This window comes from Bacteroidota bacterium (assembly GCA_016194975.1).
GTDB lineage: Bacteria > Bacteroidota > Bacteroidia > Palsa-965 > Palsa-965.
Map to the genome: position 1 here is coordinate 1 of JACQAM010000008.1, position 359,037 is coordinate 359,037.

Consider the following 359,037-nt stretch of genomic DNA (forward strand, 5'->3'; position numbering starts at 1 on the left):
AACCGCAAAGACGCAAAGGCGCTAAGAATTTTCAAACTGACCCACTACCTAAAATTGACATTAATAAAATTTCGCATTAACTTGCAGTTACAAAACTCCAACTCATGTCGCATACCCCCCCCATTTCTCAAAATTTCATTGGTAATTGCACTTGCAATTAGCAGCACAGCCATGTTCTCGCAGAATCTTCCTTTCTGGAGCAACAACGGAAATAATGTTTCCTCTACAGATTTTTTTGGTTCCACCAACTCGGCAGATCTTCGTTTCCGCACGAACAACACCGCGCGCATGACGCTCACGAGCGCAGGCACGTTACGCGTGAACAATCTCGCAGGCGCAGGAAACGGTTTTGTTTCTCTCGATGTGAATGGGAATTTAGCGCGTACAAATTTTTCCGGCGATACAAATGAAGTGCTGAGCGGCGGCGGAACTTTCAAAAATATTTCTTCCATTAGCGGATGGGCGTTTGCAAATTCTTACACCGGAACAAATTTGTACAACATCAATTCCGGTAATGTTGGAATAGGAACGAATTCTCCCTCAGAAAAACTTTCGGTGAATGGGAGTGCAATCATCACCGGAACTTTAAATGTTTCAGGAATTACCGGCGTGCAGAATTTTCGTGGCGATACCATTAGAGGAAATGTGGAAATGGAAGTGGATAATAAATTGTGCATGGACGGAGGCGCGCTCGCGGGCGTGTGCACAAAAAGCGGCGATCTGCTTTTGCAAAGTCACGCGGGTGCGAATGGGAATACCATTATGAATGCAACTACAACAGGAAATGTTGGAATAGGTTTGGTGAACCCGGTTTACAAATTAGATTTGAATGGAGATGAAAGAGTGAGTGGAAAACTTTACGTCGATAGAATTCTCGGACTTCCCGGCGATAGTGTAATTAAATTCGGCGACAGTACCCTTTTTATAAATTATGTCAATGCAAAGGTTTTTAACGGAGACGTAACGAAAGGAATTGTTATTGGCTCAGCGATTTCATTTGGTTTGGGTCCAAAATCTGTGGTAATAGGAGACAGAGCGAAAACAACATCTACTGCTACAAATTCAATTGTGATCGGGCACAATGACACACCACTTCCTTTGTTCACGGGAACAATTCCGAATTCGCTTATCGTTGGATTTAATTCAAACCTTCCAACATTTTATGTAGGAAATTCTTCAGGATTGAATACTGTGGGAAAAGTTGGCGTTGGAACTTCAAACCCCTTTGGAGATTTCCAGGTTGGTGATAATGAATTGTCGGTCAATATGGGTGCCGCCCCTAATGTTGGAACAACTTTCAGCTTTGCATACTTTGGATTGAATGCAGCCAGAGATAACGCTACACAATCCTGGACATTTCAGAATAACGGTGCGGCCAATGGTGGCGTAGCTTTACTCACGTCTGCAAATGGAGATCTTGAAGTGATGACAGTAAAATCGACCGGATCTTTGAATCAGAGTTTTTCTGATGCTGCTATGGAACCTTTCGACTTGTTCGAGATTCGCAGCAATGGAAAAGTGATGATCGGGCCGCATGCGAATGAATTGGAGTCGCCGGGAAATTATCGCCTTTATGTAACGGGTGGAATTCTTTCGGAACATGTAAAAGTAGCAAGCTACAATAGCGGTAATTGGGCCGACTATGTGTTCGATTCAAGTTACGCATTGACACCTCTTGATTCCGTAAATGCTTTTATTAAAACAAACCATCATCTGTCAGGTATTCCGAGCGCTTCAGATGTTCAGGCAAACGGAATTGATCTTGCGGATATTGACGCGGCGATGCTGGCGAAGATCGAAGAGAACACACTCTACATTATCAATTTGCAGGATCAGATTGATGAAATGAAAAAGCAAAACGACGCACTTCAGGCCCAGATAGATCAGAAACAAAGTCACATCAAGAAACATCGTAAAACTCATGCGAAGTAGATTTCTGCTAATAGGAATTTTTGTTGCATTGCTTTTTTCGCAGTGCAGAAAAGATCCGCCTGTGCATGTGGATTGGCCGGGGTGGACGGTGTATACTACGGAGAATTCATCCCTGTCAAATAATAATATTCTAAGTGTAGTTTCGATTCAGAATAAGATTTTTGCTTGTTCAGACCCTGCAAAAGAATTAGTAATATTCGATGGGAATAGTTCAAGCGTTTTATTTGTTCCAGGAGTAAATCCCAACACTGATGTTTCTGAAAGTACCATATGCCCGGGTACAATTTGCAATAATAGAACAGAAAATCAAGTCGGGTTGCTTTCTTATAGTTCGTCGCAAGGCTCTTCCCTCTTGCTGTACAATGGCAATTGGGAAAGCTATTCACAATCTGAAAATTTCCCGTCGATTCAGATTCCTGTCTCCATGCGTTTTAACCAAAACGACAAAGTGTTTATTGCAGCAAATGCAAACCTATTGCAATATGATTACTTTACTCACAATAGTTCCGTTTTGGAGTATCCGCAAATTCCGGGTGGAGATGTACAAACATTAACCATTGGTCTAGATAATTCAGTTTGGTTCGGTACACATGGTGCTTCGGCAGGACAGACCAACCTCTGCAGGCTATTTGTGAACGATTCTTTAGGTATTTATAACACCCTGAATACTCCGCTGCCTGAAAATAGCATTCATGCCTTAGAAACAGATGATTCGGGAAAGATCTGGATAGCTACATCCAGCTTTCTTCTTACGTTTTACGATTCTGTTTGGAGTCAAATTAATTTGAATGGAACGCCCTTAGAAAGTAGCCAAGTAAAATCTATTTATGCGGATCATTTCCATAAAGTATGGTTGATTACTTATGGGAAAGGTATTATTTCCTACGATGGAATTAACTGGAACTGGTATGATAGTAAAAATTCAGGATTACCCTCAAATAATGTAAATTCTTTGCGAGTAGATTCTAACAACAATTTATGGATTGCTACTGATAATGGTTTGGCAAGGTTTAAGCAATAAAAGTATAAGATGAGTCACAGAATCACCGTATTATTTTATCTTTTCATGGGTCTCGCGTCTTACTCGCTTGAGCAGACTGTTAATCCAAACCTGGTACAGAACCCGTCATTCGAAAATTTTGTAATCTGCCCCAATGCGAGGGATCAGTTTGATTCCCCTACCTATCCTAATAATGCAGTATCATGGGAAAATCCGACGCTCGCATCACCAGACTTATTCAATGCATGTGATGCAACTAATTTTGTGGGGGTGCCTAATAATATTCAAGGTTTCCAAACCGCGCATGATATCAATGGCACAGGCTACGCTGGAGTAGTAACTTTTACAGTTGATTTTCCGTTCAGTTCAGATTATTGGCGGGAATATCTTGAAACGCCCGTTAATCTTCAACAAGGAGTTAAATACACAATATCATATTGGGCTGCACTTTCTTCAAACTCCGGTTGGGCCACAAGAAATCTTGGCGCATATTTGTCCCCAACGCATATTTCAAAGTTTTCCGGGATTGGAGTCACTCATAATCCATTACCTATTACGCCGGACTATGAGAACAATAATTATCTTGACGTATTGGGATTATGGGTGCAACAATCGTTTGAATACACCCCACAGACAACCGGAACCTATTATTTGATCATTGGTGATTTCAGTGGGGAAAATTATCGGCAGCCTACGATTAATAATTCAACGAATGGAGAGGCTTATTACTTCATCGACGATGTAGTTATAAAAGAACACCCAGGCTGTTGTCCTGACAATCTCACAATCTCCGATCAAACATTATCCGGAACGGAAATTTTCGGCGCTAACAACACAATCACCGTTGGTCCGAATGTAACTGTCGCGCCAAATTCCAATATCACTCTCGTTGCGAATGGAGAAATAGATTTTCTTCCAGGCTCTGATATTTCTCAGGATGTAGATGCATTTATTGGAGAGTGTCCGGGGAATTTTCAAACCGCGAATAGTCCTGCCTTAAACATTCCGCATAATACAGCAATTGAAATTACACCAGATGGTGATGGTAACGCGGATGAAGTTTGCTTTTCGATTACAGGTAGTCCGACTTACACTGTCGAAGTTAAAAGCCTGGCAGATGAAGTTGTTTATGTTGTGAATAATGCTCCTGTCGATTCAGACCCTATGTGTGTTTGGAACGGAACGTGCAATTTCGGTGCATTGTGTAATGGTGGAGGTGTTGCGGCCGGTTTTTATGTAATGACAATAACCGTCACCGGATGCGATGGCTTGCCAATCTCAAATTCATTCTTCGTACAGGTTTCGTATCCGAACGGCAGACTTGCGATGACGAACGAGGGAGTAATTGATTCCGGCTCAGCAACCGGACTTCAGTTGTATCCTAATCCGGCTAATGATAAATTTTATTTGGAGAATATTTTACCTGGCTCCATCATTCGCTTAATTGATGAATCCGGTCAAATAATTTATGAGGAGAAACTATCAAATTCAAAAGAAGAAATCCCAGCAACGCAATTCGCCCGCGGTATTTATTTTGTCGAAATAAACGACGGCGCAAAGATCACAATGAAAAAACTGGTTTTGCAGTAGTGCTCTATTTTCGTAATTCGTACAGTGTTCAATCCAACTGCTTCAGTGCTTCTGTCACCACAGGTTCCGTATCGTTCCACATCACGTAATAAGCGGCATCTCCCCAAGTGAGGCGCGCGAGCGTGGCTTTCATATAGCGGCGCATAACATCAGCAGATCTTTTTTCTTCGGCTACATTTTCTGCAATGCCATTCTGCGTTGCAGTTTTCACTAACTGTGCAATGAGATTATCACTCACCGCAAAATTTTTCCGGAAATCATTCAATCCTTTTTTCTGCAACGCGTCGCGGTTGTGATCTGAATATTCCAGCGCCCATATAGCGAAAATATCTTTTTTGAAAAGCGCATCGAGGTAATGCGAGCCGCCGGCGGTATCGAGCGGAACAAAATCGTCAGGCATAATTCCACCGCCGCCGTAAACTACTTTTCCTTTTTTAGTCGTGTACTTCAGCGAGTCGGGAAAATGAATGCTGTCGCGGTTAAGCAATTCTCCATTCTTGTAACGATTCGCTTCATCGGCTTCGTAAGCGTCGAGTCCTTTGTTGTAAGGTTTCTGAATGCATCTTCCCGTAGGCGTGTAGTAGCGCGCAATGGTGAGGCGGAATGCAGATCCGTCGGTGAGCGCCTGCTGTTCCTGCACGAGTCCTTTTCCGAAAGTTCTTCTCCCGATTACAATTCCGCGATCATTATCCTGGATGGCGCCGGCAAGAATTTCACTCGCAGAAGCAGAATTTTCATCCACCAGAACAGCCAGCGGCATTTTTTCGAGCTTGCCTTTTTTAGTGGCCTTGGTTATTTCTTCGCCGTCCACGCGGCCTTTCGTGTAAACGATGAGATCTCCTTCCGGAAGAAATTCATCAGCAATATCTGTTGCTTCGTTGAGTAATCCTCCTCCGTTCTCGCGCAGATCGAGGATCATTTTTTTCATTCCCATTGCCAGAAGAGAATCGGACGCGGCGACGAATTCTTTATAACTCGTTTCAGAAAAACGCGCGAGACGAACGTAACCGGTTTCATTGTCGAGCATGTAAGCGGCATCAATGCTGAAAATAGGAATGGTGCCGCGCACAATAGTTACTTCAGAAATTTTTCCGGTGGAAGGGCGGCGGTATTTCAATTTCACTTTCGTATTGGCAGGCCCGCGCAATTTTCCCTTGATGAATTCTTCCGTCGCCGATTTTCCCGTGATAGAAGTATCGTTCGCAGTGATGATGCGATCGCCGGTTTGCAATCCGGCTTTTTCCGACGGGCCGCCTTTCACAGGAACCATTACCACGAGCGTATCGCGGATGAAATTATATTCAATGCCAATGCCCTGGAAATTTCCCTGCATCGGTTCATTCATCGCTTTCACTTCTTCCGCCGTAAAATAATCGGAATGCGGATCGAGTGTTTGCAGAATGGAAACGAGCGCCTGGTCGGTGAGTTTTTTATTGTCGATGGAATCTACGTAATGCGCATTCACATAACCGAGCACTGCGCGTATTTTTCCGTACGACGCATCTATCTCATTCTGTTCAGCGTTTTCCCTGCTGAATTTCGATCCGAGCAGAATTCCCGCCCCGAGCATTAATCCGCAAATGAGCGGTATCCAGCTGATGACCTTCGGCATTTTTTATTTTGATTGATAGCGTGAAACGTCCACGCCGAATTTTTTTAAGAAGTCCACACCTTCGTCGCTTGCAATTCCCTTGAACTCCGCGTACGAATTTCTGTAGATCACTTTTTTTATTCCTGTGGAATAAATGATGCGTGCGCAGGAAATGCAGGGAGAAAGTGTGATGTACAAAGTACAGCCTTCAATGGGAACATTATTTTTTGCTGCGTAAAGAATCGCATTCATCTCCGCATGCAGCGCAAGCGAGCAGGAACCTTTGCTGTCGCGCGGGCAACCCACCTGCGGCCATTCGAGATCGCAGTTGTGCGTGCCTGCGGGCGGGCCATTGTACCCGAGCGAAATGATGCGCGTATCTTTCGTGAGCACAGCTCCCACTTTTGCTTTCACACAATGCGAACGGAGCGCAAGATTTTCTGCGAGATCCATGTAGATCTCGTCGAAGGAAGGGCGTGCAGAAGTAAGAGTCATTTTATTCGGGGAAAACAAATGTCGGGAATTTATGTCAATGAATCCGGCGCAATATTCAATCCCATAGTGGTGTAATTCGAATTTAAAATCAGCCCCTCCGGGGTTTTATTAATTGACAAATACAAATAGATGATATTTTGAAATGAAGACGGCATTCGGGTAAACTGCGAATGAAAATACTCCTTCAAATTATTCGCTGAATAGCTTTTTCATTTTTTTTCTATTGGAGAAACGGGCATCAGATCGCAAAAGTAAAACCCGTAATTTTTTTCTTCCACGCAAACCGTTTTGTAATGATCATTTTTATCCTCCTTCGGTTTCGCATATTCGCGATAAACAATTTCGCCTTTTGAAAAGGGAATTGGCTTTTTGAAGATTGGCCCGTCAAAAACAAAAGAATGATATTCTCCGTTCTCACCACAAGGATCAACACTTTCGGGCAGATCATTCACAAACGACTGATCGATCATTCTTCCGCAAAAAGATCTGTCAAGAAATTTTTCATTCACGCATACGATGATGGATTTGAAACCAAGATCAAGAAATTCCTGCATGAGTTTTTTTGTGGAAATTTTCCAGAGCGGAAAAACGCAATCGATACCGAGCGGGCGCAATTTATTTTCCCTGTAAACTTTCAGATCCTCCAGAAAAATATCACCGAAAATAGAGTGGTGAATTCCTTCATTTGAAATTTCATTTATCTTTTTCTCCATTTCCATTTCATATTCGGCCATGCCGGGCTGCTCGGGAAGTTCGATGAGCTTGAGTGGAATGCCAATGGAATCGGCTTGTTGTTTCAGTAATTCTATCCGCACGCCGTGCATGGAAATCCGCTGGTGAGCAATGTTGACACTCGTCAGAAGATAATTCACATCGTATTTTCCTTCCGTGAATATTTTATGGAGACAGAGCGAAGAATCTTTTCCCCCGCTCCAGTTCATGTATGCTTTTATTTTATTCATCCTTTTATTGTAACCGGAATTCCCGAAGCCATTAAGACCACTTTATCGGTCGCGTTGCGATGGGTTGAATTTTTTTCAGATCAGTTTCCTTGCGTCACTCCGGATAATGCGAGAGGCGCACATTTATCCGCAAATCTTTTTTCAAATGGAAATAATGCAGGATGAAATAATGAAGCCAGCAATTCAATGCCATCCACGAGATGAGTGCTTGGACACGTGAATAAATTCGCATCCGCCATGTACACCGCATTATTTTTTACCGCATTTAGATCATTCCATCCTTCAAGCGAAGAAAGTTTATGAATTTCTTTCGACGTTCTTTCAATATTGAATCCGCACGGAGCTACAACTAAAACTTCGGGGTTGTATTTCCGGATTTTTTCCCACGGAGTAACGATGGAATAACCTGCCGGATTCGAAAGCATATCCACTCCACCTGCCTGTGCAACCTGGTACGGGATCCAGTGTCCGCAATTGTAAATAGGACTGAGCCATTCCATCACCATCACTCTTTTCAGCGGCGAATTATTTTCGCGAAGCGTGTCAATTATTTTATCCGTGCGTTTCTGCAATGAAGCAAGCAAATTGTACGCAGCTTCTTCGCGCCCCATTGCAGTGGCAATAGTAATTGCATTAAAATAAACATCGCTCAGATTTCTCGGAGTAAGCGGAATAACCAACGGCTGCTTTTTCAGTTTATGAATTGCACGTTCGGCATAACTCGTTCCTATCTGACAAACGTCGCACACATCCTGCGTGAAAATAATATCAGGCGCAACCTGCTGCAAAAGATCTTCATCAATATAATAAAGACTTTTTCCAAGCTGATTTGATTCGGAAACGATCCGGTCGATCTCTTCGCTCGAATAACTCTGTCCTTCCAGGTGAGAACGGACAATTTTCGGTTTATCAGAAGGACATTCGAAAGTAACTCCGCACAGAAATTCTTCCAGCCCCATGTGATAGATCATGGAAGTTGCAGCCGGAAGAAAGGAGCATATTTTCATTTGCAGAAATTATTTTAGGGCATCTCTAATAACTTCGAACTGCTGCGTTGTGCTACGTCCTCAAAAATCCTCATTTACGAATAGTAAATCCCGCCTTACATTTCTGTGTTTTTAGAGATGCCCTTTAAAGACAAAACAGGAAATCTCCGTTGTGCCAATTCGAAAGAGCCGAATAGGATGGCGCCAAAAATTAAATTTCCGATAAGCATGTTCAGCAGGAATGGAAGTGCGGCAACATAACACGCGACAAATCCTGTGGAATTCATCGGGTACATTGTTCCATCGAGCCACAAACCGAGATCAGTGATGATCCAATGCAGCATTGCAGCAGAAACTGTTGTGATCAGAACATTTTTCACTGTTGCTTTTTTCATGAATCTTCCCATGAGTACGATGAGCGCGAAACTTCCGTAATTGAAAATGAATCCTTCGGAAAAAAATCTCCACTCGTGGTAATAAACAAAATAATTCAGGAACAGATCACTCAGCCAGAGCGTGAGTATAGGCACGAGGAATGCTTTCCACTTATCAGAAAAATAACATCCGCCGAAAAGAGCCATTGCCCCAATGGGAGTGAAATTAGTTAAGGGAGAATTTCCGCTTGAAATAAAGAGTCGCCAGAGGCCGGCTGTGAGGATCATTGCAGCGAGGACACCTGTTCGTGGATGGATCAGCGTTTTCATTTTTTTGTTGGTTTGAATTATTTATTGAATTTACATTTTATATCTCAAAGTCAGGTAAAATCCTCTTCCCCGGGTGGTATAGCCGTAGATCTCGGAATACTTCACATCAAAAATATTTTCTGCACGAAGGGTAATGGAAAAATTTTGTGTGGCAGAATATTTTGCAATGCCATCCACCAAAGTATAATCTCCAACGCCTTTTGTTGCCAATGAACCGAACGGGCCCGATGATGCGCTGTAATAAATATCACTCCGCGGGCCGGCATATCTTGCATTCACGGCGATCGAAAGTTTTTTGCAGGGCATATAGGTAAATCCCAAATTAGCAGTGCCGGGCCTTCTCACCAAACCAATTGTTTCTACATCCTGGTTGATGAATGCGCCATTGGTAAAAAGCTGCACATGATTCCCGTGCGTGTGCGATGTGTCGATGCTCGCCGGGCTGTAATCGAGTTTTCCGCTGATGAGGCTGAGATTTCCATTGATCCAGAATTTTTCCGAGATCTTAGAACTGATCGCAATTTCAACACCCTGGTTCGTTTGTTTTCCAATGTTGATATAAGTGTCGCCGCGATAATCTCCAAAACCAAGCGAATCAACCGGGCGGTTTTTATCCCAGAGATAAACATAGTCGATGCTGTTTTGCACAACCGTTCTGAAACAGGTAATGGTATAAGTGATCTTGTCATTCACTTTTTGTTTGAATCCGAATTCCCAGGAAGAAGATGTTTCCGGTTTCAACGTTTTATTTCCGCGTGTAATTCCGGAAGTGAAATCTTTATCGGGCGAATAAAGTTCATAGAGCGAAGGAGCGTTGAATCCGGTTGCATACGAAGCAAAAAGCAAACCGCCTTCAGAAACTTTCAGCGATGGATTTATTTCATACGTAAAATTATTTCCGAACAGATCGTGTTTTGAGTTGCGCACGCCCAGCCCGATCGAGAATGCTTTGTAGTTGTCGTTGATGATGCTTCCGTCAATGTCCACATGTGCAAATTCACTGATGGTCTTCACATTTATTTTCAATGAATCGAGATTTGATCTTGATTCATAAACTCCGAACGTGTTGGAATAATAATAAGAATCGAAAGTCATTTTTTCATCGAATAATCCGCCACCGAAAACGCCGCTGATGCCTTTCAGTTTGAAATTCGCCTGCAACTCATCGTTGAACACATTCGCTTTGTAGGTTGCAGTATAAAAAGTACCGTCATAATTTCCGGCAGTATTTATCCTGGAAGAATCGTCAGTGAAAAGATGATTCAGATCGGTCAATCCACCGGCATAAGAAATACTGAACTTCTCATTCAGTTTGTACGATGCTCCGTAAGTGGTGAGGTTCCTGTGAAATTGAGAAGTGTAATTATCATCATCATCGAATGCGCCTTTGTCGATATCGGCATGCTGACTAATATTTTTATAGGAAACAAAAATATCGTACTTCTCATTCCTGTAACCGAGTTTTCCCAATAGATCGGTGCTTCTGAAATTATCGCGGTCGAGATGGTTGTGCTTGTAGTTGTTCGGATCTGTAACTGTGTCGACCGTTGCATTCATTCCATTTATATTTCCATTATAAATTCCGGCATTCACATACAACCCGTTTTTGAGTGTATAATTCATTCCCACATTTTCAGTGAACAATGAAGTATGCGGGCCAAAAGTTCCTGATTTTAATTCTGCATCAGTATGAAAACCGGGCGCCTGATTTTTTTTCGTGATGATATTGATCACGCCGCCAATTGCCGAAGAACCGTAAAGTGCGCAATTCGAGCCACGCACAATTTCAATCCGGTCAATATTGTCAAGAGAAATTTCTGAAAGATCAATGGCATTCTCAGTCCCCGATGGATCGGAAATTTTCATTCCATCGATCATGACATTCGTTTGATTGCTGTTTGCGCCTCTTGTAAAAATACTCTGCTGTTGTCCCGGATTCTGTCCGGCGCCTACTACGTAAATTCCTTCCTGCTGTGAAAGTAATTCAGCAAGATTATTCGCCCCCGAATTTTTTATCTGCTCATTGGAAATTATGGTGATACTTTTTCCAACATCGGTCGGATCTTTTTCACTGCGTGTTGCCGTAATGGTTACGGTGTCGCGTTCGGTTGATCTTGTGGTGTCGGCCTGTTGTGCATGGCTTATTCGCGAAGCCATCAACAGTGTTGCCACCAGGATTAATTTCGATTTCATTTTTTTTGTTTTTAAAATGGTTAATAATACAATAACAGTTGCTCGTTATTGCAAACCGGCAAAACAGGATAAGAAAGGAAATGAATGGAAGAGAAATTCCCGCAGGAAAAATTCCATCTGGCCTGACTTAAGCTCCATTCGCGGAAGCAATAAAGTCATCAAAAAAATCGGGCAGGTCTCCTGGCTTTTCCGTTTCTGATCACCTTCCCGCATTTCTGCAGTGGTTTTTATTGGTCAGAAGTTTTTCCCGAAAAAAATTTCGGGCGGAATCACAGTTGCGCGACAGTCCGTGAATTTCACACGGTTCCCTATTCTCTCCGATCTGCAAGTGAATTGCAGAATAAAATCGGAGCACCTGAATTATGATGATTGAACAACGTAAAGAACGATGAGGCGAAGATACAGGAATTAGTGAACGATGATTCTTATTATTCGGTTCAAATTATTTTTGTGAAACTGTTCTTCCTCATGTTTTTTCATTGGATCATGAAATGAAAAAAGCTGAAATTTTATTTTGTGCATAAAATCTCTAATCATCCAATCCTTTTCCATCAAGAATTTGCCGAATATATTTTTCAATTCTCGACTCACGCGTTTTGGATTGTTTGGCTGATGAAAAATAAAGAAGGTAAGCTCTTTGCCGGCCGGGAGTCAATGCGGCAAAAGATTTTTTCAGGGCAGAACTTTTAGCTAATTTCTTTTTGAATTCTCCGGGCATGGAGAATGCCGAAGTTTTTTTCAAAACCACTTTCAAGCCGGATCTCTCCACATCAATAGCTTCTTCGATATAAGTTTTCAGTACACTTTTCATTTTCACGATCTCGCGCACATTGGTAAAACGGATCTGCCGCGCTGCCTGCACATTTTCGGTTTGCTGCACCAGGATTCCATTAGTATCTTTCAAAAGAGCTCCTTTGAAAAAAAGGACGGCGCAGTATTCCCTGAAGGCGTGGATGAGAATAATATTTTTTTTCGCGAATGTATAACAGGGACAGCCCCACTTCAATTCTTCATTTAGTCCGCAATCAAGAATGATCATTCTCAATTGTTCAATTTCCTGCTGCCACTTTTTGGCTTTGATAAAATACCAATCGACTTTCGGATTCATGTTGTTTGTCATTGTAATTATTTTGCTAAATCAAAATTACTAACTCTGATCTTCTATTTCCATTTTAGGACAATAAAAAAGAGCTTCCCATAATGGAGAAGCTTTTCATTGGAGCCGGAAAACTACAGCACAATATTGCAGCTTAGTTTTTCACGAGTTTCTGTACAACAACCGCATCTTTATTACTGATCCGCAAGAGATAAATTCCGGCGTCAAAATTTTCAAGCGAAACCGGAATGGAGTATTCCTCATCGGCAGAAACATTGCCATAATTAAAATTGCTGATCTCGCGCCCGTCAATGGTTGTGATGGAAATATTCACATCTTCTGCAACGTCCGAGGTGAAAATGATATTCGCTTCGTCATTTGCAGGGTTCGGAGAAAGTGCGACTACAAGCGGAACCTCATCCACGACCGAACTGTTGGAAGAAATTCTTGCACCTGTGCAGGGCGATTGCCACGCGCAGTTGCCGAGCGCATCACCGTGCGCAAGATGAGCGGGAACAGCCGACGGTGAAACGCAGATCGTCTGCATGTTCGAAGGATTACCGGGTGGATAATGGCAGACCAGCACTTTGCTGTTGTTGTTTCCGCAACGTACATCTTCAACATAAACCGTAACAGCAGAAGTTGAAGATTGATTGTTTGCGTCGGTAACAGTAAGTGTATAAGTTGTGGTAACTGTCGGGCATACTGTTACTGAAACAGTAGTTGTGCTGCCCGGGTAATAAGCGCTGTTTGGATCCGAAGTTCCGCTGGATGATTGCTGGAATGACGAAACAGAAGACGAGTTTGTATTCCAGGAATAATAAAACGGAGGAGTTCCACCTGAAAAAGAACCGTTCAATGTTACACAAGTTGAGCCGTAACCGTAGTAAGTAATCACACAGTTTCCTGCGTAAGATGAAAGCGGGCTGCCGGTGTCGGAATCTATCCTGATTGTTGACGACAGGAGAGATGAATTTTTCTCTGAGGAAAACCCGTTAGCGTGCGAAGAAGAAGCAAAAAAAATACAGATGCCTGTAATAAGAAAAAGAAAGAAGAAATTCTTTTCACGCGTCAGAGAATAATCAAAAGAAGCGCAGGTAATTTCCGGGTAAATATTTTTGTTGCAGAAGACGTTTGAGATTAAAGGGTGAAACTTCCGTGTGTTGTCTTGTTATTATTTTGTACGCAGGGGGCATGAAAAAGTTTTCATTAACAGGCATTAAACTGATTTGGTTAAGCAGATTTTCCTTTATAAAGATGGAGCTGCTGTTGAATTTATCGCTTCATTTTTCTTAGATGATGGAACATAAAGAATCTGTAATTTCGCATTCCTTCTACCAAAGTATAATGCCCAGCTGGCGGAACTGGTAGACGCGTTGGTCTCAAACACCAATGTCTTCACGGACTTGCCGGTTCGATTCCGGCGCTGGGTACATCATGAAAAGCTTCTCTTATTACGGAGGAGTTTTTTTATTTATAACACGATCTACAATGGCATCAGTCTACATCCTATTCTCCAAAAGTGCGACTCCAATTCTGTCTCAGAATTTCGTATTTTTAATTTAGAATGAAATCATTCCTGTTTATCGTTGTTCTCCTAATATATTGACAGCAATCGGCATTTGCTGCCGAAATGAAAGTGTGAGAAAGGAAATATTAATAACCCGTATATTTGGTACAGATTTAACCGTCAGAATGTACGAATCCCTTATTGCATATATTAAAAGTCATTCTACAACACCGCTGACCCAAAGTGAAGAGCAGGTCATTAAAGACGCTTTTGTTCCGAAGAAAATAAGAAAGAGACAATACTTTTTACAGGCAGGTGAAGTATGCAAATACATGGCATTTGTTGTGAAAGGAGCTATGCGCCAATACATCGTTGATGATAAGGGCGCAGAACATATTGCCCGTTTGTCAATTGAAAACTGGTGGGTAGGTGACCGCGAAAGTTTTACCATGCTTACTCCTTCGATATATAATATTGATGCCTGGGAGGAATCTGATGTGCTGATCATTACAAAAGCCGACATGAATCAGCTAAACTCCATTCCTGCGATGAATGAAATGGCAAGGAAGTTAGACAACAATCACGCTTTTGCTCTTCAAAAAAGAGTAAACGCTTCCATTAGTTTACCTGCTGAAAAGCGCTACTCTGATTTAGAAAATACCTATCCGGAATTTTTGCAACGTTTTCCGCAACATATTATCGCTTCCTATCTCGGCATTACAAAGGAAACCCTTAGCCGCGTCCGGCATAATGCAGTGAAAAAATAGATCACTGCTTTTTCATTTACTTTCTCCTCTACTGATCCGTTGACATTTGTCAACGTTTTTTCCTATCCTTTATCATCGTCCAATAGTTTATCCCTGATACACCTTTGTATTGTAGAACTAAACATTGTGATGAGTCCTTTAAAAATAATAAAATGAAAAAGAAAATCAGTTTCATATCGCAGGGGCACAGAGCGGACATTGGTCCCTACAAAATTAACCGCATCCTGCCTAACAGGTATGTTGATGCAGTTGGTCCGTTTGTATTTCTTGACCATGCAATGCCTATGAAGCATTCACCGAACGAGCTGCCCAGAAAAGCAAATGGCGAAGGCGCACACCCGCACAGGGGAATTGCAACTTTAACTTATATGTTTAATGGCGAAGCCGTCCATCTTGACAGCAAAGGTCATTATGCAAAGGTGCAATCCGGTGGGGCGCAGTGGATGAAGGCAGGTAACGGAATCATTCACGATGAAGTTGTAAATGTTGATTCGAATACAAACAATCTGCTTACGCACGCTTTGCAGTTTTGGATTAATCTCCCTGCAAAGAATAAAGCCGAGCAGGCTGATTATCTTCCTTTACAGGCAAGCGACATTCCCAAGAAAATATTGAGTGATAAAAGCGGATGGCTTAAGATAATTGTGGGTGAGTTTAAAAACCTCGCTTCTAAAGTTCCAAATTATTCAAAGCAATTCATTTACCACGTTCATTTAGAAAGCGGAAAACAATTTTCTCTTACAGGAGAGAATGGCCTTGAATATGCCGCCTTTCTTCCCTTGCATAATGCTGTAATTAATAATGCCGAATACAAGCAGGGTGAATTTATTTTGTTTGATAAAGATGATGGAGTAATTGAGATCAATAACGCCTATGGTGAGCCCATAGATATTATTCTGTTCGGAGGAGAAGCCTATACGGAGCCGATTGTAGCGCAAGGCCCATTTGTGATGAATACCGAACATGAAATTTCTCAGGCATACAATGACTTTTATGCAGGCAAGTATGGCGAGATAAAATATGAATTAGCAAAGCAGTCATAAATTTTTTTAAAGAACGAAATACTAACCACTAAAAAACAAAACCTATGAAAAAGAAAATTCTATTTGTTGTAAGTCTTCTTTTTGGACTGATGTTCATTAACTCAGGACTGAATAAATTTTTTAACTACATGCCCATGCCCAAAGACATGCCTGAAAACATGATGAAATTATTTGGAGCCTTTATGACAATCGGATGGCTAATGCCTCTTATTGCAGTTGCCGAAATTGCAGGCGGAATACTTTTCATCACCAACAAGTACAGGGCGCTTGGCGCAATAATAATATTTCCTGTGTTGATCGGAATACTTTTAACTCATATAATGTATGCTCCCTCGGGATTGCCCATTGCACTTGTGTTATTCGCGATAGAAATTTGGGTAATTATTGAGAATCGCGAAAAGTATCTGCCGATGATAAAATGAAATATTTTTCAATCAATTAAAAATAAACTTAAAAACTAAGCAATGGAAACTACAGCAACAACAACCAAAACAAAATGGGGCATCGACTCCATGCACAGTGAAATTGGATTCAAAGTAAAACACCTCATGTTTACGAATGTAAGGGGTACATTCAAGGAGTATCAAGCAAGTATTTTAACGACAGGAGATGATTTCATGAGTGCAGAAATTGACTTCTCCTTAAATCCCGCATCTATTAATACGGGTGATGAAAAGAGAGACGCTCATTTAAAAAGTGCAGACTTTTTTGATGTAGAAAATTTCAAAGAAATAAATTTCACTGGCAACACTTATGAGAAATCGGATAACAATGGCAGTTATACATTGTATGGCGATCTCACTATGAAGGGAATTAAAAAGCAGGTCAAATTACAGGTGGAATTTGGTGGCATTGTGAAAGACCCCTGGGGAAATCAAAAAGCCGTATTCAACATCAACGGAAAAATAAACCGTAAAGATTGGGGCTTAAACTGGAACGCAGCTTTGGAAACAGGTGGAGTTTTGGTTAGTGAAGATGTTTGGATTAATTGTGAAGTGCAATTAACAAAGCAAGTGTAACCTGATTGATAAATAAAAACCTTAAAATAATAACAATGAAAATAGGAATATTAGGAACCGGAGAAGTAGGAAACCTTATAGGTTCAAGATTAATTGAAAACGGACATCAGGTAATGATGGGCGGAAGAAATGCTACCAACCCAAAAGGATTGGACTTTGTTAAAAAACATTCTTCTGCAAGTGCTTCTTTCGGAACATTCGCAGACGCATCAAAGTTTGGTGAAATTATTTTTAATGCCGCCAATGGCAGATTTTCATTAGCGGCATTAAAACTTGCTAATACGGATTTTGCAGGAAAAATTATTATTGATGTTGCGAATCCTTTGGATTTTACAACAACACCGCCAACATTGATTTCAGAATTTGCAAATACAAATTCTATCGGTGAGAGTATTCAAAAACAATTTCCCAAAACAAAAGTCGTAAAGACACTCAATACATTCGGAATGGTTCTCGGTGTAAATCCGAAACAACTGAATAATGGCGACCACACGATATTTGTTTCCGGCAATGATGAAAATTCAAAGACTAAAACAAAAGCACTTTTGACAGAGTTTGGCTGGAAAATTGAAAACATTATTGATCTTGGCGACATTACAGGAGCAAGAGCAATGGAAATGTACCTGATTCTTGCGGTAAGGATGAAGATGTTATTTGGTGCGTCCATATTTAATATAAAAGTTATTAAAAATTAAATTAGCCATACTTCATTAATGAGAATTAAAAACATTATTGTAATTGCTGCTTTCTTATTAGGCACGCGGGCAAATAGTCAGATTATACAAGTAGAAGTATCGGGCGGATTGCGTGGAAGCGGGTTAATTCTTTTAATGAATCAACCAATAGATGGAAAGAAAAATTTTTCTTTTGTATCATTAGCATTCTTCGAGAAATATTATAGCCAAGAAGATTCTAAACTTGATGAAAATGCAGTTTTCGGTGCCGTCTTCTACAATATTGGAAAAGGGTTTAGTGTAGGGCCAGCTTTTGCTGCAAATAATCTCGGCGGGTTTCAAAAAAAATTATCTTTTCTGTATATCAAGGCAGGCAAGCGATTTACTTTTGCAGCATTTCCATCAGCGGTCTTTTTCAAAGACCGGATTGATGGAGAAGTTTTTGTGCAGCTACAATACAATAGATCTATAAAAAAAGATTGGGGCATATTTGTACAACTGCAAGCGGTAACCAATTGGCGGGCATTTTCACAAATCGCCAGGAGCTTTCAACAATTTAGAATCGGACCTTCATATAAAAGTTTTCAGTTTGGAATAGGCACAAATACCGACCAATACGGAACTTTTGCTGACCCTAAATTCAACGCTTTATTCTTTGTTCGTAAAGTGATATAATAAATGCTAAGCTTCTGATGATTAAAGACGCGAAAACATTTGATGAACTGCTCGACATCAAATACGGAAAGATCGGCACCACCAAACGTGATCGGTTCGAAGAAAAGGCGCAATACTTCGTGATCAGCACAATGCTCAGGGAGGCGCGCAAAGAGGCACACATGACGCAGGATGAACTCGCAGAAAAACTGGGGACAAAAAAAAGTTACATCTCCCGGATCGAGAATGGAAAGTGCGACATACAGATCTCAACACTCTACCGGATATTTGAATTCGGACTTGGCAGAAGAGTGAATCTTCTGATCGGCTGAGTGCCCGCGTTTGCGACCGGAATTGTGCGTTCGTGTCAAATTTTCTGAGCGAGGCCGCAAATTTGTTCGACTCCCCCCGACCTATTGTACTCCAAATCCTTCTGAGAAATCTGGGGATTTTTTCGCAATAATTTAAGAATGACTTCTCCTTTTTATTTCGTAAATTGTTACTGGAGTTTGAATAAATGTTTAGCTGCTAATTGGTAAATGATTACAAAAAAAATAAATATAGTTTTCGGTTTATTATTCTTCCATTTATTGACATTCATGGGAGTGTCAGAATTATCTGCACAATCGATGTACGTGTCAATGGGATCTGCGGATATTTATCTTGTCAATCCGAATAATTGTTCATCTTCACTGGTTTTCAGTTCTTCGAATGCTTCCTGGCTCGACATTGCACTTTGCCAGGGAAACCCGAATGTAATTTATGCATTGGGACAAGGCAACACTTTGTATCAGATCGATTTGAGTACTTCGCAATTAACATTACTCAGCAATCAATTTTCTATTATCTATCCCGGAAATCACCAACTGAACGCATTGGTTTGTGACGGCAATGGAATTCTTTACGCTGCGGATGGGTTTTCTTCCAGTCTGTACTCCTTTAACCTTTCAACCAGCGCGTGGAATTTTATCGGCTCACCAAACGGTTACACGTCTGCAGGCGATTTGGTTTTTTATAATGGAACGTTATATATGTCGACCTACACCAATGAAATTATCAGCATTATAATAAGTCCGTTTAGCGTCTCTTCAGTTGTTCCAATGAGCGCCGTCGATATTTTCGGACTTGGAATAAGTACGACTACAACTTTATGTTCACCGGGAACAAATTATATGGTTGGCACTTCGGGAAATAATCTTTACTCTGTTGATCCGCTGACAGGATCGTGCACATTGATGTGTCCGAACATCACTCCACTCACGGGATCGATCGGAGGTATTGCTTCTATACTTGATGGAATAAATCCTCCGGTTGGGTTGTTGCAAATTTATGCCAGTGATACAAGTATCTGTTTTGGATCTTCAACCATACTCAGTTCAATCGGTGCGAGTTCATACGTTTGGTTGCCGGGAAATTTTACAAGTGACTCCATAACAGTTCAACCCTCTGTCACCACAACTTATTCCGTGATTGGAACTGATTCATCCGGCTGTTCCGACACGGTACAACTTACAATTAATGTCGATCCACCGATTGTACTCAATGCAAATTCACAAATGACAAGTTGTTTTGGTTTTTCCGATGGAAGCGCAACGGTAAATGCCTCCGGAGGACAATCTCCATATGTTTATGTATGGTCGCCAAGCGGTGCAACAACTGCAACTGCAACAAATCTCGCAGCCGGAACTTACACTGTTTTGATTACCGGAGCTGATGGTTGTGCTGCAACACAAATCGTTTCAGTTACTTCCCCAACTGCTGTTCAGGTTGCGGTTGCAGCAACTCCGGAGTACTGCGCGAGTATAGACGGAAGTGCAAGTGTAACTGCGAGCGGCGGAACACCGGGATACACTTATTTGTGGAGTAATTCGGCAACCGCATCTTCAATTTCAAATTTGACTGCAGGAATTTATACCGTTACTGTAACGGATGCGAATGGTTGTATTATAACACAAACTGACTCGGTTGGCACGGCCGCATCTGCAATTGCGGACGCGGGAATTTCAGTAACGATTACGAATGGGCAAACAATAATTCTAAATGGAAGTGGCGGCGGAACCTATTCCTGGTCGCCTTCGGGAAGTCTGGATTGTTCAACTTGCCAGAACCCAACCGCATCACCAATAGTCACTACAACTTATACTTTGACTGTTATTGATTCACACGGATGTATTGCTGTTGATTCAGTCACAATTTATGTCGATGCCAATTGTGGTGATGTTTTTATTCCAAATGCATTCTCACCCAATCACGATAATCAGAATGATGTTCTCTATGTTCGTGGCAATTGTATCAGGCAAATGCAATTTGAAATTTACAATCGCTGGGGTGAAAAAGTTTTTGAAACAAGTGATCCATCTGTAGGGTGGGATGGTATGTGGAGAGGTGAAGCTTGTGAAACAGCAGTCTTTACTTATTTACTTCGCGCTACATTAATTGATGGAAAAGAAATTGAAAAGCAAGGAAATATTTCTCTTGTAAAATAATTTATTGCCTCTGTTATTTTTTTTCACTTTACTTTTTCACTTACCACTTCTGCGAATGAACGCTGTTCAATTTTACTCCCGATCCAGCTTACGAAATCGAAGAAGGTAAGCAGCATTCTTTCTTTAGGATCTTTTTCCAATGCAGCAGCCTTTTTTTTCAGGGCAATGAAAGCCGCTTTTCCTGCCGGTGCATGCGTGTGCGTGCGCAGGAATGAAAGAAATAATTTTTCGAAAGGATGAAGAGCCCTGCGTTTTTCGAGATAACGATAAGTCGACCGCATGACCGATTCAAACAGGTCGGCATCACCGCGCTCGTAACGCATCACCAGATGCAGAAGGCGCGTATAATCGCCAAGCGCTGTGTCGGTGGGCAGATCTTTATTGGAGAGAATTTCATTCAGCCGGTAATTACAGCGCACGTAATTCTGCAAACTGAAATGCGCATAGGCAAACATGAAAAGCAAATGCATCTTCTTGATCGGCTGCAAATGGAATTGTGCAAGTAATTTCTCCGCTTGTTTTTCTCTTCGCACTGCCATTATAAAATTCCCGGTGTTTACATCAAACATCACCTGTATGACTAATCCGTAGATCTGCGCCTGCGCCTGGTTGCGGGGATCACGATGACGGATGGCCACTAATTTCTGCAAACTCTTTTTCGCAGCAGAGAATTTTTTTGCGATGATCGCGAATTCCGCAGCATTGCTGAGAAAAGAAATATAATCGCTGAAACGTTCAGCGAGCCGGTGCGGTTGTGATTCGAGCAGTGCAATTACGTGATGAGTATGATCCAGTGCTTCTTTTATATTTCCGAGCAGGCAATGAATAGAAGCGACGGACCGGCCGAGATAAATGCGCGCCGATACGGATAAATTTTTATTCCGGAGCAAATGTGTGTGGAGCATGGAACGGTATATTTTTTCATGCTTCTTTGTTCGCACAACCATCTGGGAGAAATACGTTCTCTGGAATTCATCACCAATGCGCCTGCAATCCATTTCAAGGCGGAACATTTTCGAAATATTTTTTTCTTCGCGGAATAGTTCCTGCAACCGTTCTTCTGTAATATCCCGGAAACCTTCCGTCTCCATCAGTTTTAATTCCCATTGAATGATCTCGAGGAGAATTCCGAAACGTTCATAGCGCTGCGCAGTTTTTTTCGTCCTCCTTAGAATTTCATGACAATGTGCATAATGATATTTACGGAAAAGCGGTTCAACCGAATTGAGTGAGTTTCTCAGTTGAATATCTATACTCGATGCAGCGTAAAAATTACTCAGCGACTTCGAGAGCTGTTCAAAAAGATGATGTTGTGTGAATGAAAAATGGCGAATGTGATGACGAAGCGCCGACCTGATCTTTTCTTTATCATGCAACGGTTGTTGTTCCATCGCATCGAACAAGAGCAGGAATTTGTTATTCTTTTTTGATGAATGAACGGAGGCCTGAAGGCGGAAATATCTTTTTTCACTCTTGCTCAGGGAATGAATGAAGGAAAAAAGTTGCCCGGAATGGATCATAGAAATCTAAAATAAGTATAAATTATTGACGAAAATTAACAGAACGAATATTGATTTTTATTGGTAATAATATGAATTTCTGAAAATAGGACTCAAAAAATCTATTTTCAGAAATCTAAATTAATGATTTTTATTTTTTGCTCCGACAGGCAACCAAAAGTACTTTTATGCCGTCATCTGCCTGTAATCATCATTCTTTTAAAACCCACCTATGCACATGAAAAACAAATTTCTCTTTACCGTCGCATGCTTCGCGGCTATTTCTCTCACGTTCGCTCAGGTCGCGCATCCCTGGCAAATGTTTCATCACGACGCGCAACACGCGGGTTACGCAAATGTAACCGGCCCGCAAACCGCCACGCTCAAATGGTCATACAACCTTGGTGCAGTAGGAATGGAAGGCGGAAACAGTGTTGCTGTTTCCCGCACCGGAACTATTTATGTTGCCGGTCCCAACAAGATCACTGCGCTTGACCGCAATGGAAATTTCAAATGGTCGAAACCTTATCAGAACGCACAGGGCCCTTGCATTTCAAATTCCGGAACAAGAATTTATATTGTCTCGAACAGGAATATTGTTTCGCTCGATACAATGGGAAACCAGGTGTGGTCCTATATGGCGGGCGACACGATGATCTTTGGCGGAACGCTTTCTGCCAATGACAGTGTATTCTATGTTGGGTGCTGGGATAAATATATTTATGCGATCAATACCTGGAACGGAACGCTGAAATGGAGATATCTTACTTTCGGATCTGTTTCTTATCCTCCCACAATTGCAACAGACGGAAGTATTGTTGTAGGCGGTGGTGATGCGCATCGTGCGAGCGACTCTACAGTTTATGCATTGAATCCGAATGGAACTTTAAAGTGGAGATATTTCACCAATGCAATAAGCGGTGCGCATTGTGGTTCTCCTGCTATTGGCCCCGATGGAATGATCTACGAACCGGCGCAACCTACGCTGTATGTTTTCGACAATAACGGAGGATTGAGTTGGTCAGACGGAAGTTTTGCTTCGGAGATCTCCGGAATTATTTCTCCGGCAATTTCTCCCGACACTACAATTTACATCGGGTCGAACCAGGGAAAAGTTTTTGCAATCAACGGAACTACACATGCGACAAAGTGGACGTATCAAACCGGACCCGATCCCATGCAGACAAATTTTTATGGTGTGATCTCGTTTCCTGTTGTGGATCGGTGGGGAACTGTTTACGTGGGTGCGGTCGATCATAAAATTTATGCGCTCGACAAGAATGGGAATCTGAAATGGTCGTACACTACAGGCGGAAGAATTTCGGAAGCATCGCCTGCGTTCGACAGTGATGGTACATTGTACATCACTTCTGCGGATGGTTATCTCTACGCATTTTTCGATACGCTTACACTCGGAATAAATTCACCGGAGCAAATTGAAAATTCCATCACCGTATTTCCGAATCCGAATAATGGAGTCTTCACGGTGAGCGCAACGAAAATTTCTTCGAATGAAAAGATCGAGATCTATAATTCGCTCGGAGAAATCATTCAGTCGGAAAATATTACTTTGGAAAATACTTCCATCGATATAAGCGGCGAGGCGGCCGGAATTTATTTTTACCGCGTTATTTCCAACGGGGTGATGATCGCAACAGGAAAACTTATTACAGAGTAGAAACTAATAGTATGCAAATGAAAGCTTCCGGAAATTTCCGGGGGCTTTTGTTTTTTCCGGTAGTGTATCAGTTTGGATTTTGACAATATTTTCAGTTTGAAACTTAGTGCCATTGTGTCTTTGTGGCATCGCGAAATTTCATTGATAACAAAACAATTTTTATCTGGAAAATACTTACGAGGCCACAAAGTCACAAAACAATTTTTATCTGGAAAATACTTACGAGGCCACAAAGTCACAAAGAAATATCAAAAATTTCAAACTGACCCACTGCCTTTTTTCCAACGGAAGCAAACTATAGTTAATTTTGAATGTTCTGCAGAAAGAGCAGGAAGATCAGACAGTACAATAAAATTTTCCCCCTAAAAATTCATGCTGCAGATCTTCATCGCAAGTTTAGTCCTGAGTCTCATTCACGCTTCCATTCCCAATCACTGGCTGCCGCTGCTCGCCATTGGTAAAACGGAGAAATGGTCGCATCGTGAATTGATGAGCGGCACAGTTATTTCAGGATTCGCACACACGCTCAGTACGGTTTTCATAGGGATCATCGTCGGTGTGATCGGTTATAAATTATCTTCTTCTTATGGAATTATTTCCGGAATTGTAGCACCGGCAATTTTAATTATACTCGGAATTATTTATGTCATTCTGGATCTTGCCGGCAAAGGCCATCATCACCACGATCATTTCCATCATGAAGAACATCCGCATCACCACATTCAGAGACCGGCGCAGCACGTTGATTTGAAAAAATTATCAGTCGTCAAAAAGAAAAAAACAAAATGGGCGGTGCTTTCTACGCTGAGTCTTGGAATGTTTTTAACGCCCTGTGCAGAAATTGAAGCCTACTATTTCAAAGCAAGTACCATGGGCTGGGCAGGAATCTGGATCGTCTCGGCAGTTTATACTTTTGTTACGGTAGGCGGAATGTTGTTACTCGTTTATCTCGGGATGAAAGGAGTGAAGCATCTTAATTTCCATTACATGGAACATCACGAAAAAAGAGTAACGGGAATTGTATTGATCGCAGTAGGGCTGCTTACGTATTTTGTGAATTACTAGAATGCAGGAATAACAATTGCACCAATTATTATTTTTCTTTACACAAAAAACCACAGGAAGTACAGAAAGATCACGATCCACAATCCGCCGAGGAAGTGCCAGTATTTTGAGAGCATTTCCATTCTTGCTTTTTCTAATTTATCGGAGAAAAAAACAACGCTTCGCACATCATCAGCGCGCACGTGCACGACTTTGAACATTTCCATGAAAAGAAAAATGAGTCCGCCGGCAAGATGAAGTAAATGTAATCCTGAAATGATGTAGAGGAATGCACCGCCCGGAGTTTTTATTTCAGTAGTTGTTCCGCTCACTCCGAAAAGTGTGATGTCGGAATTCCACATCTGCATCCACCCGTACACCTGCGCGCAGGCAAACCCGAGAGCGAGCACGAGCGAGAGCAGGAGGAAGTCGAGTAATTTTTTTCCGTCGTCGCGGCGAAATGCGCGCCAGGCTGATTCAATGGTGAAACTTCCGAGGATAATAATGGCGGTGGAAATGATGAATGCCTTTGGAAAATGTTTTCCGGCAAGAACCGTTGCAGGATGATTGAATCCGAACATTGCGATGAGGGTAAGAAAAAGCATGCTGATGCCGGCGATCAAAAACCAGATCATCGTTTTCAGCGGATGATTCTTTGCAGCCCGCCGCATGATTTGCTCTTCGAATTCTTCCCCTTTTTTCATTTTTGTTAGAGGCTGTTTAAAATTCATTTTTTGGAATTGTTATGATGCCATTTTTGTTCAGCCGAGGCGCATTTTGCAGGCCATAGTGGAGCGACTACGGCCAAGAAATGCAACGAAGGATGGACAAAAATGGCGCATAACAAAACAGCACCCCTTCGAAAAAGTCATTTTACCAATGGCAGATAACATTAAAATATTCTCCGGTTCGGCTTCGCGTAATTTCGCGGAGAAAGCTGCGGCTGCTTATGATAAACAGCTGGGAAAACTTTCCCTGCAGCGTTTTTCCGATGGAGAATTCCAGATTTCATTCGAAGAAACAGTTCGTGGTGCTACGGTTTTCCTCGTGCAATCGACAAATCCGCCGACTGATAATTTATTTGAATTACTGCTTATGGCTGATGCTGCAAAGCGCGCTTCTGCCAATGAGATCATCGCTGTGATGCCGTATTTCGGGTGGGCGCGCCAAGACAGGAAAGATCAGCCGCGTGTTGCTATCGGTGCAAAATTAGTGGCCGATATGTTGCAGATTGCCGGCGTGAATCGCGTAATGACGATGGATCTTCACGCCGACCAGATTCAGGGATTTTTCAATATGCCGGTCGATCATCTTTACGCTTCCACGCTTTTCATTCCATACATCCAGAAACTGAATCTTACCAACATTGCGATGGCCGCGCCTGATATGGGCGGAAGCAAACGTGCGAATGCGTATGCGAAACATATGAAATGTGATATCGTGATCTGTTACAAGCAGCGGTCGAAAGCGAATGTAGTGGACAGCATTACCGCCATTGGAGAAATGGAAGGAAAAGATATTATTCTCATTGATGATCTCGTGGATACCGGAGGAACACTATGCAAAGCAGCCGACATGATGCTCGAGCGCGGCGCGAAGAGTGTGCGCGCTATGTGTACGCACGCGGTGTTGTCGGGCAAAGCTTACGAGAACATTGAAAAATCAAGAATTTCAGAATTAATCGTCACCGATACTATTCCGCTGAAACAGGAAAGTAAAAAAATAAAAGTGCTTTCTGTTGCCGGAATGTTTGCCGATGTTTTTCGCCGCGTTATTACGCACGAATCGATCAGTTCACATTTTATCATGTAAGTAAAAAAAAACAAATTCCAAATTTCCAGAACCAGGAAAAAAGATTTTCAATCAGTAGTACAACCAACACAATAAACCAAATAACCAATAACTAAAAAAAACAAGTACCATGAAATCAGTAGCTATGAGCGGTTCGCTTCGTGCGAACGTAGGGAAAAAAGATGCAAAAGCGCTGCGGAATAAAGGAATGGTTCCTTGTGTGCTTTACGGTGGAGAAAAACAGGTGATGTTTGCCGTTGATGAACGCGCATTCAAACATCTCGTTTACACTCCTGACGCCGCAACTGTTGATCTCGACATCGACGGACAAGCACACAAAGCAATTCTGAAAGACCTGCAGATGCATCCCGTTACTGACAGTATTATCCACGCTGACTTCCTGGAAATTCTCGGTGGCAAAAATGTCACGATGAATATTCCGGTGAAGTTCGAAGGAAACGCTGTCGGAGTGCGCGATGGAGGAAGACTTCTCCGCAAAATGCGCAAACTCACCATTAGTGGCCCTCTTGAAAAAATGCCGCAAGCGATCACCATCCAGGTTGCCGATATGAAGATCGGCGATACGGTGCGCGTGAGCGACATGAAAATAGACGGACTCACTTTTATCGACAAACAAAACACAACGATCGTTGCGGTGCGTGTAACGCGTAACGTGGTCGAAGAAGAAGTGAAACCTGCAGTTGCTGCAACAACAGCAGCGCCGGCAGCAGGAGCCGCAGCAACACCGGCAGCGGGAGCCGCAGCGGCACCGGCAGCAGGAGCAGAAGCGAAGAAACCGGCCGGAGACTCGAAGAAAAAATAGCCGCTGATTAACGCGGATTCAGATTTTTCTTTCAGATAATAACCGTGGGGAATTTTCTCCGCGGTTTTTTTATGAAACGAACTGAATGGAAATTGTGGCTAAGCTGTCAATGATGAATTTCCAGGATCGTATTCATCATTTCTTTTTCATTGATAAACCGAAGACAATAAATTCCGCTTGAGAGCGAAGAAAGATCTATTTCGCAATCATCATTTTTGGCGAATGATATAATTGCTTTTCCCTGCAGATCGTAAATGGTGATCTGACCGCTTCCATCAAGATAAAAAATCCCATTGTTTGGATTCGGGTAAACCGCATGAACATCTGGCGCAGAATTCTGATGAATGGAAAGCGGGCCATCAACCGTACATCCTTTGTTATTGTCAAGCGGGCCTCCGCCGCCTGCAAATGCGTTATAGATAGAACTGCATCCATCTGCAAAAACAGCTACTTCCACAGAATGATAGCAGAAATAAGATTCCCCGGAGATCAATGGGGTGCCCACCGCTTCGAGTGAAAGATAAACCGTAGTAGTTGCGTTGTAATAAAAATAAATATCATTTGTCCCGGCAGGAATGATCAGTGAATCTCCGGTATTTACATAAACCATATTATAATTTGGCATGCACCAGATCTGAACGGTGTTCGGTGGCGCGGGAATACTGTCGATCTTCAGATAGAGATCCATTCCCGTTACGTACGGAAAAAGATTGGAGGCAAATCCTAATTCCCAGGAATAACATCCACCCTGGTTGTATCCCTGCTTGCTTGCCGAAGCGAGATGTTGCCTTGCATAAATCCCACTTTGCAACTGTGCACTTGAAGTGATAGTTAATGCAAGCAGGATGCCGGTAAAAAAATATTTCATTCTGAATGGGGTTGGTTTACCAATAGCAATTTAGGAAATAATAAGGAGAAATTCTTCCTGTTCATATTTCATCTGTACTTTGTAGCTTCGTATTTCGCCCAACATGAAATATTTAATAATTGGCCTGGGAAACATTGGTGACGAATACTACGGTACGCGTCACAACATCGGATTTTCAATCCTCGACCATTTTGCGGAAAAAGAGAAACTGAAATTTACGTACGAGCGCCATGCTTTCGTTGCATCCTATAAATTCAAAGGAAGAAATTTCATTCTCATTAAGCCCACCACGTTCATGAACCTGAGCGGGAAAGCTGTTCACTATTGGATGCAGGCAGAAAAAATTTCATTGGAAAATATTCTCGTTATCACCGACGATATTGCACTTCCGTTCGGAACCATCCGCATCAAACAAAAAGGCGGCGCCGGCGGACACAATGGTTTGACCCATATTGAAGAAACACTTCTGTCAGGAGAATATGCGCGCTTACGTTTTGGCGTTGGCAATGAATTTCCCAAAGGAAGACAAGTGGAGTATGTTTTGGGAAAATGGAGCGATGAGCAGAAAAAATTACTGGACGAACGTTTGGATAAATGTTGCGAGGCGATCAAAGCTTTCGGAACGATAGGAATTGGATTGACGATGACGAATTTCAACGGGAAATAATTTTGGGAAGATGGACTTGTTTCTCAGAAGGTAAATAATTCTCTTTTCATTTGCTGATTTCGAGTCTGCCTGCCTTCCTCTATCTTCCATCTTCCATTCGTATATTCGTGCAGTTCGAAATTCGTACTCTTGTCTGAATCCCTTCTGATAACCGGAAATACCCGCGAAGAAAAATACAATTCTCTCCTGCCGCAACTTGTTGCATTGACCGAAGGAGAAAATGATCTCATCGCCAATGTGTCGAATGTAATGGGGGCGCTCAAAGAAACTTTCGGATTTTTATGGGTGGGAATTTATTTTGTGAAAGAAGATCAACTCGTGCTCGGGCCTTTCCAGGGGCCTGTCGCATGCACGCGAATACACAAGGGCAGGGGCGTGTGCGGGAGCGCGTGGGAAAAAAAACAAACGATCATTGTGGAAGACGTGGAAAAATTTCCCGGGCATATTGCCTGCAGTTCCGCTTCGAGATCGGAAATCGTGGTTCCCGTATTCGAAAAAAATAAAAATGTGATCGCCGTGCTTGATGTGGACAGCGAACAATTAAATGATTTTAACAACACTGATCAGCGATTTCTCGAGCAGGTGGCAGGATTGTTGAGCGATTTTCACCGCCGTGCACATGCGTAATTCAAACTGGATCTTCCTTTTACTTTTTCTCGCTTCCTGCGCGCAGATCCTTTCGCCGGGCGGAGGGCCGAAGGATACGAAACCTCCGCTGGTGGTGAAATACATGCCCGACAGCGCCGCTACAAATGTGACGGGCAAACGCATCGTCATCCGCTTCAATGAATATGTTCAGGTTTCTGATCTCGCCAACCAGCTCATCGTTTCCCCTCCTTTGAAAACGCAACCCGAAGTGACGATCCGGAAGAAGGATATCGTGATCGATATACACGATACGTTGTATTCCAACACAACCTATTCGATCTGTTTCGGAAATTCCATAAAAGACATCACGGAGAATAATGTGCTGGATAATTTCCGCTACGTTTTTTCCACCGGCCCGGTCATCGATTCACTTCATGTGAAAGGAAGGATCGTGAATGCACTCACACTTGAAGGCGAGAAGAACGTACTCGTGATGCTTTATAATTCGAGTGATGATTCGGCGCCTTACAAACGGAGGCCGTATTATTTTACAAAGACCAATGCCGACGGAACTTTTCTCGTTACCAATGTGAAAGCGGGGAGTTACCGCATCTTCGCGCTCGATGAAAAAAATTCCGATTACCTCTATGATGTAAGCGACGAAAGGATCGCGTTCATGAATGAACAATTGAATGTAACAGGAAACGCTGACACCATCCTGATGAAAATGTTTCTCGAATCGCCGCCCGCACAGAAAAGACTGAAACTCGATCACACCGACAACGGACACATCACACTCATCTACGCGCAGCCCATAAGCGATCCGAAAGTTGAAACGGATCTCACTGCAGAGGAAAGAAAAGGATATTTTGAAGAGCATTCTCCTTCGGGCGATACGATCGACATCTGGCTGAATAAAACGAACCGCGACTCCATGATCATTCATGTAAAAAACGGAGAAACAAAAGTTGATGATGCCGTAGTACATTTTCAGAAGAAAAACGCAAACAAAAATTCCGGATCAAGAGGAGGAGGCACTGCACAGGCCACACGTCTTTCGCTCAATATTATTTCCGGACAGTCATTCGATCCCGCGAAAAAAATAATCATCTCTTCCTCTGTTCCTGTAAAAAGCCTGAACGAAAAATCCATCATCGTCATGCACGGGAAAGACACGCTTCATACCGAAATTGTTTTATCAGCGAACAAACATCACATTGAAATTCAGAATTCATTTTTACCCGACAGTTCCTATTCTATTTTCATTCAGCCCGGCGCGGTCACCGACTGGTTCGATCATAAGAACGACACGGTGAAAACAAATTTTAAAATTCAGTCGGAAGATTATTATTCGGCGTTGCACGTAAAATTCAGCGGCGCGCCTTCAGGGAAAATTGTTCTGCAATTATTGAATGAAAAGAATTCGGTGGTCCGCGAAAAAATACTGAGTAGCAGCGACACGGTTTCTTTTTCGCATCTCAACCCGGGGCAATATCATTTGCGCATGATAAAAGATGAGAACGGAAATGGAAAATGGGATACGGGAAATTACCGGGAAAAGATGCAGCCGGAAAAAGTGATTTACTATGCGCCGGCAATGAAAATAAGATCGGGATGGGACCTGGATGTGGACTGGAAATTCTAGAGTACTCCCCGCTTAAAGAATATTGAATTCATCAGTATCCAATCCCAGAGGAAAACTTTTCCGGAATTCATTCAGCAATTGCGCAGAAAGTTTTACTGAAGTAACCTCTTCTTTATTCACCACCGAATATTTCATGTATGCTCCTTTGAAATCAATGATCGCGGTATCGCCCGAGTGAAAAATAAAATGTCCATCGTTGCCGATCCGGTTCACGCCGATAACATAACATTGATTTTCCATTGCGCGCGCCATGAGTAAAGTCTTCCATGCCTGCGCGCGCATTTCCGGCCAGTTGGCAACATAAATAAGCGCATCATAATCTGCAACAACGTCTCTTCCGTTTTTTGTCCAGCGATTCCTGCTCCACACCGGGAAACGCAGATCGTAACAGATCATCGGACAAATTTTCCAACCGTTGAGTTCTACGATCAGTTTATTTTTTCCTGCTTCGTAATGTTTGTCTTCTCCTGCCATTCTGAACAAATGACGTTTCGCATATTTTTCAAGACTTCCGTCGGGCCGTACCCACAAAAGCAGGTTGTAATATTTTCCCTGTCCGACCGGGTCATCCCCGTCCGTACCCCGTCCGAATGGCTCGTCCGGGCGGGCGGCACGGGCGGGCGGGCGGGCATTCTCTTCCGCAATGAAACTTCCGGTAACCACTGCGTTGTACTTCGCCGCCTGCGTACGCATCCACGCGAGTGTTTTTCCATCAACAGGTTCGGCCAGTTTTTCCGGCGACATGGAAAATCCAGTCGTGAACATTTCCGGGAGAATAATGAGATCGGTCTTCTCTCCGATCTTTTCCATCAGCCGTTCAAACATAATAAAGTTGGCCTGCTGGTCTTCCCAGTGGAGCATCGATTGAATCGTGGTGACGGTAATATCTTTCATAGAGAACGAAATGTCCCGACTACCAGGGACGAATATCCGAAGTACGAATATACGAATAGGCGGGATGATGTTTTGTCATAACCTCCGTAACTTTACAGGAGATTATCGATTCGCAATTTCATAATCTGTATTACCAGTAATCCAACAAATGAATATCTCACCCAATGCACTGACTGTTTTGCAAAGCCGTTACCTGTTGCGGGATAATGCAGGAATGCTTTGCGAAGATCCCGTTCAGTTATTCCGTCGTGTTTCGAATGCTATGGCGCGATCGGAAAAAAAATTTGGTGGCGATGAAAAAAAAGTTGCGGACGAATTTTATGAGTTGATGAGTTCACTGCGTTTTCTTCCGAATTCTCCTACGCTGATGAATGCAGGAACACCAAAGCAGCAACTGAGCGCATGTTTCGTTTTGCCGGTGGAAGATTCGCTCAATGGAATTTTCGATACGCTGAAACATGCCGCGCTCATTCACCAGAGCGGAGGCGGAACAGGATTTAATTTTTCGAAGATCCGGCCGAAGAATGATTTTCTCCCCGATTCGGGAGGAACTGCTTCCGGACCTTTATCATTCATGGAATTATTCGACGCCTCGACCGAGCGCATCAAGCAGGGAGGAAAACGCCGTGGCGCAAACATGGGAATTCTCAATTGCGATCATCCGGACATTGAGGAATTTATTTCATTCAAGAAAGATCCGCTGGCGTTGCGCAATTTCAATATTTCTGTTGGGGCGGGCGATGCATTTCTTCGTGCGGTAGAAAAAAATGAATCGTGGAATCTTGTTCATCCCGGGAGCGGCGCTGTGACGAAAACTATTTTTGCAAAAGAATTATGGAATAAAATAATTGACAATGCATGGGCCACCGGCGATCCGGGAATGATTTTCATAGATGCTATTGAACGTGCAAATCCGACTCCAAAGCAGGGCGCTATCAATTGTACAAATCCATGCGGAGAAGTTCCTCTGCTTCCTTACGAAGCGTGTAATCTCGGCTCTGTCAATCTTTCCCTTTTTGTAATGCGGAAAAATAATTCTGCGGCCATCGATTATGATACACTGGAGAAAACGATTTTTTCTGCCGTGCGATTTCTCGACAATGTGGTGGAAGAGAATAATTACATTCTTCCTGAAATTGAATCAACCGTAAAACGCAACCGCAAGATCGGCCTGGGTGTAATGGGCTGGGCAGAAATGCTGATCAAGCTCGGAATTCCTTACGCAAGTGAAGAAGCGGTTTCACTCGGGAATTCGTTAATGAAATTCATCAATGAAATTTCGGAAAGGGCATCTGAACTTCTTGCAAAAGAGCGCGGAAATTTTCCGGGATGGGCCGGAAGTATTTTTTCCTCGCGTACACCTGTGCGCAACGCAACGCGTACCGCGATCGCGCCTACGGGAACGATAGGTGTTATCGCGAACACTTCTCCATCTATCGAACCGCTTTTTGCACTTGCCTTCCGGAGGGAACATGTGCTGGGCGGGAAAACGCTGTTGGAAATAAATGAAACGGGAAAAAAATTACTTGAATCAAAAGGGTTGTATTCCAATACAACCATGAACACGATCCTGGCCGAAGGAAGTATTGAACATACTGCTCTTCCCGGCGAAATAAAATCATTGCTTCAAACTTCGCACGCGATCGCGCCCGAATGGCATTTGCGCCACCAGGCCGCCTTCCAGCAGTACACGGATAATGCTGTTTCGAAAACGATCAATCTCCCGAATAACGCAACACGCGGGGACATTTCAGAAATTTACATGCGCGCCTGGAAAATGAGATTGAAAGGGATCACTGTTTTCCGAGATGGATGCAAGCCACAAGTGATGAATGCGGGGACGAGTTGTGAAGTTTGTGTGAGTTGAAGGGCGTACTAACTACGGACAGATCCCGAAAATACGAACCGCTAAAATGCGAATTGATAAGATCGGATTAACATAAAGTTTTAGAACTGTTTTTTCGCTTTAATAATATTCGTACACATATTTCTCCTTCACCGAATAATCATCACTTTCGTATCCGGTTCGGAAAATAACAAATGCGGGCAATCCGTCTTTATCATACTCAAAACTCCACGACTCCTGCTCAAGTAAACACTGAACGAAGATTATTCTTCCGAAGGTGTCCCGTAGCAGCCGATAGTATTGCGGAAGATTTTTGCCATCGATGAATTTTATATCTGGAATTGTATCGAGAACATCAAAATCCTCCTCGAAATACCTGGCAGTGTCGGCATGAGGATGATCATTCGATCTGCACAATTTCGCATTCCAGTTTCCATACGGACAACAATTCATAGAGAAAGCTATAACTCTTGTGCGCGTGTTCAGTGAGTAGCTCGAAGTGTCTGTACTATTAATCCAACCTGATGTTGTCTCAATTATAGTAACGGTTTGGATCTTGTGGAGAGTCGAATAATAATATCTCGCTTCAGATTTGTCTGTTCCCGGCAGATCGTAAGAAATATTTCGCTGCAAATTTCCGAATTGATCGTATTCAAACGATGTAGAATCTACCGGTTCCGGATTCAGCATTTCGGATGGCTTGGTGTAAATGACCACACTTTGCAACCGCACAATTCCATTTCGTAATAATGTTGAATCGTAATAATAGTAGATATCGTCACTCTTATGCATTTTTGAAATTCTCCCGTTTGTATCGAACCAGATTCTTTTCCAGCAATAAAAAGAATCATCATTGATTGTAACCGATCTGATATGATTTTCTCTCACCGTTTCCTTAGTGAGTGTAGCACCCTGCCAGTAGCAGGAACAATTGTACAGACGCAGATTTGCGTAAATGAAATCGCTGAGATCCTGGTAAGGATTTTTTTTCTGCTGAGCGGAAACGATTGCCGGAAATAAAATAAATAAGAAGATCAACCGCATCTGACCTTATAACGCAGAGCGGAAGAAAGGATACGAGAACTTATTTTGAAGTGATGCAGATCGTATTTAGCTCCGGATATGGCCGAGCTCCGTCGAAGGCCGTAGCGGGACGAACGGTTTTTTGAAACGCTACAAATCTTGCTCCTGAAAAAAAGGTCACACTGATCTCACAGATTTACACAGAAATGTTTCTCGTTGATTACGCAGAGGCCTTTTAGAGAATTCGCGGTTCGTACTTTCGTCCGCCGCGGCGGATTGTTCGCAGTTCGTACCCCATTTGAGAACTATCCTCCCAATAGAAAATGTAACGGCCACGGGAGTTTTTTCCACCAGCTTCTCTTCTTCAGTTCAAAAAGTATCGCGCAGAGCGTGATCATTAACAGTGCGAAACAAACATAGAGAATCAGAAATTGTTTGGTAGGATAATTCGTGCAGTATTCATCGAGCACAAATGAAATGATGGCCGAGTGAACGATGTACACGAACAAACTTGCAGAGCCGAGATAGCGGAGCAATTGCAATCCATAGCGTGGTTTGAAAAACTGCATCATCGTTACTCCGATAATGATCGCACCGAGTGCAGCGCACAAGTATGGAATTCCTGCAGGATAAAATAATTCACTGTATCCTTCACGCCCTTCGTCGCCGGGACGATGATAATACATCCATGTTATTCCACCGAGAAAAGAAATAATTCCGAGAGGGAAAAATATTCTCCACATTTTCGAGAACACAGCACCATGTGAATAGACGAGCGATCCTGCCATGGTGAATCCGAGCCACGGAAAAACAGGGAACCATCCATCCACGAGCCAGCTCTTGAACCACCACATCATTCCTGTTGGAAGCGGCGGGGATGCCGGATCGACGAGCGAATGTTCATTCACGCCCGTGCGATATCCAACGAAGTGCTGGAGAATTGGTCCCATTGCAAAACAGATGATCATAAAAAAAATTCTTACACCAACATTTGTTTTCAAAAGAATCGCGCTAACAAGAATTCCGAATGCGGTGAGATATAAAACATCGAACGTGGTGAACGGAACTATTCTCCAGATGAGCCAGTCGATGAGTGCAGCTACTGCAAAAATTTCCAACGCACGTTTCAGAAAATAAAGTGGCGGATGTTTTTTTGATCCGATGCCAACCATGAATCCAGCGAGGAAAACAAATATTGGAGCAGCGAACGATCCGTAAATGCGAATGAGATAACTGTGAGGCGCCGCTAAACTTTCTGCCGCTGAATTTGCGCACAGCATAGTGAAAATGGCAACGCCGCGAAAAATATCAATGGAAGGATATCGTTTGAGATGATCTGTTGGGATGTGATCGAGAATCTTTGTTGACATATATTATCCGATAATGATCCAATGCGCAACGCCATAAATAATTAATAACAATCCGCAACAAACCATATCGAATATCTGCGAACGGTAATTACGATCTTCCTTCTTGCGTATCGCATTCGAAATAATACTGAACACGATGCTCAGCAGAATAAGTGCGAACGTTACATCATGTAATTTATCCACGATCGTAAACGAAGAATGATCGGGCAAGGAAGAATCGACGATGTATTTATTGCCGACAGAAGCAAAGAGCGCGCCGACAGCGAGACTCGTTCGTGCGCCGATCTCATTTCCATCGAGGAAGAAAACAGAAAGCGCAATTAAAAAAGCCACATACAATCCGAGAAATAATTTCAGAAAAATATTTTTACTCACACGCTCAATGCGCGTACTGATGGACAGGCGTGCGTAGGAACTGTTTCCTTTCAGCGTGGGATCGCCGTACGTGGTGTTGTACGTGTAAATGGAAGGAACTAATTTGAAATGGGAAATTTTCCAGCCGTTGAGTTCTACCGATTTATCAATTTTAGAATTCGCGGTATCGGCAATGTAAACTAATTGCGAAGTATCCATATCCGTTTCTTCGAGCAACACATCCAGTGTTTGTCCGTCGAGCGGGAAACGCTGAATGTCCCAGTTCTTTTTGATCATCGCCGAACATTTGTGCGTGGCCCAGTACACATTTCCTTTCAGCTCCGTAGTTGCAAAATCGCGCGACACACTTTCGGAATTCACGATCTCCGTTGTCTCGAGCGGCTTGAGTGTAGAATCTTTGAAAATATACCACACCCAGTAATCGATGCCGAAATCATTCTGCGCGAAACCGAGACTGTAGATCGACGTTACATAAATTCCCACCATCACCGTGTCTTTGTGTGTTGCTTCGTCATCTTCACTTGCAAGCGTGTCTGCAACAATTGCGGTGGTATCTGCTTTTACATTTTTTTTCGTTTGCGCAAAAGCGGAGGCAGGAATGAGAATGGAAATGCAGAGAAAAAACCTGAGGAGAAAATTTCGCATGGGCAAATTTACACTTTATATTTTCTTGAGAATCTCCGCAGCTTTCTCGAGCGTATCATCTTTCTTCGCAAAGCAGAAACGGAGCATATTGTCATAAACCGGCTTGTGATAGAAAACAGAAATAGGAATCGCGGCCACTCCATTCTCTTTCAGCAAACGCACGGCGTAGTCCGTATCTTTTTCTTTTGTGATCTTGTCGTATTGCAGCAATTGGAAATAAGTTCCCGGGCTTGGCGTCAATTTGAATTTCGATCCTTTGATCAGCTTGTTGAATTTATCGCGCTTCTTCTGGTAAAAATTACCGAGATCGAGATAATGTTTTTTATTCTTCAGGAATTCTGCGATACCGTACTGCATAGCGCTGTTGCAGGTGAAAACAAGGAACTGGTGAACCTTGCGGAATTCGGCCATCAGTTCTTTCGGCCCGATGCAATAACCGATCTTCCATCCCGTGGTGTGAAAAGTTTTTCCGAATGAAGAAACGATCAGCGAACGTTTCGCAAGATTCGGATATTTCGCCATGCTCTCATGCAGATTTCCATCGAAGAGAATATGTTCATACACTTCATCAGAAAGAATGATAATGTCTGTATTCTTCGTCAGTTTCTCCAACTGCTTCATGTCATCCGGTTTTAAAACGGCGCCGGTAGGATTGTGCGGAGTGTTGATGATGATCATTCGCGTGTGATGATTCACCACTTTCTTCACTGCGTTCCAGTCGATGGAATATTCCGGCGCAGTGAGTTGCATGTAAATTGTTTTTCCGCCGTTAAGTTCTATCGCCGGCTGGTAACAATCGTATGCCGGTTCGAAAATGATCACTTCATCTCCTTCGCGTACACACGCGGTGATAGCCGTGTAGATCGCTTGTGTTGCGCCTGCTGTAACTGTAATTTCAGTATCGGGATCATACGTTGCTCCGTAAAGTTCACTGGTTTTTTCCGCGATGCGTTCGCGCAGAACAGGAACACCGGGCATAGGCGCATACTGGTTATATCCTTTTTTCATTGCCGCATTCACAAGATCCACTAATTCAGGAGGGCAATTGAAATCGGGAAATCCCTGGGAAAGATTGATCGCGTTGTGCTCTGCAGCAAGTTTCGACATCACGGTAAAAATGGTGGTGCCTGTGCGCGGAAGTTTGGAATTCAATGAGCCGGGAAACTGGGGCATAAAATTTATTCGTAAAAATATTTCATTGGTAAAAGGCCGATTTTCAGGGGAGCGCTGCTAAGGTAGAAAAAAACTTACCCGCAGAAGTATCTTTGCTCAGAGTACGAAATACGAAAACCCGAACGCATTCGGAATTTCGTACTACTGCCTGCTGCATTCTGCCCGCTGCCTGGTAAATACTATCTTTGAAACTTAATAGAAAAACCAATGACCATTTCAGAAAAACAGGTGGTTTCTGTGAATTACCATCTTACTGTTCCCGGTGAAGACGGCGGAGCAGAGATCACGATCGAAAAAACTTCTTTAGAAGATCCATTTGTATTTCTTTTCGGCGGCGGACAATTATTGCCCGAATTCGAACAGCATCTTTCCGGAAAAAAAAGCGGCGATAAATTTGATTTCAAAATCTCGGCAGAGAACGGGTATGGCACTTACCAGATCGATCATATCGTCAATTTACCAATAGAAAATTTTCTTGACAAGAGCGGAAAACTCGATACAGAAATGATCGCTGTCGGAAAAAATGTTCCGATGATGAGTGAAGACGGCCATCGCATGTGGGGAAAAATTCTTGAGGTCGCGCTCCAGCACGTGCGCATGGATTTCAATCACCCGCTCGCCGGAAAAGAATTGCATTTCAATGGCGAAGTACTGAATGTACGCGAAGCTTCAAATGAAGAAATGGAACACGGACACGTTCACGGCCCGGGCGGACATCATCATTGATGAATTACGATTTACAATTGGCGCATCATTGATGAGCTAACAGAGACGGCATAGAGAATTTTCCTAATTTTATCTGTCCCCTTTTTATCCAAAGAATTATTTTTTCTTTCCCCCTACACCGGAAAAAATGAAACTGAAATTATGCTGCCGGTTTTTTCTCCTTACGGTTTTTTTGTGCTTCACTTTTTTTTCCTCCGCGCAGACTAACACCACGCTCGCGCCGGAAGATTATCTTGCTATGAAAGATTACAACCGCGCGCTCGCCGGATTCCTGAAAATGTACAAGACCAATTCTGCCGACATCAGCATTAATTATTACATCGGTTACTGCTACCTGAATGTGAATGACGATCGTTCAAAAGCAATTCCATACCTGTTGAGTGCTTACCATAACAAAAAAGATTATGAAGATGTGCAGTTGCTTCTCGGCGAAGCTTACATGTACCATTATGAATTCGATGAGGCCATAAAATATTTCACCGCGTATCGCGCCACAGTTTCTTCGAAAAATTACGAGAAGATTGATCACTACATCGAAGATTGCCAAAGTGCGAAGATCCTCGTGAAAAATCCGCTCAACGTAACATTTGAAAATCTCGGCAAAGAAGTGAATTCAAAATTCCCGGATTATTATCCGTTCATCACGCAGGATGAAGGAACACTTTATTTCACTTCGCGACGGGAAGGCGGAACATCGCGCGCACGCAGCTGGGGCGGATACAGCACGGCAGATGTTTATTTTTCAAAACCGCACGCGGGACAGTGGCAGAAAGCGAAAAGCATAGGCCCTGCCATCAACACCGCCGGCGATGAAGAATGTGTGGACGTAACGTCCGACGGGAAAAATATGATCCTTTTCATCGACAATGATATTTTCATTGGTGATATTTATTATTCTTCGATGGGAAAAGGAAAATCTTTTCCGAAACCTTCAGAGTTCGATGAACCGGTGAATTCCGAAGACGTGGAATATGAAGGATGCATCACGCAGGACGGAAGTATGATCATTATTTCCAGCAGCAGGAAAGGAGGGCTCGGCGGCAATGATCTCTGGGTGATAAAAAAACTTCCTACCGGCGACTGGGGAATGCCCATGAATGCCGGCGAAAATGTGAATACAAAATATGATGAAGCATTTCCCGTTTTCGATGAACAGAATAATATTCTCTACTTCGCTTCGCAGGGACATGTGAACATGGGCGGCTTCGATATTTTCAAATCGAAGTATGATCCGCTCACACACACGTTCGGCCCCGCAGAAAATATCGGTTACCCCATCAACACACCCGAAGACAATATGGAATTCACGCTCGCGGAAAATCACCGCGACGGATATGTTTCTGCTGTGCGCCCCGAAGGATTCGGCGATCTCGATATTTACCGTGTTGTTTTCAATTCGGTGGATGCGCGGCTCTCGGTCATTCACGGAACCGTTTCAAAAATTGATTCTCTACCGCTTAGCGATGAAACGTACGTAGTGCTCGAGAATGCAATTACCAAAGAACGCATCGATTCTTCATTGGTCAATACGGTTTCCGGAAAATATATTCTTGCTGTGGCTGCAGGAAAATACCTGCTATACGTTTCATCCGGTGGTTACGACGATTTTTCACTTGCGGTGAATGTGTTCGATAAATCGGAATACCAGTTCGAGTTTGATAAAAATATTGTGTTGCAGAAAAAAGGCGCACAGGCCCCGCCGGCAAAACCTCCCGCACCCGCACCGAAAAAAATTCCGAATGCCCCGGTGAAAAAATAACAGGAGAAAAAAACAAAAAAAGAAATAACAAATTCCGGAATTTTTCTTTTTATTTTTTTGGAGCGCACCGGCATCACTTTTTATTTCCTGCTTTCCCGCTGTCGCTATTGCGCGGCAAAGCGCTTCCATCGGGGCTGGGAAAATCACACCATCACTTCAAAAGACCAATGAGAAATCTGTGGAATAAAAAAAGCGACCATCACGATCGCTTTTTTCTTTGCAGGAGAAAATTATTTTTTCTTCCCTTTGCCTTTGGGCGCCTTCATTGCGGAATCGGCTTTACGGGCAGAATCAGCCCTGCGTGTCGAATCGGCCTGCATCTGCATGCGCTTGTTATCTTCATTCATTTTATTCATTGCTGCTATCGTAGAATCGGCTTCGTTATTCATATCTTTTTTAACGCTGTCCGTTTTTATCGAGTCTGCTTTTTTTTCAGCTTCGGAAGGACCGCATGCAACGAATGCAATGGAGAGCATAAATGCGACGCCGAGTGAATAGATCGTTTTCATTTGTTCAGGTTTAGGTTACGGCGGCTAAATTAAATAAAAAGAAGAAATGAACAGTACAAAATCCGCGCTGCTGCATTTCTTATATTTGATACCCGCTAACTAAAAATTCATTTCTAAAAATTAAAACTATGGCCTTCGAATTACCAAAACTTCCCTATGCATACGGCGCACTCGAGCCGCACATTGACGCACGCACCATGGAGATCCATCATACCAAACATCACCAGGCGTATGTCACCAATCTCAATAACGCCATTGCAGGAAGCGATGCCGAAAAAATGAGCATTGAACAGATCTGTAAAGCCATTTCAAAATATCCTGCGCCCGTGCGCAATAACGGCGGCGGACATTTCAATCACTCCATGTTCTGGCAGATCATGAAGCCCAACGGCGGCGGCGCTCCCGCCGGAGATCTTGCTGCAGCCATAAATGGCGCGTTCGGAAATTTCGATACGTTCAAAACACAATTTGCGAATGCCGGAGCTACGCGTTTCGGTTCGGGCTGGGCATGGCTCATTGTGGGTGCCGATAAAAAACTCGCCATCTGTTCTACACCTAACCAGGATAATCCGCTGATGGATGTGGCCGATGTGAAAGGCACTCCTGTTCTCGGGCTCGATGTGTGGGAACATGCATACTATCTCAATTATCAGAATCGCCGTCCCGATTATATTGCTGCATTCTGGAACGTGATCAATTGGGATGAAGTAGCAATGCGTTTAAAGAATGCGTAGCAGAAATATTTTTTATAAAAAAATTTGAAACGTAGTTCCTATTTGTTTTTACTTGTTTTGTTTTGTGTTTCTGTCATGGGAATACAGGCAGGCGCGCAGAATAAAAAAGGACAGATAGCCGGATGCGGCAATGTTGCATTCAGCGGAGTAGGAGCGGCCATGCGTTTCGGGCTGAAAAAAATTCCTGATATAAATGGGCTTTCTACAAAAGTCGGTCCCGGCGTACAGGGAACTATCGACTACGCGATCATCGATCATCTCAGTCTCGGCATTGCATATTTCACACAAACGGCAAAAGCATCATGGACCGTTTACACCGACACGATCGCTGGTTACAGTTTATCGGGGACCTTCAACTGTTCGATCACGAGAAATAATATCGGGTTCCGCACGCTCTATCATTTCGGGCACAATAATTATTTCGATCCCTACATCGGTTTGCGGATCGGTTATTCTTACTGGGGGATCAGCACGAACATCGAACATTTTACACAACTCGCGAAATTTTCTCATTTCATCGATATGGTTTGGCCGCAGGGCGTCCTCGGTTTGCGCTGCAATTTTGCAAAATATTTCGGGATCAATATTGAAACTGCTCTTGGCTTCCCGTATTTTTTTACAGGAGGAATTAATTTTCAGTTCGGATTATTCACACCGAAAGACAAGCAACCTATCATAGAATAATGAAGTTTTACTTTTTTATTTTATTTTTTCTGTTTTGCGGGTACGCTCAAGTGAGCGCGGCTGAGAAAAAATTTCAGCTCAACGAAAAAAAAATCACACACTTTTCTTCTGCTGATTTATTTCAATTGCGCCGCGACACATCTGCTGTTTCACATCACGCAATAAAAGAAAATAAAAAACTTATTGCTGCCATTCTCGCATTCCCTGTTCCATTCGGCGTTCTCGGACTTCACCGCATTTATCTCGGAACAGATCCGTGGGTGCCCGTTGCGTACATGCTCACGCTCGGGGGCGCGGGAATAATTTCCATGATCGATTTCATCGAGATCGTTTCTGCCGACGATGCAACACTTCAATCGTTCGAGCACAATGGGAAATTTTTTATGTGGGTGAAATGAGCCCGGGATTTGAAATTCGAAGATTCAGGAATAATCTCAAATCCCGAATTATTCCACCGTCACACTCTTCGCAAGATTTCTCGGTTGATCTACATTGCATCCTCGCATCACAGCAATGTGATACGCGAGTAATTGAAGCGGAACAACGGAAACAAGCGGAACTAATTTTTCATCCGTCTCCGGAATTTCAATCACATGATCTGCCATTTTTTTCACGATGGTATCGCCTTCAGTCACCACGGCAATTATTTTTCCTTTGCGTGCTTTCACTTCCTGGATATTGCTCACTACTTTTTCGTACGATGTTCCTTTGGTGGCAATGACCACGATCGGCATTTCATCGTCAATGAGAGCGATCGGGCCATGTTTCATTTCTGCTGCAGGATATCCTTCTGCGTGTATGTAAGAAATTTCTTTCAGCTTCAGCGCACCTTCGAGTGCGACAGGAAATGTATAACTTCTTCCGAGGTAAAGAAAATTTTTCGCGTCTTTGAAAATTGTTGCGAGGTATTTCAACTGGTCATTCAGTTTCAGAACTTTTTCAATTTTAGAAGGCACCGCTTCCAGTTCGCTCAGCATTTCATGATAATGACTTTCAGTGATTGTTCCGCGCTGGTGTCCTAGCAATAATGCCATCAGTGTAAGAACAGTTACCTGTGCGGTAAATGCTTTTGTAGAAGCCACACCGATCTCGGGCCCTGCGTGCGTGTACGAACCACCGTGCGTGTGACGCGGGATTGTTGAACCGACAACATTGCACACGCCGAAAATAGTTGCACCTTTTGATTTTGCAAGTTCAACTGCTGCGAGCGTGTCGGCCGTTTCTCCCGATTGGGAAATCGCAATTACCACATCGTTTTCATAAATGACAGGATTGCGATAACGGAATTCCGAAGCGTACTCTACTTCCACCGGAATGCGTGCAAGATCTTCGAATAAATATTCTCCCACGAGCCCGGCATGCCATGAAGTTCCGCATCCTACAATGAGAACGCGATTAGCAATTCTGAATTTCTGAAGATGATCACGGATGCCGCCAAGTGCAACAACACCTTCCAACGCATTTATTCTTCCGCGCATACTGTCTTTAATGGAACGGGGCTGCTCGTAAATTTCCTTGAGCATGAAATGAGCGAATCCGCCTTTTTCTATCGCCTCAAGTTGTAATTGTAATTCATGAATGTAAGGATCGATCTCCTGGTTGCGGATCGTTTTCACCTGCAGCTTTTTTCCGCGATTGATCACCGCTATTTCTTCGTCTTCGAGATAAACCACATTCTTTGTGTACTCCACGATCGGCGTTGCATCCGAAGCAACAAAAAATTCATCGGTTCCGATCCCGATCACAAGCGGCGAACTTTTTTTCGCAGCAATGATCTGGTCCGGATTATCCTGCGAAATAATGACTATTGCATAAGCGCCGATCACGTTATTAAGCGCGATCCGGACTGCTTCGTCGAGCGAAACATTTTCCCGCTGCTGAATATCTTCGATGAGATGAATGAGAACTTCCGTATCGGTATCACTGTCGAACTGATGTCCGCGCTTGATGAGTTCTTCTTTCAGCGGCGCATAATTCTCGATGATCCCATTGTGAATGACCACCGTTTTTTTACTTCCGGAAAAATGCGGATGCGCATTCACATCATTCGGTTCTCCATGCGTGGCCCAGCGCGTATGGCCAATGCCAATGGTTCCGCTTACATTTTTTCCTTTCGAGAAATTTTCGAGATCATCTACTTTGCCTTTGCACTTGTAAACGCTGAGCGTTTCATTCACAATAGCAACTCCTGCACTGTCGTATCCACGGTACTCAAGCCGGTGCAGGCCTTTGACAAGAATTGGATACGCTTGTTTATTTCCGATGTAAGCGACAATTCCGCACATGATGAGAATGTTTTGTCAGTTAATACGAGTGTAGACGAGATGAAGATACATTTTGTAAGTGTTGGTCGGATCATTACGTCCGCTTCCGATCACCGCCCTTCGCGAATATTCCACCGGTGAAACTTCTTTGAGATACAATCCGTAATTCGGGAGTGTCCCATTCATGAGTTGTTGAAAATAACGCGCCATGTTTATGTGATATTCACTGGTCGTGGTATTCACCGATCCTCCATAATAAACGCTGTTCTCAAACATATCCGTCATCAGGAACTGGTGTCCGGCAGAGTCAAGATAAACTGCATACAATTGTTTGTTCACCGGCAGATCTGCTGTAGATTGAGAAGGATCTGCCTTAATCACAAGTTCTGCTTTGTTGATCGCAATGGGATAACCGAGACTCCGCAGATTATTAAGATAAGGAAATAAAATTTTTGTTTTCACTCCCGCGCATGCCTGTATGTAAACTTCGTTGTCTGTATTCGGACCTGGCGAAGCAAGTTGTGTCAATAAACTTGACGCTGCGCCATTATAATTATGATTGAAATAAGAGTAGTAAGCCGATCCGGTGTTCACGACAAAAGAAAATCGCAATGTGTCGGTGGAAGTGTGGTAATAAAAAGTGAAACGCGTTAAACTATCCAGCAAATTAAATCGCAGCATCGATCCTCCCGGTAAAGTTGAATCGGGGGCAATGTAAAATCCTTTGAAATAATCGAGGAACGCTGCATTGCTTGCAAGATTAGGTCCGCCCGACTGGCCGAAGATCTGCTGTGCGAATGAAGAATTAATATGAAAACTCAGGTAAGGCGGCAAAGTGTCGCTCGAAGTGGGGACATAGGTTCTCGGGTGCGGAGTAAATAAAGTGTCACCAACTATGGTCGGATAAAATTGTTTGGAGTGATTGGAATAATATTCGCTGTCTTTGTAAATGTCTTCTGTCATTTGGTAAACACTGAAATGCATTGCGGTCGTAGTATCACCGTAAAAATCATAATCGTATTTCAATTGAAGAATTGTTGAATCAAGTACAGCAGTACTTCCGAAGTCAAGATTAGTAAGACTGTTCGGAACAGAAAACTGAGTAAAGAGTCCGGCGCTCACTCTTCCGAAATCAGGATCATTGTAACTCCCTATCTGCACGATCGGCGATTCATCTGTGCGCAGCGAATCTTCCCGTACGGTGTAAGTCTCCACCGTAACAGTATCTTCTGTTTGCAGATCGATCAGTTCACCTGCAGGTTGAACATCAAGTCCCACGTCACTTTCTTTTTTACATGATGAAAAAAAGACGACAGCAACTATTATAAAAAACTTCGTCCCGAAGTTTCGGGACAAAGTTGTACTGAAAAAAACAGATTTTTTTACTTTCATAAAATCAGTCGACAAGCAGGGGCTCTTCTTCGAGAACTGCGTCGTAAAATTCAGAATAAGCGGCAACATATTCTTCCCTCGATTTGAATTCGAGGTAATTCTTGCCGGATTTTTTAATGTATTTGTCAACGTCGCTGTTGATCTTCGGTGCGCCTTTGATAACAGCGTCTGAATAGTCAATAGCAAGTTTAGATACATTGAGGAACGAAGGCGATTTAGCAACCGCGTCCACGTCTCCTTTTTCAACGCCTTCAATAAGAATCTTCTTGGAGAAGTCTTTATGCAGCGGATTTGTGAAATCATCATCATATACAGAATATACGACGCGCGTTTCAGCAAAAAGTGGGTTGTCGCGGAAAGCTTTTTTCAGATAAAGTGGCATAAGCGATGTGAACCAGCCATGGCAATGCACGATATCAGGTGCCCATCCAAGTTTTTTCACCGTTTCTATCACACCACGCGCAAAGAAGATCATGCGCTCATCGTTATCAGCAAAATACTCGTTCTTTTTATCAGTGAGAATGAATTTGCGCTGGAAGTATTCTTCATTATCAATAAAGTAAACCTGCATTCGCGCCGATTGAATAGAGGCAACTTTAATGATCAACGGATGATCAGTATCATTAATGATAAGGTTCATCCCGGAAAGGCGGATCACTTCATGAAGTTGGTTCCGGCGCTCATTAATGCATCCGTAACGCGGCATGAAAGTGCGGATTTCTTTACCTTTTTCCTGAATGCCCTGGGGCAGATATCGGGCTGTAAAGCCCATAGGTGTTTCATCGAGGTAGGGGGTGATCTCCTGAGAAACGAAGAGAACTCTTGCTTTTTTAGTCATAAGATGGGAGCTGTTTTCTTGGGTTTGTAAAAAGGATTACAAAGATAATAAAAAAAAAGCGGGAAACGGCAAAAAACCGTAGTTTCGGCGCCTTCTGGTTTCTTCATTTTTCATTGTAAAAAGACACGATTTCATGCAAACGATAACGTCCGGAAAAGTAGTATCGGAATTAACACAAATTGCAAGAAGTTCAGGACAGAAGGTCGGTTTTGTTCCCACAATGGGAGCGTTGCATCAAGGACACAAAAGTCTTGTAGAAAAAGCCCGGAATGAAAATGATTTGGTCGTAGTTAGCATTTTTGTCAATCCAACCCAATTCAACGATGCAGGTGATCTGAAAAAATATCCGAGAACCCCTGATCAGGATGCGGATCTTCTCTTGAACGCGGGATGCGATATTTTATTTGTTCCTTCTGTAGATGAAATGTACCCGGCCGGTTTCGATGAGGAAGAAAAAACGGATCTCGTCGGACTTGATCTAGTGATGGAGGGTCGTTCGCGCCCGGGTCATTTCAATGGCGTGGTGCAGGTGGTGAAAAAATTATTTTCTATTGTGGGCGAATGCAATTCGTATTTCGGAGAAAAGGATTTTCAGCAACTCGCTATTATCAGGAGAATGACAAAGCAACTATATCTTCCCGTGAAGATCATTGCATGTCCAACCGTGCGAGAATCCGGTGGACTGGCCATGTCATCGAGGAATATGCGATTGAGCCCGGAGGGAAGAATGGCCGCGAATAATATTTCGAAAATACTTTTTGCTTTGAAAGCAAAATGGAAAGAGATGAGTACCGGGGAAGCAAAGCGATTTGTAGAAGAGGCAATACTTGCAGAAAAGTTATTTCGTCTCGATTATTTTGACATTGTGGATCGCGAATCGTTGTTGCCTTCAGCGGCGAATGAAAAAAGGAATGTCATTGGCTGTATCGCCGTTTTTATCGGAGAAGTTAGGTTGATCGATAACGTTTCATTGGATTGATGAACTACAATTTCTATTCCGGGTGTGTAATATTGATTTCCAGAATTAATTTCAGTAAGCCACAGGAATATTTATTCCTTCCGATACGATGAACCGTCTTGTATAAACAAGGAATTATTCGAAGGTAACGCCGATCATTACATCTACCAGTCCCTTTTTCTTACCGGGATTCCAGTTTGGCATATTGCGGAAAACGCGAATGATCTCCGCATCGATGTCAGGAGAAATACTGTAAGAAAGATCGGGAACGGAAACTTCTCCTGTTTTTGAATTTACCGTAATGGTAATTCCCGTGGCATAGCGTGTGAGTTTGGAGCGGTCAACAGAAATGGATTTAAAATTCGATCTGATATAACTTTTCAGTGCTTCATCACCGCCGGGAAACGAAGGCATATCTTCTAGTTTGAAAGATGCATTGCCGCCATCACTTCTTCCTAATTGTCCGTCATGCGATTCCTTTCGCGTGCTTTTTCCATCATCGTGAGTTATGGGCGGATAAACCAGAATGCTTTTGATCCGAAGAGGAGAATTATTATTTGCAGTTCTCGAATTGGAGCCATTACTCATATCCGAAATTTCATCCTGGTGTGAATCGTTTTCCTGTTTTACCGTGAGTGTATTCTGAACGCCCGGCTGTGTAGCAGGAAGATCCTGTAAACTTGAAACAGAATATACTTTCGAGGAAGAATTTTTCTGATTGGCTAATGTCGATCCTGAATTGCCAGATGAGGAGGCAACAGTAGAGGAATTATTATCAGGAACAGAATTTGAATTAACAGAATTGCGGGTAGCTCCGGAATTAATTGTTGCAACGGAATTCTTGAGAGCTGTTGCAGCCGGTTGTTTACTTTTAAAGGGATTGTATCCGGATAAATGCAGAACGGTAAAACATCCACCAATCAGAAGAATCCCTGCCCCCATCATCATTCCGAAACGCCGGAAAAATGAAATACGCGGAGGAGTATTCATATACACCGCAAGTCGTCTCTGAATGTGTGAAGAAAGTTTATTGACCTCAGCAAGCCGCTTCGAATTCAACCCATCCATTGCCGCCGAGCAAAGTCCGCACTCGATCAAATGCTTCTCTACTTCGTGCATACTCTTTTTATGGAGTTTGCCATCGGAATAGAGCTTCATCGTATCAAGGGAGAGGCATTCGCCTTTCTGAAATATCCGCTTGAGCTCTTTGGCAGTCATTCTTCGGTGGGTACCAGATAACCTTTGAGATTTCTCTTACCATTCTGGAGGTAACTTTTTACCTCGTTGACCGAGAAACCTGTGAGGTCTGATACCTCTTTATAGCTCTTCTCTTCAAAGTAGAACAGCTCGATGCACTTTTTCTGTTCCTCAGAGAGCTTTGTAACGGCTTCTTTGAGTTTTTCGAGTTGTTCTTCCAGCTGCAGCGCCTCTGTTTTTGGCGACTCGTCGGCGGCCAGATTGCGGAGTGCTGTCTCCACATCTTTGACCTCCATGGAATCTTTCCTGAGTTTTTTCAGGCAGAGATGCTTTGTTACACTGTACACCCAGGTTTTGAAATTATTCACTTCGTGGTGTTGCAGATCCCGCAGAATAATTTCGAAGACTTCCATTACTGCGTCTTCAGTATCTACGTTATTCTGCATGTAGTTATAAGCCACTGCAGTGATCAACTGGGTGTATCGACGAAATAATTCTCCTGCGTACCAAGAGTTCGTCGTGCGACGGTACTGATCTATCAGTTCCGAGTCGCTCAGCTGGGTTTCCTTTTTAGGCCAGAGAAAGCGTATGCGCACCTTAGGAAGGATTTACTTGTGAAACTATGTGTTAATTGCCAATCCTAATGTACGAATAGTTTTCACATAAGCAAACGCTGACCGATTTAAAGGGCGTTTTTTAGAATAATTCCATAAATGAATGGAATTAAAATAACCATGGCAAAAAATAATTTACAAAGGATGAAGCACTTCATTCAAATTATATTATTGATTAACAGACAATTAAATTAATTCTTAGAAATATTTCAAGCCCGGCGTATGGAAATAGTTCATTTCATGCCCTATTACTGCAAAGGCAATAAATCCCAATTAAGCTGAAATGAATTCTACGGTCGCAAAGTTTGCAAAGAAGAAAGTTTTTGTAGTCTCAGTCCTTATTACGGCTGGACTGGTAATGGTAACTCTTCCTTCCTGCAAACATCAAAAAGGCGGTTGTGATGCTTATCAGGGTAGCCAGCGTTCTTTAAAGAAAAACAAACATCGTTCTGCGCAAGTAGAATCTGTTCGTCAAAACGCTTTTATAGCGTAGTTAATTTGTACTCCTGAAGGGCGAGTTTTCTCCCGAAAGCCGTTCTTCCTCTATACATGTGTTTCATGTGTTTGCCACGAAAAGCCTCGCTACAAGCGGGGTTTTTTGTTTTAAACATTTAGGGCATCTCTAATAACTTCGAACTGCAGCGTTGGGCTGCGTCCTCAAAATCCTCATTTACGAATAGTAAATTCCGGTTTTTCGGACTTGCCCGCCTTGCATTTCTGTGTTTTTAGAGATGCCCTTTAATTATTTCGCAAAAAACTTTTATACAATTGGGGAATTCATAGTTTTGCACAAAACAAATCCTGTTATGAAAAAAATAATCTACCCCTGTGCCATTCTCATGGTTTCCCTGATCGTGGCCTCCTGTAATTTCGGAAAGAAAAATAGTTTTGCTTCCTACCTGGATAGCATTGCCAAAGCCGACAGCATGAAGAATAATGCACCGGCCACCAGCATTTCTTTCAAAGATCTTTTCGATTCGAAATACGCTGATAAAAATGTAACCGTAGAAGGATACCTCGCCCTTTGTCCGAATATTTCTCTCAATGCCGGAAAAGAGCAGGTTGATTTTCGCGAGAGAAAAGGAATGTTTCATTCCGATCAATCCATTAAACTGAATCTTACAGTCGGAGATAAAAAGAACGGAATGGATGATATGCCCGATAAATATCACGACGATGATATGAAAGTCTATGACAATTCCGGGAATGAACTGGGAGTTGGGGCACATGTGCGCATTACCGGTCACCTCGATGCTTTCGGATCTATGGACATCAAAAAAATTGAAAGCATTTCGAATGATATGATCGATTACTCCAAGTTTGAGGTAGAAAAAATTGATGCCGATAATTCGCCTTCTTCTTCCCTCGATGGAAAACTTGTTTCAGCAGAAGGAACGCTCGAAATGCCTGAGTCCTCTCTCGCCGAAAGCTATACTTATCTTTATCTCCATGTAAAAGGAATTGACGAGACGGTGGAAGTACACATTCGTTTCGGACATCATCCGAACCAGATCGAATCTCTTCCTCCCGATTATGGTGATGATGATGTGAAAGTGCATGCAAATGATGGAACGATCATTGGGCATAAGAAAGTCCGCGTTTATGGAGTGTATTCCAATGATGCTATAGAAGCAGAGAACATCGAGGTCCTCTGAAATAAAATATCAATTGAATAAAAGCGGATGATTTTTTATCCGCTTTTTTATTTTAAAAATTTACGCAGGCAAAGCTGGTACGAATATTCATCTGTTGTTTTCAAATGAATGAGTTTTTTTATTTCATTTTTTCTTTGCAGGTAATATTCCGCGTCTCCACTGCTCCGGATGAATAAGGCAAGATCAAGACACACGCGATCTTCACTTTTATTTTTGATGACGGCCCTCGTTTTCTGAAGCACTTGTTTCCTGCAATATTTTTCTGCTACTGAAATCTCTCCCCCGAAATTATTCCTGATCATATCCGTGATGCGCTCGCGCACATGCTGGGGCGAAACAGGAATATTATTTTTCCCGGTGAGATCAAGTCCAATATTTGATGCAGTGAATTTTTTAAGTACTTCTTTCGAAGAACGGTATCCTTTCCGGGAATTTATTTTTTCCGATTCCTCCAATGCAAGTGAAAATAATTTTTCATTTACCGGGCGGAAACCGAAGCGATAGTAAAACCAGAAAGCGCCCGATTCAATTCCTTCCGGATTATTTTTTCCATACTGGTAAGGTTCGACCTCAAAATACCCGACTCCGAAATATTGTGAATAGATGCGGAGCAACTGGCAAAAAATAATAGCAGATTCGCCGCCACGGAACCATTCAAAAATATTCATCCCGAACAAAGCGCGTTTCCCGAACAACCAGGCGCCGCCGTATGACATCGGATAACCGTTTTTAAAAGCCGTAAATCCGAAATAGGATTCCAGCGGTTGCCGGCGCTCATTCACCATTCCATAAACAGCGATGGAAATCCCCCTCTCGAGTTCAAAAATTTTCAGTGAAGATTCTTCCATGTACGTCGATGGCTCTGTTTCACGCCCGAGCAGCAGTAATGAAGTTTGGATGATTTTTGCCAATGAAAACCGTTCTTCTTCATTCAGTTTTCGCGGAGCAGGAATTCTTCTCTTCAGGAATTCTTCAATGCCTGGCTTTTTCAGGATCTCATCATGAAAAAATATTTTTTGCGTCTCGATGTGATTATGAAAAAGTGAGAATGAACTATCAACAGGTTCGACCTTTTCATTCATTCCAAGCGATTCGAAAAGATCTTCCTTTTGCACAGCAGAAATTTCTGTCCGATCGAGTTGCCCGATCAAGCCCGGGATGAATTTTTTTTTATGTCCGAAAATCCTCCGCAATAATTTTATTCCTTTCATTCCCTCCTCGGTCGCGATCTCTTTCAGTATATCGGGCAGCGTTAACTGCAGGAAACGATTGAGATTTTTTCCGCCATCGTCGAATGAATCGAATTGCAAGGTGCCGGGAAATTTTTTCTCCACCCATGATAAAATTGCCGGGGAAAAAGAAGAAACAGTCGCCGTGAACGGAAGCCCGCTGTTCGCAAGTGCATCGTTTTTTTCGCGCGCACCTGCCCGCAGGAAATCAGTGATCCGTTCCATTTCATTCAGCACGATTTCCAATTCATCGCCATTCGACGGATAGGCAGCAAGAAAAAGAAGCAATTGCTGGTAGTACCCCAGCCATTTCGAATGAACCAATCGTGTGCCGGAAAATCCGCGCAGTAATTTATTTTTTCTTTCAACCGAATCCGCATCGTACCGGCTGATGGTTTCACTCAATTCACGTAGAAGTTTTTTCACAGACATAACCGTTCTAAAAATAACCAAATCCTTCGTGAAGACGCCATAAAAAAAGCCGGATTTTATTTCCCGGCTTTCAAGATTATTTTTTCACGAACAATCCCCACTCATCTTCCACTTCGTCATCATCATTCCATGTCATAACTAACTGTTTTTTTTGGTTGGATGGCAAAGTAAATGTAAATGAACGTAACGACGATTGATATTGAAAAATATTTTTCAGGAACGCACATCATTCCCAAACCGCAACTTTTATTTTTTCATCGATCCACGACGCGAAATCAAATTGTTTATTGAGCGCTTCATGCTGTGCGGTCTTTGTTTCGGTACGAATTTCGGCAACATATTTTCTGAGCAGCGCACGTCTTTTTTTACTTATACTTCCTTCCGACAACAAACGAATTACTTCAAGAATCTTCATGTGTGTTGAAAATTGCCGCTCCTGTTGCAGGTAACGTTTCGCAGAACGCAAACGCGCATCAAAAAGAATATCGTGCGTTTCAAAAAGTAACAACAGGTAAAGCAAGCGCGTATTGATGGAAAGCTCTTTCCTCAAATGAATTTCTCTTTCCATATTGAGAATTTTATTCAGCCATTTTCCGCACGACTTGAAATTCCTTCCGCAGAAATCAATGACGGCGAGCATAAAAAAAAGATCATACAGTAACGGGCTGAAATGAAGATCGAGTTTGCGGATCTCCGTTTCCGTTCTTCTTGCATGATTCATTCCTTCGCGGATCCGGTTCGTTTTATAGAAGAAGAATAATTCACTTTCTGCTGTATTCACAAAAACAATTCTCGAAAGAGAAAGATTCCTTATTCTGTTCTGACTGAGAAATTGTTTTTGCTGCTGAATGATCTTTTCTGCTTCACTGAATTTTCCGAGCAGGAAAAAAACATTCACGATGTTGTTCATGTTCGTGTGATAGATGCCCGGCAGATCGCGGATGAATTGCGGCGCATCATCCATAATATTTTTTACCGCCATGAACGATTCGATTCGTTTCGACTGTTCTTTTTTGAGCGATGACAACAAACCGATACCCGAATGAAAATAATATTTTGTCCAGAAGCTGGTGATCTGAGAATGTGCCGGAAGATTTTTTCTCAGGTCCGCCTCCGCTTCCCGGATAAATGTTTTACCTGTGTTTCCTTTATCGATCGCGATCTGGATGTTGAAGGCGATCTGCATGAGCGTGGTTTGTATGCGCATCACTTCGAGAATACGCAGCTCCTCGCCAATCGCACGGTTCAGGTTCTTGTCGTCTTCGTCTTTAATGTGAAGCAGGATCTCCCAACGGAGAATGATCAGGAGAATGGAAAATTTTTCCAGGCTGTACGCTTCTTTCTTTGCGCGGTATATGAGCGTACGGCACTGGGCGTATAACCCACGCTGAAACAAAAGCTCAATGGAAGCGATGAACGAAGTATGCTGCGACAGAAAAGTTTTTTCACGATGGTATGCATTCAGACTTTCCAGCAGCAATTGATAGAGATAATTTTTTTCCGAAGGAAGATGACGGATAAAATTTGTTCCGGCAAATTCTTTTTTAATCGCCTCTTCATTGTAATTTTCCTGCCCGGCCATAGCATCGAACAAATGCATATAATTATTCTTTTCACCCACAATATGACGCGAGGCAAGAATGCGGAAATGCCTTTTTTCCGACATGCTCATGCTGCGGATCAGCTCGTGAAGATCGTGTTTGGGTCTCATGACGAATAAAACAGAAGTCCAAGAATAATTGGACCAATCGAAGATAAATAATAAATTAACAAAGAGAATGGTGATCCTGAAAAGTTAAAACAGAAGTCCAAGAATGAGCCATTTTATTACTTGCCGGCCTTGCCCCACAGACTATTTTTGACACGCATAAAAAAGAATAAAATTTTATAAAAATCCGATCATGAAAAAAATCAATAAATCACCGCGTCGTTTCATCACACTATTCACAGCGGTGCTGCTCGTTGTTACCGCAAAAGCTTTTGACTATGATGGAAATTCTGTATGGAATTCGGCGTGGGATAATGAAAAAGTTTTCACTGAGAACCGCGGACAATTCCCTGTGATCGGAACGAAAGATCCCAACGTGCTCTATGGTTATGACAATGGGAAAACGATGATCTATTTCCGACGCGATGGTTTCAGTTATGAGCTCATGACCAAGTCGCCGAAAGAGAACGATCGCCGTGAAGAATTTATGCGGGATGAAAATCACCAGGAGGAAGAGGGCGCTGCAAAATTCACGCACGAGAAGATCAATATTATTTTCCAGGATGCAAATACCAGTTCGGAATTAGTGGCGTCAGAAAAAGTTTCCTGGTACAGCAACTATGTGGTAAAGGATGGTGACAGGGAACATTCCATTGATGAGATCCCCGGTTTCACCAAACTCACTTACAAGGAAATTTATCCTCACATCGATATTGAATTTATTTTTCATTCTTCAGAAGGAATAAAATATTCCATCATCGTTCATCCCGGCGGCGATATCAGTAATGTGAAAATGGACTGGAACGGAATGAAAAAAATGGATCTCGAAGCAAGTGGTGATGTTCATGTACAGACAATGTTCGGTGAGATCGTGGATCACGCTCCTTCTACTTTTTATTCCGATGATCATTCTTCAGCGATCACATCTTCATTCGTGAAAAACGAAAAATCAATTTCATTTCAACTCGGCGATTATGATCATTCAAGGGCCATTGTCATCGATCCTTGGCAACTCACCTCCGGTCTTGGTTACGGAAATTCAAACAAAGTGTGGGAGTGTGAACATGATAATAATCTGAATTCTTATTTCTGGGGCGGCGATACCCCTTGCCGATTGAAAAAATATAACAACGCAGGAACCATTCAGTGGACTTACAATTCTCCATGGGACACAGCGAATTTCTGGATCGGAACTTTGATCACTGATAACAATGGTGTTTCTTATTGCAGCGGTGGATCGAACGGCGAGATCGCGAAAGTGAGTACAGCAGGAGCACAGGTGTGGTACAATAATCCGAATGGCTTTTTCGGGCCGATATTCGAATACTGGCACTTCGCATTCAACTGCGATCAGACGACTCTTGTCATTGGAGGAATGCGCGCATCAAATCCTCTTTCTACATCCACTTATCGCGGTGTAATCATCACCATAAATATGGGAAGTGGTGCGGTGACAGGATTTACCAATGTGGGATGGATAGCAGGACTGACGATCAAAGAAGCGCGTTCTATTTGTACTTGTCCGAGTGGCGGATATTATTTTCTTACGCTCGACTCGATCGGTTATGTGAATTCAGCGATCGTTCAGCAATGGAAATCGGTGAACGGATATAATTTCTCCTATGGAAATCCGAGTTATTCCATCCAGGGAAATATGGGAATGAGTGCTATTCGCGCCAATGGAAATTTCATTTACACGGTGAACGGATCGAACGTAGCGAAACGGAATACGGCGACCGGAGCTGTCATTGCAACTGCTGCAATTCCCGGAGGAATAAGTGCAAGTGGTTTTGGCGGAAATACTTTCGGTTGCAGCGGACTCGATCTAGATAGTTGCGGAAATGTTTACGTGGGATCAGGAACACAAATTGTAAAGTATGATGCAAACCTGAATCAACTTGCAACACAAGCTACACCCGGAGTGGTGTATGATGTTTCCGTTTCTAAATCAGGACAGGTTGTTGCCTGCGGAAACGGATGGATGGGAACGTATGCATTCGGAACCTGCAATCCCATGCAGGCCATTTGTATTTCTGCCGCGCTTTCTGCTTCTTCCACGCAGGTGAATGTAACGTGCAACGGGTCATGCAACGGTTCTGCAACTGCAATTCCCGCCGGAGGAACATCGCCGTACACTTACTCATGGTCACCAAGCGGTGGAACTGCCGCAACTGCAAATTCACTTTGTGCAGGAAATTACACGTGCACTATTACCGATGCAACTTCAGCTACAACAACGGTTTCTGTTGCTATCACTCAACCACCTGCAATAACAGCAACACAATCGCACACCAACATTTCCTGCAATGGCGGATGCAACGGAACAGCAACAGTGGTCGCAAGCGGCGGAACAGGAACTTACACTTATTCCTGGGCGCCCGCAGGTGGAACCGCTGCAACAGCAAATTCGCTTTGCGTTGGAACCTATACCTGCACCATCAGTTCTCCTGCAGGTTGTACTATAACACAAACATTCAGCATCACACAACCTGCTGCACTCGTTGCAACTGCGACTTCGCAAAACAACGTTTCCTGCAATGGCGGATCGAACGGAACCGCTTCCGTTTCGGTTTCCGGGGGAACAAGTGCCTATTCCTATAACTGGACACCGGGAAATCCTCCCGGCGACGGAACAGCAAGCGTGACCGGTTTGTCAAGCGGAACTTGGACCTGCACAGTTACCGATGCCAATGGTTGTACTACAACACAAACATTCAATATCACACAACCGACTGCGCTTACTGCAACCGCAACTTCCACACCAACAGGTTGCAGCTCGAACACGGGAACTGCAACTGCTTCTCCTTCGGGAGGAACAGGGCCTTATACTTATTCGTGGGCGCCGTCCGGCGGAACAGCAGCCACCGCAAATAATCTCGCTGCAGGCACATACACGTGTACGATCACGGATGCTAACGGATGCACGACCACTGCGAATGCAAGTGTTGCATCTTCATCGGGGCCAGCACTAACTGTTCAGTCGAGCAGCAACGTTTCCTGCAATGGAGGAACCAATGGATCAGCAACGATCAACGCAACCGGTAACGGACCGTTCACTTATAGTTGGGCGCCGGTTGGCGGAACCGCAGCAACTGCATCGGGACTCGCGGCAAATACTTACACCGTTACAGTGATCGATGCGAACGGATGTTCTTCCACGCAAACTGTTTCCATTACACAACCTACTGCAGTTTCCGGAACCACAACCACAACTCCTACAGGATGCGCTGCAAGCACAGGATCTGCAACGGTAACTGCAAGTGGCGGAACCGGATCTTACACCTATTCATGGGCTCCATCGGGCGGAACAGGATCAACTGCAAGTAATCTTCCGTCGGGCAACTATACGTGTACCATCACGGACGCGAACGGTTGCACAGGAACTGCGAATGCAAGTGTTTCTTCTTCGAGCGGGCCTGCTGTAACTCTGCAGTCGAGCAGTGATGTCAGTTGCAATGGAGGAGCCAATGGAAACGCAACCATGAATGCGACCGGAAGCGGGCCATTCTCTTACAGCTGGTCGCCGAGCGGGGGAACTGCTGCAACTGCAAATAATTTAACTCCGAACACTTACACTTGCCTGGTTACCGATGTCAATGGTTGTACTACAACACAAACCGTTGCCATCAATCAACCGGCCGCCATCACTTCTTCCACTTCCACAATTCCGGCTACCTGCGGAAATCCCGATGGAAGCGCAACAGTTACTGCAAATGGCGGAACGGGAGCGTACACGTACTCATGGGCGCCGAGTGGGGGAACTGCGGCAACAGCTTCCAACATTCCTGCTGGAAATTATACGGTAACAATCACTGATGCGAATGGATGCACGGCTTCAGCAAATGCAAGCGTTGCTAATACGGGAGGGCCAACCGTTACTTTACAATCAAGCAGCAACGTCACTTGTTTCGGAAGCGGAAACGGAACTGCAACAGTGAATGCGACCGGAAACAGTCCGTTCACTTATTCCTGGTCACCATCGGGAGGAACAGCCGCAACAGCAACCAGCCTCGCACCCGGTACGTACACGTGCGCGATCACGGATGCGAGCGGTTGTGTTACAACACAAACCGTCACAATTACAGAGCCAACGCAATTAGTTTCTAATCCCGCTTCTACGCCTGCTACCTGCAATACCAGCAACGGAACGGCTGATGCAGTCGCGAGCGGGGGCACTGGCCCGTACACGTACGTGTGGAGCAACTCGCAAACAACAGCAACACTCAGCAGTCTTGCCGGGGGAACTTATTCCGTAACCGTCACCGATGCGAATGGATGTACAACAACTTCTACAGTTGTTGTCGCGAATAACGGAGCTCCTGTCGTTACTGTTTCTTCTCAAACGGATGAATCCTGTTTCGGCGATAATGCAGGAAGCGCCACGGTGAATGCGACCGGAGGATCTTCCCCGTACACGTATGCGTGGTCGCCTGCGGGCGGAACTGCGGCAACTGCGAATGGACTCTCCGCTGGAACTTACACCGTTACGGTTACCGGAAGTGATGGTTGTGCTCAAACACAAACTGTCACTATTACTCAGCCATCGGCAATTTCGCTGGCAACTTCATCCGTTCCGGAAAATTGCGGAAGCGGAAACGGATCGGCAACTGTGAATGCAAGTGGAGGAACACCGGGTTTCACTTACTCATGGAGTAATTCCGGAACTACGGCAACGATCAGTAATCTTGCGGCCGGTTCTTATGCCGTAACGGTGACCGATGCGAATGGTTGTGTTGCAACACAAACCGTGTCCGTCGGTACAAGCGGAACCGCAACTGCCAATGCGGGCAACACGATAACGATCACCTCCGGACAAAGCACAACACTCACGGGCACAGGTAACGGAACTACATTCACGTGGAGTCCTCCTGCAGGATTGAGCTGCACCAGCTGCCCGGTCACTATTGCTTCTCCAACGGTAACCACCACTTACACACTCACCGTCGTGGATTCACTCGGATGCACCGCTACTGATACGGTTACGGTGTTCGTTGAAAATCCATGCGGAACTATCTGGGTGCCGAATGCTTTTTCTCCGAATGCAGATAATGAAAATGATATTCTTTACGTGAGAGGAAGTTGTGTTAAAGTAATGGACTTCGAAGTGTTCAACCGCTGGGGAGAAAAAGTTTTCACATCGAATGATGTTTCGAAAGGATGGGATGGAAAATGGCGCGATAAAGATTGCGAAGCTGCCGTGTTCACGTATTACCTGCGCGCCACACTCGACGACGGAACCGAAATTGAAAGACAGGGAAGTATTTCATTGGTGAAATAAATTCAAACCCATTCAGAAAAAAATAAAAAACAGTTCAGCATAAAATAAATTGAACATGAAAACAAAAAACATTTTTCTCATCGCCGGCCTTTTGTTCAGTGTCCTTACCCTGAACGCGCAGGATGTGCATTTCTCCCAACTAACGGAAACTCCGCTATTGCTGAATCCCGCGCAGGCCGGTTTATCTCACAACGCGATGGCCATCATCAATTACAAAGATCAGTGGAGAGCGGTGGGAAAACCGTACACCACCATCAACACGAGTTTCGATATGGCATTCATGAAAAAAGATAACGGCAGTCATCTCGGCGCGGGCATCGATGTGTATTCCGACAAAGCAGGAGATGCTGCGATGTCAACGACCACTGCGCAACTTCATCTTGCAGGAATTGTTGCGGCGAACGATCACAATTTATTTTCTGCAGGATTGTACGGCGGATTCGGTCAGCGCAGTTTGAATTATTCAAAATTAGAATGGGATAATCAGTACGACGGAACCGGATACGATCCTTCGCGTGCGTCGCTCGAGCCCACGACATTTGCGAATCATAATTATCTTGATCTCGGCGCAGGGCTCGCATGGTTTTACGGAGCAGGACATTCGACTTTGAGTTCGAATGATGCGCGCACGTTCAATCTCGGCGCAAGTCTGCAGCACATCAATCAACCGCTGTATAGTTTTTATGCGGCAACCAACCAGCATTTACCAATGAGAACTGTACTTTATGGCAATGCAGACATCGGTGTAAAAAATTACAACGTTGTACTCGAGCCGTCTTACATCGTGATGATACAGGCAGGCCATCATGAAATAAATGCGGGCATCATGTTTAAATACATCATGCAGGAAGCTTCGAAATATACGGGAAGAAAAAAACCGGCAGCATTTGTTTTCGGCGGCTATTATCGTTTCGGCGATGCGGTTTGCATTGCAGCGCGCTATGAATTTTCGAACTGGTCCATCGGTACGAGTTATGATGTGAATCTTTCTAATTTGAAAACAGTGAGCAACGCACGCGGCGGATTTGAAATTTCTCTTCGCTATATGAGTCCCGATCCATTCGGAAAAGGAACGACATCGCGGTTGTTTGATTGAGGAGGAGGGATTTTTCAATTTTGCGAATATTAATTGAGTCTGATCAATTGTTGTAACTTGTGAATATGAAGCGGGGAAGAATAAAATTCAGCAAACACTCGAAAAGAAGTTTGGGGATATTTTTTTTGTTGGTTTCAATTTTTTCTTCCTCATTCTCCGCACCAATTTTTTCTTAACCCCGATTAATATGAAAACGCAAAAATTAATTCACGGTATCGGATTTATTTATTTTCTCTCCATTTTCTTCTCATCCGGACTAAATGCTCAAAACTGGGGCGATCCTATTTTAACTGAAACTTCAATTGGAACAGGTGGGAGCACCGGAACATATTCTTCGATGAAAATTGTGAATGGTAATCCGGCAATTTCATATTACGATCAACAGCATTTTAACCTGATGTACATGCGGGCGAATGATGCAACAGGTTCAACATGGGCGTCCCCCGTTTGTCTTGATCGGAAAGGGTATGTCGGCAAGTATAATTCCTTGAATATTGTCAATGGAAATCCAGCTGTTTCTTTCTATGACTTTACCAATGGCAATTTAAAATTTGCACGTGCATTAGATATCAATGGAACAAACTGGAATTTGCCGGTTGCAATTGATATAGGAGGAGATGTTGGCCAATATACTTCTCTGCTGATAGTAAATGGAAACCCTGCAATTTCTTATTACGATGTTACCAATGGCAATTTAAAATACATCCGGGCTTCAGATCCTGATGGCAACAGTTGGAACGCTCCTGTTACAATTGATTTTACAGGAAATGTGGGAACCTATACCTCTATGCAGATTGCAAATGGTGATCCGGCAATTTCATACAATGATGTGACAAACGGAAATTTGAAATATGTCCGATCCAGCGACGCATCTGGTGCAGTTTGGGCGGCACCCGTTTCAGTTGATGTTGCGGGCATTGTTGGATCGTTTAATTCTCTTCAGATTGTAAATGGCAATCCGGCAATTTCCTATTACGATGCGACCAATTATAATTTGAAATATGTTCACGCTTCTGATGCCAGCGGTTCTATATGGTCTGCCCCGATCAATATTGATAGCATGGGCGATGTAGGAGAATATTCATCATTGCAAATAGTAAATGGTAATCCTGCGATTTCATATTATGATCCTACCAATTATAATTTAAAATATATAAGGGCAAACAATGCTTCTGGTACTTCATGGTCCGGAGCTGCAGCGATAGATATTCCCGGAGATGTCGGACAATATACTTCGCTCATGATTGTAAATGGAAATCCTTCCATTTCCTATTACGATCTGACGAACGGAAATCTCAAGTATATAAGATCAAATGATGCAAATGGATCAACCTGGTCGCCGCCGCTTATGTTTGATGCTTCTGCGGATCTCGGAGCCTATACCTCTGCGCAAATCGTAAATGGTAATCCGGGAATCGCATATCAGGATTGGACCAATGGAGATTTGAAATTTGTAAGAGCGAATGACGCTTACGGTTCAGTATGGGGTACGCCGGTTACAATTGATGTTACAGGAAATGTAGGCTGGTTTATTTCTATGCAGATCGTCAATGGTAATCCGGCAATATCTTACTACGATATGACTTTAGGAAATTTAAATTACGTGAGAGCACTGGATGCTTCCGGGTTGACATGGCCAACGCCAACTACTGTTGATTTTTCCGGCGATGTAGGTGCTTATTCTTCACTTGAAGTCGTTAATGGTAATCCTGCAATTTCATATTATAATCAAACAAATTCAGATTTAAAATATGTTCGGGCATTGGATCCTTCCGGATCATCATGGGGTGCGCCAATGTCCATTGATGTTACAGGAGCGATCGGAACTTATACTTCAATGAAAGTTGTAAACGGAAATCCTGCAATTAGTTATTATGATGTTACGTATGGTGATCTGAAATATATTCGCGCAACGAATCCTTCCGGAACAGCGTGGGCTGCTCCATTGTTACTGGATGTTACCGGAAACGTAGGAGAATTTTCTGCGCTTCAGATAGTAAAGGGCAATCCTGCGATTTCTTATTGGGATATTACCAATAAACAAGTAAAATACATTCGGGCTACTGATGCTTCGGGCACTACCTGGGGGCCGGCGGTCGTTGTCGATCCGGGTATATGGGAAGGACAAACTTCCTCTTTGCAAGTGGTGAATGGTTATCCCGCAGTTTCTTATTATGATTATAATATTTATGATCTGAAATATGTTCGCGCTTTGGATTCAACAGGAGTCTCCTGGGGTACGCCGGTGAAGCTGGATACAATTGAAGGTACCGGCGAATTTTCATCAATGGTACTAATCGGCAATGATGTAGGAATCGGTTATTATAATCGCTCCGAAGGATTTCCATATTTTATTTTGGGCACTCAGTGTCTTAATCCAACAGTTCCTGTACTTTCTGCAAATCCTTCTTCAGTTTGTCCTGGTGGAAATACAACATTGACCGCAAATGGCACATTGAACGGCGCAACGAACTGGCAATGGTACAGCGATTCGTGTGGCGGAACTCCAATTGGAAGTGGCGTAATGATTTCTGTTTCTCCAACGGTAACAACAATTTATCACGCAAGGGGAGAAGGCGGTTGTGCATTTCCAGGACTTTGCGGAAGTATTTCTGTAACCGTTAATACTGTTGATACTTCAGTTACAATTTCTTATTCAACTTTAATATCAAATGCTTCAAGCGCAACGTACCAATGGATCGATTGCAATAACGGAAATGCCCCGATTCCAGGGGCAACAAACCAAAGTTACCTTGCAATAATAGATGGGAGCTACGCAGTGATCGTAACGCAGAATTCATGTACTGATACTTCTACATGTTATGCCATGATCAATACAGGAATAATTCCAACAAGCAAAAAAACAGATTTAACAATCTATCCTAATCCAACAGAAGATAATATTTTCATCCAGTCAAAAAATCTTGAAGCAAGCCGTGCAGTGATTTCTGTAACGGATGTAACCGGCAGAATTTTATTCACGAAAAATTTTGAATCTCCGAATGGAGAATTAAACACGCAGATAGACATGAGCAATTTCTCTTCGGGAATTTATTTTGTGCAATTGAAAGCGGGGGATAAAATTTATTCTGCAAAAGTGGTGCGGGAATAATCTACAGTCTTCACAAGTGTGGCAAATTAATTTATTGTTAATCTTCCCCAAATTCATTCTCATCTCTTAAGTAATTTTTAGAATAGTAGGGAAACTATCGCGCGTGCATAAGCGTTACATCTCAAACACCCTGTATCTTTTTTCTTCCTGTGCGTTATTCACTCACCAGCTTAAAACCTATAAGCATGATGCAACGCTACTTTACCAACACCCTCCCGAATGAAACGCTTCACCTGGTGTTTGCTCGCTGTCCTCTTTTTCTCGGGCTGCGATCGCAAATGGCAAAGCACGATCATCAAAAAAAGATTGTACATGGACGGATATTATGTGCACACCCCGTCGAAACGATTTTCGAAAAAATACGCTTACGTTAAACCTGCTCCTTACCCGACTGCCAATCTTATTTTCCGTGAATATGATCTGGCCATTGATTCGCTGAAACGCGATTCTGCTTTTGCCGATGTGCAACCCGATTCTGTGAATGTGAATTCACTCCCCGATTCTGTGATCACTTACCTTATTCCCGATTCGGTCGTGAATACAGTTTACACATATTTCATTCCGGTTCCTTTTCCTGATACGATGCAAACCGGTTACGCTTCTTCATTCGGAGTTTACAGCAACAGCGTTCCGTACCCGTTTTATTTTGTGATCACCGACAGCATTCCGCGCCGCGATACCGTACACGTGCATTACGCCATCGCATACATTCCCCCGCGCGACACGAGCGTGATGATGCAGCCCGATCGTGATTCTTTACTCGCACAGAATTTTCCAACTGACAGTTCCATTGCAGAAATTCCGTGTGATACCATTCTCATTCAGCCCGCGAAAAAAGATTCTGTTGTTGCAACTTATGTTCCCGACACTATTCACAATGTTTTACTCTCATTGGTAAATCGTGCTTTCCCGACTCCGCGTTTGCGGAAAAATTATCCCGGTGGAATTCCGGGAGCGTATGCACAGGTGGGTTTGATCGGCGGGCCGGAATCGTACGGGCTTCCTGTTGCTTTCGGATCTTTCGATGCGGGATTCGGTTTTCGTTACGAATGGAAAGTAAAAAAGAAAACACATTTGATTTTCGACGCGGGATATCGTTTTAATAAATTTAAAATCGATCAGAACAAACCGAAAATATTTCCGCTCACAGAAAATGTTCATCATAAAGAACATCTTTCGATCAGCGATCTCGGCGGCGCAATTTGCGCAAGGAGAATCATCAACACAGCAGACACTGCAAAAGTGAAATGGATCGATGTCGGATTTTACGGTGATATGACCGCACGCAGCGCAAACACGTACACGGATGTAGAGTATAATCTTGTGACCGCCGATAAAAGTCATTCCAACACGCGCCTCACCGGGTTGCGTTTTCTCGATCCGTTCGATTACGGTGTAACCGCAAGAGTGGGCAATGATAATTTCGCAGTTGTCGCTACGTACCGGATCAGCGGATTAATAAAAAATTCATTTGTGAATGGAAACGGCGCCGATCTTCCGCGATTCATGATCGGGATTGAGATACATACTTTTTGTGGAGATGAGGAGCAGTAGGAGAAGGCAGTAAGCAGAAGGCAGGAGCCGATCAGTTCACCACCAGTTTCCCATTGGAGAGAACAACAGTGCCGGAAGTAATGCGATAGAGATAACTTCCATCAGCAAGTTCGTTCCGGTTCACATGGAATGTTCCGTCAATAGAACTTTGCGTACGAATCAGTTTCCCCGTAAGATCGAAAATGTTCAATTGCAAGGGTTGTGTTATAGCATAACCACTCACCGTGATCGTGGTCGCTTCACTAAATGGATTTGGAACAGCAGAAACAATTGCATTCTCCACGGAATTATTTTTTATTCCCACGCTTCCGGCATACACAAACATCCCGTCGGTAGTCGGGCTCACGTTCCAGCCGCCTGACCAACCCGTTGAAGAATTCAGGAACATCACTGCGCCGTGATCAACGAGATCATCAAAATCATTCCACGTTACGCCATTGTCAAGCGAATAAGCAGACCCACCTTGTCCGCCGAAAAATTCTGTGGTCACATAAAATCCATTCCCACCGGGAGGCGCATAACACATCCATCCGTCGCGGAGATTCCCGGTAAAGTTCACATTGTTCCATGTAGCGCCGCCGTCGGTGGTACTCATGAGAACTCCGCCATCTTCCACTAAGCCGTTGTTTGCATCTTTAAATGCCATGCTTGTAATTCCCTGCAAACCGGTAGAAGCAACGGTCCAGTTCATTCCTTTGTCAATGGATTTGTAAACTCTTCCGGAATCTGTTGCGAACCAAATTGTATTTCCCACAACAGAAAAAACATTATCGAGTCCATATTCCAATTGCAGATTCGCCGGAATATTTCCTTGCGGCACGCGCGACCAGTTTGTTCCACCATCGACCGTTGTATAAAATTCCCAATAGCCGGTATTCGAATCACCGAGGCAAACTCCTTCGTTCGCATTCCAGAAATGAATTGCATCCACCCAACCGTTCGGCAGAATGAATGCGCCGTTATTCTGCTGTGTCCAGTTTGCACCACCATCCACTGTTTTATAAATTCTTCCGCCACCATTATTCCAGTCGGCCACCGCAACAAATGCAGTGCTTGCATCCACGCCGGAAATATTTGAGATGTTGAAATTTGCATTGGGGCCGCTTACTGTACCGGCGGTCCACGTGGTTCCTCCATTCACTGTCATCGTAAAATCGAGTGAAGGATTATTGTAAGAAGAATCGAATGCGGCGGCCCAAACTGTATTTGCATCTACGATGGAAATACAATTGATGCCTGTTGCTGTATTGGGGAAACTGGAGTTCTGAATATTCCATTGGGCATTCAAAGCACAAACAGAAAAAGAAATTCCGTAAAGGAGGGTAATTGTTTTTTTCATGAGGGAAGATTAATGATAATACAGATATACCAATTACAAATGTACGAATAGCAAGACAGCCAATAAAAGTAATCATCCGTAATCTGTATATCTGTAATCTTCCCTTTACTTGTCTTCCTTCACTTCTTTTCCTCTCACCTGGCGGAAATAATCGCGGTCGTTGAGAAATTCATTCGAGTAGGTATCGTATTCTACAATTGCAACCGGAAGATCGCCGATGGTATTGCCGTGGTCTTTGAGCGAAACCAATTCGATCTCAAAATCGAAAGTATGTTTCATGAACGATTCTCCTTCGGGAACATGCGTGTCAATAAGTACCACGCGGTCGAGAAAACCTTCTTTTGTATAACGGATGCAGTAGTTGCAATCGTAATTGAGCATCACGAAAGTTTTGTTTTCTTCCGTAACGATGAACGTGTCAACCGGAATTCCTTCTTCGTAAACGATCATGGAATAATCGCTCACTTTTTCCCCATTGTAAGTGAGAAAAGAAGAGATCTCAAGATTTTTTTCTTTGCGTGCGGCGTTCGCACTGAGCAGGGTGATGCTGAACAGGAAGGTGAAGAGGAGTTTTGTTTTCATGGCGGTTGGGTTTGATGAAACAAAACTATTTCACTGCTGCGCCATGGTAAAACCCGCTGCAGGAAAAGATTTACGGATGTAAGGTTTCGGATGGTTTTGTAAAGGGAGGAGATATTATTTACCGCCGGCCTTTCCCTTCTTCACTCTCATCTTCTTTTTCCACTTCATGTGTCTTTTTATTTTCCAGGTTCACATAATATTCTTCAGTTCCTTTTTTCACGTGCGCTTCTCCATTGGTGCATGACCATGCAAGATCATATTCAAACGGAATAATCGTTTTACCGGTGATGTCAATGAATCCCCATTTTCCGTTGAGCTTCACCGAAGCCAGTTGTTCTGAAAAAGAATTTGCCGCTGCATATTGAATGGGAATAACAACTTCTCCTGCCGGATTGATGAAACCATAAAGCCCGTTTTTTTGTACCCATGCAAGTCCGCATGAAAAATCATCGGCCTGATCGTAATCTGCAGCGATCACAAATTTTCCTGTCGTGTCGATGAAGCCGTATTTTCCCGAAACGGAAACGCGTGCAATTCCATTGGAGAATAGTGACGCGTCATCAAACTGAAGGGGGATGGAAATATTTCCTGAGAAATTGATGAATCCTCTTTTATTTTCAGACACGACAATTGCAAATCCATCTTTGAATTCACTGCCGGCTTCATACTTTGCATCCACAATAATTTTTCCCGTGGAATTCTTATAACCGCATTTTCCATTCACGTAAAATCGCTGCGGCTGCTGTGCTTCCATTTCAAATGAAGCGAAAAATAAAAACAGGAAACAGAAAATAGTTTTCATGAAATTCTTTTTAATCAATGATGGGACTCGATATTTGCCGATAGAACTGTTGGTACAGGAACGGATTCGGATTCACGAAACGAAGTGTGATCTCGATGCCGCCTCTGGCGCTGCTTGCTGCACGCAGTGGGGAAATATTCACATCGTAACTCACACCGATCGCGTATTTGGAATATTCAAGCAGCGAGCAAACTGCAATGGCATCTTTCGCACGATAAAAAGCGCCGAGTGAAAATGCCGCACCCTTTTCAAAACCCGTGTACTTACTGTCCTGTTTTAATTTGTAACGCACCAGCCATCCTGCAAAAATTTCCTGCGCGGGCCCCTGCCGGTAATACATGAATCCCGGGAGAACAGCAATGTTCGAATTCGGAATACTGATGACCGCGTTGCCATGCACCACGTATTTCATGTAAAGATTTTCAGGATTGCCATAAAAAGAATAAGCGGAATGCTGCGGATGAAAAAATGCAACTCCTCCTGTGAAGCGCAGGTCATGATTGTCTGTCACTTTGATATCGCCGGAAGTATTATTGAAATTATATACGACACCACCACTGAGATCAAAGCGTGAAAAAGTTGTTCCGCCATTGGGCTCACCATTGGGAAGTGATCCGTCGTAATTGCTTCCGTTGAATTGGTTTCCCCACGTAAGATCGGAATAACTGATACTGCGCTGAAAAAATCCGGCTTGCAATCCACCGCCAATCGTGTTATACTTATTGAGGAAAACATGATAAGCAAAAGTAAAATTTGCCTGCGTGGTTGTCATTTTTGAATCGCCCGATTTGTCGCTGAAAAAATTCACACCGGCAGCACAGAAACCTTTTTTTGCTTTTTTCTTATTCAGCCGCATGTCGTAGGAGAAAGCCATCGTGCGATAAGGAGAATTGCTTACACTCTGCCACTGATCTTTGTAATTCACGATCGCCTGCATGTCGTGATGCAATCCTGCGAGCGAAGGATTCTGCGTGAGCGGTGTGAGGTAGAATTGCGAGAAATGAATATCCTGTGCAAAAGAAAACAGCGGCAGAATAAAAGCTGCAGCGGCAGTAAAAAATATTTGTTTCATTTTCATTTCAGCGGATGAGTGAAATATTTCCCTGTTTAGTGACTGTTTCGCCGGTAAGTAATGTTGCCTGCAGGTAATAGACGAATACGGCAGTGTTCATGGGTTCACCGCGGAAAGTTCCGTCCCAGCATTTTCCCGGCTGATCGGTTTCAAAAACTTTTTCTCCCCAGCGATCGTAAATGGAAAAGTCGAGTGTCTGAATGCATCTTCCATAAACACATTCGTAATCATTCTGCCCGTCCCCATTGGGAGAAAATGCCTTTGGCACAAAAACTTCCCCGCAATTTTCATTTACATAAACCGTTACGCTGTCCACACTCGTGCATCCATTCGCATCAGTGGTGGTCACATAATAAGTCGTGGTCTGCACCGGACTTGCGGTTGTGTTCTGGCACAACGTGCAACTCAACCCTGTTGGCGGACTCCAGGAATAAGAATTTCCATTGCCCGAAGCGCTGAGTATCGTTGAATTCCCGATGAGAATAGTATCGTCAATTCCTGCATTCACCGTTGGAAGCGGAAGAACGATCACGTGAATAGAATCGGAAACAGGACAGGGGCCGTTGAAAACATTCACGACATAAGTGGAATCGAAAGGAGGATGAACGAGAATGGCGGCAGTGTTCTGCCCGTTGTTCCAGGTATAATTTGTTCCCCCGGCTGCTGTGAGCAATGTTGCCTCGCCAATGCAAATGACCGTATCACCGGTGATGGATGGAACCGGGGACTGGAAAACGGATACATTGAAGAAGGTTGTATCAGAACACAACCCGTTCGAAACGATCACCGAAAATACAGAATTGGCAGCCGGAGTCACATTCACCGAAGAAGAAGTGGATCCTGTACTCCACGTGTACGTTCCGCCTCCCGTTGCGGTGAGCGTGGTCGATCCCCCGACACAAATACTGTCTGTGCCGGTAATGTTTGCGACAGGAGAAGGATTTACGACGATACTCATGAAAGCAGTATCGGTGCAATTTCCATTGGAGACTACAACAGAATAAGTGGTGTTCACCAACGGTGATACAGTGACCGGCGCAGTGGTAGCGCCCGTGCTCCATGCGTACGTGCCCCCGCCCGAAGCCGTGAGCGTGGTCGCGCTGCCCGCGCAAATGGTATCATTGCCCGTGATGCCCGCAGTGGGAACAGGAAAAACAGTGAGTGTGAAATAAGAAGTGTCTGAAGTTGTGCTGTTCGATGCGATGAGTGTAACGGTGTAAGTTCCCGGTGTGTTGTAAGTGTGAGATGGATTTGTTTGTGTTGAAGTTTGTGTGTCGCCGAAATCCCATGAATAACTTGTAGCGCCCGTACTTGTATTAATAAAATTTGAAATGAACGGTGCGCATCCATTCGCCGCACTGAAAGAAGAAACAAGTGCGAGCGAGCACGTATTTGGTGTGCAACCGGTTGTGTCGGGAACAAAACGCCAGAGATCATTGTAAGCCGTGGGGCCAAAAACTCCGCTGCCACCGAATAACCAGAGTTCTCCATTGAGCGCTTTGAATGCAACAGATCCTGCGCGCGCGTTCGGATGATTGGCAGCAGCGGCAACGGTTTGTGTTCCCCATACGCCGACTGAATTCGGAGTAGAAACTCCACTCACAAATGCCCACTGATTTGTTTGCACATTGTAATACCACATGTCGCCGAAGGTGGTGGAGAAACTTCCGCCCTGCGCGCCACCATACAACCAGAAATTTCCGCAGCGGTCAGTCCAGCATGCGCGCGTTTCATTGCGCGAATCAGGATCGTTCGACGCGGCCTGCACACATTGCGCACTTAAACTTCCTGCTGCGTTCGCTGTATTCGATCCGTGCATCCATGTCCATTCATTCGCAGCAACATTGTATCGCCAAAGATCATTGAACGTATTCGTGTTCACATCCGATCCGCCGAAGAACCAGAGATCTCCATTTGCATCTTTCCATTTTGAATAAGCAGATCGCGCAGGAGGATCATTCGTTGGAGCAGCAACACCAATGCTTCCATAATTTCCGGGAGAGCTCACCACATTTGCACCGCGCATCCAAGTCCACATATTCGTACTCACATTGTATCTCCACATATCATTTAAATTTCCGAACGAGGGAGAAAAAGTAATTCCGCCGAAGAGAAAAAGATCTCCGTTGTTGTCGGTCCACGTTGCTGCAGTTTCATAACGGCTCGGCGGAACATTTGCAGCAGCAGCTACGAGTTGTGTTCCGTAAACTCCGGGTTGATTATTTATGTTCGGCCCGTTCATCCACGTCCACATATTCGTAGTGATGTCGTATTTCCACAGATCATTCATGTTGCCGAAATTTCCTGCACCGTCGTAACCTTGACCGCCGAGGAGCCACAAATTATTCTGCGCATCCACCCACGTTGCCATTCCCCAACTTCTTGCGCCGGGAAAATTTCCTGGTGCAGGTATGCCTTGCGTTCCGTACACGCCGGCGTTGAGTGCAGCTTGCGGGCCTTTCATCCACGTCCACATTCCGGAAGCGTAATTGTATTTCCACAACGCGCCATGTTCGTTGTGGCCATTGTCGAGTCCGCCGAAGAGCCAGAAATTTCCCTGCTGATCGGTCCATTCTCCCGCTTCATACAAAGCAGGAGGATCATTGGCAGGTGCAGCCACACCTATAGTTCCGAAATTTCCGGGAGAGCCACTCGAGTTGGTTCCGTGCATCCACGTCCACCATCCTTGCTGCGAATACAGCGAGTTGCAAAAAAGAATTGATATGAACAGGAGCCGTATGTTCATGCCGCAAAAGTATTTCTGCGGGCTATGCGGGCTGGGGAATTAAGGTTTTATTATTGGACATTGAAAAAGCATGATTTATACAAAAAATAAAAATATACCAATGAATTACCCAACGTTTAATAATTAATTATTGGATATTGATCTTGATAAATTCACCTTATTTCCAGGTTGAAAAAACAGTTTCCTCTATTTCTTTCCATTCCCCGTTCTCAAAATATTTATTGGTGAAGGTTTTGTGATCAGGATGGTAGATGAATTCATATTCGAGGGTTCCATCGCGATACAACACACGCAGCGAGTCATAAGGGAATCCGAATTTATTATAATCAGATTCACTCAACGCATCGATCATACTGTTGTGATAAGTGTTGCTGTCGCCCGGAGGTTTGTAAAATCCTTCCGAATGCAAATGTCCGTCGTCATACCATTCGCAGACATGGCCGTAAAAAATTCCATCGGAAACATCGGCTTCGAATTCTTTGATGGAATCATTGTACCATTCAGTAAGATGGCCTTTTCCTTTTGTCACTACGTGTTCACCTCTGGTGTTGATGTATTCATTCACATAAAGTATTTCCTCATTCCATCGGACAGGTGAATGTTCGATTCGGATATCGCCTTGCATGTAAACCGAACTGTCGCTTCTGAATAGTTGAATGGATCCGCTTCCGTCATTGTAGCGCTTGCGTAATTGCTGCAAACTTCCTCCCGGCCCTTCATAATTATAATAAGAAGTGACCGAGTCGTTAAATTCTGTTCGGTAAAATAATGATCCGTTATTTTCATATTGCAGGGAAATTTTTCTTTTACCGGTGCTGTCGTAGTAATCACGCGACCTGATATGTCCGTTCAAATAATCGTCCTGCCAGCCAGATTCTGCATTATTCCTGTAGCGTGAAATTTCTTTCAGCGTTTTTCCGTCTTCACTAAACATATACATGCTGTCGAGATTCCCATTATGATAAAAATCAGATTCATAAATCGTCCTCGGAGTTTTTACAGTATCGGGATCAACAGAAAAAGAGATCTCATCATAATAAAAATCAATGCGGCCTTCCAATTTCCCATTCACAAAATTCTGTTTCGATCCATAATATGCATAAAGCGAACCGTGTTTTTTCTCGTATGCAGCCATCTCATCAAGTAAAGCGTCATACTGAAAATTCTCAACATACGTTTTCAGTTTCTTTTTGAGATGTGCATCTTTTTCGTAAATCCCGATTGGACGGCAGCGATCGCAGAGGTAAGAACTTCCGTAAGTGCAGATGAAATAATATTCGCCGGGAGAAAAAGAAGAGCCGCAGGGATCTTCGGGAGCGCACGTAACCGAAAATGTTGCATCGCTGTCGGGAACTCCTTTGTAAATTTTATAAGCCACGAATTTTGCAAGATGCGAATCGTGGGATTCCGATTTCTCACGATCGATCTCCGTAAATGAAATGCACTTGCCTATGAAAATATATTTCTGTCCGTCGAACTCCGATTTTGAAAAATAAGAAGGCCCGCTGCAGGAACAGGCAACAGAGTTTTGCATTTGAAAAAAAACTGCAAGGAACAAACAGATCCAATGGTAATTTTCAGTGGAAGAAAAAGATCGTAGGCGCATTGCAACCGGATTAGGGTGTAACTAAGTTATGATTTCCGCTGGAAAGATCTTTGTGACCGATGAACTATCTTTGCTAGCGACTTCAGTCCATGAAATATTTTTCTTTTTTATTTTTTTTTCTCTGCTGTGGAATGAAATTTCCGCAGGAAAAATATCTTTCTGTTTGCCCTATGGAAGAAAGTGATCTGCACCGGCTGGGATTGAAAGGAAAAATTATCAGCATCCGGGAGATCGAATACATCACGTTCGACACCGGCCAGCTTGCGCGGAGAAATTATAACGGAGACATTACGGATGACCGCATCACGTATTACGATTCACTCGGCTATGAAACAGGCGGGCGGGAATTTGAAAAAACAGGACTGATAAAATCGGAATCAAAAATTACACGGAACGAGAGGATGTACAAAACAGAAGATAAAAAAACAGATGTGAAGGGGCGGATTCTCGATCTGTGGACTTCTGTATATGATGATAGTTGCCGTCTTGGAATGCAAAAGGAATTCGGCCCGGGAAATATTCTACTGAAGAGTTATGCCCGCTTGTACCCGGATTCAAATAAAATATTCGATACTGAATTTGATTCGAAAGGAAATATCACGGGTGTTTCTGTTTATGAATATGATACCCCGCATCTGAAAAGTGATACGAAAATTTACGATTCAAAAATGAAGATAACTGATTCAGCTTATTTCATTGGCAGCAATGACAAGCGGACCGATCGTGGCTATTTTTATTACGTTGACAGCACGCGGAATTTTACGCTGTTCGATTCCACCAATGTGCGAGGGGATGAAGTGGTAAAGAATTTTTACCATTCCAATGGAACGCTTGAGTACGGGTATGTGTACGTGTACGTGTATGACACGCGCGGGAACTGGATCAAAAAAACGGAGATCCGCAATGTGGATAAATCGGTTTTTGTAACGCGGAGAATTATCGTTTACGGGGAATAGGAAATTTTACAGCGCAATGATCTTATTCATCGTATTCCAGTTCCGCGTTGTAGATTGAACTTTTAATTTTTTCTCAATCGTGGAGTTTGACAATTTTGTCTGGCCATAGGTTTTCGGAGGAAAAAGCAGGTAAGCGGTTGTCCCTTTTATTTCAAAGCATTCTTCCTTTGCACGGTAAGCATCGAGCAAAGAAATATTTTCTTTCGACGGAATTCCCGACAGCATGGAAACATACAAGTGCATTCCCTCCATTTTTTTTGTGAATGGATTTTCACCAATGATTTTTTTTATTTCAGGAATGGTTTTTAAAAACACGAGTACTTCGTAGCTGAGATTTTTCTTCAGCGCAGTTTCTGTTTTTTTCTTCAGTTTTGTTACATCAGTTTCATTCGTTTCGAAGATCACATTCCCGCTCTGGATATAAGTGGAAATATTTTTTAAGCCGGGTAATGCGAAGATCTTTTTCAGTTCTTCCATTTTCACCACGCGCCCGCCCACATTCACCGCGCGCAGGAAAGCAATGTATTTTGTCATCACCTAACGTATTACCGAAATTTTCTTTGTTGTCATTGTTCCATCCTGCAGCACTTTCACAAAATAAATCCCGTCGCTCAACGCAGAAACATCGAGCGAAAAATAATTCATTCCTTCATTCGCAGAAAAGTTTTTTTCCTGAACTGTTTTTCCGGTTACATCGCACACATGAATTTCCACTTTACTTTCCGAAGAAGAGTGCAATTGAATATTTATTTCACCGGAAGAAGGATTCGGATAAATGTTCAGCGAAGAATTATTTTCATAAGGTGCAATTCCCACCATGTTCCCGGTTAGATTAATGTTGTCGATGTAAAGATCATTTCCATAACCGCTGATGGCGAGGAAACGTATTTCCATTGGCAAATGCCCGGCAAGTGAATCGAGATTCAGCGTATCGCTTCTCCATTGGGAAATGTTCGGAACAAAAACTCCGCCGGTGAGTCCTGCGGTGTTCATCTGGAAACTCGACTTCGTGTAAATGCGTTCTCCTATTCCCGAACAATCGGAATAAAGATCGATGGCGAATGTGTCGATGTAAACTGAATCATAAGGTGCATAAGCAAGATCAAAACGCAAACGTATCGGTGGCATTACATTGGTAAAATCGATGTACGGTGAGATCATCTTGTCGTTCCCGGCTGCTATATTGTAAAAATCGGCAAACATGGAAGCAGAAGATAATCCGTAAGCGCCCACAGCAGTTGATCGTGCGAGGAGATTGGTTGAATTCTCGATCGTCCAGTTTGCAGGAGGAAATAAAGTGGTTTCAAATCCTTCCACTACCGGCGGAAGAACAGATCCTGCGGGAGTGGGAGAGATGAGTGTGAATGTTCTTGAAAGTGTATCGTTATAATTATTCATGTCTGTTCCGCCATTCGGATTCGCAGTGAAAACATCGAACGTATGCGCGCCCGCAGTGAGCGTGTATGCGGGAAGAGAAACATTTGCAGTAGCAAGCGTTGCAAGATTTCCATACCACATCATCATCTGCCACGATTGTGCATCCATTCTCCAATGAATTTCCACTGAATCAAGCGCCGTCATTCCCGCGTTGCGTATGCGCACGAGCGGCGCGATAACGGAATCGCATAATGAAAGCGGGGGATACAAAATGGAATAGGCGCTGGCGTCGAGCGTGAGTACGGTGGAAGTTTGCAGATCACTTTCCCACATTCCTCGTCCGTAAGTAGCGGCGCGCAATTTACTCGTGCCATAATTTATTTCCAGTTCATCAATGATCACATTCGGTAAACCGGTGTTGTACGGCAACCAGTCGCTCATGGAAGCATCACGATAAAAAACGCCGAGATCTGTTCCGAGGTACAATAAATTATTACTTCCATTCTGAAATTCTATGCAATTCGCAGGAACATCAGGCAGCGTTCCGGAAAAATTACTCCAGTTCGTTCCGCCATTGTTGGTGTAATAAACTTTATTTCCATTGGAGAATCCGGAAAAAGTAATCCACGCCGCATCCGGATTCACATCGCTGATCGTGATCCCTGAAATAGCCGCACTTGAAACCGGAAGTGTTCCGGTAATATTCGTCCAGGTAATTCCGCCGTCTGTTGTGCGATAAAGATTTCCGAACGTAGCAGCGTAAATATAATTCGGATAAGAACTGCAGATCTCCAATGAGTAAACACAACTTCCGTCGAGTCCGCCAAAGGTGAGATTCGACCACGTGTTTCCATTGTCGGTCGATTCGTAAATATCATTTCCTCCTGCATACATTTTGTTGTGATCATTCGGATCCATGATCATAGGCGAAGTCCAGTCGCAACCGGTAACAGGAATGGAATTGAAAGTTACTCCGCCATCTGTCGATTTGAAAAACGCGCCATTCTCCTGCGAGGAAAAAACAATATTATCATTGGTAAAATCAACGAGACATTCCATTCCTTCCGAACTATTCACTCGTGTTGCGGTATTCACCGCCGTGATGCGATCCGTTCCGTTGTTGGATGCGCCGGCGTAAATTAAATTCGGCGTGAGTGCAGAAGAACCGAGACGATAATATTGTTTGATCGCAAGGCCATTGCTGAGATCACTCCAGTTTGTTCCGCGATTTATTGTTTTAAAAATTCCTCCGTCGTTGCAGGAGAAAACAGTAGAATCACTTCCTGCCGCGAATAAAAGCGCGTGTTCATTCGAGTGCACATAATTCGGCGCTGTAAAAGTTGTTGCGTTCGAAACCGTCGCCCAGTTCGTTCCGCCATTGATGGATCGGGCAATGAGCATTCCGCCAACGAAGATCACATTCGCATTCACAGGAGAAACTTCGAGCACTTTATCTTCATAACCATAGGGCTGCGCTGCAAAAGAAGGATCGGATTTCGGCACGAAGGAAGCGCCGGAAGTAGTTGAAAAATAAAATCCGCCTCCCACACTCCACACATACACATCATTTGCATTCGCAGGAGTTACAGCGATGGAAATTCTTCCATTGGAAAAAAGTCCGCTGATCACATTCCACGTTGTACCTCCGTCTGTGGAGCGAATGAATGTAAGACTGTCGCCGCTGTAAATAATCTGATCATTCGACGGATTCATTTCTATGTCGTAATAATTTCCGTTGCGGATAATATTCCATGTTGTTCCTCCATCAGTCGTTTTGAAAATTCCGGAATTAGTAGCAGCGAAAAGAATATTCGTGTTCGACGGATCGATGATGAGGCGCTGAATGATAGCGTTATTGAAAAGAGAATAATTCATTCCAGTTGTATTCCACGTAGCACCACCATCTGTCGATTTTAATATTCCCGCAGAATATTGTCCCCATGTTTGTTCGGAAAAATAAATTCCATACTTGTCCCCGGTTGCGAGATACATGACCTGTGTATTCGCGGGATCAATGGCAATATCAGAAATACTTATTGCAGGAAGAAGATCGGTATTCGAAGACCAGGTTGCGCCGCCATCTATAGATTTCCACAATCCGCCGCACGCTGCACCCACAAAAATATTCTGCGCATTCGCAGGATCGATGGCCATACAATTTATTCTTCCTGCGCCTCCGCCATTTGCAGGAACAACATCGGGCCCGAGAAAGATCCAGTTCGCCGTCTGCGTGTGTGTATCGCCCGTGCGTGTTTGCGCGAGCGTGTTGCGGTAATTCCGGTATTCACGAATGAGAATTTCCGGATCGGGAAAAGTTCCGCCGGGAAAAGTGCGTTGCTCATTGAACCATTCCCATTCTTTGTAACGGAGATATTCTTCATTCGAAGAATTGCCGGTATTCTGATCCGTGAATTTTTTTTCATAAGAATGCTGCACTTCGCGGAAAGTTGTTTTCTTCGAAGAAGCAGAGGATTGAGCAGAACCTGATGCGCAGAAAAAAACTGCGGCGATGATGAGCGGGTAAAATTTTTTCAAGAGCGGAGGTTTAGAGAAGTGAATTTAGGGAAAATCCCAGAGACAAAAGATAAATCCAAAACTCAAACAGGTGGTAAAATAATTTCATTACCTACAACTGCAAACCTTTGTTTTATGTTTAACGGCATTGTTTCTATTTATTTCGTTTTAGTTGCTGTCACTGTTTGTTTATTTTTTAGATTCAAGGCATATTTACTTTCCCCTATTCAGTCTCCTGTAAGAAAGTTTTTTCCAAATGTTATGTGCCAACTTTATTTCTTTTTGTGTCAAACCGAAATGCTCTTTCAAAATTATTTGGTTTGTGATTTTCAAAACGTCTTCAATGTCGGTTTTGTTGCGAATGAGTTTGTCAATCTGTGGAAGCAAAGCAGCATTGTCCAAATGATAAGGAAGCAAAATTCTTTCTGCTTCGTTTGGCATTAACTCTAACACACCGCCTCCGTGACTTCTTCCCGAAACTTCTGTGAATGCAAGTGAAAGTGAGTTGTAATAACTTGCTGTCATTGCCTTAATATTTGTGTTCGGTCGCACAAAAACTCTGTGCATTGTATCGGTTGTATATGCTTCCGCTTGGTTAATTATCAATCTCGGATAAAGATTGTTTCGTCTGATGAATAGGGCATCCGAAATTTTTAAAGAAGGAACTACAAACCAATCATCACGAATTCCAGTTTTATATCCTTTGTGAATTCCTAAACTTTCACCGTGTGCAATATATTTTACTGCTCCGTTTTTCTTGTTTAAATTTTTTCGGTCAGAAAAAACAAGCAAGTGTGCTTTTGCTTTTGAGTGTTTGTTTTTCTCCCAATCTTTTTCGGTGAAGATTACTGAGTTCACTTGAACACTTCTTCCAACCATTGGTCTTGCGTAATCTTGCAAGTCATATTCTTCAACTGTTGTCAATGGAACTGTAAAGAAGTCGTTTGAACCTGTTGTAATTCCAACTTCAACTCTTGCGAATTTTTCAAGCGTTGGAATATTTCTACGCTTTGCAATATTTTCTAAAAAATCAATTTCGCCTTGCTCTAAAAAGTAGAAAGTCCATTTGTTGCTCTTAAAATCAATTTTCTTTTGTGGGCTTTTTAACCGTGCTACATCAAGCGTTTTCAATTCGCTTGCATCACGCAACTCAATGTGTTCAATGTTGTGTTCTTTAGAATTATTCTTTTCGCAAAGAAGTAAAACAACTTCCTGTTGAATGTTTGGGAAAACTAATTTCTCAAATGAAATGATGTTGATTTTGTTGTAGAAATGTGCAAGAAAATTTCTCAACTGTTGTGCAAACGAAACTTGTAAAATTTCTGCTGGCAAAACGAAACCGATTTTTCCACCTTTGTCTTTGAGCAGAAGCGATGAACCCACGACAAACGAAACCCAAGCGTTTGTAAGTTTGGAATAAGTCAAACCTGCTTTGATAAAAATATCTCCTGCCTCAACTTGTTGTTCTCTGTCAAAAAACTGGTATCGTATGTAAGGCGGATTACCAACAACTAAATCAAATCTTTTTTCTGTGTGGTTGCAATAAGTATGGAAATCATCATTTATGATTTGTTTGTTCTTTAAATTTATTTGCTCTGCTTTTTCTGCTTCTTCTTGGTCAAGTTCAATTGCTGTGATTGATTTGTATTTGAACTTTTGCTTTTGCAGTTGTTCTAAAAAAACACCATCACCGCAACTTGGTTCAAGTATGTCAAAGTCAGTGGTGCCATTGATGCCCCAACGCAAAACAAATTCTGCAATTGGTTCGGGAGTGTAAAAACCGCCTCTTAATTTTTCGGCTGATGCTTCTGTAATTAATTTCATTGGTCGGTTTTTTTTGTTTTCAAATATTTTACTTTTTTTTCTGCTACTTTAAATACTTCATTAGACAAATCTTCTTCGTCCATTATCTGATAAGCAACTGCATCACTCAAAAAAGTTATCAGTAAATCTTTGTCGCTTACTTTGAAATATTTTGCAAACTTTTCTATCAGTTGTTTGGTCGGCTTGCGATTGTTCTTCTCAATCTTACCCAACATTGAAGTATCAATACTCAATGCTTTCGCAACTTCACGCAAAGGAAGATTCTGCTCCTCACGAAGTTTCTTTACTGTTTCGCCGAATGTTTTTTCTAATTTCATTTTGGACTACTTCAGTCCAAAGGTAGTTACTTACAAATGAGCCACAAAAATATTTCCGAAAAGAGTTTTCAACAAGATTGAGCTGAAAGATATTTACTTGATTTCTAAAGTAAACTCACTTTTCTTTTTGGTCTTATATAGAGTGGCATTCTTACCAATGAGGTTATCTTTTGCAATCACTTTCTTGGCTTCTCCCCAACTTATTGAAGTCATTGAGTTTTTCTGTTCGTAGGAGCGGGTATCGGTTCGAGGGTTATGTGTGAGCGTAAGTTTAAAACTGCCTGACGGCTTGCCGTCAATTACAATATTGAAAGTTCCTTCTGCTCTTTCAAGATGTGATGTTTCTGGCTTTGTATCTCTCTTCCATTTGAGAGAAGTAAAAACGGCGTCCCTGAAATAATGGCGTTGGTCAATGCCTTTAGTCTTGCCTTTTTTGAAAAGCATTGAACCAGTCGGGTTCGTGTTTGACCCTTTCGGAATATTCAAATCTCTTTCGGTGAGTTTACCGCTTTCCCAAAGCAACTCACCTTTCTTGGAAATACTACCAACAACAACAGCAGCAGATGATGTTATGGTTACTGTTTTTTTTGTTCCTCTGAATTCGGTCGGGATTTTTGCGATTGCTCTCTTCGGAAATATTTTTGAAATGATGTTTTCAGTTTCTGTCCTTTTCGATTTCTCTGCTTTGTCCTGTGCTGCTTTTCGTTCTGCTTCTGTCGGAACAACTTTAGCTTTCACCAAGTCAGCAATAATTTTCTTTGAGAGTTTTTTCAGGTTCGGGTCGGTGAAATCAAAAATGCCTTTGAAATAATCTTTTAGTTGCTCAACAATTTTTCTGTCTGACTCAACTGAATTGTCAATGCTTACAAGTAACGATGCTTCAACATTTGTGAATAGTCCTTGCGATGTGAGATTGGAAGAACCGATTATGAGTTCTGATTTGTAGTCACCTTCAAACAAATAAATTTTCGGGTGAAAGATTGTGAATGAAGGTTGGTAAAAAACAAAAGCGTTTATGTCCAAATTGAGAAGTGCTAATAATGCTTCTTGTGAAGTTCCCTTTTGGTCAACGCCTGTAACGATTGTAATAATGTTGAGATGCTTTTTAGCTGCTGCAATATGTTTTGAAAGTCCGTTTACACCTGCCTGACTTGCAAATGCAGATATACCTGTGAAGGTGCGAAAGTTATTGTCTGCAAAGAATTTGATTAGCTGTTTACCAACTGAATGTTCTGATGCGGCCTCAAATCCTTGTCCTAAAAGTGTAATGTTCATACTCTATACTATGCGATAAAATTTCAACAAATGTAGGAATAAAGTGTTGGGAAATTTGGCTACTATCCCCGCCCGAACGTACCGTTCGGTACGGGCGGGCATTGAACTACCTCATTGAGAAAAATTGTGGTCCTACCAGGAATCGAACCTGGATTTAAAGTTTAGGAAACTTCCGTTCTATCCATTGAACTACAGGACCTGAAATTCATCTTCAAAATTAGCACATTATCAAATTGGCAATATCGCCACATTATTTTACCATTCCGCCATTACCAATATTCTTTTCCGTCGGCGCAACAAAACTCAATTCTCCTTTTTCATTTTCCGCCATCAATATCATTCCGTTCGATTCGACGCCCATCATTTTGCGCGGAGCAAGATTTACAAGAATGGTGACTTGTTGCCCGATAATATTTTCAGGCGAATAATATTTTGCAATACCACTCAACACCGTGCGCTGGTCGATGCCGGTGTCCACAATTAATTTCAGCAGCTTGTCGCTCTTCGGCATTTTCTCTGCAGCGATAATTGTTCCGATACGAATATCCTGTTTCGAAAAATCTTCGAAGGTAGTCTCGGGTTTTTGCACTGGAATTTTCGGTTTTGAATTTTGAATGTTCAATTTTGAATCAGCGTCTGCCGCCTTTTTTATTTCCGCTAATTTATTCAATTGCACTTTCAATAATTCAGGGTCCACTTTCGCGAACAGCATCACCGGTTGATTCAGCTGATGTCCTACCGTCAACAGATTCGTATTCTTTGCGCTCGACCAATTCATTCCGGAAATATTCAGCATGCTGCGCAGTTTTTCTGCTGTGAAGGGAAGAAACGGCTGACATAAAATGGAAAGATTCGCGCAGATCTGCAATGAAACATTGAGAATTGTTTTCACCCGCTCGGCATCCGGATTTTTCCACGGCTCGTTATCCGACAGATATTTATTTCCAACGCGCGCAAGATTCATCAGTTCCTGCTGTGCTTCACGGAATTTAAAATTTTCTATTGCCGCGCCTGTTTTTTCCGGAAATCTTGAAATTTCACCAAGCACATGAAGATCTTCTTTCGTGTACTGTTTTGCTTCGGGAACTTTTCCGTTATAATTTTTTTGTGTGAGCACCATCGTGCGGTGCACAAAATTGCTGAACACCGCAGCCAGTTCATTGTTCACACGCGCTTCGTAATCCGCCCAGGTAAAATCGCCGTCGCTTGTTTCGGGAGCAATTGCCGTAAGCACATAACGCAATTCATCCTGCTTACACGGCATTTCATTTAAATATTCATGCAGCCAGATCGCCCAGTTGCGCGAAGTGGAAATTTTTTGTCCTTCGAGATTTAAAAATTCATTCGCGGGAACATTGTCGGGCAAAATAAATTTTTCTTCGGGCGACAAATTTTCGTTGTAAGCCATGAGCATCGCCGGGAAAATCAAACAATGAAAAACAATATTGTCTTTGCCGATGAAGTGAATGAGTTTTGTTTCTTCCAGTTCATCCGAAGTTTTTCCTTTCACGCTCACCGGTGGAACTTTCCAGTATTTTTTCCAGTTATCACTTTTCGGTTTTCCACCGTAAGAAATTTTATTTCTTGTTTCCGGTTGTTCAAACCATTCTTTGCTCGCAGTGATGTAGCCGATGGGCGCATCGAACCACACGTACAACACTTTTCCGAAAGCTTCCGGCAGCGGAACTTTCACGCCCCAGTCGAGATCGCGTGTCATCGCGCGCGGATGCAAACCATCTTTCAGCCACGATTGACATTGGCCGGAAACATTTGCTTTCCATTCTTTGTGACTGTCAATATATTTTTGAAGTTGCGGCTGAAGTTTGTCGAGCGGCAGAAACCAGTTTTTAGTCGGGCGTTTAGTTGGTTTCGAACCGGACAATGTTGAATGCGGATTGATCAATTCTTCAGGAGAAAGTGAAGTGCCGCATTTTTCACACTGATCGCCATACGCATTTTCATTTTTACAATTCGGGCATGTACCAACGATGTAACGATCGGCGAGAAATTGTTTCGCCTCTTCGTCGTAATACTGTTCAGTGGTCTGCTCAGTAAAAATGTTTTTATCGTAAAGCGTTTTGAAAAAATCGCCGGCAACTTTGTGATGGATCGGGCGTGAAGTGCGTGAATAAATATCGAATTCAATTCCGAGATCATGGAAAGAATTTTTTATCACGCTGTAATATTTGTCAACGATCTGTTGCGGAGTCAAACCTTCCTTGCGCGCACGCAGCGTAATGGGAACACCATGTTCATCTGTTCCGCTCACAAACAAAACATCTTCACCTTTCGCGCGCAGGTAGCGCACGTAAATGTCCGAAGGCAGGTAGCATCCCGCAAGATGGCCAATGTGAATGGGGCCATTCGCATAAATGAGCGCGGCGGTTACGGTGTATCGTTTGGGTGAATTCATAAATGAGTGACGAAATTACTCATTTATAAAATGTGTATGCGAAGCTCAATAAATTACCATTCATACGGCAATGGTTCAAATTTTATAATAGCAGCGTTGATCGAATAGAGGTGTGAGGATTCAGTCGATATACTGCTCACAATATGATAGTTTTTCCCGGTACAGGAATTTCCTTCAGGATCAAAAACCTCCAATGTCCATCCTGAACCATCTAAAATAGCTCTACCGCGAGACTCCTCTGAATTCATTGTCCAAAAGCATGAATCTGAGATCATCTTTTTTATCGCTTCCCCATCTTTTTCAGGTATTGCTTTCTGTCGAATATTTGACAATGAATCGTTGTCACTCTGATATTTAATATCAAATTGCTTGGTAAACAACATCCATTGGTCATTGACTTGTTCGAGACGATAAACTTTCCCATAACCGAACGAGCTTGAAAAAATAAACCTTACGCAATAATGATCTTCATCGACGAGTGGTAACTCATTGAAACGTTTGAGATAATCCGCATACTTACTTTTTCCAGCCTGAATACTTGAATCATATCTGACCTCTGCCAGTTCATTCGAATTACAATTGCACTGCTCTTTAGGAGCGCAACTTGATGAGATCAGATAGAAGAAAAAGGCACCCAACAAATTTCGCTGAATGAACGGGAATTTCATTCCAGAAAGTTACTTTTATTTCCTCTAACCATGCCTGCAACTATCATTCCTCCTTTCTTATCACCCGGCGACACGATCGGAATTTGTGCAGTGGCGCGGAAAATTTCGCGCGAAGAAATAGAATCTGCCATAAAAAAAATTGAAGCTGAGGGATATTATGTGGCGCTCGGAAAAAATCTTTTCGGCAATCACAACCAATTTTCGGGAACAGATGAAGAACGTACCGAAGATCTCCAGAATTTTCTTGATGATCCGGAAATCAAAGCGGTGATCAGTGCGCGCGGCGGATACGGAACATTGCGCATCATTGACAAAATTGATTTCAAAAAATTTCAGAAGAGTCCCAAGTGGATCATCGGTTACAGCGACATTACCGTTTTGCATTCGCACATTCATACAAATTTTCACATTGCAACTTTGCATGCGACCATGCCGATCAATTTTCATCTCGATGAATTTTCGACGCGCACGCTCTTCCACGCGCTCGCCGGGCGTACGCTCGCGTACCGGTGCGAGAATAAAACGCCGGTGAAGAATCGCGAAGGAATTTGCGAAGGGGAAATTGTGGGGGGAAATCTTTCTTTGCTGTATGCTTTGCAGAATTCCGTTTCAGATATTGACACGAACGGAAAAATTCTTTTCATTGAAGATCTCGACGAATATCTTTATCACATTGATCGCATGATGCTGAGTTTAAAACGCGCAGGAAAATTTGCAGGACTGAAAGGATTGATCGTCGGCGGAATGAGCGAAATGAAAGACAACGCCATTCCATTCGGAAAAAGTGCAGAAGAAATAATTGAAGAGCACGTTGCGGAATATAATTTCCCTGTGTGTTACGGATTTCCTGCGGGGCACGATAAGGAGAATTATTCAATGATCTTCGGAGAAAAAATTAAACTGGATATCGGCAGTAATATTTCCAATATTGAATTTGAAGATTCGAAGATTTGATCCTTACGCGCAAGATTGCTTCACGTTGTTCGCAATGACCCTCGCACTATTTTTAAAAATTTCAAATTATTTCTCCGTAAACTTTCCATCCCGCAATTGAAGAACAATTGTTTTCCCGATTGGTTGAGGAGATACGGAGTCAATAATTTCTATACATTCTGTGTAACTGATCTCATTGGTAAGCGGATCGAAATTCAGTTTTAAATTATAAGCTCTCGGGTATTCGATCACCAGGTCGCTGTCATTTGCAAAACAGGAAGTGCAATCTGTGAGTTTGGGCCCGGTAACCTGGAAAACACGAACGATGCTGTGCTGCATTCCCGCGCCGTGAGTTCCCCAGCCGAAAGTGAGATAAGAAGTTTTTCCATTGATCGTGACCACGTGCACTTCGTAAATTCCGCTGTCGGTATAAAGATCTTTTTCTCCTTCGTTCCCGGAATTCAATTGTTGTACAATTACTTTTCCGTTCTCCGATCTGAATTGCGTAACACAATTGATGTTGTGCCAGGTTCCGCCGGTGTAATCATCCCAGCTGTAAAATTTTATCTGGTTGTCGGCAGAATATTTTATTTCCACCCACTTCGATAAACTGTCGAGCGAACCGGTGAATGTGACGGGATCTGCCAGATCTTTCAGAAGTAATTTTTGAAATACAGTCGCTAAACTATCGCGGATACCTTCATCAGAAGTAATTTCTTTTTTTATGGAAGCAGTCAGTTCATTATCAATTTTGCGCAACGCATTCACTTGCCCGAAAGCAATGAAGCCGCAAAACAAGAAGATGGTTATAATAAAAAATTTCATTCCTGATTTGAAATTCAAAAATTCAATGATTCAAAAAATGAATTCCATACTCCGGAATTTTTGAATCATTGAATCCTTGAATTATTCCACCTTCGTATAATCCTTCGGCACGTCGAACATATTATCGGCAATGGCTTTTGCTTCGAGGCGGGTCACTTCCAGTCTTCCTCTTTCTACGCCATTGAGATTAGATTCAATAGCGAGCAAAGGCATGGAGCCGGCTTTCAGGTTGGCGATCGCGAGATAGTAAGTAGAAAAATTTTCCTGGCGGTTAATCAGTTTCAGCATAGGAAGGAAGAAATTGAATTTTCCGGGAGCGATCCAGAAACTGATCTGCGTAGTATCGGCCGCACATTTCACAACTTGCTCGGCACATTTATAACCGAAAAGATCTTTTGTTTTTTTCGTTGCCGTTACCACCGCACCTGCAGGCGCAGCGATCCCGCTCTTGGAAGTGCGCGTTCCCCACATTTTCCGGTCGGGGAGCAAATAGATCATCGTCATCGCTTTTGTATCGACAATAAAACTTCCGGATACGATGCGTGAGTCCGGCGCAAATTCGTCAATGCGCACTTTGTCGCCTTTGATGTAATAAACATAATTGGTGACTTCCTTGCCGGATTGTTTTTTGAATTCCATCAGTCCTTCGAATGTCTGTGCATGAAGGAAATTTGTGAATGGAAGGATTGCAAGCAGGGACAGGAGAATTCGACGGAGCATAGGTGTGTGGTTTGTGACAATAAAGTTACGAAAAAGGGAGGATTACACATTTACAAACGAATACTGTGCCAATCTCTGCTTAGTTTCGCGGCATGGAAGAAAAAATTTCTATTGGTAAATGGGGCGAACTCGAAGCGGTGCGTTTGCTGCGAAGTAAAGGATATCATATTCTCGATGTAAACTGGATCTTTCTTCATCTTGAAATTGACATCGTGGCAATGGATGGAGAACAACTCGTGATCGTGGAAGTGAAAACGCGTTCTACCAACAGGCACGGTGAACCGGAAATGTTCGTGAATAAAAAAAAACAATCGCGTCTTGTCCGCGCGGCGAATCTTTATTTGCAGCACAAGCATCTCACGAATGAAGTTCGTTTTGATGTGGTGGGAATTGTGAGAGCGAATAATAGATTGACGACGCAGCATATTGCCGGGGCTTTTTCGCCTTACGGAGGATGATTTCCCGCACTTGGGAACGAACTCCGAAATCCCGCAGAAAAAGCGGGTACGAAAATGCGAAACTCAAATGTGCGAATTTCGAATTTCGCAAGTTCGTTCTTCGCACTTCGCATTTTCGCACTTCGCATTTTCGTACGACGGTCTTTCACCGTCGAGTTCGCAATTCGTTCCCCTAGAAAACTTTTTCCGCCACTCTTCTTGTCGCTTCACTCGTTCCCATCGTGTAGAAATGCAAACACGGAACATTCGCTTTCACTAATTCTTTCGATTGCTGAATGCACCATTCGATCCCGAGCTCCTTCACTTTTTTTTCATCCTCACATTTTTCCACTTCTTCATAAAGTTCCTGCGGAATATCGATCTTGAAAATTTTAGAGAGCGAAAGGATCTGTTTTCTGCCGGTGAGAATTTTCAAACCCGGAATGATAGGAACGGTAATTCCCATTTTACGGCACTGATCCACGAACTCAAAATATTTTTTATTGTCGAAGAACATTTGTGTTACAATGTAATCGGCGCCGGCGTCCACTTTTGCTTTCAGGTGTTTCAGATCGGCAACCATATTCGGCGCTTCAAAATGTTTTTCGGGATAACCCGCAACGCCAATGCAGAATTGCGTAGCCGCCATGTCCACCACATCTTCGTGCATATATTTTCCGCTGTTCATTTCCACCACCTGCTGCACAAGATCGATCGCGTACTGATGCCCGTTCGGCTCAGGAACAAAAGTCGGTTCAGTTTTTATCGCATCACCGCGCAACAGCAGAACATTTTCTATTCCTAAAAACTGCAGATCGATGAGCGCACTTTCTGTTTCTTCTTTTGTGAATCCGCCGCAGATAATATGCGGAACCGCATCCACATGATAACGGTTCATGATCGCCGCGCAGATTCCCACCGTGCCCGGGCGCTTGCGAATGGAAACTTTTTCGAGATAACCGCCGTCGCGTTTTTTATAAACGTATTCCTCGCGGTGATACGTCACATCCACGAACGAAGGTTTGAATTCCATCAGCGGATCGATGCCTTCGTAAATAGAGTTGATGCTCTTCCCTTTTAATGGAGGAAGAATTTCAATAGAGAAAAGTGTGGACTGCGCAGCTTTGAATTGATCGGTGACTTTCATGGGATGCAAAAATAGACATTAGACATGAGATGGGAGAGAAATGAGAACTGAGAAATTTGAGCTTGGAATATTAGCGATTATCAGGAATTCAAAAGTCAGTCGCATGGTAATTCTTAGAGGCTGTTTAAAATTCATTTTTTGGAATTGTTATGATGCCATTTTTGTTCAGCCGAGGCGCATTTTGCAGGCCATAGTGGAGCGACTACGGCCAAGAAATGCAACGAAGGATGAATAAAAATGGCGCATAACAAAACAGAAGGATGAAATTTAGACAGCCTCTTAGTCCGCACATTCCGAACTCCGTTCCCTGACTGCTGATGTGGCCCATTGTATCATACTCTTTCTTATTCGTACTTTTACCTAAACAAAAAAAACTCCAATGAAAAAAACGCTACTCTCTATTTCTTCTTTTTTATTCTGTGCATCTGCATTTGCACAAATTTCCAATCCCGGTTTTGAAACCTGGGTGAATAACAATGAAAGCCCGCATACCTATTTGGTTCCGCAGGGATGGATCACCACCGATGTGATTCAGTCCTACTTCAATAACCTTTTCGGGAATCCAACTTATGTTGTAAACACTACTGCACAAACTACCAACTCACATAGTGGCACGTATGCTGTGCAGATGTCTGTTGCTGTAAGCAATGCCGGAGACACGGTGATGGGCGCAGTAATTTCTGATCCTTCTGCAACCAATGTCGTAAATGTTGCATTAGGCGGTGGCGGGGCAATGGGTTATGCCTTCAACCAGCGTCCTGCAAATCTTACCGGTTTCCGTAAACTGGCTATTGCAGGCGGCGATTCCGCAGCTGTTGCAGTTATATTTACAAAATGGAATTCCGTTACCGGCACGCGCGACACGATCGTGAATCTGCAGAACTATTATTTCGGAACAGCGGCAGCAGCATGGACCTCTTTCAGTATTCCGCTTCCTTATCTCTCCGGACTTACTCCGGATACAGCAGTGATCTTTGCAGGTGTTTATTCCACTAACACAGCCGGACATGTCGGAACCGTTTTCACGATCGATGATCTTGCTTTCACCGGAGTTGCAGGAGTGGAAGAACAAACGGCAAATTCTTCCGTGAATATTTTTCCGAATCCATTCAGCGATCAAACCACATTTCATTTCAATGACATGCAATTGAAAAATGCAACGCTCATCATTTATGACGCCACCGGAAATAAAGTACGCGAGGTGGAACAACTCAATGGCGATACGTTTGTAATGGATCGCGAAGGACTCGCCGGCGGAATGTATTTTTATAATATCACCAGCGAAAATGCAGTGATCGCAAAAGGAAAATTATCGGTAGAATAAAAAAATATTTTTCTGTGTAACGCCTTCTTCATTCCGAAGAGGGCGTTTTTTTTGGAGCGGCACTTCGTCACTTCTTCATCGCTCTGTTCCCGCATCCACATGATAACGGTTCATGATCGCTGCGCAAATTCCCACCGTGCCCGGGCGCTTTCGTATGGAAACTTTTTCGAGATAACCGCCGTCACGTTTTTTGTAAACGTATTCTTCGCGATGATACGTCACATCCACGAACGATGGTTTGAACTCCATCAACGGATCGATGCCTTCGTAAATAGAACTGATGCTCTTCCCTTTCAAAGGAGGAAGAATTTCTATAGAGAATAAAGTGGAGTTCGCAGATTTGAAATGGTCGGTGACTTTCATGGTTTTCCTTCTTGAGCAATGCGGGAAGCAAAAGTACATAATCTCTGAAAAGAGTGATTTACCAATCGAGCCTGCTTACTTTCATACGATCCTTTTTCTCGTCATACATAATCTTCCGGAAATTTTTCTCTTTCAATTCAATATTCAAAGTCGATTCAATTTCGCTGAATAATTTCATTTCCCGGTCCCCGATCTCCGTGAATGGAAAATTCATATTGATCCAAAATGCCTGGATGCTTGTCAGTACAAAGAAAAAGTTATTATTCCTGAGTAGCCTTTCATTTTTCAAGACCTCAGCGTACGGTTTCAAGAATTTACATGATGGGGTGAAAGTGAAATCAGCTTGTATTTTTATTAATAGCAAATGTTTTTCCAGCTCCAGGTATTTCTCCAGCAATTCCACTGCCTTTCCAAAATCCGCTGAAGCAATTTCCCATTCTGGTCCGGCACCACTTATATTCCCGTGCGATGCTATGATCGTTAGTTTATTTTCAATATCAGCAATGGCATTCTGATAATTTACACTCGGTGGATTCAGAGTAACAGCGGTAATGCTGAATGAATGGACTTTTTTTTCGTTAGTGTATTTTTCAAAGAAGTCATTGATCAGGGACATGTAAATCTTCCGATCTCTTCTTCTGAAAGCTTGATGTTTTCTTGGAGGTGTTCCGTATGAAATGAATTCCATCTTCTTCATCGTTCTGTTTTCAGTTCTTATATCCACTAATACGGTAAATAACCCAATAATCAGGGCCGCGATCCATCCATTCCGGTGATTCCAACTGGCGGACTTCTGTAATTCGCCCTTTATCATCATACACGAAACGGAATTTCTCACCATTGACAAAACATTCCTTTATTCTTGAATTTTTATCATAAACGATATCCGTGACTTCATCTGTTCCATATTGTAAAGAGATCAGTTTCCCTTCCGGATCATAGGAATAATATTCGTCTGCATAGTGACAGGCTATTCGGATGTCATCATTGAAATAGTGAAACAATCCCGACGGGCCTTCATCTGAAAAATGTGAAGAGTAATAGTACAGCAATGTTGTGCCACTTTTCGTTGAAGTATCAATTCGATCCAGCTGACTCCGATAATCATTGAACGCAAATGGAACTGTTCTGAAAAAACTGTCCACCGTAATATTTCTCAGTTTATCTACCCGGTGAAAACAAGTGTCATGGATCACAACGGCCTGCTCTCTTGTAAAAGTTGGAACAGTGTCAATACAGTACAATTTCCAGAGCATTTCAAACGGAGCATTTGCGGAGTCAGGCGATGTTATCGTTTTCACCTCCCTGAATTCTGTTCTCGCCAACCATCTCGCGTTCCTCATGTACAATGTGACTTTAAGATTCTGCGATTGAGACCAGCATGAAATTGATGACAGAACCGACACGAAGAATAGAAAAGCCCTTTTCATTTGCTCCAAAATAACGTGAAAAGAGAGATTGGTTACCACAAGTGCATTAATTAAAAATCATTTAGCGGTCGACTGCTTACCGTCTACTGATTTCTGCTTACTTATCCGTACTTTCGCACCCCGACAATTCGGGGGCATTTCCCAAATGAAAAACATCCGCAATTTCTGTATCATCGCGCACATCGACCACGGTAAATCCACGCTGGCGGATCGTCTTTTGGAATTCACAAAGACGATCTCGGCGCGCGATATGGAAGCACAAGTGCTGGATGATATGGATCTGGAAAAAGAGCGCGGCATCACCATCAAGAGTCACGCGATACAGATGGATTACGAATACAAGGAAGAAAAATTCGTGTTGAATCTCATTGACACTCCCGGTCACGTTGATTTCTCCTATGAAGTTTCCCGCTCGATCGCATCATGCGAGGGCGCGCTCCTGATCGTGGACGCCGCGCAGGGCATACAGGCGCAAACGATTTCTAATTTATATCTCGCGCTTGAAAATGATCTCACCATCATTCCCATTCTCAATAAAATAGATCTTCCCAGTGCAGAACCCGAAGTGGTGAAAGACCAGATCGTGGATCTGCTCGGCTGCAGGCGCGATGAAATTCTTTCTGCATCCGGAAAAACAGGAATAGGAATTTCAGAAATTCTCACTGCTATCTGCGATCGTATTCCGGAACCGAAAGGAGATCCCAATGCTCCGCTGCAGGCACTCATCTTCGATTCCGTTTTCAATTCTTTCCGCGGCATCATTGCCTATTTTAAAATTCTGAACGGAGAGATCCGTAAAGGAGAAAAAGTAAAATTCATCAATACGGGAATGGAATATGGCGCTGATGAAGTTGGAGTATTGCGATTGAAAATGGAACCACGAGATGTGGTGAAGACAGGCGATGTCGGGTATATTATTTCCGGAATAAAAGATGCGCGTGAAGTGAAAGTGGGTGATACCATCACGAGTGTTGCAAATCCGAGCACCACTTCCATCAAAGGTTTTGAAGATGTGAAGCCCATGGTGTTCGCAGGAATTTATCCGGTGGACACGGACGATTTCGAAGAGTTGCGTTACTCGATGGAAAAATTACAACTGAATGATGCGGCGCTTACCTGGGAACCGGAAGCATCTGCAGCGCTGGGCTTTGGTTTTCGCTGCGGATTTCTCGGAATGCTGCACATGGAAATTGTGCAGGAACGTCTCGAGCGTGAATTCAATATGACAGTGATCACCACGGTGCCAAACGTTTCCTATATCGCGCATACTACCTCGGGTGAAGTAACGCACATGAATAATCCGAGCGATATGCCCGATCCCGGAAAAATAGATTTCATTGAAGAACCCTACATCAAAGCAAATATTATTTCTAAATCGGAATTCGTGGGCACCATCATGAAATTGTGTCTCGAGAAAAGAGGACTGATCATCAATCAAACCTATCTCACCACCGATCGCGTGGAATTGGTTTTCGAAATGCCATTGGGAGAAATTGTTTTTGATTTTTACGACAAACTGAAAACAATTTCCAAAGGATACGCATCGTTCGATTATCACCAGATCGGTTATCGCCAGAGTGATCTTGTGAAACTCGACATTCTCATCAACGGCGATCAGGTCGATGCTTTGTCGGCGCTCATTCACCGTTCCAAAGCGCACGAGTTCGGAAAAAAGATCTGCGAAAAATTAAAAGAACTTATTCCGCGCCAGCAATTCCAGATCGCATTACAGGCAGCCATTGGTGCGAAGATCGTGGCGAGAGAAAATATTTCTGCGCTCCGGAAAGATGTAACAGCAAAATGTTACGGAGGAGATATTTCGCGGAAAAGAAAATTACTGGAGAAACAGAAAGAAGGAAAGAAACGCATGCGGCAGATAGGAAGTGTGGAAATTCCCCAGAGCGCGTTCATGGCGGTGTTGAAGTTAGATTAGAGTCGTTTATTTTTTCGCAACTCTTTCGGACCATAGCACTTCAATCCATTCGGAAATCCCCTTCTGAAACTGTATATTTGTAATATGAAATGGCAGGATCATATTTCTTCCGAAAAAGATGTTCTTCTTGGTAAACCAACTATTACGGGAACAAGAATTTCAGTTGACCATATCGTTGGATTGCTTGCGCAGGGATGGACAGAGAAAGAATTGCTCGAAAATTATCCGCGACTTTCTAAAGAACATCTCAAGGCGATTTTCGCTTACATTCATGAGTGTATCAAGGACGGTTTGCTTTATGCTCAGATCAAAAAGTCCACATAATGCGATTGCTTGCCAATGAAAATTTTCCACTTGCCAGTACTATTTTTCTTCGCGGAAAAGGTCACGACGTGATCGCGATCGGTTCTGATTTTCTTGGATTTACTGATGTAGCTATCATCACTCTTGCAAATGCAGACCAGCGTACGATCCTGACTTTCGATGCTGATTATGGTGAACTTATTTTCAAGCTTGGTTTGAAACCTGCCAAAGGTGTGATCTACCTGCGTCTCCAAGAATTTTCTCCTTCTGAACCAGGCGAGATCATTCATACAATTATCGCGGATCCGGATTTCAATGCCGAAAACACACTTACAGTTATTGAACGTGACGGAATAAGACAAAGGAAATATTAAATGCGGCAGATAGGAAGTGTGGAAATTCCCCAGAGCGCGTTCATGGCGGTGTTGAAGTTAGATTGACGATCCGACGATTCGCATATTCACACCTACTCGCAATTTGTATATCAGTAAAATCTGTAATCCTCCCCCGTGTGCAAGCATGTGCGCAGACGCAAAGAAGCCACCTCCTTTTGAGAGATGGCCTCCTACCGTTCACCATGGGTTGGCTATTGCAAAACGATTTTCTTTGTTCCGGTTTTTCCGCTGATCTTATCCTTCACCTGTATGAAATAAATTCCCGTTGGATCTCCCGAGAGATCGATCCTCAGTGAATTTCCGGTGAGTTCCTGCGAAGAAATTATTTCACCGAGTGTATTCATCACCGTGATCAGTTTCTCAGAATTATCGCGCGTGGTGATGATAAATTCTCCGTTCGTGGGATTAGGCATTACCTGGAATGAAAGCGGCATTGGTGCGACCATTCCGGTGGTGAGCATGACCATTACCGTGTGATAAATTGTATCCGAACATCCGCCGGTAGAAATAACTACATAAGCATTCATCGGCCCTGGTGTCAGGTACTGATGAGTAACAACCGCACCGCTTGCTGTTCCTGCATCACCGAAATTCCAGGAATAGGATGAATTCGGAGAATTTGAATTTACCGTAAATGTTGCAGTGAAACTTGTCCACGTAGTATCCGGCATCATTGCATTTCCCATCAGCACGAAGGTTGAGTTTAAATACAACGCGAGATTTCCGTTGCTCATGTTCACCGTATTTGTTCCGAAACACCAGATCCCATCTGAATCGAAAGTGGTATCAACCGAATTGCCTGAAGTAAAATTATATTCCACCAATGCATTCACTCCTGTTGCAAGATTATTCGGAATAATAGTTCCCCAATGAAAATTCAGTGAATCGACACGGTTGCGGTAAAACGGTGCTGTGCTTACAAATTGCCGGAGATAAAGTGAATCATCTTCTACGATCGCAAAACTCTGTGGACGTCCGCCTGCATTGATATTATCATAAACGCCAATGAAATTTTTTGGCGCCGCATTGAGGGAATCCCAAAGTGCAGAACCTTGTGTAGCGCTCATTGATGTTGTTCCGAAAGCAAGCGACTTTACCTGGAAAGCATTTCCAACAAGACGGTTCGCCACCGTAGTTCCGCCGGCCCCGTTATTGATCATCACTTTCACGTAAAGAATATTTCCTGGAAAAAATCTTCCGTTCGCTGTTGGCTCCACGCCAAACCATCCTGAATAATTTCCTCCTGCATCTGTCATGAGCGAATCGAACCCGGTATTGGAAGTCATCGACGGATTCTGAATTCTTCGGATGACGCGTGTATTTTTATTTACAACGATGGGAAGACCTGCTCCATTGGAGGCCATCGACATGGTGGTATCCATCATGGTGAAATAATGATAAGTTGAATTCGGATTGAGCCCCGTTAAATTCAACCAGCACCAGAACGGAACGCGTGTATTATTTGATGCGGCTGACGATCCTTCAATGACCTGCGGCACTTTTCCCCCGTTTATCATGGGTACTTGTGCATAAAGTCCGGAAGTGATCAGGATTAAATAAGGAAGTATTAGTTTTTTCATTTAGCAGTTGTTTTCCGACCACAAAATTAGCCGCAAAGGATTTCCACTTCGAAAAAATCCAATTGTTTTGTTAAGATGTAAATGTTGATTTCTTGTCAAAAACCCTGTATTGGCAGGGGTTTCAGCGCATTAGCGAATGTTCATTCAGCCGGAATTTTTTCTTCCACCCAATCCCCGTTTTCACGGATAAGGTCAATAAGCGCATCCACAGCTTCGGCTTCGGGAACATTCCGTTTCACTACTGTTTTGCCTTTGTAAAGTGTAATTTTTCCGGGACCGGTTCCTACATAACCATAATCTGCATCTGCCATTTCTCCCGGGCCGTTTACGATGCATCCCATGATCCCGATCTTCACTCCTTTGAGGTGAGAAGTGCGCTGGCGGATCTTATTTGTAGTGATCTGCAGATCGAAAAGAGTGCGGCCGCACGACGGACAGGAAATGTATTCTGTTTTCGAGATGCGTGTGCGCGTGGCCTGCAGAATTCCGAAAGCGGTGGAATTGATAACCCGGAGCGGAGTTGTGTTGGAAGACAACCATACGCCGTCGCCAATCCCGTCGAGCAGCAGAAAGCCGCAATCGGTGGAGGCGCTGAGCCGGAAGTGTTCTTCGTCAATACCGGAATAATTTCTGCAGATGATGATCGGAAGAGTCTTGCAATTTCCAATCGAAAAATTATTTTTAATTGAAATAAATGCTCTTCTCATTTCCGCAGCCGCATGCGCATTCGCACTGTTCAGCACAAGCACAATATTTTTTTGCGATCTTATTTTCGCCAGGAAATTTTCATCCAAAGTTTTTATGTCAATGGCAATGAAATTCAGTTCCCCCGATCTTCTTTCCGATTCAAAAAATTCATTGCCACAGAACAGCGGGTAGCAACGGGAAGTTTCCTTCAGCGATTTCCATTTTTCTGAATTGTAAATTATTCCAAGTGTTCCCGGGATTTCAAAATTCACATCGTTGTTGCCCGTGTACACGTAGTCGCAGGCGAGATCCGTGATGTTCCATTTATCAGTCGAAACAAAATAATTATAACCGACAGCAAAAAGTGATGCAGGAGTAATTTCATTTTGGCCTGAAAAGTCTGCAATGACACGCGGAACATTCGCACTTCCGATATTTGCAACATTCAAACAATTTTCGCGCTCATATTCATAGGGAGAATAAGGAAGAATTATTTTTTCATCATCACTTTTGATTTCCGGAATTTCTACATGATCTTTTCTTTTCGCATAGCGCTCCACCAGCATTTTCGCAACCGGAATTTCAAATTCAGGCTCTTCTGTCAATGAAACACGAACGGTATCGCCCAATCCGTCTTCCAACAAAGTTCCTATTCCCGCCGCCGATTTTATTCTGCCGTCTTCACCATCGCCCGCTTCCGTAACACCCAGATGCAACGGATAATTCATTCCCGCGCGCATCATCTGCTGCACAAGCAGGCGATACGCCTGCACCATCACCTGCGCGTTACTCGCCTTCATGGAAAGAACAATGTTGAAATAATTTTCATCTTCACATATCCGTAAAAATTCCATCGCACTTTCCACCATTCCCAGCGGAGTATCGCCGTAGCGCGAAAGAATTCTGTCGCTCAGAGAACCGTGATTGGTGCCGATACGCATCGCAGTTCCGTATTCTTTGCAGACTTTTACCAATGGAATAAAACGCTCTCGTATGCGCGCGAGTTCCGCATCATAAGTTGCATCGGAATATTCAATGTGTTCGAATTTTTTTTTGTCGGCGTAGTTGCCCGGATTCACTCTTACTTTTTCTACAATGCGAGCTGCAAGTTCTGCGGCATTGGGCGTGAAATGAATATCGGCGACCAGAGGAGTTTTGTATCCGCGTGCGCGCAATTCTTTTTTTATCGCTTCTAAATTCTGCGCTTCTTTCAGACTCGGTGCGGTAATGCGAACATATTCACATCCCGCTTCTATCATGCGTATCGATTGCTCCACCGTCGCTTTTGTGTCGAGCGTATCGGTGGTGGTCATCGATTGCAGGCGAATGGGATTTTCTCCGCCCATTGGAGCATCGCCGATCGTTACAACACGCGTTTTCCATCGGGAATATTCTGTCAATGAATTGCAGTATGGAAGAAGGGAATTCACAGTACAAAGATAAGGCGCTAAGCCGGGTGTACGAAAAACGAAATGTTACGAAACGTTATTCGCTTTGGTAAGAAGCAACTCACTTCCTCATCTTGATCCATCCATTCAGAAAAACGGTGGAAAGAATGATGGCCGCGCCAATGTAAAAATAGCCGGTGAGTTGTTTGTCCTCATGAAAAATAAAGTAAGCGAAAATAATTCCGTAAAACGTTTCGAGATTAAGGGTGAGTGAAACCGTGTAAGCGCTCACTGTTCTCAGAATGTAAAGACTGATGAGAAACGGAACCGTAGTGCAGGCAATGCTCAGTATGATGAGATAAAAAAGATCTTCGTGCGACATCGTGATCCACGTTCCGTTCCAGGGTTTGAAGAGGAGAACGAAAATGCTCATCGCAATAAATCCGCCGAGAATTTCATACAGCGACATTTTTGTTCCGTCGTGTCCTTTCTGCACGAGAAAAGCATTCATCACTGCGAGGAGGGAAGAAGTGAGTGCAGCAAAAATTCCCAAAACAATTCCAAGTGCGTATTGCCTTTCCACCCCGAAGATCATAATGAGTGCGCCCACCACCATTAAACCAAAAATAATTTCATAGGCACGGACTTTTCTTTTCATGAAGATCGGTTCGATGAGTGCAGTGAAAAGTGAGCCGGTGGAAAATACGGCGAGTGTTACGGAAACGTTGCTCACTTTTATGGCTTCATAAAAACAGATCCAGTGAACGGCGAGATCGAGTCCAACGAAGAAGTAAATGAGCATTTGCCGGGAGGAAACAAGGATACTTTTACGACGGATGAGCAGGTAAGCAAAAATACCGGCAAGAGCGATGGGCAGCCGCAGCCACACTAATTTGTAGGAAGGAAGCGTGATTTGTTTTCCGAGGATCGCTGTCCATCCCCAAATGAAAACCGTGAGGTGAAGCAGGAAATAGTTGCGGCGGCTTTCAGACACAGATCGGATTTTTTGCGGCAGTAAATGTAAGCGTTTGTGGCGGCGGGGTTGTGCAGGAAATTGAATACGTAAGATAATTTCAAATCATTTTGCAGGCATTGTGAATGTGCAGCATCTTTGTATCGCAAACAATAGTAGAAAGCGAACATGAATTTTTTCAGAAACATACTCATCATCGGAATGCTCCTCGGCCTGTTGCTGATAGGGGCTTCTACTTCGAGGGCGCAGGCGATATGTACCGGAAATTATACGTTTACCACGAGTGGGCTTACCGTTAATTTTTCCGGAAGTACTTCTGCCAACATCACCAATGTGGTTTGGGATTTCGGCGATGGCAATTTTGATAATTCGAATCAGTTGAATGTATCACACACGTATGCTTCGCCGGGAATTTACACGGCGTGTATTCAATATTACGATTCAACCATTTGCGGCGACAGTACTTGTCATCCCATTATGCTGAGTTCCTGTTACGGAACGATTTCTTTTAATGTGAATGGAATGACGGGAATTTTTTATGGCACTGCAAATGGCGCCGGCCCCAATGTAATTTACGCATGGAATTTCGGAGATGCAACTACTTCCAATTTGCAGAATCCTTCTCACACGTATGCGAATACGGGCGTGTACACCGTGTGCTTCGCCTACTATGATACCTCCAATGGGTGTTCCGATTCGGTTTGCACGCAAGTGAGCATTACCGGAAGCTGCTACGCCGATTTTACGTGGATCGATTCGCTCGGATATTGTTTCTTCATCAATCAATCTTCGACGGGAAATACTGGAAATTATTTCTGGGATTTTGGTGACTCTTCTACGGGAAATACTTTCAATCCATCGCACACGTATGCGAATCCCGGAATGTACCTGGTTTGCCTCACGGCGTATGATTCCATGATGAATTTCTGCGATTCAACCTGTCATTGGGTGACCGTCAATAATGTGCAGGGAATTCACGAGCGCACATCTTCAACGGATGAAATTAATATTTATCCAAACCCATCCAGCGGCACATTTACTGCGTATTTCACTTTAGAAAAAAATTCAGAAGTGCGATTTGCACTCTACGATCTTTCCGGCCGGCAGGTTCAATTGCTGGAGAAAAAAGAATTCACAACCGGAAAACATAATGAAGATTTCAATACCGACGGACTGCCTTCAGGAACTTATATCCTTCGGATCAATTCAAATACACAAACGATCAATTCACGAATAATAATTACAACGAAGCTTTAACACAGCAACAATCAATACCAGGCCGAATATTTTTCTTAATGGCCTGCATTACTCCTCCGATTTCGTGTGTTTTTCGGAGGAAAACCCGGGAGGGCGCTGACGGGAGACGGCGCCCTCCATTTTTTTAAAAAGCTGACGCGTCACACAGAGCTTGCCGAAGTGCGGCGCCCTCCATTTTTTTAAAATTATTTCATTCGAGACAGCTTGCCCTGAGCGAAGCCGAAGGGCCCTGCAATTTTTTTTAACGCGCTGAAGCAAACAAAAAATTGTACATCGCGAATGGTAAATCGTACATCATTCCATGTCTAACTTTGTTCCATGCATTCTCCCGTTTATCTCGATCATAATGCAACAACACCTGTCGATGCGCGTGTACTCGATGCCATGCTTCCTTTCTTCACAAAGAATTTCGGCAATGCATCCAGTCGCACGCACGCATACGGGTGGGTGGCTGCAGATGCGGTAGAAGAAGCAAGGAAGAAAGTGGCTGAACTTATTTCTGCAGAAGCGCAGGAAATTATTTTTACTTCCGGCGCAACAGAGTCCATCAATCTCGCGATCAAAGGTGTTTTTGAGAATTATTCCGCGAAAGGAAAACACATCATCACGACAAAAACAGAACACACAACCGTACTGGACTGCTGTGCTAAACTGAAAAATTCAGGTGCTGAGATCACTTATCTCGGTGTTGATCACGAAGGAAAAATAAATCCCGGCGAATTGAAAAATGCTTTGCGGAAAGATACGATCCTGGTTTGCGTGATGCTGGCGAATAATGAAACAGGAACCATCCAGCCCATTGGTGAAATCGCTGAACTTGTTCATGCCAACGGAAGTCTGTTGTGTTCTGACACAACCCAGGCCATAGGTAAGATGCGTGTGGATGTGAATGAAATGGAAATTGATCTCGCCTGTATTTCTGCTCACAAAATTTACGGACCCAAAGGCAGCGGGGCGCTTTTCATTCGCAGGAAAGATCCGCGCGTTACGATCACAGCGCAGGTGCACGGGGGCGGGCACGAGCGGGCACTCCGTTCAGGTACGCTCAATGTTCCGGGAATAGTTGGCCTTGGCAAAGCAGCAGAAATTGCCAATGAAGAATGGTGGAATGATGCGCAGCGTATTTCGTTGCTTCGCACAAAACTCGAACAACAGATACAGGATTGTGGAAATGTGGTGATCAACGGTTGCATCAAAGACCGGCTTGCCAACACTAGTAATATTTCTATACTGGGAATAAAAGCAGACCAACTCATTCCGATGATCCCGAACATTGCAATCGCTACGGGCTCCGCATGCACTTCCGCAATTCCAGAACCTTCTCATGTGCTAAGGGCGATGGGAATTGATGAGGAAACAGCATTTTCCTCCATTCGCATTTCATTGGGGAAAACAACTTCGGAAGAAGAAATAAGTTTTGCCGGCAAAGAGATCTGTAACCAAATAAAGGAATTGCGTTATTGATAAAAGGTTTGTTAACAAACATTCTTCCTTTTCCTGTTCATTACTTGGTCCCTTACGCTTTATTACCAATGAGCATTTAACATAGTTTTGAAAACTAAAAACACACATCGTACGTTATTCTTACAATGAAACGTTTTCTCCCCGCAGTTTTTTTCCTCGCCGCTTTTATATTTTCCCATGCGCAGTCCACGGTTCCGCTCGGGCCGAAAAATAAAAAAGGAAGCAATGGAAATACAGCGCATCTTTCCGGCAAGCCCATTAAGCAAACGGAATTCTATGATGAGGAAAACAAGCACAAGAAAAGTGAGATCTATTATCTCGGCGATATCAAACAGGGCAAATGCACTTATTATTATTACACCGGCAAGATCGAACACACCGGCGCTTACAAATATAATCTCGAGGACAGCACGTGGAATTATTATTTCGAAGACGGAGAAAAAAAATCAGTTGAGAATTATTACAACGGAAAAAAGAACGGCACTGCTAAGTATTGGTACAAAACCGGGCAGGCAGCACTCCTCTGCAAATATGTCGGTGATCTTCCCGATAGCACGTGGACCACTTATTATGAAAATGGGAAAGTAAAAAGCATTGAACAGTTCAAAGCTTACGAAGGAGATTTCAATTACATCTCGCACAAGAACGGACATTTTCAGTATTGGGACGAGAATGGAAATATTCAGAACGACGGTTATTTTGTGAACGATACGCTGGAAGGAAAATATACGGCGTGGTTTCCCAATGGAAAAAAGCAACAGGAAGGAAATTATTCCAAAGGACAAAAAACGGGCGACTGGAATGAATGGTTCCGCGACGGAACTCCGCTTCAGCATTTGAACTATGAGAACGGAAATGAATTACTCATGGATTTCTGGAGTGAAGGCGGAAAGCAGGTTATTAAAAACGGGTACGGAAAAATGTTGCTCGTGTATGATAACGGAAAAAAAAGAGGAGAAGGAATTTATCGCGATGGATTGCGCGACAGCACGTGGACGTTTTACACACAGGGAGGAAAACCCGATTTTAAAGATGAATTCAAACAGGGAAAGAAAAACGGAAAAACAATTCACTGGTATGAGAGCGGTCAAAAGAGCATTGAGGGAGAATACGCCAACGATCTGAAAACAGGAACGTGGACGTGGTATAAAGAGGACGGAACAAAATATCAGCAGGGAGAATTTGCCGATGATAAACGAAATGGCCATTGGCAATTCTGGTATGACAAGCAGAACCAGATGCAGATGGATGGCTATTACAAGAATGATAAAGAAGATGGCAACTGGACATTCTGGTATCCCGCAGGGCAGAAATATAAAGAAGGGCCATTCGCAAATGGAATGAAAAACGGGCAATGGACATTTTATTTCGAGAACGGACAAATGCTGCAACAGGGAGTTTATGTAAATAATATGAATGACGGCGCGTGGACATCGTGGTACGATAACGGGCAGATGAAAGACCAGGGCTCATTTAGAAAAGATTCGCTCATTGGCAAATGGGATGGATGGTATTACAATGGGAAACAGAATTATTCAGGCCAATATGATGATGGAAAAAAAACAGGGGAATGGACTTTCTGGTGGGACAATGGAAAATTGCACGAGAAAGGAAAATATACCGATGGTGTGAAATCAGGAAAATGGATTACGAATTATGATACGGGTTTACCCGATGAGATCGGAACTTACAAAGAAGGAAAGACCAATGGCAAATGGAAATTCTATTATGAAACCGGGGCGCTTAAAACAAAAGCGAACTACAAGCAGGGAAAAATTTACGGGAAGACAATTAATTATTACGACAACACAAAGATTCAAAGCATCACCCGAAATAAATTATACATAGAGAAACAATATGTGCTCACGAAGAAGAACGGGAAAAAAGTGTACAAGAAATTATTGGTGAGCAAACCAAACGGCACCTGGATCTATTACGACGAGAAAGGAACGGAGATGAGCCGCATGAAATATAAAAAAGGATTGAAAGTGAAATAAAAAAAATTGCCCGGGCGAAATTGCCCGGGCGGATGTTATTTCATGGGATGTTCAGGATGTTTTTCTTCTGACCTTTCTGAAGTGAGGATCATTCGGGTGATCGAAATGGCGCCTCGTGTGAATGTGGGGATGCTCATCATCGACTGAATTCTTTTTCGATTGCCCTGAGCCGAAGAACCAGGCAACGAGGATGAGGAATACGATACCGGAAATAAGCAGTATCACCTCAAGCGAACTGAAACTGTTGTTCGAAATGTCCTTTCCGGGAGCATTTGTTGCCAGTGCTGCTTTTGCATTCGCAAGCATCAGTAATAGGAAAACTGCGATCCATTTCAGTTTTCTCTGTCCCAGGTTGTTTTTTAAGGTTTTCATAACGTTACGGGTTTAAGTTGAACGTATGCCCTTGGGAGGTTGAATAAGGCAATTCAAGCAAAGAACTTTATCGTTGATCTGATCTTACTTATCAGTCGATTCTACGTATCAGACGAATCATGGTTTCAGGGGTTGCCCTTGCTTTTAACAAAATTCTGTCTTATATTTGCCTCCTGTTTTTAGTAGAAGAAAGATCAGGGGACGTGAGTCCCCTGTTTTTTTGCCATGATCAGTACAACATTCATACGCGAACTCGCCGAACAGAAAATTCAGTCAGATCAATCCGGGAATTTTCTGGTGGATGTGACGGTGAGCGCTGCAAACAGGATTCGTGTAACGCTCGATAATTTCAACGGCGTGCGTATCGATTATTGTGTGAGCATGAGCCGGTTCATTGAAAAAAGTCTCGATCGTGATGCAGAAGATTTTGAATTGGAAGTTACTTCCGCCGGACTCGATCAGCCATTCCGCGTTTTCAGGCAATACCAGAAAAATCTTGGAAAAATAGTGGATGTGAAACTGGCAGACGGAACAAAACTCGAAGGACGTTTGCTTTCTGCCGATGAATTGCAGATCGAGATCGAACAGGAAACAAAAGAAAAAACCGGAGGCGGAAAAGGAAAACAACTCGTAACAAAAAAAATAAGTATTCCACTTCTCGAAGTAAAAGAAACAAAAGCTGTAATTAAATTCTGAAACTACATACTTAACCAAAAACCAGATCACGGAAAACAAAAACGATCACAATCACAATTAAAATGGAAAACATCAACCTTATTGAATCCTTTTCGGAATTCAAAGAAACCAAGAACATAGACAGGGCTACGCTCATGAGCATTCTCGAAGATGTGTTCAGAAGCCTCATCCGTAAAAAATACGGAAGCGACGAAAATTTCGATTTCATCGTGAATCCTGAACGGGGCGATCTCGAAATATGGCGTAACCGTGAGATCGTGGACAATGAATTTGCGGAAGATAGTTTCGATTACGATCCTAATAAGCACATCAGTCTTTCCGAAGCAAAAAAAATAGAACCCGATTTCGAAATTGGTGAACAGGTTACCGACCGCATTGTTCTCGATGATTTCGGACGCCGTGCTGTTCTCTCCATTCGTCAGAATCTTGTTTCGCGTGTACTCGATCTTGAAAAAGATTCACTCTATAAAAAATACAAGGAACGTGTGGGCGATGTAATTACCGGCGAAGTCTATCAGGTTTGGAAAAAAGAAACACTCGTGCTTGATGATGAAGGCAACGAACTCATCCTTCCTAAAACAGAACAGATCCCGGGAGATTTTTTCAAAAAAGGAGATACGGTGCGAGCCGTTGTTTCCAAAGTTGATCTGCGAAATAATTCACCGGTCATCATTCTTTCACGTACTTCACCTTCCTTCCTCGAAAAATTATTCGAAATGGAAGTTCCCGAAATTTATGACGGACTCATTACCATCAAGAAGATCGTTCGTGAACCCGGTGAACGCGCTAAAGTTGCAGTGGAATCCTATGACGATCGCATTGATCCGGTTGGCGCGTGCGTGGGAATGAAGGGTTCACGCATTCATGGCATCGTGAGAGAATTGCGCAATGAGAATATTGACGTGATCAATTTCACAACGAATTCTACACTGCTCATCCAACGTGCTCTTTCTCCTGCAAAGATCACTTCTGTAAAACTCGATGACGAGAGTAAACGTGCAGAAGTTTACCTGAAACCCGACCAGGTTTCACTCGCTATCGGAAAAGGCGGCCACAATATCCGCCTCGCAGGACGTCTCACCGGTTACGAGATCGATGTTTATCGCGATACGGATGAAGATGTGGAAGACGTTACACTCGATGAATTTTCGGATGAGATCGAACAGTGGATCATTGACGAATTCAAATCCATTGGTTGCGATACTGCAAAAGCCGTTCTGGAACTTTCTGATGAAGAGCTGGTGAAACGCACCGATCTCGAAGAAGAAACAGTGAAAGAAGTGAAACGAATATTAAAATCAGAATTCGAATAATAAACAAGAAAATACAATAGAATCGCCTGGAGGCACTTTATGTCAGAACCAGAAAAAACGATCCGGCTCAGTAAGGTAAAAGGGGAACTCAACGTTTCCCTCGACCGGATATTTGAATTTCTCGAAGAGAAAGGATTCAAACTTGACCGTAATCCTAACCAGAAAATTTCTGAAGAGCATTATCGTTTGCTCACCAAGGAATTTGCGCAGGACCGCGAAGAGAAAGAAGAATCAAAACTCGTCGGGCTTTCTTCTAAAGTGAAGAAGGAATCCATTATCCTTAATGAAGAACTCACCAAATCGGATCGCCGCGCCCGCGAGCGTGACCAGGAAGAGATCATCATCAAGGACATGAATAATCCTTCAACGAAAACTGTAGAACCAAAAGAAGCAAAGGAGAAAAAAGAAAAGAAAGAAGAGATTACGCGTGTTGTTCCTGAAAAAACAGTTGCAGTAAAAGTGATCTCTAAGATCGAACTCGGCGCCGATAAAGGAAAAGAGAAAAAGAAAAAAGATGCTGCTGCCGAAAAAGAGACGAAAGACAAAACAAAAAAAACCACTAAAAAGAAAAAAGAGGAAGAAGCACCACCGGTAGAAAATATTGAAGAGGTAGTTACTGAAACACCGGTCACCACCGAAGAAGTTGCTCCGCCGGAAGAAGTGATCTTCCGCCGCTCCGTTGAAAAACTGGAAGGCCCCAAGATCATGGGCAAGATCGATCTTCCTGTGAAAGAAGAAAAGAAAAAACCGGTCGCTTCTTCCAGCGCACAATTCGAATCGGATAAAAAGAAAAAAAGAAAACGCATTCGTAAAGAAGGCGGGCCTGTTAACCTACAGCCGGGACAAGAAGGTGGCGGCCGCGGACAAGGCCGTGGAAAAGGACAGCAACGCCAGTCACGTGAAGCTCGTCCTGAACTCACAGAAGAAGAAGTACAGAAACAGATCAAAGAAACGCTTGCACGACTCAGCGGACAGGGAAAATCAAAAGCATCAAAATATCGCCGCGATAAACGCGAACAGATCTCGCAGCGGATTGAAAAAGAACAGGCAGAAGCCGAAGCACAGAAAGGTGTTTTGAAAGTAACGGAATTCGTAACCGCAAATCAACTTGCAACAATGATGAACGTTCCTGTTACGCAAATCATTTCTACCTGCATGACCATCGGTTTGTTCGTTTCCATCAATCAGCGTCTTGATGCGGAAACCATTTCACTTCTTGCACAGGAATTCGGTTACAAAGTTGAATTCGTGAGCGTAGAAGTGCAGGAAGCAATTCGTGAAGAAGAAGATAAACCGGAAGAATTAAAAGATCGCCCTCCCATTGTTACTGTGATGGGCCACGTCGATCATGGAAAAACTTCTTTGCTCGATTACATTCGTAAATCGAATGTGATTGCAGGTGAAGCCGGCGGGATCACGCAGCACATCGGCGCTTACTCGGTGGGACTGGAAAATGGAAAACACATCACGTTCCTCGATACACCGGGACACGAAGCGTTCACCGCAATGCGCGCGCGTGGTGCGCAGGTCACCGACGTTGCGATCATCGTTATTGCTGCTGACGATAGTGTGATGCCGCAAACAACAGAAGCGATCAATCACGCACAAGCTGCCGGAGTGCCCATTGTTTTTGCGATCAATAAAATTGATAAGCCCGGTGCAAATGCTGATAAGATTCGCGAAGCACTTGCGAATATGAATATTCTCGTTGAAGAGTGGGGTGGAAAATATCAGTGCCAGGAAATTTCTGCTAAGAAAGGATTGAGCATTGATACGCTGCTTGAAAAAGTTCTGCTCGAAGCGGAATTGTTACAACTGAAAGCAAATCCTGAAAAACGCGCAACGGGTGTGATCATCGAATCTACTCTCGACAAAGGACGCGGCTACACTGCAACTGTTCTCGTGGAGAATGGAACTATGCGTGTTGGCGATGTAGTGCTTGCAGGATGTTACAGCGGCCGTGTGAAAGCGATGCATAATGAACGCGGACTCGATGTGATAGATGCCGGACCTGCGACACCCGTGCAGATTCTCGGATTAAGCGGCGCGCCGCAAGCGGGCGATCAGTTCAACATCATGGCAGATGAGCGTGAAGCGCGCGAGATCGCAACACGTCGTTTGCAATTGCAACGCGAACAACAGATCCGCACCACAAAACATATTACGCTCGATGAGATCGGCCGTCGTCTTGCTATTGGTGATTTCCAGGAATTGAATGTGATCATCAAAGGTGATGTGGACGGTTCCATAGAAGCGCTCGCCGATTCATTGCTGAAACTTTCCACCGAAAAAATCCAGATCCGCATTGTGCACAAAGGTGTCGGTGCGATTTCAGAATCGGATGTGCTGCTTGCTTCTGCATCGAACGCGATCATTGTGGGATTCCAGGTTCGTCCGTCGGTGAGTGCAAGAAAATTGGCAGAGACCGAACAGATCGACATCCGTTTGTATTCCATCATTTACAAAGCTATCGAAGAGATCAAAGCGGCGATGGAAGGAATGCTTGCGCCGGAATTCGAAGAGAAGATCACGGGCAATATCGAAGTGCGGGAAGTTTTTAAAATTTCAAAAGTGGGAACAGTCGCAGGATGTTATGTGCTCGACGGAAAAGTGAATCGCCAGACCAAAGTGCGTATCATCCGCAATGGAATTGTGTTGCACGACGGAGCTCTCGGTTCGCTCAAGCGTTTCAAAGACGATGTGAAAGAAGTTGCTTCCGGTTACGAATGCGGACTGAACATCGACAAGTTCGACAACATTGAAGTGGGCGATATTATTGAAGGATACGAGATGGTGGAGATAAAAGGAAAGCTTTAGAAATTTTCCCAAAATAAAATAACAAATTCCAAAGGATGCCGTTGTGCAGCCTTTTTTATATAGCCCGCTTTAAAAAGTTCAGGAAAATATTTTTAAAACGAAAACAGGAACACATTGCTGCATTCCTGTTTTCTGAAAAGAAAAAATATTTTTACGGAAGTAAAACTCCAATCGTGAAACTGAGTTTGTAAGCGATCGGGAAATTCTGTCCGCCACTGCTATGGCTGTAATAGAATCTCGGAAGATTTGCATAGTCAAAAGTAGAATTCGGGATCGATGTGTGCGATTCAACTCCGTATCCCAATCCGCCTGAAAGATCGAGCGTGAGCATATCTCCAAACACCATTTGCCTTCCGATGTTCAGAAGAAATGCGCCCGAATTAAAAGTTGCTTTTGTCGTTGTGGTGGTGTAAGTAAGATTATTGTAATAAGAAATGTCTTTTGTAAAATTCGAATACATCACTTCCGGTTCTAGATAAAATCCACCGAGCGCGTAACTCCATTGCATGTCTTTCGTCACCACTTCAGGAACACGTTTGAAACGCATTCCTGCTTTGAGGTAAAATCCTGCTGCGTTCTGATCCATCATCGTTCCCACTTTCGGCCCGATGAATCCCACATCAGAAACTACTGCACGCGTAGGCGTGAGCGCCTGCTGGTAACCGATCGAAACAAATCCGAGAAGCGGGGAGAACGGTCGCGTGGTGATTGCACGTTTTCTCATTCTTAAAGTACTGTTGGGCGTAACGGACATCTGATCCTGCGTCATCATTTCTACACTTCCGTTTTCATAAACGATCTTGATCACTTCTGTTTTGGCAATGACATAAACGGGGCCGTCCATATTATCCCATTTTTTGTACTTGATCTCGGATGTTCCTACTTCCGTTACTTTAGCAGCGATGATGTCGCCACCGACTTTGTAAATTTTATCCTGCGCAAAAGCAAAGGAAACGGCGAAGATGAACAGGAGAGAAAGAAAATATTTTTTCATGAGGTTGGATTTTTGAGTAATAAATGTATGAAAAATCGGGAAGGTGGGCAAGTGATATCCGTCACTTGGTTTCAACGCTATCTCCTTCGCTGTTTCCACAATCCGCTCATTTACAAAAACAAGCCAAATTCTTATCTTCGTGTTATGATTGATTTGATAAATAGCAATGTGAACGAATTAAGGAAAATTTGTGTGAACCACAATGTAAGTTCCTTGTGTCTTTTTGGTTCAGCTGCAAAGGGAAACTTCAAATCGGACAGCGATCTGGATTTTCTTGTGCGGTTCAATGATAAAATCAATCTGCTTGATTATGCCGACAATTTTTTTTCAATGATAGAGGAACTCGAAAAGTTGTTCAACAGGAAGGTGGATCTTTTGACGGTTTCCTCTTTGAAAAACCCGATTCTAAAAAAAGAAATTGAAAATACTCAAATAGCGCTCTATGCTGCCTGATAGAATACTCAAATATATTCTTGATATAGAAGCTATCATTGAGGAAATTGAACTATTAAAAAAATCCGTTGCGAATGATTTTAATAAATTTAAGGATGATTTTAAATCAACCAGAGCTGTTGAGCGACAGCTTGAAATTATTGGAGAAGCTGCTAATAAAATAAATCAACTTGATCCAACAATAGAGATCACCGGAATAAAAAGTATTATTTCACTGAGAAATTTTATCGTTCACGCTTACGATTCCGTTGATCATGAAATACTTTGGGGAATTATTCAAAAAGATATACCGGTTCTAAAAAATGACATTCAAAACATGAAAAAATAACATTTGAAAATTACCGCAACACCTTCTTGCCTTCCAACACCATCTCCTTCGCCGTCTCCACAATAGCATCCGCATCAAATCCACATTCCTTCCACAACTCCGTTTGTTCACCGTGCTCAATGAATGAATCGGGAATTCCCAAACGTTTTATTTCTGCGTGATAATTATGATCTGCCATGAATTCGATTACCGCGCTTCCGAATCCACCTTGTATGCAACCATCTTCAACAGTAATTATTTTATCGAAAGTTGAAAAAACTTCATGCAGCATTTCTTCGTCAATAGGTTTTGCAAAACGCATATCGTAATGGGCCGCATTCACTCCGGCTTTTTTCAATGAGGCACATGCTTCTACTGCGAAATTTCCGGGATGACCGATCGTGAGAATCGCAACATCCTTTCCATCACATATCTTCCTTCCTTTGCCGATCTGAATTTCTTCGAATGGCGTTTTCCATTCGGTAAGCACACCTTGTCCGCGCGGATAACGGATGCTCATCGGAAAATTATTTTTTTCCAGTTGCGCCGTGTACATCAGATTTCTCAATTCACTTTCATTCATCGGCGCACTCACCACCATATTCGGAATACAGCGGAAATATGCAATGTCGAACGCACCGTGATGCGTAGGCCCGTCTGCGCCCGCGAGTCCGCCGCGATCGAGACAGAAAACAACATGAAGATTCTGCAAAGCAACATCGTGCACGACTTGATCGTACGCACGCTGCATGAACGAAGAATAAATATTACAGAACGGGATCATGCCTTGTGTGGCGAGTCCTGCGGAAAAAGTTACTGCATGTTGTTCGGCAATTCCCACATCGATCGCACGATCGGGCATTGCTTTCATCATGATGTTGAGTGAACTTCCCGTTGGCATAGCAGGCGTGATGCCCATAATCTTTTTATTTTTTTCCGCAAGTTCAACAATAGTATTTCCGAAAACATCCTGGTATTTCGGTGGCTGCGGTTCATTGGTGACGGGCTTCACAATTTTTCCGGTGGTCTTATCGAACAACCCGGGGGCATGCCACACCGTTGGATTTCCTTCTTCAGAAAATTTAAATCCTTTTCCTTTCGTGGTAAGTACGTGAAGAATCTTCGGGCCGGGAATATCTTTCAAATCTTTCATCACACTCACAAGTCGATCCACATCGTGCCCGTCAACAGGGCCGAAATAACGGAATTGAAGTGATTCAAAAAGATTACTCTGTTTAAGCAGCGCAGATTTCAAAGTATCACTGATCTTCTTCGCCACGTATTGCGCATCAGGGCCGAATTTGGAAATTTTTCCGAGCAGCTTCCACACTTCATCTTTCACTTTATTGTAAGTGTGTGAAGTGGTAATGTCATTTAAATATTCTTTGAGCGCACCCACATTCGGATCGATGCTCATGCAGTTGTCATTTAACACAACCAGCAGATTGCTCTTTTCAATTCCTGCGTGATTCAGTCCTTCGAATGCAATTCCCGCCGTCATCGCGCCATCGCCGATCACCGCGACAACATTTCTGTCTTTTTCATTTTTACGATTCGCAGCAACAGCCATTCCGAGTGCAGCAGAAATAGAGGTGGAAGAATGTCCTACACCGAATGCATCGTATTCACTTTCGCTCCGTTTCGGAAAACCGGAGATCCCTTTGTAAAGACGATTCGTATGAAAAATATTTCTGCGTCCCGTGAGAATTTTATGTCCGTATGCCTGGTGGCCTACATCCCACACGAGCTGATCGTAAGGCGTATTGAAAACGTAATGAAGAGCAACCGTCAATTCTACTACACCAAGACTTGCGCCGAAGTGTCCGCCTTTTTTGGAAACAAGGTCGATGATGTACTGGCGAAGTTCTTTGCTCACTTCCGGCAACTGGTCTTCGCGCAACTTTCTCAGATCGGAAGGAACATGAATCTGTGAGAGTAATTTTCCTGCTTTGAATTCGTCGGAATGGGGGTGCGTGCTCATTGGTTTGCTGTTACAAATATACTAAGAAAAAAAGTTCGATTTCCGAAGGAAAACGCCGGTATTAACTTGTTGTTGTTGATATACGATCGAATGTTGGTTAAGGGATGTTAATGGCTACGAATTACGAATGGGAAGATGGACATGGATTTAGTAAGCGAGAAACGAATTATTCCCTTCAGCTGCCTCAGTCCATTTTCAATTCGTAAAAAAAGAAACATATTTACCAAAGAATTCCCGTAATAAAATGCACCATTACTGGCAGAATTTTTGTGGCAATAGTTAAAACCATTTTCCGTTGAAATTAAAATACAATTGTTTTCCCTTCTTGTTATTTTTCTGTGCAGCGATCTTTGATTTTTCGTTTGTTCGTGCCGATGATCATTTTGAGGGATATTCATTCGAAGAAACGTATTCAGCAAAAAGAGACGAGTCGTTTTTGAAATATCAGTTTCATCGCGACAGCACTTATCTGTTTACCGATTCAACAAAAAGTGTTGTTACAAAAACTTCAGGCATTTATCTTTTCATCAACGAGGAACTGAATCTTTTCAAAGATGATCGCAAGACGATAGCCGGTTCTTTCTTTATGTGTGATCCGCACTTCGAAAAACCAGAAAGCGGATTTGTGATGCATGGCTATTCCCCCGGAATAATTTTTTACGCGCGATTGGTTGACAAATCCAATTTGTATGATTACTCACGATCAACGGAATTTCCATTGAGCAAAAAAAATAAATTGATGAAGTTTGAATGGAATGATACGGAATACGGCAAACAAGTCAGGCAACTCCCTGTACGCACGATCTCAGAAAATGCAATTCCGTTCGTGAGTGTAGAATACATTCTGCGCAATGTGGATTTTGTGTGGCACGGAACTTTTTTTGTGGATACTCTGCATTGCGGAAAGCCGGTTGATGTGGCAAAAAAAGTTCACGCAAAAGATTCAATGGCCGTTGCGCAATTCAACATGAATGGATATTACAGCAATTATTCGTACGACTCTCTCCGAAGATTGACTCATTACAGTTTTGGCGGGCCAAGTTGCAATTCCTGTTTCGACGGATTCAGTTTTGATATTACCTATGCGGGAAATTCAGGTAAACCTGTTGATATCGGAGATAGGGATTATCTGAATTATAAAATTTTCTACGACGAAAACGGAAGTGTAAGCAGGATAGAAATGTGGAATTATAAAAATATACTGACGACGCTCACTGTTTCGGAATAGAGTCGTGGAGAGTAGAAACAATTTGATTATGGCCTCCTCACTTTCCATTGCTGATTTTCGTATTTCGTACTCCCTTTCGTATTTCGTAACTTTAAGTACACTTTTCGTATTTCGTACTCCCTTTCGTATCTTTCATCTTCCTAAAAAATTCTCTTCATGAAAAAAGCCGTACTCGCTTCCATCGTTGCCTTCGCTGCAGGAATATTATTTTTCACCTGGAATAATTTTCTCCATCAAAATAATTCTGAAAAATCTTCTGCAAATAAAATTTCTGTTCCCGCGAAAGAAAACGATGAAAAAGATAATGATGCGCTTGATGCTTTGCAATGGCTGAGCAAAACACGTGCCTATCCGAATGCGGATATTCCCAATGACGCGTATGTGAATGCGTGGAAAATGCAGAATTCGCGTTATGCAAATCCGAATACAACTACAGTTGGAACGTGGACAAGTATCGGTCCGAATAATGTGGGTGGAAGAACATTGTGTGTTGCGCTCGATCCGCTTGACACCAATACAGTTTGGCTTGGAAGTGCAAGCGGCGGTTTGTGGAAATCTACAGTGGGCGGACTCGGCGTGAATGCGTGGACGTATGTGAATACCGGATTTCCTGTTCTTGGTGTTGCAACTATTGCCATCAATCCTGCGAATCATCTCGAGATGTACATTGGCACAGGAGAAGCTTACAATTATGGAATGCCACTCAACGGACTTACCGATCGCACAACGCGCGGTTCTGTAGGAATGGGAATTTTAAAATCTACTGATGGTGGAGCAACGTGGTCTTATTCGCTGAACTGGACCTACCAGCAAATGCGCGGCGTGTGGGAAATTTCCATCAATCCTCTAAAACCATCTTCTGTCATTGCAGCGACTACAGAAGGAATTTACAAAAGCACAAACAGCGGAACTACGTGGACACAAGTTCAGAATGCAACAATGGCAATGGACATTGCGTGGTTTCCTTCCGATACAACAATTGTTTTGTGCGGAACAGGAAACATGAACAGCACGAATAAAGGTTTGTATCGTTCTACCGATGGAGGTTCTACATGGGCGCTCGCCGGTGGTGGATTTCCGAATGCAACTGCGCACGCGGGAAGAACGCAGATCGCATTCGATCCCAACAACAACAATGCAGCGCTCGTTCAGATGAGTGATATTTACAACACGATCGGATTTTACAAAACGACGGATAAAGGTGCAACGTGGTCAACAATCGGATCTCAGGATGTAACCGGTTACCAGGGATGGTACTGCGAAGGAATGGCGATCGAACAGGGAAATTCAAATAATATTCTTGCAGGCGGAGTGAACATGATGTTGTCGAATGACAATGCAGCTTCATTCAACCAGGTTTCAAATAATTTCTGGACCACAGATTATATGCATTCCGATGTACACGACATCGTGGTGAATCCGCAAAATGCGAATAGTATTTTCATTGCAACTGACGGCGGACTTTTCCGCTCGTGGGATTTCGGAGTTTCCTATACCGAGTGTACCGATGGTTATGTTACTTCACAACATTACATTGGTTCCTGTTCGCAAACGAATGCAAATTATCTTCTTTCCGGTTTGCAGGATAATTACACGCAGATGTACACCGGTTCTGTTTACTGGACTCCGGTTGTTGGTGGTGATGGATGTTACAATGCAATTGATCCGACTAATGACCAGATCGCTTATGGCGCTTCGCAATATCTGAATGTTGAACAAACTTTTGATCAGTGGTTCAGTTCAAACACGATCATCAGCACGCCATCAAGCGCCACCGGTGGAAATCCTGCAGCATTCCTTGCACCATACATTCTTGCCCCGAATAATAACAATCGCATTTACGCAGCCGGAACAGGATTACAGCGCAGCGATGACCAGGGATTTACTTTCAATACCGTGAGTGCCGATCCGATCGATGCAGGAAATTATATTCTGAGTATCGGATGTTCTTACACGCAGTCCGATTCAGTTTACATTGCTACCGCTCCTGATTTTGGTCCGATGCATTTTATGATCAGCATAAATGCAGGAGTAACTTTTACAGATCGCTCTACCGGTTTACCGGATCGTTATCCAAGAAGAATTACTGTTGATCCGCGAAATAGTAAAATTGTTTACGTTGTTTTCTCCGGATTCGGAACCGGACATATTTATAAAACAACAGATGCAGGAATAACGTGGGCCGATATGAGTTCTGTTTTGCCTGATGCTCCTTTCCATTGCCTGATGTGTGATCCGCAGTTCCCGGATATTATTTATGCAGGATGCGATGTGGGAATGTATGTGAGTACGAATGGAGGACAAACATGGATCACGCACAATACCGGCTTTCCCGATTACACCATGGTGTTCGATATTGTTCCGTCGAATTCCGATCGCGGATTGCTCGCGTTCACGCACGGGCACGGTGTGTACAAGCGCAGCATGAATGATATTTCCGGAATCAGCGATCCGTCTTCGGTGAACCTGTCTGTGAATATTTTCCCGAACCCCGCCAGCGATGTTGCCACTATTTCTTATGGTGAGTTGTATTCCAATACAACCATGAAGATCTATGACCTGGAAGGAAAACTCATGGAAGAACAGCAGTTGCAGAAGAACAGTTCGTACACGCACGTGGATGTGAGCGCATGGGTGAAGGGAGTTTATCTCGTGAATATCTCTTCAGGAAAGGCGACAGTGACGAAGAAGATGATAGTGACCAAGTAGACTTGCTTTTGTACGAACTGCGAAATTGACGTATTACGAACTACGTAATATTCGCGAATCCGTATTTCGCGTATTCGCCGATTTCGTAGTTCGTACAAAAGTTCACACTACCTCCCCATCATGCAGCCTGATCGTGCGATCGGTTTGCTCGGCGAGATTCATATCGTGCGTAACGACTAAGATGGTCTGGTTGTATTTTGTTTTTAATTCTTTGAAAATATCAAAAACAGTTTGCGCATTTTTTGAATCGAGATTTCCGGTCGGCTCGTCGCAGAAAATAATGTCCGGATCGTTGATGAGTGCGCGCGCGACCGCAACACGCTGCTGTTGTCCGCCCGAAAGTTTGTTTGCTCTTTTTTCCGCCTGGTCGGTGAGTCCGAGCATCTCCAGTTTTTCCATTGCGCGCTCTTTCACTTTTTCTTCCGGATATTTCGAGAGCTTCAATGCAGGCAACATCACATTTTCCAGAACAGTGAATTCGGGAAGCAGATAATGGAATTGAAAAACAAACCCGATCTTCTCATTGCGGATCTCTGCCAGTTGATTTTTATTTTTTTTGCTGAGATCTTCCCCGTCAAGATAGATCTGTCCTTCGTAATCGGTATCGAGCGTTGATAAAACATAAAGCAACGTTGACTTCCCGCTGCCCGAGGATCCAATAATGGAAACAAATTCTCCTTTCCGCACAGCAATAGAAACTTTCTTCAGCGCCTGGAAATCTACCGGGTCACGGAAAAATTTGTCGAGATCTTTTGTTTCTAAAATATTGGCCACGGATCAGCGCGAATTAATGCGGATTTTTTTCTAAGTTCTAAGTTATTGGGATTTGTTATTTACTTCTTATTATATCTATCGCATCTATCTTCGATGCTTTACGCGCAGGTATGTATCCTGCGAGCGCGGTTGCGAGTAATCCGAACGCGTAAGCGAAAATGAAAAATACCGGCGATTGGTTGAAGCGAAGATGTTCTATGGAAATAAATCCGCGCACATCAAGCTTCAGACTTCCCACGATCCTTTGTATGGTGAATCCGAGAAGAAGGCCGAGTGCACCGCCGAGAATTCCGATCACGAGCGATTCGGTAAGAAATATTTTACGAATGTCCCTGTCTTTAAAACCGGTTGCTTTGAGAATGGCGATGTCGGGCATTTTTTCATAAATGATCATCATAAGAATATTGAAGATTCCGAAACCGGAGACGATAAGAATAGAAGAGATGACGAGGTACGTGATCAGGTTCTGAATTTTGAAAATGCCAAAAATATTTTCATTCGCCGATTTCCAGTCCTGCGCTTTGTAACCGTACTTGTCGTGATATTTTTTTGCGATCACTTCTGCTTTGTTGATGTCTTTCAATTTAATATTGAGATCAGTGATGTAGGATCCGTCAACACCAAGAAGTTTCTGCGCATTGCGGATGTTGATGTAAGCTCTCGAATTATCCAGGTCGGTAATTCCTGACTTGTGAATTCCAACCACACGCATCTCCAGTGAAATTCCCTGCGGGGAAATGATGAGCATGTTGTCTCCATTCTTGGCGCCGAGTTTCATGGCCAGCCCTTCGCCGAGAATAATTCCATTGGGAGAAGTTTCAAGATCGAGAATATCTCCTTCCTTCATGTGTTTCTGCACATTGAAAATTGCATTCTCTTTTTCGATGTCAACTCCGGCAATGCGCCCGCTCGCCTGCGCAAGCCCGAGACGGAATAAGGCCTGCGTACCAATGAAAGGAGACACGCCACTCACTTCCGGATCTTTTTCAATGAGCTGCATGATCTGCCGCCCGTTCTTTACTTTCGGATCTTCATCTTTCGGTTTTTGATTGTGAACAAGAAACCATTTATGATCGCCGGGATGAAAAGTTTCCAGAATACTGGTACGCACTTTCTGCACATCATTATAAATTCTCACGTTCGCAGTAGTGTTCACCGTTTCTTCAATGAATGTGGACTGGAATCCCGACATGAGCCCCGCCTGGAAAATGAACATCGCAATTCCGAATGTAACACCGAGCATGGCCACAATGGTTTGCCTCTTCTTCGAGAGAAGATGAGTGAGCGCAATGCGGAATACGGGACTTTTGAGAATATTCATTCGGTAGATTGGTCGTTTTTTTGTTGGTGGCAGGTGGTCAGCAATAAGTGAATAGACCACCTGTTACCAACAAAACAACCACCAACTTTTTACTCTTTAATAATTTCATCCTGCTCGGTCAGTCCGCTTAAAATTTCCACGTACTGCAGATCGAATGCGCCGATAGTGACTTTTACATTTTCATCCTTGCCTTTTACTTTTACTGTCTTATCGGGCAAAAGATATTCGCGTGGAATAACAAGAATATTTTTCTTTTCAGCGATGATGATATTTGCTTCGATAGACATTGCAGAAAAGACTTTTACATCGGCAGGAATTTCAATCGTTGCAATTACTTTGGAAGTTTTATTTCCCAAACTGATGCGCGGATATTCTTCTTCCACCACACCTTTGAATTCGCGGTCCTTGTAAGCATCCACGGCATAAATGATCTGCTGGCCTTTTTCAACTCTTGCAATATCCGTTTCATCCACGCTCAGTTCTACTTCAAATGCATTGGCATCGCCCAATTCACAAACCGGGAGTTGCGGCCCCACGAGTTCTCCTTTTTTTGGAATGATGTCGTAAACTCTTCCGCTCACCGCTGCTGAAATAGTATAGTCGCTGTTGTTCGATGATTGTGCATCGTATTGAAGTTTTGCATTCTCCAATTCTGTTTTCAAACGATCGCGTGTGCCCGTGTAATTGCTCAGCGCGCGCTGGTACGTAGCGTGAGAATTTTCCATCAGCACTTTCGACTGATCGAATTGCAATTGAGAACTTGCATTCTGTTTCAGCAAAGCATACGTTCGCGCATAGTCGAGTGAATCAAGATCGTATTTTGCTTTTGTAGAAGTCACATCCTGTTTCAGCGCGAGAATAAGTGCACCATTGTCATCTGCATTTTTTTGAGCAAGCGCGAGTTGATTTTTCGCTGCATCCACGTTGATCGCACTCACTTCACTCCTGATAGTAAGCAAAGGTTGTCCCACTTTCACCGTATCGCCTATGTGCACATGAATTTCTTCCACGTATCCCGCGAGTTTTGCAAAAACTTTGTAATCATTGAGCGGATAAATTTTCCCGGAAGCATAAACCGCTTCAGTAAGATCCCGCCGTTCCGGGTGAGTCGTCGGATTCTTTGATCCGCAACTCAGCAGAAAAAAAACGAATGGGAAAAGGAAAAGTATTTTTTTCATACGTTATCAGTATTGATTCGTAATCCGTACATCCTATTTATTTTCCGATTAATCTTTTAAATTTTATTCCTGCTCTTTCGGCAAGAAGATACATTACCGGCAGCACAACCAAAGTTAAGATTGTTGCGAAACCGAGTCCATAGATCATTGTCCACGAAAGCGGCCCCCAGAATGCAACACTATCTCCGCCGAAAAAAATGTGTGGTTGAAAATCCGTGAACAGGGTTGCGAAATCAATATTGAATCCGACTGCAAGCGGGATCAATCCGAGAATGGTTGCTGTGGCAGTGAGTAACACCGGCGTCATTCTTGTTTTTCCTGCTTCAATGATCGCATCGCGCGTGTTCATTCCACGCTCTTTGAGAATGTCAGTGAATTCCACAATGAGAATTCCATTCCGAACTACGATGCCGGCAAGCGCCACAATTCCAACACCGGTCATTACGATGGAAACATTCATTCCGAAAATTGCGAGTCCGAGAAAAACACCGATAACGCTGAAAAGAATTTCACTGATAATGATGATCGTTTTTCCGACGGAGTTGAATTGCGTAACAAGAATTAGAATGATCAGCCCGATGGAAGTCAGCAGCGCGCCACCGAGAAAAGATGCCGTCTCCGCCTGTTCCTGCTGTTGCCCGCCCATGTCGATCGTCACACCCGGAGTTTTGTGTTTGTTCTTCCAGAGTTCCACCTGCGCTTTCACATTTTCCGCCACTTCATTCGGATTAAAATCGGCAAGCACATTCGACTCAAGCGTAATTATTTTTTTCTGCGCTTTGCGTTTGATGCCGCCGAAACTCGTGGTGTCTTTCACCGTTGCAAATGCAGAGAGCGGAACATTGCGTATCTGTCCGCCCATATTCATATCGCGATAAGTGATCTTGAGATTCTGTAATGCAGTTAAATTATTCCGCTGTTCCGGTTTGTAACGAACCATGATCGGGTACTCATCAGTCAGGTCGCGGAATTTTGAAACTTCTGTTCCGAAAACCCCGCCGCGTATTTCCATTCCTATTTGTCCCGTAGAAATTCCTTCGCGATTAGCACGCTCCCGGTTTATTTCAAAAACAATTTCAGGTTTGCTGGTTTGAAAATCACTTTTAAGATTCTCCACGCCGTTGATCGCTTCACTGTCGAGAAATTCTTTCAGATCTTTTGCAGCGGCTATCAATAATTCAGGACGATCGCCGGAGAGCTCTATGCTGATCGCTTTTCCAACCGGCGGGCCCGCCTGTTCCTGTTCAACAACGATCTGCGCTCCGGTAATAGGATGTTCATGAAAAGACCGTTGCATACGCTGCAGAATACTCCGCGTCGATTTTCCTTTCCGGTCGGAAAATTTTTTGAATGCAACTCCTACTTTCGCTTTGTGCGGCTGAATCGATTGATCATTCTGTGCAGGATCGCTTGCGCCGAAAGCAACGTTGGCAATCGTGGAAGTAACAATATCCGTATCGGCACCGAGAACATTTTTCACACGTTTTTCTACAATGCGCGTAATGGAATCTGTTTTCGCCTGATCTGTTCCCACCGGCATTTCGATATACGTGTAAATAAAATTCGGTTGTCCTATCGGGAAGAAATCAACTTTCGGTTGCCGGATGCCCAACAATACAAATGACAAAATAAAAAGTACGATCGTGGAAAAGAGAATTGTTTTCGGATGATCTATTGCCCACGTTAATTTTCTTCCGTACCAGTTACGCACACGCGGCCACACATTTTCCTGGAAACCAAAAATAAGACGACGCAATGCAAAATGATGAAGCAGCACGAGCAGCACCAGCACCACAGAAAAATTTGCAAGGCCTTTGGAATGTTGCGAATAAAAAATAACAATGAGCAATCCCATCACGATCATAAAACGTTTCATCCATCTGGGAATGGAATTATCTTTTGCAGATGCAGGTTCGTAATGACGCATGAAACGTACGGCGAAAACAGGATTGAAAATGTAAGCGACCACAAGCGATGCAAGCAAAGTAATAATGAGTGTGATCGGAAGGTAGATCATGAATTGCCCGATCATTCCATCCCAGAACGCCAGTGGAACAAACGGCGCGAGCGTGGTGAGTGTTCCCGAAAGCACGGGAAGAAAAACTTCTCCCGCAGCAAGCTTTGCCGATTTTATTATTCCCAGGTCGCGGTTCTGCAAAAATATCCGGTGCGTGTTTTCAATAACCACAATCGCATCATCCACCACAATTCCCAATGCAAGAAGGAAAGAAAAAAGTACGATCATGTTCATCGACCATCCGAGAGAATGCAGCACGATGAATGCAATGGCCATTGACAATGGAACGGACAATGCAACGAAAAAAGAATTCGTTGCGCCCATGAAGAACATGAGAACGATCACCACGAGAATGAAACCGATGATGATGGTGTTGATGAGATCGTGCAGTGTAACGCGCGTTTGATCCGACTGATCGCCGGTGATCGTAACCGTGATATCGTCCGGCAAAGATTTATCGGCGCGCATGTCTTTAATGATCTGGTGAATTCCGTCGGAAGCATTAATGAGATTTTCACCTGCGCGTTTAATCACATTCAGTGTGATCACATCTTTTCCGTCGAGGCGCGCATAACTGTCTTTCTCTTTGAAGCCATCGCGCACATCGGCCACATCTTTCAGATAAATTTTTGCACCCGCTTGCGAACCGACCACTATATTCTCCAGTTCGTCCACAGTTTTGAATTCACTTTTTATGGCGAGTGTATTTTTTATTCCATCTACAGTAACTGTTCCTCCCGACATGTTCAGGTTTTCCGATTGTATGGCGCGTTGAATATCCCCGAGTGTTAATGTTGCTGCCTGCATTTTAAACATGTCCACATCCACCTGGATCTCGCGCACGGGAGCGCCCACCATTTCCACGCGCGTGATCTCGTGCATGGATTCTATCCTGTCTTTTAAATCGTCGGCAAATTTTTTAATTCGTTTCAAATCATTGCCCGCAACGTTCACACCCATGATCGGGAATTCGGAAAAATTTATTTCCTGCGCATTCGGCCCGGCATCGAGTTTTGCAGGAAGATCGCGTTTCGCTTTATCGATCGCATCTTTTACTTTCTGCAATGCTACTTCTGTTTTCACATTCGTGTTGAACTCCACGATCACGTTACAGAAATCCTGGATGGAATTGCTCGTGATCTTTTTGACGCCCGAAAGAGATTTGAATTGTTTCTCGAGTGGTTTCGCCACAAGATTTTCCATATCGGTCGGCGAAGTGCCGAAATACATGGTGGTTACGTAAATGGTCGGAACTTTTACTTCCGGAAAACTTTCCTTCGGAAGTTTATTGTAATAGATCATTCCCGCAACGGAAAGAAAAATGCACAACAGGAAGATCGTCGTGCGATTATTGATCGACCAGCTTGTAGGTTTGAATTCTTTTATTTTTTCAAGCATAAATTTGGAATGAAAAAGAAAAATATTGTCAGGTTCAGTTCGACATCACGGCATCGCCGTTATTCAGGTCGGCATATCCGTCGGTGATGAGCTGATCGCCGTTTATGAGGCCGGAAGTGATGAGCGCCATTCCATTGTAATTTTTTTCATAGGTGACTTCGCGTTTTTCCGCCGTGAGTTTTCCGCCGTTATTTTTTGCAACGAAAACAAAATATTTTCCGTCTGATGTTTGCTGGATCGCGCTGAGTGGAGCCACAATAGAATTATCCTGGCTGTAATCATTGATCTTCATCACTGCGATCATATTCGGCAACACATCTTTTTCATTGGCAGGAACGGCAACTTCCACGTTGAATGTGCGATTCATTTTATTCACGACCTGTCCGGAATAAGTGACTGTTGCCTCAATTGTTTTATCCGCATCGGGAATAAAAATGCTCACTGCACTTCCGATCTTCACTTGCGCAATGTAAGCTTCAGCCACTTCTCCTTTCACGCGCAGCTTCGTTGTATTCACGATCACGATCCCTGAAAATCCTGCAGCCGCAATTTCTCCCGTGCGTATGTTCACCTGATCGACAGTTCCGGACATCGGCGCTTTAATTCTTGTCATGTCGATCTGCTCACTCATTGCCAATACTTGTTTGTCAAGTGCATCGTATTGTGTTTTTGACTGGAGAAATTGCATTTCGGTTCCTATTTTCTGATCCCATAAATTTTTCTGGCGATCGTAAACTTCTTTCGCCATGTCGCGTTGTGTTTTGAGTGCATTCATCTGCTGTATCATCGCATCGGCATCTATCTCTGCAAGGACTTCTCCTGCATTCACTTTATCGCCCGGCTGTACATTCACGCGCTTCACGAGCCCGGGCATCTGCGGGCTCACCGTCACGCTCTCTTCCGCATCCACGCGCCCCTGTATGTCTATGTTGTGGACGAAGCGCGTAGGCGCGATCGCAAGAATTTTCACCGGCTTTCCGTCATTCGCTTTCGACGTATCGAATTTCGCAAGTTGGAGTTCGATCTCGGCAATATCCTTCCGCAGTTTTTCGAATTCTTCTTTTTTCGATTTCAGATCGCTGCGGAGTTTTTCTTCTTCTTTTTGCCCGCCCCCGCAGGAAGAGAAGAAGATCCCCATTGTAAAAAGTAGTGTTGCAATTTTTTTCATAGAAAAATATTTTGAGCGATGTGGTTTGTTAGCAGTTATCTTAAAATTGACAGGCATCCGGGAAACTCAAAAAAGGAAATCCCAAATCCCGGGAACGACAAATAATAATTTTCGATTTTGTTTTTGGAATTTGTCATTTGGAATTTTTTGGAATGTTTGTTTAGTTTAGAGATAGCTTCTATTTAGTTAGCGTTCCCATTGATTTATCGTATTCCACTTTTGCAATGACGGCATCGTAAAGTGCATTGAAATAATTTGTTTGTGCTTCTTTCAGAGAAGTCTGTGCATTGATCACTTCAAGATCGGAGCCAACACCTTGGTCGAATTTTTTCTTTGTCACATCAAAAACTTCCTGCGCGAGATCCATATTTGATTTCTGCGAAGAAAGTGATGCGGACGAATTCTGCAGGTTCACTCTCGCAACCGCCTGTTGCATATCGATGATGCGTTCCATCTGCACCAAATCATTCTGCGATTTCATGATGCCTACTTTTGCTTGCGATATGCGATAGTAACGCTGCATGCCGGAAAAAATAGGAATGCTCACCTGCACGCCAACAATTCCTATCGGGTACCAGGGTTTTCCCGGTTCGAAAATATTGAACGAAGTGCGTTGTGCCTGCGCGGTTGCAGAACCGAACAATAGTACAGAAGGAAGATAGCCCATACGTTCGGCGCGCAGGGAAAGAACTTTTCCGCGCAGTGTCATATCCATCAACTGGTAATCAATACGATTGGAATAATTGAATTTTCCATTTTCAATTTTTGGTGCATCGAAAGTGATATCGGAAATATTCTGTGAAGGAATAAGATCAGCCGACTGGTCCATTCCCATCTGGTATTTGAGAAGAACGAGAGAAAGATCGAGCAATCGTTTCACATTATCAGCTTCGGTAGTAAGATTATTGAAAGTGACAGTAACGCGATCGAGATCTATTTTTTCAACGAATCCATTGTCAAAATATGCTTTGGTGTCGTCGCGGAGTTTTTTGATCCTGTCAAGATTTGCGTCAAGTAGTTTTTTCTTTTCCATATTTACCAGCACGGTGTAATACGCTTTGGTCACATCAGCACGAACGTCGATGGAAGTGCGGTCTGCATTTTTCGCAGCAAGATCCTGATACAATTTCGACGCCTGTAGTCCCACAATGTATGCCCCGTTGAATAAAAGTTGCGTTCCGGAAAAAGAAAGTGAAGCATTGTACTGCGTTCCGAATTTCACGGGAATGTAACTTCCGGGAGGCCCGCCGAAAAATTCTCCGGGAATAAGAGACGTAGGGATCTGAACATAATCCTGCGCCTGGAAAGAAGAATTGATCTGCGGCAATCCCATTCCTAAAACTTCTTTCACTTTATCTGCAGCGGCTTGTTCGTCGAGCAGAACATTCTGCATGGTGGTGCTGTGCTGCAAAGCATAATCTATGCACTGCTGCAGCGTGTAGTTGTAAGAAGCAGTGTCGGTTTGCTGTGCGTCGAGAGAAAGAGTCGCTGCGAAAATGGAGAGGAGCAGCAGTTTCGTTTTGATTGTTTTCATAATTGCAGTTTATGATTTTTCATCTTGCGACCCAATAGAGTCGTTTGAGGGCGAATTTTATTTTATGAATGAGAAGATATTTGTGGGGAACGAATTGCGAACGCCCGCTCCAGCGGGTGCGAAAATGCGAAGTGCGAACTTGCGTAAGCACGAAAGCCAAAATTCGAAATTCGAACTTTCACACTTGGCATTTTCGCAGTCAGTTCTGCTGACATTTCCGCATTCCGTTCCCTTATTCATCTTCCACTGTCTGTTTATATTTATTGATCAGTTTATGTCCTTTGAGCGTACACACGCCATAAAGAAAATGTTCCGTCATAGAGATCTGTGTATCGAGCAGTTTGAATTTGTCTGGTGGAAAGATCGTTGGATCGAACCCCATGTCTATTTCTTCTATGCGGAGTTTGGCGAGGATTTTCACGTTCACATCTGTTCTCACGAATCCTTGTTTCTTTCCGTTCTCCAGTGATTTCATGATCATGCCATAAACAAAATCATTTCTGAATTTGTGGAACAGGTTCCATGTTTTCGAATGGTATTTTCGCAGGTCGTAAAAAATATTCGGATTGATGCTGCCGAAGATCTCGTGCATCTTTTTCATGATCACAAAAATTTCCTCCACCACATTCGAAGTTTCCTTCGCGATCTTTTCAAAATCCTTGTGATCCTGCGCGAGCGCGCGTTCCATGAGCGTATGCACGACCTCGTCCTTGTCGCTGAAAAACTGGTAAATGGTTTTCTTCGAAATGGTCAGATGTTTCGCGATGTCGTCCATCGTGATCGTCTTTATTCCATAGCGGAAAAAAAGTTCGAAAGCCGCGTTGAGAATGCGCTCTTTCGGTTTCATTTCCTTTGTGCTGTGCATTTCCATTCCGAGCCGCAAAACTATGGAAACATTTTATGAATACAAAGTTTCCGGCGGGAAAATTCGATGGCTTAAATACTTCGAAAGGCCTCAAAAAAGGGCATGTCGGCTAATTTTCCGATTTTTGAGCTCCTTAAATAAAGTACCCGATCATGAAAATGGAAAAAGTAAAAGACCTGCTGCATTCAACTGAGTTGAACAGGGAAGTGAAACTGAACGGATGGGTGAGAAGCGCCCGTGGGAATAAGTATGTGCAATTCATTCACGTGAACGACGGATCTACCATAAAGAATATCCAGGCAGTGGCCGATGTCGCGAAATTTCCGGAAGAACTTTTCAAGCGCATTACAACCGGTGCGTGCATTTCTGTTACAGGAACACTCGTTGCGTCGCAGGGAAAAGGACAGGCGCAGGAAATACAGGCATCGTCCATAGAAATTCTTGGCGACTGCGATCCGGAGACATTTCCTATTCAGCGCAGGGGAAAAGATGAGAAGGAAAATAAAACACAAACATTGTCACTGGAATTCCTGCGCGAGAAAGCACATCTGCGTCCGCGCACGAATACGTTCGGTGCTGTGTTGCGCATCCGTCACGCGATGACCTTCGCCATTCACAAATTTTTCAACGATAAAGGATTTTACAATCTTCATACGCCAATCATCACTGCATCTGATGCAGAAGGCGCAGGGGAAATGTTCCGCGTCACAACACTTGATCTGAATAATCTTCCGAGAACAGAAGAAGGAAAAATAAATTTCGAAGAAGATTTTTTCGGAAGAGAAACGAATCTTACCGTAAGCGGACAACTCGAAGGAGAAACCGCTGCTCTTGCTCTTGGAAATATTTACACATTCGGCCCAACCTTCCGCGCCGAGAATTCAAACACCCCGCGACATCTTGCGGAGTTCTGGATGATAGAACCGGAAATGGCATTCTATGATATCAACGATAACATGGATCTCGCCGAAGAGATGCTGAAGTACCTCGTGAATTACGCGCTGCATCATTGCAAGGATGATGTGCAATTCCTCAATGACACTTATGATGATAAACTCGTTGCACGATTGCAATCGGTGATCGAACATCCTTTCAAGAGAATTTCATACACGGAGGGAATAGATATTCTCAAAGAAGCGTCGGCTAAATTTGAATACAAACCGGATTGGGGAAAAGATCTGCAGAAGGAACATGAGAATTTCCTGGTAGAACATTTCGGCGGACCGGTGATCGTGACCGGTTATCCGAAAGACATCAAATCTTTTTACATGAAGATCAACGAAGATGGAAAAACAGTTCGCGCGATGGATATTTTATTCCCGTGGATAGGAGAGATCATCGGCGGATCGCAGCGGGAAGATGATCACGATAAACTTTTGGCGCGCGTGAAGGAAATGAATATTCCGCAGGAATCCATCTGGTGGTATTTGGAAACAAGAAAATTCGGAACGTGCCCGCACAGTGGATTCGGATTGGGATTTGAAAGATTGTTGTTGTTCGTGACAGGAATGACGAATATCCGTGATGTAATTCCATTCCCGAGGACGCCGAAGAATGCGGAGTTTTAGCAAAAGTGAAAGTGAAGGTGATGGTGAGAGGAAGAAAAAATTGATTAAATTTATTACTATGAAAACCTATAATTTCACTGCGCAGATTGAAAAAGAAGACGATCTCTATACAGGGACGATCGTCGGTGTTCCGGGTGCGCATACGCAGGCAAAGACAGTTGATGAATTGATGGCGCAATTGCGTGAAGTGCTTTTGTTGTGCATGGAGGAGATGACGGAGGAAGAAAAGAATTCTATTCCGCAGTTCATAGGGTTTCAGAATTTCAGCATTGCTGTATGAGCCGGCTTCCGATCGTAGATGCGAAGACTTTTGAAAAAATTCTTCTTCGGCTTGGCTTTGTTCCCATCCGGCAAAAAGGAAGCCATGTTTTTTATCGTCACCCGGATGGAAGATTCACGACACTTCCTCATCATAAAGGAAATGACATCGGCAGGTCATTAACCAGAATGATCCTGCGCGAAATAAATATTTCTGTAGAGGAATTTACGAAGCTGTTAAACGAATTGTGATCCCATTTCCGAGGACGCCGAAGAATGCGGAGTTTTGATCCATCCAAAGAAATTTTGCCGCGGATTACACTGATTTGCACCGATTATTTTCTTTGTTGTGATCTGTGTTAATCTGTGAAAACAAGCTGTGCGAATTTGTAGCTGATTTATTTCAGTACCGGATAAACATCATCTGCCGCGAACTTTTCATGTTGCTGGAAAAAACAGTGATGATGTAACTTCCGGGAGAAAGATCATGCACATCCAAATTTACATCACCTTCAGATAAATTTCTGTAACACGCCGCGTTTCTTCCGCTGATGTTCGTAATAAGAATTTCATCTGCTCTTTCTCCGTTGAGCCGGATCGTTATTTCATCGCCCGACGGATTAGGAAATAAAGAAATATTTTCCTGCGCATTTTCATTCACATTCAATGGCCCGCCGCACAAAACATTTTGCTGCGCTGCAAAATTTGCTGCGGAAGAAACCGGAATTGTTTTCATTAAACCACGCGACACCGTTACGCTGTGATGCATTTCTACAAGCGGAGGAATTCCAATATCAGGTGACGCCCGTCTTTCATTACAACCGCTGTAACCCATGCTGTCGCTTCTGAAAACGTAGGCCTGCAAACTATCGCCGAAACTTCCGGTGTAGCCGCACAGCGCAAATCCTCCGTCGTAAGTTGTGTTCACTGCAAAACATTCTTCCTTCAAAGATCCGCCGTAAGCCATGGACCAAAGCGTATCGCCATTTACATCTGTGCGAATCAATAATGCATTAGCGCTATCGGTGCCGCGCGAATGTCCCGGGCCAAAAGTTTCCGTGTATCCGCAAAATGCATATCCTCCGGAAGAAATTTTTTTCACATTGTAACTTGCTTCCACATTTTGCCCGCCGTAAGTTTTTGCCCATTGCAATTGTCCCGCCGCATCGATCTGCATTAACAGAAAATCATAATTGCCCGAACCATAACTATTCGTTCCACCGCAAATAATATATCCGTTTGGAATTTCAAGAATATCCATTCCTTCATCCCATCCCGGTCCACCGATCTCTTCCGTCCAGGTTGTATCACCATTCGCATTTGTTTTTACCAGCCATATATCACTGCTGCCTGAACCGTAACTGAGAATTTTTCCTGAAAAAATAAAACCGCTATCGGCAGTTGCGATCACTTGAACAGCGTGATCGATGTTCGGTCCGCCCATTATTCTTGTCCATAATGAATCGCCGTTCGCATCGGTGCGCATGAGAAATGCATCGTAATCCAAACTTCCTTTTTCAGTAAGGCCGGCCACAATGAATCCTCCGTCGCTCAGCGGTTTTACGGAATAGGCAATATCATAATTAGCGCCGCCATAATTTTTCCACCACAAAAGATTTCCTGATGAATCGGTGCGTGCAATGAAAGCATCACCATTTACATCGGCGCTGAAAGTTTCTCCGCAGAAAATATATCCACCGGCAGGAACAGGTTGAACGTAAATTGCTGTTTCATCTCCTGCTCCTCCGTAAACTTTCGACCATTCCAGTAATCCGCCCGCATTTGTTTTCAGCAGCATGGCATCTTTTCCGCCGCTCCCGGTTCCGTAAGAACTTCCGCAGAGCAGGAAACCATTTCCCGGTGTTACGCACATGGAATATGCATCTTCATCGTGCGCGGTTCCGTAATGCGCCTGGAAATTCTGCGCGAAGGAAGTTGTTGAAATGAAAAGAAAAAAAAGAATTATTCTCATTGCAGGGAAAAGGTAGTGAAAAAAAGTAAAATATTTTCCACACCACTCACATGTTCATTCACACATTAATAATCATCCGAATCATCCAGCTTATCATCACCTTTCTTTTTCTTCGCGGCATTGTCCTGTTCGAGAATGAATTTTCCGTTCGTTTCTTTTTTACGATCCTCTTTTTTATTCTTGTCTTTCGGATTCAGAGAATCATCTTTGAAAACGCCGAATTCATTATGAAGGATCTGCTTCAGATCTTCTTTCTGCTGGTGAAGATCATCTTTTATTCCTTCAACGGCTCCTTTTTTATCGTAACTCATATCGGGATTCCCGATGTAACCTTTCATGGAAATATAAAGCCGTGTGCGATGTCCGCCGTCTTCGATCTCTTCTCCGAATTCTGAATTTTCTTTTTTTGCCGCTTTCACTTTTTTCGCATGCAGTTCATCCATGTCCACGATGAAATGATAATCGACGTTGTTGTCGAAATCATGGGTGCCCGACATGGTAACGTTGATCGCGCTCGAGTTGATCTCCATTTTCGGAATGTCGATGATGCGATTTTTGATCGTGATGTTGTTGTGAAGTTTCTGGAATTTCACATCGCGAAGATCTTCGAGTTTGATAAATTTCGACAACGCATCGAACGGAAGGAATTTAATGAGTTCTCCCTGCGTGATCGTAATGTCGGCATCGGTGTAAATTTTCCGTTCATTCACTTCAAGATCATTTCCCCACATGGAAGCAAAATTAACCTGCGAAGTAAGTTTTCCCCTCACATTGTTGTACGTGATCACGGTATCTTTTTCCTGGCCGAAATTTTCCATCTGGTAAAAAAGTTTGTACATGCTCACGTCTTTGATAGTTGCGTTACACGTAATGAGCAATGAATCGCCGAGCGAGCCGTCTATCATTCCGCTTCCGTCGAATGAGCCATCCATGGAATGAAAAGAAACGGGATCGGCAGTGAGGCGTTTTTTATTCATCACCAGATCGCCTGCCACATCATCGGCTTCAAATTTTCTGAAGATCACATGATGAATGGAAGTATTCAGATCGAAACGGATGCGTTCGGGAAGAAGGAGACGGTAAGAAGAATCTTTATCGGAAGAAGAATTCCGGGGTGCGCCATCTTCGAGCAATTTATTCAGGTCAAGATTTTTCGAAGAGAGATCTCCGCTTATATCCAGCACTTCTTTGTCAGTGAAAATATATCCGAGCAGATTTTTCACATTGCCGCTCATCACCAGGTCGCTTGATGCGGTGCGCGCAGCAAGATCGGAGATCGTCACATTATTCCCGTCGAACGAAAGATCGCCGTTAATGCTGTCCACTGCTTCTTTCGCACCTTTGAGTTTCACCGTCACCGAATGCATGCTGATCTTTCCGCCGGTCTGAAATTTTCTGAAATCGGAAATGGTAGGAACGCCGGAAGAAGGTTTTCCCGAAGCAGAGAAAGAAATATTTGTATTACCTGAAATTTTTTCGATCGTATCGATCTGCAACAATGATTGTAATTCTTCAAGGTCAATAGCGCCATTGAGTTTAGCAGAAAATTCCGGCCTGGAAAAACCTTTCATGCTGAAGTTGCCGCTGAAATTACTTTTTGCAGACGAAGCGGAGAAAGAAGAAAGGCGGAATCCTTCATTTCCTTTTGCATTGGAAAAATTTCCGGATAATGAAACGTCGTGTAGTGAAACACCGGAATTTTTTCTTGAAATGGTTCCTCCTGAACGAATTCCGAAATCTGCAGTCACATCAGGAACGGTTGTATCGCCGCACAACCCGTTCACTTTTCCATTGAGATAAAATTCTCCGCTGCTTTCGAAGTCGCACACGCATTGCGCGTAGGAAGCGGGCAGGAGCGAGAGCGCGGAAGGAAGATCAATGTCTTCACCTTTCACGGCGAGATCGAGCCGGTAATTTTTCCCGACTTGTTTTGCATTACCGGAAATTCCCACATTGAAATCTTCAATGGAAAGTTTTGCTTTGCTGATGGAAAAATTGCTTGTCGCGTTGTTCACTTCCATGGAAATGCTGAGTGTGCCGTGCTTCTTTCTGAAATAAGAAGTTTTTCCCGACTGGATAGTATTCACAAAAAGATCGGCTTCTGTGCCAAAAATATATTTTTCTGTTCCGAAATTCCCGGTGAAACGGATGTCATTCACGGCAAGATCAAGTTGCTGTTTTGCTTTTTTGTCGTGGTAAATGAAATGCACATTCTCGAAATGAATATCATTCAATGCAAATGCAACATGCGACGTATCATTCTTCACAGTATCTTTTTCTTCTTTCAGGAAATGATAATTGTCGTTTCCCTTTTCATCCACCCACAATTTCAGTTTTGCATCGCCCATGTAAATTTTTTTGATCACGTAGTTCTCGTGAAAAAGGTCCATGATGTTGAAGGCAAAGGAAATTTTTTTCGCGGTGAGCAATGTGTCGCGTTTCGAAGATTGTACCGCATCGAGCGCTGAAATATTGCTGAACACAACGGCCACATTGGGGAAACTGCTGATAATAGTTACATCAATATCCTGCGGCGCAACAAGAATCGTGGTATTCACGCGCTTGTTCACTTCGGCGATCATGTAACTTTTCACATCATCGCGGTAGATCCACAAAAGTGTAAGCAACAGAAGAATGAGAAAAAGAAAACCTCCGCCGGTCCACAAAAAAATCCGGAGTATTTTTTTCCACCAGCTTTTTCGCTGCGGAGCAACCGCGTTTTTATTTTCCTCTTCAACCATGTCGATCAACACGTAAAGTTAAAACGCCGGCCGCTGTGCTTTGGTATGATGATGCTAAAGGTTGTGAAACGGGAAATGTTAATAGGGTAATCTCCCCGCAATTATTTTCGTCCTCTGGAACGAGGATTTGCTTTCTTCACACCACCGACCTGCATTTTAAGAAAGCCGACTTCCTCCTGCGAAAGCATTCTCCACCTGCCGCGCGGAAGATTTTTTTTCGTGAGCCCCGCGTACACCACGCGATCGAGCGCGAGCACAATGTAACCGAGATGTTCGAACAAACGGCGAACGATCCTGTTGCGCCCCGAATGAAGAACAAGGCCGATCTCTTTTTTATCGGAACCATCACCGACGAAACTTAATTCATCGGCTTTGATGAATCCGTCTTCGAGTTCCACGCCTTTCACAATCGCGTCAAAATCTTCGGTGCGCAGATTTTTATCGAGAGAAACGTGATAGATCTTCCGGATTCCGTAACGCGGATGCATCAATCGTGTTGCGAGATCTCCGTCGTTGGTGAGCAGGAGTAAACCTGTTGTCTGACGATCGAGGCGGCCAACCGGATAAATGCGTTCGCTGCCTGCGCCTTCCACAAGATGGAGAACGGTTTTTCTTTCCTGTGGATCGTCGGTGGTAGTGATGTAATCTTTCGGTTTGTTCAGCAGCACATACGCGAGCGATTCGCGGTGTAAGGGTTGATCGCCATAATGAACAACATCGCCTGAAGCAACTTTAGTTCCGAGTTCGGTGATGATCTTTCCGTTTATTTTAATTACTCCTGCGGTGATCAGATCATCGGCTTCACGGCGTGAACACAAACCGGTATTCGCTATAAAACGATTGAGGCGGATGAGTTGATCGTCGGCAAATGCAACCGGTTTGATCTTCTTTTCACCCTGATCTTCTTTTTTCGAAGCGCCATGTTCGTCAATAAAATCTTTCGCTTCAGTATTGTCATCAAAAGTTTTCCAATCGTCACCGAGTTCTTCTTTTTTCTTATCGAGATCGGCTCTTCTTCTTCCCGGGCGATTGCCATACGGTTTGTCTCTGAAAACGCGGCGCTCTCCCCGCTCATGATTGAAGGAATCTTCTTCGGGCTTTTCAAAATTTCTTTTTTCCCCGAACGGTTTTCTTTCGCCTCGGTCGTCATCACGTTTGCGGAAAGGTTTGTCGAAATTTCTTTTTTCCCCGAATGATTTTCTTTCGCCGCGATCGTCATCACGTTTGCGGAAAGGTTTGTCGAAATTTCTTTTTTCCCCGAACGGTTTTCTTTCTCCGCGATCATCATCACGTTTGCGGAAAGGTTTGTCGAAATTTCTTTTTTCCCCGAACGGTTTTCTTTCGCCTCGGTCATCATCACGTTTGCGGAAGGGTTTGTCGAAATTTCTTTTTTCCCCGAATGGTTTTCTTTCTCCGCGATCGTCATCACGTTTGCGGAAGGGTTTGTCGGAATTTCTTTTTTCCCCAAATGGTTTTCTTTCGCCTCGGTCATCATCACGTTTGCGGAAAGGTTTGTCGAAATTTCTTTTTTCTCCAAAAGATTTTCTTTCGCCGACGGATTTCCCATCGTTGAATCTTCTGCGTGGCGTGTGTTCCGAAGATCTGCCGGAGGAACGATTGAATTCTCCATCACGATTTTCTTCGCCTGCATCTTTACGGTGTCCTTTCTTTTTCCCTGAGAATTTTTTTCCCGGGAATTTCCTGTTATTATTTTTTCCGAACGGACGTTTTCCCCCTTGATTTTCCATTGATAAATATTTAGGGTGCAAAGGTAACCTAAAAGAAGGCGCTGGCAGGAGAACAGAAAATGTAAAAAGAAATTATTTCACCACACTTTTATTCACCACATCAATTCCATCGGTTATTCTCACAAAGTAAACCGACCTGCTCCAGGAAGAAGTATTGATGGAATAACGGAATTCCTCCGGCAATCCTGATTCATGAAACATAAATTTCCCATCGGCAGAAAAAACTTCGATTGAAACAGGTCCGGCACCGTGCGCGTAATTCAATTCGAGTATGTCGTTATTGATGGAGGCATTTGCAAGCAGGGAAGTATTTGTTTCGCATCCTGTGGAATTAACGGCTATGATCGAACTGAACGTGAATGCGCCATTAAAATCTGTTTGACGAATGCGATAATATTTTTCACCGGGTAAATCATCTTTGTCAATGAAAGAATAATGGAGAACTGAAGAACTGTTTCCCGCACCATCGACCGTTCCGATAGCAACAAAGTTATTTTCATCAACAGAACGCTCTACGGTAAAAAAGTCGTTGTTGGTTTCCGAGGCAGTACTCCAATTGAGAAGAACCGAATTTCCATTGCACATTCCATCGAATTTCAGAATTTCGATTGGCAGGGCAATGGGAATTAAACCGATGGTGAACGGACTGAAATAAGAAACAGGAGCAGCAGAGGTAACTGTACCTGCAGCAGTTGTTCCTGTATTTCCACCGTTGCCTTCATCCTGCCAGATGTTGGTGTTGCCAAGATCGAAGTGGGCAACACGAGTATCCGTGATGGTGGTAATTGCGGGACAGGAATTGGCATCCCAGGTTAACGTTAGTGTTTTACTTTCTGTTCCTGCATTACGCGTCAATATCCAGTACTCACAGGCAGAAATAGAACCAAGGGTAGGCGCCAGATTATTATTGTAAACAACCTGCGGATTGGCGTAAAAATATTCGCAGGTAAAATCACAAACAGGAGCTGGTGTTGAAAGAATAATATCATTGATCGCAAAAGAATTGTCGTTGCCGGCGGCGTCATCATCATTTCTCCAACCATAGCGTAAGCGGAAACCGGGAATATTTTCTGCTGCAACAGGAAGGACAACAGAATAGGTAGCCCATAATCCCTGGTGAAAATTATCGCAGGGGCCGCCACAACAACTTGTCTGTGGCATAGGGTTCACCAGCGAAATCCAGCTCGCACCATTATTCACACTGTAATCCACCCAACCATAATCAATTCCTGCCTGGCCGAAATGAAGGTAATTGAAGGAAAGAGTAATGTTGGTTTTTCCCAGTGTAGAAATAGTTGGCGAAACAACCATTGTGTTTGTATTGGTTCCTCCGCCCCAACCCGGCCCGAGAATATCGCAATAGCCGCCTGCATCATAAGAAGCGCCAAGATCACCCGAAGTAGTACTGCCGATATGCAAAGTTGCATTTGCAGCGCAGCCGGTACCGCATGCACCACTTGCATTTCCGTTTTCTTTACAACTCACATACCACACATTATATTCAGGAATTTGTCCGCAATTATCGGTAGCAGGATTATTTGAATTGTCAATGGCCCACGCACCATTACCAGTGTTTACGCCATTTGCCGTGCACGCATTCGTACATCCATTGTTGAATGTTTCTGTCCAGAAGGGTCCGCCTAAACTGCCAGAGTAAGAAAGCGCCTGGTAGTCGGCATTTTTTCCAACAGGAAAAGTGAAAGCAGAAAGCCCAACGTAGCGTACCGGGCCATTTACAAAACTTGAATTGTTCGCTCCTGTCACAGATCCGGTTGATGCAATAGTGAGAAGATTAGCAGCAGAAGTATTGATCAATCCACTGGTGAATGTCATTACATTATCAATGGTCATTGACCTGCTCAGCGTAACACTGTTTGAACTTTTGTTCAATTGACAATCATAAACACTCAGCGCACCTGCGCCGCTCACCGTTTGTGCATTTCCACCGGAGAAAATCAGTCGTCTCGCATTCCCTCCGGAATAAGTAATGCTTCCGGACACAGTAAGATTTCCCTGCAAATTGATTCCTGTTCCAAGATTCCGCAAAAAAGATCCGGTGCGAACAGTGAGATTTCCCTGTACTTGAGTTTCTGTTGCATTCGTATTATTGATTGTAAAATCAAGCGTGCTTGTTCCCGCTCCACCCACATCAAGATTTCCTTTCACAGTTACATAAGCAGTATTGCCAGTGAAAGCAGAAGTGACGGTGGACATGGTCCATGTGCCTGCCACATTATTTTCAAGAGTGAGATTAGGATAAACAGAACCGGTGGCAGGACTCGTGGATGAAAGCGGAATACTCACTGCAGTATTTCTTCGGATGATCCAGTTTGATGTTGCAGGAATGGTGGCGATTCCTCCCTGGTAATTCAGTTGCCAGTTGTTGGAAGAAGTATTTGTTGTTTTAATTAATGTTCCATTCGCGCCCATAGTCCATGTTGCACCCGCTGTCCATGCAGGGGTTGCAGCCGATGATTCTGTAAATGTTCCGTTGATCGTGAAGTCAGTTCCTGCTCCATTGGCGATCGTCAATGTTCCTGCGGTAAGCGCGAGAAATCCTGAGGCATTGATCACCACCTGGTCAACGCTGACGTTAGCATTGATCGTAACCGTATGTGTTGCCAAAATTGTTATGACCCCATTAGCACTTGTGGGAGCAGCGCCGGCGGCAACCCATGATGCCCCATTCCATGTTTGCCAGGTTCCGGCAGCACTCCACAAACCTGTACCTGCCGATTGATAATCGCCGACCGCCTGCGCGAAAAATTTATTGGCGCAGCAGCATAACAAAAGAAACAGGAGAACGTGGCGTTTCATTACAGGGGAAAATAAAAGTAAAGAAGCAAAAGCAGAAATCAAATTCTTTCATCGAAAAGATGAACAGTTTCTAAGAAACCAATGATTTTTTACTTCTTCATCGCAGTAATATACTTTCCCACAACATCAAATTCGAGATTCACGTGATCTCCTTTTTCCAGGTTATGGAAATTGGTGTGTTTGAATGTGAATGGAATGATGGCGACAGAAAATTCATTTTCCGAAGGATCAACAACTGTAAGACTGACTCCATTCACACAAATGCTTCCTTTTGACACAACTATTCCCGCCCCGCGATCAAAACGAAAACGGAAAAGATGACTGCCGTTATCCTGATTTATTGAAATGCATTCTGCTGTAGCATCTGCGTGGCCCTGCACAATGTGCCCGTCGAGACGATCTCCCACTTTCATACTGCGCTCTAAATTTATTTCATCGCCCGCTTTCCATTCACCGAGATTGGTTTTCCGCAGTGTTTCTCCGATCACAGTCACCGTGTAATGATCCTTCTTCACATCGGTAACAGTAAGACAAACTCCATTGTGCGCAATACTCTGATCGACGCGCAGTTCATTGAGAAAAGAAACACCGACGTAGAAAATTTTATTTCCTCCATCCGTTTTCACGGAACTGATTTTTCCAGTGGTCTCAACGATACCGGTGAACATAAATTTTCAGAATCAGATCAATGAAATTGTCCGACATCTCTTCCGAAAAGATGAACGAAGCCTTTCAGTTCGCGCGGAACAATTCCGGAGAGATGGATCTCATCGACCATGGCCGTGTAATAATAAACGCCGTCGGTGCAGAGCTTGCCTGTTTTCATATCGCGGCCGTCCCAGTGCACATCAGGATTCGTGGTTTCATAGACGAGCGCGCCCCAGCGATCATAAATTTTCACATCCACATCTTTGATGTACTGGTAAGGAAATGGAATGAAGAAATCATTCGTGCCGTCGCCATTCGGGGTGAACACGTTCGGCAGTTCGTAATTCGGACAATTGTCAACACAAATCACATTGCTGTACGGACTCTGGTTGTTGAATGTATCGAGTGCGGTGATGGCATAGCAACCGGCAACCGACATCATGTTGGTAAAAACGATGGTTGTGTCAGAATACAACGTGAGTGTAGTGAGCAACGATAGGGTTCCGCCTTCGATCGGCGTGTACCAGATATCATATTGCACCACATCATCCGTTCCGCAATTCATGTTATCGGGATCGGTCCAGATAAGTTGATTTTGTGCAGTGAAACAATCGGAATTCACTACGAGCACGGGCGCGCACGGGGGCGTGAGATCTTCGGGCGTAGCACACGTTCGCTGCGAGCGATTGAAATCCACCAATGGCAATGTCGGGTTGTTGTAGGAGCCGTGCGTGTCTACATAGTAGCAATACTGCACACCATTCTCAAGACTATCGTCGACGTAGGAATTTCCCGGCGCTGTTCCCAACGAATCCCATTGCAAAGGATTTGTAAGATTCTGCCGGTAGATGGCTGCTTCCGTATTCGCCCACGGAACATTGTATTGCCACGAAAGTGAAACACGATTATCAGAAGGAACTGCAGCGAGAAAAACAGAAGAAGCCGGCTGACAACTTCCGATGGAATCATTTCCTGATGCAGCGTAAAATGCGAGACGGTAACTGTAAGGCGTTCCAACCGTATTATCATTCACATCGAAATAATGAGTAGGAAGGTGAGTAAAAAATGTGTCGTTGAATGTAGCGATGAGATTTGCAGTTGCAGCATTGTAATTGAATCCCTGCGAGCGACGCAACTCAATCCGGTACATTCCGGGGTGAATAGTCGTATCGAAATTCACATTATCGGGAATTGCATTTTCCCATTTCACAAAAATGGTATCGCTCGCGCCTGTGCTCACCACATCCACGTTCGTGATCACGGGCACATCGCGCAATAATTCCGCGCACGCTTCGGGCGATGCAAAACTTTCTGCCGCGTCATAGAAGAATCCACAAACGCGATAGGAATAATCTACACCGGGAATCAATCCTGCTCCTCCATTATCATCCACAAAAGTAGTAGTGGTAATTCCGTAAACTGTTCCGATGAGTACATAACCTGTATAGGAAGGAACGCCGGTTTCACAAGGGCCATGGGTCCATGTGTTGCAACCTTCCCTGCGGAAAATTCTGTAGCCCTTGCAATGATTCGTTGGAGGATCACAGGGGTTCTGTCCCCAGTTGAGCGTCATGCTTGTTCCCTGCGGAGTTGCAGTCAGGAATGAAGGCCCGGGCGAAACAACAATGATACTTGTTGATTCGAGATCGAGCAGCGGAACATCAGGATCATTATCTGTTGCTTTGAAAGTTACGATCCACGGCTGAAGGCGAACGCGATCGCAGGTAGTTACCCAACGGAAACTTTCATTGAAAGGAACCTGTGTAAAAATATTATCAGGATTAATAGTTGCTGTGGGTGTAACGTTGAATGGCCCTCCGTAAGCAATCACTTTCACCTGGTCATTATTCGGATCGGTTACTGTGAAATTCATATTCACCGTATCGCCGGCAACAACGCAGGTATCGGGCAGATCGGGAATATCCGGATTATCATTATTGCAATGTGCATCCACATCAATGGACATGTCGCGATAAACAGTTCCAATTTTCAAGCGCGTTCCATTCGGAAATCTTTTCCATTCGCTGATCTCGATCACCAGATTGAATTTGCCGGGCACTGTGGGAGAGCACCAGGAAAGATCGCCGGTAACATGATCAATGGTTGCATAGCCCCAATTGGAAATAGGAAGATATCCTGCAATGACCAATCCGTTCGTATCGAGACAACTTCCGATGTCGTAAGATAAACTGTCATTGTCCGGATCTACTGCGCCGGGATTGTGCCAGAAACAATGGCCGATGCAGGCCTTGTCTAGCGGATAGGATGTGAGAATGGGAGTGGAGTTGCAACCGATGATGGGATCGACAATAATCACGGTTTGCAGGTAGAACGGAACATTCACCGAATTCGGAATATTCACAATTCCGGCAACACGATTCGGATCGATGATGCTGATCGTGTAGGTGCTGGCGCCGCTATAAGTGTGAGTAGTTTTGTAAATATTTTCTTTTGTATTCTGGTAACCTGCATTGATCATGGTTGTAATGTCGCCCATAGTTGCACTAGGACAAGCAGAACCCGTAGGGCCATTGAGCCGGTCGGCAGTTGTAAAAAAACCGTCGCCCCAATTCACATCGAGCGAACAACGATCGGCAACACTGGCGGTATTGGTGTAAGTGGTAACTGTTACCTCGTAGGTCATGGGCCCCACGCATGCTACAGTAATATTTCCCGCAATGTTATGAGTAGCGCCCAGGAAGAGTGGAAAAAAAATAAAGGAAGAAAAAAATAATGTTAAGCGTTTCATGTGTGATCAGGGATTGAGAATAATGGAATCGGTAAGCACAAACGGGCTCTGGTGTTTTTGTTGATCCAGCAAAAATGCTTTGAATTTTAAAGTGTCGCCAACAGTACGCATCAATACAGGATTCATATCGATATAAATATCTCCTTCGAGTCCGGCTTGCCCGGCTGTGAGGTGCGGAATGCGATAAGGATAATAAAGTGAATCGCTCGCCGTGCAGGAAGAACATGGATTCTGCACAAATACCCAATGGCCCGTTGGATCCCTGTGGTAAACTGTAAGCACCATATTGGAATCGGTGCTATTCGGTGCAACGCCAATGTCGCCATCGCCATCGGTAAACGAGAAAATCACATTGAGCGAATCGGCAGTAAGTTTGAAGGCTTTGAATTTAAGAGAAGGTTCTACCGGGAAAGTAGGTTCGGGTCTGCATCCTTCCCATAAGGAGACGGCAAGCACCGCGATAAGAATTATTCCGCGAAAATATTTCATTGCAAATGTTTCGAGGGTATGTTCAAAGGTACTCCGGATTTTCGGTTTTGGCAATGGGAAGTTAAGTTATTTGAGCGGGCAGAAAATTGTTTTTTGATAGTTGGTTGAAGTGCGGCGATAATTGGTAAGAGCAGGAGCGGAATGCGGAAAATGCGGATCTGCGAATTGGAAATTACTCCCGAACTACAATGAGTTTCTTTACGATGGGAAATTCATTTTCCGGTTGCCCGCATTGACCTCCGCGCAACGGCCAACTAATAATTAATCACCTGCTCTTCAATATTCACCGGCAATTCCCGCTCTCCGTATTGCTGATCTCTTAACTGGGGAATGAATCCGGCTTCGCTGATGGCCGACTGAATTGTTTTATAAGTGAAACGATGCGGCGCGCCCGCTGCAGAAACAACATTCTCTTCGATCATGATGGAACCAAAATCATTCGCGCCCGCGTGCAGGCACATCTGCGCAACTTGTTTTCCCACTGTGAGCCACGATGCCTGTATGTTCTCGATATTCGGCAACATGATGCGGCTCATGGCAAGCATGCGTATGTATTCATCGCCGCTCACTTTATTTTTCACGCCTTTCACCCTGCGCAAAAGTGTTCCATCGTCCTGGAACGGCCACGGAATGAAAGCGAGAAATCCTTTCGCATCTTTTGGTTTTTCACTCTGCACTTCGCGCAGCCACACGAGATGTTCGAAGCGTTCGTAAATTGTTTCCACGTGGCCGAACATCATCGTGGCAGAAGTTGTGAGATTTAATTTATGAGCAGCGCGCATCACATCGAGCCATTCTTTTCCCGAACATTTTCCTTTCGAGATCAGTCGGCGCACGCGATCATTGAGAATTTCTGCTCCTGCGCCGGGAAGTGAATCGAGCCCGGCATCGATGAGTGCTTTTAAAACTTCGGTGTGCGTACTTTTTTCAAGTTTGGTGATGTGTGCAATTTCGGGAGGGCCGAGTGAATGCAATTTCAGTTTCGGAAAAAGTTTTTTCAGTTCACGGAAAAGATCGGTGTAGAATTTAAGCCCGAGATCAGGATGATGTCCGCCCTGCAGCAAAAGCTGGTCGCCGCCGAGACGAAATGTTTCATCAATTTTTCTTTTGTAAGTTTCTATGTCGGTGATGTACGATTCGGGATGGCCGGGTATGCGGTAAAAATTGCAGAACTTACAATTGGCAATGCACACATTGGTCGTGTTCAGGTTCCGGTCAATGATCCACGTTACTTTTTTGGAATTATTTTTTTTCCGGTTGCGGATGGAATTTGCAACGAACATGAGTTCGGCAGTGGGAATATTCTCAAAAAGAAAAACACCTTCTTCAGCAGAAAGAAAATCCAGTTCCCCGGCGCGTTTCAGTAATTGATCTGCATTCATTTTTCAACTATTCTTGAACAATTAGCACTGCTTCACATTGACACCTTACCACATTTTTCTATCTTCACCATCCTGATTTAATGCTCCGCAAAATTACAAAACATGACAACGATCAAACGCATAAATTCCATTTCGAAAGAAAATATATTAGTGATCCTTGCAAAAGAACGGTCTGACCTGCGCAAATACGGTTTGGAAGAAAGTGTGACTGCAAAGATCAAAAAAGCACTGGTGGCAGAGCGTAAATCTGCATTTGCATTCCATAACGGCCAGCCGTTTTTCTTCCTGCTCAAGCCATCGAAAGCAACTCCTGCTCTTAACCTCGAAGCTATTCGCAAAGCAGGAGCCGGACTCATTGCGGCATTCAACGAGGAAAAAATAACCGCCATTACCATCATTGATGCGGAAGATAATGCAGCGCACACGCTCGCGCTCGCGGAAGGAATTTCATTGGGAAATTACCAGTACCTCCGGTATAAAGTGAAAAATAAACAGAAGGACACGAATGCGCTGAAGGAAATAAATATTTTTTCGAAAAATGTGAAAGAGCCCGCACTCGAACGCCTGCGCATTGTGCTGCACGCCACCACTCGCGCACGCGATCTTGTGAATGAACCACCGAATTCGCTTACCGCCGATAAACTCTCGAATGAATTCCGGCAAATGGGAAAAGAAGCGGGATTCAAAGTGGAAGTTTTCAATAAATCAAAAATCGAATCATTGAAAATGGGCGGACTGCTTGCCGTGAACAAAGGCAGCGATCTTCCTCCCACGTTCACGATCATGGAATACAAACATCCGCGCCCGAAAAATAAAAAACCGGTTTTGCTCGTGGGAAAAGGTGTAGTGTTCGATACCGGCGGATACAATATCAAAGTGGGAACGGGAATGGAAACGATGAAGTGCGACATGGGCGGCGCCGCTGCTGTAGGTTGCGCAATGTATGCGATAGCCAAAGCAAAACTTCCCGTGCACGTGATCGCGCTTGTGCCCGCGACGGACAACCGCATCAACGGAAGCGCGTACGTAGCGGGCGATATTCTCACAATGTACAATGGCCTCACTGTGGAAATGCTGAATACCGATGCAGAAGGAAGATTGATCCTTGCAGATGCGCTTGCTTATGGAGAACAATTCGATCCTTCGCTCGTGCTGGAATTTTCTACACTTACCGGCGCGGCGCTTGCGGCAATTGGCCCTTATGGAATTGTGGCTATGGGAACGGCCGATGAGAAAGTGAAAAATAAAATAAAGGCGAGTGGAAATAATGTGCACGAGCGTCTCGCTGAATTTCCATTTTGGGATGAATATGATGAGCTCATCAAGTCAGACATCGGCGAAATAAAAAATATTGGCGGCGCTTATGGCGGCGCTATAACAGCCGGAAAATTTCTGGCCCATTTTGTGAAATCTCCTTATGTACATTTCGATATTGCGGGGCCTGCTTTCATCGGCGCGAATGATTCGTATCGCACCAAAGGCGGAACCGGCGTGGGTGTTCGTTTACTTTTCGATTTTCTTTCCGGCTATTGATCTTGAAAAAAACAGGAAATAAAAAAACCACAACGCCCCTCTCTAAAGGAGGTTTCTTCCTCGTTTTGTTTTTTCTTTTCATGCTTCATTCTTCCATTACCACTTCCACCACAAAAAATATTCTGATCACGGCAACTTACGATCAGCAGGCGGCGACGAATCATATCGTGCATCTCAATAAAATGATCTTTATCAATGGAATTCCCGGTGGTGAAGAAAAGATCATGGATGTGATAACGCAAACCGATGACGATAACCTTCCGCGCATCCGTTTCGATCTCGGCCCGAACCAGATCTACCGGGATCGTTACATCATCACCTCGTACGGAAATGTCATTGACATGCAGGAGAAAAAAGTTTTAGTGGATTCGCACGACCAGTTCATGAAAGCTTCCGGCGACAGTTTGATCTTTTATACCAATGATATTTTCCGCGGAGAATTTTATTCGGTACTCAATCTGCGCACCGGAAATTATTTCCAGGTAAAAAATCCGGCATTTAAAGTGAAAACCGGCCAGGATGTGGAAGCCGATTGCACACTGAAGAATTATAAAATTTACCTGTATCCGCCTTCAGCAGAAAAAATAGAACTCGTGCGTGATGCCGGGTATGGTGAAGATGTTTCGCTCATTCCGGGTGCACATCACCAGTGCCCGATCTTCTGGATCGATCATGACGATTTTCTGTATCCGAATTATTCAGCGCAACACGATTTTGTTTCCATCAATAAAGTGAATGTATCTTCCGGCACCGAAGAGAAAATAGGCGAGATCGATCAGTTGCCGGAGAATCATTCGCTCTCCCGTTTTTATAAAAGTCCCGAAGGCACGATCGTGTACGAATGTTCGCGTGGAAATTTCGGGATCGATTATGCGAAGAAAAAAATTTTGGAGTTGCAATTTCTTTCTGCGGGAAATGATTTTTCCATTTCGGTGAATGAACACGATGGAAAAGGGCGCGATGTGCGCAACGGAGAAAATGTGATCGGAACTTATTTCTGCGATCCTGCTACGGCCGTCAGTACCAAAGGGCTCATTGCATTTCCTTACGAGATCGTTCTTGCAAATGAACATTACCTGCAGGGATACATGGTGTGGTCATCAGCAACCACCAAATGGCAATCATTCGGCGACAGTGATCTTTGCGCGGTTATTGGATGGACGGAGGAATAATGTGCTAATGAGTAATGAGTAATTGATAACGCATAATGAGTTCGAAGTAAAGAGGTGTGAATGGAAAATAATTAAGAGAAGCGTACTCAAAATTTAAAACCAACTTAGCGTCTTAGCGGTTAAATAGAAAAGTGTAATCGTACTAAAATCAAAAATCAGTGAGCGACGAAAAAATAATTGTTGGAATTTCCCAGGGCGACATGAACGGCGTGGGCCCCGAAGTGATCCTGAAATCTTTACTCGATCCTGCGATCCTCGAGTTATGTACCCCTGTTGTTTTCGGTTCGCAGAAAATGTTTTCCATTCACCGCAAAGCCATCGCTGCCGAAGAATTCGGCTTCCAGATCACGCGCGATCTTGCACAACTGAATCCGAAGCGCGCCAATCTTTTTAATTTTTATGAAGAAGATGTGAATGTGGAATTCGGAAAACCTTCCGTAGTGGCCGGCCGTTATGCGTTACGTTCCATTGACATTGCCTGCGAAGCTTTGCTGCAGGGAAAAATTCATGTGCTCGTTACGGCACCCATTGACAAAAACACGATCGCTGCAGAACTTCCCGGCTTCAATGGCCACACGGATTATATCCGGAAAAAAACCAACGCGGAAAAATCGCTGATGCTTTTGCTGAATGAAGATCTCCGTGTGGGACTCGTTACCGATCATGTTCCGCTGCGCGATGTGGCGCAACACATCACCAAAGAAAATATTATTTCGAAAGCGAAATTAATGGCTGCATCATTACTCGCCGATTTCGGAATCCGCAAACCGAAGATCGCTGTGCTGGGATTGAATCCGCATGCGGGCGATGGAGGAACTTTGGGAAAAGAAGAAACAGAAATTATTTTTCCGGCCGTGCAGCAATTGAATGCAGAAAATGTATTGGCGTTTGGCCCGTATTCCGCCGACGGATTTTTCGGTTCTTCTTCTTACAAAAATTTTGAGGGTGTGCTTGCCATGTATCATGACCAGGGATTGGCGCCGTTCAAAGCATTATCATTTAAAGGCGGAGTGAATTTTACAGCGGGAATGAAATACGTGCGCACGTCACCCGATCACGGAACGGCTTACGATATTGCAGGAAAAAACAGGGCTGATGAATCTTCTTTCCGCCAGGCGATTTTTACAGCGATTGACATTTTCAGAAAAAGAAATAACTGGACGGAGATTTCTGCAAACCCGTTGCAGATACAGCCGCGGCAAAAAGAGGGAAGAGAGAGGTAGAGGGGCGATTGCCGAATTATTGCACCACACAGATTTTCCCTGTCGGGTTAGATTTTTTTAATGATTATCATAGCCCGCCGATAATCCGTGGCTATGGATAACCGGTGGGTTTTACCCCCATTTTCATCAAAAAAACGGCCTGGAATAGCTGTTTTACATCATTTTCAACGTGTTTTATCTGATTTTTGGGCGAAACACCCATTTTTCACCTTAATATTTTCACGCATCCTCATTATTTGTTTAGTTTTGCCACCCTTCTGAAAAGGTTGACTTATGAGTATGTGGAAGGAATACCTCATCCCGTTTGTCGGGCTAAAAGATGGAGAGCATGATTACCGCTTCCAGATCAACCATTCGTTCTTTGACCATTTTCCCTATTCCGAGATAAAGGATGGAAATGTGAGTGCCGACGTGCTGATGATAAAACGTCCGAACATGCTCACATTCGAGATCCGGCTGAATGGAAAAATTGAATTGCCATGCGACCGTTGCGGAAATAATTATTCGCAGGAGTTGAAAGAAAATTTTAAGCTGGTGGTGAATACCGAAGGAGAAACTTTTAATGACGAAGATGATCTTGTTACACTTTCTTCCGGCACTTACGAATTCGATCTTTCCACGTATCTCTACCAATACATTTCCCTGCTCATTCCGTCACGCAGAGTGTGCGGTGAAATTCCTGATCCAAAAAAAGGATGCGATCCGGAAGTAATAAAGAAGCTGGAGAAAATAAGTTCAGGGAAAAAAAACGAAGAAGAAAAAAGTTCAACAGATCCCCGGTGGGAAATATTGAAAAAAATAATCCCGGCAGATCGGGACAAAAAGTGAATCTTTAAAACAACAATAAAATGCCAAATCCGAAACACCGTCATTCAAAAAGCCGCCGCGACAAACGTCGCACACATTATAAAGCAGAAGCTCCAAATGTGGCTGTATGTTCTGTAACCGGTGAAGCACATTTGTGGCACCGCGCTTACTGGCACGATGGGGCTCTTTACTACAAGGGCAAAGTGGTGATCGAGAAGAAGGACTAACGTTTACTTCTCTCTATGAAAATCGGGATCGATATCCTGGGCGGAGATTTTGCGCCGCAGTCCACCATTGATGGCGCTTGCCTTGCTTTCAAAGAACTTCCTTCTTCTGTTCGCCTTGTTCTAATTGGCGATGAGAAGCCTATTATTGCTTCGCTCCTTTCTAACGGAGTCGATCCTTCAAAAGTTGATATAGTTCACGCTGCTGATGTTATCGGGATGGGCGAACATCCTGTAAAAGCATTTTCGCAAAAACCGAATTCTACTATTGCAACCGGTCTCCGGCTGATGAAAGAAGGAAAACTGGATGCATTTTCCAGTTGCGGAAATTCAGGAGCCATGCTCGTGGGCGCCATGTACACCATCAAATCAATTCCAGGTGTTATTCGCCCGTGCATCACTACTGCCATGCCGAAAGAAAAAGGCGGGTTCAATATTATTCTCGATGTGGGAACGAATGCCGATTGCAAACCCGATGTACTTTACCAGTTTGCGATTCTCGGAAAGTTGTATGCAGAGAATGTGTTCGGAATAAAAAATCCGAGAGTGGGTTTGCTGAACATCGGTGAAGAAGCGGAAAAAGGGAATCTTATTGCGCAGGCGGCACATTCGCTCATGAAAGATTCGAAAGATTTTAATTTCGTGGGAAATGTGGAAGGCCGTCATATACTCAGTGATATGGCTGATGTAATTGTTTGCGAAGGTTACACGGGCAACGTGATCCTGAAATTTGCTGAATCGTTTTATTTCAAAGTAAAAGGCCGCGGCCTCGATGACGAATATTTCAATCGCTTCAATTATGAACTCTATGGAGGTACACCTATTCTGGGTGTAAATGGAAATGTGATGATCGGCCACGGAATTTCAAGTCCGGCCGCTATAAAAAACATGATCCTGTTATCGAAAGATCTGGTGAACGCACAAATGCCGGAAAAAATAAGAGCAGCTTTCTGAACATGAAAAAAACAAACGCCGCCATAACAGGAGTAGCTGGATGGGTTCCCGAAACGGTTCTCTCCAATGCCGATCTTGAAAAAATGGTGGACACCAACGACGAATGGATCATTTCAAGAACAGGAATTAAGGAGCGGAGAATTCTCAAAGGAGAACAGCGCGGAGTTTCCGAGATCTGTTACCATGCGGTAAAAAATTTACTGGAAAAAAAGAAAGTTGATCCATTGGAGATTGATGTGGTGATTGTGGGAACAGTTACTCCCGATTTTATTTTTCCTTCTACATCGAATATAGTTTGTGATCAACTCGGAATGAAAAACGCATGGGGATTCGATCTCTCCGGTGCCTGCTCAGGGTTTCTTTATGCGCTGTCAACGGGAGCGCAGTTCATTGAATCGGGCCGTTATAAAAAAGTAATTGTGGTGGGCGCCGATAAAATGTCGTCGATCATCGATTACGAAGATCGTGCAACGTGCATCATTTTCGGCGATGGAGGCGGAGCGGTTTTGCTCGAACCCACGAATGAAAATGTGGGTGTGCTCGATTTTGTTCTTCATGCTGATGGATCCGGAGTTCAATATCTGAATTGCCCGGCAGGCGGATCGAAACGCCCCGCATCTCTTCACACCGTCGAAAATAAAATGCACTATGTGAAGCAGGATGGCCAGGCAGTTTTCAAATACGCCGTGGTGTACATGGCTGATGTTTCTGAAAAGATCATGGAGAGAAATAAATTGAGTGCAGATGATATTCGTTTTCTTGTTCCTCACCAGGCCAATAAAAGAATTGTGGACGCTACGGCAAAACGAATGGGAATCGGCGCTGAAAAAGTGATGATGAATATAGAGCGTTACGGAAACACTACAGCAGGAACCATTCCATTGCTGTTAACGGATTATGAAAATAAATTACACAAAGGAGATAATCTGGTGCTCTCGGCATTCGGCGGCGGATTCACCTGGGGCGCTATCTATGTAAAATGGGCTTACGATCACAACTAAAAAATAATTCAGAAAAAAAAGATCAACACAGTTCTTATCACTCTCAATTAACTAAAAACGCAAACAATGAAACTGAATGAAATCCAGGACCTGATAAAATTCGTAGCCAAATCGGGCGTCAGTGAAGTTGCACTCGAAACGAAAGAGATCAAGATCAGAATAACGGCTAATGCCAAAGGAGCAAAAAGCGACGGACAGGTTATGGTTCAGCAGCAGATGCCTGTTGTTCATTCTAATCCTGTTACGCAAAATGTAATGCAGCCGGTGACAACGAATGTTGCTGAAACAAAAACGGCTGAGAGTAAAAAAGAAAACGGAGTTGCTGATGAATCGAAACTTATAACCATCAAATCACCAATGATCGGCACGTTCTACCGTTCTTCTGCTCCCGATAAACCTGCGTTCGTGAACGTGGGCGACGAAGTGAAGAACGGCAAAGTGGTCTGCATCATTGAAGCGATGAAACTTTTCAATGAAATTGAATGCGAATACAGCGGCCGTATTGTGAAAATTCTTGTCGATGATGCGTCGCCGGTCGAATACGATCAGCCGCTGTTCTTAGTAGAACCGAATTAGAACGGAGTTGGGAGAGAGGAGTGCGGAGAAAATTATTCAAAACAAAATTCTCCATCTCCTCCCTCCATTCTCCCGTCTCCTCCCTCCATTCTCCGAACTAAACAAAATGGCGAAAAAAGAAAAGGCAAAAAATAAAATGTTCAGGAAAATACTCGTCGCTAATCGCGGAGAGATCGCCCTGCGCATCATACGCACGTGTCGTGAAATGGGAATTAAAACGGTTGCCGTTTATTCCACTGCCGATAAAGATTCTCTTCACGTAAAATTTGCCGACGAAGCAGTTTGCATTGGCCCTCCGCCGAGTAAAGAATCGTATCTCAATATTCCGAATATCATTGCAGCAGTAGAGATCACCAATGCAGATGCTATTCATCCCGGGTATGGTTTTCTCTCGGAGAATTCAAAATTCTCGCGCATCTGCCAGGAACACGGAATAAAATTCATTGGCGCTACTCCCGAACAGATCGAGGCGATGGGTGATAAATCAAATGCAAAAGCTACGATGCTGGCTGCCGGTGTTCCCTGCGTTCCCGGTTCTGCCGGATTATTGACAGATATTGAAAGTGCAAAAGCAACTGCATTGCAAGTGGGTTATCCCGTCATCATCAAGGCAACTGCAGGCGGTGGCGGAAAAGGAATGCGCATCATCTGGAAAGAAGATGAATTGGAATCTCAGTTTGAGAATGCAGTGAAAGAAGCGGAAGCTGCATTCGGAAATGGCGCCATGTATATGGAAAAATACATTGAGGAACCGCGTCATATCGAAATTCAAATTGCAGGCGATCAGTACGGAAAAGTTTGTCATTTAAGTGAACGTGATTGTTCCATTCAGCGTCGTCACCAGAAATTAGCAGAGGAAACTCCTTCTCCTTTTATGACGCAGGAATTGCGCGATAAAATGGGAGAGGCCGCAATCAAAGCAGGATCTGCCGTGAATTATGAAGGAGTGGGCACCGTAGAATTTCTCGTGGACAAACACCGCAATTTTTATTTCATGGAAATGAATACGCGGATACAAGTGGAACATCCGATTACCGAAGAAGTGATTGATTACGATTTGATACGCGAACAGATTCTCATTGCTGCCGGTGTTCCTATTTCCGGAAAAAATTATTATCCGCAATTGTGCGCAATAGAATGCCGGATCAATGCAGAAGATCCTTTCAATAATTTCCGTCCGTCGCCGGGAAAAATTACCGTGCTTCACACACCGGGCGGACATGGCGTGCGCGTGGACTCGCACATTTACGCGGGCTACACGATCCCGCCGAATTACGATTCGATGATCGCGAAGTTGATCACCATGGCGCAAACGCGCGAAGAAGCCATTGCGAAAATGCATCGCGCGCTGAGTGAATTTGTGGTGGAAGGAGTGAAGACCACCATTCCTTTTCATTTGCGATTGATGAAGGATGAGAATTTTATCAAGGGAAATTACACGACGAAATTTCTAGAGACGTTTGATCTGAGCGAATAAACTCCTCGTTAAATGTTAAATGTTCAATGTTCTTGCTTTTGTCCGTGCAGGAATTAACTTTGAACATTCAACGCCGAACTTTGAATTTCGAAACGCCATTAATTTTTCTTTTCTTTTTTCCCGCGCTCGTTGCAAATGCGCAGGATGTGAATTTTTCTTCTCCTTCGGTTGATCAGCAATTCCTGAATCCTGCTTTCGCGGGATCGCTCGCATGCGGGCATGCGGATGCGGGCCTGCGTTTGCAGTGGCCCAAGATGAGCGGGAAATACACAACCGCTTACACATCCTACGATCAGTATTTTAAATTCGGCGCCATTGGGTTCAATCAACTTCACGACAGCGAAGGGAAAGGTTTTTATGTCACCGATCGTTACGATTTTACTTACTCCGGATACATTCCTCTTTTAAAAGATTCATCGGGGAAAGGAAAATTAGTAATACAGCCTGCGTTTTCTTTCGGTTATCTCTCGAATAAAGTAGATTGGAATAAAATGGTGAATCCCGATGTGATCGATCCGAGAAATGGATTTCCGTCTCCCGTTACGACTGAGCCGATTCAAACTTCGAAAACCAATGTTGATCTCAGCGGCGGAATACTTATTTATTCTAAAATTTTTCTTGCCGGATTTTCTGCCTGTCATATTACCCGGCCCGATATTGGATTCCTGGCTCCCGCGCCATTGAACAGAAGATACGTTGCGCATGTTTCTGTGAATGGAAATCTTTTGCTCTCGCAGAATATTTCTTTACCGGTAACATTAACATTCATCTTTTCACAGCAATCAGGAATAAATACCTGGCTGCTTAATTCCACATTCGGGATTTCAAAATTCCAGTTTGGTTTCGGATACAGGGTGAATGATGCATTGCTTTTTTCATTGGGATACAAAGGAGAACAAATGCGGATCGGTTATACGTATGATCTTACCACTGGCGAATTGAAAGGCATCACGGGCGGCGCGCACGAAATTCATCTCGGTATTTTATTCTCGAAGAAAAAGTGGAGTGAGGATAGAACGAATCTTCAGAATTTCTTCTGAGATCATTTCCACAAATTGATCACGTAATCGTAATGATGATTATTCTTCATCGTGTCTGATAAAGAAATTTCCACGTTGTACATTCCGGTCGGAGCGATCACGCCCTGTCCCTGCGCCGCACCGGTCCATCCACGATTCAGATTTGTACTTTCAAACATCAAGTGCTGAACACGATTTAAAATTTTCATGTCGAAAGAGGTGGAATCAATTCCCATTCCTTTGCAAATGTATTTATCATTGACGCCATCCCCATTCGGAGAAAATCCGCTGGGCATGTAAAAGCGATAGAGCGTATCGTGTGTAGAAGGATCGATCACAAAATCCTGCGCGGTGATCACATCAGGATCGAATGAAACGACGTCTTTCTTCGAGCACGAGGTGCAAAAAATAAATAAGGATATGAAGGCGATCTTTCTCAATGAAACAAGTATAAACATTTTTAATATTCTCTGAACTTCACCTGCAACTGCCGCTGCTTACTGCCCCTCTTCTTCAATATCACTTTCCACAATGAACGCCGATGGAAATTCATTTTTTATTTTTTTCAGGAATGCATAAGCTTCCAGTTTCGTGCGGAAATCACCAACACGGATTTTAAAATTGGGCGCTTCATAAATTTCGTATGCGTGAATATCCTTGTCATATTGCCCGAGAAATTTTGCTTTCTCTTCATTGGCCTTTGCTTTATCTGCCCCGAAATAGATCTGCACACGATATCCTTTTTCTTTCGATTTTGAATTGATCTCGATCTGCTTATCCACTACCACTTTTGATTTTGGGTCAATGTCAACGCCTTTCTGTAATGAATCGCTCGCAGTTTGTCCATTCACGGCGAACGGAAGCAGAATGGCAAGAAAAAAAATAAGCAAGAAGCATTTCATCCAAACAAAAGTAACCAAAAAGTGCGCCGCGATCGGGTCATTTTGTTCGACCATGTGCAGAATTTCTTCGCCTTTCAAACTTCATTCGGTGACGAATGAAAAAAGAGAAGGCCTTCATTCGATTGCCCCTGTTTTTTCATTGATGCTCCAACATTTATTTAGAATGATTATAAATTAAATTCCGGTTAATTATTTCCCTCAAAACGGGAATCTTGGAATAGTGTTTCTCATAAATTTGCCTCGCCTTATTACGTAAGGTTGAGTTTTAAAACGCCAACGCCAAAACACGTTATATGAAAAGCCACCATTGGCAAAACGCACAAAGCCGCCGCTTTGTCGTTGTATTTTCCCTGGCAATTTCCCTCCTTTTTTCCTTCAATGTATTTGCAGGTCCCGATGGGAAAAAGCTGTTCCAGGCAAATTGCGCTCAATGCCATTTTGCATCCGATAAAATGAGTACCGGCCCGGGACTGAAAGATGTTCTGAACAGAATTCCAGGCAAAGACTGGGCGCATGCGTGGGTGCATGACAATGCTGCGCTCCTTGCAAAAGGAGATGCGTATGCTACGCAGATAAAAACAAAGTACCAGGCGAGCATGAACAAATTTCCCGCACTCACCAATGAGGAAATTGACGCCATACTCGATTATGCAAGTAAAGGTGAGGTTCCTGTAGGCGCTGTAGGTGCTACCGGAGAAACGCAAACAACCGAAGAACAGGGAAGCCCTTTTTATATTTTTCTCATCATTCTCGTTGTTCTCATTGTTCTTATTGCAATTCTTCGTTACACCAAGATCAATCTTCGCAATGCTTACAATGAAAAAGAAGGGTTGCCAGAGGAGCCGGCTCTTCCTTTCCTCGATGCATCTCGCAAATGGATGAATGAAAATAAACGCAAAGTAGCGCTCATTGGATTTTTCCTTTTCTGTTGTCTTATTGTAAAAGGATGGTATGCGTTGAAAGGTATTGGAGTTTACGCCGAGGAAGTTCACCCCGATGAATGGGTGGGTTATCATCCTTCGCAGCCCATAAAATTCTCTCATAAAATTCACGCTGACATCAATGGAATTCAGTGCGTGTATTGTCATACAGGTGTTGAAAAATCAAAAACAGCAGGAATTCCTCCTATCATGGTTTGCATGAACTGTCACAAAGTGATCGATCAGAACCAGGCGGGAACGGATGAATCAAAAGCAGAGATCGCGAAAATTTATTTTGCGACGGGATGGGATCCCAAAACACATGCGTACAGCAATCCACAGCATCCCGTGGTGTGGAATAAAGTTCACGTTCTTCCCGATCACGTTTTCTTCTCGCACCAGCAGCACGTTGTGGTTGGAAAATTACAATGCGATAATTGTCATGGCGATGTGAAGAAAATGACGACGATCGAACAGCAGCGTCCGCTTACTATGGGATGGTGCATCAATTGTCACCGCGTTACGCCGGTTCAAATGGAAGGTAACGGATACTACGAAGCGCTTCATGAAAAAATGAAAGAGAAATACAAAGATCAGCCCATCACGGTTTCTATGATTGGTGGTATCGAGTGTTCACGCTGCCACTATTGATTGATAAAAAAAATATTCACTGATTCTGACTGCTAAATAATTATGGCTAACGAAACAAAATACTGGAAAGGACTCGCTCACCTGAAAAACGAACAGAAGTTCGTAGAGAAGAATCAGAACGAGTTTGCAGAATATATTCCGGTAGAGGAATTCATCAGCGACAAAAAAACACTGGAATCTTCTTCCACCAATCGCCGCGATTTTCTCAAGTTCCTCGGATTCTCCACAGTAGCAGCAACACTCGCTGCCTGCGAAACCCCTGTTGTAAAAGCAATTCCTTACGTTCAGCGGCCCGAAGATGTTATTCCCGGTGTAGCCAACTGGTATGCTTCTACATTTTTCGACGGACATGATTTTGCTTCTATTCTTATCAAAACGCGCGAAGGCCGGCCCATAAAACTTGAAGCGAATCCATTATCAAAAATAACAGGAAGCGGTAATGCAAAAGGAAGAGGCGGATTGAATGCACGCGTGCAGTCCTCCGTTCTTTCATTGTATGATTCAACGAGAGTACAATGTCCAATGATGAAATCGGGCAACGCATGGGTTTCAAAAAACTGGAAAGACATTGACACCGAGATCGGCGCTAAACTGGCGCAGTCAAAAGGCATTGCAATTATTTCTTCATCGATCGAATCACCTTCAACCCGGGCTTCCATTGCGGAATTTGCTTCTAAGTACAAGAATGTTCGCCATGTGATGTATGATGCAATTTCTTATTCTGGAATTCTCAAAGCAAATAATTCTTCCTTCGGAAAAGCGTTCGTTCCGACTTATAGTTTTGATAAAGCTGATGTGATTGTTTCTCTTGGTTGCGATTTTCTGGTGAACTGGGTTTCTCCGGTCGAGCATGCGCGCCAGTATGCGATGGGAAGAAAAGTAGGCGGCGATAAAAAAACAATGTCGAAACATTTCCAGTTCGAATCCATTCTTTCTGTTACGGGATCTAATGCAGATGAACGTTTCCCTGTGAAACCTTCGCAGTTGGGAGCAGTCGCACTTGGAATTCTCGCTGGTGTTGGTGGATCGGTTTCTGCTCCATCGGTTATGCAGAAAGAAGTCGGAAAAGTTTCGGACGCTCTTAAAAATGCAAAAGGGAAAGCACTTGTTGTTTGCGGTTCCAATGATCCTGCTGTGCAATTAGTGGTGAATGAGATCAACAAAGCACTCAATGCTTATGGCACAACTATCAGCACGGATGTGATTGATCTTACTCACCAGGGCGATGATGCTGCAATGAAAAAAGTAGTCGATGATTTCGGCGGCACTATTGACACTGTTATTTTCTATAATTCAAATCCTGCTTACACTGCTCCGGCTGCATTGAAGTTTGAAGAGGCAATGAAAAAACTTTCCTGCCGGATTTCTTTTTCAGGTCACAAAGATGAAACGGCCGTGATGTGCGATTATATTTGCCCGGATCATCATTACCTCGAAGCATGGAATGATCATTATCCGCGAACGAAGCAATATAATTTACAGCAACCGGGAATTCGCCCGCTCTTCAGCACGCGCCACGCGCAGGAAACTTTACTTATCTGGGCAGGGAATAATTCCGATTATCATTCTTACCTGCAGAAAAACTGGAATGCAGATATTTTCGGAATGCAGAATTCCTTCGGTGATTTCACTGCGTTCTGGAATAATTCTGTTCGTGATGGTGTTGTCGAATTAGTGCTCACACAAATGCCGGTAGTGGCAGATCCCCAGGTGAAACCTGCTAAGAATAATAAAAAGCCGGCTGCCGATTCTATTGCGGATGCTCAGTCAGCAATGGCGGCTCATGTTGCAACCATGATGCCTGCAATGGATTCCGTTTCATTCACCGGTGGAATATTGACGCTTAATGACGCAGTTTCCCAGATCAATTCTGTAAAAGGCGGAAAATATGAATTGACAATTTATCAGAAAACTTCAATGGGATCTGGAAATCAATCACAGAATCCGTGGTTACAGGAAATGCCTGATCCGATCACCAAGATCACCTGGGATAATTATATTACCATGCATCCGCTTGATGTGAAGTCCATGAATCTCTTCGGACTTCTTGAGGATGATGATCTGCTTGTTCGCTTTGATGAAATAGAAGATCAGCTTGATGTTGCTGAAGTAACTGCTAACGGACAAAAAATAAAACTTCCGGTGTGGTTTCAGCCCGGACAGGCGCGCGGTACCATTGGTATTGCGGTGGGTTATGGAAGAAAAGGTTTTAATGAAATCATAGATGGAGTCGGGCAGAATATTTATCCTTCTGTAAGCTGGAACGAAACTGCCGGCACTATGAATTATGATGTTTATGATGTAAGCATTGCCGATTCAGGCGATGATAAACACCAGATCGCATCTACCCAGGTTCATTCTACGATCATGGGTCGTAATGAAGATCTTCTTCGCGAAACAAATCTTGCTTCCTATGCAAAAGATGAGCGTGCAGGAAATCCTTTGCCGATGATGCACACTTACGCAGGAGAAAAAAATCCGGAGGATGTGAATCTCTGGAATAGTTTCGAACGGCCGAATCATAAATGGGCATTAGCCATCGATCTTAATTCCTGCATTGGATGTGGTGCATGTGTGGTAAGTTGTAATGCAGAAAATAATATTGCGGTTGTTGGGAAAGACCAGGTTCGCAAAAGCCGCGAAATGCATTGGATGCGAATCGATCGTTACTACAGCAGTCATGTGAATAAAGAGGAAGAGCAGGAAAAAGGCGATATGGGAACGAGAGAATTGTATCGTAAAATGGAAAGCCCGGAATTTGATAATCCAAAAGTTGTTTTCCAACCGCTCATGTGCCAGCATTGCAATCACGCTCCGTGCGAAACAGTTTGCCCGGTTCTTGCCACCACGCACAGTACAGAAGGTTTGAACCAGATGGTTTACAACCGTTGCGTAGGTACTCGTTATTGCGCGAATAACTGCCCTTTCAAAGTTCGTCGCTTCAATTGGTTCAACTATAACGAATATTATTTGTTCAAAGGAATTAATCCTACACAGGATACACTCGCCAGCATGGTATTGAATCCTGATGTGGTGGTTCGCACACGTGGAGTAATGGAAAAATGTTCGATGTGCGTGCAGCGTATTCAGGCGGGAAAACTAGACGCGAAAAAAGCCGGACGTCGCCCGATCGACGGAGACATTCAAACTGCATGTACTCAATCCTGTCCGACAAACGCAATTATTTTCGGCGATCTCAACGACGAGAAAAGTGAAATTTCACAATGGGAACAATCAGGACGTAAATTCGAAATGCTCGAAGAGATTGGTATTCGCCCTTCTGTATTCTATCTCACAAAAATCTGGAATCGCGAAGATGAAAAGGCACATGTTTAATTGATGAACTGAAATAAAAGAAAAATATGCAACATCATGAATCTTCGCTAAGAGACCCGCTTATACTCGGTGAGAAAAATTATCACGAGATCACAGCCGAGATCGCCAAACCGATAGAAGGGAAAGCGAACACCTACTGGAAAATAGTTTTCACTATTGCCGTCACCGGAATGATTTGGGGTTTCAGTTGTCTTGCTTATACACTCGGAACCGGAATCGGTCAGTGGGGTGCAAATAAAACAGTAGGTTGGGCATGGGACATTACAAATTTCGTTTGGTGGATCGGTATTGGTCACGCGGGAACTCTTATTTCGGCAGTGCTTCTTTTATTCCGTCAGAAATGGCGCATGGGAATTAATCGCTCGGCAGAAGCAATGACAATTTTCGCCGTGATGTGCGCAGCAGTTTTTGTTACGATGCACACTGGAAGGCCGTGGCTCGATTACTGGTTGTTTCCACATGCCAATCAATTCGGTTCGCTCTGGGTAAATTTCAATTCTCCTTTGATGTGGGACGTTTTTGCGGTTTCAACTTATTTCACCATTTCACTTGTATTCTGGTATCTCGGACTTATTCCTGATTTCGGTGCTATCCGTGATCGTTTCAAAGTGCAGGGAAAACCAATGCAGGAAAAAATTTATCGCATTCTTAGTTTTGGCTGGAGCGGACGCGCGCGCGACTGGTCGCGATTCGAAGAAGTTTCTCTTGTGCTCGCGGGAATTTCAACTCCGCTTGTGTTTTCAGTTCACTCCATAGTATCCATGGACTTTGCAACGTCTATTGTTCCGGGTTGGCATACCACGATCTTCCCTCCTTATTTCGTTGCCGGTGCTATCTTCTCCGGTTTTGCAATGGTGCAGACACTAATTCTCATTATGCGGAAAGTTCTGAACCTCGAACATTATATCACCATCCAGCATATTGAAATGATGAATATCATCATCACACTTACAGGATCAATGGTTGGAGTTGCCTATCTCTCTGAACTTTTTATTTCCTGGTACAGTGGAGTGGAATATGAAGGATATGCATTCATGAATCGTGCAACAGGTCCTTACTGGTGGAGCTATTGGGGAATGATGACCTGCAACGTGGTTTCACCGCAATTGTACTGGATCAAAAAGATCCGCACAAGCCTGCTGGCATCTTTCTTCCTTTCTATTGTTGTGAATATCGGAATGTGGTTCGAACGTTTTGTGATCATCGTTACTTCCGTTCACCGCGATTACGTTCCATCGTCATGGACAATGTATCATCCTACCTGGGTGGAGATCGGAATTTTCATTGGAACTATTGGATTTTTCTTCACGTGTTTTCTTTTATTCGCACGCACCTTCCCTGTTATTGCTTTAAGCGAATTGAAAACCATTCTGAAATCATCGGGGGAAGAATACAAGAATAAACGCGCCAAGGCAAAAGCCCAGGTTGCAGAAGTTCAACATTAATAAACGGAGCTGAACAAAAAAATTATGACAGCCACCAAAACAATACACGGAATTTACGACGACGAAGATCGTCTCGTAGACGGAGCGAAACAACTTCGCTCCAATCACATCAAAGTGAAAGATGTTTTTTCTCCTTTCCCGATTCATGGTATCGATGAGATCATCGGTATACCGCGCACACGTATCGCGATATGCGCTTTCATTTACGGAATCACCGGAACTTCTCTTGCCATTCTTATGACCTGGTACATGATGGTGAGCGACTGGGCAACCGACGTGGGTGGCAAACCGAGTTTCTGGTATTACATGAACTGGCCTGCATTCATTCCTGTCACATTCGAACTTACTGTGTTTTGCGCAGGACACGGAATGGCATTGACATTTTTATTGCGCAGTTGGTTGCTGCCGGGCGTTTCACCGAAAAATCCGGATCCGCGTACCACTGATGATAAATTCATGATGTGCATTGAAGTAAAAGCAGAAGATGAATCAAGGATCGTATCCCTTCTTCGTAATTCAGGTGCCAGCGAAGTGAATGTCATTTGATCGCCAAAGAAATAAAAGATGAAAAAAACAAAATATAATTTGCTCGCGATCGGCTCTGTTGCTTTTACAACGGCCCTGTTGCTGAACGCATGCGTACTCGAAAATCCGGATAGCCCGGGCTGGGAATATTTTCCAGATATGTATCGCAGTCCTTCAGTTGAAACCAACGGCGTTAATCCGTGGAATACAAAAGACAGCAGCATGATGGGAAATATGTTACCACCGGAAGGAACTATTCCGCTTGGATTTATTCCTTTCCCTTATGCAAATACTCCTGAAGGAGATTCACTCGCCTCTAAATTCTGGAAGCGCCCCGATAATATTCCGCTGAATGATTCTGTGGAAAATGTCGGCAAATTTCTTTTCGAACGTAATTGCATTTATTGTCACGGCGCTGCCGGCGATGGACAAGGGCCACTGGTAACGAGCGGAAAATATGGAGCAGTTCCTCCTAATTATGTGCAGAAATACAATGATGGAATTCTCACCGACGGACATATTTATCACGTGATCACTTACGGAAAAGGAAACATGGGTTCGCATGCTACACAACTAACTCCTGAAGAACGCTGGACGGTGATCGAGTATGTACAAAAACTTGGCCGCGGTGGAAAATCTCTTACTGATTATCAGAAAGAACTCAACGCAAAAAAAACCGCTGACGATTCTCTCGCTGCAAAGAATGGGAATAAACTTGTAGCCGTGAAAAACCCGAAATAATCAATACAGAATTCTGCAACTATGAGCCATATCAATCTGAATAACCTGACCTATAATTTTTCGCAGAAGGCACAGCGAAACCTGATGATCGTTTGCGGTGTGGGTATACTGCTGCTGATTCTCGGAATTGTTTTCCGCCACGCACCGGAAGTTGCCAATGGAGAAGCAATGAGCGATCCGCAGGCAACACTGGGTCAGCGTTTGTGGGCAAATCTTCTTGTGAATAGTTATTTCTTCGGTGGAATTGCATTGGGCGCAACATTTTTCTATGCACTGCAATATGCCGCACAAACTTCATGGAGTACAGTTTTCATGCGTGTGTTCAGTGCAATCAGTTCTTTTCTTCCAATAGGTTTAGTGCTGATCTTTCTTATTCTTCTCTGCGGAAGAATGGGACTTCACCATCTTTATCCATGGCAGGATCCAAGCGTGTATGATAAAACCAGTCCGAACTTCGATCCTTTATTGAATCACAAGCATCCTTATTTTTCCGATGCATTCTTCTGGGGAAGAACGATCGTGTTCATGGGCGGTTACTGGTGGTACCAGATGTGGACCAGAAAAAATGCACTTGCCGAAGACATGATGAATGAACAGAATGCTGCAGCGAACTGGGCGAAGAATCTGAAAAATGCAGCCATCTTCCTCGTGTTCTTCGGATTCTCTTCTTCAGTTTTTTCATGGGATGTGATGATGTCGGTCGATACGCATTGGTACAGCACACTTTTCGGATGGTATAATTTTGCAGGATGGTGGCTCGGAGCAATCATCGTTTCAAATCTTCTTGTGATGCATCTCAAATCGCGCGATCAGTTTGAATTTGTGAATCCAAGTCACGTACACGATCTCGGGAAATGGATGTTTGCCATTTCATTCCTCTGGACCTATTTGTGGTTTGCACAATTCATGCTCATCTGGTATTCAAATATTCCGGAAGAAGTAGTTTACTATCAGCAGCGGTGGGAACAGTATCGCGGACTTTTCTGGGTAACCATGATCGTCAATTTTGCTTTCCCGATGCTGGTACTCATGTCGCGCGATGCAAAACGGAATAAATCATTCCTGCTTTTTGTTGCATTGCTCATCCTGTTTTTCCACTGGACAGATACTTTCCTTATGGTTATGCCCGGTAGTGTTTCATCGAACTGGGGACTTGGCGGAATTGAAATCGGTATGTTCCTTTCCTTTGCATCCATCTTTACTTTCTGGATACTCCGGACACTTTCAAAAGCACCGATCCTGGCAAGAAATCATCCTATGCTCGAGGAAGGATTACATCATCATGCATAAAATATTTTTTTCAATAGAATAATTGTACACACTATGCAATACCTGATCTACCTGATACTGATTCTCGCCGTTGCCGCCATGTGGCAATTTGTGCGCGTCGTGGAATTTTCCGCCAAGCTGAAAGGAATCGATCCGAATAAAGTCACGGAACGCGATAACCGTATGAACGGCCGTCTTATGATGGTATTCTATTTCTGGCTGATGGCATTTTTCGTATGGCAATTCTATTCCTACAAAGATCGTCTGCTTCCACAATCAGGTTCTTATCATGGAGAGGAGATCGACTGGTTGCTGAATTTCAATTTCGTTATCGTCATCATCATTTTTGTGATCACCAACTTCACGCTCTTTTACATGGGCTGGAAATATTATGGACGCGACGGACAAAAAGCACATTATTACACACACAACAATCGTCTCGAAATGGCATGGACAGGAGTTCCTGCTGTTGTTTTGTTCGTGATCATTTTCCTCGGAATCCGTTTGTGGAATACAACAATGGATGCTCCTGCTAAAGGAACACGCATAGTTGAAATTTATGCACGTCAGTTTCAATGGTCGATCCGCTATTCCGGGAATGATAATATTCTTGGTAAAGCAAATTATCTTCTGATCCAGGGCGCCAACGAACTCGGACTTGATTCTACAGATAAGAATGGATATGATGATGTGATTGTGAATGGACCGGCCGATACACTTTTCCTTCCGGTTGATGAAGAAGTGGATTTTCATATGCGATCGAGAGATGTTTTACATAGTGCATATTTTCCACACTTCCGCGCGCAGATGAACGTGGTTCCGGGAATGGTGACGTATTTCCATTTCAAACCAAAATATACCACGAAGCAAATGCGCGAGATCACAAAAAATCCGCAATTCGATTATATTCTTCTCTGCAACAAGATCTGCGGTGCCAGTCACTGGAATATGCAAATGAAGATCGTGGTGGGAACAAGAAAAGAATATGATGATTTTATGAGCCGTCACAAACCATTTTTCGACGGTAAAACGGAACCATCAATGACCGCACAGGTAACTACTAACCAAGATTAACCGGTGAGCCCGTAAAGGCGCCGAATAAAAAACTAAAATCAAAAACAATGGCTGATAAGCACGCACACAGTGAGCTCCACGCACAAACATTAGAGCACGACGCGCATGTTCATCACGAACACGAAGATCATGGTGATCATCACCAGAGCTTTATTCAGAAGTATGTGTTCAGCATGGATCATAAGGTCATCTCGCGCCAGTTTCTGATCACCGCAGTGATTATGGCGTGTGTGGCTATGGTGATGTCTATTGTTTTCCGCTTGCAACTGGCATGGCCCGGAGAAAAATTTGCATTCATCAATGCAGTAATGGGAGACAAGTGGGGGAAAGACGGAGTTCTCAATCCGGATGCTTATCTCGCATTGATCACCATTCACGGAACGATCATGGTGTTCATGGTCCTCACTGGCGGATTGAGCGGAACATTTGCCAATCTTCTTATTCCTTACCAGGTTGGCGCACGCGATATGGCTTCCGGATTTCTGAATATGCTTTCGTACTGGTTCTTCTTCGCATCAAGTTTCATCATGTTCATTTCTCTTTTTGTTGAAGACGGAGCCGCTTCTGCAGGATGGACAGTTTATCCGCCGCTCTCTGCACTTCCGCAGGCAATAAAAGGATCCGGAACCGGAATGACATTGTGGTTAGTGTCCATGTCGTTGTTCATTGTTTCATCACTGCTCGGCGGATTGAACTACATCATCACGGTTATCAATCTTCGCACAAAAGGAATGAAGATGACACGTCTTCCGCTTACAGTGTGGGCGATGTTTGTCACCGCAATTCTCGGTGTACTTTCTTTTCCTGTGCTTTTCTCCTGCGCTTTGTTGCTCATCTTCGATCGCAGTTTCGGAACAAGTTTTTATCTCTCCGATATTTATATTCAGAATCATCCGCTCGAACAATCCGGCGGAAGCCCGATCCTCTTCGAACATCTTTTCTGGTTCCTCGGCCACCCGGAAGTTTACATTATCATTCTTCCTGCGCTCGGACTTACTTCAGAAATCATTTCTGTCAATTCACGTAAACCGATCTTCGGCTATCGCGCAATGATCACTTCCATTCTCGCGATCGGATTTCTTTCTTTCATCGTTTGGGGTCACCACATGTTCATGACAGGAATGAATCCGTTCCTCGGTTCTGTTTTCGTTTTCACTACACTGCTCATTGCAATTCCTTCTGCGGTAAAAGCATTCAACTACATCACGACACTATGGAAAGGAAATTTACAATTCACACCGGCCATGCTTTTTGCCTGCGGACTCGTTTCAACTTTTATCAGTGGCGGTGTAACAGGAATTATTCTTGCTGACTCAACGCTCGACATTAATATTCATGATACTTATTTTGTGGTTGCGCACTTCCACATTGTAATGGGAGTTTCTGCAATTCTCGGAATGCTCGCGGGAGTTTATCATTGGTTCCCGAAATTATTCCTGCGCCACATGAACAAGAATATGGGTTACATCCATTTCTGGATCACATTCGTGAGCGCTTACGGAGTATTTTTCCCGATGCACTTCCTCGGACTTTCCGGTGTGCCTCGAAGGTATTATCAGAATACTGCATTCCCGATGTTCGACAATCTCCAGGATATTAACGTGCTCATCACCTGGTTCGCAATTCTCGGCGCGTGCGGACAATTAATTTTCCTCTTCAACTTTTTCTACAGTATGTTCCGCGGACCTAAGTCAGTTCAGAATCCTTATGGATCGAACACGCTCGAGTGGACAACGCCAATGGCGCATACGCACGGAAACTGGCCGGGGCCTCTTCCCGAAGTTCATCGCTGGCCGTATGATTACAGCAAGCCCGGCGAAGAAAAAGATTTCATTCCGCAAACTGTTCCATTGCGTGCGGGCGAAGAAGATGGCGGCGGCCACTAAAAGAATTTCACAACTGGAAAGACTCTCTTCAACGGAGAGTCTTTTTTGTTTCAGGAAAAACTCTATGCATGAGAATTGAACGGATACTTTCTTTCTTTTTTATTCTTGCTGCAATTAACGCTCATTCCCAATGGTCCGACACGCTCCGCAATATTTTTCATGGCGGAATTTTTCCCGCAGCATCATTCGATTCCCGCAATTCTTTCATCAGTGACCGTCGTGCGCATATTTGGGCGGTGAAAGCCGGAGTGGAATTCGATTCGAAAATTCAGATGGGGATCGGGTACAATTTTCTCGATCAGCATCTCACAAAAACAATTCCGTATATCGATGCGAACGGCGTACCGGCAAGCACGATCGGTATTCTCCATCTCGGTTACGTGAGCATTTATGGACGTTATGTTTATTATAAAACCGATCATTGGAAATTCAGCATCATGCCCATTCAGTTCGGTTTTGGAAATTCAAAATACATTTATTCCGATCAAAACGGATTTCACAAAACTGATAAAGAAGCGATCATAACTTATGAACCGGGAATTTCAATCTCTTATAAATTAATTTACTGGCTCGGTATCGGCGCCGATTTCGGTTATCGCTACATGATAAAAAAAAATAATGCTATTCCTGAAAATTTCAATTCTCCTATTTATAGTTTTTATGTGGTGATCTATTACGGAGAAATATATAAGAAACTTTTTCCGGGAACGAAACTGGCTAAGATGATTTGAAATTTACGATTTACCTGCCTGCCCGCCCGGATGACCCGGTCGGACGGGCCGCAGGCCGGCAATGTACAATTGAGGAAGATTCATAGTGTAGATTGTAAATAGTACGTCGTACATTTGCAGAACAACAATGTCAATCAATCCCAACATAGATCCCGAAAGTGAAAACCTGAGCCCCGCGGAAAAAGAAATCGAAAAAATTCTCCGTCCGCAGGATTTTTCTGAATTCAGCGGACAGGAATCAGTTGTCGATAATCTGAAAATTTTTGTGCAGGCAGCAAAGCAGAGAAGTGAAGCGCTTGATCATGTTTTACTTCATGGGCCTCCCGGCCTCGGCAAAACTACACTCGCAAATATTATTGCGCAGGAACTCGGAGTGAATATTAAAATTACTTCCGGGCCCGTGCTCGATAAACCCGGTGATCTCGCCGGACTACTTACGAATCTCGATCAGTTCGATGTGCTTTTCATTGATGAAATTCACCGGTTGAGTCCCGTGGTGGAAGAATATCTTTATTCTGCAATGGAAGATTACCGCATTGACATCATGCTCGACAGCGGGCCGAATGCAAGAAGTGTGCAGATCAAATTGAATCCCTTTACACTCGTGGGCGCCACCACCCGCTCGGGCCTGCTCACATCACCACTGCGCGCACGGTTCGGCATCACATCCCGTCTCGGATATTACGATTCCACACTGCTGAAAAAAATTGTGGAACGTTCTGCAGGAATTTTAAATGTTGAAATAAAAGAAGAAGCTGCATTTGAAATTGCAAGAAGAAGCAGGGGAACTCCGCGCATTGCAAATGCGTTGCTGAGGCGCGTACGCGATTTTGCGCAGATAAAAGGAAATGGAATTGTTGATCTTGCCATTGCGCAATATGGATTGCAGCAATTGAACGTCGATAAAAATGGTCTTGACGAAATGGATATCCGCATTCTCACAGCGATCATCGATAAATTCAAAGGCGGTCCGGTTGGAATCACCACCATTTCCACTGCTGTTGGTGAAGAATCAGGAACGATCGAGGAAGTGTACGAACCGTTTCTCATCCAGGAAGGTTATCTCGCGCGCACACCGCGCGGAAGACAAGCGACCGACATGGCGTACAAACACATTGGGAAAATTGCGCCGAAAGATAAAGGAACGCTGTTCGGAGAATAATTTTCTCTTTCACTTTATTTAGCACAACAATTACATTTTTCATTGGTAAAAATCGTAAATCGTACATTGTAAATCGTAAATTTTTTTACCCCGTTGTTCCATTCGCTCTCTATTTTTCTTTTCACCGCTGCAATAAGTTTCGCAGGATCAATTCAACTTGGCCCGGTAAATCTTGCCGTGATGCAGGCCGTGCTCGAAGGAAGAAAAAAAGCAGCGTTGCTCATCGGCACGGGAGTGTGTATTCCCGAATTTATTTATTCTTCATTCGCACTTTTTGCATCGGCGTGGCTGCTCGAACGCGAAACGCTCCTGAGAATTCTCGAATGGGGAGTGGTTCCTGTTTTACTCGCTATGGGAATTTTCAATTTCATCAAGAAAAAAGACAGGGTTGGTGATGATGAAACAGCGAACCAGAAAGCAACAGATTTTCTGAAAGGAATGACATTGTCATTTCTCAATCCGCAATTGCTTCCCTTCTGGCTGATGATACTCGTAATGCTGAACGGATATGATTTTTTCAGGATCATCAATACAGCAGATAAGATTTGTTTCATTGCCGGAACAGGTTGCGGAGAATTCATTCTCATTTCTTTTGTCGTTTGGATCACGCACAGGTTCCGCCACTTCTTCCTGAATAAATTTAAAAAATGGAGTCTCGATAAAATATTCGGAACACTTTTCATTCTGCTTGCTCTTGTTCAAACGATCAAATTGTTAATTCTCAAACGCAAATGAAACGCGGAAATAAAACCGGCTTCTGGACGAAAGTATTTCATTACGAATACTGGCCGGTGTGGTTTTTATTTCTCCCGATCTTCCCTTATTATTTCTGGCTCGGAATTCGTTCCCGCTCACTTGCTTTTTTCACAGCGTCCAATCTGAATATTGAAAGCGGTGGATTCTACGGCGAAAGCAAAATTGCGATCCTGAAACAATTTTCCGATCAGTATTTACCGCCGACAGTTTTTGTTAATGAAAATTCTGCGATCGATGAAGTGATTACGGAAATTAAATTGGCAAAAATTATTTTTCCTTTCATTGCCAAACCCGATAAGGGCGGCGCAGGAAAAGGAGTGGAGATCATTCATTCTTCCGACGCGCTGAAAAATTATCATGAAAATATCGGCGAAGAATACATGGTGCAGTCTTTCATAACAGATCCGGTGGAAGCGGGAATTTTTTACATCCGCATGCCCGGTGAAGAAAATGGAAAAGTAACTTCTGTTGTGCTGAAAGATTTTCTTTCGGTCACAGGCGACGGAAGATCTTCAGTGCGCGACCTCGTGAAAAAAGATCTGCGTGCGCGCATATACGCGAGCGGACTTGAAGAACGTCTCGGAAATCAAATGGAAGAAATTCTTCCTGCCGGAAAAGAAAAAGTGCTGGAGCAGATCGGAAATCATTCGAGAGGAACTCGTTTCGTCAATGGCAATCATCTCATCAACGAAAAAATGAATATCGCTTTCGACCGGATCGCAAAGGAACTCAATGGATTTTATTACGGAAGATTCGACATCAAAGCAAAAAGTACAGACGATTTTTACACCGGGAAAAATATCAGCATCATCGAACTCAACGGTGCAGGAAGTGATCCCGGCCACATTTTCGACAGCAGTGTAGGTTGGTTCAACGCGTTGCGATCGGAAGCATGGCACTGGAAACAGCTTGCAAAAATTTCAAGAATAAATATGAAACGCGGAGTGAAACCTCTTTCATTCGGGCAGATGGTGAAACTATACTGGAGAAATAATTTTTCGAAAGAAGTGAAGAAAGCAAGAAAGCCATTGGTGAAAGCCGGATAATTTACAATTTAGAATACCTCTTGGCAGAATCGAAAAATTGTACATTGTAAATCGTACATTGTAAATCATTGTGTCCACTTCTTCCAATACAACATTCATAAAGCAGGAAGCCCGCCGTCTTGGCTTCGACTATTGTGGAATTTCAAAAGCAGAATTTCTCGAAGAACAGGCGCCGCGGCTCGAAAACTGGCTGAAGAAAAAAATGCACGGAGAAATGTCGTGGATGGAAGAAAATTTCGACAAACGACTCGATCCGCGGAAATTAGTCCCGGGTGCGAAAAGCATTGTTTCATTGCTGCTGAATTATTACACCGATAAAAAACAGAAAGATGAAACCGCTCCTAAAATTTCCATCTACGCTTATGGAGAAGATTATCATTTCGTGATCAAGAGAAAACTGAAAGAATTTTTATTCAATCTTCAGCAGAAGATCGGGAAAGAAATAAATGGCCGCGTGTTTGTCGATTCTGCACCCGTGATGGATAAAGTGTGGGCAGAAAAAAGCGGGCTCGGCTGGATCGGGAAAAATTCTAATCTCATCAATCAGGAAAGCGGTTCTTTTTTTTTCGTTGCAGAACTTATTCTTGATATCGAACTGGAACCTGACGGGCCCATCGGTGATCTCTGCGGAACATGCACAAAATGTATTGACGCTTGCCCCACCGATGCGATCGTTGCTCCTTACGTGGTCGACGGAAGCAAATGCATTTCTTATTTTACGATCGAACTCGAAGGAGAAATTCCGGCAGATGAAAAAGGAAAATTCCACGATTGGATGTTCGGCTGCGATATTTGCCAGGATGTGTGTCCATGGAACAGGTTTTCAAAATCACATCACGAAAAAGCATTCGAACCACACGCACAACTTCTGTCAATGAAGAAAAATGAATGGACCGAGCTGACGGAAGAAATTTTTCAGCAACTGTTCAAACGATCAGCCGTGAAGCGCACAAAATTCGAAGGACTGAAAAGAAATATCCGCTTTCTCAGGCCTTAGCCATCGTGCGGAATGCATCGGCGATCACATCACCGTACAAGTGCCCGAATGTGGCCAGGCACCATGCCTTGAGTAGAAGCGCTTCATCGGGCTTGGCCCAATTGAGAATTTTTTTCAATTCTTTCCGGAAAAGATTCTTGTCGAAAGAAACGCTTTTGAGGATGTGTTTACTGAATTCGATCATAAAACTCCTTTCAATTTATATCGAACAAATAACGGGAGACTGGATAACCAAGTTATAAATGCGCCGTTAAATTTCCTAAAGAAAAGTCGCGTGGCGGGCTAATTTATTGTAATCCAGCAGCGTCAAATTATTAACAGGCCGCCGAATTATGGTTAATCACTTGTTCATGGGCAATTTTGTTCAGGAGCGCACCGACGGGGCTAAAAAACCCGGGCAGCGTTTCAAAATCACGAGGAACTCAAAACCGAAAACAGAAAGCAATTTGTAATCGCAAAATCTGTAATCTGTATATCTGAACTATCTGTAATCTTCCCTCTTCACTCTTTCCAGCGAAAAGTTTTCTGTTCCATTCCGCAAAGATCGATCACACGATCAATGACCGTAGCAGCAAGTTCTTCAAAATTTTTAGGGCCGCTGTAAAAAGATGGCGACGCCGGACAAATAATTCCACCGGCTTCTGTCACCGTTTTCATATTGCTGATGTGAATGAGTGAGAGTGGTGTGTCGCGTGTAATGAGAATTAATTTTCTTCTTTCTTTCAGCATCACGTCAGCCGCGCGCGTTACAAGATCATTCGAAACTCCGGATGCAATGCGTGCAAGCGTTCCCATCGAACACGGACAAACGATCATGCTCCGGAAACTCGATGAGCCCGACGCGAACGGCGCATTGAAATCCATTTTGCCATAAAACGTAAACGGATATTTTTCGAAAGATGCATCGCCAATTTCCTGTTGCCAGATCTGTTTTGCATTATCACTCATCACCACACCCACATGTTCTACCTGCGAATTCAGTTTCACTAATTTATCGAGCAACACTTTCGCATACACGCTCCCGCTGGCGCCAGTGATCGCAACAACAATTTTTTGTTTCGAATTAGAAATCATTTGAGTCGAGTAAATTGTTTATAGAATATTTCATCTAATTAAAGAAATATTTCCCTGCGCGGCAGCACTAAAATGAAATCAAGAAATTATACTTTTAAACCTAATCCTTTTGAATAAAAGTGTCCGGTAATATGGGAGCTAAGACAATGTAAAAATTTCAAAAAAGATTCCGGTAAAAATGCTGAGGTCTTTTTTTACGCCTCTTGCTACGGGTTATGTTATAATACAACTATTGTACGAAGTGCGAAATGGGTGTATTCGCTGGTTTCATAGTTCGTACTTCGTGAATTTCGTAGTTCGTACAGCAGAAAACTCACTGCAATTTCGCCTGCGCCGCCTGCAGCACACCGTAATCCGAAGATTTGTAAATGTAAGCGACCACTTTGCAGTGGGCTGCATTGAATGCATTGCTCACTGTAAATGAATTCGTCATCGTGTAATTGATCGCAGTTCCATTCGGAATATTCCCGGTGAGAACAGTATCTCCGGAAATGGATCCGGGTGTATTGATGCATCCGCGAAAAACGTGATTGAAAACATAATCGGAATCGTTCACACCATGCACGAGTTGCCAGCCCACAATGCTGTCTTCAACGAGATAAAGCGAGATCAGAAATGTTCCGGTGGTATCCGTCATTATTTTTCCGCTTACAGAAACAGAAAGCGAACGTGAAGTGGAATTGTAAGTCGGTGTGATCTTTAAATAAGCGGTCATGGGTTGTGCAAGAATTCCTGCTACAGTGGATGACCATGCGCCAACTCCCGTTGGAACAGTAAGAGGATATCCATAATGATTGATCATTCCCTGCGGGGGAGGCCAGGAATTGCTGCCGTATATTGCATCGTATGCTGCATCTTCTCCTGTAACACGAAAATCTTGCGTGTAAGAACCAAGCGGAGCGCCACCGGGCAGCGGAGCAGGCGGACAAGGATCTGCGAATGCGGTGGTATGAACAGCAACAGGAATAATTTGATCGGGGTATAATTGTTCGAGCGTATCGATCATATTCGCAGCATCGGGACAATTCGTGCAGGTGTGCCCGGTAAAATCTTCAACAAGAACTTTTCGGACTGTATCTGTAGTTGGTGCAATTCCGCTTCCGCCCGCGTACGGTGGAACTTTTATATAATCGCATCGCCACAAAAATGTGCTGATGAGAACGGTTGCGAAGAAAATATATTTTTTCATCTGTAATAAAGTTAAGAAAAATCAGAATGAACTGGTAATGGTAAGTGTGAATCCGTTGGAAGCAGGAACTTGCCGACATACTCCGCCAACGCAGAAAATTCCTGCGCGTTGTTTTCCGTATCCAAGTACTATGCGATTTGTTCCGCGCGAATAACCGATCTGCGCGCTGTAATAATGAATGCGGTGCTCAGGATTCGGATTGCCGTAATTGTATTGATCCATTCCGGCAATAAAAAAATGTTCGCCAATTGAAATTTCTTCGAGCACCGAAGCCCAGTTTCCGTAATCGACAGTAGCGTCATTATTTTTTTGCACGAGCATGTGTTCTGCATCGGTGCGGAATGCAAGTTTATCATTCACCTTGTAAATAATATCAGCCACCGCAACATAAGAATGAATAAGCGGGTACCCGAGTTTCCCCTGCATGACATTTTTATTATAAACAAAACTGGCGAACAGTAAAGTTCCTTTCAGTTTGTGATTTATCTTTTTGAAAATCTCAAGATTGATATCCTGGAAAAATAAACTGTCGTTGAATTTAAAAGGATGGGGAGTATAACCAAGATCCAGGCCATAATGATCATTGAGTTTCGTTGTGTCAATAGCGTAAGCCGCGGAATAATTGAGAGAAATATCAGTTCCGTATGTTCCGCCGAGCTTAGAACCTTTTTTCAATTTGTAATCGATCTCGCCCTGCCAGCTCAATTCACCGGTAGGTTGCGATGAGAAAGGATAATAAGCGGCGAGTGCATAAGTATGTTGTTTGGTAAGCGCAGGAATGTAATTGATGTTGAGTGAGGTCAATGATGCAGTGCGATCGGAGCGGTACGAAAAATTATCAATGCGTAATAATCCGAGATAAATACCAAGACCTTTCTGCGAATAAGTGAGAGAAGAGAATAATGCATTTCCGGGTTTGTAGATGTACCCGTTCGCTGATGACGGATCATTTATTTTATAAGCATACTCGGCATAAAAATTCACGCGGTTGCGGATGATGTTCATTCGTTCCGACCAGCAACCTACATTCTGAGGAAGCACATAAAGCGGATCAAGATCGGCTTGATACTTACTCACGAAATTTGCACCGAGAATAATCTGCGTTTTACTTTTTGCAAAACAAGAATCGAAAAGCTCATTCAGGTTCACTTCTCCGTCAATTCCACGCACAATTCCAGGGCCATCGGTCATAAAATTTCTTTGCTTGCCCCAAACGCCTTTTACATAAATTCCTTTGTAAGGATTGTAGCGCACACGAAAACCATCGAGTGCATTATCCAGTCCGAGTGCGCGTTCTTCATAGCAGCGCAACGTGAGCCCGCTGCCGAATTGTTCGTAGCTGCTGCCCACTGTAATTTCTAATTTATCATTATTGTAAGAAGCAAAACGATACGGAATTCCTGTTCCTGCATATCCCTGCGGATATCCCTGCAGATGATTCAGGTAACTTTCATAACGTACGCCGGCAGAAAAATTTCCATTGGTATAATTCACATTGCTCCATCCGTTGAACAGCGCTTTTTCAGGAACCGAATCGGCGCCTATAAGTGAATCGGGTTTGTAATATTGCGCATCAATCTCAAAATTTCCATGGATCTGTCCGCTATAAAGCGGGTTGGAATTCTGCGCAGAAATGAATTGAAAAAATCCGGCGATGCACACCGGTATCAGCACAACGGTTTTTTTCACAGTAATAGCGTTTTTGTGAAAGTAATATTATTCCGGCTTTTCGCCTTTGGCAACTTTGTTCACCACATCGTGTAATTTTTCCACTCCGCCATTCTCGGTGTAAACATTCGTTTGCCACACGATCTCATTATTGGCATTCACCACGAATACATGCGGAACATTATTCACATTCATCGCACGTTTGAAATCCTGGTTCTCGTCGAGATAAACTTCGTAATCCCAGTCTTTGCTTTCCACGTAGGGTTTTACTTTCATTGAATTCCGTTCATCGTCAATAGAAATAGCAATGAGTTTCACGCCTGATTCTTTCTGCCAGTCGGGATAAACTTCGGCGATCTCATTGAGTTCTTTTTTGCAGGGAGCGCACCAGGTGGCCCAGAAATCAATGATGATGGGTTTCCCGTCATTCTTGAAATCGGCTGTACTGATCACTTTCCCGTCGAGCGATTTTACATTCACCGCAGGAACTTTCGGCAACGCATCATCAAAACGGAACGCACTTGCCATGAAGATCATTACAAGAATAACAGCGAAAGAAGAAATGCGATTCATGTGAAAGAATTTGGTTTTAATTTTTTTGAAAAAAGAACTGACGGTAATAACGCAAACTCCGCGCCAAAACCGTCAGTTCTTATTGGTTTCTCTATAGAGAAAATGTATTAGTGACTAACTGAAACTTTACGGGTAACAGTTGTTTCTCCGGCACGAACTGTAACGAAATACATTCCGCTTGCAAGTTCAGCGCCGTTGATCGCGATAACCTGCTTACCGGAAGAAAGCGTTCCAGCATCCTGTTTGCTTACAAGTTCTCCTGTCATCGTGTAAACTTCTACAGTTACATCAGAAGAGTTGGCAAGATCGATGCTCACGTTTGCCTGCTGATCGAAAGGATTCGGGATGATGTCGATTCCATTCAATGCAGTGTGCTCTTCTACTCCTGTTGGGCAAACAACGTTGCTAACATTGATATCGTCAACATAAATATTGTTGCCATATCCGTTTGTTCCGCGGAACATGATGAATACTTTATTGTTTCCGGAATAAGAAGAGAGATTGATGCACTCGGCTCTCCATTGTGCAGAAGTTGGCACGAATGGAGAGGTAGTGTAGCCCGCAACAGTAGAAAGCGTCGCTCCTGATTTAGACCATAACTGAGTCCATGTAGCGCCGCAGTCTGTAGATACGAGTACAGAAAGTGCATCGGTATAACTTGCGCTGTATTGCCGGTGAGCAACGTTGAACTGCAGAGAAGCATTGGTCATGCTGGTCAGATCAACCGGCTCCACAATGAATTCGTCAATAGCGCCAACTGTTCCGTAGCTATAGCAATCATATTCTGCAGAGCCGCCGTTTGTAGTTACGTGCGCCCATGTGGTGCCTGCATCCGGATTGTTCAGCGTCCAGTTTGCATAAGGGAAAGCGGCAGATGAGAAATTATTCGCCAATGGCAGAACAACTCCTGCTGCAGTGCTAACAGTAAAATTAGAAACCTGAGTATCGAAATTGGTATTAACGTCAGGAGTTCCATTCGGACTTGCATCCCATGTTGTGAAAGTATGAGAACCTGCGCCTGCAGTGATCGCAGGAAGTGTAACGTTAGTAGTTGCACCAACAGCAAGACTTCCGCTCCATGCAAAAGAAACCGGAGCCGAAGCATCAACTTGCGCCATGATATTGCAGGAGGTCAATGTAACAGCTCCCATGTTTTTAAGAGTAACAACTGGTGTGAAGTTACCTGTGCATGAAAGTCCTGTAACACCGGTAACGGCGGTTACAGAAGCATCGTTTGTAATTGCGATCGGCTGATCGCCGGCAGCCTGCTCAACTGCTTTGTTTCCGTCATCCTGAATAAAGGCAACGAAATTAACCTGCCCTTTATCATAGATGTAATTAGGAAGCGCAATTGCAAAGTTGAAAGTCTGTGTTTGCGCGTTGGTCCATGAAGAAGCAAGTGTAGTTCCGCTTGCCGATGGATACATTTTACGCATTACATTATAGAAAACAGTCTCGCCATTCGATCCCGGAGGAGTTGCGAAGGTGACGGTCTTCTCAGTCATTGCCAGTTGAAGTTTCAACGCACCGGAAGAAGTGAAATTCTGCGCCGCTGTTACAACAACAGTCACGAATGCAGAATCAAATCCTGCAGACATAGTGTGGGAAACAGAAAGCGAGAATGGCGACATGATCGCCTGCTCGGTATTGATAATAGGTTGTGTCCAGTTCGCAGGCGCACCAGCGTAGTTTGGTGAACTCACGTTTGCAACACTTCCGTCCATCGGTGCGTAAGGAACGCCCGTGCAGTTGTAATAAGTAACACGCGGACCAACGTCAGTTTGTGTCTGCACATTCATTGGATCAACACCAGGCCAGTTGGTCTGGTATTTTACTGCAACCACTGTGCTTCCGTTTGCCTGAAGCAGTGCATTGAATGCAGGATTCTGAGAGGCGCACGGAGGGCACGATGCCTGCGTGAATTCTTCTGCGAGAACGGTACGTTGCGTTTGTGCATTTGCACCGATCGCAAAGCCGGCTCCGGCAATGAATAGTAAAAGTTTCTTTTTCATGTTGTTTGTTTGTGGTTAATTGATCGGTTTTTTTAGAGTAATGGCTAAGGTAGTCAGGAAATGCAAACATTCAAATATAAAAGCGAGGAATATTGCATCCAGTTAAGATAGTTGAACGATTGGTCATTTTCTGCAAATACGGCCGATTTTCATCCGGAAAATGTTCATTTTACCAATGAACAAGTGGTTAAGTCAAACTCATATCCGGTAGTGGGAATAGTGAATTTAGTTTAGTATGTTTGTAATAGCTCATCACCAAAAAAGAATTGAAATGAAAAAGTTTTTACTCTCCGTTACGTTGCTCAGCATTTACCAGGGACTTGCTGCCCAGTCTTCTTTCACTATAACCGATGCAAGCGGGAACGATGTTACCGGAAGCACTGTTACCTTATGGGTATCGGATAGTGTTACCGATACGCGCACATGGACCATGCACATCAATAATCCGAATTCCGTGAATATGAAGGTTCGCAAAACGAACCTGCAACTGAATGATCCGGGTGCTACTACCTGGTTCTGCACCGACATCAATTGTTATTCTTCCGCCACTTCTCTTTCGCTTGCATTTTCTGAGCCGTCTGGCGGAACAAGTGTTCTTACTACAGATTTTAATGCGAACTATCAGCCGGGAGTTACTCGTGTTCGCTATGCCATGCTCAATCTTTCGAATGCAAATGATACTTCCTATTTCGAGATTGATTATAACATGGCGATCGGCGGCGGACTTGGAATTCACACGAATAATAGTTTTAAGCCGGTAGTTTCAAATCCTTCTCCGAATCCTGCGTCTTCCTCTTTCATGATGAATTACAAAATGGGAAATCAGAATTCTGCCGATGCGAAATTTGCTATCTATAATATGCTTGGAGAAAAAATGATGGAGAGTGAGATCGCTGATGCCGAGGGAACCATTCGCATGGATGTTTCTTCTCTTGATCCGGGTGTTTATTTCTGTATTCTCGAATCGCAGGGCAAAGCGCTTGCTACCCGCCGGCTCGTAGTTGCGCACTAAAAAAATATTTCTGAAAAAGATCCCTGCAGCGATGTAGGGATTTTTTTTATTTCATTTTATTCCTGATCAGTTCTTCCGCATATTCTTCCGAAACATCTCTATTCATGATCAGGTCTTCTGTGGTTGGGACAATGATGTGATCCGGTAGTACGCCATGTCCATCATTGACCACGTTATCTTTTATCACGCTCGAGAAAGTGGAACAATGCACCTGGAGTTTCGTGTGCGGGAGAATGAAACGATTCTTAAAAATATATCCCCCGGAAAAAACCGTATTGCCTCCCGCTTCTTCGCCGACGAAGGTGGCGCGGTTATTCTCTTTCATGAAAGCACAGAATTCCCCTGTTGCAGAAAAACTTCCGCCGTCGGCAAGAATGAAAATATCGCCGGTAAAATTATTCTTCTCCGGCGAAAATTTCCCGATCCCGCAATACGGATACCATCGCGAGTGTAGTCTTTTCCCCGGATCATTATAATGAAAGCGCGAAACGTGAACGCATTTTTCGATGTACACAAATTTCTCACTGACTAAATGTGCTGCCAGGAAACGTGCGTAATCAGGGTTACCACCGCCATTGCCGCGAAGATCAATAATAAGATGCCGGATATTTTCTTCCTGCATCTCTGCAAAATATTTCCTGATCTCCGTCTTGAAATACTGGTGGTACTTTTTGTGTAATTCTTTTTTGTCGAATGAACGGATGGTGAGAATTGCGGTTCGCAGTCCCGGAACCGTGTCGAGCGAAATTCCTGTTGCAGGAACGAGTGATGCGTAACGTGCGGGGTAACGCTCCTTCTCAATTTTACTGATGCTGTCGGTGCAGGAAGCTTCGATGATAATATTGTGAATGATGCGATCGTCGTAACGGAATTCAGTCACAAAATTTTCCGAGGGGCCGAAAACGAAACAGAACATGTTGCGGAAAAAATGATCGATGAGCCACGAAGGAAGAGTTGTATTATTTCCGTCGCGCGGAAGACAGAGTTTTATTTTTCGGACGATCTCTTTCGCCGGGATCCCGTTGATGCTCATGATCTCCGAACCGTCGCGCACACTCGTGTCGCGCGTACCACACATCACCGTGAAGATCCGGTCGGAAGTGCAATGTACTTTGAACGGGAAAAGAAGAGAATGGGAAGTGTAATATTTTTCGCACGACATGCCCGGAAATTCAAACGTGTGCCCGTCTTTGATGAATGACGTGAGCGGGGCAATGTATCGATAGAATTCAAGATCGGTCATCGGTTTGCTGATGCCCGATGCGAGACTGTCAAATATTTTATCGAGACGATCTTTCGGTGTGTAAATGTAGAGTCCGGGATTTTTCAGTTCCAGTCTTTTTCTCAATGCAGTGAAATCATCTTTCAGTTCCTGCACGGAGAATTTTTTTTGCGGCTGATAATTATTCAGCTTACTTTTTTTCGACGATGAAAATGAAAAAAATACGAACGCGGAGAATATGAGGATCCCTTTTTTCATTCTGCCTTTACCCATCCTCTATACGAAATTACTTTTCGGTCAGTTCCACACTCATCAGTTTCTTTACCAGTTCCGGAACACCTTTGCCAGCCGTATTTTTTATTACGGTTAAATTTTTTATTCCAATGTCATTCACTTCATTTGGGTCTACCAGATAAATTTCGGTGGAGGAAGTTGCGAAATGCACAAGCCCTGCCGCCGGGTAAACATTCAGAGAGGTTCCTACAATAATAAAAACATCGGCGCCTGAAGCGAGCGACTGCGCATGATCGAGTTCGGTCACCATTTCACCGAACCATACAATATGCGGACGAAGCTGTGATCCGAGTTCGCATTTTTCGCCCGCTTTCAGTTCCCATCCTTTGATGGTGTAAACAAGAGAAGAATCTTTTGTGCTTCTTGCTTTTTTTATTTCGCCGTGCAGGTGCAGTACTTTTTTAGAACCCGCGCGTTCATGGAGGTCATCTACATTCTGCGTGATCACCTGTACATCATATTTTTTTTCCAGTTCTACAATGGCCAGGTGCGCGGCGTTGGGCTTTGCTTCCATCACTTGCTTTCTGCGCAGATTGTAAAATTCAAGTACAAGCACAGGATCTTTCATCCACGCTTCGGGTGTAGCCACATCGCGCACGTCATATTTTTCCCACAACCCTCCACTGTCGCGAAATGTGCTGATACCGCTTTCCGCGCTCACGCCTGCTCCTGTGAAAACAACAATGTTCTTTTTCCGTTTCATTTTGAGTCAAACAAGATAATGCATTTGACGCGAAGAATAATTGTGGATTCAGGTAAAGTAACAGGAACACTCTTACCGGCTAATGCAGAATTTCAGAGGCAGAATCGGAATTTGAGCGTGTGAAAATCAGAGATTTATATTGGCCGGGTTTGAGAAAAACGATGCGATACGAAAGATCTATTTGATTACCTTCGTCATTCCGGCTTTTTTCGAAAATTTCATTGGGAAAGTCAGTTAAAAATTATACCCGATTATGGCGAAATTCCGCAAACAGGACGCGCTCGATTATCACTCACAGGGCCGTCCCGGCAAGATCGAAGTACTTCCGACAAAACCCTACAGCAGTCAGCGTGATCTTACACTTGCTTATTCTCCCGGTGTTGCAGAACCCTGTCTTGAAATTGAAAAGAATCCCGATGATGTTTACAAGTACACTTCGAAGGGAAATCTTGTCGCTGTAATTTCAAATGGCACTGCAGTTCTCGGTTTGGGAAATATAGGTTCGCTCGCATCCAAACCGGTAATGGAAGGAAAAGGATTGCTCTTTAAAATTTACGCTGATATAGATGTATTCGACATTGAAGTGGACACAAGTAATATTGATGTGTTCGTTCAGACTGTGAAAGCCATCGCACCAACATTCGGCGGAATTAATCTCGAAGACATCAAAGCACCGGAATGTTTTGAGATCGAAAGAAGATTGAAGGAAGAATTGCAGATCCCGGTGATGCATGATGATCAGCACGGCACCGCCATCATTTCTTCTGCAGCACTTATCAATGCCGTGGAGATCGCCGGAAAAAAATTAGATAAAGTAAAACTCGTTGTCAATGGCGCTGGCGCGTCTGCAATTTCGTGTACCAAAATGTACATTGCTGTTGGTGTGAAGAAAGAAAATATTCTCATGCTCGACAGTAAAGGTGTACTCACTACCGATCGGGATGATATTGATGAAAGTAAACGTTTCTTCGCTGTAAAACCGATTGGAAAAAAAACACTCGCTGAGGCGATAAAAGGTGCTGATGTTTTTGTGGGACTTTCGAAGGGAAATGTGGTGAACCAGGATATGATCCGTTCTATGGCGCCTAAGGCCATTGTTTTTGCGCTCGCCAATCCGGATCCGGAAATTCCCTATGAAGATGCAATGGCCGCACGGCCCGACATCATTATGGCTACTGGCCGATCTGATTATCCGAACCAGGTGAATAATGTTCTCGGATTTCCATTCATATTCCGCGGTGCGCTCGATGTGCGCGCTACGCAGATCAACGAAGCAATGAAACTTGCTGCTGCATACGCGATCGCCGATCTTGCGAAAGAGCCGGTGCCTGATGATGTGGGACACGCTTATGACCTCCGCAATCTTTCATTTGGTCCCACGTATATTATTCCCAAACCAATTGACTCACGCCTTATTTCTACAGTAGCTCCTGCTGTTGCAAAAGCTGCTATAGATTCCGGCATCGCAAAAAATCCGATCACCGATTGGGAAACTTACAAATCCGATCTCACGAATCGTTTGGGCCGCGATAATAAACTAATGCGCGGACTCGCCACAAAGGCAAAACAGAATCCGAAGCGTGTGGTCTTTGCAGAAGCAGATACTTATAAAATTCTCAAAGCGGCGCAGGTCGTGCGCGACGAAGGAATTGCAAAACCAATTCTTCTGGGCGATGTAGGGAAAATAAATCGCCTCATCGAAGAAAATAATCTCGAGCTCGGTGATACGCTCATCATCGATCCGCGTGAATTTTCGCAGGAGGAAAAGCGTGTACATTTTGGCGAGATGTATTTTCAGAAAAGAAAACGCCGCGGTGTTACACTTTATGAAGCGAAAAAAGCAATGTTAGAGCGGAATTATTTCGGTGCGATGATGGTGGAAACCGGAATGGCAGATGCGATGATCTCCGGCCTCACGCGCAAGTACGGCGCGCCTATTGTGCCCGCGCTGCATTGCATAGGCGTGCAGGAAGGCGTGAACCGCGTTGCAGGCATGTACATCATGTCCACGCGCAAAGGAAATTTCTTTTTCGCTGATACGACCATGAATGTCGATCCGACTGCACAGGAACTCGTTGACATTACCGTGCTCACCGCGCAAGCCATTCGCCAGTTCAATGTTGTTCCGAGAATTGCATTACTCTCTTATTCCAATTTCGGATCAGCCGGCGGAATTCTTCCTGATAAAGTGAGTCAGGCCGTGAAGATCCTGCATCGTGATTATCCCGGACTCATTGTGGATGGCGACATGCAGGCGAATATTGCATTGAACAGTGAGTTGATGAAAGAACAATTCCCATTCAGCGAACTCGTCGGAAAAAAAGTGAATACTTTCATTTTTCCGAATCTTGCATCAGGAAACATCGCTTACAAACTCATACAGGAAATGGGCGGAGCTGAAGCGATTGGCCCTGTTCTGCTCGGATTGAAAAAACCGGTTCACGTGCTTCAACTCGGAAGTGCAGTACGCGAGATCGTGAACATGGTGATCATTTCAGTTGTAGATGCACAGTCGAGAAAGAATTAAAAACAACAAAACAACAAATTCCAAAAAATAAATCCCCAACGCCAAATATCAAATGAACTAAAGCGTTTCTCCATTCCGGGTCTTGGAATTTAGGATTTGGGGTTTAGAATTTCTGATTTTATGTACGATCATTTCGAGGGAAAACTAACATTGAAAACGCCGACATTCGCCATTCTCAATTGCGCGGGAGTCGGCTACCACCTGAATATTTCACTGCACACATTTTCCGCTTTGCCTGAAAATGGTTCCTGCCGCATTTATGCTCATCTTGCTGTTCGTGAAGATGCATTGGTGCTTTTTGGTTTTGCTGAAGAACAGGAACGTGAAATTTTCCGACAGCTCATTTCCGTTTCCGGCGTAGGGCCATCTACCGCACGCATGATCCTTTCTTCCATGAGCCCCGATGAAGTGACTCAGGCCATTCATTCTGGCAATGTGGCAGCGCTGAAAGCGGTAAAAGGCATTGGTGAAAAATCGGCCCAGCGGATTATTGTCGACCTGAAAGGAAAATTTTCGAAAGATACAGGCATCGCTTCATCGGTTTTTGCGTCTGACCATAAAATGCGGGATGAAGCGCTGACTGCACTTGTCACGCTTGGTTTCGCAAAAAACGCCGCCGAAAAAGCGGTGGACCGTTCGCTGAAAACAGAAGGCAACGCTGTTTCAGTTGAACACCTGATAAAAATGGCTTTAAAGAATCTGTAAACAGGAATTTGAGAACATTTCTGAAATATTGTTTTGCGGCCGTTGTTTCGGTTTCCCTGCTCATGGCGGTCATGTCGAGCAATGCGCGCGTAGCTTCTCCTTATCATCCGCTTTCCGCAACAAATTATATTACTGCTGCTATCGATTCTCCGAGTGGCGGGGATTCAACACCCATGCCTTACGGTTTTCAGGACCAGTCAGGACTCGATCCGCTTTATTTTAATAATAATAATTCTCCGCTCAAGCTGAAAGACCCGAACAATATTAAAACGAATGTTACTTACGATCCTGATTCCAATATTTATGTGGTCGATCAGAAACTGGGGAATAAACTTGATTATCGCCCGCCTACGTACATGGATTTTGATGAATACGCTTATTACGATCTGCACAATTCCATTCATGAATACTGGAAACAACGGGAACATGCCGAGAGCCAGAACCAGGTGAGAGGTGCAAGTAAAAATTTAATTCCGCCGATCAAGATCAATGGAAAGATGGCGGATATTTTCGGTGGAGGAACCATTGATATTCGCCCGCAGGGATCTGCCGAACTTATTTTCGGCATCAACATCAACAAAACAAACAATCCTGCATTGCCGGAAAGACAAAGAAGAATTTCCACTTTTGATTTCAATGAAAAAATTCAGCTCAATGTGATCGGCAAGATCGGTGAAAAATTAAAACTCACCACGAATTACAATACAGAATCCACTTTCGAATGGGAGAACCAGATGAAACTCGAGTTCACCGGTTTCGATGATGACATCATCAAAAAAATAGAAGCAGGAAACGTTTCATTCGGACTCAACACTTCACTCATCACCGGATCGCAAACGCTTTTCGGAATAAAAACACAATTGCAGTTCGGACATCTTACTGCTACGAGTATCATCTCGCAGGAACGCGGAAAAAAATCGGAGATCAATGTCACCGGCGGCGCACAAACAAGCCCGTTCGAAGTTTCGTGCGATAATTATGAAGCGAACAAACATTTTTTCCTCTCGCAATATTTTTATGATCACTACGACCAGGCGCTCGCAAATTTTCCGGTGGTGAATTCCGGCGTTTTTATTACGCGATCGGAAGTGTGGGTGACCAACAGGACCGGCGCGGTTGATAATACGAGAAACATTGTTGCATTCGCAGATATTGGTGAACCAAAACCGGAGTGTGAAAATGTGGGAACCGGATTTATTCAGGATTCTGCACAGTATTCCACTATTGAATATCCATTCAACGGGCATACGACACTTTATGGAACGCTCGTCCAGAGTTACCCTGGAATCCGCGACATTAATTCTTCTATTGCCACTACACTGGCTCCGCTCAATGCAAGCGATGGATTTTCTCAATCGGTGAATTACGAAAAGATCAACAACGCAAGAAAACTTGCGGCAACAGAATACACGCTCAATCCCAGATTAGGATACGTGTCGCTTAACCAGGCGCTGAATTACGATGAAGTGGTGGGTGTTGCTTACGAATACACCGTGGGAGGAAAAACGTATAAGGTTGGAGAATTTTCTACCGATGGAATTTCCGGGCAGAATGCACTCATTGTAAAATTACTGAAGAGTACCAATGATGTTCCGAAAGTTTTTGATCCCCTTGTCAATGCACAGAAAAAATACAAGTTGTGGGACCTGATGATGAAAAATATTTATTCCATTGGTGCGTATCAGGTGAATTCACAGAATTTCAATCTGCAGATCTGGTACAACAATCCTTCTACAGGAACAGATATTCCATTCATTCCCGAAGGGCCCATCAATGGAAAACCATTGCTGCAGGTAGAAAATCTTGATAAATTAAATCAGCAACAGGTTGCAGTGCCCGATGGAATTTTTGATTTCATAGATGGCGTTACCATCAATGCTGCGAACGGCCGTGTAATTTTTCCAACAGTGCATCCGTTCGGCAATCATCTCTTCGATGAATTTTCTCCCGATCCGAACCAGGGTACGCTTTATTCGAAATATGGTTATCCGCAATTGTACGATTCCACAAAAACAATTGCGCAAACAGTTTTCGCAGGGAAAAACCGTTTCAAATTAAAAGGCACGTACCAGTCGGCATCCAATTCCGATATTTCTCTCAATGCTGTAAATATTCCGCAGGGATCTGTAGTGGTCACTGCCGGTGGCGCCCCGCTCGTGGAGAATACGGATTACACGGTTGACTACACCCTCGGGCGGGTGAAGATCATCAATGAAAGTATTCTCAATTCCGGCGTGCCTATAAAAATTTCTCTCGAGAGTAATTCACTTTTCAATATTCAAACGAAAACTTTGTGGGGAACACATTTCGACTATCGCATCAATAAACAATTCAACATTGGTGCAACGATCATGAATCTCACCGAACGCCCGGTGACACAAAAAATAAATATTGGCGAGGAACCAATGAGCAACACGATCATGGGAACGGATCTCAGTTATTCAACAGACGCGCCTTTCCTCACACGTTTTGTCGATCACATTCCCGGCATCGATACAAAAGCTCCTTCATCAATTTCTGTCAATGGAGAATTTGCTTATTTGCATCCTGGCCACAACAAAGCCATTGGTAAAAACGGAAATTCTTACATCGATGATTTTGAAGGAACACAATCTGCCATCGACATTCGTTCTCCGCAGGGATGGTCGCTCGCTTCTGTTCCGCAGGGACAACCGCAGCGTTTCCCGGAAGCAATAGAAGATTCTACACCTTCCGGTTTCAATCGCGCAAAACTTTGCTGGTACACGATTGATCCGCTTTTTCAGCGTTCCGATATCACTAATCACCCGGGTTATATTACGGATGCTGACATGTCGGATCATCGTGTGCGTTCCGTTATGGAAACAGAAGTTTTCCCCGGCAAACAACCACCGAGCGGACAACCGATGAATATTTCCATGCTTGATCTCGCATATTATCCGGGCGAGCGTGGCCCTTATAATTTTGATGTTGCACCATCGGCACATTCTGCAGGATTGAATGCAAATGGCGAATTGAATAATCCGGCAACACGCTGGGGCGGCATCATGCGTCGCATAGAAACCAATGATTTTGAAGCGGCGAATATCGAATACATTCAGATCTGGATGATGGATCCGTACAATGAAGATGTTCCGGTTGCCGATCAGAATACGACCGGTGAATTGTGTGTGGATCTCGGAAATATTTCTGAAGATGTGCTGAAAGATTCGCGCAACAGTTTTGAAAATGGTTTGCCTACAAACGGAGATCTCTCTCTTGTAAATACAACTCCGTGGGGAAGAGTTCCTGTTGTACAATCGATCGTGAATGCTTTTGACAATAATCCCGATAAAAGAAAATTGCAGGACGTTGGCCTTGATGGATTGGGTGACGATGATGAAACAAATTTTGACGCCACGTACATCAGCCAGGTGCAAAGTCTTCTTGGTGCAGGATCACAGGCCGCTGCCAATGCAGTGAAAGATCCTGCCGGCGATAATTATCATTACTACCGCGGAACAGATTATGATAACAATCAAACTTCCATTCTTGTTCGTTACAAAATGTTCAATGGAGTAGATGGAAATTCTCCTGCAACCGGACAAAAAAATGATGACGGTTATTCCGAGAGTTATCCTACGCAATCCACTACGCTTCCCAACCAGGAAGACATCAACCGCGATAACACGCTGAATGAAACAGAAAGTTATTACGAATACAGGATCAAATTAAATTCAACAGACATTAACGTCAACAACGTTGGAAATAATTTCATCACGGATAAATGGACCACACAGGTGCAAACTGCAGATCATCGCACGCGTACAGTTACGTGGTACCAGTTCCGCATTCCTATCCAGGATTACACCACCAAAGTCGGCAACATAGAAAATTTCAATTCCATACGCTTCATCCGCGTTTATTTCAAGGATGTCGATAAGCCGGTGATCTGTCGCATGGCGCGTCTCGAATTGGTTCGCAGCGACTGGCGCAAATACAATTATTCACTGCTCACTCCCGGAGAATATATTTCCAACGGACAAAGCAATACTGAATTCGATCTCGCTGCAGTGAACATCGAGGAGAATGGAAATAAAGTTCCGGTGAATTATGTTTTGCCTCCCGGGATCGATCGCGAACAGAATGTGCAGAGTGCAACATTAGTTCGTTTGAACGAGCAGGCGTTGTCCATGAAAGTTTGTAATCTCGAAGACGGCGATTCGCGCGCATGCTACAAGACGGTGAACAACATGGATGTTCGCTCTTACAAAAAGATCCGCATGTTCGTTCACTGCGAGCAGCGCGCCGGCAGTACACAACCCTTGCACGATAATGATCTTGTTGCATTCATTCGCATTGGCGCCGACCAGACCGACAATTATTACGAGTATGATATTCCGCTGAAAGTTACTCCTGCAGGAAATTATTCTCCGAATGATGAAACCGATCGTTTGAAAGTTTGGCCGGAGGATAATAATCTCGTGCTTGCATTTACTTTATTGCAATACGTGAAACAACAGCGCAACATTGCACTTGCGAATGGAACTGTTTCACTCACGCAGGAATTCACAATTGAAGATCCTGATAATCCGGGAAGAATGGTCACTGTAAAAGGAAATCCGAATCTTTCGCAGATAAAAGTTTTCATGCTCGGTGTAAAAAACCCGAAGAAGACCAGCGCAACTCCAGGTGATGACGGCTATACAAAATGTGCAGAGTTGTGGTTCAATGAACTTCGCCTTACTGATTTTGATGAGCACGGAGGTTACGCAGCCACTGCGCGCGTGAATGCGAAGCTGGCGGATTTCGCTGTGGTAAATCTTTCGGGCAATATGGCGACACCGGGATTCGGAAGTATCGAGAAAAAAGTAAGCGAACGTTTGCGCGAAAATCAACTCAACTACGATGTGTCGGCGCAGGTAGAACTCGGAAAATTCTTCAATGATAAATCCGGGATCCGTTTGCCGCTCTTCTGGGGATTCGGCGAAACTTTTATCACGCCACAATATAATCCGCTCGATCCTGATATTCTTCTCAAACCTATTCTCGGCAATGAAGCGATCGGTAAAGATGTGCGCGACTCCATTCGAAGTGCGGCGGTCGATTACACGCGGCGAAAGAGTTTCAACATGACCAATATTCACAAAGACCGGAGTAAAGGAAAATCGCAGGCAGGACATTTTTATGATATCGAAAATTTCACAATGAGTGTTGCCTATACAGAATTGTATCATCACAATGTGAACATCGAATATTCTGAATTGAAAAATTATCGCGGCGGACTCACGTATGCTTTCAATCCGCAGGTGAAACCATGGAAACCATTTGACCAGGCGCCGTGGGCAAAATCGAAATGGATGACCATCGTGCGTGAATTCAATTTAAATCCTGCGCCATCCATGCTTGGTTTCAGTACTGATCTCAATCGCCAGTTCGGCGAAGTGAAAAGCAGGAACATTACCGGCTTCAGCGATTTTGTTACACCAACAAGTTTCAATAAATCATTCGTGTGGATGCGCAGTTACGATATGCGCTGGGACCTCAGTAAAAATCTGAAAATGGATTTCAGCGCCGACAATCAGGCAAATGTGCTGGAGCCCTACGGAAGATTAGATACAAAAGAAAAACGCGACACGCTGCTCAGTAATCTCAAAGGATTCGGAACGACCATGAATTATCATCACACGTTCAATGCGAGTTACGCGATACCGATCAATAAAATTCCTGCCTTCGACTGGATCACACCGAGTGTAAAATATTCTGCAGGATATATGTGGGCTAAAGCGCCGTTCTCCGCCGATTCAGTTGGAAATACCATTGGTAATAATGCGAAATGGGATTACACTGCGCAGTTGAACATGAATAATCTTTACAACAAAGTTCCTGCGCTCAAAAAGATCAATGCGAAAAAACCAGGCGAGCTGAATAAGAAAGCGCCGACTGCGAATAAACCGAAGCCACCCACATTCAAATTGCCAATGACGCGCGCGGATTCGCTCAAGCTGCAGGCGTGGAAAGATTCGGTGGACAAAGCGAATAAAAATCCGTATGCAGTTTTCGAATACGTTGCGCGCATACTCATGAGTGTGAAAAATGTTTCCGGAACTTATTCCGTGAATTCTACAATGGGATTGCCCGGCTACGGACGCCGCACGCAAATTCTCGGCTTCGATGATAAATTCGAAGGGCCCGGGCTTGGTTTCCTTTTCGGACAACAGAATGGTTTTGGTCCCGACAAACTCGATTACCCGATCTACGCCTCGCAACAGGGATGGCTCGTACATACGCAATCGCTATACACTCCGTTCACCAAGGGAACATCGCAGAACCTGACGATGCGTGCCACGCTGGAACCTTATCCCGATGTGAAAATAGAACTCACTGCAAACAGAACGTATTCGATGAACAAGAGTGAATTCTATCACTGGAATCCGAACACCGGCAACTGGGAAATTCAATCGCCGACGGAGAACGGAACTTTCAGTATCTCTATCATCACCTGGCATACTGCGTTCATGCGCGAAAGTAAATCGGATCACGTTTCAAAAGTTTTCGAACAGTTTTTAAATAACCGCGCAACTATTTCCCGCCGCCTCGGTGAAGCGAATCCGAATTCAGGCGGAGTGACCAACAGCGGATTTTTCGATGGTTACAGTAATATACAGCAGGATGTACTCATTCCCGCATTCATTGCTGCGTACACCGGTCACCGTGCAGAAGGACAATCGCTGAATATGTTTCCGCAAATTCCGCTGCCGAACTGGAGAATTACTTACGACGGACTCACCAAATATCCTGCAATCAAAAAACGTTTCAAGACCATTACGCTCAATCATTCTTATCGTTCCACTTACCAGCTCGGCGGATTCCAGACCAATCTCGATTACTATGCAGACGCAGATGGTTTTTCTTCCGTGAGAAATGTGATCGATGATTTCCAATCGCAATTCCAGATCACAACGGTGACTATACAGGAACAATTTGCACCGCTTGCAGGAATTGACATGACCTGGAACAATAGTCTGACCACGCGCCTCGAATACAAAAAGGATCGCACACTGAGTTTGAGTCTTGCGAATACGCAGCTCACCGAGATCAGCGGACAGGAAATTGTGGTGGGACTTGGTTATCGTGTTCCAAAACTCACTCTGAATTTCATGAAAAAAGTAATGCGCGGAAAAGCGCCGGTGAGTGATCTGAATATGCGCGCCGATGTTTCTTTCCGCAATAATGAAACGATCATACGTAAAGCAGTGGAAGGTGTGAACGTTCTTACAGCAGGGCAGAATATTTTTTCCATCAAAACTTCCATCGATTACCAGCTCACGACGCAGTTGCAGATCCGTTTCTTCTGCGACCGCATCATGACAAATCCACTCATCTCTTCTTCTTTCAAAACTGCAAATACCAATGCAGGGATCAGTTTGAGATTCATGCTCCAGTAATAATTACAGATTACAGGATTACTGATATCCGTCTGAAAATTCATTAATCTGTCATTTGTAATCTGTAATTTGTCATTGCTTTGTTATATTTGCCCGACTAAAAAAACACACCAATGAATTTTCCTGACAACTTAAAATACACCAAGGACCACGAATGGGTTCGCCTCGAAGGCAATACTGCTATCATTGGAATCACGGATTACGCACAGGGAGAACTCGGGGATATTGTTTATGTGGAGATCGATAAAATGGGAGAAGAAGTTTCCCGCGAAGAAAAATTCGGAACCATCGAAGCGGTGAAAACTGTTTCCGATCTTTTCATGCCGATCAGTGGAAAAGTAACCGAGAAAAATAATTCCATTGATGGAAATCCCGAATCCGTGAACAAAGATCCTTACGGAGAAGGATGGATCATCAAGGCGGAGATCAAAGATGCATCTGAGTTGAATAAATTACTGGATGCTGCTACGTATCGTTCGCTCATCGGCCACTGAGCAGAAAATAAATGATGAATGTTCGATCGATGTTCATCTTCCAATGAAAAAGCGTCCGTATCTCTCCACTTTTCTCTGGGCGCTTGTCATTCTCATCTTATGCGGAATTCCCGGAAAGGATATTCCGCATATTTCTTTTCTCGAGTTACTGAGTTTTGATAAATGGGTGCATGCTGGAATTTTTTTCGTGCTCGTAATATTTTTCATTCGCAGCAATCGCTTGCAGGAGAAAAATAAATATGTGAAAGCGAATGCGGTTTTTATTGCCGTGGGGCTTTCCATTCCCTATGGTGGATTGATCGAGATCATGCAGGGAACTCTGTTTGTTGGCCGCAGCGCCGATTTTTATGATTTCATTGCCAACAGCGCCGGCTGTTTCATGGCGGCATTAACTTATCCTTTTATCTCGAAAAAAATTCCGAAGTTGCGTTTGCCATTATGAATACGAATGACGTTATAAAATGGGAGTGCAAACATTTCCGTGAAATGAATGCAAAGGAATTGCATGCTGTTCTTGCATTGCGATGCGAAATTTTCATCATCGAACAGCATTGCCCTTATCTCGATCCCGATCCCAAAGATTTCCGCTCGTATCATGTGATGGGATGGTGTGATGAAAAATTAATTGCAGTGGCGAGAATTGTAGAACCCGGAATTTCTTACAACGAAGTTTCCATTGGCAGAGTCGCTACTTCTTCGTCCGTGCGCGGTACAGGCGCAGGAAAAATTCTAATGGCGAAGACGATGGAATATATTCGCGCACATTTTGGAAAAGTTCCCGTGAGAATTTCAGCGCAATCGTATTTGCAGAAATTTTACGAAGGATATGGATTCAAAAGAACAGAAAAGGAAGAATACCTGGAAGATGATATTCCGCATGTGGAAATGCGCACGAGTTAGGAGAGAGGAGCTCCATCGGAGCGTCATTTCGGTAGTTCCGGAGGAACGGAATTTCGGTAGTAGCTCCGAAACAACATCGTGAGATCTCAGCATTGCATCTACAAAAAATTTCATTTACATTTAAGGAATGCATACCGGCAAAGTATACGCAGATTCCCTGTCAAAACTTCTTCTCATGAAAAATTTTTTACTTTTTCTCCCTGCATTTTTCTTCGCACATGAAATTTTTTCGCAGACCATCGTTCCCGGCGGAGTGGTGACAGGTCCGTGGACCGCTGCCGGTTCTCCTTACATCGTGCAGGGAAATATCCAGTGCAATAATCTGGTGATACAGGCGGGTGTTGATGTCCGTTTTCAGAATGGATCGGGACTCACTTCCTACAATTCTGTTAAAGCGCAGGGAACAACATTGCTGCCTGTGATATTTGAAAGTGATGATACGACGGGATGGTCGAACATGAGTATTGCCAATGGCGGCACGAGCGGAATTTATATTTACGGTAGCACGAGCGACACGAGTATTTTTGATCACTGCATCATAAGGGATGCGAAAGGGCTCATCAGTAATAATGCAGCGGTGTGTCTCGGTGTTTACGGTTCACATCTTGTGTTGACGAACAGCGAAATTTATCACAACTATATTTCCGGAACATCCTACATTATTTCTGTCTCAAATGTTCCGCCGGTGATCACGGATAATTCCATTCACAATAATTACGGTCGCGGCTGCGGGGGAATTTCGATCTGGTCGACGAGCGGAATAATTTCCGGCAATGAACTCTATCAGAATTCCGGCAATGAAGGCGGCGCATTTTTTATTGTGAGTGATCCGGATCCGGCAGGGCCAACGATCACCAACAATAACATTCACAACAACCGCGCGTATTTCGACGGTGGCGCGATCATGATCGAAGACGGACCGGTGACGATCAGCAACAATACGATTGCATTCAATCATTCCGCGCGTGCCGGTGCGGGCATTTACGTTCTGTATGCGCACGCGAAAATTCTTTCGAACTGGATCTGCAACAACACGGATTCTATTTACAACAACTGTGGCATCAACGATGGCGGTGGCGGAATTCTCATCAACAACGGATCGGGTGCCGATACTGCGGAAGTTTACAACAATGTGATCGCGAATAATAATTGCTGCTTCGAAGGAGGCGGCATCCGGGTTTGTGGTGGCGCGGGAACAGCGTTCATCGAGAACAATGATATAGTGAACAATACTTGCCACGGCGGATATTTTACGGGCGGAATAAATATTTCGAATAATATTTACGCGAGCATCCGCAATAATATTCTCTACGGCAACCGCGGATTCACAACGTTCGGCCAGATGGATTCGGTGCAGATCTATGCAGGTGCTAATGATACTATCGCGATAGAATATAATTGCGCTGAATTTTCTTACATGGGAGGATTGCTCACCAATTCCGGAACGCAGGTGACAGGAAATCAATCTACGAACACCGGTGTGTATGGTGTTGATCCGGGTTTTGTAATGATCAGCGGCGGTGCCGGAATTCTTTACGATGGTACCGCTGCCGACTGGCATCTCGTTTCTACGAGTGTGTGTATTGATTCGGGCACAACTGTTTTTCTTGCAGGCATTCCGATGGCGACAGACCTTTATGGTGATCCGAGAATATTGGGAATTGCGATCGACAAAGGTGCCGTGGAATATCCGAGCGAAACCGGAATGGTGGAGCAGAATAAAAATACTTTAGAGATTTTTCCGAATCCGTCAAGCGATCTTATTTACATAAAAGATCTTTCGCCGTTTACAGATGTGCGGATCGCGAATGCAGCAGGACAAATTGTAAGTGCTGAAAAATACCGAAGCGGAATTGATCTTTCGGCTTTTGTACCCGGCGTGTATTTTGTTTCGTTCACTGATAAGAATGGGCGACAAACCACCTCTTCATTCGTGAAGCAATAGCTCAGTCCATATTTTTTACGTACACCACCGTTTCACCGTCGCATCCTTTGCAGTGGCGAGAATTGTAGAACCCGGAATTTCTTACAACGAAGTTTCCATTGGCAGAGTCGCTACTTCTTCGTCCGTGCGCGGTACAGGCGCAGGAAAAATTCTAATGGCGAAGACGATGGAATACATTCGCGCACATTTTGGAAAAGTTCCCGTGAGAATTTCAGCGCAATCGTATTTGCAGAAATTTTACGAAGGATATGGATTCAAAAGAACAGAAAAGGAAGAATACCTGGAAGATGATATTCCGCATGTGGAAATGATCAGCCGCTGATTGCACCGATTTTCACTGATTAATCTGTGCGCATCCGTGAAATCAGTGGCAGATTTTCAGAATCTCAGAAAAAATCCTAAACCAAAATTATTTCCAGGCCCGTCGAGCTTCAGGTGATAGGAATTCTGCCCGGTGTCGTCGCTGAGTGTTCCATTTGGATATTTGTATTGTGCGTGACTGTACCAGAATTGCATTCCCACATGGCCGTCGGTACTGAACAGCCAGCGCAATTTTATTCCCCAGGTAAACACTCCACCGCCGGCAAGATATTTTGGATTGTTGATCGTGAATGTCCGGTAAGCGAAATGCGAGTAGCCGTATCCGAAATGGGCGAGCAGATCCAGTTTCTGTAATCCCCAGGGAATATGAAAGAATACCGATGGAATGAGATCGATTCCATTTGCTTTATCAGTGGTAGAATCATTGTTGATGTAGTGCGCGTAATTCATGACCATTCCCGCGCCAAACCATTTTTTTATTCCGTATTCAAAAGTGACCGGAACCTGCACCGATCCACTCGTGTCGCGCGGATTGGCAGCGTTTGTGCGGAGATCGGTGAATTGATAATGTTCTATTCCCAATCCTATGCCCGCGTCAAAGAGAAGTTTTCCATTGTCGGTAACTTGTGCATTCGCATTAAAAACCGGAAGAAGAAACAGGAAAGCAATTAAATTTTTCATATCGGGTTTTTTATTTTCTGCAAGATAAAAAAATCCCGCTCGTTATTTTTCTTCTGCAAATTTTGGTAGTGGGTCAGTTTGAAAATTCTTAGCGCCTTAGCGTCTTTGCGGTTTAATAAAAGAATGGTTTAGGAACCGCGAAGGCGCCAAGGCGCGAAGTTGAATCGGAAAAGAGCAAACTGAGCCACTACCCAAATTTTTCGTAGATCACGGTTTCGCCCTCACAACCTTTGCTTTCACGTAAAAATTTCATTCCGCACTTTTCCATGATGCGTATTGATGCAGCATTTTCTTTTCTTGCTTCAGCGAAAATTTTTTTCACCCCAAGTTTTTCAAATCCGTATTCCAGAGCTGCACCACACGATTCTGTTCCATATCCTTTTCCCCAGAATTTTCTGAAGAAACGATAACCCACATCTGTTTCTTTTTTTTCTTCAACGAATTTTAATCCGCACCATCCGATCACTTCTTTATTCTCTTTTAATTCTGCGATCCATCTTCCGTATCCGGCTTTTGCATAAGCAGCCAGTCGTTCCTCAATGAAAATCCGTGTTTTCTCCAATGAATTAAACGGCGGATCATCCGTGTAACGGATCACTTCCGGATCGCTGTTGAGTTCGAAAAGAATTTCTGCGTCAGCAACAAGCATGTCGCGGAAACGGAGGCGGGAAGTTTCGAAGAGATAATTCATGAAAGAACAGCTACGGAAATAGTTTGTAGATATCTTTTCTGTTAGCGAACACGGTGAGTATAACGACACCCTGCTGGAGAAAAAAACCAATACGAAAATCACCTATTCTGACGCGATAAGCATTTGAAGCACCTTCAATCTTTTTGAGTGATGCAATTTCGTGAAGGGTTTTGCATTTCTGCAGATTGGAAATAAGATCTTCTACTTTACGCGCGATCTTCGGATCCTTAAGGCGTGCGAGATCCTTATTGAAGGATTTCGTAACAAGCACTTCCATCGCTTAGCGTATTTTCTTTAGAATATCGAGTGATCTTGACACAGGGATGAGTTCATCCGATTCTCTTTCCATCATCATGGAAATAAGGCCTACATCTTCTTTTTTTTCGTCGGAAAGGATACGCGTTTTAAAATGAAGTTTCTTTGCCAATTCAATAAGTAATCTGGCTGAAGAATCGTTGTCGACGTTTATAACTAAGGTTTTCATATGATTAAAGTTAGGAAAATTAACCGTGTGATCTACTCGTACTTTTACTGGGATAAAATGTGTTTGTCGCATTCAGCGATCTGGTCTTTTGGATATTGTTCAGCAGCTTTTAATGCGCTCGCTTGTTGATACAAGATTTTCGCTCCGTTCCAATCACTTGCTTTGAACTTATTATCCGCTTTTGTGATCAGATCATTGTATATTCTATCGGTTGCGGCGTTCTTGATGTTATCATCACATGCCTTGATCCGATCTTTGGAATAGGTGTCATCACTCCTGAGTTTGCTTGCTTTCAAATAATATTTTTTTGCCTTATAATAATCGTGCGCTTGATAATAATTGTCAGCCTTCTGAATAATTAATTCGTACTTGTCAACATTGGTGGTAATAACGCTTTGCCCGAAATTAAAAGTCGAAACCAAAAGAAAAATGCAAGAAAGAAAAATTATTTTCTTCATAGATATTTCGTAAAATCCGTGTTTCGTAATTCGTGAATTTCGTAGTTCGTACGCTATACGATCATTCCAGCACCGACCGTTTCATTCGTCGCTTCGTCAATGAAAATGAGCGAGCCGGTAGTTCTGTTGCGTGAATATTTATCGAAGAACAACGGAACAGTCGTGCGGATCTTTATTCTCGCAATGTCATTCATCGCAATGTTCTTGTCGCTTTCATTCCGGTGCAATGTGGAAATATCCATTTTATAAGTGATCTCTTTTACCACGCAACGTGCGTCACGCGAAGTGTGTTTCACATTGTATTTTCCATTCAACTGAAGTGGTTTTGGATTGAACCAGCACACCATCACATCCACATCCTGCGAAATTTCCGGCTGATTATTTTCGCGAACGATCATGTCGCCGCGTGAAATATCTATTTCATCTTCGAGCGTGATCGTCACACTCTGCGGAGGAAAAGCTTCCTGAATTTCTCCGGTGAATGTGTCAATAGATTTAATTTTTGTCTGGAATCCGCTGGGAAGAACGGTCACCGCATCTCCTTTTTTGAAAACGCCACCCGCAACTCTTCCTGCAAATCCGCGGTAATCGTGGAATTCATTATTCATCGGGCGAACCACATATTGAACAGGAAAACGGCAGTCGATATGATTCAGATCGGAAGCGATGTGAATATTCTCCAGTGTGTAAAGAAGTGTTGCGCCTTCGTACCATTTCATATTTTCAGAACGATCGACCACGTCATCTCCTTTCAAAGCGGAAATAGGAATGAAGGTGATATCGATCGCGTCGAGTTTGGATGCGAATGCTTCGAAATCTTTTTTGATCTGCAGGAATATTTCTTCTTTGTATCCGACAAGATCCATTTTATTCACGCAGACAACGATGTGCGGAATTTTCAACAGCGATGCAATGAAGGTGTGACGCATGGTTTGTTCGATCACACCCTTGCGCGCGTCTATGAGCACGATCGCTACGTTCGCAGTACTTGCGCCCGTGACCATGTTGCGCGTGTACTGTATATGCCCGGGCGTATCCGCGATGATGAATTTTCTTTTCGGCGTTGCGAAATAACGATATGCAACATCGATGGTAATTCCCTGTTCGCGTTCCGCGCGCAATCCATCGGTGAGTAATGCGAGATTCACATATTCCTCTCCGCGTTTTTCGCTCGACTCTTTCACCGCTTCATACTGATCTTCGAAAATGGATTTCGAATCGTAAAGTAATCTTCCGATGAGTGTTGATTTCCCATCATCAACAGAACCAGCTGTTGTGAAGCGGAGGAGATCCATATCCAGGTAGGATTGCTGATTGTTGATTGTTGATTGTTGATTTGGCATTTCTCTATTGTTGATTTCAGATTGCTGAATGTCAATCTGAATTTTTGTATTTAGTTTTTGAAGTGTCTTTCATTCATTAGAGTTTATATCGATTAAGAGTTGTATAACAATGATTGCAAGCGCTCCATTATTAAAAACTGAGCATTTGCAAGGCATTCCCGATGCTCAGTCTGATTCATTTGAATGTCAAAAAGTTTCCTGTTTCGCATTTAGTATTCTTTGAGAAGCCGATCACGTTCTTTTTGTTCGCCAAGATTTTCTCCCGCTAATATTTCAAGCCAATAACAACTCTCATCAGCCTCTTCTTCCACGATTCCCATTTTATGGACGAATGTTGGTTTTGTTTTACTTCTGCACGCAGCACGATAATTAGCACCAACTGCTGTTCCGCATCTATAGAGTTGATCCCCCGGGTACCATTTATCGGGACATTGCGGAAGCTGTTTTACAAAGCGAATAACATCAATCGCGAACCGTTTAGTTCTTTTCTTTAATTCATCTTGTGTCATTGTTCTTTCAATTTAATTAATTCAACAATCAGAAGTATCCTTGTTTTTTCCGGTCTTCCATTGCTGCTTCGCTTCGTTTATCATCAGCACGTGTTCCTCTCTCTGTTGTGCGTGACGCTGCAACTTCAAGAACAATTTCTTCCAGTGTTGAGGCAGTCGATTCCACTGCGCCGGTGCACGTAATGTCGCCGATGGTGCGGAAGCGTACAATTTTTTCTTCGGCCACTTCATTCGGTTTCTTCAGCATGAAATCAAAATCGGCGAGCCACTGATTATCGCGTTTGAAAACTTTCCGCTTGTGAGAGAAATATAATTTCGGCAGCGGAATATTTTCACGGAGAATATATTGCCATACATCCATCTCCGTCCAGTTGGAAATCGGGAACACGCGGAAATGTTCGCCCATGTTTTTTTTGCCATTGAAAATATTCCATAATTCCGGGCGCTGATTTTTCGGATCCCACTGGCCGAATTCATCGCGGTGAGAAAAGAATCTTTCTTTCGCTCTCGCTTTTTCTTCGTCGCGACGTGCACCGCCAATGGCACAATCTGTTTTCAATTCTTCGATCGCTTCGAGCAGTGTTACTGTTTGCAGAACATTCCTGCTCGCGTTGTATCCTTTTTCTTCCACTGCAGTTCCGCGATCAATGGAATCCTGAACATATTTCACAATGACTTTTGCGCTGATCTCATTCGCCCACCAGTCGCGGTACTCAAGTGTTTCCGGAAAATTGTGTCCGGTGTCGATGTGCAATAATGGAAAAGGAATTTTCGCGGGATGAAAAGCTTTGCGTGCGAGATGAGAAACGACGATGGAATCTTTTCCGCCGGAGAATAAAAGTGCGGGGCGTTCAAATTGTGCAGCCACTTCGCGCAGTACATAAATGGATTCCGATTCGAGTTCGTCGAGATGTTTGAGAGTGTAATTTTTCATTTCAGATATTCCTGTTAACGAATTCCAGCAGATCTTTCAATGATGCTTCGAATGAATTATTTTCAGTATTAATAACCAGCGCTGCATTTTCCGGCGCTTCGAATTCCTGATGAATGCCCGTGAAATCTTTTATTTCTCCCGCGCGTGCTTTCGCATACAAACCTTTCACATCACGCTTTTCACATTCAGCAATAGAAGCATTCACATAAACTTCCAGAAAATCTTTTTCACCTATGATCTTTTTTGCAAGCGAACGGATCTCAATTGTCGGAGAAACAAAACTGCAGATCACAATTACTCCTGAGTCAAGCATCAGTTTTGCCACTTCCGCTACGCGACGGATATTTTCTGTACGATCCTCATTCGAAAAACCGAGATTGGAATTTATTCCTGCACGCACGTTATCGCCATCGAGCACATACACTAATTTCCCATTCTCATATAGTGATCTTTCCAGGCCGATAGCGAGTGTCGATTTTCCGGAACCCGACAAGCCCGTCATCCAGATCACTTTTGCTTTTTGTTTCAGAAGGTCTTCCCGCTCGTTACGCTGAACGAGTTTTTGGAAGATGGGATGAATGTTTTTATCGTTGTTCATTGCTCATTGAGCATTTGGTATTGAGCATTATTTTTTTCGTAGAAATTCGTAATAACAAAAAAGTCCTTCCGGAACAGGAAAGACATTTTGAGTGTTTTTAGCAATACAAAAACAAATTTCCGGATATTATCAGAAACACATACAGCACATCATGCTGCAGGAGTTATAGATATGGAAGTTGTTTTTCATTGGCTGTTTCGGGGTCAAAGATAAACAAATTGAGAAACATGGCTTCACAATGAAAAAACGGGTAGTGGGTCAGTTTGAAAATTCTTAGCGTCTTTGCGGTTTAATAAAAGAATGGTTTAGGAACCGCCCTTCAATTCTTCAGGGCAAGCTCCGGCGTGAAGTTGAATCGGAAAAGAGCAAACTGAGCCACTACCAAAAAACGCCCTTTTCCCGCTATTCCGTACATTTGTTTTCCCAATGAAAAACACATTCGATTTTCACAATACTCCCGTCATCGATCAAGTTGGTGTAGAAGAACGCGTGGCGCGATTCAATTCAAGAAGTATAAAAAAAACTTCCAAGGTGGAAGGATTGAAACTGGCGCTGAGCATGATCGATCTCACCACGCTCGAGGGAAAAGATACGGAAGGAAAAGTGCGGCAGATGTGTTACAAAGCGCAACATCCGCACGATGAACTTCCGGGATTACCCACTGTTGCTGCGGTTTGTGTTTACCCGACGTTTGTGAAGCTTGCGAAAAAGGAACTCGGAAATTCAGGAGTGCAAGTTGCTTCGGTTGCAACCGCATTTCCTTCGGGACAATCGACACTGAAAGTAAAACTCGACGATACTAAATTCGCAGTGGAAAGCGGGGCCGATGAAGTGGATATGGTTATTTCACGCGGAGAATTTCTTGCCGGCAATTACAATTTTGTTTTTGATGAAATTGCTGAAATAAAAAATGCTTGTGGAAATGCAAGATTAAAAGTGATTCTTGAAACAGGAGAACTTTCTACGCTTGATAATGTTCGTCGTGCGAGCGAGATCGCTATGCGTGCTGGTGCTGATTTCATTAAAACATCAACAGGAAAAATTTCTCCGGCTGCCACACAACCGGTAACACTCGTAATGCTGGAAGCGATACGCGATTACTATTACGAAACAGGAATTATGATCGGGATGAAACCTGCCGGTGGAATTTCTACGGCGAAAATTGCATTGCAATATCTCGTAATGGTGAAAGAAACACTTGGTAACGCATGGCTCAATAATATCTGGTTCCGCTTCGGCGCAAGTTCATTGGCGAATGATATTCTCATGCAGCTTTGCAAAGAAGCGACCGGAGTTTACCAGGGAGCGGATTATTTTTCGAAAGATTAGCTGCGGATGAGCACGAATTAGCGCTGATTTTCTTAGTGCCTTCGCGTCTTAGCGGTGAACATAAAATAAGATGAATACAAAAACAACTACTGAAAAGAAAAAACCAAAACTCGATTTCGATTCGGGCTGGAATTATTCGCCATCGCCTGAAAGCACCGGACATATCCGTCTTGAAAAGCGATACGATCATTTCATCAATGGGCAATTTGTAAAACCAGCAGGAGGAAAATATTTTCCTTCGATAAATCCCGCCACTGAAAAAGTAATTGCTGAAGTTGCTTACGGTGATGAACGCGATATTGACAAAGCGGTGAAAGCGGCGCGGAATGCGTATGAAAAAGTGTGGAAGAAAATGCCGGGAGCGGAACGTGGAAAATATCTCTATCGCATTGCACGCATCATGCAGGAACGCGCGCGTGAACTCGCCGTGATCGAATCGATGGATGGAGGAAAAACAATTCGTGAATCGAGAGATGTCGATACGCCATTGGCTGCTGCACATTTTTTCTACTATGCGGGCTGGGCAGATAAATTGGAATATGCTTTTCCCAATAGAAAAATTTCTCCTGTTGGTGTTGCAGGACAAATTATTCCGTGGAATTTTCCATTGCTCATGGCCGCGTGGAAAATTGCGCCAGCGCTCGCGTGCGGAAATTGTGTGGTGCTAAAACCTGCAGAAACTACCCCGCTCACTGCAATGAAACTTGCTGAAATTATCCGCGACGCAGGATTGCCTCCAGGCGTTGTAAATATTGTGAATGGAGATGGAAAAGCGGGAGCAGCATTAGTGAATCACAAAGACGTTGATAAAATTGCATTCACCGGTTCAACTGATGTCGGGAAAATTATTCAGCGCGCCATTGCAGGAACAAAAAAGAAAGCGACGCTCGAACTTGGCGGAAAAGCGGCGAATATTATTTTCGAAGATGCTGCGATCGACCAGGCGGTGGAAGGAATCATCAATGGAATTTTCTTCAACCAGGGTCACGTATGCTGCGCGGGCTCGCGCCTGTTCGTGCAGGAAAGTGTTGCGGAAGTGGTGATCAGAAAATTAAAAGACCGGATGAGTACGCTCATCGTTGGCGATCCGCTGGATAAAAACACGGACATCGGCGCGATCAATTCCAAAGAGCAACTCGGAAAAATAAATGAGTATCTGAAAATTGGTGTGGATGAGGGAGCGGAAATGTGGCAGAGCAAATGTTCCATTCCTTCCAATGGATTTTTCTGCCGCCCGACAATTTTTCTGAACGTTTCTCAGTCACACAGAATTGTGCAGGAAGAAATTTTTGGGCCGGTTTTAGCAATACAAACTTTCCGAACGATTGATGAAGTGATCGAGAAAGCAAACAACACTCCATTCGGATTATCCGCAGGAGTGTGGACGGATAAAGGTTCCAAAATTTTCAATCTCACTTCCAAACTCAGAGCCGGAGTGGTATGGGCGAATACGTACAACAAATTCGATCCTACTTCTCCATTCGGCGGTTACAAAGAATCCGGATTCGGAAGAGAAGGAGGATTGCATGGATTACAACCGTATTTGAATCTTAAATGAAATGGGTAGATTACAGATAGTACGGATGTAATCCACCCACAAGCAAAATAGCATGACAAGAACAACCATAAAAAAAACCTATAAGCTCTACATCGGCGGGCAATTCCCGAGAACCGAATCCGGACGATATTATCCATTGCTCGATAAAAAGAAAAATGTGATCGCCGATATCTGTCTTGCATCACGAAAAGATTTTCGCAATGCAGTTGTTGCGGCGCGTTCTGCATTTGGCGGATGGAGTTCGCGTTTTGCTTTCAATCGCTCGCAGATCCTTTATCGCATTGCAGAAATGATGGAAGGAAGAAAAGCGCAATTTCTTGAGGAACTTTTAGTGCAGGGATCTTCAAAAGTGAATGCAGAAAAGGAAATTACTTTGTCCATCGATCGTCTTGTTTATTATGCAGGATGGTGTGATAAGTACCAGCAGATCTCTTCAAGTGTAAACCCGGTTGCTTCTTCTCATTTCAATTTTTCCGTTCCCGAACCGACCGGAGTCGTTGCAATCGTTGCGCCGCAGAATAGTTCTTTGATCGGAATTATTTCTGTGGTTGCACCTGTTATTGCCGGAGGAAATGTTTGCATTGTCCTTGCTTCCGAAAAATTTCCTTTATGCGCGATCACGTTCGCAGAAGTTCTTGCTACTTCTGATCTTCCCGGTGGGGTAGTGAATATTCTCACCGGAAAAATTTCAGAATTACTCACGCACATGTCCTCGCACATGGATGTGAATGCGCTCGTGTATGCGGGGAAAGACCAGAAAGAAATTACCCTGGCAAAAGAAAATGCATCGCTGAATGTGAAACGCGTTTTTGTTTATGATGATGTTTGGGAAAAAGGAACTGCTCAATCTCCGCATTTCATTCTCGATGTGCAGGAAATAAAAACAACGTGGCATCCGATAGAGAATGTTGGGGCAGCAGGAGCGAAATACTGATAGATTTTTGTATCTTTAAGTAAGTACTTGTAATAATGACAAAGTCGGTTCTCAAACGGAAATTAACTAAAGCTATTACTGAAAGCAATGATGAATGGATGTTGAACAACGTTTATCAGTTTATGCGGAAGATGATGCTTTCCGAGGAATATGAAATATCCGATGAGGACAAAGTTGAGCTTGATGAACGTCTTGCCAGAGACAAGGCAGGACTTGAGAGATCATATTCCTGGGAAGAAGTCAAGAAACTTGTCAGGAAAAGAAAAAAAATCTGATCGTAACTTCACTTATGAAGATCATCATAAAGATATCGGCACTTCGCGATATTCAGGAAATATTTGAGTGGTATGAGAAGGAAGCGGAAGGGTTAGGGGAAAAATTCCTTGAAGATTTTCAGAAAACACTTTCTTACCTCGTCATGTATTCAAGATCTTTCAGGATCAGCGGTCAATCGATCATTATTCAGAGAGTCGGCCATCAAAGTCGCAACAAAAGAAAACTTAAACTCTGATGACAGAATTATTACACAACGCGATCGTTGCGTCGTTGCAAGCAGGCGAAGCGATCATGAAAGTTTACGCTTCCGATTCTTTTGAAGTAGAATCAAAATCCGATAATTCTCCATTGACAAAAGCAGATCGTGCTTCGCATGAAATTATTGCTGCGCATCTCGCAAAAACAAATATTCCTGTGCTGAGTGAAGAAGATTCGAAAAATCATCCTTACGAAAAAAGAAAAAAATGGACTCGTTGCTGGATCGTGGATCCGCTCGACGGAACAAAAGAATTCATCAAACGCAATGGAGAATTTACGGTGAATATTGCCCTCGTTGAAAATGGGGAGTCCATTCTCGGTGTGATCTTTGTTCCCGTGAAAAATGAATTGTATTACGCAGAAAAAAATGAAGGTGCATTTCTTTCCAATGACCAGAACCGCACGAATATCCAGTTGCCCTGTTTTAAATTGCCGCAAACAAAAACTATTGCAGGAAGCCGTTCGCATACTTCAGCCGAAACAGAAAAATTTGTTCGCGAAATGGAAGAACGATCAGGAAAAATAAATTTCATTTCCGCAGGCAGCGCTTTGAAATTCTGTTTGCTCGCAAAAGGAGAAGCGCATTTTTATCCGCGGTTTGCGCCAACAATGGAATGGGACACGGCAGCCGGACAAATCATTCTCGAAGAGAGCGGCGGGAAAATGGTACAATGGCCTTCGAAGGAAAAATTCGTTTACAACAGGGAAAATCTGCGCAACGGATGGTTTCTCGCCACAGCCGGAAATTCTCATTAAATTCGTTTTCTAATCTGAACTCATGGCAAAGACTGCGCTGATCACCGGTGTTACCGGACAAGACGGGGCTTATCTCGCGGAATTACTTTTACAAAAAGGATACGAAGTGCACGGCATCAAACGCCGCAGTTCATTGTTCAACACCGATCGCATCGATCATCTTTACAATGATCCGCACGAAAAGGGAAAACCTTTTCATCTTCACTTCGGCGATCTCACTGATTCCACCAATCTCATTCGCACGGTGCAGGAAATTCAACCCGATGAAATTTATAATCTCGCAGCGCAATCGCATGTAAAAGTTTCTTTCGAAACGCCGGAGTACACTGCGAATTCCGATGCTGTGGGTACGCTGCGTTTACTCGAAGCTATTCGTATTCTCAAACTGGAAAAGAAAACAAAATTCTACCAGGCCTCCACTTCCGAGATGTACGGGAAAGTGCAGGAAACTCCGCAGAAAGAATCTACGCCGTTTTATCCGCGCAGTCCGTATGGTGTTGCAAAACTTTATGCGTACTGGATAGCGAGAAATTACCGGGAAGCTTATGGAATTTTTGCGAGCAACGGAATTCTTTTCAATCATGAAAGCCCTGTGCGCGGAGAAACTTTTGTTACGCGCAAGATTACGCGCGCGGTGGCGAAAATAAAACTCGGACTGCAGAAAAAATTATATCTCGGTAATCTTGATGCGGAGCGCGACTGGGGCCATGCGAAAGATTATGTGGAAGGAATGTGGCGCATTGTCCAGCATAATGAAGCGGATGATTTCGTACTCGCCACAGGAAAAAAAATAAAAGTGAGAACATTCGTGGAGTGGGCTTTTCGTGAAGCAGGAATTGAAGTAACATGGAAAGACAAGCATGAAAAAGAAGTGGGCGTAGATGCAAAAACAGGAAATGAAATTGTGGGCGTGGATGAAAAATATTATCGCCCGGCAGAAGTGGATATGCTCGTAGGCGATGCATCGAAAGCAAAAAAATTACTCGGGTGGGAACCGAAATATACCGTCGAAGAATTAGTGAAAGAAATGGTTGCGTCCGATCTTAAATTATTCGAGCGAGATAAATATCTCATGGAAGGCGGGCATAAAGTGAATAATATCCAGGAGTAATTCCTTAGTTAGAGATGTAAATCATTCTTGGAATTTTGCTTGCCAAAGACCCCGAATTTTGCTACTTTTCGGTTAATGAAAAAAATCACTTTTTTATTGTTAATGCTACTGCCACTTTTTCTAACAGCGCAATCTCCAATTGCTTTCGAACGTTATTACGATTTCGGTTTGGGCTTTGGTGAAGAAGGATATTGTGTGCAGCAGACCAACGATCACGGATATATTACTTGCGGTAGGCAGACTACCGGAATTGGATTTTCACAAATGCTCCTGCATAAAGTTGATTCACTTGGGAACACTCAATGGTACAAACTTATCGGTACTATTTATGAAAATGAAGCTTTTTCTGTAAAACAGACTTCAGATAGCGGGTATATTATGACGGGCTATTCTACCGATGTGAATTACACAAACTTTATTACATTGGTAAAAACAGATGCCAATGGGAACGTTGCCTGGATGAAAAACAATATTTCGCCAATTGCTGCTTTGCCACAAGGAGGACCCGGAGGGGGGCACGGTACAGATGTTATACAAACTTCTGATGGTGGCTATTCCATTCTTGCTATAATGACCGATTTGGATACCATAAGTTCCTCTGTTTTGATAAAGACAAATGCTAATGGAGATACCTTATGGACGAAGAAATACAGGCGTTCGTTCGGAGTCGGGTTTTATTCCTTCCAGCAAATTCCGGATGGAAGTTATATAATGGCAGGAATAGTTGATGTTAGTTTGAGTCCTGTTGATGAATCAGTTTATCTTTTAAAGACAAATGTTAATGGTGACACACTTTGGTCGAAAATTTACGATTTTGCCGGAGAAAATACTGGCTGCTATAATGTGGAGCAGACAACCGATAGTGGTTTTTTTCTTAGAGGCGGAATTTATCATCCGTCCTCTTTTTCTACTGACATTTTAATAATCAAAACAGACTCCTTCGGTGATTCCTTATGGTCAAAAACTATTGGTGGTAATTTAAATGAAGGGGGGGAAGGAGCAAGGCAAACTTCAGATGGGGGATTTATCATTGCGGGAGGAACGACAAGTTATGGCGTTGGGGGCGAAGATGTCTATTTAGTGAAAACGAATAGTGGAGGACAAACGTTGTGGCAAAGGACTTTTGGTGGAATCAGTAATGATCAGGGAGATTATATTTTTCAAACTAATGACAAAGGTTTTATCATTTGCGGAAATTATTCCGGCCCTTTTGGTGATGGAGCAAGTCTATACCTCATAAAAACGGACAGCTCAGGAAACGCACCGACAGGAATCAATGAAATAATTTCAGATGAAAATTCTGTTTCTGTTTTTCCAAATCCTGTTTTTGCCACATCAAATATTTTTCTGAAAGAAGACAAGCTTAATGGAGAGCATATTTTTTTACTATATGATTTTTCCGGTAAGGAAATAAGGGGCGAAGTTTTCTCGGGATCATCATATCTGTTTAACAGAAATGATTTGGCGGGTGGAATGTATTTATGTGTTATTCAGAATGAAGATGGAAAAATTATTGGAAAGGCAAAAGTTATTGTACAGTAATAGCAGGAAAATTCTAAAAATTTTATTCTCAAATATTTCCCCGAACTCTCCCTCAAGATGAAACACACACAATCCGGATGTAAGAGAATAACGCTATTCGCTTCTATTCTATTCTCATTTTTCGCAATTGCTCAATCAGTACAATCCCGCTTATGGAGTGTTCCTCCTAAGGAAATAATCTTTCCGGCATTAGCCACACCAAATTTACCCGCGCCATCAGCAGGAGATTACAATGGTTCTCCTTCATTCTACGCGAATAATGCGATGCATGATCCGAACGGGAATCTTTTGTTTTTTATTAACGACGGAAATGTTTACGATTACCAGGGACGATTTATCGGGAGCATTTTTGCCAACGTTGGAGGAAATGATTTTATCCTTACCGGAACAACAGAATGGGTTATAGTTCCAGTGCCCAACCACTGCCAGCAGTATTACCTCGTAGCCGGATATTATTCTGATGTTTCCGGATCTTCATTGGGCGGGGCGCCCCGGCCTTACTACATCATTCTTGATTTAACTCTGCCGAATCAAAACGGCAACCCGCAGGCGTATGGAGATTTCGTGGGAAATGATGGAATGAATGGGCAACAGTTACATAGTCATGAAGCATTCTTTTTGGATGATCCGACAATGGCCGGAGTAAACAATCTTGCATACAGCTCAGCATCTTCTTTGGGAAGTAATATGCATTTTGCTGTTACGCCGTTGAGGCCTAATGGAAGTACCAGGTTTCTATTTATTGATAATGTTTGTGGCGCCGGTATAAGCCGCTTTCTTGTAACTCCCAATGGAATTATATATGATAATTACACTGTTATTCCCACTAACTCGGATGGGCACGGCCAGGTGCGTGCAGAAATGGAAGTGGTTATCATTTCTGATCCTTCTGATCCCAACGTTGGAAATTATCGCCTGGCAGTTCCTTACACACGTGTGAACTTTACAACGTCGGCGCAGGAAATGGGTGTGTTTGTGCAGGACATAGATTTTAATACAGGAAATTATATCGGCAGTGCGAAGTTTGTTTTTTTGCCACGCTACTTCAATGGAACAGATTATATTACACCTGATGTTCATGGATTAGAATTTTCTGCCAATGGAAAATTCCTTTATGTTACTCATACAACTCCACCATACATTGAGTACTCTGATATTTCGCAGGCTAGTCCGACATTTTCAGCTCTACAGGCTCTTTCGAATATTTCGCCGAATCTTAATAACCCACAAGATTTTCAAAATTCTCAAATTGAATTGGGAAATGATGGACGTCTGTATTTTGCCGCGTCAAATCGTCTTGCTGCATTAAGTATCAATTTTTCTTTACCGCCAAATGCTGTCGGTGTTTTTTGGACTGACAATGCGATTCCATCTGTCACTGTTCCCATCAGCTCCGCAATTTTTCCTTCGCAAGTAGTAATTTCTTCCGACATTTCTGATGTTCGACTTCTGAATGACCAGGTTGATGGAGAAGTTTATCAGGTGGTTTCACAAACATCTCCGCCGGATGGATGTTGCTTGACAGGTACAATTTTTACAGCAAACAATTATATAGCCGGAACTCCAGGCACACCAAACTTTACTACTTACGCAAATGCCAATCAAATATGGACTCCAACAAATAATCCGTTTGGCGGAACATCAACGAATCCGGTTACCATTGTAATGATAAAGAATACACTCACTATTCCGGCCGGAAAAACTATTACAATCAAGAATATGATTTTCAAATTTGCTCCGCGTGTATATTCTCCAAATAATGTTCCAGGTGGAGAAGTAATTATTTTAGGCAGTTCACTTCCCAATATTCACGGCGGGAAATTAATACTTGATAATACAACCTTTACCTCTTATGACGGTTGTGGACTCGGAATGTGGGAAGGAGTAGAAGTAAACGGCAGAGCAAGCCTGCCTCAGGCACCTAATCTCAATTTAAGCCAGAGCCAGCAAGGTTGGCTCGTTCTTCAAAACAATGCTGTCATTTCAAATGCATACACCGGCACTCTTGCAGGAAAACGCGCAACACCTTTTCCAAATATTACTTGGGATCAGAATTTTAATGGTGGAATTATCACTGCAACAAATTCAAAATTTTTAAACAACACGATTGCTGTTCAGTTTCGTCCATACACCGATCCGTCAAACGTGCTTCACAATTACAGTTATTTCACACGCTGCGATTTTCTCACTACGATAAATCCTCTTAACGATCCGCATAGTGCAACAAGATTCGTAATTTTTGTTCAGATGATGCAGACAGCAGGAATTGTTTTCAGTGGAAATAATTTCAATAACAGTAGCGCGTTGCCGAGCAATAGTGTGTTGGATATGCCTTCGAATGGTTATGGTATTTATGGTTTCGATGCAAATTTTCAAGTGCTTCCTGCCTGTGCAAATCCTCAACTTTGTACGCAATTCATTCCTAATACATTTCAGAATCTTGGTTATGGTGTTCTTTCATGGAGTTCAAATCCACTTAATTCTGTAAAGATTGACGGATCACAATTTTTAAATAATTACAGGGGCGTGCTTATAAATTTTGTCGACTACTCTACGATCACGAATAATCATTTCACAATAATAAAATATCCATTTCTTGCTGGACCGGGCCCTGCTTATGGAATTTATTTAAACAACAGCACAGGATATCAAGTAGAGGCGAATGATTTTGCATATTCAACAGCGCCGATTAATACGCTTGCCGTTGGATCTTCCTACGGAGTTATTGTCAGTAATTCCTTATCTGCGAACAATCTTATTTATCGAAATATTTTCCACCACATTTATATTGGATGCCAAACTCAGCGTGTGAATTGTCAGGTAGTTCCCAATCCTATGAATGGTGATCCTTACAATCCCCAGGGGTTGCAATTCATTTGCAACTCATTCGATGCAAATTCAAATGACAATTTTAATATTGTTCAGCCAAATGGTTGTGAGGATTTTTTCCAGGGAAGTAAAACCAGAACCGCAGACAACTGTTTCGCCGATGATAATGTTCATTATGATTATTGGGTGAATTTTTCATCAACGATTGACCCTTTCACCAATCTCACGCATCTTCAAACGCCAATATTATATTCTTATTCCACCGTTGGTGCATGCTCCACCACGATCCCAACGACTATTACTCCTGCGTCAATCACACTTCAGGATGCTTCGCTCACGAGCAATTTTAATTGTACTTCAATGATTGGCTGCAATCCATCATGCCAGAGAACTTCAATTGCTGCCACTACAAATGAAATTGCAAACCTGACTTCTTTGATTGACGGTGGGATAACTTCCACTTTGTTTGCAGATATCAATGGAAATATGCCAGCGGGACAATTGAAAAATGTTCTCATGCAATCTTCTCCATATTTATCCGACCAGGTTTTGATTGCTTACATCAACAAACATAATGTTCCACTAGGCAACCTGAAAGATATTTTACTTGCGAATTCACCTCTGCGACCAGCCGTGATTTCTGCGTTCAATGGAATGTCTTCAACACTACCAAATGGAATTAGAAATAATATTCTTTTCGCACAGCAAGGCCTTTCTCCACTGGATGGATTGTACGGACAAATAGCAGAAGCAACGGCCAATCGCGATTTTGCAATCGATGGATTAATTCGTGATTTTCTTTTCGATACAACAATTGTTGGCGGATTAGACAGCGTTCAATTTGTTTTGAAGGCATATTTGATAACAAATGGAGACAGGTGTAAAATTGCAGCCGCTCAAGTGGCAGCCAAAGAATTTGCTGCAGCAACAGCTACACTCGATTCAATTGCTATTGCGAACAACAATACACTCGACAATTCCTGCCAACTGCTACAAATTCTTATTCGGTTAGAGCAATCTGCAGATGGCTGCTTCTCCCTGAAAACCGATCCGGCTTTCGCAGGAGATTCAGCAACCCTAAGTCAGATTGCGGCAGATACGATGGCGGATGGATGCGTAGGTGCACAGGCGCTGATGAAAGCAATATTCAACCTTTCATTTCAAGAAGTTGTTGATCTCGTTCCAAATTCTTCGAGTGCCCGTTTGGCAAGTCCGGATCAGGAAACAACTGAGATGGAGCAAGGGAAAATTTATCCCAATCCAAATAATGGGACTATGATTTTCAGTTATGAAATTCCAGAGAATTCGAAGGGAATTCTTGTTTTCTATGACATCAGTGGAAAACAAGTCGACAAATTTATTTTGCGGGAAGGACAAAGCACAGCACAGATCAGTGACGAGAATTTGCAAGCAGGAATTTATTTCTATCGTTTCATCGTTGACGATGAACAAATAAATTCCGGGAAGTTTGTGATCGTGAAATAGATTTTGAATTTACATATCCCCAATCCAGAATCTATTTTGAATCTCACTTCCAAAATATACATTGCCGGCCACCATGGAATGGTGGGTTCTGCGCTTATCCGTTTTCTCTCGTCAAAAGGATATTCCAATCTCATTTACCGCACCTCGGCAGAGATAGATCTTCGTGAGCAAAATAGTGTAAGAGAATTTTTCAAAAAAGAAAAACCGGAATATGTTTTTCTCGCCGCCGCGAAAGTGGGAGGAATTCATGCGAATGATACCTACCGTGCTTCTTTCATTTACGATAATCTCATGATCCAGTCGAATGTCATTCATGAATCGTATCTGCACAAAGTCAAAAAATTATTGTTCCTCGGTTCCACCTGCATTTATCCGAAACTTGCACCGCAACCGCTGAAAGAAGAATATTTGTTGTCAGGGAAACTCGAACCAACGAATGAGCCGTATGCATTGGCAAAGATCGCCGGAATAAAAATGTGTGATGCTTATCGCGATCAGTACGGATGCAATTTTATTTCTGTGATGCCCACAAATATGTATGGCACCAATGATAATTATGAATTGAACAATGCGCACGTGCTTCCTGCTTTGCTGCGGAAATTTCATAATGCAAAAGCAAAAAAAGAATCGCACGTCACCATCTGGGGCAGCGGCAAACCGAGAAGAGAATTCATGTATGTCGATGATTTTTCAGAAGCGTGCCTGCATCTCATGCTGCATTTTAATGAGTCGGGATTTGTGAATGCGGGAACGGGAGAAGATATTTCCATTGGTGATCTGGCTTTGCTCATCAAAAAAATTACCGGCTTCGAAGGAGAAATTAAAAATGATCTTTCTCAACCCGATGGAACACCGCAGAAACTGACGGACGTTTCAAAAATTCATTCACTCGGATGGAAACATAAAACTCCGCTCGAAGAAGGAATCCGGAAAATTTATTCTGAAGTGAAAGATCTTTTCGATGAAGAATTGAAAGGACATCACGTATTAAGAGAAGTTTAAAAAGGGAAGATTACAGATCATACGCCCGCCTGCTTGCCCGTGCCGCCCGCCCGGACGAGCCATTCGGACGGGGTAAGGACGGGAATGACGAAGTCGGGCAGGGATATACAGATTACAGATGGAACGAATGAGAAAGATGTTTTGCAAAAGGAATCAGCGCAATCGGCGGCGAAATTTTATCGGCCTCTTTCTTTTTCTTTTCATGAATGCATTCTCTCAGCAGGCCAACGTTCCGCTCAATTACGAATGGATCCAGGAAAGTGAAGCGCGAATGGTAAAGAGCGGCGGATTCAGTCTCGACAGAAGGCTAATGATGAATTACGAAGCAGATTCTGTTTTGCGATCTGTTTTCGGTGAAAGTGAAATTAGTCTTGATTCCATTGCGAGAATTTCATTTCCCATGCAAACTTCCATGCGCCCGTGGATCGAGCAGGGACATCCGCTGAGAAAAAATATTGCATTGCAGAATGCACACGATAATTACTACGTGTTTTATTGCAGAGACTGCGGCCGTTACCAACATGGAACGCCACACCCAATGATAAGATGGATGAAATATTATCACGATGATAAAAGTCTTCTGCAACTCGAACACGAACCACAAAACGACGAACCCACCTTCCGGTTGTATATCGATCCACTCTTGAATCTCACTTACATGAACGTGAGTAATGACACATCGCAATCTTCATTCTACATCAACACACGCGGCGTAAATGCGCACGGTGACATCGGCACAAAAATTTCTTTCGAAACTTCTTTCTGGGAAAACCAGGCGTTCTTTCCGAAATATATTTCTGATTTTGCCAATGGAACACAAGTAATTCCCGGCCAGGGACGCTGGAAAACTTTCAAGAAAACCGGTTACGATTATGCAATGGCGGCAGGATATGTTTCGTATTCCCCCTGCAGAAATTTTAATTTGCAAGTCGGAACAGGAAAACATTTTGTAGGCGATGGCTATCGATCACTTTTACTTTCCGACAATTCTTTCAATTATCCATTTGCAAGACTGACCGGATGGTTTGGCCCCGATAAAATGTTTCAGTACACAACGATCTATGCTTCACTGATGAATCTTGTTTCGAATGCACCCGTTCCGCCGGGCACCGAAAGATTGTACCAGAAAAAAGCGGCACAGTTCGATCAGTTGTCAATGAAGATCGGAAGAGTGGGAGAGATCTCGCTTTTCCAGGGGCTCATCTGGACAGCGGCCGATGATCGCAACAAACAATGTATTCATCTCACGTATGCGAATCCTGTCATCTTCACTTCACTTCCGTTTTATGGATTGAACAACAGGAATAATTATCTCCTCGGTGGAACTTTTCGTTTCGATCTTTTCAAAACAATTCGTTTGTATGGTCAAGGTGTGATCGATGATTCCGGGAAAGAACCGGTGCATCATAAATCAGGATTTCAATTGGGAATAAAATATTTCAATGCGTTCACTTTAAAACATCTTCACCTTCAATTTGAATTCAATCGCGTGAATCCGTACACGTACGCGGCCACCGATTCCGCGCAGTCGTACACGCATTACAACCAGCCGCTCGCGCATCCGCTCGGCGCAAATTTTTCCGAACTGATCTTCGGATTGCAATACAAGATCGGCGACTTTTTCATCCAGGGCCGTTATGAAATTGCAAACCTCGGCGCCGATTCCATCAACAGCAATTTCGGACAGAATATTTTTCATTCAGATTACTCTGCATATTTTCCGACTACTTCCGGAAATTTCAAGCTCGGGCAGGGAGTGAAAACCAATGTCACTTACTTCGATGTGCATGTCGGGTACATGATCAGTTATGCATCGAACCTGAATATTTCATTGGGTTATACGAATAGAAATGTGATGAATAATGTAAACCCGGAGCGCACTTCTTACGTATACTTCGCACTCCGCACGTCGTTGAGCAACACCTATTACGACTTTTTCCGGAATTAAGTACCTTTGTTAAAATCCTGTTTGCAAGGCATTAATAAAACTGTCTTGGATTTCATCAGACCACCTGACCAATGGTTCACCTTTTATTCACGCTGCTTACTTCCTTCCTCATTGTTCTGCTGGCTACACCGGCATTGATCAAAGTTGCATTCCTGAAACGTTTGTTCGATGAACCCGGCGATGCGCGCAAACTGCACAAGCGCGTAGTGCCCACCATTGGAGGAATCATCATTTTCGCCGCCACACTCTTCGCATTTTCATTGTGGTTTCCGTACGATCATCCCGAAACAGAATTACTGAAAAGATGGATCCGCGATTTTCAATTCATCGTTGCATGCATGCTCATTTTATTTTTTGTGGGTGTGAAAGATGATATTATCGGCACGGCGCCAATGAAAAAATTAGCAGCGCACATCATCGTGGGAATGATACTCGTGCTCATGGGCGAAGTGCGCATTCATTCGCTGCATGGACTTTTCGGCGTTACTGAAATTCCATTGTGGGCAAGTATTTTTCTTTCGCTCTTCACGTACATCGTTGTCGTAAACGCATTCAATCTCATTGACGGAGTTGACGGACTTGCAGCAGGCGTTGGCCTCATCGGCGGACTCGCTTACGGAGCTGCATTCGGCCTCGGCGGAGATATTGTTATGGGAAGTCTTGGTTTCGCACTTGCAGGGTCGCTGGCGGCATTTCTTGTTTTCAATTTTTCTCCGGCAAAAATTTTCATGGGCGATTCGGGAGCAATGAGTATTGGATTGGTGCTGGCAGTGCTCGCGATAAAATATGTAGAGTTCATTCCGGATAATACGGTTCATCCTTTCATTCATGAAATTTTTTCTCCGGTAATGGCAATGGCCATCATCGCCTACGCACTCACCGACACGCTGCGCATTTTTCTCTGGAGAGCGATCCGTGGTGTTTCTCCATTCTCTGCCGACAGGAATCACATGCATCATTTGCTTATCGATAGCGGAATGAGCCATGCGAAAACAGTGTTGTGCATTTACGCTGCAAGTTTCTCTGTGATCGGCGTTGCGGTGCTCACGCGACTGATGCCGGTGACAATTTCATTCTGCATTACGGGCGGATACGTAATTGTAATTTCTTTTATTCCCTGGATCAGGAAACGCATGCACATGAAAAAGAAAGGCATGACCGGGGAAACACGCCATCTCGATTCAGTTTCGGCCGCATGAATTTCAGCAGGCAGCAGGCAGTAAGCAGCAGGCAGAAGGCAGTAAGCAGTTTTCGGTTTTCAGTTTTCAACCTGCCCGCCGAGGTGAAATGTAGGATGGGTTTTCAGTTTTTTTATTTGAGCGAAACATTTTCCCGATTCAGAATTTGGAATTTATTTTTCAGAATTTATTTTTTTCTCTGCTTTTTTTCGGTGAATGGATTTTCGCAGCATCCCGTGTTGTTTACTGACGATGAAAATCTTTTACTGATGCAATATTTAAATAAAGCGAATGTTTCTTTTTCCAATGGAGTTGTAAGTTTTTCAACCGATTTTGCTCACACTTCAATTCTGCCAATGATCGATGCCGATCTTCGAACCCGTTATGAAAAATCAGACAGTAATGCTTTTCATCTGGTCTATGATTGGGATCTTGCATTTTTATTGAGGAGGCCAACGTTCAAAAATTATTATCGGAAAGAACCTGCAGTTACAGCGATAGATGATTTGGCTTCGAATGAAGAATTGAAAAAATCGGCGTTTATCCTCCGCCCCGTTTACGATTTCACCGGCGGAAAAGATTTTAAAACAAAGAATACAATTTTCAATTCGTATGCCGGAGTAATTCTCGATGCCGATTACAAACAGAAGATAGGAATTGAAGCGCGCTTTGTTTCCGGAATTTCTGCGTTGCCCGGAAATCTGGATTCCATTGCACGTTTCACCGGAATGATGCCGGGATTTGGAGATCGCGCTTATGCATTGGGAAATGCCGGCCAGAATGGCGGAGCCGGGCTGGGCAATTATTCTTTCCAGCATTTTTCAGGAAATATTATTTACCGTCCTTCAAAAATTTTCAATATTCAAATCGGCAGAGACAAACATTTCTGGGGCGATGGCTATCGTTCGCTTTTTCTTTCTGATGTGGGTGCGGCAATGCCCTATCTGAAAATGCAAACTACGATCTGGAAAATACAGTACACTTCGCTCTTCACATGGATGCAGGACTGGACCAATTCAAATGGATCTTCAAAAGATTTCAGAAGTAAATTCGGCACGTTTCATTACATCGATTTCAATGCGGCGAAATGGCTGAACCTCGGAGTTTTTGAATCCATTATTTTCCAGGGAAACGATTCGTACCGCATGCGTGGCTTCGATCCGGATTATTTAAATCCGATTATTTTTTATCGCCCGGTGGAATATTCGCTTGGCTCTTCTGATAATGCGCTGCTTGGTTTTTCTTTCAAGATCCGTTTCAACACAAACAATGTTTTTTATTCCCAGCTATTGCTCGATGAATTTTACCTGAAAGAAATCAAGAACTGGAAAGCAGGATGGTGGGGAAATAAACAAGGCGTGCAGCTCGGTTACAAAATTTTCAACGTTGCACATGTGAGCGGATTGAATCTGCAAATGGAAATGAACATCGTGCGCCCATACACGTACACGCACGGAAGCCCGCAGCAGAATTATTCGAACGCAGGCATGCCGCTCGCGCACCCGCTCGGCGCGAACTTTGCCGAAGGGCTTGGAATTCTTTCGTATTACCACAAAAGATTTTCTGTAAGCGGCAAAATGGTAATGGCCGGCATCGGTCTCGATTCTGCAGGAAAAAATTACGGGCAGAATATTTTTCTTCCTTACACTACACGTTCCGTTACCATTGCTACACTAAGTCCTGCCGCCGATTATAATCACCATATTTTCGACGGGACAAAAGCAATTTTATTTTCCGCCGAATTCTCTTGTGCGTATCGTTTCAACACTTCATTCCCATTGCGCGTAGAACTTATAGCAGGAACTTATGGTTTGCATCAATATGCAAAAGGATTGAAAAATCCGGCGTCTGCTGTAAACAAGAGTTCCTATGTTCAAATCGGGCTTTCACTTCCGCTCTGGAAAACGTACCGCGATTTTTAGCCGCAGATTTCCGATTTTGTTGAAAACATTAACAGGCAAAAAAATTATTTCTCAGAAAATCCTCTTTAATTTTAGCGCTGCTTTAGGGGTGTTTTTCATTGACGAAGAACTGAGATCATACCCTTGGAACCTGACGCAGTTCATACTGCCGGAGGAAAAAGTAAAATGGTAATTCTTCTCTGCCGCCATTCCTGAAGCAACAACATCACCGGAATGGAAATCAAAGTAAACAACGTTTCAAAAAAAATCAGTGAACAGGGAAAGTTCACGCTTCAGCAATTGCTGGATGCGGAAATTCCCGGCGCTCATAAAGGAATTGCTGTGGCAGTGAACAGCAACGTGATCCCGAAAAATAACTGGAATGATCATGCTCTTCTTTCCGGCGATGAAATTCTCATCATCAAAGCCACGCAGGGCGGATGAAAAAAATATTAGTGCAAAATAAATTCAGGTAAAATGAAAAAAGAACAAACAACGCCATCACAGGAAACCATCAGCACAAAACCTTTTCCGAATTCAAAAAAAGTTTTTGTGAAAGGAGAATTGCACAACGTGAATGTTGCCATGCGCGAAATTTCACTTTCTGATACGAGTTCCAACGGAAAAACCATTAGTAAAAATTTTCCCGTCACTGTTTACGATACCAGCGGCCCTTACACCGATCCGGAAATTTCCATTGACATTCATAAAGGACTTCCACGATTGCGGGAAGAATGGATCATGAAACGCGGCGATGTGGAGCAATTGAAAAATGTAAGCTCTCACTACGGAAAAGAAAGATTGAATGATGAGCAACTCAATCATCTCCGTTTTCAGCATATCAAAAATCCGCTGCGCGCAAAAGCGGGCGCGAATGTGAGCCAATTGTATTATGCGAAAAGAGGAATCATCACCGCCGAGATGGAATACATTTCCATTCGGGAAAATCAGGAGATCGATAAAATGAATTCCATTGGTCACCAGCATGCCGGGCAAAGTTTTGGAGCCAACACACCGAAAAAATTTATTACACCGGAATTTGTGCGGAGTGAAGTTGCCGCAGGCCGCGCCATCATTCCGAACAATATCAATCACCCTGAAAGTGAACCGATGATCATCGGCAGAAATTTTTTAGTGAAGATAAATGCCAACATCGGAAATTCTGCGGTCACTTCTTCCATTGAAGAGGAAGTGGAAAAAGCAGTGTGGGCCTGCCGATGGGGCGCCGATACGATTATGGATCTTTCGACCGGAAAAAATATTCATGAAACACGCGAATGGATTTTGCGCAATTCTCCTGTGCCGATTGGAACTGTTCCTATTTACCAGGCGCTGGAAAAAGTGAACGGCAAAGCGGAAGATCTCACGTGGGAAATTTATCGCGACACGCTCATCGAACAGGCAGAGCAGGGTGTAGATTATTTCACGATCCACGCCGGCGTTCTTTTGCGCTACGTTCCGCTCACTGCAAAACGTGTTACCGGAATTGTTTCGCGCGGTGGATCTGTCATGGCGAAATGGTGTCTCGCTCATCACAAAGAAAATTTTCTCTACACACATTTCGAAGAGATCTGTGAAATAATGAAAGCATACGACGTTGCATTTTCACTCGGCGATGGATTGCGTCCCGGCTCCATTGCTGATGCGAATGATGCAGCGCAATTCGCAGAACTGGAAACACTCGGTGAACTGACGAAGATCGCGTGGAAGCATGATGTGCAGACGATGATAGAAGGCCCCGGCCACGTTCCGATGCATCTCGTGAAGATCAATATGGAAAAACAATTGAAGGAATGTCATGAAGCTCCGTTCTACACACTCGGCCCATTGACAACTGATATTGCTCCGGGTTACGATCACATCACTTCCGGAATTGGTGCGGCCATGATCGGGTGGTTCGGTTGTGCAATGTTGTGTTACGTTACACCGAAAGAACATCTCGGTCTTCCTGATAAAAAAGATGTGAAGGACGGAGTGATCACTTACAAGATCGCGGCGCATGCGGCCGATCTCGCGAAGGGGCACCCGGGCGCGCAGGTGCGCGACAATGCGCTGAGCAAAGCGCGTTTTGAATTCCGATGGGAAGATCAATTCAATCTTTCGCTCGATCCGGATACGGCAAAAGAATTTCATGATGAAACGTTACCTGCCGATGGAGCGAAGGTGGCGCATTTCTGTTCCATGTGCGGCCCGCATTTCTGTTCTATGAAAATCACCGAGGATGTGCGCGCGTATGCAGAGCAGGAAGGATTCAGCGAAACACAGGCGCTTGAAAAAGGAATGGAAGAAAAAGCGAATGAATTTGTCCATGCAGGAAATGAGATCTATTCATAAATGAAACTGATCGTCATATCTCCACCGGGTTCTTTTCCCAATGAAGCAGATCATATCAACGCTTTGCTCGATGAAGGATTGAAAATATTTCATTTGAGAAAACCGGATCATTCATCTTCTTCGATGGAAAAAATCATTTCAAAAATAAAAACGAGGCATCTCGGAAAAATTTCCATTCACAGTCATCACGAAAAGGCAAATGACTGGGGAATATCGCGATTGCATTTCCCGGAAAAAATGAGAATGGAAACAACCGCCGGCGAATTGAAAAAAACTTCAACAAAAAAACTTTCCACCTCCGTTCACGGGGAAAAGTGGAGCGTAGGGAATGAATTCAGGTACGTATTCTACGGACCAGTCTTCGAAAGCATTTCAAAAAAAGGATACGGACCGGAGCCTGGAGAAGAAATTCTATTGACTGAAAATAAAGTTCGCGGCACAAAAATATTCGCCATTGGAGGGATCAATGAAAAGAATATTTCCAGAATTCAGGAAATGGGTTTTGATGGAGCTGCGCTGCTCGGTGCGATCTGGAATTCGAAAGAACCGCTCACGAGTTTCAAAAAGATATCAAACGCCATTCAGCATCTTCAACCAGCAAACGTTGAACATTAAACGCAGAACATTGAACAAAAATCGTCCATACGTTTTATCAGTCGCAGGATTCGATCCGAGTGGCGGCGCAGGAATTCTTGCTGACATAAAAACGCTGGAGCAGCATCACGTTTACGGGATTGCTGTGATCACCGGGATAACTTTGCAGGCGGAGGAGAAGTTTCATTGGGTGAAATGGGAAAATGTGGAAGAGGTGGCTGGCGCAATAGAAGTGCTGATGAATGTTTACAAAGTTGATGTGGTCAAAACAGGAATCGTTCCCTCTCTGGAATTTCTTTCGGAAATAATTTCCTGCGTGAAAAAAAATAATCCGTCGGCAAAGATCATTGTCGATCCTGTTATCCGTTCCAGTACCGGTTTCGATCTTCTCGGAAAACACAATTGGAATGAATTGAAAAAGATCCTGGAAAATATTTTTCTCCTTACGCCCAATGCCGATGAAGCGATGAAGCTCACCGGGGATGCATTGCCGGAAGAAGCGGCGAAAAAACTTTCCGCTTATTGCCACGTGTTGCTCAAGGGCGGGCATCACCGGGACAAGCCGGGAACGGATCAACTCTTTACAGGAGGAAGTTGTATTGAAATACAACCATTCCGGAATAATATTTTTTCCAAACACGGTTCGGGATGCGTCTTGTCTTCCGCCATTGCCGCAGAAATTGCTTCGGGGCGTGGCCTGGAAACGGCTTGCACCCGTGCAAAAAAATACACCGAAGAATTTCTGTTCAGCAACTCCTCCTTACTCGGGTACCACCATGTTTAGCCGCCTTCAATACATCTCGCAGGGAAAAACTGCTGACGGGCAATCGCAGAATATCCAACAGGCGCTGGAAGCAGGTTGTGCCTGGATACAACTGCGGTTTAAAAATGCTTCGTTGCAGGAATTATTTCCGCTTGCTGAAAAAGTGAAAAGAATGTGCGAAAATTACAAGGCAGTTTTCATGGTGAACGATTACGTGCAGGTCGCAAAAGCTGTAGATGCTCACGGCGTTCATCTCGGGATCACGGATGATTCTCCCGTTGACGCAAGAAAAATTCTCGGCGACAAAAAACTGATCGGCGGAACTGCGAATACTATGGCGGATGTGATGAAACGCGTTGAAGAAAAATGTGATTACATCGGTCTCGGCCCTTATCGTTTCACAACTACAAAAGAAAAACTGAGCCCGGTTCTCGGGCTGGAAGGATTTGAAAAAATAATGAGTGAACTGAAACAGAAGAATATTTTCATCCCGGTTTATGCGATTGGTGGAATTACGGAACAAGACATCGATCCCATTATGAAAAGCGGGGTTTACGGCGTGGCAGTTTCAGGAACGATAACCGCGCACAATGAAAAAAGAAAATTAGTCGGACAATTAAAAAATCTGCTGCATGGACAATCTTAAAATTGCCGGAAAGGAATTTGCCTCACGATTATTTCTCGGCACCGGGAAATTCGGTTCTTCTTCTCAAATGGAAAAAGCAGTTCTTGCTTCAGGAACGGAGTTGGTTACGGTTGCATTGAAGCGTGTGGATCTCGAAACAGAAACGGACGAACTGTTGTCGCATCTTCATCATCCGCACATCAATTTACTTCCGAACACTTCGGGTGCGCGCAATGCGAAAGAAGCTGTTTTCGCTGCGCAGCTTGCAAGAGAAGCGCTCGAAACAAACTGGCTGAAACTCGAAATTCATCCCGATCCGAAATATCTTTTGCCGGATGCGATTGAAACGCTGAAGGCAACGGAACAATTGGCGAAACTCGGATTCATTGTGCTGCCTTACATTCATGCCGATCCTGTTTTGTGCAAACAACTGGAAGATGCGGGAACTTCTGCGGTGATGCCGCTTGGTTCTCCCATTGGAACGAACAAAGGATTGAAGACGATCGATTTCCTTGAAATTATCATTGAGCAAAGTAATGTTCCTGTTATTATTGATGCAGGAATCGGCGCTCCGTCGGATGCAGCAAAAGCAATGGAGCTTGGCGCTGATGCGGTGCTTGTGAATACGGCAATTGCTGTTGCAGGAGATCCTGCTGCGATGGCGAGAGCTTTTAAAATGGCAGTTGCTTCCGGGCGAATTGCATTTCACGCACGCACAGGAAAAAAATCGGAACAAGCCGTCGCTTCAAGCCCACTCACTTCCTTCCTGCATGAATAATTTCATTGACATATTCGATCGCTATAGCTGGAATGAAGTAAAGAATTCCATCTACGGAAAAACGGTGGGCGATGTGGAGAAAGCTATCGCATCTGAAAAAAGATCGTTGGAAGATTTCAAAGCGCTGATCTCTCCTGCTGCAGAAATGTACCTCGAAGAATTAGCAGGAGAAAGTCATCGCCTCACACAAAAACGTTTCGGGAAAACCATTCAGCTTTACGTGCCCATGTACGTGAGCAATGAGTGCAATAACATTTGTACGTATTGTGGTTTCAGTTTCGATAACAAACTGAAAAGAAAAACGCTGAGCGACGAAGAACTGATCGTGGAAGCAGGCGCAATAAAAAAACATGGGTTCAATCACATTCTTCTTGTTTCGGGTGAAGCCGATCAAATGGTGAACGTGAATTATTTTAAAAATGCGATCCGTCTTCTCCGCTCACGCTTCGCGAATATTTCCATTGAGTTTCAGCCGCTCGAAACGGAAGAATATTCTGCATTGCATGAGCTCGGTGTTTATTCTGTTCTTGTTTATCAGGAAACTTATCACCGTGAAGTTTACAAAACGTATCATCCCAAAGGGAAAAAATCGAATTTTAATTATCGCCTTGAAACTCCTGATCGTGTTGGTGCAGCAGGAATTCACAAAATAGGTTTGGGTGTTTTACTCGGCCTCGAAGACTGGAGGACCGATGCATTTTTCTGCGCTCTTCATCTCGATTATCTCCGGAAGAAATACTGGCGCTCGAAACTTTCTGTTTCATTTCCGCGCATGCGTCCCGCGGAAGGCATCATTGAACCGAATGTGATCGTGAGCGATAAAGAACTCGTGCAGATGATGTGCGCTTACCGTTTGTTCAATGAAGATCTCGAACTTTCGATCTCGACTCGCGAGTCGGAAAAATTCAGAAATAATATTATTCCACTTGGTATAACGAGCATGAGTGCGGGATCAAAAACAAATCCGGGAGGATATGCCGTGGAGCCGGGATCGCTCGAGCAATTCGAAATAAGTGATGAACGAAGTGCGGAAGTCATTGCGGCACGAATAAAAAAATCGGGATACGAACCGGTTTGGAAAGACTGGGACAAAGTTTTAGCATAACACGATGAGCAATTTCACAAGGGAAGAACTGATCCGTTACAGCAGGCAGATGATGTTGCCGGAGATCGGAATGAAAGGGCAGGAGAAAATCCGTATGGCGAAAATTCTCGTCGTCGGCGCCGGCGGACTCGGTTGCCCGGCGTTGCAATATTTATGTGCGGCTGGAACCGGAACATTGGGAATAATTGATTTCGATAAAGTGGAATTGCACAATCTTCACCGGCAAATTCTTTTTTCTGTGAATGACATCGGGAAATCAAAAGCAATTGTTGCCGCAGCAAAGCTGAAAGAAATGAATCCTTTTCCTGAATTGAAAGTGTTTGATGAAATGCTGAATGAAAAAAATGCAGAAAGAATAATTTCAGATTTTAATCTCGTGATTGATGCTTCAGATAATTTTCTCACGCGCTATCTCGTAAATGACACGTGCGCGAAATTGAAAATCCCATTGGTGTATGGAAGTATCCTGCGCGACGAAGGACAGCTTGCTGTTTTCAATTATAAAAACGGGAAAAATCTCCGCGATCTTTTTCCGGAACCACCGGCCCCGGAAGATGTACCGAATTGCGATGAGAATGGAGTGCTCGGTACACTTCCTGCAATTGTGGCTTCACTGATGACGCATGAAGCGATGAAAATTATTCTGGGAATGGAAGTTCTCACCGATCAGATCGTGATTTTTGATGCAAAGAATTTTCAATTACAAAAGTTGAATTACTGAGAGGCTGTTTAAAATTCATTTTTTGGAATTGTTATGATGCCATTTTTGTTCAGCCGAGGCGCATTTTGCAGGCCATAGTGGAGCGACTACGGCCAAGAAATGCAACGAAGGATGGACAAAAATGGCGCATAACAAAACAGCCCTTTCTATTGGGAGTAATGCCTAAATTTGGCGGATTTTAAAAACAGAAAATTGCTCACACCGGGAGCTCATACCATCGAAAAAACGGAGAACCGCGAAAGCGGCCATTCGGGAATTATGGGAAAGATATCAGATTACGCACAGTTCGTAAAACTCCGTCTTACCGTTCTCGTTGTCTTCTCCGCTGTTATCGGATATTTTATCGGCATCCGCGAATTGAGGTTCAATGCCGAATGGATGCAGTTGACCGCGCTTATCGTTGGTGGATTTCTCGTGACGGGATCTTCGAATGGATTCAACCAGGTGATCGAGCGTGATCTCGACAAACTCATGCCGAGAACAATGAAACGCCCTCTTCCGCAGGGAAGGATGTCGGTGCGCGAAGGAATAATTCTCGCTTCTGTTATGGGAATTTCCGGAATAATCCTGCTTACACTTTACACGAATTATCTCGGTGGAATTCTCGGCGCACTTGCCTTGTTGCTTTATACTTGCGTTTACACGCCTTCAAAACGATTTACTCCATTCGCCACTTTCATCGGCGCATTTCCCGGAGCAATTCCTCCAATGCTGGGATGGGTGGCTGCTGTGCATGGATTCGGATTCATAGGAAGTTCTGCACTTCTTCTTTTTGCAACGCAGTTCATGTGGCAGTTCCCGCACTTCTGGGCCATCGCATGGGTTTCGCACGAAGATTATCTCAAAGCAGGATTTCATCTTCTTCCTTCGAAAGGAGGACGCGATAAGTCAAGTGCATTCCAGATCGTAGTTTATACACTTTGCCTGATACCGATCAGTTTGTTTCCTGTACTCTTTCACATGTCGGGAACCATTTCGGTGATCATAGCGATCATCTGCGGAACATTATTTTTTCTGCAGGCATTGCGGCTTTACAGAACGTGCGAAGTGCGCGATGCACAACGGCTCATGTTCGGATCATTTATTTATTTACCGGTCATTCAGCTTGCTTACCTGTTCGGATAAAATGATGACAACAGTTGCAGAAGAAAATGAATTTCGTTTGCGCAGGGAAAAAGCCCAGCGCAATCTCATGTGGTTTGGTGTAGGAAGTATTGTAATGGTATTTGCCGGGCTCACGAGCGCGTATGTTGTGCGCAGGGGTGGTGGCGATTGGTTCAGTGTTGTTCTGCCGCAGATATTCTGGGCAAGTTCTGCTGTTATTTTGATGAGCAGTGTTACTATGAATTCAGCGATGATGAGTTTCCGAAAGGACAAACTCACTACAGGAACAATATTTCTCGGAACTACATTTTTACTCGGACTTCTTTTCGCGTGGTTGCAATTCAGGGGATGGAGCGATCTTACACGGAATGGAATTTACCTCGTGCATCCCAAGGGGCAGAACTCTCTTGTTTCCGGCTCATTTATTTATCTTCTTTCCGGTCTTCATCTTGCGCACCTGGTGGGAGGATTGATCGCGCTCGCATTCACATTTGTCAAATCACTCATGGGTCGTTATGGATCGGCAAACATGCACGGACTCCGGGTTGCTGCTATTTACTGGCATTTCCTCGATGTATTGTGGATGTATTTGTTCATTTTTCTGACGATTTTTAAGTAAACTTGCAACGCATAAAAGGATCAAAACCTTAAACGGAAAACAATAATTTTTATGGAAGTAGCACACGAAGAAACTAAAAATTCAGGATGGGGCGGAGCAACCTCACCACTTGGAATCAGCTACGGAAAAATGTTCATGTGGTTCTTTCTCATTTCCGATGCCCTCACATTCTCCGGTTTTCTTTGTTCATACGGATTTTTCCGTCACCGTTTCGCTGGTGAATGGCCAATTCCCGGTCACGTATTCCACCACTTTCCTTTTCTCGAAGGCCATCATCTTCCGTTGATGTATGTGGGTCTTATGACTTTTATTCTCATTATGAGTTCGGTGACTATGGTTCTTGCAGTTGAAGCCGGGCATCGTAACGATAAAAAGAAAGTACTCGTCTGGATGTTTCTCACCATTATCGGCGGACTGATGTTCGTGGGTTCACAGGCGTGGGAGTGGACGAATTTTATCATTGGTTCGGAGAATGGCGCGATCCTTTATCAGAATCACATTTACACGTACCAGTTCAATGATAAAACGCACGAGTCGAATACGAAGATACTGCACTTCAAAGGCGCTGATCTTTCTGAAACCGAATCGGCGTATATCATTTCTCACGGAGAAGTTTTTCACGGCGCCAATCTTCAGCATAATGAATATGGCCATACCGGTTTTGCAGATTTCTTTTTCTTCATCACCGGCTTCCACGGCTTCCACGTTTTTTCGGGAGTGTGTATCAATATCGTGATCTTCATTATGGCATTGCAGGGAGTAATGGAACGACGGGGCCATTATGAAATGGTGGAAAAAGTGGGACTCTACTGGCACTTTGTCGATCTCGTGTGGGTATTCGTGTTCACCTTCTTCTACCTCCTCTGATCTTACCCGTAAAAAAACTATCAACGCTTAAAAAGAAAATAATATGTCAGAATTCCACGATCCGTTTCCGAATTATGAAATGCTCGCTCACCATTCTGAAGAGCATGGGAAAAAAGCAAGACGCAAACTCTGGAATGTATTCTGGTTGCTGCTTGTTGTAACACTCATCGAAGTATTCGTTGGAGTGAAAGCGCACGAGTGGGGACTTCCTCATTTATTCCTGAAATTCTTTTTCATCGGTTTCACCGTTGTGAAAGCATTCTACATTGTTTACAGTTTCATGCATCTTGGTGATGAAGTGCGCTGGGCAAAATGGATGATCATTGCGCCTTTTAGCGGTTTTATTCTTTATCTCATTGTGATGCTGGTTATGGGCGAAGGAAATTATGCAAGAGAACACCGGCTCGATCCGCCGGCGAATACAGAACAGGTTCCGAATAAATAATGAAATCGAGAGCAATACTTTTCACTGTTCTCCTTCTGCCAACGATCGTTTACATTTATTTTGCGCTCGGAGTTCCCAAAACTTTCCGGGCGCCTTTTTTTGGCCCGCGCCATTCGATCATAGTGAAGGATAAGAATGGGAATGATAAAACGGATACTTCTTATTTCGCGATCCCGTCTTTTACCTGCCATACGGTAGGAAATACAATTTTCAATACAGAAAAATTATCCGGCCACCTGTACGTTGCTGTTTTTGTAAACCCTGATTCTCTTACTACACTTCTTCCTTCTCTCGCAGAAGATCTCCACCTCAATCGTGAAAAATATAAATACGCACGTTTTGTTTTTTTCTACCCCGGCGATTCACTCGGAAATGTTACTCCTTCCTGTCCTGATTTCGGAAAGGATCTGAAACTGAATGAAGATTCTGCGATCTCGCTTTATCTTTCGCCGGCAACATTCGATTCGCTTCACGCGAAATATTATTTTGTTCCCGATCCTTCGCGCAAAAAAGATCCATGGCAAACGTGGAGTGATGCCATACTCATCGATCACAAAGGAAGGATACGCGGCTATTATAATATCAGGATGGCATCTGAACTGAAAAAACTGAAAGAGGATGTCCCTTTTATTAATTTCCGTGATGAAGCAGCGGAGACGATCGACAACAGTACCATCGAGAAAAGATAAGAATCATGCGTTACGGAATTATTTTTTTCATTTTCTTTTTTTCCTGCTCAACGGGTGGAGATCAGAAAAAACCGGTAGCCGATACTGTAGGAAATATTTCTTCCGGTTCACAGCGGCTCATGCTGTATTACCCGACCGATTCTACGGATAAGAATGGGAATAAAACATATCACACCATTCCCGGCGTCCAATTGATCCAGCAGAACGGAAAACTATTTTCCACCAATTCTTTGAATGGAAAAATTGTCGTGAGCGATTTTTTCTTTGCGAATTGTAAAGGCCCGTGCCCGCGCATGACGAGCCAGCTTGCGCGCGTGCAAAGTGCATTCGCAGGAAATCCCGATGTGAAAATTATTTCCTACACCGTGGATCCCGATCGTGATACCGCGGCTGCATTACTGGAATATGCAAAACGTTTCAACGCCGACAGCTCACAATGGAAATTCGTAACAGGCCCGAAAAAAAAATTATACGATCTTGCCCGCTATGGATTTTATATGAGTGTCGATTCGGGAGATGGCGGACCGGATGATTTCATTCACAGCGACCAGGTCATTCTTGTTGATCGCAATGCGCACATCCGCGGTTACTACTCAGGAACTGACTCTGTATCGATCGATACTATGATCTCGGATATAAAAACATTATTAAAACAACAATGAACTCTATTGTACGAACTACGAAATTCACGAATTACGTAATACGAATCGACGAAAAAATCGAAAATGGAATAGTAAAACAAGATTCATACCTGTTTTATTCGATTCGCTTTTTGGTACTTCGTACTTCGTCAATTTCGCAGTTCGTACAATACAAATAAAATTTTCAATGTCAGAAAAATCCATCTTCCGCATCGTAATGACAATTTCCATCGTGGTATTTGCCGCAGTGGTAGTGCTCAATAAAAAAATACTTCCTGTTCCGGAAGTGATCCCGTCTTTCGTTTACCGTCTTCCTTTACTCCACGCAATACTCAACGGAACGTGTTTTGTGCTGCTGCTATTTTCATTCATCGCGATCCGGAAAAAAAAGATCATCATTCACAAACGGATCAACATCACCGCATTTTTCCTTTCGAGTTTATTTCTCATTTCCTATGTAACCTATCACTGGCTGGCTCCTGAAACAACTTTTCCGAAAGAGAATTCACTACGCACTATTTATCTCATCATTCTTTCGGCACACATCATTCTTGCCGGAGTTGTTCTTCCGCTTATCCTCATGTCGTTCTGGTACGGATTGAAAAATAATATTGTGAAGCATAAAAAAATTGTTCACTGGACTTACCCGATCTGGTTGTATGTTACATTTTCCGGAGTAGTGGTGTACCTGATGATATCGCCATACTACCATTTTCCTGTTTGAAATCTCATTGGGAAAAAGAGTACCTTTAATACAATGAAACAGAAACTATTTTTCTTTTTAATTTTATTTTTTGTGATGAGCATTGCTTCTCACGCGCAGTGCGCCATGTGCAGGGCTGTAGCGCAGAGCGGGCAGAATACAGTAAGCGGCGGACTCAACAACGCCATCCTTTACCTGATGGCTTTACCTTATCTCCTCATCATTATTTTATTCCGGAAAAGGATCTGGACTTTTTTGAAAGAGTTGCGCGGATTGTGGGTGAAGAACTGATCAGTGATAATTGACCAGGTAAAAATATCTCACATCCGGAAAATGCGTTGCGAAATATCCGTAACCACCTTCTACATTCGACGGATAATTAATCGGTTCTCCCGAAAGTTGATTGAACAAACTCGATGAACGTTTGTACGCTGTAAGAAATTCATAATAACCTTTCGTGATGTGTGAGATCGTGCACGCGATCGTGTCATTTATTCCAACACCACTCAACTGCTGATTGCGCGTTAATTTTCCGTCCTGGTCAAAATCCTGGTCGGTGATCAGATCGAATGCGCTGAGCTGGTTGGTTCCCTGCGTAAAATAATTATTCAGATCAAACATACTCGTGTCACTCGACTTTCGGTAATAACAAGCCACATAATAATCCTGCTCATTGGGAAAATCAGTCAATTCATAGTGAATGTATGGCGCCGAATCGGCAGTGATAGGATCCGTGCCGATGTAAGGATAGATCGTATCGAAAATTTCTTTCGGCAATAATTCTGTCGTAGCAGTTACTTCTTCTCCGGTGGAAGGATCTTTTGCATGAATAGTGTACGTTCCGAAATCAACAAGAAGAATATTCAGACTCGCATAAATTCCGGGAGTGAGCATGTACAACGTGTCCGTTCCTCCCGGATGTGTGACAGTGACAATTGCATTGCTCACAAGAATACTGTCGATGAAATTATTCTGCAGCGTATCCTGATTTCCCCCGGAACTCAGCGCAGAAAAACTTTTTGTGAGGCCCACGACCATCACGCTGTTTGGAATAATCTGTGAAGCGATCACCAGTTTGCTCGGAGCAGGAGCTACACCAATGTCAATAGGTTTCGGCCTGCAGTTGCCCATGATAAAAGCAAGAAGGATGAAGAGATATATTTTGTTTTTGCTCATTTTATTTTTGTGTAGTAAACTCTTCGTATTTTCTACTCCGCATTAGAATCTGAAATTATAAGCGATGCTCGGAATAAATCCGAATAATCCTACCGCCTGGTATTTGTATCCGCCGTTTCCATCGGCAACAATATTTATTTTGTAAGGTTGTGCGCGATTGTAAACATTGTAACCACCGATCTGCCATTCACCCGTCCACTTCATCCACTTTCTGTTCAGGCGCGATTTGATCACGAGGTTTACATCGAGACGATGCGACGGAGGAAGTTCAATCGCATTTTTATCGGAATAGATGGGAAGAATATTCACGTGTGTGAGCGTCGCGTCGGGCATGAGAAAATCTCCTGTCACTGCGGTGAATCTTTGCCCGGTGGAATAAACCCAAACAGCAGCGAAAGAAATTCTTTTCGTGATCTCGTACGTTCCCACAATGGAAAAATCGTGGCGGCGATCGTATTTCGAAAAATACGGATTGCCTTTATTCAGATCAGGAAAATCACGCACGGACCAGGAAAGTGTATAGCCGATCCAGCCGGTGAGTTTTCCTTCGGTACGTTGCGCAAAAAATTCAAATCCGTAAGCATGGCCTTTTCCTTTCACCAGTTCATTCTCATAATTGTCATTAAGAATAAGCACAGCGCCCTCACGATATTCAATAATGTTCTGCATCCACTTGTAATAACTTTCAACAGTAACAAGTGTTTTTATTTTCTGGATATTCAGGTTGTATGCAACAGCAAGCTGATCGGCGTAAAGTGGTTTTATGTTTTTTGTAACCGGATACCAGAGATCAGTAGGCAATGCAACGGATGAACTCGACACGAGATGCAAATATTGTGTCATGCGCGAATAACTGAATTTGAAGGACTGGTGAGGCCGGAAAAGATAGGTTGCTGAAAAACGTGGCTCGGGGCTCGAATAAAATTTTCCCGGAGCTGCACATCCCGTCATACGCATTCCGAAATTTATTTTGAAAAGTGAATCGAGCTGAATCTCTTGGTTGTAATACAAGCCAAGCTCATGCGTGTAGATGCGCGCACCCTCGCGTGAACGCAGGTAATCGGAAATATCTCCCGATGTGCTCACCACGTTCGGCCGGAAAATATGCATCGTGTAAGCAAATCCATACCGGATGGTATTTTCCGGATTCACATAAAAACTATAATCATCACGCGCACCAAAATCAGAAATTCTTGAACGTGTGAGAAAAGAATTCCCGGGAATACTTGCTTCCACATCATAACGGAATCGCGTTTGAACAAGAGAAATATTCGAGAACAAACGCGGGTTGAAAGTGTGATTCCATCTTGCAGTTGTCGTGAAATTTCCGAGCTTGAATCCACCGTCGAAAAAAGAACTGTCCGACTTTTGTTTTGTACTCAGTATATCATCGCCGTAATAACCGCTGAGAAAAAGACGATTGTTCTGGTTCACGAGATAATTCAGTTTCATATTCGCATCATAGAAATAATAAGGCAACACATTCTGTCCGTGATAAGCGAGCTTGAAAACCTGGTCGATGTAAGAACGCCGCGCAGAAAATAAAAATGAAGAAGTATCTTTTTTTATCGGCCCTTCAATCGTGATATGCGACGACAATAATCCTATTCCTCCTACAGCATGAAATTTCTGCTGGTCACCATCTTTCATCCTGATGTCCATCACTGAAGAGAGCCGCCCACCGTATTGCGCCGGAAATCCTCCTTTGTAAACGGTAATGTCTTTCAGCGCATCATTATTGAAAACAGAAAAAAATCCGAACAGGTGCGATACGTTGTAAACCGTTGCCTCGTCAAGTAGAATTAAATTATCATCGCCATTTCCGCCACGCACATACATCCCGTTCTGTCCTTCGCCCCCGCGTTTTATTCCAGGCATCAACTGAACTACTTTGATAATATCCGTTTCTCCACCAATGGTGGGAACCAAACGTATCTTGTCGACAGGAATACTGATTACGCTCGTTTGTGTGGACTGCACCTGGTCCTGGTTGCGATCGGCTTTGATGACCACTTCTGTTTTCATCACTGCAGAATTCGAAAGTTTTACATCCTGCGTCACATCGGCATTGAGCGAAATGGAAATTGTTTTTGTGCGATAGCCCACGAAATTGTAAAGCAATTCATAATCGCCCTGCGGAAGAGTGATGGAATAAAATCCGTAAACATTCGCGCCGGCACCTTTGCTCGTTCCTTTGGCGAAAACAGAAGCGCCGATGAGCATTTCTCCATTCGAAGAATCAGAAATAAAACCAGAGATCGTGTAGGAATTCTGCGCAGGCAGAACAGTTGCGGAGAAAAAAAATAAAATAATCAGTAAAAGAAAAATCCGTCTCATCGGTTATGCCAAAGTTAGACGGATTTCCTGTTTTATAAGTTACACCTCCCGAACGTCATTTGGGAGATTCTTTATAGACGAGCATCACGGCATCGCACGTTTTAAGATCGGAACTGAGCACAACATTCGAACTGTTTTTCCCGTCTTTGATAATGATAGCGCATGTGTTCGGTGGAGTTTTTCCCATATTCACCGCATAAAGCACGAGTTGTTTCGGATGAGCCGGATCGAGTGTGATCTCGTATGTTTTTTTCTTGTGCGTTAAGCTGAGATTTTCCACAATGGCCGAATCGCCGAAATAAATAGACACACTATCCCCATCCACTTCATCTTTATCGAACAAGGTTACTTCAATTGTTCTCGAATGAACTTCTATCGTGCGTCCTTTCTTAACTTTTCTTCCATTGAGTTCCTGCATTGCAAATGCATCGGGCTTCAGAACTTTTACAGTAATATTTTTACTTCCACCTTCACCAGTCACTACAAAAGTTTTTTGTTCATCCATTTTCACGGTCAGCTGATCGGTGGTAGAAAGTATCTTGGCCGGTTTTCCGTATTCGGCCCAGGAATAAGTTTTGCTTCCGGTAGCAATGAGATGCGCCTCTGTTCCTATCGCAACCAGCGTATCGCCTGTCACCTCAAGTGAATTTTCCACGGGCTTCACGGTTACGTCATCAATGTAATAGGCAGCGATGTCTGTATTGTAACTATAAGAATCTGTACCGGCAGCAACGTTACGTTTGTCTATCTGCGTAGCTGTAGTGGAAAGAAAATTTCCAATGGCGAAATAAGTATAAGCATCACTCGCTGTAAAAATTCCGCTCACTTTGTACCATCCGTCTGTTTGATTGATAACAGCTGTGATGTTGATCTGTGGATTCGCACTCACCAGCATCGAACTCTGCTTGGTGAAAACACCGGTGAAAAATGCCATGCCTAAATTATTCGTTGCTACCTGGCATTTATCGCCAAGCGAAACAAAAAATTCCACAGAATATTTTTTCCCTTTTTTAAGCGGTTCATTGAGGGTAGCGCCAAGATATTCACGATAAGAATCGCCATGCGCAGTGGTCATGATCATTCCTTCTCCGTGCCCGCCGTGCGGTTTTTCATTGCCGAAACTAATGCTGCTCGTGGAATTTGTGCTTGCATAACAATCTTTGCCTATTTCTGAATAATCATAGAGCACATCCGGTGTTCCGTTTCCCAAACTGTTCCAGTCTTTGATGTATTCCGATAAATCATACTGCATACAGGTGCAGGGAAGTTTTACATAATCTTCAAAACCGGGATTAGGAACTAGGTTCTGTGCGTGGGCAAAAACCGGCACGAAGGCGAAGAGGAGCAGCGTTCTTTTCATAGGAGGAAATAAATTTTCAGGGCAGTCCGGGTTATACAGTAAGTGTCACAAAAATCACACCGCGTTGCCGGAGTTCTTATACTTATAACGTCAGCCGGTAAAAAAAGTGACACGGTCACGTAAATTATTCTTTGGTCTTAATAAGATTACCTAAGGAACGGATTTCCACACGGCAGATTGCCCTTTTTACATTATTTGTGGGAATTTTACCGGGGATGCAAGCCCCTGCGGTGAGGCGATTTTTCTTAAATTTGCAGCAGTTCTTTCAAAAATTACTTATCCGGAAAGGCAGAGGGATAGCGCCCGATGAAGCCTTGGCAACCCTGTTAGAAGGGAGTCAGGAGATTGGAGATTGGAGAATTTTCTCCTCCCTCCTCCCTCCATTCTCCATTCTTAAAAGAAGGTGCCAATTCGCATCCAGAATTAATTTCTGGAAAAGATAAGTCAGAAGAATGATCTTACTCATAAAAAAACTGCGATCCCTTCTGACTACGGAAGGGATTTTTTTTGAAACGGAAGGAATTACGAAACTCTGCGAAAATGCAAAATGCAAACTTACGAATAGCGAAATTCGGATATTCGCACTTCCGCACTTCGAATTTTCGCACGGACGCGAGCATCCGGTTTCGCAATTCGTTTCCAAGATTAGTAAGAAAATGAAAACAACAGAACGTTTCAGCGATCGGGTTGCGAACTATGTAAAGTATCGCCCCGACTATCCTTTTGCGGTGGTGGAAAAACTGAAGGAGGAAAAAGTTCTTTCGGAAAATTCTGTTATCTCCGATGTGGGATCGGGAACGGGATTGTCGGCTAAAATATTTCTTGAGAATGGTAATGAAGTTTTTGGTGTGGAACCGAATAAAGAAATGCGCGAAGCCGGAGAAAAATTCCTGGAGTCGTTCGGAAAATATCACAGCATCGACGGAACCGCCGAAGAAACAAAACTGGAAAATAATTCCATCGATGTGGTCATTGCCGGACAGGCATTTCATTGGTTCGACCGGGAAAAAACAAAAAAAGAATTCCGGAGAATTTTAAAACCAGGCGGCTGGGTAGTTCTCGCCTGGAACGATCGCCGTACTGATTCCAGCGAATTTCTCAAAGCGTATGAAGATCTCCTGAAAATGTTCGGAACAGATTACAATAAAGTGAATCACCGCAATGTGAACCTGAACGAAAATGTTTTCGATGATTTCTTTGGAAAAAATAAATGGAAAAGTTTTTCCGTAGAGAATTTCCAGGATTTCAATTTCGAAGGCGCCAAAGGAAGATTGTTCTCCTCATCGTATGTTCCGCCCGAAGATCACCCCGACAGCAAACTGATGACCGATGTACTGAAGAAAATATTTCTCCGCTACCAGGAAAATGGTTTCGTGAGATTTGAATATGATACACGAGTTTACTACAGTGGTGTCAGGTGTTAACACCCGACACCACTCTGGCACAACAGTGGTGTCGGGTGTTAACACCTGACACCACTCTGGCACAGAGAAGAATTTTATGAAGGATATCAAAAAAGAACTGGAGAAAAGAGTACTCATCATCGACGGAGCGATGGGCACTATGATCCAGCGTCATAAACTTTCTGAAGAAGATTATCGTGGTACTCGTTTCAAAGACTGGCCGCATGATGTGAAAGGGAATAATGATCTGCTTGTACTGACACAGCCCGATATCATTTACGGAATTCATTGCGAATACCTCGAAGCCGGCGCCGACATCATTGAAACAAATACATTCAACGCACAGAAAATTTCGCTCGCCGATTATCACATGCAGTCGCTCGCGTACGAGATGAATGTTGCTGCTGCGAAAATTGCGCGGAGAGCTGCAGATGAATTCAACAAAAAAGATCCTTCACGTCCGCGTTTTGTTGCCGGCGCAATAGGGCCAACGAATCGCACGGCATCACTTTCGCCCGATGTGAATGATCCCGGTTATCGCGCTGTTTCGTTCGATGATCTCGTTGATGCGTATCTCGAACAGGCGAAAGGTTTATCAGATGGCGGCTGCGATCTTTTTCTTATCGAAACAATTTTCGACACACTCAATGCGAAAGCGGCGTTGTTCGCGGTACAATCACTCGAAGAAAAATCAGGAAGAAAAATTCCGGTCATGGTTTCAGGAACGATCACCGATGCGAGCGGAAGAACTTTGTCCGGACAAACCACTGAAGCGTTTTTAAATTCTATTTCACATGTCGATCTGCTGAGCGTTGGATTGAATTGCGCGCTCGGCGCAGCGCAGATGCGTCCTTATCTCGAAGAACTCGCAACAAAAGCTCCGTTCTATGTGAGCTGTTATCCGAATGCAGGTTTGCCGAATCAGTTCGGTGAATATGACCAGACGCCGGAAGATATGGGTGTGCAGGTTTCTGATTTCATCAAAAGTAAATTCATCAATATCATCGGCGGTTGTTGTGGAACTACGCCCGCGCACATTCGCAGGATCGCGGAGATCGCGCGCGGAGAACGTCCGAGAAATATTCCATACCGCGAACCATTTTTGAGATTGAGCGGACTTGAGCCGGTCACACTTCGCCCTGAAAGTAATTTCATGAATGTGGGCGAGCGTACGAATGTTACCGGCTCAAGAAAATTTGCGCGGCTCATTATCGAAGGAAATTATGACGAAGCACTTGCCATTGCGCGCGACCAGGTGGAAGGAGGAGCACAGGTCATCGACATTAACATGGATGAAGGGATGCTCGATTCAGAAGCGGCGATGAAAAGATTTTTAAATCTCGTTGCTGCCGAACCCGATATTGCTCGTGTTCCCATCATGCTCGACTCTTCGAAATTTCATGTCATCGAATCGGGATTGAAATGTGTGCAGGGAAAAGCGATCGTGAATTCCATTTCCATGAAAGAAGGAGAAGCGGAATTCAAACGTCAGGCGCATCTTGTAAAAAAATTCGGCGCCGCCGTGATCGTCATGGCATTCGACGAAAAAGGACAAGCGGATACTTTACAACGGCGGATCGATATCTGCAAGCGTGCGTATGAAATTCTTGTCAATGAAGTTCATTTTCCTCCGCAGGATATTATTTTCGATCCGAATATTTTTCCTGTTGCCACCGGAATGGATGAGCACAGGAAAAATGCGCTGGACTTTTTTCAAGCTACAAAATGGATCAAAGAAAATCTTCCGCATGCAAAAGTAAGCGGAGGAGTTTCCAATGTTTCATTTTCTTTCCGCGGCAATGATCATGTGCGTGAAGCAATCCATTCTTCATTTCTTTATCATGGAGTGAAACACGGAATGGATATGGGCATTGTCAACCCCGGGCAATTGCAGATCTATGATGAAGTGCCGAAAGAATTATTGACGCTCGTGGAAGATGTACTGCTTGATCGTAATGATGATGCAACAGAACGTTTGATAGCGTACGCAGAAAAAGTAAAAGGCGATGGCGTTGGAAAAAAAGCAGAGAAAGATGAAGAGTGGAGAAAAGGAAATGTGAATGAACGACTCACGCATTCACTCGTGAAAGGAATCACCGATCACATTGATGCAGATGTGGAAGAAGCAAGAAAGAATTTTCCAAAAGCATTGCATGTCATCGAAGGCCCGCTCATGGATGGAATGAATGTGGTGGGTGATCTTTTCGGCGCCGGAAAAATGTTTTTACCTCAAGTGGTGAAGAGCGCGCGCGTCATGAAAAAAGCAGTGGCTTATCTCACGCCGTATCTCGAAGCAGAAAAAGTTGCCGGCGAAGGAAAAGCTGCCGGAAAAATTCTGATGGCAACTGTGAAAGGCGATGTGCACGACATCGGAAAAAATATTGTTGGAGTTGTGCTCGCTTGTAATAATTATGAGATCATCGATCTCGGTGTGATGGTTCCTGCCGACAAAATTCTCGACACCGCCATAAAAGAAAAAGTGGATGTGATCGGCCTCAGCGGATTGATCACTCCGTCGCTCGACGAGATGGTGCACGTTGCAAAAGAAATGGAACGTCGCGGATTTAAAATTCCTTTGCTCATTGGAGGAGCAACTACTTCGCGCGTGCATACGGCCGTGAAGATCGCACCGAATTATTCGCAGCCCGTCGTGCATGTGAATGATGCATCGCGCAGCGTTCCCGTAGTGAGCAATCTTATTTCCGCAGCATTGAGAATCGGTTTTGTAAAAGAAATTGAAAAAGATTACATGCGTGTGCGCGAGCAGAATGCTCGCTCGCTCGGGCAGAACAAATTTATTTCCATCAACGAAGCCCGTGCCAATAAATTTTCCATCGACTGGGACGCGGCGCACATAACGGGGCCCTCATTCATGGGCACAAAAATTTTTGATAATTATCCGCTGGAGGAATTAGTGGATTACATTGACTGGACCCCATTTTTCCATAGCTGGGAAATGAAAGGGCGTTACCCGAAAATATTCGAAGACAAAGATCGCGGCGACGAGGCAAAAAAACTTTTCGATGATGCGCAGAAAATGCTCCGGCAGATTGTGAAAGAAAAATGGATCAGTGCAAAAGCGGTCATCGGTTTCTGGCCGGCGAATACGGTGGATGATGATTCCATGGAAGTTTATTCTGATGAAACGCGAAAACATAAACTCGGAACTTTTTTCGGTGTTCGCCAACAGACAAAAAAACCGGATGGACAAGCGAATATTTCCATCGCCGATTTTCTTGCACCAAAAGGAATTGCTGATTTCATTGGAGGATTTGCCGTGTGTGCGGGTTATGGTGTGGATGAAAAAGTAAAGCAATTCGAAAAAGATAACGACGATTATTCCGCGATCATGCTCAAAGCAATTGCAGATCGTTTCGCGGAAGCGTTCGCCGAGCGTATGCACGAGCGCGTGCGTAAAGAATTCTGGGGCTATGCAAAAGATGAGCATTTCTCCAATGAAGATCTCATCAATGAAATGTACCACGGCATTCGTCCTGCGCCGGGTTATCCCGCGCAACCCGATCATACGGAGAAAACAACATTGTTCAATCTGCTCGACGCCGCAAAAAAAATTGATCTGCAGTTAACGGAAAGTCTGGCAATGTATCCGACAGCTGCAGTGAGCGGATTATATTTTTCAAATCCAAAATCCCATTATTTCGGAACAGGAAAAATTTCAAAAGACCAGGTGGAAGATTATGCAAAGAGGAAAGGAATGAGTTTTGAAGAAGCGCAGAAATGGCTGGGGCCGATTTTGGGATATTAGCAACCCGCTTACCTGCAATAGATGTTGCTGTGAAAATTTACAAAGGTGTCAGTGAGGAGAAGTTTAGTCAGTTTGGGACATTTCCTTCCAAAATCCTATCTTTATCATAGCAACCAATTATGACAACAATTCAAAAACGTAAACAGGTTCGCGATTTTCTCAGTAAGAATGCTGACGATAAGTTTATTAATATGGTTTATGCCATGATGATGGAATATTTCAACGAATTGAAACCGATGACGGAGGAGGAGCTTCTGGAGAGAAATAAAAAGTCACAGAAGGACATCAAGGCCGGCAGACTTGTCGGTCAGAACGAAGTGCGCAAGAAATTCGCATTCTAAAATTTTCTTCCTAATTTCGCCCATCATTATCAAAAATGAAAACGCAACAAAATACTTTCTTCATTATTAATAACCGAATGACCGGTTATTATGACTGCGTCATTTTCATTTTTACCGGAATAAATTTCTAACCGGACCTTTTCACCAATCAATTTTATCGGAATACAAATCGCAATCGTAAGATTGTACAATTCATTTTTACATGAGAACTGTTCATGAAAAAACAATCGAGAATTCAGGTGCTATCGTAGTGGTCGTTGACAATGATGGTAAAGCCGAATACGTGAGTGCGTCCGTAAAAGACGTACTCGGATTCCAGCCGGAAAAACTTTTGGGCGAAGGATGGTTTGCATTCACACAAATTAATTCGGGCGAACGCGAATCTGTTCTCGAACATTTGTCCGGCGTTACCAGCGGATCTGCTGTTGCGATTCCTTACGAGCGTTTACTCCGCACAGCGTGGGGCGGACAGAAATGGATCCTCTGGAAAACTTCCCGTGCCGATGATGGAAAATTATTGGGGATCGGTTACGACATCACCGAACGGAAAATAAAAGAACAACAACTTGAAAAACGCACGCGCGATCTCGCAGAAAGAAATCGTGAAATGGAAGCGAGTCTCCGTTATGCAAAACGCATCCAGGATGCGATCCTTCCTTCGCCGGCGGCGTTGCAGGAATTTTTTCCGGAATCATTTGTATTCTATAAACCGAAAGACATCGTGAGCGGCGACTGGTGGTGGATGCACGAAACCGAAAATGAAATTTATGTTGCGGCCATCGATTGTACAGGGCATGGAGTTCCCGGCGCGCTTTTGTCGGTGCTCGCACATTCTATTTTCCGCGAAGTTTTCGTGAACAGAAAATTTTATTCACTTTCTGAAATTCTTCATGAAATTGATCGTGAACTTTTTTCTGCGCTGAATCACGATCATACTTCCGATCCTTATCTCGATGGGATGGATGTTGCATTGCTGCGCATTTCGAAAGATAAAAATGCTGTTGGGTTTGCGGGAGCTTGTCGCCCGCTTTTACTTAAAAAAGAAAATGAATGGATCGAATTTAAAAGCGATCCTTACCCGATAGGATTTTATTCGGGGATGAATAAAAAATTCACGGAACGAGTCATTGATGTGAAGAAGGGCGATACGATTTTTCTTTTCTCTGATGGTTTTGCCGATCAGTTCGGAGGGCAGCGCAATAAAAAGCTCGGCAAAAAAGCATTCCGGGAATTACTGCTTTCACTCGGCGGAATGAACGGAAATGAACAGGAATCCTTTCTCGAATATTCGCTGAACAACTGGAAACAGGAAGAAGAACAGACGGATGATATCACCGTAATTGGCCTGCGATTATGAATTCATTTACGTAAATTTGATAAAACGTTTTCCATGAAGAAAATATTTTTTTCTGCCTTCATCATACTGTCTGCTTTTATTTCCTGCAATAAGTTCGAAGACGGGCCGGCATTCTCTTTGCACACGAAAAATCACCGCGTGGCGAATGAATGGTACCTCGACCAGGTTTTTGAAGATGGTGTTGACAAGACTTTAGATTATGCAGGCATTTATGTGCATTACCGGATGATCTTGAAAAGAGATAACTCGTACAATCTTTCTTATCGCTATGCAGGTTCGATCGATTACAATGAAGACGGAACCTGGCTGTGGAATAAAGAGAAGACCGATATCATTTTCACTAAAAATAATTCTTCTACTACTACCGACTGGAAAGTTCTCCGGCTGAAAGAAAAAGAGTGGTGGATAGAGTACATCGACGAAAATTCAAATCCGGCGAAGACCATTGATTTTCATTTTGTGCGCTGATGGATTTCCCGACAGTTTTTGCCACCGTTGATATCGTGATCCGCCGCGACGGAAAATTATTGCTCGGGAGAAAACCACACCAGGAAAAATTTCGCTTCGTTGGAGGATTCGCCGATCCTGCTCTTGATAATTCTTACGAAGATTCCGCAAAACGAGAAGTGAAGGAAGAAACGTCGCTTGATGTGCAAAGTGTGCGTTATCTCGGGAGCACGCGCATTGATGATCCCCGTTACCGCGGAACCGAGCATTGCATCATCACACATTTATTTCTTGCGGAAGAGTGGAGCGGGGAACCGAAAGCAAGCGACGACATTATCGAATTGAAATGGTTCGGAGAAAAAGATATTTCGGAAAAAGATTTTGTGGCGGAACATCATGTGCTGTGGAAAATGTATCAGGGCTCATTGACAATAAATAGGAAATGAAAAAAGGAATTATTTTTCTTGCATTGCTTTTCAGTTTCGAAAAATATTTTTCGCAAAAAATTCCAGGCATCAGTTATTTTTTTTAACTCGTTAGGAAAGATACTTCTGTGGTGTTTGATAGTTTGCGAAGTGCAGGATTTAAAACAAAAGGCAGGGTTTACGCTTATAAAAAATCCTGTTGCGGCGATTTCTGCGGCGATTCCGCAAAGAATTATTACGGGATGATTTTTTCCGATGATACGGTTGATGTGCAAATGTGTATTAAGAAAAATGCTACGGTTGTTCTGTTCTATGTTAATGTGAAGAAGCCGTGCCGTGCATACATGAATGATAATGTTGCGTGGATGAAAGCAAATGGATTTACTCATCATGATAACTGGACCGACGATCAATTGAACAACGAATCGCTCTGGTGTTTTCTGCAGGTAAATGATCTCAGCGGGTTTTTCACGGTATTCGATATTACCCTTACAACCATGAAGGAGGAATAGCCGTATCAATTCTTTTTCATCTTCACATTCACCACTTCTTCAAAACTTCTTTTCGTGATCTTGCTTTCCAGCCAGGAAATAATATCAAAGAATCCGAGAATCTGTTTTTCATACGGATCGTTGCGAATAGATTCCAATTGTTTTTTCAGATCGATGAATGCCTCTCGCATCAATCGCGGTGTTGTATATTTTCCGCTGCGGCGGATGAAAGTGAGCATGATCGTTTCGAATTTGTATAAACGTTTCTGGCGAATAAACAGGCGGTAGGTGGAACGCATTTCGTAAGCAAGTAATTCCTGATTCTTCATTTCGAAATGCAGGATGAGATTCATGATCCTGCCGAAAAAATAAATTTCGGGACGAACCTGTGCAGTGTCATCGTTCAGCAGTTGGTTCATCCACGTGAGTGCATCTTTGAATTTTTCTGCGCCAAAGTAACCGTAGAAAAACTGGTATTTGAAAGCGAGCAGGAATTCAGGATGCAGCAATCGCCCGTGTTGTTTCAAACCTTCTTTCACTTCTTTCGCATTCCCCACAAGTTCCCTGAATTCTCCGTCGTTGAGTTGCTGTGTCATGCGGATATTCCAGGTGTAACCGAAAACCCGTGCTTTGATATTCGGCGACCTGGTTTTCAACTGGTGAAGTTTAGCTATCGTCTGCTCACAATCTTCACGCAGCCCGAGTTCATCCTGGCTATTCAATAAATTATTCAGCGCCATCACATAACGCTGCTGATCGTCGTTGATCAGGTGCGGTTTTTTTTCTGCAAAATCAACGAGCATTTTCCTGTAATGGTAAGTTTCATTTTGTTTGCCGAGCAATTCATTGTAATAGCTGCTGATATTATAAAAATGAAGCGTAGAGCGGAAGGATAAGGCATTCCTGCCGTTCTTCATGAGCGGATCGCGGATAATTTTTTCGTACCGCTTTTTTTCTTCATGACTACGCGGGAAACCGAATTTTTTTGAGAGAAGAAAAATATCTTCTTCAAGCCGGCGGAACCGCGTGAAATTATCGAATTGTTTCAGCCATTGTTTCTGCTGCTTCCTGCTTTCCTGCATGAAAATTTCAAAAGCGCCAAGATCGGCGAGTGATTTGAGGATTTTCGATTCCCATTCGTGGAGGTGAAGCTGGATCAGCGGTTTTTCATAATGCGCCGCAATTTTTTTCGCCTTGCTTAATAATTTATTGCATTGGAGAAACAAACCTTTGTCATACAACAATTCGATGGAATGAACAAGATCGCGCAGTTTTTTTTCCGACGATGATTCCGAATGGAATTCCCCGAGTGCGCGCAGGATAAGATGGTAGAGATAATTTTTTTCTGATGGGAGATGACGGATGAATGTTTCTTTTCTGAATATTTTCCTGATCTGTTCCTCGTCGTACTCTTTCTGCCGTTCTATAGCGTCGAACAAACGAATGTAATTGTTACCGCTCCCGACGACATGTTTAGAGGCGTATTTTTTGAAATACCCTTTTTCGTTCTTGGAAAGGGAGCGGATAAGCAGGAAAAGTTCGTCAGAAGGTGTCATCAAAATCCAATAATAAGCTAAAATAGGAATTTAATACCAACTAATTTCCCAATGATAAAATAAATTTATGGGAGGCATCTCAAGTAAAAAAGATTGAACAATATCCAAGAAAGAATCGGGTTTTGAAGTCCCGCCTTTATTATCCGGGCTACTTTTGAATCGTACTAAAACAAATGAAGATGGCTCCTCTTCAGAATTACAATCTCTACCGCACCCGCAATTCCGTTCCGGCATCATTGGTTCCTACCTGCATAGCAGCAATTATACTTCTTATTATTTTCCTGGTTCTTCCCGAATTTCTTCCGGCAAGGAGTGCGAATGTGAATGAAAATAACAGCGCAAATGAAAAACAGTTTACACTCAAGCCGCCGACTACATTTCAAGCAACACTATCTGTGATCGTTGAACGATTTCACATTCGCGAGACGAATTTCAGGTGCTTGCTTTATTACATTCCTTCAAAACAAAATAACAGAAATCCTCAAATTATTTTTTCCGGAGAAAAAAATGCGCACACCATTAATACTAACGGTGTCGCGGGGCCTGTAGGGACAAACCGAGCTACCGGTGCCATTGGAGCCACTGGTGCAACCGGTAGTATCTGTCCCGCAGGCCCGGTGTGCATGACACGCAATGGTATTTCACTTTAAAGAGAACGTAAAGCGCAGCTGGAAGCGGAGTGAAAGCAGAAAATAATATTTCTATCTTTCTCTTTATGAAGCCGGGGAATATTCAGAACCGCATGCTGTTGATCTTCGCGATTTCACTTATCATTTGCGCCATAATATTATTTCTTTTTTCACTTGACTTCGGTGGAATGGAAACGCTCGTTACCTATGGAATAATTGTGGCGATACTTTTCAGTCTCATCGTGAATTCTTATAGAAAGCACCGTGGAGATTTTGATGTAACGGCGATCCCATTGCTTCCTTTCATTTTTATCTACTACACCTGGAGATGGATCGTTCACCGTCATATTGATTTCCACTATACGGGTAGTTGGGTCGATGGTCTTCGCGCAGGAGTTGTTCCCATAATTTATGTGATCAAATGGATCATGAGTCTTATCACCTTCGTAGTGATTCTTCTTTTTCAGAATGCAGACGAAAAGAATTGAAAAATAAATGATGCCGTATTATTCGTGCACGGCCACTTCCCGCACTAAAGCATCTCTTCCGGGAAAAATGACTTTTACTTTATAATTTCCATAAGTGGGAACATCGATCACCGTTGTCATTCCGGGCGCATTTACGTAGGCAATTAATTTTCCGCCTTCATTCATTACTTCTATAGCAATGGCGCGCTCGCCGGTTTCCTGGCTGATGATAATTTTTTTGTTGCTCGCCTGGGCAATGATGTGATCGTATGCTGCGCGTGAAATAATATTTCCATCCGGAAATTTATCTGCCTTCACCGGAATGCATATTGCAGCAATAAAAAAAATGGAGAGAAGGATTGTAAGAGGAAGATGCGATCTCATGAGTGTAACGTTTTGTAATGATGGGGGACTGCAAACGTACCGTCTCATTGTAAAAACCGGAAACCTCAAGCGAAAATCTTCTTGCCGGTGTAAGAAAAAAAGGAATTTTGTAAGGAGAAAAACGGATTATAGCCACTTTATTTTTCCAGAATTCCTATTAATGCTGCTTTGTAAAGAGTTGGTTGGATTTCTCCGAATAAATCAAATTGTCGCAAACCATAGATCCTTAATAGATATCCCTTCACTGGGTATTGAAGAATGCCACTTCAATATGGAATCAGAAACAGAAGTATTCAAGGAATAGATTCTTGCATCAAAATCTTGGACTTCTACAATAATTACTCTTCTTTCATCAATCATTTGTTTCATCTCCGAAATATAGTTAGTGGAAACAAAAATCAGGGGAAGCTTTGCGCTGAAATAAAGTACCAGTTCATTCTTGTTAATCAGCATACCCCATTCCTCACCACATTCTTGATCCCAGTTAATTCTAAAGCCATTCTTTTTTGAGTAGCGATCGATCAATTGCAGGAAATTATCCTGAACAATTTCGTTTTTTTTACAAAAGCTTTTGTAAAATATTCGGCAAGTTCAATCATTGTGATAATTTCATTATTTAACTGGGGGATTTCCAGGTGTTCCGTGAACCATTGGAAGTTCTGTTCCCGCATCTGTTCTGTAAATATTCATCCATTGTGTCGGTTGACCATTCGAATATCCGATAATTCCGTCTTTAATGAAAACTTTAGCACTATTTTGCGCATCCCAAAGATTGTATTTATCGGCATAAGCAGTTCCATCCAATACGAATACAAAGTCGTATCCCAATTCCAAATCTGTTCATAGCTCAGAAAAAATCTTCCGCAATAAACCTGGAGAGCGCAAGTATTTTCAGAATTGAATCCACTCAGATCATTCTCCAAATCAGTTTTAATTGATGCTTCGGAAAAGAAAGTGGCTCCACCGTTTTCATACGCTTCGTCGAGATAAGAATTTCCACCGGTATCGTAGGCGCAATTTTCTTCGGTGATATATGGCGAATCTTTATCCCGCGAATACGCCAACGTCGCACATAGGGAAAGGAGGAAGAAAAATATTTTTCTCATTTTTTGTTCAGGAATTTAATAGTTGTAGCTTTTACAAAAAGATCAAGTTGATCATGAGCAAAGGAGATCAATTGAGATTGAGAATTTCCCTGCAGTATTTTTTGATTTAATTTCTCATTCAGCGAATTGGATTCGACAGGGATCAATAATCCACCTCCACCCTCACCATCTTCGTCTCTGCGCCGCTTTTCATAATTGCTTTTATGGCATACACATATTCATTGCCTGGATAAAGTTCGTTGTCGTTCATTGATGTAATATTTCCATTCACGGTTTTCCATGTACGAAGCTGTTCTCCTTTTTTTGCTTTGTAAATAATGTAGCGGTCGGTATTCTGCTCACTGTTCCAGGATAAAGAGATCTTCCTTTTTTCACGATCAGGTACTGCAGAAAACATTTTCATGGCGGGAATAATTCGCGGCTGAAAAATAATGGAAGGAAAATCAGTTACACTTTTATTTCCACTGCTGTCGGTGACGGTCATACGGTAGGAATATTCTTCGTCGTTCACAACGGAAGTGTCTTCAAAAAATGCGAGTGAGTCGTTTCCGTTTTTACGAAAAATAATTTTCACTTCATTATTTTCTTCTCTTCTCGTCAGTACGTAATCGCTTACATCATCGCTCGTGCTGTTTATCCAGCCAACATTTACAGAAGTATCAGTATGAAAAATATAATTCACAAGCACCGGCACGGGTGGAATTTTATCGGGGCGCTTTAATTGCAATGGCGTAGAATTATTTGAGTTGTTCCATCGCATGTCCACGCTGCGCACGCAATAGTACACGTTGTGCGTGAGTGTGTGCAGGGAAATTGTATCAGTAAAAAAATTACTCCGGATGATAGAGTCATTCACTTCCACGAATTCTTCCTGGAGCGCATTACAGCGAAACACACGGTATCCTTTAAGATCCGGCGCTTCCGAAATTTTCCAGGATAGATGCACCACGCCATTTGAATCAATTTTTCCATTCAGCATTTCAGGAACGGGGGGCGGAGTGCTGTCAATGAGTTGCAATAAATACGGAAATGAAAAGGAGGTGTCGTTGTTTTTGCTGAGTGCGGCGATCTCGTAATAATTTGTTCCCGAGGGAGCGGCATCCGTGAATTCAAATGAAGAAGCAGGAAGCGTTTCCATTTTTCTGAAACCGGAATTCGCAGAAGCGGAATGATAAATTTCAAATGAAAGAATAGTTGACGGATCCACATTGCCCGATAAACTCCATTTCATTTTTACAATTTTATTATCGGGAGAATAAATGGTGTCGATGAGCGGAAAACAATTCCAGTCGTCGCGCCCTTTTCCGTGGACAGTGGCAGAAGGCGGCCCTGTTATTCCGAAGTAAGAATAACTGCAGACCCGGTACCAGTACATTTTATTGTTCGATGGAAATGAATCACGGTAATTTGCAACGGTTTTATTCTGTTCGAAAGATGAATGTGCAAAAATGAAAAGTGTTTTATTCACGCGTAAAAAATGAATGCTATCGTCAGAACGTTCTATAATGTACCCGGCACATTCTTCCCGCGTGGAAGAAACATCGAATGACAAAACTGCTTTTCTATTCCTGAATTCTGCTTTTATATTTTCCGGTGCATGAAGCAGAGTTATTTCTGCTGCTGATGCAATGCCGGGAGTGTGTTTCAAATTTGCAGGAGCAGAAGCAAGCCGTACCCGGTAAATATATTTTTCTCCGGGTGAAATAGTTTTGTCAGTGAAAAAAAGTCCGGCGGCTTTTGCAGTGCCAATAGAAAGATCGCACGCTTTGAGTGTAAGGCCGTAATTCAACTGTTCTTCCGTTTTAATTTTTGCCGGATCTTTTTCTTTCATGGAATTTTCCGGGTAAATATTTTCATAAACAAATTCATTCATCTCATCAACGACAAATAATTTTTTCCAGGCGGAATCTTCTTTTGGCAATGGCATTACCGGGGAAGCAGTGATGAGCGTTCCTTTACCGGTAGGATCTTCATTGGCAAGATCGAGATACTGATCCATTGTATATCGCTCAATGAGATAACCACTCTTCATTCCAAGTTTCCAGATTGCGGGAGTAGAAGGAACCCACCGGAGCATAATACTATCTGTCATAACGAAAGTGCGGATGAAAATATCGGAGTGCTGTGCATGAATGCCAGGGGATACGAACAGAAAAAAAATCAGCACATAGAAACAAAAGTGTTTTTTCATCAGACAATTTTTTTGTCAAAGAGTTACACGGAGAAGGTCACAGAGATTCACAGGGAATAATTATTATCTGATGAGCCTTTTAATTCCGTGAACAAGCATTCCTGATAAGCAGATTCCAATAAACCCAGGCCGAGTGCAGAATGAACTTTAATTGCAAAGCCAATAATTTTTCCAGAGAGTTCGTTATCCACCCCTGTGTAACTCTGTGACAGGCCTCTGTTTTTCCCCGTGGTTTCCGAATTGTTTTTTTTACCTGAATTTTCCATGTTAACTTTTTTTAATTCTGAACAATATTGCATTGACTTCCCGATTCGAAATAACAATCGGCGTGTCCCGACACTGCCCCACCGAGTACATCGTAATCACATCCAACAGCACCTCCCACCCATGATGGATCAGGAACCCGCGCCTGCAAAATTGCCGCAGCAGAAAGAGAAATTATCGTGATGTCGAAATCATGCACCACGTGCCCGCGCACACCTATGTCGCCCTGCAGGTATGCATACGCTTGCCCCTGCGCATACCAGCCATCGAGCCCGACCGTGTTCGTTGTGTTTGCGCAATGGGCGTGCGCACCATAATCGCGCACCATGATATCGAACCCGGCGCCGGCAGAAAAATTATAATACACATTCCAATGCTCGCTACCGATAATTCCATGGAATCCATCAGCGAAGCTTGCACCGAAAACAAATCCGCTTGCATTGGATATTGCATTCTCATCACGCTGATCATTCAACCCGTTCGTATTTACAACAGCGGAAACATTTGCAGGCGGAGGAGGCATTGGATCTACAACCGATCCTGTTTCGAAGTAAGCTGAAAAATTTGCGATGCCCGCAACATTCACCATCATGCGCTGCTGTGGACGGCCGATGTACACGTACCACGTTTGCGGATCGAAATGCATAATGGAAGTTCCGTTGCCTGAAATTCCCGGAAGATGGATCTGCGAGGCCATCACCGCGTGCAACGCGTTATTCTGAAAATCATATCGCATGACCAGCGATGCAGTGGCAGGAAGTTGCTGCGGAGATTTATTCAACCGGTCAGTAATTCCGGTCATAAAAAAAACAGTGCCGTTCAGTTGTAAATAATTTATTCCTCCGTTGGAATTGAAATTCATTTCGAAAGCTATATCGCCATTGCACGGCTTGGGAGAACCACTTGTTCCCAATGTGACACCGGCTTTCACACCCACAGAAATATTTTCATCAGGAACATAAGCCAGCGCATTTCCGAAAGAAGAAGTGTACAATTGATTTTCGAGCGCAGTCGCATCCTGGCGATGCATGTGATAATAAACGCCGCCCATGAAGCGGTAAATAGATGCGCCGCCTCCAATAGGAACAGTGAATGGAACAGCCGCATCAACATAGAAGTAACGATAATTATTTACTGTGCCGAACCAAACACTGGAAATTGCAGGAGAGGAAAGCCCCGGCGTGATCATCAGTGAAATATTTCCGCCGAAACCTTTTCCATAAACGGGATCATTGTTTTTAAAAATAATAGTGCCATGAAGCTGAACCGGGCTGCAATTGTAATCGACAGAAATATTATTTACCGCGAGACGATCGAATTCCAGTTTTTGTTTTGTGGCATTTCCACCTTCACTGGCATTCGCAACTGTTGACGATCTTGTAATAATATCGAATCCTCCATTCACACTTATGCTGAATCCGCCGGAAGAATTATCAGTGAAATTCACACCCACGTCAAAAGCGATCGCTGCCTGCTGATTAAGTAAACCGATCTGAATTTGTGAAATGCTGAAACCGAATCCGCCGAGTTTTTTATTATCTGCCGTGAAGCCGAATGTTCCGCCAACGAGTACAGGAGCTTCAGAAACCAAAGTGAGTTGTTGAAAGGGAATATTTTTTGCTTCTGCATCGCTGTGCGAAAAAGAAATCATTCCATTGAGCACGGCTCGTGGTTTTAATTTTCCATTCACTTTACTGATCGTGAGCGCCGATGAATTATAGAGTGTAAGTTTTGCGGAAAGAACATTTGCATTTACATCACTTGCCGGTGAGATTGTGAATGAATAATCAGTTTCATGCGACTGGAGATTTTCAAAAATCGCAGCCGCGTAATGCAGCGAATCATTTTCACTCACCGGAAGTTTTACATAACCGGCCATGCTTCCGCCGTTGATATGATTGGAAACAAGATTCACGCCAATGGAATTCACAGAAAATCCCCAGCCGCTCATACTTCCCTGCGAGCAGTTGAATAAATTATTCCCGAGAAAATATCCTGAAACGCCGGAATTATCAATGACAAGATTAGTTGCAATAATTTCCGGCCGCGTTCCATTCTTAGAAAGTTCTTTAGGAAGTTTAACGCGGAACTGCCGGATGTAAAAACCAGTCCACATCAATGGATCGTTATTGCAATTCGAAAGATCATAGCCATTCGGGAAGATCATTCCCTGCGCGTTATTGAGTTCACTGAAATCGGCAGTGGCATCAAGAACGGAAAATGAAACATCCTTCAACCCGTGAATACAGAATGGCGCAAGGGAAGTCTGCACCACAAAATTGTGAAGATCGGTGCAATGCACCTGGAACGAAGCGCGTACTACCGAATCGGGAGAGGAAGATGGATCGGGATAGATCATTCCCGGATCGAATTCAAAATATCCTTTGAGATTCACCGATTGAAATCCATTGCAATCCCATTCCACATAATTGTAACCATCCGGTTTTAAAACGAGCGTCACTTTCGGCCCGATAGAAATTCTGTGTTCGCTCACGAGAACAAGTTTTGTATTCGGGCCCGGCATCACACCTTTCGGATTGAAATTTATATTCTGTGCAGAGAAACAGAGTTTTTGAGTTGCGCCCGGAAATTCGAGTGCCATGAATGCAGAAAAAGTAGCATTGTTCGTTTTGAATTTTGCACTGTCGATGGCAATGACATAACGTGTGCTGCCGATCTCTTTCACAATTCCGAATGGAAGTGAAGCGGCCGAATCAGGATTCATATTTCCGGCCAGGCGATTTTCGCTTTCTACTTTATTGCAAATGGAAAGCACATAACTCTGCAAAGGATCGATCGTGCTGTCGGACTGGGCGGGTAAATTAATTGAAAACAGAATTAATATTAGTGACGCCGAAGCGCGTCGTGTAAATTTTACCACTAAGGCACGAGGGCACAAAGAATGATTCTTAAAAAAATCAGTTCGTGGAAGAGACATTGTGCCTTTGTGGCTTTGTGACATTTTTTATTTCAGGATTAAAGACGCCGAAGCGCGTCGTGTAAATTTTGCCACTAAGGCACGAGGGCACAAAAGAAAACATTTCGCGTGAGAATAGGCGTTTACAACCAATTAAGTTCGGATAGATTGGATAAAAAAAATTTCCAATTACAAATGGTTAGAACCGAATCAATTATTCTTCTTGAATTATTTTCGCGCCCGCATATAATTCATTCGCTTGAAGAAAATAATTTTTATACTACCTCTTTTATTTTTTCATGTTGCTGGTGCGCAAACCATCAGCGGCGTTTCTTATCCTGTTGCAAATTGCGTGGGCGGTTCCTGCCCGGCACAAATAACGTTGCCTTCTTACATCACCGCTTCTTATTTTGATTCTGTAAATGAAGTAATTTATCTCGGCGGACGATTCGATAATTTTTCCGGCAATACACGCAATGGCCTTGCAGCCATAGATGCCATCACAGGAAATCTTCTTCCGTGGAATCCTGCGGTGAATAATGGAACAGTTACAGCGATCACCAAGAGCGGAGATTCAATTTTTGTGGGTGGAACTTTTACGCAGATCAATGGCATCACAAGGAATCGCATTGCGGCAATCAGTAAAACTACTTCCCTTCTTTTTCCTGATTTTTCCAATGGAACCACACTCGCAACTGATTCTGTTTTGTCTTTGCTTGTTCTCGGAAATAATCTGTATGTCGGCGGAAGATTTTCCAGTATTGCTTCCACAACAAGAAATTTTCTTGCGCGATTTTCAGTTTCAACGGGAATCATAGATGCAGTATGGAATCCGGTTGTTCCGGGAACAGTGAGAAAAAATTCTTTCATCGGCGGAAATATTGCCACGTTGTTCGATGTTCCTTCCGGCCCTTCATCTGAGATCGCGACCATTCCGGTTTCTGCGAACACCGTTACTTCCCGCGCAATTTCAGATCCGAACCAGAATATTCTGGATTTTGCATTGCGTGGTAACGTAGCATTTCTTGTCGGAAATTTTTTCGCGATCAATTCTATTGCAAGAACAACATCGGCTGCAGTTGATCTCACGAACGGAACGCTCTCAGCCTGGAATCCCGTTCCATCATTTTCAGGATTCGATACAAGAAATAAATTGTGGATCGCTTATTACCGCGACAGTCTTTTCATTGGCACAATGGATATTTTCAGTCAGAATCCTCCTTATCACCGCATCTATGTGAGTCATTATGTGAATGGAGGATTGCGAATTCTCAAGCAATACAATTCTTCTGCCTCCGGATCGTTCGGATATTTCTGCGATGGATTTCTCATTGGTAATGCGCGCATGTTCGAGATTGAACGATACGCACAGCACGGCGCTTTTCCTTATGGAACAGTGGACGATCATTTTTCAAGTTATTGCATGAAGCCACCCGCGTTCCCGGGCGTGTACACGATTGCCCCGACGCAGGCGTGCCCTGGCGACACCAATATTCTTTACAGCATTCAGCCACTCGCTTATTTTTATTCCTACACCTGGTCGCCTACGAATCCGGGGATCGTTCCTTCGGGAAATTCCTATTCTACGCTGGTTGATTTTCTCAGTACGTATTCCGTTACCGCTTCCCTGCGCGTTTATGGAGTTACGTCCTGCGGCATTTCATCCACCGGGTTCCGTTCCATCGCTATTGCTCCGAAATCGCTGCCGAATGTGACCGCGGGGCCTGATGATACGTTGAGTTGTATTACAACACAACTTGAACTGTACGGCGCTTCATCAACCGCAGGTGCAATATTTTCATGGAACAGCCCGTCCGGAACAGGGAATGCAGATTCCATACTTGCAACTTTACCGGGAAATTATTTTCTCACTGTTCACGGGGGAAATGGTTGCTGGAAAACAGATACTGCCGTTGTTGTCATAGATACACTACGTCCTTCTATCATTCCTTTCTCCTCCGTTCCAACAATTACCTGTCGCGATACAATTGCTATGCTTAATGCGAACGCATTGTATCCTTCCGATTCGTTGTACTGGAACGGCCCCGGGCTTTTAAACCACGACGATCCGGCGAATGCCATGCAATCAGCAAATTACCTGCTTACTGTAATGAACAGGAATAATGGTTGCACGAATGGAGACACGGTTTTTGTCCCGCAGAATATTAATCCCCCGAATGCAAATGTTGTTGCTCCCGATACGGTTCTCACTTGTAATATTACTTCGGTAATCCTTGATGCGAATTCAAATTCAAATTCAAATGTAATTTTCCAATGGCGCGATACCAGCGGAATTTATTTTTCAGATCCGGATACAGTGAGCGCTGCAGAAGTTTACCAGTTGTATGCGACAGATACTTCGAACGGCTGTGTGAACAATTCCAATTTTGTTTTTATTTCTTCCTGGACAACAGCGCCGGGAATTGTTCCTATGAATGATTCTGCTTTTCTCAATTGCTCTTATTCATCGATTACGCTCAATGCAACTTCATTGACGAATGGAGCAACTTTACAGTGGAGCGGTCCTTCAAATTATTCTTCTTCCAACCCTGCGACCGCCAATCAAACCGGAAATTATTTTGTCACTGCAACGCATCCGCAAACAGGATGTACTTCTTTCGATTCTGTTTTTGTAGATTTTCAAATGACGCTCGATGTGCGTGCAGGAAATGATACCACCATCTGTCCTGGTAGCGGCGCATCACTTGGTGTAACTGTTGTTGGCGGAACCCCTGCATTCAATTTCAGCTGGAACAATAGCGCAGGAAATTCTCAGAATGAAATTGTATTTCCTGCTGATACGCTTGTTTATGTTGTGAATGTGAATGATGCTGCCGGTTGTACCGGAACAGATTCTGTGATCGTGAATGTTCCCGGCGTGATCACGGATTCCGTTCACGCATTTCAACCCTGCGATCCGAATCAGCCCACCGGGCAACTCCAGGTTTTTGCCAATGGAGGAGTGCCTCCTTTTTCTTTTTCGATCGATAATGGGACAACATGGAATAACTCCGGAATATTTTCCAATCTCAATTATGGAAATTATTTCGTTCTCATCCGGGACGCATTAGGATGTTCGGAAAATATTTCTGCAGGCATTGATACAAATTCTTTAGCGCCGCGTGCCGATTTTCTGGTGAGCACTTCTCCGCAGCAGGGTGATACGATCGTAGTCGTTGACATCAGCGATCCGCGTCCCGATAGTGTTCATTGGGAATTTCCGGTGAATGCAGAAATAACAGACAGCTCCATGTTTTCACCATCATTCGTGAACGCAGATACGGGCGCGTGCGTGATTGTTATGCATGCATACTTTGGCGCATGCGAGGTCGTGTATGCGCGCACGATTAGCATTCATCCGTTCGATTCTTCTTATGCAACACTATGGAACAACAACGGGATCGACACCATTATTCTTTATCCGAACCCGAACAACGGAATTTTTAATCTCGATGTGCGGCTTTATTCGAAACAGGATTTTGTTATTCTCGTGAATGATGCGAATGGAAATGAACAGGAACGAATTCCGGTACATGATGCAGGGGAGTGGAATGGAACTGTAAATCTTTTAAATCCTGCTCCGGGAAATTATATTCTTCGAGTGATTGCGGAATTCGACTCAGCAGAAAAAATATTTGTGATCGCACAATAATTTATTTTCGTTACGTATCTTCTCAATGTTCCACACTTCGTTAATCAGGCGCACGTTTTCCACCAGAGCAAAATTCTTTGCGCCTTTGCGCCTTAGCGGTTTAATTATTGTATTCTTTCATGGCGATCTTTTCTCCCAAAATCTCGAAAAGATCGGTAAGAAAAATATGGTGACGGTAAGTGGCGGAATGAATTACAATGAAATATTTTACAATGCATACGGAATGAATCCGCGCCGTGATCCGTATACCTGGTATTTCAATGGAAATCTGAATGTGAATATTCTTGACGTGAGTTTGCCATTTACTTATTCTTACACCAATAACCGGGGAACATACACGCAGCCATTCAATATGCAGAGTTGTTCGCCGAAATACAAATGGGCGCAGGCGCACGTGGGAACAACAGCAATGAATTTTTCAAACTATACTTTGTCGGGACATATTTTCACCGGTGCCGGAATAGAATTGACGCCGAACGGATTTTACATTGGGGCAATGTATGGAAGATTGAACAAGGCCATTGCCTATGATGCGGTGAATAATTCGGCAGAAGGAATGAGTTATAAAAGAAATGGAGCAGCGTTTAAAGTCGGTTATGACAATAACGGGCATTCCATTGGCCTCACGTATTTCACTGCAAAAGATGATTTGAATTCGCTGAATTTTATTCCTGCTGATGCAAACCTTTTTGCACAGCAGAACGCGGCGGTAAGTGTGAATGGGAAAACAAAATTATTTTCAAAACTTTCTCTTGAAGGGGAATATGCATTATCCGGCATCACCGCGAATATTAAAAGTAATAATGAAACCGTGGATTTCTCCGGCTGGGAAAAATGGATGATGCCCACAAAAACAACAACAAAGTTTTTCAAGGCCTATCGCGCTTCTCTTACCTGGACCGAAAAAATATTTTCTCTTTCGATAAAGCACGAACACGTGGATCCAGATTATCGCACGTTTGGATCCTATTATTTCATCAATGATCTCGACAATTGGTCGCTGGCTCCTTCGTTGCGTTTGTTCAACGGGAAAATAAATCTGAATATCAATTCCGGTTTGCAGCGGAATAATCTCGATGGCTCAAAAATAAATACCATGTACCGCTGGGTGGCTTCCGCCAATTTAAATGTTGTACTAATGAAATCACTCGTTGCAAATGCATCGTATTCCAATTTCACGAGCTACACCACCAAACGGCCGGTGACCGATCCGTTCTGGACGCCATCGCCGGCAGACACATTGAATTTTTACCAGGTGAATGAACAATGGAATTCCTGTTTGTCCTATTCTTTCGGGAAGGAAAAATTCAAAAACAGCGTTTCGCTCATGGGCGCATACGTGCTCACGCAGCAGAAACAACTCATCCCGGAAACTCCGGCAACAGGAGTGCTCAACGTGAACACATCTTATTCCCTGCAATTTGTTCCCGCAAAATTTTCTGTAAGCATTTCCGGCAATTACAATCAATCGAAGACCGATACCATCCTCACGGAATATCTTGGCCCCGGCATCCAGCTCATACAGAATTTTCTTCAGGGGAAAATGCACTTTTCGGCAGGAACGGTTTTCAACGAAGCGAAAACAAATGCTGTGCTCACTTCAGAAATTCTTTCTCATCGCGCGCAATTTTCTTTTTCTCCGAAGATGAAAGAAAAAAAATATGGCCAACCCACAATTTCTGTCAACGCAATTTTTCTGCAGAAGTTCCCCGTTAATACTTCTCAGCATTCAACAGGGGAACTTACACTGACAGCGAATTTGGGATACACATTTTAGATTTCACAACCTCCCGCCAAAAACATTCTCATCTTTCCACAAAAATAGTTTCAGTTTTGCGCCGGAAATAAAAATATTTTCCCCCGGTGAGGGCGATTGTTTTATCTCCGCATACGCACGTTCATGCGCACGAATGATTTTTCTTTACATTACTGATCCGGAAATTTCAAAAATTTTATTTTTCCCCATCCGACCGTTTCGCCTGGGCGGGGTTCAGTTTTTTTGAAATATATTTTTCAGCCGGTAAAAGAGATTGCTGTATCCTCTTCGCATAATTAATACTGTCAATGATCTCTTTCTGTTTCATCTCAATGAGTTCATTCTTTATCGTGAGTTGTTCGTTCGCTTTTTGTTTGATCTTGTAACGATTGAACAGAATGACAATAAAAAGCACGGCCACTATTCCGGAAGCGATAAGTACATTGCGGAGAATTTTCTTCTGCGCATTGGTCTGCTCATTCTCTAATTTCGAAATGTGTAATTGCTGCTGATCCAGTTTCAATTCATTTTCTTTTTGCTCACGATCGAAACCCGATTTAAGATCAGCAATTCCTCTTTTTGCTGATGCAGTGGAAATGGAATCATTCAAAGAATCGGCGCTCACTTTACAGCGAAATGCATTTTTATAATCGCCCGTCTTCGAATAAATGAGTGCGAGGCCGCTGAGCGCATCCGACCACAGATCGAATATTCCGGCTTCCTGCGCATTCTTTAATCCTTCGAGATAATATTTTTTCGCGTTGTCATATTGCTGCTGTCGTGAAAAAAGATCACCAAGATTATTATTCACAAGTGCCATTGACTCTTTGTCTTCATCATCAATCGCATACTGTAAACTCTGACGAAGGTATTTTTCTGAAAGATAATATTTCCCCGAATCCATGTAGAACAGTGCCAGGTTGTTCAATGAATTTCCTACTCCGCTGTAATCGCCCAGCCGGATGAAAAGACTGTCGGCGATATTCATAAAGTAAAGTGAACTGTCCACCATGTGCAGGTTGAGGTACATGTCGCTGAGATTGGAAAGTACATTAGCCCTGTAATGATCATAATGGTAGTTCACGCAAATCGGAAGCGCCTCTGAAAATAATTGCATCGCTTCCCTCACATCACCATCTGCCGAATAAATATTCCCGAGATTATTAAGAAGTGCAGCTTCGTTGAAGTGATCGTTATTACTCTTCGCGATCTTCAAACCTTCTCTCGAATATTTCAGTGCATTGGCTTCATCAGGAATAGATGTGTAAATATTGCCGAGTGTTTTCCTGGAGAATGCACGCAGATAATCATTCCCTATACTATCGGCAATTTCCATTCCGCGGAAAGCATAATCAAGCGCTTTCGATTGATCGACGCCGTCATAATCATCGCCAATGGAAACAAGAAGATACGATCGCAAAGAATCATTGTGCGCAGAAGACAGAATTTTAAGCAGCGAATCGATGTCTTCCTGTTGTGCAGCAACAGAAGTGAAAATGACAAGTGCTGAAAAAGAAAACAATTTCCGGAAATTCATTCACGATGAAGATAAATAAATCTGGATTAATTTCTTCCAAAAAAATTTCTCAGGTCAAATGAATTCTTCCCGCAGTAACGCATAAATGCACGAATCAATTACCACTCCATGTTTGACCGCGTTATTCCGCAAAACAGCTTCGAGTTGGTAACCTGCTTTTTCAAGCGCGCGGCGCGAAGCAGTATTATGGGAGAATGGTTCAGCATAAATTCTTACGATTTCCGTTTTCGCAAACATTTTTTCCGTCACCAATTTTATTGCCTGCGTGGCAAAACCTTTTCCCCAGTATTCTTCACCGATCCAGTAACCGATCTCTGCTGTTTTGCTATAGATGTCATTTTTCACGGAGCCGCCGCAACTTCCGATAAGTTCATCATCGAGTGTAATGGCGAAAAAATAATTTCGCTCTCCATACGTTGCGAGATGAATGAATGCTTCTGCATCTTTTTCTGAATAAGGCGAAGGAAAACGATCGCGAAGATTCATCGCAATGTTTTTATTGTTGGCGAGTTGCGCTAATCTTTCCTTATCGGAAATTTTCCAGGGGCGGATCGAAATATTTTTCACAGGGGGAATTCGGATAAAAAACTTTTCAAAAAAAATGGCCGTTCTTGCGAACGGCCTATGGAGATTATTTGCCTGGGGTCATTTCACAAGAATCTGCTTGCTGTAAAATTCCTGGTCACTGCAACCGATGATGGTGTAAGTGCCGCTCGCAAGCAGCGGATCAGGATCGATGCATTCTACCGGATTTCCATTCGCAGTCACTTCTACTTTGGAATAATATTGTTCGCCCGCCGGATTCATCACAACAACTAACATGGAATTATCGGAGGAAGAATGATTGTAAGAAGTTCCTTCCACGGGAGAAACCGGTTCGCCGTTCTCATTGTATTTTACAGGAACTGCATTGGAATAAGAAACAGAACCATCGGCGCCAACAAGTTTCAGGCGATAATAAGAAAGTCCGTCGAAGGGCTGAAAATCGGTTTCTATATAATCAGTATTAATATCGGCCGCCTGTACGTTTCCGAAATCAACGAAATCAGAACCGTTCCTCGATTTCTCAAGCGAATAATTTTTCACGCCCTGCACATCGGTATTCCAGGAAAGTAAAACCTGTTTTCCGCGCGCAATGGCGTTGAAAGATTTCAAGGAAACATCGGAAGAGGTGAGATCTTGTGCGGGGGCAGAGCAAAAGAACAATCCGGAAAAAGCGAGTGTAATCAGTAAACGCATGACGGTGTTTTTTTGTGATTATCAAATTTAGTGATTGCCCGTTCCTGTGCAAATAATGGCCATCCTATTTTTGAACACTTTTTGTTAGCCACGAAATAAATGTGTATTGGCCAATGTTTCTTTCGACTAAAGCCGTTTATTTGCAGACGAAAATGAGAAACGCCAATGAATTACCTGTATTTACAAGTGCATTCTCAATGAAAAATCGATTATTCATCCCCGTCTTCTTTCTGCATATTTGTCGGCTTTGAGCTCTTATTCTACCAACGAACTGAAAAAATTAGTTGATCTTCTTTCCATTGAGAAGGAAGAAGATCATCAGCAATACCTCGCGCAATTCGAACTTAGCAGCATTCCCGAAAGAAGAAAAAATGGTGTGACATGGTATCCCGTAAAAATAAATTCAGAAGAAATTGCTCCCGGCGATACGATTATTGTTGAACTTGAACGCACGCAGGGACTCGATGAGTTGCACCAGTTCGGCGGAGGAAAAGTGATCGAAGTTTTTTCGAATAATGGTGATTCCGGAAGTGAAGCGGGCCTGCCCGCCGGGGCGGGGAAATTACCAGGCACTATAAAAAATGTGTGGGGCAATCGTATGCGTGTTGCTTTTAATACTGATGAATTGCCGGGATGGACAGAGCGCGGGAAACTCGGAATAAATCTTTTGTTCGATGAGAACAGTTATCGTGAAATGCTCATTGCACTTCAGAAAGTAATGGATGCAGAAAAAGGAAATTTATTGCGACTGCGTGAAGTGATATACGGAGAACGTGAAGCAAAATTCGAAAGGATAGATGAAAAAATTTCGTTTGATGTGCTGAATCATTCGCAGAATGATGCCGTGCGGAAAATTATCTCAGCAGAAGATGTGGCGCTCGTGCACGGTCCGCCAGGAACAGGAAAGACCACAACGTTCATCCAGGCCATTCTTCACACACTCCTGCACGAGAAACAGGTGCTCGTGTGTAGTCCGAGTAACGTGGCAGTGGATCTGCTCACAGAAAAATTAGTACAACAAGGTGTGAATGTTTTGCGGCTGGGAAATCCTGCGCGTGTTTCGGAAGAAGTGCTGAACAATACGCTCGATATGCGGATCGCGAATCACACTTCTTACAATGAACTGAAAGCGTATCGCAAACGTGCGGAAGAATATTTTGCGATGGCAAAAAAATACAAACGCAATTTCGGAGCAAGTGAACGTGAACAACGGAATCTTCTTTTCAATGAAGCGCGTGCATTGCTGAAAGATGCTGCAACACTCGAAGATTATATTCTCTGGGAACAGTTCGATAATGCGCAGGTGATCGCCTGCACGCCGGTTGTATCGGCGGGAAGAATGATGCGCGACCGGAAATTCCGTTCCGTTTTCATTGACGAAGCGGGACAAGCGCTCGAGCCCATGTGCTGGATCCCGATCACGCGCGCGCAACGGGTGATCTTCGCCGGCGATCATCTGCAATTGCCGCCGACAGTTCGTTCGCGAAAAGCAGAAGAAGGCGGATTGAAATACACGTTGTTTGAACGCGCCATAAAACATCAGCCCGATGCTGCAGTAATGTTGCGCACTCAATACCGCATGAATGAAAAGATCATGCAGTTCTCCAATAAAATGTTTTACGGAAAAAAATTAGAGTCGGATGAAAGTGTGAAAGAGAACCTGCTCAGTTTCGATGTGAATGATGATCTGCTGCATAAGCCGGTCGATTTCATTGACACCGCCGGTTGCGGATTCACCGAAGAACAGAATTCCGAAACGCTGAGTATTTCCAACAGGGAAGAAGCGGAATTGCTATTGAAATACCTGGGTTGTGTTTTAGCACAATATGCCGCTGTCACGGTGAGTGCCAGTCGAAAGCGGACTGTAGCGGAAAAATTAACCATCGGCATCATCGCGCCTTACAAAGCGCAGACGGAATTACTCACGCAATTGCTTGGAGAAAAAGATTTTTTCAAAAATTCTCCGCATCGTTTTTCAGTGCGCACGGTCGATGGATTCCAGGGGCAGGAGCGCGACATCATCTGCATCAGTCTCACGCGCAGCAATGACAATGGCGAGATCGGTTTTCTTTCCGACACGCGGCGCATGAACGTAGCGCTCACGCGTGCGAAGAAAAAATTAATTCTCTTCGGCGATTCGGCAACACTTGCCAATCATTCTTTCTACAAAGCTTTCCTGGAATACGTGGAGGAAATAGGAGCTTATCGGAGTGCGTGGGAGTTGAGGGAATGACCTGGATAAAAAATCAGTTATCCGGTTTCCGGGCAACGATCATTACATAAATTACTTTTCCCTGCTGAAGTTTTTTATAAGAATCCGAATCGGGAGTAACGAAAAAAATATTCCGAAGCACCCGGGTTAAGAACCACCGATCGTTTTTTTTCCTGCTCACATCTTTCCTTGTCTTTAATTTATCGATCGCCAGGACCACGTTCCGACTGATATTTCTTTTTACCATGACCCCGAAATTTTCTTTTGTGTATTCTTCCATTTGTATCATGTCTTTCTGATCCATGAGATCGGCGTAGCAGAAAAATCCTCCGGGGCGGAGCACTCGCTTTGTTTCCCTCACAAAACTTTGCCGCGATGGATAGCAGTGTGAGGATTCGACGTTGATCACAATATCCATGCTGTTATCTGCATAAGGTAATTGCTCCGCATTTCCCTGGCTGAAAATTATTTTTTGATTTTTGTATTTCTTTTTGTTCTCATTGATAAGTCCATCCGACAGATCGATACCGGCAATACTTTTAGGAAGGAAATGTTCCGCGATCAATTCACATCCTCCACCAGCACCGCATCCTATTTCCAATACATCTTTATTGCGCAGGTCTATTTCCTTCAGCAACTGAAAATACAATTGGGCATTATCGTATTCGCGATCGTTGAAATCATTTCCTTTTATTCTGTCACCCGGGTACCCGGGGCTATCGGCATAACCAAGATTGATGAATCGGATCTTCACACCTCTCTCCTGTGCACGCTCCTGGTAGTTGTTGTAAATTTTTTTATGGATCTTTCTTTTTAGGTTTCCGGGAAGAAATTTCCGAAAGAACATGATCAATTTATACATGGAATGTTTTTTTATTAAAAGACCTCAAAAAGTTTGTCAATCTGTTTTATGCTGAAGCAATATACTTTTGCAAACAAGAGTTCATGAATTACGGCGTAAAATGTATAATAAGGGTATTGGTTATTTCAATCGTAGTCGCCAGTCAGCATGTCAAATAAAAATTCGGCTATCGTTCCCCATTCTTCAATAGGCTGACATTCTTCGTGACTAATTCTTAAAACTTTAGAATCAATTTGTGAATCTGTATTTAATGTCAAAGAATACCAGTCTCCATTAATGCTGTAAGCAACGTGAATCAAATTCCGCGGATAATTTTCGGGATAATCTTCCCAAACGTTATCGGAATCTGTTTTTTTCTCTTCGCTGAATTTATTGATCTCACTGTAGGGTACCAGCGTACATTCCGCGTTAAGACAAACTCCATTCGTTTTTTTCAGGATTTCGATCCAGCCTCCAGGGAGTTCTGCTTTAGAAGCCATCAGTTCTTTTTCAGAAAGCCGTTTGTGAAAATCTTCCGGCCTGTTTTTTTTATCTTTCACGAGCAGTTTCAGCACATCCTTCAGTTTCAGAATTTTTTCAGGGCGGACCTTCCGTGTATATTTTTCCCATTCCACATCCAGCTTCTTTTTCAGGCCTTCTAAAGTAATATTCGAATAAGTGAAAAAAGGTGTTGGCAAATCTCCTTTCCCGTCCAGTATTTCTGCGTCTCCGGCATCTTCAATTATTCTGATCGGGTACAATTCACTTTCGCTGATCAATTTTGTTTTAAGTAATATGTCCTTTGCTTTCTTATTGACACATAAACTTCTCTGTTTATGAATGAATCCGTCAGATTTTCTTTTCTCATCTTCCTGGTGCCAAATAAAAGCAAAATCGCAAGAAGGAAGAAATTTTTTCAGGTAAGTTTTATATGACACGATAAAAAAATGCTCCTTATCAAAGAGGTCAATTATTTCACGGCGTTTATCATCCAGAACAATATTTGTTTTGATCTGCCCGGATGAAAAATGATTAACGCCACATCTGAATTGAGAATTCAGTGGCTGATTTGAACCGGAACCCTTTAAAGTTTTTCTGTCAAACCATGGATGATCTATTCCACGTCCCAGCGGATTCAGAATAACAGGCAGAAACCATTGAAGAGATTTAAATCGCCCGGTATCTTTCAGCCAGATGAAATCAAGCCCGGTAAGTTGATTAGCTTGTACAGCGTCTTTAAATTTTTCTGAAACATAAACATTGTAAGACCAACCAGAGGCAATATGAATTCCTGGAGGCATTCTATCCGCTTTACAGGTAATGATCTCTCCGTACTCAGCGATGGACATACTCTTGCCCGGGCTCAATTCATACCATTCTGAATTGGTTTGCTCATCCTCGATTATATATTGTGCAAGGCCACAAAATCCATTGAACCGGGCATAATTATTTTTAATCAAATTTTTTGATTCGGAAATGAAATCATCTATTCTCGGTGAATCCAACTCAATGTTGCTCCAGGTTCCGCTGTGTGTTTTTAATCCCAGCGAATGCACAAAGTCGCGGGCAAACTTATCGCTCTCGGGACTACGCGGATTATTGACGAGCTCAATTCTGAATTGTAAATTTTCTTTTATCATGCAGCCTCTTCGATTTCGTGATAATTACAATTTATTTCTACCTGAAAAGTAATTCATTTTTCATAAAGTGCATTCTCATTTTGATTTGATAACTTAATGGCATAACTTTATTGAATCCCAAACTCCCTTGCATGAAAACTATTTTTCGCGGAAAGAAAATATTCCGTTTTATTTTTACCAACTTGTTTTTTATTTTTTTGCTTTCGTTCGCGTTCGCGCAGACCAAAACAAAACTCACCATTCACTTCGAGTCGGATTCCTACACGCTCACCGGCCAGGCGCAGAAAAGTATTGATTCGGTTCTCCGCGTGCGATCGTTCGCGGGTGCGAATTGCAGAATTTCCATTGTGGGATTTACCGACAGTACCGGCGATCTCGAACACAACAAACAACTTTCCAATCAGCGTTCACTAACTACTGCTGATTATTTTAAATCGAAAGGATTTTCGCGGACAGAATATTCCGGCAAAGCTTCCTACAACGCCGTTGGGAATAATTCTACCGAAAAGGGAAAATATCTGAATCGCCGGGTAGAAATTACTTTCACACAAACGTCTGTAGAATTGAATAAGATCGGGAATGTGGAACCGGAAGATGAAAAATATAAAATTGATGCAACGCAGGATCGTGTGATCGTGGAAAAGTCGGGAACGCAACTGATCATTCCGGCGAATGCATTCGTTGACCAAAACGGAAATCCTGTAACCGGCGAAATTGAAATTTCTTATCGCGAGTATCGTGACGCTGCTGATTTTATTCTTGCGGATATGCCCATGAATATTCCTGAACACGGAACACAACAACCGTTCAACTCGGCAGGAATGTTCCGCATAGAAGCAACGCAGAACGGGCAACCGCTGGAACTTGCCGCAGGAAAAAATATCGATCTCAATTATGCGATGGAGCAGGATCTTCCGGACATGAATCTTTACAAATTCGACACGATCGCAAATCAATGGAAACCGATGGAGCAGATCACCGATCAGAATGGAAATAATGTGGGCGCGCACAATGATGCACATGGCATGCGCGTATGCGGGTGGATGGGTGATCAGAAAACCTGCCTGATGGGCGATGACCAGGGAATAATTTACATTGCCGATGCAGGAATTCGTTATGCGGATAGCCCGGAAATAATTTCGGCTGAAATGAAAACGTATGATTCTTTGACAACGAAAAAGAGCGAATGTTATGCTGCGCTCGGTTATAATAAAAGCCAGATACTGTTTGATAATATTCATCTCGATACATTGCGCCAGCACAAAGACCGGATCACGCATCATTACAAAATAAAAAAAGTGAGTACGGGCAAAGGCAAAACTGTTTTTGAAATAAAATGTTTTGCAGATAAGAACAATGAGTTCACACCGGTCAAAAAAATCTCCTGGGAATATCCTTCGGAAGACATGACTTCGTTGAATGATTCTATTTTCAAAAAGAAATGGGATGAGTGCATGATCATGTTCAACGAGTCGAATAATGATTATGAAATTTACATGAAGGATAATATTACCGGTGCTGCAACAGAGATCAAGGACGTGAATATGGTTTTCCCTGATAAAGTGAAGAAGAAAAAATTCCAGCAGAAAGAAATGGAAACATTCAGTGTTTATGATTCTGCATACACGGTTTATGCAAATGAACTTGCGGTGATACAGTTCAAACACGATTCGCTGATCAGGAACGACATGGCGCTGCAGCGCAAGATCGATTCGCTCGACAAAATACTTTCCATGATCCCTGAAGTGAAATTTCCCGGCAACGATTCGCTTTTCTGTTTCTGGTCGCTGAGCCGCGAGTACATGAGCCCGGAAGAAACAAAAATGACTTTCAGCAAGTGGTTTGAATATTTCGATGCAAATAAACCGATGATGGCCAAACGATATGCTGCATTGAAGAAATCAAAAAAATATGCCGAAGCTTTACAATTGTTGAAGGAGAGAAAAGATGCGGAAGTGCAATTTGAAAAAGCCAGGAAACTGGCGGAACAAAAATTGGAGAAAACAAAAGCAGAGCAGGAAAAAAACAATGACACCGATCAAACCAAAAAAAGTGAACTGAATAATTTTATGGTCATTGGCGGATCGGAATCGAATATGAAAAAAGGAGAAGACCTGAATAATGAGAAAACAATTTTCCGTTCGCTTTCCATTTCGAGTATGGGCGTTTACAATTACGACCAGATTTCCCGCTTCAGATCGCCCATCGTAACCGTGGATGCGGCGTACCAGGATGAAAATAAAAAACCGCTGAATATTATTTTGATGTACATCGCCGATTCCTCTTTCAATGGCATCATGCGTTATGATGGACTGGAAGGCATGACTCCGCAGGTATTCAATTACAGCGCATCGTCAAGAACAACGATGATCGCCTTCGATGAAAATTTTACGGCATACACTTTTACATCGGAACAATTCGCGAAAATAAATCCCGGGAATGGAACGATCTCCTATACTTTCACGCTGAAGAAAATGAAGAATGTGAATTCGCATGCAGAACTGGAGCAGGCGTTGTAGGAGAATGGAAGAATGGGGGTGGAGTTATCAGGTACTGCCGGAAATTCAGAATTATTTATTGGATTCGATCTTTTACTTCAATTCACTGAATTTTTATTTACTTTTTTCCTAATACCCTAATACCCTAATACCCTAATACCCTAATACCCCAATACCCCAATACTCTAATACTCCCTATTCATCAGATCATCTGCAAATTTCCGGAGTGCTGTAATTTTTTCTTTATCCGCTTTTACACTTTCCAGCGTTACAATTCCTTTTTCATAATGCGCGCGCATTTCTTTTTCGGCATGGCGGCGTACTTCCAGCGAATCAAAAATATTTTTTATGGCTATTACTTTTTCTTCCGCATGTTTCGCGCCGGCTTGTGTCCAGTTCTGCAGTTCTTCTTTCTGGTACCGGTTGGCGAGTTCGTATGCTTTGAGCAATAAAAAAGTTTTTTTGTTCGAAACGATATCGCCGCCGGGTTGTTTCCCGAATTTTTCGGAATGGCCGTACACATCGAGAATGTCATCTTTCAGCTGGAAAGCTATTCCCATGTGTTTGCCGAACCCGGATAATTTTTCTGCTTCTTTTTTTTCTGCGCCAACTGCAACGGCGCCCATTTCCAGGCAAGCAGCAAGCAGCACAGCGGTTTTCAGTTCTATCATGCGGAGATATTCCGCAATGGAAATATTATTTTTCTTTTCGAAATCCATATCCATCTGTTGCCCTTCGCAGACGTGCAATGAAGTAGCAGAAAAAATTTCCGTGAGTTCTTTCAGTACATTTTCCGGTGAGCGGCCGAGCTGGCGGAACGCTTCGGTGTACAAAGCATCACCACTTAGTATGGCAATGTTCGTGTTCCATTTCACATGCACGCTCGGATTTCCCCTGCGCAGGGAAGCGTTGTCCATGATATCATCGTGCAGCAAAGTGAAATTGTGAAACAATTCAACAGCGATGGCCGAAGGAACGGCCGGGGAGATATTTTCCGAAAAAAGTCCGGCGCTGCTCATCACAAGAAATGGACGCAGGCGTTTTCCTCCTGAAGAAAGAGCGTAACGAAGCGGATCGTAAAGATTCGATGGAGCAGCAGGAAAACTGGCGATGATCTCCGCGAATGTTTTATCCAGAAGCCGGTGAATTTCTTTTGCGTTCAAGGAACAGAAATAAAAGAGGTGTCGGCGATCACTTTTCTGATTCCTTCTTCGAGTGGAAGAAGTTTATGGTGGAGCACCTGCATCATTTTAGAATTATCAGGTTTGCGCCGCGTCATGTCGCCTTCTTTCAGCGCGGGAAGAAATTTTATTTTCGAACGGGAAGCGGTGATGCGGATGATCATTTTTGCAAGTTCAAGAATAGTGATCTCTTCGTCGCTGCCGATATTGATCACATCATTCATAAATTTTTCTTCTTCAAAACATTTTACACAGGCCTCCACATTATCATCCACGAAACAAAAAGTCCTGGTTTGCGATCCGTCGCCATTGATGCACAACGGTTCATTTTTCAGCGCCGCCATAATGAAACGCGACATCACAAAATCGGAAGACTGCTTCGGCCCGTAGGTATTGAAAAAACGGAAGATGCCGTAATTCAAACCGTATTCTTTGTGATAAGCTTTGAGATAAGCTTCGCCGGCATTTTTCACGATCGCGTATGGCAATCTCGAATTGAGCGGCGTGGTTTCTTCATTCTGCGGAAATTCAACCGGCTCACCGTAAACTTCCGATGAGGAAGAATAAAAAACGCGTTTCACTTTTGCCGTTGCACAAAGATTCAACAGCATCCGCATCCCGATGAGATCATTCAGTACAAGAAGCGGATGATCGAGCGTACGTTTCACGCCAACAACAGCAGCAAAATGAAAAACATAATCGAAGGGGTGTGAAAGAAAAACATCCGTGATGTGATTGCTGTTATTGATGTTGCATTTTATGAATTCAATATTCTTGTGAGGAGAAACGGGAATTTTCTTTTCACTCCCGGTCAGAAGATTATCAACGATCACAATTTTGTTCTCCGCATTCTGCGACAATCTTTCTGCGAGGCCGCTGCCAATGAATCCTGCGCCACCGGTGATCAGTATTTTATTTTTTACTGTATTGCTCTTCATTTTTATTTTCTGTTCACCAGTGTGAGCAGGTATTTTCCGTAACCACTTTTCATCAGCGGCTCAGCAAGTTTTTTCAGTTGCTCTTTGTCAATGAATCCCTGGCGAAAAGCAACTTCTTCAATGCAACCCACTTTCAATCCCTGCCGCTCTTCGATCACCTGCACGAATTGTCCCGCCTGCGTAAGCGATGCGAATGTACCCGTGTCCAGCCACGCGGTTCCGCGCGCGAGAATTCCCACTTTCAGTTTTCCCATTGAGAGATAATGTTTGTTCACATCAGTGATCTCGTATTCACCGCGCGCACCGGGTTTGAGCTCCTTCGCAATTTTCACTACGCTGTTGTCATAAAAATATAATCCCGGCACAGCGTAGTTCGATTTCGGATGTTGCGGCTTCTCTTCGATAGAAAGCACTTTTCCTTTCGAATCGAATTCCACCACGCCATAACGTTCAGGATCGGAAACGTGGTAAGCAAAAACAACTCCGCCATCGGGATCAATATTCACCTGCATTAATCCGCCAAGTCCGGCGCCATAAAAAATATTATCGCCGAGAATGAGCGCCACTTTTTCTTTGCCGATGAATTTTTCTCCGATCACGAATGCCTGCGCAAGCCCGTTCGGAATTTTTTGTTCTTCATAGAAGAATTTGCAGCCGAGTTGTGTTCCGTCGCCGAGCAATCGTTTGAATCCCGGGAGATCTATTGGTGTTGAAATAATTAATATTTCGCGGATGCCGGCCATCATCAGAACAGAGAGCGGGTAATAGATCATCGGTTTGTCGTAAACCGGCATGAGTTGCTTGCTCACTGCGAGTGTGAGCGGGTGCAATCGTGTGCCGGATCCGCCGGCGAGAATTATTCCTTTCATCTTCAGAAAAATTTCAATGGTGATGATGACCGTGGTGGATCTTCAGTTTGTCGGCGTCAATGTCTTCTTCTTCATCATAAATTTCAATGAGCGGTTCTTTCATCAGTGCTTTTGTGGAAGCGCGTTTCTCGAGTGAAAGAAGCAGGCAGGGAAGAAGAACAAGATTCGTTGCTAATGAAACAATGAGTGTGATCGACAATAAAATTCCGAGCGCAACGGTTCCGCCGAAACTGGAAACAAGAAAAATGGCGAAACCAAAAAAGAGAATGATGTTCGTATAGATCATGCTCAGCCCGGTTTCTTTTATGGCGAGCGAAACTGCTTTCGATGCATTGGCGGCAGAAAGTTTCCGGAGTTGGTGGCGATACGCAGTAAGAATGTAAATGGTTCCATCGGATGCAATACCGAATGCGATCGAGAAAATAAGAATGGTTGACGACTTGAAAGGAATTCCGAGATAGCCCATGATGCCGGCAGTCATTACCAATGGAATTAAACAGGGAAGTTTGGAGAGCACGATGATCCATACCGATCGGAAGAGCGCCATGCCGAGAAGAAGAATGAGTCCGATTGCGATGAGCAAACTCACGAAGAGATGATGCAGCATGTAATCGAAACTGCGAAGGAACATCCGCGAATTGCCGGTGAGATCAACTTTGAAATATTTTCTCGGGAAAAGTGAATCCACTACCGGCTGAATTTTCGCCATGATCCGTTTCGAACTGTCGGAACCTACATCCGCCATCTGGAAACTGAGCCTTGTAGAGCGATATGTGCTGTCGAGAAAAGTATTCAGTTTCTGTTTGTTCGATTCATTCAGTTTTTTTCCTTCCTTGTTCGGGTTGCTGTAATTCGCAATGCGCTGCAAGCTGATCATGTCATGCGGAACGCGGTACGCTTTTACTTTTCCGTTGTTCAGCGCCTGGTTAGTGAATTTCACCGCTTCTACAACGGAAACAGGTTTGGAAAATTCAGGCCGCGAATCGACGAAACGTTGAAGCGAATCGATATTGAAAAGCACTTCTCCATTCGGAAGAAAAATATTTTTCGGGCCGAGTGTATCGGGCGCATAATCATCCGGATTTGGTTTGATCCCTTTCTTCGCGAGATCGCGCTTCATGCTGTCGGTGAGAAATGGTTTCACTTCAAGCGCCACTTCGAACGGAAGAACGCCTTTGAAATTTTTCTCGAAGAATTTCAGATCAAGATAAAGCGGATCGTTTTTCGGAAGATCGTCCACCACGTATCCATTGATCTTCACTTTGAAAAATCCGAGCGTGGCGATGATCGTAGCGAGTGCAATGCCAAGATAGATTGCTTTACGGTGATGATGAACGAGTTTGTCGACGAGTGCGAGAATTTTATTGATGCGTTTTCCACTCAGGTGTTTCATCTGCTTCGGTTTCGGTTCGGGCAGGTAACTGAACGTAATAGGCGTGAGCACAAGTGCAATGAAATAAGTGGTCATTACATTGATCGCTGCCACCACGCCGAATTCAACAAGCATAGAACTATTCGTGAAATAAAATACACCGAAGCCGATGGAGGTAGTGAGGTTGGCAAGAAAATTCGAGAGTCCCACTTTCTGCACCATCCGGGAAAGCGCTTTTGTTTTATTTCCATGCGCAACTAATTCTTCCTGGTATTTATTGATGAGAAAAATACAATTCGGAATTCCGATGATGACAATGAGTGAAGGAATGAGTCCTGAAAGGATCGTGATCTTGTAATCGAAAAGTGCAATAGTGCCCACCGACCAGATCAATCCGACAATGACAATGATGAGCGAAAAGAAGACTGCATTGAAATAACGGAAGAAAATAAAAAGAATAAGCGCCGTAACAAGAATAGAAAGGACAAGCAGCAATGTAGATTCGCCGGAGATCTTGCGCATATATTCCGATCGTATCCACGGCATGCCCGAGAGATGCATCTCTTCGTGATTTTTTATTCCGAAATGATTCACATAATCGCGGATCTTTCCCACGATCGCCAAACGGTTTTTTGAATTCAGATCTTTTTGTGTGAACGTGATCGCGAGCACTGTCACCTGCGGAACGTCCACGCCGGCAGTTTTCTTTTTCGTAATAATGAGTCCCTCGTAAAATGGCAGCCGTAAAATTATTTTTTTGATACTGTCACATTCTTCCTGCGATTGGGGTCGTCGGTTCACAACGGGAAGTACATCGAGTTTTTCAATGCTGTCATTCGGTTGCAGGTTGTACAAGCGGGCAGTGGACATTACATTCTCAACGCCATTTATTTTTCCGATGGAATCTGTGAGATCATACCAGTCGCGGAATTTATTGAACTGGAACATACCGGTGTCTTTGAAACCGATCACCATTACATTTCCATCTTCGCCGTATTTCGCTTTGAATTTTTCATAAGCGATATACATGGAATCGTCAACCGGCAGCACGCGCGCATACTTGTAGGAAAGTTCAAGGTTCGTTTTCGCCTTCCATCCCATGAAGCCCGTGACCAGGAGCATAAGAACCAGGATCACGACGCGATTACGGAGAATGAAATGAGAAATTTTTTCCCACATACAGGCAGAGGCCGATCTTCCGGAAAAGCTTTCAGGGCGCGGGAAGATCGGGAGTTAAAAATAAGAATTTTAGAGGCATGGAAAAGATTTTATCGGCACAATGATTGTTTGTAAAAAGCGTTAATGTTTCTGACTAAATTGTTAACCAAAATTTCCCGCCATGAAAAAAATACTTCTTCTCTCCACGGTTGCTTTTTGTTTTTTTTCTGCAAATGCCCAGGACACCACGCGCTATCTTTTTCATAACCTCAATTATTCCTATATGCAATACACGTTCGGTTATGAAAGCGTCGCATTCAACCGGGGCGATCAGCTCAATGCGTTTTATGCTTCCATCATTGGCGCTGCCTTCGGAAATAAACTGGCAATAGGACTGGATCTGGATGCCGCGATGAAAGACATAAAAAATTTCACCAATAATTCCACTTACCCGCAAACATCATCTTTCCTGGGAATGTATCTCAACATGGAACCACTCATCAGGCCCAAAGGGCTTGTGAATTTTTCGGTGCCCGTCAAATTCGGTTTTGCCAATGCGTCACGATGGGATACCACGTTCGATTCCAATGCGAATTTCATTGCCGGTTATTCTTCCACCAATCTTAATCACCAGGTGAATGAGTATTCCGATAATTTTCTTGTGGGATCAGTCGGCGTAAATTGTTTTATCAATCTCTGGAAATCGGTGAGCGCAGGCGGTGGAGCATCTTATCGTTATTCCATGAACACCGCTCATTACAATCATGCTGCTGATTATTCCGGATTTTCCGTTTTTGCACTCGTGCGTTTCCGCTGGGACACACGCGCGTATTATGCGAAGATGCTGCAGCGGCAGAAAGAGTATTACCAGCAAATGGGAAATCCTGCGTCGCATTGAAAAATTTCCGGCTTTTGCTTTTTGGGATAATACAAACAATCAGCAGACCTTGGTTATTTCAACGCATGGAATAATTAAAAAGACCAACAAAACTCCTGACAAAGAATTAAGCAAAGCAGAACTATTACGACTAAAATATTTTAAACTTAAAAAGTAAATATTATGAAGATCAATAATAAAATGCGACTTTTCAGTTTAGATGAAATCAAAGATGAGTTCATCGGTAAACGGGGCACCGCCAAACGCGACCTTTATGAACAAGAACTTCAATTAGAAGTTTTGGGTGATATGATAAAAAAAGTCAGAATTGAACGTAATCTGACTCAGGAGCAACTTGGCAAATTAGTAGGTGTTCAAAAAGCTCAAATCTCCAAACTTGAAAACAATGCCACAAACGTTACAATGGAAACAATTTTGAGAGTATTTAATGCTTTAAAAGCAAAACTTAGTTTTAAAGTTGTATTGCACAATAACAAGACAAGGATTGCCTGAAAAATATTAAATAGTTTCTTCAAACAATACGGTTGTACTGTAACACCACCCACGGTTTTTAAATGACTTGCTGTTGAAGTTGCGGTGCTGCATTGGAGCATTATTCCCATCTTTATACCCCGCATGCAGAAGATCTCATTCCCGAAACTATTTCTCATTTTTCTTAAAACAGGAACCATCGCGTTCGGGGGGAATGTGGCGCTCGTTGCTTATGTGCGGAAAGAATTCTGCGAAAGAAAAAAAATAATCAGCGATGAAGAATTGCTCGATCTCACAACAGTGGGAAGCCTTCTTCCCGGGCCGCTTGCCACGAATGTGATCGCAGGCGTTGGTTACTCGCTTTATGGAATGGCCGGAGCAGCCGCTGCGCTCACAGGAATTCTCCTGCCCGCATTCATTCTTATCTGCATCCTCTCTCATTTTTATTTTCAGTATGGAACATCTTCAGTGGTTACCGGAATTTTTGACGGACTTCTTCCGGGTGTCGCTGCGGTGATCGCCGCTACTGCGTGGTCAATGATCAGGAAAAACATCACGAATATTTTCCAGGTCATCATTCTCCTCGGAGCGGGAGCTGTTATTTTTTTTCTCAAGGGATTTTTTGTAACGATGTCCATTGTCGCCGTATCAGGTTTGGCCGGGTATTTTATTTTTCCCGGTGTTAAGAATAATATTTCTGTTGCTGCAAAGCGGAAAAATTCTTTCTTGCCTGCCTCGGCTGTGGCGCTGATGTTCCTCGTCGGCGGAATAATATTTTTTCTTCATCCTGTTTCATTATTGCTGCAGGAGTTGCGCATGCTCGGACTCACCTTCGCCAGCCAGAGCATTACTCTTTTCGGAGGAGGATATGTTTTTGTTCCTGCATTGGAAAAAATTGTTGTCGGTATGCATCGCTGGCTTACCTCGAAAGAATTTGCAGATGGAATTGCTCTCGGGCAAGTAACGCCGGGACCTATTGCGATCACAGCAACTTTCATTGGCTATAAAGTGGCCGGAATAAGAGGAGCATTGGTTTCAACGATCGCAGTTTTCATTCCTCCTTCACTGATCATGATCGTTGCTCAGCAATTCATTGATCGCATTAAAACGAAACCGAAAGTGGAATCAGTGTTCAGGGGAATTCGTCCGGCTGTAATCGGAATGATCATTACCTCGGTATGGGTCATTGGCAGCAGCGCGCCCATGGACTGGAGATCATTGGTGATATTTATTTCCATGTTCATTTTTCTCCTCTGGAAAAATCCCGATTCGGCGCTGGTTGTGATACTTTCCGGTTTGTTCGGTTTCCTGCTTCACCTGTTCTGATTTATTTGGGTTAACTTTAAGGTGAAACATTCCTGATGAGAAATTCATTTCGTTTATTGAAAAAACTTACACCTGCACGTGCGTGGAATGCGTGGCGCGTGTACGGAAGTTATCATTGGTCGAAATGGACGCGCAGGCCGGAAATAAAAGGAATGCCAGTGAGCATTTCTTTCGAGCCCACCACTTCGTGCAATCTCCAATGCCCGGAATGTCCGAGCGGGTTGAGAAAATTTTCCCGGCCAACGGGAATGCTCGAGGAAAATTTTTTCCGCAGAACTATTGATCAAATGAGTTCTCATTTATTGTACCTGAATTTTTATTTCCAGGGCGAACCATTTCTGAATCCTGCGTTCACGGAAATGGTGAAGTATGCATCTTCAAAAAAAATATTTACTTCCACTTCCACTAATGCACATTTTCTCGACGAGGAAACCGCAAAAAGAACAGTGGAGTCGGGACTCGACCGGCTTATTATTTCCATTGACGGAACCACGCAGGAAACATACTCTGCTTATCGGATCGGTGGAAAATTGAGCAAAGTAATTGAAGGAACAAAAAATATTCTGCGCTGGAAAAAAGAACTGCATTCGAAAACGCCGCATGTGGTTTTCCAGTTCCTCGTGGTAAAACCGAACGAACACCAGGTGGAAGAAGTAAAAAAACTTGCGGTGAAACTCGGTGTGGATGATGTACTATTGAAAACGGCACAGGTTTATGAATTTGAAAACGGCAATGAACTCATTCCCGATGAAAAAAAATATTCACGTTACCGCAGGCGCGCCGACGGAAAATGGGAAATAAAAAATAAACTCGAAGATCATTGTTGGCGCATGTGGCACTCGTGCGTGATCACGTGGGACGGCGGCGTAGTGCCCTGCTGTTTCGACAAAGACGGAAGTCACCGCCTGGGAACACTGAAGAATTTTTCCCTGAAAGAGATCTGGCACAGCGAACCGTACAATAAATTCCGCGCTTCAGTGCTGAAAGGAAGAAAAGAGATCGACATCTGCAGGAATTGTTCGGAAGGAACAAAAGTGTGGGCGGAATAATTGCCGATTGAAAATCGAAAATCGAAAATTACCGGATCACCACTCTTCCCAGCATGGACGAAAAATGTTTCTTCACTTCTTCGAGCGATTTCAATTCACCGAGCACTGCCATCATTTTTTCGAAATCCTGTTTTTCTTCTTCCTCGCGAACTAATTTTCTTTTTTCATGGATCATCATTTCCACATTACGGAGCTTAAGCGAAAAAACGCCATGCATCGCGGCTTTCTTAAGCGCCATACTTTCCGTCTGCACATAGATCGCGTGATCGTCCCAGCGCGAAAGCTGGTAAGGCATTGTTACAAGATCGATGGCAAGTGCATTCACTTCACGATTGTTGTGTGTAATGAAATAATTCAGATCGGGCACAGCTCCTTTTGAAATATGGGAACGGTATTCGTCAAGAATAGATTCATACATGCTGTTGCCAAGTTTTATCTCATCATGATCGAGCTCGTGAATGAGAAATTCTGCAAGCGAAACGGAGACCTCTTCCGCAATGCCGCTTTCATTCATCGAATCGGCCATGATCATCTCCGAACCGTAATTCAGCAGCAAACGGATAATTTCTCTTTCCTGGTAAAGCGTGCCGGTTCGTTCTCCAGTTATTTTTTCATCGGCTTTCGCTGCCTGGTCCGGGACAAAATTTTCCGGCGTGTAAACAACCTGTGAAGAGTCCTGTCTTTTCTTCTCGAAATTTTTCTTCCGCTGCTTATTGAGTTCATTGAGCAAAGTCACTTCTTCAATATCAAGAATGCGGCTGCAATCTTTTACAAAAACACTTCGCGTTATCGCATCAGGAATGAGTGCTATGCTTTCTACAATATCGCGGATAAGCCCGGCTTTTTTTATCGGGTCGCCTTCCGTTTCTGCAGAGAGTAATTCCGTTTTGAAACGAATAAAATCTCTCGTATTCTTCGAAATGAATTCTTTCAGTTCTTCACTGGAAACTTTTTTCGAATAGGAATCCGGATCGTCATTATCGGGAAATAAAAGCACACGCACATTCATTCCTTCTTCGAGAATGAGATCGATGCCGCGGAAACTTGCTTTTATTCCTGCAGGATCTCCGTCGTAAAGAATGGTGACGTTGTTCGTGTAACGGCGAATGAGGCGTATCTGCTCTACGGTGAGTGAAGTGCCCGATGAGGCCACTACATTTTCAATTCCCGCCTGGTGCATAGAAGTGACATCGGTATATCCTTCCACGAGAAAACAAACATCTTCTTCAATAATTTTTTTCTTCGCGAAATATAATCCGTAGAGTACATTGCTCTTGTGATAAATTTCTGTTTCCGGAGAATTGATGTACTTCGCAATGTTTTTATCTGTCTTCAGCGTTCTTCCGCCGAAAGCGATCACGCGCCCGCTCGCGTTGTGCACGGGAAAAATAACACGGCCTTTGAAACGATCGAAATATTTCTCCTGGTCTTCTTCTTTCTGAATGGTAAGTCCTGCTTTAACAAGATACTCCAACCTGTATCCCGCAGCGATCGCCGTATCCGTAAGATCTCTCCACGTGTCGGGCGAATAACCGAGCTGGAATTTTTCGATAATGTCATTGCGGAATCCGCGCTCTTTGAAATAAGAAAGGCCGATCGCTTTTCCTTCTTCCGTTTCATGAAGATTTTTCGAATAATGTTTTTGTGCGAAGGAAGAAACAAGAAATAAACTTTCCCGTTCATTATCGCGCATCTGCTGCTCGGGCGAAGTTTCCTCTTCCTCAATTTCAATATTGTATTTCTTCGCAATCCATCGCAGCGCTTCGGGATAAGAAAGATGTTCATGCTCCATGATGAAGTTCACGGAATTCCCGCCTTTGCCGCAACCGAAACATTTGTAAATGCCGCGCGAAGGAGAAACGTTGAACGAAGGCGTTTTCTCATTATGAAAAGGACAAAGCCCGATCATATTCGCGCCGCGCTTTTTCAGCGACACAAATTCTCCCACCACCTCGTCAATGCGTGCAGTGTCGAATATTCGGTCAACAGTTTCTTTCGGGATCATTGTGAAAAGGGAAGTGAAAGTACGAAGAGAATGGAGAATGAAGGGCGGAGAAGGGAGAGAAGTTTTGCGCGAATAGTAACACGATTTTCACAATGGGAATTCTTCAAATCGGTTAGAGGCTGTTTAAAATTCATTTTTTGGAATTGTTATGATGCCATTTTTGTTCAGCCGAGGCGCATTTTGCAGGCCATAGTGGAGCGACTACAGCCAAGAAATGCAACCCCGCCTGCTAAAGGAAAATGGGTCGTGCGTGGGCGGGCAGGGAAGGATGGACAAAAATGGCGCATAACAAAACAGAAGGATGAAATTTAAACAGCCTCTTAGCCCGGGAAAATCTGTGCCAATATTTCCGCCTTCCTCATCCACATCAAGATTAAAAAACTACACTGGACCTGTTTAATCATTAATAAATCTGTTTCATTTTTCCCATGCCACGCGTCTCCCATCCCGCGTCTATTTCATTATATTTGAATTCATCCCCGCTTGTAATCCCATTGACATGAAACGAAAAGTTTCGCTTTTGATCGCGGGAATTATTTTTTCTCCATTCATTTTTGCGCAATCGCTGCAGGATGTTTTTTATCAAACCTGTCGCCCTGCTGTTTCACACGTTGATCTCGACATTAATAATGTGCGTGCTACGCTGCTCAATGAAGGCGATCTATGGTGGGGTCTTTCTTCTGCCGGATATGAAATTCCGAAAGGCAGCAATAAGTACAGCATGTTTGCCGGCGCATTATGGTTCGGCGCACTCGATGGTGGCGGATCGCTCATGACCGCTGCAATGACGTATCGCCAGACGGGAGATGATTTCTGGCCCGGCCCGCTCGATACAAATTCTGTTTCTACCACCGATAGTATTTGTCATCGCTACGATCGTTTCTGGAAATTGAATCGCAGTGATGTGGAATCTTTTCTCGCGCATCGCACCGATCCGAATTACACAATTCCTGAAGCAATTTTATCGTGGCCGGGAAATGGAAATGCAGCAGAAGGACAAGCGCATTATCTCGCACCGTTCTTCGATGCCGATGGCGATGGAATTTACAATCCGCATAACGGAGATTATCCGCGGTTTGCTTTGAATGGAAATCCCGATTGCAATACTGATCTTCTTGGCGACCAGGCAGTGTGGTGGATCTTCAACGACAAAGGAAATACACATTCGGAAACAGGAGGAAATCCATTCGGAATGGAAGTGCAGGCCATGGCATTTTCTTTTCGTTCGAACGATGCGCTGAATGATGCCACTTTTTATCGTTATAAAATTATCAATCGCTCGTCCACTTCCTGGAATCAAATGTGGATGGGACAATTTGCAGACGCCGAGGTTGGTGGGTATGACGATGATTATGTAGGATGCGATGTTGGAAGAGGAATGGGTTATGGTTATAACGGAGATGCGTTTGACCAGATCTACGGTTGGCATCCTCCGGCAATAGGAATTGATTTTGTTCAGGGGCCATTGGCAGATGCGAATGATCATATTGATAATGATCGTGATAGTTTGGTGGATGAGCCGGGCGAAAGAATTGAAATGTCGATGTTCAAATATTACGACAATGATTTTTCAATTGTTGGAAATCCGGAAACAGGTTTGCAGTATTATTATTTCATGCAGGGATTATGGAAAGATGGTTCGCCGCAAACGTACGGCGGCAATGGAGCAGGAGGAACTACACCGTGCTCATTCATGTTTCCCGACAATACTGATCCTTACGGTTGGGGAACAAATGGAATTCCTGAACCGGCGTGGTCGGAAGTTACCGTTGGAAATACACCGTTTGATCGTCGTTTTCTCGAGAGCGCCGGGCCTTTTTCCATGCAGCCCGGGCAAGTGCAAACTGTAACGATAGCCGTTCCGTGGGCGCGCGACACGGCGGGAAATAATATTGATGCGATCACAAAATTGCAGCAGGCCGATGATCGCGTTCAGCAATTATTCGATAATTGTTTTTCAAATATTTCCTGTTCTGAAAATGCTGCGCCGGAATTTTCATACACTGTCAATGGAGGAAATGTTTATTTCACTTCGGAATCCGCAACCGGAATTTACCAATGGAATTTCGGCGACGACGGTTTTGCATCGCAACAGTTTCCTGCGCACACTTACACGAGCGCGGGAACTTATCACGTTTGTTTTACGGTTATCACTTCCTGCGCAACACAAACTGTTTGTAATGATGTGGTGATCTCATTGCCACAAAACGAATGCGGGCCGCAAATTCAGCGCATAGAAGGACAAGGATCGGGAACACAAGTACTCGATCTTACGGATGAAACTGTAAATGAAATCCTGGATTCATCTTCTCATCGCTCTTTATTTCCCAAATACAAAGAACTGCACGGCCCGGTAAAAATCACTTATGAAGATTACGATCATCTCACCGATGGTGATTACAGAATTGCATTCGACACGACGGACATGAATGCGCACTGGAAATTGTGGAAGGCCGGCGGAACAGACACCGTTTATTCCGACAGCACAATTGGCAGCGGCAACAAACAGATTATTTCCCAATGGGGAATTGGTGTGCAAACACAACAAGTGAATTTGCCCGGACTATCGCGCAATCCCGATCACAATGGTTATCTCGAAGCGACACTGAAATTCGCCGATGAAAATAAAAACTGGCTGAGTGGAATTTCTGACAATGATGATTACACTTCTTTCAACTGGATCCGCAGCGGAGATTTCAGGAATACAAATCCGGGTTCCGGGGCATGTGCTTCTGCTTTTGATGATCGTTTTATTGGAAGTTCTCCCATTGATCCGAACGAAGATTATGAATCAAGTATAAATGGAACGTGGGCTCCTTATCGTTTATGCGCCGATGGAGTTCGTACGAATGCAAATACAATTTGCTATTCCACCGGCGTTGTTTATCCTGATGTTCCAACGACAGTCAACAACAAATTTGACAATATTCCGAATGTGAATATTGTTTTCACTGCCGATCAAACAAAATGGTCACGATGCATTGTTTTTGAAAGCGGAACAAACCCTTCTACAAACGAGGGAGGCACAGAAGGATTTTTCATGCGCGCACATGCGAGCGTGGACAAGAGCGGGCGCACGGTTGCACAGGGAGGAATTTCAGATGTGAATGATCCCGAAGCAGCCGATTACATTGGCGCAAACGGAATGGGATGGTTTCCGGGTTACGCGATCAATGTAGAAACGGGAGAGCGATTGAATATTGCGTTCGCAGAAAATTCTTCTCTTGGTTTGGATAATGGCGCCGATATGCTTTTCGATCCCGATGAAAAAATAAAAACAAATCTCGGTGAACCTCTTTTCGGCGGAATGCATTACGTGTATGTTTTTAATCACAATGGAAATGCAGTTTATACTTCCGGAGTGCTCACCGGGGAACTGAAAGATGTTCCGTTGTATGACGCAGGAAAAATGATGTACACGATTCTTTCATCTTCCGTTGCTTCAACAGAGCGAACAGAAATTTTCCGCGATGCGGCGTGGGCAGGAATTCCATTGCTGAATGCCGGGCACCAGTTACTCGAGTGCGATGCGACTGTGCGCCTGCGCGTGGAAAAACCCTATTCGAAATACCAGACCGATTCCATTCCGCAGAATAACAACGAACCGCTTTACGGATTTTCCATTGACAAAATGCATTTGTCCTGCAACATGTATGACGGCAACGTAATTGCATTTCCGAATCCATTCTGGGAAAACTGCACGATACTTTTTGATAATACGGAGAATGAAAGCAGCGAACTCGATCTCTATGACATGCGCGGAAGGATCGTGAAAAAATATTCCGGCATCACCACCGACCGCATCGACGTTACGAGCGATGGCCTCGAGCAGGGAGTGTACATGTACACATTATCGGTGGGAGGAAGAAAACCGCAGGTGGGAAAGATCATTCTGAAATAAAAAACCGGGAGGATTACGGATTGAACGGATGTACTGATTCCGGTGGGAGAAAAAAATTATTCTGAGATAGGGGAGAGAGTTGTGTTGGAAGACAACCTGCCACCGACAACTGAAAACTGCCAACCGAAAATCGCGTTCACTTCTCCGGAAAATTCACCACCTTATTCTGTCCGTACTCGTCCCAGAATTTCCATTTGCCCACTTGTTTGTCTTTTTTATAATAACCTACAGAGCTCGTGTCGCCATTCGCGTAGAATGAAACGCCGAAACCTTCGCGCAGTCCGTCTTTGTACGTTCCCTGGCTATAAATTTTTCCATCGCGGAAAAAGCTCATCCACGTTCCTTCGCGCAATCCGTTCTTCACTTCACCTTTCATGTAAATGACACCATTGTCATAACGCTCTTCGTAATCCCCGTCTTTCACATCGCCTTTCACTTTGTGCGGAGCGTGGCCGGTGTCCACAGAGACTGTCAATCCATGCGCGGAATCCTGAGAGGTGGAATCGCTTTTTGTTTTGGATTGATCGTCGCTGCAACTGAAAATAAAAAATGTGACAACCGAAAGAGAAATTATTTTAAGTTCCATATATTTTTTCCTTGTATAATTTTCCGTTACGGTAAATTTCTTTGCGATCCATTTTTCCGTCATCACCAAAGTACATCCATTTCCCGGTTTTTTTTCCGTCTTCATAACATCCGGTCGAATTTATTTTACCACTGGTTTTATAGTCGGTCCACTTGCCATCCCATTCGCCGTTCTCATAACTTCCTTCGGATTGAATTCTTCCCGAAGCGTCGTAGAATTTCCATGCGCCTTCCGCTTTACCTTTCACAATATTTCCTTCGCTCTGCAGCGTGCCGTTGTCATAATATCTTTTGTAAGGGCCATTCGGTTCGCCGTGCAAATAATTATTTTCTTCCATGATCTTCGTATTGCTGTACCACGATATCCATTTTCCTTCTTTCAGCCCATTGGCATAAAGCCCGCATTCTTTTTTGATCGTGTCGCCCCAGAATTCTATCCATGCGCCATTGAGCGTGTCATTTTTATAATGCGCTACATGCTGAATTCCTCCATTGGGGAAAAAGAAATACCACACACTATCTAAACGGTCGTTTTTATAAAATCCATAGCTGTTGAGTTTTCCGTCGGTCGAATAAAAGAACCAGCAACCCTGTGCGAGGCCTGCAGCATATTTTCCCGCCGATTTTTTCATTCCATCTTCATTGAAAAATATCCAGTCACCATCCAGCTTATTGTTACCATCCATCATACCCTCTCCTTTTTCCTTTCCGCTTTCGTAATAGAGTTTCTGGAAATGCGGTTGCGAAAAAAGTGCAGTGGCGCCAATGAAACAAAGGGCCGTAAGTAAAAATTTCAGTTTTTTCATTTTTCTCTTTCTGTAGTGAAAATTAATAAATCATTCAGTGATTGTTTTGCTTCGTTGCCGGGAAATTCATTCAACACGCGCAACGCTTTTTCGCGGTACTCATACATTTTTTCGCGTGCATACTGTATGCCCCCGCTCTGGTGCACGTACGCGATCACTTCGGCAACGCGCGCGGGTTCTTCGTTGTGATGTTTGAGAATATTGATGATGCGGCGCTTGTCGGTTTTAGTTGCATTGCCCAGAGCACGAATGAGCGGCAATGTCATTTTTTTTTCTTTGATGTCGATGCCGGTTGGTTTTCCGATGTTGTTTGCCGTTCCATAATCGAAGAGATCGTCTTTGATCTGGAATGCGATGCCGCAAAGTTCGCCGAACTCTTTCATTTTAATTCTCAGCTTTTCATCTGTGCTCACGCTTGCGGCACCCGCGCAGCAGCAGGAAGCAATGAGTGAAGCGGTTTTCTGGCGGATGATCTCGAAGTAAACCGGTTCGGCAATATCGAGCCGGCGCGCTTTTTCTATCTGCAATAATTCTCCTTCGCTCATCTGTCGCACGGCTTCCGAAACAATTTTAAGCAAATGAAAATCATCGTTGTTGATGCTGAGCAGTAATCCGCTCGAGAGCAAATAATCGCCAACGAGTACCGCAATTTTATTTTTCCATAATGCATTCACCGAAAAAAATCCGCGGCGCATATTGGAATCGTCCACCACATCATCGTGCACGAGCGTGGCTGTATGCAGCAATTCAATGAGCGCTGCAGCGCGATACGTGGAATCATTTACCGTTCCGCAGAGTTTCGCGGAAAGAAAAACGAATAGCGGGCGCATCTGTTTTCCTTTTCTCTTTACAATGTAATTCGTGATCTTATCGAGGAGCGGAACAGAACTTTTCATCGACTCGCGGAATTTTTTCTCGAAGAGAAGCATTTCGTTTGCTACAGGAGCTTTGATGGAATCGATGGAGGGCATTCTGTTTTGGTAATGAGTTTTAAAGTTTCGAGTTATGGGTTTTGAGTTAGGAGTTATCAGTAACTGACCAGAATCTGAGTTTTGTTTTTCTTATTAATTCTCATTACTCATTACCCATAACCCCAAATTCTATTCTATTTTCACATTGGCCAGTTTGAATGTACTTCCTTTCTCCCCGTAAAGAATAAGTTCATGTTCATTGCACTGCAAAAATAATTTCGGACGCAGAATAATTTTCAGATCATTATTGTTGAACATGGCCTGCCGGTCCTGGTTGCCACGCGAATCCATGGTGACGAGGGTCGCTACAGATCTTTTCGGATTGCTCAGATATTTGTAACGACCCTTGTCTTTCAATTTCAGATTTTTCGGATTATCGTTGAACATGAAATACATTTTGTCGCCGCTGACTGCAAATGCGAAGGAAGAATAATAACCGACATCGTTACGGCTCACCTGGTACTTAGGGATTTTTTTCGCCCACGAAATTCCTCCGTCAGGATCAATGCTCACCACGATGATCTCATTGTAATAATAATAATAAGTGTACGTGTACATTTTCGCTGTAGGGTCATAACTCTGCACGAGCACTTCATAATATTGTTCCGCAACAAGAATCGCTCCGCCATCATCACGCTGCACCAGATAACGCAGGTCGTAATCGGGAAGTTCTTTTCCGTGCGCCGCTTTCTGCGGGCTCATGAACTGCTCAAGGAAATCTTTTGAAAAATCCATGGTGCCCTGTGTGACCACTGCTTTTGTTTTGCGGTCGATTTTCAGGTAAAAAGTGCCGGTGGCTTCGAACGAACTTTTATTGGAATAAAATCCTGCGCATATAATATCGCCCGAATCATTCACCGCGATCTTCACATCACTGATGAATTTCGGATCAAGATTCACTTTGAATTCCTGGAGTGCGTCGGCAGCACGGTCATAAAGCAGGACAGAATTATAATACGTTGGGAGCGTTCTCCGCTCATGCGGACTCATCACGGATTTATCTTTTGAAATAGTGGCGAGCATGTACACGTCGCCTTTTTTAGAAACGATGAAATTATCGAGCGCAAAATACTGGTCGAGGTAAGGCGGGGCAATTTCTTTTTTCCATTCTGTTTTCAGATCGCTGTCGAGGAGCTGAAGCGTATAATTTTCATTGGCGGCTTTGTCATACGGTGGATTGATCACAATAAGAATGTGAAGTGAATCATCCGACATGGCGGCGAAAAAACTCCCGGAATTATTTTTTTTATCTGCATTTACCGAGGCGATCTGCATCCACGCTTTTTCCACCGTGCAGGTATTATCGAGTACTTCTGCATAAAGTACATTCACATTTTTTTCTTTGTCGTACAAACTTCCGAAAGCAAGAATTTTTTTATTGATAAGAAAAAGCGATTCCACATCCATCGTTCGCCCCTGCATGGAGAACTGAATGGTTTTGGAATAATCGAGTCCCATGTCGGTGAGTTTGTAACGCTCAACGATGGGCTCGTGCGTTGCGAAGAGGGAAAGATCGGCGCGCACGGCGTACACGTACGCATCATCATGGCCGAGCAGGTTGTTCAGTCGCGTTTTGCGCAATTGCTTCTGGGGAATTCCCCATGTAACATCTACCTGAGCGCTTACAGAAACTATTGAAAAAAGAAAAAGGAGGAATAAAGTGGAAACTCGTTTCATAATGAATGATTCGCTAATCAAAGTTACTCAATTCGCTCAGCAATAAGAGGAGAAATAATTCGTTAACAAGATCACGAGCTTCTGATTCCCGTTTGAATTTGTCGTAAATTTATAGTAGCCATGAGATTCGCTGTTGTCCATATTTTTTCTGTTCTCCTGATCGCGGGAAATATTTCCGCGCAAACTGTTATTAAAACGAATGCAGATACGACTCAACCTGTGAAGAAGGAGATTCATGTGAACGTGATGAATCCGAATGGAAAACAGACGGTGGAATACAAAGGAAAGGTGATGCACACTGACAGCGTTGCGAATGCGATGAAAATAAACCTGTTCAATCTTTCGCGCGGCGATTATGAAATTTATTGCGAGCATCGTTTCTCCGATGCTTTCAGTGCAGAAGCGGGAATAGGAGCTACTTATATCGATTACATTTATGAACTTTCGAGCAACGGTGGAAAATATATCAGTGTGATCAACGGCAACCTGCACAATGCAAAATTCTATTCTGGTTTTGCGGGCGGACTTCAATTGCGTTATTATCCTTCGAGATATGAAACGGCGATCACCGGTTATTATCTGGCGGCCGGCGTTACGCAGCGTAATTACAAAATGGATTATTACGTTTTCACCGGATTGATCTCAGAACCGCATCGCGTAGAAAGAAACTGGACGGATTTCAAAATTCAATTCGGCTACCAGGATGCTGATCCTTACGAACGTTTTTTCTGGGAATGGTATGTTTCTGCCGGAGTGCGCCACGCGGTGGAAGATAAAATAGAAGGAGACGGACTTGACGCAATCTATGATCACTATGATACGATGAAGCTGGTGATCGGCGGAGGAGTGAAGATCGGTTTCAACCTGTAGTAAGAAATACGAAAATTCTACTAAAAGTTACGTAATACAGATGAATACGAAATCTGTGTTCCCCAATAGACTTTTTCCCAAACGTGTTCGGGATTTCGTATTTCGTACTACCGCCGCATTACGTAACTTTTAGTTGTGTTTGGTATTTCGTACTACTGCGGTATTTTTATTCGCCAGTTGTCCGCAGGCTGCATCAATGTCTTTTCCTCTTGAGCGGCGCACATTCACGATCACATTTTTTTCCTCGAGAATATTTTTGAAAATGGCCAATCGTTCCGGAAGTGTTTGCCGGAATTCTCCGTCGTCGATCGGGTTGTATTCGATGATGTTCACTTTAGCCGGAACTTTTTTACAAAAGGCAGCGAGCTCTCTTGCATCTTCAGGAGAATCATTGAAGTCTTTGAACACAATGAATTCAAAAGTGACGCGCGTTCCTGTTTTGTCGTAAAAATAATTCAGTGATTCACCCAGCGCCTCAAGTGAATTCTGTTCGTTGATGGGCATGATGTAATTTCTCTTCAGATCATTTGCCGCGTGAAGAGAAAGTGCAAGATTGAATTTCACTTCATCATCGCCGAGTTTCTTTATCATCTTCGCAATTCCCGCTGTGGAAACCGTAATGCGCTGCGGCGACATTCCCAATCCTTCCGGCGAACAGATCTTCTCCACCGATTCAAGCACGGGAGAATAATTGAGTAATGGTTCTCCCATTCCCATGTAAACAATATTCGTCAGCGGCTGATCATATTTCTCCAGCGACTGGTTGCGTATCAGCACAACCTGGTCAACCATTTCTTCGGCATCAAGATTGCGCACGCGCGTGAGGCGTCCGGTTGCACAGAACCTGCATGTGAGCGAGCATCCCACCTGCGAGGAGATGCACGCGGTCATGCGCGAACTGGTGGGAATCAAAACGCCTTCCACAATATTCCCATCGTGCAAACGGAATGCATTTTTGATCGTGCGGTCTTTGCTCACCTGGAAATTATCGATCTGCACAATGGGGAAAGAAAAATTTTCTGCGAGCATCAATCGCGTTTCCTTCGGGAGATTTGTCATCTCATCAAAATTTCTCGCCGATCGTTGCCACAGCCATTCCCAAACCTGTTTCGCACGAAAAGATTTTTCTCCTTTTTCAGCAAAAAAAGTTCTCAGTTCTTCCAGGGGAAGTTGCCTTATATTTTTCTGAGCCGACATGCTACAAAGGTACGGTGGAACAACTGGAAGCCGGTGCAGGAAGATTTGTTATTTTAGAGCAGTGCGTTCCATCAGGATCTATACGAACAAAGCAAAATTGACCATTGCATTATTCTGCGGAGTGATCCTTCTTTTCGCTTCCGGATTTCTCCTGTTGTTTTCCCCGAACCCGGCAGAACCCATTGGTGGAATTGTGATAGCAGTGATCGTCATTCTTTTCGCGGTGTACAAGATCAATGACCGAAGAGCCGAAGTGGAACTGACCGACATTGGAATTAAAGCGAAATATTTCCGCGGGAAAATTCTTTTCTGGGATACGATCGAGAGCGTGGAAGTAAAACGTGTGGGAAGAAAAATGTGGGCGGTTTACGTAGAGACTACGCAGAAAACATTTTCCATACAAACGGATTATCTCAACATCGATAAATATAAATTAGCAGAACTGATCCATACGCTTGCATCGATGCCGGCTGAGGAGCGTGTGGATTTTATTATGCATGTGAATGGAGTTCGCCCTTAGCACGTAAAAGAAAATGGCGACATTTGTCGCACCCCCATATGCGTTTTATTTCAGCCGATCATATTTTTTCCGCACACACCGGTTTTATTTCCAATGGAATTCTTGCCATAGAAGAAGACGGAACAATTTCCGATCTCATTGATCCCACAAAAAATAATTCTTTTCCTGATCCGGAAAAATCCGAAGGCATCATTTGCCCGGGATTCATCAATGCACATTGTCATCTCGAACTTTCTCATTTGCGCGGAAAGATAGAGAAGCACACAGGTTTCGCAGGATTTGCAAAACAAGTGATGCCTATGCGCGGCGAATTTTCTCACGAAGAGATCATTGCAGCTTCGGAGAAAGCGGAAAAGGAAATGATCGCGAATGGAATTGTAGGAGTGGGTGATATCGTGAACAGTGTAGACACTTTCGAACTCAAGGAAAAAAATAATTTGCGCTATCACACATTCATCGAACTGATCTCGCTCAATCCCAAGATGGCGGAGAAAGCAGCGGAAGTGGGAATGTTTCTCAAGGATCATTGTCCGCAGACTTCTTCTATTTCGCCGCACGCTCCTTATTCTGTGTCGAATGAATTACTCGAGATCATCGGGAATCTTTCGCGTGGGGAGGAAATGCCGATCACCATGCACAACCAGGAAAGTGAAGCGGAGAGTGAATTTTTCCGTCGCGGCACAGGACCCGTGCGTGAACTTTATGATTTTCTCGGCATCGATATTTCGTGGTTCAAACCTTCCGGGGTGAATTCACTTCGCTCGAAACTGAAATATCTTCCGGTGAACCGGAATCTTATTCTTGTGCATAATACATTCACTTCCCCTGACGATATTACCTGGGCCGAATATTACAGCAAGAGTATTTACTGGTGTTTTTGCCCGGGCGCCAACCTGTACATTGAAAATAAATTGCCGGCATTTAAAAATTTCATGGATGCAAAAGTGAAGATGATCGTGGGAACAGATTCACTTGCTTCGAATGAAAAACTTTCTGTTTTCGGGGAATTGAAGATCATTGCACAACACGAAGAAAATATTTCTTCTGCGGAATTACTCACCTGGGCTACGAAGAACGGGGCAGAAGCTTTGAAGATGAATGATCTTGGTACGTTTGAGAAAGGGAAAAAACCGGGAGTGAATCTTTTAAGTGGAGTAACTCCGGAAAAAATTTCGCCGGAAGCGAAAGTGAAAAAACTGATCTGAAATAAATTTTCTTTTCCCTGGCTCTTCCCTCCGAACTCCATTCTCTTAAGGATGCGTTCCCCCGCTGAGATCTTTCGCGAGCTGCGATTTATTTTTCAGGATCGCCTCTGCAAGAACAAGATCGACCGGCGTAGTAAGTTTGAAATTATCGGCGTTGCCATCTACAAGATGAATTTGTTCCCCCAATGATTCCAGTACAGAAGCATCATCAGTAAAAGTGTATTTGTATTCCTGCGCGTAAGCTTTTTTCAGCAGCGGAACAGAAAAAGTCTGTGGAGTTTGTGTAAGACAATATTTCGAGCGATCGAGTGCGACAGTTTTCGTGGATTCGATCTGCCGGATAGAATCGCTGATCGGTATTGCCGGAATTCCATTGCCATATCGTCCTGCTGAATTGAATGCAGCGCTTATTGTTTTCAATCCCACCAGCGGGCGCACGGCATCATGCACGGCCACGAAAGCATCTTCCTCCGGAATAAGTGCGAGCCCGTTCTTCACCGATTCAAATCTTGTTTCTCCACCGGCAGTGATCTGTACGGAACCGGGAACATGATATTCCGATGCGATCTTTTCCCACATCGAAAGCTGGTCGGCAGGAAGAACAAGAATGATCGTGATGTTCGCATCGAATTCCACGAAAGCAGAAATGCTGTGGAGCACAACAGGTTTTCCATACAGCCGAATGAACTGTTTCGGTGTGGGAGACTGCATTCGCGCCCCGCGGCCTGCTGCAACAATGATGACGTAACGTTTCAAATTTGCCCGGTAAAAAGTGCGCGCAAGTTAAAATTACTCATTGGAATAAATGATGATTTAAACGCGAAATTTTTCAGCACCTGTTCATAAGGGTAGGAAATACGAAGATTCTACTAAAAGTTACGAAATACTAAAGAGTACGAAATCGGTCAGCGTAATACTTTTGTAAATATTCGTATTTCGTACTCACAGAATGAGCATGCAATCGCCGTAACTGAGGAAGCGATATTTTTCACGCACAGCTTCACGATAGGCTTTCATGATCAGATCGTAGCCACCGAAAGCGGAGACCATCATCAGCAGTGTCGATTCTGGTGCATGAAGATTGGTGACCATCGAATCGACGATCGAAAAATCATAAGGAGGAAAAACAAATTTATTGGTCCAGCCATTGAAAGGTTTCAGAAAGCGATCGGTAGAAACAGACGTTTCGGAAGCACGCATCACCGTAGTGCCCACAGCGCAAATACGTTTTTTATTCCGTTTCGCATTGTTCACGATATCCACGGCAGACTGCGGGATCTCGAGTTGTTCCGATTCCATTTTATGTTTGGTGAGATCTTCTACTTCCACCGGGCGGAAACTTCCGAGTCCTACATGAAGCGTGATCGTTGGAAAATTAATTCCTTTCAGCTCGAGGCGTTTCATCAGTTCGCGGCTGAAGTGTAATCCTGCTGTAGGAGCCGCAACAGCTCCTTCCACGCGTGCGTAAACGGTTTGGTAACGCTCCGTGTCTTCCGGTTGCAATGGTCGGCGGATGTATTTCGGAATAGGACAATTTCCGAGCGACTCGATTGTCTTTTTGAATTCTTCGAAAGGCCCGTCGAAAAGAAAACGCAGCGTTCTTCCGCGTGAGGTAGTGTTGTCGATCACTTCTGCAACGAGCGAATCATTTTCACCGAAATAAAGTTTATTACCAATGCGGATCTTTCTTGCAGGATCCACAAGAACATCCCACAGGCGGCTTTCCCGGTTGAGTTCACGCAGCAGGAACACTTCTATTTTAGCCCCAGTTTTTTCTTTATTTCCATACAAACGTGCGGGAAAAACTTTGGTATCGTTCAGCATCATGACATCGCCATCGTTGAAATAATTGATGATATCGCGGAAATGTTTGTGCTCAATCTTTCCGGTTTTGCGGTGAATGACCATCATACGCGAACCATCGCGTTGTTTAGCGGGATAATCAGCCACGAGATCGCGGGGAAGATTGAATTTGAACTGGGATAATTTCATAGTGGAAATTTAGTTTTAGAATTCTTCGGAAGCTGCAATAAAGAATGTTCTCTTTACCGGCTAAGCGGCGGCAAATATATCCTTATGAATACCCCAATGTCAAGTGCTTTCGTGTAATTCTCCGATTATTCCTGAAATAAATTCCATTCTGGGGTTCAATAAAAACCATTGGCAAAAAAAATCGCTCAAAATGAGGGGATTAACAGTATCCAGACAAAGAAGCAGAACTTTCATTGGGCATTTTCGTAAATTGAAATAATCAAAAACAGGTAACCATGAAGAGAGCCATTACAATGGTCTTGATTGGGACCTTGGTGTTGCTGGCAATCAGTGTAACATATGCTTTCACGGTGTACTATCACAAGTGAAAGCGGCAGGACCCGATCAGTATCGCTTTCGGGAGAAAAGCGAGGCTTAGAGGAAGAACGGTCACCCAAAGTGGCCGTTTTTTATTCCATCAATCAGTCGAAACAGAAATCCCAGCATTTGCCTCAATTGCTGGATGAAGTCCTACGCTGACAAATATTGAGAGGAAAGCCTTAGAAAAGGAACGTTACTTGGCATTATGGATCAAATGCAACAAGTGAACCGCAGAATGCTTTCGGCCCGGAATGCAATGAATGCCGGCGTGTTTGTTTTTTTCTGGTTGCCCGTCATTTTACTTTCGTTGCTGCTGGTGGTGAATACCATTCCGTATTTCACTTTCAAAACCGATTTTTCTTTTCTCCGCGACAGAACGGTGTTGTACAATAAATGGGTGTGGCGCTGGAGTTTTTACATTCACATTGCTGCCGGAGCTTTCTGCATTCTCACCGCGCTGCTGCAATTCTCTTCCTGGATTCTGCACAAGCGAAAAAAAATTCATACGGTGGCGGGAAAAATTTATGTGTTCGTCGTCTTGTTGCTCGGCGCGCCCAGCGGATTCTACATGACTTTTTTTGCAGAAGGCGGTCCTGCAGAAAGAATTTGCTTCATGTGCATGGCGGTGTTCTGGTTTTTTACAACGTACAAAGGATTCGTGACGGCCGCTTACCAGAAAAATTATCTCGCGCATAAATTCTGGATGATGCGCTCGTACGCGATGGTGCTTACCGCAGTCACCTTCCGCGTTTACCATATCATTTTTCATCACGCAGGAATGGAAGAGTTCACGAATTATTCCGTTTCACTCTGGATCAGCGTGATCGGAAATGCACTGGTGGCAGAAGCCATTATTTTTTTTCAGGCAAGAAATTATCTTAAAACCATCACCACATGAAAACTTTCATCGGGATCACCGTCGCCGCATTTCTCTCTGCGGGAATTTATGGTTTCATCGACATGGCGCGCGATGTGAATAAAGGAACGTATATCTCATATCCGAAAAACGATGAGCCGGAAAAAAATGTTATTGTTCCCATGAAGAAAACGATCGTGAATAAAGACGGGACAAAAAAAACTGTCACCTATTACATGGTGAAACCACAGGTCGTGAAAAAGAAAAAGAAAAAAAAGAAAATCATAGACGCGGAAGAATATTCAAGGGGCAGTGCATGAGGGTCGCCGCAGTCAATTGTTTACCTTCAGCTGATTCGCTGAAATAATTTCATCTGTAATCCTGTAACTTTTTTCCATTTGCGCATTATACTATCGGTAACCACGGAAACTATTAATGGTGACCACCCGGCGTAATACCCGGTTTATGGAGTTGGCAGGGACCGCAGCCCGTGCTCCATACTTTACACCCGCATGACGTCCTCCGTTATGTGGGTTTTTTTTACTGTACGAACTACGAAATGCACGAAGTACGAAGTGACGAATAGAAAAATTACTTTCGTATTTCGTACTTCGTGCATTTCGTAGTTCGTACAGTAGTTCATCCAATCAGAACATTCCCATTCATCTCTTTCGGAATTGCAATTTCCATTAGGGTAAGCAGGGTAGGGGCGATGTCGGCGAGGCGGCCGTTCTGAATTTTTTTATTATGATCGTCAATGAGAATGCAGGGCACCGGGTTTTTAGTGTGTGCTGTATTCGGTGAGCCGTCTTCGTTGATCGCGTAATCGGCATTGCCATGATCAGCGATGATGATGAAGGAGTAATTTTTTTTCATTCCCATTTCCACCACGCGTTTCAAACAGGCATCGACAGTTTCCGCTGCTTTTACAATGGCAGAATAAACACCGGTGTGGCCCACCATATCGGCATTTGCAAAATTCAGGCAAATAAAATCTGCTGTTTCATTTTCCAGCTCGGTGACAATGGCATCCGTCACTTCATTGGCGCTCATTTCAGGTTGCAGATCATACGTCGCCACTTTTGGTGAAGGGATCATGATGCGTTTTTCCCCATCGAATTCTTTTTCTCTTCCGCCTGAAAAGAAAAAAGTAACGTGAGGATATTTTTCTGTTTCAGCAATGCGGATCTGTTTTTTTCCGGCCTTCGAAATTATTTCACCGATCGTATTCACCAGATCATTTTTTCCGTAAACAACTTTCACCTGCTGAAAAGTGTGATCGTAAATGGTCATCGTTACATAATAGAGCGGAATAGTTTTCATGCCCTGCTCCGGCATATTTTTCTGCGTGAGTACTGTTGTAATTTCCCGGCAACGATCTGTTCTGAAATTAAAACAGAATACGGCATCACCTTCTTCAATCTTTGCAACCGGAGAGCCGTCATCATTCGTCATGATGAGCGGTTTGATGAATTCATCGGTCACACCGTTTGCATACGATCTGCTTATTGCTTCAATCGCGTCAGAAGATTTTTCACCAATGCCATTTATCATTCCATCGTAGGCGATCTTCACACGTTCCCATCTTTTATCGCGGTCCATTGCATAATATCTTCCGGTTATTGTTGCCAGTTTTCCCGTGGTGTGTTTCATGTGTGCGAGCAGGTGCGTGATGAAATTTTTTCCACTCTTCGGATCTGTGTCGCGCCCGTCTGTGAATGCGTGCACGAAAACATTTTTCAAATCGTAATTAGTTGCGCACTCAAGAAGATGATGAAGATGGAACTGGGAAGAATGAACGCCGCCATCGGAAACGAGTCCAATGAAATGCAGCTTTTTCCCTGACGTTTTCACATGATCAAAAAGTTCAAGAATTGTTTTTTCACTGTCAATGGTTTTTTCGCGGCAGGCTTTGTTGATCATTTCGAGATCCTGGTAAACAATTCTTCCTGCACCGATATTCAGGTGTCCCACTTCGGAATTTCCCATTTGCCCGTCGGGAAGTCCTACGTCGAGCCCGGAAGTCTGCAGCGTACTGTGCGGAAATTTTTTCATGAGTTCCCTGTAAAAAGGAACGTTGGAATGAGCGATCGCATCGGCTTTCGATCCGTCACCGATTCCCCAACCGTCGAGAATAATCAATACTGCTTTCCTGTTGTTCATGTCAATGGAATTCCGATTTCAAAAATAGTTCCTTTGCCCGTGTTATCGCGCACGCTGATGTTCCATCCATGTGCGTGCACCAGGTTGCGCACAATATACAATCCGAGGCCGGTGCCTTTTGTTCTTCTTGTTTCCTCATTCCCGATACGGTAGAATCTCCCGAAAATATTTTCTTTTTCATTTTCCGGAATACCGGCGCCGCGGTCCGTGATCGTTATAGCAACGGCCTTGTTTTTTTTCTTCATTGAAACACTGATCAAAGAATCTGCCTGGGAATATTTTACTGCATTCTCCAGCAGGTTGATGATGATGGAATGGAAACTCATTTTATCTGTTGCGCAGATAATATTTTTTTCGATGGAACATTCCAGCCGGTGTTCGCGTGCAAAATTGTTCTTCGATTTTGTGCAAAGGTCTTCCAGCAGATCAGAAATATTTTCCTGCTGCATGCGCAGCGAATAGGTATGATCATCGATGCGGGCAGCAACAAGAATATTCTCAATGAGAACATTCAGCCGGTCGATGTCTTCGATCGCATTATCCTGCATCTCTGTTTGTTTTTCTTTCGGTAATTCGCGTTTGCGCAATGTTTCGAGCTGAAGGCGAATGGAAGCAAGTGGAGAACGAAGTTCGTGAGTTACGGATAGAATAAAATTTTTCTGGCGTTCGTTCAGCGCCACTTCTTTTCTGAAACTGTTCCGTGTCCGGTAAATTCCAAGAATGAGCAGGATGAGAAAGACCGAACCTTCGCCGAAGATCATGATCCATTGCTTGTGAAGTTTGGAATTCAATTCATCGCCGGGAACGGTACTCACTTCTTCGTTCAAACCCCGCTGTACATTTTGCGAAAGAATTTTCTGTTCCAGCCGGTGAATTTCATTTTCCTGCTTCACGAGCAAAAAAGTCCACCAGCAGAATTGCAACATTACGTAAGCACAAAGAATGTAGAATAATAAAAGTGGCCGTGGGCGTTTCCCGCTTTTCATTCTTCAAAGATAGACAGGGGATGTGAGATTCAAGATTCAAGATTCAAAAATCAAGATTCAAAAATTAATTCTCCGATGAACTATTCCTTCTTTTTGGAATTTGGGTTTTCTTTTTTGTGATTTTTAAAAAAAAGAAATCCCGCTTTTGGCGGGACTCTTTCGAGAAGAACTGCTAACAAACCCATGAAATTACACCTCTTCTCTGTCTGGTACCGGCTATGAAACCGGCAAGATTACTTTGTAATGTGTTCGGGTGTAAAATCGACAAAGCCGTTTTTAATTTCCCGCGCATCATTTTCAAGTGATGCAATATTTTTCATCAGATCATCGAGCTGAGCTTTGTTACGCACAGAATTGGAGGTATCGGACTGGATGAGCTGAAGTTTATTATAATCGAGTAACTGCTGGTAATGCGTAATTATATCATTGTGATGTTTGATAAGACCGAGCGCTTTACTGTCGCTGTTGCAACCCATCTCATTGCTGTATTGCTGCACATGTGACTGGTGAACTTTTTTCATTTCATTCAGCTTCATTTCAAACTGTACGATCTGTGCGCGTAGTTCGGCTGCAGGGCCAGCATTGTTCACTTCGGCTTTCGTATCACTGCATGCGGTGTAACTGATGCCGAGCATAGTGAGTGCGAGAGCAAGTGTGGGAAGAATAGCGTTTCTGATGACTTCCATTTTTTTATTGACGAGCAAAAATATAGTTCCTTGCAAATGCGTGATAAGGAATTAGACCACAGGAAAATTGAGGGGGATGAAATGCGGAAAGAAGGCGATGAGTGAAATGGTCGGGAGTCGGGAATGGAGGAGGATTCAGAAGGCGGTAAGCAGTATGCAGTAGCGGCAGTTTAAAGCGGCAGCGGCAATCCAAACAAATCTTTGAGAATCTGTGAAGCATCTGCGGTAATATTTAGGTGTCAGTTACCGATTCCCATTGGGGAAATGCGAAAATAATTTCTGAACGCCAGTGGATATCGCGTTTCCGTAATAGTTGAAATTCTTACCCATCAGAATCATTTGGCTTATTATAGGGAAGAATATATATTTGCACCCCCAATCGGGAGCTTAGCTCAGCTGGTTCAGAGCATCTGCCTTACAAGCAGAGGGTCACAGGTTCGAACCCTGTAGCTCCCACGAAAAAAGTCGCTTCATCAATAGCGACTTTTTCTTTGAATTTTTTGGGATGTTAGCTCAGCTGGTTTAGAGCGCTACCTCGACAAGGTAGAGGTCACAGGTTCGAACCCCGTACGTCCCACTTAATCACAAAGAGAGCTGTTCCTTAGGAATGGCTTTTTTATTTCACATCGCCTCCGCCACCACGAACGTGCTTCCTCCAACGAAAACGAGATCATTTTTCTGCGCATTTTTCTGCGCAGCTTTCAAAGCGGTTTTTACCGAAGAATATTTTTTTCCATGAAGTCCGTTTTTCCCTGCGAGAATTTTCAATTCTTCTGCATCCATCGCTCTTGGTAATTTTGCTTTGCAGAAATAGTATTCCGCATTCACAGGAAGAAGTTTCAGTACTCCAGACGGATCTTTATCGCTAACCGTTCCGAAAACGAAATGAAGTTTCCGGAATTTCATTTTTTTCAATTGTGAAACCACTTCTTTTATTCCCGCTTCATTATGGCCGGTGTCGCAGATGGTCAATGGTTTTTTACGGATAATGTCCCATCTTCCGCGGAGCCCGGTATTCTTCACCACATTTTTTATTCCATCGCGAATATTTTTTTCTGAAATGGAAAAATTATTTTTTCGGAGTAGATCCACCGTTGCAAGAACAGTGCGGGTATTTTTTAATTGATAATTTCCTTGTAGCGGACAATTGAAGGCAAGAATTTTTTTGTCGGAAATATTTTTTTTATTCCGGTCGGCAAAAATCAATGGTGCATTTTTTTTCTTCGCCTTGCGGATAAAAACAGTTTTCACTTCCTCCTGCGTTTCACCGATGACGATCGGAATATTTTTTTTGATGATACCTGCTTTTTCTTCTGCGATTTTTTTCAGCGTGTTGCCAAGAAGATTCGTATGATCGTAACTGATGTTGGTGATCGCCGAACAAACCGGTGTGATCACATTCGTAGAATCGAGCCGCCCGCCAAGACCGGTTTCGATGATTGCGATGTCCACTTTTTTTTCTGAGAAATATTCAAACGCAAGTGCCACGGTCCATTCGAAAAAAGACGGTTCCGTTTTTTCAAATATATTTTTATTCTTTTCTACAAAATCGACAATGAAATTTTTACTGATCATTTTACCACTCACACGAACGCGCTCGCGGAAATCTTTCAGGTGAGGAGAAGTGTACAAACCGGTTTTGTATCCTGCTTCCTGCAGGATGGAAGCGAGAAGATGTGATACCGATCCTTTCCCGTTTGTTCCTGCAATGTGAATGGAACGAAAATTATTTTCAGGATTTCCGAGTGTATTGCAAATGGAGATCGTATTCGAGAGATCGGCTTTGTACGCAGCCGGACCGATGCGTTGAAACATCGGCAGGCGTGCATACAAATAATTCAATGTTTGGGAATAGTTCACCGAAGGGTGAATTTAATATCGATCGAAAGTAATTCATCAACCGGTGCGCTGCTATCGGCATTGAAAACAATTTTGTAAGCCGACTGAGTTGCGGTTGCACGCAGCGTGTTGTTGCTTGTTGTTCCTCCATTGCCGATCTCCGCACGTGTAACTTTTCCATCGCGATCCACATGAACAAGTACCACAACAATTCCTTCTTCCTGCGTTGGATTTACAATTTCCGGTTTCGATTGGATGTGGCGATAACTTGTTCCATTGTTTCCGCCATTTCCTCCGTGACCAGGATCTCCGCCATTGTTTGGTCCCGGGCCATCACCACTTCCGTTTCCCATTCCTCCAGTGTAAGGATCACCATTTCCCTGTCCGCCGATGTTGATGGTGGCTTTGCCTTTGTTCTTGTTGAAATTTGCGAGCAGTTGATTGAGTTGTTGCTGCGTGAGCGAACTGTGCACATTCGGATTCGAAGAAATATTATTTGAATTCGGATCGGTTACACTTCCGCTGCTTATGGGATTTGTCGCCGTGCTTGCACTTCCTCCATCAGTAGTTCCTGCATGGCCCGTATTTCCCTGCGAACCTCCGCCCTGCACACTTGCAGTTCCACCGCTTCCGTCATCGAATCCAACTTCGACAGCGATCACTTCCGGATCGGGGGGAATTGCAGGAATTGGAGTGATGATCTTCAGAAAAATAAGAATGAGAAGAAGTGTGATGGCAAACGATGCAGAAATGATCCACGCGAAAATTTTCGCTTTCCGTTCGTTGCTTTCTTCTCCAATCGTGTAAGCGAGTGTCGTTGCCATGGCTATCTGGATGTTTTAGCTGACAATACCATTTTCAATCCGAGCCGGCTTCCGATCTGCAGCACATCTGCAAGATCCTGTACAGTGAGTGTTTTGTCCAGGACGAGCATCACGCTTTTTGTATCCTGTGCTGTTGTTTCGGCAAGTAACGCCGGTTCCATCTGGTCGATGGTAATTGGCAGGTTGTTTACGTAGTAGTTATGCTGTGCATCCACAGCGAGCATCACGCTTTTATTATTCATCGGGCTCACGGTTTTCGAATTCGGAAGATCGAGCTTGATCACATTCCTGTTCGCGATCGTGGAGAGAATGATGAAGAACAACAGCAGGAAGAACATGATGTCGTTGAGCGAATCGGTGAAGACCTCTGCGCCTTCCCTGTTTTTCCTTCTGAGATTCATGAGTCGTGTGTTAATAACAAACGTAAAACGGAAGCAATTATTATTTGCCGGGTTCGTTGATCATGTCGAGAAATTCGAGTGTGGAGCGTTCAATTTTTTTGGAAACAGAATCAACGAGCGAATTGACGAAGTGATAGAACACAAATGCGATCACACCCACGGTGAGCCCTGCTGCAGAGGAAAACATTTTCAAATACAACCCGTGGGACACCTGCTTGATGCTCACTTCCCCGCTTGATCCGGCTATGTCGTGGAAAATTACAATAACACCCATGATCGTTCCTATGAAACCGATCATTGGCGCCATGCGTGCAACAAGATTGATGAAGTGAAGATTTTTTTCGGCGCGTGTTATTTCCACTCTTCCTGCAATTTCCATTGCTTCAGAAATTTCTTTCGTTGGTTTTCCCAATCGTGAAATTCCTTTTTCGATCACGCGCGGGATGGGGCCGCTTTGTGCGCGGCATAATTCTTTTGCTGAATCGATCTTCCCGTTCATCAGGTAATCGCGGATGTTGTTCATGAAATTGCGATCGAGTTTTCCTGCTTTCGAAACAACGATGAGGCGTTCGATGGCAAAATAAATTGCGAGCAACAAAAGGATCAGCAGCAAGATCATGAGTGTGGTCATGAACGGGCCGCCGCCGGTGAGAATTCCCATTGGCGTATTGACATCCTGCGTGGGCCCCGATGCAGCGGGAGGAACTATTCCTGCATTCTGCACAACTTTCGAAGTGTCATTCGCTGCATTCCCTGCCTGGAGAAGTAAATGGAACATGGAGATCGTTTTATTATAGAACGTTTACAATCTCCCGAAATTATTCTGAAACGAAAGGCCTCCGGGAAGAGGCCTGAGCCGATTTTCAACACCGGCGTGTTCATTCCCATGAGGCCTTCGCTGTCCTGTCGCTAGCAAACAGAACCTGCAGTGAGAAATGTGCGGATGATGAGTGAAAAATTTCTGCAGAAAAAATATTTGCAAACTTTCACAATCATGCACAAACATTCACATTCACTTCGACAAAATAAAATGGATGGGCTTGCGGTAAAGAAAATTCACCAGTCTTCCATTGTTTTTTCCGGGTATCCAGTCGGGCATTAGTTTCGCAACACGCAAAGCTTCGCGATCAAGCAACGGATGAACTCCTTTGATCACTTTTACATCCGTTACTTTTCCTTCGGTATTTACGATCCACGAAAGCCAGACTGTTCCTTCGATGTTCTGTTCTTTCGCAGGTTCGGGATAATGCGTGTTCTTCGGCCACCAGATATCGATATTCGGAAATTGCGGCGGATCACTTGCATAATCAATTGTGTCCGGTACAGGAGGATCATGATGGCCGCAATCTTTACAGCCAACAGTTCCTGTATCGACGGGGTCAACTCCTGTTCCGCCTTTTTTTCCATTCGGATCTGCACCTGATGAATCCACCAGTTTCGTGATCACATCTTTCAGTGTGATCTGCGGAGTGGTGAATGCTTTGGTTGCAGCTCCTTTCGGAGGTGGCTCAACGATCGGTTTTTCTTTTTTTACTTCATCTGTTTTCTTATCATCATGCGGAATGGTCATGGTGATGATCTTCACCGGCCCGTCATCTTTCGGACGGTCGGCAGCAACTGCAGAAGGAAGATGAATGAAATAAGATCCGATCGCTGATGCGAAAATTGCCGACGCAACGAACGCGGAGACCAGTACATTTTTGCTGTACCGTTTCCGGATCTGGAATGCGCCGTAGGCCTTGTGCCTTTTCTCAAAAACCAGTTCATTGAAACCGGCATTGAGGACGAATTTATTGTCCATGCGATTTTTGTTTTTAGTGATGGGTTAAACAATTGATGTCTTTCACCTGCAATCGTAACGGTGATTCAGTTGATGCGGCGCGGGAGGATGTGGCATGTAGCGCGGGGATGAAATGCGCTGTGAGGATTTGCCTTCGCCGTATTCAGGTAATGCAGGAGTAGATTCAGTTCATTCGGAGTGATTGGGGTTCCGTATTGTTCTACGCAATGATAAATACAATGGATCAGTTTCAAAATCTGTTTTTGATATGTGGCGCAGAGAGGTCAACCACTGGTAGGCCCGTGCATACCGGAGAAAAAATGATTTGGAAATTTATCCCTGCTTCTGTCCTTCATCATCCGGTTGCACAAAAAAATATTTCATTCCGCTTATGGAATTTACATTCCTGCAGAATCTGCAATATCTCCCTGAAAAATCGGGAAGAAAAAAAATGATGAGAAATTTTATTCCTGTTTAATGAAAGTTCCGTCGGGTTTGAATTCCGCTTCCATTCTTTTTCCGTCCACTTTGAATCCGGCTTCATAGATCATGTGTCCGTCTTCGCTTTCTACTTCCCATTCTGTTCCCTGTGCGGAAGGATATTTCGTTTGGAAAGCAGAGGAAACAGCAGAAGGAACATCGTCATTTACGATCTCGAATTCAGAGCAGCATCCTGCGAAAAACGGGAGGATAGCTGCGGCAATAAAAATTTTCTTTTTCATGGGTAATGGTTTGAAAAGTTGAATGCTAACTTAATGAGAATTCCTGCAACAGCAAAAAGACGCAGCAACAAGTGAATTGATAATTTTTCAAATCCGGAAATGGGATGGAGAAAAAAGGACGTGCTGTTTTTCAGATCAGTTCTTTCAGCGCGATCACAAAAGCCGTCTTCGCAATATTTTTCGAAGAGGAAGAATCGGCATGTACTTTTTTCAATGCAGTGTGAATGGTTTGGGAAACATCTCCGAAGATAGCCGCGTCATTCATTTCCACACGTTCGCCCATGAGGTACGCGAACACGCGCGCCATTCCGCAGTTGGAAATAAAATCGGGGATCACGCTCACTTTCGAATCGGCATATTCTCCAACGGGCCCGAAAAATATTTCTTTATCGGCAAACGGAACATTCGCGCCGCACGCAATCACTTCAAGTCCGTTCCCGCACAGCGCATCGATCTGTTCTTTCGTGATGAGACGGGAAGCTGCAGCAGGAATGAATATTTCCGCCCCGGCATTCCACGCTTTTTTCTGAAGCTCATCAGGAGAAAGCATATTTTCTGTTTGGAGCTTATTTCCCTGCTTGGTGAGAAATAATTTTTTTACGGCGTGAAGATCGAGTCCTTTTTCATTTACAATTCCGCCTTCACGATCAATGATAGCGGTGATCAATGCGCCATCCTGCGCGAGATAATATCCTGCAGCCGATGCCACATTTCCCCATCCCTGAATGATCACTCTTTTTCCTTTCACACTTCCGCCCCACACTTTGTAGTAATGACGAACCGATTCTGCAACACCGTAACCGGTGATCATGTCAGAGATCGTATTGCCCGGACCGGGAGTAAAATGTTCATCCAGAATTTTTTTTGTAACACCGTCCTGCAGATTTTTTATTCTTCGCACCGCACTTTCATCATCGGCGCCGAAATGTCCGCGCACAACACCTTGCTGCGGATGGCGCAATCCATAACGGCCGGTAATATCAATCACATCATGAATTTCATCTACGTTCAGATCTCCGCCCGTTCCATAATAATTTTTCAGCAGTGGCATTACGGCTTTGAACCAGCGCTCAAGTACACCGCGTTTTCTCGGATCATTCGGATCAAAATTTATTCCTGATTTTGCTCCGCCGATAGCAGGGCCAGCCACAGTGAATTTCACTTCCATTGTTTTTGCAAGCGATTCCACTTCTCTCCGATCGAGGCCTTTTCTCATTCTTGTTCCACCACCTGCAGCTCCACCGCGCAACGAATTGATGACCACCCAGCCCTCTGCTTCCGTTTCAGAATCTTTCCATTCGTAAACGATCTCCGGCCTTTTATTCTCATACTGCTCAAGAAGGTCTTTCATGGAAAATTTATTGAGGTGCAAAAATACAAAATGAGATCGAGGATTTCCATTTCATTTCGACAAGGACTAGAGGCTGTCTAAAATTCATTTTTTGGAATTGTTATGCGCCATTTTTGTTCATCCTTCGTTGCATTTCTTGGCCGTAGTCGCTCCACTATGGCCTGCAAAATGCGCCTCGGCTGAACAAAAATGGCATCATAACAATTCCAAAAAATGAATTTTAGACAGCCTCTAAACTTCAGAAAAAAAACTTTTCAAAAAAATGAAGAAATGTGTAAAACGAAAAAAATCCTTTTAACTTTAACCATCAAATCATCAAAGCGATGAAGAAGCAATCAAAACCAACCCGGGCAGAAATTCTCAAGCAGGCGCAGCGTCCTGCAGCGAAAATTTCAAAAGCAAAACATGCTGCCGAGGAAGATGATGAAGAAGATCTTCCGGTTGATGAATATGAAAAGCCCGATGAGGATGATGAAGCGTCCGATATTGATGATGATTCAAAAATGAAACTGGAAGATGTGAGTCTCGACGACCTTGATCTTGATGATGAAGAGGAATATTACCCCGAAGATTTTTAAGGTCACGAATTACGAATATTTACTGCTATGCGGATCGCAGATCTGTTTTAATCAATAGATGTAGAATCGCTTTGTCTCACATCCTCGATCGGTATATCTGCATTTATCCCTCTATCTGGAATAATCAGTACCCTATGAAAAAAGTTCCCCGCCACAACTGTCTCTCTGCGCACCGGTAACACTTGAGAGAATATTTATTTCATTTTTCATTCTCAATAATCCAAGCAGGGCGAATATCAGCGCCTCTTTAAAATCGATTGTTAGCTGATCCGGAATGATGATTTCTGTTTTACATTTTTCTTTTATTTGTTCAACCAGGAAATCATTGTGCGTGCCTCCGCCCGTAAGCAGTAATTTTCCCTTCCTGCAATGATAAGAAAGCTGTTGCGCAATATGTTCAGTGAATGTGCAAAGAAGATCTTCCGTTTTATATTTCGTATCCAGCAAAGGAAAAATATTCTGTTCCACCCATTCTCTGCCCAATGATTTCGGCGGTGGCTGTTGGTAAAATGAAAGCGAATTCAATTTCTCAATTAATCCGGGAATGGCTTTTCCCGAAGAAGAAAGTTTTCCGTTCTCATCAAAATTCTTTCCGGTTCTTTTCGCAAGAAAATTCAAAACATAATTTACCGGGCAAATATCAAACGCAATTCGTTTATTATTTTTCTCAAATGAAATATTCGCAAAGCCGCCGAGATTCAGACAAAGATCGTATTCGCCGAAAAGTAATTTATCACCAATAGGAACGAGCGGCGCGCCTTGTCCGCCCAATGCAACATCGCCCGAACGGAAATCGCTCACGACTGGAATTTTACAGAGCGCATGAATTTTTTTTCCATCACCAAGCTGGAAAGTGTAACCTGCATCCGGCCGGTGATAAATAGTGTGGCCGTGCGAAGAAATCAGAACCGGTTTTTTTATTTTATTTTTTTCCAAGAATGAATTTACCGTTTCTCCAATGAAAATTCCGTATTCTTCATGCAATTCCATCAGCGCAGCGCCACTCGACCGTTCAGCACGTTTTAAATTTTCAAGCCACTTTTCAGAATAAGAAATAGTTTCGGCAGCAAGGATTTTGTAATTCCATTTTCCGGCATTTTCAGAAAATTCAGTAAGGCAAATGTCCATTCCATCGAGCGAAGTGCCCGACATGATTCCGACGACAAAGGTTTTATTTTCCAAATGGGAATGAATGGTGAATTTTCACGAATATACGAATCGTATAGACCGGCGTTTCAACTGTCGCTTCGGGTAATCTGTGGCTTCATACTTCGCATATTCGGATAGATTCGCAATTCGTCCCTCCCCCAATGAAATTCACTCCCAAAATCTTATCTTTGTTTCATGTCACACACTCTTACAGAAATAACCGCCGGATTGAATTTTGAACTTTCCGAAGAACATTTGATGATTCAAAAAGCGGCGCGCGATTTTGCACACAATGAATTGAAGAAAGGTGTCATCGAACGCGACGAACATCAGAAATTTCCAAAAGAACAGGTGAAGATGATGGGTGAACTCGGTTTTCTCGGAATGATGGTCGATCCGAAATATGGCGGTGGCGGAATGGATACAATCTCGTACGTGCTTGCCATGGAAGAAATTTCTAAAATAGATGCGTCCTGCTCCGTGATCATGTCGGTAAATAATTCACTCGTGTGCTGGGGAATCCAGGAATTCGGAACCGAAGAACAGAAACAGAAATATTTAATTCCGCTTGCAAAAGGAGAAATCATCGGCGCATTCTGTTTGTCAGAACCGGAAGCAGGATCGGATGCAACTTCACAGAAAACAACAGCGAAAGATTGCGGCGATTATTATTTGCTTAACGGAACAAAGAACTGGATCACCAATGGAGGAAGCGCTTCCGTTTATCTCGTGATCGCGCAAACCGATATTGACAAAGGACACAAAGGCATCAACGCATTCATCGTGGAAAAAGGAATGCCGGGATTTGTTGTCGGCCCAAAAGAAAATAAAATGGGAATCCGGGCGAGCGACACGCATTCACTTATGTTCACCGATGTGAAAGTTCCGAAAGCAAATCGAATTGGCGAAGACGGATTCGGTTTCAAATTCGCAATGAAAACTTTGACTGGCGGAAGAATTGGTATCGCATCACAAGCGCTCGGTATCGCATCAGGCGCGTACGAACTCGCGCTCGCGTATTCGAAAGAAAGAAAAGCTTTTGGAAAAACTATCAATCAACACCAGGCCATCGCATTCAAACTCGCAGACATGGCTACTGAAATTGATGCAGCGCGATTGTTGTGTTTGAAAGCAGCTTGGCATAAAGACATGCACATGGATTATACCATCTCATCTGCGATGGCGAAGTTGTATGCATCACGCGTTGCGATGTGGGTGACTACAGAAGCGGTGCAAGTGCATGGCGGATACGGTTACGTAAAAGAATATCACGTAGAGCGTTTGATGCGCGATGCAAAAATTACACAGATCTACGAAGGAACAACGGAGGTGCAGAAGATCGTTATCTCGAGAGGGATCCTGGGATAATTACAGAATTACAAATTACAGATGAAGGTTGACTCAGGTCAGCCTTTTTCTTTGCGCAAACTTTGTGTCTTCGCGTGAAATGATGTGGAGCAAGATCTCCGGTGCAGCAAAATACCACCTGTCCCGCTATCCGCTTTACTTCGTGCCGCTTCTATCGGGGCTGTGAAAGTTGGTTCGGTGCAGCAAAAAATTAGCGTGAATCCGCGACAACTTCCATCTTCATTCCTCTCGAACCCTTGATCAGTATCAAACTATTCTGAGGATTCTCTTTCTTCAACCACTCGCCGGCGGCAACAGAATCATTCACACGTATTCCTCTGAAATCATCTTTCGTCGCCGCAAAGTGTTTTCCAACAAATACAACTTTTACGTCCTGAGCTTGTCGAAGGATCAACTTTTCTCCAATAAGATCCACTATGCGCTGATGTTCTTTCGCACTTTCTTCGCCGAGTTCAAACATATCTCCAAGCAACAGAATTTTATGCTCCGCTTTCATCTTTGCAAGATTAGTGATCGCCGCTTCCATGCTCGACGGATTCGCATTGTAATAATCAAGGATGAATGTATTCGTCCCCCGTTTTTCCATTTGCGATCGATTTATATCCGGAATATAATCCGCGATCGCATCATCAATTTCATTCGCAGGAATTCCAAAATAATTTCCCACAGCACAAGCCGCCAGCAAATTCGGAAGATTGTATTCGCCGGTGAGATGAGTGGCCACTTCGTGCGAAGAAATTTCTTTTGTCTTCCAAATGAATTTCACGAACGGATCGCTGCTAATAATTTTTCCATTTACTGAAGCATTTTCAGAAACTCCATACGTGACTACTTTCAATCCTTGCGCGCGTTTCACAATTTGTTCATCATCTGAAAAAACAAAAGCAACACCCTGCCCGACTTTGTCATTCAGGCGGGCATTTCTCTTTCTGAGATCATCAAACAATTCTGTTTTCCCTTTCAGTACGCCTTCCGCTCCGCCGAATCCTTCGAGATGGGCAAGCCCGATGTTGGTGATCAATCCGAAATCAGGTTCGGCGATCGAACTCAGTAACTCAATTTCTCCCAAATGATTCGCGCCCATTTCAATCACAGCAAACTGGTGTTCTTTTTTCAATTGCAATAAAGTGAGTGGAACTCCGATGTGATTATTCAGATTTCCATTGGTGAAGTGTGTGCGAAATTTTTTCGCGAGAACGCGCGCTATCAATTCTTTCGTGGTGGTCTTTCCATTGCTGCCGGTGAGTGCAAGTACTTTCAGCTTATTTTTTCCCAACTCCCGGCGGTGATGATTCGCCAATTGCTGGAGCGAACGGAGAACATCATCAACCAGGATCGTCTTTTCATTTTTGAGAAAAGTTTTGTTATCGATCACGGCGAACGCAGCACCTTTTTTCAGCGCATCATCTGCAAATTTATTTCCGTCAAAATTCCCACCCTTCAAAGCAAAGAAGATACAACCCGGAATAATACTCCTCGTGTCTGTCGAAACGAAAGGATGCTGAAGAAATATTCTATAAATATTTTCTGTTATCACAACGTCTTTAAAAGAAGAACGCTCCAAGTTAAATACAAGGAGCGTTCTGAAATGAAAGCCGATAATTTATTTTCCGCCTAATCCTACAGGAGAACCAACGCGGTCCATTGCACAGCGGAATCCGATCCACGCTGTTGCCTGGTTTTGGTCAAGGAATCTACGCGTTCCAGGAACCATCCAGTAAGCGCGATCATGCCACGATCCTCCTTTGTACACATGTGCTTTATCATTGACAAGCGAATAAACTCCGTACTCATACATGAGTTTGTTTGCGCTTACGCTGGAAGGATCTGTATAATAAACCGAAGAGTTTCCATCACCATCATTGAAGTTGATGTTATCAGCGTATTTATAATTACGGCGAGTTTCAAGTTTGTCTTCTTTGTATTTCAGATCCACGTTACGATAACGGATAGCGCCAGGGATGCTTACGATGTTGCTGTCTTTATCATAACGAACAGAATCTTCAACGATAACTGTTTTCGTTGCGAAAGTATTAATCGTATCCTGCAACTGGGTCTTGAAAACATTACCACGGAATGAGCGGAAATCATCAGCATCAGTTTGTGTAAGCGGACGATAAACATCCAGCACCCATTCTGAAACGTTACCTGCCATGTTATAAAGGCCATAATCATTCGGCCAATAAGAATAGACAGGAGCAGTAATATCAGCAGCGTCATTCAACATTCCGGCAGTTCCCATATTGTCACCGTTAGAACGTTTGTAGTTTGCCAGCATCTGGCCAATGTAACGTTCATCAGGATTACGAACGGAATGTCCGTTCCATGGATAAAGTCTGCGATCCGTGATACGCTCTCCAAGTGTATTTCCGATAAGACCATATGCAGCATATTCCCATTCTGCTTCTGTTGGCAGACGATACTTCGGTAGAAGAATTCCGTCTTCCATACGAACCATGCGATCCTCAGGACCGGTAGGATTAAGAGAAGGAATATTCTGAACAACGTTTCCTACAAATGGATTGTCAGCTTTTGTTCCGGCGAGATAGTGATCTGTGTTGAATGTAGCTTCATTCACAGCAGCTGGATCCCAATCGAGAATTCCTTCGCGAACAAGAATGAACTCATTAACACGATCTGTACGCCAGCTACAGAAATTACAAGCCTGGAGCCAGTTCACACCAACCACAGGATAATCGCGATAGGAAGGATGGCGAAGATAATAGAGCACATAGGGCTCATTATACGCCAGCTTTTCGCGCCAGACCAATGTGTCGGGCAAAGCAGAAACATAAATCTCCGGATAATCGGCTGCAAAAACGCGATCGGTCCAATAGAGGTATTCAAGATAATCCAGGTTACGTACTTCGGTTTCATCAATATAAAAAGATGAAACGGTAACCCTTCGTGGCTGGTTGTTCCAGTCGTAGTTCACATCCTGTTCAACTCTGCCCATAGTGAAGGTACCGCCTTCGATGAACACAAGACCGGGACCGGTTTCCTGTTCTTCATAAGGTACAACTTCAAAACCGCCATTGTCCGGATCATTGTAATTCCAACCCGTTACGTTGGAACGCTCTTTCTGGCAAGAAGCCAGAAAGCTTAATCCTGCTACGAGCATCAACGGCATCACTGCTTTCTTCATGGTTGTGGTGTTGGTGTAATAGTTTCCCTTTTAGTTTAATTAACTATATAACGTTGATTTTCCCTTTTGTTACATGTGGTTCCGAAAATAAATTTTCAGAACGATGGACAACTAACGGTACGGAACTTCTTCTTCTTAGGCTTACACTGGAATTGCATCTGGAATGACAATTCGTGTGAACCTGCCGTAGCGTTGGTAAGTTTCGACACAGTTACATCGTAGCTATAGCCGAATTTGAAAAGGTCTTGCTGAAATCCGATAAGGAGAATGAAAGAGTCCTGGTTACGATACCAGAGACCTCCAACAATAGGTCCTTTCGTAAAATAGACACCGAGATTCAATTGCTGGAAATCCTGTTGTTTCTGATAAAGAATATTCGGAGAAACACTGGATTCGCCATAACGCCCACCGAGTGGAATTACAGCACCGGCGTGGCCCGTATATTTCATTGGAAGTTTTGAAGGTCCGAGGAATCCTTCATCCGGTTCTGTAATGTGATGAACTGCGAATCCAAAGAAGTAGCGGCGACTGTAGCCGAGCATTCCAGCAGAAAAATCTACATTGGTTTTACTGGTCAGGTTCGGAACCTCATTCGTATTATAAATAAATCCGCGGCGAGGATCTATCATGTCTCCGAAATTAAGTTTGCTCCAGTCAACAGATTTTTGGGCATAGGTTGCCTGAACACCTAACTTCAATGAGAACTCACGTGTAATATTCAATTGGTAAGAATAAATTCCGGAAATGTTAGTGGTATTGATCGTTGCTTCCCCTGCACGGTCATTTGTTACAAGTAATCCGAGTCCGCCTGAGATGCCATCTACGTGTTGATCGTAAGACGCACTATACGTAACAAATGTTCCGGTAATTCCCGGCCACTGATTACGATAATTGAGACAGATGCGCGGACAGCGTGCTGTTCCGGCAAAAGCTGGATTCAAATAAAGAGGATTGGCATAGAACTGGGTGAATTCCGGGTCTTGTGCCATCAAATCGCCAATGCCTGCTGTCATGAGCAGTGAAAAGGCAATAACCACTCGCTTCAGCATAGAGACTGTGCTTGGTTAAGGTTCATTTTTACGGAGAAGATACGAAACGGTTTCAAAAAAAAATCTGAAACCGTAGCGCAATAATCCTTGTTTGCCTCCGTTATTTCATCGGTTTTAGGCAGATGGGATAACGGACTTGAACAAAAATAGTCCTTTTCTCCCGAATTATCCAAATATCTCCCTGAAAATCACTCTGCGGCAAACCTTTTTTTACATTTGAAACCCTTCAAAATCTCGTTTCTAACGTGAGAAACCATTCTGTACTTCGCTCTTTCCTTTTAATCATCGGCCTTTTTTCGGTGAATTTTTTCTGCTTTAGCCAAGCTAGCAGGTCGCAATTTAACCTGATGCACAGGACATTACACTGGACAGAACCGGTCACCACTCAATTCACTGCCGAGGAAACAAGAAGTTTTCTATGGTTCGATGGAGCTACCTATGATGCTTCGCGGAATTTTTTGCCGGTTTATTCCGAAAATATTTCACTGAGTTCCGGTTCTGCATCTGCGAATGGCGTAATTAAGAATCCGGTTTACCAGCCGCTCGATGATAATTCTATTATAGCGCTGGGGAATGCTGCTGAATATTTACAAAGCGAACCGGAAATAAAAGTGAATGTTATCACCAGCAGAAAGCAAGATCTTGCAGCTGTTTCAATCGTACCGCTCCGGAAAAATTCATTGACCGGTCGAATAGAAAAACTCGTCAGTTTTGATCTCGAAGTTTATCCAACCGGAAATGCAGCGCGCAGATCTATTCCTGTTTTTGCTTCGGGTTCCGTACTTGCATCCGGATCCTGGTTCAAGATAGGTGTAGTCAATAACGGAATTCACAAACTTGATTATAGTTTTTTCAGCTCGATGGGAATTGATATGTCAACGATCGATCCAAGAAACATCCGCATTTATGGAAACGGTCATGGCCAGCTTCCCTACAGCAATTCCGGTGTGCACCAGGACGATCTCAATGAATATGCGATCATGGTGCAGGGCGAAAGCGACGGAGTATTCGACTCAACAGATTATGTTTTGTTCTATGGTGTTTCTCCGAATACCTGGACCTATGATTCCACAGCCGGGCATAATCATTATCATCATTACGTTCACAATTACAGCGACACAACTTATTATTTTATCAATACGGATCTCGGCCCGGGAAAAAGAGTGGCTCTTCAATCGTCAAGTTTACTTGCGCCAACGAATAATGTAACCTCATTCGATGATTATGCTTTTCATGAATTGGATAATGTAAACATGATCAAATCGGGAAGAGAATGGTACGGTGAAGAATTTGATATTCTTACTTCGTACAATTTTGGTTTTAATTTTCCTAACATCGATGTTACTTCTAATGCCTGTGTTGAAGTTGATCTGATCTCGCGCGATGATAATGGCTCCAGCCAATATTCAGTGACTGCACAAAGCGGAAGTTCAGTCATCACTGTTTCGCCGACTACTCCAGGATGTTATTATTGCCCATATGCAAATGACGGAAGCACTGAAATGTGTTTTACACCGAATAATTCTGCGATCAATGTGAATATTTCAAAACTTACTTCCGGCGCTCTCGGATATTTAAACTGGGTGCGTGTGAATGCACGCCGGCATTTAACCATGAATACCGGGATGATGAGTTTCCGCGATTCAAAAAGCGCAGGTACTGGAAATGTTGCACAATATTTTCTCGATGGTTATACTTCTTCCTTGACAGTTTGGGATGTGACAGATCTGGCTAATGTTGCTCAACAGATCACCACGATCAATTCCACATTTCTCCAATGGACACTCCCCGCTGATTCTGTTCGGGAATTTGTGGCGTTCGATGGTTCGGAATTTTACACACCGGTTTATTTCGGAAAAGTTGCAAATCAGAATCTGCACGGAATGCAACCGGTCGATCTCATCATTGTGAGTAACGCAGCATTCCTTACCCAAGCGGGCGAGCTCGCGCAATTGCACGCGCAGTATGATGATCTGAGTTATGTGATCGTTACACCGCAGCAGATCTATAATGAATTCTCTTCCGGCTCACAGGACGTGACGGCTATCCGCGATTTTGTTCGCATGCTTTATTACCGCGCACAAACTAAAGAAGAAATGCCGAGATATTTATTGTTATTCGGTGATGGTTCATACGATAACAAACACAGAATGGCGTCCAATACGAATTACCTTCCTACGTTCCAGAATTTGAATTCTGTAGGGCCAACTGAATCTTATGTTTCGGATGAGTATTATGGTTTGCTTGATGATGCCGGTGGCTGGGATGGAAGCAGTGATATTGGCTACGTCGATATAGGAATCGGAAGATTTCCTGTTCAGACATCTCAGCAAGCAGAGGACATGGTACAGAAGATCAAACATTATATGACAAGGCAAATTCCATCTACAAATATTTCTGCATGTACCAATGATCAGTGTTCAAAAGGAGGAGAGTGGAGAACATGGCTCACTTTCATTGGTGATGATGAAGATTCTGATATTCACATGAGCCAGTCTGATCAGCTTGCTACGCTGGTTGACACTACGTATGATATTTACAACATTGACAAAATTTATCTCGACGCATACCAGCAGCAGCAAACTCCCGGAGGGGAACGCTATCCTGATGTGAGTGCCGCCATCAATCATCGGATGGATAAAGGTTGTCTCATTATGAATTACACCGGGCATGGTGGAGAAGTTGGCCTTGCACACGAAAGGATCCTTGATGTTCCTATGATCAACGCATGGACTAATATCTGCAACATGCCATTGTGGGTAACTGCTACCTGCGAATTCAGCCGCTTCGATGATCCGGGAAGAACTTCAGCAGGTGAATTTGTTTTCCTGAATCCGAATGGAGGAGGAATAGGTCTGTTCACTACGGTGCGTCTTGTTTATTCTACACCGAATTTCAATCTCAATAAAAAATTCTACGAATGCGCATTCGTTCCCATTGATGGAGAAATGCCGCGTGTTGGTGACTTGTATCGTATTACCAAAGTGACGAGTGGCAATAACACCAACAACAGGAATTTTACATTGCTGGGTGATCCTGCTCTTCGATTGAATTACCCGATCAATAATGTGGTGACAACAGAAGTGAATAATGTGGCGGTAACTTCTTCTTCATCCGACACCATTCGCGCATTGAGCATGGTCACCGTGAAAGGACACATTACTGATTCGATCGGAAATCTCATGACAGATTTCAACGGCATTATTTATCCTACAGTTTTCGATAAAGCAAAAGCCATCACCACGCTTGGCAATGATCCGCCGAATGCACCTTTCACTTTCATGCTGCAGAAAAATATTCTGTATCACGGAAAAGTGAGTGTTACCAATGGAAATTTCCAGTTCTCATTCGTCGTTCCGAAGGATATTGCTTACCAGTACGGAGTCGGACGCATCAGTTATTATGCAGAAGATGGCGTGACAGATGCAGCCGGCGCCTATGAGCAGATCATCGTGGGTGGTTCCAATACAAATGCTCCTGCAGATCTTACCGGACCTTCCGTGAAATTATTTCTGAATGACAGCAATTTTGTTTCTGGCGGACTCACCAACGACAGTCCACATCTCTTTGCAATTGTCCGTGATTCGAACGGTGTGAATACGGTGGGTAATGGAATCGGCCATGATGTTGTTGCCATTCTTGATGCACAGTCGGAGAATGCAATTGTGCTGAATGATTATTACCAGGCAGACATGAATAGTTACCAGAGCGGAAGAATCATTTATCCATTTACGGATCTTTCGGAAGGGACGCACACACTCTCGCTGAAAGTATGGGACGTTTATAATAATTCTACAACTGTCACCACGGAATTTGTCGTTACAAAATCAACAGGGCTTCAACTCAGCCACGTGCTGAATTATCCGAATCCGTTCACGACAAATACTTCTTTTTATCTCGAATACAATCAGTGCTGCACACAATACAATGTGATGATCCAGGTTTTTACGGTTTCCGGAAAATTAGTGAAGACAATAAATCAGGAAGTGAATTCCGACGGGTATCGCAGCGATCCTATCGAGTGGGATGGAAGAGATGATTATGGCGACAAGATCGGCCGCGGCGTTTACATTTACCGGGTATTTGCACAAACAAGCGATGGATTATCAGCAGAAAAATATGAGAAACTCGTTATCCTGAATTAACTTTTTCAAAAGCGACAAAAAATTCTAAATTTGTTAACTAACAAGATCAGCATGAAAGTTCAGTCAATCAATAAATGGATCGTAGCAGTTGCTGTTGCAATGGTGTGTACGGATAGTTCTGTTACAGCACAGATCCAGACCAACCAATTGCAGGGCGGAAGCATCAACACGATCACAACTGCAGTTCCGTTCCTGATGATCACGCCCGACACGCGTGCGGGAGGAATGGGTGAGACCGGTGTTGCAACAACGCCTGATGTGAATTCCATTCACTGGAATGCAGCAAAACTTGCATTCGAACAAAAGAAAATGGGGCTCGGAATTTCCTACACGCCCTGGCTGCGCGCGCTGGTGCCCGACATCAATCTCGCTTATGTTTCCTGGTACATGAAACCGAAAGGCAGTACTAATTCTGCATTCGGTGCTTCCATGCGTTACTTCTCAATGGGAAATATCACTTTCACGGATATCGTGGGAAATACCATCGGGCAATATCGTCCGAATGAATTTGCATTCGACGCTTGTTACGCACGCAAACTCGGAAAACATTTTTCTGCTTCCATGGCAGGACGTTTCATTCACTCGAGTCTTACCAATGGTATCACAGTGAATAATACGGATACCAAAGCAGGTGTTGCCGGCGCAGTTGATCTCTCTGGTTATTATTATAATCCTGATATAAAACTGAACGGCAAAAAATCAACACTCATGTTCGGGATGGCGATCACCAACATCGGGAATAAAATTTCTTATTCTTCTTCTGTTCGCCGCGATTTCATTCCCATTAATCTGCGCATGGGTGCAGGAATGGTGATACAAGCAGACGAATACAACAAGATCGGATTTCAACTCGAGTTTAATAAACTTCTTGTTCCCACTCCACCCATCTATAAAACAGATCCTACTACGCACAGCCCGATCGTTGATCCGAATACGGGGCAATATGAGATCGAGAAAGGGAAAGATCCGAACCGTTCTGTTGCAGATGGAATGTTCGGTTCATTCAATGATGCGCCCGGTGGATTCAACGAAGAACTGAAAGAAATAAATATCGGAACAGGAATTGAATACTGGTACAATGATTTATTTGCAGTTCGCACCGGTTATTTTTACGAAGCGCCTACAAAAGGAAACCGCCAGTTCTTCACGCTCGGCGCAGGAGTGAAATATCATGTGTTCGGCCTCGATTTCGCTTATCTCATTCCAACGAACGGACAACGTTCTCCATTGCAAAATACACTTCGTTTCACACTCACATTCGACTTCGATGCGTTCAACAAACAGAATGAAGATGCAGCAGGTGGTGATACCGGAGGAAAATAATATTTCTGAAATTGAATGGGAAAGCGCTCTCAGTAAATGAAAGCGCTTTTTTATTTTCGCATACGATCGTCGGAAAATAATTCAGTGAATCACGAACACACTCCTTACTTTTGAAAAATGTCTGCTGATATGAGAATCGGTTACGGTTACGATGTGCATCGCCTGGTTGCAGGACGAGATTTATTTCTCGGCGGAATAAAAATTGATTTTGAAAAAGGATGTGATGGCCATTCGGATGCGGATGTGCTCCTGCACGCGATATGCGATGCGCTGCTAGGCGCGGCTGCGTTGCGCGATATCGGTTTTCATTTTCCGGACACCGATGCATCGTTTAAAAATATTGACAGTAAAATTCTATTGCAGAAAACGAACAGATTACTCCGTGATGCAGGATGGCGTGTTGGAAATATTGACGCAACAGTTTGCATGGAGCGGCCGAAGATCAATCCGCATATTCCGCTCATGTGCGAAACCATTGCCGCCCTTCTCGGAATTGAAACCAATTGCGTTTCGGTGAAAGCAACTACCAGTGAAAAATTAGGTTACGTGGGAAAAGAAGAAGGTGTGAATGCGCACGCTGTGGCGCTCCTTGTGCGGAAATAAATCTTAGCTCCACTATGGCCTGCAAAATGCGCCTCGGCTGAACAAAAATGGCATCATAACAATTCCAAAAAAATGAATTTTAAACGGCCTCTCAGTCGAGAGAAATAGAATATTCAAACCCGAGAATGTAAAGCGTTTGCCGATCATTTACATTCCATTCTTTCTGGCACATGAAATAAATTCCACCCGAACTGAATTGATTGAAATCGTAATTCAGCCCTGCATAAAATCGTGAGCGGTCAAATCCATTGTGATAAGGTATCCTCGGATTGCGGTACTGGAAACGTAATTCACTTGCAACATACGGAGACAAGGAAGCGGTGGCCGCATAAGCAACCTTGAACATGTTGCGCTCATAAAGCTCCGGTACATTTCCGAGATCACTCGCGTATCCCCAACTTCTCCATTCACTCTGCAATCGTGCGCGATAACCGAATGAAAATTTCCCGAGTTTGTATTTGAAAATAAGATCGACATAAGCGCGTTGGCGTATTCCCCACGAATCATTTCCCTTATTTTTATCAATGAAACGATAAACAGGAGAGATGCGGAAATATTTATTGAATTTGTAAGTAACACCGATGTTGGTGTAAGTGAGATTGACGCTCTGCAGATTATTCTTCAGCCGCAATTCCTGGTCAAAGTTGAAATCAAAATTCTTAACGATCTTCTTGTTGAAACTGAATGTCATCCACGAACCGAAATCCTCAGTCTGCGCGATCGAATTCGTTACAAAAAGAAATGAAAGCAATATGGGCAGTAGTATGCGTTTCATTTCGCCGTTGTGTATCTATTCCTGTTCCTGGTTCTTATTCTCGTGGTAATAAATTTTAATGGTGGCTGTGTCGCGCAGAAAATCGATGCGGCCTATACTCACTTTATGCACGTTGAGGCCGGTGCGCAACTTGAGATCAGCAAGCAATTCCTGGTATTTTTCCGGTTTGATCAGTTCTATATTCTCGTACTGAATCGTTTTTACAAATTCTGTTTTGATCAGGATATTTCCGTCGAGCAGGTATGCAATAACGATGATGATCGCATTAATGATAATTGTTTCAAGAAAATTTCCGCGGTTAATGGAACTCATAAGTCCGAGCGCGATCGTCATGAAAAGATAAGTCATATCGCGCGCAGAAATATCTTCCGTGCGATAACGCAGCAGTGAGAAAACAGCAAACATTCCGAAAGCGGCGCCGGTGGAAAGCGATTTATTCGCACTCAGCAGGTAAGTGATCATGAAGATGGTCACGTTGAACATGAAGAACGTGAACAGGTGATCGCGACGCTTGTACACGGGCAGGTAAATCAAACGAACGAGAATGATCATGAAAAAAAGATCGATCAGCAATCGCACAAAGAATGCAGGATTGAATTTGTCAATGGCGAACGTAAAAAAATTAACGTCGGGCTGATCTTCCTTCACTTCATCTTTCTTGTCATCTTTCTTATCATCCTTCTTGTCATCTTTCTTATCGCCCTTCTTTTTCTTTTCATTACTCTGCGTGGTGTCGGCAGAATTTCCCGATTGTGCGTGAAGCACAGGAACGGGAGTGAATACAAATAACAGGAGGGGTAGGAGAATGCTAATCAGGTGGCGTTTCATTTATTATTTTTTCGATTTCGTTTAAAGCAGATTTGAAATTATTTTTTTTCACATCGTGTACCAGGTTGGCAACGGCGATGCAGTATTTACTTGTTCCTCCTTCACGAATGTGCGCCTTCTTCAGCAATTTTACAAAAGCAGTTTCTGTTGGCTTGGCTTGCTTGGCCTCCACGATCACAAGTTTCTCGAATGAAATGCATCCCGATTCACTTTTCACTTCCAGGTCAAGATCAATGGTGAGCCGCTCCTCTTCAAAACGATTCACGAGTGTAACGCGATTGTAATTGACCCACAATTTAGGTTCCACTTCACCCGGAGACATGCCGGTCATCTTCGAAAAAAAATCTTCCGAATTTCCGGTGATGGTGGTGTCTAATTCTTTTTTCTTCACACGGTTTTTAAGTGTGCGCCCTTTGTTGTTCTTGAATTTCACTTCGAAAAAATTCAGGTCCGACTCCACGTATCTGCGCAAACGAATCTTGTAGCGATTCGTTCTTCCGTTATGATGTTTGAGAAAAAGATCGAAACCGGGTGTGTCATAATAAAGCGTTTCGTACCGGCTCATGCGCGTTCCCGCCACTTCGAGCGCGCGGTACTGGTCGCGCACGGCGCGCAGAAGATCAGGAAGCCGATTGATATTGAAATTAAATTTCATATCGGTGCGGTCCATGAGTTTCACACGATCCATTTCTTCTATCGAAATCGGATCGAATGTGTCAAGTACCGCTTTTACTTCCTTCTTCAACTCAATAAGTGTAAGTGAATTTGTGATCTTTCTCCAGCGTTTCACCACCGGGGCCAAAAACTTTTTTCTCCGTCTTCAATCCTTTTGTATCATAACCATAAGCTGTTTTCTTGGTCACTTTTCCTGTTCCGTCATATTCCACTTCAAACATTTTATCTCCGGTGTTGTTGTAAATAAAAGTTGTCTTATTCAATAAAGTTCCGGCTGCATCATACACATCTTCTTCCGTCTTATCTCCATTAGCATTGTATTTCCAACTCGTCTTCTTGTATTTTTTCGGCGGCGTATTGTCCGGATTATCATTTCCGCCATTCGGATGCTCCACCACTTCTTCAGTTTTATTTTTACCGGAATAGGTATCGGTTTCTTTTCTATGCACCGTTCCATCGGGATTATACGTAATATCCTGAACGGTGTTTCCATCCTTGTCGAAAACCTGGTATTCGGCTTTGTAGGTGCTGCTTTCCTTCCCGTCTTTGTAAAGCGTAATGGTTTCCGTTTCCGATTTCACCTTGAGATCCCTGATCTGTTTTTTCGATTGAGCGCGAACAGAAACGGTGATGAAAACCACCGCGATCACAATTATATTCTGAATCTTCATGTTGTTATTGCTTTACGTTGATAACAATATCATCCATAGTCTTACTATCCTTTTTACCGGTAATCTCCACCGGCTTTATCACTGCAGTATCTGTAGTGGCATGATTGTAAATAAATGTGTAAGCATACACTTTGTATTTTCCTTTGCGGAGATATTTGAATTGATAAGTTCCGTCAGGTCCTGTTTTTACATTATCGCCATAGGTTGGATCATCACCGTAAATCAGGTACACATTTATATTCGCCGCATAACCGGAATCGGTTTTGTTGTAAGCGGTGAAACTTGAATTCACCGTGTAACTATAAGCATAGATCTTACCGGTAATGGTAGCTTGTCCGCCTGGCCCTGGCCCTGTATTGCAGGAAAAAAGGAAGAGAACAATTACGGAAGCGAAAATTGTGAGTTTCGACATAACTCTTTTTTTAGTGAACGTGTTACAAAACGCTTGCCGTAATCAATATGACTACGGCATTAAGCGACTTTTAAGTATGTGTAAAGTTATTCGTTTTCGGTAATCTGCCAACGACTAATGGCTCACTACGAATTTTACTGCAGCAGCCCCGTTTTCTGCATCCGAAAGAGTGAGAAAATACATTCCGTTTGGAAATTGTTCAGTAGAAAAATTAAAAGTTTCTGAACTCTGGGAATTAAAATTTTCATTGAACATTTCCTTTCCTGAAACATCCGTTATCCTGATCTGAATTGCATTTCCTTTCATGCCGGAAGGAATATGGACGCTCGCCGTTGTTGATGAAGGATTCGGATAAACAGAAAGTTGTTCCGCATTAATATTAGTTTCATTTACATTCGTCCAGCAACCAAGTGGGGAAAGTTGTGAAGTGAGACTTGCATTGCGCGCTGTGATGAATGATTTCAAACCGGGAATCCATCCGCCACCGGGACCGCCGGGAACCTGTATATCTGCAACGATGTCGTCTTCGAATTGCTGCGTGGTGTAAGTCATCAACGTATCAGCATACACATCTGCGCGAATTGCATTGGCAAGACTGTCAATGATCGGATCGAGATAAGCGTTATTGAAATCCTGCATCACATTGCACATGGCATCTATATACATCTGCCGGTAATTGGAATTAGCCAGCATGTTATTAGCCAGCGGGCGACTCGTGGGTTGATCCAGGTAATCGTAATTCAGATTTTCCAATTGAGAAATGGTCATTCCGAGATTGAAATTTCCGAATGATTCATTCACATCCCAGGCAATCCACCGGAAATGAGTATAATTCGAATCGTCATAGGTGTAATAATTATGGCCGCTGCCTATATAGGAATCAAGATTCACAAATGCATTCACATTCGCCATATAATTCAGAAAACTCCAGGAATCAAAAACGGTTTCCAGTGAATCATAAAGCGTGGCTGTCGAAGTGTTGTTTGCAATTTTTATGATGTGCACGAGATCATTCCAGGAAGTGTAATTTGAATCGGACTCCAATTCGTAATGTGAATAATAAAGCGAAGGTGTGCTACCGTACCAGCGGAAGTCGCCGGAAGGATCTCCCTTATACAAATTTCCATTGTTGTCGGGATAATTCTGTTTCAGAAATTTTGAATCAATGTCTTCCACAATGGTATAAACGCCCCAGTAAACATTGTTCAGGAATACGCGTGCGTACGTGCAGCGCGGAGCATTCACGCCATGCGCACGCATGAAATCGAGAGCGATCTTTTCACGCAACAAAGTCGGATCTTTGAATCCGTTATTGAGATTGATCTTTTTTATTCCGTCGTATCGCTGGGTGCTGTCGTAATAATTGAGATCAATTTTGAACGATTTTTTATTCGAAGGATTATTGTAAGATGAATTTCCTTTGAACTTCGATCCGACGATCATCGTTCTTCCGTCGAAGATCATCGTGGTTTGCATGTACGTGTCGGTTACATGCGTGTTCACGAGCGAATCCCAGTAATCGGTCTGTGAATAATTCAGATAAATATCGTGGATGATCGGAACTGCCCATATACTATCGCCATCGGCGGCAAAAATTTTTGAAGTGAGAGAAATGGAAATTCCTGCGAAGAGAAAAAAGCGTTTCATTGAAATTTATTCATGTAGGTTGATCGTTCCGTGAAAGGGATGCTTGTAGGTTTAGACGCTGTAAGTTACGAATGGTTTAACAATCAGCTTCAACATACTTTTCTTTGACGGCCTTTCCGGGAAAAACTTTCGCCGCGTACAGGGAAACATTTTCAAATCTATCTTTGCCCATGCGAAAAATTGAAATTCCCGTTACGATCTGCGAATATGAAAATGAGAATGAATTGCCGCCTTCCGATCTCGGCCTGTTGAAAGAAGCACGTCTCGGTGGAGAATTTGCTTATGCACCCTATTCTGAATTTCATGTAGGAGCAGCATTGCGATTATCAAACGGGAAAATTATCCGCGCTAATAACCAGGAGAATGTGGCGTATCCTTCGGGCTTGTGCGCAGAACGTGTGGCGATATTTTTTGCGTCTGCAAATCATCCCGGTGAAACGATCGAAAGTATTGCGATAAGTTGTTCCTCTGAAAAAACAGGATCCGACAAACCATTTTCTCCGTGCGGCGCGTGCAGACAAGTTCTCGCGGAATACGAGCAGAAACAACATTCACCTATAAAAATCATTCTCGGCGGCAAGACTGGAAAAATTCTCATTTCGGAAAGTGTGAAGAATTTGTTGCCGCTGGTGTTTGAGGCAGATGAACTGAAAAAGTAATTACAGATTACGAGATGACGAATTACAGATTGAACCATTTTTCTCCGCTGTTCATCTTGCTTATGCTGCTCTGTGTTGGATGTTCACAAAATCAAGAGAAAAATAATAGTAATGATAGTTTAGCAATTACTGCGACGAAGGATTCTTCTGCTGGAAAAAACCGGACCAGTCAACCAGAATTCGACACCATTCAAACTTCAAACGGTTTGGTCAAAAGAATTTTTTTCAAGGATGGCAAAATCGAAAATGAAGAATGTCTTGGAGATGCTCGGTTTTACAAAAGTTATTATCCGAGCGGAAAGTTGGCATGTTTTGACTCGTCGTTCGATCGGCGGATCTGCTTTTGGAATTTTGTTACATGCTATGATTCTTCAGGAATGATAAGCTCGCTCGAAACAAATACATCACTGGATCCTCTCTCAGGAAATCAGGATGAATTCAATCGCCCAAGAGTTACACATGATGAGAATTATACAGGTGGAAAAATTATTAATTCAGGCGATACATATTCCAATTGTGGAGAATGCGAATTTGACAGTGTTGGTTTTTGGAAATTCTACATTGACGGGAAATTGAGTCGCACGAAGAAATTTTCATCCTGGCAAAAAGAGTACATCAAAGCCGGCGGAACACTCAAATAATTGATTGGTATTCCGCAGATCCGCACCTTCCGCATTCCGTTCCCATTAGCTATCTTTACTTTCCTTAAAACCATAGCCAAATTATGGCCATTAAAACCGAGAACTCCGCTCTTAAAACAAAAACTTCTTTCAGCAAAGAGCAATATGCTTCGTGGTATGAATTGATGTTGCTCATGCGCCGTTTCGAGGAAAAAGCCGGGGAACTTTACATCGCGCAGAAAATCCGCGGATTCTGCCACCTCTATATCGGGCAGGAAGCACTCGTTGCGGGAGCAGAAAGTGCGATCACAAAAAATGATCGCGTCATCACCGCGTATCGCGATCACGCACACCCGATCGGGCGCGGAATGCATCCGAAATTTGTGATGGCGGAATTGTTCGGAAAAATTACCGGTTGCTCCAAAGGAAAAGGCGGATCGATGCACATGTTCTCGAAAGAATTTAATTTTTTCGGTGGACACGGAATTGTTGGTGGGCAAATTCCACTTGGTGCAGGAATTGCTTTTGCAGATCAGTACAACGGAAATAAAAATATTACGCTGTGTTATATGGGCGATGGCGCCGTTCGCCAGGGTGCATTGCACGAGACATTCAACATGGCGATGCTCTGGAAACTTCCCGTCATTTTTATTATTGAAAATAATAATTACGCGATGGGAACTTCGGTCGAGCGCACGAGTAACGTACACGAATTGTACAAGCTCGGTCACGCATACGAGATGCCATCTTTTCAAGTGGACGGAATGCGTTGCGAAACGGTACACGATGCAATTTCTTCAGCAGCAGAAAACGCGCGCAAAGGAAATGGCCCGACACTTCTTGAAATAAAAACATATCGTTACCGCGGACATTCGATGTCTGATCCTGCGAAGTACAGAACGAAAGAAGAAGTGGAGTGTTACAAAGAACAGGATCCGATTGAACAATGCATTCGCGTGATGAAAGAAAATAACTGGATCGATGATGCCGGAATTGAAAAAATGGAAGCGAAGATCGATGCGATCGTACAGGAGTCGGTGAAGTTTGCAGAGGAATCTCCGTTCCCGGATGCGTCTGAACTTTACAATGATATTTATAAGGAGCCGGATTATCCATTCATTACCGACTAATTCAAAATTTAAAATTCAAAATTAATTTTATGGCAGAGGTAATTAGAATGCCGAAACTCAGCGACACCATGACAGAAGGCGTCGTCGCGAATTGGAATAAAAAAGTTGGTGACACGGTGAAGCGCGGAGAAATTTTAGCGGAGATTGAAACCGATAAAGCGACGATGGAATTTGAATCTTTTTTCAATGGAACACTTTTGTATATCGGAATTGAAAAAGGAAAAGGTGCCCCGGTCGATGCGATCATTGCGATTATTGGAGAAAAGGGCGAAGATGTGAATGCAATTCTTGCTGCTGAAAAAAATAAAGTTCCCGAGAAGAAAGAAGAAAAAGTTTCAGAAAAGAAAATCGAAACTGTTGTTGCGAAAAAAGAAGTTGCAAAACAAGCCCCGAAAAAAATAACCGTTCACTCAGAAGAAAATGGCAACAGAATAATAGCATCGCCGCTTGCAAAAAAACTGGCTGACGAAAAAGGAATTGATATTTTTTATGTAAAGGGCAGCGGCGATCACGGCCGCGTTATCAAACGCGATATCGATTACTGGAATCCGTCGAAAATGCCGCCGGTAATGGAATATGATATTTCTGTGAACAAAGCGGGAGAGTACACGGATGAGCCCGTTTCTCAAATGAGAAAAATAATTGCGAAACGATTATCGGAAAGTAAATTCTCTGCGCCGCATTTTTATCTCACCATGGAAATTGACATGATGAATGCGGTGAGTGTGCGTGAAAAATTAAATGCAAAAGGAGAAACAAAAATTTCTTTTAATGATATGGTCATTCGTGCGGTGGCACAATCGCTGAAGTCGCATCCCAAAGTGAATTCATCGTGGTACGGCGATCGCATCCGCTTCAATCATGAAATAAATATCGGTGTGGCTGTTGCAGTGGAAGAAGGACTGCTCGTTCCTGTTGTACGCAACGCCGATAAAAAATCTTACGCGGAGATTGGCGCAGAAGTGAAAGTTTTTGCGCAGAAAGCAAAAGATAAAAAATTGCAACCCACCGACTGGGAAGGAAATACATTCACAATTTCAAATCTCGGAATGTTCGGCATTGACGAATTCACAGCGATCATCAATCCGCCCGATTCCTGCATTCTTGCAGTGGGAGGAATAAAAGATACTCCTGTTGTGAAAGACGGAAAAATTGTTGCCGGAAAAATTATGAAAGTAACAATGAGTTGTGATCATCGTGTGGTGGATGGTGTAACGGGTTCTGCGTTTTTGCAGACGTTGAAAAAGGTGTTGGAGAATCCGGCTTCGCAGGCGTGAGATAAGTCCTCGATATCTATCGAAGATGAGGGTAGTGTACCATTTTAAGAATTTAACGGTGAATCTTAGTGCCCTTAGTGGCTATTTTTTTGCCACAATGGCACCAGTACACAAAGGGAAAATTAAACGGACCCGCTGCTGAAACAAAAGATGCTGTTCAGAAATGGACGGTATTTTTATTTCTCCCTCACAAATTTTCCATTCCTGAAAAAATATTTTCCCGGTTCGTGATCCAATCGATCTCTTTCCGCCGCATCCGATTGTTCAAGACTGTCGATCACGATCTGGTTCTCCATCAAATGAATTTTATAATTGCATTGGTAATTAATATCATTTTCTGATCCTGCAGTGTCTAATGAATTCACCAAATAACCCTTTCCATTTCTTCCGGAGAAGATCACTTTATTCTCATCCATATCAAAAACATAATAATCGTCTTCTTCTTCACCCCTGAAATCGGCGCCGTTGTTCCTTTCAAAATATCCATTCACAAAAATCACGATCTCATCACGACCCAAATTATTGAGTTGAATTTTTTTTATATGTGCAATCTTTTCCGGGTAGATGGCGTACATATATCCAGGCAGGCTATCTGTGATTAGAATTGTGTGAATGGAATCGCCCAGGGAGTAACATAAGCTGATCATGTTGCCATTGTACTCCGGATCCTGAATAAGTTTTACATTGCAATAACTTATTGAGTCCAGCAGCACATACTTCTGAGCGGTAAAATCCTGTTGGTTTTTCCTGAGGAGCGAATCCGTGTTGAAAGAGGCAGCAGAACGGAAAATAGAATCTACATCTATTTTCTTCACTTCGGAACTGCATGGAATTTTAGGTTGTGTTTCAATACAACCCACCAGAAAAATAAAGAGAAGAATACCCCAGCGTTTCATGAATGAAAATTACGCCGCCGGAAAATGATAAAACACAGTGAATGGATAAATGCGGGGATTTGTCGAATAAGTGAAGACTTAGGTGATAATAATTTCCCCTGGAATCTGTGCGTAATCTGCGCAATCTGTGGCAATATTCTGCCGTTATAGCTGGTCAACTATTCATTGGAAATATTGTCACGGATTTACACTGATTAAGCACAGATTAGTCTTCAGTATGCATCACAATGCTTCGCGGTTTTCCCTTTTTTGATTTTAGACTTCTGCTTTTTGTGACCTGCTCCTTTGGAATGATCATTCTTGTGTGAAGAACCGAATGTGGGACACGTTGCAGGGTCATTCTTAGCGTTCGAAAAATTTTCCGCTGATAATGAGAAGGTGAACAAAATTGCGATCGCGCAAAGAATCGTTCTTATCTGAAAGTATTTCATGGTGGATTGGTTTATTTATTAGATGCAATTATAACGCCGATAGTTGCATGTAAATTATTTTTTATTTACTGCAATAAATCATTTGAAGAGCCGTTCTGCTCCTGTAAAAACTGCGGCATGAAACGTTTTATTTACATTCTCGCAATTCTTGTTCTTTTCAGCTCCTGCAAAAAGGAACATCTTGCCGGCCCAACAGCAACTCAGGCAAATTATTCCATTGACGATTATACAAAATTCACCCCCGGAAATTATTGGGTGTACCAGGTTTACCAGGTTGACACCAATGGAAATGTGATGTCGGTAGATTCGCAACTCGACAGCAGCTACGTGAGTAATGATTCGGTCATCAACGGAAATACATATCACGTCTTTCACGAAAGGTTAGCACATTACCCGTTCATACAATGCGTGCGTGATTCGGGCGGCTACCTTGTCACTTCAGTTGGACAAAGAATTTTCACCACCACTTATTTCAATACGGTTTTTGATACTACCGGAAGTATTCCGGGAAGCGTGGAAGTGAGGACATCTGTTCCTGCGCAATTACAGGATCTCATTGCAGGAGCAGGAACATTTCAATGTCTCGATGCAAAAACAGATTATTATAATTTGCAGACAACAATTTCTTACATGCAGCATCGCGTAATAAACATGGATTATGCGCAGGGAGTGGGCCTCATTCTCGGAACTTTATTTTATTCCACACCTTCTTATCATTTCGAAGATCGTTTGCTGCGCTATCACGTGCAATGATCAAATGTTCATTCCCTGGTCTTTGCTTTTTTTCTTTTTTCTCAAATGAATTTTCGGCTGCGTGTATTTCGTTGCGAATCGCTGTGGCCACCACGTAAGTCCTGCGGAAAAAGATAATGCGAGTGGAAATCCGGGTGTGAATCCTGCGTTGAGATCAAAGTGATCGCTGAATTCCCAGTGCCATGCAAATTCTCCACCGAGCGGAAAAATTTTATACTGCACATCGCCGAATGTGTGCGAATGATATTTGCTGAAAAAACCGGTGTCGTGGTATTCGCTGAAACGATTCCAGTCCCGGCGATAATAAAGCATGGGGCCGATACCGAGAAGAATCCGATGTTTGCCTTTGTCGAGCAATAATCCACGTATGCCTATGTGCGTGAAGCCCGCAGGCCCGCCCGAGCAGTCGGTGAAAATCCCCTGCATCACGGTGATCGCAAGCTGGTCGTAAAAAAAATAATGATCCACCGAAGCAAATCCGCCGAAGTTGGCAACGAACACCGCACGATCATCCAAACGATACGGTTGAATTGAAGCCGTGTTGTCGCCCATCGGGTGCATCGTCAAACCGAAATAGCGAAGTGAAACGCAGGTCTGCGAATGAAGAACAGTCGTGAGAAAAAATATTACGGAAACGAAAATTATTTTTTTCATTTTGAAAGCAACTGAACGAAGCGATCAAGAATGAAACGGATCATGCGATGCAGCCAGCGCAGGTGAGAATATTTTTCCACGAATCGCGGCGACCAGGAATAATACCATTGTATGAATGTGCGCCCTGCTTTTGTGCGGCTTAGTTTTTCATCACGGAAACGACGCAGCACCATCACTTCTTCGGCGTCATAACTTCCATAGACCATCGTCGCAATGTAGCATCCGCTGCTTCCACCGCCGTTACTGCTGCCACTACTGCCGTTACTGCTGCTGTTACTTCCATTACTGCTGCTGTTCGCTGCTGCCGATGTGCTTGCAACAATGAGATACACCACGAGCCAGATGAGCAGCAGGCCGAGTACAATGAGCAGGATGAGTAAACCGATCGCGATTCCTGCTCCGTCATCATTGCCGTCACCGGAATTTTTTCTGATGTGAAAAATATTCAGCAGATCTTTTTTTGCAGTTGCTATGTTCTTTGACGGCTGATCTTTTATTACCGCAGAAATATTTTTTTGAGGCGAAGAAGAAGGCGTAGTCTCTGCCGAAGTTTTTTTATCCGAAGAATTTCCTGTCGAATAATTTTCCGGAGGGGAAGTTCTGCTTTTGTCATAATTGTAATCCGGGATGGGGGAACCGTTATTCACCGCGTTGTGCGATCTCAGCGGCATTTCATTTTTGCAGCACCACAACGAGAGTACAAATACAGTGACAAAAATAAATGGGGTAAATTTTTTCATAGTGGGAGGAAATTGGTTCTGATAAAATTATGTAATGCGAATCGCATTCGTTTAATTAATTTTCCAATGACAGGCAGGTTGTCGAAGAGAAATGACGGGTTATCCCCCGATGTGGAAAAATTATCAGAAGCGAATTCCGATCAAACACACATCATCTGTTTGTTCATTATTGTTTTTCCATTCTTCAATAATGGCGCTGATCTTTGTTTTTTGTTCTGCAACAGGGAGAGCATGAACATTCATCAATAATTCTCTCAGTCGTTTCGAAGTGAATTTTTTATTCGAAGGCCCGCCGAACTGGTCGACAACGCCATCGGTAAAAAGGTAAAGCATGTCATCTTCTTCGTAAGAAACGGTGATCTCCCGGAATGATTTTTTTTCTGAACGTAATCCACCAATGGAATTTTTGCTTCCTTTCAATTCACGCATCTCATTTTCATGAATGAAAATTGCCGGACGTTTCGCGCTGGTGAACACAAATTCTTTTTTTGCTTTATTCACTTTCACCAGAGAAATATCCATTCCGTCCTGGATGAGCCCGTAATGCGAGCGTTCCTGTTTCAGTGTTGAAGTAACACGATCGTCAAGTTGTGAAAGGATTTCTGAAGGCGAAGTAATTCTGTTCTCCGTAATAATTTGCGTTAATGCGTTGCTGCCGATCACCGTCATGAATGCGCCCGGAACTCCGTGGCCGGTGCAGTCGGCGCAGGCGAGAATATAATTGTCGCGGTCAATTTCGTGGAACCAGAAAAAATCGCCGCTCACAATATCGCGTGGATGATAAACAATGAACGAAAGCGGAATGCTCCGGTAAATATTTTCTTCATTGGGAAGAACGGCGTACTGAATTTTTTTTGCGTAGGCGATACTTGAGAGCACATCTTCATTTTTCAGCGCAAGAATTTTATTATTCACTTCGAGTTGTATCTTCTGATCATGAATTTGTTTTTCCGCAGACTGTTTCGCTTTCACGAATTTGGAAGCGAGATAAGCGTTGATCAGCAGCGGGAGAAGAATGAGGAAAGTCATTCCCTGCGTTACGACCGGGTCATGATATTTTTCCGGAACTAAAAAAAGAGAATGGTTGTGGCTCACATTGTAAGCGCCAACAGTCAAAAGCGTTCCTATGAAACAGGTAAAGATCCAGCCCCACATTCTGTCGAGCATGAGAAAACTGAAAATAATAATCAGAATCATGAACAACATTCCCTGCCCGTTGATGTCGCCATTGTTGATCGTCAAATGAAAAATATTCAAGAAGGAGTGAACAGAAACGTATAGAATAGTTGCCGGCTTTATCGTTTTACCGATCCGCATTACCATGATCACGCAAAGCAAAGCGAGACTCGAGAAAAGCCCGACGCAGAGATGAAACAGCGACATCGAAAAAGTGATGATCACGTACGGAAGATTCGCGAAGAAAAAAAACAAAGCGAAACTGAACAACACATCTATCCGCACTTTTTCGAAAGGATCCTGCGTGGACGCAAGTGCATCGCCGATGATCCAATTTTTAAAACGGGAGTAAGGATTCACTTTGTAAATGTACAATTTACGATTTACGAAGTGCAATTTGATATGCGATTTAGACTGCTGGGAAAAGTAATGAGCGAATTACTTCACACTGGGATTTAAAGAATCAAAATCGTAAATCGTACATTGTACATTGTACATTTGCGATGTGACTTCTTCCTTCTCCGATACACCCGTAGAATATTTAAAAGGCGTAGGCCCCGAGCGCGCGAAAGTTCTGAAAACAGAATTCGACATCCACACGTTCGGCGATCTGCTTCGCTGGTACCCGTATCGCTATGTGGACCGCACAAAATTTTATTCCGCTGCCGAGATCAACGCCGATCTTCAGTTTGTACAATTGCGCGGGCAAATTCTTCATTGTGAAATTGTGGGTGTTAAGAATTCGAAACGAATGATTGCTCAATTCACCGATAAAACAGGCACCGTAGAACTCGTGTGGTTCCAGGGATTGAAATGGCTGCAGGGAAAATTTATTCCGGGAAAAGAATACATCGTCTTCGGAAGGCCGTCGGTTTACAAAGGGAAAATAAATATTGCGCACCCTGACGTCTCGACTCCACTCGATGTGAAGATAGGTGAAGCAGGAGCGTTGCAGCCGATGTATTCCTCCACAGAAAGATCGAAGCTGAAAGGTGTGGACTCGAAATATTTCATGAAGCTGATGAAAGTACTCGTGCCCATGATGGAGGGAAAAATAAATGAAACACTTCCTGCATCATTGGTTTCAAAACTGAAAATGCTGAACCGTGAAGAAACGCTCAGACAGATCCATTTTCCTTCAGACGCGCAATCACTCAAACGTACTACTGCAAGAATAAAATTCGAAGAATTCCTGCTCATACAAATGAAATTGCTCCGCGTGAAAATGCTGCGGCAGGAAAATGTAAGAGGATTTAATTTCGGAAAAGTAGGAGAACAGTTCAATATTTTTTTCTCAAAGTATCTTCCGTTTCCATTGACAAACGCGCAGAAAAAAGTGATCAAAGAAATCCGCGCTGATCTCGGAAGCGGAAAACAAATGAATCGTTTGTTGCAAGGTGATGTGGGCAGCGGAAAAACCGTAGTCGCACTCATGTGCATGCTCATTGCAAATGATAATAATTTTCAGTCGTGTCTTATGGCACCGACAGAAATTCTGGCAAACCAGCATTTTGCAACACTGAAAGAATTACTGAAAGACATGCCGGTGAATGTGGCGCTCCTTACGGGTAACACGAAACAATCGGAAAGAAAAATTCTTCACACACGCCTGCGCGCGGGTGATATGCATATACTCGTGGGTACGCACGCGCTCATTGAAGATGAAGTGCAATTTAAAAATCTGGGGCTCGTGGTCATTGACGAACAACATCGTTTCGGTGTAGAGCAGCGTTCTAAGTTGTGGAAGAAAAATTCCGAACCTCCGCATATTCTCGTAATGACTGCCACTCCCATTCCGCGCACACTTGCTATGACGCTTTACGGTGATCTCGATTCTTCCGTGATCAACGAAATGCCGCCGGGAAGAAAACCCATCCGCACTGTTCATTATTACGATGCACATCGTCTTCGTGTTTTTGGTTTTCTCAAAGAAGAAATTGACAAAGGAAGACAAGTTTACATGGTATATCCGCTCATTGAAGAAAGTGAAAAACTCGATTACAAAGATCTCTTCGATGGTTATGAAAGTATTTCGCGCGCGTTCCCGCTCCCGCAGTATCGCGTGAGCATCGTACACGGGCGACAGAAACCGAAAGACAAAGAACACGAGATGCAGCGTTTTGTAAAAGGAGAAACGCAGATTATGGTGGCGACTACAGTGATAGAAGTTGGCGTGAATGTTCCGAATGCATCGGTGATGGTGATCGAGAGCGCCGAACGATTCGGACTTTCGCAGTTGCACCAGTTGCGCGGAAGAGTGGGAAGAGGAGCAGAACAATCTTTCTGCATTCTCATGACGGGAAATAAATTAAGTCGCGATACAAAACTGCGGATGGATACGATGGTGCGTACGAACGACGGATTTGAAATTGCGGAAGTGGATCTTCAGTTGCGCGGCCCCGGTGATCTTGATGGAACCATGCAGAGCGGGCAACTCGGTTTGCGCCTCGCCGACATTGCAAAAGACGCCGACATTCTCCGACACGCGCGCACGTCCGCGCAGGAAATTTTAAATGACGATCCGAAACTTTCCAAACCGGAAAATAAAATGTTGTTGCATGAATTGCAGAAGGAATATGGAGCAGGTGTGAATTGGGGAAGAATTTCTTAGGAGTAGTACCAAATACGAAAATTCTACTAAAAGTTACGAAATACCAAAGGGTGCGAAAATCCCAAGATTACTAATTTAGTAAGCATTCGGTAGTGGGTCAGTTTGAAAATTCTTAGCGCCTTTGCGGTTTAATAAAAAAATGGTTTAGGAACCGCGAAGGCGCCAAGGCGCGAAGTTGAATCGGAAAAGAGCAAACGGAGCCACTACCAAGCATTCGCATTTCGTAACTTTTAGTAGAATTTTCGTATTTGGTACTATTGAGTGGTATCCTGCGCCGGCAATTCAATTCCTGCTGTCTGCATTTTATTCAGGAATTCTTCCGTGAGTTGTTCGTTACCTGCTTCCGATGCCATTTCTGTAACGGCGAAAAGATATTCTTTCATCTCCTCTAAGCTTTGTTGTTCGCGGGGCATGGTCATAAACCAGCGCACAGTGGCGTAGTAGTGCTCAAACACAACCCTCGAAAGATCGGTCGCCAGTTTTCCATCACCGGCTTTCCACGCAACATTTATCATTTCTATCCAGTTGTTATCCGGTGGCGACTGGTTCGCAGGAATTTCAGTAGTGCATTTCCTTACCACATCGAGCGCTTTCTTTTTTTCTCCTGCTTCGAGCAGCGCTGTGGCAAGTTGTGCGCAACATGTTCTCACCGGGTCGCTGAACATCCGGGACACCGTTTCATCACCGAGTACTTTCGGATCGCGCAATCCGCCGAAACGGAAATCATTCATCACCATGTTATAACTTTTGTCGAGCAGAACCTGTGGCCGCTGCTGGAGACTTCCGCTTTCTCTTTTATTTTTTTGTGGAACGAGACGATAAGCCATTCCTTCGAGACGCAGGTAATCATCAAGCCCGTCATAACTGCTCACCGGCATATTCACTGCAAAATAAACAGGACGTTTCCAGTCGTTGTGCGCAAGAATGTCGAGGATCATCGTCTGATCTTTCGAAAGATAATCACCACGCAAACGGAAGTAGATCGTATCAGCAATATCCTGTTCTCCCAATGAGAAATGCGCGTCTTTCGCCAGTATATTTTTTTTATTCACTGCTAAACTCATATTTCTTCCTGCAATATAATTCAGCGTATCACCGGAACTGCTGATGTATTTGTCATCGAACTTATCGCTCTTCAGAAAATTCACCACGTAATTCAGATCCATCGTGTCGGTCACATCATTGAACACATTCAGGTAATCGAGCATGCCTTCGCGGTATTGCCAGTGCGTAAGCGTGATGGGCAGCGGGTCTGAAGTGTAATTTTTCTGTTTCATCTGGTCAATGTACCAGTCGCTCCGGAAAAGATTGAGACAAACAATGCGCACATCTCTGCGCACACCCAGCACTTCCTGCGCGTACCAGAGCGGAAACGTATCGTTGTCGGCGTAAGTGAAAAGGATCGCATTCTTCTCGCAGGAATTCAAAAAATTTGTTGCGAGGTCAACAGCGACAGTTCTTCCCGAGCGGTTATGATCATCTATATTCTGAGTGAAAAGAATAATGGGCGATAAAGCGCTCACCACAACTGCAGCGATAAGTGAAGTTTTCACAGCGAGTTTTGTGAGGAAAAATTCATAGAAAGAAATAAAACCGAATCCTATCCACACGGCAAATGCATAGAAGGATCCCACGTAGGCGTAGTCGCGCTCGCGCGGTTGCCACGGAGTCTGGTTTAGGTAAAAGACAATGGCGAGCCCGGTGAAAAGAAAAAGCAAAGTAATCACGAGCGTATCGCGTTTCGAATTTTTCAGGTGCCAGAAAAATCCGAAAATCCCGAGCAGCAGCGGAATTCCGAAATATTTATTTCTCGATTTATTTTTTTTCTGAAAATCGGGAATAAGTTTCTGATCGCCGAGGCGCATGTCATCCAGCACTGGAAAACCGGTGAGTACATTTCCCTCCGATTCATTTCCGTAACCGAGAAGATCATTCTGCCTGCCAATGAAATTCCACGCGAAGTAACGAGCATACATCCACCCGCACTGGTACGTGATGAAGTACTGGAAATTTTCCCCGAACGTCGGAATGGAAATAGTAACGGTCGATCCCGATTTTCTTTTGAATTCCACGGGATATCCTTTGATGTTCACCCATGATTTATATCCTTCGGTATAGCCGGAACTGTACATGCGTGGAAAAAGTGTGCAGCCGCGCGAATCATAATTCTCAACCGTTCCTGTTTTTGTGTTACTCACAATATATTTTTTTGCGGCATCACTTCTCACGTACGTCGGATCACCATCAAGAGTGGGGTGATTTGCATCGAGCGGAGAATTATAATAAGGCCCGTACATCAGCGGCCAGTCGCCATATTGTTCGCGGTTGAGATAAGAAAGCATGGAAATAGAATTTTTCGGCGCATCCTCATTGATCGGCGTTCCTGCCTGCGCGCGTATTGCAAGTACAAAAAATGAACTGTAGCCAATGAGCAACATCGCAAAACACCAGAACACCGTGTTCAGGCGATGCACTTGTTTTTCCGTGGAGAGAACAATGCACGCGAGCGAGATGAGTCCGAGTGTGCTGTTTCTCATCACTGCTGCCAAAGGCGCGTGAGCAAAAAATGCCTGGTAGAGTCCGTACATCACCAATGAAATTCCGGTGAGGCCGAAAAGAATAAAGAAAGGGAAATATATTTTCCTTCGTGTGAGATAAATTCCCGCGCCAATGAAAAGAACAAGAAAAGAAAAATAAAAATAAGTACCGGAGTTAAAACGGAAATGAAATTTATTCACGAACAGCAATTCTGTTTTTCCTGCGAGATCGATGACGCCCGGAATAAGCATATCCTGCACAAAACCGAGAAGTACCACGGCGATCACTGATACAACAAGAAGATGACTGATTTTTATTTTTTCTGCACGCCGGAAATAATAAATGAAAACAAGAGCGGGGATCGTAAGAAGATTCAGCAGGTGAACACCCACCGAGAGCCCGATCATGTATGCAATGAAAATGAGCCAGCGCTTCGAATGCGAATCATCGGCCTGCTCTTCCCATTTGAGCATCGCCCAGAAAACTATTGCCGTAAAAAAAGAGGAGAGTGCGTACACTTCTCCTTCTTCCGCGGAGAACCAGAACGAATCGGTGAAAGCGTAGGAGAGTGCGCCAATGATACCGGCAATGAGAACGATCCATTTTTTATTGGAAGCTCGATCTTCGTCGCTCTTCAGCATTATTTTTTTTGCGAGATGCGTAATGCTCCAGAAGAGAAATAAAATAGTGAACGCACTCGCGATCGCACTCATGCCGTTGATGAGCGGCGCAACGAGTTCTTTTTTTCCAAAAGAGAAAAGTGAAAAGAATTTTGCGATGAGCAGGAAGAGCGGCGCACCCGGCGGATGCCCTGTTTCAATTCCATGTGAACAGGCAATGTATTCCCCGCAATCCCAGAAACTGGCGGTGGGCTCTATACATTTGAGGTAAACAATTGCGGAAAGAAAAAAAACTCCCCAGCCAATGCGGGTATTGAGTTTGCGGAAATCGTTATTCATCGTGAGCCGCAAATATACAGGAAGGAAGGTCACTTGGGAAATTTACATTTTGGAATTTAACGGGGGGAGGATTACGGATTAATACAGAGAATGCAGATTACAGATCAATCGGATTTAAAGATTTAATTTTTGGATTTGATATTTGAGTTTTGCCACCGCGATCATTTCACCTAATTTTGATTGTAATGAAATCATTTTTTCTGTCGCGTCTTTCTTTTGCCACGTTTATTCTTATTTCTTTTATCACAGTTGGCGCGAAGTTGAAACATGTGAATGCAGAAGAACTTTACATCCGCGATTCGTATGCGCTCGACTGGGATAATCTGGGTTACTACCTCTATCTTCCGTCAATTGTTATTCATCATGACCCCGGCCTGGAAGATCGCGAATGGCTCGATCACATCAACAAAAAATACCAGCGGAATAATTCTTTTTACCAGGCAGTTCCCGGGAAAAAAAACCGGCTTGTAAATGTTTTCCCGATGGGAATAGCCATCTGCAATCTTCCTGCATTTCTTGTGGGACACGGTTGTGCGAAAATATTCTCGTATGCGCCGGATGGATTTTCTCCTCCCTACCAATGGGCGATGATCTTTTCCGGGCTGCTGTATTCTATTCTTGGTATGTGGTTGTTGCGGAAATTATTGCTGAAATTTTTTCCCGATCGTTTTTCTGCACTCCTTATGTTTTTGATAGCGATGGGAACGAATCTTTTTTATTATACCACAATAGATAGCTTACTCACGCATAATTATCTTTTTACACTCGACCTGCTTTTAATTTTACTTACGATTTCCTGGCATGAGCATCCTCATTGGAGAACAGCGCTTTTTATCGGGATGAATGCAGGTTTAATTACCATCATTCGCCCTTCTGAGATCGTATGGCTGGCCATCCCCATACTGTGGAATGTGTACGGATGGGGTTCACTGAAAGATAAAATTAAATTGTTGTCACGGAAAATAATTCATGTAGCGTTGCTGATAATTTCCATGATAGCTGTTGGGTCGTTGCAGTTGTTTTACTGGAAATATACCACCGGAAACTGGTTTTCCTACAACCACGTCGAAGGATTTGATTTCACAAGGCCTTTCGTCATGGAAGTATTTTTCAGTTACAAAAAAGGATGGTTGTTGTACACACCTCTTATGGTATTCTCAATTGCAGGTTTGTTGTGGATGTGGAAGAGCAACAGGAGCTATTTTTTTCCGCTCCTGTTTTTTTTCATTCTCAACGCATGGATCATCTCCAGCTGGGAATGCTGGTGGTACGGCGGATCTTTCGGTCAGCGGCCGTTCGTGCAATCATACGGACTCATGGCGTTGCCACTCGGATTTCTCATTCGTGATTTTTCAGCCACCCGCATCCGGAAAATAATTTCGGCGGCGATCCTTTTTTTTCTGGTCGTGTTGAATCAATTCCAGTGCTGGCAGGCGCATGCAGGCATCATTGATCCTGAATTCATGTCGGAAAAATATTATTGGAAAGTTTTCGCACGGACATCCGTTGATCCCCAATGGAAAAAATTGCTGGAAACAAACTGCAGCGCTCTTCCACCGCTGAAAGGAACGGAGCAGTTTTACAAAAAGAAAATAGTATTCCGCGAAGATTTTGATAATTCAACCGGTGAAAAGAAATGGTTTGTCTGCGATACGTTTGGTTTTTCCGGTAAAAGATCAGAGGTGATGAACAGCAGCAGTAATTATTCCATCTCATTCAGCAAACCGGTAGAAGAGATCACCAGTTGCAGATATTTCCGCGCACGTTTCAGTTACGATATTTTTTTACCTGCCGGATATGACCTCGTGAATGACCAAATAAATACCATTGTTACTTTACACGGCCACCGTGGACAGGATTATAATTACAGCGGAATTTCCATTGATACTGCCTTGGCAAAACCCGGAACATGGTCGCACGTAATCGTCGATTACACACCTACATTTATTTTGCACCGCGACGACTATCTCAATGCCTTCGTGTGGAATGTAAATGGCAAAACAGTTTTTATTGACAATCTTCAGCTTGAAATATTTGAACCTGAATAAATATTTTCTCTCGCAGTTTTATTTTCCTGACCTGTTAAATTGCCCCATTGGCTGCTGCGATAGCAACTATGCCGAGAACCAGCAGCAACACGAGAGCAAAAATAATGAGTGTCCATATCAGCGTAAGAATGCAGATGTGTCTTGCATCTTCAACAATGGCAAGATTCTCATCTGCACAGTTTCCGCTCGCCGCCGCATTATCGTCAGCGAAAATGCAAAGAATTAAGGTTGCGATGCAGAGCAGAAGCCCGAAACCGAACCATACAGAAGCAACCGATCCCCACGCCATCCAGTAAACTGTTGTGACAAGCGGGTCGGCTTTGCATCCTTTTTCGGCCATCGATTTTTTCGCTTCACCATAGGTCATCTTTTTCTTCTTCGGATCATCATCGCCGGTAATTTTTTTCTCCGCTCTCTTGTAAACAGAGGCAACGGTAAGTTTTTCTTTTACAGCGGAAGAATCTTTTGATAGTACAAGTGCAGAATCTTTTTGTTGGAGCGCCACAGGTTTCAGAATCCCAGTAGATACAACTGCAGCCGAATTCTCATCCGCGGTAGTACTGGCAAGAGTTGTGGAGTACTGGTGAACGTCATGATGATTTTCCTTGTACCATCCGTTGCGGTAAACGCGCTTTTCCATATTGCAGGAAGAAAACAAAAAGAGAACCGGAATAAAAAGGAGTGTAAAATATTTCATGAGAATTAAGTTTTAATTGTACAGGATAACAACATGCAAATTTTGTACCGTTTCAATTTTCAAAAAAAGATTGTTGTGAATTCATAACCGGAATTTATTCATTGATCAGAAGCCAAATGCTCTCAGGAGAGCGAGAAAAAGAAGAAAACTGATCACTAACAATCCGATGGATACAACCAACGCCAGTAATGCAAGGCGTTTCCCGTCGTTGATGATCGCAAGATTTTCCTCAATGCAATCGCTCTTTTTCCTGATGAGTGATCGCTTTGCAAAAAAAGCAACGATCAGCGTGATGATCGCGAAAAAGAATCCTCCTCCGCTGATCACCAGCACACAGGAAGCAATACCGAGATAGTAAGTGACATCGGCCATCGTATCCGGTGTGCATCCCTCCTTCGTCATTCGCCCTTTCGCTTCATCGTAAGTCATGCGTCCATTCGGATTGCTGTACAATTTCTTCACCACCGTATCTCTCAGCATTCGTTGGAGCACACGTGCAGAATCGATGGTCCGTTTTATTTGTGGCGCGATCGTTTGTTTTTTTTCAATACTATCTTTCGGTTTAATTTTAGTTTCAGAAAAAGTTTTCACCAATGAAATTGAATTCAACACTGCGACCGAATGATCTTTCTCCTTCCTGTTTTCCATGTACCATCCATTGCGGTAGAGGCGTTTTTCCATGTTGCAGGATGAAATAATTGCATATAAAAAAAGGGGGAACACAAACCCGATCCATTTTTGCATACTATAAATTTAGAAAATACAGATTACAAAGCAGGGAATTCCTAATTTTACCTCTCATTTTTCTGCTATGAAAATTTCTCTCAACTGGCTCAAAGAATACATCACCACCGATCTTCCACCGAACGAGATCGCAGCTTTGCTTACGAATTGCGGGCTCGAAGTGGAAAGTATGGAAGAAGCAGAAACAATTAAGGGTGGATTGAAAGGACTTGTGATCGGTGAAGTGAAAGAAAAAATAAAACATCCGAATGCCGATAAACTTTCATTGACAAAAGTGGATGTGGGAGGAAATGAATTGCTTTCCATTGTGTGTGGTGCGCCGAATGTGGAAGCCGGACAAAAAGTAGTGGTTGCAACTGTGGGAACAACGGTTCACCCGGTGAATGGCGAACCTTTCGAAATAAAAAAATCAAAGATCCGCGGAGAAAACTCAGAAGGAATGATCTGCGCCGAAGATGAAATCGGGCTGGGCGAATCGCATGATGGAATACTGGTACTCGATGCAAAAGCGAAAACCGGAACTCCTGCAGCAGAATTTTTCGGAGTCGCTTCCGATTTTGTTTTCGAGATCGGACTCACTCCCAATCGTGCCGATGCAGCTTCTCATTTTGGTGTTGCACGCGATCTTGCTGCGGCGATCCTTGCAAAAAAATTACAGGACGATCCGTTCGCTGAACATGTAGCTCCACAACTTCCTTCTTCCGAAAATATTGCAGAAGATCTTCCCGCTTCAAAAATTTCTGTCGAACTGAAAAATCCGGATGCCTGCATTCGCTATTCGGGAATCTGTATTTCAGGAATAGAAGTGAAAGCTTCGCCCGACTGGATGCAGAACCGCCTGCGCGCAATAGGGGTGCGCCCGATCAACAACGTGGTGGATGTGACGAATTATGTTTTACATGAACTCGGTCAACCGTTGCACGCATTCGATGCGGATACTATTGCAGGAAAAAAAGTGATTGTGCAGAAAGTTGCAGCAGGAACAAAATTTGTTACGCTCGATGGCGTGGAAAGAAAATTATCGGCGAATGATCTCATGATCTGTGATGCGGAAAAACCAATGTGCATGGCCGGCGTTTTCGGCGGACTTCATTCGGGCGTGACAGAAAAAACTAAAAATATTTTTCTCGAGAGCGCGTGTTTCGAATCGGTTCACATCCGTAAGACATCAAAACTTCATGCACTGAAAACAGATTCTTCTTTCCGGTTTGAAAGAGGAACCGATCCGGAGATGACGATCTTCGCATTGCAGCGCGCTGCATTTCTCCTCGGGGAAACGGCCGATGGAAATATTTCTTCAGCACTGGTCGATAGTTATCCCGTTAAAGTGCAGCCGAAAGAAATAGCATTCACCTTTTCAAAATGTGAAATGCTCATTGGAAAAGTGATCGATCATGTCATTGTGAAAAAAATAATTCTTGCACTCGGCATCGAAATTTCTACCGAAGGAAAAGATGCTTTGCTGCTTTCTGTTCCCGCGTTCAAAGTAGATGTGACACGCGATGCGGATGTGGTGGAAGAAGTGCTGCGCATTTATGGCTACAACAACATTCCATTCCCCGATTTTCTGCGTGCGTCACTTTCCTTTGCACCGAAACCCGATCCGGAAAAAATAAATGATAGAGTTGCAGAACATCTCGCTGCGAATGGATTTCTGGAAATTCTGAATAATTCATTGACAAAAGCAGCGTACTATGATCTGTTGTCCACAAATAAAGAACAGCACGTAACCATTCTCAACCCGCTGAGTTCAGATCTTGGCATTCTCCGTCGGTCGCTTTTATTCGGCGGACTTGAAACGATCGCCTACAACCAGAAAAGAAAAAATTCCGATCTGCGCCTTTTTGAATCCGGAAAAATCTATAGGAGGAAGGTAGCTGAAAAATCGAAAATCGAAAATCCGGATTCCAAAATACAATGGCCATACCTCGAATTACAGCGACTTTCGATTTTCATTACCGGAAAAAAATCTGTCGAAAGCTGGAATGTAAAAAGTGAGCAAGCAGATTTTTTTGATCTGAAATCCGGAGTACGATCTGTTTTGGATTGTCTTGGATTTAATGATGGAAAATATTCTTCCATTGATGCGCCGGAGTTTTCTGAAGCGATGTCGGTTGTTGTCCGCAAAAAGGAAGTAGCTCGTTTCGGAAAAGTTGCGCAGTCTGTCACTAAAGCGCTCGACGTTGCCGGCGAAGTGTGGTACGCCGATTTTGACTGGGATGCAGTTCTTTCTCTCGTTGCTTCCGCCAAACCCATTCATTTTACCGAGGTGCCCAAATTCCCTTCTGTGCGCAGGGATCTCGCATTGGTCATTGACAAAAAAGTTTCTTACGGTGAAATAGAAGAGATCGCCTGGCAGACAGAAAAAATTCTTTTGCGTGAAGTGAATCTGTTCGATGTGTACGAAGGAGAAAAAATAGGGGCCGATAAAAAATCGTATGCAGTGAGTTTTATTCTGCAGGATGAAAGTGCAACGCTCACCGATGGACAGATAGAAAAGATCATGGAGAAGCTGACGAAAATGTATTCGGAGAAATTGGGAGCGGTGGTGCGATCATAAATTTTGATTATAGATTTTTGATCGTGGATTAACCAGGAAATCACTTTCCTTTCCAGTTTTCATTCTTCCCGAAATGAATTGCCTTCAGCGAGATCGTACAATTCCCCTTGAACATCAAACCATTTTTTTCACGTACGTAGAATCTTCCCGTGTAATTTGTCATTCGAAGCGCGGGAATAAGATAGAGATCACTTTCTCCTGTATAATCCTTGAAGCGCGGATCGTTCTGTGGTAAGCAGTCGAGACTGATGCGGATCAGCGGATCATCATAACCACCAAAAATATAATAGGAGGTGTCAGTTCTCGACGGTCCGCCACCAGCATTGCATTCAATGGAATCTTTCCCGTAAATGATGTAACCGATCCTTCCCATTTCTATGTCTTCGACGATCGTGTATTTTGTGCTGTCTTCTAATGTGACTTGAAGCTCATACCACAAGGGTCCATATTCCGGATGCGCAACATATTCGTAAAACATTTTCATGTCCAGATTTTCCGGTTCGCTCACCGAAACCTGACAATGAAAATAATGACCGCCACTTCCTATAGAATCAACTATCCCATCAAACTGCAGCGGCCGGACCATATTCTCTTCATACGAGATCTGAATTCCGCTTCCATCATAACTGAATTCAGGTTTGCCTTTGAAATCTACTACCGTAAGCCCGGTCGATTTCAAATCGTACGTTTCTTTATCCGAATCATCATACGTGAATGTGCAATGAAAAGAAGTCTGTGATTTTTCGAAGACTTGTTTTTCGTAATCGAAAAATTCAAGATCGGCATTCAGTTCTCCTGTGAATTTATTTTCAGCGAGATATTGTTTCAGTTGTACTAATGTCAATCCGCCGGGCGAAACGAAGTACGCATTGTAATCATAATAACCTTGCAGTTGAATCAGATCTTTTTCAGGATCGTCCGCTGTTCCGCCCCATTCGAGTGCGCCGCTTTCATTGATGAATGCGATGAAGCGCTCACCTTTTTTCAATTGGGGTGTTCCGTATGCTTTTGTAACTGATAATTTCCCGGTATCCTGTTTTCCCTTCAGCACTTCTTCCACTCCGATGTTGTATGCTAAAGATTCATAATTATATTCATCAAGGAATTTCGCGATGCAGATCGTTTTCGATTGTTTGATCATCTCATTGAAACTGATCGCCATGGGATGAGCGTTCATCATCCCGCAAAGAAGAAAAAAGAAAAGAGGGGCAAGATTCTTTTTCATCACTCTCTTTTCTTCTGGAAAAATGTTTTCAGTAATTGAGAACTTTCTTCTTCGAGCAAACCGCTTACCACTTCGGTTTTCGGATGCAGAATATTTTTTTCAAGCCGGAGATAACCTCTTTTAGGATCGCGCGCACCGAAAACAATTTTTTTCACCTGCGACCATTGGAGCGCACCCGCGCACATCACGCAGGGCTCGAGCGTAACATAGATCGTACACTCATCGAGATATTTTCCGCCGATAAAATTTGCCGCAGCAGTTATCGCCTGCATCTCGGCATGCGCAGTTACATCGGTCAACCGTTCGGTGAGATTATGCGCGCGCGCAATGATTCTTCCTTCACAAACCACGACGGCACCAACGGGAACTTCATCCGCATCAAAAGCTTTCTGCGCTTCTTTCAAGGCCTCGCGCATATAATGATCATCGGAAAAAACGGAGAGTTCCATAGGGAAAAGTTGAATTTATGTAATTTTATTATCCCCGTAATATATCAGTTTGAATGATACATTACGGGGATAATTTATTTCATCAGTGCGGGCAGGTAACGGTCGAGAAATTCCTGCAGGTTGCAGACAAGAACACGCTCACTCATTTTCCACGTTGCATCGTTTCCGGGAATGATGATGAAATTGTGCGTGGTGCGCAGATCCTTGATGCCTTCGGTCATGCTTTTTGTTTTCGATGGAGATGAACTGTACTTGATTTCAATGCACGCTACGGGTTTTATTCCTTTCACGAGTACGAGATCAATCTCTCCTCCGTCATGTGTTCTGTAAAAGTACGGCATCATATTGCTTCCCAGCTTCCGGCAAATTTCTTCGATCACATAACCTTCCCATGAATGTCCCACGATAGGATGCTGATGCAGTATGTCCTGATCGGTGATGCCCGCCAGAAAATGCAGGATGCCGCTGTCGCGAATATAAATCTTCGGACTCTTCGTGAGACGTTTTCTGGAATTGAAATAATAAGGATGCAGGCGCCGCACGATGTAAGCGCCCTCGAGGTGATCCACATACCTGTTCACGGTGGTCGGACTGATGTCAAGCCCTTTTGCAAATGAGTTTGCATTCCACAGTTGCCCGTGCGCATGTGCGATCATCCGCCACAGCCGCGACATAACCTGCGTAGAAAATGATGTACCGAACAATTGGTTGAGATCACGCTCGATGAATGTTCGCGTAAAAGTCGTCATCCAATTATGAAATTCATCTTCACCACGCGCAAGAAACGCGCCGGGAAATCCACCACGGAACCAGTGCTTCGGGGCATTGCGGTGATCACGTATCTCGGGTAATGAGAAGGGATGCGCGTCGAGATAATAGATCCTGCCCGCAAGCGATTCCGATGCACCTGCTACCAGTTCCGGCGTCGCAGAACCAAGAATAAGAAACCTGCCATTGGTACGCTTGCGGTCGATAACCGATCGCAGTATGGCAAATAGTTCCGGCCTGCGCTGAATCTCATCGAGAATAATGAGCCGGGCCGAAGTGTTCAGCAGAAATAATTCCGGGTCTTCCAGCTTCCGGTTGTCAGCCGGGCTTTCCAGGTCGAAGTAAATAGCTTTATCTCCCATCTTCTGTTTGATGTTTTTCGCGATGGTGGTCTTGCCGCATTGCCGTGGCCCCAATAGTGCAACAGCCGGAAATTGCTTCCGGAGTTTTTCCACATACGCTTCAATAGCTCTCGTGATCATAAAAACAAAGGTAATAAAAATCCCCGTAATCTATCAGTTTAACTGATGATTTACGGGGATAATAATAACTGTATTTTTTCGGTTGTCAACCGACTATCGCGTGGACTGCGATCATTCAGCAATAAATGAAAACAGTGGTAAAATGCATTCGCCCCAATGATCATCGGAAAAAATACTCAGTTCCATTCTACGAATATAGAAGGAGTTTGTTGTTCATCATTATTCGCTTAATAATGTTAAATGTGATGCCATTCGCAGTCAAATGAAAATTGCATACGTATATTTAAAAAAATTACCGGATGAAAACGATAGTTACAGTTCTTGCCATCGCAATCTTTCCGCTTCTCGCCTCTTTCAACACAGGAGGAAATCCGGATGCGATTCTCGGCGATTGGATGACGGTAGAAAATAACCTGAAAGTTCACGTGTACAAGGAGAATGGAGAATTCCGTGCGAAGATCACCTGGTTTGATGATCATGGATACAAAGCGCCGATGGACAAATGCACCGACACAGAAAATCCGGATTCTACTCTGAGAAATCGTAAAGTTCTCGGACTCCAGGTGCTGAGCGGACTCACCTATAGCGCAGAAGAGGATCGATGGATAAACGGAAAAATTTACGATTCAAATACAGGCCATACTTTTGATTCCGTGGTGTGGATGGCCGGGCCGGATAAATTAACCGTGAAAGGATATTATCTTTTCGAATGGATTGGACAAACGCTCGAATTTTATCGTGTGAAGTAGCAGCACATAATTTTTCATTCGGGAAATGCGTTTTTAAAGAAAGGTTCAACTATATTTGAAAATGCGTTTTTTCATTTTCTCCTGCACTGTTTTTTTTCTTGCGTCCTGCTCCTCCACAGTTGATGTTCCTTACATCACTTCGCGTGTGTGGGTGCACAACGAAGGCGCGCGCGTTGGCGATCTCGAAGCCATGGATTTTTCAAAAGGAATGTATGAGTGCCGCCACGATACCGTTTTTTATTCCGGCACTCCTGCGGCAAAGATCACCGCACTGTACAAGAATGATAATCTGATCCAGCTGAAAACAATTCCCAAAGGAGAAGATGCAACCTATCTCGACCAGGTGGAATTTACGAGGTAGAAATTTCAGGAACGCAACTCCATCACATTTTATTCTCTTCATCACTTGTAATTTGTTCGGCTTGCAACTGTATGACTGAAAAAAATCAGTGCGAATCTGCGCAATCTGTGGCAATATTCCTCACTTGAAAAGGTGAACTGATTTTGCTCAAAGAGTACACGGATTCTGAATTCAAAAGCCCAATAAACATTAACCAATAACCACTAACTTTTCCCTATTTTCGCTCTCCAATTCATTTTCAATGCTACGCACTCACACATGCGGCGAATTACGCATCTCCGACGCCGGAAAAAATACCACACTCTGCGGCTGGATACAAACCTCGCGCGATTTCGGCGGACTCACCTTCATCGATCTCCGCGATCGTTATGGAATTACGCAACTCGCATTCAACATGAATTCGAATTCGGATCTCTGCGAACAGGCGCGTAAGCTCGGGCGCGAATATGTGGTGTGCGTGAGGGGCGCTGTGCGCGAGCGTGAAAATAAAAATCCGAAAATAGCAACCGGTGATATTGAAATTGTGGCGAATGAAATAAAAATTCTGAATGCAGCAAAAACTCCTCCTTTCACCATTGAAGACGAAACCGATGGCGGCGACGATCTGCGGATGAAATTCCGTTATCTCGATCTGCGCAGAAATCCGGTGAGAGAAAATTTATTTCTCCGTCATCATGTGGCGCAGGAAACAAGAACATTTCTCAATGCGCAAAATTTTATAGAAGTGGAAACACCGGTGCTCATCAAATCCACTCCCGAAGGTGCGCGCGATTTTGTAGTTCCTTCGAGAATGAATCCCGGTCAATTTTATGCGTTGCCGCAATCGCCGCAGACATTTAAACAACTTCTGATGGTGGCTGGCTTCGACCGCTACTATCAGATCGTAAAATGTTTTCGTGATGAAGATCTTCGTGCCGATCGTCAGCCGGAATTCACGCAGATTGATTGTGAAATGAGTTTCGTGGAGCGTGCAGATGTGCTCGAAACTTTCGAAGGAATGGTGCGCCATCTTTTCAAAAAAATAAAAGAAGTTGACATTGGAAAATTGCCGCACATGAGTTATGCCGACGCTGCAAAATATTATGGCAACGATAAACCGGATACGCGTTTCGAAATGAAATTTGTGGAGATGAATGAAATTGTGAAAGGGAAAAATTTCAAGGTTTTTGATGACGCGGAATTGGTGGTGGGAATTTGCGCAAAAGGTTGTGCGAATTATACGCGCAAACAACTCGATGAACTCACCGAATTTGTAAAACGTCCGCAGATTGGCGCAACTGGATTAATTTATGCGCGATGCAATGAGGACGGCACCATAAAATCTTCCGTTGATAAATTCTACAATGAAGAAGATTTGAAAAAATGGATGAGCGCTTTCCATGCGGAAAAAGGCGATCTGATTTTGTTGATGGCGGGAGGAAAAGATAAAACGCGCAAAGCTCTTTCTGAATTGCGCCTCGAAATGGGAACACGATTGGGATTACGTGATAAAAATAAATTTTCCTGTCTTTGGGTAGTTGATTTTCCGTTGCTCGAATACAACGAAGAAGAAAAACGTTTTTTCGCGATGCATCATCCGTTCACTTCTCCATTGCCGGAAGATATTTCGAAATTGGAAAGTGATCCGGGAAGTGTGCGCGCGAATGCGTACGACATGGTCATTAACGGGGTGGAAGTCGGCGGAGGTTCCATTCGCATTTTCGATAAAACATTACAATCAAAAATGTTCGACCTGCTCGGATTTACAAAGGAAGAAGCGCAATCACAATTCGGATTTTTGATGAATGCTTTCGAATACGGCGCACCACCGCACGGAGGAATTGCTTTTGGATTTGATCGCCTCTGTTCACTTTTCGGCGGAGCAGATTCCATTCGCGATTTTATTGCCTTCCCGAAAAATAATTCCGGAAGAGATGTGATGATCGATTCGCCGAGTGTTATTGATGAGAAACAGTTGAAGGAGTTGAATATTAAAACAACGATATAATAATTGCCGATTTCAGATTTCCAATTCCCAGTCAGCGGCGGGCAGGAAATCGGAAAAAATTAACCGGCCGGCTTTAGCCGGCGGTTGTGAGCGAATAGAATTAAACGGGCTTTAGCCCTGAAGCAAATTATGGCATACGTAAAAGTCTGGATCCACGCAGTGTGGGGAACAAAAAACCGCTATCCTTTTTTGACAAAAGAAATCAGGGCAGAAGTCATCAACCATGTCCGTGAGAATGCCAGAACAAAAAATATTTTCATTAGCAGAATAAATGGTTATCACGACCACATGCATTGTTTGTTTTCTTTGAATGCAGATGTGCCCATCTCAAAAGTGATGCAACTGATCAAGGGAGAATCTGCTGCCTGGATCAACAAGAATAAGATTACGAGAGAAAAATTCGAATGGGCTGATGACTATTTTGCAATTTCAGTTAGCGAATCAGTTGTGGAAACTGTGAAGAACTACATTGATGGACAGGAAGAACATCATCGAAAAAAAACTTTTGCAGAAGAATACGATCAGTTTATGAAAGCATACCAGTTCCCGGTTCAGGGCTAAAGCCCGGTTTGTGAATTGCTGTAAAACCCCCGCACTGAAGTGCGGGGTAATTCTATTTGTCACCGCGGTTATTTTACCTTTACACAAAATGACGCCCGTCAAACGAAAAATATTCAACGATCCCGTTTACGGATTCATCACTGTTCCGTCGGAGTTGGTTTTTAAATTGATCGATCATCCTTACTTCCAGCGTTTGCGCCGCATCCGCCAATTGGGTTTGACGAATCTTGTTTATCCCGGAGCGAATCATTCACGTTTTCATCACGCGATGGGCGCCATGCATCTTATGCAGGAAGCGATCGATGTGATCCGTTCAAAAGGACATGAAATTACCAATGAAGAAGCAGAAGGAGCAACCATCGCGATCCTTTTGCACGACATTGGCCACGGGCCTTTTTCTCACGCACTTGAAAGTTCTATAGTTCACAACATCACGCATGAAGATCTCTCTGCAATTTTCATGGATCGGCTTAATGTTGAATTCAGCGGACAACTCAGTCTGGCCATAAAAATCTTCCACAACAAATACAAAAAGAAATTTCTTCACCAGTTGGTTTCTTCTCAACTCGATCTCGATCGCCTCGATTATTTAAGCCGCGATAGTTTTTTCACCGGCGTTTCGGAAGGCATCGTGAGCAGTGACCGCATCGTGAAAATTTTCAATGTGGTGAATGATGAACTCGTGGTGGAAGACAAAGGAATTTATTCCATCGAGAATTTTCTCGTAGCGCGACGGCTGATGTACTGGCAGGTTTATCTTCACAAAACGGTGCTCAGTGCCGAACATTTATTGGTGAATATTCTCAAACGCGCAAAAAAACTGGCGGAAAATAATGAAGAACTTTTTTGCACACCACCGTTAAAACTTTTTCTTTATCACAAATTTTCGAAAAGCGCTTTTCTCAGTAAACCGGAAATTCTCGATGAATTCGCGAAGCTCGACGATTACGACATTCTCACGAGTGTGAAAGTGTGGGCCGGCCACAACGACAAAATTCTTTCTTTCCTCTGCAAAAATCTGGTGAACCGGGAATTATTCGCAGTGGAATTACAGAACAAAGCTTTTGCCGGAGGATACGTGGATCAGCTTCGTAAAAAAGCAGCGCAGAAATTCGGTTTGAAAAAAGAAGAGATCCCCTATTACGTTTTTACCGGCGCCGTTCAGAATAATGCTTACTCGAGCGATAACATCCGCATCAACGTGCTTTTCAAGAACGGAACAATAATGGATATTGCCGAAGCAGCCGACCTGTTCAACATCTCTGTTCTCTCGCAACCCGTGAAAAAATATTTCCTTCTTTATCCGAAATCGCTTCGGTGAATTCAATCGCTGATTTTCTACTCCCGGGTTTAGCACTAGTGTTTCCAATGTGCATACGATTTATTTTCGCGCCATGACTGAAAAAACAAACAAGAGAGCGCTCCTTTTTATTTTCATCACACTTTTTGTTGACGTAATGGGAATCGGAATTATCATTCCCGTTTTGCCGAAACTGATCATGGGAATGGCGCATTGCACGCTGGAGCACGCCACCGTCATAGGCGGGCGCATGGGGTTCATTTATGCTTTCATGCAGTTTTTCTTTTCTCCCGTGCTGGGTGCGCTGAGCGATCGTTTCGGAAGAAGAACAGTTTTGCTCATTTCGCTTTTCGGATTCGGAATAGATTATCTCATTCTCGGTTTTGCGAAAACGATCGTCGTACTTTTTATCGGCCGGCTCATTGCAGGAATTACCGGCGCGAGTTTCACCGTTGCCGGAGCGTACATCGCCGATATAAGTCCGCCGGAAAAACGCGCACAGAATTTCGGGATCATTGGCGCCGCTTTCGGATTGGGTTTCATTGCAGGCCCCGCACTCGGTGGAGCGCTCGCACACTTTGGTCCGCGCATTCCGTTTTTTGCTGCAGCAGGATTATCATTGCTGAATTGGCTCTACGGATTTTTTATTCTTCCCGAATCGCTCAAGCCGGAAAATCGCAGAAAGTTCCAATGGAAACGTGCAAACCCGCTCGGATCTTTATTGCAATTGAGTAAACATCCGGTTGTGGTAAGAATGGCTGTTGTATTTTTTCTTGTGAATCTTGCCGGGCAATCGCTGCCGAATGTCTGGTCGTATTACACGATTAAAAGATATCACTGGACAGAAGCGGGAGTGGGCTTGTCTCTCACCTATGTTGGAATGCTCATCGCAATTGTACAAGGCGGATTGACAAGAATAATTATTCCGAAGATCGGCGAAAAACGTTCTATCTATTTTGGATTGATCATGAATATCATTGGTATGACAGGCATTGCACTTTCAGGAAATCCGTTGTGGCTTTTTGTTGCAACTGTTCCGTTGACACTTGGCGGACTTGCAGGGCCGAGCATGCAATCTGTTTTGTCGAAAGCAATTCCTGCGAATGAACAAGGCGAATTGCAGGGATTCATGAATAGCGTGATGAGCATTACAGCGATCATTGGCCCGCTCCTGATGCCATGGCTCTTCAGTACTTTTTCGAATGGATATCACGGAATAATTCTTCTCGGCGCTCCCTATTTTTGTTCTGCAATTCTGAGCAGTGCGGCGCTCATTTATGCACTCATCATTCTTAAAAATTACATCGGGAAAGCGAAAAGTATTTAAACCCTTTGCACGTTAGAACGTCTAACCACGGCCAGTGGAAAAACAACTGTTTTTTCATTGATTTTCGCCATCCTATTTTGGCTAAATTTACCGGATGAAATTTGCCGCTAAGGAAATAGCTGCCCTCGTTGGAGGAAAAGTGGAAGGAAATCCCGAAGCGAGCGTTACCACGCTTGCGAAAATTGAAGAAGGAGTTCCGGGTTCCATCACCTTTCTTTCCAATCCGCAGTACGCCGATTATATTTATTCGACCGGTGCGAGCATCGCTATTGTCAATGAAAATTTTAAAGCGGAAAAAGAAATTCCATCTACACTCACACTTGTCCGCGTTCCCGACAGTCGACAGGCTTTTGCAAAATTGCTGGATGCTTACAATCAATTCCGCCTTCACAAAACAGGCATTGATGAAAAAGCTTCTGTTTCTTCTTCAGCGAAGATCGGGAACAATGTTTACATCGGGGCGTTTGCTTTTGTTGGAGATCATGCAGTGATCGGCGACAATACAAAAATTCATCCGCACGTTTTCGTTGGCGATCATGCACGTGTAGGAAAAAATTCTATTCTTTATTCGGGTGTGAAAGTTTATCACGATTGTTCCATTGGCAGCGATTGCATTCTGCAGGCAGGAACCATCATCGGTGGAGATGGATTCGGTTTTCAACCCAACAGCACAAACAATTATCAGAAAGTTCCGCACATCGGGAATGTGATTGTAGAAGATCATGTGGAGATCGGCGCAAATACAACTATCGATCGCGCAACACTCGGTTCAACTATTATCCGCAAAGGAGTGAAGCTTGATAATCTCATTCAGGTTGCGCACAATGTGGAGATCGGGGAGAATACGGTGATCGCCGCGCAAACAGGAGTTGCCGGAAGTACAAAGATCGGGCGAGATTGCATGATAGGCGGACAAGTAGGGATCATCGGTCATCTGAAGATCGGCGATCGTGTGAAAATAGCAGCGCAATCAGGAATAGGAAATGATCTGAAGGATGAAGAGATCGTGCAGGGCTCACCGGCATTTCCCATTGGAGATTATAAACGTTCGTATGTGGTTTTCCGAAATCTTCCGGAGTTGAGCAGTAAAATAAAATTGATCGAGAAAAATAATTCCGCTGAAAAATAAATTCCCGATACAGAGATGAGCACAAAACAACGCACCATAAAAAAATCCGTCTCGGTTACCGGGGTCGGACTTCACACGGGCAAGAAAGCAACACTGACTTTTCATCCTGCTCCCGAAAATCACGGATTCAAATTCCGCAGAGTGGATATGGATGGACAACCGGTGATTGACGCCGATTGCGATAACGTTGTCGATACTTCGCGCGGAACTACGCTCGAGCAACACGGTGCGCGTGTGTACACCTGCGAACACGCGCTTGCTGCAGTTGCGGGATGCGATCTCGATAACATTCTCATTGATCTTGACGCACCTGAGGTTCCTATTCTCGATGGAAGTTCCTGGCCTTACGTGATGGCGCTCGAAGAAGCAGGATTCATTGAACAGAATGCTGCGCGTGAATATTTTGAACTGAAAGAGAATCTCACCTACGAAGACCCGCTGAAAAAAGTGGAGATGCTCGCTGTGCCGCAGGATGAATTCCGGGTGACCGTTATGGTGGATTATGATTCGGAAGTTCTCGGAACACAACATGCGGGAATGTACCGCATGGCCGATTTCAAAGAAACAATTTCACGCTGCCGCACTTTTGTTTTTCTTCACGAACTCGAAGCGCTGCTCGCACATAATCTCATTAAAGGCGGCGATCTCGATAATGCGATCGTGCTCGTTGATAAACCGATCTCCGATGAACACATTGCACATCTCCGCAAAGTGTTCAACAAACCTGATGTGGAAGTGAAAGGACGCGGTGTGCTCAACAATACAAAACTGCATTATTACAATGAACCCGCACGGCACAAACTGCTCGACATTGTGGGCGATCTTGCACTGGTGGGAGTGAAAATGAAAATTCACATTCTGGCAGCGCGGCCGGGCCACGCAGGAAATGTGGAGTTCGCAAAAAAAATAAAAGCGCTGGTGAAAGCAGAGCGTACGAAGAAACCGGATGAATTCAGATTCGATCCTAATGCTCCAGCCCTTTTTGATTCGCGCGAGATCATGAAAATTCTTCCACATCGCCACCCTTTCCTGCTCGTCGATAAAATAATTGAACTTACTCCCGATCATGTGGTGGGAGTGAAAAATGTGACGATGACGGAATTCTGGACGAAAGGACATTTTCCTGATGAACCGATCATGCCGGGAGTTCTTATCGTGGAAGCGATGGCGCAAACCGGCGGCGTGTTGTGTTTGAAAACGGTTCCCGATCCGGAAAATTATCAAACCTATTTTCTGAAAATGGATGCGGTGAAATTCAAACAGAAAGTGGTGCCCGGCGATACTTGCGTTTTCCGCCTGGATTTTCTTTCACCCATCCGTCGCGGGCTTTGCCACATGCGCGGCGTAACTTATGTGAATAATAAAGTGGTTGCAGAAGCAGAAATGCTCGCGCAAATTGTGAAAGTGAGAAACATCGAATCGAAAAAACCACAACCGGTCAGCGTATGATATCGAATCTCGCACATATAGATCCGAAAGCAAACATTGGAAATAATGTGACCATCGAACCTTTTGCATTCGTGGAAGGAAATGTTGTCATCGGCGATGGATCGTGGATCGGTCCGCATGCGATGGTGATGAACGGATCGCGGCTCGGAAAAAATGTAAAAATTTTTCCGTGCGCAGTTGTCGGTGGAATTCCTCAGGATCTTAAATATGCAAATGAACCGACCACTGCGGAGATTGGCGATAATACAGTGGTGCGCGAATATGTGACAGTGAACAGGGGAACGACCGATAAAATGAAAACCGTGATCGGAAATAATTGTTTGCTCATGGCCTACGTGCATATTGCGCACGATTGTTTCGTGGGAAATAATGTGATCCTTGCAAACTACGTTGGACTTTCGGGCCATTGCGTCATTGACGATTGGGCGATCCTCGAAGGAATGGTAGGTGTTCCGCAATTTGTGCACATTGGCGCGCACGCATTCATTGCAGGAAAAAGCGGCGTGCGGAAAAATGTTCCTCCGTTCGTAAAAGCTGCACGCGAACCACTTTCATTCGTGGGTGTGAATACGGTGGGAATGCGCAGAAGAGGATATTCCAACGAAGCGATACAAGTGGTGGAAGATATTTACAGAGTACTTTATGTGAAGGGGCTGAATGTTTCGAACGCAGTTTCCATTATAGAAAAAGAATGCGCTGATACAAAAGAACGCCAGCTCATCCTTGATTTCATTTCCAATTCGAAAGAAGGAATTATCCGCGGAATCTCTTAATAGTTTTCGGTTGCTATTAGAGATAAATAAAATCTGCGTTAATCTGTGAAAATCTGTGGCAATATTTATTTGTTGACTGCTGAACTTTATTTTGCAGATGACTTGTACCTGTTACAATAATATTTTAGTCAGTAGTCATTGGGCATTATTTTTGTGAAATAAAAGTGAATTTGCAATCCATGAAAAAATATTTTCCAGCTCTTTTATTTTCACTCCCGGTTTTTCTAACTGCACAAACCGACACGCTGCCGAAAGAAGATGAAGGAAGGATACGCACCGTTTTCTCGGGCAAGATCGAGAACTGGGAAGTTACTTATGGAAATGACGAAGGAAATTTTGAAGCGTACCTGATGAATGATGTGAATCGCTGGACATTTGAAGTGGGCGGACTTTCCGGCGAAGTGAATACAGAGTTCAACGACAGTTACAAAAGCTGGATCATCACGGTGAATAATAAAACGTATGCTTTGAAAACATGGATCAGCGGTGGATGGAATAAGTGGGAACTCACCGGCGGCGATCTTACAGAAAAAGTAACGATACAAACTCTTTATGCAGGAAGCTGGGATAACTGGACCATGACCCGCACCGGAGTAGAGGTGAGTTTCTCGACTTATCTGAACAACAACTGGGACGATTGGAGCATCACCGGAAATTTTTCAAAACTCACCGACGGAGAAAAAGTAGCAACGATGTTCATGCCTGTTTTTGTGTCAAGAGTTTACAAGAGAGGATTGGTCAGGTAGTGTAAGCTCCCCTCTTTTTCGGGCCATTCAAAATTAGAGGTTTTCATTCTTTGTTTTCAAAAATTAAATCAACAGGTGTTTTGTAGTTGAGTGATTTGTGAGGTCTGTTGTAATTGTAATCATGTTGGTACTCTTCCGCC

The 359,037-nt window shown here is 43.5% G+C and carries 298 protein-coding genes, 4 tRNA genes and 3 riboswitches; of the genes, 161 read left to right on the forward strand and 141 right to left on the reverse strand.

Annotation, left to right across the window (positions count from 1 at the left end):
• The first annotated feature begins 171 nt into the window (after positions 1-171).
• Genes HY064_06295 through HY064_06305 form a run of 3 tightly spaced genes read left to right on the forward strand, consistent with a single transcriptional unit; the run spans position 172 to position 4,522 of the window.
• A complete protein-coding gene (locus HY064_06295) occupies positions 172-1,932 on the forward strand; it encodes a hypothetical protein (GenBank protein ID MBI3510255.1) in 1,761 nt (586 codons plus the stop codon).
• The gene (locus HY064_06300; GenBank protein MBI3510256.1) at positions 1,922-2,953 is read left to right on the forward strand and encodes a hypothetical protein; all 1,032 of its coding nucleotides are present in this window, start codon (positions 1,922-1,924) and stop codon (positions 2,951-2,953) included. Before HY064_06295 ends, HY064_06300 begins: the two co-directional genes overlap by 11 nt.
• Positions 2,954-2,998: 45 nt before the next feature.
• Complete coding sequence (locus tag HY064_06305; protein MBI3510257.1) at positions 2,999-4,522, forward strand: T9SS type A sorting domain-containing protein; 1,524 nt, start codon at positions 2,999-3,001, stop codon at positions 4,520-4,522.
• A 28-nt stretch (positions 4,523-4,550) separates the two neighbouring features.
• Here the strand turns inward: HY064_06305 and HY064_06310 are convergent, their stop codons facing one another.
• From HY064_06310 to HY064_06345, 8 genes are all read right to left on the reverse strand, one after another.
• A complete protein-coding gene (locus tag HY064_06310; protein MBI3510258.1) occupies positions 4,551-6,134 on the reverse strand; it encodes a S41 family peptidase in 1,584 nt (527 codons plus the stop codon).
• Positions 6,135-6,137: 3 nt separating this feature from the next.
• Entirely contained in the window at positions 6,138-6,608 is a 471-nt protein-coding gene (locus HY064_06315; GenBank protein MBI3510259.1) for a dCMP deaminase family protein, read from the reverse strand.
• Positions 6,609-6,817: 209 nt separating this feature from the next.
• A complete protein-coding gene (locus HY064_06320; GenBank protein ID MBI3510260.1) occupies positions 6,818-7,549 on the reverse strand; it encodes a diphthine--ammonia ligase in 732 nt (243 codons plus the stop codon).
• 101 nt (positions 7,550-7,650) lie between these two features.
• Positions 7,651-8,577: an ABC transporter substrate-binding protein gene (locus HY064_06325; GenBank protein MBI3510261.1), complete on the reverse strand. Its 927-nt coding sequence runs from the start codon at positions 8,575-8,577 to the stop codon at positions 7,651-7,653.
• A gap of 95 nt (positions 8,578-8,672) precedes the next feature.
• Positions 8,673-9,260, reverse strand: a complete 588-nt coding sequence (locus HY064_06330) for a hypothetical protein (protein MBI3510262.1) — start codon at positions 9,258-9,260, stop codon at positions 8,673-8,675.
• Positions 9,261-9,290: 30 nt separating this feature from the next.
• Positions 9,291-11,453 carry a TonB-dependent receptor gene (locus HY064_06335; protein ID MBI3510263.1) on the reverse strand — a complete coding sequence of 721 codons (2,163 nt, stop codon included), beginning with the start codon at positions 11,451-11,453 and terminating at the stop codon, positions 9,291-9,293.
• A gap of 152 nt (positions 11,454-11,605) precedes the next feature.
• A riboswitch (cobalamin riboswitch) is annotated at positions 11,606-11,827 on the reverse strand.
• A gap of 155 nt (positions 11,828-11,982) precedes the next feature.
• Positions 11,983-12,561: a YdeI/OmpD-associated family protein gene (locus HY064_06340; GenBank protein MBI3510264.1), complete on the reverse strand. Its 579-nt coding sequence runs from the start codon at positions 12,559-12,561 to the stop codon at positions 11,983-11,985.
• A gap of 142 nt (positions 12,562-12,703) precedes the next feature.
• Positions 12,704-13,447, reverse strand: a complete 744-nt coding sequence (locus HY064_06345) for a T9SS type A sorting domain-containing protein (GenBank protein MBI3510265.1) — start codon at positions 13,445-13,447, stop codon at positions 12,704-12,706.
• Positions 13,448-13,898: 451 nt separating this feature from the next.
• Here HY064_06345 and HY064_06350 point away from each other — a divergent pair.
• The 9 genes from HY064_06350 to HY064_06390 all read left to right on the forward strand — a co-directional run bounded on the left by HY064_06350 (position 13,899) and on the right by HY064_06390 (position 20,702).
• Positions 13,899-13,982, forward strand: a tRNA-Leu gene (locus tag HY064_06350).
• 262 nt (positions 13,983-14,244) lie between these two features.
• Entirely contained in the window at positions 14,245-14,826 is a 582-nt protein-coding gene (locus HY064_06355; GenBank protein MBI3510266.1) for a Crp/Fnr family transcriptional regulator, read from the forward strand.
• A gap of 152 nt (positions 14,827-14,978) precedes the next feature.
• A complete protein-coding gene (locus tag HY064_06360; protein ID MBI3510267.1) occupies positions 14,979-15,869 on the forward strand; it encodes a pirin family protein in 891 nt (296 codons plus the stop codon).
• A gap of 44 nt (positions 15,870-15,913) precedes the next feature.
• The gene (locus tag HY064_06365) at positions 15,914-16,291 is read left to right on the forward strand and encodes a DoxX family protein (GenBank protein ID MBI3510268.1); all 378 of its coding nucleotides are present in this window, start codon (positions 15,914-15,916) and stop codon (positions 16,289-16,291) included.
• Between the two features lie 42 nt (positions 16,292-16,333).
• Positions 16,334-16,888 (forward strand): polyisoprenoid-binding protein, encoded by a 555-nt coding sequence (locus HY064_06370; GenBank protein MBI3510269.1) that lies wholly within the window; start codon positions 16,334-16,336, stop codon positions 16,886-16,888.
• A gap of 35 nt (positions 16,889-16,923) precedes the next feature.
• On the forward strand, positions 16,924-17,583 hold the full coding sequence (locus tag HY064_06375) for an NAD(P)-binding domain-containing protein (GenBank protein MBI3510270.1): 660 nt from the start codon (positions 16,924-16,926) through the stop codon (positions 17,581-17,583).
• Between the two features lie 18 nt (positions 17,584-17,601).
• Positions 17,602-18,237, forward strand: coding sequence for a hypothetical protein (locus HY064_06380; protein MBI3510271.1), 636 nt, complete (start codon positions 17,602-17,604; stop codon positions 18,235-18,237).
• A 17-nt stretch (positions 18,238-18,254) separates the two neighbouring features.
• The gene (locus tag HY064_06385) at positions 18,255-18,548 is read left to right on the forward strand and encodes a helix-turn-helix transcriptional regulator (protein ID MBI3510272.1); all 294 of its coding nucleotides are present in this window, start codon (positions 18,255-18,257) and stop codon (positions 18,546-18,548) included.
• Positions 18,549-18,821: 273 nt separating this feature from the next.
• Positions 18,822-20,702 carry a gliding motility-associated C-terminal domain-containing protein gene (locus HY064_06390; GenBank protein MBI3510273.1) on the forward strand — a complete coding sequence of 627 codons (1,881 nt, stop codon included), beginning with the start codon at positions 18,822-18,824 and terminating at the stop codon, positions 20,700-20,702.
• Between the two features lie 23 nt (positions 20,703-20,725).
• Here HY064_06390 and HY064_06395 read toward each other — a convergent pair whose 3' ends face one another.
• A complete protein-coding gene (locus tag HY064_06395; protein ID MBI3510274.1) occupies positions 20,726-22,222 on the reverse strand; it encodes a hypothetical protein in 1,497 nt (498 codons plus the stop codon).
• Positions 22,223-22,439: 217 nt separating this feature from the next.
• Here HY064_06395 and HY064_06400 point away from each other — a divergent pair, with 217 nt between their 5' ends.
• Together HY064_06400 and HY064_06405 are read left to right on the forward strand one after the other, a co-directional pair.
• Positions 22,440-23,879 carry a PQQ-binding-like beta-propeller repeat protein gene (locus HY064_06400; GenBank protein ID MBI3510275.1) on the forward strand — a complete coding sequence of 480 codons (1,440 nt, stop codon included), beginning with the start codon at positions 22,440-22,442 and terminating at the stop codon, positions 23,877-23,879.
• A 372-nt stretch (positions 23,880-24,251) separates the two neighbouring features.
• Positions 24,252-24,944, forward strand: a complete 693-nt coding sequence (locus tag HY064_06405) for a hypothetical protein (protein ID MBI3510276.1) — start codon at positions 24,252-24,254, stop codon at positions 24,942-24,944.
• A gap of 38 nt (positions 24,945-24,982) precedes the next feature.
• Here the strand turns inward: HY064_06405 and HY064_06410 are convergent, their stop codons facing one another.
• The gene (locus tag HY064_06410) at positions 24,983-25,627 is read right to left on the reverse strand and encodes a hypothetical protein (protein ID MBI3510277.1); all 645 of its coding nucleotides are present in this window, start codon (positions 25,625-25,627) and stop codon (positions 24,983-24,985) included.
• Positions 25,628-25,802: 175 nt separating this feature from the next.
• On the opposite strand from HY064_06410, the gene HY064_06415 reads away from it, so the two are divergent.
• Together HY064_06415 and HY064_06420 are read left to right on the forward strand one after the other, a co-directional pair.
• Positions 25,803-26,735: a ribose-phosphate pyrophosphokinase gene (locus HY064_06415; protein MBI3510278.1), complete on the forward strand. Its 933-nt coding sequence runs from the start codon at positions 25,803-25,805 to the stop codon at positions 26,733-26,735.
• Positions 26,736-26,844: 109 nt separating this feature from the next.
• A complete protein-coding gene (locus HY064_06420; protein MBI3510279.1) occupies positions 26,845-27,537 on the forward strand; it encodes a 50S ribosomal protein L25/general stress protein Ctc in 693 nt (230 codons plus the stop codon).
• 106 nt (positions 27,538-27,643) lie between these two features.
• Here the strand turns inward: HY064_06420 and HY064_06425 are convergent, their stop codons facing one another.
• The gene (locus tag HY064_06425; protein MBI3510280.1) at positions 27,644-28,405 is read right to left on the reverse strand and encodes a T9SS type A sorting domain-containing protein; all 762 of its coding nucleotides are present in this window, start codon (positions 28,403-28,405) and stop codon (positions 27,644-27,646) included.
• 103 nt (positions 28,406-28,508) lie between these two features.
• Here HY064_06425 and HY064_06430 point away from each other — a divergent pair, with 103 nt between their 5' ends.
• The 3 genes from HY064_06430 (at position 28,509) to HY064_06440 (ending at position 31,305) form a co-directional block, all read left to right on the forward strand.
• On the forward strand, positions 28,509-29,072 hold the full coding sequence (locus tag HY064_06430) for an aminoacyl-tRNA hydrolase (protein MBI3510281.1): 564 nt from the start codon (positions 28,509-28,511) through the stop codon (positions 29,070-29,072).
• A gap of 129 nt (positions 29,073-29,201) precedes the next feature.
• Positions 29,202-29,699, forward strand: coding sequence for a GAF domain-containing protein (locus HY064_06435; GenBank protein ID MBI3510282.1), 498 nt, complete (start codon positions 29,202-29,204; stop codon positions 29,697-29,699).
• Entirely contained in the window at positions 29,692-31,305 is a 1,614-nt protein-coding gene (locus tag HY064_06440; protein MBI3510283.1) for an Ig-like domain-containing protein, read from the forward strand. The genes HY064_06435 and HY064_06440 overlap by 8 nt, the downstream gene beginning before the upstream one ends.
• A 12-nt stretch (positions 31,306-31,317) precedes the next feature.
• Here HY064_06440 and HY064_06445 read toward each other — a convergent pair whose 3' ends face one another.
• On the reverse strand, positions 31,318-32,199 hold the full coding sequence (locus tag HY064_06445) for a nitrilase family protein (GenBank protein MBI3510284.1): 882 nt from the start codon (positions 32,197-32,199) through the stop codon (positions 31,318-31,320).
• A 148-nt stretch (positions 32,200-32,347) separates the two neighbouring features.
• On the opposite strand from HY064_06445, the gene HY064_06450 reads away from it, so the two are divergent.
• A complete protein-coding gene (locus HY064_06450) occupies positions 32,348-34,066 on the forward strand; it encodes an adenosylcobalamin-dependent ribonucleoside-diphosphate reductase (GenBank protein MBI3510285.1) in 1,719 nt (572 codons plus the stop codon).
• A gap of 99 nt (positions 34,067-34,165) precedes the next feature.
• Here HY064_06450 and HY064_06455 read toward each other — a convergent pair whose 3' ends face one another.
• The 4 genes from HY064_06455 to HY064_06470 form a co-directional block, all read right to left on the reverse strand.
• A complete protein-coding gene (locus tag HY064_06455) occupies positions 34,166-35,089 on the reverse strand; it encodes a hypothetical protein (GenBank protein ID MBI3510286.1) in 924 nt (307 codons plus the stop codon).
• 284 nt (positions 35,090-35,373) lie between these two features.
• Positions 35,374-36,438 (reverse strand): DUF1624 domain-containing protein, encoded by a 1,065-nt coding sequence (locus HY064_06460; GenBank protein ID MBI3510287.1) that lies wholly within the window; start codon positions 36,436-36,438, stop codon positions 35,374-35,376.
• Positions 36,439-36,441: 3 nt separating this feature from the next.
• Positions 36,442-37,458 carry a hypothetical protein gene (locus tag HY064_06465; GenBank protein MBI3510288.1) on the reverse strand — a complete coding sequence of 339 codons (1,017 nt, stop codon included), beginning with the start codon at positions 37,456-37,458 and terminating at the stop codon, positions 36,442-36,444.
• Between the two features lie 15 nt (positions 37,459-37,473).
• Positions 37,474-38,631 carry a methionine aminotransferase gene (locus HY064_06470; protein MBI3510289.1) on the reverse strand — a complete coding sequence of 386 codons (1,158 nt, stop codon included), beginning with the start codon at positions 38,629-38,631 and terminating at the stop codon, positions 37,474-37,476.
• 207 nt (positions 38,632-38,838) lie between these two features.
• On the opposite strand from HY064_06470, the gene HY064_06475 reads away from it, so the two are divergent.
• On the forward strand, positions 38,839-39,357 hold the full coding sequence (locus tag HY064_06475) for an FKBP-type peptidyl-prolyl cis-trans isomerase (GenBank protein MBI3510290.1): 519 nt from the start codon (positions 38,839-38,841) through the stop codon (positions 39,355-39,357).
• Positions 39,358-39,484: 127 nt separating this feature from the next.
• Complete coding sequence (locus HY064_06480) at positions 39,485-41,116, forward strand: tetratricopeptide repeat protein (GenBank protein MBI3510291.1); 1,632 nt, start codon at positions 39,485-39,487, stop codon at positions 41,114-41,116.
• A 230-nt stretch (positions 41,117-41,346) separates the two neighbouring features.
• Here HY064_06480 and HY064_06485 read toward each other — a convergent pair whose 3' ends face one another.
• On the reverse strand, positions 41,347-41,625 hold the full coding sequence (locus tag HY064_06485; GenBank protein MBI3510292.1) for a hypothetical protein: 279 nt from the start codon (positions 41,623-41,625) through the stop codon (positions 41,347-41,349).
• 128 nt (positions 41,626-41,753) lie between these two features.
• Here HY064_06485 and HY064_06490 point away from each other — a divergent pair, with 128 nt between their 5' ends.
• The 3 genes from HY064_06490 (at position 41,754) to HY064_06500 (ending at position 43,441) form a co-directional block, all read left to right on the forward strand.
• Positions 41,754-42,359: a superoxide dismutase gene (locus tag HY064_06490; protein MBI3510293.1), complete on the forward strand. Its 606-nt coding sequence runs from the start codon at positions 41,754-41,756 to the stop codon at positions 42,357-42,359.
• A gap of 75 nt (positions 42,360-42,434) precedes the next feature.
• A complete protein-coding gene (locus tag HY064_06495) occupies positions 42,435-43,043 on the forward strand; it encodes a hypothetical protein (protein ID MBI3510294.1) in 609 nt (202 codons plus the stop codon).
• Between the two features lie 50 nt (positions 43,044-43,093).
• A complete protein-coding gene (locus tag HY064_06500; GenBank protein ID MBI3510295.1) occupies positions 43,094-43,441 on the forward strand; it encodes a TM2 domain-containing protein in 348 nt (115 codons plus the stop codon).
• 48 nt (positions 43,442-43,489) lie between these two features.
• Here HY064_06500 and glmS read toward each other — a convergent pair whose 3' ends face one another.
• The 3 genes from glmS to HY064_06515 all read right to left on the reverse strand — a co-directional run bounded on the left by glmS (position 43,490) and on the right by HY064_06515 (position 47,537).
• Positions 43,490-45,328, reverse strand: a complete 1,839-nt coding sequence (gene glmS / locus HY064_06505; protein ID MBI3510296.1) for a glutamine--fructose-6-phosphate transaminase (isomerizing) — start codon at positions 45,326-45,328, stop codon at positions 43,490-43,492.
• Positions 45,329-45,343: 15 nt separating this feature from the next.
• On the reverse strand, positions 45,344-46,585 hold the full coding sequence (locus tag HY064_06510; GenBank protein MBI3510297.1) for a DUF4270 domain-containing protein: 1,242 nt from the start codon (positions 46,583-46,585) through the stop codon (positions 45,344-45,346).
• A gap of 118 nt (positions 46,586-46,703) precedes the next feature.
• Positions 46,704-47,537 (reverse strand): glycogen/starch synthase, encoded by an 834-nt coding sequence (locus HY064_06515; protein ID MBI3510298.1) that lies wholly within the window; start codon positions 47,535-47,537, stop codon positions 46,704-46,706.
• Positions 47,538-47,670: 133 nt separating this feature from the next.
• On the opposite strand from HY064_06515, the gene HY064_06520 reads away from it, so the two are divergent.
• Positions 47,671-48,516 (forward strand): pantoate--beta-alanine ligase, encoded by an 846-nt coding sequence (locus tag HY064_06520; protein MBI3510299.1) that lies wholly within the window; start codon positions 47,671-47,673, stop codon positions 48,514-48,516.
• A gap of 114 nt (positions 48,517-48,630) precedes the next feature.
• Here HY064_06520 and HY064_06525 read toward each other — a convergent pair whose 3' ends face one another.
• Both HY064_06525 and HY064_06530 read right to left on the reverse strand, forming a co-directional pair.
• Positions 48,631-49,713, reverse strand: coding sequence for a hypothetical protein (locus HY064_06525; GenBank protein ID MBI3510300.1), 1,083 nt, complete (start codon positions 49,711-49,713; stop codon positions 48,631-48,633).
• Positions 49,710-50,288, reverse strand: a complete 579-nt coding sequence (locus HY064_06530) for a sigma-70 family RNA polymerase sigma factor (GenBank protein MBI3510301.1) — start codon at positions 50,286-50,288, stop codon at positions 49,710-49,712. Before HY064_06530 ends, HY064_06525 begins: the two co-directional genes overlap by 4 nt.
• An 824-nt stretch (positions 50,289-51,112) precedes the next feature.
• On the opposite strand from HY064_06530, the gene HY064_06535 reads away from it, so the two are divergent.
• Positions 51,113-51,961, forward strand: coding sequence for a hypothetical protein (locus tag HY064_06535; GenBank protein MBI3510302.1), 849 nt, complete (start codon positions 51,113-51,115; stop codon positions 51,959-51,961).
• 47 nt (positions 51,962-52,008) lie between these two features.
• Here the strand turns inward: HY064_06535 and HY064_06540 are convergent, their stop codons facing one another.
• Complete coding sequence (locus tag HY064_06540) at positions 52,009-53,616, reverse strand: hypothetical protein (GenBank protein MBI3510303.1); 1,608 nt, start codon at positions 53,614-53,616, stop codon at positions 52,009-52,011.
• A 232-nt stretch (positions 53,617-53,848) separates the two neighbouring features.
• Positions 53,849-55,333: a hypothetical protein gene (locus HY064_06545; protein ID MBI3510304.1), complete on the reverse strand. Its 1,485-nt coding sequence runs from the start codon at positions 55,331-55,333 to the stop codon at positions 53,849-53,851.
• Between the two features lie 190 nt (positions 55,334-55,523).
• Here HY064_06545 and HY064_06550 point away from each other — a divergent pair, with 190 nt between their 5' ends.
• From HY064_06550 to HY064_06565, 4 genes are all read left to right on the forward strand, one after another.
• Positions 55,524-60,608 (forward strand): gliding motility-associated C-terminal domain-containing protein, encoded by a 5,085-nt coding sequence (locus tag HY064_06550; protein MBI3510305.1) that lies wholly within the window; start codon positions 55,524-55,526, stop codon positions 60,606-60,608.
• A 55-nt stretch (positions 60,609-60,663) separates the two neighbouring features.
• On the forward strand, positions 60,664-61,704 hold the full coding sequence (locus HY064_06555) for a PorP/SprF family type IX secretion system membrane protein (GenBank protein MBI3510306.1): 1,041 nt from the start codon (positions 60,664-60,666) through the stop codon (positions 61,702-61,704).
• 187 nt (positions 61,705-61,891) lie between these two features.
• A complete protein-coding gene (locus tag HY064_06560; GenBank protein ID MBI3510307.1) occupies positions 61,892-64,816 on the forward strand; it encodes a T9SS type A sorting domain-containing protein in 2,925 nt (974 codons plus the stop codon).
• Positions 64,817-65,035: 219 nt separating this feature from the next.
• The gene (locus tag HY064_06565) at positions 65,036-66,370 is read left to right on the forward strand and encodes a hypothetical protein (protein MBI3510308.1); all 1,335 of its coding nucleotides are present in this window, start codon (positions 65,036-65,038) and stop codon (positions 66,368-66,370) included.
• 31 nt (positions 66,371-66,401) lie between these two features.
• On the opposite strand, the gene HY064_06570 is transcribed toward HY064_06565, so the two are convergent.
• The 6 genes from HY064_06570 to HY064_06595 form a co-directional block, all read right to left on the reverse strand.
• Positions 66,402-67,709 (reverse strand): T9SS type A sorting domain-containing protein, encoded by a 1,308-nt coding sequence (locus HY064_06570; protein MBI3510309.1) that lies wholly within the window; start codon positions 67,707-67,709, stop codon positions 66,402-66,404.
• A gap of 105 nt (positions 67,710-67,814) precedes the next feature.
• Positions 67,815-68,291, reverse strand: a complete 477-nt coding sequence (locus HY064_06575; protein MBI3510310.1) for a hypothetical protein — start codon at positions 68,289-68,291, stop codon at positions 67,815-67,817.
• 118 nt (positions 68,292-68,409) lie between these two features.
• Positions 68,410-69,093, reverse strand: a complete 684-nt coding sequence (locus tag HY064_06580) for a WG repeat-containing protein (protein ID MBI3510311.1) — start codon at positions 69,091-69,093, stop codon at positions 68,410-68,412.
• Positions 69,094-69,103: 10 nt separating this feature from the next.
• Positions 69,104-70,165: a PorP/SprF family type IX secretion system membrane protein gene (locus HY064_06585; GenBank protein MBI3510312.1), complete on the reverse strand. Its 1,062-nt coding sequence runs from the start codon at positions 70,163-70,165 to the stop codon at positions 69,104-69,106.
• Between the two features lie 7 nt (positions 70,166-70,172).
• Positions 70,173-72,911, reverse strand: coding sequence for a gliding motility-associated C-terminal domain-containing protein (locus HY064_06590; protein MBI3510313.1), 2,739 nt, complete (start codon positions 72,909-72,911; stop codon positions 70,173-70,175).
• 157 nt (positions 72,912-73,068) lie between these two features.
• Complete coding sequence (locus HY064_06595; GenBank protein MBI3510314.1) at positions 73,069-74,445, reverse strand: hypothetical protein; 1,377 nt, start codon at positions 74,443-74,445, stop codon at positions 73,069-73,071.
• 203 nt (positions 74,446-74,648) lie between these two features.
• Here HY064_06595 and HY064_06600 point away from each other — a divergent pair, with 203 nt between their 5' ends.
• Positions 74,649-75,473, forward strand: a complete 825-nt coding sequence (locus HY064_06600; GenBank protein ID MBI3510315.1) for a hypothetical protein — start codon at positions 74,649-74,651, stop codon at positions 75,471-75,473.
• A 6-nt stretch (positions 75,474-75,479) separates the two neighbouring features.
• Here the strand turns inward: HY064_06600 and HY064_06605 are convergent, their stop codons facing one another.
• The 8 genes from HY064_06605 to HY064_06640 all read right to left on the reverse strand — a co-directional run bounded on the left by HY064_06605 (position 75,480) and on the right by HY064_06640 (position 85,861).
• Positions 75,480-76,007 (reverse strand): DUF1697 domain-containing protein, encoded by a 528-nt coding sequence (locus HY064_06605; GenBank protein MBI3510316.1) that lies wholly within the window; start codon positions 76,005-76,007, stop codon positions 75,480-75,482.
• A 3-nt stretch (positions 76,008-76,010) separates the two neighbouring features.
• On the reverse strand, positions 76,011-79,385 hold the full coding sequence (locus HY064_06610) for a T9SS type A sorting domain-containing protein (GenBank protein MBI3510317.1): 3,375 nt from the start codon (positions 79,383-79,385) through the stop codon (positions 76,011-76,013).
• A 192-nt stretch (positions 79,386-79,577) separates the two neighbouring features.
• Positions 79,578-81,188: a class I SAM-dependent methyltransferase gene (locus HY064_06615; protein ID MBI3510318.1), complete on the reverse strand. Its 1,611-nt coding sequence runs from the start codon at positions 81,186-81,188 to the stop codon at positions 79,578-79,580.
• The gene (locus HY064_06620) at positions 81,185-81,505 is read right to left on the reverse strand and encodes a helix-turn-helix transcriptional regulator (protein MBI3510319.1); all 321 of its coding nucleotides are present in this window, start codon (positions 81,503-81,505) and stop codon (positions 81,185-81,187) included. Before HY064_06620 ends, HY064_06615 begins: the two co-directional genes overlap by 4 nt.
• A gap of 93 nt (positions 81,506-81,598) precedes the next feature.
• Positions 81,599-82,780 carry a phospholipase D family protein gene (locus tag HY064_06625; GenBank protein MBI3510320.1) on the reverse strand — a complete coding sequence of 394 codons (1,182 nt, stop codon included), beginning with the start codon at positions 82,778-82,780 and terminating at the stop codon, positions 81,599-81,601.
• Positions 82,781-82,907: 127 nt separating this feature from the next.
• Positions 82,908-82,979, reverse strand: a tRNA-Arg gene (locus tag HY064_06630).
• 51 nt (positions 82,980-83,030) lie between these two features.
• A complete protein-coding gene (gene metG / locus HY064_06635; protein ID MBI3510321.1) occupies positions 83,031-85,193 on the reverse strand; it encodes a methionine--tRNA ligase in 2,163 nt (720 codons plus the stop codon).
• Positions 85,194-85,246: 53 nt separating this feature from the next.
• A complete protein-coding gene (locus HY064_06640) occupies positions 85,247-85,861 on the reverse strand; it encodes a hypothetical protein (protein ID MBI3510322.1) in 615 nt (204 codons plus the stop codon).
• 30 nt (positions 85,862-85,891) lie between these two features.
• On the opposite strand from HY064_06640, the gene HY064_06645 reads away from it, so the two are divergent.
• Positions 85,892-86,815, forward strand: coding sequence for an LD-carboxypeptidase (locus HY064_06645; GenBank protein MBI3510323.1), 924 nt, complete (start codon positions 85,892-85,894; stop codon positions 86,813-86,815).
• Positions 86,816-86,881: 66 nt separating this feature from the next.
• Here HY064_06645 and HY064_06650 read toward each other — a convergent pair whose 3' ends face one another.
• The gene (locus HY064_06650) at positions 86,882-87,619 is read right to left on the reverse strand and encodes a hypothetical protein (GenBank protein MBI3510324.1); all 738 of its coding nucleotides are present in this window, start codon (positions 87,617-87,619) and stop codon (positions 86,882-86,884) included.
• A gap of 81 nt (positions 87,620-87,700) precedes the next feature.
• Positions 87,701-88,339, reverse strand: a complete 639-nt coding sequence (locus HY064_06655) for a DUF4412 domain-containing protein (GenBank protein MBI3510325.1) — start codon at positions 88,337-88,339, stop codon at positions 87,701-87,703.
• A 92-nt stretch (positions 88,340-88,431) separates the two neighbouring features.
• Between HY064_06655 and HY064_06660 the strand changes: the two genes are divergently transcribed.
• Positions 88,432-88,797 carry a YraN family protein gene (locus HY064_06660; protein ID MBI3510326.1) on the forward strand — a complete coding sequence of 122 codons (366 nt, stop codon included), beginning with the start codon at positions 88,432-88,434 and terminating at the stop codon, positions 88,795-88,797.
• A gap of 172 nt (positions 88,798-88,969) precedes the next feature.
• Here the strand turns inward: HY064_06660 and metF are convergent, their stop codons facing one another.
• Entirely contained in the window at positions 88,970-89,923 is a 954-nt protein-coding gene (metF, locus tag HY064_06665) for a methylenetetrahydrofolate reductase [NAD(P)H] (protein MBI3510327.1), read from the reverse strand.
• 379 nt (positions 89,924-90,302) lie between these two features.
• On the opposite strand from metF, the gene HY064_06670 reads away from it, so the two are divergent.
• Entirely contained in the window at positions 90,303-91,247 is a 945-nt protein-coding gene (locus tag HY064_06670) for a T9SS type A sorting domain-containing protein (protein ID MBI3510328.1), read from the forward strand.
• A gap of 75 nt (positions 91,248-91,322) precedes the next feature.
• On the opposite strand, the gene HY064_06675 is transcribed toward HY064_06670, so the two are convergent.
• The 3 genes from HY064_06675 to HY064_06685 are packed head-to-tail and all read right to left on the reverse strand — an operon-like array spanning position 91,323 to position 92,911.
• Complete coding sequence (locus HY064_06675) at positions 91,323-91,610, reverse strand: methylenetetrahydrofolate reductase (protein ID MBI3510329.1); 288 nt, start codon at positions 91,608-91,610, stop codon at positions 91,323-91,325.
• Between the two features lie 58 nt (positions 91,611-91,668).
• Entirely contained in the window at positions 91,669-92,307 is a 639-nt protein-coding gene (locus HY064_06680) for a hypothetical protein (protein MBI3510330.1), read from the reverse strand.
• Between the two features lie 10 nt (positions 92,308-92,317).
• Positions 92,318-92,911, reverse strand: coding sequence for a hypothetical protein (locus HY064_06685; protein MBI3510331.1), 594 nt, complete (start codon positions 92,909-92,911; stop codon positions 92,318-92,320).
• Between the two features lie 274 nt (positions 92,912-93,185).
• Between HY064_06685 and lepA the strand changes: the two genes are divergently transcribed.
• The 3 genes from lepA (at position 93,186) to HY064_06700 (ending at position 95,650) form a co-directional block, all read left to right on the forward strand.
• Positions 93,186-94,973 carry an elongation factor 4 gene (lepA, locus tag HY064_06690; GenBank protein MBI3510332.1) on the forward strand — a complete coding sequence of 596 codons (1,788 nt, stop codon included), beginning with the start codon at positions 93,186-93,188 and terminating at the stop codon, positions 94,971-94,973.
• A gap of 84 nt (positions 94,974-95,057) precedes the next feature.
• Positions 95,058-95,297: a DUF433 domain-containing protein gene (locus tag HY064_06695; GenBank protein MBI3510333.1), complete on the forward strand. Its 240-nt coding sequence runs from the start codon at positions 95,058-95,060 to the stop codon at positions 95,295-95,297.
• Positions 95,297-95,650: a DUF5615 family PIN-like protein gene (locus tag HY064_06700; protein MBI3510334.1), complete on the forward strand. Its 354-nt coding sequence runs from the start codon at positions 95,297-95,299 to the stop codon at positions 95,648-95,650. The genes HY064_06695 and HY064_06700 overlap by 1 nt, the downstream gene beginning before the upstream one ends.
• A 212-nt stretch (positions 95,651-95,862) precedes the next feature.
• On the opposite strand, the gene HY064_06705 is transcribed toward HY064_06700, so the two are convergent.
• The 3 genes from HY064_06705 to HY064_06715 form a co-directional block, all read right to left on the reverse strand.
• A complete protein-coding gene (locus tag HY064_06705) occupies positions 95,863-97,251 on the reverse strand; it encodes a T9SS type A sorting domain-containing protein (GenBank protein ID MBI3510335.1) in 1,389 nt (462 codons plus the stop codon).
• A gap of 140 nt (positions 97,252-97,391) precedes the next feature.
• On the reverse strand, positions 97,392-99,368 hold the full coding sequence (gene ispG, locus HY064_06710; GenBank protein MBI3510336.1) for a (E)-4-hydroxy-3-methylbut-2-enyl-diphosphate synthase: 1,977 nt from the start codon (positions 99,366-99,368) through the stop codon (positions 97,392-97,394).
• 79 nt (positions 99,369-99,447) lie between these two features.
• A complete protein-coding gene (locus tag HY064_06715) occupies positions 99,448-100,320 on the reverse strand; it encodes a DMT family transporter (protein MBI3510337.1) in 873 nt (290 codons plus the stop codon).
• Positions 100,321-100,467: 147 nt separating this feature from the next.
• Between HY064_06715 and HY064_06720 the strand changes: the two genes are divergently transcribed.
• The 3 genes from HY064_06720 to HY064_06730 all read left to right on the forward strand — a co-directional run bounded on the left by HY064_06720 (position 100,468) and on the right by HY064_06730 (position 105,017).
• Entirely contained in the window at positions 100,468-101,556 is a 1,089-nt protein-coding gene (locus HY064_06720; protein MBI3510338.1) for a PKD domain-containing protein, read from the forward strand.
• A 318-nt stretch (positions 101,557-101,874) separates the two neighbouring features.
• Complete coding sequence (locus HY064_06725) at positions 101,875-103,020, forward strand: aminotransferase class V-fold PLP-dependent enzyme (GenBank protein ID MBI3510339.1); 1,146 nt, start codon at positions 101,875-101,877, stop codon at positions 103,018-103,020.
• Positions 103,021-103,145: 125 nt separating this feature from the next.
• Positions 103,146-105,017 (forward strand): toxin-antitoxin system YwqK family antitoxin, encoded by a 1,872-nt coding sequence (locus HY064_06730; protein MBI3510340.1) that lies wholly within the window; start codon positions 103,146-103,148, stop codon positions 105,015-105,017.
• Positions 105,018-105,068: 51 nt separating this feature from the next.
• Here the strand turns inward: HY064_06730 and HY064_06735 are convergent, their stop codons facing one another.
• Positions 105,069-105,389 carry a hypothetical protein gene (locus HY064_06735; GenBank protein MBI3510341.1) on the reverse strand — a complete coding sequence of 107 codons (321 nt, stop codon included), beginning with the start codon at positions 105,387-105,389 and terminating at the stop codon, positions 105,069-105,071.
• Positions 105,390-105,614: 225 nt separating this feature from the next.
• On the opposite strand from HY064_06735, the gene rimP reads away from it, so the two are divergent.
• From rimP to infB, 3 genes are all read left to right on the forward strand, one after another.
• The gene (rimP, locus tag HY064_06740) at positions 105,615-106,085 is read left to right on the forward strand and encodes a ribosome assembly cofactor RimP (GenBank protein MBI3510342.1); all 471 of its coding nucleotides are present in this window, start codon (positions 105,615-105,617) and stop codon (positions 106,083-106,085) included.
• Between the two features lie 62 nt (positions 106,086-106,147).
• Positions 106,148-107,398 (forward strand): transcription termination/antitermination protein NusA, encoded by a 1,251-nt coding sequence (gene nusA / locus HY064_06745; GenBank protein MBI3510343.1) that lies wholly within the window; start codon positions 106,148-106,150, stop codon positions 107,396-107,398.
• A gap of 39 nt (positions 107,399-107,437) precedes the next feature.
• Positions 107,438-110,215 (forward strand): translation initiation factor IF-2, encoded by a 2,778-nt coding sequence (gene infB / locus HY064_06750; GenBank protein ID MBI3510344.1) that lies wholly within the window; start codon positions 107,438-107,440, stop codon positions 110,213-110,215.
• A 151-nt stretch (positions 110,216-110,366) separates the two neighbouring features.
• On the opposite strand, the gene HY064_06755 is transcribed toward infB, so the two are convergent.
• Positions 110,367-111,209: a hypothetical protein gene (locus HY064_06755; GenBank protein MBI3510345.1), complete on the reverse strand. Its 843-nt coding sequence runs from the start codon at positions 111,207-111,209 to the stop codon at positions 110,367-110,369.
• 153 nt (positions 111,210-111,362) lie between these two features.
• Between HY064_06755 and HY064_06760 the strand changes: the two genes are divergently transcribed.
• Entirely contained in the window at positions 111,363-111,662 is a 300-nt protein-coding gene (locus HY064_06760) for a nucleotidyltransferase domain-containing protein (protein ID MBI3510346.1), read from the forward strand.
• Positions 111,655-111,990: a DUF86 domain-containing protein gene (locus HY064_06765; GenBank protein MBI3510347.1), complete on the forward strand. Its 336-nt coding sequence runs from the start codon at positions 111,655-111,657 to the stop codon at positions 111,988-111,990. The genes HY064_06760 and HY064_06765 overlap by 8 nt, the downstream gene beginning before the upstream one ends.
• A gap of 10 nt (positions 111,991-112,000) precedes the next feature.
• Here HY064_06765 and HY064_06770 read toward each other — a convergent pair whose 3' ends face one another.
• Positions 112,001-113,950: a 1-deoxy-D-xylulose-5-phosphate synthase gene (locus tag HY064_06770; protein ID MBI3510348.1), complete on the reverse strand. Its 1,950-nt coding sequence runs from the start codon at positions 113,948-113,950 to the stop codon at positions 112,001-112,003.
• Positions 113,951-114,275: 325 nt separating this feature from the next.
• Here HY064_06770 and HY064_06775 point away from each other — a divergent pair, with 325 nt between their 5' ends.
• Entirely contained in the window at positions 114,276-115,178 is a 903-nt protein-coding gene (locus HY064_06775; GenBank protein ID MBI3510349.1) for a hypothetical protein, read from the forward strand.
• Positions 115,179-115,334: 156 nt separating this feature from the next.
• The gene (locus HY064_06780; GenBank protein MBI3510350.1) at positions 115,335-117,887 is read left to right on the forward strand and encodes a T9SS type A sorting domain-containing protein; all 2,553 of its coding nucleotides are present in this window, start codon (positions 115,335-115,337) and stop codon (positions 117,885-117,887) included.
• A 102-nt stretch (positions 117,888-117,989) separates the two neighbouring features.
• Here the strand turns inward: HY064_06780 and HY064_06785 are convergent, their stop codons facing one another.
• The 7 genes from HY064_06785 to HY064_06815 form a co-directional block, all read right to left on the reverse strand.
• Positions 117,990-118,661, reverse strand: a complete 672-nt coding sequence (locus HY064_06785) for an ABC transporter ATP-binding protein (protein MBI3510351.1) — start codon at positions 118,659-118,661, stop codon at positions 117,990-117,992.
• Positions 118,662-118,716: 55 nt separating this feature from the next.
• Positions 118,717-119,982, reverse strand: coding sequence for an ABC transporter permease (locus tag HY064_06790; protein MBI3510352.1), 1,266 nt, complete (start codon positions 119,980-119,982; stop codon positions 118,717-118,719).
• A gap of 89 nt (positions 119,983-120,071) precedes the next feature.
• Positions 120,072-121,160 (reverse strand): efflux RND transporter periplasmic adaptor subunit, encoded by a 1,089-nt coding sequence (locus tag HY064_06795; protein MBI3510353.1) that lies wholly within the window; start codon positions 121,158-121,160, stop codon positions 120,072-120,074.
• Between the two features lie 37 nt (positions 121,161-121,197).
• Positions 121,198-124,575, reverse strand: coding sequence for an efflux RND transporter permease subunit (locus HY064_06800; protein ID MBI3510354.1), 3,378 nt, complete (start codon positions 124,573-124,575; stop codon positions 121,198-121,200).
• Positions 124,576-124,609: 34 nt separating this feature from the next.
• Entirely contained in the window at positions 124,610-125,743 is a 1,134-nt protein-coding gene (locus HY064_06805) for an efflux RND transporter periplasmic adaptor subunit (GenBank protein MBI3510355.1), read from the reverse strand.
• A 178-nt stretch (positions 125,744-125,921) separates the two neighbouring features.
• The gene (locus HY064_06810; GenBank protein ID MBI3510356.1) at positions 125,922-127,277 is read right to left on the reverse strand and encodes a TolC family protein; all 1,356 of its coding nucleotides are present in this window, start codon (positions 127,275-127,277) and stop codon (positions 125,922-125,924) included.
• Between the two features lie 232 nt (positions 127,278-127,509).
• Complete coding sequence (locus HY064_06815) at positions 127,510-128,142, reverse strand: TetR/AcrR family transcriptional regulator (protein ID MBI3510357.1); 633 nt, start codon at positions 128,140-128,142, stop codon at positions 127,510-127,512.
• A gap of 152 nt (positions 128,143-128,294) precedes the next feature.
• Between HY064_06815 and asnS the strand changes: the two genes are divergently transcribed.
• Genes asnS through HY064_06830 form a run of 3 tightly spaced genes read left to right on the forward strand, consistent with a single transcriptional unit; the run spans position 128,295 to position 130,220 of the window.
• Positions 128,295-129,710: an asparagine--tRNA ligase gene (gene asnS, locus HY064_06820; protein ID MBI3510358.1), complete on the forward strand. Its 1,416-nt coding sequence runs from the start codon at positions 128,295-128,297 to the stop codon at positions 129,708-129,710.
• A gap of 58 nt (positions 129,711-129,768) precedes the next feature.
• Positions 129,769-129,990 (forward strand): type II toxin-antitoxin system HicB family antitoxin, encoded by a 222-nt coding sequence (locus tag HY064_06825; GenBank protein ID MBI3510359.1) that lies wholly within the window; start codon positions 129,769-129,771, stop codon positions 129,988-129,990.
• Positions 129,987-130,220, forward strand: coding sequence for a type II toxin-antitoxin system HicA family toxin (locus HY064_06830; protein MBI3510360.1), 234 nt, complete (start codon positions 129,987-129,989; stop codon positions 130,218-130,220). Before HY064_06825 ends, HY064_06830 begins: the two co-directional genes overlap by 4 nt.
• A 151-nt stretch (positions 130,221-130,371) precedes the next feature.
• Here HY064_06830 and HY064_06835 read toward each other — a convergent pair whose 3' ends face one another.
• The 8 genes from HY064_06835 to mqnC all read right to left on the reverse strand — a co-directional run bounded on the left by HY064_06835 (position 130,372) and on the right by mqnC (position 144,514).
• Positions 130,372-131,940: a T9SS type A sorting domain-containing protein gene (locus tag HY064_06835; GenBank protein ID MBI3510361.1), complete on the reverse strand. Its 1,569-nt coding sequence runs from the start codon at positions 131,938-131,940 to the stop codon at positions 130,372-130,374.
• A 65-nt stretch (positions 131,941-132,005) separates the two neighbouring features.
• On the reverse strand, positions 132,006-134,681 hold the full coding sequence (locus tag HY064_06840; GenBank protein MBI3510362.1) for a hypothetical protein: 2,676 nt from the start codon (positions 134,679-134,681) through the stop codon (positions 132,006-132,008).
• A gap of 101 nt (positions 134,682-134,782) precedes the next feature.
• Positions 134,783-136,429, reverse strand: a complete 1,647-nt coding sequence (locus tag HY064_06845; GenBank protein MBI3510363.1) for a pseudouridine synthase — start codon at positions 136,427-136,429, stop codon at positions 134,783-134,785.
• Between the two features lie 72 nt (positions 136,430-136,501).
• On the reverse strand, positions 136,502-139,246 hold the full coding sequence (locus tag HY064_06850) for a hypothetical protein (protein MBI3510364.1): 2,745 nt from the start codon (positions 139,244-139,246) through the stop codon (positions 136,502-136,504).
• An 89-nt stretch (positions 139,247-139,335) separates the two neighbouring features.
• The gene (locus HY064_06855) at positions 139,336-139,914 is read right to left on the reverse strand and encodes a riboflavin synthase (GenBank protein ID MBI3510365.1); all 579 of its coding nucleotides are present in this window, start codon (positions 139,912-139,914) and stop codon (positions 139,336-139,338) included.
• Between the two features lie 17 nt (positions 139,915-139,931).
• Positions 139,932-142,643, reverse strand: coding sequence for a gliding motility-associated C-terminal domain-containing protein (locus HY064_06860; GenBank protein MBI3510366.1), 2,712 nt, complete (start codon positions 142,641-142,643; stop codon positions 139,932-139,934).
• Between the two features lie 6 nt (positions 142,644-142,649).
• A complete protein-coding gene (locus HY064_06865; GenBank protein MBI3510367.1) occupies positions 142,650-143,132 on the reverse strand; it encodes a hypothetical protein in 483 nt (160 codons plus the stop codon).
• 254 nt (positions 143,133-143,386) lie between these two features.
• Positions 143,387-144,514, reverse strand: a complete 1,128-nt coding sequence (gene mqnC, locus HY064_06870; GenBank protein ID MBI3510368.1) for a dehypoxanthine futalosine cyclase — start codon at positions 144,512-144,514, stop codon at positions 143,387-143,389.
• Between the two features lie 102 nt (positions 144,515-144,616).
• Here mqnC and HY064_06875 point away from each other — a divergent pair, with 102 nt between their 5' ends.
• The 10 genes from HY064_06875 (at position 144,617) to HY064_06920 (ending at position 154,521) form a co-directional block, all read left to right on the forward strand.
• Positions 144,617-146,047 carry a leucyl aminopeptidase gene (locus HY064_06875; GenBank protein ID MBI3510369.1) on the forward strand — a complete coding sequence of 477 codons (1,431 nt, stop codon included), beginning with the start codon at positions 144,617-144,619 and terminating at the stop codon, positions 146,045-146,047.
• Between the two features lie 2 nt (positions 146,048-146,049).
• The gene (locus tag HY064_06880; protein ID MBI3510370.1) at positions 146,050-147,219 is read left to right on the forward strand and encodes a hypothetical protein; all 1,170 of its coding nucleotides are present in this window, start codon (positions 146,050-146,052) and stop codon (positions 147,217-147,219) included.
• Between the two features lie 200 nt (positions 147,220-147,419).
• A complete protein-coding gene (gene pdxA / locus HY064_06885) occupies positions 147,420-148,442 on the forward strand; it encodes a 4-hydroxythreonine-4-phosphate dehydrogenase PdxA (protein ID MBI3510371.1) in 1,023 nt (340 codons plus the stop codon).
• 279 nt (positions 148,443-148,721) lie between these two features.
• On the forward strand, positions 148,722-149,270 hold the full coding sequence (locus tag HY064_06890; protein MBI3510372.1) for a DUF177 domain-containing protein: 549 nt from the start codon (positions 148,722-148,724) through the stop codon (positions 149,268-149,270).
• A gap of 20 nt (positions 149,271-149,290) precedes the next feature.
• Positions 149,291-149,476, forward strand: a complete 186-nt coding sequence (gene rpmF / locus HY064_06895; GenBank protein MBI3510373.1) for a 50S ribosomal protein L32 — start codon at positions 149,291-149,293, stop codon at positions 149,474-149,476.
• Between the two features lie 15 nt (positions 149,477-149,491).
• Positions 149,492-150,427 (forward strand): phosphate acyltransferase PlsX, encoded by a 936-nt coding sequence (gene plsX / locus HY064_06900; protein ID MBI3510374.1) that lies wholly within the window; start codon positions 149,492-149,494, stop codon positions 150,425-150,427.
• A 2-nt stretch (positions 150,428-150,429) separates the two neighbouring features.
• The gene (locus tag HY064_06905; protein ID MBI3510375.1) at positions 150,430-151,428 is read left to right on the forward strand and encodes a ketoacyl-ACP synthase III; all 999 of its coding nucleotides are present in this window, start codon (positions 150,430-150,432) and stop codon (positions 151,426-151,428) included.
• A 66-nt stretch (positions 151,429-151,494) separates the two neighbouring features.
• Positions 151,495-152,004 (forward strand): acetyl-CoA carboxylase biotin carboxyl carrier protein, encoded by a 510-nt coding sequence (gene accB / locus HY064_06910; protein MBI3510376.1) that lies wholly within the window; start codon positions 151,495-151,497, stop codon positions 152,002-152,004.
• A gap of 136 nt (positions 152,005-152,140) precedes the next feature.
• On the forward strand, positions 152,141-153,481 hold the full coding sequence (gene accC / locus HY064_06915) for an acetyl-CoA carboxylase biotin carboxylase subunit (GenBank protein ID MBI3510377.1): 1,341 nt from the start codon (positions 152,141-152,143) through the stop codon (positions 153,479-153,481).
• A gap of 80 nt (positions 153,482-153,561) precedes the next feature.
• Positions 153,562-154,521 (forward strand): PorP/SprF family type IX secretion system membrane protein, encoded by a 960-nt coding sequence (locus HY064_06920; protein ID MBI3510378.1) that lies wholly within the window; start codon positions 153,562-153,564, stop codon positions 154,519-154,521.
• Positions 154,522-154,523: 2 nt separating this feature from the next.
• Here the strand turns inward: HY064_06920 and HY064_06925 are convergent, their stop codons facing one another.
• Together HY064_06925 and HY064_06930 are read right to left on the reverse strand one after the other, a co-directional pair.
• Entirely contained in the window at positions 154,524-154,958 is a 435-nt protein-coding gene (locus HY064_06925; GenBank protein ID MBI3510379.1) for a gliding motility-associated C-terminal domain-containing protein, read from the reverse strand.
• Positions 154,959-154,997: 39 nt separating this feature from the next.
• Positions 154,998-155,402 carry an SPOR domain-containing protein gene (locus HY064_06930; GenBank protein ID MBI3510380.1) on the reverse strand — a complete coding sequence of 135 codons (405 nt, stop codon included), beginning with the start codon at positions 155,400-155,402 and terminating at the stop codon, positions 154,998-155,000.
• A 293-nt stretch (positions 155,403-155,695) separates the two neighbouring features.
• Between HY064_06930 and HY064_06935 the strand changes: the two genes are divergently transcribed.
• The 13 genes from HY064_06935 (at position 155,696) to queG (ending at position 171,941) form a co-directional block, all read left to right on the forward strand.
• Positions 155,696-156,973, forward strand: a complete 1,278-nt coding sequence (locus tag HY064_06935; GenBank protein ID MBI3510381.1) for a c-type cytochrome — start codon at positions 155,696-155,698, stop codon at positions 156,971-156,973.
• A gap of 42 nt (positions 156,974-157,015) precedes the next feature.
• On the forward strand, positions 157,016-160,309 hold the full coding sequence (locus tag HY064_06940) for a TAT-variant-translocated molybdopterin oxidoreductase (GenBank protein MBI3510382.1): 3,294 nt from the start codon (positions 157,016-157,018) through the stop codon (positions 160,307-160,309).
• 26 nt (positions 160,310-160,335) lie between these two features.
• Positions 160,336-161,754 carry a polysulfide reductase NrfD gene (gene nrfD / locus HY064_06945; GenBank protein MBI3510383.1) on the forward strand — a complete coding sequence of 473 codons (1,419 nt, stop codon included), beginning with the start codon at positions 160,336-160,338 and terminating at the stop codon, positions 161,752-161,754.
• A 24-nt stretch (positions 161,755-161,778) separates the two neighbouring features.
• A complete protein-coding gene (locus tag HY064_06950; protein MBI3510384.1) occupies positions 161,779-162,300 on the forward strand; it encodes a DUF3341 domain-containing protein in 522 nt (173 codons plus the stop codon).
• An 18-nt stretch (positions 162,301-162,318) separates the two neighbouring features.
• Positions 162,319-163,020, forward strand: a complete 702-nt coding sequence (locus HY064_06955) for a c-type cytochrome (protein MBI3510385.1) — start codon at positions 162,319-162,321, stop codon at positions 163,018-163,020.
• Positions 163,021-163,041: 21 nt separating this feature from the next.
• The gene (locus tag HY064_06960; GenBank protein ID MBI3510386.1) at positions 163,042-164,310 is read left to right on the forward strand and encodes a quinol:cytochrome C oxidoreductase; all 1,269 of its coding nucleotides are present in this window, start codon (positions 163,042-163,044) and stop codon (positions 164,308-164,310) included.
• A gap of 33 nt (positions 164,311-164,343) precedes the next feature.
• Complete coding sequence (locus HY064_06965; protein ID MBI3510387.1) at positions 164,344-165,363, forward strand: cytochrome c oxidase subunit II; 1,020 nt, start codon at positions 164,344-164,346, stop codon at positions 165,361-165,363.
• Positions 165,364-165,410: 47 nt separating this feature from the next.
• A complete protein-coding gene (locus tag HY064_06970; protein MBI3510388.1) occupies positions 165,411-167,249 on the forward strand; it encodes a cbb3-type cytochrome c oxidase subunit I in 1,839 nt (612 codons plus the stop codon).
• Between the two features lie 68 nt (positions 167,250-167,317).
• On the forward strand, positions 167,318-167,980 hold the full coding sequence (locus HY064_06975) for a hypothetical protein (GenBank protein MBI3510389.1): 663 nt from the start codon (positions 167,318-167,320) through the stop codon (positions 167,978-167,980).
• Between the two features lie 133 nt (positions 167,981-168,113).
• Complete coding sequence (ruvB, locus tag HY064_06980) at positions 168,114-169,142, forward strand: Holliday junction branch migration DNA helicase RuvB (GenBank protein MBI3510390.1); 1,029 nt, start codon at positions 168,114-168,116, stop codon at positions 169,140-169,142.
• Between the two features lie 93 nt (positions 169,143-169,235).
• Positions 169,236-169,877 (forward strand): LysE family transporter, encoded by a 642-nt coding sequence (locus tag HY064_06985; protein MBI3510391.1) that lies wholly within the window; start codon positions 169,236-169,238, stop codon positions 169,875-169,877.
• Positions 169,874-170,944: a hypothetical protein gene (locus HY064_06990; protein MBI3510392.1), complete on the forward strand. Its 1,071-nt coding sequence runs from the start codon at positions 169,874-169,876 to the stop codon at positions 170,942-170,944. Before HY064_06985 ends, HY064_06990 begins: the two co-directional genes overlap by 4 nt.
• 67 nt (positions 170,945-171,011) lie before the next feature.
• On the forward strand, positions 171,012-171,941 hold the full coding sequence (gene queG / locus HY064_06995; protein MBI3510393.1) for a tRNA epoxyqueuosine(34) reductase QueG: 930 nt from the start codon (positions 171,012-171,014) through the stop codon (positions 171,939-171,941).
• On the opposite strand, the gene HY064_07000 is transcribed toward queG, so the two are convergent.
• From HY064_07000 to HY064_07025, 6 genes are all read right to left on the reverse strand, one after another.
• The gene (locus HY064_07000) at positions 171,931-172,125 is read right to left on the reverse strand and encodes a hypothetical protein (protein MBI3510394.1); all 195 of its coding nucleotides are present in this window, start codon (positions 172,123-172,125) and stop codon (positions 171,931-171,933) included. The genes queG and HY064_07000 overlap by 11 nt on opposite strands.
• 317 nt (positions 172,126-172,442) lie before the next feature.
• Complete coding sequence (locus tag HY064_07005; GenBank protein ID MBI3510395.1) at positions 172,443-173,015, reverse strand: UbiX family flavin prenyltransferase; 573 nt, start codon at positions 173,013-173,015, stop codon at positions 172,443-172,445.
• Between the two features lie 313 nt (positions 173,016-173,328).
• The gene (locus tag HY064_07010) at positions 173,329-174,204 is read right to left on the reverse strand and encodes an Omp28-related outer membrane protein (GenBank protein MBI3510396.1); all 876 of its coding nucleotides are present in this window, start codon (positions 174,202-174,204) and stop codon (positions 173,329-173,331) included.
• Between the two features lie 21 nt (positions 174,205-174,225).
• A complete protein-coding gene (locus HY064_07015) occupies positions 174,226-175,893 on the reverse strand; it encodes a hypothetical protein (protein ID MBI3510397.1) in 1,668 nt (555 codons plus the stop codon).
• 27 nt (positions 175,894-175,920) lie between these two features.
• Complete coding sequence (locus HY064_07020) at positions 175,921-176,409, reverse strand: TlpA family protein disulfide reductase (GenBank protein MBI3510398.1); 489 nt, start codon at positions 176,407-176,409, stop codon at positions 175,921-175,923.
• Positions 176,410-176,552: 143 nt separating this feature from the next.
• Positions 176,553-178,457, reverse strand: coding sequence for an Omp28-related outer membrane protein (locus HY064_07025; protein MBI3510399.1), 1,905 nt, complete (start codon positions 178,455-178,457; stop codon positions 176,553-176,555).
• A 271-nt stretch (positions 178,458-178,728) separates the two neighbouring features.
• Here HY064_07025 and HY064_07030 point away from each other — a divergent pair, with 271 nt between their 5' ends.
• Positions 178,729-179,469: a T9SS type A sorting domain-containing protein gene (locus HY064_07030; GenBank protein ID MBI3510400.1), complete on the forward strand. Its 741-nt coding sequence runs from the start codon at positions 178,729-178,731 to the stop codon at positions 179,467-179,469.
• Positions 179,470-179,515: 46 nt separating this feature from the next.
• On the opposite strand, the gene HY064_07035 is transcribed toward HY064_07030, so the two are convergent.
• Positions 179,516-180,949 carry a hypothetical protein gene (locus tag HY064_07035; protein ID MBI3510401.1) on the reverse strand — a complete coding sequence of 478 codons (1,434 nt, stop codon included), beginning with the start codon at positions 180,947-180,949 and terminating at the stop codon, positions 179,516-179,518.
• Between the two features lie 28 nt (positions 180,950-180,977).
• Entirely contained in the window at positions 180,978-181,688 is a 711-nt protein-coding gene (locus HY064_07040) for an NAD-dependent deacylase (protein MBI3510402.1), read from the reverse strand.
• A 253-nt stretch (positions 181,689-181,941) separates the two neighbouring features.
• Here HY064_07040 and HY064_07045 point away from each other — a divergent pair, with 253 nt between their 5' ends.
• The 8 genes from HY064_07045 to HY064_07080 all read left to right on the forward strand — a co-directional run bounded on the left by HY064_07045 (position 181,942) and on the right by HY064_07080 (position 195,987).
• A complete protein-coding gene (locus HY064_07045; GenBank protein ID MBI3510403.1) occupies positions 181,942-184,215 on the forward strand; it encodes an NADP-dependent malic enzyme in 2,274 nt (757 codons plus the stop codon).
• 120 nt (positions 184,216-184,335) lie between these two features.
• Positions 184,336-184,920, forward strand: coding sequence for a Holliday junction branch migration protein RuvA (gene ruvA, locus HY064_07050; protein ID MBI3510404.1), 585 nt, complete (start codon positions 184,336-184,338; stop codon positions 184,918-184,920).
• An 8-nt stretch (positions 184,921-184,928) separates the two neighbouring features.
• Positions 184,929-192,326 (forward strand): cell surface protein SprA, encoded by a 7,398-nt coding sequence (sprA, locus tag HY064_07055; protein ID MBI3510405.1) that lies wholly within the window; start codon positions 184,929-184,931, stop codon positions 192,324-192,326.
• Between the two features lie 113 nt (positions 192,327-192,439).
• Complete coding sequence (gene gcvH / locus HY064_07060; GenBank protein MBI3510406.1) at positions 192,440-192,820, forward strand: glycine cleavage system protein GcvH; 381 nt, start codon at positions 192,440-192,442, stop codon at positions 192,818-192,820.
• A complete protein-coding gene (gene vanZ / locus HY064_07065; protein ID MBI3510407.1) occupies positions 192,786-193,262 on the forward strand; it encodes a VanZ family protein in 477 nt (158 codons plus the stop codon). Before gcvH ends, vanZ begins: the two co-directional genes overlap by 35 nt.
• Complete coding sequence (locus tag HY064_07070) at positions 193,259-193,720, forward strand: GNAT family N-acetyltransferase (protein ID MBI3510408.1); 462 nt, start codon at positions 193,259-193,261, stop codon at positions 193,718-193,720. The genes vanZ and HY064_07070 overlap by 4 nt, the downstream gene beginning before the upstream one ends.
• 175 nt (positions 193,721-193,895) lie before the next feature.
• The gene (locus HY064_07075; protein MBI3510409.1) at positions 193,896-195,665 is read left to right on the forward strand and encodes a right-handed parallel beta-helix repeat-containing protein; all 1,770 of its coding nucleotides are present in this window, start codon (positions 193,896-193,898) and stop codon (positions 195,663-195,665) included.
• Between the two features lie 52 nt (positions 195,666-195,717).
• Positions 195,718-195,987, forward strand: coding sequence for a GNAT family N-acetyltransferase (locus tag HY064_07080; GenBank protein ID MBI3510410.1), 270 nt, complete (start codon positions 195,718-195,720; stop codon positions 195,985-195,987).
• 56 nt (positions 195,988-196,043) lie between these two features.
• Here HY064_07080 and HY064_07085 read toward each other — a convergent pair whose 3' ends face one another.
• The 9 genes from HY064_07085 to cysC form a co-directional block, all read right to left on the reverse strand.
• Positions 196,044-196,667, reverse strand: coding sequence for a hypothetical protein (locus HY064_07085; protein MBI3510411.1), 624 nt, complete (start codon positions 196,665-196,667; stop codon positions 196,044-196,046).
• Positions 196,668-196,854: 187 nt separating this feature from the next.
• Positions 196,855-197,358, reverse strand: coding sequence for a GNAT family N-acetyltransferase (locus HY064_07090; GenBank protein ID MBI3510412.1), 504 nt, complete (start codon positions 197,356-197,358; stop codon positions 196,855-196,857).
• Between the two features lie 10 nt (positions 197,359-197,368).
• On the reverse strand, positions 197,369-197,635 hold the full coding sequence (locus HY064_07095; protein ID MBI3510413.1) for a type II toxin-antitoxin system RelE/ParE family toxin: 267 nt from the start codon (positions 197,633-197,635) through the stop codon (positions 197,369-197,371).
• 3 nt (positions 197,636-197,638) lie between these two features.
• Positions 197,639-197,842: a hypothetical protein gene (locus HY064_07100; protein MBI3510414.1), complete on the reverse strand. Its 204-nt coding sequence runs from the start codon at positions 197,840-197,842 to the stop codon at positions 197,639-197,641.
• Positions 197,843-197,886: 44 nt separating this feature from the next.
• On the reverse strand, positions 197,887-198,300 hold the full coding sequence (locus HY064_07105; protein MBI3510415.1) for a hypothetical protein: 414 nt from the start codon (positions 198,298-198,300) through the stop codon (positions 197,887-197,889).
• Positions 198,301-198,353: 53 nt separating this feature from the next.
• Positions 198,354-199,643: a sulfate adenylyltransferase subunit CysN gene (gene cysN, locus HY064_07110; protein MBI3510416.1), complete on the reverse strand. Its 1,290-nt coding sequence runs from the start codon at positions 199,641-199,643 to the stop codon at positions 198,354-198,356.
• Between the two features lie 209 nt (positions 199,644-199,852).
• Positions 199,853-200,152, reverse strand: coding sequence for a four helix bundle protein (locus HY064_07115; protein ID MBI3510417.1), 300 nt, complete (start codon positions 200,150-200,152; stop codon positions 199,853-199,855).
• Positions 200,153-200,180: 28 nt separating this feature from the next.
• Entirely contained in the window at positions 200,181-201,086 is a 906-nt protein-coding gene (cysD, locus tag HY064_07120; GenBank protein ID MBI3510418.1) for a sulfate adenylyltransferase subunit CysD, read from the reverse strand.
• A 1-nt stretch (position 201,087) separates the two neighbouring features.
• Positions 201,088-201,684, reverse strand: coding sequence for an adenylyl-sulfate kinase (gene cysC / locus HY064_07125; protein ID MBI3510419.1), 597 nt, complete (start codon positions 201,682-201,684; stop codon positions 201,088-201,090).
• A 426-nt stretch (positions 201,685-202,110) separates the two neighbouring features.
• Here cysC and deoC point away from each other — a divergent pair, with 426 nt between their 5' ends.
• The 29 genes from deoC (at position 202,111) to HY064_07270 (ending at position 232,070) form a co-directional block, all read left to right on the forward strand.
• Positions 202,111-203,013 carry a deoxyribose-phosphate aldolase gene (deoC, locus tag HY064_07130; GenBank protein MBI3510420.1) on the forward strand — a complete coding sequence of 301 codons (903 nt, stop codon included), beginning with the start codon at positions 202,111-202,113 and terminating at the stop codon, positions 203,011-203,013.
• A 70-nt stretch (positions 203,014-203,083) separates the two neighbouring features.
• The gene (locus HY064_07135; GenBank protein ID MBI3510421.1) at positions 203,084-204,571 is read left to right on the forward strand and encodes an aldehyde dehydrogenase family protein; all 1,488 of its coding nucleotides are present in this window, start codon (positions 203,084-203,086) and stop codon (positions 204,569-204,571) included.
• A 52-nt stretch (positions 204,572-204,623) separates the two neighbouring features.
• A complete protein-coding gene (locus HY064_07140) occupies positions 204,624-205,505 on the forward strand; it encodes an aldehyde dehydrogenase family protein (GenBank protein ID MBI3510422.1) in 882 nt (293 codons plus the stop codon).
• A gap of 35 nt (positions 205,506-205,540) precedes the next feature.
• Positions 205,541-205,780 (forward strand): hypothetical protein, encoded by a 240-nt coding sequence (locus HY064_07145; protein MBI3510423.1) that lies wholly within the window; start codon positions 205,541-205,543, stop codon positions 205,778-205,780.
• Between the two features lie 14 nt (positions 205,781-205,794).
• The gene (locus tag HY064_07150; GenBank protein ID MBI3510424.1) at positions 205,795-206,016 is read left to right on the forward strand and encodes a hypothetical protein; all 222 of its coding nucleotides are present in this window, start codon (positions 205,795-205,797) and stop codon (positions 206,014-206,016) included.
• A complete protein-coding gene (cysQ, locus tag HY064_07155) occupies positions 206,016-206,795 on the forward strand; it encodes a 3'(2'),5'-bisphosphate nucleotidase CysQ (GenBank protein ID MBI3510425.1) in 780 nt (259 codons plus the stop codon). Before HY064_07150 ends, cysQ begins: the two co-directional genes overlap by 1 nt.
• A gap of 22 nt (positions 206,796-206,817) precedes the next feature.
• Positions 206,818-207,906, forward strand: a complete 1,089-nt coding sequence (gene gmd, locus HY064_07160) for a GDP-mannose 4,6-dehydratase (protein ID MBI3510426.1) — start codon at positions 206,818-206,820, stop codon at positions 207,904-207,906.
• A gap of 75 nt (positions 207,907-207,981) precedes the next feature.
• On the forward strand, positions 207,982-209,448 hold the full coding sequence (locus tag HY064_07165) for a T9SS type A sorting domain-containing protein (protein MBI3510427.1): 1,467 nt from the start codon (positions 207,982-207,984) through the stop codon (positions 209,446-209,448).
• A gap of 57 nt (positions 209,449-209,505) precedes the next feature.
• Positions 209,506-213,762: a T9SS type A sorting domain-containing protein gene (locus HY064_07170; GenBank protein MBI3510428.1), complete on the forward strand. Its 4,257-nt coding sequence runs from the start codon at positions 209,506-209,508 to the stop codon at positions 213,760-213,762.
• A gap of 36 nt (positions 213,763-213,798) precedes the next feature.
• A complete protein-coding gene (locus HY064_07175; protein MBI3510429.1) occupies positions 213,799-214,764 on the forward strand; it encodes a GDP-L-fucose synthase in 966 nt (321 codons plus the stop codon).
• 202 nt (positions 214,765-214,966) lie between these two features.
• Positions 214,967-216,712, forward strand: coding sequence for a hypothetical protein (locus HY064_07180; GenBank protein MBI3510430.1), 1,746 nt, complete (start codon positions 214,967-214,969; stop codon positions 216,710-216,712).
• Positions 216,713-216,783: 71 nt separating this feature from the next.
• Positions 216,784-217,911, forward strand: coding sequence for an undecaprenyl/decaprenyl-phosphate alpha-N-acetylglucosaminyl 1-phosphate transferase (locus HY064_07185; GenBank protein MBI3510431.1), 1,128 nt, complete (start codon positions 216,784-216,786; stop codon positions 217,909-217,911).
• A gap of 248 nt (positions 217,912-218,159) precedes the next feature.
• Positions 218,160-219,812 carry a hypothetical protein gene (locus HY064_07190; GenBank protein MBI3510432.1) on the forward strand — a complete coding sequence of 551 codons (1,653 nt, stop codon included), beginning with the start codon at positions 218,160-218,162 and terminating at the stop codon, positions 219,810-219,812.
• A 74-nt stretch (positions 219,813-219,886) separates the two neighbouring features.
• Positions 219,887-219,986: riboswitch (TPP riboswitch) on the forward strand.
• A gap of 39 nt (positions 219,987-220,025) precedes the next feature.
• A complete protein-coding gene (thiS, locus tag HY064_07195; protein ID MBI3510433.1) occupies positions 220,026-220,235 on the forward strand; it encodes a sulfur carrier protein ThiS in 210 nt (69 codons plus the stop codon).
• A gap of 33 nt (positions 220,236-220,268) precedes the next feature.
• Entirely contained in the window at positions 220,269-222,125 is a 1,857-nt protein-coding gene (thiC, locus tag HY064_07200) for a phosphomethylpyrimidine synthase ThiC (protein ID MBI3510434.1), read from the forward strand.
• The gene (locus tag HY064_07205) at positions 222,126-222,740 is read left to right on the forward strand and encodes a thiamine phosphate synthase (GenBank protein MBI3510435.1); all 615 of its coding nucleotides are present in this window, start codon (positions 222,126-222,128) and stop codon (positions 222,738-222,740) included.
• Positions 222,741-222,750: 10 nt separating this feature from the next.
• Positions 222,751-223,503: a hydroxymethylpyrimidine/phosphomethylpyrimidine kinase gene (locus tag HY064_07210; protein ID MBI3510436.1), complete on the forward strand. Its 753-nt coding sequence runs from the start codon at positions 222,751-222,753 to the stop codon at positions 223,501-223,503.
• Positions 223,496-224,128: a thiamine phosphate synthase gene (locus HY064_07215; GenBank protein MBI3510437.1), complete on the forward strand. Its 633-nt coding sequence runs from the start codon at positions 223,496-223,498 to the stop codon at positions 224,126-224,128. Before HY064_07210 ends, HY064_07215 begins: the two co-directional genes overlap by 8 nt.
• On the forward strand, positions 224,115-224,885 hold the full coding sequence (locus HY064_07220; GenBank protein MBI3510438.1) for a thiazole synthase: 771 nt from the start codon (positions 224,115-224,117) through the stop codon (positions 224,883-224,885). Before HY064_07215 ends, HY064_07220 begins: the two co-directional genes overlap by 14 nt.
• A complete protein-coding gene (thiH, locus tag HY064_07225; GenBank protein ID MBI3510439.1) occupies positions 224,878-225,990 on the forward strand; it encodes a 2-iminoacetate synthase ThiH in 1,113 nt (370 codons plus the stop codon). Before HY064_07220 ends, thiH begins: the two co-directional genes overlap by 8 nt.
• A 4-nt stretch (positions 225,991-225,994) precedes the next feature.
• Complete coding sequence (locus HY064_07230; GenBank protein MBI3510440.1) at positions 225,995-226,711, forward strand: HesA/MoeB/ThiF family protein; 717 nt, start codon at positions 225,995-225,997, stop codon at positions 226,709-226,711.
• Positions 226,712-226,969: 258 nt separating this feature from the next.
• Positions 226,970-227,836 (forward strand): protoheme IX farnesyltransferase, encoded by an 867-nt coding sequence (gene cyoE, locus HY064_07235; GenBank protein ID MBI3510441.1) that lies wholly within the window; start codon positions 226,970-226,972, stop codon positions 227,834-227,836.
• A complete protein-coding gene (locus tag HY064_07240; protein ID MBI3510442.1) occupies positions 227,766-228,434 on the forward strand; it encodes a cytochrome c oxidase subunit 3 in 669 nt (222 codons plus the stop codon). The genes cyoE and HY064_07240 overlap by 71 nt, the downstream gene beginning before the upstream one ends.
• A 51-nt stretch (positions 228,435-228,485) precedes the next feature.
• Positions 228,486-229,301: a cytochrome c oxidase subunit 3 gene (locus tag HY064_07245; protein ID MBI3510443.1), complete on the forward strand. Its 816-nt coding sequence runs from the start codon at positions 228,486-228,488 to the stop codon at positions 229,299-229,301.
• 43 nt (positions 229,302-229,344) lie between these two features.
• Complete coding sequence (locus HY064_07250; GenBank protein ID MBI3510444.1) at positions 229,345-229,746, forward strand: cytochrome C oxidase subunit IV family protein; 402 nt, start codon at positions 229,345-229,347, stop codon at positions 229,744-229,746.
• The gene (locus HY064_07255; protein ID MBI3510445.1) at positions 229,746-230,435 is read left to right on the forward strand and encodes a hypothetical protein; all 690 of its coding nucleotides are present in this window, start codon (positions 229,746-229,748) and stop codon (positions 230,433-230,435) included. The genes HY064_07250 and HY064_07255 overlap by 1 nt, the downstream gene beginning before the upstream one ends.
• 5 nt (positions 230,436-230,440) lie before the next feature.
• The gene (locus HY064_07260; protein MBI3510446.1) at positions 230,441-231,097 is read left to right on the forward strand and encodes an SCO family protein; all 657 of its coding nucleotides are present in this window, start codon (positions 230,441-230,443) and stop codon (positions 231,095-231,097) included.
• A gap of 166 nt (positions 231,098-231,263) precedes the next feature.
• A complete protein-coding gene (locus HY064_07265) occupies positions 231,264-231,800 on the forward strand; it encodes a DUF420 domain-containing protein (GenBank protein MBI3510447.1) in 537 nt (178 codons plus the stop codon).
• A gap of 33 nt (positions 231,801-231,833) precedes the next feature.
• Positions 231,834-232,070: a hypothetical protein gene (locus tag HY064_07270; protein MBI3510448.1), complete on the forward strand. Its 237-nt coding sequence runs from the start codon at positions 231,834-231,836 to the stop codon at positions 232,068-232,070.
• On the opposite strand, the gene HY064_07275 is transcribed toward HY064_07270, so the two are convergent.
• The 3 genes from HY064_07275 to HY064_07285 are packed head-to-tail and all read right to left on the reverse strand — an operon-like array spanning position 232,071 to position 236,652.
• Positions 232,071-232,955: a DUF4249 family protein gene (locus HY064_07275; protein MBI3510449.1), complete on the reverse strand. Its 885-nt coding sequence runs from the start codon at positions 232,953-232,955 to the stop codon at positions 232,071-232,073.
• A 42-nt stretch (positions 232,956-232,997) separates the two neighbouring features.
• Entirely contained in the window at positions 232,998-235,292 is a 2,295-nt protein-coding gene (locus tag HY064_07280; GenBank protein MBI3510450.1) for a TonB-dependent receptor, read from the reverse strand.
• Between the two features lie 55 nt (positions 235,293-235,347).
• Positions 235,348-236,652: a hypothetical protein gene (locus HY064_07285; GenBank protein ID MBI3510451.1), complete on the reverse strand. Its 1,305-nt coding sequence runs from the start codon at positions 236,650-236,652 to the stop codon at positions 235,348-235,350.
• A gap of 273 nt (positions 236,653-236,925) precedes the next feature.
• Positions 236,926-237,098, forward strand: a riboswitch (SAM riboswitch).
• 210 nt (positions 237,099-237,308) lie between these two features.
• On the opposite strand from HY064_07285, the gene HY064_07290 reads away from it, so the two are divergent.
• The 7 genes from HY064_07290 to HY064_07320 all read left to right on the forward strand — a co-directional run bounded on the left by HY064_07290 (position 237,309) and on the right by HY064_07320 (position 244,903).
• Positions 237,309-238,076 carry a class I SAM-dependent methyltransferase gene (locus tag HY064_07290; GenBank protein MBI3510452.1) on the forward strand — a complete coding sequence of 256 codons (768 nt, stop codon included), beginning with the start codon at positions 237,309-237,311 and terminating at the stop codon, positions 238,074-238,076.
• 76 nt (positions 238,077-238,152) lie between these two features.
• The gene (metH, locus tag HY064_07295) at positions 238,153-241,821 is read left to right on the forward strand and encodes a methionine synthase (protein MBI3510453.1); all 3,669 of its coding nucleotides are present in this window, start codon (positions 238,153-238,155) and stop codon (positions 241,819-241,821) included.
• 119 nt (positions 241,822-241,940) lie between these two features.
• The gene (locus HY064_07300; protein MBI3510454.1) at positions 241,941-242,162 is read left to right on the forward strand and encodes a hypothetical protein; all 222 of its coding nucleotides are present in this window, start codon (positions 241,941-241,943) and stop codon (positions 242,160-242,162) included.
• 202 nt (positions 242,163-242,364) lie between these two features.
• Entirely contained in the window at positions 242,365-243,519 is a 1,155-nt protein-coding gene (locus HY064_07305; GenBank protein MBI3510455.1) for a SpoIIE family protein phosphatase, read from the forward strand.
• A 33-nt stretch (positions 243,520-243,552) separates the two neighbouring features.
• The gene (locus HY064_07310) at positions 243,553-243,987 is read left to right on the forward strand and encodes a copper resistance protein NlpE N-terminal domain-containing protein (protein ID MBI3510456.1); all 435 of its coding nucleotides are present in this window, start codon (positions 243,553-243,555) and stop codon (positions 243,985-243,987) included.
• The gene (locus HY064_07315) at positions 243,987-244,412 is read left to right on the forward strand and encodes an NUDIX hydrolase (GenBank protein ID MBI3510457.1); all 426 of its coding nucleotides are present in this window, start codon (positions 243,987-243,989) and stop codon (positions 244,410-244,412) included. Before HY064_07310 ends, HY064_07315 begins: the two co-directional genes overlap by 1 nt.
• Before the next feature lie 110 nt (positions 244,413-244,522).
• Positions 244,523-244,903 carry a hypothetical protein gene (locus HY064_07320; GenBank protein MBI3510458.1) on the forward strand — a complete coding sequence of 127 codons (381 nt, stop codon included), beginning with the start codon at positions 244,523-244,525 and terminating at the stop codon, positions 244,901-244,903.
• A 5-nt stretch (positions 244,904-244,908) separates the two neighbouring features.
• On the opposite strand, the gene HY064_07325 is transcribed toward HY064_07320, so the two are convergent.
• On the reverse strand, positions 244,909-246,438 hold the full coding sequence (locus HY064_07325) for a hypothetical protein (protein MBI3510459.1): 1,530 nt from the start codon (positions 246,436-246,438) through the stop codon (positions 244,909-244,911).
• Positions 246,439-246,617: 179 nt separating this feature from the next.
• On the opposite strand from HY064_07325, the gene HY064_07330 reads away from it, so the two are divergent.
• Both HY064_07330 and HY064_07335 read left to right on the forward strand, forming a co-directional pair.
• Positions 246,618-247,088, forward strand: a complete 471-nt coding sequence (locus HY064_07330) for a hypothetical protein (GenBank protein MBI3510460.1) — start codon at positions 246,618-246,620, stop codon at positions 247,086-247,088.
• A gap of 65 nt (positions 247,089-247,153) precedes the next feature.
• A complete protein-coding gene (locus HY064_07335) occupies positions 247,154-247,555 on the forward strand; it encodes a hypothetical protein (protein MBI3510461.1) in 402 nt (133 codons plus the stop codon).
• An 18-nt stretch (positions 247,556-247,573) separates the two neighbouring features.
• Here HY064_07335 and HY064_07340 read toward each other — a convergent pair whose 3' ends face one another.
• The 6 genes from HY064_07340 to HY064_07365 all read right to left on the reverse strand — a co-directional run bounded on the left by HY064_07340 (position 247,574) and on the right by HY064_07365 (position 254,204).
• Positions 247,574-247,918, reverse strand: coding sequence for a hypothetical protein (locus HY064_07340; GenBank protein ID MBI3510462.1), 345 nt, complete (start codon positions 247,916-247,918; stop codon positions 247,574-247,576).
• Between the two features lie 201 nt (positions 247,919-248,119).
• Positions 248,120-248,443: a hypothetical protein gene (locus HY064_07345; GenBank protein ID MBI3510463.1), complete on the reverse strand. Its 324-nt coding sequence runs from the start codon at positions 248,441-248,443 to the stop codon at positions 248,120-248,122.
• A gap of 161 nt (positions 248,444-248,604) precedes the next feature.
• A complete protein-coding gene (locus tag HY064_07350) occupies positions 248,605-249,024 on the reverse strand; it encodes a hypothetical protein (GenBank protein ID MBI3510464.1) in 420 nt (139 codons plus the stop codon).
• 142 nt (positions 249,025-249,166) lie between these two features.
• On the reverse strand, positions 249,167-251,116 hold the full coding sequence (locus HY064_07355; protein ID MBI3510465.1) for a fibronectin type III domain-containing protein: 1,950 nt from the start codon (positions 251,114-251,116) through the stop codon (positions 249,167-249,169).
• A 146-nt stretch (positions 251,117-251,262) separates the two neighbouring features.
• Complete coding sequence (locus HY064_07360) at positions 251,263-251,481, reverse strand: GxxExxY protein (GenBank protein ID MBI3510466.1); 219 nt, start codon at positions 251,479-251,481, stop codon at positions 251,263-251,265.
• Between the two features lie 11 nt (positions 251,482-251,492).
• Positions 251,493-254,204: a hypothetical protein gene (locus HY064_07365; GenBank protein ID MBI3510467.1), complete on the reverse strand. Its 2,712-nt coding sequence runs from the start codon at positions 254,202-254,204 to the stop codon at positions 251,493-251,495.
• A 451-nt stretch (positions 254,205-254,655) separates the two neighbouring features.
• On the opposite strand from HY064_07365, the gene HY064_07370 reads away from it, so the two are divergent.
• The gene (locus tag HY064_07370; GenBank protein MBI3510468.1) at positions 254,656-258,048 is read left to right on the forward strand and encodes a hypothetical protein; all 3,393 of its coding nucleotides are present in this window, start codon (positions 254,656-254,658) and stop codon (positions 258,046-258,048) included.
• 85 nt (positions 258,049-258,133) lie between these two features.
• A complete protein-coding gene (locus HY064_07375) occupies positions 258,134-259,825 on the forward strand; it encodes a hypothetical protein (GenBank protein ID MBI3510469.1) in 1,692 nt (563 codons plus the stop codon).
• Between the two features lie 175 nt (positions 259,826-260,000).
• Here HY064_07375 and HY064_07380 read toward each other — a convergent pair whose 3' ends face one another.
• From HY064_07380 to HY064_07390, 3 genes are all read right to left on the reverse strand, one after another.
• Entirely contained in the window at positions 260,001-261,341 is a 1,341-nt protein-coding gene (locus tag HY064_07380; protein ID MBI3510470.1) for a tetratricopeptide repeat protein, read from the reverse strand.
• Positions 261,342-261,395: 54 nt separating this feature from the next.
• Positions 261,396-261,899 (reverse strand): GNAT family N-acetyltransferase, encoded by a 504-nt coding sequence (locus HY064_07385; GenBank protein ID MBI3510471.1) that lies wholly within the window; start codon positions 261,897-261,899, stop codon positions 261,396-261,398.
• Between the two features lie 87 nt (positions 261,900-261,986).
• The gene (locus HY064_07390; GenBank protein ID MBI3510472.1) at positions 261,987-262,580 is read right to left on the reverse strand and encodes a hypothetical protein; all 594 of its coding nucleotides are present in this window, start codon (positions 262,578-262,580) and stop codon (positions 261,987-261,989) included.
• A 247-nt stretch (positions 262,581-262,827) separates the two neighbouring features.
• Here HY064_07390 and HY064_07395 point away from each other — a divergent pair, with 247 nt between their 5' ends.
• Positions 262,828-264,813, forward strand: a complete 1,986-nt coding sequence (locus HY064_07395) for an AAA family ATPase (protein ID MBI3510473.1) — start codon at positions 262,828-262,830, stop codon at positions 264,811-264,813.
• Positions 264,814-264,826: 13 nt separating this feature from the next.
• Here the strand turns inward: HY064_07395 and HY064_07400 are convergent, their stop codons facing one another.
• Both HY064_07400 and HY064_07405 read right to left on the reverse strand, forming a co-directional pair.
• Entirely contained in the window at positions 264,827-265,639 is an 813-nt protein-coding gene (locus tag HY064_07400; protein ID MBI3510474.1) for a class I SAM-dependent methyltransferase, read from the reverse strand.
• Between the two features lie 140 nt (positions 265,640-265,779).
• Positions 265,780-267,273: an SMI1/KNR4 family protein gene (locus tag HY064_07405; GenBank protein ID MBI3510475.1), complete on the reverse strand. Its 1,494-nt coding sequence runs from the start codon at positions 267,271-267,273 to the stop codon at positions 265,780-265,782.
• A 131-nt stretch (positions 267,274-267,404) separates the two neighbouring features.
• Between HY064_07405 and HY064_07410 the strand changes: the two genes are divergently transcribed.
• Complete coding sequence (locus HY064_07410) at positions 267,405-269,792, forward strand: OmpA family protein (GenBank protein ID MBI3510476.1); 2,388 nt, start codon at positions 267,405-267,407, stop codon at positions 269,790-269,792.
• Positions 269,793-269,956: 164 nt separating this feature from the next.
• Here the strand turns inward: HY064_07410 and HY064_07415 are convergent, their stop codons facing one another.
• The 4 genes from HY064_07415 to HY064_07430 are packed head-to-tail and all read right to left on the reverse strand — an operon-like array spanning position 269,957 to position 275,310.
• Positions 269,957-270,919, reverse strand: coding sequence for a polyprenyl synthetase family protein (locus tag HY064_07415; protein ID MBI3510477.1), 963 nt, complete (start codon positions 270,917-270,919; stop codon positions 269,957-269,959).
• Between the two features lie 11 nt (positions 270,920-270,930).
• Positions 270,931-271,890, reverse strand: coding sequence for an NAD-dependent epimerase/dehydratase family protein (locus HY064_07420; protein ID MBI3510478.1), 960 nt, complete (start codon positions 271,888-271,890; stop codon positions 270,931-270,933).
• 2 nt (positions 271,891-271,892) lie between these two features.
• The gene (gene rfbA / locus HY064_07425) at positions 271,893-272,759 is read right to left on the reverse strand and encodes a glucose-1-phosphate thymidylyltransferase RfbA (GenBank protein MBI3510479.1); all 867 of its coding nucleotides are present in this window, start codon (positions 272,757-272,759) and stop codon (positions 271,893-271,895) included.
• Between the two features lie 13 nt (positions 272,760-272,772).
• Complete coding sequence (locus HY064_07430) at positions 272,773-275,310, reverse strand: MMPL family transporter (protein ID MBI3510480.1); 2,538 nt, start codon at positions 275,308-275,310, stop codon at positions 272,773-272,775.
• Positions 275,311-275,470: 160 nt separating this feature from the next.
• Between HY064_07430 and HY064_07435 the strand changes: the two genes are divergently transcribed.
• The 4 genes from HY064_07435 (at position 275,471) to HY064_07450 (ending at position 279,033) form a co-directional block, all read left to right on the forward strand.
• Complete coding sequence (locus HY064_07435) at positions 275,471-276,187, forward strand: hypothetical protein (GenBank protein MBI3510481.1); 717 nt, start codon at positions 275,471-275,473, stop codon at positions 276,185-276,187.
• 180 nt (positions 276,188-276,367) lie between these two features.
• A complete protein-coding gene (locus tag HY064_07440; protein ID MBI3510482.1) occupies positions 276,368-276,679 on the forward strand; it encodes a helix-turn-helix transcriptional regulator in 312 nt (103 codons plus the stop codon).
• 123 nt (positions 276,680-276,802) lie between these two features.
• Positions 276,803-277,984 (forward strand): chromate efflux transporter, encoded by a 1,182-nt coding sequence (gene chrA, locus HY064_07445; protein ID MBI3510483.1) that lies wholly within the window; start codon positions 276,803-276,805, stop codon positions 277,982-277,984.
• Positions 277,985-278,019: 35 nt separating this feature from the next.
• Positions 278,020-279,033 (forward strand): SPASM domain-containing protein, encoded by a 1,014-nt coding sequence (locus tag HY064_07450; GenBank protein ID MBI3510484.1) that lies wholly within the window; start codon positions 278,020-278,022, stop codon positions 279,031-279,033.
• Between the two features lie 28 nt (positions 279,034-279,061).
• Here HY064_07450 and HY064_07455 read toward each other — a convergent pair whose 3' ends face one another.
• Positions 279,062-281,038 (reverse strand): DNA primase, encoded by a 1,977-nt coding sequence (locus HY064_07455; protein MBI3510485.1) that lies wholly within the window; start codon positions 281,036-281,038, stop codon positions 279,062-279,064.
• A gap of 499 nt (positions 281,039-281,537) precedes the next feature.
• On the opposite strand from HY064_07455, the gene HY064_07460 reads away from it, so the two are divergent.
• Complete coding sequence (locus tag HY064_07460) at positions 281,538-284,939, forward strand: T9SS type A sorting domain-containing protein (GenBank protein MBI3510486.1); 3,402 nt, start codon at positions 281,538-281,540, stop codon at positions 284,937-284,939.
• Positions 284,940-285,075: 136 nt separating this feature from the next.
• Here the strand turns inward: HY064_07460 and HY064_07465 are convergent, their stop codons facing one another.
• The 4 genes from HY064_07465 to HY064_07480 all read right to left on the reverse strand — a co-directional run bounded on the left by HY064_07465 (position 285,076) and on the right by HY064_07480 (position 288,978).
• On the reverse strand, positions 285,076-285,525 hold the full coding sequence (locus tag HY064_07465) for a hypothetical protein (protein ID MBI3510487.1): 450 nt from the start codon (positions 285,523-285,525) through the stop codon (positions 285,076-285,078).
• Positions 285,515-286,330 carry a toxin-antitoxin system YwqK family antitoxin gene (locus tag HY064_07470; GenBank protein ID MBI3510488.1) on the reverse strand — a complete coding sequence of 272 codons (816 nt, stop codon included), beginning with the start codon at positions 286,328-286,330 and terminating at the stop codon, positions 285,515-285,517. Before HY064_07470 ends, HY064_07465 begins: the two co-directional genes overlap by 11 nt.
• Complete coding sequence (locus tag HY064_07475; protein ID MBI3510489.1) at positions 286,327-287,301, reverse strand: polyprenyl synthetase family protein; 975 nt, start codon at positions 287,299-287,301, stop codon at positions 286,327-286,329. The genes HY064_07470 and HY064_07475 overlap by 4 nt, the downstream gene beginning before the upstream one ends.
• A gap of 129 nt (positions 287,302-287,430) precedes the next feature.
• The gene (locus HY064_07480; GenBank protein ID MBI3510490.1) at positions 287,431-288,978 is read right to left on the reverse strand and encodes a hypothetical protein; all 1,548 of its coding nucleotides are present in this window, start codon (positions 288,976-288,978) and stop codon (positions 287,431-287,433) included.
• A 120-nt stretch (positions 288,979-289,098) separates the two neighbouring features.
• Here HY064_07480 and HY064_07485 point away from each other — a divergent pair, with 120 nt between their 5' ends.
• Positions 289,099-289,848: a hypothetical protein gene (locus HY064_07485; protein MBI3510491.1), complete on the forward strand. Its 750-nt coding sequence runs from the start codon at positions 289,099-289,101 to the stop codon at positions 289,846-289,848.
• A gap of 129 nt (positions 289,849-289,977) precedes the next feature.
• Here the strand turns inward: HY064_07485 and rlmN are convergent, their stop codons facing one another.
• Positions 289,978-291,045 (reverse strand): 23S rRNA (adenine(2503)-C(2))-methyltransferase RlmN, encoded by a 1,068-nt coding sequence (gene rlmN / locus HY064_07490; GenBank protein MBI3510492.1) that lies wholly within the window; start codon positions 291,043-291,045, stop codon positions 289,978-289,980.
• 61 nt (positions 291,046-291,106) lie between these two features.
• Here rlmN and HY064_07495 point away from each other — a divergent pair, with 61 nt between their 5' ends.
• Together HY064_07495 and HY064_07500 are read left to right on the forward strand one after the other, a co-directional pair.
• The gene (locus HY064_07495; GenBank protein MBI3510493.1) at positions 291,107-291,565 is read left to right on the forward strand and encodes a hypothetical protein; all 459 of its coding nucleotides are present in this window, start codon (positions 291,107-291,109) and stop codon (positions 291,563-291,565) included.
• A 38-nt stretch (positions 291,566-291,603) separates the two neighbouring features.
• The gene (locus HY064_07500; protein ID MBI3510494.1) at positions 291,604-292,770 is read left to right on the forward strand and encodes an amidohydrolase family protein; all 1,167 of its coding nucleotides are present in this window, start codon (positions 291,604-291,606) and stop codon (positions 292,768-292,770) included.
• Positions 292,771-292,815: 45 nt separating this feature from the next.
• Here HY064_07500 and HY064_07505 read toward each other — a convergent pair whose 3' ends face one another.
• Positions 292,816-293,526 carry a 2-C-methyl-D-erythritol 4-phosphate cytidylyltransferase gene (locus HY064_07505; protein ID MBI3510495.1) on the reverse strand — a complete coding sequence of 237 codons (711 nt, stop codon included), beginning with the start codon at positions 293,524-293,526 and terminating at the stop codon, positions 292,816-292,818.
• A 186-nt stretch (positions 293,527-293,712) separates the two neighbouring features.
• Positions 293,713-294,762 carry a tRNA preQ1(34) S-adenosylmethionine ribosyltransferase-isomerase QueA gene (queA, locus tag HY064_07510; protein ID MBI3510496.1) on the reverse strand — a complete coding sequence of 350 codons (1,050 nt, stop codon included), beginning with the start codon at positions 294,760-294,762 and terminating at the stop codon, positions 293,713-293,715.
• 595 nt (positions 294,763-295,357) lie between these two features.
• Between queA and HY064_07515 the strand changes: the two genes are divergently transcribed.
• Together HY064_07515 and HY064_07520 are read left to right on the forward strand one after the other, a co-directional pair.
• The gene (locus HY064_07515) at positions 295,358-296,020 is read left to right on the forward strand and encodes a DUF2306 domain-containing protein (protein ID MBI3510497.1); all 663 of its coding nucleotides are present in this window, start codon (positions 295,358-295,360) and stop codon (positions 296,018-296,020) included.
• Positions 296,017-296,298 (forward strand): hypothetical protein, encoded by a 282-nt coding sequence (locus HY064_07520; GenBank protein MBI3510498.1) that lies wholly within the window; start codon positions 296,017-296,019, stop codon positions 296,296-296,298. Before HY064_07515 ends, HY064_07520 begins: the two co-directional genes overlap by 4 nt.
• Positions 296,299-296,617: 319 nt before the next feature.
• On the opposite strand, the gene HY064_07525 is transcribed toward HY064_07520, so the two are convergent.
• The 3 genes from HY064_07525 to HY064_07535 form a co-directional block, all read right to left on the reverse strand.
• On the reverse strand, positions 296,618-298,141 hold the full coding sequence (locus tag HY064_07525) for a 2,3-bisphosphoglycerate-independent phosphoglycerate mutase (GenBank protein MBI3510499.1): 1,524 nt from the start codon (positions 298,139-298,141) through the stop codon (positions 296,618-296,620).
• Entirely contained in the window at positions 298,138-299,127 is a 990-nt protein-coding gene (locus HY064_07530) for a GHKL domain-containing protein (GenBank protein ID MBI3510500.1), read from the reverse strand. The genes HY064_07525 and HY064_07530 overlap by 4 nt, the downstream gene beginning before the upstream one ends.
• A 233-nt stretch (positions 299,128-299,360) precedes the next feature.
• Complete coding sequence (locus HY064_07535; protein MBI3510501.1) at positions 299,361-299,813, reverse strand: hypothetical protein; 453 nt, start codon at positions 299,811-299,813, stop codon at positions 299,361-299,363.
• A 381-nt stretch (positions 299,814-300,194) separates the two neighbouring features.
• On the opposite strand from HY064_07535, the gene HY064_07540 reads away from it, so the two are divergent.
• Together HY064_07540 and HY064_07545 are read left to right on the forward strand one after the other, a co-directional pair.
• Positions 300,195-300,269 (forward strand) — tRNA-Val (locus HY064_07540).
• Between the two features lie 46 nt (positions 300,270-300,315).
• Positions 300,316-300,390, forward strand: a tRNA-Val gene (locus HY064_07545).
• A gap of 44 nt (positions 300,391-300,434) precedes the next feature.
• Here HY064_07545 and HY064_07550 read toward each other — a convergent pair.
• From HY064_07550 to HY064_07580, 7 genes are all read right to left on the reverse strand, one after another.
• Complete coding sequence (locus HY064_07550; protein ID MBI3510502.1) at positions 300,435-301,673, reverse strand: bifunctional folylpolyglutamate synthase/dihydrofolate synthase; 1,239 nt, start codon at positions 301,671-301,673, stop codon at positions 300,435-300,437.
• Positions 301,670-302,476: a hypothetical protein gene (locus HY064_07555; GenBank protein ID MBI3510503.1), complete on the reverse strand. Its 807-nt coding sequence runs from the start codon at positions 302,474-302,476 to the stop codon at positions 301,670-301,672. The genes HY064_07550 and HY064_07555 overlap by 4 nt, the downstream gene beginning before the upstream one ends.
• 2 nt (positions 302,477-302,478) lie before the next feature.
• On the reverse strand, positions 302,479-302,877 hold the full coding sequence (locus tag HY064_07560; protein ID MBI3510504.1) for a biopolymer transporter ExbD: 399 nt from the start codon (positions 302,875-302,877) through the stop codon (positions 302,479-302,481).
• 40 nt (positions 302,878-302,917) lie between these two features.
• A complete protein-coding gene (locus HY064_07565; protein MBI3510505.1) occupies positions 302,918-303,655 on the reverse strand; it encodes a MotA/TolQ/ExbB proton channel family protein in 738 nt (245 codons plus the stop codon).
• Between the two features lie 234 nt (positions 303,656-303,889).
• Positions 303,890-304,678, reverse strand: coding sequence for a TonB family protein (locus tag HY064_07570; protein ID MBI3510506.1), 789 nt, complete (start codon positions 304,676-304,678; stop codon positions 303,890-303,892).
• 443 nt (positions 304,679-305,121) lie between these two features.
• The gene (locus HY064_07575; protein ID MBI3510507.1) at positions 305,122-305,379 is read right to left on the reverse strand and encodes a hypothetical protein; all 258 of its coding nucleotides are present in this window, start codon (positions 305,377-305,379) and stop codon (positions 305,122-305,124) included.
• Positions 305,380-305,509: 130 nt separating this feature from the next.
• Entirely contained in the window at positions 305,510-306,730 is a 1,221-nt protein-coding gene (locus HY064_07580) for an amino acid dehydrogenase (protein ID MBI3510508.1), read from the reverse strand.
• Positions 306,731-307,053: 323 nt separating this feature from the next.
• Between HY064_07580 and HY064_07585 the strand changes: the two genes are divergently transcribed.
• Complete coding sequence (locus HY064_07585; protein MBI3510509.1) at positions 307,054-307,308, forward strand: hypothetical protein; 255 nt, start codon at positions 307,054-307,056, stop codon at positions 307,306-307,308.
• A 132-nt stretch (positions 307,309-307,440) separates the two neighbouring features.
• Here the strand turns inward: HY064_07585 and HY064_07590 are convergent, their stop codons facing one another.
• Positions 307,441-308,490, reverse strand: a complete 1,050-nt coding sequence (locus HY064_07590) for an anhydro-N-acetylmuramic acid kinase (protein MBI3510510.1) — start codon at positions 308,488-308,490, stop codon at positions 307,441-307,443.
• Positions 308,491-308,685: 195 nt separating this feature from the next.
• Here HY064_07590 and HY064_07595 point away from each other — a divergent pair, with 195 nt between their 5' ends.
• A complete protein-coding gene (locus tag HY064_07595; protein ID MBI3510511.1) occupies positions 308,686-309,825 on the forward strand; it encodes an acyl-CoA dehydrogenase in 1,140 nt (379 codons plus the stop codon).
• Between the two features lie 190 nt (positions 309,826-310,015).
• Here the strand turns inward: HY064_07595 and HY064_07600 are convergent, their stop codons facing one another.
• From HY064_07600 to HY064_07610, 3 genes are all read right to left on the reverse strand, one after another.
• The gene (locus tag HY064_07600) at positions 310,016-311,362 is read right to left on the reverse strand and encodes a UDP-N-acetylmuramoyl-tripeptide--D-alanyl-D-alanine ligase (GenBank protein ID MBI3510512.1); all 1,347 of its coding nucleotides are present in this window, start codon (positions 311,360-311,362) and stop codon (positions 310,016-310,018) included.
• A gap of 66 nt (positions 311,363-311,428) precedes the next feature.
• Positions 311,429-312,970, reverse strand: coding sequence for an SUMF1/EgtB/PvdO family nonheme iron enzyme (locus tag HY064_07605; GenBank protein ID MBI3510513.1), 1,542 nt, complete (start codon positions 312,968-312,970; stop codon positions 311,429-311,431).
• Between the two features lie 95 nt (positions 312,971-313,065).
• The gene (locus HY064_07610; GenBank protein MBI3510514.1) at positions 313,066-314,019 is read right to left on the reverse strand and encodes a type IX secretion system membrane protein PorP/SprF; all 954 of its coding nucleotides are present in this window, start codon (positions 314,017-314,019) and stop codon (positions 313,066-313,068) included.
• A 347-nt stretch (positions 314,020-314,366) separates the two neighbouring features.
• On the opposite strand from HY064_07610, the gene porU reads away from it, so the two are divergent.
• The 3 genes from porU (at position 314,367) to HY064_07625 (ending at position 320,090) form a co-directional block, all read left to right on the forward strand.
• On the forward strand, positions 314,367-318,164 hold the full coding sequence (gene porU / locus HY064_07615) for a type IX secretion system sortase PorU (GenBank protein MBI3510515.1): 3,798 nt from the start codon (positions 314,367-314,369) through the stop codon (positions 318,162-318,164).
• Positions 318,165-318,215: 51 nt separating this feature from the next.
• On the forward strand, positions 318,216-319,487 hold the full coding sequence (porV, locus tag HY064_07620) for a type IX secretion system outer membrane channel protein PorV (GenBank protein ID MBI3510516.1): 1,272 nt from the start codon (positions 318,216-318,218) through the stop codon (positions 319,485-319,487).
• 129 nt (positions 319,488-319,616) lie between these two features.
• The gene (locus HY064_07625) at positions 319,617-320,090 is read left to right on the forward strand and encodes a 2-C-methyl-D-erythritol 2,4-cyclodiphosphate synthase (GenBank protein ID MBI3510517.1); all 474 of its coding nucleotides are present in this window, start codon (positions 319,617-319,619) and stop codon (positions 320,088-320,090) included.
• Positions 320,091-320,181: 91 nt separating this feature from the next.
• On the opposite strand, the gene HY064_07630 is transcribed toward HY064_07625, so the two are convergent.
• From HY064_07630 to HY064_07655, 6 genes are all read right to left on the reverse strand, one after another.
• Complete coding sequence (locus tag HY064_07630) at positions 320,182-320,865, reverse strand: DUF2490 domain-containing protein (protein ID MBI3510518.1); 684 nt, start codon at positions 320,863-320,865, stop codon at positions 320,182-320,184.
• A gap of 15 nt (positions 320,866-320,880) precedes the next feature.
• On the reverse strand, positions 320,881-321,693 hold the full coding sequence (locus HY064_07635; protein MBI3510519.1) for a DUF4956 domain-containing protein: 813 nt from the start codon (positions 321,691-321,693) through the stop codon (positions 320,881-320,883).
• On the reverse strand, positions 321,674-322,483 hold the full coding sequence (locus HY064_07640) for a polyphosphate polymerase domain-containing protein (GenBank protein MBI3510520.1): 810 nt from the start codon (positions 322,481-322,483) through the stop codon (positions 321,674-321,676). The genes HY064_07635 and HY064_07640 overlap by 20 nt, the downstream gene beginning before the upstream one ends.
• Positions 322,440-323,039, reverse strand: a complete 600-nt coding sequence (locus HY064_07645; protein ID MBI3510521.1) for a hypothetical protein — start codon at positions 323,037-323,039, stop codon at positions 322,440-322,442. The genes HY064_07640 and HY064_07645 overlap by 44 nt, the downstream gene beginning before the upstream one ends.
• Positions 323,040-323,043: 4 nt before the next feature.
• Positions 323,044-323,451, reverse strand: coding sequence for a hypothetical protein (locus HY064_07650; protein ID MBI3510522.1), 408 nt, complete (start codon positions 323,449-323,451; stop codon positions 323,044-323,046).
• Between the two features lie 114 nt (positions 323,452-323,565).
• Positions 323,566-325,098, reverse strand: a complete 1,533-nt coding sequence (locus HY064_07655; GenBank protein MBI3510523.1) for a CotH kinase family protein — start codon at positions 325,096-325,098, stop codon at positions 323,566-323,568.
• Positions 325,099-325,268: 170 nt separating this feature from the next.
• Here HY064_07655 and HY064_07660 point away from each other — a divergent pair, with 170 nt between their 5' ends.
• From HY064_07660 to HY064_07675, 4 genes are all read left to right on the forward strand, one after another.
• The gene (locus HY064_07660) at positions 325,269-325,757 is read left to right on the forward strand and encodes a cytidine deaminase (GenBank protein ID MBI3510524.1); all 489 of its coding nucleotides are present in this window, start codon (positions 325,269-325,271) and stop codon (positions 325,755-325,757) included.
• A 29-nt stretch (positions 325,758-325,786) separates the two neighbouring features.
• Positions 325,787-326,398, forward strand: a complete 612-nt coding sequence (locus HY064_07665) for a hypothetical protein (protein ID MBI3510525.1) — start codon at positions 325,787-325,789, stop codon at positions 326,396-326,398.
• 83 nt (positions 326,399-326,481) lie between these two features.
• On the forward strand, positions 326,482-327,507 hold the full coding sequence (gene pdhA, locus HY064_07670; GenBank protein MBI3510526.1) for a pyruvate dehydrogenase (acetyl-transferring) E1 component subunit alpha: 1,026 nt from the start codon (positions 326,482-326,484) through the stop codon (positions 327,505-327,507).
• A 29-nt stretch (positions 327,508-327,536) separates the two neighbouring features.
• Positions 327,537-328,784 (forward strand): pyruvate dehydrogenase complex dihydrolipoamide acetyltransferase, encoded by a 1,248-nt coding sequence (locus HY064_07675; GenBank protein ID MBI3510527.1) that lies wholly within the window; start codon positions 327,537-327,539, stop codon positions 328,782-328,784.
• Positions 328,785-328,960: 176 nt separating this feature from the next.
• Here HY064_07675 and HY064_07680 read toward each other — a convergent pair whose 3' ends face one another.
• Positions 328,961-329,680 (reverse strand): hypothetical protein, encoded by a 720-nt coding sequence (locus tag HY064_07680; GenBank protein ID MBI3510528.1) that lies wholly within the window; start codon positions 329,678-329,680, stop codon positions 328,961-328,963.
• Between the two features lie 548 nt (positions 329,681-330,228).
• Between HY064_07680 and HY064_07685 the strand changes: the two genes are divergently transcribed.
• On the forward strand, positions 330,229-330,864 hold the full coding sequence (locus HY064_07685) for a hypothetical protein (GenBank protein ID MBI3510529.1): 636 nt from the start codon (positions 330,229-330,231) through the stop codon (positions 330,862-330,864).
• Here the strand turns inward: HY064_07685 and HY064_07690 are convergent, their stop codons facing one another.
• From HY064_07690 to HY064_07700, 3 genes are all read right to left on the reverse strand, one after another.
• Positions 330,865-331,518, reverse strand: coding sequence for a hypothetical protein (locus HY064_07690; protein ID MBI3510530.1), 654 nt, complete (start codon positions 331,516-331,518; stop codon positions 330,865-330,867). It lies immediately after the preceding gene.
• Complete coding sequence (locus HY064_07695; GenBank protein MBI3510531.1) at positions 331,515-332,258, reverse strand: hypothetical protein; 744 nt, start codon at positions 332,256-332,258, stop codon at positions 331,515-331,517. Before HY064_07695 ends, HY064_07690 begins: the two co-directional genes overlap by 4 nt.
• Positions 332,259-332,381: 123 nt before the next feature.
• Positions 332,382-333,794 carry a SpoIIE family protein phosphatase gene (locus HY064_07700; protein MBI3510532.1) on the reverse strand — a complete coding sequence of 471 codons (1,413 nt, stop codon included), beginning with the start codon at positions 333,792-333,794 and terminating at the stop codon, positions 332,382-332,384.
• A gap of 145 nt (positions 333,795-333,939) precedes the next feature.
• Between HY064_07700 and recG the strand changes: the two genes are divergently transcribed.
• Complete coding sequence (recG, locus tag HY064_07705; protein MBI3510533.1) at positions 333,940-336,045, forward strand: ATP-dependent DNA helicase RecG; 2,106 nt, start codon at positions 333,940-333,942, stop codon at positions 336,043-336,045.
• Between the two features lie 254 nt (positions 336,046-336,299).
• Here the strand turns inward: recG and HY064_07710 are convergent, their stop codons facing one another.
• Positions 336,300-339,575: a DUF2723 domain-containing protein gene (locus HY064_07710; GenBank protein ID MBI3510534.1), complete on the reverse strand. Its 3,276-nt coding sequence runs from the start codon at positions 339,573-339,575 to the stop codon at positions 336,300-336,302.
• Between the two features lie 152 nt (positions 339,576-339,727).
• Between HY064_07710 and HY064_07715 the strand changes: the two genes are divergently transcribed.
• The gene (locus HY064_07715) at positions 339,728-341,590 is read left to right on the forward strand and encodes a hypothetical protein (protein MBI3510535.1); all 1,863 of its coding nucleotides are present in this window, start codon (positions 339,728-339,730) and stop codon (positions 341,588-341,590) included.
• Between the two features lie 34 nt (positions 341,591-341,624).
• Here HY064_07715 and HY064_07720 read toward each other — a convergent pair whose 3' ends face one another.
• Positions 341,625-342,287 (reverse strand): hypothetical protein, encoded by a 663-nt coding sequence (locus HY064_07720; protein ID MBI3510536.1) that lies wholly within the window; start codon positions 342,285-342,287, stop codon positions 341,625-341,627.
• Positions 342,288-342,638: 351 nt separating this feature from the next.
• Here HY064_07720 and HY064_07725 point away from each other — a divergent pair, with 351 nt between their 5' ends.
• Positions 342,639-342,884, forward strand: coding sequence for a hypothetical protein (locus HY064_07725; protein MBI3510537.1), 246 nt, complete (start codon positions 342,639-342,641; stop codon positions 342,882-342,884).
• A 214-nt stretch (positions 342,885-343,098) separates the two neighbouring features.
• A complete protein-coding gene (locus HY064_07730; protein MBI3510538.1) occupies positions 343,099-345,591 on the forward strand; it encodes a phenylalanine--tRNA ligase subunit beta in 2,493 nt (830 codons plus the stop codon).
• A gap of 40 nt (positions 345,592-345,631) precedes the next feature.
• Here the strand turns inward: HY064_07730 and HY064_07735 are convergent, their stop codons facing one another.
• From HY064_07735 to HY064_07745, 3 genes are all read right to left on the reverse strand, one after another.
• Positions 345,632-346,816: a hypothetical protein gene (locus tag HY064_07735; protein MBI3510539.1), complete on the reverse strand. Its 1,185-nt coding sequence runs from the start codon at positions 346,814-346,816 to the stop codon at positions 345,632-345,634.
• Complete coding sequence (locus HY064_07740) at positions 346,816-347,265, reverse strand: nucleoside deaminase (GenBank protein MBI3510540.1); 450 nt, start codon at positions 347,263-347,265, stop codon at positions 346,816-346,818. The genes HY064_07735 and HY064_07740 overlap by 1 nt, the downstream gene beginning before the upstream one ends.
• A gap of 74 nt (positions 347,266-347,339) precedes the next feature.
• Positions 347,340-348,515, reverse strand: coding sequence for an ATP-binding protein (locus HY064_07745; protein ID MBI3510541.1), 1,176 nt, complete (start codon positions 348,513-348,515; stop codon positions 347,340-347,342).
• A 299-nt stretch (positions 348,516-348,814) separates the two neighbouring features.
• On the opposite strand from HY064_07745, the gene HY064_07750 reads away from it, so the two are divergent.
• From HY064_07750 to HY064_07795, 10 genes are all read left to right on the forward strand, one after another.
• Positions 348,815-349,264 carry a DUF2147 domain-containing protein gene (locus HY064_07750; protein MBI3510542.1) on the forward strand — a complete coding sequence of 150 codons (450 nt, stop codon included), beginning with the start codon at positions 348,815-348,817 and terminating at the stop codon, positions 349,262-349,264.
• 61 nt (positions 349,265-349,325) lie between these two features.
• Entirely contained in the window at positions 349,326-349,625 is a 300-nt protein-coding gene (locus HY064_07755) for a hypothetical protein (protein MBI3510543.1), read from the forward strand.
• A 241-nt stretch (positions 349,626-349,866) separates the two neighbouring features.
• Positions 349,867-351,612 (forward strand): aspartate--tRNA ligase, encoded by a 1,746-nt coding sequence (gene aspS / locus HY064_07760; protein MBI3510544.1) that lies wholly within the window; start codon positions 349,867-349,869, stop codon positions 351,610-351,612.
• A gap of 129 nt (positions 351,613-351,741) precedes the next feature.
• A complete protein-coding gene (gene tnpA, locus HY064_07765) occupies positions 351,742-352,173 on the forward strand; it encodes an IS200/IS605 family transposase (GenBank protein ID MBI3510545.1) in 432 nt (143 codons plus the stop codon).
• Between the two features lie 88 nt (positions 352,174-352,261).
• Positions 352,262-353,494 carry an HD domain-containing protein gene (locus HY064_07770; GenBank protein ID MBI3510546.1) on the forward strand — a complete coding sequence of 411 codons (1,233 nt, stop codon included), beginning with the start codon at positions 352,262-352,264 and terminating at the stop codon, positions 353,492-353,494.
• A 73-nt stretch (positions 353,495-353,567) separates the two neighbouring features.
• Positions 353,568-354,800, forward strand: coding sequence for a TCR/Tet family MFS transporter (locus HY064_07775; GenBank protein ID MBI3510547.1), 1,233 nt, complete (start codon positions 353,568-353,570; stop codon positions 354,798-354,800).
• A gap of 94 nt (positions 354,801-354,894) precedes the next feature.
• Positions 354,895-355,929 (forward strand): UDP-3-O-(3-hydroxymyristoyl)glucosamine N-acyltransferase, encoded by a 1,035-nt coding sequence (gene lpxD, locus HY064_07780; GenBank protein ID MBI3510548.1) that lies wholly within the window; start codon positions 354,895-354,897, stop codon positions 355,927-355,929.
• Between the two features lie 15 nt (positions 355,930-355,944).
• Positions 355,945-357,378, forward strand: coding sequence for a bifunctional UDP-3-O-[3-hydroxymyristoyl] N-acetylglucosamine deacetylase/3-hydroxyacyl-ACP dehydratase (locus HY064_07785; protein MBI3510549.1), 1,434 nt, complete (start codon positions 355,945-355,947; stop codon positions 357,376-357,378).
• Positions 357,375-358,151 carry an acyl-ACP--UDP-N-acetylglucosamine O-acyltransferase gene (gene lpxA / locus HY064_07790; protein MBI3510550.1) on the forward strand — a complete coding sequence of 259 codons (777 nt, stop codon included), beginning with the start codon at positions 357,375-357,377 and terminating at the stop codon, positions 358,149-358,151. The genes HY064_07785 and lpxA overlap by 4 nt, the downstream gene beginning before the upstream one ends.
• A 179-nt stretch (positions 358,152-358,330) precedes the next feature.
• On the forward strand, positions 358,331-358,897 hold the full coding sequence (locus HY064_07795; protein MBI3510551.1) for a hypothetical protein: 567 nt from the start codon (positions 358,331-358,333) through the stop codon (positions 358,895-358,897).
• A gap of 43 nt (positions 358,898-358,940) precedes the next feature.
• Here the strand turns inward: HY064_07795 and HY064_07800 are convergent.
• The coding region (locus tag HY064_07800; protein ID MBI3510552.1) for a transposase at positions 358,941-359,037 on the reverse strand (97 nt) is incomplete at its 5' end.

What these genes read in the sequence shown, in the direction of transcription:
- HY064_06795 (MBI3510353.1), bottom strand. Translation starts at nt 121,160, where the DNA reads ATGAAAAAAATACTTTTCCTTTTCCCATTCGTTTTTTTTCTGCTGAGT.
- thiH (MBI3510439.1), top strand. Translation starts at nt 224,878, where the DNA reads ATGAATAATTTCATTGACATATTCGATCGCTATAGCTGGAATGAAGTA.
- HY064_06720 (MBI3510338.1), top strand. Translation starts at nt 100,468, where the DNA reads ATGAATTTTTTCAGAAACATACTCATCATCGGAATGCTCCTCGGCCTG.
- HY064_07605 (MBI3510513.1), bottom strand. Translation starts at nt 312,970, where the DNA reads ATGAAGAAAGCAGTGATGCCGTTGATGCTCGTAGCAGGATTAAGCTTT.
- gmd (MBI3510426.1), top strand. Translation starts at nt 206,818, where the DNA reads ATGGCAAAGACTGCGCTGATCACCGGTGTTACCGGACAAGACGGGGCT.
- HY064_07100 (MBI3510414.1), bottom strand. Translation starts at nt 197,842, where the DNA reads ATGAAAACCTTAGTTATAAACGTCGACAACGATTCTTCAGCCAGATTA.
- HY064_06380 (MBI3510271.1), top strand. Translation starts at nt 17,602, where the DNA reads ATGAGAATTAAAAACATTATTGTAATTGCTGCTTTCTTATTAGGCACG.
- thiC (MBI3510434.1), top strand. Translation starts at nt 220,269, where the DNA reads ATGAAAAAAGAACAAACAACGCCATCACAGGAAACCATCAGCACAAAA.
- HY064_06805 (MBI3510355.1), bottom strand. Translation starts at nt 125,743, where the DNA reads ATGAAAAAAATTGCAACACTACTTTTTACAATGGGGATCTTCTTCTCT.
- HY064_06845 (MBI3510363.1), bottom strand. Translation starts at nt 136,429, where the DNA reads ATGGAAAATCAAGGGGGAAAACGTCCGTTCGGAAAAAATAATAACAGG.
- HY064_06315 (MBI3510259.1), bottom strand. Translation starts at nt 6,608, where the DNA reads ATGACTCTTACTTCTGCACGCCCTTCCTTCGACGAGATCTACATGGAT.
- HY064_07140 (MBI3510422.1), top strand. Translation starts at nt 204,624, where the DNA reads ATGACAAGAACAACCATAAAAAAAACCTATAAGCTCTACATCGGCGGG.
- HY064_06940 (MBI3510382.1), top strand. Translation starts at nt 157,016, where the DNA reads ATGGCTAACGAAACAAAATACTGGAAAGGACTCGCTCACCTGAAAAAC.
- pdxA (MBI3510371.1), top strand. Translation starts at nt 147,420, where the DNA reads ATGAACGGCGTGGGCCCCGAAGTGATCCTGAAATCTTTACTCGATCCT.
- HY064_06375 (MBI3510270.1), top strand. Translation starts at nt 16,924, where the DNA reads ATGAAAATAGGAATATTAGGAACCGGAGAAGTAGGAAACCTTATAGGT.
- HY064_06595 (MBI3510314.1), bottom strand. Translation starts at nt 74,445, where the DNA reads ATGCAAAACTCTGTTGCCTGTTCCTGCAGCGGGCCTTCTTATTTTTCA.
- HY064_06625 (MBI3510320.1), bottom strand. Translation starts at nt 82,780, where the DNA reads ATGAACATTACACTTTTAGGACAAGGATTTGAGGCCGCATCAGAACAT.
- HY064_07190 (MBI3510432.1), top strand. Translation starts at nt 218,160, where the DNA reads ATGCAATATTTAAATAAAGCGAATGTTTCTTTTTCCAATGGAGTTGTA.
- HY064_07690 (MBI3510530.1), bottom strand. Translation starts at nt 331,518, where the DNA reads ATGAAAAAAATAATTTTCGTTTCCGTAATATTTTTTCTCACGACTGTT.
- nrfD (MBI3510383.1), top strand. Translation starts at nt 160,336, where the DNA reads ATGCAACATCATGAATCTTCGCTAAGAGACCCGCTTATACTCGGTGAG.
- plsX (MBI3510374.1), top strand. Translation starts at nt 149,492, where the DNA reads ATGAAAATCGGGATCGATATCCTGGGCGGAGATTTTGCGCCGCAGTCC.
- HY064_06430 (MBI3510281.1), top strand. Translation starts at nt 28,509, where the DNA reads ATGAAATATTTAATAATTGGCCTGGGAAACATTGGTGACGAATACTAC.
- HY064_07485 (MBI3510491.1), top strand. Translation starts at nt 289,099, where the DNA reads ATGAGATTCGCTGTTGTCCATATTTTTTCTGTTCTCCTGATCGCGGGA.
- HY064_07255 (MBI3510445.1), top strand. Translation starts at nt 229,746, where the DNA reads ATGAAATCGAGAGCAATACTTTTCACTGTTCTCCTTCTGCCAACGATC.
- HY064_07075 (MBI3510409.1), top strand. Translation starts at nt 193,896, where the DNA reads ATGAAAAATTTTTTACTTTTTCTCCCTGCATTTTTCTTCGCACATGAA.
- HY064_06780 (MBI3510350.1), top strand. Translation starts at nt 115,335, where the DNA reads ATGAAAAAAGCCGTACTCGCTTCCATCGTTGCCTTCGCTGCAGGAATA.
- HY064_07555 (MBI3510503.1), bottom strand. Translation starts at nt 302,476, where the DNA reads ATGGCAACGACACTCGCTTACACGATTGGAGAAGAAAGCAACGAACGG.
- cysD (MBI3510418.1), bottom strand. Translation starts at nt 201,086, where the DNA reads ATGAAAAATTACACTCTCAAACATCTCGACGAACTCGAATCGGAATCC.
- HY064_06835 (MBI3510361.1), bottom strand. Translation starts at nt 131,940, where the DNA reads ATGAGAATAATTCTTTTTTTTCTTTTCATTTCAACAACTTCCTTCGCG.
- HY064_07420 (MBI3510478.1), bottom strand. Translation starts at nt 271,890, where the DNA reads ATGAAGAGCAATACAGTAAAAAATAAAATACTGATCACCGGTGGCGCA.
- HY064_06705 (MBI3510335.1), bottom strand. Translation starts at nt 97,251, where the DNA reads ATGAAAAAACTAATACTTCCTTATTTAATCCTGATCACTTCCGGACTT.
- HY064_07740 (MBI3510540.1), bottom strand. Translation starts at nt 347,265, where the DNA reads ATGGAACTCTCCGTTTTTTCCGATGATCATTATATGCGCGAGGCCTTG.
- HY064_06335 (MBI3510263.1), bottom strand. Translation starts at nt 11,453, where the DNA reads ATGAAATCGAAATTAATCCTGGTGGCAACACTGTTGATGGCTTCGCGA.
- HY064_06415 (MBI3510278.1), top strand. Translation starts at nt 25,803, where the DNA reads ATGGCAGATAACATTAAAATATTCTCCGGTTCGGCTTCGCGTAATTTC.
- HY064_07290 (MBI3510452.1), top strand. Translation starts at nt 237,309, where the DNA reads ATGAAAACAACAGAACGTTTCAGCGATCGGGTTGCGAACTATGTAAAG.
- HY064_07585 (MBI3510509.1), top strand. Translation starts at nt 307,054, where the DNA reads ATGAAGAAGCAATCAAAACCAACCCGGGCAGAAATTCTCAAGCAGGCG.
- lpxD (MBI3510548.1), top strand. Translation starts at nt 354,895, where the DNA reads ATGAAATTTGCCGCTAAGGAAATAGCTGCCCTCGTTGGAGGAAAAGTG.
- ruvA (MBI3510404.1), top strand. Translation starts at nt 184,336, where the DNA reads ATGTACGATCATTTCGAGGGAAAACTAACATTGAAAACGCCGACATTC.
- HY064_06890 (MBI3510372.1), top strand. Translation starts at nt 148,722, where the DNA reads ATGTGGAAGGAATACCTCATCCCGTTTGTCGGGCTAAAAGATGGAGAG.
- HY064_06700 (MBI3510334.1), top strand. Translation starts at nt 95,297, where the DNA reads ATGCGATTGCTTGCCAATGAAAATTTTCCACTTGCCAGTACTATTTTT.
- HY064_07000 (MBI3510394.1), bottom strand. Translation starts at nt 172,125, where the DNA reads ATGATCGAATTCAGTAAACACATCCTCAAAAGCGTTTCTTTCGACAAG.
- HY064_07300 (MBI3510454.1), top strand. Translation starts at nt 241,941, where the DNA reads ATGACAACAATTCAAAAACGTAAACAGGTTCGCGATTTTCTCAGTAAG.
- HY064_07330 (MBI3510460.1), top strand. Translation starts at nt 246,618, where the DNA reads ATGGCTCCTCTTCAGAATTACAATCTCTACCGCACCCGCAATTCCGTT.
- HY064_07645 (MBI3510521.1), bottom strand. Translation starts at nt 323,039, where the DNA reads ATGAAGATTCAGAATATAATTGTGATCGCGGTGGTTTTCATCACCGTT.
- HY064_07030 (MBI3510400.1), top strand. Translation starts at nt 178,729, where the DNA reads ATGAAAAAGTTTTTACTCTCCGTTACGTTGCTCAGCATTTACCAGGGA.
- HY064_07695 (MBI3510531.1), bottom strand. Translation starts at nt 332,258, where the DNA reads ATGAAAAAATTTACCCCATTTATTTTTGTCACTGTATTTGTACTCTCG.
- HY064_07005 (MBI3510395.1), bottom strand. Translation starts at nt 173,015, where the DNA reads ATGATTTCTAATTCGAAACAAAAAATTGTTGTTGCGATCACTGGCGCC.
- HY064_06790 (MBI3510352.1), bottom strand. Translation starts at nt 119,982, where the DNA reads ATGAATATTCTCAAAAGTCCCGTATTCCGCATTGCGCTCACTCATCTT.
- HY064_06960 (MBI3510386.1), top strand. Translation starts at nt 163,042, where the DNA reads ATGAGCCATATCAATCTGAATAACCTGACCTATAATTTTTCGCAGAAG.
- HY064_06455 (MBI3510286.1), bottom strand. Translation starts at nt 35,089, where the DNA reads ATGCGGTTGATCTTCTTATTTATTTTATTTCCGGCAATCGTTTCCGCT.
- HY064_07245 (MBI3510443.1), top strand. Translation starts at nt 228,486, where the DNA reads ATGGAAGTAGCACACGAAGAAACTAAAAATTCAGGATGGGGCGGAGCA.
- HY064_07535 (MBI3510501.1), bottom strand. Translation starts at nt 299,813, where the DNA reads ATGGAAGTCATCAGAAACGCTATTCTTCCCACACTTGCTCTCGCACTC.
- HY064_07085 (MBI3510411.1), bottom strand. Translation starts at nt 196,667, where the DNA reads ATGAAAAATTTAATTGCTTTCCTGTTTCTTCTTCCGGTTTTTAATGCG.
- HY064_07720 (MBI3510536.1), bottom strand. Translation starts at nt 342,287, where the DNA reads ATGAAATATTTTACACTCCTTTTTATTCCGGTTCTCTTTTTGTTTTCT.
- HY064_07095 (MBI3510413.1), bottom strand. Translation starts at nt 197,635, where the DNA reads ATGGAAGTGCTTGTTACGAAATCCTTCAATAAGGATCTCGCACGCCTT.
- HY064_07325 (MBI3510459.1), bottom strand. Translation starts at nt 246,438, where the DNA reads ATGACACCTTCTGACGAACTTTTCCTGCTTATCCGCTCCCTTTCCAAG.
- deoC (MBI3510420.1), top strand. Translation starts at nt 202,111, where the DNA reads ATGAAAAACACATTCGATTTTCACAATACTCCCGTCATCGATCAAGTT.
- HY064_07400 (MBI3510474.1), bottom strand. Translation starts at nt 265,639, where the DNA reads ATGTTCTTTCGGAAATTTCTTCCCGGAAACCTAAAAAGAAAGATCCAT.
- HY064_07735 (MBI3510539.1), bottom strand. Translation starts at nt 346,816, where the DNA reads ATGAAAAAGAATCTTGCCCCTCTTTTCTTTTTTCTTCTTTGCGGGATG.
- infB (MBI3510344.1), top strand. Translation starts at nt 107,438, where the DNA reads ATGTCAGAACCAGAAAAAACGATCCGGCTCAGTAAGGTAAAAGGGGAA.
- lpxA (MBI3510550.1), top strand. Translation starts at nt 357,375, where the DNA reads ATGATATCGAATCTCGCACATATAGATCCGAAAGCAAACATTGGAAAT.
- HY064_06650 (MBI3510324.1), bottom strand. Translation starts at nt 87,619, where the DNA reads ATGAAATTTTTTATTATAACCATCTTCTTGTTTTGCGGCTTCATTGCT.
- HY064_06515 (MBI3510298.1), bottom strand. Translation starts at nt 47,537, where the DNA reads ATGACTAAAAAAGCAAGAGTTCTCTTCGTTTCTCAGGAGATCACCCCC.
- HY064_06655 (MBI3510325.1), bottom strand. Translation starts at nt 88,339, where the DNA reads ATGCTCCGTCGAATTCTCCTGTCCCTGCTTGCAATCCTTCCATTCACA.
- HY064_06495 (MBI3510294.1), top strand. Translation starts at nt 42,435, where the DNA reads ATGGGAATACAGGCAGGCGCGCAGAATAAAAAAGGACAGATAGCCGGA.
- HY064_07025 (MBI3510399.1), bottom strand. Translation starts at nt 178,457, where the DNA reads ATGAAAAAGAAACTTTTACTATTCATTGCCGGAGCCGGCTTTGCGATC.
- HY064_06930 (MBI3510380.1), bottom strand. Translation starts at nt 155,402, where the DNA reads ATGAAATGCTTCTTGCTTATTTTTTTTCTTGCCATTCTGCTTCCGTTC.
- HY064_06660 (MBI3510326.1), top strand. Translation starts at nt 88,432, where the DNA reads ATGGAAGAAAAAATTTCTATTGGTAAATGGGGCGAACTCGAAGCGGTG.
- HY064_07520 (MBI3510498.1), top strand. Translation starts at nt 296,017, where the DNA reads ATGAAAACTTTCATCGGGATCACCGTCGCCGCATTTCTCTCTGCGGGA.
- HY064_07090 (MBI3510412.1), bottom strand. Translation starts at nt 197,358, where the DNA reads ATGAATTATCTCTTCGAAACTTCCCGCCTCCGTTTCCGCGACATGCTT.
- HY064_06840 (MBI3510362.1), bottom strand. Translation starts at nt 134,681, where the DNA reads ATGGTTGAAGAGGAAAATAAAAACGCGGTTGCTCCGCAGCGAAAAAGC.
- HY064_07045 (MBI3510403.1), top strand. Translation starts at nt 181,942, where the DNA reads ATGGCGAAATTCCGCAAACAGGACGCGCTCGATTATCACTCACAGGGC.
- HY064_06475 (MBI3510290.1), top strand. Translation starts at nt 38,839, where the DNA reads ATGACCATTTCAGAAAAACAGGTGGTTTCTGTGAATTACCATCTTACT.
- HY064_06640 (MBI3510322.1), bottom strand. Translation starts at nt 85,861, where the DNA reads ATGAAATTCCCGTTCATTCAGCGAAATTTGTTGGGTGCCTTTTTCTTC.
- HY064_06925 (MBI3510379.1), bottom strand. Translation starts at nt 154,958, where the DNA reads ATGTTTATACTTGTTTCATTGAGAAAGATCGCCTTCATATCCTTATTT.
- HY064_07580 (MBI3510508.1), bottom strand. Translation starts at nt 306,730, where the DNA reads ATGAAAGACCTTCTTGAGCAGTATGAGAATAAAAGGCCGGAGATCGTT.
- HY064_06460 (MBI3510287.1), bottom strand. Translation starts at nt 36,438, where the DNA reads ATGTCAACAAAGATTCTCGATCACATCCCAACAGATCATCTCAAACGA.
- HY064_06860 (MBI3510366.1), bottom strand. Translation starts at nt 142,643, where the DNA reads ATGAAACGCTTAACATTATTTTTTTCTTCCTTTATTTTTTTTCCACTC.
- HY064_06575 (MBI3510310.1), bottom strand. Translation starts at nt 68,291, where the DNA reads ATGAAAACAAAACTCCTCTTCACCTTCCTGTTCAGCATCACCCTGCTC.
- HY064_07770 (MBI3510546.1), top strand. Translation starts at nt 352,262, where the DNA reads ATGACGCCCGTCAAACGAAAAATATTCAACGATCCCGTTTACGGATTC.
- asnS (MBI3510358.1), top strand. Translation starts at nt 128,295, where the DNA reads ATGAAAATGGAAAAAGTAAAAGACCTGCTGCATTCAACTGAGTTGAAC.
- rfbA (MBI3510479.1), bottom strand. Translation starts at nt 272,759, where the DNA reads ATGAAAGGAATAATTCTCGCCGGCGGATCCGGCACACGATTGCACCCG.
- HY064_07280 (MBI3510450.1), bottom strand. Translation starts at nt 235,292, where the DNA reads ATGAGACGGATTTTTCTTTTACTGATTATTTTATTTTTTTTCTCCGCA.
- HY064_06525 (MBI3510300.1), bottom strand. Translation starts at nt 49,713, where the DNA reads ATGACTGCCAAAGAGCTCAAGCGGATATTTCAGAAAGGCGAATGCCTC.
- HY064_07795 (MBI3510551.1), top strand. Translation starts at nt 358,331, where the DNA reads ATGAAAAAATATTTTCCAGCTCTTTTATTTTCACTCCCGGTTTTTCTA.
- HY064_07475 (MBI3510489.1), bottom strand. Translation starts at nt 287,301, where the DNA reads ATGCCCTCCATCGATTCCATCAAAGCTCCTGTAGCAAACGAAATGCTT.
- HY064_06355 (MBI3510266.1), top strand. Translation starts at nt 14,245, where the DNA reads ATGTACGAATCCCTTATTGCATATATTAAAAGTCATTCTACAACACCG.
- HY064_07165 (MBI3510427.1), top strand. Translation starts at nt 207,982, where the DNA reads ATGAAAAAAATCACTTTTTTATTGTTAATGCTACTGCCACTTTTTCTA.
- HY064_07315 (MBI3510457.1), top strand. Translation starts at nt 243,987, where the DNA reads ATGGATTTCCCGACAGTTTTTGCCACCGTTGATATCGTGATCCGCCGC.
- accB (MBI3510376.1), top strand. Translation starts at nt 151,495, where the DNA reads ATGAAACTGAATGAAATCCAGGACCTGATAAAATTCGTAGCCAAATCG.
- HY064_07250 (MBI3510444.1), top strand. Translation starts at nt 229,345, where the DNA reads ATGTCAGAATTCCACGATCCGTTTCCGAATTATGAAATGCTCGCTCAC.
- HY064_06670 (MBI3510328.1), top strand. Translation starts at nt 90,303, where the DNA reads ATGAAAAAAACGCTACTCTCTATTTCTTCTTTTTTATTCTGTGCATCT.
- HY064_07240 (MBI3510442.1), top strand. Translation starts at nt 227,766, where the DNA reads ATGCACAACGGCTCATGTTCGGATCATTTATTTATTTACCGGTCATTC.
- lepA (MBI3510332.1), top strand. Translation starts at nt 93,186, where the DNA reads ATGAAAAACATCCGCAATTTCTGTATCATCGCGCACATCGACCACGGT.
- HY064_06830 (MBI3510360.1), top strand. Translation starts at nt 129,987, where the DNA reads ATGAGCCGGCTTCCGATCGTAGATGCGAAGACTTTTGAAAAAATTCTT.
- nusA (MBI3510343.1), top strand. Translation starts at nt 106,148, where the DNA reads ATGGAAAACATCAACCTTATTGAATCCTTTTCGGAATTCAAAGAAACC.
- HY064_06410 (MBI3510277.1), bottom strand. Translation starts at nt 25,627, where the DNA reads ATGAAAAAAGGGGAAGAATTCGAAGAGCAAATCATGCGGCGGGCTGCA.
- rlmN (MBI3510492.1), bottom strand. Translation starts at nt 291,045, where the DNA reads ATGTCGGCTCAGAAAAATATAAGGCAACTTCCCCTGGAAGAACTGAGA.
- HY064_07145 (MBI3510423.1), top strand. Translation starts at nt 205,541, where the DNA reads ATGACAAAGTCGGTTCTCAAACGGAAATTAACTAAAGCTATTACTGAA.
- HY064_07730 (MBI3510538.1), top strand. Translation starts at nt 343,099, where the DNA reads ATGAAAATTTCTCTCAACTGGCTCAAAGAATACATCACCACCGATCTT.
- HY064_07785 (MBI3510549.1), top strand. Translation starts at nt 355,945, where the DNA reads ATGAGCACAAAACAACGCACCATAAAAAAATCCGTCTCGGTTACCGGG.
- HY064_07675 (MBI3510527.1), top strand. Translation starts at nt 327,537, where the DNA reads ATGGCAGAGGTAATTAGAATGCCGAAACTCAGCGACACCATGACAGAA.
- porV (MBI3510516.1), top strand. Translation starts at nt 318,216, where the DNA reads ATGAAAGTTCAGTCAATCAATAAATGGATCGTAGCAGTTGCTGTTGCA.
- HY064_07750 (MBI3510542.1), top strand. Translation starts at nt 348,815, where the DNA reads ATGAAAACGATAGTTACAGTTCTTGCCATCGCAATCTTTCCGCTTCTC.
- HY064_06975 (MBI3510389.1), top strand. Translation starts at nt 167,318, where the DNA reads ATGAGAATTGAACGGATACTTTCTTTCTTTTTTATTCTTGCTGCAATT.
- HY064_06605 (MBI3510316.1), bottom strand. Translation starts at nt 76,007, where the DNA reads ATGACAAAATACATTGCTTTCCTGCGCGCGGTGAATGTGGGCGGGCGC.
- HY064_06385 (MBI3510272.1), top strand. Translation starts at nt 18,255, where the DNA reads ATGATTAAAGACGCGAAAACATTTGATGAACTGCTCGACATCAAATAC.
- HY064_06590 (MBI3510313.1), bottom strand. Translation starts at nt 72,911, where the DNA reads ATGAACATACGGCTCCTGTTCATATCAATTCTTTTTTGCAACTCGCTG.
- HY064_07390 (MBI3510472.1), bottom strand. Translation starts at nt 262,580, where the DNA reads ATGCGTTTACTGATTACACTCGCTTTTTCCGGATTGTTCTTTTGCTCT.
- HY064_06490 (MBI3510293.1), top strand. Translation starts at nt 41,754, where the DNA reads ATGGCCTTCGAATTACCAAAACTTCCCTATGCATACGGCGCACTCGAG.
- HY064_07070 (MBI3510408.1), top strand. Translation starts at nt 193,259, where the DNA reads ATGAATACGAATGACGTTATAAAATGGGAGTGCAAACATTTCCGTGAA.
- HY064_07715 (MBI3510535.1), top strand. Translation starts at nt 339,728, where the DNA reads ATGAAATCATTTTTTCTGTCGCGTCTTTCTTTTGCCACGTTTATTCTT.
- HY064_07365 (MBI3510467.1), bottom strand. Translation starts at nt 254,204, where the DNA reads ATGAATCCTGATTCGGCCGCTTCACTTCCATTCGGAATTGTGAAAGAG.
- HY064_07525 (MBI3510499.1), bottom strand. Translation starts at nt 298,141, where the DNA reads ATGAACAACAGGAAAGCAGTATTGATTATTCTCGACGGTTGGGGAATC.
- HY064_06600 (MBI3510315.1), top strand. Translation starts at nt 74,649, where the DNA reads ATGAAATTTCCGCAGGAAAAATATCTTTCTGTTTGCCCTATGGAAGAA.
- HY064_07625 (MBI3510517.1), top strand. Translation starts at nt 319,617, where the DNA reads ATGAGAATCGGTTACGGTTACGATGTGCATCGCCTGGTTGCAGGACGA.
- glmS (MBI3510296.1), bottom strand. Translation starts at nt 45,328, where the DNA reads ATGTGCGGAATTGTCGCTTACATCGGAAATAAACAAGCGTATCCAATT.
- HY064_06680 (MBI3510330.1), bottom strand. Translation starts at nt 92,307, where the DNA reads ATGAAGAAGATGGAATTCATTTCATACGGAACACCTCCAAGAAAACAT.
- HY064_06875 (MBI3510369.1), top strand. Translation starts at nt 144,617, where the DNA reads ATGACAACGATCAAACGCATAAATTCCATTTCGAAAGAAAATATATTA.
- HY064_07570 (MBI3510506.1), bottom strand. Translation starts at nt 304,678, where the DNA reads ATGGACAATAAATTCGTCCTCAATGCCGGTTTCAATGAACTGGTTTTT.
- HY064_07775 (MBI3510547.1), top strand. Translation starts at nt 353,568, where the DNA reads ATGACTGAAAAAACAAACAAGAGAGCGCTCCTTTTTATTTTCATCACA.
- HY064_06990 (MBI3510392.1), top strand. Translation starts at nt 169,874, where the DNA reads ATGAAACGCGGAAATAAAACCGGCTTCTGGACGAAAGTATTTCATTAC.
- HY064_07010 (MBI3510396.1), bottom strand. Translation starts at nt 174,204, where the DNA reads ATGAAAAAATATATTTTCTTCGCAACCGTTCTCATCAGCACATTTTTG.
- HY064_06815 (MBI3510357.1), bottom strand. Translation starts at nt 128,142, where the DNA reads ATGCACAGCACAAAGGAAATGAAACCGAAAGAGCGCATTCTCAACGCG.
- HY064_07610 (MBI3510514.1), bottom strand. Translation starts at nt 314,019, where the DNA reads ATGCTGAAGCGAGTGGTTATTGCCTTTTCACTGCTCATGACAGCAGGC.
- HY064_07430 (MBI3510480.1), bottom strand. Translation starts at nt 275,310, where the DNA reads ATGTGGGAAAAAATTTCTCATTTCATTCTCCGTAATCGCGTCGTGATC.
- HY064_06425 (MBI3510280.1), bottom strand. Translation starts at nt 28,405, where the DNA reads ATGAAATATTTTTTTACCGGCATCCTGCTTGCATTAACTATCACTTCA.
- gcvH (MBI3510406.1), top strand. Translation starts at nt 192,440, where the DNA reads ATGAATTTTCCTGACAACTTAAAATACACCAAGGACCACGAATGGGTT.
- HY064_07150 (MBI3510424.1), top strand. Translation starts at nt 205,795, where the DNA reads ATGAAGATCATCATAAAGATATCGGCACTTCGCGATATTCAGGAAATA.
- HY064_07655 (MBI3510523.1), bottom strand. Translation starts at nt 325,098, where the DNA reads ATGAAACGCTTTTTTCTCTTCGCAGGAATTTCCATTTCTCTCACTTCA.
- HY064_07405 (MBI3510475.1), bottom strand. Translation starts at nt 267,273, where the DNA reads ATGATAAAAGAAAATTTACAATTCAGAATTGAGCTCGTCAATAATCCG.
- mqnC (MBI3510368.1), bottom strand. Translation starts at nt 144,514, where the DNA reads ATGAATGCAGATCAATTACTGAAACGCGCCGGGGAACTGGATTTTCTT.
- HY064_06580 (MBI3510311.1), bottom strand. Translation starts at nt 69,093, where the DNA reads ATGAAAACTATTTTCTGTTTCCTGTTTTTATTTTTCGCTTCATTTGAA.
- HY064_07335 (MBI3510461.1), top strand. Translation starts at nt 247,154, where the DNA reads ATGAAGCCGGGGAATATTCAGAACCGCATGCTGTTGATCTTCGCGATT.
- HY064_06865 (MBI3510367.1), bottom strand. Translation starts at nt 143,132, where the DNA reads ATGAAATATTTTCGCGGAATAATTCTTATCGCGGTGCTTGCCGTCTCC.
- HY064_06615 (MBI3510318.1), bottom strand. Translation starts at nt 81,188, where the DNA reads ATGAAATTAATTACAGAAGCATCAGCCGAAAAATTAAGAGGCGGTTTT.
- accC (MBI3510377.1), top strand. Translation starts at nt 152,141, where the DNA reads ATGTTCAGGAAAATACTCGTCGCTAATCGCGGAGAGATCGCCCTGCGC.
- HY064_07755 (MBI3510543.1), top strand. Translation starts at nt 349,326, where the DNA reads ATGCGTTTTTTCATTTTCTCCTGCACTGTTTTTTTTCTTGCGTCCTGC.
- HY064_06555 (MBI3510306.1), top strand. Translation starts at nt 60,664, where the DNA reads ATGAAAACAAAAAACATTTTTCTCATCGCCGGCCTTTTGTTCAGTGTC.
- queA (MBI3510496.1), bottom strand. Translation starts at nt 294,762, where the DNA reads ATGAAATTATCCCAGTTCAAATTCAATCTTCCCCGCGATCTCGTGGCT.
- HY064_06850 (MBI3510364.1), bottom strand. Translation starts at nt 139,246, where the DNA reads ATGAAACGCCACGTTCTCCTGTTTCTTTTGTTATGCTGCTGCGCCAAT.
- HY064_07630 (MBI3510518.1), bottom strand. Translation starts at nt 320,865, where the DNA reads ATGAAACGCATACTACTGCCCATATTGCTTTCATTTCTTTTTGTAACG.
- HY064_06675 (MBI3510329.1), bottom strand. Translation starts at nt 91,610, where the DNA reads ATGAAAGTCACCGACCATTTCAAATCTGCGAACTCCACTTTATTCTCT.
- HY064_07350 (MBI3510464.1), bottom strand. Translation starts at nt 249,024, where the DNA reads ATGAGAAAAATATTTTTCTTCCTCCTTTCCCTATGTGCGACGTTGGCG.
- HY064_07105 (MBI3510415.1), bottom strand. Translation starts at nt 198,300, where the DNA reads ATGAAGAAAATAATTTTTCTTTCTTGCATTTTTCTTTTGGTTTCGACT.
- HY064_07650 (MBI3510522.1), bottom strand. Translation starts at nt 323,451, where the DNA reads ATGTCGAAACTCACAATTTTCGCTTCCGTAATTGTTCTCTTCCTTTTT.
- HY064_06810 (MBI3510356.1), bottom strand. Translation starts at nt 127,277, where the DNA reads ATGAAAACAATCAAAACGAAACTGCTGCTCCTCTCCATTTTCGCAGCG.
- HY064_06300 (MBI3510256.1), top strand. Translation starts at nt 1,922, where the DNA reads ATGCGAAGTAGATTTCTGCTAATAGGAATTTTTGTTGCATTGCTTTTT.
- HY064_07480 (MBI3510490.1), bottom strand. Translation starts at nt 288,978, where the DNA reads ATGAAACGAGTTTCCACTTTATTCCTCCTTTTTCTTTTTTCAATAGTT.
- HY064_06735 (MBI3510341.1), bottom strand. Translation starts at nt 105,389, where the DNA reads ATGAAAACCTTAAAAAACAACCTGGGACAGAGAAAACTGAAATGGATC.
- HY064_07040 (MBI3510402.1), bottom strand. Translation starts at nt 181,688, where the DNA reads ATGAAACGGAAAAAGAACATTGTTGTTTTCACAGGAGCAGGCGTGAGC.
- HY064_06695 (MBI3510333.1), top strand. Translation starts at nt 95,058, where the DNA reads ATGAAATGGCAGGATCATATTTCTTCCGAAAAAGATGTTCTTCTTGGT.
- HY064_06450 (MBI3510285.1), top strand. Translation starts at nt 32,348, where the DNA reads ATGAATATCTCACCCAATGCACTGACTGTTTTGCAAAGCCGTTACCTG.
- HY064_07470 (MBI3510488.1), bottom strand. Translation starts at nt 286,330, where the DNA reads ATGAAAAAACTGAAATTTTTACTTACGGCCCTTTGTTTCATTGGCGCC.
- HY064_07230 (MBI3510440.1), top strand. Translation starts at nt 225,995, where the DNA reads ATGAGCAATTTCACAAGGGAAGAACTGATCCGTTACAGCAGGCAGATG.
- thiS (MBI3510433.1), top strand. Translation starts at nt 220,026, where the DNA reads ATGGAAATCAAAGTAAACAACGTTTCAAAAAAAATCAGTGAACAGGGA.
- HY064_07135 (MBI3510421.1), top strand. Translation starts at nt 203,084, where the DNA reads ATGAATACAAAAACAACTACTGAAAAGAAAAAACCAAAACTCGATTTC.
- HY064_06950 (MBI3510384.1), top strand. Translation starts at nt 161,779, where the DNA reads ATGACAGCCACCAAAACAATACACGGAATTTACGACGACGAAGATCGT.
- HY064_07305 (MBI3510455.1), top strand. Translation starts at nt 242,365, where the DNA reads ATGAGAACTGTTCATGAAAAAACAATCGAGAATTCAGGTGCTATCGTA.
- HY064_07170 (MBI3510428.1), top strand. Translation starts at nt 209,506, where the DNA reads ATGAAACACACACAATCCGGATGTAAGAGAATAACGCTATTCGCTTCT.
- HY064_07685 (MBI3510529.1), top strand. Translation starts at nt 330,229, where the DNA reads ATGAAACGTTTTATTTACATTCTCGCAATTCTTGTTCTTTTCAGCTCC.
- HY064_07035 (MBI3510401.1), bottom strand. Translation starts at nt 180,949, where the DNA reads ATGAAAAAAGGGATCCTCATATTCTCCGCGTTCGTATTTTTTTCATTT.
- HY064_06755 (MBI3510345.1), bottom strand. Translation starts at nt 111,209, where the DNA reads ATGAAAAAATATTTTCTTTCTCTCCTGTTCATCTTCGCCGTTTCCTTT.
- HY064_06320 (MBI3510260.1), bottom strand. Translation starts at nt 7,549, where the DNA reads ATGAACTGGAGCGGGGGAAAAGATTCTTCGCTCTGTCTCCATAAAATA.
- HY064_06535 (MBI3510302.1), top strand. Translation starts at nt 51,113, where the DNA reads ATGAAAAAAATAATCTACCCCTGTGCCATTCTCATGGTTTCCCTGATC.
- HY064_07565 (MBI3510505.1), bottom strand. Translation starts at nt 303,655, where the DNA reads ATGTTCCATTTACTTCTCCAGGCAGGGAATGCAGCGAATGACACTTCG.
- HY064_06485 (MBI3510292.1), bottom strand. Translation starts at nt 41,625, where the DNA reads ATGAAAACGATCTATTCACTCGGCGTCGCATTTATGCTCTCCATTGCA.
- rpmF (MBI3510373.1), top strand. Translation starts at nt 149,291, where the DNA reads ATGCCAAATCCGAAACACCGTCATTCAAAAAGCCGCCGCGACAAACGT.
- HY064_07450 (MBI3510484.1), top strand. Translation starts at nt 278,020, where the DNA reads ATGAGAAATTCATTTCGTTTATTGAAAAAACTTACACCTGCACGTGCG.
- chrA (MBI3510483.1), top strand. Translation starts at nt 276,803, where the DNA reads ATGCAGAAGATCTCATTCCCGAAACTATTTCTCATTTTTCTTAAAACA.
- HY064_06770 (MBI3510348.1), bottom strand. Translation starts at nt 113,950, where the DNA reads ATGAGCACGCACCCCCATTCCGACGAATTCAAAGCAGGAAAATTACTC.
- HY064_07285 (MBI3510451.1), bottom strand. Translation starts at nt 236,652, where the DNA reads ATGAAAAGAACGCTGCTCCTCTTCGCCTTCGTGCCGGTTTTTGCCCAC.
- rimP (MBI3510342.1), top strand. Translation starts at nt 105,615, where the DNA reads ATGATCAGTACAACATTCATACGCGAACTCGCCGAACAGAAAATTCAG.
- HY064_06465 (MBI3510288.1), bottom strand. Translation starts at nt 37,458, where the DNA reads ATGCGAAATTTTCTCCTCAGGTTTTTTCTCTGCATTTCCATTCTCATT.
- HY064_07260 (MBI3510446.1), top strand. Translation starts at nt 230,441, where the DNA reads ATGCGTTACGGAATTATTTTTTTCATTTTCTTTTTTTCCTGCTCAACG.
- HY064_06965 (MBI3510387.1), top strand. Translation starts at nt 164,344, where the DNA reads ATGCAATACCTGATCTACCTGATACTGATTCTCGCCGTTGCCGCCATG.
- HY064_07745 (MBI3510541.1), bottom strand. Translation starts at nt 348,515, where the DNA reads ATGATCACGAGAGCTATTGAAGCGTATGTGGAAAAACTCCGGAAGCAA.
- HY064_06305 (MBI3510257.1), top strand. Translation starts at nt 2,999, where the DNA reads ATGGGTCTCGCGTCTTACTCGCTTGAGCAGACTGTTAATCCAAACCTG.
- HY064_06550 (MBI3510305.1), top strand. Translation starts at nt 55,524, where the DNA reads ATGAAAAAAATCAATAAATCACCGCGTCGTTTCATCACACTATTCACA.
- HY064_07360 (MBI3510466.1), bottom strand. Translation starts at nt 251,481, where the DNA reads ATGGAAAATTCAGGTAAAAAAAACAATTCGGAAACCACGGGGAAAAAC.
- HY064_07660 (MBI3510524.1), top strand. Translation starts at nt 325,269, where the DNA reads ATGCGAAAAATTGAAATTCCCGTTACGATCTGCGAATATGAAAATGAG.
- HY064_07310 (MBI3510456.1), top strand. Translation starts at nt 243,553, where the DNA reads ATGAAGAAAATATTTTTTTCTGCCTTCATCATACTGTCTGCTTTTATT.
- cysN (MBI3510416.1), bottom strand. Translation starts at nt 199,643, where the DNA reads ATGCCAAATCAACAATCAACAATCAACAATCAGCAATCCTACCTGGAT.
- cysC (MBI3510419.1), bottom strand. Translation starts at nt 201,684, where the DNA reads ATGAACAACGATAAAAACATTCATCCCATCTTCCAAAAACTCGTTCAG.
- HY064_06400 (MBI3510275.1), top strand. Translation starts at nt 22,440, where the DNA reads ATGAAAAACAAATTTCTCTTTACCGTCGCATGCTTCGCGGCTATTTCT.
- vanZ (MBI3510407.1), top strand. Translation starts at nt 192,786, where the DNA reads ATGCTGCTACGTATCGTTCGCTCATCGGCCACTGAGCAGAAAATAAAT.
- HY064_06310 (MBI3510258.1), bottom strand. Translation starts at nt 6,134, where the DNA reads ATGCCGAAGGTCATCAGCTGGATACCGCTCATTTGCGGATTAATGCTC.
- HY064_06935 (MBI3510381.1), top strand. Translation starts at nt 155,696, where the DNA reads ATGAAAAGCCACCATTGGCAAAACGCACAAAGCCGCCGCTTTGTCGTT.
- HY064_07575 (MBI3510507.1), bottom strand. Translation starts at nt 305,379, where the DNA reads ATGAAAAAGAAAATTTTTATTGCCGCAGCTATCCTCCCGTTTTTCGCA.
- HY064_07530 (MBI3510500.1), bottom strand. Translation starts at nt 299,127, where the DNA reads ATGAAAAGCGGGAAACGCCCACGGCCACTTTTATTATTCTACATTCTT.
- HY064_06330 (MBI3510262.1), bottom strand. Translation starts at nt 9,260, where the DNA reads ATGAAAACGCTGATCCATCCACGAACAGGTGTCCTCGCTGCAATGATC.
- HY064_06620 (MBI3510319.1), bottom strand. Translation starts at nt 81,505, where the DNA reads ATGAAATTAGAAAAAACATTCGGCGAAACAGTAAAGAAACTTCGTGAG.
- HY064_07270 (MBI3510448.1), top strand. Translation starts at nt 231,834, where the DNA reads ATGAAACAGAAACTATTTTTCTTTTTAATTTTATTTTTTGTGATGAGC.
- HY064_07180 (MBI3510430.1), top strand. Translation starts at nt 214,967, where the DNA reads ATGAATGCATTCTCTCAGCAGGCCAACGTTCCGCTCAATTACGAATGG.
- metH (MBI3510453.1), top strand. Translation starts at nt 238,153, where the DNA reads ATGAAGGATATCAAAAAAGAACTGGAGAAAAGAGTACTCATCATCGAC.
- aspS (MBI3510544.1), top strand. Translation starts at nt 349,867, where the DNA reads ATGCTACGCACTCACACATGCGGCGAATTACGCATCTCCGACGCCGGA.
- HY064_07115 (MBI3510417.1), bottom strand. Translation starts at nt 200,152, where the DNA reads ATGACACAAGATGAATTAAAGAAAAGAACTAAACGGTTCGCGATTGAT.
- HY064_07265 (MBI3510447.1), top strand. Translation starts at nt 231,264, where the DNA reads ATGTCAGAAAAATCCATCTTCCGCATCGTAATGACAATTTCCATCGTG.
- HY064_06730 (MBI3510340.1), top strand. Translation starts at nt 103,146, where the DNA reads ATGAAACGTTTTCTCCCCGCAGTTTTTTTCCTCGCCGCTTTTATATTT.
- HY064_06480 (MBI3510291.1), top strand. Translation starts at nt 39,485, where the DNA reads ATGAAACTGAAATTATGCTGCCGGTTTTTTCTCCTTACGGTTTTTTTG.
- HY064_06365 (MBI3510268.1), top strand. Translation starts at nt 15,914, where the DNA reads ATGAAAAAGAAAATTCTATTTGTTGTAAGTCTTCTTTTTGGACTGATG.
- HY064_07680 (MBI3510528.1), bottom strand. Translation starts at nt 329,680, where the DNA reads ATGAAACGCTGGGGTATTCTTCTCTTTATTTTTCTGGTGGGTTGTATT.
- HY064_06545 (MBI3510304.1), bottom strand. Translation starts at nt 55,333, where the DNA reads ATGAGACCCAAACACGATCTTCACGAGCTGATCCGCAGCATGAGCATG.
- HY064_07275 (MBI3510449.1), bottom strand. Translation starts at nt 232,955, where the DNA reads ATGAGCAAAAACAAAATATATCTCTTCATCCTTCTTGCTTTTATCATG.
- HY064_07560 (MBI3510504.1), bottom strand. Translation starts at nt 302,877, where the DNA reads ATGAATCTCAGAAGGAAAAACAGGGAAGGCGCAGAGGTCTTCACCGAT.
- HY064_06325 (MBI3510261.1), bottom strand. Translation starts at nt 8,577, where the DNA reads ATGAAAATATGCTCCTTTCTTCCGGCTGCAACTTCCATGATCTATCAC.
- HY064_06725 (MBI3510339.1), top strand. Translation starts at nt 101,875, where the DNA reads ATGCATTCTCCCGTTTATCTCGATCATAATGCAACAACACCTGTCGAT.
- HY064_06295 (MBI3510255.1), top strand. Translation starts at nt 172, where the DNA reads ATGTTCTCGCAGAATCTTCCTTTCTGGAGCAACAACGGAAATAATGTT.
- HY064_07355 (MBI3510465.1), bottom strand. Translation starts at nt 251,116, where the DNA reads ATGACAGATAGTATTATGCTCCGGTGGGTTCCTTCTACTCCCGCAATC.
- HY064_07185 (MBI3510431.1), top strand. Translation starts at nt 216,784, where the DNA reads ATGGTTCACCTTTTATTCACGCTGCTTACTTCCTTCCTCATTGTTCTG.
- HY064_06905 (MBI3510375.1), top strand. Translation starts at nt 150,430, where the DNA reads ATGAAAAAAACAAACGCCGCCATAACAGGAGTAGCTGGATGGGTTCCC.
- HY064_07205 (MBI3510435.1), top strand. Translation starts at nt 222,126, where the DNA reads ATGAAACTGATCGTCATATCTCCACCGGGTTCTTTTCCCAATGAAGCA.
- HY064_06565 (MBI3510308.1), top strand. Translation starts at nt 65,036, where the DNA reads ATGAAACGCTTCACCTGGTGTTTGCTCGCTGTCCTCTTTTTCTCGGGC.
- HY064_07465 (MBI3510487.1), bottom strand. Translation starts at nt 285,525, where the DNA reads ATGGAACTTAAAATAATTTCTCTTTCGGTTGTCACATTTTTTATTTTC.
- HY064_06470 (MBI3510289.1), bottom strand. Translation starts at nt 38,631, where the DNA reads ATGCCCCAGTTTCCCGGCTCATTGAATTCCAAACTTCCGCGCACAGGC.
- HY064_07215 (MBI3510437.1), top strand. Translation starts at nt 223,496, where the DNA reads ATGTTTAGCCGCCTTCAATACATCTCGCAGGGAAAAACTGCTGACGGG.
- HY064_07440 (MBI3510482.1), top strand. Translation starts at nt 276,368, where the DNA reads ATGCGACTTTTCAGTTTAGATGAAATCAAAGATGAGTTCATCGGTAAA.
- HY064_06395 (MBI3510274.1), bottom strand. Translation starts at nt 22,222, where the DNA reads ATGATCCATTCCGGGCAACTTTTTTCCTTCATTCATTCCCTGAGCAAG.
- HY064_06570 (MBI3510309.1), bottom strand. Translation starts at nt 67,709, where the DNA reads ATGAAAAAAACAATTACCCTCCTTTACGGAATTTCTTTTTCTGTTTGT.
- HY064_07435 (MBI3510481.1), top strand. Translation starts at nt 275,471, where the DNA reads ATGAAAAAAATACTTCTTCTCTCCACGGTTGCTTTTTGTTTTTTTTCT.
- HY064_06520 (MBI3510299.1), top strand. Translation starts at nt 47,671, where the DNA reads ATGCAAACGATAACGTCCGGAAAAGTAGTATCGGAATTAACACAAATT.
- HY064_06645 (MBI3510323.1), top strand. Translation starts at nt 85,892, where the DNA reads ATGCCTGCAACTATCATTCCTCCTTTCTTATCACCCGGCGACACGATC.
- HY064_06405 (MBI3510276.1), top strand. Translation starts at nt 24,252, where the DNA reads ATGCTGCAGATCTTCATCGCAAGTTTAGTCCTGAGTCTCATTCACGCT.
- cysQ (MBI3510425.1), top strand. Translation starts at nt 206,016, where the DNA reads ATGACAGAATTATTACACAACGCGATCGTTGCGTCGTTGCAAGCAGGC.
- HY064_07455 (MBI3510485.1), bottom strand. Translation starts at nt 281,038, where the DNA reads ATGATCCCGAAAGAAACTGTTGACCGAATATTCGACACTGCACGCATT.
- metG (MBI3510321.1), bottom strand. Translation starts at nt 85,193, where the DNA reads ATGAATTCACCCAAACGATACACCGTAACCGCCGCGCTCATTTATGCG.
- porU (MBI3510515.1), top strand. Translation starts at nt 314,367, where the DNA reads ATGCACAGGACATTACACTGGACAGAACCGGTCACCACTCAATTCACT.
- HY064_06445 (MBI3510284.1), bottom strand. Translation starts at nt 32,199, where the DNA reads ATGAAAGATATTACCGTCACCACGATTCAATCGATGCTCCACTGGGAA.
- HY064_06855 (MBI3510365.1), bottom strand. Translation starts at nt 139,914, where the DNA reads ATGTTCACCGGTATCGTTGAGACCACTGGAAAAATCAGTTCCGTGAAA.
- HY064_07380 (MBI3510470.1), bottom strand. Translation starts at nt 261,341, where the DNA reads ATGAATTTCCGGAAATTGTTTTCTTTTTCAGCACTTGTCATTTTCACT.
- HY064_07460 (MBI3510486.1), top strand. Translation starts at nt 281,538, where the DNA reads ATGAAACGAAAAGTTTCGCTTTTGATCGCGGGAATTATTTTTTCTCCA.
- HY064_06825 (MBI3510359.1), top strand. Translation starts at nt 129,769, where the DNA reads ATGAAAACCTATAATTTCACTGCGCAGATTGAAAAAGAAGACGATCTC.
- HY064_07515 (MBI3510497.1), top strand. Translation starts at nt 295,358, where the DNA reads ATGCTTTCGGCCCGGAATGCAATGAATGCCGGCGTGTTTGTTTTTTTC.
- HY064_07635 (MBI3510519.1), bottom strand. Translation starts at nt 321,693, where the DNA reads ATGAAACGCCACCTGATTAGCATTCTCCTACCCCTCCTGTTATTTGTA.
- HY064_06955 (MBI3510385.1), top strand. Translation starts at nt 162,319, where the DNA reads ATGAAAAAAACAAAATATAATTTGCTCGCGATCGGCTCTGTTGCTTTT.
- HY064_06800 (MBI3510354.1), bottom strand. Translation starts at nt 124,575, where the DNA reads ATGCTTGAAAAAATAAAAGAATTCAAACCTACAAGCTGGTCGATCAAT.
- HY064_06420 (MBI3510279.1), top strand. Translation starts at nt 26,845, where the DNA reads ATGAAATCAGTAGCTATGAGCGGTTCGCTTCGTGCGAACGTAGGGAAA.
- cyoE (MBI3510441.1), top strand. Translation starts at nt 226,970, where the DNA reads ATGGGAAAGATATCAGATTACGCACAGTTCGTAAAACTCCGTCTTACC.
- tnpA (MBI3510545.1), top strand. Translation starts at nt 351,742, where the DNA reads ATGGCATACGTAAAAGTCTGGATCCACGCAGTGTGGGGAACAAAAAAC.
- HY064_06440 (MBI3510283.1), top strand. Translation starts at nt 29,692, where the DNA reads ATGCGTAATTCAAACTGGATCTTCCTTTTACTTTTTCTCGCTTCCTGC.
- pdhA (MBI3510526.1), top strand. Translation starts at nt 326,482, where the DNA reads ATGGCCATTAAAACCGAGAACTCCGCTCTTAAAACAAAAACTTCTTTC.
- HY064_06970 (MBI3510388.1), top strand. Translation starts at nt 165,411, where the DNA reads ATGGCTGATAAGCACGCACACAGTGAGCTCCACGCACAAACATTAGAG.
- HY064_06360 (MBI3510267.1), top strand. Translation starts at nt 14,979, where the DNA reads ATGAAAAAGAAAATCAGTTTCATATCGCAGGGGCACAGAGCGGACATT.
- HY064_07500 (MBI3510494.1), top strand. Translation starts at nt 291,604, where the DNA reads ATGCGTTTTATTTCAGCCGATCATATTTTTTCCGCACACACCGGTTTT.
- HY064_06370 (MBI3510269.1), top strand. Translation starts at nt 16,334, where the DNA reads ATGGAAACTACAGCAACAACAACCAAAACAAAATGGGGCATCGACTCC.
- HY064_07410 (MBI3510476.1), top strand. Translation starts at nt 267,405, where the DNA reads ATGAAAACTATTTTTCGCGGAAAGAAAATATTCCGTTTTATTTTTACC.
- HY064_06560 (MBI3510307.1), top strand. Translation starts at nt 61,892, where the DNA reads ATGAAAACGCAAAAATTAATTCACGGTATCGGATTTATTTATTTTCTC.
- HY064_07020 (MBI3510398.1), bottom strand. Translation starts at nt 176,409, where the DNA reads ATGATCTTCATGGCAAGTGCGTTCCGTTTTGATGATGCGTTGCCGAAA.
- HY064_07220 (MBI3510438.1), top strand. Translation starts at nt 224,115, where the DNA reads ATGGACAATCTTAAAATTGCCGGAAAGGAATTTGCCTCACGATTATTT.
- HY064_07340 (MBI3510462.1), bottom strand. Translation starts at nt 247,918, where the DNA reads ATGAGATCGCATCTTCCTCTTACAATCCTTCTCTCCATTTTTTTTATT.
- metF (MBI3510327.1), bottom strand. Translation starts at nt 89,923, where the DNA reads ATGAAAGTCACCGATCAATTCAAAGCTGCGCAGTCCACACTTTTCTCT.
- HY064_06340 (MBI3510264.1), bottom strand. Translation starts at nt 12,561, where the DNA reads ATGAATCCGAAAGTCGATTGGTATTTTATCAAAGCCAAAAAGTGGCAG.
- HY064_06585 (MBI3510312.1), bottom strand. Translation starts at nt 70,165, where the DNA reads ATGAAACAAATATTTTTTACTGCCGCTGCAGCTTTTATTCTGCCGCTG.